This is a genomic window from Bradyrhizobium sp. RDM12, from assembly GCF_051917485.1.
Taxonomy (GTDB): domain Bacteria; phylum Pseudomonadota; class Alphaproteobacteria; order Rhizobiales; family Xanthobacteraceae; genus Bradyrhizobium.
Genome location: NZ_CM133064.1, coordinates 5,609,712 through 6,071,084 on the forward strand (window position 1 = coordinate 5,609,712; position 461,373 = coordinate 6,071,084).

Annotated in this window: 361 protein-coding genes, 1 tRNA gene, 72 pseudogenes and 1 other annotated feature (2 of these 435 running past the window's edge); of the genes and pseudogenes, 179 read left to right on the forward strand and 255 right to left on the reverse strand. The window is 62.6% G+C overall.

Features of this window, described 5'->3' with window-relative positions:
- The 3 genes from ACTGJ9_RS27595 to ACTGJ9_RS27605 form a co-directional block, all read left to right on the forward strand.
- Window positions 1-368 carry the 3' portion of an SDR family NAD(P)-dependent oxidoreductase gene (locus ACTGJ9_RS27595; protein ID WP_456673650.1) on the forward strand. 376 nt of this gene lie to the left of the window's left edge, so 368 of the gene's 744 nt are visible here — the last part of the coding sequence; its start codon lies beyond the left edge, outside the window; its stop codon occupies window positions 366-368.
- 76 nt (window positions 369-444) lie between these two features.
- Entirely contained in the window at window positions 445-1,608 is a 1,164-nt protein-coding gene (locus tag ACTGJ9_RS27600) for a hypothetical protein (protein ID WP_456673651.1), read from the forward strand.
- A 166-nt stretch (window positions 1,609-1,774) separates the two neighbouring features.
- A complete protein-coding gene (locus tag ACTGJ9_RS27605) occupies window positions 1,775-2,998 on the forward strand; it encodes an ABC transporter substrate-binding protein (protein WP_456673652.1) in 1,224 nt (407 codons plus the stop codon).
- A 49-nt stretch (window positions 2,999-3,047) separates the two neighbouring features.
- Here the strand turns inward: ACTGJ9_RS27605 and der are convergent, their stop codons facing one another.
- The 8 genes from der to ACTGJ9_RS27645 form a co-directional block, all read right to left on the reverse strand.
- Window positions 3,048-4,430, reverse strand: coding sequence for a ribosome biogenesis GTPase Der (gene der, locus ACTGJ9_RS27610; protein WP_456673653.1), 1,383 nt, complete (start codon window positions 4,428-4,430; stop codon window positions 3,048-3,050).
- Between the two features lie 49 nt (window positions 4,431-4,479).
- Window positions 4,480-5,052 carry a hypothetical protein gene (locus ACTGJ9_RS27615; RefSeq protein WP_456673654.1) on the reverse strand — a complete coding sequence of 191 codons (573 nt, stop codon included), beginning with the start codon at window positions 5,050-5,052 and terminating at the stop codon, window positions 4,480-4,482.
- Between the two features lie 41 nt (window positions 5,053-5,093).
- A complete protein-coding gene (locus tag ACTGJ9_RS27620; RefSeq protein WP_456673655.1) occupies window positions 5,094-5,747 on the reverse strand; it encodes a tetratricopeptide repeat protein in 654 nt (217 codons plus the stop codon).
- 171 nt (window positions 5,748-5,918) lie between these two features.
- A complete protein-coding gene (locus tag ACTGJ9_RS27625; RefSeq protein ID WP_456673656.1) occupies window positions 5,919-7,514 on the reverse strand; it encodes a class I adenylate-forming enzyme family protein in 1,596 nt (531 codons plus the stop codon).
- Window positions 7,515-7,586: 72 nt separating this feature from the next.
- Window positions 7,587-8,171, reverse strand: coding sequence for an NnrU family protein (locus ACTGJ9_RS27630; RefSeq protein ID WP_456673657.1), 585 nt, complete (start codon window positions 8,169-8,171; stop codon window positions 7,587-7,589).
- 68 nt (window positions 8,172-8,239) lie between these two features.
- Window positions 8,240-8,821 carry a hypothetical protein gene (locus ACTGJ9_RS27635; RefSeq protein ID WP_456673658.1) on the reverse strand — a complete coding sequence of 194 codons (582 nt, stop codon included), beginning with the start codon at window positions 8,819-8,821 and terminating at the stop codon, window positions 8,240-8,242.
- 247 nt (window positions 8,822-9,068) lie between these two features.
- Window positions 9,069-10,445: a group II intron reverse transcriptase/maturase gene (ltrA, locus tag ACTGJ9_RS27640; RefSeq protein ID WP_456673659.1), complete on the reverse strand. Its 1,377-nt coding sequence runs from the start codon at window positions 10,443-10,445 to the stop codon at window positions 9,069-9,071.
- Between the two features lie 485 nt (window positions 10,446-10,930).
- Complete coding sequence (locus tag ACTGJ9_RS27645) at window positions 10,931-12,550, reverse strand: peptide chain release factor 3 (RefSeq protein ID WP_456673660.1); 1,620 nt, start codon at window positions 12,548-12,550, stop codon at window positions 10,931-10,933.
- A 175-nt stretch (window positions 12,551-12,725) separates the two neighbouring features.
- Here ACTGJ9_RS27645 and sugE point away from each other — a divergent pair, with 175 nt between their 5' ends.
- Complete coding sequence (sugE, locus tag ACTGJ9_RS27650) at window positions 12,726-13,040, forward strand: quaternary ammonium compound efflux SMR transporter SugE (protein ID WP_456673661.1); 315 nt, start codon at window positions 12,726-12,728, stop codon at window positions 13,038-13,040.
- Here sugE and ACTGJ9_RS27655 read toward each other — a convergent pair.
- The 7 genes and pseudogenes from ACTGJ9_RS27655 to ACTGJ9_RS27685 form a co-directional block, all read right to left on the reverse strand.
- Window positions 13,033-14,039, reverse strand: a pseudogene (locus ACTGJ9_RS27655) (inorganic phosphate transporter). The gene sugE and the pseudogene ACTGJ9_RS27655 sit on opposite strands and share 8 nt — an antisense overlap.
- 14 nt (window positions 14,040-14,053) lie before the next feature.
- Window positions 14,054-14,698 (reverse strand): DUF47 domain-containing protein, encoded by a 645-nt coding sequence (locus ACTGJ9_RS27660; RefSeq protein WP_456673662.1) that lies wholly within the window; start codon window positions 14,696-14,698, stop codon window positions 14,054-14,056.
- Between the two features lie 156 nt (window positions 14,699-14,854).
- Window positions 14,855-15,823 (reverse strand): branched-chain amino acid ABC transporter permease, encoded by a 969-nt coding sequence (locus tag ACTGJ9_RS27665; RefSeq protein ID WP_456673663.1) that lies wholly within the window; start codon window positions 15,821-15,823, stop codon window positions 14,855-14,857.
- Between the two features lies 1 nt (window position 15,824).
- Window positions 15,825-16,688, reverse strand: coding sequence for a branched-chain amino acid ABC transporter permease (locus tag ACTGJ9_RS27670; protein WP_456673664.1), 864 nt, complete (start codon window positions 16,686-16,688; stop codon window positions 15,825-15,827).
- 72 nt (window positions 16,689-16,760) lie between these two features.
- Window positions 16,761-17,981, reverse strand: a complete 1,221-nt coding sequence (locus ACTGJ9_RS27675; RefSeq protein WP_456673665.1) for an ABC transporter substrate-binding protein — start codon at window positions 17,979-17,981, stop codon at window positions 16,761-16,763.
- 52 nt (window positions 17,982-18,033) lie between these two features.
- The gene (locus ACTGJ9_RS27680; protein WP_456673666.1) at window positions 18,034-18,780 is read right to left on the reverse strand and encodes an ABC transporter ATP-binding protein; all 747 of its coding nucleotides are present in this window, start codon (window positions 18,778-18,780) and stop codon (window positions 18,034-18,036) included.
- A complete protein-coding gene (locus tag ACTGJ9_RS27685; protein ID WP_027535192.1) occupies window positions 18,773-19,528 on the reverse strand; it encodes an ABC transporter ATP-binding protein in 756 nt (251 codons plus the stop codon). The genes ACTGJ9_RS27680 and ACTGJ9_RS27685 overlap by 8 nt, the downstream gene beginning before the upstream one ends.
- 340 nt (window positions 19,529-19,868) lie before the next feature.
- Here ACTGJ9_RS27685 and ACTGJ9_RS27690 point away from each other — a divergent pair.
- Window positions 19,869-20,517 (forward strand): annotated as a pseudogene (locus ACTGJ9_RS27690) (hypothetical protein).
- On the opposite strand, the gene ACTGJ9_RS27695 reads toward ACTGJ9_RS27690, so the two are convergent.
- Window positions 20,514-20,879, reverse strand: a complete 366-nt coding sequence (locus tag ACTGJ9_RS27695; RefSeq protein WP_456673667.1) for an ArsC family reductase — start codon at window positions 20,877-20,879, stop codon at window positions 20,514-20,516. The pseudogene ACTGJ9_RS27690 and the gene ACTGJ9_RS27695 sit on opposite strands and share 4 nt — an antisense overlap.
- A gap of 120 nt (window positions 20,880-20,999) precedes the next feature.
- Here ACTGJ9_RS27695 and ACTGJ9_RS27700 point away from each other — a divergent pair, with 120 nt between their 5' ends.
- Window positions 21,000-21,371: a tRNA-binding protein gene (locus tag ACTGJ9_RS27700; protein ID WP_456673668.1), complete on the forward strand. Its 372-nt coding sequence runs from the start codon at window positions 21,000-21,002 to the stop codon at window positions 21,369-21,371.
- Window positions 21,372-21,588: 217 nt separating this feature from the next.
- Window positions 21,589-22,367: pseudogene (locus ACTGJ9_RS27705) on the forward strand (sulfite exporter TauE/SafE family protein).
- A gap of 1 nt (window position 22,368) precedes the next feature.
- Here the strand turns inward: ACTGJ9_RS27705 and ACTGJ9_RS27710 are convergent.
- The 7 genes and pseudogenes from ACTGJ9_RS27710 to ACTGJ9_RS27740 all read right to left on the reverse strand — a co-directional run bounded on the left by ACTGJ9_RS27710 (window position 22,369) and on the right by ACTGJ9_RS27740 (window position 31,219).
- On the reverse strand, window positions 22,369-23,073 hold the full coding sequence (locus ACTGJ9_RS27710) for a glutathione S-transferase family protein (protein WP_456673669.1): 705 nt from the start codon (window positions 23,071-23,073) through the stop codon (window positions 22,369-22,371).
- A 480-nt stretch (window positions 23,074-23,553) separates the two neighbouring features.
- A pseudogene (locus ACTGJ9_RS27715) lies at window positions 23,554-24,749 on the reverse strand (serine hydrolase domain-containing protein).
- A 203-nt stretch (window positions 24,750-24,952) separates the two neighbouring features.
- The gene (locus ACTGJ9_RS27720; protein ID WP_456673670.1) at window positions 24,953-25,645 is read right to left on the reverse strand and encodes a GNAT family N-acetyltransferase; all 693 of its coding nucleotides are present in this window, start codon (window positions 25,643-25,645) and stop codon (window positions 24,953-24,955) included.
- Between the two features lie 4 nt (window positions 25,646-25,649).
- Window positions 25,650-25,997: a Lin0512 family protein gene (locus ACTGJ9_RS27725; protein ID WP_456673671.1), complete on the reverse strand. Its 348-nt coding sequence runs from the start codon at window positions 25,995-25,997 to the stop codon at window positions 25,650-25,652.
- Window positions 25,998-26,024: 27 nt separating this feature from the next.
- Window positions 26,025-27,832 (reverse strand): annotated as a pseudogene (locus ACTGJ9_RS27730) (chloride channel protein).
- A 125-nt stretch (window positions 27,833-27,957) separates the two neighbouring features.
- A pseudogene (locus ACTGJ9_RS27735) lies at window positions 27,958-29,612 on the reverse strand (acetolactate synthase large subunit).
- 962 nt (window positions 29,613-30,574) lie between these two features.
- The gene (locus tag ACTGJ9_RS27740; protein WP_456673672.1) at window positions 30,575-31,219 is read right to left on the reverse strand and encodes an O-methyltransferase; all 645 of its coding nucleotides are present in this window, start codon (window positions 31,217-31,219) and stop codon (window positions 30,575-30,577) included.
- Between the two features lie 470 nt (window positions 31,220-31,689).
- On the opposite strand from ACTGJ9_RS27740, the pseudogene ACTGJ9_RS27745 reads away from it, so the two are divergent.
- Window positions 31,690-32,561 (forward strand): annotated as a pseudogene (locus ACTGJ9_RS27745) (GNAT family N-acetyltransferase).
- A 56-nt stretch (window positions 32,562-32,617) separates the two neighbouring features.
- Window positions 32,618-33,004 (forward strand): ester cyclase, encoded by a 387-nt coding sequence (locus ACTGJ9_RS27750; RefSeq protein WP_456673673.1) that lies wholly within the window; start codon window positions 32,618-32,620, stop codon window positions 33,002-33,004.
- Window positions 33,005-33,022: 18 nt separating this feature from the next.
- Here ACTGJ9_RS27750 and ACTGJ9_RS27755 read toward each other — a convergent pair whose 3' ends face one another.
- The 4 genes from ACTGJ9_RS27755 to ACTGJ9_RS27770 form a co-directional block, all read right to left on the reverse strand.
- On the reverse strand, window positions 33,023-34,249 hold the full coding sequence (locus ACTGJ9_RS27755; RefSeq protein WP_456673674.1) for an MFS transporter: 1,227 nt from the start codon (window positions 34,247-34,249) through the stop codon (window positions 33,023-33,025).
- 277 nt (window positions 34,250-34,526) lie between these two features.
- Complete coding sequence (locus ACTGJ9_RS27760) at window positions 34,527-37,790, reverse strand: DEAD/DEAH box helicase (RefSeq protein WP_456678647.1); 3,264 nt, start codon at window positions 37,788-37,790, stop codon at window positions 34,527-34,529.
- A gap of 309 nt (window positions 37,791-38,099) precedes the next feature.
- Window positions 38,100-38,678, reverse strand: a complete 579-nt coding sequence (locus ACTGJ9_RS27765; protein ID WP_456673675.1) for a DUF308 domain-containing protein — start codon at window positions 38,676-38,678, stop codon at window positions 38,100-38,102.
- Window positions 38,679-38,788: 110 nt separating this feature from the next.
- A complete protein-coding gene (locus ACTGJ9_RS27770) occupies window positions 38,789-39,373 on the reverse strand; it encodes a TetR/AcrR family transcriptional regulator (RefSeq protein ID WP_456673676.1) in 585 nt (194 codons plus the stop codon).
- A 75-nt stretch (window positions 39,374-39,448) separates the two neighbouring features.
- Between ACTGJ9_RS27770 and ACTGJ9_RS27775 the strand changes: the two genes are divergently transcribed.
- Window positions 39,449-39,946, forward strand: coding sequence for a peptide deformylase (locus ACTGJ9_RS27775; RefSeq protein ID WP_456673677.1), 498 nt, complete (start codon window positions 39,449-39,451; stop codon window positions 39,944-39,946).
- Between the two features lie 244 nt (window positions 39,947-40,190).
- On the opposite strand, the pseudogene ACTGJ9_RS27780 reads toward ACTGJ9_RS27775, so the two are convergent.
- Window positions 40,191-41,073: pseudogene (locus tag ACTGJ9_RS27780) on the reverse strand (AraC family transcriptional regulator).
- A 234-nt stretch (window positions 41,074-41,307) separates the two neighbouring features.
- Here ACTGJ9_RS27780 and ACTGJ9_RS27785 point away from each other — a divergent pair.
- Window positions 41,308-41,607, forward strand: a complete 300-nt coding sequence (locus tag ACTGJ9_RS27785; RefSeq protein ID WP_456673678.1) for a hypothetical protein — start codon at window positions 41,308-41,310, stop codon at window positions 41,605-41,607.
- Window positions 41,604-42,035, forward strand: coding sequence for a PIN domain-containing protein (locus tag ACTGJ9_RS27790; protein ID WP_456673679.1), 432 nt, complete (start codon window positions 41,604-41,606; stop codon window positions 42,033-42,035). The genes ACTGJ9_RS27785 and ACTGJ9_RS27790 overlap by 4 nt, the downstream gene beginning before the upstream one ends.
- A gap of 291 nt (window positions 42,036-42,326) precedes the next feature.
- On the opposite strand, the gene ACTGJ9_RS27795 is transcribed toward ACTGJ9_RS27790, so the two are convergent.
- From ACTGJ9_RS27795 to guaA, 3 genes are all read right to left on the reverse strand, one after another.
- Window positions 42,327-42,761 carry a hypothetical protein gene (locus tag ACTGJ9_RS27795; RefSeq protein ID WP_456673680.1) on the reverse strand — a complete coding sequence of 145 codons (435 nt, stop codon included), beginning with the start codon at window positions 42,759-42,761 and terminating at the stop codon, window positions 42,327-42,329.
- A gap of 166 nt (window positions 42,762-42,927) precedes the next feature.
- Window positions 42,928-43,827 carry an HNH endonuclease gene (locus ACTGJ9_RS27800; protein WP_456673681.1) on the reverse strand — a complete coding sequence of 300 codons (900 nt, stop codon included), beginning with the start codon at window positions 43,825-43,827 and terminating at the stop codon, window positions 42,928-42,930.
- A gap of 69 nt (window positions 43,828-43,896) precedes the next feature.
- Window positions 43,897-45,495, reverse strand: coding sequence for a glutamine-hydrolyzing GMP synthase (gene guaA / locus ACTGJ9_RS27805; RefSeq protein WP_456673682.1), 1,599 nt, complete (start codon window positions 45,493-45,495; stop codon window positions 43,897-43,899).
- 149 nt (window positions 45,496-45,644) lie between these two features.
- On the opposite strand from guaA, the pseudogene ACTGJ9_RS27810 reads away from it, so the two are divergent.
- The 3 genes and pseudogenes from ACTGJ9_RS27810 to ACTGJ9_RS27820 all read left to right on the forward strand — a co-directional run bounded on the left by ACTGJ9_RS27810 (window position 45,645) and on the right by ACTGJ9_RS27820 (window position 46,978).
- Window positions 45,645-46,015: pseudogene (locus ACTGJ9_RS27810) on the forward strand (nuclear transport factor 2 family protein).
- 156 nt (window positions 46,016-46,171) lie between these two features.
- Window positions 46,172-46,504, forward strand: coding sequence for a DHCW motif cupin fold protein (locus ACTGJ9_RS27815; protein WP_456678648.1), 333 nt, complete (start codon window positions 46,172-46,174; stop codon window positions 46,502-46,504).
- 264 nt (window positions 46,505-46,768) lie between these two features.
- Entirely contained in the window at window positions 46,769-46,978 is a 210-nt protein-coding gene (locus ACTGJ9_RS27820; protein ID WP_148749473.1) for a cold-shock protein, read from the forward strand.
- Between the two features lie 152 nt (window positions 46,979-47,130).
- Here the strand turns inward: ACTGJ9_RS27820 and ACTGJ9_RS27825 are convergent, their stop codons facing one another.
- Window positions 47,131-48,432 (reverse strand): RsmB/NOP family class I SAM-dependent RNA methyltransferase, encoded by a 1,302-nt coding sequence (locus tag ACTGJ9_RS27825; protein WP_456673683.1) that lies wholly within the window; start codon window positions 48,430-48,432, stop codon window positions 47,131-47,133.
- 34 nt (window positions 48,433-48,466) lie between these two features.
- Entirely contained in the window at window positions 48,467-48,889 is a 423-nt protein-coding gene (locus ACTGJ9_RS27830) for an MAPEG family protein (RefSeq protein WP_456673684.1), read from the reverse strand.
- 260 nt (window positions 48,890-49,149) lie between these two features.
- On the opposite strand from ACTGJ9_RS27830, the gene ACTGJ9_RS27835 reads away from it, so the two are divergent.
- A complete protein-coding gene (locus tag ACTGJ9_RS27835) occupies window positions 49,150-49,992 on the forward strand; it encodes a metallophosphoesterase family protein (protein ID WP_456673685.1) in 843 nt (280 codons plus the stop codon).
- Window positions 49,993-50,063: 71 nt separating this feature from the next.
- Here ACTGJ9_RS27835 and ACTGJ9_RS27840 read toward each other — a convergent pair whose 3' ends face one another.
- From ACTGJ9_RS27840 to guaB, 3 genes are all read right to left on the reverse strand, one after another.
- Entirely contained in the window at window positions 50,064-50,300 is a 237-nt protein-coding gene (locus ACTGJ9_RS27840) for a hypothetical protein (RefSeq protein WP_456673686.1), read from the reverse strand.
- A gap of 148 nt (window positions 50,301-50,448) precedes the next feature.
- A complete protein-coding gene (locus ACTGJ9_RS27845; protein WP_456673687.1) occupies window positions 50,449-51,486 on the reverse strand; it encodes an NADP-dependent oxidoreductase in 1,038 nt (345 codons plus the stop codon).
- Window positions 51,487-51,612: 126 nt separating this feature from the next.
- Window positions 51,613-53,106 carry an IMP dehydrogenase gene (gene guaB, locus ACTGJ9_RS27850; protein WP_456673688.1) on the reverse strand — a complete coding sequence of 498 codons (1,494 nt, stop codon included), beginning with the start codon at window positions 53,104-53,106 and terminating at the stop codon, window positions 51,613-51,615.
- Window positions 53,107-53,476: 370 nt separating this feature from the next.
- On the opposite strand from guaB, the gene ACTGJ9_RS27855 reads away from it, so the two are divergent.
- Complete coding sequence (locus ACTGJ9_RS27855; RefSeq protein ID WP_456673689.1) at window positions 53,477-54,967, forward strand: MFS transporter; 1,491 nt, start codon at window positions 53,477-53,479, stop codon at window positions 54,965-54,967.
- Between the two features lie 106 nt (window positions 54,968-55,073).
- Here the strand turns inward: ACTGJ9_RS27855 and ACTGJ9_RS27860 are convergent, their stop codons facing one another.
- Entirely contained in the window at window positions 55,074-55,760 is a 687-nt protein-coding gene (locus ACTGJ9_RS27860) for an RlmE family RNA methyltransferase (RefSeq protein ID WP_456673690.1), read from the reverse strand.
- 1 nt (window position 55,761) lies between these two features.
- On the reverse strand, window positions 55,762-56,835 hold the full coding sequence (locus tag ACTGJ9_RS27865; protein WP_456673691.1) for a Ppx/GppA phosphatase family protein: 1,074 nt from the start codon (window positions 56,833-56,835) through the stop codon (window positions 55,762-55,764).
- Between the two features lie 210 nt (window positions 56,836-57,045).
- On the opposite strand from ACTGJ9_RS27865, the gene ACTGJ9_RS27870 reads away from it, so the two are divergent.
- Window positions 57,046-59,418: a xanthine dehydrogenase family protein molybdopterin-binding subunit gene (locus ACTGJ9_RS27870; RefSeq protein WP_456673692.1), complete on the forward strand. Its 2,373-nt coding sequence runs from the start codon at window positions 57,046-57,048 to the stop codon at window positions 59,416-59,418.
- Window positions 59,419-59,580: 162 nt separating this feature from the next.
- Here ACTGJ9_RS27870 and ACTGJ9_RS27875 read toward each other — a convergent pair whose 3' ends face one another.
- Window positions 59,581-60,381: a hypothetical protein gene (locus ACTGJ9_RS27875; protein ID WP_456673693.1), complete on the reverse strand. Its 801-nt coding sequence runs from the start codon at window positions 60,379-60,381 to the stop codon at window positions 59,581-59,583.
- A 107-nt stretch (window positions 60,382-60,488) separates the two neighbouring features.
- On the opposite strand from ACTGJ9_RS27875, the gene ACTGJ9_RS27880 reads away from it, so the two are divergent.
- From ACTGJ9_RS27880 to ACTGJ9_RS27890, 3 genes and pseudogenes are all read left to right on the forward strand, one after another.
- Window positions 60,489-60,992, forward strand: coding sequence for a YaiI/YqxD family protein (locus tag ACTGJ9_RS27880; protein WP_456673694.1), 504 nt, complete (start codon window positions 60,489-60,491; stop codon window positions 60,990-60,992).
- A gap of 2 nt (window positions 60,993-60,994) precedes the next feature.
- A pseudogene (locus tag ACTGJ9_RS27885) lies at window positions 60,995-62,805 on the forward strand (ABC-F family ATP-binding cassette domain-containing protein).
- Between the two features lie 2 nt (window positions 62,806-62,807).
- On the forward strand, window positions 62,808-63,887 hold the full coding sequence (locus ACTGJ9_RS27890; RefSeq protein ID WP_456673695.1) for a D-TA family PLP-dependent enzyme: 1,080 nt from the start codon (window positions 62,808-62,810) through the stop codon (window positions 63,885-63,887).
- On the opposite strand, the gene ACTGJ9_RS27895 is transcribed toward ACTGJ9_RS27890, so the two are convergent.
- On the reverse strand, window positions 63,884-64,786 hold the full coding sequence (locus ACTGJ9_RS27895; RefSeq protein WP_456673696.1) for a LysR family transcriptional regulator: 903 nt from the start codon (window positions 64,784-64,786) through the stop codon (window positions 63,884-63,886). The genes ACTGJ9_RS27890 and ACTGJ9_RS27895 overlap by 4 nt on opposite strands.
- 92 nt (window positions 64,787-64,878) lie before the next feature.
- On the opposite strand from ACTGJ9_RS27895, the gene ACTGJ9_RS27900 reads away from it, so the two are divergent.
- Window positions 64,879-66,096: an MFS transporter gene (locus ACTGJ9_RS27900; protein ID WP_456673697.1), complete on the forward strand. Its 1,218-nt coding sequence runs from the start codon at window positions 64,879-64,881 to the stop codon at window positions 66,094-66,096.
- On the opposite strand, the gene ACTGJ9_RS27905 is transcribed toward ACTGJ9_RS27900, so the two are convergent.
- From ACTGJ9_RS27905 to ACTGJ9_RS27940, 8 genes and pseudogenes are all read right to left on the reverse strand, one after another.
- The gene (locus tag ACTGJ9_RS27905; protein WP_456673698.1) at window positions 66,097-67,275 is read right to left on the reverse strand and encodes a TIGR03862 family flavoprotein; all 1,179 of its coding nucleotides are present in this window, start codon (window positions 67,273-67,275) and stop codon (window positions 66,097-66,099) included.
- Window positions 67,276-67,313: 38 nt separating this feature from the next.
- Window positions 67,314-68,231, reverse strand: a complete 918-nt coding sequence (locus ACTGJ9_RS27910) for an SDR family NAD(P)-dependent oxidoreductase (protein ID WP_456673699.1) — start codon at window positions 68,229-68,231, stop codon at window positions 67,314-67,316.
- Window positions 68,232-68,472: 241 nt separating this feature from the next.
- Complete coding sequence (locus ACTGJ9_RS27915) at window positions 68,473-68,949, reverse strand: MaoC family dehydratase (protein WP_456673700.1); 477 nt, start codon at window positions 68,947-68,949, stop codon at window positions 68,473-68,475.
- A gap of 6 nt (window positions 68,950-68,955) precedes the next feature.
- Window positions 68,956-70,671, reverse strand: coding sequence for an AMP-binding protein (locus ACTGJ9_RS27920; protein ID WP_456673701.1), 1,716 nt, complete (start codon window positions 70,669-70,671; stop codon window positions 68,956-68,958).
- Window positions 70,672-70,780: 109 nt separating this feature from the next.
- A pseudogene (gene mmsB, locus ACTGJ9_RS27925) lies at window positions 70,781-71,676 on the reverse strand (3-hydroxyisobutyrate dehydrogenase).
- A gap of 26 nt (window positions 71,677-71,702) precedes the next feature.
- Window positions 71,703-72,770 carry an enoyl-CoA hydratase/isomerase family protein gene (locus tag ACTGJ9_RS27930; RefSeq protein ID WP_456673702.1) on the reverse strand — a complete coding sequence of 356 codons (1,068 nt, stop codon included), beginning with the start codon at window positions 72,768-72,770 and terminating at the stop codon, window positions 71,703-71,705.
- Entirely contained in the window at window positions 72,767-73,912 is a 1,146-nt protein-coding gene (locus ACTGJ9_RS27935) for an isobutyryl-CoA dehydrogenase (protein WP_456673703.1), read from the reverse strand. The genes ACTGJ9_RS27930 and ACTGJ9_RS27935 overlap by 4 nt, the downstream gene beginning before the upstream one ends.
- 118 nt (window positions 73,913-74,030) lie before the next feature.
- Complete coding sequence (locus ACTGJ9_RS27940; RefSeq protein WP_456673704.1) at window positions 74,031-75,527, reverse strand: CoA-acylating methylmalonate-semialdehyde dehydrogenase; 1,497 nt, start codon at window positions 75,525-75,527, stop codon at window positions 74,031-74,033.
- Window positions 75,528-75,625: 98 nt separating this feature from the next.
- On the opposite strand from ACTGJ9_RS27940, the gene ACTGJ9_RS27945 reads away from it, so the two are divergent.
- A complete protein-coding gene (locus ACTGJ9_RS27945) occupies window positions 75,626-76,534 on the forward strand; it encodes a LysR family transcriptional regulator (protein ID WP_456673705.1) in 909 nt (302 codons plus the stop codon).
- Window positions 76,535-76,646: 112 nt separating this feature from the next.
- On the opposite strand, the gene ACTGJ9_RS27950 is transcribed toward ACTGJ9_RS27945, so the two are convergent.
- Together ACTGJ9_RS27950 and ACTGJ9_RS27955 are read right to left on the reverse strand one after the other, a co-directional pair.
- On the reverse strand, window positions 76,647-77,267 hold the full coding sequence (locus ACTGJ9_RS27950) for a TetR/AcrR family transcriptional regulator (protein ID WP_456673706.1): 621 nt from the start codon (window positions 77,265-77,267) through the stop codon (window positions 76,647-76,649).
- Window positions 77,268-77,326: 59 nt separating this feature from the next.
- Window positions 77,327-77,866: a PaaI family thioesterase gene (locus tag ACTGJ9_RS27955; RefSeq protein WP_456673707.1), complete on the reverse strand. Its 540-nt coding sequence runs from the start codon at window positions 77,864-77,866 to the stop codon at window positions 77,327-77,329.
- Window positions 77,867-78,019: 153 nt separating this feature from the next.
- Between ACTGJ9_RS27955 and ACTGJ9_RS27960 the strand changes: the two genes are divergently transcribed.
- The 4 genes and pseudogenes from ACTGJ9_RS27960 to ACTGJ9_RS27975 all read left to right on the forward strand — a co-directional run bounded on the left by ACTGJ9_RS27960 (window position 78,020) and on the right by ACTGJ9_RS27975 (window position 83,220).
- Window positions 78,020-78,790 (forward strand): enoyl-CoA hydratase, encoded by a 771-nt coding sequence (locus ACTGJ9_RS27960; RefSeq protein WP_456673708.1) that lies wholly within the window; start codon window positions 78,020-78,022, stop codon window positions 78,788-78,790.
- 130 nt (window positions 78,791-78,920) lie between these two features.
- Window positions 78,921-80,117, forward strand: coding sequence for an acetyl-CoA C-acyltransferase (locus tag ACTGJ9_RS27965; protein ID WP_456673709.1), 1,197 nt, complete (start codon window positions 78,921-78,923; stop codon window positions 80,115-80,117).
- 116 nt (window positions 80,118-80,233) lie between these two features.
- Window positions 80,234-81,529: an MFS transporter gene (locus ACTGJ9_RS27970; RefSeq protein ID WP_456673710.1), complete on the forward strand. Its 1,296-nt coding sequence runs from the start codon at window positions 80,234-80,236 to the stop codon at window positions 81,527-81,529.
- Window positions 81,530-81,745: 216 nt separating this feature from the next.
- A pseudogene (locus tag ACTGJ9_RS27975) lies at window positions 81,746-83,220 on the forward strand (FAD-binding oxidoreductase).
- 27 nt (window positions 83,221-83,247) lie between these two features.
- Here the strand turns inward: ACTGJ9_RS27975 and ACTGJ9_RS27980 are convergent.
- Window positions 83,248-83,784, reverse strand: coding sequence for a hypothetical protein (locus tag ACTGJ9_RS27980; RefSeq protein ID WP_456673711.1), 537 nt, complete (start codon window positions 83,782-83,784; stop codon window positions 83,248-83,250).
- Window positions 83,785-84,162: 378 nt separating this feature from the next.
- Between ACTGJ9_RS27980 and ACTGJ9_RS27985 the strand changes: the two genes are divergently transcribed.
- Both ACTGJ9_RS27985 and ACTGJ9_RS27990 read left to right on the forward strand, forming a co-directional pair.
- Window positions 84,163-84,438, forward strand: coding sequence for a DUF3303 domain-containing protein (locus tag ACTGJ9_RS27985; protein ID WP_018319867.1), 276 nt, complete (start codon window positions 84,163-84,165; stop codon window positions 84,436-84,438).
- Window positions 84,439-84,734: 296 nt separating this feature from the next.
- Window positions 84,735-85,820, forward strand: a complete 1,086-nt coding sequence (locus tag ACTGJ9_RS27990) for an IS5 family transposase (RefSeq protein ID WP_456673093.1) — start codon at window positions 84,735-84,737, stop codon at window positions 85,818-85,820.
- 396 nt (window positions 85,821-86,216) lie between these two features.
- On the opposite strand, the gene ACTGJ9_RS27995 is transcribed toward ACTGJ9_RS27990, so the two are convergent.
- Together ACTGJ9_RS27995 and ACTGJ9_RS28000 are read right to left on the reverse strand one after the other, a co-directional pair.
- Window positions 86,217-87,776: an acyl-CoA carboxylase subunit beta gene (locus ACTGJ9_RS27995; RefSeq protein ID WP_456673712.1), complete on the reverse strand. Its 1,560-nt coding sequence runs from the start codon at window positions 87,774-87,776 to the stop codon at window positions 86,217-86,219.
- On the reverse strand, window positions 87,706-88,680 hold the full coding sequence (locus tag ACTGJ9_RS28000) for an IclR family transcriptional regulator (protein ID WP_456673713.1): 975 nt from the start codon (window positions 88,678-88,680) through the stop codon (window positions 87,706-87,708). The genes ACTGJ9_RS27995 and ACTGJ9_RS28000 overlap by 71 nt, the downstream gene beginning before the upstream one ends.
- Before the next feature lie 94 nt (window positions 88,681-88,774).
- Here ACTGJ9_RS28000 and ACTGJ9_RS28005 point away from each other — a divergent pair, with 94 nt between their 5' ends.
- Both ACTGJ9_RS28005 and glsA read left to right on the forward strand, forming a co-directional pair.
- Entirely contained in the window at window positions 88,775-88,996 is a 222-nt protein-coding gene (locus tag ACTGJ9_RS28005) for an acetyl-CoA carboxylase biotin carboxyl carrier protein subunit (RefSeq protein ID WP_456673714.1), read from the forward strand.
- 146 nt (window positions 88,997-89,142) lie between these two features.
- Window positions 89,143-90,987, forward strand: a complete 1,845-nt coding sequence (gene glsA / locus ACTGJ9_RS28010) for a glutaminase A (RefSeq protein ID WP_456673715.1) — start codon at window positions 89,143-89,145, stop codon at window positions 90,985-90,987.
- Window positions 90,988-91,030: 43 nt separating this feature from the next.
- On the opposite strand, the gene ACTGJ9_RS28015 is transcribed toward glsA, so the two are convergent.
- The 14 genes and pseudogenes from ACTGJ9_RS28015 to ACTGJ9_RS28080 form a co-directional block, all read right to left on the reverse strand.
- Complete coding sequence (locus ACTGJ9_RS28015) at window positions 91,031-91,333, reverse strand: nucleoside triphosphate pyrophosphohydrolase family protein (protein WP_456673716.1); 303 nt, start codon at window positions 91,331-91,333, stop codon at window positions 91,031-91,033.
- A 28-nt stretch (window positions 91,334-91,361) separates the two neighbouring features.
- Window positions 91,362-91,889 carry a carboxymuconolactone decarboxylase family protein gene (locus ACTGJ9_RS28020; protein WP_456673717.1) on the reverse strand — a complete coding sequence of 176 codons (528 nt, stop codon included), beginning with the start codon at window positions 91,887-91,889 and terminating at the stop codon, window positions 91,362-91,364.
- 503 nt (window positions 91,890-92,392) lie between these two features.
- On the reverse strand, window positions 92,393-92,752 hold the full coding sequence (locus tag ACTGJ9_RS28025) for a Zn-ribbon domain-containing OB-fold protein (RefSeq protein ID WP_456673718.1): 360 nt from the start codon (window positions 92,750-92,752) through the stop codon (window positions 92,393-92,395).
- On the reverse strand, window positions 92,749-93,885 hold the full coding sequence (locus ACTGJ9_RS28030; protein ID WP_456673719.1) for a thiolase family protein: 1,137 nt from the start codon (window positions 93,883-93,885) through the stop codon (window positions 92,749-92,751). Before ACTGJ9_RS28030 ends, ACTGJ9_RS28025 begins: the two co-directional genes overlap by 4 nt.
- A gap of 10 nt (window positions 93,886-93,895) precedes the next feature.
- The gene (locus tag ACTGJ9_RS28035) at window positions 93,896-95,095 is read right to left on the reverse strand and encodes a CaiB/BaiF CoA transferase family protein (RefSeq protein ID WP_456673720.1); all 1,200 of its coding nucleotides are present in this window, start codon (window positions 95,093-95,095) and stop codon (window positions 93,896-93,898) included.
- Window positions 95,096-95,213: 118 nt separating this feature from the next.
- A pseudogene (locus ACTGJ9_RS28040) lies at window positions 95,214-95,419 on the reverse strand (hypothetical protein).
- Window positions 95,420-95,541: 122 nt separating this feature from the next.
- Complete coding sequence (locus ACTGJ9_RS28045) at window positions 95,542-96,711, reverse strand: acetyl-CoA acetyltransferase (RefSeq protein ID WP_456673721.1); 1,170 nt, start codon at window positions 96,709-96,711, stop codon at window positions 95,542-95,544.
- A gap of 60 nt (window positions 96,712-96,771) precedes the next feature.
- Window positions 96,772-97,422 (reverse strand): bifunctional 4-hydroxy-2-oxoglutarate aldolase/2-dehydro-3-deoxy-phosphogluconate aldolase, encoded by a 651-nt coding sequence (eda, locus tag ACTGJ9_RS28050; RefSeq protein ID WP_456673722.1) that lies wholly within the window; start codon window positions 97,420-97,422, stop codon window positions 96,772-96,774.
- A gap of 13 nt (window positions 97,423-97,435) precedes the next feature.
- On the reverse strand, window positions 97,436-98,401 hold the full coding sequence (locus tag ACTGJ9_RS28055) for a sugar kinase (protein WP_456673723.1): 966 nt from the start codon (window positions 98,399-98,401) through the stop codon (window positions 97,436-97,438).
- 30 nt (window positions 98,402-98,431) lie between these two features.
- Window positions 98,432-99,418 carry a D-erythronate dehydrogenase gene (gene denD, locus ACTGJ9_RS28060; RefSeq protein ID WP_456673724.1) on the reverse strand — a complete coding sequence of 329 codons (987 nt, stop codon included), beginning with the start codon at window positions 99,416-99,418 and terminating at the stop codon, window positions 98,432-98,434.
- Between the two features lie 73 nt (window positions 99,419-99,491).
- A complete protein-coding gene (locus tag ACTGJ9_RS28065) occupies window positions 99,492-100,367 on the reverse strand; it encodes a carbohydrate ABC transporter permease (protein ID WP_254130836.1) in 876 nt (291 codons plus the stop codon).
- 2 nt (window positions 100,368-100,369) lie between these two features.
- Window positions 100,370-101,316 (reverse strand): annotated as a pseudogene (locus tag ACTGJ9_RS28070) (carbohydrate ABC transporter permease).
- A 65-nt stretch (window positions 101,317-101,381) separates the two neighbouring features.
- Window positions 101,382-102,695 (reverse strand): ABC transporter substrate-binding protein, encoded by a 1,314-nt coding sequence (locus tag ACTGJ9_RS28075; protein WP_456673725.1) that lies wholly within the window; start codon window positions 102,693-102,695, stop codon window positions 101,382-101,384.
- A gap of 56 nt (window positions 102,696-102,751) precedes the next feature.
- Complete coding sequence (locus ACTGJ9_RS28080) at window positions 102,752-103,813, reverse strand: ABC transporter ATP-binding protein (RefSeq protein WP_456673726.1); 1,062 nt, start codon at window positions 103,811-103,813, stop codon at window positions 102,752-102,754.
- 205 nt (window positions 103,814-104,018) lie between these two features.
- Here ACTGJ9_RS28080 and gntR point away from each other — a divergent pair, with 205 nt between their 5' ends.
- From gntR to ACTGJ9_RS28105, 5 genes are all read left to right on the forward strand, one after another.
- Window positions 104,019-105,116 (forward strand): HTH-type transcriptional regulator GntR, encoded by a 1,098-nt coding sequence (gntR, locus tag ACTGJ9_RS28085; RefSeq protein WP_456673727.1) that lies wholly within the window; start codon window positions 104,019-104,021, stop codon window positions 105,114-105,116.
- Window positions 105,117-105,244: 128 nt separating this feature from the next.
- Window positions 105,245-107,074, forward strand: coding sequence for an IlvD/Edd family dehydratase (locus ACTGJ9_RS28090; protein ID WP_456673728.1), 1,830 nt, complete (start codon window positions 105,245-105,247; stop codon window positions 107,072-107,074).
- A gap of 129 nt (window positions 107,075-107,203) precedes the next feature.
- Complete coding sequence (locus tag ACTGJ9_RS28095; RefSeq protein WP_456673729.1) at window positions 107,204-107,935, forward strand: SDR family oxidoreductase; 732 nt, start codon at window positions 107,204-107,206, stop codon at window positions 107,933-107,935.
- Window positions 107,936-107,955: 20 nt separating this feature from the next.
- Window positions 107,956-108,702 (forward strand): SDR family NAD(P)-dependent oxidoreductase, encoded by a 747-nt coding sequence (locus ACTGJ9_RS28100; RefSeq protein ID WP_456673730.1) that lies wholly within the window; start codon window positions 107,956-107,958, stop codon window positions 108,700-108,702.
- Window positions 108,703-108,709: 7 nt separating this feature from the next.
- On the forward strand, window positions 108,710-109,102 hold the full coding sequence (locus ACTGJ9_RS28105) for a GFA family protein (protein ID WP_456673731.1): 393 nt from the start codon (window positions 108,710-108,712) through the stop codon (window positions 109,100-109,102).
- Between the two features lie 2 nt (window positions 109,103-109,104).
- Here ACTGJ9_RS28105 and ACTGJ9_RS28110 read toward each other — a convergent pair whose 3' ends face one another.
- Window positions 109,105-109,554 carry a DMT family transporter gene (locus tag ACTGJ9_RS28110; protein ID WP_456673732.1) on the reverse strand — a complete coding sequence of 150 codons (450 nt, stop codon included), beginning with the start codon at window positions 109,552-109,554 and terminating at the stop codon, window positions 109,105-109,107.
- The gene (locus ACTGJ9_RS28115; protein WP_456673733.1) at window positions 109,554-110,015 is read right to left on the reverse strand and encodes an EamA family transporter; all 462 of its coding nucleotides are present in this window, start codon (window positions 110,013-110,015) and stop codon (window positions 109,554-109,556) included. Before ACTGJ9_RS28115 ends, ACTGJ9_RS28110 begins: the two co-directional genes overlap by 1 nt.
- A gap of 92 nt (window positions 110,016-110,107) precedes the next feature.
- Between ACTGJ9_RS28115 and ACTGJ9_RS28120 the strand changes: the two genes are divergently transcribed.
- The 3 genes from ACTGJ9_RS28120 to ACTGJ9_RS28130 all read left to right on the forward strand — a co-directional run bounded on the left by ACTGJ9_RS28120 (window position 110,108) and on the right by ACTGJ9_RS28130 (window position 112,233).
- Window positions 110,108-110,974: a LysR family transcriptional regulator gene (locus tag ACTGJ9_RS28120; protein WP_456678649.1), complete on the forward strand. Its 867-nt coding sequence runs from the start codon at window positions 110,108-110,110 to the stop codon at window positions 110,972-110,974.
- A 76-nt stretch (window positions 110,975-111,050) separates the two neighbouring features.
- The gene (locus tag ACTGJ9_RS28125; protein ID WP_456673734.1) at window positions 111,051-111,731 is read left to right on the forward strand and encodes a site-2 protease family protein; all 681 of its coding nucleotides are present in this window, start codon (window positions 111,051-111,053) and stop codon (window positions 111,729-111,731) included.
- Between the two features lie 79 nt (window positions 111,732-111,810).
- Window positions 111,811-112,233, forward strand: coding sequence for a hypothetical protein (locus tag ACTGJ9_RS28130; protein WP_456678650.1), 423 nt, complete (start codon window positions 111,811-111,813; stop codon window positions 112,231-112,233).
- Window positions 112,234-112,344: 111 nt separating this feature from the next.
- Here the strand turns inward: ACTGJ9_RS28130 and ACTGJ9_RS28135 are convergent.
- Window positions 112,345-113,067 (reverse strand): annotated as a pseudogene (locus tag ACTGJ9_RS28135) (IclR family transcriptional regulator); the annotation flags it as partial.
- A 257-nt stretch (window positions 113,068-113,324) separates the two neighbouring features.
- Here ACTGJ9_RS28135 and ACTGJ9_RS28140 point away from each other — a divergent pair.
- The 3 genes from ACTGJ9_RS28140 to ACTGJ9_RS28150 all read left to right on the forward strand — a co-directional run bounded on the left by ACTGJ9_RS28140 (window position 113,325) and on the right by ACTGJ9_RS28150 (window position 115,719).
- Window positions 113,325-114,248, forward strand: coding sequence for a dihydrodipicolinate synthase family protein (locus tag ACTGJ9_RS28140; protein ID WP_456673735.1), 924 nt, complete (start codon window positions 113,325-113,327; stop codon window positions 114,246-114,248).
- Between the two features lie 158 nt (window positions 114,249-114,406).
- Window positions 114,407-114,637, forward strand: a complete 231-nt coding sequence (locus ACTGJ9_RS28145; RefSeq protein ID WP_456673736.1) for a hypothetical protein — start codon at window positions 114,407-114,409, stop codon at window positions 114,635-114,637.
- A gap of 20 nt (window positions 114,638-114,657) precedes the next feature.
- Entirely contained in the window at window positions 114,658-115,719 is a 1,062-nt protein-coding gene (locus tag ACTGJ9_RS28150; protein WP_456673737.1) for an MFS transporter, read from the forward strand.
- Window positions 115,720-115,888: 169 nt separating this feature from the next.
- Here ACTGJ9_RS28150 and ACTGJ9_RS28155 read toward each other — a convergent pair whose 3' ends face one another.
- From ACTGJ9_RS28155 to ACTGJ9_RS28185, 7 genes and pseudogenes are all read right to left on the reverse strand, one after another.
- Window positions 115,889-116,680, reverse strand: a complete 792-nt coding sequence (locus tag ACTGJ9_RS28155; RefSeq protein WP_456673738.1) for an energy transducer TonB family protein — start codon at window positions 116,678-116,680, stop codon at window positions 115,889-115,891.
- Window positions 116,681-116,690: 10 nt separating this feature from the next.
- Complete coding sequence (gene exbD, locus ACTGJ9_RS28160) at window positions 116,691-117,152, reverse strand: TonB system transport protein ExbD (RefSeq protein WP_456673739.1); 462 nt, start codon at window positions 117,150-117,152, stop codon at window positions 116,691-116,693.
- A 3-nt stretch (window positions 117,153-117,155) separates the two neighbouring features.
- A complete protein-coding gene (gene exbB, locus ACTGJ9_RS28165) occupies window positions 117,156-118,148 on the reverse strand; it encodes a tonB-system energizer ExbB (protein WP_456673740.1) in 993 nt (330 codons plus the stop codon).
- Window positions 118,145-118,834: a Fe2+-dependent dioxygenase gene (locus tag ACTGJ9_RS28170; RefSeq protein ID WP_456673741.1), complete on the reverse strand. Its 690-nt coding sequence runs from the start codon at window positions 118,832-118,834 to the stop codon at window positions 118,145-118,147. The genes exbB and ACTGJ9_RS28170 overlap by 4 nt, the downstream gene beginning before the upstream one ends.
- 20 nt (window positions 118,835-118,854) lie before the next feature.
- A pseudogene (locus ACTGJ9_RS28175) lies at window positions 118,855-121,406 on the reverse strand (TonB-dependent receptor).
- A 296-nt stretch (window positions 121,407-121,702) separates the two neighbouring features.
- Window positions 121,703-124,110, reverse strand: a pseudogene (locus ACTGJ9_RS28180) (TonB-dependent receptor).
- 233 nt (window positions 124,111-124,343) lie between these two features.
- A complete protein-coding gene (locus ACTGJ9_RS28185; RefSeq protein WP_456678651.1) occupies window positions 124,344-124,583 on the reverse strand; it encodes a hypothetical protein in 240 nt (79 codons plus the stop codon).
- A gap of 397 nt (window positions 124,584-124,980) precedes the next feature.
- On the opposite strand from ACTGJ9_RS28185, the gene ACTGJ9_RS28190 reads away from it, so the two are divergent.
- The 3 genes and pseudogenes from ACTGJ9_RS28190 to ACTGJ9_RS28200 all read left to right on the forward strand — a co-directional run bounded on the left by ACTGJ9_RS28190 (window position 124,981) and on the right by ACTGJ9_RS28200 (window position 129,922).
- The gene (locus tag ACTGJ9_RS28190) at window positions 124,981-126,156 is read left to right on the forward strand and encodes an efflux RND transporter periplasmic adaptor subunit (protein ID WP_456673742.1); all 1,176 of its coding nucleotides are present in this window, start codon (window positions 124,981-124,983) and stop codon (window positions 126,154-126,156) included.
- Window positions 126,153-129,292 (forward strand): annotated as a pseudogene (locus tag ACTGJ9_RS28195) (efflux RND transporter permease subunit). Before ACTGJ9_RS28190 ends, ACTGJ9_RS28195 begins: the two are co-directional and overlap by 4 nt.
- A 64-nt stretch (window positions 129,293-129,356) precedes the next feature.
- A pseudogene (locus tag ACTGJ9_RS28200) lies at window positions 129,357-129,922 on the forward strand (invasion associated locus B family protein).
- Between the two features lie 30 nt (window positions 129,923-129,952).
- On the opposite strand, the gene ACTGJ9_RS28205 reads toward ACTGJ9_RS28200, so the two are convergent.
- The 14 genes and pseudogenes from ACTGJ9_RS28205 to ACTGJ9_RS28270 form a co-directional block, all read right to left on the reverse strand.
- A complete protein-coding gene (locus tag ACTGJ9_RS28205) occupies window positions 129,953-130,672 on the reverse strand; it encodes an ABC transporter ATP-binding protein (RefSeq protein WP_456673743.1) in 720 nt (239 codons plus the stop codon).
- Window positions 130,669-131,436, reverse strand: a complete 768-nt coding sequence (locus tag ACTGJ9_RS28210) for an ABC transporter ATP-binding protein (RefSeq protein ID WP_456673744.1) — start codon at window positions 131,434-131,436, stop codon at window positions 130,669-130,671. The genes ACTGJ9_RS28205 and ACTGJ9_RS28210 overlap by 4 nt, the downstream gene beginning before the upstream one ends.
- Entirely contained in the window at window positions 131,426-132,103 is a 678-nt protein-coding gene (locus ACTGJ9_RS28215) for a branched-chain amino acid ABC transporter permease (RefSeq protein ID WP_456673745.1), read from the reverse strand. The genes ACTGJ9_RS28210 and ACTGJ9_RS28215 overlap by 11 nt, the downstream gene beginning before the upstream one ends.
- Window positions 132,031-132,396 (reverse strand): hypothetical protein, encoded by a 366-nt coding sequence (locus ACTGJ9_RS28220; protein WP_456673746.1) that lies wholly within the window; start codon window positions 132,394-132,396, stop codon window positions 132,031-132,033. The genes ACTGJ9_RS28215 and ACTGJ9_RS28220 overlap by 73 nt, the downstream gene beginning before the upstream one ends.
- Before the next feature lie 27 nt (window positions 132,397-132,423).
- Window positions 132,424-133,287, reverse strand: coding sequence for a branched-chain amino acid ABC transporter permease (locus tag ACTGJ9_RS28225; protein WP_456673747.1), 864 nt, complete (start codon window positions 133,285-133,287; stop codon window positions 132,424-132,426).
- A gap of 67 nt (window positions 133,288-133,354) precedes the next feature.
- Window positions 133,355-134,608 (reverse strand): ABC transporter substrate-binding protein, encoded by a 1,254-nt coding sequence (locus ACTGJ9_RS28230; RefSeq protein WP_456673748.1) that lies wholly within the window; start codon window positions 134,606-134,608, stop codon window positions 133,355-133,357.
- Window positions 134,609-134,843: 235 nt separating this feature from the next.
- On the reverse strand, window positions 134,844-135,203 hold the full coding sequence (locus tag ACTGJ9_RS28235) for a DUF1428 domain-containing protein (protein WP_456673749.1): 360 nt from the start codon (window positions 135,201-135,203) through the stop codon (window positions 134,844-134,846).
- Between the two features lie 159 nt (window positions 135,204-135,362).
- Window positions 135,363-135,436 (reverse strand) — tRNA-Gln (locus tag ACTGJ9_RS28240).
- A gap of 267 nt (window positions 135,437-135,703) precedes the next feature.
- Window positions 135,704-136,740: pseudogene (gene pdxA, locus ACTGJ9_RS28245) on the reverse strand (4-hydroxythreonine-4-phosphate dehydrogenase PdxA).
- Window positions 136,737-137,842, reverse strand: a pseudogene (locus ACTGJ9_RS28250) (four-carbon acid sugar kinase family protein). Before ACTGJ9_RS28250 ends, pdxA begins: the two co-directional pseudogenes overlap by 4 nt.
- Before the next feature lie 17 nt (window positions 137,843-137,859).
- Window positions 137,860-138,781 (reverse strand): annotated as a pseudogene (locus tag ACTGJ9_RS28255) (dihydrodipicolinate synthase family protein).
- A 216-nt stretch (window positions 138,782-138,997) separates the two neighbouring features.
- Window positions 138,998-139,183, reverse strand: coding sequence for a hypothetical protein (locus ACTGJ9_RS28260; protein WP_456673750.1), 186 nt, complete (start codon window positions 139,181-139,183; stop codon window positions 138,998-139,000).
- 135 nt (window positions 139,184-139,318) lie between these two features.
- Window positions 139,319-140,223 (reverse strand): annotated as a pseudogene (rnz, locus tag ACTGJ9_RS28265) (ribonuclease Z).
- A 47-nt stretch (window positions 140,224-140,270) separates the two neighbouring features.
- On the reverse strand, window positions 140,271-140,873 hold the full coding sequence (locus ACTGJ9_RS28270; RefSeq protein WP_456678652.1) for a TetR/AcrR family transcriptional regulator: 603 nt from the start codon (window positions 140,871-140,873) through the stop codon (window positions 140,271-140,273).
- 188 nt (window positions 140,874-141,061) lie between these two features.
- On the opposite strand from ACTGJ9_RS28270, the gene ACTGJ9_RS28275 reads away from it, so the two are divergent.
- Both ACTGJ9_RS28275 and ACTGJ9_RS28280 read left to right on the forward strand, forming a co-directional pair.
- Complete coding sequence (locus tag ACTGJ9_RS28275) at window positions 141,062-142,309, forward strand: efflux RND transporter periplasmic adaptor subunit (protein ID WP_456678653.1); 1,248 nt, start codon at window positions 141,062-141,064, stop codon at window positions 142,307-142,309.
- Window positions 142,310-142,443: 134 nt separating this feature from the next.
- Window positions 142,444-145,646: pseudogene (locus ACTGJ9_RS28280) on the forward strand (efflux RND transporter permease subunit).
- A 23-nt stretch (window positions 145,647-145,669) separates the two neighbouring features.
- Here ACTGJ9_RS28280 and ACTGJ9_RS28285 read toward each other — a convergent pair.
- The 11 genes and pseudogenes from ACTGJ9_RS28285 to ACTGJ9_RS28335 form a co-directional block, all read right to left on the reverse strand.
- Window positions 145,670-146,002: pseudogene (locus ACTGJ9_RS28285) on the reverse strand (sulfite exporter TauE/SafE family protein); the annotation flags it as partial.
- 14 nt (window positions 146,003-146,016) lie between these two features.
- Window positions 146,017-146,250: a hypothetical protein gene (locus ACTGJ9_RS28290; protein WP_456678654.1), complete on the reverse strand. Its 234-nt coding sequence runs from the start codon at window positions 146,248-146,250 to the stop codon at window positions 146,017-146,019.
- Complete coding sequence (locus tag ACTGJ9_RS28295) at window positions 146,189-146,404, reverse strand: hypothetical protein (protein WP_456673751.1); 216 nt, start codon at window positions 146,402-146,404, stop codon at window positions 146,189-146,191. The genes ACTGJ9_RS28290 and ACTGJ9_RS28295 overlap by 62 nt, the downstream gene beginning before the upstream one ends.
- 262 nt (window positions 146,405-146,666) lie before the next feature.
- Window positions 146,667-147,785: pseudogene (locus ACTGJ9_RS28300) on the reverse strand (helix-turn-helix transcriptional regulator).
- A gap of 112 nt (window positions 147,786-147,897) precedes the next feature.
- The gene (locus ACTGJ9_RS28305) at window positions 147,898-148,035 is read right to left on the reverse strand and encodes a hypothetical protein (RefSeq protein WP_456673752.1); all 138 of its coding nucleotides are present in this window, start codon (window positions 148,033-148,035) and stop codon (window positions 147,898-147,900) included.
- 93 nt (window positions 148,036-148,128) lie between these two features.
- Complete coding sequence (locus tag ACTGJ9_RS28310) at window positions 148,129-148,575, reverse strand: MaoC family dehydratase (protein ID WP_456673753.1); 447 nt, start codon at window positions 148,573-148,575, stop codon at window positions 148,129-148,131.
- A 392-nt stretch (window positions 148,576-148,967) separates the two neighbouring features.
- Window positions 148,968-149,389 (reverse strand): annotated as a pseudogene (locus tag ACTGJ9_RS28315) (hypothetical protein).
- A 12-nt stretch (window positions 149,390-149,401) separates the two neighbouring features.
- Entirely contained in the window at window positions 149,402-149,623 is a 222-nt protein-coding gene (locus ACTGJ9_RS28320; protein WP_148749388.1) for a hypothetical protein, read from the reverse strand.
- Window positions 149,624-149,735: 112 nt separating this feature from the next.
- Window positions 149,736-150,554: a lytic murein transglycosylase gene (locus tag ACTGJ9_RS28325; protein WP_456673754.1), complete on the reverse strand. Its 819-nt coding sequence runs from the start codon at window positions 150,552-150,554 to the stop codon at window positions 149,736-149,738.
- Between the two features lie 140 nt (window positions 150,555-150,694).
- On the reverse strand, window positions 150,695-151,501 hold the full coding sequence (locus tag ACTGJ9_RS28330) for a shikimate dehydrogenase family protein (RefSeq protein ID WP_456678655.1): 807 nt from the start codon (window positions 151,499-151,501) through the stop codon (window positions 150,695-150,697).
- A 5-nt stretch (window positions 151,502-151,506) separates the two neighbouring features.
- On the reverse strand, window positions 151,507-153,366 hold the full coding sequence (locus ACTGJ9_RS28335) for a flavin-containing monooxygenase (RefSeq protein WP_456673755.1): 1,860 nt from the start codon (window positions 153,364-153,366) through the stop codon (window positions 151,507-151,509).
- Between the two features lie 206 nt (window positions 153,367-153,572).
- On the opposite strand from ACTGJ9_RS28335, the gene ACTGJ9_RS28340 reads away from it, so the two are divergent.
- A complete protein-coding gene (locus tag ACTGJ9_RS28340; protein ID WP_456673756.1) occupies window positions 153,573-155,198 on the forward strand; it encodes a long-chain fatty acid--CoA ligase in 1,626 nt (541 codons plus the stop codon).
- Window positions 155,199-155,234: 36 nt separating this feature from the next.
- Here the strand turns inward: ACTGJ9_RS28340 and ACTGJ9_RS28345 are convergent, their stop codons facing one another.
- On the reverse strand, window positions 155,235-155,570 hold the full coding sequence (locus ACTGJ9_RS28345; RefSeq protein WP_456673757.1) for a hypothetical protein: 336 nt from the start codon (window positions 155,568-155,570) through the stop codon (window positions 155,235-155,237).
- A 131-nt stretch (window positions 155,571-155,701) separates the two neighbouring features.
- Between ACTGJ9_RS28345 and ACTGJ9_RS28350 the strand changes: the two genes are divergently transcribed.
- Window positions 155,702-156,172: a DUF2961 domain-containing protein gene (locus ACTGJ9_RS28350; protein WP_456673758.1), complete on the forward strand. Its 471-nt coding sequence runs from the start codon at window positions 155,702-155,704 to the stop codon at window positions 156,170-156,172.
- Between the two features lie 117 nt (window positions 156,173-156,289).
- On the opposite strand, the gene ACTGJ9_RS28355 is transcribed toward ACTGJ9_RS28350, so the two are convergent.
- From ACTGJ9_RS28355 to ACTGJ9_RS28370, 4 genes and pseudogenes are all read right to left on the reverse strand, one after another.
- The gene (locus ACTGJ9_RS28355) at window positions 156,290-157,156 is read right to left on the reverse strand and encodes an efflux RND transporter periplasmic adaptor subunit (RefSeq protein ID WP_456673759.1); all 867 of its coding nucleotides are present in this window, start codon (window positions 157,154-157,156) and stop codon (window positions 156,290-156,292) included.
- Entirely contained in the window at window positions 157,153-157,359 is a 207-nt protein-coding gene (locus ACTGJ9_RS28360; RefSeq protein ID WP_148749382.1) for a DUF1656 domain-containing protein, read from the reverse strand. The genes ACTGJ9_RS28355 and ACTGJ9_RS28360 overlap by 4 nt, the downstream gene beginning before the upstream one ends.
- Window positions 157,356-159,406, reverse strand: a pseudogene (locus ACTGJ9_RS28365) (FUSC family protein). The gene ACTGJ9_RS28360 and the pseudogene ACTGJ9_RS28365 overlap by 4 nt, the downstream one beginning before the upstream one ends.
- A gap of 2 nt (window positions 159,407-159,408) precedes the next feature.
- On the reverse strand, window positions 159,409-159,879 hold the full coding sequence (locus ACTGJ9_RS28370) for a MarR family winged helix-turn-helix transcriptional regulator (RefSeq protein WP_456678656.1): 471 nt from the start codon (window positions 159,877-159,879) through the stop codon (window positions 159,409-159,411).
- 192 nt (window positions 159,880-160,071) lie between these two features.
- On the opposite strand from ACTGJ9_RS28370, the gene ACTGJ9_RS28375 reads away from it, so the two are divergent.
- Window positions 160,072-161,196, forward strand: a complete 1,125-nt coding sequence (locus ACTGJ9_RS28375) for an MFS transporter (protein WP_456673760.1) — start codon at window positions 160,072-160,074, stop codon at window positions 161,194-161,196.
- A gap of 10 nt (window positions 161,197-161,206) precedes the next feature.
- On the opposite strand, the pseudogene ACTGJ9_RS28380 reads toward ACTGJ9_RS28375, so the two are convergent.
- Window positions 161,207-162,127 (reverse strand): annotated as a pseudogene (locus ACTGJ9_RS28380) (amino acid ABC transporter substrate-binding protein).
- A gap of 206 nt (window positions 162,128-162,333) precedes the next feature.
- Between ACTGJ9_RS28380 and ACTGJ9_RS28385 the strand changes: the two are divergent.
- The 3 genes from ACTGJ9_RS28385 (at window position 162,334) to ACTGJ9_RS28395 (ending at window position 165,289) form a co-directional block, all read left to right on the forward strand.
- On the forward strand, window positions 162,334-163,569 hold the full coding sequence (locus tag ACTGJ9_RS28385) for an amidohydrolase family protein (protein WP_456673761.1): 1,236 nt from the start codon (window positions 162,334-162,336) through the stop codon (window positions 163,567-163,569).
- 46 nt (window positions 163,570-163,615) lie between these two features.
- Complete coding sequence (locus ACTGJ9_RS28390) at window positions 163,616-164,821, forward strand: amidohydrolase family protein (RefSeq protein WP_456673762.1); 1,206 nt, start codon at window positions 163,616-163,618, stop codon at window positions 164,819-164,821.
- Between the two features lie 153 nt (window positions 164,822-164,974).
- Window positions 164,975-165,289 (forward strand): hypothetical protein, encoded by a 315-nt coding sequence (locus ACTGJ9_RS28395; protein ID WP_456673763.1) that lies wholly within the window; start codon window positions 164,975-164,977, stop codon window positions 165,287-165,289.
- A 16-nt stretch (window positions 165,290-165,305) separates the two neighbouring features.
- On the opposite strand, the gene ACTGJ9_RS28400 is transcribed toward ACTGJ9_RS28395, so the two are convergent.
- The 7 genes and pseudogenes from ACTGJ9_RS28400 to ACTGJ9_RS28430 form a co-directional block, all read right to left on the reverse strand.
- Complete coding sequence (locus ACTGJ9_RS28400; protein WP_456678657.1) at window positions 165,306-166,223, reverse strand: DUF1932 domain-containing protein; 918 nt, start codon at window positions 166,221-166,223, stop codon at window positions 165,306-165,308.
- 1 nt (window position 166,224) lies between these two features.
- Window positions 166,225-167,087: pseudogene (locus tag ACTGJ9_RS28405) on the reverse strand (substrate-binding domain-containing protein).
- An 84-nt stretch (window positions 167,088-167,171) separates the two neighbouring features.
- On the reverse strand, window positions 167,172-167,855 hold the full coding sequence (locus tag ACTGJ9_RS28410) for a 4-carboxy-4-hydroxy-2-oxoadipate aldolase/oxaloacetate decarboxylase (protein WP_456673764.1): 684 nt from the start codon (window positions 167,853-167,855) through the stop codon (window positions 167,172-167,174).
- Complete coding sequence (locus tag ACTGJ9_RS28415) at window positions 167,852-168,565, reverse strand: PIG-L deacetylase family protein (RefSeq protein ID WP_456673765.1); 714 nt, start codon at window positions 168,563-168,565, stop codon at window positions 167,852-167,854. Before ACTGJ9_RS28415 ends, ACTGJ9_RS28410 begins: the two co-directional genes overlap by 4 nt.
- A 62-nt stretch (window positions 168,566-168,627) precedes the next feature.
- Window positions 168,628-169,933 (reverse strand): annotated as a pseudogene (dctA, locus tag ACTGJ9_RS28420) (C4-dicarboxylate transporter DctA).
- The gene (locus ACTGJ9_RS28425; protein ID WP_456673766.1) at window positions 169,930-170,814 is read right to left on the reverse strand and encodes an amidohydrolase family protein; all 885 of its coding nucleotides are present in this window, start codon (window positions 170,812-170,814) and stop codon (window positions 169,930-169,932) included. Before ACTGJ9_RS28425 ends, dctA begins: the two are co-directional and overlap by 4 nt.
- Window positions 170,815-171,083: 269 nt before the next feature.
- Complete coding sequence (locus ACTGJ9_RS28430) at window positions 171,084-171,794, reverse strand: TetR/AcrR family transcriptional regulator (protein WP_456673767.1); 711 nt, start codon at window positions 171,792-171,794, stop codon at window positions 171,084-171,086.
- 116 nt (window positions 171,795-171,910) lie between these two features.
- On the opposite strand from ACTGJ9_RS28430, the gene ACTGJ9_RS28435 reads away from it, so the two are divergent.
- Window positions 171,911-172,891, forward strand: a complete 981-nt coding sequence (locus ACTGJ9_RS28435) for a tripartite tricarboxylate transporter substrate binding protein (RefSeq protein WP_456673768.1) — start codon at window positions 171,911-171,913, stop codon at window positions 172,889-172,891.
- A gap of 105 nt (window positions 172,892-172,996) precedes the next feature.
- Here the strand turns inward: ACTGJ9_RS28435 and ACTGJ9_RS28440 are convergent.
- Window positions 172,997-174,138 (reverse strand): annotated as a pseudogene (locus ACTGJ9_RS28440) (mechanosensitive ion channel family protein).
- A 121-nt stretch (window positions 174,139-174,259) separates the two neighbouring features.
- Between ACTGJ9_RS28440 and ACTGJ9_RS28445 the strand changes: the two are divergent.
- Window positions 174,260-175,509 (forward strand): annotated as a pseudogene (locus tag ACTGJ9_RS28445) (DUF763 domain-containing protein).
- Window positions 175,510-175,550: 41 nt separating this feature from the next.
- On the opposite strand, the gene ACTGJ9_RS28450 reads toward ACTGJ9_RS28445, so the two are convergent.
- The 8 genes and pseudogenes from ACTGJ9_RS28450 to ACTGJ9_RS28485 form a co-directional block, all read right to left on the reverse strand.
- A complete protein-coding gene (locus ACTGJ9_RS28450) occupies window positions 175,551-175,805 on the reverse strand; it encodes a hypothetical protein (RefSeq protein ID WP_456673769.1) in 255 nt (84 codons plus the stop codon).
- Window positions 175,806-175,839: 34 nt separating this feature from the next.
- On the reverse strand, window positions 175,840-176,103 hold the full coding sequence (locus ACTGJ9_RS28455) for a hypothetical protein (RefSeq protein ID WP_456673770.1): 264 nt from the start codon (window positions 176,101-176,103) through the stop codon (window positions 175,840-175,842).
- Between the two features lie 16 nt (window positions 176,104-176,119).
- On the reverse strand, window positions 176,120-176,347 hold the full coding sequence (locus tag ACTGJ9_RS28460; protein ID WP_456673771.1) for a hypothetical protein: 228 nt from the start codon (window positions 176,345-176,347) through the stop codon (window positions 176,120-176,122).
- Window positions 176,348-176,350: 3 nt separating this feature from the next.
- A complete protein-coding gene (locus ACTGJ9_RS28465; protein ID WP_456673772.1) occupies window positions 176,351-176,551 on the reverse strand; it encodes a hypothetical protein in 201 nt (66 codons plus the stop codon).
- Between the two features lie 15 nt (window positions 176,552-176,566).
- Window positions 176,567-176,752, reverse strand: coding sequence for a hypothetical protein (locus ACTGJ9_RS28470; RefSeq protein ID WP_456673773.1), 186 nt, complete (start codon window positions 176,750-176,752; stop codon window positions 176,567-176,569).
- A 460-nt stretch (window positions 176,753-177,212) separates the two neighbouring features.
- Window positions 177,213-178,447: pseudogene (locus ACTGJ9_RS28475) on the reverse strand (cytochrome P450).
- 90 nt (window positions 178,448-178,537) lie between these two features.
- Window positions 178,538-178,864 (reverse strand): hypothetical protein, encoded by a 327-nt coding sequence (locus ACTGJ9_RS28480; protein WP_456673774.1) that lies wholly within the window; start codon window positions 178,862-178,864, stop codon window positions 178,538-178,540.
- Between the two features lie 106 nt (window positions 178,865-178,970).
- Entirely contained in the window at window positions 178,971-179,744 is a 774-nt protein-coding gene (locus tag ACTGJ9_RS28485) for a ferredoxin--NADP reductase (RefSeq protein WP_456673775.1), read from the reverse strand.
- Window positions 179,745-179,901: 157 nt separating this feature from the next.
- Here ACTGJ9_RS28485 and ACTGJ9_RS28490 point away from each other — a divergent pair, with 157 nt between their 5' ends.
- Window positions 179,902-181,098: an amidohydrolase family protein gene (locus tag ACTGJ9_RS28490; RefSeq protein ID WP_456673776.1), complete on the forward strand. Its 1,197-nt coding sequence runs from the start codon at window positions 179,902-179,904 to the stop codon at window positions 181,096-181,098.
- A 118-nt stretch (window positions 181,099-181,216) separates the two neighbouring features.
- Here the strand turns inward: ACTGJ9_RS28490 and ACTGJ9_RS28495 are convergent, their stop codons facing one another.
- From ACTGJ9_RS28495 to ACTGJ9_RS28530, 8 genes and pseudogenes are all read right to left on the reverse strand, one after another.
- Window positions 181,217-181,672 (reverse strand): MarR family winged helix-turn-helix transcriptional regulator, encoded by a 456-nt coding sequence (locus ACTGJ9_RS28495; RefSeq protein ID WP_456673777.1) that lies wholly within the window; start codon window positions 181,670-181,672, stop codon window positions 181,217-181,219.
- Between the two features lie 14 nt (window positions 181,673-181,686).
- Window positions 181,687-182,391: an ABC transporter ATP-binding protein gene (locus ACTGJ9_RS28500; RefSeq protein ID WP_456673778.1), complete on the reverse strand. Its 705-nt coding sequence runs from the start codon at window positions 182,389-182,391 to the stop codon at window positions 181,687-181,689.
- The gene (locus ACTGJ9_RS28505; RefSeq protein ID WP_456673779.1) at window positions 182,388-183,179 is read right to left on the reverse strand and encodes an ABC transporter ATP-binding protein; all 792 of its coding nucleotides are present in this window, start codon (window positions 183,177-183,179) and stop codon (window positions 182,388-182,390) included. The genes ACTGJ9_RS28500 and ACTGJ9_RS28505 overlap by 4 nt, the downstream gene beginning before the upstream one ends.
- A pseudogene (locus ACTGJ9_RS28510) lies at window positions 183,176-185,063 on the reverse strand (ABC transporter permease). The gene ACTGJ9_RS28505 and the pseudogene ACTGJ9_RS28510 overlap by 4 nt, the downstream one beginning before the upstream one ends.
- 149 nt (window positions 185,064-185,212) lie before the next feature.
- Window positions 185,213-186,415 (reverse strand): ABC transporter substrate-binding protein, encoded by a 1,203-nt coding sequence (locus tag ACTGJ9_RS28515; protein WP_456673780.1) that lies wholly within the window; start codon window positions 186,413-186,415, stop codon window positions 185,213-185,215.
- Between the two features lie 23 nt (window positions 186,416-186,438).
- Window positions 186,439-187,023, reverse strand: a complete 585-nt coding sequence (locus tag ACTGJ9_RS28520) for an amino acid synthesis family protein (RefSeq protein WP_456673781.1) — start codon at window positions 187,021-187,023, stop codon at window positions 186,439-186,441.
- 15 nt (window positions 187,024-187,038) lie between these two features.
- On the reverse strand, window positions 187,039-187,935 hold the full coding sequence (locus tag ACTGJ9_RS28525; protein WP_456673782.1) for a UPF0280 family protein: 897 nt from the start codon (window positions 187,933-187,935) through the stop codon (window positions 187,039-187,041).
- A complete protein-coding gene (locus tag ACTGJ9_RS28530; protein WP_456678658.1) occupies window positions 187,932-189,389 on the reverse strand; it encodes a 6-hydroxynicotinate reductase in 1,458 nt (485 codons plus the stop codon). The genes ACTGJ9_RS28525 and ACTGJ9_RS28530 overlap by 4 nt, the downstream gene beginning before the upstream one ends.
- Window positions 189,390-189,632: 243 nt before the next feature.
- Between ACTGJ9_RS28530 and ACTGJ9_RS28535 the strand changes: the two genes are divergently transcribed.
- Both ACTGJ9_RS28535 and ACTGJ9_RS28540 read left to right on the forward strand, forming a co-directional pair.
- Window positions 189,633-190,115 carry a (2Fe-2S)-binding protein gene (locus ACTGJ9_RS28535; RefSeq protein ID WP_456673783.1) on the forward strand — a complete coding sequence of 161 codons (483 nt, stop codon included), beginning with the start codon at window positions 189,633-189,635 and terminating at the stop codon, window positions 190,113-190,115.
- Window positions 190,115-193,627: pseudogene (locus ACTGJ9_RS28540) on the forward strand (molybdopterin cofactor-binding domain-containing protein). The gene ACTGJ9_RS28535 and the pseudogene ACTGJ9_RS28540 overlap by 1 nt, the downstream one beginning before the upstream one ends.
- 59 nt (window positions 193,628-193,686) lie before the next feature.
- On the opposite strand, the gene ACTGJ9_RS28545 reads toward ACTGJ9_RS28540, so the two are convergent.
- On the reverse strand, window positions 193,687-194,655 hold the full coding sequence (locus ACTGJ9_RS28545; protein WP_456673784.1) for a catechol 2,3-dioxygenase: 969 nt from the start codon (window positions 194,653-194,655) through the stop codon (window positions 193,687-193,689).
- A 435-nt stretch (window positions 194,656-195,090) separates the two neighbouring features.
- Between ACTGJ9_RS28545 and ACTGJ9_RS28550 the strand changes: the two are divergent.
- The 3 genes and pseudogenes from ACTGJ9_RS28550 (at window position 195,091) to ACTGJ9_RS28560 (ending at window position 198,087) form a co-directional block, all read left to right on the forward strand.
- Window positions 195,091-196,826 (forward strand): annotated as a pseudogene (locus ACTGJ9_RS28550) (ATP-binding protein).
- Between the two features lie 206 nt (window positions 196,827-197,032).
- A complete protein-coding gene (locus tag ACTGJ9_RS28555) occupies window positions 197,033-197,611 on the forward strand; it encodes a peroxidase-related enzyme (RefSeq protein WP_456673785.1) in 579 nt (192 codons plus the stop codon).
- On the forward strand, window positions 197,608-198,087 hold the full coding sequence (locus tag ACTGJ9_RS28560; protein WP_456673786.1) for an MgtC/SapB family protein: 480 nt from the start codon (window positions 197,608-197,610) through the stop codon (window positions 198,085-198,087). The genes ACTGJ9_RS28555 and ACTGJ9_RS28560 overlap by 4 nt, the downstream gene beginning before the upstream one ends.
- Before the next feature lie 282 nt (window positions 198,088-198,369).
- Here ACTGJ9_RS28560 and ACTGJ9_RS28565 read toward each other — a convergent pair whose 3' ends face one another.
- On the reverse strand, window positions 198,370-198,513 hold the full coding sequence (locus ACTGJ9_RS28565; protein WP_456673787.1) for a hypothetical protein: 144 nt from the start codon (window positions 198,511-198,513) through the stop codon (window positions 198,370-198,372).
- 178 nt (window positions 198,514-198,691) lie between these two features.
- On the reverse strand, window positions 198,692-199,318 hold the full coding sequence (locus ACTGJ9_RS28570) for a ParB-like protein (RefSeq protein ID WP_456673788.1): 627 nt from the start codon (window positions 199,316-199,318) through the stop codon (window positions 198,692-198,694).
- Window positions 199,319-199,629: 311 nt separating this feature from the next.
- Here ACTGJ9_RS28570 and ACTGJ9_RS28575 point away from each other — a divergent pair, with 311 nt between their 5' ends.
- The 6 genes and pseudogenes from ACTGJ9_RS28575 (at window position 199,630) to ACTGJ9_RS28600 (ending at window position 204,434) form a co-directional block, all read left to right on the forward strand.
- Window positions 199,630-199,974, forward strand: a complete 345-nt coding sequence (locus tag ACTGJ9_RS28575) for a hypothetical protein (protein ID WP_456673789.1) — start codon at window positions 199,630-199,632, stop codon at window positions 199,972-199,974.
- A gap of 255 nt (window positions 199,975-200,229) precedes the next feature.
- Window positions 200,230-200,517, forward strand: coding sequence for an acyl carrier protein (locus ACTGJ9_RS28580; RefSeq protein WP_007592476.1), 288 nt, complete (start codon window positions 200,230-200,232; stop codon window positions 200,515-200,517).
- A 10-nt stretch (window positions 200,518-200,527) separates the two neighbouring features.
- Window positions 200,528-200,998: a 3-hydroxyacyl-ACP dehydratase FabZ family protein gene (locus tag ACTGJ9_RS28585; RefSeq protein WP_456673790.1), complete on the forward strand. Its 471-nt coding sequence runs from the start codon at window positions 200,528-200,530 to the stop codon at window positions 200,996-200,998.
- Entirely contained in the window at window positions 200,995-202,197 is a 1,203-nt protein-coding gene (locus ACTGJ9_RS28590) for a beta-ketoacyl-ACP synthase (protein WP_456673791.1), read from the forward strand. The genes ACTGJ9_RS28585 and ACTGJ9_RS28590 overlap by 4 nt, the downstream gene beginning before the upstream one ends.
- 19 nt (window positions 202,198-202,216) lie before the next feature.
- Window positions 202,217-203,494, forward strand: a complete 1,278-nt coding sequence (locus ACTGJ9_RS28595; RefSeq protein ID WP_456673792.1) for a beta-ketoacyl-ACP synthase — start codon at window positions 202,217-202,219, stop codon at window positions 203,492-203,494.
- Window positions 203,495-203,502: 8 nt separating this feature from the next.
- A pseudogene (locus tag ACTGJ9_RS28600) lies at window positions 203,503-204,434 on the forward strand (lipid A biosynthesis lauroyl acyltransferase).
- A 93-nt stretch (window positions 204,435-204,527) separates the two neighbouring features.
- Here the strand turns inward: ACTGJ9_RS28600 and ACTGJ9_RS28605 are convergent.
- The 12 genes and pseudogenes from ACTGJ9_RS28605 to ACTGJ9_RS28660 form a co-directional block, all read right to left on the reverse strand.
- A pseudogene (locus ACTGJ9_RS28605) lies at window positions 204,528-205,639 on the reverse strand (polyamine ABC transporter substrate-binding protein).
- A gap of 7 nt (window positions 205,640-205,646) precedes the next feature.
- A complete protein-coding gene (locus ACTGJ9_RS28610; protein WP_456673793.1) occupies window positions 205,647-206,825 on the reverse strand; it encodes an aminotransferase in 1,179 nt (392 codons plus the stop codon).
- A 7-nt stretch (window positions 206,826-206,832) separates the two neighbouring features.
- Window positions 206,833-207,159 (reverse strand): rhodanese-like domain-containing protein, encoded by a 327-nt coding sequence (locus ACTGJ9_RS28615; protein WP_456673794.1) that lies wholly within the window; start codon window positions 207,157-207,159, stop codon window positions 206,833-206,835.
- A 171-nt stretch (window positions 207,160-207,330) separates the two neighbouring features.
- Window positions 207,331-209,259, reverse strand: coding sequence for a potassium transporter Kup (locus ACTGJ9_RS28620; protein ID WP_456673795.1), 1,929 nt, complete (start codon window positions 209,257-209,259; stop codon window positions 207,331-207,333).
- A gap of 156 nt (window positions 209,260-209,415) precedes the next feature.
- Window positions 209,416-211,314: a potassium transporter Kup gene (locus tag ACTGJ9_RS28625; RefSeq protein WP_456673796.1), complete on the reverse strand. Its 1,899-nt coding sequence runs from the start codon at window positions 211,312-211,314 to the stop codon at window positions 209,416-209,418.
- Between the two features lie 173 nt (window positions 211,315-211,487).
- Window positions 211,488-212,318 carry a flagellar motor protein MotB gene (locus ACTGJ9_RS28630; protein WP_456673797.1) on the reverse strand — a complete coding sequence of 277 codons (831 nt, stop codon included), beginning with the start codon at window positions 212,316-212,318 and terminating at the stop codon, window positions 211,488-211,490.
- A 23-nt stretch (window positions 212,319-212,341) separates the two neighbouring features.
- A complete protein-coding gene (locus tag ACTGJ9_RS28635) occupies window positions 212,342-213,115 on the reverse strand; it encodes a motility protein A (RefSeq protein WP_456673798.1) in 774 nt (257 codons plus the stop codon).
- A 219-nt stretch (window positions 213,116-213,334) separates the two neighbouring features.
- Window positions 213,335-214,157: pseudogene (locus ACTGJ9_RS28640) on the reverse strand (SDR family NAD(P)-dependent oxidoreductase).
- A 15-nt stretch (window positions 214,158-214,172) separates the two neighbouring features.
- Window positions 214,173-214,892: an RraA family protein gene (locus ACTGJ9_RS28645; RefSeq protein WP_456673799.1), complete on the reverse strand. Its 720-nt coding sequence runs from the start codon at window positions 214,890-214,892 to the stop codon at window positions 214,173-214,175.
- Window positions 214,893-215,012: 120 nt separating this feature from the next.
- Window positions 215,013-215,894, reverse strand: coding sequence for a CDP-alcohol phosphatidyltransferase family protein (locus ACTGJ9_RS28650; protein WP_456673800.1), 882 nt, complete (start codon window positions 215,892-215,894; stop codon window positions 215,013-215,015).
- Window positions 215,895-215,981: 87 nt separating this feature from the next.
- Entirely contained in the window at window positions 215,982-216,680 is a 699-nt protein-coding gene (locus ACTGJ9_RS28655; protein ID WP_456673801.1) for a phosphatidylserine decarboxylase, read from the reverse strand.
- Window positions 216,681-216,764: 84 nt separating this feature from the next.
- The gene (locus tag ACTGJ9_RS28660; protein WP_456673802.1) at window positions 216,765-218,720 is read right to left on the reverse strand and encodes an ABCB family ABC transporter ATP-binding protein/permease; all 1,956 of its coding nucleotides are present in this window, start codon (window positions 218,718-218,720) and stop codon (window positions 216,765-216,767) included.
- A 200-nt stretch (window positions 218,721-218,920) separates the two neighbouring features.
- On the opposite strand from ACTGJ9_RS28660, the gene ACTGJ9_RS28665 reads away from it, so the two are divergent.
- Window positions 218,921-219,526, forward strand: a complete 606-nt coding sequence (locus tag ACTGJ9_RS28665; protein ID WP_456673803.1) for an LOG family protein — start codon at window positions 218,921-218,923, stop codon at window positions 219,524-219,526.
- Here ACTGJ9_RS28665 and ACTGJ9_RS28670 read toward each other — a convergent pair whose 3' ends face one another.
- The 4 genes from ACTGJ9_RS28670 to cysS all read right to left on the reverse strand — a co-directional run bounded on the left by ACTGJ9_RS28670 (window position 219,527) and on the right by cysS (window position 223,530).
- Window positions 219,527-219,904 carry a VOC family protein gene (locus tag ACTGJ9_RS28670; RefSeq protein ID WP_456673804.1) on the reverse strand — a complete coding sequence of 126 codons (378 nt, stop codon included), beginning with the start codon at window positions 219,902-219,904 and terminating at the stop codon, window positions 219,527-219,529. It lies immediately after the preceding gene.
- Window positions 219,905-220,028: 124 nt separating this feature from the next.
- Window positions 220,029-221,627 (reverse strand): citramalate synthase, encoded by a 1,599-nt coding sequence (gene cimA, locus ACTGJ9_RS28675; RefSeq protein ID WP_456673805.1) that lies wholly within the window; start codon window positions 221,625-221,627, stop codon window positions 220,029-220,031.
- Window positions 221,624-222,133, reverse strand: coding sequence for a GNAT family N-acetyltransferase (locus ACTGJ9_RS28680; protein WP_456673806.1), 510 nt, complete (start codon window positions 222,131-222,133; stop codon window positions 221,624-221,626). The genes cimA and ACTGJ9_RS28680 overlap by 4 nt, the downstream gene beginning before the upstream one ends.
- Entirely contained in the window at window positions 222,133-223,530 is a 1,398-nt protein-coding gene (gene cysS, locus ACTGJ9_RS28685; protein ID WP_456673807.1) for a cysteine--tRNA ligase, read from the reverse strand. Before cysS ends, ACTGJ9_RS28680 begins: the two co-directional genes overlap by 1 nt.
- A gap of 290 nt (window positions 223,531-223,820) precedes the next feature.
- Between cysS and ACTGJ9_RS28690 the strand changes: the two genes are divergently transcribed.
- Together ACTGJ9_RS28690 and ACTGJ9_RS28695 are read left to right on the forward strand one after the other, a co-directional pair.
- Window positions 223,821-224,126 carry a hypothetical protein gene (locus ACTGJ9_RS28690; protein ID WP_456673808.1) on the forward strand — a complete coding sequence of 102 codons (306 nt, stop codon included), beginning with the start codon at window positions 223,821-223,823 and terminating at the stop codon, window positions 224,124-224,126.
- A gap of 130 nt (window positions 224,127-224,256) precedes the next feature.
- Window positions 224,257-225,443: pseudogene (locus ACTGJ9_RS28695) on the forward strand (DUF2865 domain-containing protein).
- A gap of 126 nt (window positions 225,444-225,569) precedes the next feature.
- On the opposite strand, the gene ACTGJ9_RS28700 reads toward ACTGJ9_RS28695, so the two are convergent.
- The 3 genes from ACTGJ9_RS28700 to ACTGJ9_RS28710 all read right to left on the reverse strand — a co-directional run bounded on the left by ACTGJ9_RS28700 (window position 225,570) and on the right by ACTGJ9_RS28710 (window position 229,288).
- Window positions 225,570-227,327, reverse strand: coding sequence for an NAD+ synthase (locus tag ACTGJ9_RS28700; RefSeq protein WP_456673809.1), 1,758 nt, complete (start codon window positions 227,325-227,327; stop codon window positions 225,570-225,572).
- A gap of 214 nt (window positions 227,328-227,541) precedes the next feature.
- Entirely contained in the window at window positions 227,542-227,895 is a 354-nt protein-coding gene (locus ACTGJ9_RS28705) for a diacylglycerol kinase (protein ID WP_354033854.1), read from the reverse strand.
- Between the two features lie 4 nt (window positions 227,896-227,899).
- Complete coding sequence (locus ACTGJ9_RS28710; RefSeq protein WP_456673810.1) at window positions 227,900-229,288, reverse strand: class II 3-deoxy-7-phosphoheptulonate synthase; 1,389 nt, start codon at window positions 229,286-229,288, stop codon at window positions 227,900-227,902.
- Window positions 229,289-229,469: 181 nt separating this feature from the next.
- Here ACTGJ9_RS28710 and ACTGJ9_RS28715 point away from each other — a divergent pair, with 181 nt between their 5' ends.
- Complete coding sequence (locus ACTGJ9_RS28715; RefSeq protein WP_456673811.1) at window positions 229,470-230,366, forward strand: alpha/beta hydrolase family protein; 897 nt, start codon at window positions 229,470-229,472, stop codon at window positions 230,364-230,366.
- Between the two features lie 3 nt (window positions 230,367-230,369).
- Here ACTGJ9_RS28715 and ACTGJ9_RS28720 read toward each other — a convergent pair whose 3' ends face one another.
- The 3 genes from ACTGJ9_RS28720 to ACTGJ9_RS28730 all read right to left on the reverse strand — a co-directional run bounded on the left by ACTGJ9_RS28720 (window position 230,370) and on the right by ACTGJ9_RS28730 (window position 232,320).
- Window positions 230,370-231,227 carry an ATP-binding protein gene (locus tag ACTGJ9_RS28720; RefSeq protein WP_456673812.1) on the reverse strand — a complete coding sequence of 286 codons (858 nt, stop codon included), beginning with the start codon at window positions 231,225-231,227 and terminating at the stop codon, window positions 230,370-230,372.
- Window positions 231,228-231,457: 230 nt separating this feature from the next.
- Complete coding sequence (locus tag ACTGJ9_RS28725; RefSeq protein WP_456673813.1) at window positions 231,458-231,661, reverse strand: hypothetical protein; 204 nt, start codon at window positions 231,659-231,661, stop codon at window positions 231,458-231,460.
- Complete coding sequence (locus tag ACTGJ9_RS28730) at window positions 231,658-232,320, reverse strand: response regulator transcription factor (RefSeq protein ID WP_456673814.1); 663 nt, start codon at window positions 232,318-232,320, stop codon at window positions 231,658-231,660. The genes ACTGJ9_RS28725 and ACTGJ9_RS28730 overlap by 4 nt, the downstream gene beginning before the upstream one ends.
- A gap of 226 nt (window positions 232,321-232,546) precedes the next feature.
- On the opposite strand from ACTGJ9_RS28730, the gene ACTGJ9_RS28735 reads away from it, so the two are divergent.
- From ACTGJ9_RS28735 to ACTGJ9_RS28745, 3 genes are all read left to right on the forward strand, one after another.
- Window positions 232,547-233,296, forward strand: a complete 750-nt coding sequence (locus ACTGJ9_RS28735; protein WP_456673815.1) for a COG4705 family protein — start codon at window positions 232,547-232,549, stop codon at window positions 233,294-233,296.
- A 121-nt stretch (window positions 233,297-233,417) separates the two neighbouring features.
- Window positions 233,418-233,756: a hypothetical protein gene (locus ACTGJ9_RS28740; RefSeq protein ID WP_456678659.1), complete on the forward strand. Its 339-nt coding sequence runs from the start codon at window positions 233,418-233,420 to the stop codon at window positions 233,754-233,756.
- A 15-nt stretch (window positions 233,757-233,771) separates the two neighbouring features.
- Window positions 233,772-234,563: a COG4705 family protein gene (locus ACTGJ9_RS28745; RefSeq protein WP_456673816.1), complete on the forward strand. Its 792-nt coding sequence runs from the start codon at window positions 233,772-233,774 to the stop codon at window positions 234,561-234,563.
- Between the two features lie 8 nt (window positions 234,564-234,571).
- Here the strand turns inward: ACTGJ9_RS28745 and ACTGJ9_RS28750 are convergent, their stop codons facing one another.
- Window positions 234,572-234,835 carry a hypothetical protein gene (locus ACTGJ9_RS28750; RefSeq protein ID WP_456673817.1) on the reverse strand — a complete coding sequence of 88 codons (264 nt, stop codon included), beginning with the start codon at window positions 234,833-234,835 and terminating at the stop codon, window positions 234,572-234,574.
- A 189-nt stretch (window positions 234,836-235,024) separates the two neighbouring features.
- On the reverse strand, window positions 235,025-236,509 hold the full coding sequence (locus ACTGJ9_RS28755; RefSeq protein WP_456678660.1) for an aldehyde dehydrogenase family protein: 1,485 nt from the start codon (window positions 236,507-236,509) through the stop codon (window positions 235,025-235,027).
- Between the two features lie 113 nt (window positions 236,510-236,622).
- On the opposite strand from ACTGJ9_RS28755, the gene ACTGJ9_RS28760 reads away from it, so the two are divergent.
- Window positions 236,623-237,705, forward strand: coding sequence for a substrate-binding domain-containing protein (locus tag ACTGJ9_RS28760; RefSeq protein ID WP_456673818.1), 1,083 nt, complete (start codon window positions 236,623-236,625; stop codon window positions 237,703-237,705).
- A gap of 108 nt (window positions 237,706-237,813) precedes the next feature.
- Here ACTGJ9_RS28760 and ACTGJ9_RS28765 read toward each other — a convergent pair whose 3' ends face one another.
- A complete protein-coding gene (locus tag ACTGJ9_RS28765) occupies window positions 237,814-238,005 on the reverse strand; it encodes a response regulator transcription factor (protein ID WP_456678661.1) in 192 nt (63 codons plus the stop codon).
- Window positions 238,006-238,078: 73 nt separating this feature from the next.
- Window positions 238,079-238,585: a hypothetical protein gene (locus tag ACTGJ9_RS28770; RefSeq protein ID WP_456673819.1), complete on the reverse strand. Its 507-nt coding sequence runs from the start codon at window positions 238,583-238,585 to the stop codon at window positions 238,079-238,081.
- Between the two features lie 399 nt (window positions 238,586-238,984).
- On the opposite strand from ACTGJ9_RS28770, the gene ACTGJ9_RS28775 reads away from it, so the two are divergent.
- The 5 genes from ACTGJ9_RS28775 (at window position 238,985) to ACTGJ9_RS28795 (ending at window position 243,438) form a co-directional block, all read left to right on the forward strand.
- A complete protein-coding gene (locus tag ACTGJ9_RS28775) occupies window positions 238,985-240,217 on the forward strand; it encodes an acyl-CoA dehydrogenase family protein (protein WP_456673820.1) in 1,233 nt (410 codons plus the stop codon).
- A gap of 29 nt (window positions 240,218-240,246) precedes the next feature.
- A complete protein-coding gene (locus tag ACTGJ9_RS28780) occupies window positions 240,247-240,795 on the forward strand; it encodes an NAD(P)H-dependent oxidoreductase (RefSeq protein ID WP_456673821.1) in 549 nt (182 codons plus the stop codon).
- A gap of 42 nt (window positions 240,796-240,837) precedes the next feature.
- The gene (locus ACTGJ9_RS28785; protein WP_456673822.1) at window positions 240,838-241,638 is read left to right on the forward strand and encodes an alpha/beta fold hydrolase; all 801 of its coding nucleotides are present in this window, start codon (window positions 240,838-240,840) and stop codon (window positions 241,636-241,638) included.
- 26 nt (window positions 241,639-241,664) lie between these two features.
- On the forward strand, window positions 241,665-242,108 hold the full coding sequence (locus tag ACTGJ9_RS28790; RefSeq protein ID WP_014496162.1) for a cupin domain-containing protein: 444 nt from the start codon (window positions 241,665-241,667) through the stop codon (window positions 242,106-242,108).
- A 118-nt stretch (window positions 242,109-242,226) separates the two neighbouring features.
- The gene (locus tag ACTGJ9_RS28795) at window positions 242,227-243,438 is read left to right on the forward strand and encodes an MFS transporter (RefSeq protein WP_456673823.1); all 1,212 of its coding nucleotides are present in this window, start codon (window positions 242,227-242,229) and stop codon (window positions 243,436-243,438) included.
- Between the two features lie 393 nt (window positions 243,439-243,831).
- Here the strand turns inward: ACTGJ9_RS28795 and ACTGJ9_RS28800 are convergent, their stop codons facing one another.
- The 5 genes and pseudogenes from ACTGJ9_RS28800 to ACTGJ9_RS28820 form a co-directional block, all read right to left on the reverse strand.
- Window positions 243,832-244,416 (reverse strand): TIGR00645 family protein, encoded by a 585-nt coding sequence (locus tag ACTGJ9_RS28800; RefSeq protein WP_456673824.1) that lies wholly within the window; start codon window positions 244,414-244,416, stop codon window positions 243,832-243,834.
- 29 nt (window positions 244,417-244,445) lie between these two features.
- Window positions 244,446-245,084 (reverse strand): TerC family protein, encoded by a 639-nt coding sequence (locus tag ACTGJ9_RS28805; RefSeq protein WP_456673825.1) that lies wholly within the window; start codon window positions 245,082-245,084, stop codon window positions 244,446-244,448.
- A 6-nt stretch (window positions 245,085-245,090) separates the two neighbouring features.
- Window positions 245,091-245,442 (reverse strand): annotated as a pseudogene (locus ACTGJ9_RS28810) (hypothetical protein).
- 2 nt (window positions 245,443-245,444) lie between these two features.
- Complete coding sequence (locus ACTGJ9_RS28815) at window positions 245,445-245,906, reverse strand: TerB family tellurite resistance protein (protein ID WP_456673826.1); 462 nt, start codon at window positions 245,904-245,906, stop codon at window positions 245,445-245,447.
- A 301-nt stretch (window positions 245,907-246,207) separates the two neighbouring features.
- On the reverse strand, window positions 246,208-246,588 hold the full coding sequence (locus tag ACTGJ9_RS28820; RefSeq protein ID WP_456673827.1) for a nuclear transport factor 2 family protein: 381 nt from the start codon (window positions 246,586-246,588) through the stop codon (window positions 246,208-246,210).
- A gap of 209 nt (window positions 246,589-246,797) precedes the next feature.
- On the opposite strand from ACTGJ9_RS28820, the gene pdxR reads away from it, so the two are divergent.
- On the forward strand, window positions 246,798-248,261 hold the full coding sequence (pdxR, locus tag ACTGJ9_RS28825) for a MocR-like pyridoxine biosynthesis transcription factor PdxR (protein ID WP_456673828.1): 1,464 nt from the start codon (window positions 246,798-246,800) through the stop codon (window positions 248,259-248,261).
- A 74-nt stretch (window positions 248,262-248,335) separates the two neighbouring features.
- Window positions 248,336-249,034: an FMN-binding negative transcriptional regulator gene (locus tag ACTGJ9_RS28830; RefSeq protein WP_456673829.1), complete on the forward strand. Its 699-nt coding sequence runs from the start codon at window positions 248,336-248,338 to the stop codon at window positions 249,032-249,034.
- Here ACTGJ9_RS28830 and nhaA (ACTGJ9_RS28835) read toward each other — a convergent pair.
- Window positions 248,961-250,196, reverse strand: a complete 1,236-nt coding sequence (nhaA, locus tag ACTGJ9_RS28835; RefSeq protein WP_456673830.1) for a Na+/H+ antiporter NhaA — start codon at window positions 250,194-250,196, stop codon at window positions 248,961-248,963. The genes ACTGJ9_RS28830 and nhaA (ACTGJ9_RS28835) overlap by 74 nt on opposite strands.
- A gap of 464 nt (window positions 250,197-250,660) precedes the next feature.
- The gene (locus tag ACTGJ9_RS28840) at window positions 250,661-251,227 is read right to left on the reverse strand and encodes a hypothetical protein (RefSeq protein ID WP_456673831.1); all 567 of its coding nucleotides are present in this window, start codon (window positions 251,225-251,227) and stop codon (window positions 250,661-250,663) included.
- Between the two features lie 265 nt (window positions 251,228-251,492).
- Between ACTGJ9_RS28840 and ACTGJ9_RS28845 the strand changes: the two genes are divergently transcribed.
- The 5 genes and pseudogenes from ACTGJ9_RS28845 (at window position 251,493) to ACTGJ9_RS28865 (ending at window position 256,385) form a co-directional block, all read left to right on the forward strand.
- Window positions 251,493-252,632 (forward strand): hypothetical protein, encoded by a 1,140-nt coding sequence (locus tag ACTGJ9_RS28845; RefSeq protein WP_456673832.1) that lies wholly within the window; start codon window positions 251,493-251,495, stop codon window positions 252,630-252,632.
- Window positions 252,633-252,763: 131 nt separating this feature from the next.
- On the forward strand, window positions 252,764-253,231 hold the full coding sequence (locus ACTGJ9_RS28850) for a hypothetical protein (protein ID WP_456673833.1): 468 nt from the start codon (window positions 252,764-252,766) through the stop codon (window positions 253,229-253,231).
- Between the two features lie 228 nt (window positions 253,232-253,459).
- Complete coding sequence (locus ACTGJ9_RS28855; protein ID WP_456673834.1) at window positions 253,460-254,071, forward strand: hypothetical protein; 612 nt, start codon at window positions 253,460-253,462, stop codon at window positions 254,069-254,071.
- A 76-nt stretch (window positions 254,072-254,147) separates the two neighbouring features.
- Window positions 254,148-255,228: pseudogene (locus tag ACTGJ9_RS28860) on the forward strand (IS5 family transposase).
- Window positions 255,229-255,347: 119 nt separating this feature from the next.
- Window positions 255,348-256,385: a porin gene (locus ACTGJ9_RS28865; protein WP_456678662.1), complete on the forward strand. Its 1,038-nt coding sequence runs from the start codon at window positions 255,348-255,350 to the stop codon at window positions 256,383-256,385.
- A 50-nt stretch (window positions 256,386-256,435) separates the two neighbouring features.
- Here the strand turns inward: ACTGJ9_RS28865 and gor are convergent, their stop codons facing one another.
- From gor to rpiA, 3 genes are all read right to left on the reverse strand, one after another.
- Window positions 256,436-257,836 (reverse strand): glutathione-disulfide reductase, encoded by a 1,401-nt coding sequence (gor, locus tag ACTGJ9_RS28870; protein WP_456673835.1) that lies wholly within the window; start codon window positions 257,834-257,836, stop codon window positions 256,436-256,438.
- Between the two features lie 80 nt (window positions 257,837-257,916).
- The gene (locus ACTGJ9_RS28875) at window positions 257,917-258,438 is read right to left on the reverse strand and encodes a DUF2059 domain-containing protein (protein WP_456673836.1); all 522 of its coding nucleotides are present in this window, start codon (window positions 258,436-258,438) and stop codon (window positions 257,917-257,919) included.
- Complete coding sequence (gene rpiA / locus ACTGJ9_RS28880) at window positions 258,435-259,166, reverse strand: ribose-5-phosphate isomerase RpiA (RefSeq protein WP_456673837.1); 732 nt, start codon at window positions 259,164-259,166, stop codon at window positions 258,435-258,437. Before rpiA ends, ACTGJ9_RS28875 begins: the two co-directional genes overlap by 4 nt.
- A 156-nt stretch (window positions 259,167-259,322) precedes the next feature.
- Here rpiA and ACTGJ9_RS28885 point away from each other — a divergent pair.
- From ACTGJ9_RS28885 to ACTGJ9_RS28910, 6 genes and pseudogenes are all read left to right on the forward strand, one after another.
- Window positions 259,323-259,996, forward strand: a pseudogene (locus tag ACTGJ9_RS28885) (HAD-IA family hydrolase).
- A 153-nt stretch (window positions 259,997-260,149) separates the two neighbouring features.
- A pseudogene (locus ACTGJ9_RS28890) lies at window positions 260,150-260,629 on the forward strand (hypothetical protein).
- Window positions 260,630-260,739: 110 nt separating this feature from the next.
- Entirely contained in the window at window positions 260,740-261,774 is a 1,035-nt protein-coding gene (moaA, locus tag ACTGJ9_RS28895) for a GTP 3',8-cyclase MoaA (protein ID WP_456673838.1), read from the forward strand.
- A gap of 316 nt (window positions 261,775-262,090) precedes the next feature.
- Complete coding sequence (locus ACTGJ9_RS28900) at window positions 262,091-262,630, forward strand: TRAP transporter small permease subunit (protein WP_456673839.1); 540 nt, start codon at window positions 262,091-262,093, stop codon at window positions 262,628-262,630.
- Window positions 262,627-264,228, forward strand: coding sequence for a TRAP transporter large permease (locus ACTGJ9_RS28905; RefSeq protein ID WP_456673840.1), 1,602 nt, complete (start codon window positions 262,627-262,629; stop codon window positions 264,226-264,228). The genes ACTGJ9_RS28900 and ACTGJ9_RS28905 overlap by 4 nt, the downstream gene beginning before the upstream one ends.
- A 189-nt stretch (window positions 264,229-264,417) precedes the next feature.
- Window positions 264,418-265,707: a M20/M25/M40 family metallo-hydrolase gene (locus ACTGJ9_RS28910; RefSeq protein WP_456673841.1), complete on the forward strand. Its 1,290-nt coding sequence runs from the start codon at window positions 264,418-264,420 to the stop codon at window positions 265,705-265,707.
- Between the two features lie 58 nt (window positions 265,708-265,765).
- Here the strand turns inward: ACTGJ9_RS28910 and ACTGJ9_RS28915 are convergent, their stop codons facing one another.
- The 6 genes and pseudogenes from ACTGJ9_RS28915 to ACTGJ9_RS28940 form a co-directional block, all read right to left on the reverse strand.
- Window positions 265,766-267,112 carry an ATP-binding protein gene (locus ACTGJ9_RS28915; RefSeq protein WP_456673842.1) on the reverse strand — a complete coding sequence of 449 codons (1,347 nt, stop codon included), beginning with the start codon at window positions 267,110-267,112 and terminating at the stop codon, window positions 265,766-265,768.
- Window position 267,113: 1 nt separating this feature from the next.
- A complete protein-coding gene (locus tag ACTGJ9_RS28920; protein ID WP_456673843.1) occupies window positions 267,114-267,788 on the reverse strand; it encodes a response regulator transcription factor in 675 nt (224 codons plus the stop codon).
- Between the two features lie 245 nt (window positions 267,789-268,033).
- A pseudogene (locus ACTGJ9_RS28925) lies at window positions 268,034-269,121 on the reverse strand (TRAP transporter substrate-binding protein).
- A 187-nt stretch (window positions 269,122-269,308) separates the two neighbouring features.
- Window positions 269,309-269,446: a YunG family protein gene (locus ACTGJ9_RS28930; RefSeq protein ID WP_456673844.1), complete on the reverse strand. Its 138-nt coding sequence runs from the start codon at window positions 269,444-269,446 to the stop codon at window positions 269,309-269,311.
- Window positions 269,447-269,813: 367 nt separating this feature from the next.
- Window positions 269,814-271,019, reverse strand: coding sequence for a calcium-binding protein (locus ACTGJ9_RS28935; protein WP_456673845.1), 1,206 nt, complete (start codon window positions 271,017-271,019; stop codon window positions 269,814-269,816).
- A 240-nt stretch (window positions 271,020-271,259) separates the two neighbouring features.
- On the reverse strand, window positions 271,260-272,462 hold the full coding sequence (locus ACTGJ9_RS28940) for a calcium-binding protein (RefSeq protein ID WP_456673846.1): 1,203 nt from the start codon (window positions 272,460-272,462) through the stop codon (window positions 271,260-271,262).
- Between the two features lie 605 nt (window positions 272,463-273,067).
- Between ACTGJ9_RS28940 and ACTGJ9_RS28945 the strand changes: the two are divergent.
- The 5 genes and pseudogenes from ACTGJ9_RS28945 (at window position 273,068) to ACTGJ9_RS28965 (ending at window position 279,433) form a co-directional block, all read left to right on the forward strand.
- Window positions 273,068-273,957: pseudogene (locus tag ACTGJ9_RS28945) on the forward strand (tyrosine-type recombinase/integrase).
- A 12-nt stretch (window positions 273,958-273,969) separates the two neighbouring features.
- Entirely contained in the window at window positions 273,970-275,184 is a 1,215-nt protein-coding gene (locus ACTGJ9_RS28950; RefSeq protein WP_456673847.1) for an IS91 family transposase, read from the forward strand.
- Window positions 275,185-275,687: 503 nt separating this feature from the next.
- Window positions 275,688-277,133 carry a DUF1254 domain-containing protein gene (locus tag ACTGJ9_RS28955; RefSeq protein WP_456673848.1) on the forward strand — a complete coding sequence of 482 codons (1,446 nt, stop codon included), beginning with the start codon at window positions 275,688-275,690 and terminating at the stop codon, window positions 277,131-277,133.
- A gap of 214 nt (window positions 277,134-277,347) precedes the next feature.
- Window positions 277,348-278,223: a tyrosine-type recombinase/integrase gene (locus ACTGJ9_RS28960; RefSeq protein WP_456673554.1), complete on the forward strand. Its 876-nt coding sequence runs from the start codon at window positions 277,348-277,350 to the stop codon at window positions 278,221-278,223.
- A 10-nt stretch (window positions 278,224-278,233) separates the two neighbouring features.
- Window positions 278,234-279,433: an IS91 family transposase gene (locus ACTGJ9_RS28965; RefSeq protein ID WP_456673849.1), complete on the forward strand. Its 1,200-nt coding sequence runs from the start codon at window positions 278,234-278,236 to the stop codon at window positions 279,431-279,433.
- Between the two features lie 440 nt (window positions 279,434-279,873).
- On the opposite strand, the gene ACTGJ9_RS28970 is transcribed toward ACTGJ9_RS28965, so the two are convergent.
- Window positions 279,874-280,251: a carboxymuconolactone decarboxylase family protein gene (locus ACTGJ9_RS28970; RefSeq protein ID WP_456673850.1), complete on the reverse strand. Its 378-nt coding sequence runs from the start codon at window positions 280,249-280,251 to the stop codon at window positions 279,874-279,876.
- A gap of 396 nt (window positions 280,252-280,647) precedes the next feature.
- Here ACTGJ9_RS28970 and ACTGJ9_RS28975 point away from each other — a divergent pair, with 396 nt between their 5' ends.
- A complete protein-coding gene (locus ACTGJ9_RS28975) occupies window positions 280,648-281,388 on the forward strand; it encodes a class I SAM-dependent methyltransferase (protein WP_456678663.1) in 741 nt (246 codons plus the stop codon).
- 466 nt (window positions 281,389-281,854) lie between these two features.
- Here the strand turns inward: ACTGJ9_RS28975 and ACTGJ9_RS28980 are convergent, their stop codons facing one another.
- Together ACTGJ9_RS28980 and ACTGJ9_RS28985 are read right to left on the reverse strand one after the other, a co-directional pair.
- Window positions 281,855-282,946, reverse strand: a complete 1,092-nt coding sequence (locus ACTGJ9_RS28980; RefSeq protein ID WP_456673851.1) for a TRAP transporter substrate-binding protein — start codon at window positions 282,944-282,946, stop codon at window positions 281,855-281,857.
- A 193-nt stretch (window positions 282,947-283,139) separates the two neighbouring features.
- Window positions 283,140-284,281 (reverse strand): annotated as a pseudogene (locus ACTGJ9_RS28985) (Mrp/NBP35 family ATP-binding protein).
- A gap of 384 nt (window positions 284,282-284,665) precedes the next feature.
- Between ACTGJ9_RS28985 and ACTGJ9_RS28990 the strand changes: the two are divergent.
- From ACTGJ9_RS28990 to ACTGJ9_RS29010, 5 genes and pseudogenes are all read left to right on the forward strand, one after another.
- A complete protein-coding gene (locus ACTGJ9_RS28990) occupies window positions 284,666-285,538 on the forward strand; it encodes an NAD(P)-dependent oxidoreductase (protein WP_456673852.1) in 873 nt (290 codons plus the stop codon).
- A 12-nt stretch (window positions 285,539-285,550) separates the two neighbouring features.
- Window positions 285,551-286,828 (forward strand): sodium:proton antiporter NhaD, encoded by a 1,278-nt coding sequence (gene nhaD, locus ACTGJ9_RS28995; RefSeq protein WP_456673853.1) that lies wholly within the window; start codon window positions 285,551-285,553, stop codon window positions 286,826-286,828.
- 138 nt (window positions 286,829-286,966) lie between these two features.
- On the forward strand, window positions 286,967-288,562 hold the full coding sequence (locus ACTGJ9_RS29000) for a sensor histidine kinase (protein ID WP_456673854.1): 1,596 nt from the start codon (window positions 286,967-286,969) through the stop codon (window positions 288,560-288,562).
- Between the two features lie 44 nt (window positions 288,563-288,606).
- Window positions 288,607-288,810 (forward strand): DUF1289 domain-containing protein, encoded by a 204-nt coding sequence (locus tag ACTGJ9_RS29005; RefSeq protein ID WP_456673855.1) that lies wholly within the window; start codon window positions 288,607-288,609, stop codon window positions 288,808-288,810.
- 28 nt (window positions 288,811-288,838) lie between these two features.
- Window positions 288,839-289,390, forward strand: a pseudogene (locus ACTGJ9_RS29010) (TIGR02281 family clan AA aspartic protease); the annotation flags it as partial.
- 92 nt (window positions 289,391-289,482) lie between these two features.
- On the opposite strand, the gene dusA reads toward ACTGJ9_RS29010, so the two are convergent.
- Window positions 289,483-290,439: a tRNA dihydrouridine(20/20a) synthase DusA gene (dusA, locus tag ACTGJ9_RS29015; protein WP_456673856.1), complete on the reverse strand. Its 957-nt coding sequence runs from the start codon at window positions 290,437-290,439 to the stop codon at window positions 289,483-289,485.
- A gap of 185 nt (window positions 290,440-290,624) precedes the next feature.
- Between dusA and ACTGJ9_RS29020 the strand changes: the two genes are divergently transcribed.
- Complete coding sequence (locus tag ACTGJ9_RS29020) at window positions 290,625-291,779, forward strand: site-specific integrase (protein WP_456673857.1); 1,155 nt, start codon at window positions 290,625-290,627, stop codon at window positions 291,777-291,779.
- A gap of 1,528 nt (window positions 291,780-293,307) precedes the next feature.
- On the opposite strand, the gene ACTGJ9_RS29025 is transcribed toward ACTGJ9_RS29020, so the two are convergent.
- The gene (locus ACTGJ9_RS29025; RefSeq protein WP_456673858.1) at window positions 293,308-293,862 is read right to left on the reverse strand and encodes a carboxymuconolactone decarboxylase family protein; all 555 of its coding nucleotides are present in this window, start codon (window positions 293,860-293,862) and stop codon (window positions 293,308-293,310) included.
- Between the two features lie 132 nt (window positions 293,863-293,994).
- On the opposite strand from ACTGJ9_RS29025, the gene ACTGJ9_RS29030 reads away from it, so the two are divergent.
- The 4 genes and pseudogenes from ACTGJ9_RS29030 (at window position 293,995) to ACTGJ9_RS29045 (ending at window position 297,922) form a co-directional block, all read left to right on the forward strand.
- Window positions 293,995-294,873, forward strand: coding sequence for a transcriptional regulator GcvA (locus ACTGJ9_RS29030; protein ID WP_456673859.1), 879 nt, complete (start codon window positions 293,995-293,997; stop codon window positions 294,871-294,873).
- Window positions 294,874-295,069: 196 nt separating this feature from the next.
- Window positions 295,070-296,299: pseudogene (locus ACTGJ9_RS29035) on the forward strand (IS3 family transposase).
- Window positions 295,354-295,469 (forward strand) — a sequence feature (AL1L pseudoknot). (Overlaps the previous pseudogene by 116 nt.)
- A 733-nt stretch (window positions 296,300-297,032) precedes the next feature.
- On the forward strand, window positions 297,033-297,560 hold the full coding sequence (locus ACTGJ9_RS29040) for a hypothetical protein (RefSeq protein WP_456673860.1): 528 nt from the start codon (window positions 297,033-297,035) through the stop codon (window positions 297,558-297,560).
- An 80-nt stretch (window positions 297,561-297,640) separates the two neighbouring features.
- A complete protein-coding gene (locus tag ACTGJ9_RS29045) occupies window positions 297,641-297,922 on the forward strand; it encodes a hypothetical protein (protein WP_456673861.1) in 282 nt (93 codons plus the stop codon).
- Between the two features lie 280 nt (window positions 297,923-298,202).
- Here the strand turns inward: ACTGJ9_RS29045 and ACTGJ9_RS29050 are convergent, their stop codons facing one another.
- Window positions 298,203-298,418, reverse strand: a complete 216-nt coding sequence (locus ACTGJ9_RS29050; RefSeq protein ID WP_456673862.1) for a hypothetical protein — start codon at window positions 298,416-298,418, stop codon at window positions 298,203-298,205.
- An 84-nt stretch (window positions 298,419-298,502) separates the two neighbouring features.
- Entirely contained in the window at window positions 298,503-298,670 is a 168-nt protein-coding gene (locus tag ACTGJ9_RS29055; protein WP_456673863.1) for a hypothetical protein, read from the reverse strand.
- 241 nt (window positions 298,671-298,911) lie between these two features.
- On the opposite strand from ACTGJ9_RS29055, the gene ACTGJ9_RS29060 reads away from it, so the two are divergent.
- From ACTGJ9_RS29060 to ACTGJ9_RS29080, 5 genes are all read left to right on the forward strand, one after another.
- Window positions 298,912-299,418: a GFA family protein gene (locus ACTGJ9_RS29060; protein ID WP_456673864.1), complete on the forward strand. Its 507-nt coding sequence runs from the start codon at window positions 298,912-298,914 to the stop codon at window positions 299,416-299,418.
- Window positions 299,419-299,555: 137 nt separating this feature from the next.
- Window positions 299,556-300,149 (forward strand): helix-turn-helix transcriptional regulator, encoded by a 594-nt coding sequence (locus ACTGJ9_RS29065; protein WP_456673865.1) that lies wholly within the window; start codon window positions 299,556-299,558, stop codon window positions 300,147-300,149.
- Window positions 300,089-300,520: an AraC family transcriptional regulator gene (locus ACTGJ9_RS29070; RefSeq protein ID WP_456673866.1), complete on the forward strand. Its 432-nt coding sequence runs from the start codon at window positions 300,089-300,091 to the stop codon at window positions 300,518-300,520. Before ACTGJ9_RS29065 ends, ACTGJ9_RS29070 begins: the two co-directional genes overlap by 61 nt.
- A 40-nt stretch (window positions 300,521-300,560) precedes the next feature.
- A complete protein-coding gene (locus ACTGJ9_RS29075; protein ID WP_456673867.1) occupies window positions 300,561-301,520 on the forward strand; it encodes an alpha/beta hydrolase in 960 nt (319 codons plus the stop codon).
- Window positions 301,521-302,571: 1,051 nt separating this feature from the next.
- Window positions 302,572-302,700, forward strand: a complete 129-nt coding sequence (locus ACTGJ9_RS29080) for a hypothetical protein (RefSeq protein ID WP_456673868.1) — start codon at window positions 302,572-302,574, stop codon at window positions 302,698-302,700.
- A 501-nt stretch (window positions 302,701-303,201) separates the two neighbouring features.
- On the opposite strand, the gene ACTGJ9_RS29085 is transcribed toward ACTGJ9_RS29080, so the two are convergent.
- The 3 genes from ACTGJ9_RS29085 to ACTGJ9_RS29095 all read right to left on the reverse strand — a co-directional run bounded on the left by ACTGJ9_RS29085 (window position 303,202) and on the right by ACTGJ9_RS29095 (window position 304,792).
- Window positions 303,202-303,588 (reverse strand): hypothetical protein, encoded by a 387-nt coding sequence (locus tag ACTGJ9_RS29085; RefSeq protein WP_456673869.1) that lies wholly within the window; start codon window positions 303,586-303,588, stop codon window positions 303,202-303,204.
- A gap of 103 nt (window positions 303,589-303,691) precedes the next feature.
- Window positions 303,692-304,420, reverse strand: coding sequence for an MFS transporter (locus ACTGJ9_RS29090; protein WP_456673870.1), 729 nt, complete (start codon window positions 304,418-304,420; stop codon window positions 303,692-303,694).
- Between the two features lie 90 nt (window positions 304,421-304,510).
- Window positions 304,511-304,792: a hypothetical protein gene (locus ACTGJ9_RS29095; protein WP_456673871.1), complete on the reverse strand. Its 282-nt coding sequence runs from the start codon at window positions 304,790-304,792 to the stop codon at window positions 304,511-304,513.
- 133 nt (window positions 304,793-304,925) lie between these two features.
- Here ACTGJ9_RS29095 and ACTGJ9_RS29100 point away from each other — a divergent pair, with 133 nt between their 5' ends.
- Window positions 304,926-306,821 (forward strand): serine hydrolase, encoded by a 1,896-nt coding sequence (locus tag ACTGJ9_RS29100; protein WP_456673872.1) that lies wholly within the window; start codon window positions 304,926-304,928, stop codon window positions 306,819-306,821.
- A gap of 147 nt (window positions 306,822-306,968) precedes the next feature.
- Here the strand turns inward: ACTGJ9_RS29100 and ACTGJ9_RS29105 are convergent, their stop codons facing one another.
- Together ACTGJ9_RS29105 and ACTGJ9_RS29110 are read right to left on the reverse strand one after the other, a co-directional pair.
- The gene (locus ACTGJ9_RS29105) at window positions 306,969-307,790 is read right to left on the reverse strand and encodes a reverse transcriptase domain-containing protein (RefSeq protein WP_456673873.1); all 822 of its coding nucleotides are present in this window, start codon (window positions 307,788-307,790) and stop codon (window positions 306,969-306,971) included.
- Window positions 307,791-307,902: 112 nt separating this feature from the next.
- The gene (locus tag ACTGJ9_RS29110) at window positions 307,903-308,253 is read right to left on the reverse strand and encodes a hypothetical protein (RefSeq protein WP_456673874.1); all 351 of its coding nucleotides are present in this window, start codon (window positions 308,251-308,253) and stop codon (window positions 307,903-307,905) included.
- Between the two features lie 541 nt (window positions 308,254-308,794).
- On the opposite strand from ACTGJ9_RS29110, the gene ACTGJ9_RS29115 reads away from it, so the two are divergent.
- Entirely contained in the window at window positions 308,795-309,751 is a 957-nt protein-coding gene (locus ACTGJ9_RS29115; protein ID WP_456673875.1) for a LysR family transcriptional regulator, read from the forward strand.
- Here ACTGJ9_RS29115 and ACTGJ9_RS29120 read toward each other — a convergent pair.
- The 5 genes and pseudogenes from ACTGJ9_RS29120 to arsH form a co-directional block, all read right to left on the reverse strand.
- A complete protein-coding gene (locus tag ACTGJ9_RS29120; RefSeq protein ID WP_085394424.1) occupies window positions 309,724-309,963 on the reverse strand; it encodes a DUF2274 domain-containing protein in 240 nt (79 codons plus the stop codon). The genes ACTGJ9_RS29115 and ACTGJ9_RS29120 overlap by 28 nt on opposite strands.
- Window positions 309,964-309,967: 4 nt before the next feature.
- Entirely contained in the window at window positions 309,968-311,179 is a 1,212-nt protein-coding gene (locus ACTGJ9_RS29125; protein ID WP_456673876.1) for a TrbI/VirB10 family protein, read from the reverse strand.
- Window positions 311,176-312,198: a P-type conjugative transfer protein TrbG gene (gene trbG / locus ACTGJ9_RS29130; protein ID WP_456678664.1), complete on the reverse strand. Its 1,023-nt coding sequence runs from the start codon at window positions 312,196-312,198 to the stop codon at window positions 311,176-311,178. Before trbG ends, ACTGJ9_RS29125 begins: the two co-directional genes overlap by 4 nt.
- A gap of 8 nt (window positions 312,199-312,206) precedes the next feature.
- Window positions 312,207-312,539 (reverse strand): annotated as a pseudogene (gene trbF / locus ACTGJ9_RS29135) (conjugal transfer protein TrbF); the annotation flags it as partial.
- A gap of 333 nt (window positions 312,540-312,872) precedes the next feature.
- Window positions 312,873-313,480, reverse strand: a pseudogene (gene arsH, locus ACTGJ9_RS29140) (arsenical resistance protein ArsH).
- A 120-nt stretch (window positions 313,481-313,600) separates the two neighbouring features.
- Here arsH and ACTGJ9_RS29145 point away from each other — a divergent pair.
- The 7 genes from ACTGJ9_RS29145 (at window position 313,601) to ACTGJ9_RS29175 (ending at window position 319,288) form a co-directional block, all read left to right on the forward strand.
- The gene (locus tag ACTGJ9_RS29145) at window positions 313,601-313,954 is read left to right on the forward strand and encodes a LysR family transcriptional regulator (RefSeq protein ID WP_456673877.1); all 354 of its coding nucleotides are present in this window, start codon (window positions 313,601-313,603) and stop codon (window positions 313,952-313,954) included.
- A 326-nt stretch (window positions 313,955-314,280) separates the two neighbouring features.
- Window positions 314,281-314,721: a hypothetical protein gene (locus tag ACTGJ9_RS29150; RefSeq protein WP_456673878.1), complete on the forward strand. Its 441-nt coding sequence runs from the start codon at window positions 314,281-314,283 to the stop codon at window positions 314,719-314,721.
- Between the two features lie 639 nt (window positions 314,722-315,360).
- Window positions 315,361-315,789, forward strand: a complete 429-nt coding sequence (locus ACTGJ9_RS29155; RefSeq protein ID WP_456673879.1) for a YybH family protein — start codon at window positions 315,361-315,363, stop codon at window positions 315,787-315,789.
- A 64-nt stretch (window positions 315,790-315,853) separates the two neighbouring features.
- Entirely contained in the window at window positions 315,854-317,113 is a 1,260-nt protein-coding gene (locus ACTGJ9_RS29160; protein WP_456673880.1) for an MFS transporter, read from the forward strand.
- 176 nt (window positions 317,114-317,289) lie between these two features.
- Complete coding sequence (locus tag ACTGJ9_RS29165) at window positions 317,290-318,207, forward strand: NADP-dependent oxidoreductase (RefSeq protein ID WP_456673881.1); 918 nt, start codon at window positions 317,290-317,292, stop codon at window positions 318,205-318,207.
- A gap of 142 nt (window positions 318,208-318,349) precedes the next feature.
- On the forward strand, window positions 318,350-318,820 hold the full coding sequence (locus tag ACTGJ9_RS29170; protein ID WP_456673882.1) for a pyridoxamine 5'-phosphate oxidase family protein: 471 nt from the start codon (window positions 318,350-318,352) through the stop codon (window positions 318,818-318,820).
- A 48-nt stretch (window positions 318,821-318,868) separates the two neighbouring features.
- Entirely contained in the window at window positions 318,869-319,288 is a 420-nt protein-coding gene (locus ACTGJ9_RS29175) for a cupin domain-containing protein (protein ID WP_456673883.1), read from the forward strand.
- 589 nt (window positions 319,289-319,877) lie between these two features.
- Here the strand turns inward: ACTGJ9_RS29175 and ACTGJ9_RS29180 are convergent.
- Window positions 319,878-320,072: a hypothetical protein gene (locus ACTGJ9_RS29180; RefSeq protein ID WP_456673884.1), complete on the reverse strand. Its 195-nt coding sequence runs from the start codon at window positions 320,070-320,072 to the stop codon at window positions 319,878-319,880.
- Window positions 320,073-320,848: 776 nt separating this feature from the next.
- On the opposite strand from ACTGJ9_RS29180, the gene ACTGJ9_RS29185 reads away from it, so the two are divergent.
- The 3 genes from ACTGJ9_RS29185 (at window position 320,849) to ACTGJ9_RS29195 (ending at window position 324,692) form a co-directional block, all read left to right on the forward strand.
- Complete coding sequence (locus ACTGJ9_RS29185) at window positions 320,849-321,226, forward strand: c-type cytochrome (RefSeq protein ID WP_456673885.1); 378 nt, start codon at window positions 320,849-320,851, stop codon at window positions 321,224-321,226.
- Window positions 321,227-321,364: 138 nt separating this feature from the next.
- Window positions 321,365-322,825, forward strand: coding sequence for a glutathione-disulfide reductase (gene gorA / locus ACTGJ9_RS29190; protein WP_456678665.1), 1,461 nt, complete (start codon window positions 321,365-321,367; stop codon window positions 322,823-322,825).
- Window positions 322,826-323,822: 997 nt separating this feature from the next.
- Entirely contained in the window at window positions 323,823-324,692 is an 870-nt protein-coding gene (locus ACTGJ9_RS29195) for a hypothetical protein (RefSeq protein WP_456678666.1), read from the forward strand.
- Window positions 324,693-326,001: 1,309 nt separating this feature from the next.
- On the opposite strand, the gene ACTGJ9_RS29200 is transcribed toward ACTGJ9_RS29195, so the two are convergent.
- Window positions 326,002-326,520 (reverse strand): Rid family hydrolase, encoded by a 519-nt coding sequence (locus tag ACTGJ9_RS29200; protein WP_456673886.1) that lies wholly within the window; start codon window positions 326,518-326,520, stop codon window positions 326,002-326,004.
- 784 nt (window positions 326,521-327,304) lie between these two features.
- On the opposite strand from ACTGJ9_RS29200, the gene ACTGJ9_RS29205 reads away from it, so the two are divergent.
- The 6 genes and pseudogenes from ACTGJ9_RS29205 to ACTGJ9_RS29230 form a co-directional block, all read left to right on the forward strand.
- Window positions 327,305-328,705, forward strand: coding sequence for a cbb3-type cytochrome c oxidase subunit I (locus ACTGJ9_RS29205; RefSeq protein WP_456673887.1), 1,401 nt, complete (start codon window positions 327,305-327,307; stop codon window positions 328,703-328,705).
- On the forward strand, window positions 328,702-330,030 hold the full coding sequence (locus tag ACTGJ9_RS29210; RefSeq protein WP_456673888.1) for a c-type cytochrome: 1,329 nt from the start codon (window positions 328,702-328,704) through the stop codon (window positions 330,028-330,030). The genes ACTGJ9_RS29205 and ACTGJ9_RS29210 overlap by 4 nt, the downstream gene beginning before the upstream one ends.
- Window positions 330,031-330,039: 9 nt before the next feature.
- Entirely contained in the window at window positions 330,040-330,282 is a 243-nt protein-coding gene (locus ACTGJ9_RS29215; RefSeq protein ID WP_456673889.1) for a hypothetical protein, read from the forward strand.
- Window positions 330,283-330,286: 4 nt separating this feature from the next.
- Window positions 330,287-330,742: a cytochrome C gene (locus tag ACTGJ9_RS29220; RefSeq protein ID WP_456673890.1), complete on the forward strand. Its 456-nt coding sequence runs from the start codon at window positions 330,287-330,289 to the stop codon at window positions 330,740-330,742.
- A gap of 535 nt (window positions 330,743-331,277) precedes the next feature.
- Window positions 331,278-332,180, forward strand: a complete 903-nt coding sequence (hemC, locus tag ACTGJ9_RS29225) for a hydroxymethylbilane synthase (RefSeq protein WP_456673891.1) — start codon at window positions 331,278-331,280, stop codon at window positions 332,178-332,180.
- A 652-nt stretch (window positions 332,181-332,832) separates the two neighbouring features.
- A pseudogene (locus ACTGJ9_RS29230) lies at window positions 332,833-333,066 on the forward strand (hypothetical protein); the annotation flags it as partial.
- Between the two features lie 1,612 nt (window positions 333,067-334,678).
- Here the strand turns inward: ACTGJ9_RS29230 and ACTGJ9_RS29235 are convergent.
- The 4 genes and pseudogenes from ACTGJ9_RS29235 to ACTGJ9_RS29250 form a co-directional block, all read right to left on the reverse strand.
- A pseudogene (locus ACTGJ9_RS29235) lies at window positions 334,679-340,218 on the reverse strand (ATP-binding sensor histidine kinase).
- Window positions 340,219-340,363: 145 nt separating this feature from the next.
- Window positions 340,364-340,597, reverse strand: a complete 234-nt coding sequence (locus ACTGJ9_RS29240; protein WP_456673892.1) for a DUF6894 family protein — start codon at window positions 340,595-340,597, stop codon at window positions 340,364-340,366.
- A gap of 159 nt (window positions 340,598-340,756) precedes the next feature.
- A complete protein-coding gene (gene nhaA, locus ACTGJ9_RS29245) occupies window positions 340,757-342,640 on the reverse strand; it encodes a Na+/H+ antiporter NhaA (RefSeq protein ID WP_456673893.1) in 1,884 nt (627 codons plus the stop codon).
- Window positions 342,641-342,739: 99 nt separating this feature from the next.
- A complete protein-coding gene (locus ACTGJ9_RS29250) occupies window positions 342,740-343,732 on the reverse strand; it encodes a two-component system sensor histidine kinase NtrB (RefSeq protein ID WP_456673894.1) in 993 nt (330 codons plus the stop codon).
- Between the two features lie 147 nt (window positions 343,733-343,879).
- On the opposite strand from ACTGJ9_RS29250, the gene ACTGJ9_RS29255 reads away from it, so the two are divergent.
- The gene (locus tag ACTGJ9_RS29255) at window positions 343,880-344,551 is read left to right on the forward strand and encodes a UvrD-helicase domain-containing protein (RefSeq protein WP_456673895.1); all 672 of its coding nucleotides are present in this window, start codon (window positions 343,880-343,882) and stop codon (window positions 344,549-344,551) included.
- A gap of 63 nt (window positions 344,552-344,614) precedes the next feature.
- Here the strand turns inward: ACTGJ9_RS29255 and bfr are convergent, their stop codons facing one another.
- The 3 genes from bfr to ACTGJ9_RS29270 all read right to left on the reverse strand — a co-directional run bounded on the left by bfr (window position 344,615) and on the right by ACTGJ9_RS29270 (window position 346,417).
- A complete protein-coding gene (gene bfr, locus ACTGJ9_RS29260; protein WP_456673896.1) occupies window positions 344,615-345,103 on the reverse strand; it encodes a bacterioferritin in 489 nt (162 codons plus the stop codon).
- 126 nt (window positions 345,104-345,229) lie between these two features.
- Entirely contained in the window at window positions 345,230-345,493 is a 264-nt protein-coding gene (locus ACTGJ9_RS29265; RefSeq protein WP_456678667.1) for a (2Fe-2S)-binding protein, read from the reverse strand.
- 132 nt (window positions 345,494-345,625) lie between these two features.
- Entirely contained in the window at window positions 345,626-346,417 is a 792-nt protein-coding gene (locus ACTGJ9_RS29270; protein WP_456673897.1) for a caspase family protein, read from the reverse strand.
- Between the two features lie 1,941 nt (window positions 346,418-348,358).
- Between ACTGJ9_RS29270 and ACTGJ9_RS29275 the strand changes: the two genes are divergently transcribed.
- The 3 genes from ACTGJ9_RS29275 (at window position 348,359) to ACTGJ9_RS29285 (ending at window position 351,400) form a co-directional block, all read left to right on the forward strand.
- Window positions 348,359-349,915 carry an ISL3 family transposase gene (locus tag ACTGJ9_RS29275; RefSeq protein WP_084777378.1) on the forward strand — a complete coding sequence of 519 codons (1,557 nt, stop codon included), beginning with the start codon at window positions 348,359-348,361 and terminating at the stop codon, window positions 349,913-349,915.
- Window positions 349,916-350,428: 513 nt separating this feature from the next.
- Entirely contained in the window at window positions 350,429-350,974 is a 546-nt protein-coding gene (locus tag ACTGJ9_RS29280) for a carboxymuconolactone decarboxylase family protein (RefSeq protein ID WP_456678668.1), read from the forward strand.
- 63 nt (window positions 350,975-351,037) lie between these two features.
- Window positions 351,038-351,400 (forward strand): DUF488 domain-containing protein, encoded by a 363-nt coding sequence (locus ACTGJ9_RS29285; protein ID WP_456673898.1) that lies wholly within the window; start codon window positions 351,038-351,040, stop codon window positions 351,398-351,400.
- Between the two features lie 908 nt (window positions 351,401-352,308).
- Here ACTGJ9_RS29285 and ACTGJ9_RS29290 read toward each other — a convergent pair.
- From ACTGJ9_RS29290 to ACTGJ9_RS29300, 3 genes and pseudogenes are all read right to left on the reverse strand, one after another.
- A complete protein-coding gene (locus tag ACTGJ9_RS29290) occupies window positions 352,309-352,995 on the reverse strand; it encodes an antibiotic biosynthesis monooxygenase family protein (RefSeq protein ID WP_456673899.1) in 687 nt (228 codons plus the stop codon).
- 241 nt (window positions 352,996-353,236) lie between these two features.
- Window positions 353,237-353,602: pseudogene (locus tag ACTGJ9_RS29295) on the reverse strand (molybdopterin-dependent oxidoreductase); the annotation flags it as partial.
- 236 nt (window positions 353,603-353,838) lie between these two features.
- A complete protein-coding gene (locus ACTGJ9_RS29300; protein ID WP_456673900.1) occupies window positions 353,839-354,090 on the reverse strand; it encodes a DUF1003 domain-containing protein in 252 nt (83 codons plus the stop codon).
- A gap of 288 nt (window positions 354,091-354,378) precedes the next feature.
- On the opposite strand from ACTGJ9_RS29300, the gene ACTGJ9_RS29305 reads away from it, so the two are divergent.
- The 3 genes and pseudogenes from ACTGJ9_RS29305 to ACTGJ9_RS29315 all read left to right on the forward strand — a co-directional run.
- Window positions 354,379-354,591: a hypothetical protein gene (locus ACTGJ9_RS29305; protein WP_456673901.1), complete on the forward strand. Its 213-nt coding sequence runs from the start codon at window positions 354,379-354,381 to the stop codon at window positions 354,589-354,591.
- A 334-nt stretch (window positions 354,592-354,925) separates the two neighbouring features.
- A pseudogene (gene msrA / locus ACTGJ9_RS29310) lies at window positions 354,926-355,379 on the forward strand (peptide-methionine (S)-S-oxide reductase MsrA).
- Window positions 355,380-356,513: 1,134 nt separating this feature from the next.
- A pseudogene (locus tag ACTGJ9_RS29315) lies at window positions 356,514-356,674 on the forward strand (IS3 family transposase); the annotation flags it as partial.
- An 85-nt stretch (window positions 356,675-356,759) separates the two neighbouring features.
- On the opposite strand, the gene ACTGJ9_RS29320 reads toward ACTGJ9_RS29315, so the two are convergent.
- The 3 genes from ACTGJ9_RS29320 to ACTGJ9_RS29330 all read right to left on the reverse strand — a co-directional run bounded on the left by ACTGJ9_RS29320 (window position 356,760) and on the right by ACTGJ9_RS29330 (window position 359,194).
- Window positions 356,760-357,851 (reverse strand): hypothetical protein, encoded by a 1,092-nt coding sequence (locus ACTGJ9_RS29320; RefSeq protein ID WP_456673902.1) that lies wholly within the window; start codon window positions 357,849-357,851, stop codon window positions 356,760-356,762.
- Between the two features lie 87 nt (window positions 357,852-357,938).
- Entirely contained in the window at window positions 357,939-358,508 is a 570-nt protein-coding gene (locus tag ACTGJ9_RS29325) for a cytochrome P460 family protein (protein WP_456673903.1), read from the reverse strand.
- Window positions 358,509-358,519: 11 nt separating this feature from the next.
- Window positions 358,520-359,194: a cytochrome P460 family protein gene (locus ACTGJ9_RS29330; protein ID WP_456673904.1), complete on the reverse strand. Its 675-nt coding sequence runs from the start codon at window positions 359,192-359,194 to the stop codon at window positions 358,520-358,522.
- A 1,905-nt stretch (window positions 359,195-361,099) separates the two neighbouring features.
- On the opposite strand from ACTGJ9_RS29330, the gene hemA reads away from it, so the two are divergent.
- The 3 genes from hemA to ccmB all read left to right on the forward strand — a co-directional run bounded on the left by hemA (window position 361,100) and on the right by ccmB (window position 364,210).
- Window positions 361,100-362,308, forward strand: a complete 1,209-nt coding sequence (gene hemA, locus ACTGJ9_RS29335) for a 5-aminolevulinate synthase (RefSeq protein ID WP_456673905.1) — start codon at window positions 361,100-361,102, stop codon at window positions 362,306-362,308.
- A 482-nt stretch (window positions 362,309-362,790) separates the two neighbouring features.
- Window positions 362,791-363,417: a heme ABC exporter ATP-binding protein CcmA gene (ccmA, locus tag ACTGJ9_RS29340; protein WP_456673906.1), complete on the forward strand. Its 627-nt coding sequence runs from the start codon at window positions 362,791-362,793 to the stop codon at window positions 363,415-363,417.
- 130 nt (window positions 363,418-363,547) lie between these two features.
- Window positions 363,548-364,210, forward strand: coding sequence for a heme exporter protein CcmB (ccmB, locus tag ACTGJ9_RS29345; RefSeq protein WP_456673907.1), 663 nt, complete (start codon window positions 363,548-363,550; stop codon window positions 364,208-364,210).
- Between the two features lie 97 nt (window positions 364,211-364,307).
- Here the strand turns inward: ccmB and ACTGJ9_RS29350 are convergent, their stop codons facing one another.
- The 8 genes from ACTGJ9_RS29350 to ACTGJ9_RS29385 all read right to left on the reverse strand — a co-directional run bounded on the left by ACTGJ9_RS29350 (window position 364,308) and on the right by ACTGJ9_RS29385 (window position 371,890).
- Window positions 364,308-364,784 carry a cytochrome c-type biogenesis protein gene (locus tag ACTGJ9_RS29350; RefSeq protein WP_456673908.1) on the reverse strand — a complete coding sequence of 159 codons (477 nt, stop codon included), beginning with the start codon at window positions 364,782-364,784 and terminating at the stop codon, window positions 364,308-364,310.
- Window positions 364,781-366,781 carry a heme lyase CcmF/NrfE family subunit gene (locus tag ACTGJ9_RS29355; RefSeq protein WP_456673909.1) on the reverse strand — a complete coding sequence of 667 codons (2,001 nt, stop codon included), beginning with the start codon at window positions 366,779-366,781 and terminating at the stop codon, window positions 364,781-364,783. The genes ACTGJ9_RS29350 and ACTGJ9_RS29355 overlap by 4 nt, the downstream gene beginning before the upstream one ends.
- A complete protein-coding gene (ccmE, locus tag ACTGJ9_RS29360; protein ID WP_456673910.1) occupies window positions 366,778-367,275 on the reverse strand; it encodes a cytochrome c maturation protein CcmE in 498 nt (165 codons plus the stop codon). The genes ACTGJ9_RS29355 and ccmE overlap by 4 nt, the downstream gene beginning before the upstream one ends.
- Before the next feature lie 3 nt (window positions 367,276-367,278).
- Window positions 367,279-368,388, reverse strand: coding sequence for a c-type cytochrome biogenesis protein CcmI (gene ccmI / locus ACTGJ9_RS29365; RefSeq protein ID WP_456673911.1), 1,110 nt, complete (start codon window positions 368,386-368,388; stop codon window positions 367,279-367,281).
- Between the two features lie 136 nt (window positions 368,389-368,524).
- Complete coding sequence (locus ACTGJ9_RS29370; RefSeq protein WP_456673912.1) at window positions 368,525-369,106, reverse strand: DsbE family thiol:disulfide interchange protein; 582 nt, start codon at window positions 369,104-369,106, stop codon at window positions 368,525-368,527.
- A 38-nt stretch (window positions 369,107-369,144) separates the two neighbouring features.
- Entirely contained in the window at window positions 369,145-369,261 is a 117-nt protein-coding gene (locus ACTGJ9_RS29375; protein WP_456673913.1) for a hypothetical protein, read from the reverse strand.
- A 44-nt stretch (window positions 369,262-369,305) separates the two neighbouring features.
- Window positions 369,306-370,079, reverse strand: coding sequence for a heme ABC transporter permease (locus ACTGJ9_RS29380; protein WP_456673914.1), 774 nt, complete (start codon window positions 370,077-370,079; stop codon window positions 369,306-369,308).
- A gap of 1,388 nt (window positions 370,080-371,467) precedes the next feature.
- Window positions 371,468-371,890 (reverse strand): helix-turn-helix domain-containing protein, encoded by a 423-nt coding sequence (locus ACTGJ9_RS29385; protein WP_456673915.1) that lies wholly within the window; start codon window positions 371,888-371,890, stop codon window positions 371,468-371,470.
- 802 nt (window positions 371,891-372,692) lie between these two features.
- Between ACTGJ9_RS29385 and ACTGJ9_RS29390 the strand changes: the two genes are divergently transcribed.
- Window positions 372,693-373,733 carry a LysR family transcriptional regulator gene (locus ACTGJ9_RS29390; RefSeq protein ID WP_456673916.1) on the forward strand — a complete coding sequence of 347 codons (1,041 nt, stop codon included), beginning with the start codon at window positions 372,693-372,695 and terminating at the stop codon, window positions 373,731-373,733.
- Window positions 373,734-373,849: 116 nt separating this feature from the next.
- On the opposite strand, the gene ACTGJ9_RS29395 is transcribed toward ACTGJ9_RS29390, so the two are convergent.
- A complete protein-coding gene (locus tag ACTGJ9_RS29395) occupies window positions 373,850-374,524 on the reverse strand; it encodes a peroxiredoxin-like family protein (protein WP_456673917.1) in 675 nt (224 codons plus the stop codon).
- A gap of 838 nt (window positions 374,525-375,362) precedes the next feature.
- On the opposite strand from ACTGJ9_RS29395, the gene ACTGJ9_RS29400 reads away from it, so the two are divergent.
- The 3 genes from ACTGJ9_RS29400 (at window position 375,363) to ACTGJ9_RS29410 (ending at window position 378,373) form a co-directional block, all read left to right on the forward strand.
- Window positions 375,363-376,538, forward strand: coding sequence for a helix-turn-helix domain-containing protein (locus ACTGJ9_RS29400; RefSeq protein ID WP_456673918.1), 1,176 nt, complete (start codon window positions 375,363-375,365; stop codon window positions 376,536-376,538).
- A 432-nt stretch (window positions 376,539-376,970) separates the two neighbouring features.
- On the forward strand, window positions 376,971-377,627 hold the full coding sequence (locus ACTGJ9_RS29405) for a response regulator transcription factor (RefSeq protein ID WP_456673919.1): 657 nt from the start codon (window positions 376,971-376,973) through the stop codon (window positions 377,625-377,627).
- Between the two features lie 434 nt (window positions 377,628-378,061).
- Window positions 378,062-378,373 carry a response regulator transcription factor gene (locus ACTGJ9_RS29410; protein ID WP_456678669.1) on the forward strand — a complete coding sequence of 104 codons (312 nt, stop codon included), beginning with the start codon at window positions 378,062-378,064 and terminating at the stop codon, window positions 378,371-378,373.
- 38 nt (window positions 378,374-378,411) lie between these two features.
- Here the strand turns inward: ACTGJ9_RS29410 and ACTGJ9_RS29415 are convergent, their stop codons facing one another.
- The 4 genes from ACTGJ9_RS29415 to ACTGJ9_RS29430 all read right to left on the reverse strand — a co-directional run bounded on the left by ACTGJ9_RS29415 (window position 378,412) and on the right by ACTGJ9_RS29430 (window position 383,022).
- The gene (locus tag ACTGJ9_RS29415; protein WP_456673920.1) at window positions 378,412-379,014 is read right to left on the reverse strand and encodes a sulfite oxidase-like oxidoreductase; all 603 of its coding nucleotides are present in this window, start codon (window positions 379,012-379,014) and stop codon (window positions 378,412-378,414) included.
- A 180-nt stretch (window positions 379,015-379,194) separates the two neighbouring features.
- Window positions 379,195-379,719 (reverse strand): PAS domain-containing protein, encoded by a 525-nt coding sequence (locus tag ACTGJ9_RS29420; protein ID WP_456673921.1) that lies wholly within the window; start codon window positions 379,717-379,719, stop codon window positions 379,195-379,197.
- Between the two features lie 373 nt (window positions 379,720-380,092).
- Window positions 380,093-380,824 (reverse strand): response regulator transcription factor, encoded by a 732-nt coding sequence (locus ACTGJ9_RS29425; RefSeq protein WP_456673922.1) that lies wholly within the window; start codon window positions 380,822-380,824, stop codon window positions 380,093-380,095.
- Window positions 380,821-383,022: a PAS domain-containing sensor histidine kinase gene (locus tag ACTGJ9_RS29430; RefSeq protein ID WP_456673923.1), complete on the reverse strand. Its 2,202-nt coding sequence runs from the start codon at window positions 383,020-383,022 to the stop codon at window positions 380,821-380,823. The genes ACTGJ9_RS29425 and ACTGJ9_RS29430 overlap by 4 nt, the downstream gene beginning before the upstream one ends.
- Window positions 383,023-384,290: 1,268 nt before the next feature.
- Between ACTGJ9_RS29430 and ACTGJ9_RS29435 the strand changes: the two genes are divergently transcribed.
- The 6 genes and pseudogenes from ACTGJ9_RS29435 to ACTGJ9_RS29460 all read left to right on the forward strand — a co-directional run.
- Complete coding sequence (locus ACTGJ9_RS29435) at window positions 384,291-389,141, forward strand: trifunctional serine/threonine-protein kinase/ATP-binding protein/sensor histidine kinase (RefSeq protein WP_456673924.1); 4,851 nt, start codon at window positions 384,291-384,293, stop codon at window positions 389,139-389,141.
- Between the two features lie 1,479 nt (window positions 389,142-390,620).
- On the forward strand, window positions 390,621-391,553 hold the full coding sequence (locus tag ACTGJ9_RS29440) for a LysR family transcriptional regulator (protein WP_456673925.1): 933 nt from the start codon (window positions 390,621-390,623) through the stop codon (window positions 391,551-391,553).
- A gap of 58 nt (window positions 391,554-391,611) precedes the next feature.
- A pseudogene (locus ACTGJ9_RS29445) lies at window positions 391,612-391,731 on the forward strand (6-carboxytetrahydropterin synthase); the annotation flags it as partial.
- A gap of 116 nt (window positions 391,732-391,847) precedes the next feature.
- Window positions 391,848-392,735, forward strand: coding sequence for an oxygen-dependent coproporphyrinogen oxidase (gene hemF, locus ACTGJ9_RS29450; RefSeq protein WP_456673926.1), 888 nt, complete (start codon window positions 391,848-391,850; stop codon window positions 392,733-392,735).
- Window positions 392,726-393,191, forward strand: a pseudogene (locus ACTGJ9_RS29455) (HAD family hydrolase); the annotation flags it as partial. The gene hemF and the pseudogene ACTGJ9_RS29455, both read left to right, overlap by 10 nt.
- Window positions 393,192-393,521: 330 nt before the next feature.
- A pseudogene (locus ACTGJ9_RS29460) lies at window positions 393,522-393,916 on the forward strand (alcohol dehydrogenase catalytic domain-containing protein); the annotation flags it as partial.
- Window positions 393,917-393,993: 77 nt separating this feature from the next.
- Here the strand turns inward: ACTGJ9_RS29460 and tnpC (ACTGJ9_RS29465) are convergent.
- From tnpC (ACTGJ9_RS29465) to tnpA (ACTGJ9_RS29475), 3 genes and pseudogenes are all read right to left on the reverse strand, one after another.
- A complete protein-coding gene (gene tnpC / locus ACTGJ9_RS29465) occupies window positions 393,994-395,667 on the reverse strand; it encodes an IS66 family transposase (protein ID WP_456673927.1) in 1,674 nt (557 codons plus the stop codon).
- A gap of 46 nt (window positions 395,668-395,713) precedes the next feature.
- A complete protein-coding gene (gene tnpB, locus ACTGJ9_RS29470; RefSeq protein ID WP_456678670.1) occupies window positions 395,714-396,040 on the reverse strand; it encodes an IS66 family insertion sequence element accessory protein TnpB in 327 nt (108 codons plus the stop codon).
- A gap of 17 nt (window positions 396,041-396,057) precedes the next feature.
- Window positions 396,058-396,458, reverse strand: a pseudogene (gene tnpA, locus ACTGJ9_RS29475) (IS66-like element accessory protein TnpA).
- Window positions 396,459-396,526: 68 nt separating this feature from the next.
- On the opposite strand from tnpA (ACTGJ9_RS29475), the pseudogene ACTGJ9_RS29480 reads away from it, so the two are divergent.
- Window positions 396,527-397,029 (forward strand): annotated as a pseudogene (locus tag ACTGJ9_RS29480) (MDR/zinc-dependent alcohol dehydrogenase-like family protein); the annotation flags it as partial.
- A gap of 45 nt (window positions 397,030-397,074) precedes the next feature.
- Window positions 397,075-397,262, forward strand: a pseudogene (locus ACTGJ9_RS29485) (NADP-dependent oxidoreductase); the annotation flags it as partial.
- A gap of 19 nt (window positions 397,263-397,281) precedes the next feature.
- Here the strand turns inward: ACTGJ9_RS29485 and ACTGJ9_RS29490 are convergent.
- A complete protein-coding gene (locus ACTGJ9_RS29490) occupies window positions 397,282-398,319 on the reverse strand; it encodes a methyltransferase domain-containing protein (RefSeq protein ID WP_456673928.1) in 1,038 nt (345 codons plus the stop codon).
- Window positions 398,320-399,253: 934 nt separating this feature from the next.
- On the opposite strand from ACTGJ9_RS29490, the gene ACTGJ9_RS29495 reads away from it, so the two are divergent.
- The 5 genes and pseudogenes from ACTGJ9_RS29495 to ACTGJ9_RS29515 all read left to right on the forward strand — a co-directional run bounded on the left by ACTGJ9_RS29495 (window position 399,254) and on the right by ACTGJ9_RS29515 (window position 405,294).
- Window positions 399,254-399,697 (forward strand): hypothetical protein, encoded by a 444-nt coding sequence (locus ACTGJ9_RS29495; protein WP_456673929.1) that lies wholly within the window; start codon window positions 399,254-399,256, stop codon window positions 399,695-399,697.
- Window positions 399,698-400,111: 414 nt separating this feature from the next.
- Window positions 400,112-400,566: pseudogene (locus tag ACTGJ9_RS29500) on the forward strand (DUF3788 domain-containing protein).
- A 672-nt stretch (window positions 400,567-401,238) separates the two neighbouring features.
- Window positions 401,239-401,694: a (2Fe-2S)-binding protein gene (locus tag ACTGJ9_RS29505; protein ID WP_456673930.1), complete on the forward strand. Its 456-nt coding sequence runs from the start codon at window positions 401,239-401,241 to the stop codon at window positions 401,692-401,694.
- Between the two features lie 3 nt (window positions 401,695-401,697).
- Window positions 401,698-403,905, forward strand: coding sequence for a molybdopterin cofactor-binding domain-containing protein (locus tag ACTGJ9_RS29510; RefSeq protein WP_456673931.1), 2,208 nt, complete (start codon window positions 401,698-401,700; stop codon window positions 403,903-403,905).
- Between the two features lie 378 nt (window positions 403,906-404,283).
- Complete coding sequence (locus tag ACTGJ9_RS29515) at window positions 404,284-405,294, forward strand: helix-turn-helix transcriptional regulator (RefSeq protein WP_456673932.1); 1,011 nt, start codon at window positions 404,284-404,286, stop codon at window positions 405,292-405,294.
- A 158-nt stretch (window positions 405,295-405,452) separates the two neighbouring features.
- Here the strand turns inward: ACTGJ9_RS29515 and ACTGJ9_RS29520 are convergent, their stop codons facing one another.
- The 5 genes from ACTGJ9_RS29520 to ACTGJ9_RS29540 form a co-directional block, all read right to left on the reverse strand.
- Window positions 405,453-405,659, reverse strand: a complete 207-nt coding sequence (locus ACTGJ9_RS29520) for a DUF3095 family protein (protein WP_456673933.1) — start codon at window positions 405,657-405,659, stop codon at window positions 405,453-405,455.
- 119 nt (window positions 405,660-405,778) lie between these two features.
- Entirely contained in the window at window positions 405,779-406,801 is a 1,023-nt protein-coding gene (locus ACTGJ9_RS29525; RefSeq protein WP_456673934.1) for a hypothetical protein, read from the reverse strand.
- Window positions 406,802-407,035: 234 nt separating this feature from the next.
- Window positions 407,036-407,437, reverse strand: a complete 402-nt coding sequence (locus tag ACTGJ9_RS29530; RefSeq protein WP_456673935.1) for an SPW repeat domain-containing protein — start codon at window positions 407,435-407,437, stop codon at window positions 407,036-407,038.
- A gap of 296 nt (window positions 407,438-407,733) precedes the next feature.
- The gene (locus tag ACTGJ9_RS29535) at window positions 407,734-410,907 is read right to left on the reverse strand and encodes an efflux RND transporter permease subunit (RefSeq protein ID WP_456673936.1); all 3,174 of its coding nucleotides are present in this window, start codon (window positions 410,905-410,907) and stop codon (window positions 407,734-407,736) included.
- The gene (locus ACTGJ9_RS29540) at window positions 410,904-412,142 is read right to left on the reverse strand and encodes an efflux RND transporter periplasmic adaptor subunit (protein WP_456673937.1); all 1,239 of its coding nucleotides are present in this window, start codon (window positions 412,140-412,142) and stop codon (window positions 410,904-410,906) included. Before ACTGJ9_RS29540 ends, ACTGJ9_RS29535 begins: the two co-directional genes overlap by 4 nt.
- A 947-nt stretch (window positions 412,143-413,089) precedes the next feature.
- On the opposite strand from ACTGJ9_RS29540, the gene ACTGJ9_RS29545 reads away from it, so the two are divergent.
- From ACTGJ9_RS29545 to ACTGJ9_RS29565, 5 genes are all read left to right on the forward strand, one after another.
- On the forward strand, window positions 413,090-413,446 hold the full coding sequence (locus ACTGJ9_RS29545) for an OsmC family protein (protein ID WP_456673938.1): 357 nt from the start codon (window positions 413,090-413,092) through the stop codon (window positions 413,444-413,446).
- Between the two features lie 376 nt (window positions 413,447-413,822).
- Window positions 413,823-414,740 carry an NADP-dependent oxidoreductase gene (locus ACTGJ9_RS29550; protein ID WP_456678671.1) on the forward strand — a complete coding sequence of 306 codons (918 nt, stop codon included), beginning with the start codon at window positions 413,823-413,825 and terminating at the stop codon, window positions 414,738-414,740.
- Between the two features lie 171 nt (window positions 414,741-414,911).
- A complete protein-coding gene (locus tag ACTGJ9_RS29555) occupies window positions 414,912-415,547 on the forward strand; it encodes a nitroreductase family protein (protein ID WP_456678672.1) in 636 nt (211 codons plus the stop codon).
- Between the two features lie 34 nt (window positions 415,548-415,581).
- Window positions 415,582-416,127 (forward strand): carboxymuconolactone decarboxylase family protein, encoded by a 546-nt coding sequence (locus tag ACTGJ9_RS29560; RefSeq protein WP_456678673.1) that lies wholly within the window; start codon window positions 415,582-415,584, stop codon window positions 416,125-416,127.
- A gap of 103 nt (window positions 416,128-416,230) precedes the next feature.
- Entirely contained in the window at window positions 416,231-416,443 is a 213-nt protein-coding gene (locus ACTGJ9_RS29565) for a hypothetical protein (RefSeq protein WP_456673939.1), read from the forward strand.
- Between the two features lie 33 nt (window positions 416,444-416,476).
- Here the strand turns inward: ACTGJ9_RS29565 and ACTGJ9_RS29570 are convergent.
- From ACTGJ9_RS29570 to ACTGJ9_RS29605, 8 genes and pseudogenes are all read right to left on the reverse strand, one after another.
- Window positions 416,477-419,720, reverse strand: a pseudogene (locus tag ACTGJ9_RS29570) (efflux RND transporter permease subunit).
- Window positions 419,721-419,730: 10 nt separating this feature from the next.
- A pseudogene (locus ACTGJ9_RS29575) lies at window positions 419,731-421,127 on the reverse strand (efflux RND transporter periplasmic adaptor subunit); the annotation flags it as partial.
- On the reverse strand, window positions 421,124-421,531 hold the full coding sequence (locus ACTGJ9_RS29580; RefSeq protein ID WP_456673940.1) for a FixH family protein: 408 nt from the start codon (window positions 421,529-421,531) through the stop codon (window positions 421,124-421,126). The pseudogene ACTGJ9_RS29575 and the gene ACTGJ9_RS29580, both read right to left, overlap by 4 nt.
- A gap of 93 nt (window positions 421,532-421,624) precedes the next feature.
- Window positions 421,625-421,975, reverse strand: a complete 351-nt coding sequence (locus ACTGJ9_RS29585; protein ID WP_456673941.1) for a hypothetical protein — start codon at window positions 421,973-421,975, stop codon at window positions 421,625-421,627.
- Between the two features lie 331 nt (window positions 421,976-422,306).
- Window positions 422,307-422,518 (reverse strand): annotated as a pseudogene (locus ACTGJ9_RS29590) (arsenical resistance protein ArsH); the annotation flags it as partial.
- A gap of 122 nt (window positions 422,519-422,640) precedes the next feature.
- Window positions 422,641-423,404: pseudogene (locus ACTGJ9_RS29595) on the reverse strand (MDR/zinc-dependent alcohol dehydrogenase-like family protein).
- A gap of 36 nt (window positions 423,405-423,440) precedes the next feature.
- On the reverse strand, window positions 423,441-424,070 hold the full coding sequence (locus ACTGJ9_RS29600) for an FMN-dependent NADH-azoreductase (RefSeq protein ID WP_456673942.1): 630 nt from the start codon (window positions 424,068-424,070) through the stop codon (window positions 423,441-423,443).
- A 2,207-nt stretch (window positions 424,071-426,277) separates the two neighbouring features.
- Window positions 426,278-427,642: an MFS transporter gene (locus tag ACTGJ9_RS29605; protein WP_456673943.1), complete on the reverse strand. Its 1,365-nt coding sequence runs from the start codon at window positions 427,640-427,642 to the stop codon at window positions 426,278-426,280.
- A 1,904-nt stretch (window positions 427,643-429,546) separates the two neighbouring features.
- Here ACTGJ9_RS29605 and ACTGJ9_RS29610 point away from each other — a divergent pair.
- Entirely contained in the window at window positions 429,547-429,984 is a 438-nt protein-coding gene (locus tag ACTGJ9_RS29610; protein ID WP_456673944.1) for a hypothetical protein, read from the forward strand.
- A 471-nt stretch (window positions 429,985-430,455) separates the two neighbouring features.
- Here ACTGJ9_RS29610 and ACTGJ9_RS29615 read toward each other — a convergent pair whose 3' ends face one another.
- Complete coding sequence (locus ACTGJ9_RS29615) at window positions 430,456-430,980, reverse strand: transposase (RefSeq protein WP_456673945.1); 525 nt, start codon at window positions 430,978-430,980, stop codon at window positions 430,456-430,458.
- A gap of 187 nt (window positions 430,981-431,167) precedes the next feature.
- On the opposite strand from ACTGJ9_RS29615, the gene ACTGJ9_RS29620 reads away from it, so the two are divergent.
- Complete coding sequence (locus ACTGJ9_RS29620) at window positions 431,168-431,569, forward strand: hypothetical protein (protein WP_354116626.1); 402 nt, start codon at window positions 431,168-431,170, stop codon at window positions 431,567-431,569.
- A 999-nt stretch (window positions 431,570-432,568) separates the two neighbouring features.
- Here ACTGJ9_RS29620 and ACTGJ9_RS29625 read toward each other — a convergent pair.
- The 9 genes from ACTGJ9_RS29625 to ACTGJ9_RS29665 form a co-directional block, all read right to left on the reverse strand.
- The gene (locus tag ACTGJ9_RS29625) at window positions 432,569-433,111 is read right to left on the reverse strand and encodes a cytochrome b (RefSeq protein WP_456673946.1); all 543 of its coding nucleotides are present in this window, start codon (window positions 433,109-433,111) and stop codon (window positions 432,569-432,571) included.
- A 360-nt stretch (window positions 433,112-433,471) separates the two neighbouring features.
- A complete protein-coding gene (locus tag ACTGJ9_RS29630) occupies window positions 433,472-433,681 on the reverse strand; it encodes a hypothetical protein (RefSeq protein WP_456673947.1) in 210 nt (69 codons plus the stop codon).
- 1,688 nt (window positions 433,682-435,369) lie between these two features.
- Complete coding sequence (gene hemE / locus ACTGJ9_RS29635) at window positions 435,370-436,404, reverse strand: uroporphyrinogen decarboxylase (protein ID WP_456673948.1); 1,035 nt, start codon at window positions 436,402-436,404, stop codon at window positions 435,370-435,372.
- A 298-nt stretch (window positions 436,405-436,702) separates the two neighbouring features.
- Window positions 436,703-437,533, reverse strand: coding sequence for an FTR1 family iron permease (locus tag ACTGJ9_RS29640; protein WP_456673949.1), 831 nt, complete (start codon window positions 437,531-437,533; stop codon window positions 436,703-436,705).
- Window positions 437,534-437,544: 11 nt separating this feature from the next.
- A complete protein-coding gene (locus ACTGJ9_RS29645; protein ID WP_456673950.1) occupies window positions 437,545-437,877 on the reverse strand; it encodes a cupredoxin domain-containing protein in 333 nt (110 codons plus the stop codon).
- 38 nt (window positions 437,878-437,915) lie between these two features.
- Window positions 437,916-438,773, reverse strand: a complete 858-nt coding sequence (locus ACTGJ9_RS29650) for a hypothetical protein (protein WP_456673951.1) — start codon at window positions 438,771-438,773, stop codon at window positions 437,916-437,918.
- Window positions 438,774-438,919: 146 nt separating this feature from the next.
- On the reverse strand, window positions 438,920-439,264 hold the full coding sequence (locus ACTGJ9_RS29655) for a hypothetical protein (RefSeq protein ID WP_456673952.1): 345 nt from the start codon (window positions 439,262-439,264) through the stop codon (window positions 438,920-438,922).
- 636 nt (window positions 439,265-439,900) lie between these two features.
- On the reverse strand, window positions 439,901-440,314 hold the full coding sequence (locus ACTGJ9_RS29660) for a cupin domain-containing protein (RefSeq protein WP_456673953.1): 414 nt from the start codon (window positions 440,312-440,314) through the stop codon (window positions 439,901-439,903).
- 470 nt (window positions 440,315-440,784) lie between these two features.
- Window positions 440,785-441,639 (reverse strand): SDR family NAD(P)-dependent oxidoreductase, encoded by an 855-nt coding sequence (locus tag ACTGJ9_RS29665; RefSeq protein ID WP_456673954.1) that lies wholly within the window; start codon window positions 441,637-441,639, stop codon window positions 440,785-440,787.
- 288 nt (window positions 441,640-441,927) lie between these two features.
- Here ACTGJ9_RS29665 and ACTGJ9_RS29670 point away from each other — a divergent pair.
- Window positions 441,928-442,537 (forward strand): annotated as a pseudogene (locus tag ACTGJ9_RS29670) (ABC transporter substrate-binding protein); the annotation flags it as partial.
- A 691-nt stretch (window positions 442,538-443,228) separates the two neighbouring features.
- Here ACTGJ9_RS29670 and ACTGJ9_RS29675 read toward each other — a convergent pair.
- Window positions 443,229-443,426 (reverse strand): hypothetical protein, encoded by a 198-nt coding sequence (locus ACTGJ9_RS29675; RefSeq protein WP_456673955.1) that lies wholly within the window; start codon window positions 443,424-443,426, stop codon window positions 443,229-443,231.
- A gap of 175 nt (window positions 443,427-443,601) precedes the next feature.
- Between ACTGJ9_RS29675 and ACTGJ9_RS29680 the strand changes: the two are divergent.
- From ACTGJ9_RS29680 to ACTGJ9_RS29725, 10 genes and pseudogenes are all read left to right on the forward strand, one after another.
- Window positions 443,602-449,129, forward strand: a pseudogene (locus tag ACTGJ9_RS29680) (trifunctional serine/threonine-protein kinase/ATP-binding protein/sensor histidine kinase).
- 441 nt (window positions 449,130-449,570) lie between these two features.
- Window positions 449,571-450,620 (forward strand): annotated as a pseudogene (locus ACTGJ9_RS29685) (IS256 family transposase); the annotation flags it as partial.
- Window positions 450,602-450,835: pseudogene (locus tag ACTGJ9_RS29690) on the forward strand (DinB/UmuC family translesion DNA polymerase); the annotation flags it as partial. The pseudogenes ACTGJ9_RS29685 and ACTGJ9_RS29690, both read left to right, overlap by 19 nt.
- 136 nt (window positions 450,836-450,971) lie before the next feature.
- On the forward strand, window positions 450,972-451,172 hold the full coding sequence (locus ACTGJ9_RS29695; RefSeq protein ID WP_456673956.1) for a hypothetical protein: 201 nt from the start codon (window positions 450,972-450,974) through the stop codon (window positions 451,170-451,172).
- A 16-nt stretch (window positions 451,173-451,188) separates the two neighbouring features.
- Window positions 451,189-451,590 carry a hypothetical protein gene (locus tag ACTGJ9_RS29700; protein WP_456673957.1) on the forward strand — a complete coding sequence of 134 codons (402 nt, stop codon included), beginning with the start codon at window positions 451,189-451,191 and terminating at the stop codon, window positions 451,588-451,590.
- A gap of 699 nt (window positions 451,591-452,289) precedes the next feature.
- On the forward strand, window positions 452,290-452,712 hold the full coding sequence (gene tnpA, locus ACTGJ9_RS29705) for an IS66-like element accessory protein TnpA (protein WP_456673958.1): 423 nt from the start codon (window positions 452,290-452,292) through the stop codon (window positions 452,710-452,712).
- Window positions 452,706-453,059 (forward strand): IS66 family insertion sequence element accessory protein TnpB, encoded by a 354-nt coding sequence (gene tnpB, locus ACTGJ9_RS29710; RefSeq protein WP_456673959.1) that lies wholly within the window; start codon window positions 452,706-452,708, stop codon window positions 453,057-453,059. The genes tnpA (ACTGJ9_RS29705) and tnpB (ACTGJ9_RS29710) overlap by 7 nt, the downstream gene beginning before the upstream one ends.
- A 51-nt stretch (window positions 453,060-453,110) precedes the next feature.
- Window positions 453,111-454,676, forward strand: coding sequence for an IS66 family transposase (tnpC, locus tag ACTGJ9_RS29715; RefSeq protein WP_456673960.1), 1,566 nt, complete (start codon window positions 453,111-453,113; stop codon window positions 454,674-454,676).
- On the forward strand, window positions 454,673-455,275 hold the full coding sequence (locus ACTGJ9_RS29720; RefSeq protein WP_456673961.1) for a plasmid pRiA4b ORF-3 family protein: 603 nt from the start codon (window positions 454,673-454,675) through the stop codon (window positions 455,273-455,275). The genes tnpC (ACTGJ9_RS29715) and ACTGJ9_RS29720 overlap by 4 nt, the downstream gene beginning before the upstream one ends.
- Before the next feature lie 469 nt (window positions 455,276-455,744).
- On the forward strand, window positions 455,745-456,077 hold the full coding sequence (locus ACTGJ9_RS29725) for a hypothetical protein (RefSeq protein WP_456673962.1): 333 nt from the start codon (window positions 455,745-455,747) through the stop codon (window positions 456,075-456,077).
- Between the two features lie 167 nt (window positions 456,078-456,244).
- Here the strand turns inward: ACTGJ9_RS29725 and ACTGJ9_RS29730 are convergent, their stop codons facing one another.
- A complete protein-coding gene (locus ACTGJ9_RS29730; protein WP_456673963.1) occupies window positions 456,245-456,457 on the reverse strand; it encodes a hypothetical protein in 213 nt (70 codons plus the stop codon).
- A gap of 365 nt (window positions 456,458-456,822) precedes the next feature.
- Between ACTGJ9_RS29730 and ACTGJ9_RS29735 the strand changes: the two genes are divergently transcribed.
- Together ACTGJ9_RS29735 and ACTGJ9_RS29740 are read left to right on the forward strand one after the other, a co-directional pair.
- Window positions 456,823-457,128 carry a hypothetical protein gene (locus ACTGJ9_RS29735; protein WP_456673964.1) on the forward strand — a complete coding sequence of 102 codons (306 nt, stop codon included), beginning with the start codon at window positions 456,823-456,825 and terminating at the stop codon, window positions 457,126-457,128.
- Window positions 457,129-457,521: 393 nt separating this feature from the next.
- Complete coding sequence (locus tag ACTGJ9_RS29740) at window positions 457,522-457,719, forward strand: hypothetical protein (RefSeq protein WP_456673965.1); 198 nt, start codon at window positions 457,522-457,524, stop codon at window positions 457,717-457,719.
- A 244-nt stretch (window positions 457,720-457,963) separates the two neighbouring features.
- Here the strand turns inward: ACTGJ9_RS29740 and ACTGJ9_RS29745 are convergent, their stop codons facing one another.
- From ACTGJ9_RS29745 to ACTGJ9_RS29760, 4 genes are all read right to left on the reverse strand, one after another.
- Complete coding sequence (locus ACTGJ9_RS29745; protein WP_456673966.1) at window positions 457,964-458,101, reverse strand: hypothetical protein; 138 nt, start codon at window positions 458,099-458,101, stop codon at window positions 457,964-457,966.
- 397 nt (window positions 458,102-458,498) lie between these two features.
- Window positions 458,499-459,416, reverse strand: coding sequence for a HupE/UreJ family protein (locus ACTGJ9_RS29750; protein ID WP_456673967.1), 918 nt, complete (start codon window positions 459,414-459,416; stop codon window positions 458,499-458,501).
- A complete protein-coding gene (locus tag ACTGJ9_RS29755) occupies window positions 459,323-460,642 on the reverse strand; it encodes a DUF4340 domain-containing protein (RefSeq protein ID WP_456673968.1) in 1,320 nt (439 codons plus the stop codon). The genes ACTGJ9_RS29750 and ACTGJ9_RS29755 overlap by 94 nt, the downstream gene beginning before the upstream one ends.
- Window positions 460,639-461,373, reverse strand: the 3' end of a protein-coding gene (locus ACTGJ9_RS29760) for a Gldg family protein (protein WP_456673969.1). 879 nt of this gene lie beyond the right edge of the window; only the last 735 of its 1,614 coding nucleotides appear in the window; its start codon lies off the right edge, out of view; it ends in the stop codon at window positions 460,639-460,641. Before ACTGJ9_RS29760 ends, ACTGJ9_RS29755 begins: the two co-directional genes overlap by 4 nt.

Here is a 461,373-nt window from a genome sequence, read left to right on the forward strand (position 1 = left end):
GCTGCATGGAGCCGCTGCTGAGGCAGTCCGATGCCGGTCGCGCCGTCTTCATCACCTCGGGCGCCGCCAACAAGGCGACCGCCTATGTCAGCCCCTACGCCGCCTCCAAGGCCGCGCTGGAGACGCTGGCGCGCGCCTGGGCGCAGGAGACCGCGAACACGCCCTTGCGCGTCAACCTGTTCAACCCGGGTCCGATCCGTACCCGCATGCGTGCAACCCTGATGCCGGGCGAAGATCCCACGACGCTCGAGACCCCGGAGCAGGTCGCCGCGTTCATCGTCCCGCTGTGCGCGCCCGGCTGGACCGAGACCGGCAAATTCTACGACTACAAAACGCGCAGCCTGATGAGCTTCCGCGCGCCGGCCTGATTGACTTAAGCACCTCCCCGCGATTGACTGCCCGCGCCAAGCGGCAGCAAGCCGCAAGCCAAAAAAGGAGGTTGCCATGGCGCCATGGCGTGATCGCGCAGGGCTTGATTCTACACGCCTCAACCGTTCGCTCGCACGCATCTCTCAGGCTTTCTCCATCCTGATTGCAGCCATCGCCTTCCCGCTTCCCAACGTTGCCAAAGCCGGCGACATTCCGACCTTCGCTGTCGATGCGTCCTGGCCCAAGCAGCTCCCGAACAACTGGATTCTCGGCCAGGTCGGCGGCATCACGGTCGACTGGCAGGGCCACATCTGGGTGATCCACCGTCCGCGCTCGCTCACCGACGACGAGAAGGGTGCAAGCCTCAACCCACCGCGTTCGAAGTGCTGCGTGTCGGCGCCGCCCGTGCTCGAATTCGACGCCGACGGCAATCTGTTGCGATCCTGGGGCGGACCCGGCACTGGCTATGAATGGGTCGGCCGCGAGCACGGCATCGAGGTCGATCCGGCAGGCTTCGTCTGGATCGGCGGCAATGCCGACAACGACAACGCGATCCTGAAATTCACGCTCGACGGCAAGTTCGTGGCCCAGATCGGCAAGATCGCGCCGAGCCTCGGAAGTAACGACACGACGCAGCTCGGTAAGCCCGCCGAGACCGCGCTCGACAAGGAAGCCGACGAAATCTACGTCGCCGACGGCTACGGCAACCGCCGCGTCATCGTGTTCGATGCGACCACGCTCGCCTACAAGCGGCACTGGGGTGCCTACGGCAACAAGCCCGACGACAGCAAGCAGGCAGCCTATGATCCCAAGGCGCCGGCATCCCAGCAATTCGGCAATCCCGTCCATTGCGTGAAGATCGCCAGCGACGGTCTCGTCTATGTCTGCGACCGCATCAACAACCGCATCCAGGTGTTCAAAAAGGACGGCACCTTCGTGAAGGAGTTCTTCTTCGAGAAGAACACGCTCGGCAACGGCGCGGTGTGGGACATCGCGATCTGGCCCGATCCGAAGCAAACTTGGCTGCTCAGCGCCGACGGCGAGAACAACGAGATCAGGGTGATCAAGCGCGAGGACGGCAGCGTCGTTGGCAGCTTCGGCCACAACGGCCGCAACGCCGGGCAATTCCACTGGGTGCATGCCATGGCGGTCGATGCCGGGGGTAACGTCTATACCGCCGAGGTCGACACCGGAAAGCGCATCCAGAAATTCAAGCTGACCTCGGACGCGCTCAAATAGCGCCTCGACGCATTTTGCCCAAAAGTTAACCGACGGATGACGCTTTGACAGAGCGTCATCCGGCTTTAGGCGCATTGCCGCCGACCTTGGGACCGGCTACGGAATCCGGCGGAACAAGGCTCCACAAGAGAGCCGTCCGCATATTTGACAATGGAGGAAACCTTTTATGACGACGACGTTCGCGCGCCGCTCTGCGGCCCTTCTGGCCTGCGCCGCCTTCGGTTTTGCTACATCCGCCTACGCCCAGGACAAGACTGTAAAGATCGGCGTATTGAACGACATGTCGAGCCTCTATGCCGACATCGGCGGCCCGAACTCCGTGGTCGCGATCAAGATGGCCGTCGAGGATTCCGGCCTGCTGAAAAAGGGCTGGAAAATCGACGTGCTGAGCGGCGATCACCAGAACAAGCCCGACGTCGGCGTCAATATCGCCCGGCAATGGATCGATAACGAGAAGGTCGACGCGATTGCGGACACGCCGAATTCCGGTGTTGCGCTGGCGGTCAACAACCTCGTCAAGGAAAAGAATTCGGTGCTGCTGAATTCCGGCGCCGCCTCCGCCGACCTGACCGGCAAGGCCTGCACACCGAACACCGTCTCCTATACCTACGACACCTATATGCTGGCCAACGGCACCGGCAAGGCGCTGACCAAGGCGGGCGGCGACACCTGGTTCTTCCTGACCGCCGACTATGCGTTCGGCCATGCGCTGGAGCGCGACACCACGGCCGTCGTGACGGCGAATGGCGGCAAGGTGCTTGGCAGCGTCAAGCATCCGATCAACACCTCGGACTTCTCGTCGTTCCTGCTGCAGGCCCAGTCGTCCAAAGCCAAGGTGGTCGGCCTCGCCAACGCCGGCGGCGACACCACGAACGCAATCAAGCAGGCGGCCGAATTCGGCATCGTCTCCGGCGGCCAGAAGCTGGCGGCCCTGCTGTTCATCAACGACGTGCATTCGCTGGGGCTCAAGACCGCGCAGGGCCTGACTTTCACCGAATCCTTCTACTGGGACATGAACGACCAGACCCGCGCCTGGTCGAAGCGCTTCGCCGCACTCGCCAGCAAGAACGCGATGCCGTCGATGACCCAGGCCGGCAATTACGCGATGGTCCTGCACTATCTCAAGGCAATGGAAGCGCTCGGCGGCAATCCGCATGACGGTGCCAAGGTCGTCGCCAAGATGAAGGAGATGCCGACGGACGATCCGCTGTTCGGCAAGGGCCCGCTGCGCGAGGACGGCCGCCGTCTCATCCCCGCCTATCTGTTCGAGGTCAAGAAGCCCGAGGAGTCGAAGGGACCGTGGGACTATTACAAGCTGGTCGCGACGATCCCGGCGGAAGATGCCGCCAAGCCGCTCAAGGACAGCGAGTGTCCGCTGGTGAAGAAGTAACCGCGTAGCGGTCATTCCGGGTCGGTGCGCAAGCACCAGACCCGGAAGCTCACGACGGCCGCTTCCGCTTGTGGGCGAAGGGATTGGCCTTCTCGCGCAAGGTAATGCGCACCGGCGTGCCCGGCAGCTCGAAAGCCTCACGCATCGAGTTGATGAGGTAGCGCAGATAAGACTGCGGAACGGCGTCCGCCCGCGAACAGAACAGCACAAAGCTCGGCGGCCGCGCCTTGGTCTGCGTGATGTAGTTCAGCTTCAGCCGGCGGCCGGACACAGCCGGCGGCGGATTGGCCTGGACTGCCTCCTCGAACCAACGGTTCAATGCCGAGGTCGAGACGCGCCTGTTCCAGAGCGCATAGGCGTCCTGGATCGCCTGCATCAGGCGATCGATGCCCTCTCCCATCAGGCCGGAGACGGCGACGATCGGCACGCCCTTGACCTGAGGCAGCCAATGGTCGGCGTCGCGACGCAACGTCGAGATCGCGCCGCCGCCCTTGGTCTCCATCAGGTCCCATTTGTTGACGGCGAGGACGACAGCGCGTCCCTCGCGCTCGATCAGGTCGGCGATGCGCAGATCCTGCTCCTCAAAGCGGTTCTGCGCATCCATCATCATCACGACGACTTCGGCAAAGCGCACCGCGCGCAGCGCATCCGCAACCGAGAGCTTCTCCAGCTTCTCCTCGATGCGCGAGCGCCGGCGCAGGCCGGCGGTGTCGAACACGCGGAATTCGCGGCCTCTCCAGTTGATCTCGACCGCGATGGAATCGCGCGTGGTGCCGGCCTCCGGGCTTGTCAGCAGGCGTTCCTCGCCGAGCAGATGGTTGATCATGGTCGACTTGCCGGCATTGGGGCGACCGACAATGGCAACCCGGATCGGGCGGGTCGCGGCCTCCTCCTCGGTGAGCGGCTCGTCGTCCTCCGCCTCATCCTCGTCGACCGGCTCCGGCATCAGCTTGGCGAGCTCGTCGTAAAGCTCGCCCATGCCCTCGCCATGCTCGGCCGATATCTGGATGGGATCACCGAGGCCAAGCGCAAAGGATTCCATCGCGCCGGCGTCGCCGTGCTTGCCCTCGCTCTTGTTGGCGACCAGCAGCACCGGCTTGTTGGCCTTGCGGGCGAAATCGGCGAAGGCGCGATCGGTCGGCGTGAGACCGATGCGGGCGTCGATCACGAAGAACAGCGCATCAGCCTGGGCGATCGCCGCTTCGGTCTGCTCCTGCATGCGCGCAGTCAGCGAGCCCTTGGCGCCCTCGTCGAGACCGGCGGTGTCGATGATGGTGAACTCGAGGTCGCCGAGCCTGGCCTCGCCTTCGCGGCGGTCGCGAGTGACGCCGGGCAAATCATCGACAAGCGCGAGCTTCTGTCCAACCAGGCGGTTGAACAGCGTCGACTTGCCGACATTGGGTCGGCCGATGATGGCAATCGTAAAGGACATCAGTCATTCGTGCGCCGTGGAGGTAGCGCCTGTCAATTCGGTGAAAATATCAGCGGGAGAAACTGCCGCTGGGCATCGGCGCCGGGAAGGCTCCCTGCTGCGACTGCTGCTGCTGGGTGGTCTGTGCCGATTGTGCCGGCTGCTGTGCGGATTGCTGGTCCGGCGGCGGCGCGGTGGTGCGCTTGCGGACGATCTTGTGCTTGGGCGGCGCAGTCGTCGGCGCCGGGGCCGCCTCGGGCTGTGCCTCGCCATCGACCTCGCCGGCCGGCGCTTCAGCCGGAGCGGCTGCGGTCGCGGCCGGCTGCCTGGTCTTCTTGCCCTTGGCGGATTTCGACGGTTTCGCCGGCTCGACGGCCGGAGGCTCGGCAGGCAGCGCCGCGACGGCAGGCACGTTCGGATCCTGCTGTTGCTGCGCGCCCTTGTATAGGTCCTTCGGCACGCCCTGCTCGAGACCCGGCACACCCTCGGGGAATACCGGCTTGCGGTCGCCCGGCAGCTTCTTCTTGGTGTCGAGGAAGTCGAGCAGATCGCTCGGATCGAAGCCGCCGCTGGAGCAGCCGCCCAGGAGGCCCGTGAAGGCGATCAGGACGGCGGCTGCGATCAAACGTGGCGTACGGCGCATATCGATATCTCGTCTCGGCTCTCTAGACCGTCAGCTCTCGGTCAGCTCTTGGCGACCGGCGGCAGCAAAGCCTGGAGCGCCTCGGCGCGCGAGCGCAGGCCCGGCGGCGTTTCGCCGTCCTCGGCGATCGCGTCGAGCCATTTGCGAGCCGCAGTCATATCGTTGTTGCGCCACGCCGACAGCGCCAGCATCTCACGGGCGCTGTGGCGGAAGGTCGATTTGGGCTCGGCAGAGGTTTCCAGCCGCTGCTGGATCTCGGCGTAGCTCGCGCTGTCCACCAGCAGGCCGGCGGCACGAATCCTGGCAAGATCCCGCCATTCGCTGCCGACGCCGCTATCAGCGGCGATGTCGTCGTACGACTTGGCCGCAGCCTTGGGGTCGCGGGCCGATGCCTCGGCCGCAGCGCGAAGCCGCGCCAGAGTCCGGTAGCCGGATGGGGCCTTGGTCGCGAGATCCGCAAAGGCCGTCTCGGCCTCGGCGTGCTTGCCCTGTTCCGACAGCTCAACGGCCTTTTCGAAGGTCGCGCCAGCCTCGGCGGCCTTCTTCGCCTCCAGATATTGATAGCCGCGCCAGCCACCTACGGCCGCCACGACCAGCACCATGAGCGCGATGAAGTAGAGCGAATATTTGTCCCACAGCCTTTTGAGCTGTTCGCGACGTACTTCCTCGTCGACTTCGTCAAATAATTCAGACACTTATGCTAATCCCATGCCCGGCCGGGAGCGCGCGCCAGATCGTACGCGTCTAAAGCCCCGTCCCCGCGTCGCGGCGGCGATACCCTATCGATATGGCGGTGGCAAGGCAAAGCAAGGCCGATCAAGGCGTTAACGCGCGATCCGGGACATTCCGGGGCCCACCCGCCGCATTCAGGCCCCGACCAGCAGCTCCCGCAGCTGGCGCTTCACCACCTTGCCATTGGCGTTGCGCGGGAGGGGCTCCGCCGTGACCGTCATGGTCTCCGGCACCTTGTAGTCGGACAATCGCTCGGCGCACCAGGCTCGCAGGTCGTCGCTGCCGACCTGGATGCGCGTGACCACGACCGCATGAACGCGCTCGCCCAGCACCGGGCATGGCTTTGCGATTATCGCGCTCTCGACCACGGCGGGGTGGCCGGCCAGCACGGATTCGACCTCGGCCGAATAGATCTTCAACCCGCCGCGATTGATCATGTCCTTCTGACGGTCGAACACACGGACGAATCCTTCGGCGTCGACCGAGCCGAGATCGCCCGAATGCCAGAAGCCCGCAGTGAAACTCTCGGCCGTGGCCTTCGGGTTGTTCCAATAGCCCTTGATGACAGAGGCGCTCTGGATCCAGAGCTCGCCGATCTCGCCGCGCGGCAGCTCGCGCCCGTCCGTCCCCATCGCGACGATGCACGCACCCGGACACGGCAGACCGACGCTGTCGATATGGCTCGCCGTCAGCTCGCCCGGCATGATGGTGGACGGCGATGTCGTCTCGGTCGAGCCGTAGCAGTTCGCGAGCTTCAGGCCCGGAATTGTCGCCTTGAGCTTCTCGATCGTCGCGACCGGCATCGGTGCGCCGCCAAAACCGCCGATGCGCCAGCTCGAAAGATCATAGCTGTCGAAGTCCGGTTGCAGCAGGCAGAGATTGTACATCGCCGGGACCATCACCGTGTAGGTGACGCGCTCGCGCGCCGCGAGCTTGAGATAATCCGCCGCCTTGAATTCCGGCATGATGATCAGCGCGCCGCCGCAGCGGATCATGGTCGTGATGTTGGCGACGACGCCCGTGACGTGCCCGAGCGGCACGGCTGCGATCGAGCGGTCGGCTGCCGTCAATTGCAGGCAGGACACGAACACCATCGAGGAATGCACGATGTTGCAATGGGCCAGCATCGCGCCCTTCGGTTTGCCCGTCGTGCCCGAGGTGTAGAGGATCATCGCAGTGTCCTCCTCGTTCACTTCGAGCGGAGCCGGGGCTTGTGCGTTGTCGGCGAGCACCGCGAAGCGCGACAGAGCCGGATCGCTGTCGATGGCGACGCGATGAATCACATCGGGCACATCCCGCGCATCGGGCAGCCGCTCGGCGAGGCCCGCTTCGTGGATCAGGATCTTGGCGCCGCAATCGGTCAGGACATAGGCGATCTCGGGCCTCTGCTGACGCGTGCTGAGCAGCACGGTGACCAACCCCTCATGCGCGGCCGCAAACAGCAGCAGCGGGAATTCGATGCGGTTGCCGAGCAGGATCGCAACGCGGTCGCCACGCTGCAGGCCGAGCCTGCGAAAGCCCGATGCAATCCGCGCGGCCTGCTCCACCGCCTGCCGCCAGCTGAGCCGGACATTGCCGCAGACCAGCGCTTCGCCATCGCCGTTGCGCGCGCAAGCCTCGGCAATCATCGCCCAGAGACTGGCCGGTCGATCGGTGAAGGCCGGGACCACCCGATCGCCAAAACGGGCCTCGCACCGCATCGGCGGAATCTGAGATTGCGACCAGTCCATCGGAGGGCTCTCGGCTTGTTGCTTTTGTCACCTTCCGCGCATGGGCGCGCGGTGCTGTCTTGCGCTGATCGGCTATCCGCCCATCACGGGAACACCGATCACGACAGGATGGAATGCAAACGCCAACGCCAGATAGGCGACGACGCCGACGGCAATCGCAATCAGGTCGTTGGTGACGCCCCCCACCGGAATCGGCGGCCCGCCGCTATCGGTGCGATGCTTGAGTGAAATGCGGTCATAGACCGCCCAGCCCAAAAACGAGCCGAACAGCATGATGGAGCCGAGATCGCCATTGGCGAGCAGATGCGCAGCCGCCCACAGCTTGATGCCGGCGAGCATCGGATGCTTCAGCGTCGCATAGATGCGCCCACGCAAATACGATGCGACCACCAGGATGACGGCAGGCAGCATCAGCGCGATCGTGATTTGCTTCATCGCCTTCGGCGGGTACCAGACGTCGATCCAGCCGGTCGCGCGATAATGGCCAAAGCCCCAGACGATCAGCGCCAGCCCCGCGAGCGAGACGATCGAATAGAGGATCTTGTAGGTCCCCTCGCCCAGTCGCTCGATCGCCTGCGCGCGCGCGTCTCGTTTCGTCGTGAAAACATGGGCGGCGAAAAACAGCACCAGCCCCAGGATCATGACCAGCAGACCCACGACGTCCTCCCCTCAACCAGCGCCCCCCATGGCCTATCATCGATTGGCCGCGGATCGCAACTGATGCGCTACTTGCCGGTCTCGCGATTATCGACGTAGCGGATCGCGATCGGGCGCCCGGCCAGGGCACCGCCGAGGCCGCTGGTGAATTTCAGCGGCAGGCAGGCGTTCAATGACGAACTGATTGCATTGAGATAGGTCGTCCTCGTATCGGCCGGGACGCCTGCGGTCGCGTATGTCAGGCGCGGCGGGCCAATCAGGCCGCCCGTCTTGTTGAAGCTGAACCGCACCGACATCTGCATGCCTTGCCGCGCGGTACTTTCCGGCGGCGGTGACCAGCAGCTGCGCAACTCGGCGAAGAGATCGCCGATCGTATCGAGATCGTGTTTCGGCTTCTGGTATTTGCCGCGTTCGGCGTCTGACGGAACGCTCTCGATCGTGAGCTGAAGGTTCTCGCCGTAGGGATAATCGATCTCGGGAATACAGGGGCCGTGATCGAGCACGCTGCAATAGGATGGCGTGCAGGGCCGATTGTCGAGCACGCTGCACGGCGAATGCGAGAACGGTATCGGATTGATCTGCCGACGCCGCGCGTCGGCGGCGACGGTCGATATCGCCAGCAGGATAAGAACGGGGATAGCGCGCCACATACCTTGAGCTCGCGATGTCACGTAAGGAAACGTGGCACCGTTCGTGAAGGCGTCAAGCCCGCGGGCGTTCACATGCCCGCGTTCAAACCCGGTATCGTCGCGCGGCTTGACCGGTTGAATCCGCCCAATACGCCGAGACGTTTGTGATTGAATCGAGGGGCCGCGGTGATCGGGATAGGGGAGTCTCGCGACTCCTCCCCTCCCACACCACCGTACGTACGGGTCTCGTATACGGCGGTTCGATGGATTATGCGGGCCGCTGTGCCGCGATGGAAGCCAGACCGAGCGAACCGAAGAGAGCTTTTGGCACGGCAATGTTGAGCGCGGGGCTGTTGCTGAGCCGCCAAGGGCCACGTGGGCTGCCGGCGGTCTTTGCCGCCAGAACCCGGCCGACGCCGCGGCGTCGCAGCTCGGCGAAGCGAGCCGGTCCACGCTTCCACTGCTTCCAGGCGATGGCGCGCAACCGCCGCCTGATCCATTCGTCAAGTGCGCGCATCACCGACGGCGTCTGGCAGAAGCCAAAGTAGCCACGCCATCCGATCAGATAGCGTGACAGCTCCTTGACAGTCTGCGCAAGGCTTTGGCCACACGTGCGTCGCGTCAGCTCCCGAACTCTCGCCTTGAAGCGGGCGATCGCCTGCGGCGCAATGCGCCGTCGTGGCAGCGGCTCGCGGGTAAAGCTGAAGCCCAGGAACTTGCGGATGCTCGGCTTGGCCACCGCACTCTTGGCCCTGTTGACCTTCAGCTTGAGGCGCTTTTCGAGGAAACGTTCGATGCCCGCCAGCACCCGCTCACCCGCCTTCTGACTGCGCACATAGATGTTGCAGTCGTCGGCGTAGCGCACGAAGCGATGGCCGCGCTTCTCCAGCTCCTTGTCCAGCACATCCAGCATCAGGTTCGACAACAGCGGCGAGAGCGGTCCACCTTGCGGCGTGCCCTCTTCCGTCGAACTGACCAATCCTCCCTCCAGCACACCCGCATTCAAGAAGCTGCGGATGAGCTTCAGGAGACGCTTGTCAGCAACCCGTTTGGCAATGAGCCCCATCAGGATGTCGTGGTTGACCCGGTCGAAGAACTTCTCCAGGTCGATGTCCACGACGACAGTGTGCCCGGACGCAATATACGCCTGCGCTCGTTCCACCGCCTGATGCGCCGAGCGGCCCGGCCGAAAGCCGAAGCTCGTCTCGGAGAACGTTCCGTCCCAATCCGCCTGCAGCACCTGCATCACCGCCTGCTGAATGAAGCGGTCGAGCACCGTCGGAATGCCGAGCGGCCGCAGGCCACCCGACGCCTTCGGTATCTCCGCCCGCCGCACCGGCTGCGGTTTGTAGGTGCCGTCAAGCAACTGGACGCGGATCGTGAGCCAGTGCTCCTTCAGATAGGCCGGCAGTTCGCCGACGGTCATCCCGTCAACGCCTGCCGCACCCTTATTGCGCTTCACTCGCGCCAACGCTGCCTTCAGGTTCTCACGCCCGACAACGTCTTCCATCGACGGTCCCGCGACCGCCGGGCGTTCGAGACAGGCTTCCGCCGGGCAGGCTTCAGGCTCTCGGGCGGCAGCGCTTCGGGCTTCACCCTCCGCCCCGGTGCCCAAGTTCAGCTCGACCTGATTCTTCTGCCGCATGGCTCGCACGAGATCGCCGCTCTACTGGCCTCTTCCACCGTTCAGGCCTTCGGCGGCGCGCCGCCGCCTACTATGCCCTCTGCTGACTTCTGCACTGCGGTCAGGCCGCCTTGCGGCGACCTCAGTCCCGTTGCCGGGACACCGTGCAGACCTCCCGAGGTAAGATCGACCGCCTTCGCCGCACGCCCGCCGGATCTACCACCCCGGCCCTTGATGACTATGGACTTCGCGATCAGTAGCTCGCTCGTCCGGTCGGGTAGGCCTCGTTATCCGGTGTTTGTTCATCGGGCCGCGGCTTTGCTCCACGCTGTCTTCAGACCCCACCTCGCGATGACGCCCTTGCGCTTTGCTAATCCTTCGCCGTCATCAGGCTGGATAGAGGACTTCCACCTCCAAGCTGTCGTTCATACTCGGCACACTACTGGATGCCCCGAGCCGGGGCATGACAGTGGAGGGAATGGCTACAGAGCGGACGGAACACCACCCTACCCCTTCTTCTTCACGTCCTTGACGTTCGTGAATTCGATGCCCTCGGCGCGTTCCCGGGTGTAGCCGAGATAAAACTCGTTCCGCGCGAGGTACACAGGATCGCCATCGACATCGTCGGCGATGCTGGAGGTGTTGGCGGCGACAAAGGTGTCGAGCTTCTTGCGATCGTCCGACGAGATCCAGCGCGCCAGCTGGAATTCGCTCACCTCGAACTCGACCGGCAGCGAATATTCCGCATCGAGCCGCGCCTTGAGCACATCGAGCTGCAGCGCGCCGACCACGCCGACCAGCGCTGGCGCGCCGTCGCGCGGACGGAATACCTGCACGACGCCCTCTTCCGACATCTGCTGAAGTGCTTCCTTGAGCTTCTTCGCCTTCATCGCGTCGGTGAGACGGACCCGCCGGACGATTTCAGGCGCGAAGCTCGGCACGCCAACGAAATTGAAATCCTCGCCCTCGGTCAGCGTGTCGCCGATGCGCAGCGTGCCGTGGTTGGGAATGCCGACGACGTCGCCGGCAAAGGCCTCGTCCGCGACCGAACGGTCCTGGGCAAAGAAGAATTGCGGGCTCGACAGCGGCATGCTCTTGCCGGTGCGCACCAGCTTCGCCTTCATGCCGCGGCTGAGCTTGCCCGAGCAGAGCCGCGCAAAGGCGATGCGGTCGCGATGGTTCGGATCCATGTTCGCCTGGATCTTGAACACGAAGGCGCTCATGCGCGGATCGGTCGCTTCGACCTTGCGCTGATCGCTGTCCTGCGCGCGCGGCTCGGGCGCGAACTTGCCGAGGCCTTCCAGCAGATCGCCGACGCCGAAATTGCGCAGCGCGCTGCCGAAATAGACCGGCGTCAGATGGCCCTCGCGGAACGCCTCCAGCTCGAACGGTTTCGAGGCCTCGGTGACCAGCTCGAGTTCGTCCTTCACCGCCGAGACGTCGAGATTGGCATTGAGCTTGGCGAGTTCCGCGATCTCGATCTGCTGCGCGGCGCCCGTTTTGGCACCTCCACCTTCGAGCAGGCGCACGCCGCCATTGGCGACGTCATAGGTGCCGAGGAAGTCGCGGCCGCGGCCGACCGGCCAGGTCATCGGCGTGGTATCGAGCGCCAGTGTCTTCTCGATCTCGTCGAGCAACTCGAAAACGTCGCGGCTCTCGCGATCCATTTTATTGATAAAGGTGATGATCGGGATATCTCGAAGACGACACACCTCGAACAGCTTTCGCGTCCGCGCCTCGATGCCCTTGGCTGCGTCGATCACCATCACGGCGGAATCGACCGCCGTGAGCGTGCGATAGGTGTCTTCCGAAAAGTCTTCGTGGCCCGGCGTGTCCAGGAGGTTGAAGACGAGACCTTCGAACTCGAAGGTCATGACCGAGGTCACGACCGAGATGCCGCGCTCGCGCTCGATCTTCATCCAGTCGGAGCGGGTGTTGCGCCGTTCGCCTTTGGCCTTGACCTGGCCGGCTAGATTGATGGCGCCGCCGAACAGCAGCAGCTTTTCGGTCAGCGTGGTCTTGCCGGCGTCCGGATGCGAAATGATCGCAAAGGTGCGCCGCCGCGACACTTCTGCGGCAAGCGGGGAACGGGCCGGCGATTCGGCTGGGATCGCGATGTCGGACATGGCGGGAGCGTTTGGCAGGGAAAATGGGCCTGATCAAGCCTCATTTGGTGATTGCGGAGCCCTTTGGCCAGCCCCATATCGGCTTCGATCAGACAGATCTTTGCGGAAGGACGACCTTCCCGCTCATCAGCCTATCAGCCTGCGGGGACGACCCTGCCTTGAATGGAGGGTCGTCATGGCCTGGAGCATCCTGTTCGTCGCCGGTCTTCTCGAGATCACCTGGGCCATCGGCCTGAAATATGCCGAGGGTTTTACCAGGCCGGTTGCTTCCGTCATCACGCTCGCGGCAATGGCCGGCAGCGTGATCCTGCTTGGGCTCGCCCTCAAGTCACTGCCCGTCGGAACCGCCTATGCGGTATGGACCGGCATCGGGGCGGTCGGCACCGCGACGCTGGGCATCATCTTGTTCGGCGAACCCGCCACCGCGCTTCGCCTCGCCAGCATCGGGCTGATCGTCGCCGGCATTGTCGGGCTGAAGCTCGTTACTTGAGAAAAATCCTGACGGCCCACCAGGTCAGCGCCGCGACGATCGCGGAGGCCGGCATCGTGATCACCCAGGCGTAGACGATCGAGCTCGCGACATTCCAGCGCACCGCCGAAAGGCGGCGCGCGGCGCCGACGCCAACGATGGCACCGGTAATGGTGTGGGTGGTTGAGACGGGAACTCCGAGGAAGGTCGCCATGAACAGAGTCGCAGCGCCCCCGGTCTCGGCGCAAAAGCCCTGCATCGGCGTCAGCTTGGTGATGCGCAACCCCATGGTGCGGACGATGCGCCAGCCGCCCATCAGCGTCCCCATCGCCATCGCCGCCTGGCACGACAGCACGACCCAGAACGGCACGTAGAATTCGCCGCCGAGCTGGCCTTGCGAATAAAGCAGCACGGCGATGATGCCCATGGTCTTCTGCGCGTCATTGCCGCCATGGCCGAGCGAATAGAGCGAGGCGGAGGCAAATTGCAGGATGCGAAAGGCCCGGTCCACGGCAAGGGTGTCGAGCGCACCGACGCCCACGAGACGATCGCGACCAGCACCATCGCCAGCAGGAAGCCGACGACCGGAGACAGCACGATGGCGATGACCGTCTTGGACAAGCCGCTCCAGACCGCCGCCGAGAGCCCGGCCTTGGCGACGCCTCCACCGAACAGGCCCCCGATCAATGCGTGGGACGAGGACGATGGAATGCCGAGTGCCCAGGTGACGATATTCCAGACGATGGCGCCGACCAGCGCCGCGAAGATCACCTGCGCGTCGACGATCGCGGGATCGATGATACCGGTGCCGATGGTCTGGGCGACGTGCAGGCCGAACACCATGAAGGCGACGAAATTGAAGAACGCGGCCCAGATCACCGCGAATTGCGGCCGCAGCACGCGGGTCGAGACGATGGTCGCGATCGAATTGGCGGCGTCGTGCAGACCGTTCAGGAAGTCGAACAGCAGCGCGACGGCAATCAGTCCGATCAGGACGGGAAGACCGAAGGCAGCATCCACGGCGCGGCCCTGCCCTAAACTTGCTCGATGACGATGCTGTTGATTTCGTTCGCGACGTCGTCGAAGCGATCGGCCACCTTCTCGAGGTGGTCGTAGATCTCGACGCCGACGATGAAGTCCATCGCGCTGCCGTTGCGGTGCTTGAGGAACAGCTCCTTCAGACCGATGTCGTGGAGATCGTCGACGCGGCCCTCGAGCTTGCCCAGTTCCTCGGTGATCGCCGTCAGCATCGCGACGTTCTGGCCGATCGCCTGCATCAGCGGTAGCGCACGCCCGACCAGATTGGCGCATTCGATCAGGAGCGCACCGATCTCGCGCATTGGCGGCTCGAAGCTGCGGACCTCGAACAGCATCACGGCCTTGGCGGTCTGCTGCATCTGGTCGATGGCATCGTCCATCGAGGTAATGAGGTTCTTGATGTCGCCGCGATCGAACGGCGTAATGAAGGTGCGGCGCACCGCCGTCAGCACCTCACGGGTGATGTTGTCGGCATCGTTCTCGAACTGGTTGACGCGCTGACAGTAGACCGGCGTCTCCTCCCCCCCATTCAGCATGCCCTGCAATGCGACGGAGCCCTGGATCACGGTCTGGGCATGGCGGTCGAACAGGTCGAAGAACCGTTCTTCCTTGGGCAGGAAAGCGCGAAACCATCGCATCATGGGGATAGTCTACCGGTTGGAAATGGCCCGGCCCGAACGGACCGTCGTAAAACCGTCATAGACCATTTTCGCTCCGCGCGCGTGTCATCTCGCGCACGCGGAGCCGGATCATCCACCGGATTCGCTCACCTTTGAAAGTGTCGAGATATCAACTATTTAGAGCGATCTCCGGAAGTAGTGGGCAACTTCACCAACGACGCCACGGCGGAAGGTGAGCACGCAGATCACGAAGATCGAGCCCTGGATCACCGTCACCCACTGGCCGAAGCCGGCCAGATATTGCTGCATGGCGATGATCGCGAAGGCGCCGACCACGGGACCGAAAACGGTGCCGAGACCGCCGACAAGCGTCATCAGCACGACTTCGCCCGACATCGACCAGTGCACATCGGTGAGCGAGGCGTTCTGCGCCACGAACACTTTCAGCGCGCCGGCAAAACCTGCCAGCGTCCCCGACAGGACAAACGCCAGGAACTTGTACTGGTCGGTGCGGTAGCCGAGCGAGATGGCCCGCGGCTCGTTTTCGCGGATCGACTTCAGAACCTCGCCGAACGGCGAGTTGATGATGCGATAGATCAACAGGAAGCCCGCGAGGAAGCCGACCAGCACGACGTAATAGAGCACGGTCGGCTTCGACAGATCGAGCACGCCGAACATGTGCCCCTGCGGAATGCCTTGAATGCCGTCCTCACCGTGGGTGAACGGCGCCTGGAGGTAGATGAAGTACAGCAGCTGCGACAACGCCAGCGTGATCATCGAGAAATAGATGCCCTGGCGGCGGATCGAGATGTAGCCGGTGATGAGCGACAGTCCGAACGCCGCAGCGATGCCGACCAGAATGCCGAGCTCCGGCGGCAGCGCCCACACCTTCAGCGCATGCGCGCTGCAATAGCCGGCCGTGCCCATGAACATCGCATGGCCGAACGACAGCAGGCCGCCATAGCCGATCAGAAGATTGAAGGCGCAGGCGAGCAGAGCGAAGCAGAGCGCCTGCATCACGAAGAACGGATAGATGCCGCTGAACGGCACCGAGGCCAGCAGCAGCGCCATCACCACGAATACGATCATCTCGTCACGCATCGCGCGCGGAGTTACCGGCAGCGTATCGTCCGTCAAGGCTGTCATATCAGGCTGCCCTTCCCGTCAATCCGGTTGGCTTCACCAAGAGCACCAGCACCATCAGCACGAACACGACGGTGTTGGAGGCCTCTGGATAGAAATATTTGGTCAGGCCCTCGATCACGCCGAGCGCGAAGCCGGTGATGATGGAGCCCATGATCGATCCCATGCCGCCGATCACTACGACCGCGAACACCACGATGATGAGGTCGGCGCCCATCAGCGGCCGGACCTGGTTGATCGGCGCCGAGAGCACGCCGGCGAGCGCGGCCAGGCCGACCCCGAGACCGTAGGTCAACGTGATCATGCGCGGCACGTTGATGCCGAAAGCACGCACCAGTGTCGGGTTTTCAGTGGCGGCGCGCAAGTAGGCGCCGAGCCGCGTCTTCTCGATCAGGAACCAGGTCGCAAGACACACCACCAGCGAGAAGATGACGACCCAGCCGCGATAGATCGGCAGGAACATGAAGCCGAGATTCATGCCGCCCTTGAGCTGATCCGGAATGGAGTAAGGCAGGCCCGACGAACCGAAATAGTTCTGGAACACGCCCTGGACGATCAGAGCGATGCCGAAGGTCAGCAGCAGGCCGTAGAGATGGTCGAGCCCGGCCAGGAATTTCAGCATGGTCCGTTCCAGGATCATGCCGAAGATGCCGACGATGATCGGCGCAAGCAGCAGCGCCCACCAGTAATTGATGCCGCCGAGGTTCAGCAGGAAATAGGCGACGAAGGCGCCCATCATGTAGAGCGCGCCATGGGCGAAATTGATGATGTTGAGCATGCCGAAGATGACGGCGAGCCCGAGACTGAGCAGCGCGTAAAACGAGCCGTTGATCAGTCCCACCAGTAGCTGTGCGTAGAGAGCTTGCATCGATCCAGCACCCAGTCCCTTCGGCGTTCCCAGTCCAGCGCCCGCCGGCTCGCCGCCGGCGGGCTGTCGGTCTTACTTCTTAAGCAGCGCGCACTTGCTCTCGGAGAGCGGCGTGAAGGCCTGGTCGCCCGGCACCGTGCCGACGAGCTTGTAGAAGTCCCACGGTCCCTTGGACTCGGAGGGCTTCTTCACCTCAAACAGATAGGCGTTGTGGATGGTGCGGCCGTTGGGCTGGATCTCACCCTTGCCGAACAGGTCGTCCTCCGTCGGTATCGACTTCATCTTCTCGACGACCTTGACGCCGTCATGAGGATTGCCGCCGAGCGCGTCCAGCGCCTTGAGATAGTGGCGCACGCCCGCATAGACACCCGCCTGCACCATGGTCGGCATCGCGCCGTTCTTCATCTTCTCCGAGAACCGCTTGGAGAAAGCCCGGGTCTGGTCGTTCATGTCCCAGTAGAAGGTCTCGGTGAAGTTCAGGCCCTGCGCCGTCTCCAGGCCGATCGCCTTGACGTCGGTGAGGAACAGCAATAGCGCGGCGAGCTTCTGGCCGCCCTTGACGATGCCGAACTCGGCGGCCTGCTTGATAGAGTTTGTGGTATCGCCGCCGGCATTGGCAAGGCCGACGATCTTGGCCTTGGAGGCCTGCGCCTGGAGCAGGAAGGACGAGAAGTCCGGCGTGTTGAGCGGATGCTTGACGCCGCCGACGACCTTGCCGCCGTTGGCGGTGATAACAGCGGTGGTGTCGCGCTCGAGCGCCGCACCGAAGGCGTAGTCCGCGGTCAGGAAGAACCAGGTGTCACCGCCGGCCTTCACCAGAGCCTGGCCCGTGGTGTGGGCCAGCATGTAGGTATCGTAGGTCCAGTGCACGGTGTTGGGCGAGCACTGCGCGTTGGTGAGGTCGGAGGTCGCCGCACCCGAGTTGATGTAGACGCCGTTCTTCTCCTTCACGACGTTGTTGACTGCGAGCGCTACACCGGAATTCGGCACGTCGACGATGATGTCGACCTTGTCGACGTCGAACCACTGCCGCGCGATCGCGGTGCCGATATCCGGCTTGTTCTGGTGATCGCCCGAGATGATGTCGATCTTCCAGCCCTTCGCGGCGAGGCCGGAATCTTCCACCGCCATCTGCGCGGCAAGCGTCGAGCCGGGTCCACCGAGGTCTGCATAAAGACCGGATTGATCGGACAGTGCACCGATCTTGACCGTCTTGTCCTGCGCGAAGGCTGCGCCCGCGATGGTAACGGCCAAGGCCGTGCCGAGCAACAACGATGCAACCGACTTTTTCATGCTATTTCCCTCGTGAATCTTCTCGTGACCGTCCGACTCTCACTTGGCCGTACTAAACGCCGAGATAGGTGTTGAGCTTGTCCATGTTGGCGGCAAGCTCCGCATTGGAAAATCCGTCAATGATCTTGCCGTGCTCGACGACGTAATAGCGATCGGCGACGGTGGATGCGAACCGGAAATTCTGCTCGACCAGAAGGATCGTGAAACCCTCCTTCTTCAGCCGCGCAATGGTGTGACCGATCTGCTGAATGATGACAGGCGCAAGACCCTCGGTCGGCTCGTCCAGCATCAGGAAGCTGGCGCCGGTGCGCAGGATGCGCGCGATCGCGAGCATCTGCTGCTCGCCGCCGGACAGCTTGGTGCCCTGGCTGTTAAGCCGCTCCTTCAGATTCGGAAACAGATCGAAAATCTGTTCGAGCGGCAGTCCACCCGGGCGCACCACCGGCGGCAGCAACAAATTCTCCCGCACGTCGAGACTGGAGAAAATCCCCCGCTCCTCCGGGCAGAACGCGATGCCCATGCGCGCGATCTTGTCGGAGGTCGCGCGGACGATGTCCTGGTTGTTGAATTTGATCGAGCCGGCGCGTTTGCCGATGATGCCCATGATCGACTTCAGCGTGGTCGTCTTGCCGGCGCCGTTGCGTCCGAGCAGCGTGACGACCTCGCCCGCATTCACGTCGAAATCGATCCCGTGCAGGATGTGGGACTCGCCATACCAGGCTTCGAGGTTGCGGACCTGGAGGATGTTGCCGCCGGTTGCGGCCTTCGCAGGAGCCTCGGCCATTACAGTCTCAGGCATGACCGGCTCCCAGATAGGCTTCCTTGACGCGTTCGTCCTTGGTGAGTTCGCTGTAATGGCCCTGCGCAAGCACCTGACCGCGCGTCAGCACGGTGATGATGTCGGACAGATTGGCCACGACGCTGAGATTATGCTCGACCATCAGGATGGTGTATTTCGCCGAGATGCGCTTGATCAGCGCCGCGATCTTGTCGATGTCCTCGTGGCCCATGCCGGCCATCGGCTCGTCGAGCAGCATCATCTCCGGATCCAGGGCGAGCGTGGTTGCGATCTCGAGCGCGCGCTTGCGCCCATAGGCCATCTCGACCGCCGGCGTGTTGGCGAACTCGCTGAGACCTACATCGTTCAACAATTCACGCGCGCGGTCGTTGAACTGGTTCAGCACCGACTTGGAGCGCCAGAAATCAAACGAGCTGCCGTGCTGACGCTGGAGCGCGACACGGACATTCTCCAGCGCGGTCATATGCGGAAAAACCGCCGAGATCTGGAACGAACGCACCAGCCCCAAGCGCGCGACATCGGCCGGCGCCATCGCGGTGATGTCCTGTCCCTTGTACAGGATTTTTCCGGCGGACGGTTTGAGGAACTTGGTCAGAAGATTGAAACACGTCGTCTTGCCGGCCCCGTTCGGGCCGATCAACGCGTGAATACTCCCACGGCGAACCTTGAGCGCAACGTCGCGGACGGCGAAGAAGCCCGCGAACTCCTTGGTCAAGCCTTCCGTTTCGAGAATGAACTCATCGGCCAAACAGATTTCCCCCTGCCCGCATAATGCGCGTGGCTGTCCTTGTTACTTCGGCTTTCCGGGGGCCTTGGAGCCTTCCCGGAACGCCGCCTCCGGGCGCGGAATATGCCGGAGGTGACGGGGGTTAGGCAAGGCGGAAAGCTGAGCAGGTCAGGCCTCCGGCCGGGAGTCTCATGCTCCCTTAGTTGGAGGTCTCGTGATGTCGCGCCTGCCGGCCTTCCGGTTCGCAAGACACCGGTCATCAAGCTGTCGTTAACGGTCTTTGGTCCCATGCGCCAGCCTTCATCAAAAATTTTCCCGCCGCGGCGATCATGCCCGGGCTTCATTCGCCGGGAACATTGTTTTGGATTTCGCCAGCGCCGCTCCCTCCGTCGTCAAGTCGATCAAGCAGCGTGACCTGCTCAACACGTGGCTGCGGCTTTATGCGCGCCAGCAGACGGCGCCGGCGATGTGGGAGTACCAGCCTGCGAGGCTCGAGGAAGAACTATCTGATCTCATCTACTACACGGTCGACAATTCGACGCCGACGCCGCGCCTGACGATTCAGAGCGAGGGCACACGGATCTCGCGCGCCTACGGCCATACCGGCAAGGAATCCTGCTGGAGGATTATGTCGGGCCGCGGCTCGCGCCCTTTGTCATGCCGGTCTACCACGAATGCGTCGCGCGCGGGCTTCCGGTCTACAGCGTTGCCGACGTCGACGACATCTACGGCCGCGTCGTCGCCTATGAACGGCTGCTGCTGCCTTTCCTGATCGACGACAGGGTCAGCCACGTCATCGCTTCGCTCAAGACCTTCTGCGAAGACGGCGGCTTCGAGATCAAGAATCTGCTGCGCGGAAATGACGCGCCGCTGCGGCCGAAACTGCGTACGGTGATCGACCGCGACCTGTTTCACCGCGCCCCGGGCGCATCGCGGCCGCCGAAACCGTCGAATTCGCCGATCGGCCCGGCGGTCCGAGCATCACCGCCGAGATCATCGAGCTCAATTAGCTCTTGCGCGATTTGGCGCCGACTTCCTTGTCGTAAATATCCGGCTTGAAGCCGACCAGGAGCTTACCGCCGGTTTCGAGCACCGGCCGCTTGATCATCGATGGTTGCGCTAGCATCAGCGCCAGCGCCTTCTTCTCGGTCAGGCCTTCCTTGTCGATGTCCGGCAGCTTCTTGAAGGTGGTGCCGGCGCGATTGAGCAGCGTCTCCCAGCCGAGCTTGTCGCTCCATTGCTTGAGCTTGTCCTTCTCGACGCCCGCGGCCTTGTAATCGTGGAACTCGTAGGTGACGCCATGGGTGTCAAGCCAGGCGCGCGCCTTCTTCATGGTGTCGCAGTTCTTGATGCCGTAGATGATGTTGGGCAAGACGGTCCTCGCGCATGCGTCGTGACGTGCCGTGGTCACGGCCGTGGCGTTGTACGAAACTCCGCGTCGCGCGACAATATTACCCACGACGCTTTCGACCTCTATCCGAACGGACACACCATGCACGTCACCCACGATCCCGCTGCATCCGCCACGCCGACGATCGATTTCAACACCTTCCTCGCGGTCGATATCCGCGTCGGCACCATCGTCGATGCCAAACCATTTCCCGAGGCACGCAAGCCGGCATGGCGGCTGTGGATCGACTTCGGCCCGGCCATCGGCGTGCGCAAGAGCTCGGCGCAGATCACCGAGAACCATCCGCTCGAGACGCTGGTCGGACAGCAGGTCGCGGCCGTCGTCAATTTCCCGCCACGCCAGATCGGACCTGTCGTCTCGGAGGTGCTGACGCTCGGCTTTCCCGATGCCGACGGCAAGGTGGTGCTGATGCAACCAAGCAGGCCGGTGCCGAACGGCGGACGGCTGTTCTAGCGGCAGGTATCGCCTTCGCCGGCCGGCGGCCCTCGCTTCATCCTCCTGTTTCGTCGGCCCAGCTGCCGGGACTTGACCAAATCTCCAGGGCCTTGTGCTGCAAAAATGCTGGGGCGAGGATTTTGACATTGCGGCCTGCATGGCGGCCGTCGCCGGCGTGATCGACGGCTTTCGCACGACCAAGCCCGGTATCAAGCGACGGACCAAGGCGTAAGCCATGTCGGGGATTCACGACCTCCTTGCCGGCGCCGGCGTCGGCCTGATCGGCGGACTGACCTCGGGCTTCATGGGCACGAGCCCAGGCGGCGGCCTCGTCATTTTTACCGTGCTGCTACTGGGCGCGGAGCAGCACGTCGCGCAGGGAACGTCGCTGCTCACGCAGATCCCGCCGACGGGTCTCGCCGGCGTGCGCCGCTACTGGCAGAACGGCAATCGCAGTCCGTTGCCGTGGATCGTCTGGATCGGCGTCGGATTTGTTGCCGGCGGCGCGGGCGGCGGCTATGCCGCGGCTGCCGTTTCCGACGCGGTCCTGCAATGGACCTACGTCGCCTATCTCGTGGCGCTGATCGCGCTGCCGATGCTGCGTCGTGACCGCGAGGGCAGCAGTGACGCTCGCAATCGCGACCAACTGCCCTGGCTCCCCCTGCTCCTCATCGGCGTGCTTGCCGGCTTTTCCTCCGGCTTCATGGGCATCGGCGGCGGGCTTGCGATCACCGTCGGCCTCGCCGCCGGACTCCGCGTGCCGCAACATCAGGCTCAGCTCGTCAGCCTGATTTTTTCGGTCGTCCCGACCAACATTCCAGCGGCGTAGATCTACTGGAGCAAGGGTCTCATGGTCGCCTGGCCGGCCATCATCGGCATCATTGCCGGCCTCTGGATCGGTACGGATCTCGGCGCACGCGCGGCCAACGGCGTCGGCAAGGCGGTGCTGCGCCGGACCATGATCGGCTCGTCGCACTGATGGCGCTCTACATGAGTTACAAAGCTCTGAGCTAGCTTACGGACGCTTCGGGATGTTGAGCCCGCGCTCAACGGCCGGACGCGCCAGCCCGCGTTCGAGCCAGGCAGCGACCGATCTGAACTGGCTGAACGCGACCAGATCGCCGGCGCCGTAGAAGCCGATCAGGTTGCGCACCCAGCCGAGCATCGAAATGTCGGCGATGGTATAGTCGTCGTCCATGAACCATCGACGGCCGGAAAGATGCGTCTCCATCACGCCGAGCAGGCGCTTGGACTCGCCCACGTAACGCTCGAGCGGCCGCTTGTCCTCGAAATCCTTGCCGGCGAATTTGTGGAAGAAGCCGACCTGGCCGAACATCGGCCCGATGCCGCCCATCTGGAAGTGCACCCACTGCATCGTCTGGTAGCGGCGCGCGGCGTCCTGCGGCAACAGCTTGCCGGACTTTTCCGCGAGATATTGCAGGATCGCCCCGGACTCGAACAACGGCAGCGGCTTGCCGCCGGGGCCATTGGGATCAAGGATCGCCGGGATCTTGCCGTTCGGATTGAGCGAAAGGAATTCCGGCGTCTTCTGGTCGTCCTTGCCGAAATCGACGAGATGGACTTCGTAAGGCAGTCCGATCTCCTCCAGCATGATCGAAACCTTGACGCCGTTCGGCGTCGGCAGCGAATACAGCTGAAGCAACTCCGGATGCCTGGCGGGCCAGCGCCTGGTGATCGGAAAGGCGGACAAATCGGACATCGGCACCCCGGCTTCGTTCGTGAGCTGCCGCCTAATCTAGGCGAGCCATCGAACGACGCAAGGCCGAGCAACCATCCCAACTGTCTCGGCGCCGAGACTCGATCACAACGGGCGCAGCAGATGAGTTGTGGCGTACACTGCGTCGCGCTGTGTGCGTTGCTCGATGAAGAGTTGCCCGGTCACGAGCAGCGCTCCGACGAAAAAAGCGCGAGCATTGCGGTCGCAAACTGACTGACGTCGTTCATCGCAAGCGTTTCCCTGTATTTGTTCGCACGGGGAACGCTGGGTCGCCGCCGGCAGTTCCTCCACACTTCAAATAAATTGCCGCTTTTTCCCGACCCGCGAACTGCCTCAACAATTGATCTCCATCCGCCGGCCGCGCAGATCGATTTCATCCCCGTCGACGCGCGGAGGACTTTCGCGCGCCGCGACCGCGCAGGCGCAGGCAAAGGATTCGCGGACGCCTGCATTTTTTTGCGGTCAGCCTACGACGGCCTGGTAGGCCAGACGCTTGAACTCGAAGAAGAACGGATTCCAGAAGCCCATGTGGCGCTGGGCCATCAGGACGCCGGCGGTATTGGCCTCAGGGCAAATCCACCAATGGGTGCCTGCGAGCCCGCCCCACTGGAATTCGCCCGTTGAATTCGGGGATCGAACTGCGTCGGCGCGAAGGTCACGGCGCCGCCGAGGCCAAAGCCCTTGCCCGGCATCGGCCCGAGATTGGCGAAGCGGATCGTCTCGCCCGCCGGCAATTGGTTGGTCATCATCTGCCGCAGCGTCTCCGGCTTCAGCAGCGCCTCCGGCCCAGGCACGAGAGCACGCACCAGCGCGAGCATGTCTGGCAGCGTCGAGACCAGCCCGCCGCCACCCGACAGCCGTGGGAACGGCCGTCGATGGGCCTGCGGATAAGGCAGATTGTCGGCGCGGGTGAGGCCCGGTTTGGTCGGATCAAGCACGTCGGCGCCGGTATAGTGCGCGACGAGCCTGCCCTGTTGCGCTTCAGGCACGGAGAAGTCGGTGTCGGTCATGCCGAGCGGATCGAAGATACGCGCCTTGAGGAAGGCATCCAGCGGCTTGCCCGAGACGACCTCCACGACGCGACCGAGCACGTCGGTCGCCACCGAATATTCCCAGCTGGTGCCGGGATGATAGGACAGCGGCAAATCGGCCAGCTTGTCGATCATGTCGGTCAGCGGCGTCAGCGGATTGAGGACGCGCGCCTCGTTGTAGCCTTTGAACAGCACCGTGCCGGGATCGAAGATGCCGTAGCTGAGGCCCGACGTATGGGTCAAAAGATGCCGGATCGTGATCGGGCTTTTCGCCGGCTCGACATCGGCGAGGCTAGAAGCGCCCTGCTTCAGCACCTTGCGATTGCCAAGCTGCGGCAGGAATTTTTCGATCGGATCATCGAGCCCGATGCGACCCTCCTCGACCAGCAGCATGATCCCAGAGGTGACGAAAATCTTGGTGTTCGAGAAGGCACGAAAGATGTGGTCGGGCCTCAGTGCAGTCTTCGCCTCGCGATCGGCAAAGCCGACGCATTGCTGGTCGACCAGTTCGCCTCCGCGCAGCACCGCCCAGGACACGCCGGGGACGATCTCCTGATCGACGTAGCGCTGCATCGCCGTCCGCACAGCGGAAAATTGTCGCGTCTTGTTTGTTGTCCCGGCGTCCATGGATAGGCTCCCCTGAATTGGTTGCGATGGATATAGCAACGAATCGCCCGCGGGGAAGTCCGTTCGCGTAACGCGCAGCCGGCGCCGGCAATACCCGCATTTTTGTTTCACCGCGTGTCCGCACCGGTGCGAGCAACACAACGAAAACGCCAGCAATCCTTGCCGCAAGACCTCATTAAGCGCGCGACCTTTAGGCCGGGCTGTCACCCCTGCTTCATGAACGCCGTCACATGCAGGCGACGGCGGATGTGCATGCCCTGGCGCTGATAGAGCGCAATGGCGGATTTGTTGCTCGAAAACACGTGCAGGAACGGAAGCTCGCCGCGCGCCTCGATCCGGCGCGCGACCGCGGCGAGCAGCGCCTGCGCGTAGCCGCGCCCGCGATAGTCGGGATGGACGCAGACGGCCGTCATCTCGACGAACTTGCCCGGCTTCATGCGTTCGCCCGTCATTGCGACCAGCTCGCTGCCGGCGCGAATGCCGAGGAACGTGCCGAGCTCGTGCGTCCGTAAAGCGAACGGTCCGGGCTTGGTCAACGCGGTCAGCGCCATCATGGCAGGCACATCAGCCTCGCCGAGCCTCACAATCTCGGCGTCGCGAAGCGGGCTATCGGCAGGCGATCCGATCATCTGCTCGCCGGATTCCGCCAGCACGACGTTGAAGCCGGAGGGAACAACGACCGGCTCCGGCGTGAACAGCGCGGCGACCTGCGAGCCGGTCATGAGATCACCGAGCGCGGCAAAGCTTGCCGCTGACATGTCGACCATGTCGGCGAATGGCGTTATGTCCACGGGATAGCGCAGCGCGCGCGGACCGCCTTCGGCCAGATGCTTATGGCTCGTCGTCAGCGCGCTCCAGATCGGACGATCCAGTAGCCGCAGATCGCTGTCGGACACGGGCTCAGTCCTTGTCGAAGCTGACGATCACGGCGGCATTGGCGATGAGGATGGGGTCGTTGGCCTGTTCCGTGGCCGAGGGGATCTCCAGCCCACCCTTGACCGCATTGACGGTCACGGTGCCATAGGGAAGCTCCCTCGCAACCGCGTCCTTGTCGACGGCCTCGGGATTGGGCACGCCGATGGTGACGTCGACAAACATGTCGTTCGCGGTTTTGCCGATCATCCGGAAGAAGCCGAGGCTCGAATGCCGGATCGCATCCGACACCGCCCGCTTCGCCGCCTTGGTGGCGTCCCTGCCGTGAACGTCGACACCCATGCCCATCTCGGTGATGCAGCGAACGCGAGTCATGTTCATTCCTGTCGTCGGTGCTGGAGTTCAGACGGGCTGACCTTCCGCGATCCGCGCCTCCGGCACAAGCGCCTTTTCGCGCAGGAAATATGCGTCGCGATCCTCCTCCTGCGCGTTCACGACCGCGCGAATTCGCAACAAATCCTTGCGAGCGACCAGGCCGACCACGCGATGACTGGCGCGATCAACCACCGGCAGCCGCCCGAGATCGGAGGCGACCATGAGATCGGCGACCCGCCCCAGCACCTCGTCGGGATGAGCCAGCACGACCGAGGTGTCCGAGACGACATCATCGAGCGTCGCCGCCTGATGATCGCCCTCGGTGCGCCAGCGCAGCACATCGGCGCGGGTCACCATGCCGGTCAGCCGTCCGTCGGCCGCGACGACGGGATAGGATTTGTGACGGCGCTGATCCGACGTGAAGAAAGTGACCGCCGCGTCGACGGACATGTCGACCGGCAGCGTGTCGACATTCGTGACCATGACGTCGACCGTGCGCATCAGCTCGAACGGATCGATCGCGTATTCGCGCGTGATGTGCTGGCCGCGCCGCGCGATCTTCTCGGTCAGGATCGAGCGCTTGAGCAATAGCACGGTGACGGCGTGCGCCGCGCCGGTCGCTGCCAGCAGCGGCAGCAGCATGTCGATATTGCCGGTCAGCTCGATGGCAAACATCACGGCGGTGAGCGGCGAGCGCATCGTGCCGCCCATCATCGCGGCCATGCCGACCAGCGCCCAGAATGATGCGCCACCGGGCAGGACCAGTCCTCCATCCAGCCGGCCGTGCCGCCGAGGATCAGCAGCGGCGCCAGCACACCGCCCGACGTGCCGGAGCTCAGCGCGATCACCCAGATCGCGGACTTCACCAGCAAGAGCCGGATCGCCTCGTCGCGCGCCATGTGGCCCGACAGGAGATCCGCGATAACGTCATAGCCGACGCCGAGCGCGCGGGGATCAATCAGCCCGCCAAGGCCGACGACGAGGCCGCCGAGCATCGGCCACCACATCCAGTGTACCGGCAGATGGTCGAACAGATCTTCGATCGCGTAGAGCAGCCGCGTCATCAGCCCGGACTGCAGGCCGGCGACGATCCCGACGCCAATCGCAGCCGCGAGGCCCCACCAGGGCAGGTCCGGCCGCTCCGCGAACGGAAATAGCGGTCCCGTCCCGAACAGCAGCGGGCGCCACGCCGCCGAGATCACCGCTCCCGCCACCACGGGAAGGAAGCTGCGCGGCTTCCATTCGAACAGCAGCAGCTCGACCGCGAGCAGCACGGCCGCGATCGGCGTGCCGAAGATCGCCGTCATGCCGGCAGCCGCGCCCGCGACCAGCAGCGTCTTGCGCTCGGCTGCAGTGAGATGGAAGCACTGGGCGAAGATCGATCCGATCGCGCCGCCCGTCATGATGATCGGTCCCTCGGCGCCGAACGGACCGCCGCTTCCGATCGACACCGCCGAGGACAACGGCTTCAGGATCGCGACCTTCGGCTGCATCCGGCTGCCGCCGATCAGGATCGCCTCGATCGCCTCGGGGATGCCGTGGCCCCGGATCTTCTCCGACCCGAACCGCGCCATCATGCCGATCACGAGACCGCCCAGCGCCGGCGCCAGCACCATCCAGACTCCAGGATGGGCATTCGCCAGCGAGACATTCTCGGTGCTGATATGGCCGAACCAGATCAGATTGGTCACCAGCGCAATCAGCTTCAGCAGCACCCAGGCGGCTCCGGCGCCGAGGCTGCCGACCAGCAGCGCCATGCCGATCAGGACCAGCACGCGGCGGTCGGCGGTAAAATCTCCGGGCTTGCCGCGAGGACGCGGGAGGCCGCCGGTCATATCGGGGTCTGGCGCATGGACGTCTCTTGTCGGGAGGATGCTTCGCGCCTGCCAATATATCGTGACACGATATATATCAAGGAATGGCTGGTATGATCCTCCCGGCAATCTTCGAGAATTTTCTCCTATTTTTGTCGCGCGCGCAGCTCGTCGACCAGCACCCGCACGTTCTCCGAATAATCGATCGGAATCGAAACCAGGTGCACGCCGCCCTCCTTGAAGGCGGCGTCCAGCGTCGGGCCAAAGCCGTCGATGCTTGCGATGCGGTGGCCCTTGGCGCCATAGGCCCTGGCATAAAGCGCAAAGTCGGGATTGCCGAACGTCATGCCATAATCGGCAAAGTGATCGACTGCCTGCTTCCAGCGGATCATGCCGTAGGCGTGGTCCTCCAGCACCAGCACGACGAGATTGAGCTTGAGCCGGACGGCGGTCTCCATCTCCTGGCTGTTCATCATGAAGCCGCCGTCGCCGGCGACAGCGAGCACGCGGCGATCGGGATAGAGCATCGCGGCCATCATCGCGGACGGCAGGCCGGCCCCCATCGTTGCCAGCGCATTGTCGAGCAGCAGCGTGTTGGCGACGCGGGTGCGGTAGTTGCGCGCGAACCAGATCTTGTACATGCCGTTGTCGAGCGCGACGATGCCGTTCTCCGGGATGACCTGGCGGATGTCGTGCACGATGCGCTGCGGCGTCGGCGGCCAGCGCGCCTCGGTGGCGCGGTCGGCGATATGGTTGAGGATCTCTTCGCGCAACGGCAGCAGCGCGGCCGCCTGCGGCAGCTTGCCTTCGAGGCGGTCGGCCAAAAGCTCTAGGCTCGGGCCGACGTCGCCGACGACCTCTGCGTCAGGAAAATAGACCATTTCGACGCTGGCCGAAGTGTAGCTGACGTGAATCACCTTTGGCCCCGATGGCCCCATGATGAAGGGCGGCTTCTCGATCGGGTCATGGCCGATCGCCACGATCAGATCGGCGGCGTCAATGGCATCGTGGACATAATCGCGCTCGGACAGGGCCGCGGTGCCCATGTAGAGATTGGTGCCGCCGGGAACGGTGCCCTTACCCATCTGCGTGGTGAAGAACGGAATGCCGGTCCGCCGCACGAAGCTCGCGATGCCGTGCGTCGAGCGCGGCCGGCTGGTCGCCGCGCCCATCATCACCAGCGGACGACGCGCCGCCAAGATCATCTCCGCGGCACGGTCGAGCGCGGCGCGGTGCGCAACGGAATCTCAATCGGATGGAGCGGAATCACGGGGACGGAAGGCACCTCATCGCCCGCGATGTCCTCAGGCAGTTCGAGGTGCACCGGACCCGGCCGCTCCTCCATCGCCACGCGGAAGGCGTCGCGCACCACGGTCGGAATCGAGGAAGCGCTGATGATCTGCCGCGAGAGCTTGGTCAGCGGCTTCATGGTCGCGACCACGTCCACGATCTGGAAGCGCGCCTGCCGGCTGCTCATGATCGGCTTCTGGCCGGTAATGAGGATCATCGGCATCGCGCCGAGATGTGCGTAAGCCGCGCCGGTCGACAGATTGAGCGCGCCGGGGCCAAGCGTGGAGAGACAGACGCCGGGCTTGCCGGTGAGCCGGCCATGGGTCGCTGCCATGAAGGCGGCCGCCTGCTCGTGGCGGGTCAGGACCAGTTCGATTTTTGACGTGCGCAGAGATTCGACGAGGTCGAGATTTTCCTCGCCGGGCACGCCGAAGATGCGATCGACGCCTTCGTTTTCGAGCGCTGCGACGAACAGGTCCGATCCTTTGACTTTGCGTTCCTGCTCGCTCATGTCGCCTCCGCTCGTTGCCAGCTCCCATGTTCCGGGAGCGGAAGCATGGTAGCCAACTGCAGCACCAGCACAACTCACAAACCGGCGCGCAGGTCGATTCACATCGTCGATGCGAGCGCAGCGCCCGCAATGACGGGGTACCGAGAGACCACATTGGTCGCTCTCGTGTCCCGGAGGCGCGGCAGCGTTCTTGCGCTGCTGCGCAGAGCCGGAACCCAAGAGGCCGCACAGCATGCCGATGTATGGGCTCACCTCGGCTCTGCAGCGCATCACTTCGTGCTGCGCAGCGTCCGGGGCACGAGACCTTTGTGCAACGATAAATACGGCTTCGCATCCTCGCGGCTCATCTCGCTCGAGTCTTGCTTCGTCGCCTTGCCCTCATTTGAATGAGGGCGCAGGGAAGACCGGGTGCCGGCTGGCACCCGCGGTCCACTGTGCGAATTTGCGCTACGAAAAAGCTGCACAGCGGCATACAGGTGAAGCCAAACAACCGGCCTTCCCTGCGCAGTGGCTTTACGGCTTATGTCGCGCTCTCCCCGGGGAGCGATGCACTATTGCCCCCGTCGCCTTGCGGATGACTGATACGCATGTCCGGTTGGACACAACGCATCACCGCAAGCCTTGGCGCACAGACCCGGGGCGCCAGGACCACACGATTTCGCCGTACGCAGGTCACCCCGGTCGTGTGCGCGACGCTTTTGCTCACGGTTGCCCGCCCTGCAAAACCCTTCGCGCCGACGTGACCCGCGTCCACCGCCATCCGGCCCGCGTTCGTGACGATCGCGATACGCCCCTCTTCCTTGGGCCGGGTTGCGCGACACATACGCCGTTTCCGAATTTCGGTAAAGTGGTATATCTTTAGCGATGCGGATTGACCGAGTTTGGGTGTTTTGCCCGTCAGGCAGCGCAAGGTGTAGTCTTGTAGCCCGGGTTTCGCTGCGTTCCGTCCGGGCTACGGGATTTTACCTGATCTTCAGGCTGAGCTCCGTGCCGCCCTTGAGCGGCAGCGTCATCGAAACGAAGCCGTTTTGGGGATCACGGATGAAGGCGAGGTAATCGGGTTCGGCATTGTCGTTCATGACATAACCGCCGACGAGAAGCTGCGGCGCGACGATCTCGATCACCTCGCGTGCCAGCGACGAACCACCCTCGCCCGGCCAGCCGTCGATCCGGACGAAGTCGACGGGGTCGCCGAGATCCCGCAGCGTCTTGCGTGCGTCGCCTTCGCGGATCTCGGCATAATCGGCAAGCCCCGCTTCTGCGAGATTGCGCCTTGCGGATTCAACCTTGGCCGGCACGATCTCCGAGCCGATCACGGTGCCGCCGCCATTGTCGCGGATAGCCGCCGCAAAATAGAGCGTCGACATCCCGACCGAGGTCGCGAACTCCGCTACGCGCGTGGCACGCAGGCCGCGACACAGCAGGTAGATCAACTCGCCCTGCTCCGGATGGATCGAAAAGCCCTGCTCGGCATAGGCGTGAGGGTCGCGGCTGTTGAAGGCGCTGCGCGGTCCCCCGCCGGAAGGCCGATGCCGCGCGCCCTGCAGGCGCGCGATGACGGCGTTGACACGCGGATCTTGAATCGGGCTGTGCAGCCGATCGGTCATGTCTTGCTTCCCTTACGTCACTTGTTTGCGATAGTCTGGATGCAAATCACGGGTCCGTGATCAGGCGCCAACCGCGAGCAGCGATGTAAGCCGCTACTCGGCAGCCTCGCAGCGGGGAACGCCCTGCTCGAGCTGGAGAATGTCGTCGAAGCGAGGTGCGCGAATGTCCGCTATTGCAATTGCATGACCCCAAGACGTTTGAAGCCCGCTGCCTTCGTCTGCCCGCCGCCACCAAGGTGGTGCAGTGGGAAGGCACTGACGCGCCAATCACGGAATGCCCTTGGCCTCGGCTAGAGCTTCGCCTCGCCAAAAAAGCGTCCGACCCAGTCAACGAAGCGCATGGTCTCGACGCGGTCCATCGCCGATTGTTCAGCATGGCCGAAAGGTGATGGCAAGAGCCGCCGGAGCGCGTGGTGCAATTGATCCCGGCGGCGATTGACGGCAGATTTATCTCTGACTAAAGTCAGATAATGCTCGATCCCGTCTCCCGCATCCGCCGCTTCAACCGTGCCGTGACCTCCGCCGTCGGCGCGCTGGATAATTCGTTCCTCGGGCGCGGCCGGCCGCTGGGCGCGGCGCGCGTGCTCAATGCGATCGGACAGGGACGCTCCGACGTCAGCGAGGTCCGCGACTATCTCGGCCTCGATTCCGGGTTAATGAGTCGGCTGTTGCGCAGCCTTGAAGACGAAGGCCTGATCGAGACCCAAGCGCATGAGGACGATGCGCGCCGCCGCGTGGCCCGCCTGACCCGCGCCGGCAAGCGCGAATTCGCGGCCTATGAGGCGCTGTCGAACACGCAGGCCGAGAGCTTCCTCGCTCGCACGGCGCAGCGCGAGGCGCTGCTCGCGGCGATGGACCTGATCGCCTCGGCGCTGACGCGCGATCGCATCGCGCTCGCCGAAATGGACCCACGCAGTGACGAGGCGCGCTATTGTCTCAGGGAGTATTACGACGAGCTCGGCCGGCGCTTCAAGCAGGGCTTCGACGTCTCGCTGTCGCGCGACCCTGATGCCAAGGACATGCGCCGGGCGCGCGGCAGCTTCATCGTCGCGATGTCGGACACGCTGCCGATCGGCTGCGTCGGCCTGAAGGAACGGATCACGGCTATGCCGAGATCAAGCGGCTGTGGGTCGCACCGTCTGCGCGCGGATTGGGGCTCGGCAAGCGTCTGATGGATGCCGCCGAGGATGCCGCGCGCACGCTCGGCATCGCGCTGCTGCGGCTCGACACCAACAGCGCGCTGCCGGAAGCCGGCCGGCTCTACCGCACCACCGGCTGGCGCGAGATTCCGCGCTTCAACGATGATCCGTATCCGGATCTGTTCTTCGAAAAGCGCCTGTGAGCGGCGGGCCGATTCCCCTGCTCCCGCGTTAGGCTGGGAGCCAAGGGAATATCGACATGACGCCAGCCGAACTCGCCAATATCTATCGCAACTACATCGCCTGCCTGAATCGGCAAGATTGGCCTGCGCTCGGCCGATTCGTGCACGACGAGGTCGCCCACAATGCGCGGCCGCTCGGGCTCGCGGGCTACCGCGCGATGCTGGAGCAGGATTTTCGCGCGATTCCGGATCTGCGCTTCAACATCGAGATGGTGATTTCCGAGCCGCCCCACGTCGCTGCCCGGCTCAGATTCGATTGCGCGCCTGTCGGGACATTCCTCGGGCTGGCCGTCAACGGCAGGCGCATCTGCTTCTGCGAGAACGTGTTCTACGAATTCCGCGAGGGAAGAATCCGGCAGGTGTGGTCGATCGTCGACAGGGCGGCCATTGAGGCGCAGCTCTGAGGCTGCGCCTCATTCTCCTCATGCCGCCACCGGTGCCGGCGCCGGTTCGGCTTGCGGCTTTGGGAACGGCCGGAACGTCATCGCCATCAGGAAGGCGCCGAGGCCCGTCGCCCAGGAGCCGATATAGAGCCAAGCGTAGCTGGAGAATGCATCGTAGATCAGGCCGCCGGCGAGCGGGCCGGTCGCCATGCCGAGGCTGCCGGCCATCGCCGTGCCGCCGATCACCGTGCCCATCATCTTAAGCGGAAAGTTTTCGCGGATGATCACCGCATAGAGCGGCATGGTGCCGGCATAGATGAAGCCGAACACCGTCGCGACCGCGTAGAAGGTCGTGAGCTCGTGGGCAAAGACATAGGCGAGCGCGCCGAACGCTTGTGCGAGCAGGCCGGAGACCAGCACGCGCTTGGCGCCGAGCCGATCGCCCATCAGGCCGAAGGCGATGCGGCCGCCGAGGCCGGCCAGTCCCTCGACGCTGTAGATCGTCACCGCCGCGATCAGCGGAATGCCGCAGCTCACGGCATAGCTGACGGTGTGAATGATCGGACCGGAATGGGTGGCGCAGCAGAAGAAATTGGTGGCGAGCAGGATCAGGAATTGCGGCGAGCGCAGGGCTTCGCCCACCGTCAACTCGGATTGCGGGCCGCCCTGGCCGGCCACCGCGACCGGCGGACGCGCCAGCGCCGGCGGGCGGCGGACCAGGAGCGCGACCGGAATCATGATGACAGCGACCACCAGCGCCACGATCTGCATCGCGGTGCGCCAGTCATGATGGGAAACCAGCCAGGCGGCGAGCGGCGCCATCGTCATCGGTGCCACGCCCATGCCGGCCGACACCAGCGAGACCGCGAGGCTGCGGTGAGTGTCGAACCAGCCGGTGACGGTCGCCATCATCGGCGCGAAGATCGCGGCGCAGGAGGCGCCGACCAGCAGGCCGAACACGATCTGGAACACGATCAGGGAGGTCGCATGGCTCGCGGCGAACAGGCTCAGCGCCAGCACGATCGATCCCGTCAGCACCACCGGCAGCGGACCAAACTTGTCCGTCAGCGTGCCCCAGGCCATGCTGGTGAAGGCCATCGCGAGAAAACCGATCGTCATCGCGCTGGAGATGCCGGTCACCGACCACCCGGTGTCCTTGGCGATCGGCTGCAGGAACACCGGCAGCGAAAACATGCCGCCGATCGCGACGCAGCCGAGCAAGCCGCCGGCGGCGACGATCACCCAGCGATAAGAGGAAGCAGTCATCTTTGTCTCCCGTCAGGTCTGTCTGGGTGGAAGACGAATGGAAATGGCGAAGGCAGACAGGCGGCGTGATAAAATTATGCCCCGCAAACGATATGCCGCCAAAGCAAAATGCCGAAACAACCCCATGCACAGTAGCGGGCCGTTGCCGGATCAATGACTTACCGGCGGCTGACGATGCGAAACCGCAATATGACCCGTCGGGGCAAAACACCGGCAATATGCCATCATCCGGTGGAACTCGATCGTGTCGTCCCGGAGGCCTCGACGCTGCGGCCGGTTAGGCGTCGAACAACGCATTCACATCGCTCTCCGTGAGGGCCGACGCGATCCCGCCGTCACGGTCGAACAGGCCATCGGCGAGCGCGCGCTTTCTGGATTTGAGCTCGTCCATCTTTTCCTCGATCGTTCCGGTGGCCACCAGCCTGTAAACGAAGACGGCCTTGTCCTGCCCAATCCGATAGGCCCGATCGATCGCCTGTTCCTCGACTGCCGGATTCCACCAGGGATCGAAAATAATGACGGTATCTGCGGCAGTCAGATTGAGGCCGACACCGCCTGCCTTCAGGCTGACCAGGAAGATTTCGGCCGCGCCGTGCTGAAAGGATTCAATCGCCGTCTTTCTGTCCTTGGTTTGACCAGTGAGAATGCTGTAGCTCAGGCCCGCCGTGTCGAGGCGCTTCCGGATCAGATCGAGCATCGACGTGAATTGCGAGAAGATGATGATCTTGCGCCCCTCGCTCAGCAACTCCCCCACCATGTCGATCAGGCGATCGAGCTTGGCTGATGGTCGTTCGACGCCGTCGTCCAGTTTCAGCAATGCCGGATCGCAACAGGCCTGCCGCATCCGAAGCAGGGCTTCGAGCACAACGATGTGGCTCTTGGCAAGGCCCCGCTTTGCGATGGCCTCGCGAACCTTGCGCGACATCGCCAGCCTGATCGAATCGTAGAGATCGCGCTGCGGCCCTTCCAGCGTGATGGTCTCCACCATTTCGCTCTTGGCCGGCAGTTCGGTCGCCACCTCCGTCTTGGTCCGTCGCAACAGGAAGGGTTTGACGCGCTGCGCCAATGCTGCGGTCCGCGGCTTGTCGGCGCGCTTTTCGATCGGTGTGCGCCACTGGCGCGAAAAGGCCGCCTTGTCGCCGAGATAGCCGGGGTTGACGAAGCTCATGATCGACCAGAGTTCGCCGAGATGATTTTCCATTGGCGTGCCCGTGAGACAGAAGCGATGCTGCGCCTTCGTCTCGCGCAGAAATCGCGTGGTGGCGGCATCGGGATTCTTGACCGTCTGCGCCTCGTCCAGAACGGCCATATGCCACTCGCGCGCCAGCAGAATTTCGCGGTCCCGCGCGATCAGCGGATAGGTGGTCAGGACCAGATCGTGCTCTGCGATGGCAGGAAATTTTTGCTTGCGATCTGCCCCATGCAGGACGAGGACCTTCAGCTCCGGCGCAAATTTCTGCGCTTCGGCGGACCAATTCGTCATCAGGCTGGTCGGCGCGACGACCAGCACGGGATTGGCGAGGTGACCTCGGGCTTTCTCCAGCGCGATGAGGGCCAGGATCTGGACGGTCTTGCCCAGACCCATGTCGTCGGCGAGGATCCCGCCCAACCCGCTCTCGCGGAGCAGATCGAGCCATGCCACTCCCTGCGCCTGATAAGGCCGGAGCGTGGCACGAAAGGTCGGCGGCAGTTCCGGCGCGCTCAATCCTCGCGCCTGGAGCAGGCCCGCGAGGCAGCGAAGACTGTCGGCTCCCTGAAAGGCGAAGCGCTCGTTCTCGACGCCAAGCAACGGAACGACGTCCGCGCGCGACAGCTTGATCCTCCTGGAGGCGCCTCCGAAAGCGCCGCTCATGTGCAGGCCATGCAGCGCCAGCACGAGCGGCAGGAAGCGATCCGCAGCCAGCGCGACGTGCCGGCCGTCGGCCAAAGGCAGCAGGAAACGCTCGCCCTTGTCCGCGAGTGCGGTCAGCAGTTCGGGGCTGAAGCCGGGCTCCGAAACCAGCGCGGCCAGGAGCGGCGCGAGATCGCGCCGCTCGCCTTCGATCTCGATACCGAGTGACAGTTCGAACCAGTCGATGCCACTGGACTCCAGCACCGCATCGAATTCGCCTGACGACTCCGCCATCCGGAACGGAAAATCGTCGTCGATCAGGATATCGAATCCCTCTGACCGCAACTGCCCGGCGTGCAGCGCGAGAAAATCGAACCAGCCGCGCTGGTCGCGCAGCGTCAGATCCGTGGCATGGCGATAGTCGAGGATCGGAAGCGCCGACCTCGCTTCGGTGAGACCGGCGTCGGCGAGGCGCTTGCGTGCCTGCTTTTCCTTCGCCTGGCGGCGTGCGATCGCATAGACCTGCCCGCCTTGGAACACTTCCAGCCGGCTTGCCCGCTGGCTCGGATCGATGTCGAACCCACCGTAGCGGAAGCCCAGGCTGGCCACGCCGGCGGGACCCGGCCGTTCGTTCTTGCTGTGATAGTAATAATAGCTTGAACCGACATGTCCCGGCTTCAGCCGCAGCACGGGACGCGGATCTTCGTCGATGAGCACAGCAGCCGCCGGCGGCACCGGCAGCAGGCCGTGGTGAAGCTCGGGCAATTTCTGACTCAGCCGGCGCGACACCTCTTCGAGTTGCGCGCGGGGAATGGAGGGTGCAGCCAGGAACTGGCAGGCGAGCCGAGGCGGCAGGCCGAGCTGTATCGGCCCGATCACACCGCTGGCTTCGTCGACATAGACCGGCGGTTCGGCATTGAGAGCGACCGCCCCTGATACGACGAGGTTCGGTGCAACGCCTCTGGTCCCCGGGCGCCACTCGATCCGGCCCTCGCGCGCCTCGCCCCAGTTCAGCGGCGCCCGCTTGTGGTCAAGCCAGAATGCGCGGCCCGTCGCGACGATCCGATGCAACAGCTCTTCCGGACACGGCCCTTGAGTATAGGAGTTGCGGATGCGGCCGTTTGCCTCCGTGATGATGTCGATGTCGACATCACGGAAGTATTTCGGCGCCCGTTCCGGCTTGAATTCGTGCAGGTTGGGACTGGTGTAGTTGCCGGCAAATTCTCCACCCTTGCGGAGCCGGACCGACCGCAGGGTTATCGCGAGGTAAGGCATCGGGTCGTCCGACGGCTGCAGGCAATACAGCAATCGCTGGCTCTCGTCCGCGGCATGATCGCTGCTCCGCGCCGCGCGGCCGACAGTGTCGATCCAGTTGTTGACCTCGAAACCCAGGACCGGCGGAGCCGACGGCGCTTGCGCCTTGGCAGGCTTGGCGGCCTGCGGGAGTGGCACCGGCGGCAGCGCCGACGGCTGCTTTTCGCTCAGCGCTTCGAGCAGGGTCGCCGCGACATGCTTGCAATTGAGGGCCATCGGACAACTGCAATCGCCATCGATGTCGGTGAGCGTGCCGTGGTCGAACTCGAGCTGGATGTCGACGCGATAATTCCTGGATTCGCTGCCTCGCACCCGGGAACTGACGTGGGTCAGGTCCTCGCTGACGTCCACCGCCGAAACGCGACCCTGCGCCTGATAGGCATGCGCCTTCTCCATCGCCGAGCGGCTGAAATAATTATAGATTTCTTTTCGTTTGAGAACGTCCGAGAGCACTTGCAGCGATTCCACGACCCAGATTGTCGGCGGGAAGCATAGCCGTTTCGGGCGGAGCGTTGTAGTCTTCGAACGCGCCGCCGATGCCGGCGCGCTGCCTATGCCCAGATTTCGGCAAAGCCCCGCATGAGATCGGACGTCCACCAAGACGCCACGCCGGTCCAGGAAAATAGCGGTTGGTGATCCGGAACTCGATGCTCCAAGCCAAGATGTGCCTTCGCCTCGGCAAACGCATGATCAAGCGACGCAGCGCTACGTCACGGCGCGCCGGCGCCAGTCGCTGACAGTGAGCCATACGGCCGAGACCAGGAAGTAGACCGCACCGACCGCGGCATAGCCCGCGACATTCGCGATCGACGGCACCGCGGGCGTCAAGGCCTGCGCGATGAAGAAGCCGCCCGCGAGCGCCGACTGACCGCCGCTGAGCACCATGGCCCATTGCGCGCCGAAACTTTTCCAGCGCCGGATCGCCGTCCCCAGCTGGAGCAACCCGGCCAGGATCGCCCAGGCACCGAAGACGCCGAGCACCCAGTTCATGCTCGTTTGCAAGGCGACGATGACCGCGATGGTGGTCGCGAGGCTGACCACAACGTTCAGCGCCTGCGTGCGATTTTGCGTGAGGCCGCCACTGCGCAAGGCGTCGACGAAATTGGCGGCGGCGTCCGATGCCGGATAGAGCACGAGCAAGGCGCCGGCCACGGCTGGGGACGACGGCGCGACGGCAAACGCGGCAACGACCCAGGCGACGGAGAATGCCGCGCGGAGGACGTAGTATTGCTTGAGCCATTGCTCGCGATCTGTGCGAACGAGATCCATTTGAAGATGAGCCATCGCTTTCAGTCCTTTACCTACTAGTTGGTAGTTCTGGCACAGCAAAATGCCTTCACCCGATCCCTGCGGGTGCCGTTGTCGTCTTGCAGATATCGTCTTGCCGATGTCTCTCAGTGTTTCGTGGACAGCCGATCCAGCAGCGGAGCGGTAATCACACCGAACATCTTTGGATCGCCGTAAGCGCGCGCCGACAGCATCGCGCCGTGAATGGTCGCCATGAATCCTTCGGCCTCCACCCGGGCCGTGCCGGAGAGCTTGAGCTGCCCCTTCCGCTTGCCGCGCTCCATCACCGAGGTCAGCCAGGACGCCAGGAAACGGAAATGCGAGCGGACTTCGAGCGCGACCTCGTCCGGCAGGATCGGAAGCTCGCTGGCCAGCAGCGCGCAGACGCAGAAGGGCGCCGTCGCATCAGTGATGCACGCTTCCCAATACCCGACATAGCTTTTGAGCTGCTCGCGCGGGTCTGGGATGTTGCGGTCAAGCGCCGCAAGCCCGGCCTCGGCTTCCTCGCGATAGCGCGACACCAGGGTGCGAACGAGGTCGACCTTGCTGGCGAAATGGTGGTGGATGCTCGGCTTGCGGATGCCGACGATTTCGGCGATGTCGGCATAGCTGAAGCCATTGTAGCCGCCCGCGATGATCAGCGTGCGGGCGCTGGCCAGGATGTCGTCGGCGGTCGAGGAAACATTGGTCATGGAAGTTAACTACCTTCCAGTTGGTAGGGCGTCAAGCACGGGTGCTTCACCCCCCGTGAGTGGTAGCAGCGTTCAATGACCATTCGCCCGATCGTCCGCTATCCCGACCGCCGGCTCGCCATGCCCGCCCGCCCCGTCACCGCTTTCGACGACGGCTTGCGTGAGCTGGCAGCCGATCTGCTGGAGACGATGCGCTCCGCGCCCGGCATCGGCATCACCGCGCCGCATATCGGCGTGCCCCTGCGCGTCGTCGTGCTCGAGCTCGACCCCAAAACGGCTCCGCAGACCTACGTCAATCCCGAGATCGAATGGGCCTCGCCGGATATGATCCTGCACAAAGAAGGCAGTGTCTCGATGCCCGGCGTCAGTGACGAGGTGCAGCGTCACGCCCGCGTGCGGATCAGCTATCACGACCTCGGCGGCACCATGCGCAGCGAGGAGTCCGACGGCTTGCGCGCCGTTTGCCACCAGCACGAGATCGATCAGCTCGACGGCCTGTTCTGGATCCAGCGGTTGTCGCGGCTGAAGCGCGAGCGGCTGGTGAAGAGGTTTGAGAAGATGGAGCGGGGTTAGAACGGGAGAGTTCTCCTGCAAAGACCTTCTTCTCCTCATCCTGAGGAGACGCGCAGCGGTCGTCTCGAAGGATGGCCGCAGGCGAGATCCGGGCCTTCATGGTTCGAGGCGCGCGTTCCGCGCTCCTCACCATGAGGGTTTAAAAGCGGACGCTCATTCGGATGGACGATCTTGGCTGGGCGGTCGTGGATAGCGGCCTGTCCGCTTCTTGCGGTCGGAGGGGACAGGTCGTCGTCATAGAGCGCTACTTCAGCGGCAGAAAGACATCCGCAACAGCCTCATGCTCCGGCACCTCCGGAAACAGGCTCAGCCGCTGGCAATAGATCGGGAAATCGCGGGCTTCCTCGCCGCTCGCCGGAAGCCAGTCGCGATAGAAATAGAGCGCGGCGGGCTCCAGATTGTTGGTGTAACCGACCACACGCAACACAGCGCAGCGTCCGCCGGGCATCGCGCCGGCCTTGATCTGTTCGCCATTGGCTTCGATCGGCTGATCGGTGCCGACACAGAGGTCGATGCTATATTCGTCCTGCTGCACCGGACGCCCCTCGGAATGCCAGACAGTGAAGGTCGGATTTGTGCCGGGGTGCAGGTTGGCGGCCTTGCGCCAGGCGATGAAACGGCGGATCGTGTCACCGAGTATCTCAGGGCTCCCCCGATGCTCCATGATCGCCACCCGGGTGGGCGGCACATCGCGGATCGTCACGTCGTCAGTGCTGAAGTTCTTCTGCATGAGCTTGCTCCTGGCATTGTCGAGAGGCCCGAAGGCCGCAAGCCACGGCTCCCAGTCCGGCGATTTCCGGAACGACGACGGCGATTGCCCCAACCGTTGCCGAAAGGCGCGGGCGAAGGCGTCAGGTGCGTCGTAACCGGCATCCATCGCGATGTTCGTGACATCGAGGGCGTCGTTGTAAGCCAGCTGATGCGACGCGCGCTTCAGGCGCGCCAGCTGGACATAGCGATGCACCGACAGCCCGAAGGTCGCCGTGAACTGCCGGTGGAAATGGAATTTCGAGAACGCCGCGACAGCGCTCAAGCTGTCCAGGTCCAGATCCGCGTCGAGATGCCGGTCGATATGATCCAGCAACGCGCCGCATCCGGTCCTGATAGTTTCGCAGTGCCGCCGTCATCGTCCCTCCTCCGTGGCGGCTTGAGTTACACCGGGATGGCTATGATGCGCTCGACCGATCTTGCGGTTTGGCATGGGCGTTTCGTAGGGCGGATGAGCGGAGCGTAATCCGACATCTTGAGCACGGCATGAGGGAAAATGGGGACTACGCGTTGCGGCCGATCCGCCGTTCGCCCGGGCGGCTTGCGGAAACTGTTGTCTCTGGCTATATTACTGGAAATGACCGGAGGACACCATGGGACATTCGCAGAAGCGCGCCATCCGGAATTATCGATCCCGCCTCAGCGGGCGCGGACTGGCCCGCTTCGAAGTGCTTGGCCGGGATGCCGACCGCGACCTGATCCGCTCGCTCGCCCGACGTCTCTCGGAGGATACGCCCGAGGCCACCGAGCTTCGTGCCGCCGTGAATAAATCCATCGCCGGCGAGCCGCCGAAGTCCGGCGGAATTCTTGCCGCATTGCGCCGTTCGCCGCTCGTCGGGGCCGGTCTCGATCTGTCCCGCCCCCGTGACAAGGGGCGCAAGGTCGAGTTGTGATGCGCTATCTCGTCGATACCAACATCATCAGCAACGTCACTAAGCCGCAGCCATCGGACTCGCTCCTGTCATGGATGTCGATGCAGCGCGACGAGGATTTATTCATCGCCTCGCTCACCGTCGGAGAAATCCGCCGCGGCATCCTTGAGAAACCGCGGGGCAAGAAGCGTGACGCGCTCGACACATGGTTCGCCGGGCCTGAAGGACCGCAGGCGCTGTTTGCTGGCCGCATTCTGTCCTTCGACGACAAGGCAGCGCTGATCTGGGCACGGCTGATGGCCGAGGGCAGGACGGCCGGCCGGCCGCGAAGCGCGCTCGACATGATCATCGCCGCGGTCGCCGGTGCGAACCAATGCGTGGTGGTAACGGAGAACGAAAGGGACTTCGCCGGACTTCAAATCGTCAATCCTATGCGCGGCGCGTTCTGATTCAGTAGTCGCGATGGGTAGAGAGCAAAGCGAAACCCATCAATCACGCTCCGTAGTCGCGATGGGTTTCGCTGCGCGCTGCCCATCCTGCGTCCTTGCATCATGAGTCGAACTTCGCGCACGGCGCTCCTCCCCCTCTCGATCGAAGGATGGGTCGCGCGGGAGCAGAAACCCATCAATCGTTCTTCCGTCGCGACGGGATTCGCTAGGCTCTCCCTATCCTGCGCGTTCACGAATTGCGAGACTATGAGGCGAGCCCGGCCTTCGGTCGCGCAACGATGCTGTCCCAATTCACCTCTTCGCTGGTGGCCAGATCGATCTTGAAATAGCTGTCGTGGTGACCGATATACGCTGGAAGCGTCTTATACCCATGGGCACGCCACGCTTCGCGAACCACTGCTCCAGAAGCTCTGAAGCCGTTTCCCCCGGTTCAATCGCCTCATATTTCTCGTCATCATAAATTTCGGAGGGAACGACGACCGTCCGGCCCTTGAGAAACCAGTGCCCCTCCCGGTCGGCAGGTTCGCCATCGGCATCCATTGCCCACAGTCCCACAGAAAATTCATCGCTAAACTGTGACGCGTCGTATTCAATCAGCAGGAAGCTCGTCGTGTCTGCCCATGACAGTTCTGCGATCATTGCCATTTCCATATTCAGTTGAGGCGTGATCTCCCGAAAGTGCCGCCGTACCCGTTCAACGAATTCTTTCTTGTCGTCGTCACCCATGCAACCTCTCCGCTACTATCGACATTGCCTGCTTGCCAGAGTTCGAAGGGACGAGTGGAGCAAGGTGATACATATCAATCTGACCACGATGGGCTTCGCTGCGCTCTACCCATCCTACCTACTGTCCCGTGACGCGCCATTCAAAACTGAGCAAGGCACACGTCGCCTATTGCTTGAAGCAGTGCTCGCGATGCCACTTTAGGAAATGCGGATGCGGGTGATCCGACGCCCGTTGCGGAAAATTCGCTCGGCCTGTCTTGTTGATCATTGATCTTACTCCATCCAGATCGTTCGTCTGGCGCGAGATCAAGATTTCCAGATTGTCCGCCAGGCTGATTAGACCACGATCAAACATCCAGTGCGCTGTGCCGGAAAGGGCGATACCGTTGCTAATGATGTCTGGCCCATTCGCCTCTACCGGTCGGATGTGAGCGGCCGCGACTTCCGCGCGTCCCATTCCATTGATGAGCTTTAACCCGCTAATAGCGCAGCGCTCGTCGTAGGCGCGGAGCACTACACGGCGAAAAACGCGATCGCGCAACACTCTCGATACCGTCAGGCTAATACGGTCACGCTGCTGTTCAAACTTGAACGGCATCTGCGTCTCATTGAGGTCAAGCTGTCGGACGTCTTCATCGCGCCGCGGCAGCAGCGGTGCGCCCTCAGCCAAACCAAGTTCGCATATTTTATTGAAATCATCGGGAGAGATTGGACGGACTGCCGACTGTGCGCGCCCCGAAATTCGTCCCTTCTCATTCAGGACGCCGCGTTCGACAGGACCAGTCAGTCCGTTGAAAGGAACCGGATTTGCAAAATCTAGGTAACTGCCGGGTTCAATCAGAGCAAGATGCATCCCAGACGTACCGGGGTCGGGAATAACCTGTTCAACTCGAGCAATCGCAAAGTAGCCGCGCGTGTCGGCAACCTTGCTCGGTTCATAGTAGATGATCCAATCGCCGATGCATGCTTCGACGCGACGCAGATACTGACTGGGAAACTGATATCGTTCAGCCGGGCTGTCATCGTAGATCGAGTCAGACCGATGGATGAATACCCCAAATCCCATGATTCTTGCCGCGGCGCCTCTCCGGGAAGTAACGACCTAATTCAGTGATATTGAACCTGGAGAGAAGCCCTACTCCCACTCAATCGTCCCCGGCGGCTTGCTGGTCACGTCGTACACCACCCGGTTCACGCCCTTCACCTCGTTGATGATGCGCGTGGCGGTCTCGCCCAAAAAATTCATATCGAACTGGTAGAAGTCGGCGGTCATGCCGTCGGTGGAGGTGACTGCGCGCAGGCCCACGACGTAGTCGTAGGTGCGGCCGTCGCCCATGACGCCGACGGTCTTGACCGGGAGCAGCACGGCAAAGGCCTGCCAGATGTCGTCGTAGAGGCCGTGCTTGCGGATCTGGTCGATATAGACTGCGTCGGCCTTGCGCAGGATGTCGAGCTTGTCGCGCGTGATGTCGCCGGGGCAGCGAATGGCGAGGCCGGGGCCCGGGAACGGGTGGCGGCCGACGAAGATTTCGGGGAGGCCGAGCTCGCGGCCGAGCTTGCGCACCTCGTCCTTGAACAGTTCGCGCAAGGGCTCGACGAGCTTCATGTTCATACGTTCAGGGAGGCCGCCGACATTGTGGTGCGACTTGATCGTCACCGAGGGACCGCCGGTGAACGAGACGCTCTCGATCACGTCAGGATAGAGCGTGCCTTGGGCGAGGAAGTCGGCGCCGCCGATCTTCTTGGCCTCAGCTTCGAACACCTCGATGAAGAGCCGGCCGATGGTCTTGCGCTTGGTTTCGGGATCGGTGACGCCTTCGAGCTCGCCAAGAAATTGCTTCGAGGCGTCCACATGCACGAGCGGGATGTTGTAGTGGTGCCGGAACAGGTCGACCACGGTCTTGGCTTCATCGAGGCGCAGCATGCCGTGATCGACGAACACGCAGGTCAGCTGGTCGCCGATGGCCTCGTGAATCAGCACGGCCGCAACGGCTGAATCGACGCCGCCTGATAGGCCGCAGAGCACCTTGCCTCGGCCGACCTGGGCGCGGATCTTTGCGATCTCCTCCTCGCGGAAGGCGCGCATGGTCCAGTCGCCGGAAAGGCCGGCGATCTTGCGCACGAAATTGCGGATCAGTTTTGCGCCGTCGGGCGTGTGCACGACCTCGGGATGGAACATCAGGCCGTAATACTTGCGCGTCTCGTCCTGGATGATCGCGAAGGGCGCGTTTGGCGAGGTGCCGGCGACCGAGAAGCCCGGCGGCATCTTGGTGATGCGATCGCCATGGCTCATCCAGACCTGGTTCTTGCCGCCTGGTGACCAGACGTCCTCGAACAGCTTGCTCGGCGCTTTCACCTCGACATCGGCGCGGCCGAATTCGCGGTGATGGCCGCCCTCGACGGTGCCGCCGAGCTGTTCCGCCATGGTCATCTGGCCGTAGCAGATGCCGAGCACGGGCACGCCGGAGGCGAAGATCAGTTGCGGCGCGCGGGGAGAGCCTGCCTCATGCACGGACTCAGGGCCGCCGGAGAGAATCACCGCTTTCGGCTTCATCTCCAGAAAGGCCTGCTCGGCCTTGTTGAACGGGACGATCTCGCAATAGACGCCGTCCTCGCGCACGCGGCGCGCAATCAGCTGCGTCACCTGGCTGCCGAAATCGACGATGAGAATCTTGTCATGCGCCGAGGCCACTGAGGGCGTCGACGCGGAGCGGTCGTGCTGTGCTGCTGTCATGGCAAGCAAATACGCGACTAGCCCCCTGCCCGCAACCGCGTGTCGGCGCGCGCCCACATTCTTCTTTGGGCATGGACAAATGGATATAGGTAAGCATTATTGACCTAATTGCCCCCTCTACCGAACCGGGGCCGATCAGGGAGAACGCCATGTCACTGCACCATCAGCCATCGACGCTTGCCGCGCTCGGCCGGACCTAGGTCGAAGCCTGGAACGCGCGCGATCTCGAGCGCGTGCTCACGCTTTACGACGATGCCGCCGTGATGACCTCGGACCGCATTCCGTCGATGGGATTCGGTGCCAGCGGCACCGTGTGCGGCAAGGATGCGCTGCGGGCGTATTGGGGCAAGGCGCTCGGGCTGCTGCTGGAGCTGCACTTTTCCCTGATCGATGTGTTCGTCAGCCCCGACAGCGTCGTGGTGTTCTACGAGAACGAGCGGGGCAAGCGGATCTGCGAATATCTCCGGGTGAACGATGCGGGGCTGTCGTGCAGGGATCGGCGAACCATCTGCCGCATTGAGCGGTGCTCCCTTCCCGTCCTTGCGAGCGCAGCGAAGCAATCCAGACTCCCTCCGCGGCGATAGTCTGGATTGCGTCGTCGCAAGGGCTCCTCGCAATGACGGAAATTGTTGCTAAGAACATGCCCCAAGCAACATTGCTCAACTACAGGACCCCTATGAAGCTCCCCACCTCGCCCTTCACCGTCACCGAATGGAGCAAGGTGGAAGCCACTACGCATCCCGGTGAGACCGGGCATGCGCTGTGGCGCACGCTCAATATCGGCGATCTCCGGGTGCGGATGGTGGAGTATTCGCCGGGCTATCTGGCCGACCATTGGTGCGATCGCGGGCATGTGCTCTACGTGCTCAAGGGCGAGCTCGACACCGAGTTGCGCGACGGACGCAAGTTCAAGCTTACGCCGGGGATGAGCTACCAGGTATCGGATTTTGGCGACGCCGCGCATCGTTCGTCGACGGCGATTGGCGCGACACTGTTCATTGTGGACTGACGGAACCATCGTTCAGGGCGCGGTGTGCAGCGCAAAATAGCAAAATGGGCAGCGCTCGCTGTGAGCGCGTGCCGCCTTGAAGTTGCCCCAAAAAATCGCTAGATTGTGATCATCGATCCTTGGCCGAACGACTGGGCCGCTCCGTCTCATTTTCAATGGACGAGCACGTTTCAGGTATTTCTCCAAAATCGACCAACCGGGATGATGGGCGCAGCAATGTGCATTTGTCCCCCTGAGTGCATCGTCAATTGAAAGGAAATGACTATGGCAATGGGCACCGTGAAGTGGTTCAACAACCAAAAGGGCTTTGGCTTCATCCAGCCGGATGACGGCCAGAAGGACGTCTTCGTTCACATCAGCGCCGTTGAACGCGCTGGTCTGAGCACCCTCAACGAGGGCCAGAAGGTTTCGTTCGACATCGTTGCGGACCGCCGCAGCGGCAAGTCCTCGGCCGACAACCTCCGCGCCGGCTAGTTGACCGCGCAATTCGCGATCTGACCACGGACGTACCGGCAGATCGTAGAGTTCAGAGACCCCGCGACCGGACTCCGGTTCGCGGGGTTTTTGTTTGCCCGCTCGTCATTCCGGGCTCTCGCTTCGCGAGCCCCGGAATGACGGGGGAGAGTTCAGCCCGTCTTCTTCAGAATCGACACGAAGAACCCATCCGTCTCCGTGCGGCGCGGGGTCATCAACCAGCCCTCGGGCGATTGCAGCGCGGCTTCTGCAAACGCGTCGGCCTTGTCCCAGAGCACGGTCGCGGTCTGCTCCGGTGGCACCACCGAAAGCTCCGGATGACGGCCGACGAAGGCCCTCACCTGCTCACCGTTCTCTTCCGGCAATATTGAGCACGTGATGTAGGCGATGCGGCCGCCTGCCTTCACCAGGGGCGCGGCGCGGTCCAGCACCTCGGCCTGGTCCTTGAGGCGAATCTCCAGCGCACCCGGCCGCATGCGCCATTTCGCATCGGGATTGCGGCGCCAGGTGCCGGTTCCGGTGCAGGGCGCGTCGATCACGACGAGGTCCGCGGTGCCGCTGATGTCGGCGAGCGGATCGGCCTCGCCCTTGGGCGTGCGGATATCGGCATTGTGGACGCCGGCGCGCGACAGGCGCTCGTGGATGGGCGCAAGCTGGCGCTTGTCACTGTCGGTCGCGATCAGCCGGCCCTTGCCCTGCATCATTGCGGCGAGCGCCAGCGTCTTGCCGCCGGCGCCGGCGCAGAGATCGATCACCTGCTCGCCCGGTTTCGCCGCGGTGAGAAGGGCCGCAAGCTGCGATCCTTCGTCCTGGACTTCGACGCCGCCTTTGATGAAATCCTCTTCGGCCTGGATGCCGGGGTTGCGCGCATCGGCCGAAAGCTCGATGCGCAGGCCATTTGGCGACCATTGCGTCGGTTTCGCATGAAGATGAGCAAGCGCCTTCAGCACCTTGTCGCGATTGGATTTTAGCGTGTTGACGCGCAGATCGAGCGGCGCCCGGCTCGCCATCGCGACGGCCTCCGCCGCGCGGTCCTCGCCGAACACCTTGGCCAGATGGGAATCGAGCCAGTCCGGATAGTCGCCGGCGATCGCCGCGGGCGCGTCTTTCAGGGAGCGATGGCTGAGCGCCGCCTGCTCGGCCGCGGTCAGCGGCTCGGGTGCGAACCGGCTGCCGTCGAACAGAGCCTCCATAGTTGCGGTGTCCATGTTGCGCTCGAGGCGGAGCATGCCGATCAGGCGCGCGCGGGCGGTATCGGAATCCATCAGGAACGCGCTGGAGGCATAGCGGCGCAGCACGTCCCAGACCAGGCCGGCGATGGCGGCGCGGTCGCCGGAGCCGGCAAAGCGGTGCGCGGTGCCCCACTCCTTCAGCGCTTTTGCCGCGGGCACGCGGTCGCGTTCGATGGCGTCGATCAGTTCGATGGCTGCGGACAGCCGGGCAGCGGGAGTCATTTGAATCTTTCAGGTCAAATCCGACGCATAAGGGTCAGATCAGCAACAGAATTTTCAGTGCGAAGTAGATCCACATCGCCAGCAGCACCAGCACGCCGGCGAGCCAGATCGACGAGCGCCGGCCGAGATCGTTCGAGGTGACGAACACCCCGGCATGGGCAAAGCGCGTCACCACGAACACCCAGGACATCAGCACGATGAAGAGATCGGCATGGCGGAGCGGCAGCGCCAGCGCGATCAGGGCGTAGAACAGCAGCGGCAACTCGAACTGGTTGCGGTAGCAATTGGCGATCTGGGTGGGGCCCTTCGGCCAGTTCGGCTCGCCCAGCGCAATGTCGCGGATCTTGGTCTCGCCGGAGACCAGCGCATTGCGGCGCCCTAACACCATGCCGATCAGGAGCGCGAAGGTGAGACCGACCTGCACGAAGACAGGCAACAAGACCATTTGGACGGACATCGGAACTTTCCCGTAAGGCGGCGTGCCGCGGACCGTCATTAGCCGCGACTTCTTGCGCTGACAATCGACGAGTTGAACCGGCGTTCCCGACCGCGGGACGGTTTTGCCCCTGGAAGTCCGGCGAGACACGCCGCCGCTGCCAGGCAGCGTCGCGCCGCAGGACCCTACAAGATCCGCCATTGCGTGCTTTAAACTTTGTTCGGTCGCGGATTTTGCGCGCGCGTCATCGTTCCGACGTTTGCGCGGGCAATACTTCGCCTATGTCCGAATTTCGCCTCACCCAGATTTCCGACACGCATCTCGGCCGGCGTTTTCCCGGCCTGATCGCGAACTTTCATCGCGTCAGTGAGCACATCGACACCGAGAGGCCTGATCTCGTCATCAACACCGGCGATGTCTCCTTCGACGGGCCAACAAGTCGCGACGATATCGTTTTCGCGAAAGGCCTGCACGACGCCCTGCCCGTCGCCTGCCGCTACATCCCCGGCAATCACGATATCGGCGATAATCCGACCGCACTCGGGCCTGCGCCCAAGCCCGCGATCGGGGAAGCGCACCGCCAGCAATTCCGCGACATCATCGGCGAGGACCATTGGTCGTTCGAGGCGGCCGGCTGGCGCTTCATCGGCCTCAACTCGCTGGTGATGAATTCAGGGCTCGTGTTCGAGGCCGAGCAGTTCGACTGGTTGTCCCGGGAAATCGCACGCGTGAATGGCAAGCCGGTCGCGCTGTTCCTGCACAAGCCGGTGTTTCTCAACCTGCCCGACGACCCTGAAACCCCGGAGACCTCGATCCGCTACGTGCCGCAGCCGGCCCGCGCGCGGCTGATCGAGATGTTCGGGCGCGTCGATCTCCGCCTCATCGCCAGCGGCCACGTGCACCAGCGCCGCGACTTCACGTTCCGCCACACGCGGCACGTCTGGGCGCCGTCGGCCGGCTTCAAGATCAACGATTCACGCCAGGACCGGATCGCGATCAAGGAGACCGGCCTCGTCGAGTACCGCTTCGCACCCGACAGCTTCGAAGTCCGCCACGTCCGCGCCGCGGGCCAGGTCGATGTGGATATCGAAGAGCTCTTCGCCCAGATGGGCGGCGCGCACTAGCACCGCGGTTTACGCGACGCTCTTGAGGTCCTGCTGGATCGCGGTGAGCAACGACTGCAGCGCTGCGCTGCTCACCGGCTGAGCGAGCGGATCATTGCGGGCACAGTGCCAGCGCGCTCGGCTGCCTTGAGCGGACGCTTGGGAAAGCGCGGCGGAGGCGTCGGCATCGGAGCCTGCCTGAACGCACTCTCGTCGTCGCCATGCACGAACTTGCCATGGATGACGTCGTCGCGACGGCCCATGACATACATGGCCGCCCAATAGCCGGCAGCCAAAAGGATTACGCAGAAAATTCCGATCTCTAACATCGCAACACCCAAAATATGCGCGATGATTCAGTGCCTTCGGCTTTTCGTCAATGAACCGCGGGTCACACAGGCGGCTTTTGCGGGCTGGTGTGGCCAACCGGTGACTCTTTGTTAACCAACCAGCCCCCGAAGGGGCTGATTGTGCCAATCAGGCCTTATCCGGCCCGACCCGGACCAGCTGCTTGCCGAAATTGGCGCCCTTCAAGAGCCCGATGAAGGCGCCCGGGGCGCTGTCCAGCCCCTCGGTGACGAACTCCTTGTACTTCACCTTGCCGTCACGGACCCAGGCGGACATGTCGCGCAGGAAGTCGCCATGGCGCGAGGCGAAGTCGGAGACGATGAAGCCACGAAAAGTCAGCCGCTTGGTCAGCGTCGCGCGCATCATCGACGCCGCCCATTTCGGCGGCTTGGCCTCGGTGTCGTTGTAGTGGGCGATCAGGCCGCACACCGGCACACGCGCGAATGGATTGAGCAGCGGGAAGACCGCCTCGAACACCGCACCGCCGACATTCTCGAAATAGACGTCGATCCCCTTCGGGCAGGCGTCCTTGAGCTTCGCCGCGAAATCAGGATCGCGGTGGTCGATACAGGCATCGAAGCCAAGCTCCTTCATCACGTAGTCGCACTTGTCCTTGCCGCCGGCGATGCCGACCGCGCGTGTGCCCTTGATCTTCGCGATCTGCCCCACGGCCGAGCCGACCGCGCCGGAAGCGCCGGCGACGACGACGGTCTCGCCGCCTTGCGGCTTGCCGATGTCGAGCAGGCCCGTATACGCGGTCATGCCGGGCATGCCGAGCACGCCGATCGAGGTCGAGATCGGACCGAGCCTGGGATCGACCTTGATCAGGCCCTTGCCGTTCGAGATCGCGTGCGTCTGCCAGCCGGTACGTGCACGGACGATGTCGCCCTTGGCAAAGTCAGGATTATTGGACGCCGCGACCTCGCTGACCGCCTCGCCTTCCATCACGCCGCCGACCGGCACCGGCGCAGCATAAGACGGCCCCTCGCTCATCCGCCCGCGCATATAGGGATCGAGCGACAGCCAGATCGTGCGCAGCAGGACCTCACCCGCGCCAGGCGTCGGGACAGCAAATTCCTCCAGGCGAAAATCGGATGATTTGGGTTCGCCGACGGGACGTGCGGCGAGAACGATGCGCTTGCTTTGCTGGGATTTGCTTTGGGACATGATGGCTTCCTCCACTTTCTTGTCATTGCGAGCGAAGCGAAGCAATCCAGTTGCGTCAACAGAAAAGGACTGGATTGCTTCGTCGCAAAAGCTCCTCGCAATGACGAAGGAGAGAGCAGCGCGGGACTAACCCCCGCCCGGATAGTTCGGCGCCTCGCGCGTGATGGTCACATCGTGGACGTGGCTTTCGCGCAGGCCTGCACCGGTGATGCGCACGAAATTCGCCTTCTCGTGCAGCTCCTTCATGTCCTTTGCGCCGACATAGCCCATTGCGGCACGGAGGCCGCCGGCGAGCTGGTGCATGACGTTGCCGACCGGGCCCTTGTAGGGGACCTGGCCCTCGATGCCCTCAGGGACGAGCTTGAGCGCATCCTTGATGTCCTGCTGGAAATAGCGGTCAGCCGAGCCGCGCGCCATCGCGCCGACCGAGCCCATGCCGCGATAGGCCTTGTAGGAGCGGCCCTGCCACAAAAACACTTCGCCGGGCGTCTCGTCGGTGCCGGCGAGCAGCGAACCAACCATCGCGATGTCAGCACCGGCGGCGAGCGCCTTGGCGAGATCGCCGGAGAACTTGATGCCGCCATCGGCGATGACGGGGATGTCGGACTTCTTTGCTGCCTCGACCGCGTCCATGATCGCAGTGAGCTGGGGCACGCCGACACCGGCGACGATGCGCGTGGTGCAGATCGAGCCCGGGCCGATGCCGACCTTGATGCAATCCGCGCCGGCATCGATCAGCGCCTGCGCGCCTTCGGCGGTCGCGACATTGCCGGCGACGACCTGCACGGAGTTGGAGAGACGCTTGATGCGGTTGACGGCGTGCAGCACGTGGCGGGAATGTCCGTGCGCGGTGTCGACGACGACGAGATCGACGCCCGCATCGATCAGCCGCTCGGTGCGCTCGAAGCCGGTGTCGCCGACAGTGGTGGCCGCGGCGACGCGGAGACGGCCCTGCGCATCCTTGCAGGCGAGCGGATGGGCGACGGCCTTCTCGATGTCCTTGACGGTGATCAGGCCGACGCAGCGATACTGATCGTCGACGACGAGCAGCTTCTCGATGCGATGATGATGCAGCATCCGCTTGGCTTCATCCTGGCTGACATTCTCGCGCACCGTGACGAGGTTCTCGTGCGTCATCAGCTCGGAGACTTTTTGCCGGCGGTCGGTGGCAAACCGCACGTCGCGGTTGGTGAGGATGCCGACCAGCTTGCCCGGCGTGGACTTGCCGGCACCGGTGACAACGGGAATGCCGGAGATGCCGTGGTCGCTCATGAGCTTCAAGGCATCGTCGAGCGAGGCCTCGGGGCTGATGGTGAGCGGGTTCACCACCATGCCCGACTCATAGCGCTTGACCTGCCGCACCTGGGCGGCCTGGCCTTCGGGATCGAAATTGCGGTGGATGACCCCGAGACCGCCGGCCTGCGCCATGGCGATCGCCATGCGGGCCTCGGTGACGGTGTCCATGGCGGAGGCCATGATCGGAATATTGAGGGGAATGGCGCGGGTGACGCGGGAGCGGATGTCGACCTCGCCCGGCATGACGTCAGACAGGCCCGGCTTCAACAGCACGTCGTCGAACGTAAAGGCTTCGCGGATGCCCTGAAGTTGCACAATGGCCATATGCCAACTCCTTCCTGCGGCCGTGCCGCAAATAGGTATGGATGAGCGCCGCCCTCGGCGTACCTTGCGGCATCGCCGGAGAATCGGAGCCCATCGGTGGGGTTGACGCGGGTCGATAGCACGGCCGCGCGACGAATCAAAGCAAATCGGACCGCTGGCCAGCCATGCACAGGCTTTTTAGGTCATTTCAGCGGGACAGCCGGGCGGCGGCCTACCGCCATCCCGGGACGCGCCCAACCGCGCGCCCCGGAATAGCGAGCGAAGGAGCGCAGGATTTAGGTGCTATGCGTCGATCCGCAATGGTCCCGACCGAGTCGTGGTGATAAGCCGCAAGTCCGCCCTTCCTTCTGATTTCCATTACCAATCCGTCATGGTCGACAAGCAACGCATCATTCCGCTGATCGTGGCCACTGCTCTCTTCATGGAGAACATGGACTCCACGGTGATTGCCACCTCGCTGCCGGCGATCGCGGCCGACATCGGCTCCAGTCCCCTGACGCTGAAGCTCGCGATCACGTCCTACCTCCTGTCGCTCGCGGTATTCATCCCGGCCAGCGGCTGGACCGCCGATAGATTCGGTGCGCGCCTGGTGTTTGCGATTGCCGTCGGCGTCTTCATGGTCGGCTCGGTCGGCTGCGCGCTCTCGACCTCGGTCACCGACTTCGTGATCGCGCGCATCCTCCAGGGCATGGGCGGCGCGATGATGACGCCGGTCGGGCGCCTCGTGCTGCTGCGGTCCGTCGACAAGAGCGCGCTGGTCAACGCGATGGCCTGGGTGACGGTCCCTGCCCTGATCGGTCCCGTGATCGGCCCGCCGCTCGGCGGCTTCATCACCACCTACGCCTCATGGCACTGGATCTTCCTGATCAACATTCCGATCGGGCTGCTCGGCATCTTCATGGCGCTGAAGTTCATCGACCCCATCAAGAGCGAGAACCGCGAGCCGTTCGATCTCTACGGCATGGTGCTGGCCGGCATCGGGCTTGCCGGCATCGCGTTCGGTCTCTCCGTGGCCGGCCTCAACCTGCTGCCCTGGAGCATCGTCGCCGCCCTGGTCGCAGGCGGCGCGATCTCGATGACGCTCTACGTCATCCATGCCCGGCGGACGGGATCGCCGGTGCTGGACTTTTCGCTTCTGAACCTGCCGACGCTGCGCGCGGCCGTGCTCGGCGGTTTCCTGTTCCGGCTCGGCATCGGCGCCCTGCCCTTCCTGCTGCCGCTATTGATGCAGATCGGCTTCGGGCTGTCGCCATTCCATTCCGGCCTCGTCACTTTTGGCTCCTCGCTTGGCGCCATGGGCATGAAGGCGCTGGCCGCGCGCGTCATCCGCGCTTTCGGCTTCCGCAACTTGATGACGGTGAACGCAATCGTCAGCGCGGTCTTCCTCGCCGCCTGCGCACTGTTCACGGTGACGACGCCGCTGCTGATCATCATGATCATTCTGGTGGTCGGCGGCTTTTTCCGCTCGCTCGAATTCACCGCGATCAACACCGTGGCCTATGCCGATGTGGAGAGCGCGCAGATGAGCCGCGCCACCACGCTGGTCAGCGTCAACCAGCAGCTCGCTGTCTCCGCCGGCGTCGCGGTCGGTGCCGCCTCGGTCGAGACCACGATGTGGCTCAGCCATGTCAGCGAGCTCAACGCCACCGTGTTCGCGCCGGCCTTCGTCGTGGTGGCGCTGACCTCGGCCGCCTCGAGCTGGTTCTTCTGGCAGATGCCCGCCGACGCCGGCAACGAGATCTCCGGCCGCAAGGCGGTGGAGATCGCAAGCCGCAAGGGCGCGGCCAGGAGCGCTGCAAGCGCCGCCGTCAAGGTGGCCACGGAAGACACGCAGGACATGCGGGATCAGCGGCTGGGATAGTTGCTGATCTCGTCATTGCGAGCGAAGCGAAGCAATCCAGAATCCTTCCGCGGAGCGATTCTGGATTGCTTCGTCGCTTCGCTCCTCGCAATGACGGAGTATGCGGCTATGCCTTTGCTCCACCGCGAAATCCCGTCGCGAGCACGTAGCGCTCCGAGGAATCCTGCCGGCTCGCGGCCGGCTTGACGTGACGCACTGTCGCGAAATCGCGCTTGAGCTGCGCGAGCAGATCGGCATCGGCGCCGCTCTGGAATGTCTTGGCCAGGAACACGCCGCCCGGTTTGAGCACGTCACAGGCAAACGCTGCCGCCGTCTCGATCAGGCCGACGATGCGCAGCTGGTCGGTCTTGCGGTGACCGGTGGTGTTGGCGGCCATGTCGGACATCACGACGTCGGCGCCGCCGCCGAGCATGGCGTTGAGCTTCGCCGGCGCGTCGTTGGCCATGAAATCGAGCTGCGCGAAATCGACGCCGGCAATCTCGGGCATCTCCAGCAGATCGATCGCGACGACCTTGCCCTTGCCGTCGATCGAGCCGACGCGCTTGGCTGCGATCTGGCTCCAGCCGCCGGGCGCGGCGCCAAGATCGACCACGGCCATGCCTGATTTCAGCAGGCGATATTTGTCGTCGATCTCGAGCAGCTTGAACGCGGCGCGCGAGCGATAGCCCAAAGCCTTGGCCTTGACGACATAGGGATCGTTGAGCTGCCGCTCCAGCCAAAGCTTCGACGACAATTTGCGCTTGCCGCCGGTCTTGACCTGGACGTGCAAGCGGCCGGTGGTGTCTTTCGCCATCTCACCAGCTCCTGAGCGCGCCGTCCTCGCGCATCATCTCGACCAGCATGCCCTCGCGCAGGCCCCGGTCGGCGACGCGCAGGCGCCGCAGCGGGAACGCGCGGCGGATGGCATCGAGGATGGCGCAGCCGGCCAGCACGAGGTCGGCGCGCTCGATGCTGATGCAGCTGTTGTTGGCACGCTCCTCGTAGCTCATGCCCAGCAGCTTGCTGATGGTCGCGGTGATATCGGTGTCGTTCATCCAGATGCTGTCGATGCGGCGGCGGTCGTAGCGCACGAGATTGAGATGGATGCCGGCGAGCGTGGTCACGGTGCCCGAGGTGCCCAGCAGATGCATGTCGGTGAGATCGCGGCCATGCGCTTCCGCGAACGGCGCGACATGGTTGGCGACCTCCTGCTCCATCGCGGCGTAGATCTCCGGCGTCACGTCGCGGCCGCCGAACTGCTCGGCCAGCGTCACGACGCCAAGCGGGATCGACATCCAGGCCTTGATGCGCGGCTCCGGATTTTGCGGGTCGCGCTCGATCCGCACCAGCTCGGTCGAGCCGCCGCCGATATCGAACAGGATGGCGCCGCGCCCCCTGAGATCGACCAGCGGCGAGCAGCCGAGCATCGCCAGAGATGCTTCGGTTTCGCGGTCGATCACCTCGAGCTCGATGCCGGTCTCGGCCGCGACGCGGTTGCGAAAGCCCTCCGCATTCGAAGCCGCGCGGCAGGCTTCGGTCGCAATCAGCCGCAGCCGCTTGGCCTTGCGCAGGTTGATCTTGTCCCGGCAGATGCTGAGCGCAGCGATCGCGCGATCGATCGCGGCCTCGCTGATCGAGCCGGTCGCCGAGACGCCCTCGCCGAGGCGGATGATGCGCGAGAAGGAATCGACCACGCGAAAGCCGTCGTGGGTCGGACAGGCGATCAGGAGCCTGCAATTGTTGGTGCCGAGGTCCAGCGCCGCGTAGACGCCGGTTCCCGGCGCTTGCGCGGCGACGGCCGGTTCGGGGGCCAACGCCACCGCCGCCATCGACCCCTCGAGCTCACCGTGCGGCCCATGGCCGTCGCGGAGCCGCGTGTGGTCATTCATATAAACTGTCTTTCCGCGGCCAGTTCGGCCGATCTGGAATTGCTTTTTCGCCTGAAACATTAGCAGCGCGGCAGGCCTGCGCAACAACGCATCACATGGGACCATGCCCATTCGTGCGTTGTCGTGAACGGGTCGGTGGGTTATTTCAATGGGGTCCGGTCCCAAAAGGCGCCACAAAACGCGCAATTGCCGGCTTTTCAGGTCATTCCCATGCAAGAACACACGAAATCCTCGACGCTCGAAAACGCTATTGCACTGCAAAAATACGGCGTCGGGCAGCCGGTCCGCCGCAAGGAGGACGACACGCTGGTGCGCGGCAAGGGCCGCTACACCGACGATTTCAATCTGCCCGGCCAGGCCCATTGCGTGGTCGTCCGCTCGCCCCACGCCCACGGCGTGATCCGCGGCATCGGCATCGACACCGCCCGGGCAATGCCGGGCGTGCTGGGCGTATGGACCGGCAAGGACCTCGACGCGGCCGGCTATGGCCCGTTCACCTGCGGCCTGCCGCTGAAGAGCCGCGACGGCTCGCCCCTGCTCCAGACCAACCGCCAGCCGCTGGCGACTGACAAGGTCCGCTTCGTCGGCGACCCCGTAGCCTTCGTGGTCGCCGAGACGCTGGCCCAGGCGCGCGACGCGGCCGAAGCGGTCGAGCTCGATATCGAGCCGCTGCCGGCCGTGACTGATCCCGAGGAGGCCGCCAAGCCCGGCGCGCCGCAGCTCTACGACCACATTCCGAACAACGTCGCGCTCGACTACCATTATGGCGACACGGAGAAGGTGAACGCCGCTTTCGCCAGCGCCGCCCATGTCACCAAGGTCGACATCGAGAACACCCGCGTCGCCGTGGTCTCGATGGAGCCCCGCGTCGGGCTCGCCTCCTACGACAGGAAGTCCGAGCGCTACACCATCCAGATGCCGACGCAGGGCGTCGCGGGCAACCGCGCCAACCTCGCCAAGAACCTGAAGGTGCCAAACGAGAAGGTGCGCATCCTCACCGCCAATGTCGGCGGCTCCTTCGGCATGAAGAACGTCAATTATCCCGAATATATGTGCATCCTGTACGCGGCCAAGGCGCTGGGACGCCCGGTGAAGTGGCTGGACGAGCGCTCCACCAGCTTCCTCTCCGACAGCCACGGCCGCGCGCAAAAGATCCATGCCGAGCTCGCGCTCGACGCCGAGGGGCACTTCCTCGCGGCAAGGCTTTCGGGCTACGGCAATCTCGGCGCCTACATCACCGGCGTCTCGCCCAGTCCGCTCTCGCTCAACACCGGCAAGAACTTTTCCAGCGTCTACCGCACGCCACTGATAACGGTCGACATCAAGACGGTGCTGACCAACACCACGTTGATGGGCGCCTATCGCGGCGCCGGCCGGCCTGAAGCCAACTACTACATGGAACGTCTGATCGACCGCGCCGCCGACGAGATGGGCATCAACCGGCTGACGCTGCGCAAGCGCAACTTCATCAAGCCGAACCAGATGCCCTTCCCCGCGTCCTCGGGCGTCACCTATGACAGCGGCGACTTCCAGGCAGTGTTCACCAAGGCGCTCGAAATCTCCGACCACGAGAATTTCGCCAAGCGCAAAAAGGAGAGCAAGAAATCCGGCAAGCTGCGCGGCATCGCTGTCGGCTCCTATCTCGAGGTCACTGCGCCGCCGAGCCCCGAGCTCGGCAAAATCGTGTTCGATCCCGACGGCACCGTGCAGCTCATCACCGGTACGCTCGACTACGGCCAGGGCCACGCCACGCCGTTCGCGCAGGTGCTGAGCGCGCAGCTCGGCGTCCCCTTCGAGAGCGTGAAGCTCGTGCAGGGGGACAGCGACATCGTCCACGCCGGCAACGGCACCGGCGGTTCGCGCTCGATCACCGCGACCGGGCAGGCCATCGTGGAGTCCTCGCGCCTCGTGATCGAAAAAGGCAAGCGCGCCGCCGCGCACCTGCTGGAGGCGTCGGAAGCCGACATCGAGTTCGCCGACGGCACCTTCACCATCGCCGGAACCGACCGCAGCATCGACATCATGGATCTCGCCAAGAAGCTGCATGACGGCAAGGCGCCGGACGGCGTGCCCGAGAGTCTCGACGTCGATCACACCAGCGAGCCGGTGCCGTCGGCCTTCCCGAACGGCTGCCATGTTGCCGAGGTCGAGGTCGATCCTGACACCGGCGTGGTGCAGATCGTGCGCTACAGCGCGGTGAACGATTTCGGCACGGTGATCAACCCGATGCTGGTCGCGGGCCAGCTCCATGGCGGCGTCGTTCAGGGCATCGGCCAGGCGCTGATGGAGCACGTCCGTTACGACGAGAGCGGCCAGCCCATCACCGGCTCGCTGATGGACTACGCGCTGCCCCGCGCCGAAGACGTGCCGTACATGGAGGTCGGCGACCACCCGGTGCCGGCCACGAGCAATCCCCTGGGCACCAAGGGCTGCGGCGAAGCCGGCTGCGCCGGCAGCCTGTCGACCGTGGTGAACGCGGTACTCGACGCGCTCTCCGACTATGGCATCAAGCGCATCGACATGCCCTTGACGCCGGAGCGGGTGTGGCGGGCGATCCAGGACGCGAAGGGCAAGACGGCGTAAAGCTGCCCTTCTGCCTCCACACGGACACCGTCATCGCCCGGCTCGACCGGGCGATCCAGTACTCCGAGGCAGTCGTGATTGACCGATGGGCCGCGGCGTACTGGATTCGCCGCCTTCGCGGGGAATGACAGCGAATATGTGGACGCGCCGTACCGTTGCCCGCTACGCCGCCGCCTGCTCCCGCGGCTGGTAGATCGCGATGTGCTGGCAATGCGCGAGCGGCGTCGTGCCGTTGGCGACGACCAGCGCATCGAGCTCGACGAAGCGGTGGCCCTTCTTCTCGTAGTTCGCGGTGACCTTCGCCCGCGCGACGATCTCATCGCCGGCGCGCGCCGGCGACACGAGCTGCATGCGGCTGCCGACATGGATCCACGGGCCCAGAATGGTGTTGTCGACCAGCACGCGATTCATGACGCGCTGGATCAGGCCGGGATGGCCGAGCCCCTCGCGCGCGAAAATCGGATCGGCCTCCCTGACATCGGCGAGATAGTCCGTCGCGTCCTGCCCGGCCCAGCGGCGCGGGGTCGTGCCGAGCCATTTGCCTACCTCGAAGAATTCAGGGCTGACCGGCTTGCGCTCGGCCACCGCGGGCACGTCGACATAATCTTGCTGCGGCACAGTCGGCGCTGACGCCGGCAGCGACGCCGTTCCGGTGGCGCAAAGCTCGGTGCGGCTGAAGACCTCGATCGTGAGCTGGCCGTTGTGCTCGGTCGCATCGACATCGGCGGTCTCGCCGTCATAGACCGGCTTGATGAAGCGTGCCTCGATCAGCCCGCGTGCAAGAAAATCGCGGCCCCAACGCGCCACCGGCACGTGCATCATGTAGGCGAAGACATCGACGCCCGGAACCAGGCCACCTGAAAAGCCGAAGCGGCGCGCCACCGTGTCGTCATGCATCTTGTTTTCGGATTGTTTGGCGGTGTTGTAAGCCTCGACGCGGTAGGTTTCGAGCCGGTTGGGCATAGCGGGCTTTTCCCTATGTTTTTGTTCTTTCAGGGCCGATCGTAGGCCTCGCGGAACCAGGGTCAATCCCCTCGCCTTTGCGGCCCGAATGGGGTACCACGCCGCGAATGACTGCCACCCCCACCCGCATCTATGTCGACGCCGACGCCTGCCCGGTGAAGGACGAGATCTACCGCGTCGCGAGCCGGCACGGCGTGCCCGTCCGCGTGGTCGCCGGCAACTTTATCCGTGTGCCGCAGGACCCGCTGATCGAGCGCATCGCCGCCGGTGCGGGCATGGACGCGGCCGACGACTGGATCGCGGAGCGGGCCAGGCCGGGCGACGTCGTCATCACCTCCGACATTCCGCTGGCCAGCCGCTGCGTGAAAGCCGGCGCCGACGTAATCGCGCCCAACGGCAAGCCGTTCACGGAAGAGTCGATCGGGATGACGCTCGCGGTGCGCAATCTCATGACGGACCTGCGCTCGGCCGGCGAAGTGACCGGTGGCCCGCGCTCGTTCGCACCGCGCGACCGCTCCAGCTTTCTCTCGGCGCTCGACCAGACGCTGCGCCGGATCCAGCGCCGCCGCGCCGATCAGACCGCTACGCGCCAGAATTCGAGTCAAGGCTAGTCATGGCGCCGCCGCTGATCCAACTCAAAGACATCAGGCTGACCTTTGGTGGCACGCCGCTTTTGAGCGGCGTCGAGCTCAATGTCGCGCCATCCGAGCGCGTGTGCCTGATCGGCCGCAACGGCTCCGGCAAGTCGACGCTGCTGAAGATCGCGGCCGGCCTGGTCGAGCCCGACGGCGGCACGCGCTTCGTGCAGCCCGGCGCGACGGTGCGCTATCTGCCGCAGGAGCCCGATTTCGGCGACCACAAGACCACGCTCGCCTATGTCGAGGCGGGCCTCGCACCGGGCGACGATCCATACCAGGCGCGCTACCTGATCGAGCAACTCGGCCTGACCGGCAACGAGAGCCCGGCCAACGTCTCCGGCGGCGAGGCCCGCCGCGCGGCGCTGGCGCGGGTGCTGGCGCCCTCGCCGGACATTTTGTTGCTGGACGAGCCGACCAACCATCTCGATCTCTCCACCATCGAATGGGTGGAGAAGGAGCTCGACAATCGCCGCAGCGCCCTGGTGATCATCAGCCATGACCGCCGCTTCCTCAGCAATCTCTCGCGCTCCACCGCCTGGCTCGATCGCGGCAAGATCAAGCAGATCGACCGCGGCTTTGCCTCGTTCGAGAGCTGGCGCGACGAGGTGCTGGCGGAAGAAGAGCGCGACCAGCACAAGCTCGACCGCAAGATCGTCGACGAGGAGCACTGGCTGCGCCACGGCGTCTCCGGCCGCCGCAAGCGCAACGTCAAGCGGCTCGGCAATCTGCATGCGCTGCGCGACCAGCGGCGCAATTATCGCGGCACGGCCGGCACCGCGAGTCTTGCCGCGGCCGAAGCGGAGCAATCCGGCAAGCTGGTGATCGAGGCCAAGGGCATCACCAAGGCCTTTGGCGGCCGCGTGATCGTCGACAATTTCTCCACCCGCATCCAGCGCGGCGACCGGCTCGGCATTATCGGGCCGAACGGCGCCGGCAAGACCACGCTGGTCAATCTGCTCACCGGCGGAGCGCAGCCTGACTCCGGCACGGTGCGGTTAGGGGCCAATCTGGAGACGGCCACGCTCGACCAGCACCGCGAAAGCCTCGATCCCAAGTCGACGCTGGCCGAGGCGCTGACCGGCGGCCGTGGCGACCAGATCATGGTCGGCGGCAAGCCGAAACACGTGGTCGGCTACATGAAGGACTTCCTGTTCGCCCAGGAGCAGCGCGGCACGCCGGTGGAGGTGCTCTCGGGCGGCGAGCGCGGCCGGCTGATGCTGGCGCGCGCGCTGGCCAAGCCGTCAAACCTGCTGGTGCTGGACGAGCCGACCAACGATCTCGATCTCGAAACGCTCGACGTGCTCGAAGACATGCTCGGCGACTACGAGGGCACGGTGATCCTGATCAGCCATGACCGCGACTTCCTCGACCGCATCGTCACTTCCGTGATCGCGCCCGAGGGCAACGGCAAGTGGACCGAATATGCCGGCGGCTACAGCGACATGCTCACGCAACGCGGCGCCGACCTGAAGCGCGAGACTGCGAAGGCGCAACCGCCTGCGGAGAAGAAGAGGAGCGCGCCGCGGCTCCAGCATCCGCATCCAAACGGAAGCTGAGCTTCAACGAGAAGCACGCGCTGGAGACGCTGCCGAAGAGGATGGAAGCCCTGCAGGCCGATATTGCCCGATTGCAGCGCGTGCTCGACGATCCCAACCTTTACGCCAGGGATCGCAAGAGATTCGACGACACCTCCGCCGCCATTGCCAAGGCGCACGACGAACTCTCCGCCGCCGAAGAGCGCTGGCTCGAACTGGAAATGATTCGCGAAGAAATAGAGCAGGCTTAAAAATGACCACTCCCCTCGCCGCCAAGATCGCCCGTGAATACGGTACGCCCTGCGCCGTCATCGACATGGACAAGGTCGAGCGCAACATCGCGCGGATCCAGAAGGCCTGCGACGAGGCCGGTATTGCCAACCGTCCCCATATCAAGACGCACAAGAACCCGACGATCGCGAAGATGCAGGTCGCGGCCGGCGCCAAGGGCATCACCTGCCAGAAGATCGGCGAGGCCGAGATCATGGCCAATGCCGGCATCGACGACATCCTGATCAGCTACAATCTGCTGGGCGAGGAAAAAATGGCGCGTCTCGGCGCGTTGAATGCCAAAACCAACATGACGGTCGCCGCCGACAATTCGACTGTCCTTGCCGGACTGCCGAAGGCGGCCGAGGCTGCGGGCCGCTCGCTCTCGGTCGTGGTCGAATGCGACACGGGCCGCAAGCGCGCGGGCGTCGAGACTCCGGCGGAAGCGATTGCGCTCGCGCGCGAAATCGCGGCGTCCAAGGGACTGGAGTTTGCCGGCTTCATGCTCTACCCGACCGAGACCGGCTGGGGCGATGCCCAGAAATTCTTCGACGAGGCACTCGCCGGCGTGCGCGCGCACGGGCTCGATGCAAAGATCGTCTCGACCGGCGGCACGCCGAACCTCAAGAACATCGGCAAGCTCAAGGGCGGCACCGAGCACCGCTTCGGCACCTACATCTACAACGACCGCATGCAAGTCGCCGCCGGCTCTGCCACCTGGAACGATTGCGCGCTGCACATCTATTCGACCGTGGTGAGCCGCGCGGCACCCGAGCGCGGGATTCTTGACGCCGGCTCGAAGACGCTGACGACGGACACCGGCGGGCTCGACGGCCACGGCCTGATCCTGGAGCACCCCGAAGCCAGGATCGCGCGCTTCGCCGAGGAGCACGGCTTCCTCGACCTCTCCCGCAGCAACACGCGTCCTGATGTCGGCGACGTCGTCCGCATCGTGCCGAACCACGTCTGCGTCGTCGTCAACATGATGGACGAGGTCGTGATGGTCCGCGGCGACGAGATCATCGGCACGCTGCCGGTGGCCGCGCGCGGGAAGCTGCGCTAGGCGCGAATTAGAGCTCGTAGCTCCCGATCCAGGCCGTCGCGGAACAGATTGATCGGGCCGGTCAAACGGCCGGCCGGCGGGCGATGCACCAGCCATGCGCGCACGGCGGGATTGAAGTCGCGCGCGGCGACCGGCTTGAGCTTGTCGCGAAACGCGCTGCGCTTCAGCGCGATCGGTGTGACCAGCCCGACGCCCAGACCGCGTGACACCAGCGACAGCCGAAGCTCGCTGTCCAGCGCTTCCACGGCGACGGTGAACGGCAAATGGTCGGCATCGAAGCGGCGCTTGAGTGTGTCGCGAAATCCGCAGCCGTCCTGGTTGATCACCCACGACAACTGCGACAGGCGCTCCAGGTCGACGGTGCGCGGGATCTTCATCTCGCGCGCGACGACGAACACCACCGGCTGCGACCCGAGATCGTCGGCGACGAGATCGGCCGGCGGCGCTGCTCCGTCGGGCAGGCAGATCGCGGCGGCATCGAGTTCATTGCGGCTGACCCTCTCGACCTGGTTGGGCGACCAGCCCGAGACGACGCGCACGCTCAGCGCCGGAAATTCGGCACGCACCGCATCGAGCGGCGCACTGAGCCCGGCCTCGGAGAGAAACGGCGTGAGGCCGAGCCTGAACTCGCCGCGCACGACGCCATCATCGGCGACGCCGGCCTTGAGATCATCCAGCATCCTGAGCAGGCGCCGGCCCTGCTCATAGGCCTCATGACCTGCGGGCGTGGGCTTCAGCGGCTTCGACAGGCGGTCCAGCAACTGCGCGCCCAGCATCTCCTCGAGATTCTGGATGCGCCGCGTCACGCCGGGCTGCGTGAGATTGAGGCGCGTCGAGGCCGCGACGATCGAACCGGTCTCGACCACCGCGACGAAAGCGACAAGGTCGTGGGTATTCATAACTAACTCGCATATTCTTTATAGGCTTAATTGAATTGTAGCATATTGTTCATCCCGCTTAAAGGGGACCCGCATCCAGCCCGCGAGGTCCCATGACCATCTCCGAAACCACCAAGCTCGTATCTCGAAAGCAGCTCGCCGAGCGACCGCTGATCTGGCTCGGCGCCATCACCACCGGCGTGGTCGTCACCAATTTGTTCGCGCCGCAGATTCTCGTTGGACTGATCGGCCGATCGCTGACCATGACCGCCTGGCAGGCAGGCCTCGTCAGCACGCTGACCCTGCTCGGCTATGCGCTCGGCCTGATGTTGCTCGTGCCGCTCGTCGATCTGATCGAGAACCGCCGGCTGATCCTGCGCACGCTCGGCTGCGCGATCCTCGCAGCGCTGGCAACGGCACTCGCGCCAACGCCCGCGCTGTTGCTGCTCGCCACCTTCGTTCTCGGCGCGTCCTGCGCCGCGATCCAGATGATGGTTCCGCTCGTGGCCTCGATGGTGGCGCCGGAGCGTCGCGGTCAAGCCATCGGCGAGGTGATGAGCGGGCTGATGATCGGCATCCTGTTGTCCCGGCCCGCGGCGAGCCTGATCGCCGATCTCTGGAGCTGGCGCGCCTATTATCTCGCCTCAGCCATCCTGATGACGTTCCTCGCCGGCGCGCTCGGCCGTTATCTGCCGACGCTGCAACCGGCGGCCCGCGTCGGCTACGGCGAATTGCTCCGCTCGTTCCCAAAACTGCTGCGGGAAGAGCCGGTGCTGCGCGTGCGGGCCTGGACAGCTTCCCTGGTCATGGCGTCTTTCACCGCATTCTGGTCCGCGGTCGCGCTGCGCCTGCCGGATGCACCGTTTGCGCTCGACGCCAAGGGCATCGCGGCTTTCGCGCTGATCGGCGTCGCAGGCGCCGCGGCGACGCCGCTTGCCGGCCGCTGGGGCGACAAGGGCCGGGCACGCCCGCTGCTCTTCGCGGCTCATCTGTGCATCATCGGCTCGCTCGCACTCTGCGCCTGGGCCGGTACGATGGAGTCGCGCGTGGCGGGCCTGCTGGTGCTGAGCCTCGCGACGATCCTGCTCGACGTCGGCATCACCGCCGACCAGACGCTCGGCCGCCGCGCCGTCAATCTGCTGCGACCCGAGGCGCGCGGCCGCATCAACGGCCTGTTCGTTGCGCTGTTCTTCGTCGGCGGCGGCGTCGGCTCCGCGGCGGCCTCGCTGGCCTGGAGTTTTGGCGGCTGGACCGCGGTCTGCGTGGTCGCGGCGAGCTTTGGTGTGCTCGGTTTCCTCACGGATCTCGTCACAAGGACCGGAACGTCATGATCAGGGGGCCCCAAGCCATCGCAACGCGCCCCTGCCCGCCGCCGCACCGGTCGCGAACGACGCCTGCAGCAGGTAGCCGCCGGTCGGCGCTTCCCAGTCCAGCATCTCGCCGGCGGCGAACACGCCGGGCAGCTTGCGCAGCATGAAATGGTCGTCGAGTTCGTCGAAGGCAATCCCGCCCGCGGTCGAGATGGCGCGGTCGATCATGGCGACGCCGGTGAGCTGAACCGGGATTGCGTTGATCAGATGCGCGAGACCGGCCGGCGAGAGTGTTGCCAGCGGCCGGCCGGACGCAATGGCCGCTTCCTGCATCAGGCCGATGCCGACCGGCGACAATTGTGCCGCCTTGCGCAGAAAGTTCGCGAGCGATTGCTTGCCGCGCGTGCCCGACAGGCGCGTGGTCAGCGCGTCGACGTCGAGATCGGGCCGCAAGGCGATCGTCAACGTCGCCTGGCCGATCCCGAGGACCGCCTCGCGCAGCTCCGCCGACAGCGCGTAGATCGCGCCGCCCTCGATGCCGCCGCGGGTGATCATGGCTTCGCCACGCACCGTGTGCGCGCCGACCGTCAGCGCCACGCCCTTGAGCGGCTGGCCTTCGAACCTATCGCGAAAGATGTCGGACCATGCGACCGTGAAGCCGGAATTGGCCGGCCTGAGCTTCGAGACGGCAACGCCCTTGGCGGCGAGACAATCGACCCATGCGCCATCCGAGCCCAGCCGCGGCCAGCTCGCGCCACCGAGCGCGAGCACGGTTGCGCCCGGGGCGATGGCAAGCGCGCCATCGGGCGTTTGAAATTGGAGCCGGCCCTGCTCGTCCCATCCGGTCCAGCGATGCCGAAACGCGAATTGCACGCCGGCCGCAGCGAGCCGCCGCAGCCAGGCGCGCAGCAAGGGCGAGGCCTTGAACGTTTTCGGGAACACACGTCCGCTGCTGCCAACGAAGGTCGGCTGCCCAAGTGCGGCGCTCCAGTCGCGCAGCGCATCGGGCGGAAACGCCTCGAGCGCCGCGCGCAGATCCGGCATCGCTTCGCGGTAGCGGGCAAGAAAATCCGGCAGCGGCTCGCTGTGGGTGAGATTGAGCCCGCCACGGCCGGCCATCAGGAATTTGCGGCCCGCGGACGGCATGGCGTCGTAGACGGTGACGTGGGCGCCACCCGACGCCAGCACCTCCGCCGCCATCAGCCCGGCGGGGCCGGCACCGATGACGGCGACCTCAGTCAGAGCTTGATCCCCGCCCGTGCCGCGGCCTGTGCCACATACTTCTGGGTCTGCTCGAACGCACCCGTCAGCGCTCTGGCCTTCGACATGTCGCTGATCTCGGCGAAATGCGCGGCGATGGCATCGGGGGTCCAGTCGGACTCCGGCAAGTTGATGCCTTCGCTCTCGAGAATCTTGATCACGGCGAAGGAGCCCGCACCGGCGCCCATGATGGTGCGGGTCGGCGCATCCTCGCTCAGCATATACTCGACGGCGGGCGTAATCGCATTGGGCTTCATCAATTGCAGCGCCTGCGGCGGCAGCAGCTCTTCCGTCATGCGGGTGGCCGCAGTCGGCGAGATGATGTTGACGCGGATGTTGGTCTTGCGGCCCTCCTCTGCGAGGACATTCATCAGGCCGACCATGCCGGACTTGGCCGCGCCGTAATTGGCCTGGCCGAAATTGCCGTAGAGGCCGGAGGACGAGGTTGTCAGCACGATGCGGCCGTAGTTGCGGTCGCGCATGCCGGCCCAGACCGCCTTGCAGCAATAGAAGGTGCCGACGAGATGCACATCGAGCACCTTCTGGAAATCGGCCGCTTCCATCTTGCCGAACGACTTGTCGCGCAGGATGCCGGCATTGGCACACATGATGTCGACGCTGCCCCATTCCCTGGTGGCGCGTTCGACCATGGCGGTCACCTGCTCGAAATTCGAGACGTCGGCGCCGTCAGCCATCGCGGTGCCGCCGGCTTTGCGGATCTCCTCGACGACGGCCTCGGCCGGCGAGAGCGAACCGCCGCTACCGTCACGCGCGCCGCCGAAATCGTTGACGACGACTTTCGCGCCGCGGCTCGCGAGGCCCAGCGCATGCGCCTTGCCGAGACCATTGCCCGCGCCGGTGACGATGGCGACGCGTCCGTCGAACCTGATTGCCATGAGTGTGCTTCCCTGTGCTTTCTTCCCTTCTCCCCTTGTGGGAGAAGGTGGCGCGAAGCGCCGGATGAGGGGTTGTCTCGGCAGATGAGCGGGTGGAGAGACACCCCTCACCCGGCTTCATCTCGCTCCGCTCGATTTCGCCACCCTCTCCCACAAGGGGAGAGGGTGCACCGAGCGCGATCTAACAGGCTTTTGAGCAGCGATGCATGACCGGGTCAAGCCCGGCCATATTGGCCCGGGTTTACGCGAAATAGACCAGGCCGAGCCAGTCGGCGACCAGCGCGGGTTTGTCCTCGCCCTCGATCTCCACGGTCACGTTGGTGCGGGATTGTAATTCGTTGGGCTTGCGCAACCTGGCTTCGGCCAGCACGAAACGGCCGCGGACGCGCTTGCCCGAGCGCACCGGCGAGATGAAGCGCAGCTTGTCGAAGCCGTAATTGACGCCCATCGTGGTGCCCGCAATCGCCGGCATCACTTCATAGGACATCGCTGATAGCATCGACATCGTCAGGAAGCCGTGCGCGATCGTGGTGCCGAATGCCGTCGCCTTCGCCCTCTCGGGGTCGACATGGATGAACTGGTGATCCTCCGTTACGTCGGCATAGCTGTCGATGCGGGGCTGGTCGATCAGGTGCCAGGACGACACGCCGATCTCCTTGCCGACCATGGCCTGATAGGCCTCCAGCGTGATCGGCGGCTTCTTCCAGATTTCGTTCATTTCGCTTCAGGTCTCACTTCTTGTTTTCGCCAGCTCCGAAAAATCCTCCTCACGGAATTCCCGGCCGCGCAGCGGATCGTTGCGATCGTCGTCGCGTTCGAGCCGTCGTAGCTGCACGCGGCGGATTTTGCCAGAGATCGTCTTCGGCAGCTCGGTGACGATTTCGAGGCGGCGAATGCGCTTGAATGGCGCAAGCCGCGCGTGCAGGTGCCTGAAGATGGAGAGCGCCGTCTCCGGCATTGGCTCCGCGCCCGAGGTCAGCAGCACATAGGCCTTGGGGATCGCGAGCCGGATCGGGTCCGGGCTCGGCACCACCGCGGCTTCGGCAACGAGTTCGTGCTCGAGCAGCACGCTCTCCAGCTCGAACGGGCTGATGCGATAGTCCGAGGATTTGAACAGGTCGTCGGAGCGGCCGACGAAAGTGAGATAGCCATCCTCGTCTTCGAATACGACGTCGCCGCTGCGATAGAGAGTGCCTTGGGCGCCAGAGAGCTCGCCCTCGTCGCCCTGATAGCCCTGCATCAGGCCGGCCGGACGATCAGCGCCCAGCAGCAGCACCACCTCGCCCTCCCTCGCCGGATGGCCATCGGCATCGCTGACCTGCACGCGATAGCCCGGCAGCGGGCGGCCCATCGAGCCAACCTTGATTGTCTGTCCCGGCGAGTTGCCGGCGAGTGCGGTCGTTTCAGTCTGGCCGTAGCCGTCGCGGATGGTGAGGCCCCAGGCGGCCTGCACTTGATCGATCACTTCCGGGTTGAGCGGCTCCCCGGCGCCGCAGACTTCGCGCAAGCTCACCTTGAACGACGCCAGGTTCTCCTGAATGAACAGCCGCCACACCGTCGGCGGCGCGCACAGCGTGGTGACGCCGCAGCGGCCAATGGTTGCAAGCAGAGCTTTGGCGTCGAAGCGCGGCTGATTGACTACGAACACGGTGGCGCCCGCGTTCCACGGCGCGAAGAAGCAGCTCCAGGCGTGCTTGGCCCAACCGGGCGACGAGATGTTGAGATGGATGTCGCCGGGCTTCAGCCCGATCCAGTACATCGTCGAGAGATGGCCAACCGGGTAACTACGCTGGCTGTGCAGTACGAGCTTTGGCTTTGCCGTGGTGCCCGAGGTGAAATAGAGCAGCATCGGGTCGTCGGCGTTGGTCGGACCGTCCGGCACAAAACTTTCAGACGCTTTCGCCGCCTCGTCGTAGGCAAGCCAACCGTCGGAGGCCGCACCGACGACGATGCGCACGATGTTCTCGGCACCAAGACTCGCGAACTTCGCGACCTGATCCTGCGCCGCGACCACCGCCTTCGCCTTGCCGCGATCGAGCCGGTCGCGCAACTCATCCGCGGTGAGCAACGTGGTCGCGGGAATGACGACGACACCGAGCTTCATCGCGGCGAGCATGGTCTCCCACAGTGGAACCACATTGCCGAGCAGCAGCAGGAGATGATCGCCGCGCTTCAGGCCCTGGGCCCGGAGAAAGTTGGCGACCTGATTGGAGCGCTTCGAGAGCGCTGCGAAGGACAGTTTTGTCTGCTTATCCTGCGCGGCGTCGACAATCCAGAGCGCGGGTCTGTCCTTGGCTTCAGCATCTTTCGCCAATTCGTCGAACCAGTCGAGCGCCCAGTTGAAGGCGACCGGATCGGGCCAGCGGAAACCTTTGACCGCCGTGTCGTAGTCCGTGCGGTGTTGCAGAAGAAATGCGCGCGCGTCCCGAAATGTCGTCATCCGGCTTCACCACGTTCACTGCCGTCATCCCGAGGAGCCGCGAAGCGGCGTCTCAAGGATGGCCACAGATACCGTCTTTTCATCCTTCGAGGCTCGCTCCGCTCGCACCTCAGGATGACGGCGGCCGAGCTAGCCCCCTAACGTGCTTGATAATTCCGGAAAAATCCACCCCGCCCTGCCCTGCCTTGTCGAAGGCCTGATAGATCTCCTGCGCGTGCTGGCCGAGCGGCGTTGCGGCGCCCGCGGCCTTCGCAGCGTCCTGCGCCAGGGTCAAATCCTTCACCATCAGCGCCGAGGCAAAGCCCGGCTTGTAGTCGTTGTTGGCGGGCGAGGTCGGCACTGGACCTGGAACCGGGCAATAGGTCGTGAGCGACCAGCATTGACCCGACGAGGTCGAGGCGACGTCGAACAGCGCCTGATGCGAGAGCCCGAGCTTCTCAGCCAATGCAAAGGCCTCGCTGACCGCGATCATGGAAATGCCGAGGATCATGTTGTTGCAGATCTTCGCGGCCTGACCGGCGCCGCTGCCGCCGCAATGCACGATCTTCTTGCCCATCTTCTCCAGCACCGGCTTTGCCGCCGCGAACGCGCCCTCCTCGCCACCGCACATGAAGGTGAGCGTTGCGCCCTTGGCACCGCCGGTGCCGCCGGAGACCGGCGCGTCGACCGAGAGCACGCCATGCCTGGCTGCCAGCGCATGCGCCTGACGCGCGCTTTCAACGTCGATGGTGGAGCTATCGATGATCAGCGCGCTCTTGGTCATGGCGGGCACCACCTCGTTCCAGACGCCGAGCACGTGCTTGCCGGCCGGCAGCATGGTGACGACGACGTCGGCGTCCTTCACCGCTCCCGACGCACTGTCAGCGATAGCGGCGCCATCGGCCTTGGCCTGATTGCGCGAGGCCTCGGCGAGATCGAACGCCACCACCTTGTGGCCGGCCTTGACCAGATCGCGGCCATCGGGCCGCCCATGTTGCCGAGACCGATGAATGCGATCGTGGCCATCTTGGTTTCCTCCGCTTGGAACGTTGTCAGTTGAACTTCAGCTCGTCGGCGCCGATCTCCGCGAGATACGGCGCGAGCATTTGCGGGGTGACATCCTCGATCCGCGGCGGCGACCAGCTCGGATTGCGGTCCTTGTCGATCACTGCGGCGCGCACGCCCTCGCGGAAATCGTCGCTGCGGAAGACTTCCAGCGCCGCGCGATATTCGCGCACCAGGCATTCCTCCAGGCTGGATGCGCTACGCGCCAGCCGCAGCAGTTTCAGCGTCACCACCATGCCGCGCGGCGATTTCTCGTTGAGCGTCTTCAGCGTCGCCAGCGCAAACTCCGACCCGTCGCGCTTGAGCGCCGCGACGATGTCCTCCATGCGGTCGAAGCCGAACAATGCGTCAATAACAGGCTCCTTCGCAGCAACTGGCCCCGCGGTGTCGCCGGTCGCAAAACCGTTGATGAGCTTGCTGACATCGGCTGCGGTCACGCCTTGGCGAACGCCGGTCAGCGCCTGGCGCAGCTCCGGCCATTTGGCGGCCGGCACCACGGCGTCGGCGAATTTAGCGTGGATCGCGTCAGGGCCGTTCATGGTCTGGCCGGTCAGGCCGAAATAAGTGCCGATCTCGCCGGGCGAGCGCGACAACAGCCAGGTGCCGCCGACGTCAGGGAAAAAGCCGAGCCCGACCTCGGGCATCGCCAGCCTGGTGCGATCGGTGACTACGCGATGGCTGGCGTGACCGGAGAGACCAACGCCGCCGCCCATCACCAGCCCGTCCATGAACGCCACGTACGGCTTCGGATACTTTGCGATCCGCGCGTTCATGACGTATTCCTGACGCCAGAACCGCGGGCCGAGATCGCCGCCCTCGCGCGAGCTCTCCCAGAGACCGCGGATGTCGCCGCCAGCGCAGAGCCCGCGTTCACCCGACCCTTCGAGGATGATCACGGCAACTTCCGGATCGATCTCGAAGCGATCCAGCGCCGCGTCGATGCCTTCCGACATCTCCAGCGTCATGGCGTTGATCGCCTTGGGCCGGTTGAGCCGGATCACGCCCGCCGCGCCTTCGCGGCGAACGATCAGGTCGCCCTCTTCCACTGAACTCATCGCGCGCCCTCGATCAGCTTGCGCGCCACGATGAGCCGCATGATTTCGTTAGTGCCTTCGAGGATCTGGTGCACGCGCAGATCGCGCACGATCTTCTCGATGCCGTATTCGCTGAGATAGCCGTAGCCGCCGTGGAGCTGGAGCGCGTTGTTGGCGACCTCGAAGCCGACGTCAGTGCCGAAGCGTTTTGCCATCGCGCACAGCATGGTGGCGTCGGGGTCCTTGCGGTCGAGCGCCGCCGCGGCACGCCACAGGAAGGTGCGCGCGGCCTCGAGCTCGATCGCCATGTCGGCGAGCTTGAATTGCAGCGCCTGGAATTCGTCGAGGCGTTTGCCGAACGCCTTGCGCTCCTTCATGTAGGCGCGCGCCTTGTCGAGCGCGGTCTGCGCACCGCCGAGCGAACAGGCCGTGATGTTGAGGCGGCCGCCATCGAGGCCGGCCATCGCGATCTTGAAGCCGACGCCCTCGTCGCTGAGCCGGTTGGCCACGGGCACGCGGGCGTTCTCGAAGATCACGGCGCGGGTCGGCTGCGCGTTCCAACCCATCTTGCGCTCATTGGCGCCGAACGACACGCCGGGCGTCTTGCCGTCGATGACGAGGGTCGAGATGCCGCCGGGGCCATCGCCGCCGGTCCTGACCATCGCGACCAGGAGATCGGTGCCGCCCGCACCGGATATGAACTGCTTCTGGCCGTTGAGCACATAGTGATCGCCATCGCGCACCGCGCGGGTGCGCAACGCTGCCGCGTCCGAGCCTGCGCCCGGCTCGGTCAGGCAGTAGCTCGCGATCAGCTCCATGGTGCAGAGCTTTGGCAGCCATGTGTGGCGCTGGGTGTCGCTGCCGAAGGCATCGATCATCCAGCTTGCCATGTTGTGGATGGAGATGAAGGCCGACGTGGTCGGGCAGCCCGTCGCCAGCGCCTCGAAGATCAGCGCCGCTTCGAACCGCGTCATAGCGGAACCGCCGACATCCTCGCGGATATAGATGCCGCCCATGCCGAGGGTGGCGGCCTCGCGCATAACGTCGACGGGAAAGTGCTTCTCCTCGTCCCAGCGCAGCGCATGCGGCGCGATCTTTTCCGCCGCAAACGCCAACGCCATGTCGCGAACCGCGACTTGATCCTCGTTCAGAGCGAACTGCATCCGGGGCGGCTCATTTTTCTCTCGTCATTGCGAGCGAAGCGAAGCAATCCAGACTGTCTCCGCGGAAAGACTCTGGATTGCTTCGTCGCTACGCTCCTCGCAATGACGGCTGAGGAGATCACTTCATCGTCGGGATCGAGAACTCCGCACCTTCCTTGACGCCGGACGGCCAGCGCGAGGTCACCGTCTTGGTCTTGGTGTAGAAGCGGATCGAGTCGGGGCCGTGCTGGTTGAGATCGCCGAAGCCCGACTTCTTCCAGCCGCCGAAGGTGTAATAGGCGATCGGCACCGGGATCGGCACATTGATGCCGACCATGCCGACATTGACCTTGGCCGCGAAGTCGCGCGCGGCGTCACCATCGCGGGTGAAGATGGCAACCCCGTTGCCGTAATCATGGTCGGACGGCAGCGCCAGCGCTTCCTTGTAGTCGTGCGCGCGCACGACCGAGAGCACGGGGCCGAAGATCTCTTCCTTGTAGATCCGCATCTCCTTGGTGACGTTGTCGAACAGCGAACCGCCGAGATAGAACCCGTTCTCGTAGCCCTGCATCTTGAAGCCGCGGCCGTCGACGGCGAGCGTCGCGCCTTCCTTGATGCCGATCTCGATATAGCCCTTGACCTTCTCCACCGCCTCGCGCGTGACCAGCGGACCGTAATCGGCGGACGGATCGATCGATGTGCCGATCTTCAGGCTCTCGACGCGCGGGATCAGCTTGTCCATGAGACGGTCCGCGGTGGTCTTGCCGACGGGCACGGCGACCGAAACCGCCATGCAGCGCTCGCCGGCCGAGCCGTAACCCGCGCCGATCAGAGCATCGACAGCCTGGTCCATGTCGGCGTCCGGCATGATAATGGCGTGGTTCTTGGCACCGCCGAAGCATTGGCAGCGCTTGCCGGTCTGGGCGGCCCGCTCGTAGATGTACTGCGCGATCAGCGTGGAGCCGACGAAGCCGACGGCCTTGATATCGGGATCGTCGAGGATGGCGTCGACGGCTTCCTTGTCGCCGTTGACGACGTTAAGGATGCCGGCCGGCAGGCCCGCCTCGATCATGAGCGCGGCAAGCATCATCGGCACGCCGGGATCGCGCTCGGACGGCTTGAGGATGAACGCGTTGCCGCAGGCGATGGCTGGGGCGAATTTCCACATCGGGATCATCGCCGGGAAATTGAACGGCGTGATGCCGGCGACGACGCCGAGCGGCTGGCGCAGCGAATAGATGTCGATGCCGGGGCCGGCGCCTTCGGTATATTCGCCCTTCATCAGATGAGGGATACCGCAGGCGAATTCGGCGACTTCGAGACCGCGCTGGATGTCGCCCTTGGCGTCGGGCACGGTCTTGCCGTGCTCGCGCGCCAGCAACTCGGCGAGCTTGTCGTAGTCGCGCTGCACCAGATCGACGAATTTCGTCATGACGCGGGCGCGCCGCTGCGGGTTGGTGGCGGCCCATTCCGGCTGTGCTGCGCGCGCGTTCTCGACGGCGGCGCGGACTTCGGCCTTCGAGGCCAACGCGACCTTGGCCTGGACGTCACCGGTCATCGGCTCGAAAACGTCGGCGGTGCGGCCCGAGGTACCCTTGACCTCCCTGCCGCCGATGAAATGTCCGACTGCGCGCATGGAATGAACTCCCTAAGGCTTGATCCGCTTTGACAAATCCTATCGACCTGCATTTTATAGGATTCAAGTCTGAGATAATGCACCATAGATGTGCGAAAATGCTGGATCAAGGTCACATCGATTGGGACGACTTCCGCTTCGTGCTGGCCATCGTGCGGGGCGGCTCGGTCTCGGCTGCGGCAAAACAGCTCGGCGTCGACCATGCCACGGTGATCCGCCGCGTGGACCGGCTGGAAAAGCACCTCTCAGCCAAGCTGTTCGACCGGCGCAAGACCGGCTACCTCATCACCGAGGCCGGCCAGCGCGTCGCCGACAGCGCCGAGGCGATGGAATCCACCATCGTCGCCAATCAGGAGCAGGTCGGCGGCTCCGTGGCGCGGCTGACCGGCACGGTGCGGATCGGCGCGCCCGACGGGTTCGGCACCGCTTTCCTGGCACCGCGGCTGGCGCCCTTCGCCGACCGCTATCCCGATCTCGATCTGCAACTTGTAGCAACCGCGCGGCTGTTCAGTCTCTCCAAGCGCGAGGCCGATATCGCGATCAGCCTGACCATGCCGAAGGAAGGCCGCATCGTCGGCCGCAAGCTGCTCGATTATCGCCTCGGGCTTTATGCCGCGCCGGCCTATCTCGACCGTTTCCCGACGATCGCCTCGCGCGAGGTGCTGCCGCAGCACCGCTTTGTCGGCTACATCGAGGAGCTCTTGTTCACGCCGGAGCTCGACTATCTGCCGCAGGTGTCGCCGCGCATCTCGGCGCGCTTCCGCAGCGCCAATCTGATCGCCCAGCTCAACGCCACGCTCGCAGGCTTCGGCATCGCGGTGCTGCCGCACTTCATGGCGAGCGACTATCCGCAGCTTGTCGCAGTGCTGCCGGAGGAAGTTTCGATCACGCGCACGTTCTGGATGCTGATGCACGCCGACAGCAAGGATCTCGCGCGGATCAGGGCGGTGGCGGATTACATCGGCGAGATCGTGGAGCGCGAGCGGGCGCTGTTTGCGGGGCGATAAAGCGGAATGGACAGGGTGGGCAAAGCAAAGCGTGCCCACCATGTCCATCGCAATCGGAACGAGATGGTGGTCACGGCGCTTGAACGCCTTTGCTCACCCTACGGCATCTCGCCTAGTTCTGCTTCTTCTTGGCCGGTGCAGCCTTTGCAGGCTCACGCCGCGCGCCGTCGAGCGCATTGTCCTTGCCGGCCCTCAACACCTCGTCCGACAGCTCGCTGGAGCCGGCGATGCGCGCCAGCAGCATGGTGCCGGCCATCGTCGCCAGCGTGGCGATCGCCTGCTTGCGTGCGGCCTTGCGTGGCAAATTGGGGATGAAATCGGTCATCATCTCGATCATCTCGTCGAGCTTGCCGGCAAAGGCTTTTCGCGTCTTCGGGCTCTCACGGGCGATCTCGGCGCCAAGTGCGGGGATCGAGCAGCCGTGCCCGGGATTGTCGCGGTGGAGTGTGGAGAGATAGGTCTCGACGATCTGGGCAAGCCGCTTCTCGGGCGCGACCTGGTCGGACTGCTTGCGCCAGTGCTCCATCGCGCGGTCCATGGCGTAGCCGAAGGCCTCGATCACCAACGCCTCGCGGGAATCGAAATGCGCGTAGAAGCCGCCATGGGTCAGGCCCGCCTCCTTCATGAGGTCGGCGACGCCGATGCCGTGGGCGCCCTTTTCGCGCAGCCGCACGGACGCCTTCTTCACGATGCGGTCGTGAGTTTCCTGCTTGTGTTCCCGAGAATAGCGCATGCGGCTCTCATTGGATGTCGGAGGTCATCTCATAACACGGATATCGGTCCGGCGGCGCATTAATTCCCGGTAAAATTGTTGCCGATCATGGAAAAGGTTGCAGTTGCATGGACCGCGAGGGCGCCCTTGCCGTCGCGCACGAAGCCCTCGGTGTAGCTGGTCTGGCGACCCAGCTTGATGATCTTGCCCTCGGCCGAGATCAGCCCCGAGCGAACCGAGAGCGGGCGAAGGAAGGTCATTTTCAGGTCGAGCGTCACCGACGACTGCCCGGCCTCCAGCCGCGTGGAGATCGCGCAGCCCATGGCGGTGTCGAGGAGTGCAGCGGCGGTCGCGCCATGCAGGAGCCCGATGGTATTTTCGAGGTCCTCGCGCGGCTCCAGTTCCATCACGATCCGGCCCGGCTCGACCACGGCCATGATGAAACCGATCAGCTTTGCGAAGGGCGGCGGCGGCAGGCGTCCGTCGCGGATGCCGAGCATGGCTTCGATGCCGGACAGGCCCATCGCCACTTTCGCAACCGGCGCTGGCGCCTGCCAGTCCACCACGCGCTCGCGCCGCTGTGCAGGTGAAAACAGGTCGAGTTGAGCGGGTTCGGTCATGGGCTGTCCTTTTGGAGGATACTCATCATACTATGCTGCGGATTTCGCGCCGGCAACTCCGTCCCACCCGCTTGACAAGCCGGGCATTTCGGCCCGGAAGTGATCCCGACGCGCGCGTCTTGCGCATGTCCACGAAACCTTCGAGATCCCACGATGGAAATGCTCAACAACCACTGCGGCATCACGCGCGATGCGCGCGGCGTCGTTCATGTCGTGATCTGCAACGCCGGCCCGCTGAACATTCTGGGCTCGCCCGTGACCGATGCGGTGCGCGAAGGCCTGCAACAACTCGCCACCGATCGCAGCATTCGCGTTGTGGTGCTGCGCGGCCAGAGCGAGAAGAGCATGATCGGCGGCGCCGACATCAAGGAGATGGCCAAGCTCGACCAGACATCGGCCGAAGCGTTCATCAGCCGCCTGCGCGATCTCTGCGAAGCCGTACGGCAATTCCCCGCCCCCGTGATCGCGCGCATGCCCGGCTGGTGCCTCGGCGGCGGGCTCGAAGTCGCCGCTGCCTGCGACTTCCGCATCGCCGCGCACGATGCGCATTTCGGCATGCCCGAGGTCCGCGTCGGCATTCCCTCGGTGATCCATGCCGCGCTGCTACCGCGCCTGATCGGCTGGGCCCGCGCGCGCTGGCTAGTGATGGCCGCGGAGAATATCGACGCGCCGACGGCGCTGGCTTGGGGCCTGATCGACAGAATCGCGCCGGCCGGCGGACTGGATGCCGAGGTCGAGCAGCTCGTGAACGCGCTGCTCGAATGCGGCCCCGAGGCGCTGCGCTCGCAGAAGGCGCTGCTGCGGCAATGGGAGGAACTGCCGCTGACGGAGTCGGTGAACCTCAGCATCAAGGTGTTCGGCGAGTCGTTTCTGACCGACGAGCCGACGCGGCTGATGCAAGCGTTTGTGAACCGGAAGCGGTAGGACCTCCTCCGTTCGAACGACCAATTCTCATCCAATCCACGACAATTTCTCATGCTCGCGCGGTTGCAGTTTTTTGCGCCGCATCATATGATGATCGTAATCTCAATCGTCATAGCCAGGGAGTCTTGTCATGGCCGAAGCCGCCGATCCCGTCGTCATCGTCTCCGCCGCCCGAACCCCGCTCGGCCGCTTCATGGGCGAGTTGTCGCCGCTTTCCGCGCACAAGCTCGGATCGCACGTGATCAATGCGGCGCTGGAACGCGCCAAGCTCGCGCCCGAGAAGGTCGAGGAGGTGTTCATGGGCTGCGTGCTGCCCGCCGGCCAGGGCCAGGCACCGGCGCGTCAGGCGGCGCGTAGCGCCGGCCTGCCCGATGCTACGGGCGCAACAACGGTCAACAAGGTCTGCGGCTCCGGCATGAAGGCGACCATGCTGGCGCACGACATCATCCGCGCCGGCTCGGCCGAGATCGTCGTCTCCGGCGGCATGGAGAGCATGAGCAACGCGCCGTATCTTCTGGCTAAAGCCCGCGGCGGCTATCGCGCCGGTCACGACCGCATCATCGACCACATGATGATGGACGGCCTCGAGGACGCCTACGAGACCGGCCGCTCCATGGGCGATTTCGGCGAGGCGACGGCCGAGGCCTATCAGTTCACCCGCAAGGACCAGGACGCCTACGCGATGGAAACGCTGAGCCGCGCGCGCAAGGCGGTCGAGGGCGGCGCATTCAGGGCGGAGATCGTACCGATCACGCTGAGCGAGAAGTCCGGGCCACGGGTGATTGCCAATGACGAGCACCCGCTGAAGGTCGATCCGGCCAAGATTCCCGGATTGAAGCCGGCGTTCCGCGCCAACGGCACCATCACGCCCGCGGCCTCCTCGGCCAATGCCGATGGCGCCGCCGCGCTGGTGCTGACGAAGCGCTCGCTCGCCGATCGCAACGGCCTGCCTGCACTCGCCGTGATCAAAGGGCATGCCACCCACAGCCAGGAGCCGCCATGGTTCACCACCGCGCCGATCCCGGCGATCCGCAAGCTGCTCGACAAGGTCGGCTGGAGCGCAGGCGATGTCGATCTCTTTGAGATCAACGAAGCGTTCGCGGTGGTCGCGATGGCAGCGCAGCGCGACCTCGGCATCCCGCGCGACAAGCTCAACATCAATGGCGGCGCCTGTGCGCTCGGCCATCCCATTGGTGCGACCGGCGCACGACTGATCGTGACGCTGCTGCATGCGCTCGAGGCCAACAATCTCAAGCGCGGCATTGCGGCACTCTGCATCGGCGGCGGCGAGGCCACTGCGATCGCGGTGGAGCGCCTCGCGCATTAGCGCGGCCGCGATGTCCCGAATTGAGGGAAGTCTGTCATTTCAGACTTCCCGTTTCCGTGGCAGACTGCAACAATGATGCGGGTCGCCCAAAGCCCGCCAAGCTGGATTGAGGGGCAATGATTTCGAACTGGCTTTCGGCCGCACTCGGCCGTCACAACATCCATTACGGCTGGGTGATGGTCGGCGTGACCTTCTTCGCCGCGCTGATCAGCGCGGGCACGGTCGGCGCGCCTGGCGTGTTCATCGTCCCGCTTCAGAAGGAGTTCGGCTGGAGCACGGCGGAGATCTCGTCTGCACTCTCGATCCGCTTCATCCTGTTCGGGCTGATGGCACCGTTCGCGGCCGCCCTCCTCAACCGCTACGGGCTGCGCAACGTCACGCTGACCGCTCAGCTGATCGTCGTCTCGGCGCTCGTGCTCTCGCTCGGCATGACAGAAATCTGGCAGCTTGTGGCTCTCTGGGGCGTGGTGATCGGCATCGGCACCGGCATGACCGCGCTGGTGCTGGGCGCGACCATCTCCACGCGCTGGTTCGCCGCGCGGCGCGGCCTCGTCGTCGGCATCCTGACCGCGAGTGTCGCCACCGGCCAGCTCGTGTTCCTGCCGCTGCTCGCAAGCCTCACCGAACGCTTCGGCTGGCGCCTTGCGCTCGGATTCGTCTGCATCATGCTCGGCGTTTCCGCATTGGCAGTGCTACTCGTGATGCGCGACCGCCCGAGCGATCTGGGCCTGCGCCCGTTGGGCGACGAAGGCACCGAGCCCGTGGCCGCACCGCCCGTGAACCCCGGCTCGATCACCGGAGTTGCGCTCGGCACGCTGCGCGACGCCTCGAAGTCGAGCGCATTCTGGATCCTGTTTGCAACGTTCTTCGTCTGCGGCGCCTCGACCAACGGCCTCGTGCAGGTGCACCTGATCCCGATGTGCCTCGATTTCGGCATCCCGCAGGTGCAGGCGGCGAGCCTGCTGGCGGCAATGGGCATTTTCGATTTCTTCGGCACTATCATGTCGGGCTGGCTATCGGACCGCTATGATAACCGCTTCCTGCTGTTCTGGTACTACGGCCTGCGCGGACTCTCGCTGATCTTCCTGCCCTTCAGCGATTTCTCGTTCTATGGCCTGTCGATCTTCGCGATGTTCTACGGCCTCGACTGGATCGCGACCGTGCCGCCGACGGTGCGACTGACTGCGCAGAAATTCGGGCCCGAACGCGCCAATCTGGTGTTCGGCTGGATCTTTGCCGGCCATCAACTCGGCGCCGGCGCCGCGGCCTTCGGCGCGGGCCTGTCGCGGACGCTGCTGCAGAGCTACCTGCCCGCCTTCTTCGTGGCCGGCGCGCTCTGCGTATTCGCCTCGCTGATCGTGCTGGCACTGTCGAGGCAACCGAAACCGCAAGCAAAGCCTGCGATGGCCTAGTACCGTATCGTGGTGGTGACGCCGAACACAGCGGCGTTACCGATCCGCGACACGCGGCTGTGATGCCAGAACGGCCGCAGATGTTGGCAAGCATGTTTGGAGATGGTGCTGAAATTGTCCCGGTGTTGCCGATAGACTTCGCGGCCCAAACGTGGACAATGCGACCCAAGCGCTTCGCGCGCGCAGTGCACACCAAGATGCGCCAGGGGAAACAAAATGCCGACTGCCTTCCCGTCGCCCGTACCCGCCATTCCGACCGCGCCTTTGACCACGCAGCTATGCGATGCGTTGCGCGCGATCGTGGGCGAGAAAGGTTTCATCGAAGACGAGCACGGCAAGCAGCCGTTCGTCACGGACTGGCGGGGCTGCTGGTTGGGAGCGCCGGGGCCGTCATACGTCCTGGCAGCACCGAGGAAGTGTCGAAAGTCGTCCGGCTTTGCCATGAGCACGGCGTCGCCATCGTGCCGCAGGGTGGCAACACCGGGCTGATGGGCGCCGCCACGCCCTGGCCTGCGCACACCGGTATCGTGCTGTCGCTGGGCCGGATGAACGGCGTGCTGGAGGTCGATCCCGTCGGCTATGCGATGACGGTCGAGGCCGGCTGCGTTTTGCAGACCCTTCAGGAGACCGCGGCTGCGCACGACAGGTTCCTGCCGTTGAGCCTTGGCGCCCAGGGCTCGTGCATGATCGGCGGCAACCTTTCGACCAACGCCGGCGGCGTGCAGGTGCTGCGCTATGGCAATGCCCGCAACCTCGTGCTCGGGCTCGAGGTCGTCCTGCCCAACGGCGAGGTCTGGAAGGGATTGCGCGCGCTGAAGAAGGACAACACCGGATACGACCTCAAGCATCTCTTCATGGGCGCGGAGGGGACGCTCGGCATCATCACCAAGGCCGTCCTCAAGCTATGGCCGGCCCCGAAGGACGTCTGCACGGCGTGGCTCGCGATCCGTGATCCGCGCGCGGCGCTGGAGATCCTGTCGGACGCGCATGCGGCATCCGAGGACAATGTCGGGTCCTGCGAGCTGCTGAGCCGCGCGGCCGTCGACCTCGTGATGCGCCACATTCCCGGCGTCCAGGATCCGCTCAAGGCGGATACGCCGTGGTACCTGCTGCTTGAATGGTCGTCCTCGCGGCCGCGGCAGGACGGGGCCGATGGCATGTCCGAGAAGATGGAGCAATTTCTCGCCCACCAGCTCGAGGCCGGTCGCGTCCTCGACGCGGCGATCGCGCAGACCGTCAGTCAATCGCGCAACATGTGGCGCATCCGCGAAGCCATGGCCGAGGCCTCGCGCGCCGAGGGTCCGGGCCTCAGCTACGACGTATCGGTGGCGATCTCCAAAATTCCGGACTTCATCGAGAAGGGGCTCAAGGCCGCGCTCGACATTCTCCCGAGCATCCGCCCCTATCCGCTGGGGCATATCGGCGACGGCAATCTGCATTTCTCGTTCATGGGGCCGAAGGGCATGGATCAGCAGACGCTGAACCAATACACGGCCGCGATCACGCGGGCGGTGAACGATCTCATCATCTCCATGGGCGGCTCGATCTCGGCGGAGCACGGCATCGGCATCGAAAAGCTCGACGAGCTCAGCCATTACCGTTCGAAGACCGAGCTCGACATCATGCGCACGATCAAACGCGCGCTCGACCCGCAGAACATCATGAATCCGGGGAAGGTGCTGCGGCTGTGATGAAGGCCGGGCACCCTCCCCGTCATTTCAGCCGCGCGGGTTGACGACGGTGTAGCCCCGCAGCGAACGCGCGTGTATCCGTGTGGCATGGCCGCCCGAATTGGCGTCATAGGCCATCCACATGTCGCCTCCCAGGGGCTGCTCCAGGACAAAGACATGGCCGCGCCGCGCCGCCACCATTCCCGGCGCCGGCGACGTCCGCGGAAAGCGCAGCCAGTTGGACGCGAGATTCAACTCCGGCACGATATGACCAAACACGCGCAGGGCCGCGCCGCAGCCGCAGAAGGACGACGGGCAACCCGCCGGCCTTCCGCCGACGATCTGCGCGCCGGAGACATTCACCGCCGCGGCGGCGCCACCGGCGTCGGTCACTGTCAGTCGCATCGAACGGTACGCTTGTAGTGAGTTCCTGGACACTCGCTCGCGGCGTGTTTGCGAATACGAGAAGTCGCAGGGCATGGTCACGTTGCATCCGGGAGCTTGTTGAAGGTGGTACGGTCGTGCTTCCGAGGCGATGGAGCTGACGGCAAAGACGAAAAACGCAGAAAGAACTTGCTTGAACATTGCAGGACTCCGAAATTGAAGGCCTGCCCCGGGCAAAGAGAAACCAATATCAGTTTGGCTGAAATGGGCCTAAAGAGCGGCCGAAACCGGCTGCATTTGCGCGCTGCTCTCTTCAATTTTCATAAGCTACACGTTGCGATCGAAACGATTAACTCGCAGGGTGCGAGCGCCTGGCTCAGGCGCCTTCAACGCTTTGCGACATACAATAAGGTCAGCTTTGCGCGGGACGCAGAAGGTCGCGACGGTGTCAGAGAACCGCGCCCTGGATTAAACCAAGCGCCCCTTCATTCGCCGTTGTTATTCGATGCACAGGCGCTATCGTGCGGAAGCGGCACAGCCGCGGCATTCATCCAATAATTTCATTTATGGGAGAATCGCATGAAATTCATAACCACCTGGAGTGTACCCCAAGGCACCTTCAATGCAGCCGTTGCCCGATTTCTGGAAACCGGCGGCGCACCGCCCGAAGGCGTCAAGATGCTGGGGCGCTGGCATGGCATGAACGGACAGGGATTTGCGATCTCTGAATCGAGTGATCCCAAAGCCATGTATCGTTGGCTCGCGCAATGGTCCGACCTGCTCCCGTTGACCGTCACACCCTGCCTCGAAGACGGAGACGCGGGCGAAGTGATGGCGTCTCTACCCAAGCGTTGATCGAGAACACGCACTGCCGCCGCTGAAGCGGCGGCAGTGGCGTGCCCGCCAGTCTTGACAGCGCTGCCAAAGCGCGATGCGATCGGGATGAAGCCTCACGGCGCTTCAGGTAATTGTTGGAGCATGATCTCCGCGCAAAACGCGTTCAGCGTTTGTCGCGAGGGAAAACCGCTGCCCGGTTTGCGCTAACGCGGCCTTTCGGGTCCGGATCATGCTCTAGCAGTCTGCTGAAGAACCCCCTCGCCACGGAGAGGGCTTGATGATTCACTTATCATCTCGATTCGGCGGAGGCGATCATGCGCGGCAGGTTTACGGATCAGGGCGGCCTGTTTTCGTACATCGCGCCGGATAAGCGTGTGCCAGCGAACCACCCGCTGCGGAAGGTCCGGGAACTTGTCCGGGATGTTTTGAGTGATTTGAACCGCAGCCTTGGGAGGCTCTACGCCAGCGAGGGACGTCCTTCGATCCCTCCGGAGCAATTGCTAAGTGCGCTGCTGCTGCAGGTGTTCTACGGCATCCGCTCGGAACGTCAGTTGATGGAGCAACTGGACTACAATCTTTTGTATCGGTGGTTTGTGGGACTGTCGCCGGACGATCCGGTTTGGGACCCGACCACCTTCACCAAGAACCGGGAGCGGCTGCAGAACGGCGATGTATTCACGAAGTTCATGACCAGGCTTCTCAACCATCCACAGGTCAAGCCGCTGCTGTCGGACGAGCACTTCTCGGTGGATGGAACGCTGATCGAAGCCTGGGCTTCACAGAAGAGCTTTCGTCCCAAGGACGGCAGCGGCGACGATGATGACGGCGCGAACTTCCATGGCCAGAAGCGCAAGAACGACACCCACGCGAGCACCAGTGACCCCGACAGCCGGCTTTATCGCAAGGCGGCCGGACGGGAGGCCAAGCTTTGCTATATGGGCCACGCCACCATGGAGAACCGGCATGGGCTGGCGGTGGCCGGCAGGGTCACGCATGCCAATGGCACCGCCGAACGCCGGGCTTCGGAGACCATGCTGAAGGCGAGACGCAAAGCCGCAGGCCGCCGCATCACGGCCGGTGAGGACAAGGCGTACGATACCGCCGATCATGTCGCCAATCTTCGCGCCATCGGCGTGACGCCGCATGTGACACAGAACCAGGCCGTCACCAAAACCGGCAAGACCCGCAACAGCGCCATCGACGAACGAACCACGCGGCATCCAGGGTACGGCATGTCGCAATCGCGCCGGGCGATGGTCGAGTGCATTTTCGGATGGGGCAAGCAACACGGCACCATGCGCAAGACCAAACATCGCGGCATCGCTCGCGTCGCCGCCGACTTCCTGCTCAATCTGATCGCCTACAACCTGATCCGCATTCCAAAACTGCTTGCCCCTTAGCCACCCAGCGTCAGGGTGCCCCCAACACCAGGCTAGAAATCACATCCAACTCCGCCACGCCGCCCCAACAACGACCGGACAGAATAAGAAAACTCTCCATTTCAAGATTTTTCAGCAAACTGCTAGCGCTCAGGTGAGCGCGGAAGCTCCCATTGCTCGAGGCGATCGATTGACGCCTGGCGTTCGTGCTGGCCCAGCCAAACCGTGAGGAGAACCAGCGCGCCGGCAAGAGCGCCGATGCCGAAATACAGGTTCCTCATGCGGCTTGAATGCGGAGCGCCAAAAATCGTTCCTCGCATCGTGCCTTTCGCCGGGAGGACATGGGGTGACAGCTCGACGCGAAAACCGGCGACGGCCCCTGCGTCGCTCGCGATGCGCGATGGTGCCCGACGAACCCTACGGCCTGATCGTCATATTCTCCGGCGGTCCTGCTTTTCGCAGCGGCTCGGCCAGCCGTGCGAACTCGCACAGCAGCGAGCGCGTCTTGCGCGGGTCGATGATCTCCTCGACCCAGAATTTTTCGGCCGAGCGGAACGGCGAGCGCAGCTTGTTGAGCCGCTCCTGGATCTCGTTGAGCTTGGCGGCCTTGTCCTCGGCCGCGTCGATGTCGGCGCGGTAGGCGGCTTCGATGCCGCCTTCGAGCGGCAGTGAGCCCCAATAGGCCGAGGGCCAGGCGTAGCGGATCGAGAAGCGGTCCGCCGGCTGATGCACCACGCCGGCGACGCCGAATGCGTTGCGCAGGATCACGGTGCACCAGGGCACGGTGGTCTGGTTGACCGCGGCCATGGCGCGCACGCCGTGGCGGATCGTCGCCGCCTTCTCGGCATCGAGACCGATCATGAAGCCCGGGCAATCCATGAAATAGACGATCGGCAGATGGAAGGTCTCGGCGAAGTCGACCCAGCGCACCACCTTCTGGCAGGCATCCGCCGTCCAGGAGCCGCCATAGTGAAAGCTGTCGCTGGCAAGCAGCATCACCGCCCTGCCTTCGAGCCGCGCCAGACCAACAATAATAGGCTTGCCGAAATTGGAGGCGACTTCGAAGAACGAGCCCTTGTCAACCACCTGCTCGATGATCGGCCTTATCTTGTAGACCTGCTTGCGGTTGCGCGGCACCGCATTCATCAGCGCCTCTTCGCTGCGCTCCGGATTGTCGATGCAGGGCAAGGTCGGCGGCAGCTCGTAGACCGATGACGGCAGATACGAGAGGAAACGCCGCGCACAGGCAAAGGCCTCATCCTCGGTCTCGACGGCATGATCGACCGCGCCCGCGCGGGTCTGGATGTCGGCTCCGCCGAGCTCCTCCTTCGAGAGATTCTGGCCCAATGCCTTCACCACCGGCGGGCCCGCGACGAACATCGCGGACTTCCGGGTCATGATGGAATAATGACTGGCGGCCAGACGCGCGGCGCCGAGCCCCGCGACCGAGCCGAGGCCGAGCGCCACCACCGGCACGCGCGACAAATTCTCCGTCGTGAAGCGATACCAGCGCGTGCCGCCGATGCCGCCCGGCAGGTTAGCCGCGCCCTTGGTCTCGATCGTCTTGACCGAGCCGCCGCCGCCGGAGCCTTCGATGATGCGGACGATGGGCAGACGGAAGTCGTGCGCCATCTCCTCCGCCATCAAGGGCTTGGCCGAGATCGACGCATCCGCCGAGCCGCCGCGCACCGTGAAATCGTCGCCGACGACGACCACGGTACGGCCGTCGACGCGCGCGCGGCCGAACACGCAGTTCGCCGGCGTCACGGTCTTGAGTTCACCGGAGGGATCGTACTCACCGATGCCGGAAACGGCACCGATCTCGTGGAAGCTGCCCTTGTCGATCAGCTTATCGATACGCTCCCGAACAGTCAGCCGGCCCTGGTCATGCTGTCGCTTGACCTTGTCAACGCCGCCCATCTCCCGCGCGAAGGCTTCGCGCCGGGCGAGCTCGTCGAGTTCCGGCTTCCAGTTCATTCTCTCCCTCCGAATTGATCGGCTTGTTATTGTTGTGCACGGCCATTGCGACCGGCTTGCGCGAGATGCGGTTGTTGAAGACGTCGCCCTCCGCGCCCTCCATCAGGCTGCCGAGCGAACGGCCAAGCGCGACCATCAGCGGCGCGACTTCGGCATGCAGACGCTGCTCGTCATACATCGCCGAGAGGAGGCCGATCGTGACGACCACGAAGGTCTGATACTGCGGCGACCAGATCGGCACCGCGAGCCCGTTGATGTGCGGGCTCCACAGGCCGCAGGCCGTGACATAGCCGCGCTCGCGCAGCGACTGCCGGTTAGCCTCGATGCGGGGCCGCAGGATTTTTGCGGCCTCCGGCGCTTCGCGCTCCATTTCCGCAATGTAGGCATCGCCGAGTTCGGGCGACAAGGCCGCGGTGTAGGCCGCGCCGGCCGCGGTCGAGGCCATCGAGATGCGGCTGCCGGTGCCTTCGTGCAGACCGAGCGCAGAGGCCGAGCGCGCGAACTGGAGATAGACGAGATGGAAACGATCGGGCACGACGAAGCCGACGGTGCCCGGCAATTGCTCGGCGACTTCCTGCAGCCGCTGGCGGATCATGCTGCGCAGTTGCGCGCCCTTCATCATCGAGGCGCTCATCGCCACCGCGCTCGGACCAATGCGATACTTCTGGTCACGCGGCAGATAGACTAGCTGCCCCATGCGCGTCAGCGTGTGCGTCAGCCGCGACACCGTTGAGCGCGGCAAGCCGCAGCGATTTGAAATCTCGAGATTGCCGAGCCTGCTATCGTGGCCCTCGAAGCATCGCAACACGTCGAACGCGCGCGACACCACCTGGATGACATCACCTTCACCGGCATCGCCAGCGAGTGCACCTTGCCTGCTTAACCGCTCCGAACGTCGTCCCATGATCCCTACCGTCTGTTCCGCTATGCGGAATTAAATTCCACTTGCAGACGACGCTACCTCAGGCATTTTGCCACCACAACAAAAAGGCGATGGCATGCCAGAAATTAAGATCGTCACGGAAGTCGCGGGCCGCATCTGCGCAACTCCCGTGCAAGTTGGAGGAACCGTCGCCGATGGCGATGACGTTGTGCTCGTCGAAGCCATGAAGATGGAGATACCGGTGCCCGCGCCCGCTTCAGGCACGCTCACATCACTGCTCGTGAAGATCGATGACCTCGTTGCCGAAGGCCAGACGATCGCGATCGTCGCGAGCTGAGCACGCGCCGCCAGCCGCTTCTCATCCGCGACAATCTGAAACAGATCATAGTGCGATGGCGCGCGGCGTCTTGCGTTCGGGCGCCACGGCGAACGAAGGCGCCGGACGGGTTGCGCGTGCCCTGATTGCGTTGCACAAGGGAGCCGATGATAGCGCAACCGCCTGCCTCCACCTGGACGCGCTCGAAGCCGCCGCTGCTGCGGTTTCTCGACTCGTGCCTCAATGAATTCTCCGCCGAGACCTCGGGCCATGTCGCGGACTACATTCCCGAGTTGAGCAAGGCCGACCCTGCCTATTTTGGCATCAGCCTCGCGACGCTCGACGGCCATGTCTACGAAGTGGGCGACAGCCGCGTGCCCTTCACCATCCAGTCGATGTCAAAACCGTTCGTGTTTGCGCTGGCGCTCGACTTGCTCGGCGCGACGCGCGTGGAAGGCGCGATCGGCGTCGAGCCTTCGGGCGATCCCTTCAACTCGATCCGGCTCAATGCGGAGAACCATCCCTTCAATCCGATGGTGAATGCCGGCGCGATCGCCTGCACCGGGCTGATCTACGACAGCAAGGGCCCCGAGGCTTTCGAACAGATCCGGCTCGCGCTCAGCCGCTTTGCCGGGCGCGACCTCGCCGTCGACGAAGCGGTCTACACGTCCGAGAGCCAGACCGGCGACCGCAATCGCGCCATCGGCTATCTCCTCAAGACCAATGCGGTGATCTCGGACAATGTCGCCGGCGTGCTCGACGTCTATTTCCGGCAATGCGCCGTGCTGGTCACCGCGCGCGACATCGCGGTGATGGCGGCGACGCTCGCCAATCGCGGCGTCAATCCGGTCACCGGCGAACAGGTGCTGACGCCCTACGCGATCTCGCGCACGCTCTCGGTGATGACATCGTCGGGCATGTACGACTATGCCGGCGAGTGGATCTACCGGATCGGCATTCCCGCCAAGAGCGGCGTCGGCGGCGGCATTCTGGCGGCGCTCCCCGCCCGCCTCGGCCTCGGCAGCTATTCGCCGAAGCTCGACAAGCACGGCAACAGCGTGCGCGGCATCAAGGTCTGCGAGGCGCTGTCCTCGCATTACGATCTGCACATGCTCAACCGCAGCGACGACGCCCGCAACGCGGTGATCGCCGACTATGACATCGGCAAGAGCCCGTCGCGTCGCGTCCGCCGTCAGCAGGAGCGCGACATCCTGGCCGCGCACGAGCAGGAGGTGCGGGTGATCGAGCTGGTGGGCACGCTATCTCTGTCGGCGGTCGACTACGTCTCGCGCCGGCTGGCGGAGCGGCCGCGCCCGCAATTCGTGATCTTCGACCTGCACCGCGTGACCTCCACCACGCGGGCCGGCGCGCGGCTGATCGCGGAGGCCTTCGAGGACCTCGCCGCGCTCAACGTGACGGTGGTGATATCCGGCGTCAGGCGCGCGTCCAAGGAGTGGAATACGCTGAGGGAATGGACCGCGGAGCTGAAGAACGTCCGCGATTTCTATCTGCTCGACACCGCGATCGAATGGGCGGAAGACCAGATCGTTTACCGCTATGGCGGCTCAATCGATTTTCACGAGGTCACCGACCTTTCGGAACAGCCGCTGCTCGACGGCCTCGGCGCGGAAGAGCTGACGGACCTCGCCTCGATCTGCGCGATCCGGACCTACCAGTCCGGCGCAAAGATCCTGGCGACAGGCGATGCCGCGGACGCCCTGTTCTTCCTGCGCAGCGGCGCGGTGCATGTCACGCTGCCCGACGGCGTCAGGCTCGCGACGCTGACCGCCGGCATGGCCTTTGGCGAGATGGCGCTGATCGAGACCGCCCGTTCAGCCGACGTATTCGCGGACATGGCAGCAACCGCGTTCGAAGTCGCGCTGAAGGATTTCGAGCGCTTTCGCAGACAGCACCCGCGGGCGTCCGAGCGCATCATGCGCAATCTGGCGCAGCTGCTGGCCGATCGCCTGATCGTCGCCAATACCAAGGTCGACATCCTGACCTCGACGTAGTGCGGCTGAGATTCTGCGAGAGGTGATCCCGTCCCCAGCTGGTTTAGCGGCTCGCCGCCTCGCTGAGCCGCCGCTTGATCTTGGCGGCGCTGGCGTTGAGCAATTCGGATGGCTGCTGGCCGGTCGCGGCGCACAGGCAGGCCCAGTAGTAGATGACGTCGCCGAGCTCGTCGACGAGACCCGCCTTGTCGAGCCAGTCATCGCGCAGCAGCTTCTTGATATGGTCGGCCACCTCGCCGGCTTCACCGGCGAGGCCGAGCCCGAGATAGGACAGCCGCTCGTTGGAAGGATGCTGATCGACTTTCGCAATGGTCGCGGCCCAGGCCGCATATTCATCGATCGTCATGATCATCCCTCGCAAGCCAGGCTTTGGATCAGCCCACCACTTCGGTGACGGGCTGGAGATCGATCTCGAAAGTCTCCAGGAACTTCGACGTCATAATGTAGAAGCCGACCGAGAGCTGCAGCTCGACGAGCGCTGCCGGCGTCAGTTTTGCGGCGATCGCCTTGAAGGTCGCGTCCGTCGGCTTCTTCAGCTTCACGATTTCGTCGGTGAAGGCGAGCGCCGCGCGATGCGTCTCGTCGAAACAGGTTGCAGCTTGCCAGTTTTCCAGCGCCTCGTTCTGCGCGTCGGTGACGCCGACATTCTTGCCGATGCGCTTGTGCGCGATGATCTCGTACGGCGCCTCGCACAAGATACCGGTGCGCGTGATCGCGAGCTCGCGCACGATTGGATCGAGCTCGCCCTTGTGGCGGATGGCGCCACCGAGGCGGCAGTACTGCTCAAAATAGCTCGGCGAATGCGACATCATGCGAAAGATGTTGGCATTGCGGTTCTTGTCGAGGATTTCGCGGGTGCGGTCGGATGCCTTGGACGGATCGCTGTAGTCGATGCGGGCCATGATCGAGTTTTTTCCTTGAGCCTTTGATGCTTATTGTCGTTGTCGGGGCAAGCTCCTGAAAAATTGTATTCGCGCAGCGACGCAGGAGCAACAACATCGAGTCAAAATGCCGCCGCATTGCTGATCGACCTTGGTACAGTCGATATTCGCCGCGTGGGGACTTGATCGCGACGAATACTCGAAGTGGGGTGTTCCGAGTAAAATAAACTGGCCGTCTTTGCGCTCACCACGCAACGATGAGTCACGCCCAGGTCTAGGGAGAATTCGCATGAAGGAAGCCACCAAGGGGGCGGCCTCGGGAGCGCTTGCGCATATGCTGGCGGTGACGGCGATGCTCGTCATCGCCAGCATATTATTCTACGGGCGCTGAGTCAGAGTTTCAGAGTTTTCGTCATTCCGGGGTGGCTCTCCCGGGACCGCGCATAGCGCGGCCCTAGCAAGCCAGGCCCAGAATACCCGTTCCAGGCTCGGTCCTTGGACCGCCCCCGAATGACGAAATCCCATTATGCTTCCTTCGTGAAGAACGGCACGAGCTGTCCCGCAAACGGCTTGAAGCTTGCCGTGACCGCATCGCCGATGGCAACCCCGTTGTCGCCATGGGCCATCATGCGGAACCCCTCGGCGCAATCGACCAGCAGGATGTTGTAGGGCACGTGCGCACGCGTCTCGGGCGTGGCGGCACGGCAAACGAGCGAGGTCGCGTAGACCCTGCCCTTGCCGCTGGCGCGCGCCTCGCGCGGATCGGCGGTTCCACACGCCGCGCAGAAGGCACGATGGAAATATTGCGCGTGGCCGCATGCGGTGCAGGTTTGAAAAACGATCGCCTGCTCGCCCTTGGTCCAGTCCGCCAGACGCTCGCTCATCGCAGCCGCTCCAGAAACATGCTGACATGGGACGACAACACGCCGCCGTCACCGTGCAGCAGCGCAATCGAGGCGTCGCGCACCTGGCGATTCGTCGCTCGCCCCGTCATCTGCAAATGCGTTTCGACCAGATGCGCCATGGCGCCGCCGACGCCACAATGGCCGTAGCTGAGCAGGCCGCCATGGGTGTTGAGCGGCATCGCGCCGTCACGGCTGAAATGGCCGGAGCGCACACGCGCAGCCGCCTCGCCGCGGCCGGCAAGGCCGAGGTCTTCCAGCAGCATCGCGAGCGTGATGGTAAAGCTGTCGTAAATCGCGGCGTAACGCACGTCGGAGATCGCAAGGCCGGTGGCCTCCCTGGCGCGCGCAATGGCGATTTCGGCGCCGAGTTCACCCAAGCCGGGCGCCGCGGTGACATGCTGATGCGTGTGCGCCTGCGCGCAGCCGCGGATGCGCACGCCGGCCTCTCCGGTCCGTTCGCGGCTGATGACGAAGGCGGCGCCGCCATCAGAGACCGGACAGCAGTCCAACAGCTTGAGCGGCATCGCCACCGGCCTGGAGGCCATGACGTCGGCGACCGTGATGGGATCGTGGAATTGGGCGCCGGGATGCGTGCAGGCGTGCGCACGCATCAGCACGGCGAATTCGGCGAGATCCTCTTCGGTCACGCCGTATTCGTGCATGTACCTGCTGGCCACAAGACCGTAATAAGCGGGAATGGTCGGCCCCAGCGGCACCTCGTAGTCGGGGTGTCCGACCTGCGCCAGCGCCTGGATCGAGGCGTCGCGGCTCTGCCCGGTCAGGCGATTCTCGCCGGCGACCACGAGCACGTTGCGGCAGACGCCCGCATCGACGAGATGATGCGCGAGCATCGTCATTGCAAGCCCGGTGGCGCCGCCGACCTGCACGGCATGGGCGTAAGACGGACGAATGCCAAAATGCTCGGCGAAGACGGTCGCCAGCATGATGTGCGGCGAGACGGTCGAGTAGCCGCAAAGGATGCCATCGATGTCGGCGCGCTTGAGCCCGGCATCGTCGAGCGCGGCTTGGGCCGCCCTGCTCATCAGGTCGAGCGAGGACGAACCTTCGTGCTTGCCGTAGGAGGTGAGGCCGACGCCGGTGATGAAGCTCATGATGTCCTCCCTACTCCGGCGCCGAGCGCGTGACGCCGTCGCGGACCATGGCGGCGATCTCGTCGGAGGAGTAGCCGATCTCGCGCAAAATCTCCGCGCCATGCTCGTTGAGGCGTGGCGCCAGCCGCACTGGCTCGGCCTCGGTCTCCGACCAGGTCGCGGTGACCTTCATGCTGCGGATCGGGCCTTCGGTCGGATGGTTGACGACCGGGAAGAAGCCTGTCGCCTCCAGATGCTCGTCGTGCAGGATCGACGCGAGGTCGTGCATCGGCATGACAGGCACGTCGGCCTTGGTCAGCAGCTCGATCCATTCGGCCGTGGTGCGCGTCTCGAAGATCCGGGCGAGCTCGGCATAGACGGTGTCGATGTTGGCGGCGCGGCCGGCGAACGTCGCGAATTTGGGATCGGCGCGCAGATCGTCGCGGCCTGTCGCCTTGAAGAAGTTCTCCCACTGCTTGTCGTTGTAGACGATGACGCTGAGATAGCCGTCCGAGGTCTTGTACGGCCTGCGGTCGCGCGAGAGATGGCGGGCATAGCCGCCCTTGTCGAGCGGCGGCTCGTAGGTGAGCCCGCCCATGTGGTCGCCCATGACGAAGCCGGCCATGGTCTCGAACATCGGGATGTCGAGACGCTGGCCGCGGCCGGTGCGGTCGCGATGCACGAGACTGGCGCAGATCGCGCCGACAGCCGTGAGACCGACGATCCGGTCGACCAGCGCGTTCGGCACGTAGCGCGGCACGCCGTCGCCGGTCTGCGCCATCAAGGCGGGCAGCGCAGTGGCGCCCTGGATCAGATCGTCATAAGCGGGTTTTGCCGCATAGGGCCCGTCCTGGCCGAAGCCGAACACGCCGGCATAGACCAGGCGCGGATTGATTGCCGAGACGACATCATAGCCGAGCTGGAGCCGCGCCATCGCCTGCGGACGGACGTTGTAGACGAGAACATCGGCGTCCTTCAGCAGCCGCAGCACGGCCTCACGTCCCCCAGGCTTCTTCAGGTCGAGGCAGATCGAGCGCTTGCTGCGGTTGGTGTTGAGGAACACCGGGCCCATGCCCGTGTGCCGCATCGGGCCGATCAGCCGGGTGACGTCGCCGTCGAGCGATTCCACCTTGATCACGTCGGCACCGTAGTCGCCGAGCATCTGGGTCGCATAAGGCCCCATCAGCACGGTGGTCATGTCGACGACCTTGACGCCCTTCAGCGGCCCCATTGGTTCGCTCCCGATGACGCGGGCTCTCGAAGTGGCCTCGCGATTTCGGTCCAGCTAAGGGCAGGGACGCGGTGCGCGCAAGGGCGACGGGGGTATGGCCGCATGCGCAACGCGGCCGCTATTTCTTCTGGCGGGAGTCGCGGATCTTGATGAGACGGTCGAGCTCGTCGTTCTGCTGGCTGATGCGGTCGGCAATCCGCGACTCGTTCTGCTCGCCCGAGGCGGCCGCGGCCTGCTCGATCAGCTGGCGGATATTGTCCTCGAGGATCGCGATGCGCTCGTTGAGGGCGTCGAGAGAGAGCGATCTTCGTAGCTATTGTTCATAATGCATTCCCCTGCAAATCAACCAGGAGCCGCAGGGTGGGCAAAGCGCAGCGCGCCCACCATGATCTGGCGCAAGAAAAAGGTAGGCACGGCGCATAGCGCCTTGCCCGCCCCTACGAGACTTACTTCAGCGGCTCCAGCACGGAGACGTAGTTGGCGACGGCGGCGCCGCCCATGTTGAAGATGCCACCGAGTTTTGCGTTCTTGAGCTGCATGCCCTCGGGCGCCTGGCCTGCGAGCTGCATCGCGGTCATCACGTGCATGGAGACGCCGGTGGCGCCGATCGGATGGCCCTTGGCCTTCAACCCGCCGGACGGATTGACCGGCAGCTTGCCGTCCTTGAGCGTCCAGCCTTCCTTGATGGCGCGGGCGCCCTGCCCCTTCGGCGTCAGGCCCATCGCCTCATACTCGATCAGCTCGGCGACGGTGAAGCAGTCATGGGTCTCGACGAAGGAGAGATCGGTGAGCGTCACCCCGGCCTGCTCAAGCGCGCGCTGCCAGGCGATGGTGCAGCCCTCGAACTGAAGGATGTCGCGCTTGGACATCGGCAGGAAGTCCTGGGCGTGTGCGGTGGCGCGGAAGCCGATCGACTTGCCCATGCCTTTGGCCGTCTCGGCATCGGCCAGCACCAGCGCGGCCGCGCCGTCGGAGACCAGCGAGCAGTCGGTGCGCTTCAAGGGGCCAGCGACGTACGGATTCTTCTCGCTCTCGGCGCGGCAGAAGTCGAAGCCAAAATCCTTGCGCATCTGGGCGAAGGGATTGGCAACGCCGTTCTTGTGGTTCTTGGCCGCGATCAGCGCCAGCGCATCGGATTGGTCGCCGTATTTCTGGAAATAGGAGCTGGCAATCTTGCCGAACACGCCGGCGAAACCGCCGACGGTGTCGCCGTCCTCAGGCAGGTAAGACGCCTTCAGGAGGTTCTTGCCGATCTCCGGACCCGGGGTCCGGGTCATCTGCTCGACCCCGACCACCAGCACGATCTTGGCCGCACCCGCGGCGATCGCGCGCAGGCCCTGGTGCACGGCGGCCGATCCGGTCGCGCAGGCGTTCTCGACACGGGTGGCCGGCTTGAAGCGCAGCTTCGGGTCGGCCTGCAGCACCAGCGAGGCGGTAAAATCCTGCGCCGAGAAGCCGGCGTTGAAATGGCCGAGCACGATCTCGTCGACATCGGAGGCCGAAATGCCGGCATCGGCCATCGCCTCGTTGGCAACGCGGGTGACGAGGCTTTCGACGGTTTCGGTGTCGAACTTGCCGAACGGCGTATGCGCCCATCCGACGATGCTGGCGGTCATGGTCTTTTCTCCCTGGCGGTCTCTTGCTGACCTAAGTCTTAGCGCAGGGACGGCAAGACTTCACGCAGGTTTAAGGGCCTGGAGGGTGCGCTGACAGATGGCAGTTATGCCGGCCCAGTTCCCGGCCCTGATCTCCGCGGTCGGGCAGAGCCAGGAACCGCCGACCGCGACCACATTGGGCTCGGCGAGCCAGATCGCCGCGTTGGCCTCGCCGACCCCGCCGGTCGGACAGAACCGCACGTTGGGGAACGGTCCGCCCAGCGCGCGCAGCCCCTTGATGCCGCCCGCCTGCTCGGCCGGAAAGAATTTTGCGACGTCGAAGCCGTAGGACAGCGCCATCATCAGTTCGGACGCCGTGGCAATGCCCGGCGCAAACGGCAAGGAGCTATGGGTGGCGGCCTTCAACAGATCCGGCGTCAGGCCCGGGCTGATGCCGAACGCGACGCCGAGCTTCTCGACACGGGTGAAGTCGGCCGGATTGAGAATCGTGCCGATGCCGACGGTCGCCTCGGGGACCTCGGCCATCATCGCCCTCGCCGCCTCGATCGCAACGGGGGTGCGCAAGGTCACCTCCAGTGTGCGGACGCCGCCGGCCACCAGCGCACGCGCCAGCGGCACGGCATCCTGGATACGCTCGATGGTGAGGACGGGAATGACGGTCGCGGCCTTGAACAGGGCGGCAAGGTGGTTCTGTTGGGCGGTCGTGGTCATCTTGGCTTTCGTTTCACTTGGTCGCTTGACGCGTGGTCGTCGGCCGGTGCCGCTTCTTCGGCGGCATGGCATAGCCCGGAATGATGGCGCCGGGATAGCAGATCACGAGGCTGGCAAGGCGGTGCCCGGCCTGGGCGGCCTCCACCGGTTCGGAACCCGCCAGGCGAGCCGCAATATAAGCCGCGGCAAAGCTGTCCCCTGCCGCAGTGGTGTCAACGACCGATTTGGTCATTTGTTCGGCGCGGACCTCGCTCGTGCCACCGGGAAAGCGCAGCAGACTGACAGGCTCGGCGAGCCGGAACACCAGCTCGGGCGCCGGGATGCGCGCCATCAATTGCGCGGGGCTCTCGCCGGGATAGAGCGCAAGCAGATCCTCGGTCGAGGTCAGCACGATGTCGGCCGCCGCAAACGCCGCGGCGAATACCTCGCGCGCGACATCGCGATCGGGCCAGCCGCGTGCGCGAAAATTGGTGTCGAATACGAAGCGGGTGCCGAGCAGCCGGGCACGCTTGATCGCCGCGAACAGGCGATCGCGTCCGGCCGCCTCGTAGATCGAGAGCGTGATCGCGGAGAGATAGACGATGTCATAGCTCATCAGCGAGTTCAGGAGCTCGTCTGTCTCTGGCAGGCTCATCAGTTGGCGCGCCGCCGCGCTGTCGCGCCAGTGGAAGAACTGACGCTCGCCCTTGGCATCGAGCTGGATCATGTAGAGGCCGGGCAGTTTGTCCGGCAGTCGCACCACGCGGCGCGTGCCGACGCCCTCGGCATTCCAGGCCGCGATCATCTCCTCGCTCATGCCGTCGTCGCCGAGTGCGGTGAGATAGTCGACCTTGACCTCGAGCCGCGCCAGATACACCGCCGTGTTGAGGGTATCGCCGCCGAAGCCGCGCGAGAACAGGCCGCCACCCTGCCCGGCCTGCCCACCTTGGGCCTGCCGGAGCTCGACCATGCATTCACCGATGCAAGCAACGCTCGCCATCGTCATATCCGGGCTGTTCATCTTTAACGATCAGGCGACGAAATTGCCGCCGAGCTCGTCGTCGATGTGAATGCGGATGATATCGTCGAAGGTCTTCTCTTCCGTGGTGAAGCCGAGCTCGCGCGACCGCATCGCATTGAAATTGCGCGGCCAGCCGCCAACGATGCCGACGATGAACGGATCGGGCTCGCGCTTGATGCGAGCGGCGACCTTCTCGCCCGCAACCCGCTTCAGCGCGGCGATCTGCTCGCCGACCGTGGCCGACAAGCCCGGCATGGTCAGGTTGCGGCGCGGACCGACCTTGGCGAGGTCCATGGTGCCGGCATGGAGCAGGAAGCCGACGGCCGAACGCGGCGTGGCGTGCCAGTGGCGGACGTCCTCCGACACCGGGAGGACCGCTTCCTTGCCGGCGAGCGGCTCGCGCAAGATGTTGGAGAAGAAGCCCGAAGCCGCCTTGTTGGGCAGGCCGGGACGTATGCAGATGGTCGGCAGGCGGATGCCGATGCCGTCGAGAAAGCCGCGACGCGAATAATCCGCAAGCAGCAGCTCGCCAATTGCCTTCTGGGTGCCGTAGCTGAGCAGCGGCGTGTGGAAGAACTCGTCGCCGATTGCATCGGGGAACGGCGCACCGAACACCGCGATCGAGGACGTGAACACCAATCGCGGCTTGTAGCCGCCGCCAACGAGGCGGATGGCATCGAGCAGCATCCACGTGCCGTCGAGATTGATGCGGTAGCCCTTCTCGAAATCGAGCTCGGCCTCGCCGGAGACGATCGCAGCGAGATGGAAGATCACGTCGGGGCGGCCGGCGATCAGCTTTTCGGCAGCACCCGGGACGGCGAAATCGCCAGAGACGGTCTCGACGAGGAAACCTGCCTTCTCCGGCTTCCTGGGCTCGACCACGTCGTGCATGGTCAGCTTGGTGATGTCGCTCTTGCCGAGCCGGCCGTCGCGCAACAGCCGTTCACACAATTTGCGGCCGACCATGCCGGCAGCGCCCAGAACCAGAATGTGCAAGAGCTTACTCCTTCTTATTGTCCGGAACGCGCCGCTCTTGAAGGTCCGGCGCGTTCTCAGGCGGGCCCCGCGATCATTCCTTCACGGCGCCGGTCATGGCCGACACATAGTACTCTACGAAGAAGGAATAAAGGATAACTACGGGGACCGAGCCGGTCAGGGCCGCCGCCATCAGGGCGCCCCAATGATAGACGTCGCCATTGACGAGCTCGGTGATGGCACCGACCGGAATCGTCTTGTTTTCCGATGAGGAGATGAAGGTCAGCGCGTAAATGAACTCGTTCCAGGACAACGTGAAGGCGAAGATGCCCGCCGAGATCACCCCCGGCAGCGACAGCGGCAGCGTGATCTTGGTCAGGATCTGGAGCCGCGTTGCCCCGTCGATCAGCGCGCATTCCTCGAGCTCGTAAGGAATGGTGCGGAAATAGCCCATCAGGAGCCAGGTGCAGAACGGGATCAGGAAGGTCGGATAGGTCAGGATCAGCGCCAGATTGCCGTCGAACAGGCCGAGCTGAAACACGATCGCGGCCAGCGGAATGAACAGGATCGAGGGCGGGACGAGATAGCCGAGGAAGATCGCCAGGCCGACATAGCGCGAGCCCTTGTAGCGCAGACGCTCGATCGCGTAAGCCGCGCAGACGCTGGCGAACAGCGAGATGAAGGTCGAGGATACCGAGACGATGACCGTATTCCACATCCACAGAGGATAGTCGGTATCGAAGAACAGCTTCTTGATATGCTCGAGCGTCGGGTGCGCAATCAGGAACGGATTGTACTTCTCATAGTCGTACATCTCCGCGTCCGGCTTGAACGTCGTCACCGCCATCCAGTAGAACGGGAACAGAAGGAAGACGATGATGAGGCCGAGCGGAAGATAGACGCGGAGGAATTTCCGCGGGAAACTTTCCAGGTAGTCCATTCCGACGCTTTGGTCGTCCACGGTGGTCATGGTCAGTCCCTCCCGCCCTGCTGCCAGCGGGAGCGCTGAAGCCCGAAGAAGCTCAACAGGATTGCCGCGACCAGGAACGGGATCATCGCGTTCGAGATCGCCGCGCCCTCGCCGAGATTGCCGCCGGTGATGGCGCGCTGGAACGACAGCGTCGCCATCAGGTGCGTGGCGTTGATCGGACCGCCGCGCGTGATGGTGTAGATCAGCTGGAAGTCGGTGAACGTCATCAGCACCGAGAACGTCATCACCACCGCGATGATCGGCGATAGCATCGGCAGCGTGATGTGGCGGAAGCGCTGCAGATTGGTGGCGCCATCGAGATTGGCAGCCTCGTAAAGCGACGGCGAGATGGTCTGCAATCCCGCCAGCAGCGTGATGGCGACAAAGGGGACGCCGCGCCAGATGTTGGCGAGCACCACCGACCAGCGCGCATTCCAGGGATCGCCGAGGAAATCGATGTAATGGGTCAGGAGGCCGGCCTTGATGAGCACCCAGGAGATGATCGAGAACTGGCTGTCATAGATCCACCAGAAGGCGATCGCCGACAGCACGGTCGGCACAACGAAGGGCAACAGCACGATGGCGCGGACCATCGACTTGAACGGCAGCCGCTCGTTGAGCAGCAACGCCAGGTAAAGTCCCATCGCGAATTTCACGATGCTCGCGAACACCGTATAGAAAATGGTGTTGAACACGGACAGCCAGAACACGGAATCTTTGGAGAGCGAGACGAAGTTTGCGAAGCCGATGTAACGGCCGACGCCCCGATCTTGGTGTCGGTCATACCGAGCCAGAAGCCCAGCGCGAGGGGATAAGCCAGAAACAGGATCAGGATGGCGATCGCCGGCACCATGAACATCGCGCCGAGAAAATGTCGGCTTTCGAACGCCCTGCTCCACAAGCTGCTGCGCTTGACCTGCGCGGCGACGGGCTCGGCGATAACGGCCATGTCGGATTCCTCAAAGAACGACAACGGCGGCGCCCAGCATATTGGACGCCGCCGATTCTGGCTGATCAGACCTGGTAATAGCGCTTGGCACGTTCGGCAGCGCGGGCTGCCGCTTCCTTCGGCGTGGTTTGTCCGGACGCAGCTTCCGCGAACATGTCGACCACGACGAAGTCGCCCATAACGGCGGCCGAGGCGTAGCCGAGATCTCCGGCATAGCCGTTGTCGCGGCAGCGCTTCAGACAGTCCCGATACGGCGTGATCTTGGGATCGGAGGTCCAGACCGGGTTATCGTTGTAGGCCGGGAGCGGCGGCGAGACGTAGCCGTTGGAGGCAACTTCCCACGCGTCATAGTTCTCCTTGTCCATCATGAACTTGATGTATTCCTTGACCGCCTTCGGATACTTCGAGTGCTTGTAGCCGTAGTAGACCAGCACGTTCTGCTGCTCGGTCGGCACGCCCACGGGCCCGATCGGCATCGGCGCATGGTTCATGTCCTTGGCGATCTCCTGCTGTTTGGGATCAGGGGAGTTCTTGCCGACGGTCCAGATCGAGATGCCGTTCAGGGTGAGACTGAGCTCGCCGTTCAGGAACGCCTTGTTGTTGTTCGAGTCGTTCCACGACAACACGCCCGGAATGAACGTCGCATAGAGCTGCTTGACGTATTCGATCGCAGCGATCGTCTCCGGCGAGTCGATCACGACCTCGTTCTTGTCGTTGACGACCTTGCCGCCGAACGCCCACAGCGCCCACTGGCACCAGCCGTTGGCGTCGCCCGTGGCATGGCCGAGCGCGAAACCGGCCGGCGTGTTGTTCTTCTTCAGAGCCTGGCACAGCTTGAGGAAGCCGTCGGTGTCCTTCGGGAATTCGTCGAAGCCCGCGGCCTTCACGTGGCTGATGCGGTAGTTCAGACAGCCGCCGGTCGCGCCTTGCGGAATGGCGATCCAGCTGTTGCCCTTCTTGCCGTAGCGCTCGGCCACCGGATACCAGCCGCCATACTGCTTGCCGAGGTAATCGGCGACGTCGGTCATGTCGATCAGCTTCTCGGGGAATTTGAAGGGATCGTCGAGCGTGCCGATGATCAGATCGGGGCCCGCGCCGACATTGGCGGCAACCGCGGCCTTCGGCCGGATGTCTTCCCAGCTCTCGGCCTCGAGCTTCACCTTGACGCCGGTCTTCTCGGAGAACTTCTTGGTCTGCTCGGCGAACTTGTCGAACTCGGCCTGGATGAACTGCTTCCAGCGCAGCACGCGAATGGAGGCATTCGGCTCCGGCGTGTTGGTCCACTCCGCAGCACGGACCGGGACGATACCTGGGCCAGCGAGCAAAGCTGCGCCGCCCAGGCTTGCTTTAAGCACACTACGCCTGTCGAAATGGCTCATCGTTCTCTCCCTGAATTTTATGTTTGTATTTGGTCGTCTTACGTCACGAAACGCCGCTACACGCGCTTACCCGTCGCCTCGTCGAACAGATGTACCAGGGTCGGATCGGGCTTCAACTTGACCTTGTCGCCCGGCTTGAACGTGTGGCGCTCGCGGAAGACCGCGACGACCTGCTCGCCGCCGACCTTCGCAAACACCTGCGTCTCCGAGCCGGTCGGCTCGACCACGACGATCTCGGCGTCGGCGCCGTCGTCGGCGATGGTGAAGTGCTCAGGACGGACGCCGTAGACCACAGGCTTGCCATCCGAGTTAGCCGGCGCATTCTTGAGCGGCAGCTTGACACCGTTCGGCCCCTCGAAGGTCGCAACCCCATTGACGCGGACATGCCCCTTCAGGAAGTTCATCGCGGGCGAGCCGATGAAGCCTGCAACGAACTGGTTTTCCGGCTTGTCATAGAGCTCGAGCGGAGTGCCCATCTGCTCGACGATGCCGTCATGCATCACGACGATCTTGTCGGCCATGGTCATGGCCTCGATCTGGTCGTGGGTAACGTAGACGGTCGTGGTCTTGAGCCGCTGATGCAGTTCCTTGATCTCGGTGCGCATGGCGACGCGCAGCTTGGCGTCGAGGTTCGACAAGGGCTCGTCGAACAGGAAGACCTGGGGATCGCGCACGATGGCGCGGCCCATGGCGACGCGCTGGCGCTGACCGCCGGAGAGCTGGCGCGGGTAGCGCTCGAGCAATGGCGTCAGCGCGAGAATTTCGGCGGCGCGCTTGACGCGCTTGTTGATCTCGTCGGAGCCGGCGTTGCGCAGCTTCAGCGAGAAGCCCATGTTTTCGCCAACCGTCATGTGCGGATAGAGCGCGTAGTTCTGGAACACCATCGCAATGTCTCGCTCCTTGGGCTGGACATTGTTGACGACGCGGTCGCCGATCGAGATGGTGCCCGAGGTGATGTTCTCGAGACCTGCGAGCATGCGTAGAAGCGTCGACTTGCCGCAGCCGGAAGGGCCAACCAGGACCACGAACTGGCCGTCCTCGATCGGAATCGAGACGCCGTGCAGGACTTCAAAATTGCCGAACGATTTCCGCACGTCGCGGATTTGCACAGACGACATCTAGCTCCCTCCTCCGACTTAGACGACGCAACTGCGGCGCCGCCACCGTCTTGTTTTTTCTGAACTTCGCCGACCCGAAGCACCTCTTAACGGGCAACATTGTCGGCAGTTTGTGCGGCTTTGGCAATTTGTCTTTGGTTAGTCGTTGCTGGTAGCGCTGTCAACGATCCTTTGTTTGGGGAAGAGGCTGTGTTAAGAGCAACAAATGGGTCGAAAGCGCACCAAGTCTGGCAAGATTCGGCTGGCAGAAGTCGCCGAGCTCGCCGGCGTCAGCCCGATTACCGCCTCCCGTTTCTTCCGCAATCCCGAGGCGCTGTCGGTGGCCAAGCGGACGCGGGTCGAAAGCGCGGCCCAGGAGCTCGGCTACGTGCCCAACCTTGCGGCGCGCGCGCTGGCCTCGCAGCGCACCGAGGTGATCGGCGTCTTGATTCCGTCACTGACCAACAACGTGTTCTCCGACGTGCTGCGCGGCATCTATGACGCCTCCGAAAGCAGCCGTTACTCGATCCAGTTGTCCAACACGCGCTACTCTATTCTCCAGGAGGAGAAGCTGTTGCGCCTGTTTCTGGCGCAGAAGCCGGCGGGACTGATCGTCACAGGCATCGACCAGACCACGGAATCGCGCGCGATGCTGGAGGCGGCCGACTGCCCGATCGTGCAGATCATGGAGATCGGTCCTAACCCCGTGGACATGATGATCGGGTTTTCCCATTATGATGCGGCGCGCGCGGCGATTGCCCATTTGTTCGCGCAGGGTCACCGCAGGATCGGCTTCGTCGGCGCACGCATGGACCCGCGGGTGCAGCGCCGGCTCGACGGCTATGTCGCGTCCATGAAGGACGCCGGCCTGTTCGACCAAAGGCTGATCATGACGACGGCGACGCCGACCTCGGTGACGCTCGGCGGCGCGCTGTTCGCCGATCTGCTCGCGCGCGAGCCCGGCATCGACTCGGTATTCTGCGCCAATGACGACCTCGCGCTCGGTGTGCTGTTCGAATGCCGGCGACGAGAGATCCCGGTCCCCGAGCAGATCGCGATCGTCGGCTTCAACGACCTCGAATTCATGGCTTCCTCGGTGCCGACGCTGACGAGCGTGCGGACCAACCGTTACGAAATGGGCAGCGCTGCTGCCGCGATGCTGATCGAGGCGATCGAAGGCACGCGTCCTGAACAGCCGGTGCTCGATCTCGGCTTTACGGTGATCGAGCGGCAGAGTTCGCAGGCGCAGCGGCCCGCAGCCGGCCCGCGCGCATCGGAACGGGCGCCGGCCGTACAAAATGATAGCGTTACCAACGACCCATGAGTAGTATCGCACTTGTGAGGAAACGTTCGCCAGCAGGCGGGCCCTTGTTACATGCTCGCGCTGCCGGGCATCGCATCGATCGACATCCCGGACGTCGGTCCGTGCGTTTGCATTGAAGGAGAAACCCAATGACAAAAACCCCAACCAATGGGCATGCGCCCGCCGGTAACGGCACCCGCCGCCACCTTCGCTCACAGGAATGGTTCAACAACCCGCATAACCCGGGGATGACTGCGCTCTACATGGAGCGCTATCTGAACTACGGCCTCACCCGCGCCGAGTTGCAGTCCGGCAAGCCAATCATCGGCATCGCCCAGACCGGCAACGACCTTTCTCCTTGCAACCGGCATCACATCGAGCTGGCCCACCGTGTCCGCGAAGGCATCCGCGAGGCCGGCGGCATTGCGATGGAATTCCCGACCCACCCGATCCAGGAGACCGGCAAGCGGCCCACCGCGGCGCTCGACCGCAACCTCGCTTATCTCGGTCTGGTCGAGATCCTCTACGGCTATCCGCTCGACGGCGTGGTGCTGACCACCGGCTGCGACAAGACCACGCCGGCCTGCATGATGGCGGCGGCGACCGTGAACCTGCCCGCGATCGTGCTGTCGGGCGGCCCGATGCTCAACGGCTGGCATGCCGGCGAGCGCACCGGCTCCGGCACCATCGTCTGGAAGTCGCGCGAGCGGCTTGCCGCCGGCGAGATCGACTACGAAGAATTCATGGAGATCGTGGCGTCCTCGGCGCCCTCGGTCGGCCATTGCAACACCATGGGCACGGCGTCGACCATGAACGGGCTCGCCGAAGCGCTCGGCTTCTCGCTGCCGGGCTGCGCGGCCATCCCCGCTCCCTACCGCGAGCGCGGTCAGATCGCCTACGAGACCGGCAAGCGCGCCGTCGAGATGGTCTGGGAAGACCTCAAGCCGTCGGACATCCTGACCCGCAAGGCGTTCGAGAACTGCATCGTCATCAACTCGGCGATCGGCGGCTCGACCAACGCGCCGATCCACATCAACGCGTTGGCCCGCCACATCGGCGTGGAGCTGTCGATCGACGACTGGCAGAAATTCGGCCACGACGTGCCGCTGCTGGTGAACATGCAGCCGGCCGGCTTCTATCTCGGCGAGGAATTCCACCGCGCCGGCGGCGTGCCGGCCGTGGTGCGCGAATTGATGAAGCACAAGCGCATCCATGAGGACGCGGTCACGGTGAACGGCCGCGGCATCGGCGAGAACTGCAAGCATGCGCCCAAGCCCGACAACGATGTGATCTGGGCTTATGACAAGCCGCTGGTGAAGGACGCCGGCTTCCTGGTGCTGAAGGGCAATCTGTTCGATTCCGCGATCATGAAGACCTCCGTGATCTCCAAGGAATTCCGCGAGCGCTATCTGAGCAATCCGAAAGACCTCAACGCCTTCGAGGGCCGTGCCATCGTGTTCGAAGGCCCGGAGGACTATCACGCGCGGATCGACGATGCCTCGCTCGACATTGACGAGCATTGCGTGCTGTTCATCCGCGGCACCGGGCCGATCGGCTATCCCGGTGGCGCGGAGGTCGTGAACATGCAGCCGCCCGCGGCGCTGATCAAACGCGGCATCCTCGCCCTACCCTGCATCGGCGACGGCCGCCAGTCCGGCACCTCGGGCTCGCCGTCGATCCTGAACGCCTCGCCGGAAGCGGCCGCCAATGGCGGGCTCGCGATCCTCAAGACCGGCGACAAGGTCCGCATCGACCTCAACAAGGGCAGCGCCAACATCCTGATCTCGGACGACGAGCTGAAGAAGCGCCACGCCGAACTCAAGGCCAATGGCGGCTTCAAGCATCCGCCGAACCAGACGCCATGGCAGGAACTCTATCGCAACACCGTAGGCCAACACGCCACCGGCGCCTGCATGGAGCTCGCCACGCGCTACCAGAATGTCGCCGGCAGCTTTGGTGTGGCGCGGGATAATCACTAACCGCGCGTTATTGCGAGGAGCGAAGCGACGAAGCAATCCAGAGTGCCTCAGCGGCAAGAGTCTGGATTGCTTCGCTTCGCTCGCAATGACGGCATAGCAATCAAATTCAAGGGTGAGGAGAAAAACAACATGGCAGACCGCCTCAAGGGTAAGCGCGCCGTCATCACGGCTGCAGCCGCAGGCATCGGGCGCGCATGCGCGCTCGCGTTCACTCGTGAAGGCGCAACCGTCATCGCCACCGACATCAACGAAGCCGGCATCGCGGGCCTGTCCAAGGAAGGCATCGCCGAGACCGCAAAGCTCGACGTGCGCAACACCGCCGACGTCAATGCCTTCGCCAAGCGCATCGGCAAGATCGACATCCTGCTCAATGCCGCCGGCTTCGTGCATCACGGCACCATCCTGGAGTGCTCGGAGGAGGATTTTGATTTCTCGTTCGACATCAACGTCAAGTCGATGCACCGGACCATCAAGGCGTTCCTGCCCGAGATGCTCGCGGGCGGCGGCGGCAGCATCGTCAACATCTCGTCCTGCGCGGCGCTGCGGCCGCCGGCGAACCGCTATGTCTACAGCTCGTCGAAAGCCGCGGTGTCGCTGCTGACCCGCGCCGTCGCGCTCGATTTCATCACCAAGGGCATCCGCTGCAACGCGATCTGCCCGGGCACCGTCGAGACCCCCTCGATGCTCGACCGCGCCGCAGCCCAAGGGCCGCAGGGCAAGGAGATGTTCATCTCCCGCCAGAAGATGGGCCGGCTCGGCACCGCCGACGAAATCGCCAATATGGCGATCTATCTCGGCAGCGACGAGAGCGCCTTCACCACCGGCGTCGACCTCGTCGTCGACGGCGGCTACATGCTCTGACACTCCGGGGATCACATCTCATGAACAAGATTGATCTCAACGGCCGCGTCGCCGTCGTCACAGGCGGCGCTCAGGGCTTTGGTCGCGCGATCACCGAGCGATTCGTCGCATCCGGCGCCAAGGTCGCGATCTGGGATTTCGATGCCGCGCTGGCCGAGAAGACGGCGAAGGACATCGGCGACAACGTCCGCGTCTTCAAGGTCGACGTCACCGACACCGCCGGCGTCGAGCAGGCACGCGACGCGACGCTCGCCGCCTTCGGCAAGATCGACATCCTCGTCAACAATGCCGGCATCGCCGGAGTCAACAAGCCGGTCTGGGAGACCGATCTCGAGGAATGGCGCAAGGTGCTGCGCATCAATCTCGACGGCCCCTTCATCGTCTGCAAGGCCATCGTGCCCACGATGCTCAAGCAGAAATACGGGCGTATCGTGAACATCGCCTCGATCGCCGGCAAGGAAGGCAATCCGAACGCCTCGCACTATTCTGCGTCCAAGGCCGGCCTGATCGCGCTAACGAAGTCGCTCGGCAAGGAGCTCGCCGCTCACGACATTCTCGTGAATGCGGTGACGCCGGCGGCGGCGAAGACGGCGATCTTCGACCAGATGACGCAGCAGCATATCGATTTCATGCTGGCGAAAATCCCGAAAGCGCGTTTCGTGCTGGTCGAGGAGCTCGCCGCGATGGCCGCGTGGCTTGCATCCGAAGATTGTGCCTTCTCCACCGGAGCGGTCTTCGACATCTCCGGCGGTCGTGCGACCTACTGAGACAGCCATGGTCCGGGAAGGTGGATGCCTGTGCGGCGCGGTGCGGTTCAAGGCGGAAGGCGAGCCGCTGAACGTCCGCATCTGCCATTGTCGCATCTGCCAGAAGGCGATGGGCTCGCCCTACTTCGCCCGCGCCCAATTCGACCAGAAAGCGCTGACCGTCGAGGGTGATACCGGCCGCTACGCATCGTCGGAGAATATCGACCGCGTGTTCTGCAAGACATGCGGCACGCGCCTGTTCTCCTGGCGCCGCAACGGCACGCTGGCGGGCGTGGCGCTCGCGACGTTCGACGACCGCAATGCCTTCGTGCCGACCGAGCACATCTGGGTCTCGGAAAAGCTCGCCTGGCTGAAGCTCGAGGACGGGCTCCGGCAATATGAGACGACGATCCCCACGTGAGCTCAGAGCTGGTTTGAAACGGACATGCTGGCGGCCCGGGCGCGCCGTCCCGTCGTCGTCGCCAACCAGATTCCGGCGAACACCGCGACGATGCCGGCCACGAGATTCCAGCGCAGCGGCTCGTTCAGCAGCCAGGCGCCGACCAGCGATGCCGTGATCGGATTGACCGTCACCGAGATCGCCACGCGTGTCGGTGTGGTCCGCTCCAGCGCGAAGGCCCAGAGATGGAAGGTCAGCGCCGCTCCGAAGGCGCCGAGATAGAGCGCGGCGAGCCATTGCGGCGTACTGAAATCTGCGACGGGCGCGAAGCTGCCGCGGAGACACGAGAGAAGGATGAGGCAACACGCGCCCGCCGCCATGCTCATGGTGGTGAAGGCGATCGGGCTGGAACGCCGGATCAGCGGCTTCGACCAGATGCCGTACAGCGCCATGCATAGCGCAGCCGCCATCATCAGGAGATCGCCGCGCCAGGCGCCTGACGGCGCCGAACCGAGATCGGTGAGCAGCGCGATGGCAACGCCAGAGTTGCCACCACGACGCCGATCGACTTGCGCCAGCTCAGGGCCTCGCTGCCGAGCGCGGCGCCGATCATCAGCGTCAACAGCGGCAGCGTCGACAGCGCGAGCGCGCCGCGCGCCGCTGTGGTGAAGATCAGTGATGCGTTGAACAGGATCGGAAACAGCGCGAAAAACAGGATGCCGAGCCCGATTGTCGCGGCCCAGTCGCCGCGCCCCGGCCATCGATCGCCACGCAGCCATGTCAGCGGCAGCAGCAGGAGACAGCCGATCCCGAACCGGAACGAGCCGATCGCCAGCGGATCGATGCTGGTCACGAGATAGCGCGTGGCGCCGATCGAGGTGCCGCCCAGCGCACTCGACAGCACCGCAGCCAGAACGCCAAAAATCTCGCCCACAATTCCTCCCCGCCGAACGCCTGGACGAACAGCATACCGGGCGCGCCGAAACTGGGAATGGAATTTCCGTCATGCTGGGATAACGTTTCGTGATGACCACGCCCGATCTCGATCCCGACCTGCTCAAGGCTTTTCTCGCCGTCGCCGAGCATCGCTCGTTCACGCGCGCAGCGGATCAGCTCAACCGGACCCAGTCGACCGTGAGCGTGCAGATCAGGCGCCTCGAGCAGCGGCTCGGCGCAAAACTGTTTCAGCGCAATCGGGCCGGCGTCGTGCCGACCGCCGCAGGCCATGAGCTGCGTGCCTATGCGCAGCGCATCCTTGCCCTCCATGCAGAAGCAGTCGGCGCGTTGCGCGCACGCAAGCCGGAGGCTGTCATCCGCCTCGGGGTGATGGACGATTATGGCACGATCGTCATTCCGCCCCTGCTGGCGAGCTTCGCCAATAAGCAACCGACGGTGCGGGTCGAGATCGAGACCGGGCTGACCGCGACCATGCCGGCCCGGCTCGGCGAGGCCTTTGACCTCGTCATCGCCATGCATCCGCAAGGGCGCGGCGATGGGGAGCTGTTGCGGCGCGAGCAGGCCGTCTGGGCGGCCGCCGCCGCATGCCGTGCCATGGTAGACGATACCCTGCCGGTCGCGCTCTATCCGCCCGGCTGCCTGTTTCGCCAATGGGCCGCGGAGGCACTCGATCGCGCCGGCCGGCTTTGGCGGCTCGCCTTTGTCAGCCGGACGCTGGCGGCGGTGGAATCGATCGCCGCACAAGGCCTCGCGGTCACCGTGGTCAAGGCCAGTACCCTGCCGTCCAGTCTTCGTGCTTTCGGCCCCCGCGACGGCCTGCCGCCGCTGCCGTTGGGGGACATCCGCCTCCACCGGGCACGTCACCTGTCGCGCCCGGCGGCACTGCTCGCCGATCATTTGCAGCGTGGTATTTCGGAACCGGCCACCCTATGTTGAAGTGAAGCGTTGCTGCACCGACGGTTTGGCCGGGTCGTCTGCAAGGCGACCAGGCAAAAACCGGGACAGATGCGACGTGAACATTTCTCTCTATGACCTCTCGGCGTGGGTGCTGCCGCTGGTGCTCGCCATCACCTTCCATGAAGCCGCACACGGCTTCGTCGCACATCGTCTTGGCGACAACACCGCCTGGCAGCTCGGCCGCGTCAGCTTCAATCCGCTCCGCCACATCGACCCGTTCGGCACGCTGATCCTGCCGGCGATGCTGCTGTTTGCGCATTCGCCGTTCCTGTTTGGCTACGCCAAGCCGGTCCCGGTGAATTTTCGCAATCTCAACAATCCCAAGCTGGACATGGTCTGGGTCGCCCTGGCCGGTCCCGCTACCAACATCGTGCTGGCGCTCGCCGCGGGCCTCGCCCTTCATGCCCTGCCATGGGCTCCGGCCGGTTCGGCGCAATGGATCTTCGACAATCTCAAGAACGCGCTGCTGATCAATGCCGTGCTGGCGGTCTTCAACATGATGCCGATCCCGCCGCTCGACGGTGGGCGTGTCGCGGTCGGGCTCTTGCCGCGGCCGCTCGCTTTGCCTCTGTCAAGGCTCGAGCCGTTCGGAATGATGATCCTGATCGCGCTCCTGATCCTGCTGCCGCTGGCCGGTTCCCAGTTCGGTCTAAATCTTGATGTTATTTCAGCAATACTACGAACGTTGACCGGTTATGTGATTCAAGCTGTTCTCTTGCTGACCGGCAATGCGTAGTTGAAGCGGCACTGTTTTAGATCCTGCACTTGAAGACAAAGCCGAAGGGCTAGAGGCCAACTTGGTCAAAGCTGCCGATATGCTGATCGCGCGACGCGCCGACACCCGTGCCCGCGCCGATTTCGCCACCTGGAAGATGATGGCCAAGCTGAACGGGTTGTCGGCCCTGCCGGAGGACGCACAGGGCTTCCTCGACGGCTACAAGAAGCTGCTGGAGCGGATGAGCGAGGACGAGGCGGCCGAAGCCACGATCGCCGAGGTCTACAAATCCTATTATCTGGAGATGGGCGGAGGCGGGAACCCGCCCGACGTCCGCAGCCGGCCGGCCGAGCCGGTGGCGGACAATGTTACCGCCTTCCGGCGCCCGTCGCCCAAGCCGAAGAAGGCCGCCAGGTTCGGCGCGACGATGTTTGGTGGGACCGAGAAGCGCCCCCTCCCGGTGGCGCTGATCTTCGCCTGCCTGGTCGTGGTCTACGTCTCGATCAAGTTCTACTGGCGATAGTTCAGACACTGCACTCATCCAGTGGCAGACGCTATCCCCGTGACCGAGCGCGCGGCTTATGGCGTCGGCATGATGAATAACGATCTTCGCAATCCGCGCCGCTTCACTTAGCGGCGTCTTCCAGGCCGGGCCACTGACGCTGACGGCGGCGAAAACCCGTCCCGAGAGATCGCGGACCGGAGCCCCCACGCAATTCAGGCCTGGTTGGTGCTCGGCGTGATCGATCGCGTAGCCGCGGTTACGCGTCAACTCCAGTTCTTGCCGCAGCGCCACGGGATCGGTGATTGTGGTATCGGTGAAGCGGGCAAGCCCTTCGGCGAGGAAAGTCTCGAGCACGGTCTCGGCTTGATATGCCAGGATCGCTTTGCCGACACTGGTGCAGTGGGCCGGTGCCGATTCCAGGAACGCACCTGAGGTCGCGTCGATCTGAGATTCCGATTTACCGATGACCACGGCGTGGCGCCCGTCGAACACGGCAAGGTGGACGACTTGCCCAGTGAGGCGACCGAGCGCCTCGACATAGGGCCGTGCCTCGCGGTGTAGGTCCATGTTGGCGAGAACTGTGTTTCCGAGTTCGTAGAGCTTCAGGCCCAGCCGATAGCGGTCGCGATTACGGTCCTGATCGAGCAATCCGGCCTCGCGCATCGAAGACAGCAATCGGTGGGTCGTGCTCCGGGGATAACCAGTCCGCTGGCAGATCTCGGCCAGCGAGAGGGCGCGTGCGGTGCGCGAGAACACGTCGAGGATACGCACCACTTTGACGAGCGACTTCAGCCCCTCGTCCGGGCGTGTGGGAGCAGTCTGAGACAGATCGATACTGGGCAAAAAGATCACCTTATTCCGGATATCGGGATTGCATTAGCACATACGGGATATGACGTCGAAAACTTCCTTGTTATCCCATATATCGGGATTGAATCCCGATATATGGTTGACAGCCGTGTGTCACCTCGCAACAGTGGGTCCGTTCAAGAAGTCACAAGCGGACGGACAAACCGTTCTGGAGGAAACGCCCCAAACCTTACTGCATGGCAGGAGCGAGGGCGCCCACTTCCAGGTCGGGCCGGATTCCGCGATCAGAGGAGCGCACTGTGTCAACAGCCGTACTTGATAATCCGAAGACCAAAGCCACCAATCTCCGCAACGTCCTCACAGCCATCCTTCCGCCTTTCACCATGCCGTTCGACCGGCGCGGCGACATCGTGTTCTCCGCGATCAAGGAGCAGGTGGATTTCGCGATCGAGAAAGGCGTCAACGGGATCGTGGTCGGCGGCAGCACCGGCGAAGGCCATACGCTCGGCGCCGATGAATTCACCAAGGTCATGCATGCGAGCCACGATGCGCTCGGCGGCCGCAAGCCCCTCATCGTCGGGCTGATCGTCAACAGCACCCGCGAAGCGATCGTGCGCATGCGGGCGCTACGCGAACTCAACATCACCGCACTCCAGATCACGCCGGTGCACTATCTGTTCAAGCCGAGCGCCGAGAACACCGTCGAGCATTTTCGCGCGATCTACGAGGAAACCGGCATTCCCATCCTCATTTACAACGTGATCCCCTGGAACTATCTCAGTGTCGAACTGATGCTTCGAGTGATGCGCGAGGTGCCGGGCGTCGTCGGCATGAAGCAGAGTTCGGGCGATCTCAAATCTGTCTCCGACCTGATGGGCAGCGTCTCACCCGAGAACGTCGTGCTGAGCGGTATCGACGCCCTGCTCTATCCGTCGTTCGCGCTCGGCGCCCATGGCGCGATCAGCGCGCTAACCGCGGCAGTCCCCGGCACGTGTGTCAAGCTATGGAAAGCGGTTCAGTCGAAGGACCACGATAATGCGCTCGACATTCACAACAAGCTCAACCAGCTCTGGAACGTGCTGCGCCATGACAACCTGCCGGCTTGCGTGAAGTACATCCAGCATCGTCAGGGACTCGGCTTCTTCTATCCGCGCGCACCGATGGATGATGTCAGCGACGAGCAGAAGGCGATCGATCAGGCCCTCAAGAGCCTGGGCATCTAGCGCCTTCGGCGCGGCCCGCTTCGACCTCACACACAATCGAACGTCGCGATCCGCTCCCGCTCGCGGGCGGACGCGAGCGGCTGTCCGAGCGAAACGGGGCCACCGAGCGGGCCAGCCGCGCCATTCCATTCAAACAAGCAAAAAATCAGGGGAGAACTATGAGCGAACAAGATCTGGTCGCAGACGGTGCGATCGACACGCCTGCGCGAAGCCGCTCCAAGCTTGCAACCGTCGTCGGATCGAGTCTTATCGGCACCACGATCGAATTCTACGACTTCTTCATCTACGGAACGGCGGCGGCGCTGGTGTTCCCGCGGGTTTTCTTCCCGACGCTGTCGCCCTACGCCGGCATCATGGCGGCCTATGCGACGCTCGCGATCCGTTCCTGACACGCCCGCTCGGCGCAATCGTGTTCGGACATTTTGGCGATCGCTTCGGGCGCAAGGCCACCCTGGTTGCGTCGCTCACGATCATGGGCTTGTCGACCTTTGCGATCGGGTTGGTGCCGAGCTACGACAACATCGGGCTGCTGGCGCCGGCCATCATCATCCTGTTGCGGCTGCTGCAGGGCTTTGCCATCGGCGGCGAATGGGGTGGAGCGGCCACAATGATCGTGGAATATGCCCCCGCCGGCCGGCGCGGCTTCTACGGAACGTTCGTCCAGCTTGGCAACGTCATTGGATTGTTTACATCGACCCTGGTCTTTGCCGTCCTGCCGCAAGACAGCCTCAACGGCGACGGCTGGCGAGTCCCGTTCCTGATCAGCATCTTGCTACTGGCGGTTGGCTCGTTCATTCGCAGCAAGGTCGATGAAAGTCCGGTGTTCGAAGCCACAGCGCGCAAACCGCAAGCTGCGCAACGAGCCCCCATCATGGAGATTTTGCGCAACGGCAAGAAAACGGTTCTGGTCGCAATGGGCATGCGCACCGGCGAGATCATCCTCGGCTGGCTGGTGATCGGCTTCCTGCTGTCCTACGCGACACGCACGGTCGGCCTCACCTCCCAACACGTCCTGATCGCGCTGCTCGCGGCCAGCGGCGTCGGCATCTTCACCGTACCCATGTTCGGCGCGCTCTCGGACAGGATCGGCCGGCGCCCCGTCTACTTGTTCGGCGCCTGTCTCGCAGCGGTCTTCGCCTTCCCGCTATTCTGGCTGATCAACACCGCCAATCCGGTGCTGTTCTTCCTCGCCATCGTTTTCGGCTATGCCGTGGCGCTGGCCGCGATGTTCGCGGTGCAGCCGGCGTTCTTCTCAGAAAGTTTTGCGACCGGCGTCCGCTACACCGGCATTTCGCCCGGCTTTCAGCTTGCTAATATCATCGGTGGATTGACCCCGATGATCGCGACGTTCCTCGTCGCACAGGCAGGCGGCGCGTCCTGGCCGATTTCGATCTTTCTCATGATCGGCTGCGCGATCACCGCCGGATGCGTGCTGGCCACGACAGAGACGGCGGGACGACGATTGGGCTGAGACGTCCGGCGCTCGCGGTCTTTCCGAGTGCGCAATGGGCATCGCTACCAGATTTGAGGTGGCGATGCCTCGAAGTTGACGAACGGTCGCTCCGGTGGCGCTGATCTTCGCCTGCCTGGTCGTGGTCTACGTCTCGATCAAGTTCTACTGGCGCTGACGGCCATGCCGATCATTTCGGCGGCTTCTTGAAATTCACCGGCAGGCTGAAGGCGAACTGATCGTCCTTGAGGTCAGCCGGTGGGGCCGGCACGGGATCCGAGCGGCGCACCATGGAGATGGCCTCGCTGTCGAACGCCGGATCGCCTGAGGACTCGGCCACGTCGACCGAAACAACATTGCCGCGGCGGTTCAGGACCAGGCTGAGCTTGACCGTCGTCGTCTTGCTCTTGTCCTTGGGATAGCGCTTGTGAAGCTCGAAATAGGCGCTGATCCGCTTGCCCCACTCGGCCGTCAGCTTGCGAACATCCTTGCCGATGCCCTGGTGCGGGGCGGCCGCCTTCTCGTCCTCGCGCGCGTCTTCGTTCAGCGCCTGCCTTGCCGATTCCTGCGCGTTCGGCATCTCCTCGACCGCCTGGGTTTCGACCTTGGCCACTTTCGTGGTGTCCTCAACCGGCTTCTTGGAGTCATTCTCGGTGACGAGCCGGTCCGGATCTTCGGCTTCCTGAGGTATTTCCTTCGGCAGATCGGTCTCTTTCACCTCAGCCTGCTGCTGCATCTGCTGCGGCTGGAACTGCGAGGCTTCGCTGTCCGGGCCAGGCGGCAGATCCGTCTCGGGAAGTTTCGGCGAGGTCATCTCGACGGCATATTCCGCGCCGTTGGCGCCGAGGCCGTCGTCACCGTCGTCAGCACGAAGGTTGGCGAGCGCCAGCGCAGCCCCGCCAAGATGCAGGCCGATCGCGGCGATCGCGGCCAGGATCCACAGCCGCCGGGATGGTTTCGCTTCGATCACAGGATCGGACATCGCGCTGCCATCAGGGTTGCACAGCTCCTTGCGCCGGCCCAGCCGCGGCAGGAGGTGCTTCGAGCGCCACCAGCTTGATCCGAGAATAGCCGCCGGACCGCAGGATTTCCATGACGCCCATCAGCTCGCCGTAAGGCACGGCCTTGTCGGCGCGGAGGAACACGTATTTGTCCTTGCTCATGTCGGCGATCCCGTCGAGCGAGCTGACCAGATCGGTTCGCTTGACCGCGTTTTCGCCGATCGCGAGCGTCAGATCGGGCTTGATGCTGACATAGGTCGGCTTGTCCGGCTTCTTCTGCGGCGTCGCGCTCGAGGTCGGCAGGTCGATCGGCAGATCGACGGTCGACAACGGTGCCGCGACCATGAAGATGATCAGCAGCACCAGGATGACGTCGATGAACGGCGTGACGTTGATCTCGTGCGTCTCCGCGAAATCGTCGTCGTCATCGTTGTCGGTGAGCGAAACGGCCATGGCTTACTCCGCCGCGCGCGAATGCGCGCCGCCGTGGCTGCGGTCGAGATCGCGCGACAACAGCCGGGCCGCAGCACCCGAGGCGCGGCTGACGAGTTCGAGATAGCTCTTCGTCACGCGCGAGAAGTGATTGTAGATGATGACGGCGGGGATCGCCGCAACGAGACCGATGGCGGTGGCGAGCAGCGCCTCGGCGATGCCCGGCGCGACCACCGCGAGGTTGGTGGTCTGCGACTTCGAGATGCCGATGAAACTGTTCATGATGCCCCACACGGTGCCGAACAGACCGACGAAGGGCGACGTCGAGCCGATCGTGGCGAGGAAGCCCATGCCGATGCGGATGCGCCGCTGCTCGGCACGCACGATCTCGGCGAAGCTCGAGGCCGCACGCTCCTTGATGCCGGTATCGCTGGACAGACCGGCCGACATCCGTGCCTCACGCAGCGCGGCCGCCAGGAACGACGGCAGGATGCCCTCCTTGCTGCCGAGCGCCATCTGGGCTTCCGCAAGCGAGCGCACCTCCCCCACCTTCTTCAGCGCCGAACGGAGCTTGGCGGACGCGACCGACAGCTCGATCGACTTCGCGATAAACACCGTCCAGGTCACGAGCGAAGCGAAGGCAAGCCCGATCATCACCGCCTTCACGATGATGTCCGCCGACATGAACATCACCCACGGCGACAGTTCCTTCATGGCCGGCGCGATGCCGGCCTTCGCAGTGCCACCCGTGTCGGATGCCGGGGCCACGGCAGCCTCGGTCGCGCTGGGCGCTGCGGCCGCAGGGCTAACCGCCGCGGGGGCGGCAGTGGATGGCGCGGGCGCCGCAACGGCGGGAGCAGCCGGAGCCGGCTGAGCCGCCACAGGTGCCGGTGCCGCAACCGGCCGCGCCGGCGCCGCCGGCTGGACTTGTGTCTGGGCAGAAACAGGAACTGCGAGCCAGGCGGCCGCCAGCAGCACGGCTGTAGCGAGGCTTCGTTGGAAAGATGTGATCTTCATACTTCGGCCCAGATGCGAATGAGGTTGTGATAGATACCCGTCAATTTGACCGTTTCGGGATCGTCATGCCCGAGCCGAGCCACCAGCGCCTGAATGGCGGTGTCGAGGTCAAAGATCATGCTGCGGGCTTGATCTTCCCGTATCATGCTCTGAACCCAGAAGAAAGACGCAACCCGGGCCCCTCTGGTCACCGGCGTGACCAGATGCAGGCTCGTCGAGGGATAGAGCACACAGTCCCCGGCTGGCAACTTGACTTCGTGAGAACCGTAGGTGTCCTCGATCACAAGTTCGCCACCGTCGTAATCCTCGGGCTCGCTGAGGAACAGCGTGACCGAAAGATCCGTGCGGATGCGAAGGCCGGTCAGCCGGTCGCCGCGGATCGCGTTGTCGACATGCAGGCCGAAATGGTGGCCGCCGTCCGCCGCATAGCGATTGAACAGCGGCGGAAAGATCTGGAGCGGGATCGCCGCGGCCAGGAACCGCGGGTTCGCCGTCAGCGCGGAGATGATGCGATGGCCGAGCTTGCGCGCGACCTCGCTATCCGGCGGCAACTGCTCGTTGCGCTTGACCACGGCTGACTGCGCGCCCGCGGTAGAACGGCCGTCCTCCCATTCGCTGGCGTCCATGATGCGGCGGAATTCCGCCACATCATCCTTGCTCAGGACGCCGTCTATGCATGTCAGCATGGCACCTCGTTATGACTCCATCAGTAGCGCGCCGAGATCACCAGATAGGCGGCGCGTCCCGGTGCTTCCAGCACAAAGGGCGCAGCGCTCTGGTACAGCGCATCGTAATAGCGTTTGTCGAAGATGTTGTTGACGAACAGCTTCACCTGCCAGTTCTTGTTGATCTTGGCTTCGGCGAAGGCATCGAACCGCCAGTAGCTCGGGATCGACGTGCCCTGGTTGGCCGCGAGGAACGTGCCGCCATAAATCTTCGAGCGATAGACGGCCTGGCCGCCCAACTCCCAAACATCAGTCAATTGATATTTGGTCAGCAAGCTGAAGGACTGATGAGCCACGTTCGCAAGCGGCAAACCGACGTTGGTCGCGTACAGAGCCGTATTGGCCGACGGCACCAGCGACTTCGTCACTTCCGATTCCATCAACACGAGACCACCCTGGATACTCCACTTGTCGGTGATCTTTCCGCCAACGCCGAGGTCGACACCACGAATCCGGTAAGCAGCACCCGCACTGAGACACGAAACGGTGCCCGTTGTACCGGCAGGATAGGGACACGCAGCGGTTGCTGTAGCCGCCGTGATGTTACGCGACTCTCGCGCGTTTTCCTTTTTCAGTTTGGAACAGCGCGGCTGTCAGCAACAAATGTCTGTTGAATAGTTCCCATTTGGTGCCCAGTTCGATCGCCGTGTTCTTCTCTGGGCCGAAGATTTGCGGCGAGTTGCCGTTGAGGACAGGCGCGAGACCGCCGTATTGAATGCTTGTCCCGTCAAACTCCGCGCCGACCGGATTGGATGAAGTAGCATAGGCGACATACACACTTCCATTCGGTAACGGCTTCAGCGTGAGGCCGAGGTTGAAGTTCGGCATTCCAGAGTCTTGCTGCTGCTGGCCGAAGACGTTGGCGACACCGTTGACCGTGCCGTATCCACTCACCTTGATGTTGTAATCGTCATAACGTATGCCGCCATTAAGAATCAGCAAATCGTTATAGTTGGCCGAATCAAGTACATAGACACTCTTGGTATCGACTGAGACCTTGGTCGGCAGTCCGGTAAGCCCCCGGTATTGGGACGATACTGTTCGCGTATTGCGGGTAGAATACGCTGACACCGGAGGTCGATCCGCCGGATGTAAAGATCGGACCGGTCGTCAACTCGGAGTTAAATCCGGTGTATTTGTCGATCGACGATCGCTCCCGGTCATACTCGACGCCGCCAAGCAGCGTGTGCTTGAAGCCGACGCCGTCATTGAACTTGTAGGTCAGCTCCGATTGGTTGGCGAACACGTCGGTCGCCTGGTAGCGGCTCTGCGGGTTGGCGGTGAGCGTCGAGGCCGAGAGCGGATCGGCCAGCAGTGGCGATTCCGGCAGCGTGCCGAGGTAGTTCTGGGTAGAGTGCGAGTCCCTGATCCTGTTGGTCAGGAGCAGGTCCGGAGCGATCTGCACTTCGGCATTGAGCGAGCCGATGTCCTGACCGGTCCGATAGAAGTCGCGATTGACGAAGCCATAGAAATTGTTGCGGTTGGAGCCGAAGTCCGGGAATGGACCGCCAGCGGTGGTCGCAGTGCTGGGCCGATAATATGGTACTCCGAAATCGGGGATGCCCGTCAGCTCGGTGTGGATGTAGTTGGCGGTGATCTTGACGGCATCAACTGGCGTCCACGTCGTCGCGACGAAGGCGCCATCGCGGTTGTCCTTGATATAGTCTCGCCCGGCAACGCCGGCGTCCTGGAAAAGACCGCCTGCACGCACCGCCCAGGTTGGATTGATCACCTGGTTGACGTCGAGCACCACGCGCTTGGTCTTATCGGTGCCAAACGTGGTGTCCATGTTGTAGAAGCTCTTCTCCGTTGTCGCCTGCTTGGTGACGATGTTGATCGCGCCGCCGGCGGTGCCGCGGCCGGCGAAGGAAGAGCCGGGACCGCGCAGTATCTCGACCTGCTCAGTAAAGAAGTTTTCGCGGGCACTGACGCCGGAATCACGGACACCGTCGATGAAGATGTCGTTGCGCGCGTCGAAGCCGCGGATGAAGAAGCGGTCGCCGAACGCGTTGCCGCCCTCACCGGTACCCAGCGTCACGCCGGCCGTGCTGAGGATAGCCTGCTTCAGCGTTGTGGCGTTCTTGTCCTCCAGCACTTCCTTGCTCAGTACCGTGATCGACTTCGGCGTGTCGACCAGCTTCTCCGGAAATTTGCCGCCAGCCTGGACATGGTCGACCTTGTATGGCGCGGCGGGATCCGCATAGGGATCGCGATCAGGCGCAGGACCGGCCGCATCGACGACGGGCGCCGTTGCGGCCTGCTGACGCTGTGCGGCACGGCGCAACGCGTTGCGGGCGCGGACCTGGTCTGGCGTCGGTTTCGCGGCCGTAGAGCGCGGCCGCTCTTTCGGTGCGTCGACGTTCACGGGCGGCAGATTTGTTTGCTGGGCCTGCGCTACGCCCGAGGCGGAGGCGACAGCCATCAGACTCGCGACGGCAGACACGGTCTTGCCGGTCGCGCCGTCGAGATTGCTGCCGAATGATTTCCGAACCGCGGCCGAACGCAACGACCGCGGAGTCTTCGCCATACCCATCCGACGCCCCATTCCATTTCTGCAGTGTGTCGCATTGCGACAATGCGACACACTGGTGGTAACGAGCGGGGCAAAGGGGGTCAACGAAGTCACGGCAGCAGCAACTTTGAATCCATCCAGATCAAAACGATTCTAAACTCGAGCTTGAACGGTTCTAATTTCGAATTTGTAAGCGTTCTAAACTGGAGCCGGTATATGCCCTTGCGATGCCGGCTGTTGCGCATCGCAATCGGTGGCGGAAGAGATACCTGCCGTAGCGGGCATCCCGCGTTTGAATCGGCGCAATCAGGACTTCATCAGAACTTGGCCGTCGTGATCAGATAGAACGCCCGCCCCGGCGCGACCGCGACGAACGGCACGGCGCTGCGATAGAGCGTGTCGTAGTAGAGCTTGTTGGTGAGGTTCTGCGCGTAGAGCTTCATGGTCCAGTTTTTGTCGATCTTCTTCTCCACGAACGCGTCAAAGCGCCAGTAGCTCGGCAGCTCGTTGCCGGTGTTGGCCGCGAACGTGCCGCCATAGACTTTGGAGCGGTACACCGCCTGCCCGCCGACTTCCCAGTCGCCGTCGAACTTGTACTTGGTCAGCATGCTGAACGACTGGTGCGCGACGTTGGCAAGCTGCAGGCCGAGATTGGAAGCGATGTTGCTCTGCGTGACCTTCGATTGCATCAGCACCAGGCCGCCGAAGATGCTCCAGCGATCGGTGATCTTGCCCTCGGCCTCGATGTCGACGCCCTGGATGCGGTAGGCTGCGCCCGAGGTGAGAATGCCTGCGGCGTTGGTGTCGCGTGCGTTGTCCTTCGTGGTCTGGAACAGCGCCGCGCTGACCAGCAGATGACGATCGGCGAGCTCCCATTTGGTCCCGAGTTCGGCCGCCTTGTTGCGCTCGGGCCCGAGCAGAACGGTCGTGTTGGCGGGAACGCCGCCGTAATCGGTGCCGGTTGCGTCAAGCTCCGATCCGAACGGATTGGCCGAGGTCGCATAGGCCGCGTAGATGCTGCCGATCGACATCGGCTTGTAGACCAGGCCGACGTTGTAGTTGACCAGATCGGAGTTCATTTTCAGATAGGCCGCGTTGGATGACGAACTCATGTTGTAGCCGTCATAGCGGATGCCGCCATTGACGATGACGGTATCCTGCCAGTTCGCGGTGTCCATGACGTAGACGCTGCTGGTGTTGACACCATAGCGCGTCGGATTGCCAGTCAACGACGGTGTACCGAAGCCACCGACATAAGTGGACTGCGGCGAGTAGAGATTGATCCCCGAGAGAGCCCCGTTGCTCGTGAAGCCCGAGCCGGCCAGCTCCGATGCCAGGCCCGAATAACGGTCGATCGAGATGTTCTCGTTGGCGTATTCGACGCCGAACACCGCCGTGTGCTTGACCGCGCCGGTGTCGAGTTTGAACGTGGCCTCGTTCTGGTTGGCCCACACGTCTACGGTCTGGTAGCGGCTCTGCGCACTCGCCGTGGTGGTCCAGAGCAGCGGATTGATGTTGGTCGTCACCGGGTTCTGCGGCAATGTGCCGATATAGTTGAGCAGCGAATGCTCGCCGCGCACCTTGCTGCTGAGCGTAATGGCCTCATTGACCTTGTACTCCGCGGTCGCAGTGCCGAAATCCTGCCGCGCGGCCTGGAAGTCGCGATTGAGAAAGCCGTACCAGCTTCCGCGCGGAATGCCGGCCGACGTCACCGGCACGTTGCCCTGCTTGTAATAGGGCACGCCGAAATCGGGCAGCCCGCTGAGATCGGTGTGGACGTAGTTCGTCGTGATCTTGATGTCGGTGGTCGGGGTGTACCTGGTCGACAGGAAGGTGCCCCAGCGATCGTCGGTCACGTAGTTGCGGCCGGCGACATTGGCATCCTGGAACATGCCGCCGGTGCGCACCGCGAACGAGGGATCGACGACCTGGTTGACGTCAAGCGTGACGCGCTTGGTCCTGTCGGTCCCGAACTCGGTATCCATCCGCTTGAAATTGACGTCGCCGGCCTGCTTGGTGACGATGTTGATGGCGCCGCCGGCGGTGCCGCGGCCGGCATAGGACGAAGCCGGTCCGCGCAAAATCTCGATCTGCTCGGTGAAGAAGTTCTCGCGGATCGATACGGCGGGATCGCGGATGCCGTCGATGAAGACGTCGTTGCGCGCATCGAAGCCGCGGATGAAGAAGCGGTCGCCGAAGGCGTTGCCGCCCTCGCCCGACCCCAGCGTCACACCGGCGGTCGAGCGCCCGATCTCCTTCAGCGTCGTCGCGTTCTTGTCCTCGAGCACCTCCTTGCTGAGCACCGTGATCGTCTTCGGCGTGTTCAGCATCGGCTCGGGAAACTTGCCGGAGGCCTGGACGTGGTCGACCTTGTAGGGCGCGGCCGGATCGGCATAGGGATTGCGATCGACGGCGCCGGCTGGCGCTGGTGCGGCGGCGGCGCCTGCTGCTGCGCCTGCTGGCGCATGGCGGCGCGACGAAGCGCGTTGCGCGCACGGACCTGCTCTGGCGTCGGCTTCGAGGCCGCCGGACGCTGGCGCTCAACCGGCGCGTCCACGTTCACCGGCGGCAGGCTCGACTGCTGCGCCTGCGCGCCGCTCGACACCGACGCCACCGCCATCAGGCCGGCCACGGCCGACACCGCCTTGCCGGAATTGCCGTCGAGTTCAAATGAATTTCTTGCCGCCATCGCACGCAACGATCGCGGAGCCATCGCCAGCCCCATTCCAACGCACCCCAATTCAGATTCGTCGATCCGCAACATGCGCGACGAACGATGAGGCGGTGCTATCGATCGGAAAAAATCAGGTCAATGCGAGGAGCGCGCGCGACCACTTGAATTGCTCCAGTTCAAATCGATTCTAAAATTGCGAAGCTGAAATAACCGAAATGCCGCGCGACACATTGATGCAGTCAGGCGCAGCCGCGCTTGCCTTCGCGCATTATCTCGCGCAGCCGTCAATCGCTGCTCGGCGGCTTCATCAGCGAGAACAGTTCGTCGATGGTGCGTTGCGCGGTCGCGCGTACGCGGTCGCTGTTGTCCATGCCCGCGATGTTGATGCCGTTGACGACGGCTTTGATCTCGTCGCGGAAGTCGGTAAGGAAGCGCAGGGGATCGCGCTGCTCGTTGGCGACGCGCGCGATCAAGCCCGTGATCAGAATCTGACACGCGATCAGCTTGCCGTTCAACTCGTCCATCATTTGCTCCCGTCGTAGCGGGCCGATATGAACGACGCTGAATTTCCTGACAACCGAAACGGCACGCGATGCGTTTAGAACCGTCCTAACCGCGATCAATCCGAAACACCCAATATGTCTCCGACCGCGTGCGACGCCACGCGCATGGCTCGAAGTTCACGCGGTCCGCGAGCACTGCCTGACTTTTGCACTTTGTTGGTTTGCGGCAGGAAATGCAGCGCTGCACAGCGCAGCGCCACCGTTTGCCTACGGGGTGCAAAGCTTTCAATTGTTTAGGATTCTCAACCGATAGTGCTGTTTACACTGGAACTTGGCGTGTATTATACAACACCGCCGGGAACCCGCTTGCTGGCATCGCATTTCGTTCCTTTGGGCACACAAGCCGACACGAATAAATATGAAAAAGTCACGGCCGATCCTGTGGATTGTCATCATCGCAGCCGTGGCCGGGGGCGGCTATTACGGCTGGCAGCGATTCTCGACATCCGGGGCCGGGAAAGCCCAGACCGCGCAGAAAAGCTCCCCGCGGGCGCCCGCCGTGCCCGTCAGCGTTGCGCCGGTTCAGAAGGCCGACTTCCCGGTCTACCTCACCGGCCTCGGCACAGTGCAGGGCTTCAACACCGTACAAGTCCGGACCCGGGTGGACGGCCAGATCGACAAGATCGCCTTCACCGAGGGCCAAATGGTCAAGCAAGGCGATCTCCTGGTCGAGATCGATCCGCGCCCGTTCCAGGCCGCCCTCGATCAGGCCAAGGCGAAGAAGGCACAGGACGAGGCCAATCTCGCCAACGCCAATCTCGATCTTCAGCGCTACACCAAGCTCGGTGAATTCGCGACGCGACAGCAGACCGATACGCAACGCTCCACCGTTGCCCAGCTCACCGCACAGATCGCCGCCGACGAAGCCGCAATCGCCAACGCCCAGACCCAGCTCGACTACACCCAGGTCAAGTCGCCGATCACCGGCGTCGCCGGCCTGCGCCAGGTCGATGTCGGCAACATCGTCAACGCATCGACCCAGACCGGAATGGTCACCATCGCCCAGGTGGAGCCGATCACGGTGATCTTCACCGCGCCGGAAGACCAGCTGCCCTATATCAGCGAGGGCCAGAAGTCCGGCGAGCTCAAGGTGATTGCGTTCACCACCGACGGCAAGAAGACGCTGGCCGAGGGCAAGCTCGCCGTCATCAACAACCAGGTCGATACGACCAGCGGGACTATTCGGCTCAAGGCGGTGTTCGCGAACAAGGAACACACGCTGTGGCCGGGACAATCGGTGTCGACCCGCCTGCTGGTGCGGACCCTGAAGGACGCGACCATCGTCCCCGATGACGCGGTGCTGCATTCGACCAACGGCCTCTACGCCTATACCGTCGGCCAGGACAACAAGGCCGAGGTGCGCAAGATCAAGGTCAACTACTCCATCGACGGACGTTCGGTCGTCGAGGAAGGATTGAGCCCCGGCCAACAAGTCATCACCGGCGGTCAGTACAAGGTGCAGCCCGGAAGTCTGGTTTCGACGGCCGTGGCGAGTTCGGATCCGGTTCAGAAAAGCAAGGTTCAGCAGGAATGACCGAAGGCGGGATTTCGGCACCTTTCATCCGTTATCCCATCGGCACATCGCTGCTGATGGCCGGCATTCTGTTTGTCGGTCTCGTCGCCTATCCCCTGCTGCCGGTCGCCCGCCGGTGCCGCAGGTGGACTTCCCGACCATCCAGATCACGGCCAACCTGCCGGGCGGCAGCCCGGAGACGATGGCCTCCTCTGTCGCGCAGCCGCTGGAGCGCCAATTCGCCCAGATTCCCGGCATCGCGCAGATGACCTCCACGAGCTATCTGGGCACGGCATCGATCACCATCCAGTTCGACCTTAACCGCAGCATCGACGGCGCCGCCAACGACGTGCAGGGCGCCATCAACGCCGCCAGCGGCCAGCTGCCGAAGAACCTGCCCTCGCCACCGACCTATCGCAAGGTGAACCCGGCGGACTCGCCGATTCTGCTGCTGTCGGCGACGTCGGATACGCTGCCGCTGACCACTGTCAGCGATTCGATTGACGCCCAGCTCGCCCAGCAGATCAGCCAGATCTCCGGCGTGGCGCAGGTGTTCATCGGCGGCCAGCAGAAACCCTCGGTCCGCGTCCAGATCGACCCGGCGAAACTCGTGGCCAAGGGCCTGTCGCTGGAGGACGTGCGCACCGCGATCGGCATCACCACGGTCGATAGCCCCAAGGGCAATATCGACGGTGACAAGCGCGCCTACACGATCTACGCCAATGACCAATTGTTGCAGGCCAAGGACTGGAACGACGTCATTATCGCCTACCGCAACGGCGGCCCGTTGCGCATCAAGGACATCGGCCAGGCCGTCACAGGTCCCGAGGACGCCAAGCAGGCAGCCTGGGCCAACGGCAAGCGCGGCGTATTCCTGGTGGTATTCAAGCAGCCGGGCGCCAACGTCATCGAGACCGTCGACCGCATCAAGGCGACCTTGCCCCGCCTCGTCGCGGCGATCCCGCCCGCGGTCAAGATCGAGGTCATCAGCGACCGTACCACCACCATCCGCGCCGCGGTCGAGGACGTGCAGTTCACACTGCTTCTGACCATTGCGCTGGTGGTCATGGTCATCTTCGTCTTCCTGCGCAGCTTCTGGGCGACGGTGATTCCCACCATCACGGTTCCGCTGGCGCTGCTTGGCGCCTGCGCGCTGATGTGGGTGTTCGGCTATTCGCTCGACAATCTGTCGCTGATGGCCCTCACCATCGCGGTCGGATTCGTCGTCGACGACGCCATCGTGATGCTCGAAAATATCACGCGCTACATCGAGGAGGGCGAAAAGCCGCTGGCGGCCGCCTTCAAAGGGTCCAAGGAAATCGGCTTCACCATCGTGTCGATCAGTATCTCGCTGGTCGCGGTGCTGATCCCGCTCCTCTTGATGGGCGGAATCATCGGGCGCCTGTTCCGCGAATTCGCGGTCGTGCTGGCGATGACGATCTTCGTCTCGATGTTCGTGTCGCTGACGCTGACGCCGATGATGGCGTCGCGCTTCCTGCGCGCCCATGGCGAGGTGACCCATGGCAAGTTCTACCAGTGGAGCGAACGCGCCTTCGACGCGATGCTGCGCGGCTACGAATATGGGCTCGACCACGCCCTTGCCTGGCGGCGCACCACGCTCACGATCTTCTTCGCCACGCTCGCTTTGTCGGTCTATCTGTTCATCCTGATCCCGAAGGGCTTCTTCCCGCAGCAGGACGTCGGCCTGATCACCGCGACCTCGGAAGCCTCGCAGGACATTTCGTTCGCGGAGATGCAGCGCCGGCAGGTCGAGCTCGGCAAGATCGTGCTGGAAGATCCCGACGTCGCCTCGTCGGCGATGAACATCGGCGGCAGCGGCCGCGCCGGCAACAACGGCAACATGTTCATCACCCTGAAGCCGCGCAACGAACGCGAGGCGTCCGCGCAGCAGATCATCGCGCGGCTGCGTCCCAAGCTCGAGAAGGTCGCCGGCGCCCGCCTTTATATGCAGGCGGCCCAGGACGTCCGCCTCGGCGGCCGCCCGACCCGCACGCAGTTCGAGTTCACCCTGCAGGACGCCGATCTCGGCGAGCTCAATTCGTGGGCGCCCAAGATTCTCGCGAAGATGCAGACGCTGCCCGAGTTGCGCGACGTCGCAACCGACCAGCAGACCCAGGGCACCACGGTCCAGCTCAAGATCAACCGCGACACCGCCTCGCGCTACGGCATCCAGCCGCAACTGATCGACGACACGCTCTACGACGCCTTCGGCCAGCGCCAGGTCGCGCAGTACTTCACGCAGCTCAACAGCTATCACGTGATCCTGGAAATCCTGCCGGAGATGCAGGGCAACCTCGATTCGCTGAACAAGCTCTATCTGAAATCGCCGCTGACCGGCGATCAGGTGCCGCTGTCGACCTTTGCGACGTGGTCCACCGATCCAGTCCGGTCGCTCTCGATCAGCCATCAGGGCCAGTTCCCGGCGATCACGATCAGCTTCAACCTCGCGCAAGGTGTCGCGCTCGGCCAGGCCACCGAGGCCGTGCAGAAGGCGATGACCGATCTCGGCGCGCCGGCGACGCTGAACTCGAGCTTCCAGGGTACCGCGCAGGCCTTCCAGCAGTCGCTCGGCACCGTGCCGCTTCTGATCCTCGCGGCGCTGGTCGTGGTCTATCTGATCCTCGGCATCCTCTATGAGAGCTACATCCATCCCATCACGATTCTCTCGACCCTGCCCTCGGCCGGCGTCGGCGCGCTCGCGATCCTGATGGCGGCCGGGTTCGAGTTCAGCCTGATCGCGCTGATCGGCGTCATCCTGCTGATCGGCATTGTGAAGAAGAACGGCATCATGATGGTCGACTTCGCCATCGCCGCCGAACGCGACGGGAAGACGCCGGAGGAATCGATCCGCCAGGCCGCGCTGCTGCGCTTCCGTCCGATCATGATGACCACGATGGCAGCACTTCTCGGCGGCGTGCCGCTGATGCTCGGCCACGGCACCGGCGCCGAGATCCGCCAGCCGCTCGGCTACGCGATGGTCGGCGGCCTGATCGTCAGCCAGGCGTTGACGCTGTTCACCACGCCGGTTGTCTATCTCTACCTCGACAAGTTCTCGAACCTGTTCAAGAGCCGTTCGGCCGAGGACGAGGGGCACGAAACGTCAGGGCACGGGACCGTGAAGGAGGCCGCCGAGTAATCTTGCGTCGCGGCTTCCGCGACGCTACAGCGAGGCCCTCGGTTCACGCCAACGCGGTTTCGCCATGCTCATGCAATCCAGACTTGTTGCCCTCGCCGCCGCCGCTATCCTGTTGTCGACCGCTGTCACCTATGCCCAGCAGGGCGCCAAGAAGAACGCAGCCCCCCAGCCGCGGCAGCACAGCCCGCGCCGACCCAGCCGCAAGCCGAGGCCGCTCCGGCGCAACCCGGCTGGATCGCGCGCTGCACCAGCGCGAGCCGCGACGCGCCGCTCGAATGCGCGATCGAGCAGAACGCCGTCCTGACCAAGACCGGTCAGACCATTGTGCTGATCAACATCCGCATCGCTCCCGACACCCGCACGCCGGTCGCCCTGCTTCAGCTTCCGCTCGGCCTCAATTTGCCGGTCGGCGCCAAGCTTCAGGTCGACGAAGGCAAGACGGTCGATCTCCAGATCCAGACCTGCGAGAACCGCGGCTGCTACGCCTCGACGCCGATCGCGCCGGACCTGCTTGCGAGTCTGAAGTCGGGCAAGCAATTGAAGGTCTCCTTCCAGAACATGGCCAAGGAGACCATCGCGATCCCGATGCCGCTCGGCGATTTTGCGACGGCCTACGACAAGATCAAGTAACGGGCGCCTGCCCGTTACTGCCGCGCGCGGTCAGTCTACGCCTAAATAAGCTTTCTGCACCTGCGGATCCTCCGCGAGCGCAGCCGCTGTGCCGGACAGCACGCTCTTGCCGACCTGGAGCACGGTCGCGAAGTCCGAGACCTCCAACGCGAGCTCGATCGACTGCTCTGCGAGCAGGATGGTCAGACCTTCGCGATGCAGGCGACCAAAGGTTTCGTACATGGACTCGACCACCGCCGGCGCGAGGCCGAGCGAGGGCTCGTCCAGCATCAACAGCTTCGGATCGCTCATCAGCGCGCGGCCGACTGCAAGCATCTGCCGCTCCCCGCCGGACATCGTGCCGGCGCGCTGGTTGCGGCGTTCTTTCAGCCGCGGGAAGATCTCGTAGACGCGCTCGAGCAGCGTGGCTTGGCGCAATTTGTCGTGCAGCGGCGTCGCGCCGAGCATGAGGTTATTCTCGACACTCTGCTGCACGAACAGCCGCCAGCCCTCCGGCGACAACGCCAGCCCCTTGCGTACGATCGCAAAGGCCCTCTGGCCGGCAATCTCTTCGCCGCGAAAGGCGATCGTTCCTGAATGTACTGGGATGAGGCCGGCGATCGCATTCAGCGTCGTGGTCTTGCCGCCGCCGTTGGAGCCGAGCAGCGCGACGACGCTGCCCTCGGGCACCTCCAGCGAGACGTCGGAGACACCAATCAAGTCGCCATAGCGCACCTCGAGACGCTCGATCCTGAGCAACGGTCCGCTCATAGGTCCGCCCCGCCCATGAGCTCGACCGGCGTGTGGCCGGCGGCGGCCTTGGCCGCGCGCTTGCCGAGATAGGCTTCGATCACAGCGGGGTTCGAGGTGACCTCGCGTGGGCTACCGCTGGCGATCTCCTTGCCCTGGTGAAACACCATGACCCGGCTCGCGAGCGACATGATCACCTCCATGATGTGCTCGACGATGACGAGCGTGATGCCGGAACGGTGGATGTCGCGGACGAGATCGATCGCGAGCCTCACCTCATGGGCGTTGAGGCCGGCCATGGCCTCATCGAGCAGCAACAGTTTTGGCTCGGTCGCGAGCGCGCGAGCGATCTCCAGACGCTTTCGGCCGGGTGTGCCGAGCGAACGCGCCGGTGCATCCGCAAGCCGGCTCATGCCGACGCGCTCCAGCACGGCGCGCGCCTTGGTCTCGGCCTCTTTGCGATGCGCGGTGCGCAGGAACGCACCGATCATGACGTTTTCCAGCACCGTCATGCCCTCGAACGTCTGCGGCACCTGGAAGGTGCGTGCAAGCCCGAGCCCGGCGCGCAGCTCCGGCGTGACATCGGTGATATCGCGTCCCTCGAACAGCACGCGGCCGGAGGTGGTCTTGAGATCGCCGGTCAGGCAATTGAAGAAGGTGGATTTGCCCGCGCCGTTCGGGCCGATCAGGCCGAGAATGTCGCCCTGCTCCAGCGTCACGGAGGCGTCGTCCACCGCTTTGAAGCTGCCGAACGCTTTTGTGATCCCGCGCGCCTCAAGGAGCATGGCTTGCTCCCGTGTCGGATGTTGGCTTCCGACGTGGCGTGAACAGGCTGAGCAAGCCGCCGGGCTGGAAGCGCGCGATCAGCACGATGATCGCGCCATAGAGCACGAAGGTGAGGCCAGCGCCCTTGCCGCCGAGCCAGCTGTTGGAAATCTCTTCCAGCGGCACCAGGATCGCCGCGCCTACCAATGGCCCGAACAGCAGCCCTGCCCCGCCGAGCGCCGCCATGATCAGGATTTTCACCGAGATCAGGATGCCGAGGCCTGACTCGGGATCGACAAAGCCGAACATCATCGCATAGAGCGCACCGGCGACGCTGGTGAACGCAGCACTCAGCATGTAGGCGTAAAGCTTGGTGCGGCTCGCGGGTGCGCCGAGCGAGCGCGCGGCGCGCTCGGAATCCTTGATCGCGCGCAGGTAAAAGCCCATGCGGCTGTTGGTCATCCACCAGGTGATGAACAGCGTGATCGCGAGGATGACGAGGAAGAGATAATAGTACGGCAGCGACGACAGGAACGAGAGATCGAAGATGTTGCGCGGTACGGTCGGGCCCGAGAGGCCGACCGCCGCACCCAGCCAGTCGGTGTTGGTCACGATCAACCGCATCGTCTCGGCGACTGCGATCGTCGCCATGCTGAAATAATGGCCCGACAGTCGCAGCGTCGGCACGCCGATGATCGCGGCAAGCGCGACCGCGATGACAATGCCGCTGGAATCCCGAGCAGAGGCGACAGCCCAAACTTGGCGTAGGAGCCCATCGCGGCATAGGCACCGCAGCCGAAGAACACGACATGGCCGACCGAGACTTGGCCGGCATAGCCGCCGACGATATTCCAGGCCGACGCAGCGATCGCATAGAGCAGCACCAGCGCGCCAAGGCGCTGCTGGAACGGCGAGGACAACAGCAACGGATAGGCGATCGCAACGGCAACGACGACCGAGAGCCAGATCAGGCGCCGCATCAGGTCTTCCCCATCAGGTCTTGCCCATCAAGTCTTGCCCATCAAGCCTTGTGGCCTGAACCAGAGGAAGAGCAGGAACAGCACATAGACGACGATATCCTTGTAGACCGCGCCGATCAGATAGCCTGAAAGCGATTCGATAACGCCGATCAGAAGACCCGCAACGAGCGCACCGGGCACGCTGCCAAAACCGCCGAGCGAGACCGTGACGAAGGCGACGATGCTGAGCGTCTCGCCGACCGTCGGCACTATGTAGAAGAAATTCGCGATCAGCGCGCCGGCAAGCCCGGTGGCGCCCGCCGCGATCGCCCAGGCGATCGCCTGCATGGTGTCGGGCCTGATCCCCATCAACTGCGCCGCAGTCTGATCCTCCGCCACCGCCAGCATTTTCGAGCCGAGCGAGGTGCGCGTCAGGAGCAGATGCAGGCCGAGCGTCACCAGCAGCGCGACCACGCCGGCCAGCAGCCGCGAGGCCTCGATCCGCAGGCCCGCAAACGCAAAGGTGCCTCCGACGATATCCTGCGGCAGCGACAGAAAGTTGGCGCCGAACCACCAGAACACGGAATAACGGAGCAGGAGCGCGAGCCCAAAGGTGCCGAGGATCTGCGCCAGCATCGGTCCCTTCATGATGTCGCGGATCAGCGCGAAATAGACGACCACGCCGACGGTTGCGAGCACCAGTGTCGCCAGCGGCGCGCCGAGCATCGGCCCGCCTCCCATCAGAGTGTAGACGACATAGGCGACATACATGCCGAGCATGACGAAGTCGCCATGCGCGAAATTGACGATGTTCATCATGCCCCACACCAGCGTGAGGCCGGAGGAAAACAGGGCGTAGACGGCGCCAAGCAGAAGCCCGCCGACAATCACCTGCACGAGGACAAAGGACATCAGCCGCGTTGCTCTGATCAAATCACTTGGGGACAGACGGGGCGCGCGGCCCCGCCTTTCAAAAATCTTACCAGCCCTTGTAGGGCAGCACCGGCGGCTTTTCGGCATTCGCCTTCGGCCATACCGAGACGTAGTTCTCGCCGTCCTGAAGCTGGATGATGGCGCCGGACGCCAGCACGTTCTGGCCCTTGTCATCGAACTTCACGCCCTTGTAGCCGATCATGAGCTGGTCGGCCTTGAGGTCCGTCGCCTTCAGAGCGGCCTGGACTTTGGCCGGTTCGGTCGAGCCGGCGCGGTCGATGGCATCGGCCAGCACGAAGAAGCCCTGCATCTGGCGGGCAACCGTGTCGTCCATCTCCTCGCCGCTCTTCTTCTTGTACATGTCGGCGATGACGGCCGACACCGAGCCCGGCGGTCCGACGACCCAGGACGAGCGATTGAACACGCCTTGCGAGATCTTGCCGACCGCCTTGATGAAGGACGGGTCGGAATAGCCGGCATCGTCGGCGAGCAGGATCGCCGGCTTGTAGTCGAGCGACTGCATGGTCTTGGCGAACAGGATCGCATCCGACGTGTAGCTGATCATGATGATCACGTCGGGCTTCTTGTCCTTGAGCTGAAGCACCTGGCCCTGCAAATCGGTCGCGTTGACGGGATAGGCGACGTCGAGCGCGACCGGCTGTCCCTTCTCCTTGAAGGCGGTGCTGATCGTGTTGGCGACCGAGGTGCCGTATTCGGTGTTGTCGTGGACCAGCGCGATCGCGTCGGTCTTGGCGCCGGTCGCCTTCATGTCGGCGAGGAAATCGACGTAGATCCTGGCGAAGTCCGTCGCGATCGGCGTGGTGCGGAAGAACCATTTGAAGCCGCGCTCGGTGAGATTGGCGGCGACCGATTCCGAATTCAGGAAGGGAATGCCGTATTTTTCGGCGATCGCGCTCGATGTCAGCGTCACGCCGGACTGATACGAACCGAACACGGCGGCGACCTTGTCCTCCGTGATCAGGCGCAGCGCCTGGTTCTGCCCCGTCGCCGGGTTGCCCTGGTTGTCGGCGAAGACCGCCTCGACCTTGGCGCCGCCGAGCCCGCCAAGGCCCGCGTTCTTCGCCAGCGGCAAAGCGCCGAGCTCGGGATGTGCGTTGTTGATGATGTCCATGGCGACTTCGAGCGCCGCCTTGGCGTGCGCGCCGATCGAGGCGGTGCCGCCGGACATCGGCAGGATCACGCCGACCTTGACCACCTTGTCCTCGGCGCGCGCGCCGGCCGCGAACGCAAGGGACATCGCGGCCGCGCAAAGCAGCCCCGTGAGGTGCTTCAATGTCATGAAATCCAACCTCCCAAAGGGTTTCCCCAACCAAGATTTTTTGGAAAGCTTGGGCGAAGCGCCCGCTTCCGTTTGATTTATTCCTGGCGACGAGAGGATGGCATGCCAGCGGGACACCGGCAAGATGAAACGGATTGCGACGATGCTGCACGGTGAAGCAGCGATCACACACGCGGCTACCCGCACTCAATCTGGCGTCGTTCGTTGCATACGAGACAACTGCTGCGACGCGCCGTCAGTGCGCGGCGCTCGCCCGCAGCAGCGTGCTGAAGCCGCCATAGATCATGCGCTTGCCGTCGAACGGCATGTCGGAGCCCTTCAGCCGCGGGTCGGCCATCACCTTGGCGTTGACGGCATCGCGGCTCGCGCGATCGCGGTAGACGATCCACGAGAACACGACGATCTCATCCTCCGTTGCCATCACCGCGCGCGGAAAGGATGTGAGTTCGCCGTAGGGCACGTCGTCCCCAATGCATTCGACATAGTCGAGCGCGCCGTGCTCCATCCACACCGCGCAAGCCGTTCGGGCCAGCGCCTTGTAGGCCTCGATCTTGTCCTTCGCCACAGCCAGCACGAAACCATCGACATAGGGCATCACGGATCTCCTTGGGTTGTGTGTTCCAAAGGACGATCGGACGCACGCCGATCCGACCTGCGAAGGCAGTGTCGGGATGAGGCAAACCGTCGCGAGCCGCGGCGCGGCGCGGCGGGCCGTCGGATCAGAGGCGATTCAGACCATGGGAGGGCCTGGAATTGGCTGGGGAACCTGGATTCGAACCAAGACAAACAGAGTCAGAGTCTGTTGTGCTACCGTTACACCATTCCCCAACGGAATAGCCGAACAAATTCAAAGCCTTACCGATCTGTCCGACTGCGGCCGGAAGCGCGTTTGGCGCAAATCACGGCTCAGGCGTGGCAGCCTTCTACCTGCTCAGCCCTAGGCTGGCAAGCGCGGCCGTGCACGGATCAAAGCGTAGCCGCCACAGCCTCAAACGGGCGCCCCGCCCTACTCCCTCCTGATATTCGCGGCCTCGCCGCTGGCGCGTCGCGGAGGCGGCTAAAACGCGACCTCGTGCATGTCGAGCATCGTCCGCCTCAGGCCTTGGATGCGGCGGCACCGGCGGCGAGCCGCTCGGCATAGTCGATGGCTTCGATCAGGCTGTGCTCGTTGGCGATTCCCTTGCCGGCAATGTCGAAGGCCGTGCCGTGATCGACGGAGGTGCGGATGATCGGCAGGCCCAGCGTGATGTTGACGCCGGAGAGCTCCTGCCAGCGGCCCGTCGCGGGATCGACCTGGAAGCCAAGCAGCTTGACCGGGATGTGCCCCTGGTCGTGATACATCGCGACTGCCGCATCGTACTGGCCGGCGCGCAGCTTGACGAAGATGGTGTCGCCAGGCACGGGGCCGACGACGTCGAGGCCGTCGGCGACGGCTTTCGCAATCGTGGGCGCGGAGACGTCGATGTCCTGCCGGCCGAACAGGCCACCCTCGCCGGCATGCGGATTGAGCGCGGCGATGGCGATCTTCGGCCTGGCGATGCCGAGCCGCAGCAGCGCATCGTTGGTGAGATCGATCACCATGCGCAGCCGCTCCAGCGTCAGACGCTTCGGCACGTCCTCCAGCGCCACATGGGTCGAGACGTGGCTGACGCGCATGTTGCCGTGGGCCAGCAGCATCACCGAGCCGCGCACGCCGGTGAGATGCGCCAGCATCTCGGTATGGCCGGGGAAATGATAGCCGGCTTTATTGAGCGCTTCCTTGTTGAGCGGCGCCGTGACGATGGCTCCGGTCCGGCCCGCCTGCGTCAGGCGCACGCCCTGCTCAATCGCCTTGTAGGCAAAGCGGCCGCCATCGGCGCTGAGCACGCCGGGCTTGATCGGGTCGCCCTCGGCGTCGGCTTGCAGATAGCAGAGGTTGGGCCAGTCGCAATCGTCGGCCGTGACTTCCGGGATCGCAACATCGGCACCGAGCGCGGCTCTCGCGCCATTGAGCGCCGCGCCGCTGCCGATGATCAGCAGGCGCAGATCGCCACTCGCGATCCGATCCTTCAATCCCCACAGGCCTTGAGGATGATCTCCGGCCCGATCCCGGCGGGATCGCCCATGGTGATGGCAAGATGACGAGAGGTCATGACGGGCTCCCAATACTGAGCAAATGATTGTCCCGAAGCAGATCGCGCCAGAGATCGCGCGCGCCGAACGCTCCGGATTTCGAGATGACATCGACGCCGGCCCAGCGGCTGCCTTGCAGCGTCGAACGCGGCAGCCCCGGCACGATCCGCCCCGTCACCTGCAGCGCGTGCGCGCCGAGTGCAAGGCATACGGCCTTCAGCGTCTCTCCGCCAGCAACGATCAGGGTTCCAGGCGGATCTAGTTCGGCGATTAGCGCCATCAACTCGCGCGCGATCCGTTGCGCGGCATCCGCGCGCGACAATCCTTCGGCAAGCGAGAATTTCACCAACGCCACGCCGTCGTCGGCCAGCTTGCGTTGAACGACCGCGCTGCCCTCACCCTCGGCGAGCGCAACAGCAGCGTTGCCGCATGCATCCAGCTGGGATGCGGTGACGGCCTGGTCGAGCCGAACAGGCCCAGCACCGGGCGCTTCAATTTCGACGGCGCATCTGCGCGGTGCCCGCGGGCGAGTGCACCGGCCAGCCCGCCGCTTCCGCACCACAGCACGGGCCCGGGCATCCGCCGCGCCATCTCGACAACGCGACTGAGATCGAGATCGCTCCCGGCATCGAAGACCTGAACGCCGCCTTGCGCCAGCGTCTCGGCACCGCCGCGTTGCGCCTCGATGCCATGCTGTCTCAACTGGTCCAGCAGATTGTCGCCGACGCGATGCCAGTCGCCATCCGTCGTGCGCGCATATTGCTGGGCATCGATGGTGCGGCGTCCCTGATAGTCGAACGCAGGCGCGACCACGCATGACGCCCAGTGGCCGGAGCTCAGACAAGCGCCGAGCTCGGCCGCCCAGGCGCCACGGAGCAGGCTATCGACTTTCTTGTAGGCGATCGTGCCGTCGCGAAGCAGCGGCGCCAGCCGGCCGACGATCGCGACGCTTTCGGCCTTGGAACGTTCGCGGGTGCCGCTGTCGATCGCGAGGCTGGGGGAGCCTGACGCCGCGGGCGCATGCTCCCAGATGACGTCGAACGGTCCGCACAGGCCGACGAACTCCGCTGCTGTGTCGAGCGCGCCGGTCAGGTCGTCGGCAAGCAGGCGGATGCTGGTCATCGTCGTTCGCGCCCGCCTTAGGCGGCTATCGCGAATGCCGCGGCATTCGCGAGCAGCTCTTTCAATTGAGCTGCCGGCAAGGTCTCCAGCGGCGGCCGCAGGCGCTGCCAGCCGATGTGGCCCGTGCGCTCGGCCATCAGTGCCTTCAGGGACGGCATCTGCGCGAAACGCGAGACCAACTCACGCGCCTTCACGATGCGCGCCTGTGCAGCCGCGAGGCTAGCGTCGTCGTCACTGTCGCGGAAATGCTTGAAGACATAGGCGAGATCGCGCGCTACGAGATTCGAGGTCGCGGTGATGCAGCCCGCGCCGCCCTTGCGCAGCAACGGCAGCAGCAGCGGGTCGGCGCCGGTCAGCACCGAAAAGCCCGGGAACCGCTCGACCATCGCCGTCATGTTGGCGAAATCGCCCGAGGAATCCTTGATGCCGGCGATGGTCGACGGATACGCAGTGCGCAACCGCTCGATCAGCGCGTGCGAGATCGGCTGCATCGACATTTGCGGGATGTGATAGAGCACGATCTTGAGGCGTTTGTCGCCGATGCGCTGGATGATCTCGCTATAGGCGGCATAGACGCCGTCATCGCTGACGTTCTTGTAGTAGAACGGCGGCAGCATCACCACGGTATCGACGCCAAGCGACAGCGCATGGCGCGTCAACGCGATGGTGTCGGTGAACGCGGCGACGCCGGTGCCCGGCAACAGCTGGTTCGGCTTGATGCCGCCGGCGATCACGGCCTCCAGCAGCGCGGTGCGTTCGGAGACCGAGAAAGGAGTTCGCCTCCCCCGTCGTGCCGAGCATCGCGATGCCGTCGCAGCCTTCGTCGAGCAGGTAGCGGCAATGCGCGACAAAGCGCGCATGATCGGGCGCAAGTTCCGCGTCGAGCGGCGTCAACGCGGCGGAGAACACGCCATGGGGGTGCAGCGGTAATGTCGACAAAGCTTCCTCCGATCGTCAGATCGATGTTGTTCGGAATGCGAACATTTGTCGAGCCCTTGTTGCGCGATCTCGTGCCAAAGATCGGCGATGGGCCTCGCTCGGCATCCTCGATGGCCGAAGCTGATGCGGCTGACGAGCACGGTGCAGGAGTTCACGATCAAGTCGGGCCTGCTGAGCTGAGCGCGCCGTCGGCCGAGGCGCGATCTCCCAGGACGGCTATTCCGGGACGAGCGTCGCAAGGCCGGCTTCGATAATAGTGATTTCCTCGCTCACCTGCGCGATGGAGTGCTGCGGGTCGACGCCGGTCACGGCCACCAGCTGCCGCAGCAGCTCCTGGCGATGCGCCAAAATATCTTCCAGCGCATCGCGATCGTTCAGCCGTACATAACCCTCGACGATCAATTCACGGAACGAGACATGGTGCTCTCAATCTACTCCGATTTCTGATCTCGCGAAAATATCGTGCCGACGCGCGGCTGCGGAAATCAAGTCGCGTAAACCTTGACAGGTAAGATTAATGGCCGTGCTAAGCACTGCCTAAACAGCGATACGATCGAAGTCTGCAGCGATCCGGACGTTCGGAAAGATCTTTGCCGCTTCGCTCAGGATCTCTCCGTCTTCATAGCGTCCTGACAGATGGGTCAGCACGAGCTGCCGAACGTTGTTCGCAGCCGCGAACCGGGCCGCCTCCGCCGCGGTGAGATGGCCGTAGTCGCGCGCGGTCGGCGCATCCCGATCCAGGAACGTCGCCTCGATCACCAGCAGGTCCGCATCCGCGGCACGTTTTGATAGCCCCTCTGTGGCCTCGATGTCACCGATCACGACCAGCTTCCTGCCGCCGCTCGGCGGACCCAGGACATCCTCCGGATCGATCGTCCGGCCCCCTTGATCGTGACCGGCCGGCCCGCGGCAAGCTCGCCGCGCATGGGACCATCGGGCACACCGAACGCAGAGAGACGATCCGACAAGAGATGGCGGCGCGCGGGGCTTTGGAAAACGAAGCCGAAGCTGTCGGTGTCGCGATGACGGACCGGAAAACAGTCAATGGTGAAGTCGCCGGCGTCGATGACCTGCCCTTCAGACAAAGGCGCGAACTCTGTCGCGATCGGTGCCCGGCCCGCGCCCCACAGGCCCGCAAGCATGCGGATGACGATATCGAGCGTGCCCGACCCGCCATGGATGGTCATCACCTCGGAGGTCTGTCGCAGCCGCAATGTCGAAAACAGACCGGGGATGCCGAGCACGTGGTCGAGATGCCCGTGCGTCAGCAGAATGCGATCGAGCCGCCGGAAGCCGGCGCCGCTTCGCAGCAATTGTCGCTGCGTGCCCTCGCCGCAATCGATCAGCAAGCGCTGGCCGGCGGCCTCCAGCAGAAGCGCCGGATGGTTGCGCGCTGCGGATGGAACGCTGGCCGAGGTCCCGAGAAATGTCAGGGCGAACATTGCGTGCTCATGTGCGAGGTCGAAGGGCTTGATCCCGTTTGGGAGCCTTACCTGCGCTCCGACTGCGCCTCAACCGCCTGCACGGCCACGGTCGCGACCTGCCGCAACGCCTCGCGGTCGGAGCCCGAAGACGCCATCACGCCCATGCCGACCGACACCGCCGACACATATCGCGCGAGTGCCGCTGGATCCGAGGTCGGCTTGAGATCGCCTTCGGCCTTGGCGCGAACAAAACGATCGCGGAGCTGGTCTTCGTTCTGGGCGCGGCGGGCGGCGAGCTCGAACGGGACGTTCTCGGAGCCGCTGCCGCAGGCAATGCCACCTTGCACCAGGAGACAGCCGGGCGGATTGGCAGGATCGGTCTGCTTTTCGGCGATGCCCATCAGCATCCGCTCGGCGACGTCGCGTGCGGTCGGCGCCGCGACGACCCCGTCCATCCAAACGTTGCGCAATTTGGTGTAGCGATCGAGCGCGGCCTTGAGCAGGCCTTCCTTGTTGCCGAAACAGGCATAGAGGCTCGGCGGGTTGATACCCATGGCCTCCGTGAGTTGGGCAATCGTTGCGCCCTCATAGCCATGGCGCCAAAACACTTCCATCGCTTGATCCAACGCCAATTCGGCGTCGAATTCGCGGGGGCGTCCCATGCCCATAGCCTTGTTCTCCTCGGTATCGGCGTCGACCCTCAACCTAACGCCTGATCCTATCTATTTGTTCTCGCTTTATTTTCTCTTCCGCCTTCCCATTCTTGCGGTAAGCCGCTACAATTTTCTTAGCGAACGGTACATAAGTATCTTGCGCTGCGATATCCAGCTCCACATCTGTAGTGAACACTACATTTCTGGAGCGCGCAAATGCCCCGTCCGAAAATACCTCTCGCCCCGGCCGCTTCCGTCGCCTTCTTGGCGGCGTTGCCATCGTGGGCGCTCTCGCCGCGGCCGGTTCGATCGCGACCGGCCATTACTTTCGGGCCGCGAAGGCGACCGCAACGGCCGCGGAGCAGGCCGTCCCTGTTACGGTCGCACTGATCGAACCGAAGCAGACCGTGCTGTGGGACGACTTCTCCGGCCGGCTTGAAGCCATCCAGCGCGTCGAGCTTCGCCCGCGGGTCGCCGGCGCGATCCTGTCGACCAACTTCACCGAAGGTGCGCTGGTGAAAGCCGGTGATCTGCTCTTCAAGATCGATCCGGCGCCTTACGCAGCCGAGGTCGACAAGGCGAACGCCCAGCTCGAAGCGGCCAAGGCGCGCGTCGTCTTCACCCAAAGCGAGCTCGAGCGCGGCGCGCAGCTGGTCGGCAACGCTGTCGTCACCCGCCGCGACTACGACCAGCGCGACAACGCCAATCGCGAGGCCATTGCCAATGTGAAGGCGGCCGAAGCGACGCTCCAGACCGCAAAGCTCAATCTCGACTACACGGAGGTGCGCGCGCCCGTGGACGGCCGCGCCGGCAAGATCGAGGTTACCGTCGGCAATCTCGTCGCTGCCGGCACCGCCTCTCCGGTTCTGACCTCGCTGGTCTCGGTCAATCCGATCTACGCGTCGTTCGATGCGGATGAAGAGGTCGTGCTGCGGGCGCTGAACTCGATTGCGGATGCGTCCGGCAAGCGCGGCAATCTCGACCAGATCCCGGTCGAGATGACGACCTCAGGCGGCCTCTCGGCCAAGGGCCACATCCAGCTGATCGACAACCAGGTCAACGGCCAGAGCGGCACCATCCGCGTCCGCGCGGTGTTCGAGAACGAGGACGGGCGTCTCATTCCCGGCCAGTTCGCTCGCGTGCGCATGGGCCAGCCGAAGCAGCAGTCGCTGGTGATGATCGACGAGCGTGCGATCGGGACCGACCAGGACAAGAAGTTTGTGATGGCGGTTGGCGATGACAGCCGTGCGGTCTACCGGCCGATCACGCTTGGCGGCTCGGTCGACGGACTGCGCATTGTGACAGCGGGCTTGAAAACCGGCGATCGCATCGTCGTCAACGGCCTGCAGCGCGTGCGTCCCGGTGCTCTCCTCAAGACCGAGGTGGCAGCAATGGGGGCGCGCGGGCAGCAGGCCTCGAACCACAGCAACCAGGACGTGGTGCAACGCTAGTTACCTCGTTCCGGGCCGCGCGCCCGGGATGACCAAGTCATAACGACCAAGACATCGCTTCTCGATTCCGGGACATGGGCGTCACTCACGTCCCCGGGCTACGGGAGAGCTGTCTCTCGCGCAGGGGCAATGCCATGAATCTCTCAAAATTCTTCATTGATCGTCCGATTTTCGCAGGCGTCCTTTCGGTCCTGATCTTCCTCGCAGGCCTGATCTCGCTGTTCGCGATGCCGATCTCGGAATATCCCGACGTGGTGCCGCCATCGGTGCTGGTGCGCGCAACCTATCCCGGCGCCAATCCAAAGGTGATCGCGGAAACAGTGGCCACGCCGATCGAGGAGCAGATCAACGGCGTCGAAGGCATGCTGTACATGTCGAGCCAGGCAACGACCGACGGCGCGATGACGCTGACGGTGACGTTCCGGCTCGGCACCGACCCCGACAAGGCAACGCAGCTGGTGCAGAACCGCGTGCAGCAGGCCGAACCCCGCCTGCCGGCCGTGGTGCGTCAACTCGGCATCACCACGAAGAAGTCGTCGCCCGACCTCACCATGGTCGTGCATCTGCTCTCGCCGAACAACCGCTACGACATGACGTATTTGCGCAACTACGCGGTACTCAACGTCAAGGACCGCCTGGCGCGGATCGACGGCGTCGGCGACGTCCAGCTGTATGGTGCCGGCGATTATTCGATGCGGGTCTGGGTCGATCCGCAGAAAGCCGCCGAGCATGGGCTGACCGCAAGCGACATCGTCAAGTCAATCCAGGCGCAGAACGTCGAGGCTGCCGCCGGCGTGGTCGGCTCCTCCCCAACGTCAAAGGCATCGACCTCCAGCTCTCCGTCAATGCCGAGGGACGTCTGGCCAACGAAGAACAGTTCGGCGACATCGTGGTCAAGACCGGCACGCGCGGCGAAGTGGTGCGGCTGCGTGATGTCGCACGCATCGAATTGGGTGCGTCTGAATATGGCCTGCGCTCGCTGCTCGACAACAAGCAGGCAGTCGCAATCCCGATCTTCCAGGCGCCGGGCTCCAATGCGCTGGAGATTTCCGACCACGTCCGCGCCACCATGGCCGAGATCAAGAAGAACATGCCGGAAGGCGTATCCTACCAGATCGTCTACGACCCCACCCAGTTCGTGCGCTCCTCGATCGAGGCCGTGATCCACACCCTGCTCGAGGCGATCGCGCTGGTGGTGCTGGTCGTGATCCTGTTCCTGCAGACCTGGCGGGCCTCGATCATTCCGTTGCTGGCCGTGCCGGTGTCGATCGTCGGCACGTTTGCCGTGATGCACGTGTTCGGCTTCTCCATCAACGCGCTCAGCCTGTTCGGCCTGGTGCTCGCGATCGGCATCGTCGTCGACGACGCCATCGTCGTGGTCGAGAACGTCGAGCGCAACATCGAGGGCGGGCTGTCGCCGCGCGATGCCACCTATCAGGCAATGCGCGAGGTTTCCGGCCCGATCATCGCGATTGCGATGGTGCTGATCGCGGTGTTCGTGCCGCTCGCCTTCATCTCCGGCCTCACCGGGCAATTCTACAAGCAGTTCGCGCTGACGATCGCGATCTCGACCGTGATCTCCGCCGTCAACTCGCTGACGCTGTCGCCGGCGTTGTCCGCAATGCTGCTCAAGGGGCATGACGAGCCGAAGGATCGGCTGACCATCATTCTCGAAAAAGCGCTCGGCTGGTTCTTCCGCGACTTCAACAAGGCGTTTACGCGCTCCTCGGAAAACTACAGCGGCACCGTCACCAAGGTGATCTCAGGCAAGGCCGCGGTGATGGGGCTCTATGTGGTCCTGGTTGGTCTGACCGCCCTCCTGTTCCAGCAGGTACCGAGTGGCTTCGTGCCGGGCCAGGACAAGCAATATCTGGTCGGCTTCTCGCGGCTCCCCGACGGAGCAACGCTCGACCGCACCGAAGAGGTGATCCGCAAGATGAGCGACATCGCGCTGACCCAACCCGGTGTCGAAAGCTCGGTCGCCTTCCCGGGCCTGTCAATCTCCGGCTTCACCAATTCCTCCAACGCCGGCATCGTGTTCTCGACGCTGAAGCCTTTTGACGAGCGTAAGGGCCCGGCATTAAGCGGGAATGCCATCGCGGCCGAGCTCAACAAGAAATACTCGGGAATCCAGGAAGCCTTCATCGCCATGTTCCCGCCGCCGCCGGTCAACGGTCTCGGAACCATTGGCGGCTTCAAGCTGCAGATCGAGGACCGCGCCGGCCTCGGCTATGAAGCGTTGAACGACGCCACCAAGGCATTCATGGCTGCGATGCAGAAGGCACCGGAGATCGCCGGCGTGTTCTCGAGCTTCCAGGTCAACGTGCCCCAGCTGTTCGCCGACATCGACCGCACCAAGGCGCTCCAGCTTGGCGTTCCCGTCACAGAGGTGTTCAACACGCTCCAGATTTATCTGGGCTCCTACTACGTCAACGACTTCAACAAGTTTGGCCGCACCTACTCCGTCTATGTCCAGGCCGATGCGCCGTTCCGCGCCCGTGCCGACGACATCAGGCAGCTGAAGGTGCGTTCGTCCTCGGGCGACATGGTGCCGCTGTCGGCGCTGCTCACGATCCGCCAGAGCGCGGGGCCGGAACGCGCGATCCGATATAACGGCTTCCTGTCCTCCGACATCAACGCGGCCGCAGCGCCGGGCTTCTCCTCCGGCCAGGCACAGGAAGCAGCGACGCGGATCGCGGCAGAGACGCTGCCGCCCGGCTTTGCCTTCGAATGGACTGACCTGACCTATCAGGAGTTCATCGCCGGCAATTCCGGGCTCTGGGTGTTTCCGCTGGCGATCCTGCTGGTGTTCCTGGTGCTGGCGGCCCTCTACGAGAGCCTGACCCTGCCGCTCTCGATCATCATGATCGTGCCAATGGGCCTGCTGGCCGCGATGTTCGGCGTCTGGATCTCCAAGGGCGACAACAACGTCTTCACCCAGATCGGCTTGATCGTGCTCGTCGGCCTCTCCGCCAAAAACGCGATCCTGATCGTCGAATTCGCGCGCGAGCTCGAATTCGCAGGTCGCACGCCGATCCGGGCCGCGATCGAGGCGAGCCGGCTGCGGTTACGTCCGATCCTGATGACGTCGATGGCCTTCATCATGGGCGTGCTGCCGCTGGTGCTCTCGACCGGCGCCGGCTCGGAGATGCGGCGCGCCATGGGCGTTGCCGTGTTCTCGGGCATGATCGGCGTCACGGTGTTCGGCCTGTTCCTGACCCCGGTGTTCTATGTGCTGCTGCGAACGGTCACCGGCATGAAGCCGCTGGTGCATCACGGCAGCGACATCAGCGCGGCACCGGTTCAGGGCCTTAACCACGAAGGTGCCGGCCATTAGATCAGGAAATCCCCGATATTCCGCAGCATATAGGCCGCATACAGCGCAACCGCGACACCAAAGCCGCGCCGAAGCAGATGCGTGTCGGTCGACTGCAACATAGGAACGCCGATCAACCCACCGACGACTAGGAACAGACTTCTCTCCCAGCGGATGTTGCGCCGGCGCGCCCACAGATTGGTCGCCTGGACGCCGATGCTGCACGCCATCATCAGCGGCACGGCCTCCAGCGTCTGGAACACGCGCAGCAGGACCGCACCCGCCACGGCGGAGAATGCGAAGCCTGAGAGCCCCGAGACGAAGGCTCCGGCGAATATTGCGGCGCTGAGGAGCAGAAGCGTCTTGATGTCAGGCACAGTCTGCCCTTCACTCAATCGTAGGGACTCTGCGAGACCGGTGCGGCGGCGCTTTCCGCGCAACTTGCAGGCTCGCGCGGAAACGACACCTGCATCGCGTGCGCCTGCGATCGTTCCAGCATGATGAGCCCAGCCAGCTGAAGGGTGACGAGCGCCGCGGTGAGCGCTATCGCGACAAAGTTGCCGTTACGCGCGTTCGAGATGCCGGTGGTCGGCTCCGCGCTCGCGCGCATCGGATTGGTGGGCATTTTCAGAAGGTTCCTCTTCACTGCAGCCAAAATCGACTTCATTCAAGGGCAATGCTTCGTCCTGCGTTTCCAGCAGGTGGCGGTAGCGCTGCAATACGCGCCGCGCCTCGGTTGCGCGCTGCTGATGCAGCGTCGCGACCATGCGGTCGACCACGTCGTGTAACTTCCCAACTAGGCTCCGTGCCGTTGTTCGCATGACGATCTCCTCTCAACCTGCAAGCGAGGTTGATGGAACTCACTTCCAGCCGCTGTGAGTTGCTTCACATAAAAATCGAACGCGACGAACAACAAGTCGTGTGGATTCTCGTAGGAGAGAACGCAGCAAATCGCGTCACCCAAACGAATTACGCGCGATAATATTCTGGTGATGAAATTGCGGGCGCGACGCTGATGCCTTGTTCAGCGCCGACGAGGCGTCAGTGGACCAGCGGATTGGAGAATCCGGCCGCGAGCTTGACGAGATCCGCCTGACGCGCGACGCCTGTCTTGGCGAACACGCGATGCAGATGCGTCTTCACCGTTGTCTCCGCGATCCGAGCGCGATGGACGTCTCCGGAACGCCGCCGACCTCGACGATCGACAGGAATACGCGCTGTTCCGCCGGCGTCAGATCGAAGGTCCGCGCAATCAGCTCGCCGTAGGATTGCCCGCCGAGCATGACCTTGTGCAAAAGTAGCGCGCCCACGGCATCGGAGGATCGCTCGCTGCCGTTCCGCTGCACCGACGACAGCGGCAGGATATGCGCGACGTAGCGCACGCCCCTGGACGAAAGCAGCGGGATTGCGCGTGCTCCTGCGATCAGCGAGGCCGCATCGCCGCGGATCGCAAAAGCCTCGCGCAGCGTCTGATTGGCCTCGGTAACGCTGGTCACAAGCTGGCCGGCAACAATGCGGACCACATCGTTAGCTTCGAGCAGCGCGTAGCCGCTCGCATTGGCATGGATCACGTGGCAGCAGGAATCGAGCAGGAAGATGCCGGATGACAGATTGTCCAGGACATCCGCAAGCGCCGTGGCCAGCGTCAGCTTCGAGGTGATGGCGCGGTTGACGAGCAGCGCGCGGCTGGCGTGCGGAACGATCAGCGACATCCTGTGCTTCATCCCGGCGTCGACCATCCGCCGACCCGACAGCACCGTCATCATCACCGGGCAGTTCGCGTTGGATTTCTCGAGCACGACATTGGCGGCATCGTGAGCGCCCTGCGGCCTCATCCATTCCTGATAGAATCGACCGCGGCGATACTCGACGAAATTGACGAGATCGGGGATACTTACAATCCGGCCGTGTGGCGGCAGGATCGTCAGCGGATCGAACTTTGAATGGGTCTCGGAATAGAGCTGGATGTAGTGCGGATCGGCCCCGCAATAATAATGCGTAACGCCGAACTTGCTGATCGAATCCTTGGAAAACAGGCCGCAGGCCTGACCGCCGACGAAATCGCGGATGCCCACGACGACATCGTTCCATAGCGAGAGGGTCGAGACCGGCATCGTAAATGGACTCGACCAGATCGGGCAGCTTCCGCGGTCTATGCATGGCGTTGAATAGCTTTGGATGAACAATGCCGGGCACGATATCACAACCGGAGCAGGCCCTCATCCTCCGATCGGAGGATGGTGCGCTCGAACGCGATCAGGCGCCCGGCACTTTATTTCCGGTTCTCCTCGCAGAATTTCAGTGCGGCGAGCGCCTCGCCCGCGCGCGGAATCTGCATCTCGATGCTGTCGTCATCATCGTCCTCGAAATCGAGCATGAGACGCCTGGCTTTCGACAGGCGGTCCATCATGGACTGATCGAAATCGACTTCCCCGGAGCAAGCTGACCACCTCTCCCGGCAGGCAGCAAGGGCTGGCTCGGTCCAACAACAAGGCGAACCGCCCTAGGCGCGCCGCGGCACGATCGCGATCGGGGCGAAGGTATAAACCTCCTCGCCGTTCTGGTTGAACATCGTCCATTTCACCAGCGCAATGCCTTGCGGCTTCGATTTCGACGGCGTCAGGCTCATGACCTCACCGACGAGATGCAGGCGGTCATTCGGCCGCACCGGAATGGTCCAGCGCAGCCCGTCGACCCCGGCGCCGATCAGCGGATGCGGGCCGAAGGGACGGGTCTGGATCGCGAGGTTCATGGCAATCGCCGCGGTGTGCCATCCCGACGCAGCCAGGCCGTTGAACAAGGTCGCCTTGGCGGCCTCGTGGTCGAGATGCATCGGCTGCGGATCAAACTCGGCAGCAAAGCGCTTGATGTCGGCTTCGGTGACTTCGACCTCCGGGGATTTGAAACGCATGCCGACGGTGAGATCGTCGAACCAGGCGACCTGTGCCATGATTTTGCCTCGAAATGTGATGTGACGCGCGCCAGACGCACGACCAAAGGGATGGATCGGGATGGCATCTAGCGTTTTTGGCCGCTCATAGACCCGCCCGCAGTTCCCCGCGAAACCCCTTTCCCAAATCGACGAAACACGCCTGAAACAGATGGCCGTTTAACTGGTTGTCAAAATCATACAGGGACGTGCGTCATGCAATTCCTTCTCGACCTGATTTACGAATATGCCTGCTGCCAGCACCTCGTCGCCCAGCCGCTTGGGGAGGACGAGCTATGATCGAGCTGATCTCAGCACTCCTCGCGCTTTGCAGCATCGGCGTCTTCGCGGCGCATGCGCTGGATGCCTATCGCACCATGCACCTCTGACGAGCGGTCCCGGCGCCCGCGTAGCTAGAACGGCCGCCGGTAGAAGTGCTCGGAATGCGTTGCCGGTGGAAACCGGTTCGCGAGTGCCAGAGCCCCTTCTCGTCCGTCTCGAGCGCGATCTTCTGCGCCAGCATCACATCGCCCGGCACGAGGAAACCTGACGGGACGAAGCACCACCCCATCGTCGCATTTCCCGCGTCGTCGACCTCGTGGACGTTGGCGGCGGTGCCGTAGTGAATGCGATAGCGCTTGCCGCTGTCGCAACCGATGACATCGAAATGCCGGTGCTGCTCGAATTGTGCGCGCTGTTCGTCAGACAGCCATTCGGACAAAAGCCGGCGACCGCGCGCCTCGGGCGTGTTCTCGCCGAAGAAGCGCCGGTAGAGCTCGCGGAGCGCGTGCAAACGCGCTCGCGCGGGCGCGCGAAGCCTTAGGACCGCGACCATGGGCCGTTCAGATCAACCGCCGACCAGGCGGGGATAGAACAGTGTTTCCTGCGCGGTCGGGTCGAACGATTTAATACGCGTGACTTCGCCAGGCCCGGTCCGGTACGCGGCGGTAAAGCCCGCGCCGGTCAGCTCCCGAAAGCGTTGTTCGGCCCGCGCCAACGCTTCGGCATTTTCAGGATCAAACTCGTGGCGTCTATCGCCAGTCTGGTCCATCACGATCTGGGTAGCCATGTTGAGTTCTCCTCATGCCCAGCCCTGAACTTGATCAAAGCAAACCTCGTGCCGTCGGTTCCTGAAAGCAACAACTTTCTGCTGACCAGCAGGTCACGCCTTGCGGAGCGCCCTAGCGCGCCGCCGCCGCCCCGCCACCCCCGTCGATCTGCCGGCCCATTAGCGCGATGGCCTTCTGGTAGACGCCTGCCGCATTCCAGGCCTGGATCGCGGCGAAATTCGGCTCGCCCGGCTGGTAACCGGCTCCCGCACGCCAGCCATTGGCTTTGAGGAAGTTCGCGGTCGAGCTCAGCGCGTTGGCGGCAACGTCGAGATTGCCGGTGCCGTAAGCGAGGATGTTCTTGGGCATGAATTGGGTCTGGCCGACCTCGCCATGCATGGAGCCGCGGGTTGACCCCGACAGCACGCCACGGTCGACCAGCTTCAGCGCCGCATAGAGCTGTTCGGTGAAGAATTCGGGACGGCGGCAGTCATAGGCGAGCGTCGCGATGGACGCGAGCATGTTCTGGTTGCCACGCTGGCTGCCGAAACCGGTCTCCATGCCCCAGATCGCGATCAACGGCCCCGGCGGCACGCCATAGCGCTGCTCGATCGAGGCGAACATCGCCGCCTGCGACTGCTTCAGCGATCGGCCGCGTGCGACGATGGTGGTGGCGCCTCGCTTGGCCAGGAACTGCTCGAGCGAGAGCGAAAAGCTGTGCTGGCTGCGATCGGCGCCGATTGTTGCGCTGGCATAATTGGTCTGCATCAGCGCCGAGATCGCGGCCTGGCCGATGCCCTTGCCCTGCGCCTCCGCGCTGAACTCGCGCTTCCAGGCCTCGAAACCGCCGGGCCCGTTGCCGCATTGCGCGGCATGGGCGGCGGGGATCAGGGACAGCAGCAGCGCAGCCGCGCCGATCATCGCCGTCGCAATGGTCCTGGCCTTGGTCATTCCGCGTTCCCTTCTCTCGATTTTGCTCTCGATTTTGCGCGACTGGCTCGCGCGCGGGCATGATCCTACGTCAGCCGCGCGTGCTCAAGCCCCGACTGATGCAATCAATGCAAGCATTGCGCTTGACATCAATCAAGCGCTTAGCGCCCGCCATCGATCCCGAGCAGGAAATCCACCATGATGCCCTGGTGCTGCTGGTACATGTCGGTACCCGTCGCGGTTACGCAGCCGAGCCTGCGGGCTTCCAAGATGAACGGCGAAATCTCGGGCTTGGTGATCACGCAACCGCAATAGGAGGACGGCGCCAGCCGCGTGACATCGACCGGCAGCGGGTCGCCATCCTTCATTCCGGCCGGCGTGGCATTGGCGACGAAGTCGAAACCTGCCGGGTCGACGGTGCCTGCCCGCACCGGCGCCTTGCGGCGCCCGTTGAGCCGACCGATCAGCGCATCGCGACGCTCCGTCTCGCTGTCATGAATCGCGAGCTCCCTGACGCCGGCCTCGACCAGTGCGAGCGCGATGGCCGAGCCGGCACCACCCGCGCCGACCAGCAGCGCCCGCATGCCGCGAGGATCGATCCCCTTCGCCCGCGCGGCGCCGAGGAAGCCAAGCCCGTCCACCATGTCGCCGTGCCACGAACCATCGGCCTGCCGGCGCATCAAATTGACGGTGCCCAGGAAGTGCGCACGTTCCGTCGCGCTGGCGCAGGCTTGATAGCAGACAAATTTGTGCGGGATGGTCACGACGATGCCGTCGAGGTTCTTCAACCGGCTCGCCACCGAGAGAAACTCTGGCAGATCGGCAGTCGCAACCAGAGCCGGAACGAGAATGCCGTCATGGCCGCGCGCCGCGAATGCGGCCGACACTCCCGCGGGCGAACGCACCTGGGCGATGGGATCGCCGACGATGGCGTAGAGCCGGGTCGCACCCGATGGCGCCGGGATCATGCCGCTCATATCGGGACCTGGGCACCGTCGTTCTTCGCATCCGCTCCATAGGTCAATTCCAATCCATCCAGGCTGCCCTCCTTCCTCCATTTGGCGAGCAGCCGCAGGAACGCCATCGGCCCGCGCCAATACTGGCTGTTGCGCGCCGCGATCGGATCGAACACACCTTCGTTGTTGTAGTAGCCGGGCGTGCATTCGGCGAGATAAGTCTGGCGGCCGACCGCGGCCTTCACGACTTCGTCGACCCAGGCATTCTCGGACGCGAGCGTCGGCTCCAAGGTCCGTGCACCGCGCTTGCGCGCCTGATCGATGACATAGGCGATGTGCTGCGATTGCTCGTCGATGATATGCGGAAAGTTGGCGCTCTGGCCCGCCTGCACGGTCACGATCAGGAAGCAGTTCGGAAAGCCGCGGCTGTAAAAGCCGTGCATGGTCTTGACGCCATCGCGCCAGCGGTCGGACAGGCTGATGCCGTCGCGGCCATAGACCTCAAAACCCATGCGGCGCGCATAGTCGGTCCCGACCTCGAAACCGCTGGCATAGATCAGACAGTCGAGCTCGTAGGCTTTGCCGTCGGCGACGACCGCATTTTCGGTGATGCGCGCGACGCCCCTGCCTCCGGTATCGACGAGATGAACGTTCGGGCGATTGAAGGTGTCGAGATATTCGTCGTGAAAGCACGGCCGCTTGCAGAACGCCTTGTACCAGGGCTTGAGCGCCGCTGCGGTCGGCTCATCCTTGACCACGGCGTCGACGCGGGCCCGGATCTCCTCCATCTTGCGATAGTCGGCCTGCTCGATCACTTTCAGCGCCTCTTCCATCGAGGCGACCTGATGCGGCTGACGACGCGGCGCCAGCAAGATCTCGCCGAGCAGGCCGGTCCAGCCGTCCTGCACCAGATCCTGCTCGAACGGCTCGCCCGAAATCACAGCGGTGAAATTGTCCATCCGCTCGCGCTGCCAGCCGGGTTTCAGGCTCTCCGCCCAGGCATGATCCGTCGGCCGATCACCGCGCACGCCGATCGCCGAAGGTGTGCGCTGGAACACGTAGAGCTCTTTCGCCGAACGGCCGAGATGCGGCACGCATTGCACGGCGGTGGCGCCGGTGCCGATGATGCCGACGCGCTTGTCGGCAAGGCCCTCGAGACCCCCCTCGGCGCTGCCGCCGGTGTAGGAATAATCCCACCGGCTGGTATGGAAGCTGTGGCCTTTGAAGCTTTCGATGCCGGGAATGCCCGGCAGCTTCGGCCGGCTCAGCGGACCTCCGGCCAGGATCACAAAGCGTGCGCGGATGCGATCGCCGCGATCGGTCTCGACCAGCCAGCGTCCCTCCCGCTCCTGCCATGCCATGCGCGAGATGACGGTCTGAAACAGCGCGCGCTCGTAAAGACCGAAGTGACGGCCGATGCGGCGCGAGTGTTCGTAGATCTCCGGCGCACGCGCATATTTGCGCACCGGCATGTAACCGGTCTCTTCCAGCAGCGGCAGATAGATGTAGCTCTCGGTATCGCAGGCCGCGCCGGGATAACGATTCCAGTACCAGGTGCCGCCGAAATCGGCTGCCTTTTCCACGATGCGGAAATCAGTGATGCCGGCCGTGCGCAGACGCGCACCACACAGCAAGCCGCCGAAGCCGCCGCCGACAATGACGACCTCGGTATCTTCGCTAACAGGCTCGCGAGCAAATCCGGCATCGGCCCAGGGATCGTCGAGATAGCGGGCAAAGCCCGCGGCCATCTCGACATACTGTGCCTTACCTTCGGAGCGCAGACGCAGGTTGCGCTCTTCACGATAGCGCGCGCGCAGGGCCTGAATGTCGATGGTAGGTGCGCCGGCTGCGCCGGTCTTGTGTCTTTCCGCTGACATCGATCTCCTCCACGGCGGGCGCAGCTTCGGCCTGCAGCGCGCACCAGTTAGCCCTGAAAAGTGACGCACGCAATCACGTCCTCCGTTTTTTGCGTGTACGCCGCGCAGCGTTCCGCTACCTTGAATGCAAGCGCCAATGCGCCGTCCAACGACATGATTCTAGAAACGTCATGATTTCAGAAACGACATGGCTTTCGGAGGGGACAATGCAGGGATTGATGATGGACATGCCGCTGCTGATCAGTGGCCTGATTCAGTATGCCGCCGACTACCACGGCGAGGCGGAGATCGTCGCGCGCGAGATCGAAGGCGACATCCATCGCACCACCTATGCCGAGGCTCATCCACGCATCAAGCGCATGGCGCTGGCGCTCAAGCGGCTCGGCATGAAGCAAGGCGACCGCGTCGGCACGCTGGCCTGGAATACGCATCGCCATTTCGAGATGTTCTACGCAGCGCCCGGCATGGGCTATGTGCTGCACACCGTCAATCCGCGACTGTTTCCCGAGCAACTCGTCTACATCATCAATCACGCCGAAGACCGCATCCTCTTCGTCGACCGCGCCACACTGCCGATTGTCGAGGCGATCGCGCCGCAGCTGAAGACGGTCGAGGCATACGTGATGATGTCGTCGCGCGAACGCATGCCGGAGACGACGCTTGCGAACATGCATTGCTATGAGGAGCTCCTGGACAAGGAGAGCGACGCCGGTTTCGCCTGGCCGGAGTTCGACGAGAAATCCGCCTCCACCATCTGCTACACGTCGGGGACGACAGGCAATCCCAAGGGCGTCATCTATTCGCACCGCGCCGCGATCCTCCAGACCATGACGTGCTGCAACTTCGACTTCATTCCCGGGCATCTCGAAGGCGTGCGCGAGGTGATGATGCCGATGGCGCCGCTGTTTCACGGCAACGGCTGGAACATGCCGTTCACCGCGCCCTATACCGGCTCGAAGCTGGTGCTGCCCGGCCGCAACTACGAGCCCGACAAGCTCTATGAGCTGCTCGAGGGCGAGAAGGTGACGCTGTCGGCGGGCGTGCCGAGCTTCTGGCTGATCCTGCTCGACTGGCTCGGCCGCACCGGCAACAGGTTCACGACGCTGCGCGCGACGCTGTCGTCGGGCTCGGCGCCGCCCCGCGCCATGGTCGAGAAACTCAAGCGCGACTACGACCTCGACTACATTCAGGCTTGGGGCATGACCGAGGCGCTGGGCTGCTCGATGCCAGGATTGAGACCGGGCTCGGAGCATCTCAGCGAAGCCGAAATATTCGATCGCCGCCAGGTCTCGGGCCGCGCCTGTTTCGGCACGACCTTGCGCATCGTCGACGACGGCGGCAGCGAGCTGCCACGCGACGGCAAGACCGTCGGCCATCTGCGCGCCCGCGGCCCCTGGGTCGCCTCCGGCTACATGAAGCTGGACGAAGGCCTCGATCGCGACGGCTGGCTGATCACCGGCGACATGGCCGTGATCGACCAACACGGCCATGTGACTCTCACCGACCGCTCCAAGGACGTGATCAAGTCGGGCGGCGAATGGATCTCCTCGATCCAGCTCGAGGACATCGCCCTGTCACATCCCGACGTGCTGCAGGCCGCCGTGGTGGCCATTGAGCACGACAAATGGCAGGAGCGTCCCCTGCTCCTGGTCGTCCGCAAGAAGGGCGCGACTGTCGACGGCAAGACCCTGCTCGACCACATGCGTCCCAGGATCGCGAGCTGGTGGATGCCGGATGCGGTCGAGTTCCTCGATGAATTCCCGATGACCGGCACTGGCAAGGTGCTCAAATCAGCGCTGCGCGAGAAGTTCAGGGGGTACCGCGTCGGGTAGGATTGGCCCCTCTCATTGCGCAATCATCTCTTTTGGTCAATTCGGGCGCGATATATCCGAGGCATCGCTACCCCTGTCATCGAGGACATCATGGCGTTTTCCGGATTGGGCCTGCATCTCGGCAATCTGTCGCGCCTGTCGAAGGCGCAGACGCGTTCGATCAGCCCTGAGAACTTCACCGGTGAGAAGGGCAAGGGCGGCATGTCGGTCGACGGGCCTGCGGCGGCTCAGGCCCGCGATCTCGGGCAAGGCTGGAAGGTCTCGCCCTATGTCGTGATCGAGCCCGGCGCAACATTCACGCTCGCCGATATCGAAGGCCAGGGCGCCATCCAGCAGATCTGGATGACGCTGGCACGCGGACGTCTGCGCCACTCGATCCTGCGGGTCTACTGGGACGGTCAGGAGCAGCCGATTCCGCCGCACCAATCCGCTGCCCTCAAGGAGGTCTACACCATCCTCGATGGCGTCAGCGGGCGTGGCCAGTATGTCGGCACCTACATGGCATGGCCTGGGGCGTCAACAACAACGGCTGGTGGGGCGAAGGCGAGATCAAGTTCTTCATCGACGGCGACGGCGAATTCCCCACCATCTGCGGCACCGGCACCGAGGATTATTTCTGCGGTGCCTACAATTTCGATCCTTACGTGGCGCATTCCGGTCGCGGCGCCGTACAGCAATCGCGCTATCAGGAATTCACCACGTCCTATGCCGGCCTGCCGCAGGTGATTCGTCCCGACGGCGTCTACAAATCGCAGCAGCGCTTCGGCATGTACCGCTGGCACATCCCCGATCCCATCCGCTTCCAGAGCGACCAACGCGTCATCATCCAGGCGCTGGGCTGGCGAACGGGTCTCAAGGAGGCAAAATATCTCCCGCTGCAGGACGACATCGCTTCCGTGGCGTTCTGGTACCAGACGCTGCCGGCCGCACCGTTCCCTGAACCGGCCGAGCCGGAATATCTCGAGATCGACTAGCCAGACCGGCTGCGCAAAGCCGCTTTGTGAGGGAAGGTGGCGCGAAGCGCTGGATGAGGGCTTCCGGGCGCGGAGACAGACCCCCTCACCGAAATGCACACGGCCAAAACTTCGCGCCTAGTTCAACACCTCGACCGTCGCCGAACGGCCGGCGACCAGCGACATTTCGTCGGGCCCCGGATCGAGCGCGATGCGCACGGGCACGCGCTGGGCGAGCCGCACCCAGCTGAAGGTCGGATTGACGTTCGCAAGCAGGCTTGCGCCTTCGGCGCGGTCGCGGTCCTCGATGCCGGCGGCGATGCTCTCGACATGGCCGGTCAGCGTGCCCTTCTCGCCCATCAGGCGAACCTGCACCTTGTCGCCCACACGGATGCGCGCGAGTTTCGTCTCTTCGAAGTAGCCCTCCACATGCAGCGTGTCGCTGTCGACCAGCGCCATCACGCCCTTGCCGGCGGTGACGTAAGCGCCCGGCCGCAGATCCATGTTGGTGATCACGCCGTTCACGGAAGCCCGGACCTCGCTGCGATCGAGATTGAGCTGGGCGACCGCGCGGTCGGCAACCGCCGCGTCGAACGCCGCCTTGGCCTGAAGCTGGGTCGCAAGCACCTGCTCCTGCTTCTGTTGCGAGACAGCATCGGTCGTCAGCGTGCTGTAGCGCTTCAGGTCGGCATTGGCCTGATCCAGCGTGGCCTGATGACCCGCCACCGACGCATCGGCCTGCCGCAGCGCCAGCGCGAACCGTTCGCGATCGATCTTGAACAGCACATCGCCCCGATGGACCTTCTGGTTGTCCTTGACCAGAACCTCGGTGACGAAGCCGGAGACATCGGGCGCAACCTGCACGACGTCGGCCCGCACGCGGCCGTCACGGGTCCAGGGGGACTCCATATAGTAGACCCACAATTCGCGGCCCACGCCGAGCGCCGCCACGACCACGATGAGCGTGACCGCGAGCCGACCAATCCAGGCGAAATTCCCTTTCATGAGAGGTACTCCGAGAGATAGACGACGCCGCCGAGAAGGCAGACGAAAATCGCGAAATCGAACAGTGCGCGGTGCCAGACCAGCCGGTAGAGGTCGAAGCGCTGCATCAGCCGGCGCAGAAGCGCGCTCAGCACATAGGCGACGATGATCCAGAGCAGCAGCGCCGGGACGAGCACGCCATAGATGTCGATCACATATCTCATGCCGCCACACTCGTATCTGCGCGCGGCCGATAGGCCGGCGCGTCCGGGAACAGGCCGCGACGGATGCCGACAAGGCCGATCAGCGCATCGTCGCGCGCGCTGTCGTTGGGATCCTTCACCGCCCGGGCCAAGGCCCGGTCGACGCTGGTCAGGAGTTCGCGTGGCATTCCGCCGCCCGCATAATTGCGGCAGGCAATGGCGAGCTGGTCGAGCATGTCGTCGATGACGGCGATGGTCGATGCCGCAAGCCCGTAGCGCGCACGGCGCAGATCGATGATGTTGATGCCGATGCGGAGCTGGACCAGGCTGTCGGCGTCGCGCCGGTCGCTCTCCGACAGGAAGGCGATGCGTTGCACCAAAAGCCCGAGCCGATGCAGCATGAGGCCGGCGAACTCCGCGCGGTCGCGTTTGCCACGCCGTTCGGCGGCAACCGCGATCGTGATCCAGCTCGACAGCACCAGGCGATTGGCGATCCACTCCGCGCCCACCCCGCGCGCGATCCGCGTCACGATCTCCGCTATGAGGACGCCGACGAAGAAGGCGACGGCGGAATTGGCGTAGGAGGCAAAGTCCGCGATGTAGGTCGATTGCAGCGCAAGCAGCGTCGCCGTGTTGGCCGCGAGCGCCATGCCGGTGCCCGCCGTAGCCGGCCGCGCGATCAGGAAGCCATAGAGCAGGAAGGTTGGCGCCAATGCGACGATCAAAACCTCGATATGGGAGATCGCAGGCACCAGTGCGAACAAATAGATCGCAACGACCACGATGGCGACCAGTGACCAGAGGCCGAAGCTGCGGATGAAGCGCGCGGGCTCATCCTGGGCGGCGAAGAACGAGCAGGCCACCGCCGCCATCATCGGCGCCGACGCGCCATCGGGCCAGCCCGTGCCGATCCAGAACGCGCAGCAGATCAGGATCGCCACGGCCGCACCGGCCGCCGACCACAGCGCGAGCCCGCGATCCCTGTGACGCACGGGCGCGGCGCCGGCTTCGGAATGGAAAGCCAGATCGAGGGACGAGACGTTCCGGTTTCCGGCGATGGCCTCGGTCAGTTCGCGGCAGTCGCGCGAGAGATCGACCAGATCGCGCAGCCGCGAGAGCAGGCTCGTGACAATGATCCGCTCCCAGGATGCGCTGTGGTCGAGCACCGCCTGCCGCTCCGCGACCATGGCGCAGATCCGTTCGGCCGGTTGCCGCGCGCCCACATCGCTGACGATCCACTGCGCGAGATCCTCCAGCAATCGCTTCAGCTCCGGCTGCCGACGCAGAGCCTCCTCCCCTAACGCCGCCAACCGATCTTCCAGTGAGGCGATCACGGGCAGTAGCATCAGCATGCGCAGCCGGATTTCGCCGAGGCCTGTCACTGCATTGCGATCGGTCAGCCGGTCATAGGCGAGATGGCTGGAGAGCGTGTCGATCTCGACGATATCGGTCGCGAGCTTGAGGCGCTTGCCGCGGCGGGTTTCGCTGGTGCCCTCACGCAGCAGCACGACCTGGCTGAGGCGACGCGCATCCAGGAGCCAGCGATCGACGCGACCGGCGACCGCCGGCGCGACGCTGCGGGGAAACACGATGGTCGAGACCAGGCTGGCGCAGATGATGCCAAGCGAGATTTCCTCGAGCCTTGCTACCGCAGTGTCGAAGATCGCACCGGGCTCGGACACCGAGGAAAGCCGATCAGCGCGACGGTATACCCCGCCAACATGAAGACGTAGCTGCGCGGCGTGCCGTCGAGCAGCGAGAGATACAGGCACAGCCCGACCCAGAGCGCGATGGCGAGGCACAACAGCTCTGGCGCGTTGATGAGGTTCGGCACCAGCGCCACTGTCATGATCGCGCCGACCAGCGTGCCCATCACGCGGAAGAAGGCCTTTGAGCTGGTGGCGCCTGCGAGCGGCTGCGAGGTGATGTAGACGGTCGCCATCGCCCAATACGGCCGCGGCAGATCCATCGCGAGCGCAATGACCAGAGCCAGCATCGACGCGGCAAACGTCTTCAAAGCAAAAATGAGGTCCGCGTGGCGGACCAGGAACGGCTCTTCCGTGCGCATGACTATTTCGCCTCTGGAAACGCCTTTGCCTCGAGCAGGCTGGCCCGCCGCTCGATGCGCTGGAGCGTCTCGAAAGTTATCGCAAGTTCCTCTGGCGCGATATCCTTCAGCAGGCTCGCCCGCACGCGCCGCAAGATCCGGTTGGTCTCCTCCACCTTGGCCTCGCCCGCCTTCGTCAGGTGGAGCGTTTTGGCACGCCGGTCGGTCGGATCCTCGCGACGCTCCACCAAGCCCTCGGCCTGGAGCAGGTCGATCAGCCGCACCAGCGACGGCCCTTCGATGCCGAGCTCGTCGGCAAGCACGCCCTGGCGGACGTTCTCGCCTTGCCGCGACAGCACCAGCAACGGGATCGCGGTGGCATAGGACAGGCCATGATGGGACAGCGCCTGATCCGACTCGCGCCGCCAGATGCGGGCCAGGCGGGTGACCAGCCGCCCGATTTCGCCGTGGATAAAGGCCTGCGAGGGTGCCATGCAAATTAGATAGGACACGAACTATTAGTCTGCAACTATATAACCCCTCATATTCGGACCGATCACGCAAACGCGAACGAGGACAACGCGATATGGGCCCCGGTTCCACGGCAGAGGCACGACAGGCGATCGTGGGCGAGCGCGCTGTCGCTCGCCCCGACCTTTGTCGTCGTGGCCGTGGACGCCACGGGAATGGGGATCATCCTGCCGCTGCTGCCGTTCTATTCGCAGCGCCTCGGCGCCACGCCGTTCCTGATCGGTGCGCTGATCTCGGTCTATGCCGTCTGCCAGTTGGTCGCCGGTCCTGTGGTCGGCATCCTCTCCGACCGCTACGGACGGCGCAAGGTGCTGGTCGTCAGCCAGGTCGGAACCCTCATTGGATTTGTCCTGCTCGCAATTGCCGGCAATCTGACGCTGGTGTTTCTGGCGCGCATCATCGACGGCCTGACATCAGGTAACATCTCGGTCGCGCATGCCTATGCCGCCGAGCACAGTGCGCCGGCAACGCGCAAGCAGGCGCTCGGCATGACCAGCGGCGCCATCGGGACCGGGCTGCTGCTCGGGCCGGCGCTGTCGAGCTTCCTCGTCCATTACGGCCAGACCGCACCGGTGTGGGCCGCGGCCGCGCTCTCGCTGATCAGCATTCTCGCAACGATCGCCCTGCTTCCGCCGGATCATCCGGCGTCCGAGCCGCTCTACCAGCATCGCGTGCCCGAGCCGACGCTGGTGCGCAGCTTGTTCGGCATGCGCTACGCCTGGCGGCTGCTCGGCCTGCTGATCGTGTTCTTCTTCGTCAACTCGATGTTCCTGTCGCAGATCGGCCTGTTCCTTTCGGCGCGGTTCTCCTGGGACGGCCACCCCTTCGGCGCACGCGAACTCGGCTGGATGTTCGCCTATGCCGGCTTCATCAATATGGTGGTCCAGGGACTTCTGATCACCCGCGCAAACCTCGTCGCCTCCGACCGCAGTATCGTGATGGCGGCATTTGCCTGCATGGGCCTCGGATTTGTCGGGCTTTCAGCCGGCAGCAACATCGGCCTGCTCGCGCTTTATCTGACGCTGATCATCGCCGGCACCATGTTTGCCCGGAGCACGCTGACGGCGGAATTGTCGCGGTCGACCGCGATCAATCGGCAGGGCATGATCATGGGCCTCAACCAGTCGCTGATGTCGGGCGCGAATATCAGCGCGCCGCTGTTGAGCGGCGCGCTGATCGGCCATCGCCTGTTCGTGGCCTGGGCGCTCACCATGGCCGCGATTGCGGCAATCGGCGCGGCGCTGGCGGGCCAATTGCTCGACACGCCGCGTGCGCGCTAGCGCCCTTGCCTCACTTCACAAGGTACACGTCCGGATCGGCGCTCGAACTCGGATTCTTGAAGGCATTGCGCAAGGCTGCCGACATCGGAACATTGTAGTTGATGCCGTTCGGCGGCGTCGGGGATTCCAGCCACTTTCGGTAGAGCACCTCGATCTCCGGGCTTGCGTAGAGCTCGGCCGTGGCGCGATCGGCCAGCGCCTTGAACGGCGCGTCCTCCCGCCGCAGCATGATCCCGAAGGGCTCGGCCTTCGAAAACGTCTCTTCGCTGATCATAAACAGGCCCGGCTCCTTCGAGCGCGCAATCGCGACCGCAAGCTGAACGTCGTCGAGCGCGTAGGCCTGCGCGCGGTCGGTCTCGAGCAGCAGGAATGCTTCGGCCTGATCCACGGCCGGCATGATCTGGATGCCGAGATTGCGCTCGGTATTGACCTTGGCGAGCTGGTTCAAATTGACCGAGCCTGCCACCGCGGTCACGGCCTTGCCCTTGAGATCGTCGATGCTGTTGATGTTCGCGGCCTTCTTGGCGGCGATCGCGTCGCGCTGAGGAAATGCGTGTTGGTGAAGGCGACCTGCTTCTGGCGGTCGGCATTGTTGGTGGTCGCCGAGCAGTGCAGGTCGAGCGTGCCGTTGACCATCAGCGGAATGCGGTTCGACGAGGTCACGGCGACATAGTCCACGGCAATGTCGGGCATGCCGAGCTGCCTCTTCACGGCATCGACGATCTTGAGGCAGATATCCATGGCGAAGCCGACCGGCTTCTGGTTGCCGTCGAGATAGCTAAAGGGCACCGAGGCTTCCTGATAGCCCAGCGTGATCTTCCCGGTCTCCTTGACCTTCTGAAGCGTGCCCGACAGATCTTCGGCGGACGCAGCGCCGGCCCAGACAAGTGACGGCCAAGACAACGGCCGAGAGAACGGCGGGTAGACGCATCGAGGGCTCCTGACGGCGCGTTGCGCCTCCATGCCGGGCACAACCGAACGGTTGATAGCCCAGCCGCCCGCCTGCCGCCAGACCAGCCTGCGTCTATCAGCTATCACAGCTTCCGATATGGCGGCGGCCCCTTCGTCTCCGCTACATTGCCGCCGACCTGCAATGTCACCGACCGCTATAAATCGACTTTCGAAGATTCCCCCGCCATGACCACCCAGACCGCCTTCGACCTGATCTTCCGCAACGCCCTGTTGCGGTCATCCGCCATATCCGTCGATATCGGGGTAAAGAGCGGGCGGATCGCCGCGATCGAACCAGAACTGGCCTGCGAGGCGATCGAGGTCGATCTCGGCGGACGGCTGGCTCTGCCCGGTTTCGTCGACAGCCACATCCATCTCGACAAGGCCTGCCTGCTCGAGCGTTGCGGGCATATCCACGGCACGCTCGGCGATGCCATCCGTGCCGTCTCGGCGATGAAGCGGGATTTTGGTGTCGACGACGTCCATGCCCGCGGCGCAAAAGTGCTCGAGCGCGCCATCGTCCACGGGACGACACGGATGCGCACCCATGTCGAAATCGACCCGCGCATCGGCTTGCGCAGCTTCGAGGCGGTCAAGGCGCTCAAGCGCGATTATGCCTGGGCGATCGATCTCTCGCTCTGCGTCTTCCCGCAGGAGGGCCTGACGAACGATCCCGGAGCAGAAGAGCTGCTGGTCCAGGCCTTGCGCGAAGGAGCCGAGGCAATCGGCGGCTGCCCCTATACGGACACCGACCCGAAGGCGCATCTCGTGCGGATCTTCGACCTCGCCCAGCAATTCGATCTCGACGTCGATCTCCATCTCGACTTCGATCTCGATCCCTCCTGGTCGCATCTCGACGAGGTCTGCCGGCAGACCGAACAGCGCAACTACGGTGGTCGCGTCGCGATCGGGCATGCCACGAAGCTCTCGGCCCTGCCGCCGGAACGGCTGAAGGCAGCCATCGCGCAAATGGCGAAGGCCGGCATCGCCGTCACCGTGCTGCCCGCGACCGATCTCTACCTGATGGGACGCGAGGCCACTCACAACGCGCCGCGCGGACTGACGCTCGCGCACAAGCTCGCCGGCAACGGCATCGTCTGCTCGGTCGCGACCAACAACGTGCTCAATCCCTTCACGCCGTTTGGCGATGCCTCGCTGCTGCGAATGGCGAACTTTTACGCCAATGTCGCCCACGCCGCCGTCGGCGACTTCGGCATCTGCCTCGATCTCGTCACCGAACTGCCGGCGCGGTTGATGAACCTCACAGACTACGGGATCGCGGTCGGCAAGCCCGCCGATCTCGTCGTGCTCGACACGCAGGACAGCCGCTTCGCGATCGCCGAACTGCCGGATATCTTGATGGGGTTCAAGAACGGGCGGCAGACCTTCGAGCGGAAGCGAGCGACGCTGCTTAAGCCATAAGACTGAACCGCTCGCGCAACGACAAATCGACCAACGGAGCAACCGGATGGCCTTCGACAAGATCTTCCTCAACGCCCGCTTCGACGGCGGGGCTCGCCATCACATTGCGGTCAAGGGCGGGCGCATCGCCGCGATCATGCCGGCTGACGCGCCCACCGGCGGTGCCGAAACGGTCGACCTCGGCAATGCGCTCGTCGTTCCCGGCTTCGTCGAAGGCCACATCCATCTCGACACCAGCTTCTATGGCGACGCCTGGCGTCCGCATAAGCCATGCACCGATGGATTCAACGTGCACGAGCGCGTGGCCTTCCAGGCCCAGAACATGGCCGTGTCAGCGCCGATGGACGTGCGGGCGCGCAACCAGCTCGATCTCTGCATCACGCACGGCAGCACGCAGATGCGCAGCCACGTCATGGTCGACGGCTCGGTCGGCCTGAAGTCGCTGGAGACGATCTTGCGCGTGCGCGAGGAATATCGCGGCCTGGTCGACATCCAGCTCGTCGCCTTTCCCCAGAGCGGCATTTTGACGAGCCCGGGCACCCCGCAACTGCTCGACGAAGCGATCGGCCTCGGCGCGAACCTCGTCGGCGGGCTCGATCCCGCGAGTTTCGATCGCGATATCGAAAAGCACCTCGATGTGGTGTTTGGCGTCGCCAACAAGCACGGCGTCGACGTCGACATCCACCTGCATGACATGGGCACGCTCGGCGCGTTCGAGATCGAGCAGATCGCAGCGCGCACACGTGCGCTCGGCATGGAAGGCCATGTCGCGATCAGCCACGCGTACGGGCTTGGCGATATTTACGCGGATCAGCTCAAGGCAGTCGCCGACACCCTTGCGCGCTCCGGCGTCGCGATCATGACGAATGCGCCGGGCGCGCGGCCGTTCCCGCCGATCCTGGCGCTGCGCAGCGCCGGCGTGACCGTGTTCAGCGGCAACGACAACATCCGCGATTCCTGGTGGCCCTATGGCGACGGCGACATGCTGCGCCGGGCGACGACGCTCGGCTATCGGTCGGGCTTCAATATCGACGAGGAATTGCGTGTCGCGTTCGATGTTGTCACTGAAGTCGGCGCGAAAGCGCTGCGGCTCGAGGGCTACGGCCTGCGCGTCGGCGCCAAAGCCGATTTCGTCACCCTGAATGCGGAACATGTTCCCGAAGCTGTCGTGGCGGTGCCACAGGGACGCTCCGTGTACAAGGAGGGGAAGCTTGTCGCGTCGAACGGTAAGATAGTCAGGCAGCGCAATTAATTTCCCAATCGCATCTGTCCGATTTTACCGCTGAACGGGCCGCCGGGCTGAGTCCGGTAAGAATCCCGGTCCGTAGCGCAACGCATTGCGAGAAACGGCTGGCAATCCTACTAAGACCTTGCACTGACCATCTGGGTTCGCGGGAGTTTGGATATGTTCAGCGCATTCAGCAGCATTGATTACCAGTCCATTCGGGCCAGCACGCCCGCCGAAACCGCCATCAAGCGGCTTAATGGCATTGGTGAGGTCCTGTCGGGCCTCGACATCTCGGCGATCCACACGCAAGACGACATGGCTCGCGCGCTGCGGACGCTCGACACCGCCGACAAGTGCATTCGCATGATCCTGACCGAATTCAGGACCGAGCGCACCAGGGATGTTGTCCGCGAGGCCACGCGCCTGATCGACATGATCGAGGCCGCCCGCGACGAAATCGCGGGCTGTAGCGGCGGCAGCATCCCGAGCTAAGCAGGTGCGTTCAGCATCAATGCTTGATCTTCGCCAGAATGCGATCCGCCTCGGTGCGCCAATCCGCGCTACGCGCAAATTCCTTCGTTCCCTTCGTGCCGAACAGGCCTTCGTCGGCGAGATCGGCGACCCAGGCCTGACGCTCGGCCGTCCCCTGCGCCGACCATGGTGTCAACCCCGCCTCGCGCACGGTCTCTGCGACCTCACGCACCTCTTCGGCACGCCGGCGGCCGTGCTCGATCACGCGCTGGAAGAAATAGGCTCCCTGCTTTTCCCAATTGATCGCGGGAAAGGTTTCCGCCAGCGAAGTCAGGACCGCGTCCTCGACGCCATAGGCCCGCGCGGTCGTAAAACTCTCGATGACCATGGCCTCGAGGCCCTTGATCATGATGCTGCGGCACATCTTCACGGCTGAGGATACACCGAGCTTGTCACTCGCAACTCTGGCCGCAAAGCCGATCGCATTCAGCAGCGGCTCGAGCTCCTTCGCGCCGGGACCGCCCAGCAGCAGCGGCACCTTGATGCGATAAGGCGGAACCGAGGTCATCACGGCACCCTCGACATACCGCCCCGCGGCCCCGTCAATCAACGCCGCCGCGCGCTGCTTGGCGCCCGGCGAGGCCGAGTTGAAGTCGAGAAACCAGGTGCCCTGGTTGATCGCCGCCGCACAGGCCTTTGCGACCGGAACGGCCTGGCTCGCGGTGACGGCTGAGATCATGAAATCGGATGTCGCAGTCAGCTCAGCGTGAGACGCCGCGAGCTTCACGCCGAATTTCGCCGCATGCTCCGTCAGCGGCGCACCCAGCTCGCCGCCGAGCTTGATGTCATAGGCGGCAACCCTGATGCCCTGTTGGCGCAAATCCTCAGCAAGAATCCTGCCGACCTCACCGTAGCCAACCAGCCCGATCTGCCATCGCCTCGGATCCGACATCAGTTCAACCCCGCGTCGTCGCGTCGAAGAGCTCTTCGACGGCATAGCGGCGTGGGATCAACCCCTGCTGGAATGCGTAGTCGACGATCAGCTCCAACGGCTTTCTATTCGCCTCAATCCCGAACGGAACGAAGTCGGGCGTCGCGACAGGCCCCGCCTGTTGCTTGTTCCGCTTGAGCAGATCATAGACGCCCGTAACCACGTCGGGGCGCGATTTCGCGAGGCTCTCGCTCACGACCACGAGATGATTGACCGGCACGACGCCGCGGCGGGCATACCATTTCACGGCCTCCGCGGCCGGATCCGGGAATAGCGGCCTCAGCTTGGGATCGTTCGAAGCCTCGCCGAGGACTGCGTCGAGCTCGCCGTCGCGCAGCATCTGCAAAACCTTCTTGTCCTTCGGCGCACGCTCGGTGGTGTCGACATATTCGGCGACATGCGGATCCTCGAACGTCACCCAACGGATCTTGTCGAGATCGACGCCATAGTCGTTGGCGAAGATGCCCCTGATCCAGGCTCCCGTCGTCGTCGTGAACGAGCGGATGCCGACGCGCTTGCCTTCGAGATCGGAGGGCCCGAGCGCTCCTCCGCGGGATTGTAGAGCGCGTAGGAATGCTGGAAACGCCCGAGCACGGTCGCGGGCAGCAGCACCAGCGGCTTGCCGTGCGCCTTCGCCATCAGATAGGTGACAATCGCCATCTCGCAGACGTCAAACGCCTGCTCGCGTACCATCGGCTTGAACGCCGTGTTGGTCGGCGTGTACTCGATGAAGTCGAGGTCGAACAGGTCGGAGCGGAGCTCGCCGCTCTTCACTGCCTTGACGTGAGGGTGACTGCCGAGCACGGCTTTCAGCTTGACACGATCCATCGGTGAGCTCCGCTTCTCGCGAGCATGATCCGGAAACTCTGCAGCGGTTTTGCCGAAGGGATCATGCTCAAGCCATATTACGCCTTAGACATCCTCGGGATTGTCGACGTAGACCAGCCCGGCCTTCGCCAGCGCCTCGCGCATGCTGTACATGTCGAGGCCCAACTCGCCCGAGGCGAGGCGCTTGCGCTTGCCGCCCTCGTCGGCGTTGCGCTTCTTCGCCTTCTCGGCGACCTCGGCGGCATAGCGCTTCGGCACCACCACGACGCCGTCGTCATCGGCGACGACGATGTCGCCGGGATCGACATTGACGCCGGCGCAGACCACGGGGACGTTGACCGAGCCGAGCGTGGCCTTGACCGTGCCCTTGGCCGAGATCGCACGCGACCACACCGGAAAATTCATCTCGTGCAGCGCTTTGACGTCGCGGCAGCCGGCGTCGATGATCAATCCCTGCACGCCACGTGCCTGCAGCGAAGTCGCCAGCAGCTCGCCGAACATCCCGTCGGTATTGTCAGTGGTACAGCCAACCACGAGGATGTCGCCCTTCTTGCACTGCTCGACCGCGACATGGATCATCCAGTTGTCGCCGGGCTGCGCCAGCACGGTGACGGCGGGACCGGCGATCGACGCGCCCGCCCAGACGGGCCGCAAATAAGGCTTCATCAGGCCGCTGCGACCATAGGCCTCGTGCACGGTCGAGACGCCGTATTCCGCCATGCCGGCGGGATCGGCACGGTTGATGTTGCGAACAACGACGGGCTTCATGCCAGCACCTCCGCAACGGTCGGGAACAGGCGCTGATAGGCCTCGCCATAGGTCATGGGAATGCCGGTGTTGCGGCTGCCCTGGATGCCCCGGTTGAGCGCGACGCGCTCGTAATAGCCCCAGAGATGCTTTTGCGCGGTGAGGATCTGGAACGCCTCGTACTTCTCCTTCCAGACCTCATCGATCTTCAGAAGCAGATCGGGCTTGTAGTTGCACTGCTCGGGCTGGTGCGGCTCGAACAGAAACACCGGCGGCGCCGAATATTGGTACTGCGCGCCCGGCTTGTGACCCATGGCCTGCGCGACCACACGGGTCTCCTGGGCGAAATGCGCCGCGTTCGGATGATCGAAATTATAGGGGTCTTCCAGCGCGTGCGTGAGCACGAAGCTCGGGTTGAGTTCGCGGTAGATGTCGACCATGCGGTCGAAATGCGCCTCGGTCAGCTTCAGCGGATAGTCGCCGCAATCGAAGAACTCGATCTCGGCGCCCAGCAGTTTTGCCGCCCGCTCGGCCTCGTCCTTGCGACCGGCCTTGACCGATTCCAGCGTCGCGCCCGGTTCCTTCCAGGCAAACTGGCTCTCGCCGCGCTCGCCGAAGGACATGCACACAATCTTCATGCGATAGCCCTTCTTCGCATGCAGCGCGATGGCGCCGCCGGCGCGCCAGACGAAATCGCCGGGATGGGCGGTAACCACGAGACCTGTTTTCATGGGAGAACTCCCTCTTTCGTTCGTCAACATCATAGGCTGCCTGCGTCATACCGGCAGCGATTTCACCAGGCTGCGGTGGGCACGGGTTCCTCACCGTCCAGCACGCGCCGCAAGCGCTCGCCGTCGAGCGCGCCTTCCCATTTGGCAATCGCTATGGTTGCGACCGCGTTCCCGATCAGATTGGTCGGGGTCAGCCCCTGCGACATCAGGCGATGGATACCGAGCACCAGCGCCACGCTCGTCACCGGAATGGAGCCGGTGGCGAGACAGCGTTGCCGCCAGCACGACGAAGGCGGCGCCCGCGATTCCCGCCGCGCCCTTTGAGGTCACGAGCAGGATCAGTAGCAGCTCGATCTGCTCGGCCAGCCCGAGCGGTGTGTTGGTCGCCTGCGCGAGGAACACCGAGGCGGCAGCCAGGTACAGGCATGTGCCGTCGAGATTGAAGGAATAGCCGGTCGGGATGACGAGGCCGACCACGCTCTTCTCGCAGCCGGCTTTCTCCAGCTTGGTCAGCATCCGCGGCAGCACCGTCTCGGACGATGTGGTGGCGATGCAAATCAGCAGTTCTTCCCAGATGTAGCGGATCAGCTTCAGCAGCGAGAACCCACAAAGCCGCGCCACCGGGCCGAGCCCCACGATGATGAAGACCACGCAGGTGAGATAGAACCCGCCCAGCAGCTTGCCGAGCGAGGCCAAGGAGCCGACGCCGAATTTTCCAACGGTAAAGGCGATCGCGCCAAACGCGCCGATCGGCGCGGCCCACATCACAAAGCCGACGACGGCAAACACCATCTTGGCCGCGATGTCGATCAGATGAACCAGCGGCGCGGCTCGCTCGCCAAGCTGTACCAGCGCAAAACCGCACAGCACGGAGATGAACAGGACCTGGAGGATGTTGCCCTCGGCAAAGGCGCCGACGAAGGTCGCGGGCACGATGTTGATCAGGAACGGCACGAAGCCGATCACGGCGGTCTGCTTGACGTAAGGCTCGACCGCGCTGGCATTGATGCTAGCAGGGTCGATGTTCATGCCGGCGCCGGGCTTGAGCACGTTGACCGCGATGAGACCGATGATCAGCGCGATCGTAGTCATGACCTCGAAATAGACGATCGCCTTGACCGCGACCCGCCCAACCCGCGCCATGTCGGCCATATGGGCGATGCCATGGACGAGTGTGCAGAAGATGATCGGCGCGATCAGCATGCGGATCGCCTTGATGAAGGCGTCGCCGAGCGGCTGCATCTTCGCACCCGCCTCGGGATTGACGATCCCAAGCGCAATGCCGGCCACCATGGCGATCAGCACCTGGATCCAGAGCTCCTTCCACCAGACGCGGCCACGCGGCTTGTCGATCACCATCGCCGTCATTCGCCGAATCCAAACAGGCGCGCGGAATTGTCGACCAGGATCTTCTGCTGGAGCTCCGGCTCCGGCGCGAACAGCGGGATCAGATCGACGAGGTCGCCGTCATTCGGCATCACCTTGACGTTGGGATGCGGCCAGTCGGTGCCCCAGATGATGCGGTCGGGCGCCGTCTCGACGATCTTGCGCGCGAACGGCACGGCGTCGGTGAACGGCGGGCCGGCGGAGGACACCCGCTCCGAGCCGCAGATTTTGACCCAGCACTTTTCGTCGCGCTGCATCAGCTCGATCAATATCTTGAATGGAAGCTGGTCGAGCCCCTCCGACGCCTTCACCCGCCCCATATGGTCGATGGTGTAGCTCAGCGGCAGTCTTGTCAGCATGTCCGCATATTCGGGCAAGTCAATCGCATCGAAATGCAGGTCGATGTGCCAGCCGAGCGGCGCGACCATCGCGATGATGCGGTTGAATACGCGCTTGTCGGGAACGCCGCCGAGATGGCGGACGAAATTGAAGCGGCAGCCGCGGAAGCCGCCGTCGTGCAGGCTGCGAAGCCTGCGTTCGGTGATGGTGTCGTCGATATTGGCGACCGCGCGATAGGCGCCGTTGCTTTGCGCAATGGCGTCGAGTGCCACCGTGTTGTCGATGCCGTGCACGCTGGCATTGACGATGACGGCGCGTTCCACGCCGAGCTTGGCGTGCAATGCCTTGAAGTCCTCAAGCGGGGCATCCGGCGGCGTGTAGGATCGGTCAGGCGAATAGGGATACTTCGCGCCGGGACCGAAGATATGGCAATGCGCGTCGCAGGACAGCTTCGGCAGCTTGAACTTTGGCCTGCGCGTGTTCGGATCAGGCGGCGGAATGGTTGGCGTGTACATCTTTGTCATCAGCTGAACTTGAACAGGCGTGCCGGATTGTCGACGAGCAGCTTCTGCTGGATCGCGCTATCAGGTGCATAGAGGGGGATCAGATCGACGAGGTCGCCATCATTCGGCATGATCTTGACGCCCCCTGCGCACACGTCGCTCGCGCCAGGTGCCGGCCAGTCCGGTCAAGAGATGCAAGCACTCCCGCCTGTTCATGTCCTCAAACATCCCATCACATGTCCGCTTGCGAGCGGAAGCGCTGTTACGCGCCTCCGCTCGGGCGGTTTCTTTCAAGTCTTGCTGCTTGCAACAGTCCTTCGCCGCGCCGGCGCAGCCTGATCGAGCGCCGGCGCCTGGAACGCGGCCACGGTCGCCTGCACCAATTGCTCGATGGCGTTGGCGGGATCGCTGCCGTCGGCCTCGCCGCGCGACAGGCGCGAAACGCGGTCCGGCGTCACCAGCGAGTAATAGAGCGCGCCGAGCAGGAAGTGGCTGCGCCAAACGATGTCGGTGCGCGGAATATGCGGCAGGCTGTCGTGGATCGCATCGATAAAGGCGTGACTGGTATCGTCGAAGGTCTGCGCGATGATTTTTCGCGCGACCTCGTTGCCCTCGGCCGACATCACGGCGCGCAGCCGTGTGAAGCGCGCCCCGCCGCCTGCAAGATCGCTGCCCGAGGTGAAGGCCGGCACCACATAGGCTCGCACGATCGCTTCGAGCCGATCCTGGAGATCGCGCACGCGCTGGGCGGCGGCGAGCAGTTCCGAGCGGCGCAAATTCATCGGCCCGCAATGGCGCCGGTAGATCTCCAGCAGCAGGCCGTCCTTGGTCTTGAAATGATAGGTGACGCTGCCGGGATTGGCCCCGGCGGCCTGTGCGATATCGCGCACCGACACGGCATTGAAGCCGTTGGTGGCGAACAGCTCCTCGGCCGCGGCGAGGATCGCCTCACGCATGTTCGGCTTGCGGGCCGTTTCCTTGCTGGTGGGCTTGCGTACCATGTGATTTGTACTATCGTACAAAAGATCAGGTCTCGTCAACAAAAACCACGGGCAACGTCCGGAAGCGGCTCGGAAGACCACCGCACGGACGCGAATGCCCCAGGGAGTGCTGAATAATGCCGGGTTTGAACACGAAGATCGGCGCTTGGATGCTGGGCGCCGGCCTGCTGCTCGCAGCCAACGTCGCGCAGGCCGCCGACAGTTACCCGAGCAAGCCGGTTCACATCCTCGTGCCATATGCGGCCGGCGGCGCGGTCGACGTGCTGGCGCGGACGCTCGGCCAGGCGCTGGCCAACACCTGGGGCCAGCAGCCCGTGATCGACAACCGCCCCGGCGCCGGCGGCATCGTTGCCTCGCAGGCGCTGACACAGGCCGCGCCCGACGGCTACACGCTGATCCTGGTTGCCAGCGGCCATCCACTAAACCAGTTCATCTATCCGAGTGTGCCCTATGACACGTTCAAGGACTTTACGGCGATCACTGAAGTCGCCTCCTCGCCGCTCGCGATCGTGGTGGCCAAGGACAGTCCCTACAAGACCCTCGGCGATCTCCTGGCCGCGGCCAGGAAGGAACCGGACAAGCTCTCCTACGGCATGTCCGGCAACGGCACCTCGGCGCATCTTGCCGGCGAGCTCTTGAAACACATGTCCGGTACCAAAATCGTCGCGATCCCGTACAAGGGCGGCGCGCCGGCGCTGACAGCGGTGATCGCCGGCGAAATTCCGCTCAGCATCAATCCGCTCGCGGAAGCGATCGGCCAGCTCGAAGGCGGCCCCGTGCGTGCGCTCGCGGTGACCTCGGCCGAGCGTTCCAAGGCGCTGCCTGATGTCCCGACCGTCGCAGAGTCGGGCGTGCCCGGCTACGACGTCTCGGTCTGGTGGGGCGTGCTCGGACCTGCCAAAATGCCACCGGATCTCGTCGCAAAACTCGAGGCCGACCTGAAGGCAGCGCTACAGGATGCAAACGTGCTGTCGACGCTCGGCAAGATCGGCGCAGCCCCGGTCGGCTCCTCCGCCAGGGATTTCGATGCCTACATGCGTGCCGAGGCGACCAAATGGGCGCCGGTGCTGAAGGCCGCCGACATCCGCGCGCAGTGAGGTCTTTCACATGCAGATCTCTTCTGGGCACCTTGCACGCGGCGCCGTGCTCGCCCCGAGCGTACGGCAAAGTCAAGAACGCGAGCATCGTTCCCGCTGAGAGCGTCAAGAGTTCGCCCGCACCTTCTCCGGCGCGGTGGAGCGTTGCAGGAATTCGGCGTCGTCGTCGTCCCGACCCTGCGGGATCAGGATCGCGCGCTCGCGCGGGAGCGCTTCCGGCATCTCGTCGCGGATGAAGGCGATCAGCTTTTCCCGCATCTCGCAGCGCAGATCCCAGGACTGCGGCGCGTTCCGCGCGCTGACCAGCGCACGCAGCTCGATGGTGCGGGAATCCGCATCGATCACCTGAAGATTGACCACCGCGCCGTCCCAGAGTTTTGAGTCCTTCACCGCGCCCTCCAGCCAGCGCCGGATGCGCGGCACGTCGGCGCGATAATCGACATGCAGCGCGATGACGCCGATCAGGACGCCGTATCGCGGGTCCAGTTCTGGAACGGCTTTTCGATGAAGTAGGACAGCGGCACCACCATGCGGCGCCAGTCCCACAATCGGATCACGACATAGGTCGCGGCGATGTCCTCGACCCAACCCCATTCGTTCTCGATGATGACCGCATCCTCGATTCGGATCGGCTGGGTGATCGCGATCTGCATGCCCGCGATCAGATTGCTGAGCAGCGGCCGCGCGGCAAGACCGACGATGATACCGGCCGCGCCGGCTGAAGCAAACAGGCTGACGCCATACTGCCTCACCGAATCGAATGTCATCAGCGCGGCCGACACCGTGATGATGACGATGATGATGTCAGTCACGCGCTTGAACACGCAGATCTGCGTGACGTGCTTGCGCGCGACGAAATTCTCGGTGACATCGCGAAAGTTCTGAAGATAGCGCGCCGAGCTCATGTCGACGATCCGGATCGAGATCCAGCCGATCAGCGCGATGAAGGCGACCACGAAGAGTCTCGTCAGCGGCGTGCGAAAGGCGTCATCGAGCGGCGCCAGCGGCAGCACCAGCGCAACGGCGGCGAGACACATTGCCAGCTGGGCCGGCCCGGACGTGCGCTCGACGAACACGTTCAGAAGCGGAAGACGGGTTCCGAAAGCGCGATTGAGCAGCCAGACGGCGAACCGGTAGAAAGCCAGCGCCACCAGGACCGCCCCGGCCACGAGGCCAACACCGGTGATCCAAGACGGTATCCACCCGAGCATCTCGTCGATGTCCGCGATGAGGGCCTGCCAATTCATTCACGTCCCCGGAATTGCATTCGCGTCTCAACGCGTTCCCGACGGCTTCGCTCCCCCGCTCCGTGCAATGCAGCGTTCCTCTGGTGCAAACGTCGCCGAACTGCGCTATTTCTGGGCAATCATGACTCGACGAACCGGCAGCGCTGATCTTCCCCTCCACAGCGGACGAGTTCCGCCATGGCTGGCGAGCCGCATGGCCTCGCTTGGCGCGATCGTCACGCAAGCGGTGGTGCATCATTACGGCCGCGATGCGTTCCTGCAGCGTCTGTCACATCCATTCTGGTTCCAGTCGTTCGGCGCCGTCATGGGGATGGACTGGCACTCCTCTGGGATAACCACCTCCGTGATCGGTGCGCTGAAGCGCGGGCTCGGCCCGCTTCAGGACGAGCTCGGCATCTATGTCTGCGGCGGCCGCGGCCAGCATTCGCGGAAGACGCCGGACGAACTGCTGCAGCTCGGCGATCGCGTCGGCTTCGACGGCGCAAAGCTCACGCGCGCCAGCCGGCTGGTGGCGAAAGTCGACAGCGCCGCCGTGCAGGACGGCTTTGATCTCTATCTCCACGGCTTCTTCGTCACAGCCGATGGCAAGTGGACGGTCGTGCAGCAGGGCATGAACGGCGACAAGCGTCAGGCCCGGCGCTATCACTGGCACTCGGAAGCGCTGAAGAGCTTCGTCGAGGCCCCGCACAGCGCGATCGACGGTCCGCAGCAAGGCGAGATCGTCAATCTCACCGACCATCGCGCCGACGTCTCGCGCAATGCGCAGCTTGAACTCCTCAGCGATCTCGGCCCCGATCGCATCCTCAACGAGTTCGAGCGGCTCACCGGGATTCCGCCCGAGCCGGCGCAGCCGATGCTGCCGCATCTGATCATGCCCGCGCATCACGATGTCAGGCCCAAGGACGTGTTCGCGCGCCGCCTGCACGGTACGCTGGCCGCCGCGGCCGAGCATGGCCCGGTCGACTTCCGGAGCTATTGCTGACGCCCGGTGTCGGCGCGCGCACCGTGCGGTCGCTGGCGATGGTCGCGGAAGTCGTGCACGGCGCTCCCTATCGCTTCAAGGACCCGGCGCGCTTCTCGCTGGCCCATGGCGGCAAGGATCGGCATCCCTACCCCGTTCCGATCAAGGTCTATGACGAGACCATCCGCGTCCTGAAGGACGCGATCGAGAATGCAAAGCTCGGGCGCGAGGAGGAGATGCAGGCGATCAAGCGCCTCGACGATCAGGCCCGGCGCCTCGAGCGCACCGCGGAGGGGCCGTCGGTTGATGCCTTCATCGCCGGCGAGCGTGCGGCTTCGCCTGAGCTCGATGGTCGTTCAGTATTCGGTTGGGAGCGCGACCTCGCCACAACAAAAAAGCGGACCGGGTGATCCGGTCCGCAGTCGGTCGGGAGGAACGCCTCTCCACGGGATCAATCGTTCGTAGACTCCTCGTCGTGTCCAGGATCTCGTCCAAGGCGATTGGCTGCGTGATCCTGATACTGCTCGGTCTGGATGAATTTGCCATCCATGCCTCTGATGTCGGAATGCTGCGCCTTGTCGCGATTGGATAGAACCTCGTTGTCGCCGATCTTGTCCTTCGCTATGTCGGCGAGAGCACCGGTACCGTCGCCCTTGCCATGCATGCCCGCTCTAAAATGCGTCTTGCTGCCACGTCCACCTGGCATTGGCTCCTCCTCTTGAAATGCTCGCCCCTGAAGCTCAGCGTTTCTGCTGCTGCGGTGAAGGCTTGGGCGGCTTATGGCCGCTCTGCCCGGGATTGTTGTGCTTGTTGTGATCGCTCTCCTGGTTCAGGCCGCCGCGACTCACCGCGAATTCGCTTTGCCGCGCCTCCGGTCTGAGGCGATGAACCCTCGTGTCCTCGGGATTGTGGCCTATGGCCTGCTCGAGCTGGCGCCGATCGGGTGCATCGGTCTTGCGCTCGAGGATTCGGACCTGTTGTTCATGGGTTTTCTTGCCTTGCATTTCGATCTCCGATTCCTCACCGGCCTCTGCGCGGTGAGCCACTGCGCGCGACGTCCTTGTCGACACCGCCGCCAATGGTGACATCATTCTCGACATCGCCTTCGATCGTGTTCTCGCCCATCGCGTCTTCCAGATCGTCAGGCGAGATACCGGCCATGTTCGTTCCCTTCGATCCACCGATCAGGGGATTTTCACGCATGTCCTTGCTGGTCGGACTATAGAGTTTCGGTTGCTTGCTGCTCATGGATCACCTTCCTCCTCCCTTTCCGGCAGGATCATGCCGGTGATGGGAATCCTTCTCACCGCCGTCGCCCGACACCCGGCTATGCTGTCGGTGTGGGTCGTCAGCCGGTGGTTTCTTGATTTCCAGGGGCGCCTTCGCGTCCTCGTGCGAAGCGCCGGGTCCGCCTTGACGAATGGTGTTTGGTGTCTTGGTGGATGTCGACATGAGAATGCCGCCTCCTTAGCGATCCTGCTGGTAACCTTGATTGGTCGTATTCTGCTTGATTTTGCCCTGCTGCCCCTGCTCGTTCGGATTCTGCACTCGCTGCTGACCGTGCGGCACCTGGTCTGCGTGCGCGTGCTTGCTGTCGCCAGTTCCTTTCGGACTCTGGCTGGCGCTTGGGACGGGTGGCATTTTACTGGCCATGGAACCTCCTCGTGGATAAGTCGCGGAGCTATCAGTGCCGCTCCCGGTCAGCGGGCGCGGAGATGTCCTTCAGCGCGTCCTGCGCGCACTCATCATGCGCTCCGCTGATGTGGACCGATGGAGTCATGATCTCGTGAACTTGCATGGCTGAATCTCCGATAACCGTTCGAGATGTCGATCGGCTAACGCAGGTGTCGCGACGAAGGTTTCTGTCGGTCTGTGCGACATTTCCCGCTCATCCAGCTCGCCGGTTCCGCGCTCCGGAACGCATCCGTCTCGACATCATCGGTCGGAACTGATCGTAGTACGTGCCACCACCGGTCAGGTATTCGGGACAGCGCGGCCGCCCCCGCAAGGTTTCGATCACAACAGATGCGATCGCGCACCGTTCCAGATCGTGCCGCAGCAGCAGATCAGATTTCACTGGGAAACGGCGGGGTGTTCCGAGCGCTGGGTTTCGTCAGGCGGCACGCTGCGTCGAGATTGTCGATGCTTCGTGCAGAACCGGAAGTCTTGCGAGCGCGCGAATGCCCGGCCTGCGCCGCCACCGAATCCGCGCGGGATCGACAGCCAGCCGAAGATTCGGCCAGCGCCGGAACAGCGCCTCCAGCGCACAAGCCGCCTCGATTCGCGCAAGCTGATGTCCGAGGCAGAAATGAATACCCGTGCCAAAGGAGATGTGGCGATTAGGCTTGCGTTCGAGATCGAGCCGCTCCGGGTGGTCGTGCACCGCCTGGTCCATGTTCGCCGCCGCGAGCATGACCATGATGCGATCGCCTTTGCTCAGGCGGACGCCTTCCAGCTCAACGTCCCGCCGCACATAGCGCGGTTTGAGAATTGCACCGGCGAGACGAAGCGCAGAAACTCCTCAACCGCCAGCCCAGCGCGGCTCCAGTCCTCTTCCAGCCAGTCGCGCAATCCCGGATTCCTGAGCAGTTCGTAGACCGAGCCGCTGATCAGGTGCGTGGTGGTCTCCGAGCCCGCCGCGAGCAGCAGGAACACCATCGAGACCATTTCGTCCGGCGTGATCTCGCCGCCTTCGCGCTCGACCTGGACCAGCTCGGCAATCAGGCCCTCGCCGCCCCGCTCGCGCGCGATCTGCAATTGCTCTTTGAGATAGAAGCGCATCTTGCGAAACGCGAGCAGCAGACGAAAGAAACTGACCACGTTCGTCAGCGAGGACATCGCATTGGCCCACGCGATGAAGCGGGGGCGATCGGTCATGGGCAGACCGAGAAGTTCGGAGATCACCGAGAGCGGCAGGATGCGGGCATAGCTCTGAACGAGATCGGCCGGGCTGCCCTTCGCAAACAGCTCATCGGCCAGACCATCCGCGATGGCGCGGATGCGCGGCTCCATCGCAACAATGGCGCGGCGGCGAAAGGCTTCGTCCACGATGCTGCGCAGCCGTGTGTGATCCGGCTCGTCCATCGTCAGCATGTTGTTGGCGATGGTCCTGACCAGCCCCGGCATCCACCAGCGCAGGCCCGCAACCTCGCCATCTTCCTTGCGCAGCGTGAAAATCGTGCTGTCCTTCAGCACCTGCGCGGTGGCGTCGTGGGTTGTGGTGATCCAGACCTTTCCGACAAGCGGAAAGCGCGTCGCGATGACAGAGCCGGAGGCCCGCATGGCTGCGATGGCCTTGGGCGGATCGCGAAAGAAGGCCTCGCTGGTGAAATCGAGGCGCGATGCCATGGGATCACCGAACTGGTTGGTGGCGACTCAACGAGATGGTGAGCGACGCCGCAGGCGCAAGGGCTGGAACCGGCTTCTTGGGCATCGGGACTAGCCGCGCCCCGGCGAGCGCGGCCCGGCCTTGCGCTGCTGCTGGTTGGTATAGGCGTCCCAATGGCTCCAGCTGCCATTGCTCAGGCTTTGCATGTCGGTGCCGAGCGGGCGGCGCGTGCGCTTGTCATGGTCGGCAATGACGCGCTCGGACTGCGCGATCTTGCGCTTGAGGTCTGCGATCGACTTCTGGGTCTGGCCGTCGCGCTTCGAGGACGCAATTTCGCCCATCGTGAAGCGCGCGGTTTCGAGCGCCTTCAACTCGGCGCGATTCTTCTTCAACTGAACCCGGTGCCAGGCAATGTTGCTGTCGCTGTCCGCAACCATGTGGGAACTCCGCTGATTCGTTCCCACAGTGTATCGTGCACCGAATCGGCGCCGCAACGCCCGGGCGGCGGCGAAAATGCGGTCTTATTGCGCGAAACGTCCGCCTCTAGCGCTCGGCGAAGGCCTTTTCGACCACGAACTGGGCCGGCTCACCGTGATTGCCTTCGACGAAACCGCGCTCACCCAGCAGCACGCGAGTATCCGCCACCAGCGCCGGGCTGCCGCAGATCATGACGCGGTCATAGGCAGCTTCCAGCGCCGGCAAGCCGATGTCGCTGAACAGCTTGCCCGAGGTGATGAGGTCGGTGATGCGGCCGCGGTTGCGGAAGGGATCGCGGGTCACGGTCGGGTAGTAGATCAGCTGGTTCTGGATGTACTCGCCAAGCATCTCGTCCTTCGGCAGATGCTCGGTGATCATCTCGCCATAGGCGAGTTCCTTCACATGCCGGCAGCCGTGCAGCAGCACGATCTTCTCGAACCGCTCGTAGGTCTCGGGGTCCTTGATCACGCTCAGGAACGGCGCAAGGCCGGTGCCGGTGCCGATCAAATAGAGGTTGCGGCCCTCTTCGAGATTGTCGATCACCAGCGTGCCGGTGGCCTTGCGGCTGACGATGATCTCGTCGCCTTCCTTCAGATGCTGGAGCCGCGAGGTCAGCGGACCGTCCGGCACCTTGATCGAGAAGAATTCGAGGGTGTCCTCGTAATTGGCGCTGGCGACGCTGTAGGCCCGCAGCAGCGGCTTCTCGCCGACCTTGAGCCCGATCATGGTGAATTCGCCGTTGCGGAAACGGAAGGTCGGGCTGCGGGTGGTCTTGAAGGAGAACAGCGTGTCGGTCCAGTGGTGGACGCTCAGAACGCTTTCCTGATTGAAATTGCTCATCTCACCTTCCCTGTCGCTTCCAATGCAGTTTCGAGGGCGGCAGCTATGCGTCGTTTGTACACGATCATTCGTATACTAATGAATAATCCCGCTTGATCCCGCGGTCAAGGCTGCCCAAGATCGAAAGCGTTGCAGTTAGGACTAAGGAGCCCCTTCCATGGCGCATGACGCACCCCAGGCCACCGGACCCTCGAAGCTCGTGATCCGAAACATCGGCCTGATCCTGTCCGGCGCGATGGAAAAGCCGATCCTGGACGGCGACACCATCGTCGCCGAGAACGGCAAGATCACCGCGATCGGCCGTTTCAAGGATCTCAATACGGACGATGCCACCACGATCGTCGAGGCCAACGGCACCACGGTGGTGCCGGGCCTGATCGACAGCCACGTCCACCCCGTCGCGGGCGACTGGACGCCGCGGCAGAACCAGATCGGCTGGATCGACAGCAACCTGCATGGCGGCGTTACCACGATGATTTCCGCCGGCGAGGTGCACATGCCCGGTCGCCCGCGCGACGTGGTCGGGTTGAAGGCGATGGCGATCTTCGCCCAGCGCGCATTCTGGAATCTGCGCCCCGGCGGCGTGAAGGTTCACGCCGGTGCGCCCGTGATCGAATGCGAGATGGTCGAGGAGGATTTCAAGGAATTGGCCGCCGCCGGCGTCAAGCTGCTCGGCGAAGTCGGCCTTGGCGGCGTGAAGGACGGCCCGACCGCCCGCAAGATGGTCGGCTGGGCCCGCAAATACGGCATCCAGAGCACCATCCACACCGGCGGCCCCTCGATTCCGGGCTCCGGCCTGATCGACAAGGACGTGGTGCTCGAGGCCGACACCGACGTGGTCGGTCATATCAACGGCGGCCACACCGCGCTTCCCGACGATCAGATCCGCTGCATCTGCGAGGGCTGCAAGCGCGGCCTCGAGCTCGTGCACAATGGCAATGAGCGCTCGGCGCTGTTCACGCTGCGCATTGCGCGCGAGATGGGCGATCTGCATCGCGTCATCCTCGGCACCGACGCGCCTGCCGGCTCCGGCGTACAGCCACTCGGCATCCTGCGCATGGTCTCGATGCTGTCCTCGCTCGGCGATCTGCCGGCCGAGATCGCGTTCTGTCTCGCCACCGGCAACACCGCGCGGATGCGGCAGCTCGATTGCGGCCTGATCGAGGTCGGCCGCTCCGCCGATTTCGTCATCATGGACAAGGCGCAGCACTCGCCCGGCAAGACCATCCTGGAGAGCGTCCAGCTCGGCGACCTCCCCGGCATCGGCATGACCATCATCGATGGCATCGTGCGCACCCAGCGCAGCCGCAACACGCCGCCCGCCGGCCGGGTGCCGGAGATCGTGGCGAAATAGCCAGAAAAATAGTGTCGTAGGGCGGACAAAGCGTAGCGTGCCCACCACAGCATCTGCCAAACGCTGAAAGATGGTGGGCACGGCGCTTTGCGCCTTTGCCCACCCTACGAGACCGGCTTCACCGCAGCTTGTTCAACAGCCCGGTCAGCAGCTCGCGCTCTTTCGCGTCCAGCGGCGCAAGGGTTTCGCGGGTGATCGCAATTGCGTTCGGCGCGAGCTTTTCCGCAATCTGCTGACCGGCGCGCGTCAGGCTCACCAGCAGGCGCCGTCCGTCCTCGGGATCCTGGCTCGTCTCGGTCAGGCCACGCGCCGTCAGCCGATCGATCACGCCCTTGATGGTCGCGACGTCCATCGCGGTCAGCCGTCCAAGCTGGTTCTGCGAGCACGGCCCGGTCTCGGCGAGCTTTGACAGCGCCGCCCATTGCGTCGGCGTCAGATTGGTGCCGATCTCGCGGGAAAAAATCGAGCTGTGGCGCTGCCAGACCTGGCGCAGGATGAAGCCGACTTGCTCGTCGAGCACGTAATGCGGTTTCGCCGGTTTGACGCTCTTCTTTGCCGCGACGCTTCTCGCCATCCGCTCCCCGCCTCTCACAACGACAGATGCGCGTCGCGGATATCCGGACGCGCGTCGAGCTCGGCCATGGTCCCGCCAAAGCAGATGCGGCCGCGCTCGATGATATAGGCGCGATCGGAAATCAATCGCGCGAAGTGCAAATTCTGCTCGGAGACGACGATGCTGACGCCCTCCTTCTTCATGGTCAGGATGGCGTCAACCATCTGCTCCACGATTTTCGGCGACAGGCCTTCCGAGGGTTCGTCCAGCAGCACCAGCGACGGATTGCCCATCAGCGTGCGCGCGATCGTCAGCATCTGCTGCTCGCCGCCGCTCATGCGGCCGCCTGGACGGCCCTTCATCTCACCGAGATTGGGAAACAGCGCGAACAGCTTTTCGCGGGTCCAGTACGGCGCATTCGGGCGCTTCGGCTGCCGGCCGACTTCGAGATTCTCTTCCACCGTCAGATCGGTGAAGATGCGACGCTCCTCCGGTACATAGCCGAGGCCTTCGCGCACGATCTCATGCGTCGGGCGTGCCGAGACGTCCTTGCCCTCGAACGTGATGCGGCCGGTTCGTTGCGCGACGAGACCGACGATCGCGCGGAACGTGGTCGATTTGCCGGCGCCGTTACGCCCGAGCAGCGCCACCACCTCGCCCTCGCCGACCTCGAAACCGACGTCGAACAGGATATGCGCCGGGCCGTAATGGCTGTTGAGGTCCTGCACCGCGAGCTTCATGCCGAGGCTCCCTCGCGATGCCCGGCCTCGTAAAGCAGGCCCTCGCCGAGATAGATCGCCTGCACCTGCGGATTGCCGCGCACCTCGGCGGGTGAGCCTTCGGCGATCAGCGTGCCCCGATTGAGCACGATGATGCGGTCGGCGTGCTCGAACACCACGTCCATGTCGTGCTCGGTGAAGAGCACGCCGATGGATTTTTCCCGCGCGATCTGCGCGGTGAGCCGCATCAGCTCGACGCGCTCGCGCGGCGCCATGCCTGCGGTCGGCTCGTCCATCAAAAGCAGTTTCGGCTCGTTGGCAAGCGCGACGGCAAGCTCGAGGCGCTTGAGGTCGCCATAGGCGAGTTCGCCGCAGGGTCGATCGGCATAGCCGCCCATGCCGACCAGCTCGAGCAGCCGTCCGGCCTCACCGCGCTCGACATTCGGCGCCGAGCCCCAGAGATTGAACAGCTGCTTGCCATGCGAGATCAGCGCGACCTGGACGTTCTCGCGCAGCGTCATGGTCGCGAATGTCGCCGTGATCTGGAAGGTACGTCCCACGCCCATGCGCCAGATCTCGCGCGGCTTCTTGCCGGTGGTGTCCTCGCCGAGCAGGCGGACGTGGCCAGTATCAGGCTTGTTCTGGCCGTTGAGCATGTCGAAGCACGTACTCTTGCCCGCACCGTTCGGGCCGATCAGCGCCAGGATCTCACCAGCGCGCAGCGAGAACGAGACGCCGCGCACGGCGTGGATGCCGCCGTAGGATTTGGTCAGGCCTTCGACAGCGAGAAGTGGGGGTGCGACGCTCATTCGGCGGACTCGATCGGCTTGGCAAGCAGCGAGGATCCCGGCGGCGACGACTTGCTGCGGCGCTGCGCCAGCAGCTCCAGCATGCCGACGATGCCCTTGGGGAAGACGACGACGATCAGCACGATGAAGCCACCGAGCACGAGTTTTGAAAGATCGGTCTGGCTCACCAGCCAAATGTTCAGCGCCTTGTAGACGATCGCGCCGATCACCCCGCCCGACACCGTCTCGACGCCGCCGAGCAGCACCATGACCAACGCATCGACCGAGAGCGAGATGCCGAGATTGTCCGGAAAGACGCTGCCCTTGAGGTAGGCGAACAGCGCGCCGCCGATGCCGGCCGTGGTCCCCGCGATCACGAACGCCGTCCACTGGATGCGCTTGGCGTTGATGCCGACCGCCTCGCTGCGCAGCACCGAGTCGCGCGTGGCGCGCAGCGCGTAGCCGAATGGCGAAAACACCGCGATCCGGAGCGCAATGGTCACGAGCGCCGCGACGCCGAGTGCCAGCCAGTAGAAATGCGACGGGCTCGCCGCCCAGCTCGCAGGCCAGACGCCCAGAATGCCGTTGTCGCCGCCCGTGACGCTCACCCATTGGAACGCGATCGACCACACGATCTGCGCGAAGGCGAGCGTCAGCATGGCGAAATAGACGCCTGAGAGCTGCACGGCGAAGAAGCCGAACACCGCAGCGCCCATGCAGCCGAGCAGCGGTCCGAGCAAGAGACACGATCATCGGCAACCCCGCCATCTTGGCGAGGAAGGCGACGCCATAGGCGCCAAGGCCGAAATAGGCGGCATGACCGAATGACGCGAGCCCGCCGACCGACATCAGGAAGTGCAGGCTGACGGCGAAGATCACGAAGATCGCGATCTCCGAGCCGACGGTCAGTGCGTAATTGCCAGCGAACAGCGGCAGCATCGCCGCGATCACGAGAACTGCGAGCGCCGCCAGCCGCTCGTTGGACGTCAGCGGCCGCCAGGGATTGACAGTGAGACCCGGCGTCTTGCGCGCGGCCGCCTCCGGCTTGCCGAACAGGCCCCAGGGACGAACGATGAGCACCACCGCCATCACCAGAAAGACCAGGATGATCGAGATCTTCGGGAAGATGAGGATGCCGAAAGCGTTCAGCTCTGACACCAGCACGGCCGCGACGAAGGCGCCGACAATGCTGCCGAGCCCGCCGATCACGACCACGACGAAGACCTCGACGATGATGCGCAAATCCATCGCGTGATGTACGGCATCGCGCGGGATCTGGAGCGCGCCGCCGAGGGCCGCCAGGAATACGCCGACCGCGAATACGGAGGTGAACAGCCATTTCTGGTTCACGCCGAGTGCCGCGACCATATCGCGGTCCTGCGTCGCCGCGCGCACCAGCACGCCCCAGCGCGTGCGCTGGAACAGCAGCCAGAGGATGCCGAGCACGACCGGCCCGAGCGCGATCAGGAACAAATCATAGCTTGGAATGTTCTGGCCGAAGAAATTGACCGCGCCCTTGAAACCCGGCGCGCGGCGACCAACGAGATCGTCGGGGCCCCAGATCAGCACCACGAGATCCTCGACCATCAGGGTCAGGCCGAAGGTGCCGAGCAACTGGAACAGTTCGGGCGCGTGATAAATACGCCGGAGCAGCACCATCTCGACAAGGACGCCGATCAGCGCCACGGCCAGCGCCGCCATCACCACCCCGCCCCAGAAGCCGAACGCGCCTGAGAAGCGCTCGGTCAGCGTGAAGGCGATGTAGGCGCCGATCATGTAGAAGGCGCCATGCGCGAAGTTAACGATCCGCGTCACGCCAAAGATGATCGACAGGCCCGAGGCCACCAGGAACAGCGACGCTGCGCTGGCGAGACCGGTCAGAAACTGTACGACGTAAAAGGCCATCGGCGGTCCGGGTTGGGTGAAGTCTCAGTCCTGGCGTCATCCTTCGAGACGGCGCTACGCGCCTCCTCAGGATGAGGTCTGGGACCCTCATGGTGAGGAGCGCGGCGATGCCGCGCGTCTCGAACCCATGAAGGCCCCGGTCTCTTGCATCAATCCTTCGGACGCAGCTTCTCGACTTCGGCATCGCCAGGCAGATAGTCCGCACCCTTCTTGTAGGAGAAGTCGACCATCACGCCCTTGCCGTCCTTCTGCGCGGTCTTGCCGACGAAGGCGCCGAGGGTCGACTGGTGGTCGATCTTGCGGAAAGTGATCTCGCCGAACGGCGACGGCATCGAAAGCCCTTCCGCCGCTGTGATCATCTTGTCGGTATCGGTCGAGCCGGCCTTGGCCAGGATGGCGGCAGCCGCCTTGATGGTCTGGTAACCGACGATCGAGCCGAGGCGCGGATAGTCGTTGTACTTGGCCTGATAGGCCTTCAGGAACGCGTCATGCTCGGGCGTCTTGATCGAGTACCAGGGATAACCGGTGACGATCCAGCCTTCGGGCGTCTCCTCCTTGAGCGGATCGAGATATTCCGGCTCGCCGGTCAGGAACGACACAACCTCGCGTCCCCTAAACAGGCCGCGGGTGTTGCCCTCACGCACGAGCTTGACGAGGTCGGGGCCGAAAGTGACGTTGAGGATCGCTTCGGGATTGGCCTGCGCCACGGCCTGCACCACGGGACCCGCATCGATCTTGCCCTGCGGCGGCCACTGCTCGTCGACCCATTGGATATCGGGGCGCTTCTCCGACATCAGCCTCTTGAACACCGCGACCGCCGACTGGCCGTATTCGTAGTTCGGCGCGATCGTTGCCCAGCGTTTCGCGGGCAGCTTGCTGGCGGCTTCCACCAGCATCGCAGCCTGCATGTAGTTGGAGGGACGCAGGCGGAAAGTGTACTTGTTGCCCTTTGCCCAGGTCACGGCGTCCGTCAGCGGCTCGGCCGCGAGGAAGAACACTTTCTTCTGGTTGGCGAAGTCGCTCACCGCCAGGCCGATGTTGGACAGGAACGTGCCTGTCAGCATTGCGACGCCCTCGCTGGAAACGAGCTCGTTGGCCGCGGTCTGCGCATCGGCCGGCTTGCCGCCGTCGTCCTTGGAGATGACGACGAGCTTCTTGCCGTTGATGCCGCCGGCCGCGTCGATCTCTTCGACCGCGAGCTGCCAGCCCTTGCGATAGGGTTCGGTGAAGGACGGCAGCAGCGAGTAGCTGTTGATCTCGCCGATCTTGATGTCCTGCGCCAGGGCCGAATGAGCCATGCCGCTTGCCAGCAGCGCGAACACCGCGCCGACGAAGTAATTCTTTGCTCGCATCCCAACCTCCACTCTTTGAAAGATCATTTCAAACCGTCTTCGCCCTTGATCTCTGCAACGGTCAGCCCGCCGACGCGCGGCAGCGGACGGCCGCTGTCGGTGACGGCGACGGCGACCATGATCTCGTTGGCGCGCGGCGCGTCGTTGATCTGCACTTCCATTCCGTCGAAATGACTGCGCACGAACGCCGCATCCTTGTGGCCGAGCGGAATGTCGAGCGTCGTGCCGGGCCCGCTGCGCTTCTTCGACGACGGAATCAGCGCAGCGCCCTTGCTCAGCACTTTGCGCACCGGCGCGCCCATCTTGGGGTGGAGAATCGCGGCGGCGTGCTCCAGCTCACCATTCTCGCCGACAGCCGCCGCCTTGCCATAGCTGTGCGCCTTCGCACCATCGATGCCAAGTGCGGCGACCGCGCGTTTCGCCAGGAGCTCGCCAAGCTTCTCGCCGATCGCGATCAGCGGCGACAGGTCCTCGACGTATTTTCCGGCAAAGGGATTTTCGATCACGGCGATCGCCGCGGCGCGCCGGGTCGGCGGCGTGACCTGGCGGCCCATTTCCATCTGCGTCTCTTCGACGACGGTGACGATCTTGCGGATGATCGCGCTCATGCTTCGCTTCCCTGTTCAGGCACTGACCGTGTTCTCCAGCGCAAGTGGGCGCGGTCGCTGCTCTTCTATATCCCCGGTTCCGATGACAAGCATATCACCACAAAGCCGCAGCACGGCACCCTCGATCAGTCCGCGATCGAATAATTGCCGTGCACATTCCGCGCCAGATTCCAGCGCCGTGGCAATCTCGCTCCGCGACAATCCACCGACGTCTCGGGTGACGAGGCGCGCGCCGAGATCGCTGTCGGACTGAAGCTCATTTGCGGGTTGCCGGCCGATCGCGGGATGTCCGGGCAGATCGACGGCATTGGCGATAACAGTCGCGGATGCGTCGGCCTGCGACGCCGTTGCCGCCAGCACCGTCACCGCATCGGCAATGCCGAGTGAAAAGCTGCGGCCGTGACGGCCGCTGGTCGCGATACCGCGCACCGGATGATCCGCATCGACCCTGATGGCGCGCATCACGCCGTCGCGGTCCGGCCGATCCATCAGCCCCACCGAAAAATGCTCGCCCCGCCCGAGATGCAGCGCGATGTCGCCGCCATTATTGACGTAGACCCGGTCGAGCGACGCAGCGTCCAGCATCGCGCCGAGGATCTCCTCGGCCACGCTGCCGGCCACCGCCGCCATGGGTGTGATGAAACAATCAGCCGCATGAGGCGCGACAGCGGCGTGCATCCGACGTGCCACCACACCCTTTAGCGAAGTCAGTTTCTTGGCGGCAGCCCTCAGCTCCGGCAATTCCGCACAGAGCTCATCGAGCAGATCGGTGAAGCGGCGTGCCGCAGCCTGATAAGCTGCGCGCACCTCGTGCTCGCGCCCCCTCGCCTCAATGATCAGATCAATCGGTCCATCCTGCAAATGCAGCCGCCGGCCATCAGACAGCAATGCGATTTGCGGAAGCCGTGTCATGCCGACCGTCCCGGGATCGGGTTCTGCCAGGGCAGCTGACGGACATCGTCACCGCCCCTCACCTCGGACAGCGGCTTCACATAGTCCATGTGTCCGCCGAGCGCGGCATAGTCGGTCAATTTCATCGTGAATTCGATCGGCGCAACCAGCGCCGGCGTCGGCACGTAGCCGAACGCACCCGACGGCATCTGCGTCACGTCGACCATGTAGGTGATGCCGCCGCCCGGCCAGACATAGACCGGCGCGCCGCCGCTGGTGACGCGCGTCAGCGCATCCTTCACCGAGCGCGTTAGCCGCACCGGGTTGTCGGTGACCCCCGCGCGCAAGGAACCGCCAGCACCGGCCATGAACAGCACGGTGCACAGCGCGGGCTCGCAATTCTCCTGGATGCGCTCGACCGAGAACTTCAGGTCATCAGGCATCTCGGTCTCGACCGGCTTCAAGGCTTCGTCGAGCACGTAGTAAGAGGAATGCTCGCCGGTTGTGGAGACCATCAGCATCGAGAGGCCGGGCTTGGCCTCCTTGGCGTCGAACGGCCCAAGGATGGCCAGCGGATCGGAGATGTTAGTACCGCCCCAGCCGATGCCGGGATCGGCGACCTGGAAATAGCGGCCGGGCGTCGAACGCCGGCCCTTCATCTTGATGCCGGTGTCGGCGATGTCGAGCAGCTTGCCGGCCTGATGCTCGCTGAGCACGCCGGTGATGTGATCGTCGACCACGACGACTTCATCGACCTTTCCGTGCCATTGCTTGGCGAACATGCCGATCGTCGCCGAGCCGCAGCCGACGCGCATGCGCTCTTCTTTCGCGCCGTTGACGATCGGCGGCTGGCCAGCCTGCACCACGACGCTCGCTCCGCCGTCGATCGTGAGCTCCACCGCCTTGCAATTGGCGAGGTCCATCAGCGTGTCGCAGGTGACGCGGCCCTCCTTCTTGGAGCCACCGGTGAGATGATGCACGCCGCCGAGCGACAGCATCTGCGAGCCATATTCACTGGTCGTGACGTGACCAACCGCCTCGCCCTGCGCGCGCACGGTCGCGGTTTCCGGACCGAGATAGCGATCGGTGTCGATCTTCACCTTGATACCGCAATAGGAGAAGATGCCCTCGGTCACCACGGTCACCATGTCGACGCCATCGATCTCGGACGAGACGATGAACGGCGCCGGCTTGTAATCCGGATAGGTCGTGCCCGCGCCGATTGCGGTCACGAAGGTCGAGGGCTCATGGACGATCTTGCCGTCCCAATCCTCGGTGCGGCTGAACGGCACCAGCTTGCCGCCCTGCGACACCGTGCGTTCGAGGATGATGTGCGGATCGACGCGGACAAGCTTGCCGTCGTGGTTGGCATAGCGGTCGCAAGCGCCCGCCGCGCCCGGCTTGATGTAGCACATCACCGGACAGGCATCGCAGCGGATCTTGTCGATGACAGCGCTCGTTGTTTCCATCACCATGTCAAAGCCAGCAGACATTGCGGTTATCATTCGTATACGAACGATGTTGCGCGCGGTCCTGAGTGCTGTCAAGCGGCGCCGCGCGCGAAAACTGCGCCTGCCGAATAAAACCTCATTTGCCTCCCGGCCTTGTCCACAAAGCGGGCAGTTGCACTGCACTGCGTCATGGCCGCTTGCACGTTTGTGTACAAACGGTATCGTCGCGACGTACCATTTGGGCGGTCACAGGGTGTGGGAACGAGGATGACGCAGGCACCGATCCGCCTTACCGTGAACGGCAGGATCCACGAAGTCACGGCAGAGCGCCAGACGCCGCTGCTGTTTGTGCTGCGCAATGATCTCGGACTCAACGGCCCGAAGTACGGATGCGGCCTGGGTGAATGCGGCACTTGCACTGTCCTGATCGATGGTGCGGCCGCGCGCTCGTGCGTCATTCCATTGGCCGGCTGCGCCGGGCGCGACATCGTGACGCTCGAAGGGCTCGGAACGCGCGACAAGCCTGATGTGGTGCAGCAGGCCTTCATCGCCGAGCAGGCCGCGCAATGCGGCTACTGCCTCAGCGGCATGATCATGACCACCAAGGCGCTGCTTGCGATCAACCCGCAACCAACCGAGCAGGAAGCGCTCGCGGCGCTGCGCTACAACCTCTGCCGCTGCGGCACGCATGTGGAAATCCTGCGCGCAGTGATGCGCGCATCGGGCCAGCTCGCCGAGGCCGGTGATTGATGGCCTCTCCGCATCCGAACGGAGCTGAGCGGGGCTCGCTCGTCGTCGTCCGCACGGTGGACGAAGTGACATCCGAAACTTTCGTGCGGATCACCGCCGATGGGTCGGTGAGCGCCTATAACGGCCATGTCGATCTCGGCACCGGCATCCGCACCGCACTCGGCCAGATCGTCGCCGAAGAGCTGGACGTCTCCTTTGCCCGCGTCGTCGTGGTGCTCGGCGACACCGCCATCGTGCCGAACCAAGGCGCGACAATCGCGAGCGAGACCATTCAGATCACGGCCGTCCCACTGCGCAAGGCCGCGGCGCAAGCGCGTCACTTCCTGATCGCGCGCGCGGCGGAGCGGCTGGAGCTGCCGATCACGGAGCTGACGGTCGAGGACGGTCTCGTCCGCGGCCATAATCGCAGCGTCAGCTATGGCGAGCTGATTGGCGGCGAGACCATTCGCCTCGAGCTTGCCGATGACACCGCCGTCAAGGCCGTCGGCGACTACGCCATCGTCGGTCAGTCGATGCCGCGCGTCGACCTTCCCGCAAAGGCCACGGGTGAGCTGACCTTCGTGCACGACGTCAGGGTATCAGGCATGCTGCACGGCCGCGTGGTGCGCCCGCCCTACTCCGGTGTCGATGCCGGCCCGTTCGTCGGCACCAGCCTGATCGCGATCGACGAAGCTTCGGTGCGCGACGTCCCCGGCCTCGTGACCGTCGTCCGCATCGGTGATTTCGTCGGCGTGGTCGCCGAACGAGAGGAGAATGCAATTCGCGCGGCCGAGCAGCTCGCGGTGACCTGGAAGCCGACGCCTCAACTTACCGATGTAGCCGATGTCGAGACAGCGCTGCGCGCCAATCCATCGATGCCGCGCACGCTGATCGACAAGGGCGACGTGGATGCGGCGATCTCAGGCGCGGCCAAGCCGATGCAGCGCACCTATGTCTGGCCGTACCAGATGCACGCCTCGATCGGCCCGTCCTGCGCGGTCGCCGATTTCCGGGACGGCAATGTCCGCGTCTGGTCGGGCACGCAGAATCCGCATCTGCTGCGCAGCGACCTCGCCCTCCTGATCGAGCGTCCGGAGAGTGAGATCGAGGTTATCCGGCTCGAGGCCGCAGGCTGCTACGGCCGCAATTGCGCCGATGACGTCAGCGCCGATGCGCTGCTGCTATCGCGCGCGGTCGGCCGGCCTGTGCGCGTGCAGTTGACGCGGGAGCAGGAGCACGCCTGGGAGCCCAAGGGCGCCGCGCAGCTCATCGACGTCAATGGCGGCCTCGATGCCGACGGCGGCATCGCCGGCTACGATCTCGCCACGCGCTATCCGTCGAACGCGGCACCGACGCTCGCGCTGCTGCTGACCGGCCAGAATCTCGCCTGAGCCTGACGTACTCCAGATGGGCGACCGCACCGCGATCCGCCCTATGATTACGACCACATGCGCGTCGTGGCGCACGACATGGCGCCGATCGTGCGCGCCTCCTGGTTTCGCGGCGTCTCGGCGCTGCCGAACACCTTTGCGCATGAATCCTATATCGACGAGGCGGCGACCGAGGCCGGTGTCGATCCCATCGAATATCGCCTGCGCTACCTGAAAGACCAGCGCGCCGTCGATCTCGTCAATGCGGTGGCCGAGCGCGCCGGCTGGAGGCCGCGGCCGGTCCGCGAAGAGAAAGACGGCGAGATCGTGCACGGGCGCGGCTTTGCCTATGCGCTCTACGTTCACAGCAAATTTCCGGGTTACGGCGCGGCCTGGTCGGCGTGGGTCGCCGACGTCGCGGTGAACAAGACGACCGGCGATGTCAGCGTCACCCGCGTCGTCGCGGGGCAGGACTCCGGCCTGATGATCAATCCGGACGGCGTGCGCCACCAGATCCAGGGTAACGTCGTCCAGTCCACCAGCCGCGCGTTGATGGAGGAGGTTTCGTTCGAGCGCGGCGCAGTGGCGGCGCGGGAATGGGGCGCTTACCCGATCATCTCCTTCCCCGACTTGCCCAAGATCGACGTGCTGATGCTGCCGCGGCCGGACCAGCCACCGCTCGGCGTCGGCGAGTCCGCCTCGGTCCCGAGTGCGGCGGCGATTGCGAACGCGATCTTCGATGCCACCGGTGTGCGCTTTCGCGAGCCGCCGTTCACCCCGGAACGTATCCTCAGGGGATTGCACGGCGATGTGCCGCCGACGCGGCAGCCCCTGCCCTCCCCCGCTGCGCCGCCGCCGTCGCGCATCTGGGAAAATCCCTTCGCCAAGCGCGCCGGCATTTTCGCAACAATCGCCGCCGTCTGCACCGCCGCGATCGGTATCGGTGCGGCGCTTTTGCCCGGGCGTGCCATTGCGCCCATCGCGCGGCCCGACGCATCGGTCTATTCCGCCGCGACAATCGCGCGCGGCCAGCAGCTTGCGGCGCTCGGCAATTGCGCGGAGTGCCACACCAGGCCCACGGGCGTGCTCAATGCCGGCGGTCGCGCATTGGAGACGCCGTTCGGCACGATTTATTCGACCAACATCACCCCAGACGTCGAGACCGGCATCGGCGCCTGGTCGTACTCCGCTTTCGAGCGCGCGATGCGCGATGGACTGCATCGCGACGGACGGCAGCTCTATCCCGCGTTCCCGTACACGCATTTTTCGAGAACTGATGATGCCGACATGCAGGCGCTCTACGCCTATCTGATGGCGCAGCCCGCGGTGCGCGCGAGGGCTCCGGCGAACAAGCTGGCCTTCCCCTTCAATCTGCGCCCGCTGCTCGCAGGCTGGAACGCGCTGTTCCACCAGACCAAAGAATTCAAGCCCGATCCCGCGAAATCCGAGCAGTGGAATCGTGGCGCCTATCTGGTCGAGAGCCTCGGCCATTGCAGCGCCTGCCATTCGCCGCGCAATGCGCTCGGCGCCGAACAGCGCCAAGCCTATCTCGCCGGCGGCTTTGCCGAGGGCTGGGAGGCGCCGCCGCTGACCTCGCTCTCGCATGCGCCAATTCCGTGGAACGAGGACGAGCTGTACGCCTATTTACGCACCGGCCATTCGCGCTATCACGGCGTCGCTGCCGGCCCGATGGCGCCTGTTGTCAGGGATCTCAAAGCGCTGCCCGACGCCGACGTCCGCGCGATGGCGGTCTATCTCGGCTCGTTCAACGACACTACGGCCGACGCGCCCGCACTGGCAGCAAGGCTGGAGAGTGCAACGCAAGTCACCGTCGCGTCCTCGACCGGCGCACGGCTCTATCAGGGCGCCTGCGCGGTCTGCCACGAGGTCGGCGGTCTGCCGCTGTTCGGCAGCCGTCCCTCGCTCGCGCTCAACAGCAATCTGCACAGCGCGACATCGGACAATCTCGTGCAGGTTATTCTGCACGGCATCGCTGAGCCCGCATCGAGCGAGCTCGGCTACATGCCCGCGTTCGAGGGCAGCATGAGCGACGCCCAGGTCGAGGAGCTCGTCAGCTTCCTGCGCAATCAGTTCGCGCCCGACAAGCCGGCCTGGACCGGCGTGCGCGAGACCGTCGCGCGCATCCGTGCGTCAGCACGTTAGCTCTTGCTATTGGAGCATAACCTTGTCGGAAAACCGCTTGGCACTTTTCCGGGTCACCCTCACGCGTGCTTCTTCACGTCCACCGGCGGCGTGCCGTGGGTGTGGAAGGACTCGATCGTTTTCAATCCCCAGGCCTGGCCCTTCTTGCGCTCTTCTTCGGTCCACATGATCGGCTTCCAGTCCGGCGCGAGGATGAGGCGCGCGCCGGCGTTGGCGACTTCGACGCGGTTGCCGCCGGGCTCGTAGACATAGAGGAAGAAGGTCTGCTGGATCGCGTGCTTATGCGGACCGGTCTCGATGTGCACCCCATTCTCCAGGAAGATGTCTGCAGCGCGCAAAATCTCCTCGCGGCTGTCGAGCGCGTAGGTGACGTGGTGGAAGCGGCCGGGCGTGCCGGAATGATCGAGCGAATAGGCGAAGTCGTAGCTTTTGTTCGACATGGTCAGCCACATCGCCGCTTCGCGGCCGTCATTGAGCACGATCTGCTCGGTGAGGCGGCAGCCGAGATAGTTCTCGAAGAACTCCCGGTTGGCCTTGATGTCGACGGCGAGACAGTTGAGATGATCGAGCCGGCGGACATTGACACCGCGCGCGGGAAAGCGCTGCGCCTGGTTCTTGAGTGCCGGTTTGAGCTCCGGCGGCGCCTGATACCATTCGGTCTCGTAATAGAGCTCGACGACGTGGCCGTCGGGGTCGCGGCAGCGGAAGGTCGGCCCCTGCCCCATGTCGCCGTCGATCCAGCCGATGTCGAAGCCCGAGCCTTTGAGCGCGGCCACGCGCCGCTCCAGCGCCTGCTGGCTGCGCGCGCGCAGCGCCATGTGCTCCATGCCTGAGGTCTTCGACGCCGTCAGCTTCAGCGAATACCGCTCGTAATCGTCCCAGCCGCGCAAGTAAACCGACTCGCCCTTCTGTCCGCTTACCGTCATCCCCATGACGTCGACGAAGAATTTCAGGCTCTCGTCGGGCTTCGGCGTCAGCAGTTCCATGTGGCCGAGATGAGCGAGATCGAAGATCGGTTCGGGCTGCATGGGTTCCTCCAAAACGGCGCTTGCGATCCGTCTCCTGGATCGCGCAATCCGGCGCAAGGTGCAATTGGCGCATGCGCCGGGGCTGCACCGAGGCCGACGGGTTCATTTGTACTAATGTACAAATGATTAGGTCCCGTCAACAAACGAAGGCACGCCTTTGTCGCGAGGAGCGCCGCGGCCGCTGTGAACGGCCGGCCCCGAACAGCGGACGGACTGCCCGAATGGTAAAATCTTCCTTAATCCGTTTCGGCCGCGGAAGCTCAACAATGCAGCATTTTCCGGCCGATTCCGCCGACAAGCATGCATTTGGAACAAACCTACCGACCGAATTGTCGCAGATTTAACAAAGCCTCCGCGCCTGCCGTTTAACCGTTTGTGCAGCCCCGCCTCGCATAGTCAGGGTTAAACTCCTCGGACTTTCCAGGTTCATCCATCGTGACATCCTTTGGACGCGTGATTTCGGTACGCGGATCGCTCGCCCGGGTCGGGCTTCTGGCGGAAAGCCAGCTGCCGGTCTCGGAGGTTCGGGCCACCGTCGGCCGCTTCGTCAGCATCCGCTGCGCCAGCTCGGTCATCGTCGCCATGATCACCGAGGTGTCCTGCGAGAACTTGTCGAGCCCCGACTACATTGCGATCGCCTCGGTCGACCTGCTCGGCGAGATCCTTAATGCCGCCGACAAGGCCAAGTTTCAGCGCGGCGTCACCAACTATCCGACGATTGGAGATTCGGTCGACCTGATCACCAGCCAGGAGCTGCGCACCATCTACGCGCCGACCGGGTCGGACCAGATCAATGTCGGCTTCCTCCAACAGGACCGTTCCGTCGTCGCCTATGTCGATATCGAGGAAATGCTCTCCAAGCATTTCGCGGTGCTGGGGTCGACCGGCGTCGGTAAATCCACCGGTGTGTCGCTACTGCTCAACGAGATCCTGAAAGCGCGGCCCAACCTGCGCATCTTCCTGCTCGACGTGCACAACGAATATGGCCGCTGCTTTGGCGACCGCGCGCTGGTGCTCAACCCGAGAAACCTGAAGCTGCCGTTCTGGCTGTTCAATTTCGAGGAAATCGTCGACGTGCTGTTCGGCGGACGCGCCGGCGTGCCCGAGGAACTCGACGTCCTCGCCGAAGTGATCCCGATCGCCAAGGGCATCTACACGCAATACCAGAACACCGATCGCCTCGGCCTGAAGCGCATCGACCCCAAGCAGATCGGCTTCACCGTCGACACCCCGGTGCCGTACCGTCTGGTCGATCTGATCTCGCTGATCGACGAGCGTATGGGCAAGCTGGAGAACCGGTCCTCGCGCATCATCTATCACAAGCTGATCTCGCGCATCGAGGCGGTCCGCAACGATCCGCGCTACGCCTTCATGTTCGACAACGCCAATGTCGGCGGCGACACCATGGCCGAAGTGATCAGTCATCTGTTCCGCCTGCCCGCCAACGGCAAGCCGATGACGGTGATGCAACTCGCCGGCTTCCCGGCGGAAGTCATCGATTCCGTCGTTTCGGTTCTTTGCCGCATGGCCTTCGATTTCGGCCTGTGGAGCGACGGCGTCTCGCCGATGCTGTTCGTCTGCGAGGAAGCGCACCGCTACGCCTCCGCCGACCGCAATATCGGCTTCGGTCCGACCCGCAAGGCGGTGTCGCGCATCGCGAAGGAAGGCCGCAAATACGGCGTCTATCTGGGCCTGATCACGCAGCGCCCCGCAGAGCTCGACGCCACGATCATCTCCCAGTGCAACACGCTGTTCACGATGCGTCTTGCCAACGACCGCGACCAGGCGCTGCTGCGCGCCGCGGTGTCGGATGCGGCCGCGAATTTGCTGTCCTTCGTGCCATCGCTCGGCACCCGAGAGGTGCTGGCGTTCGGCGAAGGCGTCGCACTGCCGACGCGGCTGCGTTTCAAGGAGGTGCCGCCGCATCAATTGCCGCGCGGCGAAGCCACCATCTCGAGCGTGCCTTCGGTCACCTCCGGTCACGACATGCATTTTGTCGGCGCGGTGCTCGAGCGCTGGCGTGGCGCGACCTCGCAGCGCGACGTCCCGAACGACCCGGTGTTCCAGGCGCCGCCGGCCAAGCGCTGGCGCCGGCCGAGACGCCGATGCTGCAGCCCTCGTTGGGCCTCGATCCGGACCGCTTCTCGCTGCTGAAGAAGCCGCTGCGGTAAGGGACCAGCACCGCTTCCTCAAATTCCTTGTCATGCCCCGGCTTGACCGGGGCATCCAGTACGCCGCGGCCTCTCGATTCAATCACTTCCGTCTCTGGAATACTGGATCGCCCGATTAAATCGGGCGATGACAGCGCGCGTGGGGCACGTTGAGCCCGCCTCCCGCTTCGACTATGGTTGCCGGCCCCAAGCCGGAATCCATGCCCATGACAAAGCCCGCGCAACGCTTCCCCGCACCCGCTCTGGACACACTTCCTGACGACATCCGCACGCGTCTGCTCGCCGTGCAGGAAAAGAGCGGCTTCGTGCCCAACGTGTTTTTGACGCTGGCCTACCGGCCCGACGAGTTCCGCGCGTTCTTCGCCTATCACGACGCGCTGATGGAGAAGGACGGCGGGCTCACCAAGGCCGAGCGTGAGATGATCGTGGTGGCGACCTCCGCGGCCAACCAGTGCCAATATTGCGTGATCGCCCATGGCGCGATCCTGCGCATCCGCGCCAAAAATCCCGTGATCGCCGACCAGGTTGCGATCAACTACCGCAAGGCCGACATCACGCCGCGCGAGAGGGCGATGCTCGATTTCGCGATGAAGATCTCGGCGGACGCGCAGCGGATCGCCGACGAGGATTTCGCAAGCCTCGGCCCCCATGGCTTCAGCGACGACGACATCTGGGACATCGCCGCGATCTCGGCCTTTTTCGCGCTGTCGAACCGGCTGGCGAATTTCACGGGCATGCGGCCGAACGACGAATTCTACCTGATGGGACGTCTGCCGAAAAAATGACGGAACTCGACTGGCCCGAAATCCTGCTGCGCCTCGGCGTTGCGACGCTTGCGGGCAGCGCGATCGGGCTCAACCGCGACCTGAATGGCAAGCCGATCGGGCTGAAGACGCTCGGCATCGTCGGCCTCTCCACCGCGACAATGGTGCTGCTCGCACTGCAACTCGCGGAGCCCGGCAAGGCCGCCGATGCGACGAGCCGGGTCATCCAGGGCATCCTCACCGGCATCGGCTTCCTCGGTGCCGGCGTCATCGTCCATGAGAGCGAGCGGTTTCGTGTCCGCGGCCTGACCAGCGCCGCCTGCACCTTCCTTGCCGCCTGCCTTGGCGTGGTCTGCGGTGACGGGCAATGGAAGATCGTCGCGGTTGCGCTGGCGCTGGCCTTCGTCTTGCTCACGGTCGGCCTCCGTATCGAGCGCCGCGTGCATCGCATGCTCGGCGGCAAGGCCGAGCCACACGAGGACCATCGGCAAACGTAAGCGGCCTTTGCTCAAATCTTCCGCTCGCATATCGGTCTGAAGCGCTGATAATTGCTCCCAGTACAGTGCTTTGCGGTGGTCGCTGGTTCGATTGCCGCTCGGACCTGAGAGGCATGATGAACAGCAGTGCTCCCGACGCCGGCGACACCGGCAGTCGTAAAGGATGTCCGCTCAAAGCAACGGCGAAGCGGCCTCAAGATGGAGCGATTGCTGTCCTCGCGCCCCGCAACATCCGAAGTGATCCCGCCGGGATATTACCTGCGGCACGGAAAGGCGATGTCGCTAGTGCTTCACCATCAGCGGAAGCGCCGGCGCAAACCGCTCGGCGAAGGTCAATGCCCTGGCCTGGTAAACTGCGGCAAACGAGGCAGAGATTCCGGCCGAAGCCACTGCGAGCATGGCAATTACGAAAACCAGACGGCGCATTTTCGCCTCCTGTGTGAGCTCGAAGCACAACAGATGGGCTAGCTCTGTTTCAGGACGGTTTCGTCGGCGCGGAAAATGATGTCGCTCAAGCGGCTGTGATCGAATTCGGGCCGCGGGCCCTGACCAACTCATAAGGGTCGCGACTGACAAGGGCGCGACTGATGCGAGCGCCCGCGCCTCAATCGTCCGACGCCGGGCCGCACCAGCCGGGCAGATAGATCGCATCCTTGCTCTTCGCTGCAGCCAGCGCCTTCTCCAGCGCCTTGTCGAAATCGGCATCTACCGCCTTGCGCGTCAGCTTGCGGCGCAGGAAATCCGCCCAGAGAAACTCGGAGAATGGCGTGGTGTCCTTGGCGAAGCCGCCCATGCGGCGAAGCTCGCCGGCAAGGCTGCGGTAGGGATCGTCCTTGAGGTCGGCGACCGATTTCGGCAGATCGCGGAACGGACGGCGCTCGCCCTTGGCGTCGTAGGGATAGACCCAGCGCTTGTTGTCCATCACGCCCCAGAACGCTTCGCGGTCGACCATGCGGAGATCGCCGACCACCGTGATCAGCACCTGCTTGATGCCCTCGTCATGCAGCGCGCGGCCGAGATGATGGTGATCGATGACGTAGTAGCGCCCGTCCGGCCCGGCGACGACCGGGATCATATGGGTGCCAAGCAGGTCGGACTGCTTCTTCTTGCCGTGCTCGCGCCAGCGCCTGCGCTTCTCCTTGACCTCGCGCATGCCGACCGTCATCTGCGTCGGCCGAAGCGACAGGATCGACACCGGGTGCACTCTCGGCTCGCGCGCGTTGGGGGTCATGATCGACGGCCTCTCATCTGGTGCCAGCCAGTGGTCTGGGTTCCCGATTATGCCATGGGCCTTGTGGCGGCAACATGCATTCGGCGCGGACAGCACCGTTGCTCTGGCTGTTGTTGCAGCGCAACTCGCGCGTCCCTGGCGCCGGGATGACAACCCGCTCCGACAATCGTCGCGGCGCGCAAGACGGCGCGCGAAAAATGATCAGAGGATGGTGCGAATGCGCAATGCACGTGCGCGTTGAGAAGATTTTCTGCAACCCCCGTGTCGCCTATGCTATCTAAAAATCGCTGCTTCGGAGTAATTGCCGCCCCATGACATCCCAGCGGCCCATAACCTCGGATGACGAGCACCGGGTGCTCCAGTTCAGGCCGCGCACGACGCCCTCCCCGGTGATCCACCGGGGCGGCGGCATCGTACAGCCGCTGCACGCAACCACTCCCGAACCGCTCGATCTGTCCCGTTACGAACAGCCCCGCGATCAGCCGGACGACTTCCGCCATCGCATGCTCGCCAATATCGCCGCGCTCGCCTTCACCATCGCGCTGACCGCGATCGGGATTTGGCTCGCCGTCAGCATCGCCGATATGCGCCGGACCCAGGATTGCGTGCTGATGGGCCGGCGGGACTGCGTCAAGGTGACGACGCCGCACATCTAGGCAGGGCCTTGTCGACAGGTCGTGTCGACGGCCTTGGCGCCGGAAGCCGGCAGGTCCTCCCAGCTAGGCTCCCGGACCGGCGTCCCCAGACCTGTCCCCACCCGGTCCGGCTCCATTGAACTCGGGGCGGCGCTCCGATATACGGGCTTTCGACCCGGCCAGAGGGGGTGAGGGCGTCACTCGGGGCGCGATGCCCGCCCGCCGTTCCACTCTGGACCACCTGACAAATACCAACAATATATCAAAGGCTTAGTGATGTCCTCCACATTCGATCAGGTCGCTACGATCATCGCTGAAACCTGCGACATCCCGCGCGACACGATCACGCCGGATAGCCATGCCATCGATGACCTCGGCATCGACAGCCTCGATTTCCTGGACATCGCGTTCGCGATCGACAAGCAGTTCGGCATCAAGCTGCCGCTGGAAAAGTGGACCCAGGAAGTCAACGACGGCAAGGCGACCACCGAGCAATATTTCGTGCTGAAGAACCTGTGCGCGCGCATCGACGAGCTGGTTGCCGCCAAGGGCGCGAGCGCCTGATCGGGCGATCATGCAACTCGAATACTTCCACATGATCGATCGCATCGTCGACCTCAACGTCGACGAGAAGAAGATCGTCGTCGAGGCCCAGGTTCCCAAGGAGAGCACCATCTTCGAGGGGCACTTCCCGGGCTATCCGCTGATGCCCGGCGTGCTCCTGATCGAATCGATGGCGCAGGCCTCGGGCTGGCTTCAGCTCGGCGTGCTCAAGTTCGAGCGCATGCCGATCCTGGCCGCCGTCAAGGAGGCCAAGGTGCGCGGCTCGGTTTTACCCGGCGAGCTCATGAGCATCGAGGCGAGCCTCGTCCACGAAGGTTCGGGCTACGCCATGACCGAAGCCAAGATCAGGGTCGGCGGCAAGCTGCGCGCGAATTCGGCGCTCACCTTCACGCAGATTCCTTTCCCCAATGCGGATATGCGCGGCTATATGGATTCGTTCGCCAAGCGCATCGGCTTTCCGCAACAGGCCGTCTCCCCATGACCGACACCGCTTCGAAGCCGGACCAGACGGAAGTCTGGATCACCGGCATTGGTCTTGCCACCTCGCTCGGCGAAGGTCTCGACGCCAATTGGGCCGCGCTCCAGGAGAAGCGCATCAATGTCGACGAGAAGGGCTTTGCGCCTTTCATCGTGCACCCGCTGCTGCCTGTTACCTTCGACAGCCAGATCCCGAAGAAGGGCGACCAGCGCCAGATGGAAGCCTGGCAGCGCATCGGCGTCTACGCCGCGGGCCTCGCGCTCGACTCGGCGGGCATCAAGGGCAACAAGGATATCCTGTCGAAGATCGACATGGTCGTGGCCGCCGGCGGCGGCGAGCGCGATCTCAACGTCGACACCGGCGTCCTGACCGCCGAAGCCAAGGGCGCCAATGCGCCCGGCTTCCTCAACGAGCGGCTGATGAGCGATCTCCGGCCGACGCTCTTTCTCGCCCAGCTGTCCAATCTGCTCGCCGGCAACATTGCCATCGTCAACGGTCTCGGCGGCACCTCGCGCACCTTCATGGGCGAAGAGGTTGCGGGCGCCGATGCCGCGCGCATCGCGCTGTCGCGCATCGCCTCGGGCGAGAGCGACATTGCACTCGTCGGTGGCTCGCATAACGGCGAGCGTAAGGACCTCATGGTCCTCTACGAATTCGGCGACTTCAATCTAAAGGACAAGTTCGCTCCCGTGTGGGCGCGCAAGGACCACGCCGGCTTCGCGCTCGGCTCGGCCGGCGCTTTCCTGGTGCTGGAGTCGAAGGCGCACGCGGAAGCGCGCGGCGCAAGACCGTTCGCAAAGCTGTCGAGCGTCGTGACGGACCTCGCCCGCCGCAAGCAGGGCGGCGACATGGAAGCGACGCTGGAGAAGCTCTGGGCCAAGCTGCCGAAGCGCGATGGCAAGGGCGCGATTATCTCGGGCGCAACCGGCGCGGAGCCGGCGACGTCGGAGGAGCGCACGTTCCTGAAGAAGCACGCCGACTTTCCGGTGCGTTCGACCGGCACCATGTTCGGGCACACCATGGAAACGCAATTCCCGCTCGGCATTGCGCTCGCGGCGCTCGCGATCTCGCGCGGCGCGCTGTTCCCGCCGAACGATACGACCGAAACCGAGATTGAAATGCAGGGGGCGCCCACCCAGATTGTCGTGGTGGGAGCCGGACACTGGCGCGGCGAAGGCATGGCGCTGGTCGAGGCGGTTTAGCTCATTGCTTGGGGGACACATGACTGCACCACGCGACAAACTCGGGCGTCCCGTTGTCGTCGTCACCGGTATGGGCATCACGACTTCGCTCGGCGCCGGCAAGGCCGACAATTGGTCGAAGCTGGTCGCCGGTGAATCCGGCATTCGCACCATCACGCGCTTTCCGATCGACGGCCTGAAGACCACGATGGCCGGCACCGTCGATTTCGTCAGCGTCGATCCGTTCTCCTCCACCGGCCTCTCCGAGCGCATGGCGGAACTTGTCACCCAGGAAGCCCTCGAACAGGCCGGCATCGGCGCCAAGGGCGATTTCCCGGGTCCCCTCTTCCTCGCGGTTGCGCCGGTCGAGGTCGAGTGGCCGCAGCGTCGCGAGCTTGGCCGCGCCGTGGGCGCGCCCGACTTCACCTATGACGATCTCTTGCGCATCTCCGGCGGCGGCAAGTACAGCGCCTATCATCACCGCTTCATGTTCGGCTCGGTGGCCGCCCATCTTGCCGAGGCCTTCGGCACCAAGGGCTCGCCGATCTCGCTGTCGACGGCGTGCGCGTCCGGAGCCACCTCGATCCAGCTCGGCGTCGAGGCGATCCGCCGCGGCGAGACCGATGCCGCGCTGTGCGTCGCAACCGACGGCACCGTGAATCCGGAGGCGCTGGTGCGCTTCTCGCTGCTCTCGGCGCTGTCGACCCAGAACGATCCGCCGCAGGCGGCCTCCCGCCCCTTCTCCAAGAACCGCGACGGCTTCGTCATGGCCGAAGGCGCCGGCGCGCTGGTGCTGGAGAGCTATGAGGCGGCGACCGCGCGTGGCGCAAAAATCCTCGGCGTCATCGCCGGTTGCGGCGAGCTCACCGATTCCTTCCATCGCACCCGCTCGTCTCCCGATGGCAAGCCGATCATCGGCTGCATGAACAAGACGCTGGCCGATGCCGGCATGACGCCAGACCAGATCGACCACATCAACGCGCACGGCACCGCGACGCCCGAGAACGACAAGATGGAGTACAACACGACATCGGCCGTGTTCGGCGATCTCCTGCAGAAGATTCCGGTCACCTCCAACAAGTCGATGGTGGGTCATACCATCTCGGCCGCGGGCGCGGTCGAGGCGATCTTCTCGCTGCTCACGCTCGAGCATCAGCGCATTCCGCCGACCATCAACTACGACAATCCGGATCCCACGATCCTGTTCGACGTGGTCGGCAACAAGGCGCGCGACGCCCGCGTCACGGCTGTGATGTCGAATTCCTTCGGCTTCGGCGGCCAGAACGCCTCGCTGATCCTGACCCGCGAACCGGCCTGACCGGACGCATGGCGCTGCTTCCTGCGAGCACGAAGGCCCGCGCGCGGGAAGCCGCCAAATCGATCGGCGGCGGCCTGATCGGGGCTGCCACCGTCGGCATGCTGCGCACCACGCGCTATTTCGATCCGGTCAAGACCTCGGACTTTTTGCGCGCGTCACCAAGCTGATCGGCCCGCGCCTGCGCGAGCACCGCATCGGCCGCGCCAACCTCACCGCGGCGTTTCCAGAGAAGTCTCCCGAGGAGATTGAGCAGATCCTGATGGGCGTCTGGGACAATCTCGGCCGGGTCGGCGCCGAGTTCGCCCACATGGACCACGTCTGGGATTACGACCGCGCCCATCCCGAGAACAGCCGGGTCGAGCTGCCCAAGCGCAGCATCGAGCTGTTCGACCAGATCAGGGACGACGGCAAGCCGGCGCTGATCTTCACCTCCCATCTCGCCAATTGGGAATTGCCGGCGATCGCCGCCGTCGCGCATGGGCTGGACGCTGCGATCCTCTACCGTCGCCCGAACATCGCCTCCGCCGACCGCATCATCCAGGAGATGCGCCAGGTCAACATGGGCACGCTGATCCCCGCGGGCCGCGACGCGCCCTTGCGGCTCGCGCAGGCGCTGCAGGACGGCAAGCATGTCGCCATGCTGATCGACCAGTATCTGACCGGCGGCGTCGAGGTCACCTTCTTCGGCCGCAAGACGCGCGCCAATCCGATGCTGGCGCGCCTGCTCCGCCAGGTCGAATGCCCGATCCACGGCGTGCGCGTCATCCGCAAGCCTGCCGGCCGCTTCGCCGCCGAGCTGACCGAAGAAATCCCGCCGGTGCGCGACGCCGACGGCAAGATCGACATCCAGGCCACGACGCAGGCGATCACCGACGTGGTGGAAGGCTGGGTGCGCGAGCATCCCGAGCAGTGGTTGTGGCTGCACCGCAGGTGGCGGTAGTTACGCGTCATTGCGAGGAGCGACGCGACGAAGAGTGTCTCCGCGGAGAGATTCTGGATTGCTTCGCTTCGCTCGCAATGACGGGGGCGGCCCTCAGCGCCCCGTCTTCACCTTCGTCCACAGCCGGTTGATGATGCGCTGGGTGGCGGGATCGCGGGCGGTGATGACGAACAGTTTTGCGAGCATCGCCTCGTCCGGATAAATGTTCTTGTCGTTCAGGATTTTCGGATCGACCAGCTTCTGGCTGGCGAGGTTGCCGTTGGCGTAGGACAGGAAGTCCGAGTTCTTGGCGGCAACCTCGGGGCGATAGAGATAGTTGATCAGCTCGTAGGCTTCGCTGACGTTCTTCGCGTCCGCTGGGATCGCCAGATTGTCGAAGAACATCTGCGCGCCCTCCTTCGGGATCGCATAGCCGATCTCGATGCCGCTCTTCGCTTCAGCCGCACGTGCGCGGGCCTGCATGATGTCGCCGGACCAGCCGACCACGAAGCAGATCTCGCCGGTGGCGAGCGCGCTGAGATATTCGGACGAGTGAAATTTCCGCACCGAGGGACGGATCTTGGCAACGAGATCGGCGGCCTTCTCCAGGTCAGCCTGCTTGATCGAGTTCGGATCGAGCCCGAGATAGTTCAGCGCCGCCGGAAAGATGTCGTCGGCGGAGTCGAGCATGTGCACGCCGCAGTCTTTGAACTTGGCGAGGTTCTCCGGTTTGAAGACGATGTCCCAGCTGTCGATCCTGGCGTCGGGCCCGAGGATCTGCTTCACCTTGGCGACGTTGTAGCCGATGCCCGTCGTGCCCCACATATAGTTCACGGCAAACTCGTTGCCGGGATCGTAGGTCGCGAGATTCCTGGTTACCATCGGCCAGGCGTTGGCGAGGTTCGGCAGCTTCGACTTGTCGAGCTTCTGGAAGATGTTCGCCTTGATCTGGCGCTGCAGGAAATAGGCGGTGGGCACCACGACGTCGTAGCCGGACTTGCCGGCCATCAATCGCGTCTCCAGCGTCTCGTTGGCATCGAAGGTATCGTAGACCACCTTGATGCCGGTCTCCTCGTGAAGGCCTCGAGGACGTCGGGCGCCATGTAGTTCGACCAGTTGTAGAAGTTGACGACCCGCTCTTCGGCGCCCGCGGGAGGCGAGAGCAATGTCAGCGCCGCGGCAATTGCAAAACCAAGGCAAAGGCTGACGCGGCTGACGTTCGTCATCTCAAATCTACCTCTTGCGTCCGCGCACCGCGTCGGACAGCCGCTCCAGCGCGGTGTCCAGCGTCTGGTCCTTCTTGGCAAAGCAGAAGCGGACCACCGAGGTCACCGGGTCCTGCTCGTAAAACGCCGAGACCGGGATCGCGGCGACCTTGTAGTCTTTCACGATCCGCCAGCAGAACTCGGCATCGCTCTCGTTGAGCCCGAGCGGCGACAGGTCGACGGTGAGGAAGTAGGTGCCCTGCGACTTCAGCACGGGGAAGCCGAGGCTCTCCAACCCCTTGGTCAGGCGGTCCCTGCTCCGGGTCAGATCGCGGCGCATCGACAGGAAGTACTCGTCGGGCTTGCCGAGGCCATAGGCGACGGCGGCCTGGAGGTTCGGCGCGGTCGTGAAGGTCAGGAACTGGTGTACCTTGGCGGCGACGCGCAAGAGCGGCGGTGCGGCGCAGACGAACCCGATTTTCCAGCCGGTCAGCGAGAAGATCTTGCCGGCCGAGCCGACCTTGATGGTGCGGTCGCGCATGCCGGGGATGGTGATCAGCGGGATGTGCTTGTGCTCGTCGAAGGTGACGTGCTCCCAGACCTCGTCGCAGATCGCGATGACGTCGAACTTTTGGCAGTAGCGCGCCAGCAGTTCGAGGTCCTCGCGCGGATAGACCACCGCAGAGGGGTTCAAGGGATTGTTGAACAGCACCGCCTTGGTCTTTGAATTGAAGACACTTTTCAGCATGTCCTCGTTCAGCCGCCAATGCGGCGGCTCGAGGCGCACGAGCCGCGGAATGCCGCCGGCCTGACGGATGATCGGCAGATAGGAATCATAGACCGGCTGGAAGCAGACCACTTCGTCCCCGGGCTGCACCACCGACAGGATCGCCGAGGTCAGCGCCTCGGTGCCGCCGGAGGTCACCATCACCTCGCTCATCGGATCGAGCTTGAGGTTGTGCCAATGGCCGTAGTGGGTCGCGATCGCCTGGCGCAGCTCCGGAATGCCCATCATCGACGGATACTGGTTGTAGCCGTTGAGCGAGGCGTCGGCCGCGGCGCGGCGGATGTCCTCAGGGCCGGGATCGTCGGGAAAGCCCTGGCCGAGATTGATGGCGTTGTTGTCGCGCGCGGCCTGCGACATCGCCTCGAAGATGGTGACGGGAAGGTCGGCGAAGACCTTGTTCAGCGAAGAGCTCTTGGTCATCGCGACGTCAGCCACCAACCTTGCTGGGGAGACCCGCCGCCTTCCAGCCGAGCATGCCGCCGGCCAGATGCTTGTCGTAAGGCAGGCCCGCGGCCTGTGCCGCGAGCGAGGCGGTCACCGAGCGCTTGCCCGAGCGGCAGGCAAACACGACCTCTTTGCCTTGCGTATCCGGAATCGCCGTGGGATCGAAGGTCGAGAGCGGCACGACCACGCCATAAGGGTAGGCTTCGGCCTCGACCTCGTTCGGCTCACGAACGTCGACGACCAGATAGCGGCCCTCCGCGACACCCTTGGAAACCTCCTCGGGGGTCAGATCCTGTACTTGATTTGCCACATCATCCTCCAACGTCGCGGGCGGCTGCCGGTCGAACCCGGCCGCCGGGCAACCTCGCCTCTCAGGCACTGAAAATCAAGCGCTACAAAGGCTTGAGCTGCCTTGCGCAAGTTAAAGCTAAATCGCAGCGGCTTGAAGCGCGCTTTGAATCCAGCCTCTGGACCGTCAGCCTTAAATCGTCACCTGCGTGCCGACCTCGACCACGCGGCCAGAGGGGATCTGGAAATAGTCGGTGGCGTCGTTGGCGGAGCGGCTCAGCGAGATGAACAGCCGGTCCTGCCAGCGCGGCATGCCGGAATGGGCGGCGGGCTTCAGCGCCCGCCGCGACAGGAAGAACGAGGTCGACATGATGTCGAACTGCCAGCCGAGCTTGCGGGCGATCGCCAGCGCCTTCGGCACGTTGGGCGATTCCATGAAGCCGAACTTCAGCGTCACCTTGGAGAAGGTCGGGCTGATCTGCTCCAGCTTGACGCGCTCGGCCGGATCGATGCGCGGGGTCTGCGCGGTCTCGATGGTGAGAATGACGTTCTTCTCGTGAAGCACCTTGTAGTGTTTCAGGCTATGCATCAGCGCGGTCGGCGCGCTCAGGGGATCGCTGGTCAGGAACACCGCGGTGCCGGGCACCCGCTGCGGCGGCCGCTTCTCCAGCATCGCCACCAGGTCGGCGAGCGGGAATTCGAGCTTGCGCGACTTCTCGAATAGCAGCCGGCTGCCGCGCCGCCACGTGTACATCATGAGGATCATGAGTGCGCCGAGTGCCAGCGGCACCCAGCCGCCCTCGAACACCTTGAGCAAATTGGCAGCCAGGAAAGTCAGGTCGAGGAACAGGAACGGCGCGATCAGGGCGGCCGCCCACCATGGCGACCACTTCCAGGCCTTCCAGATTACGATAAAGCCCATCAAGCCGGTGACGACCATCGTGCCGGTCACGGAGATCCCGTAGGCCGAAGCCAGTGCGCTGGAGGAGCGGAACAGCAGCACCATCATGATCACGGCGACCAGCAGCAGCTGGTTGATGCGCGGGATGAAGATCTGGCCGGAATGAGCTTCAGAGGTATGGCGAATTTCGAATCGGGGCAACAGCCCGAGCTGGATCGCCTGCCGCGTCAGCGAATAGGCGCCGGTGATGACGGCCTGGCTCGCGATGACGGTGGCGGCCGTGGCCAGCACGACCATGCAGCCGCGAATGACGCCTTGCGGGAACAGCTGGAAGAACGGGCTCTCGATCGCACCGGGATCGCCGAGGACGAGAGCGCCCTGCCCCAGATAGTTCAGCGCCAGCGACGGCAGCACGATGAACAGCCAAGCGGTCTGGATCGGCCGCTTGCCGAAATGGCCGAGGTCGGCATAGAGCGCCTCGGCGCCGGTCACGGCCAGGAACACGGCACCCAGCGTCACGAAGCCGATGATGCCGTGGTGGAACATGAAGGACACCGCGTAGAACGGGTTCAACGCGAACAGCACCTGCGGCTGCGCGATGATCGGATGGATCGCCGCTACCGCGATCATCGCGAACCAGACGCACATCACGGGTCCGAAGAACGCCGCAACGCGGGCAGTGCCGCGCGATTGCACGGCGAACAGGACGACCAGGATCACCACGGTCAGCGGGACGATATAGGGCTCGAACCGCAGCGTGACGTCCTTCATGCCTTCGAGGGCCGAGAGTACCGAGACCGCCGGCGTGATCACGGCATCGCCGTAGAACAGGGCGCCGGAGATGATGCCGAGCAGGACGATGGTCGCCCCGCCGGTGCCGACCGCGCGCTGGGCCAGCGCCATCAAGGCCAGCGTGCCGCCCTCGCCGTTGTTGTCGGCGCGGAGCAGGATCACGACGTATTTGAGCGTCACCACGACGATCAGCGCCCACAGGATCAGGGACACCACGCCGAGAACAGCCGCCGAGGTTGGCGCGCCTTCCGCGCCCGAGGCCGCCATCACCGCCTCGCGGAACGCGTAGAGCGGGCTGGTGCCGATGTCGCCATAGACCACGCCGATGCTGCCGAGCGTCAGCGCACCGAAACCGGCGGTGGTGTGGGCGTCTCCATGCCCATTGGCCGCCGCCGTTTCCGGGGCGGGAATTGCTATGTCACTTGTCATGGGAGAGCCTGGTGGCCTCAAAAAATGCTTCACTGCACAACGGCGGAGGAGCGCGCGCGGCTTATAGTCCCGCGCTGATGGCATAGCCTAGCCCGATTTTGGGCCATTGGCATGCAAAATCCACATAGGTCCGCCAATTGCGGTCCGATGGAAGCTTCAGATGGTGACCTGGGTTCCGACTTCAACCACCCGCCCGGTCGGAATCTGGAAATAGTCGGTGGCGTCATTGGCCGAGCGGCTGAGCGCGATGAACAGGTGATCCTGCCAGAGCGGCATGCCCGACTGCGCCGACGCCTTCAGCGAGCGCCGTGACACGAAGAACGACGTCGACATGATGTCGAACTGCCAGCCCTGCTTGCGCGCGATCGCGAGCGCCTTGGGCACGTTCGGCTGCTCCATGAAGCCGAAGCGCAAGCGGACCTTGGAGAACTTCTCGCTGATCTTCTCCATCTTGAAGCGCTCGGAGAGATCGACCCGCGGCGTGTGCGCGGTCTCGATGGTCAGGATCACGTTGTGCTCGTGCAGCACCTTGTTGTGCTTGAGATTGTGCAGGAGCGCGGTCGGGACGAAGGCGGGATCGCTGGTCAAAAACACCGCGGTACCTTTGACGATGTGCGGCGGCCGCTTCTCCAGGCTGCGGATCAGATCGTCCAGCGGCACCTCGATCCGCCGTGTCTTCTGGATCAGAATTCCGGTGCCGCGCCGCCAGGTCCAGATCGTCCCTGCCATCGCCACACCAAACAGCAGCGGCACCCAGGCGCCTTCGAGCAGCTTCAGCAGGTTGGCGCTGAAGAAGGTCATGTCGACCATGACGAAGGGCAGGATCACGACCGCGGCTGTCGCGGCGCGCCAGTTCCACAATTTCCAGATCACCACAAAACCCATGATGCCATCGGCAACCATGGTGGTGGAGACCGCGATGCCATAGGCCGAAGCCAGATTGCTGGGCGTGTGGAACAACAGCACCAGCAGCATCACGCCAATCAGCAGCAGCCGGTTGACGCGCGGCAAATAAATCTGACCGGCATGGCTCTCGGAGGTGTAGCGCACCTCGAAGCGCGGCAAGAGACCAAGCTGCACCGCCTGATAGACCAGCGAATAGGCGCCGGTGATCACCGCCTGGCTCGCGATCACCGTGGCTGCGGTTGCAAGGCCGACCAGCGGCAGCAAGAGATGCTCCGGCACCATGCGATAGAAGGAATGCTCGATCGCACTTGGATCGGACAACACCAGTGCGCCCTGCCCGAAATAATTGATCAGCAGCGACGGCAGCACGAAAAACATCCAGGCCGACTGGATCGGCTTGCGGCCGAAATGGCCGAGGTCGGCGTAGAGCGCTTCGCCGCCAGTTACGGCGAGGAAGACCGCGCCGAGCGTCACCAGACCGATGGTGCCGTGCGAGAGCAGGAATTGGAACGCATAATAGGGATTGATCGCGGCCAGCACGGACGGATCGTCGGCGATGTGAATGACGCCCAGCACCGCCAGGACGGTGAACCAGATCACCATCACCGGCCCGAAGGCCGAAGCCACCAGCGCGGTCCCCTTGCTCTGGACCGCGAACAGCAGCACCAGGATCAGCACCGTCAGCGGCACGACATAATGCTCGAACGCCGGCGTCGCGAGCTTGAGGCCGTCGACCGCCGACAGCACCGAGATTGCCGGCGTGATCATGGAATCGCCGATGAACATGGAGGCGCCGACCACGCCGAGGGCGAGCAGGAACCAGCTCCGCCGCCCCAATGCGCGTTGGCCGAGCGCCATCAGCGAGAGCGTGCCGCCCTCCCCGTTGTTGTCGGCCCGCAGCAGCAGCAGGACATATTTAGCGGTGACGACGATCAGAAGCGCCCACAGGATCAGCGACAGCACGCCGAGCACCATGATCCGCGTCACCGGCTCGCCGTGGGCCGCGCCCCTGACCGCCTCGTGGAACGCGTAAAGCGGCGAGGTGCCGATGTCGCCGAAGACGACACCGATGCTCCCGAGCGTGAGGGACCAAAAGCCGGAGGTGACCGGCCCTTCCTGGGTCTCGGTCGATGTGATGCTCGCCGTCATGAGGGTGGAAAACGCTTCGTACCTGGAATTGATCCGGCGCCTTTTGACGGTTCCGGCCCGCCTGTCAATCGGCTCCCCACCATAGCAGGCGCGAAGCGAGATGCTGTGACGGCGAGGCCACGTTCGTCGCTTTCGCGACGAATAGCCTCAGGTAAAATGGTAGCGCAAGAAGTTTAGGGCTTCAAGTTGGGCGGCAGCGGCGGATCTTCACGCATCAAGGTGATGGTGACGCGGCGGTTCGCCGCCAGCGACGGATCGTCCGGGAACAGCGGTTGGGTGTCCGCCTTGCCGGCGACGGCGAAGACATGCGACGGCGGCAAGCCCTCGCGCTCGAGGATCTGGCGCACGGCGTTGGCGCGGTCGGCCGAGAGGTCGAAGGCGCCGTAATCGCTGCGGGTCGGCACGAAGCCGGCCGCCGTGTGCCCGGCGATGGAGACCCGCAACGGGGTCGCCTTGAGGGGAACCGCGAGCTTCTCGATCAGGCGGCGGGTGCGGTCGTACGGCACCTTGGAGCCGTCCGCGAACATCGAGCGACCGTCCTGGTCGACGATCTCGAGATTGAGCCCCTCCTTGGTCTCTTCGAACATGATGTGCTTGGACATCTCGGTCAGTTCCGGCATGTCCTGCAGCGCCTGTCGCAGCGAGGCCGCGGCGAGCGCGAAGTTGCGATCGACCTTGATCTTGGCGCCGGACGTCCTGTCGCGATCCTCCTGGTCCGGCGTCGGCGTGTTGGAGGCCTCCTCAGGCTGGATGTGGTCGACGTTCTTCAACCGCGCGCGGGTCGGCAGGCCGTCGGATTCGATGATACCGGCGTAGCGCGCTTCGCTCTGGACGCCGAAGGCCTCGCGCATGGAGCCTGCGACGACCTTCAGCTTGTTGGCGTCCTGGGTGGAGAACGCGACGAGCATCACGAAGAAGCTCATCATCAGCCCCATCAGGTCGGCGAAGGTCACGAACCAGCCGTGCCCCCCTCCGTGTGCATCGCCACGCTTCTTCTTGGCCATGACCTAAATCCCGGCGTCCGGCCTCAAGCCGGAACCGGCTCGCCTTCGACGTGGCGATGCTTCTCCGGCAGGTACGCCAGGAGCATTTCACGCACGAGCGTCGGGCTCTTGGAGTCGCGGATCATCAAAATGCCGTCGATGATCAACGTGCGGTTGGTCTCTTCGTCCAACAGCTTGCCATGCAGCTTGTCGGCGATCGGGATACAGAACAGGTTTGCGACCAGTGCGCCGTAGAGCGTCGCGAGCAGCGCGGTCGCCATGAACGGGCCGAGCTTGGAAGGGTCGGTCATGTTGGCGAACATCTGCACCATGCCGATCAGCGTACCGACCATGCCGAAGGCAGGAGCGCAATCGCCGATGGCGCGATAGATCTTGCTGCCCTCGTCCAGATGCATGAGGAAATTGTCACGATCGCGCTCGAGATTGTCGCGGATGAAATCGAGGTCGTAGCCGTCGGCGACGAAACGGATGCCCTTGGCGAGGAACGGCTCATCGGTCTCGACCTTTTCGAGGCCGACCGGACCCTGCTTGCGGGCAATCTCGGCGATGCGGGCGAGCTCGTCGACGAGATCATGGGCCGACAGACGGCTCATCGTGAAGGCGAACTTGGCGCCGAGCGGCAGGCCGTGCATCAGCGCCGAGAGCGGAAAGCGGATCATGGTCGCGGCGGTCGATCCACCGAAGATGATGATCATGGCATGCTCGGAGACGAACATGTGAAGATCGCCGCCCAGCAGCATCATCGTCGCGATGACAACAATGCCCGCCACGAGGCCGACGCCCGTCATGATATCCATGGGAGACTCCAACGCGTACGCGACAACGGCCATCCTGGCCGATGGTGCGGCCCAACCCCGAACCGCATCGGAAACCCTAGAGAGCCGCCCTTAAAGCCGCGTAAAGGTTAAGTTCAGCCGGTGCGACGGAGCGGCGCGGCGCGGCGCAGCGAAAGGACGGCGGCTTTGCCGCTCTGCGACACCAATCTCAACCCTTTGCTAACCATTGAATGAGGCGCGTCAGGACGACAGCCCCGTCAGCTCGAGACTGACCGCGCGCAGACGCCTGCGCGCATCGGCGTCATAGGCCTGCGGATTGGCACGCGCCTCGTTCATGCCGTTGAAGAACAGGCCGCTCTTGCCCGCGACGTCGTCGCCCTGGATCAGGTGGAGGATCGCAGCACCACCCTGCTCCACTGTCGAGATCGGCGTGATGCCGCCGGCGCGCACCATCGTGGTATTCATGTACGTCGCCGGATGCAACGAATTCGGGGTGATGCCGGCATCCTTGAGCTCGGCCGCGAGATCGATCGTGAATATGATCTGCGACAGCTTGCTCTGCGCATAGGCGCGCGAGCCACTGTAGCCTTTCGTAATCATGACGTCGTCGAAATCGATCGGACGCTGGCCGAGCGACGCGACATTGACGATGCGCGACGGTGCTGCGGCCTTCAGCAACGGCAGCAGCAGATGGACGAGCAGAAAGCCCGAGAGATAGTTCACGGCAAAGCGCAATTCGTGACCGTCGCGGCTCTCCTGACGCAGCGGCCCGTCGCTCTGCGAGCCGATGCCGGCATTGCTGAAAGACATCGAGGCGTTGATGATCCCGCATCACGGCCGCGGCGAGCTCGCGCGTGCCTGCCATCGACGACAGGTCGGCCTGATAGAAGGTCGGCGCGGCATGGCCGGCCCTCAGTATCTCCTCGATGAGTGCCTTTGCGCGCTCGGCACTCCGGCCATGGATCAGGACCTTCGCGCCTTCGGCGGCAAGGCGGTTTGCGACATAGCGCCCGACACCATCGGTCGAGCCTGTGATCAGAACCGTCTTGCCGCGCATGTCCATGGAGCTGCTCCCTGATTAGTGGATCTCCGCCGAGCGCTTCAGCGCGGCCTTGAGCTTCTCCAGCGAGAAGTCCGGGCTGCGTGCGATCTCGAGGATCGGCGTCTCGCGGCGGCCGCAGAGCTCGGCGGCCTCGGGAAGCTTCGCGGCGATGTCGAGCGGGATCACGATGGCGCCATGCCGGTCGGCGTGAATCAGATCGTCCGATTTCACGGTCATGCCGGCAACGCGCACCTCGCCACCAAAGCTCTCCGCGTGCACCCATGCATGCGACGGGCCGATCGAGCCGGCCAGCGCCTGGAAGCCCGGAGCCCATTGCGGAACGTCGCGGATCGAGCCGTCGGTGACGACGCCGAGGCAACCGAGCGCCCTGTGCACGTTGCTCTGCACCTCGCCCCAGAACGCGCCGTAGCCGACGTCGGGACCGTCAATGTCCTGGATCACCGAGATGCGCGGTCCGTGGCCGGTGCCGACATATTCGTAATATTCGATGCGACGCTTCGACTGTTCTTCGGCCGGCAGCGACGATTTCAACACCGAGCAGATCGTGACGGTGCGGGCGTAGCCGACGATCGGCGGCAAATCCGGGAACGGGCAGACCAGTTGCTTGGTGGTGTAGCCGATCAGACGGCGCTCGGGCGCCACGATCTCCATGGCGTTGCAGATCGTCGGCGTGTCATAGCGGCCCAGCGCTTCGAGGACGGAAGCGGGCAGCGGCCCGGTCGCGGTATTGGTCACGGCGTTATCTCCCAGATTGGCGGCTGATTGATATGATGCCGCCGGCACAGGGCGATATAGCCGAGATCGGGTCTCAGCCCAACTCAGGCGCTCTCATGGCAGATATCCGCGTGCGGGCGCTCAGTGCAGCCGCCCGGGCCGGTCGTCGTCGTGAGGCGGCTCCGACAGGCTAGCGATTGTGGGCGCCGAGGGCGGCGACGAGATCTCGTCGCCCGCGGGCGCCGCGGCTTGCGTCGCGCGTGCCTGGTCGCGATAGGATTTGTAGCCGAGCGGCAGGCCGAGCAGATAGAGCACGGTGCCGACCGAGAGCACGTGCCAGGGATAGGCGATCAAAATCGCGATGAAGACGATCACCGCGACGAACGCCGGCAGCACGAGCTCGGGCGGCACGCGCATGCGCTTGGTCTTGCCGGAGAACACCGGCAGGCGCGAGACCATGAGGAAGGCGATCAGCAACGTATAGGCCGCGGTCAGCGCCGCCGGTGCCCGACCGAGATCGAGGAAGGCGACGTAGATCGGCAACAGCACGGTGATGGCGCCGGCCGGCGCGGGCACGCCGGTGAAGAAATTGGCGGCGAAAGCGGGCTTGTTCGGATCGTCCATAGTGGCGTTGAAGCGCGCGAGCCGCAGACCGCCGGAAATCGCAAACACCATGGCGGCGATCCAGCCGGCATTGCCGAGCTCATGCAGCTGCCAGAAGTACAGCATCAGGCCAGGGGCGACGCCGAAATTGACGAAGTCGGCGAGGCTGTCGAGTTCGGCGCCGAACTTCGACTGCCCCTTGATCAGGCGCGCGACGCGGCCATCGATGCCGTCGAGCGCGGCCGCAAACACGATGGCATAGACGGCGAGCGCCATCCGCCCCTCGATCGAGAGCCGGATCGAGGTCAGGCCGGCGCAGATCGCCAGCAGCGTGATGACGTTGGGCACCAGCATCCGTACAGGGATCGGGCGGAACCGCCGGCGGCGTATGTCGGGATCTCGGTAGTCGTAAGGCGTCATTGGCGCGTCCTCACCTGCAGGCGAGATATAGCAAGCCGTACTCCCCTCCGCCATTGCGGCGGAAGGCCCCCGACAGCCGCTTCTTGGTTAATTGGCGCGATAGGCGCGGTTCGGGTCGTCTCCGGTGAGATCGGCCAGGATGGTCTCGCCCGCGATCGCGGTCTGCCCTTCCGAGACCAGCGCCTTGGTGCCGACCGGCAAGTAGACGTCGAGACGCGAGCCGAAGCGGATCAGGCCGAACCGCTCACCGGCGCCGACCGCCTGTCCTTCCCTGACAAAGCAGACGATGCGCTTTGCGACGAGGCCCGCGATCTGGATCACGCCGATCCGGCCCTGCGGCGTCGAGATCACAAGCGAATTGCGCTCGTTGTCCTCGCTCGCCTTGTCGAGCTCGGCATTGATAAACAAGCCGGGCCGATAGGCGATGCGATCCACCCTGCCCGCGATCGGACTGCGATTCACATGGCAGTTGAAGACGCTCATGAACACCGAGATGCGCGGCAGCGGCCGGTCGCCAAGCCCGAGTTCGGCCGGCGGCAGCGCCATCGTGATCATCGAGACGCGGCCATCGGCCGGCGACACCACGAGTCCGTCGCGCACCGGCGTCACGCGCACGGGATCGCGGAAGAACAGCGCGCACCACACGGTGAGGATGGTGCCGATCCATCCCAGCGGCGACCACAGCCAGAACAGGACGAGGCTTGCCAGCGCAAAGCCGCCGATGAAGGGATAGCCCTCTTTGTGGATCGGCGGGATCTGACGCTGGATCAGATCGAGGATGGACATCGCTATCTGCCGCTCAGGGGTTGATGGCGCGGGTCGTCTCGCGCACCGGGGTTGTTTAGGCCAGAGTTGGGATCGGAGACAAGCTCACTCCGCGGCCGCTTGCGCCGTGAGGGCGTCCTCGACCGGCGGCGGCTCCCGGTTTGGCGCCTCGCTGCTGTCGGCCATCCGGGCCAGTTTCTCGCGTGCGGCCTCGGCCTCGCGCTGCCTGTTCCACATGCTGGCGTAGAGACCGCCTTGGGCGAGCAGGTTGGCATGGGTGCCGCGCTCGGCGATGCGGCCCTGATCCAGCACGATGATCTCGTCGGCGCCGACAATGGTCGAGAGCCGGTGGGCGATCACGAGCGAGGTGCGGTTCTTTGCCACGCGGTCGAGCGCACCCTGGATCTCGTGCTCGGTGTGGGTGTCGAGCGCCGAGGTCGCCTCGTCCAGCACCAGGATCGGCGGTGCCTTCAACACGGTGCGCGCGATCGCGACGCGCTGCTTCTCGCCGCCCGACAGCTTCAGCCCGCGCTCGCCGACCTGGGTCTCGTAGCCCATCGGCGCCATGCGGATGAAATGATCGATCTGCGCCAGCCGGGCCGCCTCCTCGACCTCGGCATCGCCGGCGTCCCAGCGGCCGTAGCGGATGTTGTAGCGGATGGTGTCGTTGAACAGCACCGTGTCCTGCGGCACCATTCCGATCGAAGCGCGCAAGCTCGCCTGCGTGACCTCGCGAATGTCCTGGCCGTCGATCAGAATCTTTCCACCGGACACGTCATAGAGGCGGAACAGCAGCCTCGAAATGGTCGACTTGCCGGCGCCTGACGGGCCGACGATCGCCACCGTCTTGCCGGCCGGCACCTCGAAGCTGATGCCTTTCAGGATCGGCCGCGCCGGCTCATAGGCAAAGCGCACGTCCTCGAAGCGCACCGTACCGGCGCAGATGACCAGTGGCTGCGCGCCGGGCTCATCCTTGATCTCGGCCTCGCGGCCGATCACGCCGAACATCTTCTCGATGTCGATGATCGCCTGCTTGATCTCGCGATAGACCATGCCCATGAAGTTCAGGGGCTGGTAGAGCTGTATCATCATGGCGTTGACCAGCACGAAATCGCCGACCGTGTTGGTGCCGTTGCGCACGCCGATGGCGCACATCAGCATGGTCGCGGTCAGGCCCAGCGTGAAGATCACGGCTTGCCCGGTATTGAGCACGGCCAGCGAAGTGTAGGCGTGGACGCTCGACTCCTCGTAGCGCGCGACCGAACGGTCGTAGCGCTGCGCCTCGCGCGCCTCAGCGCTGAAATATTTCACGGTCTCGTAGTTGAGCAGCGAGTCGATCGCCTTGGTGTTCGCCTCCGTGTCGGAATCGTTCATCTTGCGGCGGATGCCGATCCGCCATTCGGTCGCGACGTAGGTGTAATACATGTAGACCGTGACGGTGATCAGCGTCGCGACCACGTAGCGCCAGTCGAACTGCCACAGCAGCACGGCCAGCAGCAACGAGACCTCGACGATGGTCGGAATCAGTTGCAGGATCACCATGCGCACGATGACCTCGATGCCCTCGCGGCCGCGCTCGAGCACGCGCGTCAGGCCGCCGGTCTTGCGTTCGAGGTGGAAGCGCAGCGACAGCTCGTGCATGTGGACGAAGGTGATGGTGGCGAGCTTGCGCACGGCGTGCATGGCGACGCGGGCAAAGATGCCGTCGCGCCATTGCGTCAGCACCGCCATCAGAATGCGCATCACCCCATAGCTCGCGGTCAGCAGCAATGGCGAGGCGATCACCCAGAGGTGCCAATTGTCGGGCTGCACCGGCGCGGTGTTGGCGCCGGTCAACGCATCCGTCGCCCATTTGAAGCTGAACGGCACCGTCAGCGTGATCAGCTTGGCGGCGAGCAGCAGCACCATCGACCAGACCACGCGCATCTTCAGGTCGACGCGGTCGCCCGGCCAGATATAGGGCCACAGATGCGCCAGCGTGCCCATCAGCGTGGCCCGCTCCAGCGGACCGCCTGAGGAATCAGGCACGTCGGCGACGTCTGGCGTATGAGGTGGGCTCATCAAAAAACCTGGAGGCCCACCGGATGCGGGCGCGTTGCGATTAACTGTTTTCGCTCGTCATATAGAAGCTTCCGGGGGCCAGCGCACCCCGCCAGATGGCGAATCTTCGATTGTTTATCGCCATTTACCGGTAGATTTGCGGGTGGTTCGGATCACCGATTGGGCTTGACGCCCCTTCGCTGCAATGCATCATGGTGCCAATGAGCACGATCAAAACCGTCTGTGTCTATTGCGGCTCCGGTCCCGGAACCAATCCCCACTTCACCGAAGGCGCCAAGGCGTTCGGCAAGGCGCTCGCCGAGAACAACATCCGCCTGGTCTATGGCGGCGGCTCGCTTGGCCTGATGGGCTCGGTCGCGACCTCCGTGCTCGATCACGGCGGCACCGTCACCGGCATCATTCCCGAATTCCTGCGGAAGCGCGAGAATGCGCTGACCCGCGTGCAGGAAATGATCGTCACCCCCGACATGCACGAGCGCAAGCGGCTGATGTTCGAGCGTTCCGACGCCTTCGTGGCGCTGCCGGGCGGCGTCGGCACGCTGGAGGAACTGGTCGAGCAGTTGACCTGGAAGCAACTCGGCCGTCACGCCAAGCCGGTACTTCTCGCCAACATCGATAATTTCTGGGAGCCGCTGTTCTCGCTGCTGTCGCACATGCGCCAAACCGAGTTCATCCGCGCCGGCCTTTCGGTCGATATCATCAAGGCCGATCGCGTCGAGGATATCCTGCCGAAGCTGAAGTCGGCGGCGGCCCAGCTCGCCGAGGCGGAAAAGCAGATGGCCCCGGACGTCGCGCGCAAGCTGTAATCACTGCTGCGGAAACGTCACCGCCTCGATCCGGTTGCCGTCGGGATCAAGGACGAAGGCTGCGTAGTAGCGGACGCGGTCGTGCGGGCGAATGCCCGGCGCGCCATCGGATCCGCCGCCGGTCGCAAGCGCGGCAGCGTGGAATGCATCGACCTCGCTCGTCGTGTTCGCCCGCAGGCAGATGTGCACGCCGCTCTCCGGTGGCACGGACGGCATGGCCTCGCGCAGATTGATCCAGAATTCGGGATAGGTCTTGCCGAAGCCGACCGTGCGCGGTCGCGTGACGAGGCGGGTGAGGCCGAGGGCGGCGAGCGTCGCCTCGTAGAACTTTGCGGAGCGTTCGAGCTCGCGGACGCCGACGGAGATGTGGTCGATCATTGCAAGTGCTCCCCTCTCTCCTCGTCATTGCGAGCGAAGCGAAGCAATCCAGAGTCTTTCCGCGGTGACAGTCTGGATTGCTTCGCTTCGCTCGCAATGACGGCGTTTGTGGCGCCGCCGTGCACTACGCCGGCGCGCCCGACTTCACGAGCTTGTAGATCACCGAATCCATCAGCGCCTGGAACGAGGCGTCGATGATGTTCGGGGACACGCCGACCGTGGTCCAGCGATCGCCGTTCTCGTCCTCGCTCTCGATCAGGACGCGCGTGACCGCGCCGGTGCCGCCGTTGAGGATACGCACGCGGTAATCGATCAGCGTCAGGGCCTCGATGTACTTCTGATACTTGCCGAGGTCCTTGCGCAGCGCGACGTCGAGCGCGTTGACGGGGCCGTTGCCCTCGGCTGCCGAGATCAGATGCTCGCCGGCGACGTCGACCTTCACCACGGCCAACGCCACCGTGACGGGCTCGCCAAGGGCGTTGTAGCGCTGCTCGACATTGACGTCGAACTGCTCGACCTCGAAATAATGCGGCACCTTGCCGAGCGTGCGGCGCGCCAGCAGATCGAACGAGGCGTTGGCGGATTCATAGGCGTAGCCGGCCGCCTCGCGCTCCTTCAACTCCTCGACCAGCCGGGTCAGCTTCGGATCGCTCTTCTCGTAGGCAATGCCGGCGCGGTCGAGCTCGGCCATCACGTTGGAGCGGCCGGCCTGGTCGGACACCAGCACCTTGCGGTGATTGCCGACCGTCTCCGGCAGCACATGCTCGTAGGTCTGCGGATCCTTCATCACGGCGGAGGCGTGAATGCCGGTCTTGGTGACGAAGGCGCTCTCGCCGACATAGGCGGCATGGCGGTTCGGCACGCGATTGAGCATGTCGTCGAGCGTGCGCGAGACCTTGACCAGCGTCGCGAGCTTCTCCGGCGTGACCGAGATCTCGAAGGCATCCGCGAACTCCGGCTTCAGCTTCAAGGTCGGAATCAGCGAGCAGAGGTTGGCGTTGCCGCAGCGCTCGCCGAGTCCGTTCAGCGTGCCCTGGATCTGCCGCGCGCCGGCGCGCACCGCGGCCAGTGAATTGGCCACCGCCTGCTCGGTGTCGTTATGGGCGTGGATGCCGAGATGGTCGCCGGGGATGTGCCTGGTCACTTCGGTGACGATGGCTTCGACCTCGTTCGGCATGGTGCCGCCATTGGTGTCGCACAACACCACCCAGCGCGCGCCGGCCTCATAGGCCGCCCTGGCGCAGGCGAGCGCAAAATTCCCATCTTCCTTGTAGCCGTCGAAGAAATGTTCACAGTCGAGCATGACCTCGCGGCCGGCAGCCTTCGCGGCCGCGACGCTGTCGCGGATCGAGGCGAGGTTTTCCTCTTTCGTCGTCTCCAGCGCGACGCGCACCTGATACGCCGAGGATTTTGCCACGAAGCAGATCGCGTCCGCCTTCGCTTCCAGGAGCCCGGCGACGCCGGGATCGTTGGAGACCGAGCGCCCTGCCCGCCGCGTCATGCCGAAGGCGGTGAAGCGCGCATGATTGAGCTTCGGCTTGCTGCCGAAAAACTCGGTGTCGAGCGGATTGGCACCGGGATAGCCGCCCTCGACATAGTCGATCCCGAGATCGTCGAGCATCGCCGCAATGATCTGCTTGTCGGTCAGCGTGAAATCGACGCCGTTGGTCTGCGCACCGTCGCGCAGCGTCGTGTCGAAGAGATACAGACGCTCCTTGCTCATTGCAGCGCTCCCGATGCGGGTCCGGTGCCGAACGTTTTCTGCATGGTGGTGTTGGCGAGCCACTCGTTGTTGACGGTGATGCTATTGCGCTGCATGGCGATATAACCGCGCTTGGCGAAGAAGCCTTCCGCCGTATCGCTGGCGTCGACCGTCAATTTTTCCGCGCCACGGCCGCCAGCGAGCTTTTCCAGCGCGTCGACCAGCATGGTCGCAATGCCCTGCCCCGCCACGGCTGGATGCACGTAGAGCATACGGATGTGGTCCTTGCCGCGCAGAGAGGCGAAACCGACGGGCGAGCCGTCCAGCGTGGCGATCAGCGTCAGGTCGGAGGCGAGCCCCTTGCCGAACTCCTCGGTCTCGGCCGCCGCCATCCAGGCTTCCTGCTGCGCCTCATTGTAGTCGTCGCCGGTCAGTTCCTCGATACTGGCTGCGAAGATCGCGGCCAGCATCGGAACGTCATCGGGCAGGAACGGCCGCAAGCCGGGCTTGGGGTGCGCTTGTGCCATCACGCGAGCTCCCAGGTCGTCACTGGCTTGCCGTCGGCATCCTTGCCATCCCTGATCACGACGCCCTTGGCCGCAAGCTCGTCACGGATGCGGTCGGATTCCCTGAAGTCTTTTCGCGCCCGTGCAGCCGTGCGCTCCGCGATCAGGCGGTCGATCTCGCCAGCGTCGACGCCGCTCGCCTGGCGCTTGCGGCTCTCCCATTGCGCCACGCTCTCGGACAGGAAACCGAGCAGACGCAGCGACGCGGAAAGACCGGCCGCGTCGGACGAATTGCGCAGACCATGCAGCGCCGCGATCGCCTGCGGCGTGTTGAGATCGTCGAGCAGGGCTTCGACCACGGATGTCGCCGGCTCTGACGGCGCGACGTCAGCCGCAAAGCGATACCAGTCGTTGAGCGTCTTGGCGCTCTCTTCCAGCGACTTCATGGTCCAGTCGATCGGCGAGGTGTAGTGCGTCTTCAGCATGTTGAGGCGCAGCACCTCACCCGGCCAGTCCGCGAGCAGCTCGTGGATGGTGATGAAGTTGCCGATGCTCTTCGACATCTTCTCGCTCTCGACCTGCAGGAAGCCGTTGTGCATCCAGTAGTTCGCCATGCGCTGCTGGTGGAAGGCGCAGCAGGTCTGCGCGACCTCGTTCTCGTGATGCGGAAACACGAGATCGATACCGCCGCCATGGATGTCGAACTGCTCGCCGAGATGTTTCCACGCCATGGCCGAGCATTCGATGTGCCAGCCCGGGCGCCCCTGCGCGGCGATGCCGGCCGGCGACGGCCAGGACGGCTCGCCCGGCTTGGACGGCTTCCACAGCACGAAGTCGGTCAGATCTTTTTTGTAGGGCGCGACATCGACACGCGCGCCGGCGATCATTTCGTCGAGTGAGCGCTTTGACAACGCGCCGTAGCGCGGCAGCCCGTTATTGGCCGCGTTCATCGCCTGCGGCGAGAACAGCACGTGGTCCTCGGCAGCGTAGGCAAAGCCGCCGGCAATGAGCTTTTCGATGATCTCGCGCATCTCGCCGATATGTTCGGTCGCGCGCGGCTCGACGCTCGGCCGGAGCGCGCCCAGCGCGTCGACGTCGGCGTGAAATTGCTTGCCGGTCTGCTCGGTAACCTTGCGGATCGCCTCGTTCAGCGGCAGGCCGGGAAAATCCCGCGCGGCACGGTCATTGATCTTGTCGTCGACGTCGGTGATGTTGCGGACATATTTGACGTGAGCCTCGCCATAGAGATGGCGAAGCAACCGAAACAGCACGTCGAACACGATCACCGGCCGCGCATTGCCGATATGGGCGAAGTCATAGACGGTCGGTCCGCAGACATACATGCGGACGTTGTTCGCATCGAGCGGCACGAACGGCCGCTTCTCCCGGCTCAGCGTATCGTAAAGACGCAATTCCATATGGACACCCGTCGGCTGTTGGCCGGGCGTCCAGTGCTCTCAATGTGGTTGAGAAAAGACGGCTCCAGCCAGCAGATCGCTAGCTCGTAATCTCGCGGCAAATAATGCAGATGGCGAGGAGACCGTTCATGCGGCGACATATGGGCCACGACGGCACCTTTCGTCAAGAGAGCCGCGAAAATGCCGTCTTATCTCCGCAATGCGCGTCCGCCCCGCCTTGATGGTTCGTCATCCTTAACCTTTTGAGTTTAATTTGGAACTCGGAAGTCCCCCAAGCCGCCGGTGCATCCATGCGATCCTTGTTCGCGCTCGTCTCCTATGCCTCTCTTCTCGCGGCAACCAGCGCTTTGGCCGAGACCCGCGTCTTCATCATCGCCAACCAGGCCGACGGCTACGGCGTCGACCAGTGCGTGGCCAAGGGCGAGAAATGCGGCGCACAGGTCGCCCGCACCTACTGCCAGTCACGGGACTTTGCACAGGCATCGGCCTACCGCCGGGTCGATCCCGACGAAATTACCGGCTCCGTCCCCAAATCCGGCGCAAACTGCTCCCATGGCCATTGCGACGAATATGTCGCAATCACCTGCCAGCGTTGAATTCGCTCGGAACTGGCGGACCTTAGGACCCGTTTACGGCCCCCGAAACGACGTGACGATGCCGCAGGAAGCGGCTATTGGAGGGCGCGCTTCGGCCCTCCAGACCACGCTGGGCTGTGACCTCGCTAGAATGGCGGATATGCCTGAATTTTTGTCCCTGTCCCGTGCCCGCTCCCTCCTTGCCTGCACCGTGCTTCTGAGCGCGATCGCGCTCGCCACTGATGCCTTTGCGCAGGCCGGCCCGCCCGGCGCAGCGCCGCCTCCGCCCGCCCAGGGCGGGCTCGGGCCGAACCCGATGTGCGTGCGGCTGGAAGGGCAGCTCGCCGCGCTCGACCGTGGAGCGAGCGGCGATCCAGCGCGCGACGACCAGATCCGCCGCTACCAGGATTCCCAGACCCGCCAGCAGGCCGAGCTTGACCGCGTCACCATGCAGGCCAAGCGCATGGGCTGCGATTCCTCCGGCTTCTTCTCGCTGTTCAGCGGCCAGTCGGCGCAATGCGGTCCGGTCAACACCCAGATCCAGCAGATGCGCGCCAATCTCGACCAGATCACCGGCAATCTCGAACGCCTGCGCGGCGGCGGTTCCGGCGGCAGCCCCGAACGCGACAGCCAGCGCCGCTCGGTGCTGATTGCGCTCGCGCAAAACAATTGCGGCCCGCAATACGCCAATGCCGCGCAGCCGCAGGGGGCAACTTCCTGAGCAATCTGTTCGGCGGCAACAATAATCCGAACAATCCGCCAGGCGCTCCGCCCGCCGATCTCGGCCCGCAATCCGGCACGTACCGCACCGTCTGCGTGCGCACCTGCGACGGCGCCTATTTCCCGATCTCGTTTGCGACCGTGCCGGCGCGCTTCCCCGATGACGAGAGGACCTGCAAGGCGCTGTGCCCGGCAGCCGAAGCCGTACTCTACGCCCACCGCAATCCCGGTGAGGACATGAACTCCGCGGTCTCCATCAGCGGCCAGCCCTACACCGCGCTGCCGACCGCCTTCAAATTCCGCAGCGAGTTCAACCCGTCCTGCTCGTGCAAGGCGGCGGGCCAGAGCTGGGCCGACGCGCTGAAATCGGCCGACGACAAGGCGGCCGTCGAGCAGCAGGGCGACATCATCGTCACCGAAGAGAGCGCCAAGAAGATGCAGCAGCGGCAGCTCACCAAGGGCACGCCTGCGAACGCCAAGAAGGGTGCGACACCTGCGCCGGTGACGGCGAATGCCCCGGCCGCAGCACCGTCTGCGGACGCGAGCACCGCGACCACGTCGGAGAACAAGCCGATCCGTTCGGTCGGACCGAGCTTCCTGCCGCAACAGCAGAAGTAGGTTGCCGGCTCCGCGCTCCGCGAAGGCGGGCATCCAGTACGCTGCGGCAGCAGTTGGCTTTCACAATGTCCGCCGCGGAATACTGGATCATCCGCCTTCGCGGATGGTGACAGCGGAATGAATGGCCTACCCCTCGAACGCGTCGATGGACGCCGTGCTGCCGCGCGACACCAACGTGTCGTCGGGCACGGGCAATCCCTCGCCGCGGTCGCGAAAACGATTGGTGATGGGATAGCGGCGGTCGCGGCCGAAATTCTTCCGCGTCACCTTCACGCCGGGCGCGGCCTGGCGGCGCTTGTATTCGGCAACGTTGAGGAGATGATCGATGCGGGTCACCGTCTCGCGGTCGAAGCCCGCGGCGATGATCTGGTCGAGCGGCTCCTCGCGTTCGACCAGACGCTCCAGGATCGCATCGAGCACCTCGTAAGCCGGCAGTGAGTCCTGATCGGTCTGGTTCTCACGCAGCTCCGCCGTCGGGGGACGCGTGATGATATCGGGCGGGATCACCTCGCCTGCGGGCCCGAGCGCGTCGTCGGGCTTCCATGCGTTGCGCAGCGCCGCCAGACGGAACACCTGCGTCTTGTAGATGTCCTTGATCGGATTGAAGCCGCCGTTCATGTCGCCATAGAGCGTGGAATAGCCGACCGACATTTCCGACTTGTTGCCTGTCGTCACCACCATCAGCCCGGTCTTGTTCGAGATCGCCATCAGCAACGTGCCGCGGGTCCGGGCCTGAAGGTTTTCCTCGGTGATATCGGGCGGCAGGTTCTTGAAGATGCCGGACAGGATGGTCTCGAAACCATTCACCGCCTCCGCGATCGGCAACACCTCGTAGCGGATGCCGAGATGGCCGGCGAGTTCGCCCGCGTCGGCGATCGAGTGTGCCGCCGTATAGCGATACGGCAACATCACGCCGTGCACCTGATCGGCGCCGAGTGCGTCGACCGCGATCGCCGCACAGAGTGCGGAATCGATGCCGCCTGAGATGCCGAGAAGCACGCCGGGAAAGCCATTTTTGGTGACGTAGTCGCGCAAGCCCAGCACGCACGCGGCGTAGTCGGCGTGGTCGCCTTCGGGCTGCTCCGCAATCGGACCAGTGCAGCGCCAATCGCCGCCGGTCCTGGTGAAGCGCAGCGTGGTGATGCTCTCTGCGAACGCAGGTAGTTGCGCGGCCAGCGAGAGATCGCCATTGAGTGCGAACGACGCGCCGTCGAACACGAGCTCGTCCTGGCCGCAGACCTGGTTGAGATAGACCAGAGGCAGGCCGCTCTCGGTGACCCGCGCGACCGCCACCGACAGACGCACATCGTTCTTGTCGCGGCCATAGGGCGAGCCGTTCGGGACCAGAATGATCTCGGCGCCGGTCTCGGCCAGCGTCTCGACCACATTCTCGTAGTCCTCGGATTCCTCCAGCCAGATGTCCTCGCAGATCGGCACGCCGATGCGCACGCCGCGCACCGTAACGGGACCGGCGGCGGGGCCGCGCGAAAACAGCCGCTTCTCGTCGAACACACCGTAATTCGGCAGATTGCATTTGAAGCGCAACGCGGCGATGCGCCCGCCGTCGAGCAGCGCGCAGGCGTTGTAGAGCTTGCCGTCCTCGATCCAGGGCGTGCCGACCAGCAGCGCCGGGCCGCCGTCGGCGGTCTCGCGCGCGAGCGCTTCGATTGTGGAACGGCAGCCGGCCTGGAAGGCGGGCTTCTGCACCAGATCTTCCGGCGGATAGCCGGCGATGAACAATTCCGGAAACAGCACGAGATCGGCGCCATCGGCGATGGCTCGCGCGCGCGCCGAGCGAACCTTCGCGGCATTGCCCTCGATGTCGCCCATGGTCGGATTGAGCTGGGCGAGCGTGACCGCGAATACATTGAGAGGTTCGGTCATCTAGCGCTCTCCGTCACCTCTCCCGAAGGGAGAGGTCGGATTGCATCGGAGATGCAATCCGGGTGAGGGGTTACGGTATCTCGTGGGACCTGAACCCCCTCACCCGATTTGCGCTCGGCGATGCTGCGCATCGCGAGACGCAAATCGACCTCTCCCCGTTGGGGAGAGGTGAAGGAGCTTCGGGCACCGCCGCTCAATCGATCATCTCCGCGAGCTAGAGGAAACCCAGACGCTCGATGATCGCGATGATCCAGAACGCACCGGCCATCAGCAGCGCAACGCCGACTGCGGCCGAGCCCATGTCCTTGACCCGCCCGATCTGCTTGTCGTGATCCATGGTCAGGCGATCGGCGAGCTTCTCGATCGCAGTGTTGAGCAACTCGACCACCAGTACGAAGGCGACCGAGCAGACCAGCTCGACCGCGCGTGTCGCGCTGGCGGCGACGAACCAAGCCACCGGCAGCGACAGGAGCAGCGCAAAGATCTCCTCGCGGACAGCCTGTTCCGAGCGGAACGCAAAGGCCAGACCGTTGCGGGAGTTGATCGTGGCCTTCCAGATCCGCAGCAAGGATTTAGAGCCCCGCTGCAAAAGGCATCGGCCTGGCTTTGCCGACGCGTTCCTGCTTCAGCAATTCGGCGACCAGGAAAGCCATGTCGATGGATTGCTCGGCATTGAGGCGGGGATCGCAAACCGTGTGGTAGCGGTCGTTGAGATCCTCGTCCGTGATCGCGCGGGCGCCGCCGATACATTCGGTGACGTCCTGGCCGGTCATCTCCAGATGCACGCCGCCGGCGTGCGTGCCTTCCGCGGCGTGGATCGTGAAGAACGACTTCACCTCCGACAGCACGCGGTCGAACGGCCGCGTCTTGTAGCCCGACGTGGAGGTGATGGTGTTGCCGTGCATGGGGTCGCACGACCAGACCACCACCCTGCCCTCGCGCTTCACCGCGCGGATCAGGCCCGGCAGATGATCGGCGACCTTGTCGGAACCGAAGCGGTTGATCAGCGTCAGCCGGCCCGGCTCGTTGTCGGGGTTGAGCACGTCGATCAGCTTCAACAACTCGTCCGGCTTGAGCGACGGGCCGCATTTCAGCCCGATCGGATTCTTGATGCCGCGGAAATATTCGATGTGGCCGTGATCGAGCTGGCGGGTGCGGTCGCCGATCCAGATCATGTGGCCCGAGGTCGCGTACCAGTCGCCGGTCGTGGAATCGACGCGGGTCATGGCCTGCTCGTAGCCGAGCAGCAGCGCCTCGTGGCTGGTGTAGAAGTCGGTGGCGCGCAACTCGGGATGGCTTTCGAGATCGAGGCCGCAGGCGCGCATGAAATTGAGCGCGTCCGAGATGCGATCGGCCAGTTCCTTGTAGCGGCGGGACTGCGGGCTGTCCTTGAGGAAGCCGAGCATCCATTGATGCACGCTGCCGAGGTTGGCGAAGCCGCCGGTGGCGAAGGCGCGGAGCAGGTTCAGCGTCGCGGCCGATTGACGATAGGCCATCAGCTGCCGCTGCGGATCCGGCACGCGCGCTTCCCTGGTGAAGGCGATGTCGTTGACGATGTCGCCGCGATAGCTCGGCAGCTCGACGCCGTCGATCTTCTCGGTCGGCGACGAGCGCGGTTTTGCAAACTGACCGGCGATGCGACCGACCTTCACCACCGGCACCGCGCCGGCATAGGTCAGCACCACCGCCATCTGCAGCAGCACGCGGAAGAAATCGCGGATGTTGTTGGCGCCGTGCTCGGCAAAGCTCTCGGCGCAATCGCCGCCCTGCAGCAGGAAGGCGTCGCCGGCAGCAACGCGCGCCAGCGCCTTCTTCAGATTGCGCGCCTCGCCGGCAAATACCAGCGGCGGAAAGGTTGCAAGCTGCGCCTCGACGTCGGCCAAAGCCTTGGCGTCGGGATAATCGGGCACCTGTAGCACCGGCTTGCTGCGCCAGGACTCGGGCGTCCACCGCTCGGACATCGCAATCTCTCCGTGAAGCAAAAAGTGCAACCTGATCTGTGGGTTGCGAGGGCCGCCTTATACACAGGCTGGCACGACACCGCCAGTTGTAAATCCATTTCGCAATGCAAACCTTTGCGGGCAAAGCCAAATTCGCATCTGCTAGGGGCGGCAGAGGAAACCGGCAAGACAGTTTCCATCCATGGACGCGGCACTGGACGACGTTTTCATCGACGAGATCAGCTTCCCGGCGACCGACAGGTATGCGCTGACCGGCACCCTGTTCCTGCCGCGCGGTGCCAAGCGCCATGCCGTCCTGATCAACTCGGCGACCGCGGTCCCGCGAAAAGTCTATCGCGGCTTCGCCTCCTATCTCGCCCATCGCGGCTGCGCGGTTCTCACTTACGACTATCGCGGCATCGGCGGCTCCCGCCTGCCGGCAATGGTCGGCTACAACCGGCCGAAATCGCTGGTCGGCTTCAAGGCCTCGATGTCGGACTGGGCCGCGCTCGACGTCACGGCCGCGGTGAGCTGGATGCGCGAGCGTTACAACACGCTCCCCCTTGCCTATTTCGGCCATTCATTCGGTGGCCAGGCGCTCGGGTTGATCGCGAACAACAGCGACATCGCGCGCGCCGCTTTCGTGGCCTCGCAGGCCGCGACCTGGCGGCTGATGACGTCACCGGAGAAATACCGCGTCTTCGCCTTCATGAATTTCGTCGGCGTTCCGCTGGTCCACGCGCTCGGCTACGCGCCGGGCTGGGTCGGCATCGGCGAGGATCTGCCCAAGGGCGCCTTCCTGCAATGGGCGGACTGGGTCTCGAGCCCGTGCTATCTGTTCGATTCCAAACTGCCGGAGCTGGCGAATTTCGCAAAATTCAGGGGCGAGCTGCGCGCGCTGTGCTTCTCCGACGATCCCTGGGCGACGCGCCCAGCGGTCGAGTTGCTCGCATCCGGCTTCACGGCGATCAAGCCGGAGGTGCTGACGGTGAAGCCGTCCGAAGTCGGCGCCAAGGCGATCGGCCATTTCGGCTTCTTCCGCCCCGAGCACCGCGACATGCTGTGGCGCGGGGTGGCGGAATGGATTCAGGGGGAATGATCGTCAGCCGGCTGCGGGCAGTTTGACGACGACGCGCAGCCCTGTTCGTCCCGCCTCCGTCATGTTCACCGCTTCTATCGTCCCACCGAGCCGATCGACGATCCGCTTCACGATCGAGAGGCCGAGACCGACGCCATCGCCTTCCGGACGTTGACCACGGAAGAACGGCTCAAAAATCCGGCTGATCTCGTCGGGGGAAACGCCGGGCCCGGTGTCCTCGATTTGAAGCACGGCCGTCGCGTCGTCCTGGTAAATCGCTACATCGATCCTGCCATCTTCCGGCGTGAACCGAAGCGCGTTGTCGATGAGATTGCGGATCATGGCGGCGAGCATGACAGGCTCACCGCGCACCGCGACAGACTCGGCTCGTGCGAAGCCAAGATCGACCCCACGGTTGATCGCCTCCCGCAACAGATCGGCGATCACCCCTCTCGCCGCGCGATCGAGCTCCACGACCTGCCATTCGGCGCGATCGGAGGGCGTTACGTCGTGCCGTGCCAGCGCCAGCAACTGCTCCAACAGATGCTTGCTGCGGCGCATGCCCTGCCGAAGCGCCGCAAGGCGCTCGCGCGCGGCCGGCGGCAGTTCGACTTGATCGAGATTTTCGGCCTGCAAGCTCAGTGCGGTGAGCGGCGTCCGCAGTTCATGCGCAGCATCGGCGATGAACCTGCGCTGCTGCTCCACCATGTCGTGCACGCGACGCAGCAGGCCGTTGATCGAGGATACGAACGGGTTGAGTTCGCTCGGGAGGCCGTGAAGCGGGAGCGCCGTCATGTCATCGGCGGGCCGGGCATCGAGTTCGCCTGCCAGACGCACCATCGGGCGCAGCGATCTCGCGATGACAAAGGCGATCACCAGCATCAGGCAGGGAATCAGTGCTGCGATCGGAAGTACCGTGCGGAACGCCATGTCGCCCGCGATCTCATCACGAACGCCCGTGCTCTGCGCCACCGCAAAGCGACTGCCGTCGGACCGCGTCCGCAGCACCATGCGGATCGGCTTTCCCTTTCGCGTCGCGTCGCGCATCCCGTCCTGAAGCCGCCACAGCTGGCGCTGCTCGGGCGTGCCTTGCGGCGCCTTGCCCAGTTCCATCAGCCAGACTTCGGAATCCTCATCGACCCCGTGGAGAGACCACCGCTCTGAACGAGACCTGCAATCTGGGTCAGGACGGAGTCCTGGGTTTCGATGGCTTCGTCGAATGCCCACCCGTGCGCAAACAAGCCCCCCACAAGATCCGTCAGCAGGACAATCGTCGTCAAGCTGATGAACAGCCGGCCGCGCAACGACTTGGTCATGACCCCCGATCCACCATCCATCTCATCCCGCGCACGTTACGAATCGCCTCCGTGCCGAGCTTCTTCCGGATCGTGTGGATCAGGAATTCGACCGCATTGCTTTCGACCTCCTCGTTCCAGCCGTAAAGCTGCCGCTCGAGTTCGCTCCGCGACAGGATCGTCCCGGGCCGCGTCAGCAGGGCCTGGAGCAGCGCGAACTCGCGCGCGGTCAGAATCGACGTCTGGCCACTGAGCGAGGCCTCGCGGGTCGCAGGATCGAGACTGAGCTTGCCGTTGCCAACCACAGCGGGCGCACCGCTGCCTTCGCGACGAAGCACCGCCCGCATCCGCGCCAGCAGTTCGCGGATTTCGAACGGCTTCACGAGATAATCGTCCGCGCCGAGATCGAGCCCTGCGATCCTGTCGTCGAGAGCATCGCGCGCCGTCACGATGATGACGGGGAGCTTGCGGCCGTCAGAACGCAGCTGCCGCAGGATATCACGGCCATCGGTATTCGGCAGACCGAGATCGAGCAGCAGCACCTCGTAGGATTCGGTTGCCACGGCAAGCAGCGCGGTCTCGCCGTCCCTGACCCAGTCGACCGCGTAGGCGGCATCCTTCAGCGCCTGCTCGATCGCCGCTCCGACCATCCTGTCGTCCTCGATCAGCAGAACCCGCAACAATCGATCCTCAAAAACAGCCGGCCATCCGGGCGTCAAGATCATGGCCATTCCGACTTAGCGCAGAGTTAGCAAGCGCCGGCAGGCCCAAATTGCAGCGAGGGCCGCGCGCCCGGAAATTTCGCATCCCTAAGCCGGCGCTAAGTCCCCTGCGCGACGCTCCGGCATCGCTTCGGCTTTGGGAGATTTGGGCGTGTCGCAATATTCAGGCTTTGGCGCAAGACGGATGCTGAACAAGGTTCCGGAGGTCACCGCGATCTTCTGGGCCATCAAGATCCTTTCGACCACGGTCGGCGAGACCGGCGCCGACTATCTCGCGGTGCATGTCGGCCTTGGCGCCAGCCTGACCGCGATCTGCATGTCCGGCCTGCTGGCCGCCGCGCTGCTGCTGCAACTGGGCCGACGCGCTTATGTGCCCTGGATCTACTGGCTCACCGTCGTCCTCGTCAGCATCGTCGGCACGCAACTCACCGACCTCCTGACAGACAAGCTCGAGATCAGCCTTTATTTCAGCACCGCCGCCTTCGCCTGCGCACTCGCGGCAACCTTCGCGATCTGGTTCGGCGTCGAGCGCACGCTGTCGATCCGCAGCATCGTCACGACGCGGCGCGAGCTGTTCTACTGGACCGCGATCCTGTTCACCTTCGCGCTGGGCACCGCCGCCGGCGACCTCGCCACCGAAGCGCTCGGCCTCGGCTTCCAGCTCGGCGTCGTCACATTCGGCGCACTGATCGTGGCAGTGGCCCTCTCCTACACTATAGGCGCCAATCCCGTCCTCACCTTCTGGTTCGCCTACATCCTTACCCGCCCGCTCGGCGCCTCGCTCGGCGATCTGCTGTCACAATCGCGCGAGTATGGCGGCGTAGGCCTCGGCACGATCCAGACCAGCATCGCCTTCCTCACCGTGATCGTCGGCCTCGTTGCCTGGGTGACGTTCGAAGGCGACGGCGCGCGCCGCGCCGGCCCGGCGCAATAACCCAATCACAGCTTCAACGCATCCTGCGCGGACGCAGGAGTCACACCAGGAGAGACATACGATGAAACTCATCCCCGCCATCGCCGTTTGCCTCGTGACAACCTTCTCCGGCGAACCAAACATGCACGCAACCCAGCACATCACATTCGTGCCGCTCGCGGAGGCCGCGACAGCCAAGCTCGGCGATCTCACGCCGTTCCGCGGCATCGTCGTCGATGTCGCCGCACTGGTCGACAAGGGCGACCTGCCGGGTGCCAAGACCAGGATCAAGGATCTCGAGACCAAATGGGATGAAGCCGAAGCCGGATTAAAGCCGCGCGCGGCGGCCGACTGGCACACGGTCGACAAGGCGATCGATCGCGCGCTGGAGGCGTTGCGCGCGGGCACGCCGGACGCTGCAAAATGCAAGCAGGCGATCGCCGATCTGCTCGCGGTCATGGATAGCGTCGCCAGGGCCTGAGACAACGAGGACACCATGCAAGATTACGCAAAGAGCAACCTCGTCAGCGAGAGCAAGGTCCCTGAAGTCACACTCGGCTTCTGGATCATCAAGATCGCCGCCACGACTCTGGGCGAGACCGGCGGCGACACCGTCACAATGACGCTGAACTGGGGTTATCTCGCGGGCACGTGCCTGTTCCTGGCTGCGATGATCGTCCTGGTCGCCGCACAAATCCGCGCGCGCAAATTCCATCCATCGCTTTACTGGGCGACCATCGTGGCCTCGACCACCTTCGGTACCACGATGGCCGACTTCGCCGACCGCTCGCTCGGCATCGGCTACACCGGCGGCTCGACGCTCCTTCTCACTTGCCTCGTGCTGGTGCTCGGCCTCTGGTATCGCACCGAGGGAACGATCTCGGTCAATAGCGTCAGCACGCCGCGGGTGGAGGCCTTCTATTGGGGCGCGATCACCTTCTCGCAGACGCTCGGCACCGCGCTCGGCGATTGGATCGCTGATACCGGCGACATGGGCTATCGCGGCGGCGCCCTGATCTTCGCAGCCGGGCTTGCCCTCATCGCCGCACTCTATTTCTGGACGCGCGCCTCACGCGTCACATTGTTCTGGGTCGCCTTCATCCTGACGCGACCGCTGGGTGCGACCGTCGGCGACTTCCTCGACAAGCCGCTCGATCATGGCGGCCTCGCGCTGAGCCGGCCGCTGGCCTCGGCCGCGATCGCGGCGCTCATGGTGGTCTGCCTGCTGCTGATCCCGCAGCGCGCGGGACAGCATCCAGGCGATAGTCGAACAGCGGAGCAAACCTGAGAAATCAATTACCGGATGATCGTCGTCAGCGACGAGTAGCGCTTGTTCGGCTTGGCCTCGCTCGCCGAGAACTGCGCGAAGGCTTCGCTGACGCGGGTCGCGGGCGGCGTGTCGCTGGCAAAACGGAATTCCTTCGGCTTCGGCGCATAGAAGCTGGCGCTGTAATAGGCGTCGTCGAAGCGTGCCTCGCCGACGCCAAACAAGGCGTCGCAGACGAACAGCAGCGCGTAGACTCCCGCGACGGCAGCGACGATCTCCTTGAAAATAGACATGCTGATGCCCCAAGCTTTTGCAGGCAGGATGCACGTCGGTTCCAAAGCGGAGGTTTAAGCCGTTTCGGTTCTTGTCCGCAGCGTTTGCCGCGCGTGAGCGGATTGTCGACAATCTTATCGATCCCGAAAAAGAGAGCGCGCCTGACGGGATAGGCCAGGCGGGCTCCAGGATTGGCCGCTCGGGAGGTATCAGACGGCCAAGTTCATCCAGACAGCCTTCGGCTCGGTGAAATTGTCGATCGCGGCCGTGCCGTGCTCGCGGCCGAGGCCGGAATCGCGCTCGCCGCCCCAGGGCAGGCGCACGTCGGTGTAGCCAAAGGTGTTCATCCAGACGGTGCCCGCGCGCGCCCGCTTGGCGAAGCGCTGCAGCTTGCCGATATCGCGGCTCCAGACGCCGGCGGCGAGGCTGTAGGCCGTGCCGTTAGCGATACGTAAAGCATCGGCCTCGTCCCTGAACTTGATGACGCTGACGACCGGACCGAAGATTTCCTCCTGCGAGATTCGCATCTCGTGTTCGACATCCGCGAACACCGCAGGGCTGATGAAGTAGCCGCGATCACCGACCTTCTCGCCACCGGTGACGAGGGTCGCGCCCTCTGCCTTTCCGATGCCGACATAGTCGAGGATCGACTTCATCTGCTTCTCGGAGATCACAGGACCGAGCGCCGTCTTGCGGTCAAGCGGATCGCCAATTCTGATCGACTTCGCGCGCGCGGCGAGACGCTCGACCACCTCGTCATAGGCCTTCTCCTGCACCAGCACGCGGGAGCCGGCCGAGCAGACCTGGCCGGCGTTGAAGAAGATGCCGGAGGCGGCAGCCTTGGACGCAGCCTCCAGGTCCGCATCGTCGAAAATGACATTGGCCGACTTGCCGCCGAGCTCGAGCGAGACGCGCTTGAAGTTGCCGGCCGCGCCCTTCATGATTCCACGGCCGACGCCGGGCGAGCCAGTGAAGGTGACCTTGTCGACATCGGGGTGATTGACCAGCGCGTCACCAACGACACGTCCGGGACCGGTGACGACGTTGAAGACGCCCGCCGGCAGGCCCGCTTCGAGCGCGAGCTCTGCAATGCGCAGCGCCGACAGCGACGTCAATTCGGCCGGCTTCATCACGATGGTGCAGCCGCAGGCCAGCGCAGGCGCGAGCTTCCACATGCCGATCATCAGCGGGAAATTCCACGGCACGATCGCCGCGACCACGCCGACCGGCTCGCGCACGGTGTAGGTCAAGGCATCGTCGCGCACCGGCACGACGTCGCCGCTGATCTTGTCGGCCCAGCCCGCGTAATAGATCAGCGTGTCGACGGCAGCCGGAAAATCCTGGCGCATCGTCGCAGAGATCGGCTTGCCGGCATCGATCGATTCGAGCTCGATGATTTCTTCCGAGTGCTGCTTGAGCAGATCCGCCCAGCGCAACAAAATCTGGCCGCGCTCGGAGGCGCGCATCGTGCGCCACGCGCCTTCGAACGCGCGGCGCGCGGCAGCCACCGCATGCTCGACATCGGCTTCATTGCCCTCGGCGATGGTCGCGATGACCCGCCCGGTGGCGGGATTGAGGGATTTGAAGGTGCGGCCGGAGCTCGCGGGGACGCGGCGGCCATCGATGAGCAGATGCTGCGGCCGGGACATAAACTCGCTGGCCGGGGAGTGGGCAAAGTCATATGCAACAGACATCATATTTGCTCCTGTTCTGGTGTGCAAGAATAGGTGCTCGGCAGCCGTAGTAAATATGATATGATGTACCGATGGACGCTTCACATATGAAGCTAAGTTCATAAAGGAGATCTATGCTTCAGATCGAGATCGAGGCTGTCTGGCGGTTTCGCCATGAAGGCAATCCGCGCTCCGCCGTCATCATGATCGGCGTGCTCAACGAGATCCGGAAGACCGGAAAGATCACGAGCGCGGCCAGCGATGCGCAACTGTCCTACCGGCACGTCTGGAATTTGATCGAGCAATGGTCGGCGTTCTTCGGAACGCCCCTGGTCGAAACCCAGCGCGGCAGGGGCTCGAAGCTCACGCCATTCGGCGAGCGGCTGGTCTGGGCCGGCGAGCGCATGCAGGCCCGGCTCGGACCGCAGCTCGAGAACCTGGCGCAGGAGCTCGCGAGCGAGATCAAGCCGTTCCTCGAACAGCGGCCTTCCGTGATCCGTGTCCATGCCAGCCACGGCTTTGCGGTCGCCAAGCTGCGCGAATTCCTTGATCGCGAGCCGGGCATCGGCGTCGATTTGCGCTATGTCAGCAATCAGCATTCGCTGGTCTCGCTGGCGCAAGGCGCCTGCGACCTCTCCGGCCTGCATCTGCCGCACGGCGCGCTACGCGCCCAGGGCATCAAGGCCGCACGCGAATGGCTCGATCCGCGCGAGGACCGCATCATCAGTTTTGTGACGCGCGAGATGGGTCTGATGGTCGCCCGCGGCAATCCGTTGCGGATCGCATCGCTTGATGACCTCACCGGGCCCAATGTCCGCTTCGTCAATCGCGACCACGATTCCGGTACGCGTCTCTTGTTCGATCAATTGCTCGCCGCGCATAGCATCGACGAAAGCAGGATCAACGGCGCGCAGCAGATCGAGTTCACCCATGCGGCGGTCGCAGCCTACGTCGCGAGCGGCATGGCCGATGCATGCTTCGGCGTCGAGGCTGCCGCCCGCCAGTTCGGTCTCGACTTCATCCGCATCCTCACCGAGGACTATTTCTTCGTCTGCAAGCGCGCCTTCCTTGAGACCGCACCGATGCAACGCATCCTCGAGATCATGCGCAGCGCCGAATTTCGCGCCGCCGTCGCCACCTTGCCCGGCTATGTCCCATCGGATACCGGCACCGTGACCGGCGTGAAGGCGTTTCTGGAGATGCACGCGGTGCGATGATGCGGCACGCCGCATACGGCGCCATCGGCCGGGGCCATTCGGATGTTCGCAAGCCCGATCCGCGTATCGCCGAGCCGATCGTCAACCGATCTGACCCGGCGCGACAGGTTATTGCCGGGCGCCCGGGCTCAGCAGGCAAGCCGCGAGTTCGGTGCGGTTGTGTACGCCGAAGCGTCGGCACAGGTTGGCAACGTGCTCTTTCACCGTCTGATCGGAAATCCCCATCTCGCGGGCGATTTCCTTGTTGGTCTGGCCGCGGCAGACGCGGATGGCGACGTCCGCAGACCTTGGCGGAGCGATAGCGTTGCGGCCGGCTCACGGATCCCGGTCGCGGCGCGATGGGCGTCCACAGCGCCTGCGTTTGTCATGTTGGTCAAAGCCAGCGAACCGGCCCGACACAGCATCTCCATGCGCTGCCGCGACCGCACCGTGTAAGGCGCGTTCGTGTCGGTCGTCGCAGTAAACAGCACGCCGACGATCTTATGCCCGCACCACAATGGCCCGCCCATGTTGTATGCAAACCCCACTCGTGCAGCATCTCGAACGACGGACTGTGTCGCCATTGCTGGGGACCGATCACCGTTTCGCCGTCGACCGCGCGGCCTCGGGTCATGATGCAGTCGAGCACGGGGTCATGCCTCCAGAAACCGGCTCTGTAATTGTCGAGCAGGCCTTCCGCGACGTGCCGGCTGTAGGCCAGTTCCGGCTCGAGCCCGTCGAGCAAATAGAGGCCGACAGTCGGCGATCCCGTCAATTCCGTGATCGCCGAGCAGCAGGCGACGCCAAGCGCGCGCACCGACGCGCTCTCGGCGATGGACATGAGCCGATCTGCGAGCTGGCGCTCAGGCAGACCGTCCAAATGCTCCTGCACGGCGCTCACCGCCACTCCTCGCGAGCCGTGCGGTGCTCTCGGGCACACGCACGTCATTGTCGATTGTTATAGACTTAAAATTTCTGCCTTGCCTGATATTTGGTCAAGCGAAAAGAAGCGGCAACCCGCTGCCATCCCGGCCCAGCTTTGCGGCAGGGCACCATGGCCGATCCCCCCATGATGGGGGATTGCTGGTTTGGCCGCGTCATCTCTAGCATCCTGGCCATCGGAATCGCGCAACGACGTGTGTGGTTCCGGCAGGGACATCTCGAATTCAACGCAAGCCGGTCGTCGCGCGCGCCAACTGACATTGGCGTGTCTGGGCGAAGTCTTGCCCGCGACCGTCCCGTCCGCCCCGCTCCTCGCGTTCGCGCGAAGAAACAACAGACTGACCCGGAGACACCGACCATGAGCCCTTCCGTGCAACTCGCCGTCAAACCTTCCACGACCCCGAGGGTGGCCGAGTTCCACACGCGCCTCGACGCGCTGCTGCCGCTGGTCAGATCCAGGGCTGCGGAGGCCGAGGCACAGGGCTATCTGACTGATGACGTGGTGGCGGCGCTACGCAAGGCCGGCATCTACACCATGCTGTTCCCGAAGGAGGTCGGTGGCGCCGAGCTTCTGCCTTACGACGCCATGACCGTCATCGAGCGGCTTGCTTACGCGCACGCTTCGGCGGGCTGGTGCGTCATCGGCAACAACATGGAAGGCACCACGCTCGCCATCTACATCGAGGACGAGGGCATCAAGAAGGTCTTCGCGGGCGGGCCCGACATCACGATTGCCGGCAACGGCGTGCCGCGCGGCTTCGCTCGACCGGTCAATGGCGGCTACATGATCCGTGGCAACTGGGCGTATGGCAGCGGTATTCAGCACGCCGAGTGGGTCCATTCCGGTTGCTTCGTCACCGATGCATCCGGCAAGGACATGGTGTTCGGTCCCAATGGCCAGCCCAAGATCGTGGTCACACACCATCCGCGCGCGACCATCAAGTTGATGGGCAATTGGGACGTGCTTGGCCTGCGCGCGACCGGAAGCTTCGACTACACTTTGAGCGAGGGCGACGAGCTGTTCGTGCCCACGCACATGACCTACGACTTTGACATCGGCGCACCACGCCGAGGTGGTGTGCAGGGTGCGCTAGGACTGGCAGGCTACAGCGCCTGGGCGCATTCGGCCTGGGCCGTCGGCGTCGGCCGCCGCATGCTCGACGAGCTCGTCAAGGTGATCGTCCAGCGCCAGGATCCATTCGGCAAGTCGCGCGACAGCGCGAGCTTCAAGTTTCAGTTCGCGCAGGCCGAAGCTCGTTTCCGCGCCGCGCGTGCGTTGGTCCACGAAACCTGGAAGGACGTCTCGGAGACTTGCGCCAGCGGTGAATCTCCGTCGCTGGAGCAGATGACGATGATCAAGCTGTCGCTGCGCCACGTTCACGACGTTCTGTCTGATGTCGCCACCTTCGCGCATCGCGCCGCCCGCGGCGCCTCGCTGCACAACACGCCGATGCAGCGGTTCTACCGCGACATCCATTCGGGCACGCAGCACATCCTGATGGCCGACCAGATCGTCGAAGAGTGCGGCCGCGCGCTGCTCGGCCTCCCCGGCCCAGGCGCGCAATGGACAGTGTTCGGGGTGACGGGCTGAGCAAGCGATCAGACAACGAGGGCCCCGAGGTGAGGACATCCCGCATCGTTGGCTTCTGCGGCAATAGCTGGCGCCCGGCGAAATCGCGCATGCTGGTGGAAGCCGTCGCCGCCGACCTTCAGGCACAGCATGGACTGAAGACCACGGTCCTCGATCTTGTCGATGCCGGTTGCGGCATCGCCGGCTTCACCCGGATCGCACTCGATGACAACGCGCGCGCCGTCGTCGAGGCCATCGAACAGGCCGACGGCCTTGTGATCGGGTGCCCTGTGTTCCAGGGGTCCTATCCCGGATTGTTCAAGCACGTCTTCGACCTGATCGAACCCAGCACGCTGCGCAACCGCCCGGTGCTGCTGACCGCCGTCGGCGGCGGTCTGCGCCACTCGCTGGTGGTCGAGCACCAGCTCCGTCCGCTGTTCGGCTTCTTCGAAGCCTGCACCATTTCGACGGCGGTCTACGCCAGCAGCGGCGAGATCGTGCCGGGCGAGCCGCTCGCACCAATGACGGCCGCGCGGCTCGCCAACGCCGTCGAACAATTCGCCGCGCTTCTCGGCGGTCGCCAGGCAGCCGCAGCATGACTCACGAACGCCAGGTCTTGCCGACGCCAACCGGAGACAACCATGCTTGACACCCCCAAACCCTCTCCCGATCTCACCGGCTTCTCGCGCGCGGAATATACGATCAACGGTGTGCGCACCGTCGTCCACAGCATCGGAAGCGGCCCGGCGCTCGTGTTCCTGCACGGCACCGGCACCTTCACCGGGTTCGAGATGGCGCGCGATTGGGCGAAGCGGCACACGGTCATCATCCCCTATCATGCGGGCTTTGGCGATTCCGGCGACGCCGAGACGATCGACTCCGTCGAGGATCACGTCCTTCATTACATGGAGCTGTTTGACAAGCTTGGCCTTGAGCACTTCGACCTCGCCGGGTTCTCGCTCGGCGGATGGCTCGCCGCGGAGTTCGCAATCCGTCAGCCACATCGCGTCCGCAAGCTGGTGCTGGTTGCGCCCGCCGGTCTTGTGGTCGGAAGCGCGCCTGCGCCCGGACTGTTCGAGATCGCGCCGCAAGACCTGCCCGCCTATCTCGCGCACGATCCGGCCGCGGCACTGCGTTACTTTCCCAAAGCGCCGGACGCGACTTTCGACGCCCGCCTCGGACGCGAGGTCACTGGCTTTGCCAAGCTGATCCGCAGCGAACCGCAGGGCAATCCCAAGCTCGCGCACTGGCTGCATCGGATAGCGATGCCGACGCTGGTGCTGTGGGGTGCCGCCGATCGCCTGCGCCCGACCGCCCAGGCAGAGGCCTGGAAAGCAGGACTCCCCGATGCACGCGTGATGCTGGTGCCGGCGACCGGTCATCTCGTGTTCGAGGAAACGCCGTCATCCGCACACTACGTCACCGACTTCCTTGCCGATTGATCCCGCACACAACAGAGGACACCACCATGATCGAGATGCCTCCGGGCGTGACCCCGGCCAAAGAAGGCTTTGGTAACGTCATCTGGAATATTCTGGGCCAGACCTACACGCTGAAACAGCATTCCGAGGCGTCGATGGCCTGGCATGCCGTTTTTCCGGACGGCACCTTCGTGCCGCCGCACGTCCATCCGACTCAGGATGAGTTCGTCTACGTGCTGAGCGGCCGCTACGACCTCTGGCTCGACGGCAAGGACCTGGTCGCCAAGGCCGGCGACCTCGTGCGCATGCCCAAGGGCATTCCCCACGGCATATTCAACAAGTCGGGCGAAACCGCCACCAGCCTGTTCTGGGTCGCACCGACGCGGTCGCTGAAAGAGCTGTTCGAACGCATCCACAATCTCCCCGATCCGCAGGAGGTGGTGCGACGTGCCGCCGAGCACGAGGTGAATTTCCTACCGCCGCCTGCCTGACGCTGCGCCGATTCCACCAACACGCAAACCGCGAGAACCGATGATGACCACGCTGACAACAACTTGGACAACGATCTCCGAGAGCGACCGCCGTCGGATAGCCCGGTGGCAAAGAGGTATGCTGGCGCTCGCCATCCTCTGCGAGATATTTCTCGCCGCGGACTGGTATGCCTTCGCGGCCGTACTGCCTTTCGTCTCCGAGAGCCTCAAGCTCAATCCCGCCGAGGCTGGGCTTGCGCAAGGCATCTTTGCGCTGACCTACGGCATCGGCATGGTGGTGTGGTCGCCGGTCAGCCGGTCAATGACGGCGCGCAGCATGCTGCTGATCGGGCTTGCGGGCACCGGCGTCGGCATGGTGCTTCAGGTGTTCGTGCAGAGTTATATGCAGCTTGTGATACTCCGGCTCGTGATCGGCTTCTTTGACGCCGGCATCTTCATCGGCAACATGAAGCTGATCTTCGGCTGGTTTCCACAAAGTCGGCGCGGTTCGGTGGTAGGCATCATCCTCGCCGCCTACAGCCTCGCCATTACCATGGATTTCGCACTCGGTATTCCACTGACGATTGCGACGGGATGGCGGACCTTCTTCGCCGTGCTGGCGGTCGGCACCCTCGTCGTCGCAGCCACCGATGCCCTCATCGTCCGCAACAGTCCACGCGAGCTTGGTCTTGCCAAGTTCAGTTGGGGAAACGAGACAGCCCAGGAGCACCTGCCGCTCGGCGAGATCTTCCGCTCGAAATGGATCGCGGTTGGCGGCTTCGGCATCGTGGCCTGCACCTTCGCAATCGCCGGCACGGCCACCTGGGTGGTGCCGGCCTTCATCACCGTACAGCACATGCCGCCGGAAGCCGGCGCTGTCATCGGCACCGTCATGGGGCTGTCGCAGGTGCTGTTCCTGGTGATTGGCGGCTACATGTCCGACCGGCTCGGCAAGCCCTTCATGATCAAGCTCACGGCATGTCTCGCTTTCCTGACCGCGCTGATGTTCCTGTGGAGCGTGGTCACGCCGATGGCGTTTCCGATGCTGGTGCTGTTTGCAGCACTCAGCGGCATCGCTCTGCTCGGCGGCGGCGCGATCTTCGCCCTGCTCAGTGAAAAATACTCCGACGCGCTCGCACCGGCCGCGATCGGATACGCCGAGGTGTTTGGCATCTTCTCGGCTTTCGTGGCCCCCTGGATGATGGGCGCCATCATCAACGCCTCCGGGGGCTCGTTCACCGGCGCCTTCATCGCTTTCGCGGTTGTCGAACTCGTCATCGTCGGCCTCTTGGTGAGCCTCGCCCGCGAGGACGTCAGTCAGGGCGCGGTGGTCGGAAGCCCCGCAGAGTAACGTGCAGCCATCAAGGGCACGGGCTGAAGCCCGTGCCCTGCGGAGTTCGACGAAGCCTATCTTCTGGGAAATCCGGCGCCCTCGCTGTCCGCCAAGGGCAAGTGGCGCAATGCTGACGCCGTTCGGCGAAAAGCTTGTGGCGCGCCACCGCAAGATTGAGCGCGATCCCGCACGCGCGGCGCATAAGGATCTGGAAGCGCTCAGAGCGACATCGCCTGTTCGCGAAAATCCTCGTAGGGCTCAGTTGCGAGCGCGGCGCGTTGCGCGCGTATTGGCAGACTGTCTCGGCCGTCAACACGCGTCCGGACGTCGGATCGCATTTCGACGGTCTGCGAAAGTCCGTCATTTCCGCTGGCACGGAGCCGGCATTTCTGATGAGGCCGTGTCACGCGTTCAAGTGTGACCGTTCTCCTTGCGATGTCCGTTCTCGCTGAGGCGGTCGACCCAGGCAATGCCGATCGCGGAGATGATGAAGGTCAGGTGGATCAGCACCTGCCACATTACGCCGGTCTCGGTAAAATTGCTGCGGGTGGTGCCGAGATTGCCTGCCTCGATGAAGGTCCTGAGCAGCGAGATCGAGGAGATGCCGATGATTGCCATCGCGAGCTTGATCTTGAGCACGCTGGCGTTGACGTGACTGAGCCATTCCGGCTCGTCGGGATGACCGCTCAGGTTCAGCCGGGACACGAACGTTTCGTAGCCGCCGACGATCACCATCACCAGAAGGTTCGAGATCATGACGACGTCGATCAGCCCGAGCACGATCAGCATGATCTGCTGCTCGCTGGCGTCAAAGGAGTGCGCGACGAGGTGCCAGAGCTCCTTGAGGAACAGCAGCACATAGACGGCCTGCGCGATGATGAGGCCGACATAGAGCGGCACCTGCAGCCAGCGCGAGCCGAAGATCAGCTGGGCGAACGCGCCGATTTGCGGCCGCGGCAAAGGCACGACCGAAGGTGCTTGGGGTTCAGACGACATGGATCACTCCGGGGAAACAAAGGCAGGACTTACAGGCTCGCGATAACCGGCGCGAGCTCGATCGAGCCGCGATAGATCATCTCGATGGCGACGTAGACGATGATGGCAAGGCCGACATAGGCGATCCAGCGCTGCTTCTGGAGCACGCGGCCGAGCAGGTCGGCGGCGACGCCCATCAGCGCGACCGACAGGATCAGCCCGAAGACGAGGATGTAGGGGTGCTCGCGCGCCGCGCCCGCGACCGCAAGCACGTTGTCGAGCGACATCGAAACGTCGGCGGCGACGATCTGCAACGCGGCCTGCTTGAACGTCTTGCGCTGCGCTGGCGCGGCGGTCGCGCCACCGGCATGGCTGAACGCGAGCTCATTCGCATGCGCGGCCTGCTCGCGCAACTCGCGCCACATCTTCCAGCACACCCACAGCAGCAGCACGCCGCCGGCGAGCAGCAGGCCGATCACCTGCAGGAGCTGGGTCGCGACGCCGGCAAAAACAATACGCAGCGCCGTCGCGGCGACGATGCCCACGACAATGGCGCGGCGGCGCTGATCGGCCGGAAGGCCTGCAGCCGCGAGACCGATGACGACGGCATTGTCGCCGGCGAGCACGAGGTCGATCAGCACGACCTGCAGCAGCGCGGTCAGCGCATCGGCGGTGACGAATTCAGTCATGATCTATCATTTTTTCGGTGCGGACGGATCCAGCCAGTGCGGCTTGCGGCGCTCGATCCAGTCGAAGACCTTTGAACGGAACGCACGCAGCGCCGGACGTCCTCGGCGAGCAGCGCGAGGCCGAGCGGCAGCATCCAGATGCCGAGCACCGGCAGGAAGGACAGCACGCCACCGACGACGAGCAGCGCGCCCGAGGGAATCGGACCCAGCGGCTGGACGGTTGCAGCAGGTAGTCGACGATGCTGGCAAGGCGCGGCGGCAGCCGATGAACGAGCGCGTCAAGCCGCGGATCGCCGCCGGCCGATTGACCGCCGGCGCCCTCGCCTCTCGCCCTTTGCTGGTCCGAAGCTGCGCTCATGCTCACGCCTTCGAGGCGGCGCTGACCGCAGCGGGTCCGACCGGCTTCGCGCGCGGCAACACCAGCGTCAGCAGGCGCAACAGCTTGATCGCTTGCACCTCGTGCGGATGCACGTCCTCGTCCGCAGCTGCGACGCGCTCCGACAACTCGATGAGATGAGACGACAACGGCAGGTCCGAGACCGGCCGCAGCGTGTCGATGACCACATTAGCGAAATCAGGCTCCTCGAGCCGTTCGGCGAGCTCGTCGAACATCGCAAACAGGCGCTCCTCGCCGATATGCGGCGCCAATCCACGTTCCCTGATGAAGCGGATCACCTCATCGCGCTCGACCGGCGACACGCGCCGGTCGGCCACGGCGACCAGCGCACCGGCGATCACCAGCGCGACCGCAGCCTGCTCGTTGAAGCTGCGCGGCTCGGTGATCTCGAGTTCGATCGAATTGGAAATGTTGGCGTGAGACATCGTCGCTCCCTTAATCTTGCGAAATGACCGCGCGGAGCTGCGATGGGGACGATTTGGTCGGAGAGAACTCAAGAGGCCCGACAATCGGCCGATCCATCGCATTCGCGCGGGACAGGTCATCCGACATCGCGAGGTTTTGCCGACACAGTCGACGTCCTCGCCAGAGGGGCCCGGATTCTTGTTCTCCCCAGAGATAAAGCCCAGCGAGCCGGAATCAAGGCGACAAGCGTGCGACCAGCCGCCGCATCCGGTTCCGTCCGCGCCGTCATTGCCAATGCGGATGTAGGCGCGAGCATCGGTCCTAACTCACGATCTCCACGAGATGCGCGCGTGACGGTGACGGATCGAACCGGTCGCCGAAATATTGCGTTTCGTGCGCCACCAATCCGTCGCGGAATTCCATGATGCTGACGACGTAGGACGGCACCCCGTCATAGGTCAGGACGAACTCGCTCACCCAGAGATCACCGCCGCCGACGATCCGCCGCACCGTGAAGCGTTTCTTGTTCGGCTGCGCCAAGCGGCTCTCCTGAATGTTGCGGCGGCCGCGAATGCGCTCGCCGGACTGCGGATAGTCGAGCACGGCATCCGCGCGATAGATGTCATGCTCGGCCTCGAAATCGTTTGCGTCCGATGCGTCCCAATGACGCTGCAGCGCCGTCAGCCTGGCCCGGTCGTCCATCGAGATCTCCCGTCTTGCGGTTCTGCTCGTTAGATCGGCCCACAGACAGACCGCGGCAAGCCCGTCTCGCAACGTCTAACGCGCCAGAATGGGCCCACAAGCAGAATTTTTATCCCTCCGGCAAGGCTTACGTCGAAACCCTCGGCGAACGGGATTAGAACCACATTCCGACCCTCGTCGGTCCCGAGCAACGCCGGCCTGGAATGTGGATGATGCAGAAGAGAACCAATTTCGCTCGCCGCGCTGGCCGCATGGGCGCGCGCCAGATCTACGAGGCGTTGCGCGATCAGATCATGTCGCTGGTCTACAGCACTGACGGCCTATTGCCGTCATCGCGGGCGCTCGCCGACGAAATGGGCGTGGCGCGCTCGACCGTCACGATCGCCTATGAGCAACTCGCCGCCGAAGGCTTTATCGAAACGCGCCATGGCGCCCGGCCGCGCGTTGCGCGCGCTGTGGTGGAGCGCGGACGCACCCGCGCGACGTCCCGGCCACCGACGCGCAAGGCGCGGCTGTCGGCGTTCGGCGAGCGGCTGCGCCAGGACCCGCCGCGCTGGACCGCGCCGTCACGCGGGCTCGTCGCGAATTTTCGTTATGGCGAGCTATCGCCGTCGGACTTCCCGGTACTGGCATGGAAGAAGGCGATCACGGCTGCAATGGCACGCAAGCCCGAGCGGCTCGCCTATGACGATCCCTGCGGTGCGCTGCGGCTGCGGGCTGCGCTACAAGGTTATTTGTGGCGATCGCGCAGCGTCCGCTGCGAGGTCGACCAGATCGTCGTCGTCAATGGCTCGCAGCAGGGCCTCGACATCTGCGCACGCCTGCTGCTCGATGCCGGCGACCGCTTCGTGATGGAAGATCCCGGCTACCAGATGGCGCGGCACACCTTCGCGGCGACGGGCGCCATCACGATGCCTGTCACGGCCGATGCCGAAGGCCTTCAGACCGGGCGGCTCGACGGCATCGCGGCCCGCCTCGCCTATGTGACGCCGTCGCATCAATATCCGCTCGGCGGGGTCATGCCGATCGGCCGCCGGCATCAATTGCTGGCGTGGGCGCGCAAGAACGACGCTTACGTGATCGAGGACGATTACGACAGCGAGTATCGCTACGACACCAAGCCGATCCCGCCGCTGCATGCGCTGGAGGGCAGCGATAACGTGATCTATCTCGGCACGGTGTCCAAGACGCTCTCGCCGACCTTGCGGATCGGCTATCTCGTGGTGCCGCCGGCGCTGCGATCCCTGTTCGCCGCCGCCAAGCAGATCATGGACCGGCACACGCCGCTGATCGAACAGGAGGCGCTGGCCGCAATGCTGGAAAGCGGCGCCTATGACAGCCATGTCAGGCGCGTGCGTCGGCGCAACGCCGAGCGGCGGCAGGCCCTGCTCGACGCCCTTCACCGCCGCTTCGGCGATCGTGTCAGGATCGAGGGCGCGGCCGCCGGCCTGCATGTCGTGGCCTGGTTCGATGATGTGCCGCAGAAGCACGAGGATGCATTGATCGAGGCGGCCCGCGCCAAGGGCGTCGGCATCCATCCCGTCTCGGCGCTGTTCGTCGGCTCCCGAGCACGGAGGCCGGTCGGCCTCGTCATGGGTTATTCGGCGCTGGAAACCGCGCAAATCGAGCGGGGCTGCAAGCTCCTCGCGCAGGCGGCTTCCGAACTGGACTGACAAAGTCATAAGAAACTGGCAGTTTCTTCCATTCCAGATTGCGGGTATCTCCGCAGCCATAACGGAGACACGCCATGTACATTCCCCCCGCCTTCAGGGACGACGACATCGAGAGCATCCGCGCGACCATCCGCGCCGCCCGTCTTGCGAGCCTCGTCACGGCCACCACCGAAGGTCCGGTCGCTACGCCCTTGCCGCTGTTCCTCGACGAGAGCGAGGGCGAGCATGGCGTGCTGTACGGGCACGTGGCGAGGGCCAACCCGCAATGGAAGCTGCCGCCGATCGGCGATGCGCTCGCGATCTTTGCAGGCCCCGACGCCTATGTGACGCCGTCCTGGTACGCGACCAAGCAGGACACCGGAAAGGTCGTGCCGACCTGGAATTACATAGCCGTGCATGCCTATGGCCCGGTGGAATTCTTCCAGGAGCCGGAGCGCCTGCTCGAGGCCGTGACGCGGCTGACCAAAAAGCAAGAAGGAGCGCGTGCAAAGCCTTGGGCGGTCAGTGACGCGCCTGCCGATTTCATCGCCGCGCAGCTGCGCGGGATCGTCGGCGTGCGCATTCCCGTGGTGCGGTTCGAAGGCAAGCGCAAGATGAGCCAGAACCGGCCCGAGGCCGATCGTATCGGCGTCGCGCAAGGCCTTGCGGCGAGCGAGAACCATGGTGATCGCGAGATCGCAGCCCTGATCCGCTTCCGGTCTAGTCTCCGGTCGCCTTACGCCGCCGCTGGGCATATTCCGCGCCCCATCCGAGGCCGAGCGTCACGGAGATGAGCGAGCCGAGCAGCACGCCGAACTTCGCGGCGTCAAGCAGCTTGTCGTCGGTAAACGCGAGCATGGCGATGAAGATCGACATGGTGAAGCCGATGCCGGCCAGCAGCCCGACGAGGCAGACGCCGCCCCAGGACACGCCGGGCGCCAGTCGGCATCCACCCGCACGCACCGCAAGCCAGGTCGCGCCGATCACGCCGATCGGCTTTCCTGCGCAGAGCGCAAGCCCGACACCGAGCGCCACGAATTGAACGCCGCCGGTGAATTCGGTGCCCCTGAGGTCGACGCCGGCATTGGCAAGCGCGAATAGCGGCATGATCGCGTAAGCGACCCAGGGATGCAGCGCCGCCTCCACGCGGATCACGGGCGGCACTGTCTCGGGATCCGCCGAGCGGACCGGTGTGATCAAGCCGAGCACGACACCCGCAAGCGTCGGATGCACGCCGGCCGTGAGGAAGCCTGCCCAGACGACGAGGGCTGGCAAGACGTAGGCAAAGGCCGAGCCGAAGCCGAGCCGTTGAAATCCCAGCGCCATGAGAACACCGAGCAATGCGACGACAAAGCCGTTGAGATCGAGTCCATTGCTGTAGACCACCGCGATGATGAGAACTGCGATGATGTCGTCGATGACGGCCAGGGCGAGCAGAAAGACCCTGATATTGGCAGGAATCGATCGCCCCAGCAGCGCGAGCACGCCGACTGCAAACGCGATGTCGGTCGCGGTTGGAATCGCCCAGCCTTGGACGCGGTTCGTGACATTGTTGAAGCTCAGGTAGATCAGCGCGGGGACCACGACGCCGCCGACGGCGGCCAGCACCGGCAGAATGGCCTGATCGAGCCTGCTCAGCGCGCCGTCGTGGATTTCACGACGGACCTCCATGCCGACGACCAGGAAGAAGACAGTCATCAGCGCGTCGTTGATCCAGAAATGCAAAGGTCTGACAAAGCCGAGCTTGCCAAGGCGGAACGAAATCGGCAGGTTCCAGATGTCGTGATATGAATGGGCGAAAGGCGAGTTGGCCCAGAGCAATGCGGCAGCCGCGGCCATCAGCAGCACGATTCCACTGACAGCCTCGACATGCAGGAACTGCTGAAGCGCCGTGAGCGCTCGCTCGACGAAAAATGGGGATTTGGGCAGGTGCCTGCCGGGCAGCTGATCGTTCATGGGCGCACGCATCCTGCGTGGCGGCCCGACCATCGCTTGACCTGTCGCTGCCCAATGCAGCGAGCACCCAAGGGCTGTTTTATATCGCGCCGGGATTAAGACAACCCCTGCCCGACGATATCTGTGTCAGCCGGCAGCCGGAACCGTGACGCAGTGCGGATCGTTAGTGCCCCTCACGGCATATTGCAGACGGGAACCTAAGCGCCGAGGTCGAGCACTGCCGCACGATCGTGGCGCGCGGAAGCTCGGCCGAATTCCAGCTGCGCGCCTATCGCGAGAATGGAGACGACATCACTGCCGCATCGCGATGGATCGCGGCATCGACGGTATCGGAGACGCGCACCACACGGGACAGCGCGCTCCAGCGCCGTCATAGCGCCCGCGCAAGCTTGACCAACGAAAACGTCTCTTATGAACTTGCTACGCTGTAGGGAATGAATGACTGACATCAATCGGTGCGCCGGTTACGGCCACAGCCTGGTCCCGATCCTGTCCGAGAAGGGCCTGACAAATCCCAGCTGCTTCTGGTGCGAGGGTGTCGACGCGCGGACCATGGAGATGGCGAAGTGGGCGGACAGCCCGGCCGGCAAACCGGATCGGGCCGCGCCTCGCTCCTTTGATTGAGCCACCCCTGCGTCAAGCCCTCGCCACCTGGCGTGGACCGAACACCGACGCGACGGTCGGGGCAGCAGCCGCGGCCGGCTTTCGCGGCGGCCGGCGCCGCGGATGAGGAAGCTGTTGACGAGGATCGGCTCGTTGTCACCGAGCGCAGTTCGCTCCTTTGCGAGTAGGCTCATGACCAAGCGCATCTTGATGAGCTCCTGTGCCACGAAGCTGCAGTCCTCATCGCGATTGATCTGCTCATGCATGATCGCTTCAGCCTCGCGCATGCTGACGCGGAGCGCTCTGATCGTTCTTCGGATGTCGTTGATGCGGTTGTCCATGGCTGCCTCCCTCTCGGTGGCAACATAAGAACAAAACACGAACGTATTGTCAATCGTCCCCAGACGAATGGCGATGTCGCCGTCCATCCCCAAGGGGCACGACTGCACGCGCGCTGGCGAGGCTTGCTGACAAATTAGCCAGCTCTTGCCGCACACCCGGAAGCCCAAGGCACTGGCGCTGCGTCGGACGGTCAAGCCAAGTAGGCGATCTAACCTTGTGTGCAACCACCGGATTTTTTCCTGGCGGGGCTCGCCGCGTCACGGCGCGGGCCCGTTTGCCGATCCGCTACCCAACTGGCCCAAAATTCGCAGTGACGTTGCAAGCTGGCAATGGCGCAGAGCGGAGAACGTCATGAACGTGCATGCTGCGGGCGATCTCAGGACGACCGGCCTCACCCATCCCAACGGCGCGCCGCTCCGCCTCAATAACCGGGATTTTGTGGCGATCGATCGCGACCGCCATGCGAAGTTCGAAGCGACGTATCGTCCGCAAGCCCTCTACAACCGCGCCAACGAAGGCTTTCACGCCAACAACGAAACCTTCCTGCTCCACGAAGTCGCGACCAATTTGCCGATCTATCGCCCCGACACCGGCCCCACCGACTTTCATCTGCATCTGCCGCCGGGCGGCTTTCAGCTCGTGCTGGTCACCTCGGGCGCCTTCACCTTCGACTATGACGGGCGCTACTACAATGTCGGTCCGGGCGCGGTGATGCTGCAAAGCGCGATCGTGCATCGCCAGCTGTTCTACACCTGGTCGGGTCTGTCGACCGAAGAGAATTTGAAGACGCCGCAGACGGCGGTGCCGGATCCGATCTCGATGGGCTATTCGGGCAAATTCCTCGAAGCCTTCATCACCGATCCCACCACCTTTCCGAATCCGACCATCGTCGGCCCCGATCAGATCGACGAAGCCGAGACGCCGCGCGTGGCCTGGAGCCATCCGCTGCACGATCGTCCGGCCGATGGAGGCTTCTGGCTTCAGGATCCGCTCGCAATCGATGCATTGTTCAAGCCGCTCGTCGACAGCCCCGTGAAATCGGCTCTGCCGGTCTATGTGCGCGATATCGGGATCGAGATTCCAAGCGGCCATCTCGTCACCGGCCACATCATCGCAACCGACCCACGCGGCCACTCGCTGTTGCCGAAGAGCGCGTCCATCGCGGCGAATGCCGACTGTTTCGCCGGGGGCGAGGTGGTGGTCTATCGCGTCATTCGCGGCACGGCCGAATTCAAGAAGAAGGCCGGCGAGACCTTCGAGCTCACAGCCGGCGATGTCGTGACGGCGGGCAAGGATTCGATCAGCCTCGTGGGCCTTGGCGAAAACACCCAGGTCCTGCGGCTCGGCCTGTTGAGGGGCATGAACGATCTTCGCAGCTGGACGCCGACCCAACGCGACGAGATCGACGGCCTGGCCGGCCAGATCATCACGCAGAAGGACGTTCGTCCCCTGCGCACCGAAGGCAAGCCGGTCGGGTATCTGTACGCGTAAGCGCGAAGCCGATGCAACGCATCTGGTTCTCTCCGCTGCAGGTCCGGTCTGCTGAAGAAACCTTGTCCCTGAGCGAATGCTGCTGGTAGTTCATAGGCGATCGAGATGCGCCTGGAGCACCAGCTTCGCCCGTGAGCTCCGAAATCACCAGAACCTGCGGAAGCTGCACCGCCTGCTGCGATGGCTGGCTGCAGATCGAGGTCCGCGGTCACAAGGTACGCAAGGGGCAACCGTGTCCGTTCAGCATCGCCCAGTGCTGTTCGATCTATCCGGAACGCCCGCAGCATCCCTGCCGCGAATTCGTCTGCGGCTGGCTGATCGCATCGAGCCCGCTGCCGGATTGGATGCGGCCGGATCAATCCAGCATGATCATGCTGGCTGCCAATTTCTTCTGGCGCGGCCTGCCTGTTGACGTCGTGGTGCCTGTCGGTGAGCAGCCAAAGAAGAAGGCGCTGGATTGGCTGACGCGATTCTGCGCGGAAAACAGACGGCTGCTCGTCTACCAGACCGGCGAGGAGTGGTTCGCGTTCGGGCCACCCGTGTTCCAGACCGACATCGCCAGCCGTCTCGCGCGCGGCGAAACGCCATGGGGCGATTGACCTAAGGCGCGGAAGCCACTCCCCTTTTGACGCGAAACCAATCCGGGGCGCCACAATGCGGCAGATCGCCGCGCGACACGCTTTGTCGGGAATAGTTGCCGATCAGACACAGTCCGGCCGGAAAGTGAGCTGCGTCACAGGAACTCAATTGTATACTGTATCTGGCATACATTACCTTCCGCTTTATCCCGGGCCCATTGAGAGCCCGCGGCGATAGAGGGAAACACGATGAGGAAGGCCTTTCTGCTCGGCACAGGTTTTGCGGCCCTTTTTACAACTACAATTTGTCATCCACTACACGCCGCAACCATAGATGACGTCGTCGCCCGCCTTGATGCGCTCGAGCGCAACAATGCCAAGCTTGCAAAGGAGAACGCGCTGCTTCGTGAACGCGTCAATCACATCGGCGAGTCGAAGGCCGCGGTGACGGCGGTCGCGCCGGCCTCGCCCAAGGGGCAATCCGGTTCTGCACGCGGGGTCGCGCCCTCACCGGCACCTGCGCCCGAGCACACCGTCGTCAGCATCGGCGGCGCTCCGCTCTACAGCAAGGCACCCGGCGCCAATCCATTCATCGACAACACGACCGTGACGCTCTACGGCCACGTCGATCTCTCGGGCGACATCTTCAATCCGGGCGTCTACGACCAGGGAACGAAACTTGGGGTTTCCAGCAACCTCACCTATTTCGGCGTTCGCGCGCGGCACAACCTCGATCCCTATGGCTATCCCGGATGGGCGGCCATCGCGCAGTTCGAGTCGCTCGTCGAGGTCGCGGCCGTTCCGACCGAGCGCGCAGCGTTCGGCACCCGCGACAGCTTCCTCGGCATGGAAACGCCCTAGCAGTCTGCTGAAGAACCCCCTCGCCACGGAGAGGGCTTGATGATTCACTTATCATCTCGATTCGGCGGAGGCGATCATGCGCGGCAGGTTTACGGATCAGGGCGGCCTGTTTTCGTACATCGCGCCGGATAAGCGTGTGCCAGCGAACCACCCGCTGCGGAAGGTCCGGGAACTTGTCCGGGATGTTTTGAGTGATTTGAACCGCAGCCTTGGGAGGCTCTACGCCAGCGAGGGACGTCCTTCGATCCCTCCGGAGCAATTGCTAAGTGCGCTGCTGCTGCAGGTGTTCTACGGCATCCGCTCGGAACGTCAGTTGATGGAGCAACTGGACTACAATCTTTTGTATCGGTGGTTTGTGGGACTGTCGCCGGACGATCCGGTTTGGGACCCGACCACCTTCACCAAGAACCGGGAGCGGCTGCAGAACGGCGATGTATTCACGAAGTTCATGACCAGGCTTCTCAACCATCCACAGGTCAAGCCGCTGCTGTCGGACGAGCACTTCTCGGTGGATGGAACGCTGATCGAAGCCTGGGCTTCACAGAAGAGCTTTCGTCCCAAGGACGGCAGCGGCGACGATGATGACGGCGCGAACTTCCATGGCCAGAAGCGCAAGAACGACACCCATCGCGAGCACCAGTGACCCCGACAGCCGGCTTTATCGCAAGGCGGCCGGACGGGAGGCCAAGCTTTGCTATATGGGCCACGCCACCATGGAGAACCGGCATGGGCTGGCGGTGGCCGGCAGGGTCACGCATGCCAATGGCACCGCCGAACGCCGGGCTTCGGAGACCATGCTGAAGGCGAGACGCAAAGCCGCAGGCCGCCGCATCACGGCCGGTGAGGACAAGGCGTACGATACCGCCGATCATGTCGCCAATCTTCGCGCCATCGGCGTGACGCCGCATGTGACACAGAACCAGGCCGTCACCAAAAAGACCCGCAACAGCGCCATCGACGAACGAACCACGCGGCATCCAGGGTACGGCATGTCGCAATCGCGCCGGGCGATGGTCGAGTGCATTTTCGGATGGGGCAAGCAACACGGCACCATGCGCAAGACCAAACATCGCGGCATCGCTCGCGTCGCCGCCGACTTCCTGCTCAATCTGATCGCCTACAACCTGATCCGCATTCCAAAACTGCTTGCCCCTTAGCCACCCGGCGTCAGGGTGCCCCCAACACCAGGCTAGAAATCACATCCAACTCCGCCACGCCGCCCCAACAACGACCGGACAGAATAAGAAAACTCTCCATTTCAAGATTTTTCAGCAAACTGCTAGGGCACGATCAAGGCCGGCAAGGCGGACACGCCTACAAGAAAGCGACGGCGAAGTTCGATCCGTTCTCGGCCACGCTCGGCGACTACAACTCGATCATGGGCAACACCGGCGGCGATCTCCGCGCCGAGTTCGATTGGCGCGCGTCGCATGCGATCTGGTATGAATCGCCGATATGGAACGGCTTCCAGGCTTCCGTCATGGCCTCGCCGGGACAGAACACCGCGAAGGACAACAGCGACTACGCGCTCGGCGATTTCAATTGCCCTGCCACGTCGTCGCGCGGCAGCGGCTCGGGCTTCCCGCTGACATCGGCGCCGGAAGGCTGCACCGACGGCTCCTACGGCAATCTCTACAGCGCGTCGCTGACCTACAATCAGGGCGGGTTCACGGGCATCGCCGCCTACGAATTCCACGAAGGAACCAACCGAACCGGCGACGAGGCAGTGACGCCCCTGAGCAACGGCGGCGTTCTGACCGTGCCGGCGGGTGCTGTCGGCATCGCCAACGAATGGGCAGCAAAAGTCGGCGCGGGCTACAAGTTCAACGACATGATCGGAAGCCTGCAACTCTACGGCATCTACGAGATCATGCGCCGCGAGCATACGGTTGCCGCCTTCAACGAGCGCTCGCGCGACGGCTACTTCCTGAGCGCGACCCAGACGGTCGACAAATTGGATGTCAGCGCATCATGGGCGCACGCCAACGCGTCGCCGGGCTCGCCCGGCACCGGCGTTCTCAATGCCTATCCCACCCCCGGGGTCGCGGTCTCCGCTCCAGCCGGTGCCGCCGACTTCGCGCTCAACAGTGTGGACTCCAGCGCAGACCAGTACGCACTCGGCGTGAAGTATCACTTCAGCCCGTTCGTGAGTTGGTACCTGGTGGGCAGCTATCTGCGCAACGGACCCGGCGCACATTACTGCCTCGGCGCCAGCGGGCACGGCTACGCTGTCTGCGGACGCGACGCCAACAACAACGTCGTTGCCGGCAACAAGGCCGAAGCGGTCACCACTGGAATGACGTTCGACTTCTGACCGGAAGAGAAGACAGCGGGGAGCCCGTCGCGGCTCCCCGTCGTGAGCGCCTACTCCGCCGCCTGGCGCACGTGGCGCGCGGTCGGTGTGCGCATCGTCACCAGCTCTTCGGCCGCGGTCGGATGCAGCGCAATGGTCGCGTCGAAATCGGCTTTCGTCGCCTTCATCTTCACCGCGATCGCGACAACTTGCGTGATCTCGGCGGCGCCATCGCCGACGATGTGGCAGCCGAGCACGCGATCGGTCGAGCCGTCGACGACGAGCTTCATCAGTACGCGGGTGTCGCGGCCCGACATCGTCGCCTTGATTGGGCGGAACGTCGTCTTGTAGATGTCGACGTGGCTGAACTGCGCCCGCGCTTCGGTTTCCGTCAGACCGACGGTGCCGACCTCCGGCTGCGAGAACACCGCGGTCGGGATGGTGGAATGATCGACCTGCACCGTACGCTTGCCGAACACGGTGTCGGCAAAGGCATGGCCCTCGCGGATCGCGACCGGCGTCAGGTTGAAGCGATGGGTGACGTCACCGATCGCGTAGATGTTGTCGACCGAGCTCTTCGAGAAATGATCGACCGCGATGCCGCCATTCCTGGGGTTGATGGCGACGCCGGCCTTCTCCAGGCCGAGATTGGCCACCGCCGGATGGCGGCCGATCGCGAACATCACCTGGTCGGACGCGAGGCTCGATCCGTTCGACAGGTGCGTGGTGAATTCATCGCCATTGCGATCGAGATGGCGATCGACCTTGTTCACCGTGCAGCCGGTGAGAATGGTGATGCCCTGCTTCTCCATCTCGCTGCGCACGTGCGCGCGGACGTCTTCGTCGAAGCCGCGCAAAATGTTGTCGCCGCGATAGATCACGGTGACGTCGGAGCCGAAGCCGGCGAAGATGCCGGCAAACTCCAGCGCGATGTAGCCGCCACCCTGGATCACGATCCGTTTCGGAAGCTGCTTCAGATGAAACGCCTCGTTGGACGAGATCACATGCTCGATGCCCGGGATCGCCGCGCCGTGATTGGGCGCGCCACCGGTCGCGATGAGGATGTATCTTGCGGTGATCTTCTTGTCGTCCGCCAGCAAGCGGACGGTGTGCTTGTCCTCGATCAGCGCGCGGCTCTTGACGATCCGCGCGCCCGACTTCTCGACATTGGCCGTGTAGGCCGCCTCCAGCCGCGCGATTTCCTTGTCCTTGTTGGCGATCAGCGTCGGCCAGTCGAAGGTTGCGGGCGGAACGGTCCAGCCGAAGCCGGCGGCATCCTCGAGTTCGTGACGGAAATGCGAGCCGATCACGAACAGCTTCTTCGGCACGCAGCCGCGGATCACGCAGGTGCCGCCCATGCGGTACTCTTCCGCGATCATCACGCGGGCGCCGTATCCGGCCGCGATGCGGGCGGCACGCACGCCGCCCGAACCGCCACCGATGACAAAGAGGTCGACGTCGAATTCAGCCATTGTCCACTCCGACCTCTTCAACCCAAACCGCGACGCGCTCCGGGGCTTCCTGATCAGCTATCCCTGTCAGATAGGTATTGTCACATTTCCTTGCCACGCTTCTTCATCTCGGCGCGGAACGCGCTCGCGACGACCTCGGAGAAGTTCTGTGCCCACGCGTTCATGACCTGCATGCTGAGGCTGATGGCCTTGGGCTCGTTGGTGATCAGCTTCTGGCCGAGCGGCGACTTGTAGAATGTGACGAGATCCTTCAGCTCCTGCTCGGTGAACTCGCCGGCATAGACCCCCACCATGCCATCGCCGATCTCCTGCTCGCGGCCGGCAAGCTGCTTGGCAACGATCGGGGCGAGTTCGTTGAGATCCTTCTGGTAGTTGAGGTTCTGCCCGATCAGCGTGGCCTTGACCTTCTCCACCATGCCGGGCACGGCATTTTCGTATATCGCGCTGGCATGCTTCAGCGTCAAAATCTCCCTCGCCGCCGCAATCGACGCCGGAGAGGGTGCCGCCGGGGCTGCCTGGTGCTGCGCGGTCGCAGGCACCGCACTCAGTGCCAGCGCGAAGGCGAGGCACGCAGCGGGCACGATCTTCAAAACGCTCTTCATTTCCAGTCTCCTTTCGGCTTTCGCCGTTCAATCACGCGAATTCCCTCGCCACCCGCCAAAACAGCCGAGCTGGCCAAGCCGATGAACAACCCATGCTCGACCACGCCGGGGATCGCGCTCAACGCCTTGGCGAGGCTGGCCGGATCCACGATACGTCCGAGCTGGGCATCGACGATCCAGTGGCCGCCATCGGTGACGAAAACGTGGCCATCCTTGACCCCGCCCTTGGCCTTGCGAACCGCCATTTGCCCGGAAACGCCGCACTCCGCAAATGCCTTCTCGATCGCCCGACGCGTCGCGCCAAGCCCGAACGGAATGACTTCGATGGGCAGCGGAAAGCGGCCGAGTGTCGGCACCCATTTGGTGTCGTCGGCAATCACCATCATGCGATCCGAAGCGGCGGCCACGATCTTCTCACGCAGCAGCGCACCGCCACCGCCCTTGATCAAATTGAGCTCGGGATCGATCTCGTCGGCACCGTCGATGGTAATATCGAGATGCTCGATCTCATCGAGCGTGGTCAGCGGCACGCCGCAGCGCTCCGCATCGGCACGGGTCGACTCGGAAGTCGGCACGCCGATCACCTTCAGGCCGGCGGCGACGCGTTCGCCCAGCAGCTCGACGAAATGCTTGGCGGTCGAGCCGGTGCCGAGGCCGAGCTGCATGCCGTCACGCACCTCTTCCAGCGCGCGCGCCGCAGCCTGCCGCTTCAACTGGTCCATGTTCACGTCTGAGGTTGCCTCTCATGTCAGGGGTGCCGTCGGTTGCGGCGGGCCTATGTAGCCTCGTTTTCCCCGGAGAACAGGGTCTGGGAATGGGCCTATAAGCCGATCTTATGGCCCCGCCCCTTGCGTCGGTACGGCCGGGCCGGTAGCGCTTGGACCATGATCTCCCCCTACACCCTCGTCTTCGATCTCGACGGCACGCTTGTGGATACGGCGCCCGACCTGATCACTGCGCTGAATTACGTGCTCGACCGCGAAGGCCTGCCGCCGGTGCCGATGGCCTCGGCCCGGAACATGATCGGCGCCGGCGCCCGCAAGCTGATCGAGCGGGGCCTGGAGGCCGAGGGCCGCACGGTCACGCCGGCCGAGATGGACCGGATGACGGCGGATTTCATCGCTTATTACGCCGACCATATCGCGGTCGATCCCGCCCCTTCGAGGGACTCCTGGACGCGCTCGACCTGTTGGCGGCCCAGGGCCATCGGCTCGCGGTCTGCACCAACAAGCTGGAATTTCTGTCGAAGCGGCTTTTGGACCAACTCGACCTGAGCCGGCGATTCGCGGCGATCTGCGGCGCGGACACTTTTGGAATCCAGAAGCCTGATCCGACCATTTTCCGCGAGACCGTGGCGCGGGCCGGCGGCGAGGTCAAAGCCAGCATCATGGTCGGCGACGCCGGAACCGATGTCGGCGTGGCCCGGCGCGCCGGCGTGCCTGTAATCGGGGTCAGTTTCGGCTACACGGACGTGCCGATCGCCGATCTGAAGCCGGACCGGCTGATCCATCACATGCGCGACCTGCCGGCCGCCGCCCACAGTCTGATGACGGGTTAGGCCGAGCAAAGTCCTGAGATTGCTCGGTTATTTCAGGGGTTCGGCGTTAACCACCTCTTAACTATGCGCGCTCCGCCGGTTGCTTGCCCCGAGCGACACTCCTAAGGTCGGGCGGGGTTATGTGGCGGTTCGTCGCAGTAGAAGTGGATGGTCATGCGTCGTGTCATCGCGATTGCGTTAGCGGGAGCGAGCCTGGGTGGCTGCTCCTCGATGTCCTGGGATATGTTCAAATCGGCGCCCCCGACCGTCCAGGTCCGGCTCGAATCCAATCCGGCGGGGGCCGACGCCAGGACGTCGCTCGGTCCGGGCTGCAAGACCCCCTGCTCCGTCTCGGTTCCCGCGCCGGAGGCCCGTTCACCGTCGACTACGTGCTCAACAAGTACCAGCCGACCAGCGTGCCGGTGAACGTGATCAAGAATCCCGGCGATTTCACCACGCCCGCTTCGGTGACCACCGATCCGAACCCGGTGTTCGCGGAGCTTCAGCCCGCGGTGCTGCCCAAGCCGGTGAAGAAGAAGCCGCACCGGCCGAAGAAGCCGAAACCGGCCGCAGCCGCGCCGCCGCGGCGCCGGCCGATGCTGCAGCGCCCGCGGCCGGTTCTGCGTTCCCCGATCGAACGCGGGCAAGCGTTAATCTGCCGATTGTCCTCCGCCTGCGCGATGCTTAGATTGCATCCAGAGCACCGCTGAAGTGAAGGTGCGTCCGTCGCCGTAAGCGATAAGGCAGTTGGCAAGGCAATTGGTATGAACGGATCTCCCGCGACGTCCCGCACCCCGCTGTCAAGCGCGATGACCGATCCGTTCGGGCGGACCATCTCCTATCTGCGCGTCTCCGTCACCGATCGCTGCGATCTGCGCTGCTTCTATTGCATGTCGGAAGACATGACGTTCCTGCCCAAGGCCGACCTGCTGACGCTCGAGGAACTCGACCGGCTCTGTTCCGCCTTCATCGCCAAGGGCGTGAAGAAGCTGCGGCTCACCGGCGGCGAGCCGCTGGTCCGGCGCAATGTGATGTCGCTGGTGCGCTCGCTGTCGCGCCACCTCACGAGCGGCGCGCTGGGCGAGCTGACGCTGACCACAAACGGCACGCAACTCGCAAAGCATGCCCGGGAGCTCGCCGATTGTGGCGTTCGCCGCATCAACGTCTCGCTCGACACCCTTGATCCCAGGAAGTTTCGCGAGATCACGCGCTGGGGCGAGATCGACAAGGTGCTGGAAGGCATCGAGGCGGCGCGCGCCGCTGGCCTCGCGGTGAAGATCAACGCGGTGGCGCTGAAGAATCTCAACGAGGACGAGCTCCCCGATCTGATGCGCTGGGCCCATGGCAAGGGCATGGGGCTGACCTTGATCGAGGTGATGCCCATGGGCGAGATCGGTTCGGGCCGCATCGACCAGTATCTGCCGCTGTCGCTGGTGCGCGCGCGGCTCGCCCAGCAGTTCACGCTGACGGACCTCGCCGAAAGCACCGGCGGCCCGGCGCGCTACGTCAGCGTCACCGAGACCGGCGGCAAGCTCGGCTTCATCACGCCGATGACCCATAATTTCTGCAGATCCTGCAACCGGGTGCGCATCACCTGCACGGGCACGCTGCACACCTGCCTCGGTCACGAGGATGCCTCCGATTTGCGCAAACCTCTGCGTGCATCCAATGACGACACGCTGCTTGCCGCGAGCATCGACCGCGCCATCGGGCTGAAGCCCAAGGGCCACGATTTCATCATCGACCGCCGCCACGACCGCCCCAGCGTCTCCAGGCACATGAGCGTCACCGGCGGCTGAGGATTCACCGCCCGCCGCAGCGGCTCCCTCAAGCTTTTGCGCTCTTAAGCTTTTGAGTCGCCGCCAATTTGTCCATTTTCCGATTGACGGCGCACAAGCCCGCTGATTTGGTGCCCCCGCCTTTGCTTGCCCGGCAGCAATAAGCCGGCCCGCCCCGTTGGCGGTCGCGGTCAAGACGGCAAGGCACGAGGGGAGGACTGACGCCGCAATCGCTCCGGACTCTGATCCGTGCGGTCGCGTGCTTTTCGCACGCCGGCCGAGCGTTGCGTGCTGAAGCCTCCCGTAAAGTGTTAGGCCGCGACGGAGAGAAAGTAAGATGCGTCCATTGCTGGCGGTGAGCAACGCCATCGACGCCCTCAATGAAAAGATTGGGTACGTCTGTAACCTGCTCGTGCTTCTCGCCTGCCTGGTCAGCGCGGCCAACGCCATGATCCGCTACGCCTTCAGCAACTCCTCCAACGGTTGGCTGGAGCTGCAATGGTACATGTTCGCGATCCTGGTGATGTTCGGAGCGTCCTACACTTTCAAGCGCAACGAGCATGTGCGGGTCGAGATCTTCTATCTGACCCTGTCCGAGCGCGGCCAGCTCTGGCTCGACATGATCGGCACGCTGTTCTTCCTGATCCCCTCCTGCCTCCTGCTCGCCTATCTGTCGTGGCCGTTCTTCATGCAGGCCTACAACGTCGGCGAGATGTCGGGCAATGCCGGCGGCCTGGTCCGCTGGCCGATCAAGTTCGTGATTCCCGCCGGATTCGTGATGCTGGCGCTCCAAGGTGTTTCCGAAGTCATCAAGCGTATCGCGGCTCTCCAGGGCTACGTGACCATCGACGCCAAGTACGAGAGGCCGACCCAATGATTACGCTGGAAATGATGCCGCCGTTGATGTTCGGCGGCCTGGTTCTGGCGATGCTGATCGGCTTCCCCGTCGCGTTCACGCTCGCGGCGGTCGGCCTGTCCTTCGGTTTCCTCGCCATCCATCTCGGTTTCTTCGACCTCAACTTCCTCCAGGCAATTCCCGGCCGCGTGTTCGGCAGCGTGCTCTCCAACGAGCTGCTGCTCGCGATTCCGTTCTTCACCTTCATGGGCGCGATCCTGGAGAGATGCGGACTTGCGGAGGACATGCTGGATTCGATGGGCCAGCTGTTCGGGCCGGTCCGCGGCGGTCTCGGCTATTCCGTCATCATCGTCGGCTTCATCCTCGGCGCCATCACCGGCACGGTCGCGGCCCAGGTCATCGCCATGGCGCTGATCTCGATGCCGGTGATGATCCGCTACGGCTACAACATGCGCTACATCACCGGCGTGCTGGCGGCCTCCGGCACCATCACGCAGCTGGTGCCGCCCTCGCTGGTCCTGATCGTGCTCGCCGACCAGCTCGGCAAGTCGGTCGGCGACATGTATCTCGGCGCCTGGGGTCCTTCGGTGTTCCAGATCATGCTGTTCGCCGGCTACACCTTCGTCCTCGGCCTGATCAAGCCGGGGCACGTGCCGCCGGTGCCGCTGGAAGCGCGCACGCTGACCGGCTGGGCGCTGTGGAAGAAGTGCCTGATGGGCATCATCCCCTCGGCCGTGCTGATCTTCGTCGTGCTCGGCACCATGATGATGGGCCTTGCGACGCCGACGGAAGCCGGCGCAATGGGCGCGGTCGGCGCCATCGTGCTCGCCGCGATCCATCACAAGGACTTCACCTCGACCGACCGCAAGGTTCTGATCATCGGCGTGATCGCCGCCGGCATCGGCACCATCGTCGCGATGCTGTTCGCCGAGAACCTGATCTTCAAGCTCGCGTTCGCCGTGACATATCTGGCGGTGGCCTGGATCTGCATCCAGGCCGCGCGCATCCCCGACCTGCGCGACCTCATCAAGCAGGGTTACGAATCCACCATGCGCCTCACCTGCATGGTCACCTTCATCCTGATCGGCTCGACCTGCTTCTCGGTGGTGTTCCTCGGCGTCTCCGGCGGCGTCTGGCTCGAGCATCTCCTGACTTCGCTGCCCGGCGGCGTCTGGGGCTTCCTGATCTTCATCAACCTCTTCATCTTCTTCCTGGCGTTCTTCCTCGACTTCTTCGAGATCGCCTTCATCATCCTGCCGATGATCGCGCCGATCGCGCAGAAGATTCTCGGACCCGTCGTCGGCGACGGCCCGGCGCTGATCTGGTTCGGCGTCATGCTCTGCGTCAACATGCAGACCTCGTTCCTGCATCCGCCGTTCGGTTTTGCGCTGTTCTACCTGCGCGGCGTCGCGCCGAAGGAAGTGAAGAGCTCGGATATCTATTGGGGCGCGATGCCCTGGATCGGCCTGCAGATGATCATGGTGCTGATCGTGATCGCCTTCCCGATCACGGTGACGGGCCTGCTGGACAAGCCGGTCAATGTCGATCTCGACAAGGTCAGGATCGAGGTGCCGCAGATCGATCTGCCGCCGCTGGATCTCGGCCCGCCGCAAAAGTAGCGGCGCTTTCTTCCTTCTCCCCTTATGGGAGAAGGTGGCGCAAAGCGCCGGATGAGGGTTTTCTCCGCGCGCTCGTCCGAGAGTTCGAGTCGCGGTGAGAACCCTCACCCGTCTCGCCGCTATCGCGGCGAGCCACCCTCTCCCACAAGGGGAGAGGGTGCAGCATCCTCAAGTCATGGAACGCCGCCTATGCTTCGACCGCACCCCGCTTCCTCGCTTGCTGGTTCCTTGATCGCCTCGCTCTGGCTCGCCTGTGCCGCGACCGTCGTCCGCGCCGAACCGGTGGCCGATGTGCACGCGCTGGCGCAGAAGGAGCAGCAGCCGCTGCTCGACACGCTGCGCGATCTCGTCGGCATTGAATCCGGCAGCAAGGATTTCGAGGGTCTGAACCTGATCGCAGGCCGTGTGGCCGACCAGCTCAGGCAGCTCGGCGGCACCGTCGAGATCCTGCAGCCCACCGACATCTATCGCCTCGACGACACGCCGGAGAAGATCGGTCCGGCCGTGCACGCGGTGTTCAAGGGCACCGGAGCTAAGAAGATCATGCTGATCGCCCATATGGACACGGTGTACCTGAAGGGCATGCTGAAGGACCAGCCGTTCCGCATCGACGGCGACAAGGCCTACGGCCTCGGCATTGCCGACGACAAGCAAGGCGTCGCCCTCATTCTCCATACCGTGGCGATGCTGCAGAAGCTGAATTTCAAGGATTACGGCACGCTGACCGTGCTGACCAACGGCGACGAGGAGATCTCCTCGCCCGGCTGGCGCAGCACCATCACCAAACTCGCCGCCGATCAGGACGTCGTGTTCTCGTTCGAGGGCGGCGGCGCCGACGGCACGCTGCGGCTCGCCACCAGCGGCATCGGCTCGGCCTATCTCACGGTGACCGGCAAGTCCTCGCATGCGGGCGCGCGGCCCGAGGGCGGCATCAATGCGCTCTATGAGCTCTCGCACCAGGTGCTGCAGATGAAGGACCTGTCAAAGCCCGAGCAGGGCCTGAAGCTGAACTGGACCGTCTCCAAGGCCGGCACCAACCGCAACGTGATCCCCGCCGAAGCCACGGCGCAGGCCGATGCGCGCGCGCTCAAGGTCGCGGATTTCAACGAGCTGGAGAAGGCGCTGCAGGACAGGATCAAGAACCGCCTGCTGCCCGATTCCAAGGTCGAGCTGAAGTTCGAGGTGCGCCGTCCGCCGCTGGAAGCCAACGACGCCTCGCGCCATGTCGCGGCCTACGGCAAGACGATCTACGGGGAGATCGGGATGCCCCTCAAGGTCGACGAGAAGGCGACCGGCGGCGGCACCGATGCCGCGTTTGCGGCGCTCAAGACCAGGGGCGCCGTGGTCGAAGGCATGGGCCTGTCGGGTTTCGGCGCGCATTCCAACGATGCCGAATACGTCAAGCTCGACACCATCGTGCCGCGCCTCTACCTGACCACGCGCATGATCATGGATCTGTCCACCGGCAAGCTGAAGTAAGCGCCTCTTCTTCCTTCTCCCCTTGTGGGAGAAGGTGCACCGCCCGAGTTGCGCCAATTCATCTCGGCGATTTATGCTCTCTCTCCGCCAGCCTGAACCGCAGCGTGAACTCGGCGCCGCCGCCGGGGAGATTGTCGACCGCTACCGTTGCGGCGTGATCGTCGGCGACGCCGCGCACGATCGAAAGGCCCAGGCCCGCGCCGTCGCTGCGCTGGCGATCCCGGCGCCAGAAGCGTTGGAAGATCAGCTCGCGTTCGGCTTCCGTGATGCCCGGACCGCAATCGCGCACGCGCACCGAACCGTCGTCGCCGACCTCGACGTCGACCGAAGTCTCCTGCGCGGTGAACTTGATGGCATTTTCGGCGAGGTTGAAGATCGCGCGCTGGAGCATCTCGGAATTGCCGTGGATCATCACCGGCGCCTCGGCGCCCCGGAGCGCGATGTCCTTGTGCTGCGCGATCGCGAACGGCGCGATCGCGCCGACGACCTCGGCGCAGACGGCGCGCAAATCCGCGGTCTCGCCGGGATCGAGCACCAGCGTGTCGAGCTCGGCGATCTCCAGGAGCTGGGCGACGATCCGGCTCATGCCCTCGATGTCGTCATGCAGCGCATGCCTCGCCGCATCGTTGCCGAGCGTCTCGACCCGCGTGCGCAGGATCGCGAGCGGCGTGCGCAATTGATGCGCGGCGTCGGCCGTGAACTGGCGTTGCACGCGAAAGCCGTCCTCGAGACGATCCAGCGCCCGGTTGACCGCGGTGACGAGCGGCATGATCTCGCGCGGAATCTGCTCCGTCGGCAATCGAATGTCGGTGCGCGACGGGCCGATATTGCTGGCCTCCTCCGACGCCATCCACAACGGGGCGATCGCGCGGCGGAAGATGATGATGTCGATGGCGAGCAGGATCAGGAGAATGGGGATGGTGATCCAGCCGACCCGGCGGAAGAAGTTGGAGACGATGTCGTCGGTGATGACGTCGCGATGCGAGAGGTCTTCCGCCACCTGAATGCGAACAATGGTATTGCCGATCGTCTGGGTCACGCTGGCGCCGGAGATCGACTCCGATTCCGCGTCCCCGGTCTTCTTGTGCGACGAGAACAGCAGGCGTCCGTCGGCATCGCGGATGTCGTACTGGTAGCGGCCGTAGGCTTCCGAGTAGAGGCCGCGCAGACTGTCGGGCAGATTGAATGTCACCCTGCCGTCGGGCTGGACCGCGATACGCTCGGCCAGCGTCTCGGCCTGGGCGCGCATCGCAGCGCGATGCAGCTGGTCGATCTCGGAGTTCAACAGCCAGAACAAGACCAGCGGCAGGAAGATCGCGACCACCGCGACCGCGATGATGTGCAGAAACACGATGCGCGAGATCAGCGATTTGAATGAAGGCCTGACGAACAACCCGGCGGCCACCTTATTTCTCCTCGGCCATCATGTAGCCGACGCCGCGGATGGTGTGGATCACGACCCTGGCGCCGTGCTCGGCAAGTTGCTTGCGCAACCGGGAGACATACACTTCGACCGCGTTCGATGCGACCTCGCCATCGAGGCCGAAGATGTGATCTTCGACATTCTTCTTCGGCACCACGCGCCCCTGCCGGCGCAGCAGGATCTCAAGCACCGAGGTCTCGCGCGACGAGATGATCCGCGGCTTGTCGTCGATGAAGATCTGGCGGCTTTCGGTATCGTAGACGAGATTGGCGAGCCGCAGCGAGCGCCCGAGCAACTGGCCCGGACGGCGCAGGATCGCCTCCAGCCGCGCCACCAGCTCCTCCATCGCGAACGGCTTTGCCAGATAGTCGTCGGCGCCGCTGCGCAGGCCATTGACACGGTCCTGCACGCCGCCGCGCGCGGTCAGCACCAGCACCGGCAGCGGCTCCATCTGCCGCCGCAGTTCGCGCAACACCGACAGGCCGTCGCCGTCGGGCAGGCCTAGGTCGAGGATCATCGCGGCATAGCTGACATTGTGCACCGCCTCGCGCGCCTCCTCGGTGCTGCCAACGATATCGCTCTCATAGCCGGCCGCCGCCAGCCCGCTGGCCACGAGCCGCGACAGCTCGACATTGTCCTCGACGATCAGAAGACGCATCGCATTCCCGCCGGATATTCCGTTGCAAATATGCGGCCCTGCGCCGCTCTGATCTCATCCACCATCCGCCCGGTTTCGGCCAGCAAAAGGCAGCCCCGCCCGGCTTTTCGCTCTCCGTAAGCTGTGTGTAAGCTTTGCCGGCACGCTGAAAGCGATCAACAGCCGTGGCGACAGGCCCTGTCATGCAACGGCCCCGGAGCTCTCGCCCCGGGGGCCGTGAATACCTCGCCGACCTGCACCACCACTCAGCTCTGCGAGTGACGCGCCATGAAGATGTCGTAGCCGACTTCTCCGACCTGGAACCAGGCGTAGCTGTCGTTGGAGAACTTGGTGAGGGACTCGTAGACCTTCTTGAAGTTCGGGTTGGTCGCCGAGACCTCGTCGTGCAGCTCCTTCGCAGCCTTGTAGCAGGCGTCCATGATCGGCGGCGGGAACGCGTGCAGCTTGGTGCCGTTGGCGAGCAGCTTCCTCAGCGCGAGCGGATTGGCCTGGTCGTAGCGGGCCATCATGTAGTTGTTGGAGTAATGCCCGGCCTGCGTGAGCACGCTCTGATAATATTTCGGCAGCGCATTCCATTTGTCGAGGTTGACGAAGGCGAGCAGCATCGGGCCGCCCTCCCACCAGCCAGGATAGTAGTAGTGCGGCGCGATCTTGTAGAAGCCGAGCTTCTCGTCGTCGTAGGGACCGACCCATTCGGCGGCGTCGATGGTGCCCTTCTCCAGTGCCGGGTAGATGTCGCCGCCGGCAAGCTGCTGCGGCACCGTGCCGAGCTTCTGCAGCACGCGACCGGCAAAGCCGCCGATCCGGAATTTCATGCCCTTGAGATCATCCGACGTGTTGACCTCTTTCCTGAACCAGCCGCCCATCTGGCAGCCGGTGTTGCCCGCCAGCAGCGAGACGACGTTGTAGCTCTTGTAGAACTCGTTGAGGATCTCGCGTCCGCCGCCCAGCATGTACCAGGCCTGGTTGATGCGCATGTTCGGGCCGAACGGCACCGACGAGCCGAAAGTGAAGGTCGGGTCCTTGCCGAATAATAATAGGACGCGGTGTGGCCGATCTCGCAGGTGGCGTTCTGCACGGCGTCCAGCACCTGAAGGCCGGGCACGATCTCACCGGCCGCAAAGACCTGGATCTGGAATTTGTTGTCGGTCGCCTCGGCGACCATCTTGCTCATTAGCTCGGCGCCGCCATAGAGCGTGTCGAGCGATTTCGGCCAGCTCGTCGGCATACGCCATTTGATCTCCGGCATCGACTGCGCAATCGCGGGAGCCGCGAGTGTGGCGGCACCGGCCGCACCAAGTCCTGTGACCTTGATGAAGTCTCGTCTCTTCATGGTTTCCTGCCCTGATGGATGGTGATTGTGAGCCTTCTTGCCGAGGCTTGGTGGCCAGCATGGCGCAGCGTCTGGCCGAATGCCACCGTGATCGCACTGCGGCAAAGAAAAAGGCCGGCCTCCACGCGGGGCCCTGTTCGGCGGACGATGCAGGTGGCGGATCTCGGCCTTGGTGCAGACAATAGACTTAAGTCGGACATGGCTCGATGTCCGAAAAGGGCGCATAGGCGACCTCGCCGCCGAAGAGTTCGTGAATGAGCAGCGACGTGACGTTGCATTGCCCTGCCGCTGGATTGGTCGGGCTCCACTGGCTCGCGGTCGACAACGATCATACTTTGCGCAGCGCGTTTTGAACTTCATCGGGATCGAAGCTCATCGTCAATCCAGTCCATTGCCGCGACGAAAATTCGGATTACGCGATGATGGCGAGGTGCCACTGTTTTGCCGGACGTGTCAAACGGCATCGAGGCTCGGGCTCGGCCCATCTCCATCCGTTCGTCATTGCGAGCGCAGCGAAGCAATCCAGAATCTTTCCGCGGAGGGACTCTGGATTGCTTCACTGCGCTCGCAATGACGAGGCGGAGGTGCACCAAACGACGCGCGCCGTATCGGGCTGCGCGCCGATTGCCCTTCTCCCGGGTCTCGCCCCGCTGTAGGCGGGGCGAGATGGTTGGTCTCTCAGAGCAACTCGCTCAGATGACGAAGTCGGTCGGGTGCAGGCTCGCCGCGTGGATGCCGTCGAGCGTGACGGTGTCGCTCGCCGACAGATGAATCACCGCATCGCCGGCGGCATTGTCGCTGATCAGGCTCGACACCGCCGTCCAGTCCGCGAACCCGTAATCGTGCAGGTTGATCAGATCGTGCTCGGTCGCGGTGCTGCCGACCGCCTTGTTTCCTTGATTGAAGTCGGTGATGAGGTCATTGCCGGAGCCCTTGTTGAAGACGAAGGTGTCGCTGTTTCCTCCGCCCGAAAGCTCGTCATTTCCGGCGCCGCCGTTGAGAACGTCCCTGCCGCCGGTGATCGAGCCCGGCGTCGCGGGATTATAGACCGCCGCATCGCCATAAAGACGGTCAGAGGCCGCTCCGCCGGTGAGGATATCGTTGCCGCCATGGGCATTGCCGGACATGGTCGGAGCGTCGCCGAACAGCACATCGGACGCATCGTCGGTGTACTGGGTGCTGATCTTGACGCTGAGAATGTCGTCGCCGCCCTGCGCGTTGTCTGTCAGGGACGTAGAGGAATCTCCCGACAGCGAGGCGCCGGCCCAGACGTTCTCGCCGCTCATGGTCAAGTTGAGGTTGTCGTTGCCGCCATGCGCATCGCCCCCCATGGAACCGACGGCGTCGCCGCTGACCTGCGCTGCGCCCTCCCGGGTGATCAAACTGATGTTGAGCGTGTCATTGCCGCCCTGCGCCGTGCCGCTCATGGAACCACCGGCATCGCCGGCGTACACATTGTCGTAGTCTCGCCAGCCCACCGCGCCGGTGATGGTGTCACTGCCGCCGTGCGAATTGCCCGACATGTCGCCGGCGACGTCGCCGAAAGCATGCACGCTGGTGTACATCGAGTGGTCCTCGACATTGATCGTGTCGTTGCCGCCCCTGGCGTTGTCGGTCATCGCCTGGGCATCGCCGACCACAAAGGCGGTGTTCCAGCCGTAGTTGAAGTCGACGGTGAGCGTGTCGTTGCCGCCGTGGGACTGGCCATGCAACGTCGTGTTGTCGTCGCCAAAGATCGTGGCTCGCGCTTCGGGCTGGGTGATGGTTGCCGTCACGGTGTCGTTGCCGCCCCAGGCATCCGTGGTGCCGGTCGGAAAGTTCGGATCTCCATAGATGGTTTCGATTTGACCAAACTGGTCGAGCAAGACGTCGATCGTGTCATTCGGCAGATGTTGCAAGGCGTAACTCCCATTCCATTGTCCGGCGCGGGCGTGACATCGGCAAATTCTTGCGCGATGTGTTGTGACCACGCTTCACGGAGGCGAATCTAGTTTGGGTCGATGGCGGAGGTTTGCTGGAATTCGGGACAGAGTTTGATCGCGACAAGTGCCGCTGCGCCGCGTGGCGAAACGCACAGTCGCAATCGCGATGGCATCCTGCGCGTCGCGGCACGCTGCCGCCGCTGTTGCTCTGCTTCCTCAGATAATGAAGTCGGTCGGATGCAGGTTTGCCGGGTGAATCCCTGCCAGCGTGATCGAGTCATTGGCGGAGAGATGGATCACGGCGTCGCCGGCGGTGTTGTCGCTGATCAGCTTCGACAGCGCCGTCCAGTCCGCAAAGCCGTAGCCCTGCACGTCGATCAGATCGTGTTCCACAGCGGTGCTGCCGACCGCCTTGTTGCCCTGATCGAAGTCGTTGATCGTGTCGTTGCCGGACCCGGTGTTAAAGACGAACAAGTCGCTGTTTCCCCCGCCCCACATCTGGTCGTCGCCAGCTCCGCCGTTCAGCGTGTCGATGCCGCCGGTAATCGAGCCGGGCGATGCGGGCTTATAGGTCGCCGCGTCGCCATAGATGAAATCCCGGCCCGCGCTGCCGTTGAGGATATCGTTGCCGCCATGAGAATTGCCCACCATGGTCGGCGCATCGCCGTACATCTGCGGAACGGCATCCGTGCCCTGGCCGTCGAGCTTCGCGGTGAGCACGTCGTCGCCGCCCTGGGTCAGATCCATCAGCGATGTCGACGAATCTCCCGAGAGGGTTCCACCTGAGATGGCGCTGTCGCCATCCAAGGTTAAGGTCAAATTGTCATTGCCGCCCTGCGCAAGCCCCCTGAGGGAAGCGATGGCGTCGCCGCTGACCGTCGCCCCGCCGTCCGCCGTGAGCACGCTGACATCGAGTGTGTCGTTGCCGCCGTGCGAAGTGTCGATCATGGAACCACCGGCATCGCCGGCGAACTGGTTCTCGCCGCCGCGCCACGCGACCGAGCCGGTGATGTCGTCATTGCCGCCCTGCGCATTGCCCGACATGTCTCCCGCGGCGTCACCGAAAGCCGAGACGATGGTGTAGACCGTGCCATGGGCATCCGCGACAATGGTGTCGTTGCCGCCTTTGGCGTCGTCGATCATCGATTGGGTATCGCCGACCACGACGGCCGTATTCCAGCCGCCGCCGACGTCGGCGATGAGCGTATCGTTTCCGCCTTGCGAGTGACCAAGCAAAGTCGTGTGGTCTTCACCGAAGATCGTGAGTCTCGTATTGAGTTCTGTGACGGTCGCCGTCACGCTGTCGTTGCCACCCCAGACGTCCTTGGCTGCGGGAAAGCCGAGATCTCCGTACACGATCTCGGTTTGACCAAACTGGTCAAGAGTGACGTCGAAGGTATCGTTCGGCAGATGCTGCATGGCGTAACTCCCATTTCATTGTCGGAAGCGGGCCTGACGTGTGCACAAGTTTTGCGACACGCTTGATCGACGCGCTTCACCGGGAGCAAATCTACCGTTGGTAGATGGCAGAGATTTGCAAGAATTCAGGAGAGAGTTTGATTGCTCGCACGGATCTGCGGTCGCGCGGCGAGAACGAGAATGTCGGTGGAACTGTCGGCGAGGATCTACGTTGGTGATGCCGGCGTCGCGGCAAGCCACGGTGCCGATCAGACTTGCGGTCCCAGGCCGGTTAGCTCCGCCTGGGCTTTTTCCTGGCCCAAATCCGCATGAGAACGAGCAAACAGCATCAGAGCCAATCAAGGACCGGGGCTGAGCGGATCCCCCACGTCCGGTTTGATCAAAAGCTGCGGTGGAGGCAAGTTCAGCTCGGCGTCCGGTTTGCCGGCGACAACAGACATCGCGGCGGCCGAGGCGCTCTTTGGGCTTTGGGCCACAGGACTAAACCGCTCGCGCGGTAGGGCGCTTGGGGCGGGCATCTAGCGACTATCGAGGGCGTAGCGTGCGGAAGCGTCCTGTCTTGAGATCGAGGAACTGCAAACCTCACTCAAGGCAGGAGCACCTCCATGACCGACCAGGCCGTGAGCCCGTTACGCCGGCGCATGATCGAAGACATGTCGATCCGCAAGTTCGCGCCAAAGACCCAACATGACTACGTGCAAAGGGTCAAGGAGTTCGCCGCGTTTCTCGGGCGATCACCCGATGCGGCCAAAGCAGAGGACGTGCGCGGCTTCCGTCTGCATCTGGCATCATGTGACGCGGGCACGCCGAAGATCAACGCCACCGTCTCGGCGCTGCGGTTCTTGTTCAATGTGACGCTTGATCGTCCCGACCTTGCCAAGCAGCTGGCGTTCATGCACGAGCCGCGCAAGGTGCCGGTTGTTTTGAGCCCCGAGGAGGTTGCGCGCTTTCTCGAGGCTGCGCCGAGCATCAAGTACAAGGCGGCGCTGAGCGTCGCCTACGGCGCCGGGCTGCGCGTTTCGGAGGTGATCTCGCTGAAGGTGTCCGATGTCGACTCCCAGCGCATGATGTTGCGCGTCGAGCAGGGCAAGGGCCGCAAAGATCGCCATGCCATGCTTTCTCCGGTGCTGCTCGATCTTCTGCGCGAGTGGTATCGCATCGCACGGCCGCAGGGTTGGCTATTTCCGGGCCAGAACCCGGCCAACCCGATGACGACGCGCCAGCTCACGCGCGCCTGCCATGCCGCGGCCGAGATCGCGGAGATTGCGAAGCGGGTGACGCCGCACACCTTGCGCCACAGCTTTGCCACTCACCTGCTCGAACAGAACATCGACATTCGGGTGATCAGGTCCTGCTCGGCCACGGCAAACTCGAGACCACGGCGCTCTACACCCGGGTTGCGACCAAGACGATCCGCGATGTCATGAGCCCGTTGGACCGTCTCGCGCCGCTGCTTCCAAAGAAGAACGAGCCCAAGGCCGAGCCGCCTGCCTGACGCGCGACTCCCGTGTCGCGCCCGGCGCTGGAGGTTGCGGATGTCTTCCGCCGCCATGGCCCGGCCTGGCGTCAGGCCCATGCCGGCCATGTCAGCCTCGATCAGTTGAAAGTGATGTCGGCGATCGAGCGCTGCCGCACGGCGGCCCTTGGCGGCCATGTCGCGCGCTGTGCGGACTGCGCCTATACCACCATCGCCTACAACTCCTGCCGCAACCGGCACTGCCCGAAGTGCCAAGGCGCCGCGGCGAAGGAATGGCTCGCCGACCGCGAAGCCGATCTGCTGCCGGTGCCGTACTATCATGTGGTGTTCACGCTGCCGGCGGCCATCGCCGATATCGCCTACCAGAACAAGGCCGTCATTTACGACCTGCTGTTCAAGGCATCGGCCGAGACCCTGATCACCATCGCGGCCGATCCAAAGCACCTCGGCGCCCGCGTCGGCATCACCTCGGTTCTCCATACCTGGGGCTCGGCTATGACCCATCACCCGCACGTGCATATGATCGTGCCGGGCGGCGGCATCTCGCTCGACGGCGAGCGCTGGGTGGCGTGCCGGCCCGGCTTCTTCCTGCCGGTGCGCGTCCTCTCGCGCCTGTTCCGACGGCTGTTGCTGGAGAGGCTGCTCGCTGCACATCAGACCGGCCAGCTGAAGTTCTTCGGCAACTACGCTGCACTCGTCGACCCGCAGGCGTTCGCGGCCTATCTGGCTCCGCTGCGGCGAGCCGAATGGGTCGTCTACGCAAAGCGTCCGTTCGGTGGACCTGAGGCGGTGCTGGCCTATCTGTCGCGCTATACCCACCGCGTCGCCATTGCCAACAGCCGACTGATCGCCTGTGACCGCACCGGTGTCACCTTCCGGTGGAAAGACTATCGTGCCGATGGTCGCGATCGCCAGAAGCTCATGACGCTCTCAACCGGCGAGTTTATCCGCCGCTTCCTCATCCACGTCCTTCCGCACGGCCTCCACCGCATCCGCCACTATGGCCTTCTCGCCAGCGGCAGGCGCGCCGACAATATCGCCCGAGCGCGCCGCCTGCTCGATATGCCGGCGGTACAGCCCGAGGCCGCGGATAGCGGTTGCGCCGAGGCCGACGATCCCAAGCCGCCCGAGCACCAGTGTCCGTGCTGCGGCGGTCGCATGATCATTATCGAGACGTTCCAACGCGGCACCCCGGGCTACCGGCCGGCAGCATCCACCGCCGTGATCAGGATCGACACTTCATGATCATGCTCGGCGCGCCTCAAACTCAAAAACCTGCGTGTCAGGTTCGCCGGCCCTCGACCGGTAATCAACGGTCTCGCCCACGTGCCAGGGCAATGCCGTTTTCTCGTTTCGATCGCCACTGCGCGATACCAGTTCTGCCTATCCCTATCGGCCGGCCAGGTTCGTCGCCACTGCGATCACTCCCCAAACAATTGCTCGACGCTCCCCGGCGAAAGACCACCAGCGCCAAATCCCCATAGCGTCTGACGCGCGGCCCACCAAACCTCCCGCGGTTTCTTCCCTTGGAGGTTTGCGTACGCCGGCCCCGGCATGCGCCGCGCCACCATCATGGGGCCGCCATCCGCAAACCTTCACAACAGCGGTCATGGCACGCTTGGTTTTAGAGTGCAATTAATGGTATGCTTCAAGGATTAAGGTCAACTGGGCGTCGTGTTGAGCCGCCGAATTTTCCTTAGGCTCGATGAGCGCTCGTCTCCCCTTTGAACCAAAGTGAGGAGTTCGCCATGAAATCGACCCGACGATCATTTGTAAACGGCGCGGCTGCGGCCAGCTTGGCATTCACGGTCCTCAACGGAATGCCCCTGCCTGCAAACGCACAAGCATTCACTCCTGAGGAAGCGCGGCAAATCGCCGAGGGCGCATATATCTACGGCTATTCGCTCATCACGACCGATGTCACCCGGGTTCAGATGAGCAATGTGCCAAAGGTTGAAGGACTTACGGCGCCGATCGGACAGTTCATCAACATTCCGCGCTATCCGCCGGCCGATTATCGTGGCGTTTCGGCGCCAAATGCGGACACACTTTATTCTCTGGGTTGGCTCGACCTCACTGAACCGCAGGTGTTCAGTCACCCAGATATGGGCGATCGTTTCTATTTGTTCGAGCTGACCGATCTTTGGATGTCGGACTCCGAGTCATCGCCGAGCAGACGCACGGCGGACGGCAAGGCCGCCAACTACCTGTTCACCGGGCCTGGCTGGAAGGGCGAGGTACCGGCAGGCATGAAGCAGTTCCCCATGGCGACGCGCTACATGGTCATTCTGGGCCGAACTTATGCCGATGGCACCGAACAGGATTACAAGGCAGTCAACGAGTTGCAGGCACAGTACAAGATCACGCCGCTTTCCTCATGGGGCAAGTCGTATACACCTGTCGCGCCGCCGGTGAATCCGAATCCCGGCTTCAGCATGACCGATAAGCCGCAACCGGTCATCATAGCTATGGGAACGGAGGGATATTTCAATCTCTTGGCGAAGCTGATGGGCGGTGATGCACCGCCAACGGCGGGAGATGGCCCCATCCTCGCGAGCATGGCGAAGATCGGCATCGTACCCGGCAAGCCGTTTGAGATGAGCAAGCTCGATCCCGCTGTGCAGGCTGCATTGAAGGACGTTCCGCAATCGGCCCTGAAGAAAATTGAAGACAACAAGGCAGCCTTGGGCGGGATCATGGACGGCTGGGTGGTGACAAAGGGACTAGGTACCTACGGCCCCGACAGCTACATGAAGCGCGCTGTGGTGGCGGCATTCGGTTGGCCCGCCAACCAGCAGCGGGATGCGGTCTATCCCTACACGGAAACCGATTCGACGGGACAGAAGCTGACGGGCGCAAATAAGTACACCTTGACCTTCACCAAGGACGCGACGCCGCCGGTCAACGGCTTCTGGTCGATCACCATGTACATGATCGACCAGGGCTGGTGGTTCGTTCCCAACCCGCTGAACAAATTTACCGCCAGCCTGCGCGACAATCCAAAGTTCAATGCCGATGGTTCGCTGACGCTTTACCTCCAGAATGAATCGCCGGGTGAGGACAAGGAGGCGAACTGGCTTCCGGCTCCGAAGGGCGAGTTCATTCCGATGCTGAGGATGTACTGGCCGAAGAATGAGTCGCCTTCGATCCTGAACGGCTCGTGGAAGCCCCCGGCGGTGCAAAAAGCCAGCTAAACATATACCGCGCGGGCGCCAACGCTCCGGTGCGGTATTTCCCAACTGCGCAGTTAAATCGAAGACAAGTTCGACGTCCGAGTTGGGTCACAGGACTAAACCGCTCGCGCGGTAGGGCACGACGGCCGGCAGCACGGCTGAGGGATAGCGCAACGAGGCGTCCTGTCTTGAGATGAGGGGTTGCAACAACCTCACTCAAGACAGGAGCATCCCCATGACCGACGAGGCAATGAGCCCGTTGCGCCGGCGCATGATCGAAGACATGACGATCCGCAGGCTGGCCCCGAAGACCCAACATGACTACGTGCAAAGGGTCAAGAACTTCGCCGCATTTCTCGAGCGCTCGCCGGATACGGCGAGCTTCGAAGACGTGCGCCGCTATCAGCTGCACCTGGCCGCGAGCGGCGTTGGTGTGCCGACCATCAATCAGACGGTTTCGACACTGCGGTTCTTCTTCCGGGTCACGCTGAGGCGCCACGAGATCGTTGAGCATACGCATGTCATTCACGAGCCTCGCAAGCTGCCGGTGGTGCTGAGCCCCGAGGAAGTGGCGCGGCTGCTCGATGCCGCACCCGGGCTCAAATACAAGGCGGCGCTGAGCGTGGCCTACGGCGCCGGCCTGCGCGCCACCGAGGTCATCTCGCTCAAGGTCGCCGACATCGACAGCAAGCAAATGATCATTCGCGTCGAGCAGGGCAAAGGCGGCAAGGACCGTAACGTCATGCTCTCACCACTGCTGCTCGATCTGCTGCGCACCTGGTGGCGGGCGGCGCGGCCCCGGGGTTGGCTATTTCCAGGCCGCGATCCGGCCCAGCCGATGACGACACGGCAGCTCAATCGCGCCTGTCATGCCGCCGCCCAAATGGCCGAGATCCACAAGCGCGTGTCGCTGCATACCCTGAGGCACAGCTTCGCCACCCACCTCTTGGAGCAGAACATCGACGTCCGCGTGATCCAGGTGCTGCTCGGTCACGCCAAGCTCGACACCACGGCGCTCTATACCCGCGTCGCCACCAAGACGATCAGCGAGGTCATGAGCCCGCTGGAGCACATCGCGATCAAACTGAAGGAGGACCGGCCGCCCGGCTGACCTGGCGCGCATGTCGCGCCCGGCCTTGGAGGTTGCGGATATCTTCCGCGACCATGGCCCGGCATGGCGCAAAGCCCATGCCGGTCATGTCGGCCTCCAGCAATTGAAGGTGATGTCAGCAATCGAGCACTGCCGCACGGCCGCTCTCGGCGGCCATGTCGCGCGCTGTGCGGACTGCGCCTATACCACCATCGCCTACAACTCCTGTCGCAACCGCCATTGCCCAAAGTGCCAGGGCGCCGCCGCGAAGGACTGGCTCACCGACCGCGAGGCGGAGCTGTTGCCGGTGCCGTACTATCACGTGGTGTTCACGCTCCCGGCGTCGATCGCCGACATCGCCTATCACAACAAGGCCGCCATCTACGACCTGCTGTTCAAAGCCTCGGCCGAGACCTTGACCACGATCGCGGCCGACCCAAAACACCTCGGCGCCCGCATCGGCGTCACCTCGGTTCTCCATACCTGGGGCTCGGCCATGACCCATCACCCGCACGTCCACATGATCGTGCCGGGCGGCGGCATCTCGCTCGACGGCGAGCGTTGGGTGGCGTGCCGGGTGGGCTTCTTCCTCCCCGTGCGCGTGCTCTCGCGCCTGTTCCGCCGGTTGTTGCTGGAGAAGCTGATCGCCGCCCACAACGCCGGCCGCCTCCAATTCTTCGGCAACCATGCTGCTCTCGCCGACCCGCAGGCGTTCGCAGCCTATCTGGCGCCGCTGCGCCGAGCCGAATGGGTGGTCTATGCCAAGCGCCCGTTCGGCGGGCCACAGGCTGTGCTGGCCTATCTATCGCGCTATACCCACCGCGTCGCCATCGCAAACAGCCGGCTGATCGCCTGCGACCGCACCGGCGTCACCTTCCGATGGAAGGACTATCGCGCCGAGGGTCGCGACCGCCAGAAGCTCATGACACTCTCAAGCAGCGAGTTCATCCGCCGCTTCCTCATCCACGTCCTGCCGCAAGGCTTCCACCGCATCCGTCACTACGGCCTGCTCGCCAGTGGCACCCGCGCCGATAACATCGCTCGCGCGCGTGAGCTGCTCGCCGCTGCAAATTCTGAAGGTCAGCCCATCACTGCCGCCGCCGATCAAACCAAGCCGAGCTGCCCATGCTGCGGCGGTCGCATGGTCGTCATCGAGGTCTTCGAGCGCGGTGCTACGCCACGACATCGGCCAACAGCTCCAACGAACCGCATCAGGATCGACACCTCATGACCGCGTCACAATCCCGCAAAACGGCTTATCGCGCGCGCTGCCTCTCGACCGGCCATGGCAGAGCGCGCCCAGATATCCGCCAGCCGCCGCAAATCGTCCGCCAATCCACCCCGTTCAACGCGGCAGGCCCCTCATTCATGAGCTGCTCCGCCCTCGGCCAGCTCGCCGAACCGGCTCAATTCCAATCAAACACATCATCCGCGGCACGCAAATCCCCATAGCCCACGCCGCGCCACCCACATGCCTCACCCGCGGTTTCCTCCTTGGAGGCTTTCGGACGCCGGCCCTCGTGTGCGCGGCAACACCGTCATGGGGCCGGCATCCGAAAACCTTCACACAAGCGGCTCTCGCCGGAAGGTCTTGACAGGTCGGATAAGGGCCCAACTACGGACATTGCCTCACGGGTGTGCTACAAGGGGATATGTCGTACTCGCAACCCATTATTCCTCTGATGGATTCAAAGCGGCGTGAGCCGCCAGAAAGGCTTGACGACCAGCAGGCGTTCCGCAGTAGACGGTAATCTGAACTAACACCTCCTTGATCTCATCGACCGTTGCACCGCTGGCGAGCGCCGCGTTTACGTAAATGCCAAGCTCTTGAAAGCGACCGAGCCCTCCGAGAATTCCAAGTGTCAGAAGACTTCGAGTTTTCTGATCAAGGCCGGGACTCCAGGCGTAACCCCAAGCCAACTCGGTAACGGCCCTTTGAAAAGTCATCATGAATTCATCAGAACCGGCCAAGTTTGCATCAACGTACTTCTCGCCGAGCACCTGTTTCCGCTTCTTGAGACCCTTCTCAAACAGATCGGTATCTACCATTGCTGCACCTCCCTCGGTCCAACTGATGATGGAGCCTAGCGATTTTTAAGGCGCAAGACCACATGACCGCTTCGGGTCAAAATGCGAAGAACTCGACCTGAGCAAATCTAGTTCGCCATTCCATATTGAGCGGACCTCAGCGAAACGCGCCGCTACTTCGGCTCCGGGCCATAAACCGACCTTATCCGCCTGCCTCGTTTCACAATGGAGCGCTAAAGCCTGTCTTGCGGCAAGGCATCCACAAGCGATGCAGATCATCGTCCGACGGAGCACCCGAATGGTCCATCCCGGTTTCGATGCACTCTTTGCTTGAGTGCTCTGTGTTGCGGCGATCCGTAGAAATAGAAGCCTACAAGCATGGCGCGCGCCAAGCCTAAACCCATCATGGAGATAAGCGTGGCACAGAACATCTACGACGATCCCGATTTCTTCGCTGCCTACAGGCAGTTGCCTCGACAGGTGCATGGGCTGGACGGCGCGCCCGAATGGGCGACGATCCGGGCCATGCTCCCGGCGTTGACCAGCAAGCGCGTGGCCGATCTGGGCTGCGGCTTCGGCTGGGCGTCGCGCTGGATGCGCGCTCAGGGTGCAGCCTCGGTGCTTGGCATCGATCTGTCGCAGAACATGATCGTGCGCGCCAAGGCCGATACCTCCGACCCGGCCATTGAATATCGGATAGCCGATCTCGAGACGTTGGAACTGCCCGAGGCGGCTTTCGACCTCGTCTATAGCGCCCTGAGCTTTCACTATGTCGAGGATTTCGGGCGCCTTACGCGCATGATCCACAAGGCGCTGGCCCTCGGCGGTGATCTGGTCTTCACGATCGAGCATCCGATCTTCATGGCTGCCGCGCATCCGCATTGGATTGCCGATGAAAGCGGCCGCAAAACCTGGCCGGTCAATCGCTATTCGGTAGAAGGCGAACGCCGCACGGACTGGTTCGCCAAGGGCGTGCTGAAGTATCACCGGACAATCGGCACGACGCTCAACGCGCTGATCGGTGCCGGCCTTGAGTTGCGGCGCATCGAGGAATTTGCCCCGACTCGCGAGCAGATCGAGCGGTTGCCCGACCTGGCCGAAGAGCTGGAGCGGCCGATGATCCTTCTGGTCTGGGCACGAAAGGCAGAAGGGCCTTAAGAGTTGCGCCGCCCGTGCCACATGACGCGGGCAGCTCGGCGATTGATCACCACCAACGACGGCGCGAGCGGATCCAGTCCGCCACGCCTCAACGAGCGGAGCTCAACGAGGCGCGCCGCCAATTGCCGCGACGACAATTCGGATTAAGCGATGATGGCTTTGTGCCACTGTTTTGCCCGACGTGTCAAACGACTTCGCAACTCGGGCTGAGCCCGTCTCCATCCATTCGTCATTGCGAGCGCAGCGAAGCAATCCAGAATCTTTCCGGGGAGTGACTCTGGATTGCTTCGCTGCGCTCGCAATGGCCACCTCCCCCGCTCAACATGCCATCACCCCACCTCTACTGTGCATGGGGTTGTTTTGCGGATTCTTGTTCGGCGTGCTCGGTCGCCATCGCGCGCGGCAATGAAAAGCCCGGCCTCGCGAACGAAGCCGGGCCATTCAGTCTGACAGCTTGAGGGTTGGATCAGCCGCGGGTGCGCGAACGGATCATGAAGCTGTCGTAGGTGTATTCGGCGACCTGCCACCACAGATATTCGTCGGAGCGGTAGGCCTGCATGGCATCGATCGACTTCTTGAAGTCGGGGTTCTTGGCCGAGATCTCGCCCCACAGCTCGTTGGTCGCCTTGAGGCAGGCCTCGAGCACTTCGTTGGTAAAGGGACGGAGCTGGGTGCCGCCGGCAACCAGGCGCTTCAGCGCCGACGGGTTCTGCATGTCGTAGCGCGCGGCCATCCAGGTGTTGGCGTTGGCGGTCGCGTTGGTGAGGATCGCCTGGTAGTTCTTCGGCAGCGAATTCCACTTGTCGAGATTGGTGAAGGCGTGGACCATCGGACCGCCCTCCCAGAAGCCCGGGTAGTAGTAGTACTTCGCGACCTTGGCGAAGCCGAGCTTCTCGTCATCGTAGGGGCCGACCCACTCGGCCGCGTCGATGGTGCCCTTTTCCAGCGCCGGATAAATGTCGCCGCCGGCAAGCTGCTGCGGCACCACGCCGACCTTCTGCAGCACCTGGCCGGCGATGCCGCCGATGCGGAATTTCAGGCCGGAGAGATCCGCAACTGTCTTGATCTCCTTGCGGAACCAGCCGCCCATCTGGGTGCCGGTGTTGCCGCAGGGGAAGCCGATCACGTTCGACTTCTTGAAGAACTCATTGCCGAGCTGCTCGCCGCCGCCCTGGTACCACCAGGAGTTCTGCTGGCGCGCGTTGAGGCCGAACGGCACCGAGGCGTAGATCGCCCAGGTCGGGTCCTTGCCGACATAGTAGTAGGACACGGTGTGGCACATCTCGACCGTGCCGTTCGAGGTCGCATCGAGCGCCTGCAGGCCGGGGACGATTTCGCCGGCGGCGAACACCTGGATCTGGAACTTGTTGTCGGTCATCTCGGCGACGTACTTCGCCACCTGCTCGCCGCCGCCATAGATGGTATCGAGCGACTTCGGGAAGCTCGAAGTCATGCGCCACTTGATCTCGGGCGAGGACTGCGCAATGGCCGGCGAGGCCACCGCGGCGGTCGCCGCCGCGCCTGCGGCCGACACTTTCAGGAAATCACGACGCTTCATCTTCAGGTCTCTCCTTGTTGGGGCGTTTCCCCGAACTTCCTCTTTGCTGCCGCTCATTCCGGCGACGCGATGTGGACCGCGTCCAACCGGTGGGGCTTGACTGCCGTGGGCCTTTAACACGGAAGCCCCTCGCGCGGAACGCGACAATGGCATGACGGGGCTCGACGAAAGTCGCATGTCCCGGAAGATCGGCTCAGGAGGTCGCGATGACGCCCTTGAGCTGGTCCCGGACCTGTCCCGCGATGGCGCGATAGATCGCCGCATGGGGTCCATCCGGCTCGCTGTCGACCACCGGGCTCCCGGCATCCGAGCTGGCGCAGATCGCCATGTGCAGCGGGATTTCGCCGAGGAACGGGACTGCGAGCTTCTCGGCCTCGTGGCGCGCCCCGCCATGGCCGAAGATGTCGGATTTCGTGCCGCAATGCGGGCACTGGAAATAGCTCATGTTCTCGACGATGCCGAGCACGGGCACGTTGACCTTCTTGAACATGGCAAGCCCGCGCCGTGCATCGATCAGGGACAGGTCCTGCGGGGTCGAGACGATCACGGCGCCCTTCAGCGGCACGTTCTGCGCCAGCGTGAGCTGGGCGTCGCCGGTGCCCGGCGGCATGTCGACCACGAGCACGTCGAGCGTACCCCAGGCGACATCGCGCAGCATCTGCGTCACCGCCGACATCACCATCGGACCGCGCCAGATCATCGCGGTCTCTTCCTCGACCAGGAAGCCGATCGACATGATGGCGAGACCGAAGCGCCGGAGCGGAATCATTTTTCGCTCGCCGTCCAGCTCCGGCTTCTCGTGCAGGCCGGTCAGCCGCGGCACCGAGGGCCGTAGATGTCGGCATCGAGCAGCCCGACCTTGAGGCCGAGGTCGCGCAGACCCAGCGCCAGGTTGAGCGCGGTGGTCGACTTTCCGACACCGCCCTTGCCGGAGGCCACCGCGATCACAGCGGCGACGCCCGGAATTTCGGACTGCCGCGCCATCGGCGATTGGGCGCCGCCCTGCGGCGGCGGCTTGTGGGCGTGAACCGGCTGCACGCCGGGTGTGCCGCGGCTCGGGGTTGGCGGCGGTGGCGGTGCGGCGCCGGCCTTGCGCTCGGCAGTCAGCGCCACCATCGCGGTGGTGACGCCGGGAATGCCGCGCACGGCGGCCTCGGCTTCGGCACGGACGGATTCCCAGGCCCGCGCCTCGGCGGCATCGACATTGATCGAGAAGAACACCTTGCCGTCGGACGCGCTGATCGCGCTCAGCACACTGGCGTTGGTGAGCGCGACCCCGCGGGGTGACTTGATCCTGGCGAGGCTGTCGAGAACCTGTTGCTGCGTCACGCTCAAAGCGGATCTCCTAGAGTTCAGGATGCCCCATTAGAGCGGAAACGGCCAAAAGGCTACTGCTTGCCGATATCGTCAGCCATCTCCGCGGGCGGCGCCCCTGCTCCCGGGCCGCCTCGCAATTGAGCTCGATCGTGACCCCATCGGGTGGTGCACGAGATCTGCCAGAGGTCGCCGCCGGGCACCTGGCGGAGTCGAATTTCACGTCCTTTGAAGCCAGGCGCTTGAGGTCCGCCATCCTAGCACAGGAGGCCGCCAAACGAAGCCGTTGCCCTCCGGCCGCAACGGTTTATGGTGCGCCCGGTTCGTCCAAGAGCGGAACCTCAGGACCCCGGCTGGCGCCCCTCGCCCGGCTGCAACCGTAAAACTCAAGCTACGGACATACACATGGCTAAAGTCGCTTTCCTCGGTCTCGGCGTGATGGGCTTCCCCATGGCCGGACACCTCATGAAAAAAGGGGGCCATGAGGTCACGGTCTACAACCGCACCGCCGCCAAGGCGAAGGAGTGGGCGGACAAGTTCGGCGGCAAGACCGCCGCGACTCCGAAGGCCGCGGCCGAAGGCCAGGATTTCGTGATGTGCTGCGTCGGCAACGACAACGATTTGCGCGCGGTCACGATCGGCGCCGACGGCGCCTTTGCCGGCATGAAGAAGGGCGCGACCTTCGTCGATCACACCACCGCTTCCGCCGAGGTCGCGCGCGAGCTCGACGCGGCTGCGACCAAGGCCGGCTTCAAGTTCATTGACGCTCCCGTTTCCGGCGGCCAGGCCGGCGCCGAAAACGGCGTGCTGACGGTGATGTGCGGGGGCACCGAGGGCGCCTATGCCGGCGCCGAGCCGGTCATCACAGGCGCCTATGCCCGGATGTGCAAACTGCTCGGGCCCGCCGGCTCCGGCCAGCTCACCAAGATGGTCAACCAGATCTGCATCGCCGGCCTCGTGCAGGGCCTTTCCGAGGGTATCCACTTCGCCAAGAAGAGTGGCCTCGACGTCGCCGCCGTGATCGAGACCATCTCCAAGGGTGCCGCGCAGTCGTGGCAGATGGAGAACCGCTACAAGACCATGAACGAGGACAAGTACGATTTCGGCTTCGCGGTCGAATGGATGCGCAAGGATCTCTCGATCTCGCTGGCCGAAGCCCGTCGCAACGGTGCCAATCTGCCGGTCACCGCGCTAGTCGACCAGTTCTATGCCGAGGTCGAGAAGATGGGCGGCAAGCGCTGGGATACGTCGAGCCTGCTCGCGCGCCTCAATCGCTGACCTGACACTGCCTTGCTGACCGCGATCGCCGCAATTTTCGTCCTGACCTATGTGGCGATCGCGTTCGAGCATCCCCTCGGGATCAGCAAGACCGCAACCGCGCTTCTCGGCGCGGGGCTGCTGTGGACGATCTACGCGCTCAGGATCGGCGATCACGCGCTGGTCAGTCATCAGCTCGACGAATCCGTCGCTTCCACCGCGCAGATCGTGTTCTTCCTGATCGGCGCGATGACCATCGTCGAGGTGATCGACGCCCATGACGGCTTCGAGGTCATCACCTCGCGCATCAACACCACGAGCCAGGTCACGCTCATGTGGCTGGTTGGCTTGGTGGCGTTCTTCCTGAGCGCGATCCTGGACAATCTGACCACGACCATCGTCATGGTCTCGCTGGTCCAGCGTCTCATCGCCAGGCGCGACGACCGCCTGCTGTTCGCCTCGCTCATCGTCATCGCCGCCAATGCCGGCGGCGCCTGGACCGTAACCGGCGACGTCACCACGACCATGCTGTGGATCGGCGGACAGATCACGCCATTGAATATCATGCGCGCGGTGTTCCTGCCCTCGGTGGTCAATCTGCTGGTGCCGCTGGCCTTCATCAGCCTGTCGCTCAGGGGCAAGACCGTGGCGGCACCGCCGAGAGACAACGGATTGCTCGCCGTCGACCGGTTCGAGCGCAATCTGATGTTTTATCTCGGGCTCGGCGTGCTGATCGCGGTGCCGGCCTTCAAGACGGTGACGCATCTGCCGCCCTTCATGGGCGTGCTGCTCGGCCTCGGCATCGTCTGGCTGGTCGGCGAGGTCATCCATCGCGACAAGGACGAGCACGTGCGCCATCCGCTCTCGCTCGCGCATGCGCTGACCCGGATCGACATGGGCTCGATCGTGTTCTTCGTCGGCATTCTGCTGGCGGTCGCCTGCCTCGAACATGCCGGCCTCCTGACGATGCTGGCCCGATGGCTGGAGGCGACCATCGGCCGCCAGGACGTCATCGTCGTCGTGCTCGGCCTGCTCAGCGCCATCGTCGACAACGTGCCGCTGGTCGCAGCGACCATGGGCATGTACGATCTCGGCCATTACCCGCCGGACAGCTTCCTCTGGGAGTTCATCGCCTATTGCGCCGGCACCGGCGGATCGATCCTGATCGTCGGCTCTGCCGCAGGCGTTGCTGCCATGGGGCTCGAGCGGATCGAGTTCCTCTGGTACGCCCGCCGCATCGCCGTGCCCGCGCTTGCGGGCTATCTAGCCGGCGCCGTGGTCTATGTCGCGCAGCATTCCTGGCTGCATTGAGGGGCGACTGCCGGATCCAAATTAACGCCCGGTTAACGTAATTCTTTAGCTCCTTAAGTCACCTCTTAAGGATTTCTTGCCAGAGATAGACAATGCAGAAGGCCCGCGTCCGACGTGGGCAGGAATCGTTGTTGCTTGATGAGTAACCCCGCTGAAAAGCCTGAAGTTGTGCAGCTTCCGGCCGAGCCAATCGGCGCTCCTTCGGCGAGCAGCCGAAGGGCTGCGTCGCAGCGGGTGCGCGAGGCGCGTGATAAGTTAACCTCGACCAGCGGAACCCGGCCAGCCTTCGATGCCGAGCTGTTGCGCCAATATGCCCAGACGCGCCTGTCCGCCTCCTACGTCGTGATGCTGTTGGTGGTCGCCACCGGAGTGCTGTTCGGACTGTGGATGCAGCCGATCCCGGCCGCCGCCTGGACCGTCGGCATGATCTGCCTCCACGCGGCGATGATCCGCAGCTGCCGCCGCTTCCTGGCCAAGCCTGCCTCACCTGCGGCGACGCGCACCTGGCAGACACGCTTCGTCGTGCTCGACCTGCTGTACGGCCTGTGCTGGATGGCGATCCTGATTCATCCCGTGCTCGATACGGTCACGGAAACGCTGATGATGTTCCTGATGCTGCTGGTGATCGCAGTGTCGAGCATGTTGGCTGCCAACCTGCCGATCGCAGCCCTTGCCGCCACCGCGCCGGTCGCGGTCGCAATGGCGTTGAGCTTTGCGATGACCGGTTCGCTCGACAACTATATTCTGGCCGCGCTCGCGCTCGCAGCCGAAGGCTATTTCGTGCTGCTGGCGCATCGCCTGCATTCCTCGACCTTCGCCACGCTCGAAGCGCGCGCCGAGAAGGATGCGCTGATCGGCGAGCTCGAACAGGCCAAGGCGATCTCGGACGAGGCGCGCCACCGCGCCGAATCCGCCAATGTCGCCAAATCGCGCTTCCTCGCGCAGATGAGCCATGAGCTGCGCACTCCGCTCAATGCCATTCTCGGCTTCTCCGAGGTGATGAAGAGCGAGATCTTTGGCGCGCATGCGGTGCCGGTCTACAAGGAATATTCCGCCGATATCCATAATTCCGGCGTGCACCTGCTCAACCTGATCAACGAGATCCTCGATCTGTCGCGGATCGAGGCCGGCCGCTACGAATTGAACGAGGAAGCGGTGTCGCTGGTCGGCGTCGTCGCCGACTGCCATCATCTCATGAAGCTGCGCGCCTCCAGTCGCGGCATCACCATCAACGAGGTGTTCGAGCACGCCATGCCGCGGCTCTGGGCCGACGAGCGCGCGATCCGCCAGGTCGTGCTCAATTTGCTCTCCAATTCGATCAAGTTCACCCCGCAAGGCGGCGAGATCTGGCTCAAGGCCGGCTGGACCGCTTCGGGCGGGCAATATCTGTCGGTGAAGGACTCCGGCCCCGGGATCCCCGAGGACGAGATCCCGGTCGTGCTCGCCTCGTTCGGCCAGGGCTCCAACTCGATCAAGTCGGCCGAACAGGGCGCAGGCCTTGGCTTGCCCATCGCCAAGAACCTGATCGATCTGCATGGCGGCACGTTCACGCTGAAGTCGAAGCTGCGCATCGGCACCGAGGTGATCGTCACCTTCCCGCCGGAGCGCGTGATGAGCGCGCTCGCGCCGCTGTCGGAGGATGCGCCGCCGCTCCAGCCGGAGAGTTCCATGGTGCCCGACGAGAAGCGCCGACCGCGCCACAAGCCGATCATGAGCGCAGGCACGGGCTCGTAAACACATGCTTGCAGACATGTCCGCCAATCCTTCACTATGTCCGGATGAGCAAAGAAACGCCGTGCGTCGCCGTCTGCATGATCGATCCCAGGACCAAGCTGTGCTTCGGCTGCGGCCGGGCCTTGCCGGAGATCGCGCGCTGGCACGCCATGGAGAGCGCGGAACGGCGCGCTGTGATGGCGCTGTTGCCCGCGCGCATGGCCGACGCCGGCCTGCAGCCGATCGCGGGATCGTCGAAACGCGCCTGACCTGCCGGCCTGCCATGGGAGGCGCGCGATGATCCGCTTCCTGCTCGTTCTCATCACGCTCGCTGCCACGGCCGGCGCCGTGGTCGCCTATGGCGATCCCGACCAGATCGCGCGCGCGAGGCACAAGGTCTCGCATATTTTCCGTGCGCAAACGGCAACGCCTGCACCCGCCGTGCAGGTCCAGCGCGGTCAGGGCGGCGAGTTCGCGCTGCGCGCCAAGATCAACGGTGTGGCCGCGCCCATGGTGATCGATACCGGCGCGACCTCCGTGGTGCTGACCTGGGAAACCGCGAAGGCGATCGGGCTGCCGCTCGAGATGCTCGAATATGACGTCGACCTCGAAACCGCCGGCGGCCATACCAAGGCGGCGCGGCTCACGATCGACCGGCTCGCCGTCGGCCATCTCGTCGAGAAATCGGTGCCGGCCCTCGTCGTCCAGCGCGGGCAGATGAAGACCAACCTGCTCGGCATGAGCTTCCTCGATCGCCTGGAGAGCTGGGGCGTGCGGTCCGACACGCTCATGCTCACCGGTTACCCGGAGCTCCAGAGCAGCCACCGCCGCTCGCGCACGGCGGTCGACCAACGGCAGTGCTCTCCGTCTAGCGTTTCCACGCGTTCCGCTGAGCTTGATCAACCGAGAGTCGGATTCTGCAATCCGGCTCCTTCTCGCGGCTAGGCAGCCTCCGCCGGCGCGCGAGCGCCAACACGGGCGATCGCATCACGCAAGACGTCGACTCCGGCGCCCGGCTTCACGCCGTGCTCGGCGAGATGGCGGCGGAAGGCGCGCGCGCCGGGCACTGCATGGAACGCGCCGACGAAGTGGCGCGTGATGGCATGCAACCGCGTGCCGCACGCAAGCTGCGCCTCGATATAGGGTATCATCGCCTCGAACGCGTCCTGCATGGTCGCGTGCGGCGCCGCCTCGCCGAACAGCTCGGGATCGACCGAGAGCAGCCGCCAGGGCTCCTGATAGGCGGCACGGCCGAGCATCACGCCGTCGACATGCGCAAGATGCGCTTTCGCCTCCTCGATACCCGGAACGCCGCCGTTGATGATGACAGGCACGTCCGGCATCGCGCGCTTGAGCCGATAGACGCGGTCATAGTCGAGCGGCGGGATGTCGCGGTTCTCCTTCGGCGACAGGCCGTTCAGCCAGGCCTTCCGGGCGTGCACGATCAGCGCGTCGCAGCCGGCAGCGACCACCGCGTGCGCCAACGTATCGAGCGCGCCTTCGGGATCCTGGTCGTCGATGCCGATGCGGCATTTCACCGTGACGGGAATTGAGACAGCGCGCTTCATCGCCGCGACACATCGCGCGACGAGCTCCGGCTCCGCCATGAGACAGGCGCCAAAGCGGCCATCCTTCACGCGATCGGACGGGCAGCCCACATTGAGATTGATCTCGTCGTAGCCAAAACCCTCGCCGATCCGCGCGGCTTCAGCGAGGTCGCGCGGATCCGAGCCGCCAAGCTGTAGCGCCACCGGATGCTCGGTCGTGTCGAAGCCGAGCAGCCGCTCCCGGTCGCCATGAATGATGGCGCCGGTGGTCAGCATCTCCGTATAGAGCGACCCCCGCCGTGTCAGGTGACGGTGGAACACCCGGCAGTGCCGGTCTGTCCAATCCATCATGGGCGCGACCGAGAATGGAAAAGCGTACGATTTCGTAGATTTTGCGGTCATTTCAATCATTTACAGTCATTCTCGAATTTTTCTGTTTAGTTCGTTTTTTGGCCATTTTCCACTATTTTGATACCCTTGGTACTGCCGCGCAGTACCTGACAGGTCCATGCAGTACCGCAAACGGAGCCTCCGAGATGGGAACGGTCGTCCAACGCAAACGAAGCGATGGCTCTACAGGATATCAAGCCCAGCTCCTTATTAAGCGAGCTGGCAAGATCGTGCATCGGGAGAATCGAACGTTCGATCGTCGGCAGGCCGCCTCAGCCTGGCTCGAAAAACGGGAAAAGGAACTCGCCAAACCCGGCGCGCTCGAACGTCTCGAAGCGCCGGACCCCACCCTAGCTGCTGTTATCGACCGCTACACAGATGAATCAATAAAGAAGATTGGCCGCACCAAGGCGCAGGTTCTACGAGCAATCAAGAACTACGACATAGCGAACAAGAGGTGCTCGGAAATCACGAGCACCGACGTCGTAGCGCTTGCAAATGAACTGATAGTCAACGTCGCTCCGTCAACCGTCGGCAACTACCTCTCACATTTGGCGGCGGTCTTCGCGGTAGCCAGACCGGCCTGGGCTTATCCGCTTGATCAGACCGCCATGAAGGACGCCTTCGTAGTCGCGAGGCGCCTCGGTATTGCGGGGAAAAGCCGCGAGCGCGATCGACGTCCGTCACTCGAAGAACTCGATAACATTCTCGAATATTTCGGCGAACGACTGAAGCGCCGACCATCCTCCATTCCGATGCAGAAGATCATTGGCTTTGCCATATTTTCAACGCGTCGCCTCGAGGAGATTACGCGGATATCATGGACGGATCTTGATGCGGAAGGAAGCCGCGTTTTGATACGGGATATGAAGAACCCCGGAGAGAAGATCGGAAATGACGCATGGTGCGACCTCCCGCCGGAAGCGCTTCAAATCATTCTCTCCATGCCAAAGAGGCGCGCGGAAATCTTTCCGTATTGCGGCGACACGATTGGAACGAATTTCACGCGGGCATGCCAATTCCTGGAGATCATCGACTTGCACCTGCATGATCTTCGTCACGATGGCATTTCGAGATTATTCGAGATAGGTCGCAATATTCCACAAGTAGCTGCTGTGTCGGGTCATCGTTCTTGGTCAAGTCTCAAGCGCTACACGCACTTACGTCAAACCGGCGACAAGTATGCGGGATGGAAGTGGTTCTCAGTGCTGACAAGCCCAACGAGTCATCTCCGCGCTTCACCGAAGCACGTCTCGACTGAGGATTTGGCGACCTCGTGGTTAGATCCAATGACGGGGTGATGCGGGAAATTCCGGGCCGCGCGCGATCCGTGCTGCAGCGGGTGAAGGGAATCGAACCCTCGTATTCGGCTTGGAAGCTCAAAACAAGTAGCCATCGGCGGATGGTGTCGAGGTAGAGTTCACCAATCCAGACCGGATACTCGGCGAGCTCACGGCCCTGCCGGATTGCTCGATCGAACTGCGCAACGCGCATTACAATCTGCGCAACATTCGAGCGGCGCTGGCGGACCGGAATACCCGTTCGTTAGGGTAGCCGCTCAACAGCGAAGATGCTCAGCCCGTTGACTCAGCGAGGCGATCTTCCCCGGGCTCGGGCCGGGAGGTGGTCGCTGACCCACAAGGCCATCGCTGCTCGGCGGACTGAGATGTGAAAGCCGAACCGTACAAAAGCCCTGAAGGGCTCAAACAACTGGCAGATTGGTCGCACTCGGCTCAAAGAGCTTCGCAAAAACGACCTGCCAGAGGCTCGCGAATGGACAGCTGATACGATACCAACCCAACGAAAAGAGGAAACCCTGGGTCTAGTGTCCGGACCTTCGAAGAAGAAACAATAGTTTGCGTGGCGCCCTTAATGTCTACGAAGAAATCCGACGTCTAGTTAGCCGCCACCTCTCTTTTGCCGGCTCTCGTTTATAGCGAACAGCTCGCTGGTACGCATTCGCACCAGTCAATGTCTGCTTAAGCCGAATCAAATAGCTGAAGTGGTGCGCCGCGCGATCCAATGTCACCGAGTATGGATCCGGTGATGGGAGTAAGCATAGTCCTTGCGACCTACTGTTCAGCAGCCTTCCGTCGAAGCGCCCTTAGCAGACGTTGCACGATCGAATGCTGTCTCGTCCCGAACTCCTCGGGTGTTTCTCGCTCAGCCGGCCGAGGATAGCGAGTGCAGTTAGCTGCCGTTGCGCAGCGAGCCAGGCCTGGATCGTGGCAATATGTGAGTCGAGCTTGGATGGGATGCGAACCCTGGTTTTATAGGGCCGACGGATTCGCCGGTGCTTGGCACGCGGCTCGCCGGCCGTCGCTGTCTTGCCGAGCGTTTGGCAAAACTGGCTGGGGTCGCTGGCGCGGTGCTCGTGCTGGCGCATTGCAGGCCGCGCGCCTGTCCGGCACGCGATCGACGCGACTGCCGAGTTCGTCGTGGGTTGCGCGAATCTCGGCCAACAGCAGGACCGGATCATCACCTTGCTTTATCAATCAATTTGGCAAACCTACAGACAGCGTCATCACGCCCGATCATTGTCTCGGCCGTATCCTGCCGATAGGCAGGAAGATGACGCGTCCGACGACGCTTTCTCTGACAGATTGCAGTGGCACTCCCCACGAGTGCGTGGCGGAAGCGTTCGACACCACGCACAACGTCACTGTCTTGCTTTATCCCGTGAAAGCACTCGGAAAGCCGACAATTATTCTTCCACCTGGATTCAAGAAGGTCGTTTGAATAGCGCGGCGATGATCCGACATTGAATGCCGCGGCTATGTGCCAATACCGTTCATCTGATTGCCTCCGGGATTCACTACGGTACTACGGTCATCGTTTCCAGAACCCTTGCGATGGGATACGAAATGCCCGATTGAACCGCGTGCCCGCGTTCTGCCACGCGATGATCATCGTTAGTTCCGCGATGGTGTCGTCGTCGTAATGCCATTGCAGGCGTGCGAACAAGTCATCGTCAACGTCGCGGTGCGTGTCCGTGATCGCGTCAGCGTACTCAAGCGCCAGCCTCTCTGCGTCGCTGAAGAGCGAGCTGTTTGTGTAGTCGTTGAGCGCCTCGATTTTCTCTGTCGAGATGCCGAGCTTGCTGCCCTTGGCAGCATGGGCGTCCTGGCAGTATTCGCAGCAATTCCACCAGGCGACGCGACGGTTCAGCAGTGCTCTGAGCGGTGCGGGCACGCGCGTCGCCTCTTCTTGAAGAGCGGCCCACATCGACCTCGCGGCGCGGAAGTACGCCGGGTGGCGCGCGTAGAAGAGGTAGGGATAAAGCGGCGTGCCCCACAGTTTGCGTTGCTCTTCCAGAGTTTCGCGCAAGTCGCTTGCGCACGTCTCTACGACGACCGGCGGGATGCGCGTTTTTCCTTCCAGCATGGGGAACCCCTCTTCCTCGTCCGGCGAATCCGTCAACTCCGTACGATGTGAAGCAAAACACCTCCTGAGCCTTGATGACAAACGACTAATGGGGCGCTATATGTGATCATCGCTCACAGATGATTCCGACCCATGCGACGCCGCCTCCCGCCGCTAAATGCGCTCCCGAGCTTTGAAGCCGCAGCCCGCCATCTGAGTTTTTCCAGAGCGGCCGACGAGTTACACGTGACCCACGGCGCCGTAAGCCGCGCCGTGCGCAATCTCGAAGATCAACTCGGCGTGCAACTGATGATACGGGCGACTCGCTCGGTGCGGCTGACGCCAATCGGTGCATCCTTTGCCGCCGACATTCGTAACGTCCTCGAACAACTTGCGGCGGCGACGTCGGCAGCAACCGGGCACAGATCCGGGATTGTCAACGTCAGCACGATCGACTCGTTCGCAGCCAGATGGCTCATGCCCAGGCTTTCTCGGTTTCGGCAGGCCCATGGCGATATCGACATACGGGTGGCGACGTCGGAGCGGCTGGCGGATTTTGTCAGCGACGGGATCGATATCGCGATCCGCTGTGGTGGTGGCAAGTACCTCGGCCTCTCGGCGGAATTGCTGATGAACGAAGAACATTTTCCGGTCTGCAGCCCCAAGCTGCTCAACGGTCGGCATCCGTTGCGCACGCCCGCCGACCTCGCTCGCCACACACTCCTCCATGACGTTTTCACAGTCGATTGGGCGATATGGCTGCACAGGGCCAGCATTTACAATGTCGATCCACAACGCGGTCCGACGTTTCTGTCGTCCGACCATGCCATCCTGGCTGCGGTCCAAGGCGAAGGCGTCGCGCTCGGCCGCAGCGCATTGGTGGCCGACGACCTTGCCGCAGGCCGGCTGGTGCGGCCGTTCCAATTGAGCCTGCCTGCCGGCTTCGCCTATTACGTGGTCTATCCACAAAGCGCCCTGCAGCGGCCCGGCGTGAGGGTGTTTCGCGATTGGCTGATGATCGAGGCAGGGTAGCGCATAACGTTAAGTACAAATATAGCCTCTCGCCAATGATCGCTAAGCTTCGGAGTTGCGATTTCGTTGCGGCGTGACTCTACACGGATTCCCGTCCAACTTCTCGAACCTGTCTCACCACAATGAGATCAACGATGCCACTGGCTTGAACCGCCCCGGGTTTGCCGGAGGCTCCAACTCCTGAGAGGATGGAGCCATGACGAGCAAGACGACGAACAAGTTCTCATCCGAGGTCCGGACCCGAGCGGTTCGGATGGTTCTGGATCACGCCGGCGAGCACCCGTCGCGGTGGGCGGCAGTGACGTCAATCGCGGCCAAGATCGGCTGCACGCCGCAGACGCTGCATGACTGGGTCAAGAAGGCCGAGGTCGATAGCGGGCAGCGGGCCGGCGTTCCGACGGACACGGCCGAGAGGCTGAAGGCCCTGGAGCGAGAGAACCGCGAGCTTCGGCAGGCCAACGAGATCTTGCGCAAGGCAAGCGCATATTTTGCGATGGCGGAGCTCGACCGCCGGTCAAGCCATGATCGCCTTCATTGACGATCATCGTGGGGCGCATGGGGTCGAGCCGATCTGCAAGGTCTTGCCGATCGCCCCTCGACCTACCACGCCCATGTGGCCAAACGGCGCGATCCGGCCAAGCTGTCGGCGCGCGCCAGGCAGGATGTCAGGTTGAAGATTGAAGTCCGGCGCGTGTTCGATGAGAACTTCTCCGTCTATGGCGTGCGCAAGGTCTGGCGGCAGCTCAAGCGCGAAGGCTTCGATGTTGCCCGTTGCACCGTGTCGCGACTAATGAGGGACATGGGTTTGCAAGGTGTTATCCGCGGCAAGCCGGTCAAAACCACGATCAGCGACAAGGCCGCGCCATGCCCGCTGGATCACGTCAACCGCCAATTCAAGGCGCCAAGGCCGAACGTCCTCTGGCTCTCCGACTTCACCTATGTCGCGACCTGGACGGGCTTTGTCTACGTCGCCTTTGTGATCGACGCCTATGCCCGCAGGATCGTGGGCTGGCGAGCCTCGCGCACGGCGCATGCAGGCTTCGTGCTCGATGCGCTGGAGCAGGCATTGCATGATCGTCGGCCGGTCCATTGCGGCGGGCTCGTCCACCACAGCGACAGGGGCAGCCAATACGTCTCAATCAAATACACCGAGCGCCTGGCTGAAGCAGGCGTCGAGCCTTCTGTCGGCAGCGTCGGAGATTCCTATGACAACGCTCTCGCCGAAACCATCAACGGGCTCTACAAGGCCGAGGTGATCCATCGGCGCGGACCATGGCGCAGCTTCGAGGCCGTCGAGTTCGCGACGCTGGAATGGGTCGACTGGTTCAACAACCGGCGGCTCCTGGAGCCCATCGGCAACATACCGCCCGCCGAAGCCGAGCAACGCTACTACGCCATGCTGGAACAACCGGCCATGGCGGCATAACTTAAACCAAATGGCCTCCGGCAAACCCGGGGCGGTTCAGCTCGATCCAAGAAGGTGATGCCGACCAAAAGCGGCACGCGGGCCTGAGTCACCTACCTTCAGGCCTGATTGATGCTGCCCTGTTCGATCCGTGACAAGCTCATGTGAAAGTCGTCGAGGCTTGTGCATCTCGTGCTGGAAACGGATCGACTTGTCGTGGATCTAGACGAGCGCGCTCCTGATCTCGACAATTTTCCGGACGCATTTGAAGCGATGTCAAGGTCGCGAAGCCACACCGATATGCAAAGTCCTACACTCCAGACCCTGCTCGTAAGCGATTTGGGGCAGGCCATTCAGCCGCATGAAGGCGTTCGGCGCGATGGGCTCCTGTCGGCGCGATCGAGTCGGCAACATCATTAGAAGCGCGCGACTGGCTTGATACCTTGCGGCATTCCGGCTTCTTTCCGATCCCTGCATGAGGGCCGTCCATCGTGCACAGGTACCACCTGAACGCCCGGCCTCGCCTTCTGAGGCGGACAACGAAAAAGCGGAAGTGGGTCCGGCATCGTTATCGTCTGTCTCCGCTTCTCCAGGCAGGTTCAACAACTGTCAATGGCAAACGTTTTAAACTACCAACGGACGGGACTAGCATCATCGGAACGGAGTTCGAACCGGCCAAAGCAGCCGGCTTGGCCTCGAGAGATTCGGCCCGGTCTTCGTGCTCCGGCCGCGCCTCGTCCCGAGAGAGGTGCGCGTGCTGCCGGACTTGGTGTCGCTCATCCCGCGATACGAAGGGGCGCTACCGTGGGCGCTCCACTGTTTTGCAATCATCCTGTTCGGGATGCGGGATCAGCGGGTAACCAGCGGACAGGTGGACCATATTCTGCGCAGCGTGCTCATGGCGCTTTTGGAGCAGCCCGAAGCAACCATGCACGATATCCTGAGGATGCTTTCGGATAAAGATTACAGGAAGCAGATCGGTCGCGCTGTGCAGAACCAACCCGTACGCCGGTTCTTTGAGCAGGAATACGAAAAGTTTTCGTCCAGCTATCGCACTGATGCAAGCGCCCCGATACAGAATAAGGTCGGCGCGTTCTTGGCAGATACGGCTCTCGCGCGCATGCTCAGCGCTCCCAAGCGGGAGATCCGTATTCGCCAGGTCATGGATGAAGGCAAGGTACTGATTGCAAATCTGGCAAAGGGGCGTATCGGCGAAGATAGTTCTTCGCTTCTTGGCGGCCTTTGGTTACCACGTTGGGACTTGCCGCATATACTCGCGTAGATACTCCGGCAGCGAAGCGTCGCGACTTCTTCATTTATATCGATTAGTTCCAGAGTTTCACCACGCTAGCGCTCGCCAACATGCTCTCAGAACTGCGCAAATACCGGATTGGGCTTGCCATCGCGCACCAATTTATGCATCAGCTGACACCTGAACTCCGGCACGCTGTCCTCGGCAACATTGGCACGTCTATCTCCTTACGCGTAGGCCCGGAAGATGCCTCTTACGTCGTTCGCGAGTTTCAATTGGTCTTTGAGCAGGAGGACGCTGATAAACCTGCAGAATCATCGCATTTATATGAAGCTATTGATCGATGGCATGCCGAGCTGGCCTTTCAGCGCGCGGACGTTACGGAGCTATGAACTCGCCCAGTTTGCAGGACTCTCATAAGCTGCGTCATTGGTGGATGGGAGACGGCGTGATTGCCGCCTCCTCGCCTTTGCTCACCTGGTAGTGAGCGTATAGTTCGAAGTTCCGGCTGCACGGACGCACACGCTGCCGCCCATGCGCGTGCCGAACACCATGGGTGGATCACCCAGTTTCCTGCTCCTCGCGCGTAACGGAACGGACGTGCCAGGTGCCGAAGTGCTCCAGCAGAAGAACCAGCGTCGCAAGCGGAATGCCGCTCGCGGTCTCGCCTCATCAGCCTTGACGAACATCAGCTAGCCGTCCACGACCATTGGCAATGGCGCCCGTGAGGCGCTCCAGCTCGTGGATCATGTGCAGGTTGCGGACAACCTGATTTTTGAAGGAGATTTTGAGTGAACCGGAGGTCGCCTGAGATGGCGAGACCGAGACCGCTCTGACCGGCCATCTGGCCGAGGATCTCGCATACCGATTTTTTTCGAACTCCTTCATGGTAGAGCTTTCTGGATCCGCTCGAACTGGTCGATTTGCCGATGAGCATGATGTTGCGCGGCGGGCCGAGGAAGGTGACATCGTCTATCGTGAACGACCCATGTAGGCGAGACCGACCTCCTCATACCTGAGCCAGATCTGGACCACGTAGTCCGGGATCGGGCGGGCGACACGCCAGTCGCGATCGTCGACGAGGATGGTGCGTTGGTCGTCGTTGCCCCTGCCAGACTGGAGGTCCACCTTGATCTGCAACGTGCGGTCGTTGAGTTTCCGGTGACGTCCTCCCCGTCCTTCACGATGCGGTAGATCGGGGTGTATCCTGTGGTCACGCATGTCTCCTGAAAAGAAAAAGGCCGTCCCGAAAGACGGCGTATGAGCTTGCCGAAATATACGCTATCGCGTGGGGTCAGAGGCGGCGGTCGGACCCAGAGTGGGACGACTTCCGCTCTACCTCTCGCTCCGGACATGTCGTTGCGGAGTGCCAACTAGCGGGATGGCCCAGAAGCTGACTGTCGCGCAGCGGGCCGCCCCCAAAGAGCCAAAAACGGACGTGACGGGAAGCAAGAGGACCGCTATCAAATCCGTCGTGTATGAGGGGAAAAGAATGGAAGCCTACCAGGGAAGCTGCATCTGCGGTGAGGTCGCATTCGAGGTCGATGGCCCCTTTGACTGCTTCCTGAATTGCCATTGCTCCCGCTGTCGGAAAGCGACGGGAACCGCGCATTCTTGCGAGGTGATCGTTAAGGCGTCGGCCTTTCGCTGGCTTCGCGGCGAGAAATCGGTCGTACGTTTTGACTTGCCGCAGGCAAAGAGCTTCGCAACGGCCTTTTGCAACCAGTGTGGAAGCCCAATGCCGCATCTTACGCGCAGCGGACGGGAGGCGATCATTCATGCGGGTGCCTTCGACAAGTCGCTTGGCGCCACACCTGACCGCCACGTCCATTGGGCGTCTCGCGCTGATTGGTACTGTCATGGTGAAGGGTTGGCCGTGGAGAATTGAGCTAAATCCGATGACATAAAGGAGGACGAGGGTCGAATGGCCGTGTTCGTATTCCTGCTCCTAATGGTGGCGCTGGCTGTTCGTGTAGGGGCCCAGCCGTTTGTAACCAGGGTACCTACCTGAGGCATAAGCTCAGCATGAAGGCGCCTTCCAGCCGCCGGGAATATGAGCGGCGGATCAACCGCGTTATCGACTATGTGCAGGGTCACCTCGCCGACGACTTAACGCTCGAACGCCTGGCCCGTGTCGCGGCCTTTTCGCCCTTCCACTTCCATCGCGTCTTTGCGGCGATCACCGGCGAGACGCTCTCGGATTTCATTAGGCGTGTCCGCCTTGAGCGCGCAGCCGGCGCACTCATCTCGTTGCCCGAGACCAGTATTCTCGACGTCGCGTATCGATACGGCTTCTCATCGGCAGCGACATTCGCACGCGCATTCAGGGCGCATTTCGGGATGAGCGCGACGCAGTGGCGCTCGGACGGAGGACAGCACTGGCGCGACCAACACCAGCCCCAAGGCGTGCGCGGCAAACCGAAACGCAACCCAGGTCAAGCAAAGCGCAAGAATCGCAAAGCAGCCGCCAAGCGGATCGGGCATCATGCATCGATGCGCCAAGAGGGGTTCGCGATGCGAGTCGAAATAAGGAGATTCCGGCATCCCGTATCGCATATATGCGTCACGTCGGGCCGTATGGTACGAGCGGCGCCATCTCCGATCTCTGGGCGAGCCTGAGGCGCTGGATACGAAGCCGGGACCTGCAGCTTGCCGGCCTGCTCATGGTCGGCATCGGTCACGACGCGCCAGGCATTGTCCCGCCGGAGAAGCTGCGTTACGACGCCGGTGTTGTCGTAAGTCGCGATTTTAAACCGGACCGCGCCGTCAACGTCACCGATCTGCCCGGAGGCAAATACGCCGTCGCTCGCTTTCAGGGGTCGGCGGCCGTCATCATTGATGCCTGGGCAAGGCTATACACAGAGTGGCTTCCGGCCAGCGGCTATCAACCCTGCGATAGGCCGCGCCTCGAACTTCGCCGAGATCACGATCTGCAACTTCCGGCCGATCACCTACGCTGCGAGCTCTGTCTGCCGATCGAGCGGCTGTGAAACTTGCCATGGTTATCTTGAGCTCATGTTCGGAGACGTTATGCGCAAGTTTTTGATTGGCGTGTTTATCTTGCTGCTAGTGGTTGCGGCGATCCCCGTTGGCGTGATCGCGTTCGATGCGCCGACCTCGCCGCCTGCCATGGCTTCCATGGCGACGCCCGCTCAAACTAATCCGAAATTTCCGACACCCCAGCATTTCGAGGCGCGCGACGGCACAAGCTTGCAATATTACGCCTACCCGGCAGCCCCGGACAAAGTGGCCGTTCTGGTGCACGGCTCGGCGGGTCCCGGAGCCAGCATGCATGATCTGGCAGCGGCGCTGCAGGCCGCCGGCGTGACGGTCTATGTGCCTGACATAAGAGGCCATGGCGGTTCCGGTCGGCGCGGCGACATCGCCTACATCGGACAGCTCGACGATGATCTCGCGGACTTTGTCGCCCAGCTTGGGCAACCCAAAAGCGGCGAGACCCGTACGCTAGTCGGGTTCTCCGCCGGCGCAGGCTTCAGCATCCGTTTCGCCGGCGGCCCCTACGGCGCGCTGTTTGACCGTTACGTGCTGCTTTCGCCGACCACGTTCTCGAACGCACCGACCTTGCGGCCGAACGCCGGCGGCTGGATCAACGTGGCGGTTCCACGGATCGTGGTGATCGCGTGGCTCAATCGCTTTGGCATTCGCCTCTTCGACGGATTGCCCGTCATCAGCTACGCGATAACACCCGAGAGCGCGAAATCAATGACCGCGAGCTATTCCTATAGGCTATTGAATAACTTCGGCGCCGGACACCAGTACGAAACGTATCTGAGAAATATACAGCGCCCTGCCACCATCTTCGTCGGAGATGCGGACGAGCAGGTCATCGCAGATCAATACGCGCGGCTGTTACAGCACCTCGGCGTGAACATCCCCGTTACGGTGGTGCCCGGCATGAAACACACCGACATGATCCACAACGCGCAAGCCTTTCGGATTATCGTTCCCGCTATTTCCGGGCAGTCATAGCCGGTGCGATGCCGTCGGCCTATCGGCAGAGCGGATAGTGGGTCAATTGGCCCACTATCCGCCCCTCATCTGGCACCAGATGCCATACACATTGACAAGGCCCAGCGCAGAGTCGGAGATCGGACGGCCGCGAAATTTTTTATTCGCGGCCCGCGAAGAATTTCCGAATATGGGTCAAATGCGGCAAGTCTCAGCGCGAGCGCAGCAATTCTGCCTCGGGACATTCCTTGCAGACGCTTTCGCGTATGGCTACTTCCAGAGGAAGACTTGTGGAACGAGGGGAGAATTGGTTAGCTCTCGCGGCGCTTCTGGCAGGTTGGATCGTGAGCCCTCTGGGCAGAACGATCCCGCGCAGCTCGATGCCGACGTTGTGGTCGATCACCCACTCGACTGCGTTGTAGTTGGCAAAGCCCCACGTTGCTGCTCGCTTTCTCGGGCGAAAGAACCGCATGAACCTTGGAGCCGGTTAGGCATAGATATTTCGGCAATTCCAGGTCAGCGATCGCGGCTGTTGTGTTGGCAGCAGCACCTTGGCCGCCATCCTGGTCTGGGGACACCGGTGAGCACCTCCCGGAGGAAACGTTTCGTCAGGGATGCGCTCTTGTGCTGGACGGGCACGGGTGCTGGCAGTGGAGTAGGCGTGTGACGCCCATCTGGTTAACCGCTGGCCTGTGGGGCTTGCTGGAAGCTTCTTCGTTGGTCGAAGGAGCCGCTGTGGCATACCTCGCGGCACCGCCCAAATGGCTTACTGCTGGGATTATGTCTTTTGGAGCGGCGTCCTGATCTCCGCGGTGGCATACGATCTGCTCGAAGATGGTTATCAGGACGGCGGATTATTGCCGATAGTTGCCGGCGCCCTCATCGGATCCGTATCGTGCGCAATCGCCGATCACATCGTTTCAATACGTGGCCGGCATCATCGGAAGCAGTCCGGCGATCAACAGCGGCAAGCCGCAAAGGGCGGCGGTATGGCCATCGCGATCGGCTCTCTGCTCGACGGAATACCCGAAAGCGTCGTCCTCGGTCTCACGCTGTTAAGCGGAAAAGGCGTATGCTCGCCGCGAACTTCCTGTCCAATTTCCCGGAGGGGCTCTCGAGCGCGGTCGGCATGCGCAAGGCCGGGCGGAGCGCGCACTACATTTCGGGCTATGGATCACGATCGCCGTACTGTCAGGTCTGAGCTCGCTCTGCGGAGCGGTGTTCCTGGCCGGAGCTTCCCGTAAACTGACCGCGACCGTGAATGCGATAGCAGCCGCGCGCTTCTCACCATGGTCGTGAATACGATGATACCCGAGCAACCGAGGTCGCGCAAAAGATTACTGGAGTGCTTGTGGTGATCGGGCTTTTGGTTGCGCTTGTCTTGTCATCTGTGAGTGGCTGATTCCGAAAATCGCGCATGCTGCAAAGGCCGGGTCCACCGAGCAACGACCAAGCCCTGTTCACGACTATTCGCGCGCTTGCCACAGCGCGGCTACAGCCCTGCTCGTCTGAGCCCGCGGATCGAGCGATCCGCGCTCTGTTGGCGATGATAACTCGATAGCCTCGAAATCTCATGGTTGACATATCTAGCTCACCCGATCAAAGGCGCTGCTGCCGACAAAATGCGTGCACTCCTTGCTCGAGGTACCAAGTAAGTTCGAACCGCGAAGCAGGAAGCTCGCTGCGTACTGCGGTGGGCACGCTACGCCTCGCCCACCCTAAGATTTCCGGCCCGCGCGAGCACGATCGCCGCGGCGATCGCTTCCAGCGTAATCGCCAATAGCAGCGCAGCGCCGTAGTCGCCTCTCCAGCCGCGGATGAGACCGATCAATCCGGGACCCAAGGCGCCGACCGTGCCGCTGATCGAGGTGAACAGCCCCATTACCACCGTGAAGCTTTGCACCTCGAACTCGCGGTGGATGATCAGCGGCGGTAGCGTGATGAGGTTGCCGACCGAGAAACCGAACACGGCAGAGGCCAGGAGCACAAGCTGGACGTCATCCGTCAGGCAGATGATCGACAGCGCCGCGGCCTGGCTCACCAATGAGGCGGCGGCAGCAAGTCGCGGATCGAGGCGGTCGGCGACCACGCTAAGGAGAGCCGTCCAACGAGCGCCATCAAAGTCATCACGCTGACGGCGAGCCCTGCCCTGACAGCTCCGATCTTCGGCTCAACTATCGCGATCTGGTGCACTATGAAGCCGACCTGCGCGACGATCCCGAGCGCAAAGGAATCACGATGGTCCAGAACGCCGGCCGGCGCACCACCTCCCTGCGGGAGATGCTGCTGATGGGCGCCGGCGCGGATTGGTTGGCGGTCGCAGCCGTCACGCCCGCATTCGGCGGCGGGCCGATCCAGGCGAGCGTAGCCGGCACCAGAAAGATCAGCAGGACTCCGCTCGCGGCCAGCATCGCGGTCTGAAATCCGAGGTGGCTCACCAGAACCACCAGCAATGGCGTCACGATGACGCCGCCCGAACTGGCGCCGAGGAAGGCCAAACTAATTGCAAGGCCACGGCGCCGAACGAACCAGGCACCGACAACCGCCGAAATTATTACGGTGCCCATGCCCACCCAGCCGAGCGACATTAACGCGAATGCCGCATACAGGGTCCACGGCGCGGCAGCGAAGGCGAGCAGCACCATCGAGGTGGCGAGGCACGCAATGCCTGCCAGTGCCAGTCGCTTCAGGCCGAGCCGCCGCACGATCTCGTCGGTGAAAATGACGATGACATTACCGATCAAGAGCGACAGCGTGCTGGCACCCGAGATCAGCGAGGCCGGCCAGCCGTTCAGCCGCTGCAGCTGTACCAGGTAGACACCCTGCCCATACAGAGCAAAGCCGAAGATCGACAGCGCCAGCAGGAAGCAGGCAAGCACGACCCTCCAGCCAGCGTAGCGCGGTGACGTCTCGTCGTGCATGTGCGGCCCCAGTCACAGCCGCTCCCGAGCGGCGCGCACTACCTACACGCGGTAGTCGTGGAAAGCGATTCACGAATGATAGCACGAGTGTTACGCGTTCAGTCGTTGCAAGCGCAGCGACTTGTCCGCGGAGGTGTTAGCGAAGGCGCAATGCAGCTTCGGGACAATGGCGAGGGTTTGTAGGAGATGCATGCCAAGTCCACCGCGCGGCTGTTCCAGGAAGGTCAATCGCATCATTACCGCGGCCTCCGTAGATGATGTCGGTTCGGTAGAAGCTGGAAGGGAGAACTTGAAGACCTCATTCTTACCATCACCAAAGACAAATCGATCGCTTGGGGCGATTGCCAGTGTTTCCTTGGGCGAGGTGACCATGGGCCACAATTAGAAGCTTGCTGATTGACCTCCCACCTCGTCAATGCTACAAATTGTAGCACATCTGCCGAATGGCACGATGACGTAGACAATTGCGCCCCTCGCTGTCGCCAAGTTGGAAAGGGACGTCCGGATGAAGCCCCTGCGTCGCCGTCTCGCGGCATTGTCGATCCTCCACCTCGTGACTCTCGGCCTTGCCACCGACGGCCGTGCGTACGACGTCTCACCCATCAGCGATACTGAAGCGCTTGGCTTCTCGGCGCCGCGGCTGTCACGGATCGCCGCTTGGCAGCAGACACAGGTCAATGCCGGCGCCTTCTCGGGCGCGGTCGCGGCCATCGCGCGGAACGGCAGAGTGGCGTATATGCGAGCAGTCGGCTTTCACGACCGTGCAAAGACCAGCCCGCTGCAACCTGATGCGATCTTCTGGATTGCTTCGATGACTAAGCCCGTCACCAGCGTGGCCGCGATGATGCTGGTTGAGGAGGGGAAGCTCGATCTTGCTGCCCCGGTCGCCAACTATCTTCCCGAACTCAGGAATATAATGGTCGCAGTCGAGACCAAAGATCCTGTGACCGGCAAGACCCAGATCGCATATGAGCCGCAGAAGCATCCGATGACGGTGGAGGATCTGCTGCGTCAGACATCCGGCCTCACTTACGCAGATTCGGGTAATACGGCGGTGCACAGGCTTTATCGGGAGAGCGGACTAACCGCGAAGGGCCTGGCGCGTGACGGCACCCTCAAGGACTTCGTAGCCCGTTTGGCGCGGCTCCCGCTCGCTCATCAGCCCGGAGAAGTCTGGGAGTATGGTCACAATGCTGACGTGCTCGGGCGTGTGATTGAGGTCGCGTCGGGCCAGCCGTTCGATCGGTTTCTCGACAACCGGCTGTTCAAGCCGCTCGGTATGGTCGACACCGGGTTCTGGGTGCCGCCGGAGAAGCTCGCGCGCCTCGTCGACCCGCCCGCTGGGGCGGCGATGCTTCCGGACCGGGATGTCACCAAGCCGACCACGCTGTTCTCGGGTGGCGGCGGACTGGTGTCGACGGCGGCCGACTATCTCAGGTTCTGTCAGATGCTCCTCAATGGTGGCGAACTCGACGGCGTGCGCATTCTGTCGCCTGAGATCGTGCGGCGGATGACCACGAGCGCCGTGCCGCCCGGGAAGCGCATCGCCGACGGCTCGGTTTGGGGACTTGGCTTTGCCATTCGCAGCGAAGCCGCACGAAGCTCCGTCGCCGGATCGGTCGGCAGCTTCTCCTGGAATGGGGTCTGGGGTACTCATTTCTGGGTTGATCCGGCGGAGCAATTGATCGCCATCAATCTCATCCACGTCGCGCCGAACAAGTTCGCCATGTTCAATTCTGCGTTTCACGGTCTCGTCTACGGAGCCTTCAGTGTTCCTGATCAAGGTGTGCCGGCATCAGCCGATGCTGGCGTCGATCAAGCCGCACTCGCGCCCTTCGCGGGCACGTACAGGTTCGCAACGCTGAGCTCCCGAGACCGGCAAGACGAGATTGGCGGTCTTGGCATCCAGATCGCGATACAGGACGGTCGCCTCGAGGTGAAATTCCCAATCCAGGGCACGCCTGCAGCCAAGGCCGGCGTCATGGCTGATGACATCATCACACATCTGGATGGGAAAGCGACACAAGGCAAATCGCTCGATCAGGTTCTCGACAAGATGCGCGGGCCGGTGAACAGCTCGATCCGCCTGACCATCGCGCGCAAGGGGCAGAACGAGCCGATCGAGTTGACGATCGTTCGCGCTGTGATCGCACCGCTTGGCACCGATCTCCATGTCGCGATCACGGATGGCAAGCTCCAGGTCGAGGCCGGCGGATCGCTGCCGGTGCTCGACTTCGAGAAGGGGATGCCCATCACGCTGGTCCCGATGTCGAACGATGAGTTTTTCGTCGATAGCGGCGAGCACACGCGTCTTGCTTTCCTGCACGATGAGATCGGCAAGGCGACGGGCCTAGTGCTCAATCACGGGCCCTGGCAGATCACAGGTCAGCGGATCAACTGACGGGGAGGAAAAGAAGACGCGAAGGACCGCTCTGGTAGAGTCGAGGATTGGCGCGGTAGCTTGGGGCCTATGGCCAACGCCCCGTTTCCCATCCCCGCTCATCAATCCGGACGTGCCGATTTCCGGCATCCGGCTTTCCGACCGGCTTCACCGCAATGCACGCGACGGGACCGCTTTGGGCAGGCGTTGAAGGCACAGAACGCCGAGTTCTCGATGAATGACATCGAACGTGAATCGACGATTGCCGCGCCCTTGCACTTTGTGTCTTCGCGCGAGGAACCCGCGCAGACGTTCAGAGACGTATTGATCGACGCTACGGTATGCCTTGCTCCGCAGATCGGAGCCAAAGTAGTTGGACCAGCCTCGCAGAGACCTGTTCAGCTTGCCACATACTTCCGGCCATGGATCGATATTGCTCGGCACCAGTAGATCGCTGATCTTTGTCTTGAGCCGTTGCACACTCTTCTTGGACGGGCTCGCACCCAGATACCAATTCCCGTTCGCCTCAAACCAATGCGCGCCGAACGAGTAGCCGAGGAAGTCGAAGCGTTCCTCTCGGGCGTTTCTCAACGAAGTTTTCGCCTCGTTGATCGTCAACCCGAGCTTGGTCATCACCGCCTTCGTCCACGCCAATGCCTCCGCCGCGCGGCCGCGGCTGAGGATAACGAAGTCGTCGGCATAGGAGACGACGTGAGCACGGAACGTGTCGCCGCTTTCAGTCATACGCCAATGCTTCAGGAACCGATTCATGTAGATGTTGGCCAGCAGTAAACTTGCGACGCCGCCTTGCGGCGTGCCGCGCGTGTTTCGCTTGCCACCACTCATGCGCCGGGTCTCGTCGGCGTCCCGTTCCTCGATCGGCGCCCTCAGCCACATCTTGATGAGGCGCAGGACGTTTCGATCCACCACACGCCGGGCTACTGACTTTATCAGCTCGGAATGCGGTATCGTATCGAAGTACTTGGACAAATCGGCATCAACTACGTCAGCATAGCCCCGCGAGCGGGCCGGTAGCCGTAGGCATTGTCCTCGAAGTCAGCCTCGAAGACCGGCTCGATCACCATCTTGGCAGCAGTCTGAATCACACGATCACGAATGGTCGGAATGCCGAGCGGACGCTCGCCACCATTCGCTTTGGGATCATCACCCGCCGCACCGGATCAGGTCGGTATGTTTTCGAGACCAGTTCCTCGCGCAAGCCCGCCAACCATGCTTCCAGGCCCTGCTCCTCAATCTGAGCAAACGTCATCCCATCCACAACCGGTGCACCCGCATTAACGCGGGCGAGCCGATAGGCGTGGACCAGGATGTCCTCGCGACAGATCTTGTCGTAGAGCAGATAGAAGCGGAAGGTGGGCTCCGCCTTCGCTTTGCAGTAGAGCTTTCTCTGAAGGCTCCGGATCTTATCAGGCGTTGTCAGGCTCATCACCAATCACCTTCACCTCACCATCTTCAAAAGCACACCAGAAGTCGGGGCCCTTTGCTCCGCCGGCATTACCCGGCATCAACGCTCCTACTGCCCCGTCCGACTCCGCCATGACCACCGCCTGATGCGATGCTGCGCGGCATCGGCACCGGCGTGGATAATGGCTCCTGGATCTCAAGGACACAGAAGTGAGTGCGGTTTGGGTGATGCGAGCGGCACGTACCTTCGGCTGCGCGAGCAGAATCTATGACGCGCCAAGGAATCGCGCGATGCACCCAAGCTTTGCCGGTCCCCTCAAAGTCCACAAATGTCGCATCGCTACGGGGTGTCATGTCTTATCCAATCCGTAACTAAACGTTGAGCACCAGCATTAAACCGCCGTTGCTGTTGTCCGTGTGATTTGCTCGGCTCCAGTTGGCGCTCCTGCTTGGACGCTGGCATTTGTATTCATATTTCTGTCATCATCTCTTGGTTGAATTTACAACCTAAAGCTGACATTGAAAGATTCTTGGCCCGTCGAAAATGTGGTCTTGTTCGGCTCTCTGGGATGAATATCAACGCATCAAAGGACGGCGATGCTAACCGCGCCACCATCAACAATGTCGATCTCCATCATCTCCGATCCGCAGTCGCCGCGGCCGATTGCGGTAGCTTCCGACGGGCTGCGGAACTGCTCTCCGTTCGCCATTCGGCGCTCAGCAGGTCTATCAAGCACTTCGAGCAGTCGATCGGGATGATGCTGTTCGAGCGTTCGAGCAGCGGAGTGAGATTGACGCCCGCCGGTCGAAATGTCTTGCGGGCTGCGAGAACTATCCTGGAGCAGATCGATGCCCTTATGAAAACGCGCACATCCAGCGGCGGGTGCGAACCAGAATACCTGCGCGTGGGGTTTTGCACATCTATGTCAGCAGGCAATTTGCGCGCCACATTCCTGGACTTCAAGCGTCGCTTTCCGGCTATCGAACTAGTCACGGCGGAACGATCAAAAACTCGCTTAGCGACGGCTCTCCGGAACGGCAGCCTCGATCTTCTCTTCCTTACGGGCGAGGTGCCGTTGCCGGGCAACCATGTTTGGCCACTTTGGAGCGAGCGGGTGCTCATTTCCTTTCCTCAAGATCACCCGATGGCTGCACGCGATAGTATCTACTGGACCGACCTTAGGAATGAGAAGGTTTTGTTGAGCCAACACGATCCGGGGCCGGAACTCGAGGACTTGCTGACATCCAAGCTCGTATGCGCTGACCGACCGAGGATAGAACGGCACGATGTCAGCAGAGGTATCATCAAAAGCCTCGTCAGCATGGGCCTTGGGATTAGCCTGGTCATGGAGTCGGAGACGGGCGCGACTTTCCCTGGCTTGGTCTACCGAGAGCTGCGCGACGGAACAGGAGCTAGCAGGATTGGCTTATCCGCACACTGGCGACGTGATAACGAAAGCCCGGCCCTACTGAGCCTCCTCACACTTTTGGGTGAACGCTATCCAGCGCCTACTTCTCGCGAATAAATCGCACGCCGTACCTTCGCAAAGCCGCGATCAGTGGCCATGAAGCGCGCCAGCATGGGCGCTATCAGCTTTGCCGGATCGACGCGCTGCCCGCTTTCGATTGCCAGGGCCTCTGCATAGGCGACGAGATCCCGATGCACTGATGCTGGAATCTCAGTGGTGACCTTGACGGGCTTGTCGTCGGGCAGTGCCCCTATTCTAAGCTTGGGCAAATCGTTAGCCTCCGTATAGCGCAAGCATGAGGTCACGATTGACAAGGACACGAACCGGAAAACCAGGCCGCACGGTCAGAGTCGGCTGAATGTTGAGACTGCGCCGAACCACCTGCTGTCCAGTTTGGTTTAGTGAGTCGGAGGCGCCGTGCCGCAATGCCTGAATGATGGCACTGTCGTTGCTATTGGTGTCCGAACCAGCTCCCAATTCCGTCCCTACAGCCAGAACCGTCGATAGTGCCGCAGCCTTGAATAGCTCACCCCAATGATTGTCGACCTGGTCTTCGAGCCCCGCGTAGCCTGCGCTGTCAGCACCGGGCTGCCGCTCCAGAACGATCGAGCGGCCGTTCGGCATGATCAGCCGGGTCCAGACCAGCAGCACTCGCGACTGGCCGAACGAAACTTGGCTGTCATAACTGCCGATCAGCTTCGCTCCTTGGGGCACGAGCAAAAAGCGGCCGGTCGGAGTGTCGTATAAATTCTCCGTCACCTGCGCCGTGACTTGGCCGGGAAGGTCTGACCTGATCCCGGTGATCAGCGCTCCTGGAATCACCGTCCCAGCCTGCACAATGTATGGTGAAGCGGGCCTGCTGACGCGGTCAGGGCTTACCGTGCGGCGGTCCACAGAAGCGTTCACAAAGGCAAGTTTTCGGTCCTGGGCGTTTTGCGTAGATCCATCCTCCCTGGTGCTCGTTGCGTTTAGTGGCGCGACGCGTTCGCCTCCAACAGCCGCGGCGGCGGGCGGACGCATTTCTCTCGCATTGGTCGATGCGAACAGATGGCTGATACGGGCTGCCTCGCTCTCTTGATCCCGGCGCTGCTGTTCCGGATCTCCGCCTGTCATCGGCGACTGGCCTTGAGCGGCCAGGATCGGTCGACCGAGGTCGCCTGGGAGCGGGGGACCAAGCTGCGGCACGGTTTGGCGTGAAGCGCCAGTGTAGTCCTTCGGCAGCGCCTCAATACCATCGGCAAGATTGTGATGATCCGTGCTATAGAGCTCGTCGGTCGTCTGGCTGCGTGGGCGATTGCTTTGCAATGACCACAATACGGCTCCGCCGATAACCAGCAGGGCGACCGCGCTCCCTCCCGCCAGTACCTTGCGGGACAATCGTGTGACCCGCGGAGGTTCGGCTCGCAGGCGGAAGCTCCTGGATTGCTCTTCTGGTATTTGCGGCGGGATGACCCCGTCCGGATTGTTTTCGTTCTGCGCGTTCATGACGACGGCCTCCCGTCAGTCCTGACAATTCTGACCTTCTGCTGGTGCTCACTGCCTAGCCGCAGTTCTGCGGCTGCAAACAGCCGGTCCACGATCAGCATATTGCCGTGGGCGCGATAGTTGACGAGTTCGGTCTTGCCGTCGGGACCGATGACGAACAGCGGCGGCATCTCGCCCTGGACGATCCCTTGCGGGAATTCAATGTAGACCTTGCGGCCGTCATCATAGGCCGCGAGCGGCCGCCAAGGCGGGCTGTCGCCCTCGATCGCATAGCGAAAGACACGCTGCGTTGGATCTGGAATAACGGGCCTGAGGGCGACTGAGCGCGTTCGTTCGCGAACGGTTTCCGGATAGTACCAGGCAACGGACGGCATGTACGGCCGCTCGCGGGAGCGGAGCTCGATCAGGTAGGTGCGCCGGTCGGTGTTGACGACAAGATTGGTCTCGATCGAGGCCCGCGTCGGCTTGACCAGGATGTGGACGCGACGCGTATCCCCGCTCCCGCTCTCAGTATCGCCCACCACCCAGCGCACGGTGTCTCCTGCCGCGATCGGTCCAGATCCCGTCAATTGCTCTCCCTCTTCCAGCGCGATGTCCGTGATCTGTCCGGGAGCGGCGTAGACCTGATAGAGCGCCCCGGGGCTGAAGGCGTAAATCTGCGCCGCGTTGAAGTAGCCCCTTTTGCGCGGCTCGACTCGCGCGGCGCTGTTCGCGCTCTCAACCCGGGTTACGGGTTCAGCGTCTTCCTTCGCTCCCGACTTGCCGCCAAGAACCGGTTTCCAGAGCGGTGGAACGTGAAGCGGCTTAGCTCGATCATCAAGCGGCGCTGGAGGTGCCGGCAACGGCGGGACCTCGGCATCATAGCTGATTTCCGGCGGAACGTAGGTCGCGCATCCACCTAGCGCTGAGGTGCCAAGCAGCAGAGCTGGTAAAAGGGCTCGCCTCAAAGCCGCGAGCTTGCACGTGCTCGAGCTGAACCTGCGGAATTGGATGGGACCTTTCGAACACATGTCACGCATCGTCTTGATCACTGCCCCAGCTCCTTTGACCAGTTGATGGCGCGGACGTAGACGCCAAGGGGATTCTTGCGCAGGCGTTCGGCATCTCGCGGCGTCTCGATTGCCACCGTCAGAATCGCGGTCCAGCGCTCGGTCGCACTCAGCGAGCCATTCTCGTAGATGCGTTGGGTCCAGGCGACCCGGAAGCTTTCGGAAGACGCGCGGATGACGCTCGAGACATCGACGGAGATCTGCGCTTTGCCCAACTTGGCAAACGGATCGTTGTTGCGCGCGAAGTCGTTGAGCGAGGCCGCGCCACGATCGGTCGTAAAGTTATATGCCCTTAGCCAGTTCTGGCGCAGAGGGCGGCCGTGATATTACCCTGCCTTACGCTGCAACCGGCCAACGAACCTGGGTCGCGAAATCGATTGTTCATCGAAGCTCCGTACTGGCGGCGGTACTGCATTTGGTACGGCACGGTCGATCGCTGCCGAGCTTAAGTCCTGGTGACGCTTCGGTTTTTGAGATGTCCCGGTGCCTCCACTGGGTTGCCGCGGACGAGCGCAGGCTATTAGTACATGTGAGGCAGGGATCGAGGCGTTCATCGCCGTCGGCTAAACTAGGAGGGTGGCAGTTCGACGACACTCCCTCGAGCACCCAGGCGGCGCCAATGCAATCACCTTAGATTGCCTCATCTAGACGCAACGCTCCGCGAGCTTCTGGGCGGCCTCCTTTCGCTCGCTGTATCGGTCGGTCAGGTACGACGAGGTTCCGCGCGCACGGAGAGTGAACTTCACCAGCTCTACCATGGCGTCGACGATGCGGTCGTAGTAGGCCGACGGCTTCATCTGTCCGTCGTCGTCCAATTGTTCATAGGCTTTCGCTACCGACGACTGATTCTGGATGGTGAACATGCGAATCCAGCGGCCGAGCACGCGGAGCTGGGTTCACGGCGTCGAACGACTGAGAGCCGCCGCTGACCTACATCACCGCCATCGTCCTTCCCTGCGTCGGATAGACTGCGCCCATCGCCAGCGATTTGCGCCTTCATGACCCCGATCATCGCGCCGTGACGCTCCGGACTGCACCACACCTGACCTTCCGACCAAGCCGGCAGCTCGCGAAGCTCCATGACCTTTGGGTGGTCAGACGGTTGGCCATCCGGCAACGGGAGACCCGACGGATTGAAGATCTTTGTTTCCGCGCCGAATAGCCTGAGCAGTCGGGCCGCTTCTTCCGTGGCGAACCTGCTGAACTAACGCTCCCGAGGGAGTGGCAGCAAAATTCGGGGGCGATGTGTGATGACCCTATCCTGCGAGAGGCCCGCGAGGACCTCATACAGGTCTCGATTTCTTTTTGTCCGCGTGCCGCAAGTGGCGCTAGCGTAGTGTGAGAGGCGCGGCTAAGCTATCGTCGGGCAGATATGAAGACTGTTCCGGGAAAGCACACTGAGGATCTGGACCTGCATGCGCTTCGGGTCCTGGACGTGCTGTTCCGCGACCGTAGCATCACGCGTGCCGCCGACGCGCTCCATACGCGCCAGCCTGCCCTGAGCAAGACGCCGGCGCGGTTGCGCGTCTATTTCAACGAACCCATGTTCGTCCGCGTTGCGATGCACATGGAGCCAACCGCGAAGGCGCTGGAGCTGGAGAAGCCGGTGCGGGCACTCCTTGACGGCTTCCAGCGCCTGCTCAGTGAGCAAAGCCAGTTCGATATCGAGTGGCATTGTTGCCAGCAAATCCCTCTGGGCTTCCCATCACCGCTTTCCCAACGATAGGTCCGAGTTTCGGCACGGCCGGGACATCGTGCTCGCGGCAATCGAGCGCCGCGGCGCCGAGATCAGACAGATACCGTCGCTCGCCTGGGAGACGATATCGCTGTTTCGAGAGCACAGCGAAAGCGTGCAGGCGTTGTCGGGTTCCTCCCTCGAACGACGACCTGCTTTCGCAATGGCGCGGCTACAATCGCGGACGGGGTTTTCGATCGGCTTCGCACCGACTGGCTGTTGCAGAACGACGCGGCGCAAGGCTTCGACATCGCGCCCGTGATCCACGACACGGAACGGCAAGCCGAGCGGCTGTCGCCCTGCTCATCGCACTTCGTTTGGAAGGCACCGGCCAGCCGGAAAGCGTCTGCGCCCAGGTCAAACAATGGTGGCTGCATGCGCTGAAAACAGCGCTCGTTCTCAAGAACGAGCATTTCCGTGAGGAGTGCGAATCCCGTCTGGTCTGCGCCGATGTGTCTTGGCGGGCCGGGCCGGAAACGCGCGTCTCCCCTGGCCGGGCTGATCCGCATCAGTCATGTCAGTTCGACGAGCTCATCATCCACAATTCGACATTGCATCCCGACAACTGCGGCATCGAGCTAGTCGTTCTCCGCCAGATCAACTCGTTCTCCGTCAGATCAACCTTGTTTCAGAAAGCGAGGGGGATCTCACGCTTGCAAAGGCGCTATTGGAGGCGTCCGATCCGCCCGGCGATGCCGACGTCCTCGCCAGGGTGTGCCGCCTGCGCCGCAGCGTGCCTTACGACGCGTTCGGGGTGATCTCGATGATCAGTCCGGCCGCTTCCGCAGCCGTGCCCGAGAGGACCGAGCGCGTGTCTCAACCGCCCCAGTTCTTATAATGGTTATCATACACACTTGGCTGGTCATCGTAGTGGACCCGCGGCCCAACCGGTGCATAGGCAAAACCCGAAAAGGGCCCGGAGATCAAGCCCTGGTTGGGACGGGCAACGGCGTGCCGGCGATCTGCGTGATGCACCGTGGCAGCATTGGCAGGGGCACACAGGCTGATCAAAAGACCCAAGGCAAAAATAGAACGCATCGCATTTACTCCGATTATCGCTTCGTCTTAGGTAATTCCGGCTACCGCACTCTCCCAATCAAGCGGCTTCACGATCGGTCACATCCGCGGAATAATGGGACGCGTGACACGGATTGCGCACTGCTTCTGCGGCTAGCTCTCGCCGCGCGCCGTGACGTGGGTCGCCGCCTGCCCGGCTCGCCTCGGTTTATGTATGCAAGTGAGGACTGTCGCAGCACAATTCCCCCCAGGTATGCAAACTATTCGCACCGGATATTGGAAACTTTCGTCCCGTGCTGCGATCAATGACAACCACTGCCGCGGGCTTCATCGAATAACGCTAGGGCAACCGTTTCAGCCAACACGAACAGGAACCCCTGATGTCCGACGCGAATCCGCTCCCTACTGAACCTGAACGCATTGTCGTGCCGCTGCTGAAGCAATTTCACTCGGGTAAGGTCAGCGCGATAATGGCCTTGTACGATGCAGAGGCCGTATTCATCGCGAGTGACGAGGGAACGATCGCTGATCACACCGAGGTCGCCGCCCGACTTGAGCGCGATCTCACCGTCGGTCTAACGCTGAAGGCCAAGGCGCGACAAGTGTTCGTTGCCGGCGATATCGCCCGGATCGTGCTGGACTGGTCAATTGATGCCACGGGTCCGGACGGCAAGCACGTGCACCTTGGGGGCTCGGCGACCGATGTCGTGCGCCGCTCCGGAGACGGACGATTGCGCTGCCTAACCGAGTCGAGGGGCACTAGTTCAAAAGGCGGCCTGAGATATGCGCGGAACGGCAGCTCTCACTGATGGAGCCGCTCTTGGGTTGGCCTGGACGAGGCCGGATACACGGCTCGATGGAAATGTGGCACCAGTGATCAACCAGGCTTATCGGGGCGGAACGCTCCGGCTCGCATTCGTATCCGCAGTAGTCTCGCTAGTGGTCTCGTTTGCAGCGGCGGCCGCTCCGATTCCTCTTTACAACATCTATCGGGCGGAGAACGGCTTCACTAATGTCGGCATCTCGATCGCCGTCGTCGCCTACGCCATCGGCACCATCACCGCACTATTGGGGCTGGGACGTCTGTCCAATCATCTGGGCCGCCGGCTCACTGCGATCATCAGCCTCAGCCTGATACTGCTGGGCTGTCTGCGGTTGCTGAATGTACACGAGATCGATGTCCTGCTGGTCGGTCGGCTGCTCGTGGGCCTCGGTACGGGCTTGGCGAGCAGCAGCCTGAGCTCCTACATCGTCGACGCCGCACCCAGCAGACCGGAATGGTTGGCGTCCGTCGCCTCCAGCCAGGGACCGATGCTCGGCCTTACTGTCGGCGCCATCGCTTCCGGCGCCTTGGTCCAGTTCGGTCCCTGGCCACGCGACCTCATCTACCTAGTTTGCATCGGGTTCCTATTATTGTCTGCCGTACTCATTGCCATCAGCCCCGAAACAGCAACTCCGACGCCAGGCGCTTGGCGATCACTATTACCCCGGGTCAGCGTACCCGCCCGCGTCAGGCATCTGCTCCCCGTTGCGGCGGCGGTGTTCCTCGCCACATGGGCAAGCGGGGGCTTCTACCAAGCATTCGTGCCCGCGCTAGTCGAAGATCAACTCCACACCCGCAGCCCGCTCATCCTCGGCCTGGTGTTCGCCGCCTATATGACGCTCAGCGTTCTCGGCGCTCCCATTGGCGGCCGGTTCACATCCGCGGTAGCCCAACGCGTTGGTATGATTACCTTTCTGGCCGGAATGATCGGCCTCTGCACGGCGGTCGCCGCCAGCACACTGGTTTTGTTCATCATCGCAACCATCGTCGCGGGAGCCGGCCAAGGAATCGCCACTAGCGCCGCCACCCGCGGCCTGCTGCATGGCAGCACGCCAGCCGAACGGGCGCCGATCTTCAGCGCGATCTACCTTATCTGCTACGGAGGTGCCGCCTTCCCGAGCCTCATCTCCGGCCAACTTTCGAACGCGTTCTCACTACCGCAGATCGCGCTCGGATACGGCGGACTAGCCGTCGTCGCAACCCTGTTCACTGTCCTCGGCGCACGCAATCCGCATACCGATACGACGGGAGACGGCACCTGCGACAGCTCGAACGCGACCGGTTCACCAATACAGGGAACGCTCTCATGAGAATGGTCGCCGGCTTTACCGCAGGACCGATGAAAATGCCGTGTAGGGGGATGGGCCACAATCGACCAGCAATTCCGCCGCGCCGGGTGTAGCGGCGGGCCGTAGCGCCGGGCGCAAGCGTAAGTTATCACCGGAACACATGCAGCAAAGAGACTAATAACCGAAGAGGACTTATCATGAAGGCGATCGTTGTGACGGATCAGGCTGCGGGAACGGCCGGGATGAAGCTGGTGCAGCAGCCCGAGCCGAATGCGGCGATAAACGACGTCATCGTTCAGGTTCATGCGTCGGGATTCACCTCGGGTGAGCTGACATGGCCTTCGACCTGGACCGATCGCCTCGACCGCGACCGGACGCCGACAATTCCCGGCCAGGAGCTGGCGGGTGTGGTCACCGCTCTCGGCTATGGCACGACCGGGCTGTCGGTGGGACAACGGGTGTTCGGTCTCTCGGACTCGTATCGCGGCGGCACCTTAGCGGAGTATGTGGCCGTCGAGGCACGCAATCTCGCGCCTCTTCCGGGCGACGTCGACTTCACGGTGGGTGCGGCCGTGGCGATGCCGGGCCTCACCGCGTGGCAGGGACTATTTGTGCACGGCCGCCTTCAGGCGGGGCAGAGCATTCTCGTGCATGGCGCGGCCGGCGCCGTCGGTTCGATGGTGGCGCAGCTCGCACGTGAGGCCGGCGGGTACGTCATCGGCACCGGACGCGCCGCCGACCGCCAGAAGGCGCTCGACTTCGGCGCGCAGGAGTTCGTGGACGTCGAGAACGACGTTCTCGAAGATATCGGCGGAGTCAATCTGGTTTTCGATGTCATCGGCGGCGACATCGCGCAGCGGTCCGCGGACCTGATTCGAGCCGGAGGAACGCTGGTAACCATCGCTGGGCCGATCGAGGCGCGGCCCGCCGACGGCCTGACGATCGATTTTGTTCTCGTGCCTGATCGCGGCCAACTGGGTGAGATCGTCCAGCGGGTGCGGGACGGACGATTGCGTACAAACATCGGCAACATCGCGAGCATCGACGATGCCGTCGCCGCTCTGAATCCGACTAAGCGGATCAGCGGGAAAACCATCATCCGAGTTCGTCCGTGAGGAAACAGAAAAGGCGAAGGGTTCCCCTCTTCCAACTGGATTGTCGGCGCCCTCCTCTTTGGCCCGCCTACGTCCACGCGCCGCGGCGCTACTGCGGACCGGGCGCTAGGAACGGTTCTCGAAGAATGAAGCGAGAATATCTATGATTGAAATAACCGCCGACATGGAGAGCATCATCAAGCAGGCGATACTGTCGTTCGTCGCGACAGTCAACGAGAACGGAACACCCAATCTTTCGCCGAAGGCGTCTTTGACCGTCACAGACGGCGTTCTCTACTTCGCCGATATCGCATCCCCCCGGACCATACTGAACTTGAAACGCAATCCCGCCGTCGAAATCAACGTGGTCGACATCTTCCAGAGGCGCGGCTATCGATTCAAGGGCCGTGCGTTGATACTGCCGCCTGACCATGACGAGTTTTTGATGATCGCCAACTCAGTTCGCGCGACGAATGGCCAGGAATATCCTGTTGATCACGTTGTTAAAATCGAAACAACTTCTATCACCCCATTACTGTCTCCAGCCCATGTCTTTGCCCATCCTCCTCGAACTCAGGACGAAATCAGGAATACCTACTATCAAAAGTACGGTGTGAAACCCCTCGGCACCTAGGTGCATCGCGAAAACGGAAACCGACCGACACCCAGCGCGAGAAAGCCCATGAAGATCCGAACCATCATCGCCGCCAACTGCGCCGCCCTCGCCTTCTTGATGGCCGGCCCCATGTACGCCCAAGATGCCGAAGCGCAAACCGTCACGCAGAACTTCGAGGCTGCAATTCCTAACATACCTGGCAAGTCGCTGATCGCCTTGGAAGTCGACTACGCGCCCAACGCAGCCTCCGCGCCCCACACCCACGCGAAGTCAGCTTTCATCTACGCCTATGTGATTTCGGGCGCGATTGAGTCGAAGGTGAACGATGGCGCGGTGCATGTCTATCGGGCAGGTGAGAGCTGGTCCGAATCGCCGGGTGTGACCCACTCGATCAGCCGCAACGCGAGCAAGACCGAGCCGGCGAAGCTGCTCGCTGTTTTCGTCGTCAACACCAATGACAAAGCGCTGACCATTCCCATCAAATAACGCTTAAGATGCACTCGGCAGTGGTAAGCATCGAGGCTCGCAGCGTGCAAGACCCGCTCCCGAAAGGGCAGGGCAGCCCCTGGGGCCCAGGAGCCGCGTGGGATGCGGCCGGGCCGACGCATGCAGCGCTGGTCCGTTGACCACGACTTCGAAGCCTCGCGCCGGTCGCAAGCAGAGCATAAACGCCCGGCGGCTGGGACAGCTGTTGCAACGGTAGTTAGTTGTGCGCTCGGGAGGACGCGCGCCTGCTCCGCATCGACGTTTCCGTCCGGTAGCGCGTTGGGAAAGCAGCACCGCGCGAGTGGCATTACCATCCGTCTAACGTGGAGTCTGCCGCAAGCCGCAAGCCTCCGGCGATCGCCCCCGCTTCATTGCCCCGCGCGAACGGTCGGTATGTCGCCGCGGCCGTGAGAAACACGATCAGTTTGCTTCCGCTAGCTTGCGCTGGGATGACGCGGCAACCCTCTAAGGTGTTGTTCGCGATGCGCTATTCGCGCGGCCCCACGCTCCGTTTTGGACTGAATGCGATCTCGTCGGCGCCATTGCCGCTGAAGGAAGCTGCCCACCAACTCATGTATGCCACTCGTATTCAGCGGTCGGCGGATCGAGCCAATGCTTTGGCCGCATCGTCGAGCGACGCCTTCTCTGCTCGCCGCTGGTAGTACTCGGCAAGCACCCTAAGCTGAAACGCAACCGCGTGGTCAGTCATCGTTTCGGCAGTGCGCAGCAACGTCTGCGCTGTCTTCAAACATTCCTTGCCTCGTCGTGAAATCTGATTCCTCATGGGCCCTCGCGCGGTCTTCGGGTGTTTGGTCTAAAGCGATTAGGAATCGGTTGTGGTCGCTTTTGCGGTGTGCCTTGAAGCGATCAATGCACTTCTTAGAGCAAAAAGGCGTTCGCCACGAATAGTGTCGGACGAGACACAGACTGCGCATCGCCTGCCCTTGCCACACCCACGACGTTCGAAGCGGAAGGCATTGTTTTCTCCTTTGGCTGCGCGCAGGTCGGATGCTCTAAAGCTAAGAGCATTGTCAGCAGCCGCTCAATTGAGCGCAGGTTGAACTCGGGACATCCAAACAGGGCGTCACGATGATACCAAGGCTTAGGGGCCTCAGACGAGACGGGCAATGAGCCGGCTTGAAATGCTCCACGACGACGGCGCGCTCGCAGTCGCGCACTAAAAAGTGCGCCTCGCCCTGCTCGAGACGACCTGCCGCAGGAGCTATCCGGCCAGCGTACGGGTCGCGACCGACGCATGGCGTTAGGCGTTTGCGACGATACGGGACATTCAGTCATCGCGAAGCGCTCTTCCGCGAAGTCCTACACCGGCCGATCCGCAGTACAGTACTTGCTCTACGACGGCTGATCGCCGACAGGCCTGATGCAGGCGCGCACAGGCGCTCTTAGGTGACGATATCTCGCGCCTATCGAATGCATATCCAAATGGAATTTCCAATTTCGCGCGTTGTCGCAAAGATCCCTGTCTATCACCGAGGCAGGCGACAATTACATTGCGCGGCCGTACGACCTTTGAACCCGATCCAAGAAAGGATGTTCCCCATGGAACGCGTAGGAAAAACTGGCGCGCTTATCGCGGTGCTCGTACTTACGGGAGCAACCGCGACTCCCAGCTACGCACAGGACGCCGAGCACGGCAAGGTTATCTTCAAAACCTGCGCAGCGTGCCATGCAACGGATCATGGCAACCGCGTCGGGCCGGGACTGGAAGGAATCATTGGCAGAAAGGCAGGTACGGTTCCCGGCTTCGACTACAGTGACGCTATCAAGAGTTCCGGCATTGTTTGGGAGGCAAAGATCCTCGATGCGTATTTGGAATCGCCACAGAAGGTTGTTCCCGGAAACAGGATGCCCTACGCAGGGCTGAAGGACTCGACGGATCGGGCGGACCTGGTCGCCTATCTTGCGACGTTGAAGTAGCGGCTCGTTGAGCAAAACGTCAGCAATGCGCCTGCGCCGGACAGTGAACGCATCTCGGCCCCTCGCGGAGGGGATTGAATGCCTGACTTGAGCGACACAGACAACTTTCAGGAACCCTCAGGCGCGTCGAAACAGACTGTGGACGTTTCAGCGTCTTCTCCGCAATCGGAGTTCGATTTCGATTTGTTCGTGATTGGTGGTGGGTCAGGAGGCATCCGCGCGGCGCGCGTCGCCTCGGGACATGGCGCGAGAGTAATGCTCGCGGAGGAGTACCGGCTGGGAGGAACGTGTGTCATCCGCGGCTGCGTACCGAAGAAGCTGTTCGTGTACGCGAGCCGTTTCAGCGACACGTTCGACGAGGCCGCGGAATTCGGCTGGCGCTTGTCGGTCCCGCATTTCGACTGGCCCTCGTTGGTCGCCGCTAAGGACCGCGAGATTACACGCCTGGAAGCACTCTACGGCATTGGTCAAGAAAATGCGGGCGTCGAGGTGGTGAGGTCTCGCGCCGTACTCGAGGACGCGCATACGGTGCGCCTCGTCAAAACCGGCCGTTGCGTACGGGCACGCACCATCCTGATAGCAACAGGCGCACGACCCGAATTGCCTCTCTTCGAGGGCATCGAGCTTGGCATCACCTCGGATGCCGTTTTCGACTTGAAGACATTCCCGAGGAAGCTTGTGATCGGCGGGGCCGGCTACATCGCAATGGAGTTCGCTGGTCTTTTTGCCGCGTTAGGCAGCGACGTCACTGTCGTCTGCCGCGGAAGCAATGTCTTGCGCGGCTTTGACGAGGACGTGCGCCGGGCAGTCGCCGGGTCCTACACGAACCGTGGCATTAAGCTGATGTTTAGCGACAGCATCCACCGCCTCGAACGGCGGAACAGGGACGTCTGCGACGGCGACCATGCAGGAAGGATCGACGTTACGACTGAACAGGGCGGAAGGCTGATGGCCGACCAGGTGCTGCTCGCCTTTGGCCGGACGCCGAACACGACCTCGCTCGGGCTCGATCGCGCCGGGGTCAAGACTGGGGCAGACGGCGCTATCATTGTCGACGCAAGCTCCCGCACAAATATCCCGAGCATCTACGCTCTGGGTGACGTGTCGAACCAATTCAACCTGACGCCCGTCGCGATCCGCGAGGGCCACGCGTTCGCCGACAGTCTGTTCGGCAAGAAAGCGTGGCAGGTCGACTACTCCAATGTGCCGACAGCGGTCTTCTCAAGTCCGGAGATCGGCTCGGTTGGCCTGACGGAGCTGGAAGCGAGGGCGCAGTACCCTGCCGTCGATGTCTACAAGGTTCGGTTCCGGCCGCTGAAGGCCGCTGTGACGGCCGATTGCGAGACCGCGCTTTTGAAGGTCATTGTGGATTGCACAACAGACCGGATCCTCGGGATCCATATCTTCGCCGAAGAGGCCAGCGAGATGATCCAGGTGCTCGCCATAGCCATCGGCAGCGGAGCCACCATGAAAGACTTCGTGTCGGTTATGGCCGTGCATCCGACGATCGGTGAGGAGATCGTCGCAATGCAAACTCCGACGGTGCGGTACGACCGGCGCGACGCCTCAACACCGCTCGTCCCAAGCGCCGCCGTTTGACGCGACCGGCGCGATTCGGAAGGCCCGCTCGGAAAGCCGCGGACCTTCTCAGTCGTCTAGACTAGATGCTCCACGCCCCAGCCGGCCAGAATGAAATCGATGAGGCTACTCCACCCATGCGCCATCCATTCCATGCTCGCTGACGCAACGTTGGCGTCGCCGAACCATCACGCTCGGCTCGCGCTATGCGAGCCGCATTGCTGTTCGTCGGCTGATTCCGCAGGCGTTCAAGGCGTGCGGTACTGGTCTCCCCAAGGTCACGTACATGAAGCATCGTTCCACGCCCGCGAAGCCGCCGCGATCGGTCACTGATCGGTGTCCGCGGCGCGCGACCTCTGATAGCTCTGATAGTCATCCTTTTCCAACAGCGTCAGCTGGTTGATCGATCCGTGTCCCTCGCTCGAGGTACGACGTGCCAGCGCATCTCCTAGACTTAGGTATGCTCTTCTCAACCGAAGTACCATATGGATCAGCCTTCTGTGCAATGTTGTGGGCAATCTCTTTGTGACTACCCTTGGGATACTTCGCCGATTTCTCGAACCGCAAGACGACAGCAAGAGCTCACCCATGAGAACAATAGATGACACCGCATTGTCAGGTTTTTGCCCGGAAGACGGCTGAGTTAGCCTCCGACGCCGTCCGCGTGCTACACAATCTGATCATGGACGTGCGCGACTGTTACCTGCCCGGGCTGCACTACATGCGGGGCCCCGGCCTTAAATGCCGCACCAAGCATCAGACCTGGCTACTTGATTCTGACGCCGCACCGCCGCCGGGCCAGCACGAGCTCACGCCGGTGTACATACGCCCCTGTGACGCAGCTAACCCGGCGCGATAGCCCGGCCAAGGTTCCGACATGTTGGTCATCGGAGGTTTCCTGTTTGCCGTTTCGCTCTCGATCACTCTGGCGAAAACGTCGAAGGCCGAATCCTCTGAATGCGCCGGCAGCTGTGATGTAGCGCCTGCTCGCACTTGTTGGGCGGCAACCCCAGGCTGGATGCTGCACGGCCTTGCCGCCGTTTGCATCGCATTGCTCGGCCCGGCGGCCACGCTGGGTGGTTCGGCACGCGCCGGCGTCGCCCTAGAATTACGCAAATTGCCGATGAAGTTTAGCTGGATCTCTTGCCAGCCGAATTGCCAAGGTTGGGTCAGTGCGGTCGGCATCGTGACGGCCGATACTCCGAGGGATTTCGATGAATTCGCGCGAGGTCGACAGCTTGGCGGCGCGACTATCGTGTTGGATTCCAGCGGCGGTTCGGTCAATGAAGCGATCGCGCTCGGGCGGCGCTGGCGCGATCTCGGGGCGCTGACGACAGTCGGCGTCAGCGTTCAGACCAACACTGCGCAGAGCGCTCCTTCCGACATGGCACCAGTGGCCTATTGCGAATCGATGTGCGTGTTCCTGCTGCTCTCCGGCGAGACGCGTTACGTGCCCGAGACTGCCCATGTTCGGGTGCATCAGATCTGGATCGGTGACCGCGCCAATGATGCCAAAGCCGCGACCTACAGCGCGGACGACCTGACGATCGTGGAACGCGATATCGGTCGTCTCGCGAAATACACTTTCGACATGGGTGGTGCGGGTGATTTGTTGTCGCTGTCGCTGAACGTGCCCCCCTGGGAAGATCTGCATGAACTGTCCCAGGAAGAGTTGCGGATGACCGGGCTGGTAACGACGCGTATGCTTGATCAGCCGCGCGACAAAGCCGCGGTGGTCGAGCTGAGGCCTAGGCCGGTGCGGGGGCGCTTCGTAACCAGCGCGGTTGCGACCGAGACAACTCCAGAGCCGGCAATATCGACAAAATCCGCTGAAGCTAAGCGGCCCGCTGGCAACGTGAACGCGGTGGTCCCGCTCGGGCTAGAGTAGCGGCTCTCCGCGGAACCTATGCGAACGGCAAAATCACCGCCGGATTTCCGAAAGAGTCTTGGTCGTGTCAACGCGGATCCCTAGATCTCGGCACTTACCCTCATCATCAACGGGTCTCCCCCGATTACTCTCGACCAACGTTTCCGACGCGCCGTGCCCATGACCCGGTGGATTAAGCGGGTGCACATGTCCATTTGCGCCACCGCTGCAGTCTTCCCCAATTCGCCGGACCGTGGGCATCCGCTGCAACTTTCGAGTCCTGCTCAGGGTTATGACGTTATCGCCGCCGATACGCTCAGCCGCCCTAGCGAGCTTTGTCGGGAGGCGCCAGCCTCGACCAAGCGGCTCGCTAGCTACCGGACCAATCGACAACTTTCCGGCTAACATCCTGCTCTGCTGGTGGTTCGCACCTGCGGGGAGCACGGCGGCATTCGGAATGAAGAGGCCGCCAGCTGAGGTGGCCTTGCGGGGGCTATTCAGACGCGGTCGTCTCCGCGATCTGTCGCGGCTCGCTAATGCCTGTTGAGCCGCTCACGTCCGGTCGTTTCGCGCCTGCCTTCAAGAGAACCATCGGTGTGGCTCACACAAACTATCCCTCCGATTTGAAGAGCGAGGGAGCCAAGCGGGAGATCCTTGCAAGCGAGGTTCCGCTAGCCGGATAGCAGGTTTCGCGGATCAAGATTACTCACCGCGTCGGCTGCAGCCCGGGCTCTTGGCGCAGGCCGATGCATAATTGGCGCGTTTCTTACGTGGGCCTTGATCATATCCCGTGCAAAGGCCAAACTGATATCTTATCCGCCGCCGTGAGCCTCCACGATCGCTCGCGCCCCGTCATACGTCGCGTGCGGGGTCCATCCTATTGGGGTCCCAGCAGAACCTGGATGCACGACATCGGCTTCGCCCCCGCCGCTTCCATCCGTCGCATCGATAGATCGTGACTTACCGGAGTGAGCCCGCCGAAAGCATCGGCGACGACGTGCACCTTCTAGCCCTCCGCGAGCGGAGAGCACCGGAAAAGTCACGCATCCTTCCGTCAACAGCCCAGATGTTAGGTTGCGGCGGTGGATCGCGACCACTCGCGGCGTGAATCGCAGGGATCAGGGGAGCGCCTAAACTCTGGTGGCGGACGTGGACGCTGCGATCCGCAAGCCGAAACGGGTGGCAGTGCGCGCTAGAGGGATCACGTTGTTCAGCCGCATTTGGCGATCGATCGATCCCACGCCGAAAGCAAGTCCGGCTTGCTGATCGACGTCAATGTGCAATCCTTCGGCTCGATCAGGATGATGGGTTATCGCAGTTTGTGGTTATGTCATGTCTCGTTAACTCCGGACATCGGGGAGTAATCAGACTGGCTTTGCTTCTGCCCCGACAGCATGGCGCTAAAGGTGATTTCGATGAGCTGCTCAGGAAACGCCAGTCTCGCCACACCTATCAGGTTGCTGGCGCACTGAGGTCGGGAAGTGCCGTAGGCCTCCTTGCGCACCCTCCCCGCGGCGGCGAATGCGGCGTCGACATCAAGGACATACAGCGTCTCCTCGACGACATTGTCAAGCGTCGCCCCGAAGCGCGCCAAAAGCTTGGCGGCATTGGCGTAAGTCGCCCGCATCTGCTGTTCCATCATCGAGAACTCGGCCGGCTTGCCGGATTCATCGAGAAAAGCAGGCGCGATCAGGTTGCCCTTCTCGTCGCGGCTGAGCTGACCGGAAACATGGATCGTGTCACCAACCTTGATCGCCTGTGCGTATCCGTAGGCATCTTCCCACGGCACACCGAAATACACGGCCTCCTTACAGTTCACTGCGTCGGCGTTTATTTCGTTGCGTTGCATATCGAGCCTCCTGGCTTCTCAATTTCGTCTCGGTGGCGGCACTGAAACTTTCGTTACGACAATGCTCTGGAGAATGACCTTGCAACGCCAGCGAGGCAAATTGCCTCTCGTCATAGATTCGATAGACCATCGTTAGTGCCGCCGCGCCCCGTGATGTAGTAGCGGGGAACGCCACCAGCCGCGCGAGAGATTTCCCATCGCCGCCTGCACTGAAAACGGAGGCCGAGCCAAAGCAGACGAAAATGCGTGGAGCGAAGTCGACGAGCTTGTCGATGCGTGCATCGTTCCAGCTGAGCAGATGCCACGTGGCCGGTCGCGACGCTTTTATTCGAAGCTTTCGCGGAGAATGTCGCTGCTTTCAGGAGCGGATATTCGTCAGAGCGACCTGGGCCCAAAAGGCGAGCTAACTCGTCGGATCAGCTCAGATCGAGTGGCGCGTCGGGCGACTTGCTCTGCCCACCGCACCAGACGTGAGGGTGCAAAAAACAGCTCGATCGTGGTGCACGCCAAATCCAGCATAGGAGAGGCGTGATGGTCAAGGACGGCGGCGTGTTGGCACCCGCTGTCTGGATTAATCCGAGGTCGGCAACGGGACTCTCTGCATGTGCGTCAGTTGGTAGTCCTCCTCAGGGGATCATGCGGCACGGCGGCAATAACGATCGTCTATCGTATCTATGGCGAGAGGTGATTTCCTTCGCCGGCGTTGCAAGGGCATCCTGCAAAGCATCGTCGGGCGCACTTCGGGGCAACGCTGGACAACGTCGTCGAGGGGACGGAGAGTCGGATGATGTCATACAGCGCTAAGGCCATTCCGCTTCGGACAGCCGCTCCAGATGACCCCGCTCTGGCGCGGGTGTTAGCCGCTTACGTAGCGTCGGCGACAATCTGGCTCGTATTGACCACGGCCGTGGGACTTTTAGTCAGCTTCAAATTCGCCTATCCGGATTTTGCGACCACGCCGGCGCTGTCGTTCGGACGCCTGCGCGCGATCCACACCAACGGAACATTTTATGCTTGGGCGAGCCAGGCGCTGATCGGACTTGCGCTGTTCGTCGCAGCGCGCAGTTCGGGCGCGCGGCTCTACAGCGAACGCCTCGCATGGATCAGCCTTGCGCTGCTTAATCTCGCCGCGGTGCTCGGCACGGTTACACTCGATTTCGGTTTCAACTACGGCCAGGAGTATCGCGAATGGCTGTGGTGGATTCGCGTAATCCTCGGACTTGGTTTGATCACCGCGGTCTGGAATATGATCGCCACGGTCGAGCACCGGGATGCCGAGGATATCTATATTTCTAACTGGTATACTATCGGTGGCACGCTGTGGACGATTGTCATGGTCGTGGTGTCGCTGCTGCCGTGGTACCAGTTCGGACTGGGTCAGGTCGCGGTACAGGCCTTCTTCATGCATAACGCCGTCGGACTATGGTTCACGCCCCTATCGCTCGGTGTGTCCTACTATGCGCTGCCGAAGCTCCTGAACCGTCCGATCTATTCCTATTCTCTTGGCGTCTTTGCGTTCTGGACCAATCTCATCTTCTATCCCATCGTCGGCGCGCATCATTTTGAATTCAGTCCATTACCGTGGTGGCTGCAGACTACGGCCATCGTCTTCAGCGTGGCCATGCTGGTTCCGGTGCTGAGCGGCACTGCGAACTTTCTTCTCACCTTCCGGGGGACTCACGAATGGGTATATCGCTCGCCCGCGGTGTTCATTCTAGTCGGCGTGTACGGCTATCTACTGGGCTCGACGCAAGGCACATTCGAGGCATTCCGCTCGCTGCAGCAGCTATGGCATCTGACCAATTACACCGTTGGGCACTCGCACCTGACGATGTATGGCTTCGTCACCTTCGCGATCTGGGGCGGAATCTATGCACTCTTGCCGCGCGCCACCGGCAAGTATCCCTACAACCTGGCCATGGGCATCCATTTCTGGCTGTCTGCGGTCGGTGTTGTCATCTACGTTGCGGCGCTGTCGGCCGCCGGCACCATTCAGGGGCTCGACTGGTTTCGAGGACTCACCTTCATCCAGTCGGTCGAAGATGCCGCGCCATACTGGTTGTGGCGCTCCGTCGGCGGCTCGCTCATGTTCGCCGGCCATCTCGTCTTCGCTTTCAACGTCTGGACAATGACCTACGGTAGGTCCTACGCGGAGCTTGCCGCAGCCAAGACGGTGCCGGTATGAATAAGTCATTGGCGATTTCTGGCGGTTCAACGCTGATCTACACCGGATTGGCGATTCTTATGGGCGTGCTGCCGGGTATCTGGCTATCGAAGGTACCTCCGACGCCTGGCCTTAAGCCACTGACCCAGCTCGAGGCGCGAGGGAGGGATGTCTATGTCTCCGAAGGCTGCTTTTATTGCCATACCCAGCAAGTACGTCCGCTCTCCGGAGATAAACCCTTTGGCCGTCCGTCAGCGCCGGGCGATTATGCTTACCAGACCACCGAATTGCTAGGTTCCGAACGCAACGGTCCTGACCTGAGCAATATCGGCGCGCGGCAATCGAGCAGCATATGGCAGTACATCCATCTCTATCAACCGCGCGCAGTGGTGCCGCAATCGATCATGCCGGCCTTCCCCTGGCTGTTCAGGGTTGTTGACAAATTACCTCCCGATGAAAAAGCGGTGCCATTGCCGCCCCAGTTCGCGCCAGGCCGTACCGTCATCCCCAACGCGGACGGCAAGGCGTTGGTGGCCTATCTGCAGTCACTGAAGCAGCCCGCGCTCGTTCCGACGAAGCCCGGGCCCGCGCCTTTGGATCGTTCGAGCGGGTCCTTAGGGTTTGATGCTACGAAGGGTGCAGCATTGTTCGCCGATAACTGCGCATCCTGCCACGGCGCGGAAGGCAAGGGTGTGCCGGGAACGTTTCCGCCGCTCGCCGGAGATCCGGTGGTTAATGCCGCCAATCCCACGGCACACATTGGCGCTGTGCTGCACGGACTTAGCGGAAACGTGATCAACGGCCAAAAATATGAAGCGCCGATGCCGGCGTTCGCGGATCAATTGTCGGATCAGCAGATCGCCGATATCATCGACCACGAGCGCTCCTCGTGGGGCAATCGTGGTGCCTTGATCAGCGCGGCTGATGTGGTCGCGGCGCGCGCCAATGAACCACTGCAGAAGCAGGCAACGCCGCCGGAACAGGCGTCCTCAGTAGCGCTCCCGGCACCGACGTTCGATGCCGCGGAAGGATCGAAGCTGTTCGCCGACAACTGCGCCGCCTGTCACGGTGCCGAGGGCAAAGGCGTGCCTGGCACATTTCCACCACTTGCGGGCGATCAGGTCGTTAATGCCACTGACCCTGCCGAACACATCACCACCATGCTGCGCGGCCTTAGTGGCAAGGCGATCAACGACCAGAAGTACGTAGTAGAGATGCCGCCGTTCGCTGACAAACTCTCTGATCAGCAGATCGCCGATATCATCAATCACGAGCGCACGTCATGGGGCAACCACGGGACGTTAGTGACGCCCGCCCACATCACGAAGCTCCGGGCGAAAAAATAGGAGGCGACGATGACCGATACGATTACTGCTTGGATCCTCTCGGCGCTCGGCTATCTGTGCACTGCGCCTAGGATCGCTGATGGCGCTAGCGATCATAGTCTTGCCGGACCACTACTCGGCAATGTGCTGGTGGCGGGCGGGGCTGGGCTCGTGACCCTCAGCTGCATCGCGGCCGCGCTGTGGATGCTCATCGACCCCGGCGAACGGGACCCTAATCATCCAAAGTATCGCGTCCTGGACGCCGACCGTTAAAGGAATGCAACACGTGCCCGATCCACGCATCCGCATCTACCTAGACGACACGCCAGATCCGGTCACCGATCAGCGGCCGCCGACCGAGATAGCGCTCGACACCAAGAGCCTTGCCGACGGCGAACACGGCCTGCGCATTGAAGCCCAAGACGCCACCGGCAAGGTCGGGATCCGACGCCTTCGATTCCAAGTCCGCAATGGCCCCGGGATCACGGTCACCGGGCTTGGTGATGGCGCCGTCGTTCACGGTACTGTACGCTTCATGGTCAACGCGTTTGGGTCGGAAGAGCCGTTCGAGCCGCACCGGGCGGAATCGCCCTCGCCCATGCCGGTATGGGTGTGGGTGCTGTGCCTACTGGTCGTTGCTTGGACAGCCTGGTATGTCGCAACCCTTTGGCACGTTCCGGCGGATTACGCGAAAACACCAACCTATTCTTCGTCAATGAATCCTTTCAAATAGTGCGCCCCGAGATCAAACGAGCTCAAAGATAAGCTGCGGCTGCTCATCCATTCCGGATAACCCAAGTCAAGGCGAATATGGGTTCATGATCTACTGCGTCGAGGCGAAGGGACGCGATCTAATCGAGGAACCTCGCTCTTGAGGACGCAGGCTTATCGTTCCGCTATGAACACACTTGATGGCAGCTCACGTGCGGCGCTTGAGCTCGCCGTCTTGGACTTGAGAAGATGTCTGGACGCACTCGCATCCGAACTTGCGCGACTCCATTCTTGTCGGACCACCCCCTTCTCGACTTGGGTGCTTTAGAAGCTGCGAGCTATCGGCTGCTTCTCCATATTCGGGCGAGTGTCGATTGATGTGAAATACCGTGCGAGGGACGATGCCCATGCAAGACTACCACACACCAGAGTCACGCTGTGCGGGTAAATGAGCAGGCGCCGATTTCATAGCTACTTTGGCAGCCCTAGAAATGGGCGAACTGCCCAGAAAGCAAGAGGTTTGAGTGGACATTCGACTCGGTACCAGGCGAAGTGATTTGGCCATCTGGCAAGCCAGGCACGTCGCCGATCTTATCCGTCGCGTCGAGCCCGCCGCCGAGATACGCTTGGTCTTCGTCAGTTCGGTTGGCGATAAAGATCGAAGGTCGGACTTTCAGCGGCTTGGGGGCATCGGAGCGTTCACGAAGGAGAGCGAAGACACGCTTCTGCGCAACGAAGTTGACCTGGTCGTTCATTCCCTAAAGGATCTTCCAACTAAATTACAGCCCGGCCTGGTATTGGCGGCTGTTCCAAAACGAGAGGATCCTCGCGACGCGATTTGTGGCGTTACAGTAGATCAGCTACGACCGGGGCTGCGCGTCGGCACTGGGTCAATTCGCCGCAAAGCCCAACTTCTCGCTCTGTGCAGTGGTCTGAATATTCGCCCCATCCGTGGGAACGTTTCTCCAAGACTGTGTAAGGCAAAGAACCGAGACGGAATAGACGCTACTCTATTAGCAGCGGCCGGGTTGTCCCGACTAGGATTGCTACATGAAGCCTCACAGATTTTAGACGCTCATGTTTTCCCGTATGCAGTCGGTCAGGGTGCTCTCGCGGCCGAAGCTCGCGAAGAGGATACGGAACTCATAGCGCTGCTTCAAAAGATTGAAGACCGGCAATCGCGCTCCGAAGTGGATGCAGAGCGCGCATTGATGAGAAGTCTGGATGCCGGTTGCAGCCTGCCCGTCGGGGTCTCTGCCACATGGCTCGCCGGGACATTAACACTTCGAGGACAGGTGACTCATCCGGATGGCCAAAGGAAGATTGCCGATGAAAGTGTGGGTCTGGCCGATCAAGCCGATGCAATAGGCAGAAGTCTCGGGCATAAACTTCTTCAGCAGGGTGCCGAGGAGATATTGCAGGCTGCGGTCCGTACAGTGGAGAAACAAAGGCCGATCTGACTTCGCCAGTTGGCATCACGAATTGTGCTCTTGACGCCAGTACAGCTCAGGCGTTCGGCCTTCTTAAGCAGTTTGGGTCGATTACTGTCGCGCCGATTGCGGAGGAAGGTCCGGCTGGCGTTCTCCATCAACGATCTGCACCCTACGTCGCGCGCGGCAGGGCAGTTCCCGCAGCAGCATCGCGGCCCGCGACACCCGGCGCGCCGGTTCGGTCCTCGACCGCGAAAGAGTCCGTCAACGTTCAATCCCTTCATCGGTCATCGCCAACTCGACCGCTCACCGCCATCCTGCCATTATAAAACTCCTCGTTTAGTCAATCCCAACGAGGAATCCACAAGCAAACGTCCCGCTCTCCCGCTCCTTCACTGCCAAGTTCATGGAATAGGTCGTCTAGCTCCCAGGAAAGGCACCGGTCGTTCGCCGTTGCGGGAGCGAGAGGCCGCGACCGGCCAAGCCGGGCTCCCTGATGTGGCGAAGCATCAGACGGATCAGCGCTGCGTCGCTGCGTCAAGCGGGCGGCGGGCGATGGCGCGCTGGCGCCGCTGGACGAACGCCCCCGACCGGGCGAGCAGCCGGTGATCACGCGGGCGGCCAAGGGCTGGCCGGTGTCTCTGGCGTGCGACAAGGCAAACGAGCATGGAACCGGAGCTAGCTCGACACACGACCGGCAGGCCGCTTCCAGTTTACCTTCACGCCCAAGCACGGCTCCTCGCTCAACCTTATCGAGGGCTTCTTCTCGAAGTTCGCTCGCTCCGTCCTGCGTCACACGCGGGTTACATCGAAGTATGAACTCGAAAAGCGCATCATGGCCGGAATCGACGACGTCAATCGCCCATCCCGTCGTCCATACCCGGTCCTACAAACTCGCCGACGCCGTCCGATATGATTCGAACCAAGAAAACGCTGACCTAGTCCCCTTCGAATCTTTCGGTGAAGATCTCGCAACCGCGCAAGACGACGTCGCAGCGGAAGCGGCGCTCGATCACCAGGAGCTCTAAGATCCGCCCTGAAAGCGGCAGATCGCTCTCGCGGCGCCGATATCAGGTCTGGGCACCTGGAGAAACCGTTCCGCATCATGGACACAGACCAACGCTTCCGCATGCCCGGACCGCAATAACGGCCGTTGTTACCTTCGTATTACGCCTCTTTACAACACCCAGGCGGCACCAGGCTGGAGCTGTGGAGCACTTGCTGCATGACGTTGAGTCTGACGCAATCAAAGCGGCAGACTCTCCAAACTGCATCAAAAGTGAGTCATGGCCAATGTGCAGTCGAATGACACGCGAGCAACCTGACTCAACTCAATGTCGAAAAAGTGTTCGACCCCATTCTGCGCCTTGAACGTCAGACGCGCCCCTGCTTCAAGATTAACAAAGTTGGCGAGACGAGCATCCGCTGGAAACTCGTCGTCCCGTCGCCGAGATTCTGGCTACCGTTGGCGACAGGTGAACGGCGCCGATACCCGCGGTCCTGTTCGGCCGCGACAGCTTTCTGCAGAGGAGGACCGGATGAGTTCGCCGCTCATTTGCTCATTTTCGGAGACCCTTGTTTTCTCCTTCTCTATCGACCGCAATTTGTTGCGATGAATGTGGCCCCAACGACCGTTCCCAACCGTTGCACGCCAAAGTCATTCGCGACGGTGGCTTTGGCGCGTGTTGTCGATGGCGCCTACATGCGATGGATATTGCAGCTCGGCCCTCGCGGTTCCGAGACCTGTCGGTTGGAGGGATGAAGCTGTAACAGTCGGGCAGATATAGGCTGCCAGCAGCAATCTCGAATCAACCGTTTTACAGACGCACGACGCCGAGCACATACAGGCCGATCAGTAACGTGAGACTGCTAACAGTAATCGTGAGGTAGATTTGACGCATTGCGACCTCCCGGAAAACGACGCCATTCAGTGTTTGTGAATCCAGAGAGCCCCTCCTTAGGGGGTCGCTGCCATCCGACCTATCCATAATCATGGGACAGTTCACTGATCGGAAGCGAGCCGAGAAAAGGCCGACGGGCGCTACGCCGCCGACCTCTTCTTGCAACTGCCGGCTCGCGGGTCCGGTTCCGCTGCGTCTCGCGGCACTGAGCCGCTGGACTCACTGCTATCTCAGAACGATTACTTAGGCCATGGCACGCTTGTATCGCGTTATCGTGCTGAGGGAGGATCGCATTCCACAATCGGAATGGTCTGATCATACGTTGGTCTATTTCTAGCCCGCCATGAGCAGTATCGGCAGTAAAACCTCAGGACTTTCCGTTTGATGGGGTATCAGATAAATCGGAGGTTTCTCCAATCAAATGCTATGCGCGTCCACCCTAGATGCCGTGCTCGGCCACAGGAGTCCGTGCGCTTTCCTACAAGCGCAAACGGCGACCGATGGATGTTACGGCTGACCACTTGTCCTCTTCGCGTCGGGCTTCGTCATCGTTAAGGCGCTCAGCCACGTCGGCAGCGACAGCAGCGTCATGGGTGTCCGCTGTTGGCCCGCTGCAGGATGTTCAATTCACGCTGCCTGATTTGACAGTGAGGGCAGCGTGAATTCGAAAGTCGCGCCGTGAGGTTGGGCGGCGGTGGCCCACAGTCGTCCCCCATGCGCTTCAATGATCGTGCGGCAAATCGACAAACCCATTCCCAAGCCGCCGGGCTTTGTGGTGTTGAAGGCGTCAAAGATACGCTCGAGACCCTCTGAACTGAGACCTGGACCCGAATCCCGCACCACGACGAGCACGCCGGAGGGTTCCCCGGTATGAGTGGTGATCACCAATTCTCGCGCCCCCTCGCTGACCGCGCTCAACGCTTCGATGGCGTTGATGATCAGGTTCATGATCACTTGCTGCAGCTGAACCCGATCTCCTTGAATGAGCGGCAAGTCGTCCGCGAGCTGCGACTTGACCGAAATGCCGTTCTTCACGATCTCGCCACGGGTCAGGGTGATGACCTCGAGAATTGCTTCGTTGATGTCCACGTCTTCTTTTCGTAGAGGTGCTTTTTTGAAAAGCGCTCGTATCCGGCCGACAACCTCGCTGACGCGTTTGCCGTTTGCAAAGATCCGGTTGAGAGCCTCCCGAGCTTTCTCCAGATCTGCTGGTTCTTTGCTCAGCCAGTGCAACGCCGCAGAGGCATTGTTGAGCGTCGCCCCGATCGGCTGGTTGACTTCATGGGCAATCGAAGCCGAGAGCTGCCCCAGTGTCGCAACTCGATCTGCGTGCACGAGCTCCATCTGCACCTCGCTGTAGCGCCGCTCGCTTTCGCGAATTTCCGCCTCCGCTCGCTTGCGCTCGGTTAAGTCCACCAGGAAGGCCACGCCCTGGTCGGACCGCCCGCCGAACGTCGCTGCCCCGACCAGCACCGGCACGCGGCCGCCGCTTTTCCGGAAGTACTCCTTCTCGTAGGGTAGCGCCGTTCCGGTCGCCTCGAGCTCCGCCATTCGTCGGTCGTCGGCATCGCGCCATTCGGTGGGCGTCAGATCCCGCCAGCGCAGTCGACCGGAGACAACATCGTCGCGGGCATATCCGGTGATGCGGAGAAACGCTTCGTTAGCATCGATGATCCGGCCGTCAACATCCCAGAAGAGGATGCCGATGATGTTGGAATCCACTAGCCGTCGGATCCTGGCCTCCCGCTCAGCTAGGTCGCGGTACAGGCTGGCGTTCTCTATTGAGATAGCGGCCTGGCAAGCGAGCAGCGTGAGGACTACCATTCGAGCAGGAGTAAACGCGGCAGTCGTAAGGTTATTCTCCAAGTACAGCATCCCGATCAACCTAGTCTGCTTCAGTATCGGCAGGCAGAGCATTGACCGTGAGCGGTGGTCGCGAATATAGCCATCCGCTGAAAACGAGTTCTCACTGGACGCATCGTGCAGGAGAACGCTTTCTTTGTCCGAAGGACGTAGTGAAACACAGAACTCGGTAGATCCGCGGCCGTCACGCGTGCCTGTTTCAGGACCACGTTCACGTTGTCACTGCCGGTTGTGGCCTCTGCTTCAATTTGATATTCGTCGCCTCGCGGAAGAATCAAGAGACCTCGATTGGCGCCCGCGTGTTCGATTGCCGAACTCATGAGCGTTTTGATTAACTTCTCGAAAACGATCTCGCCTGATAGTGCTTCCGAGACTCTGATTACGGTAGCCAAATCAAGCTGCTCGATGGGTGTCACTATCGTCGCCGTGGAATCCGGGATCGACTTGTCCACTTTGAGGTGCGGATAAAGCTCCTCGAGTTGGCGAACTTTTCCGTCGGCTCCCCAGCGCAAGTAGCAGTCCCGGGCGTTTCGCAGATACAGGTGCGCGATTTGCTCGAAGCCGCAGGCGGTGTAAAAGCGCGCCGCCAACTCATTGGCGAGCGCCTCGTTGTGGACAAAGCCGTTTGCCTGTGCCGAAAGGATGGCTTGTTCGTAAAGGTTCATGGCATCGAACGCGCGGCCATCAATCCGGGCAATCTCCGCACCAACCAACGCAGCGCGGTTCTCGCAGTTTTCAGGGCAGTTCGTTGCGAAGCTCCGAAGCTGCTGGTGATGGATGCTCAGAGCCTCCAGACGATGGTCCCTATCGGACGTTTCGAAGTGGGATGAGGCTGCTTGGCAAAGTGCGCTGTAGAAGTGAAAATCTGCAGTCTCGAGCGGCGACGGGAATATCTGCAGGAGGCGCTCCGCGTTCCGTGAGGCCTCGAGGGCGCTGGTATAATCGGCTGCGAAGAAACGTGCCTGCAGTTTGCGAATCCAGTACCGACCTTCGGGGTGCGCCAGCTCTGGGCTGCTACAGAAGTAACGTTCCGTGCGGTTCTCCTCAAACTGCTCATCGTCGAAGCAACCGAACTTCGTCGTTGAACCACGGAGCGTCTTGATGAGAGCAAGCTGCGGGCTGATCCAGTCATTTACTGAATCAAAGCGCATTTTTTGCGCAAATTCGAGACCACGCTCGGCTTCGCGTTGTACCTCAACAAGCGGTTCACCTGCTGCAAGCAGATTCCCGATCAGCGCAACGCAAGCGTACCCCGCAAAGACGAGATCACCATTCTTGTTTGCGATCTCAAATGCACTGCGCAATAGTTCGCGTCCCGCCCGAACATGTTTCATACTGGGGACAAAATTAGCGCCAAAATGCAAATAGATCCTGGGCTGAAAGCGCATCAGCTGAAGTCGTTCAACCAGTTGATAACCGATCTCGGCAAAACGAAATGCACTCTTATGGTTGCCAAACCGGAAACCTGCGACCAAGCCTAACCCAATGTAGGCCAAGCACGAACCATCGGTGTTTCCTCGATCCAAGCTGAGCTCTAGGGTGCGACATATGATAAGGGACCAGAGGTTTTTGTCCGTGAAAAATGCAGGTGTTCCGATCTTCATCAAGACGTCGATAGTTGCCAGAGACACCGGATCGTCCATCAAAGGCAACTCGGTCAGCTCCTCGGTCGTGCGGCCCTCAAGCTGCGAGCACATTCGTTCATATTCAGTTCGCGCGTCGTCTTCCGTTGGGTGTAGAGACCACTTGACCTCTAGGTGCCGAAGGTAATCCAAACCGATCGCAACGGCGTGCTCGTTCTGGCCGAGTGTGATGTAAAGGTCCGCACGCAAACAAGCGACCTTAGCGCGCTCAAGCGTGTTGGTAGCGCGATCTGGAAGCGCAGCGAGTCGCTGCTCTGCATTCTTAAGATCTCCAATCAAGAACTCGCATTCTGCTCGGTGCAGCTCCACCTCAAAGATTAACGCGTGCGTCCGCTTCCACGAACCTTCCGACAGAAGAGCGGCAGCGGCGACTAGATAGCTCAGAGCCGACGCATACACCGCGGACGCCTTGGCGCGCTTGCCGGCGACCAGATTGAGCTCAGCGATTTGCTCGCGTTCTTCGCGAGAAGCAATCAGATCGGAGCCACGGTTAAATTGGGCCGCAATCTCAAAGATCGCCTTTTCCTGTTTGTCTGCTGGAAGGTGCGCTTTAAGGAGTCGTCCTATTCTGAGGTGTGTTGCGGCGCGCTCCTTCACAGGAATCAACGAATAAGCGGCTTCCCGAATGCGATCATGCGTGAACTTGTACAAGGTACTCGAACGTATAAGCAATTCGGCTCGCCGTGCTTCCCACAAATCCGCGTGGAGCTTTTCCTCGGAGCTCTCGTGAACCATTGAAAGGAGCGCTGTTTGGGCACTGTTGCCAAAGCATGCAAGCTGCTGCAGTACCTTCTGTGTCTCGCTTGGTAAGCGCCTCACTCTCTCGACCATCAGATCCACGACGTTTTCAGTGCACCCTTCAGCCTCGATGCGGGTCAGGTCCCACCGCCATCGCATGTCCGCATAGTCGAAGGTGAGCAGACCTTGGTCGGCCAGAGTGTAGATGAACTGAATAGCAAAAAGCGGATTGCCGCCGGTCTTCTTAAGCACCAGTTCCGCGAGTGGCAAAGCGCGGTCCGGCTCGCAGCGAAGAGCATCGGCAATCAGTTGCCCGATGTGTTCGCCGGCGAGTGGTGCAAGATCGATTTCCGCTATCTTACCGCCGGAATTCTTCATTGCATCGAGCTTGTGCCTCAGCGGATGCGCTGCATCGACCTCGTCGTCGCGGTAAGCGCCGATCAGCATCAAGTGGTGTACGTCCGAGCGCGTCAGGAGATCCTCAACTAGGTCAAAGGTCGCCGCGTCAAGCCACTGCAAGTCGTCCAGGAACAGGACGAGCGGATGCTCGGCCTGGGCAAAAATGCCAATAAATCGTCGAAACAACAGTTGGAAGCGCTTTTGCGATTCCTGCGTTGGAAGATCAGCGACGGGCTCTTGATCGCCGACCACGTGCTTTAGCTCGGGGACCAGCTGAACCATGAGGCTCCCGTCGGGACCTAAAGCCTCGAGAAGGGCCACGCGCCAACGACCAAGCTCTGCGTCGCTCTTGCCGAGAAGATGTCGCACGAGTCCCTGAAAGGCCTGTGCGAGTGTCGAATAGGGAATGTCGCGCTTGTGCTGATCGAACTTGCCGGACACGAAGAGTCCACGTGCTGGGACGAGAGTCTTATGCAGCTCGTTGACAATCGAGGATTTGCCGATCCCCGAACATCCTGAGACCAGCACCAACTGTGGCACACCAGTCTTGATGATGCGATCGAAGCAGGAAAGCAACGTCGCGATCTCACGATCTCGTCCGTACATCTTTTCGGGGATCAGCAGCTGGTTCGGCGTGTCCAGCAGGCCGAGCGGAAAGTCATCGATGCGGCGGCGCGCTTCCCATTCCGCCAGGCAGCGTCGCAGATCGCGCTCGACACCGCCGGCGGTCTGGTAACGATCCTCGGGAGTCTTGGCGAGCAGCTTCATAATGATCGCCGAGACGGGCGCTGGGACACTCTCTAGCCGTTCCCCTGGCGGCACTGGTTTTCTGGCAATATGGCAGTGCACCCATTCCATCGGATCAGCCGCCGTGAAGGGCAGAACGCCCGTGAGCATCTGGTACAGCGTGACGCCGAGGGCGTAGAGATCGCTGCGGGCGTCGATCGAGCGGTTCATCCGCCCGGTTTGTTCGGGTGCCATGTAGGCAAGCGTACCTGCGATGGTCTCGGGCGGCTCGGGCGCCTGCCGCTCGCGGGACAGGCGCGATGCGATGCCAAACCCAGTGAGCCGCACGTGTTCGTCCGCGCAGTCCACCACAACATTAGCTGGCTTGATGTCTTTGTGGATGAGCCCGCGCTGATGAAGCTTGTCTAGAGCAGAGATAACAGCGATAGCAAGGCGCAAGAAGCGTCCGACCTCCATGGGCCCACCGAGCAAACGATCGAGCGGCTGCCCGCCACCGACATCGTCGAGCACCAGTACGGTCCGACCGGCGTCGCGCATGAGGGCGAGCGGCCGCGCCGCCCATGCCCCGTCGAGTTCATCTTTCAGCTCGTATTCGTGCGTGAGGCGATCGAGTCTCGCTCGGGCCGGGTGGTCGGCGGCAGGCGCAACGAGTAGCACGGCGAGCCGGTTGCCATTGTCGTCCAGTCGCCAGCCGCGACTGAACACGCGCTCGCCGTCCTCCCACAACACCTGAGAGCCGCCGTCCGAGTACGTGACGTTCAGCGACTGCTGCACCATCCGTCAAACTCCGCCGTGGAGGCTTCGGCTTGAAGTCGGCTGATTAAGCCCTTCATGCGCCACGCGCGCGGCCTCTCCAGCCTGTTGACCTTGCGTCGACCAGGCTGGCGAGTCGCGGGTCTCCAGCCCCCTGATATGTGCGCCCTCAGTTCGGCTTGCCGAGCACGGAGGTGAAGGGCACAACGAAGAGCTCATCGCCGCTGTCGTCGCTGACATGCAGGACCCAGTCACGCCAATCCTCGAGACTGCGCTCGCTGGTTAAGGATTGCACGACACGGGTCGCGTGATCGCGCGCCTCAGCAAGATCGTCCACCACAGCGCCGCGGCGATCGACGAACACCTTCTTCGTGTTCGAGCAGTGAAAATATACCTGGGTCACGTTCAACCTCCTTCAAATGCGACGGTTCGCCACGATACCTCAGCGTGTCAGTGTCGGGATACGACCGACGGAATCGATCGTCTCTCGAGGATTTGGCCACCACCGACTGTTACTCTCGTACCAATAGGTAGAAGCATCCAAAACTCTCCGCGATCCCGCCTAAGCCCCCGCCGATTCTGACACCTGCATGCCAGTGCTCTGCGGCGCCTCTCCGATAAGCTCTTGGCGCGGAGCTCCCCAGAGCAGGGCAGTCCCAACGACGGCCGAAAGAATTGACGCGGCGAACACGGCAATCTTGGCGGCCGAGAAGTCAGTGGCACTTGGAAACGCCTGCCCGGCGATGAACAGCGACATCGTGAAGCCGATCCCAGCGAGGGATCCCGCCCCGGCCAACTGCCGCCACGTGTACTCCGCCGGTTTGACGGCTATGTCAGCGCGCACGGCCGCAGCGGCCCCGAGAAAGATGCCGGCCGGCTTTCCTATGGTGAGGCCCGCAATGATCGCGGCCATGAGCCAGTCATGCCCGACCAAGACGCCGGGATTGATTGCCACACCCGCGTTCGCCAGTGCGAACATCGGGAGCACTGCGTAGCTCGACCGCGAGCCAGCGTGTCGCAGCAGCCGGTCGGCGGGCGATTCAAGTCTGTCGTAGATTTCTTCGAGAGCGTGCAGCGCCGGGGTCGAGGGGCCGTGCCTGAGAACCTCGCCCTCGTGCCGGGCCTCCGAGGCAATGATGGTGCTGGCCTGCGTCATCAAGGCAGGCAGGTTGGCAGGCGGGCGCGTCGGAACGAACAGCGCCAGCACCACGCCAGCCAACGTCGCGTGGAGGCCGCCCGCGTAGACGAACGCCCACAAAGCGACGCCTAAGAGAACATAAGGTGAGAGAAGGTAGACTTTCGACCGGCTCAGCAGCGCCAGCGCGACGACCACGGCCGCGGCCGCGGCCAAGTAGCCCGGCTGGATATCGCCGGAGTAGAACACGGCAACGACCGCGATCGCACCGATGTCGTCGACGATGGCCGCCGCGGTAAGGAAGATGCGCAGCCCAACCGGAACGCGGGCGCCCATCACGGCGATCAAGGCAATCGCGAACGCAGTGTCGGTCGGCATCGGAATGCCCCACCCGTGCGACCACGGCCCCGCAGGGATGAGCAGCGCATACAGAAGCGCCGGCACGACCATCCCGCCGACCGCGGCGGCGATCGGAAGCGCCGCGGAGCGGCGGCTTGCGAGGTGGCCAACTGTCATCTCACGCTTCACTTCCAATCCCACGACGAGGAAGAACACCGTTAGCAGGCCGTCGTTGACCCAACGGAGAATGGGCATCTGAAAGGCCGCGTCACCCAAGCTCACGCCCAACTCCTGGCGCCAGAGGGCCTCGAATGCCGGCCGGATCGGCGAGTTCGTCAAGACGATGGCTGTCAAGCTCGCGAGGACTAGCAAAATGCCGGCGGACGGGCCCCAGCTCGCGAAGTCCAAGGCTGCCGTACGGACACGGTGGCCGAGCGTGCCAAGCATTGCGTCGACGAGAGAGCTCTCGTCCCAGGGGCCGTCATAGCGCCGACGGTTGATGTAGAAGCTCGGCGTGAATCTCACGCCGCTTGCGCGTGCGCTTGCGACGTCCGCCTCCACCCTCGCCCTCGCGCGCCGTACGGCGTCGCTGTTGCCAAGCGCGAAGTTGGCGTTCACACCGAGGTCGGCGGCCACCGCGACGAGGTCATCCTCTGTGAGCTGCATCGATCTCGTCATCAGCTTGATGTGCGCGGACCAGAACGCCTCGGGCGTCTGAGCATGCTCGACGAGCTCAGCGGCCCGAAAGGAAATGCTGTTGCCTGCGAGCGGCTTGTGGCGGAAGGCATAGCAGATGCGGTTGCCAAGTTGGTCGCGTGCTTGCGCGATGCGCTCGTTGGCAGCCCTGCAGTGCGGGCAGGCGTAGCTGCCGTACTCGACGAGCGAAATCTGGGCATCGGCGGCGCCGAGCACGTGGTCCGTGTCTTGGTCGACTGGACGGTCGAGACGGCCCGGCGGGATCATGAGCTGCATCGCTGAAGAAATCCGGTGCTCGCGCCGGCTACGACGTCGGAGCAGCCGTGGCCGGTTTGATGACGTGGAATACACCACCGTCGGGTGACGGCGCGTCGGCTATTTTCGCCCCGACGATACTGTTCGGAGCCCAGCTGCGTGCACGCGCGGCAGGAACAGGCGCACCAACGTGCCCGAACCCTGTTTGCTCTCCATACTGATCGCGCCGCCGCGGCCTTCCGCGAAGCGCTGGACCTGGGGGAGCCCGAGACCGGTGCCGCTGTCCGCGGGCTTTGTCGAGAAGTACGGGATGAAGGCTTGTGAAAGGACTTCCTCGGGCATGCCCTCCCCATCGTCGGCGACGATGATCTCGACGAATGCCCGGGCCGCGCCAGAAGACGGTTCGACGTTCCGCGCCGCAACGGTGATCACGCCAAGGTCCGACATAGCATCGGCCGAGTTTCGACAGAGATTCAGCAGCGCAAAGTACAGCTCTTCCGGATCAGCGTTGAAGTCCCACAAATCAGGGGCGATCTCGGTGCGCACCGTGATGTCCGGACGCAACGCCCGGTCAAGGGTGCCCGCTATCGCTGCGAGGCGACTGCCTGAGACAAACCGGTCGATCGACTTGGGGCGCGGTCGCGCAGCGTCGAGGAGCTGCCGGGAAAGCAACGCGCCTCGCGTGATCGCCTCCTGCATTTTGTCCAGGATGGCCTTTCGCTGGGCAGCTTCGCTCTGGCACTCGAGCAGCTGCAGTCCGCTCCTGATAACAGCGAGAAGGTTATTGATGTCGTGGGCGAACCGCTCCAGGTCCGCTATCGCCCTCACCCCCGCCCGCCCGCCCGCCGCGACCGCCCCTCCGGTGTCGGACCGCGGACTGGTGCGGCACAAAATCCCCGAGACCTTGCCGTCGGAGCCGACGAGCGGGATCTCAACGTATCTGGACGCGATGAGGCCGCTACCGTCATCGCGTACGCCACGCACGCTTGCGTTGCTCGCGCGCTGCGCTCCAAGCGCAACGCCGGCGCGGTCCCCGAGCACGACGACATCCTCCAGCGGCGGGCTTTCGACAGTGCCGGGGAATGAAACGCCAATTGTCTCTTTGATCTGCATGTCGGACCTCTTGGCTTGCGACTGTTCAACGGAACGCCGAGTCTGCCCTTATCCGAGGGGCGGCGACCATGGCTCGAAGATTGAGTCCATGCCGGTCAAAAGGAAAATCACCTCTTGCCATGGAGTTGATAGCCGACCGTTATCGGAATGGATGAGAGACGCTTGGCGCCCCCGCGGGAGCGCAGCGGCTCCCTCTGCACCGCCTCGCCGGACCAGAACTCTCGGCCGCCGCGAAAAGCTGTTTCACGCCCACGAGGCCATTCGTCACGCGGAGTCCTTACCACAAGCGTGACACACTACTGCACCGGTGGCACCCGGCGCTTCGTTGCCATCGAATGCAGATCACTCCCTTCGCAGAGCTTCAAGGCCGGCGGAGCGTTGTCCTCCAGCGTAGAATTGCCGAACTCTCTGCCGGAGCCGAGCGTGCCGACGACCGCAACAAATCTTGGTGAACTCAATCCCGGGCAGCGCCGTGGTAAAACCGATACCCTAGCTCATCGTGTCGCGTACCTTATTGCCAACGGCGCGGATCCGGGCCGAAGACTCCCAATGACCTTCTCGCAACAAGCGGCGGCAGAGATGGCGGACCAAGTCCCGCGTCTTGTCGGTGAGCTCGGGAAAGAATCCCTCGCTCTTGAGCGAAGCGCTCGCGGGAACCTTCCACGGCTGTCTTTCGCGAGAATGTGCCGAGCGGATATAGTTCGAGCGAGCGACTGTCTCGCCATGTACTCACGTTCCGTGAACCGAGCAGGTCCGGGACGGGTTCTTCCTTGCTGCGCCAGTAGGACCAGTGAGCTGAAGCAACTGCTCGCACCCTAACGGAGGCAAAGCAGGCGCAGAAGTCGAACTTAGGGCTGGCAGAAGGGACCATCGACGCGAATTTCAGTGCTCTTCGGTCTTGAGCTCACCGACATGATTCTGTGTGTAGAGCTCGATCCCGATCCGATTGATCAAATCAAGCTGCGTCTCGAGGAAATCGACGTGGTGTTCCTCGTCCGTCATCAGGTTCTCGAACAAATCGCGGGTGACATAATCCTTCACGGAATGACAATGCGTCGCCGCCTCTTGGTACAGCGCACGCGCGCTCATCTCGGCGGCCAGATCGCACTCGATGATTTCCTTGACGTTCTGGCCGATCCGCAACGGATCGAGTATCTGCATGTTGGGAAAGCCGTCGAGGAATATTATCCGGTCGGTGATGCGGTCGGCGTGCTGCATCTCCTCGATTGACTCCTTGCGCCAGACCTTGGCCATCTCCGAGATGCCCCAATTGGCCAGCAGCCGGTAATGCAGCCAGTACTGGTTGATGGCAGTGAGCTCGTGACGCAATCCCTTGTTCAGATACTCGATGACTTTGGGCTCGCCCTGCATGTTGAACTCCAAAAGTTGAGGCCGGGTCTTGGTCTTTGGGAGTTTAGAATGCTTCTGGCGAAAAACAAGCAAGCAGGCGTCCCCGGCACGAAACCGAGCGGCACCTGTCCAGCAAATCCAGGCAAGTTAGGGCGCTGCGGGCGCGACTTTTGGCTCATCCCCCGCGTTATCCATGATCCGGCTATGCGGGCAGCCGGCCTGACAGGCTAGTGCACATTCACTGTATGCCTCGTCGATGATCGTCTTGATGCTGCGGGCGCAGCGGCCGCATTCAGCGCTGCAGCCAAGGCAGTCATAGATCTGCTTGGCATTGCGCAGTGCGTCATCGGCCGTGTTGACGGCGTGGCGAACATCGTGGTCGGTGAGGACATTGCAGGAACAGACAATCATGAAACGCAAGAGACCTCCGGTGATGCGGCGTCGTCGATATGGGACGGCGCCAGAGCGCGTTGGGGGTCCCAAACAATGCGGAGATGATTGAGTGGCGCACTCCGTCGGAAACCAGCCCTTGATCTTTAGAGCTCAGCAGAACTCCGCTTGATGAGTCGCGGCGGCGGCGAGCTGCAGAGCCGACAGAGCGCACGGGAGCACGCCGCTCCGTATCGGCCAAAGCTTAACGCTCTCGGTTAGCGTAGATGACACAGCTGGAATCTGTTGGCCCTGGGTAGCAGCCACGACTGCGTTTCGGGTGTTGTTGAAGACCTCCTCGACCCCTTTCGAAGACTCGATGCGCTTAAGAAGAGCGGTCATCAGCTGACTGTGTAGTTCGTCCGGGTCTTCGACGACTTGGCCAGGCGCCGCTGAGCTCAAGATGAGCGCGTTCTCACTCGTTTGAATAGGAGCAAGTCCGTGTGAGTAAGTCCTGAAGCGTCGCTCGTAAGGGTTGCGGCGTGAGGCCTCAATGACTACGAGCCGTACGCGTGCTCCGGAAGCCTTGAGTTGCGAAAGGAGGCGGTCAATGCTTACGCCTTGTCGGCGGACATCTTCTTCAGTCCAGATCTTCGCATCGACCGGAATCAAATAATTCAATCCGTCAGATTGGACACCGTAACCTCCGAAATACACTAACACAATTGAGTTCAAATGTACTCTCGCCACTAGCCGATCAATTGCGCCGGTAATGTCGGGGCGCGCCGCATTATCTACGGCGTCGACCAGAAAACCGTCATTGCGAAGAGCATTTGCCAACCCTTCCGCATCGCGTGTCATTTGAGGAAGAGGAGAGTCGGCATCGGGATAGGTGGAATTGCCAATCACCAGAGCCAGCCGATCGGTACCGACGGCGGATTCTACCGACCAGATGGGCGCGCTCATGGGCCGCGGCTTCTCCAACCGCATTGTCCTGTCGAGGCCGGTTGAGAACAAGCCGAGCAGGACTGCAATGCCGACTAGTATTCTGCGAGCTGTCATTTCATTATGGTCTCCAGTTCACCGAGGAAACGCTCCTTTACGTAAGAATTGGTCTTCACAGCATTCGCGCACTCGCACCCCGCTCCTGGCCGCCGTCGCGTCCTTCAATTGCGGCGCGCCGTCCAGTAGCCTGAGCATCGCGCCATTCCTGAGTGGCCGCTCCAGGTCCCACGACCGGACGTTGCGAACAATTTGCCCGCACCCGTGGCATCTTTGTCTTGGACCGTTACCGAAGCGCGAACCGCGCCGGACCTTGCGACGTAACCTCGAAATTTTACGAGATTGGGATGTGTGACAACTCCGTTGGTCACATCGACAGTAAAGCTGTAACTGGAATCGCAGGTCCCCCTTTGCGTCACGAAGACGAGGTCCCAAGAGCCGTCGTAGGCCGAGCGCCCATATGCTGCCGGCGCAAATGCAATGAAGCAGCTTGTTGCCGCGATCATAAGCGAACGCTTTGTCATGATAGTTCTCCTATCTAGTTAGCAAGACCTTGTCTCGAGCGGTCCGGTAGCGGCCGGCATTCGCCCAGAACCGGTACGGTCGCCGATCAAAGCCATGGGACGTTGGCGTGGAGTGCGCTTGTCAGCTACCACGCCATGCGTACCCACCCATCTGGGGCCAGGCTCACGCATATACCGACGTTCGGGCCGAAAGGGGGTCACAGGCGGTCTCGAGAAACTTGCTGCACATACCCACCAGGCATCGGCGAAGCCCATGTGGGACTGAACCGCGAGTATGCTGTTCTTGCCGTTTGCAGCACCTACGGCGCGGATTACCTTTGGATCGCCAACGGCTCTTGCGATCTTCGCGTATCAGCGTGTCGGGGCGAAGTGAAGCGTTAGCGGTGCTTCCCAGACGCTCTTCTGGAATGCGGAGCCGACGAGGTCGAGGCTCGATGTGGCAGGACCTCCGTGTGCCCGCCAAGAAATGGCTGAGCTGGTCCTCCGCGCGCTCAAGGATCGGGTGGTCAACAGCTTCCAAGAGGTCGCGAAGGCGCACGCGCTTTTGATCCACGTTTTCCCACAACATCACCGCTAAGCTTTTGTGGCTCACGAGTTTGAAGGCTTCCCCGGTGTCTCAACAGCTTTATAGAAACACGTCACGCCGACCTCCGTTAGACTGACCGCGCCGTGTCAGCCGTTGCGGCTTTCGAACGGGCCGTTGCTGTTTCGTACGCACGCGGTAGTCCTTCCAGCTTTGGGTATATTGAGAAGACGAAGGTCGAAGGCGTGAAGTTCACTTCTGGCTTTGGCGGGCGCACGCGGTTTCCGTGAAACTCGGCCATCCGTTTCACTGTCGAGCTTCTCGAAGCATGCGAAGAGCGGCTCACTGGAAGGACGCAGAGACCAGACTCTGTGTTGTCCGAGTATTCGTTGGAAAAGGGACCGCTCGATCCGATCAGTCTGCGTCTCGCGATACTGCTCGGGAGTGAACTTCGAGACCGCTTCGGGAGTGTTCCTGTAGGTCGGCATCCGCCGTACTCCTGGTGTGCTACATTGAACATATGTACTGGGTCGTCGACCGTCCAATCACCTCCAGCTATCGAAACGATGCCATGAGGATCGACACTGGAGGTGTTTTAATCTGCCAGGGTCGATTCAGTTGCCCCAGCCAGCCTGTTCGCGCAAGCGGTCGCCGGCGGCGGCGGCATCCGCTTCAATCCCCGCTAAGGTCGGGTGAGGCTCTTTGCGTCCTGCGAAATACCCGCCGAGAAAGTAGTCGCGTCTGTTTGTCAATCGGCTTGCAACTTTGACCCCTCATCGGCGTCCAATTTTGGCTCTGACTCACTTTTGATGAAGTTCAAGCGTCGGCTCGCGTTGGTTTCACAAAGGAATCAATACCATGCAGCGAGCCCTACGTCCGTCGGCCTTGGTCCCTCGCGGGTTTAACGTGGAGAGCGCCGTCTGTGACGGCGCCGCGACCGTGATCACCATCCGTCCCACGAGCGGGACGAGCCTCTGTCCTGGATGCGGAGCCAGTTCTGGGCGGATCCATAGCCGATATCAGCGACGCCTCACCGATCTGCCGCTGGCGGGGCGGCCGGTTCGCCTGGTGATCGTGGCGCGCCGCTTCCGCTGCGTTACTGTTATGTGCGGTCGACGTATTTTCACCGAGCGTTTCGATGACGGCGCTCTGGCGCCGTGGGCGCGGCGAACGGCCCGGCTCGATCTGGTCGTCCATCACCTTGGGCTTGCCTTGGGTGGCCGCCCGGCCGCGAGTTTTGCCCGTAGACTTATGCTGCCCGTGAGCAACGATACGTTACTTCGGGTGGTTCGAAGGCGGGGCTGTCCGCCTATTGCTGCGCCGAGCGTGATCGGTATCGACGACTGGGCCTGGCGGCGCAATCAGCGGTACGGAACAATCATCTGCGACCTCGAGCGGCGACGACCAATCACTCTCTTACCCGACAGAGAGCCAGCCACTGCGCAAGCCTGGCTCGCGGGGCAGCCACAAATCGCTGTGGTCGCGCGCGACCGCGGCGGTGGATATGCCCTTGCTGTGGCCAAGGCACTCCCGCACGCTACCCAGGTCGCCGACCGTTGGCACCTCATGGAGAACGCCAGCCACGCCTTCCTCGATGCGGTTCGCAAATCTATGCGCCAGGTCCGCGTCGCGGTCGGCTCCGCCACCATAAATCCCGACTTGCTGACCGCCGCCGAGCGCATCCAGTATGAGGGCTATCTTCGGCGTGAGGACACCAACGCGGCAATCCTCAAACAGGCTGAGACGGGCGTCTCCATAAAGGAGATCGTACGGCTCACTGGACATAGTCGGGGTCTCGTCCGCAGGGTATTGCGAGGTCAGCGATCCGATGTGTTCAGGGTGCGCGAGAGCTCGCTCGAGCACTACCTGCCATGGCTGGATGTTCAGTGGGCCGCTGGCCATTGTAATGGCGCCGACCTTTGGCGTCGCCTCAAGGCGCAGGGATTTAGAGGCTCGGTGCGAGTCGTTGCCGAATGGGCGACACGCCGTCGGCGTGCCGAAACGCCCGATGCTCAGAACCTGCAGCGCGTACCATCCGCGAGAACGATCGCCCGCCTGATGACCAATGGCCGCGATACGCTATCAAAGTCAGAGACCGTCACCATTGCGGCGATTGAGCAGGGCGTTCCTCTCCTGGTGGAAGCTCGAGAGATCATAGCCGCTTTCCATGCGATGATCCGCAAGAAGGCTCACGGAGAGCTTGAACCATGGTTGGAACGAGCATGCGCAAGCCTCGTCATGTCTTTCGCCAACGGCGTCATCAAGGACAAGGCCGCCGTCAGCGCAGCGATCACGACCTCCTGGTCCAACGGACAGACCGAAGGCCAGATCACCAAGCTCAAACTGGTCAAGCGCCAAATGTACGGACGCGCCAAGCTCGACTTGCTGCAGGCTCGGCTAATCGGTGCCACATGACCCGTGTTGCACCAAAATTGCGTCAGCGCCAATTTTGGACGCCGATCCCCCGGCTTAGGGGTCAATATTGCAAGCCGAATGACAGGACGAGGCCGATCTGGCGCGGCGCGTCGCGTAGCCTGGCAACAAAGCGAAGGTCGAGCACGCGGTCTTGCTGCGGCTTAAATTGCCCGCAGCATATCACGCCGCGCTTCCGCGAGTCCGAGTTGCGCAAGCGCTCGATCGGGTCAGGTACCGCATCTTAGACCTGGAAGGGGGCGTTCAAAGCCGCTAGTTCCATCCCGATCAGCGCGGCGAGCAGCGGAGCACGAGCTCTGGGACTGCGACATCGTGGCCGATCGGTGCTCAGCCGATGACCTGCCGTTATGGATTGCATGATCAACAAACATGAGCGCCGCGGTGCGACGCGTCCTAGTCTTCGAGGCAGTCCAGTCGGTACTGCTAGCAGAAACAGTCGGCGTCAGTTGCTTCGTCACCAACCGAATAATCGTTGGGGGTCTAATGGAGGATCAAATGCCACGTATTTCCATTCCGAAACGCGAGGACGCTCCCGCGGGGTCCAAGCCGATCCTCGACAACGTCGACAAGATGCTGGGCTTCGTGCCCAACCTGCACCGCCTCATGTCGATCAGCCCGAACGCGCTCTCCGGCTGGGCTACCCTGATGGCATCGCTTGCGAAGACGCTGGACGTCAAGACGAGAGACGGGATCGCGCTGGCGGTGTCTGAGGCGGACGGGTGCGACTACTGCCTGGCCGCGCACAGCTTCATGGCGGGCAACCTAGCCAAAATCCCAGCGGACGAAATCGAGCTGAACAGGGAGGGCCGCTCAACCGATCCCAAGCGCCAGGCTGCGGTCGCCTTCGCGAAAGCGCTCATCGAGACGCGCGGCAAAGTTTCCGACGGCCAGTTTGCGGCGGTCAGGGGTGCAGGGTGGACAGACGCCAACATCGTCGAGATGATCGCGCTGACCGCCCAGTTCCTGTTGACCAACTTCATGAACAATGCGGTCCAAACTCCGATCGATTTTCCCGAGGTCAGTCCAGCGAAGACCACGTAACGCGAGGTGCCCTCGTTTAAGCGGTGCCCTCCTTTAAGGAGGAGAAGAGGACTGGAGACTCGAATGTCTCGACGCTCCTCGGGGCTTGGTGTCAAACGCGTGTACGAGCTGCCCGAGGGCTCCGACGGCACGAGGGTGCTCGTCGACCGCATCTGGCCGCGCGGGCTCACGAAGGAGCACGCCAGCGTGGACGTGTGGCTGAAGGACATCGCTCCGAGCGGTGGCCTCAGGACTTGGTTTGGACATGACCCGAACCGGTGGCGCGAGTTTCACAAGCGATACTTCGAGGAGCTCCGCGCCAATCAAGCCGCAGTCGAGCGCCTGACAGATCTTGTATCGGCGGGCAAAGTCACTCTGCTCTTCGGCGCGCACGATACCAAGCGCAACAACGCCATCGCGCTCGCGGACTATCTCGGCGCCCGCTAAGCGGGGTCGGTGTACGGAATCGGACGCTCCCTCAAGTCGTCGCCATAGCTGCCGCAGGCCCGATGCCGACGTTATCGTTCGTGCGGATGTAGGCGCTAAGGCCGAGCGTCCGCCCGACGGGACACATAATCGCAGCATCCACTGCGGCGCGCGCCTGGTCGCCAAGCGTTCCTTCGACCTTGGAGCACTGGAAGGAGTCGCGGCCGCCATCCCCGCCATGGTGGTTCGGCCCGGCTACCTCGATAGGGGATAGCCGGATTTTCCGCCTTCACGCCTGCAGCCGTATCGTCATCGCCGTGCACGCGGCGAGCGAAGCGCTTACCAGCTCCTACGGGTTCGCCGCAGCGGTGCCGCCCCTGCTGTCCTGACCGCCGATCGAGAACACCGATGCGCCGGCGCGGCCGTTAAGCGTGCCAGCGCCGTCAAGGTCTCCGGCCACCTCAGGCTTTGGGCGGAGAGCTCAATCGTCGTTCGAATTCGTCATCGTACTTTCCTCCAGATTTTGGCTGGGTTTGCTGGCAACTCAGAGCGGGTCAGTGCAGTCGATCGGCTTACACGACCTTCGCGGGCGCCCCCGCGCGCATCCGCCTCACGCTCGCCGATGAGGATGAGCACGTAAGCGCTTATCACCCACTGGACGACAGAAGGACGCTTCGAGGGATCGCCCAATCCAGCGCAACAATGCCGCCATGATTTTTGAGCCGAACGCGACGACGAGCCAGACGAGCGACGCCGTTCCCGGAACCCGGATTTCCGCGGTGCCTCGGCCACAGCGCTCATTTCGGCGGGTCTGCTTGGTCGTGTTCGACCCTGTCTCCTCGCGGAGCGACCCTCGCTCTTCCACGGCTCGCGACTGCGCCTACGCACGGTCTACTTCGCAGCAGGTCGGTCTTCACGACGGAGCGGTTTCAGGCGTAGAGGGTCTCACTGCCCTGGGCCTCTGCATAGTACTGAGGTGCCTCGCGACGGTCGTATTTCCCATAATCGCGTACGATCCGTACTCTCCGGAGCCTTGCCTTCTCATTCGGCGCGGAAGCGTCCTCGTAGGCCCGCGCCGCAGCGGCGTCCTTCCAAGATATGAGAAGAATCAGGTCGCCGGGGGTAAGTACGGCCTCGAAGATGTCCCAGGACATGGTGTCGGGGGCCCACGGGTTCAGGCCCAGCCACTCGGCGCAATCGTACGGGTTGTCAGTTTGCTTCCACTCCCCGGGGCGAGTCGCGTTGATGAGCGTGACCGTCGTTCCCTCCCCGACTTCGGTCTCATCCAGTCTCTGCTCAGTGAGCGCGTACCCAGTCGGCACCTGATTGTCGGCAGTGATCTGGCCGACGCGCAGGTGATAGTCCGCGAGGATTTCCTCGCGGCCCTTCTGCTGAACCTCATGATGACGCCTGCGGGAGCGCCAGCGTACAAGCGACTTCTCGTCCCGCCAGTTCGAAAGCGAAAGGATCCAGCCCTCGCGAGTCAGGCTCTTGTATCGGATGTTGTCGACGAAGCCCTCGACCTGCTCCAGCTCGGGGCGCAGCCTCTTGGCGTTGTCGAAATAATCATCCCAGCTCTCTTTCTTGGGGAGGATCTCAAAACTTACTGAAAACATACTTGGATCCCGCTCCTAGAGTGCTGCGACGATGTCGATTCTCGATGTCGAACTACCCGGTCGACCCAGGAGCTAAGCACGGCAGCGTAGCCGTTGGGCCCCATCATCCGCACGGAAACATGCTGTCCTGCCGTGTAGTCGAACGTTTCGGATACGGTGACAAAGAAGCTATTCATAGCAGGCGTCCTCGTGGCGATCTCGACCATCGCGCCGCTCTGCCCATCGACCTTCGAGAACCGCTTTAGCGAATTGTGTATTGCTGCTCATGCCATGGATTCTCGTACATGTGGTACCCTTGCAACTCGCAGAAGCCGAACTCATCACGCTCCGTGAACTGAAGACCGTTCACCCACTTTGTCGATTTCCAGAAGTAGAGATGCGGCACGACCAGCGCACCTCCCCTGCTGAGGCGGCCAAGGCTGGCCGCCGTACTTGAGCGCGACTATCGCCTTGCATGTGAGGTGCCGCGAGTGGCACGTTGGTGGAGTATTCGTCGGAGGAATGTGCGAACGCAAACCGAGTGGGCGCGTTAAGCCCAGCGTCGGCGATGATGTCATCGACGCTCGCGCCCTCCTCAAGCGGTATTGAGTTTCGACCACGAGGTCACTCGAAAATATCGACGAGGTGCTGTCCCGGGGAAATCCGGTCCGATAGTTCTGATCCGGATGGCGGCCTATGGGACGGGGAGTGGCCATTGCAGATTTTCTCCGTCGGCGGGCGAAAGGAGGTTGTCCCATACAACCCGCTAAGCGGATGTGCGCCGGATGAGCAATTACCATTAAAGATGCAATTCCGCGCAGCGAATTGAAAATGACATCACGCCATGAAGTCGATAGTCGCTGGTTATGACGGCCCACCGCCTTGCGCATCCGAATCGCGTGCACCCGACGCCCACTCTTCCAGCAGCTCGGTCATCATCCTGACTGCCTCGAGCTCCGCCTTCACGTTGATCCGGTAGTCGTTATCCGCGGCCTCGCGATCGATGTCCTGCTGCCGGTTCTGGCCCATCAGGATGACTGGCGCGGCGTAGGCCGCCTGGAGCGCGAGATTCAGAAGAATGAACGAGTAAGGGTCCCAGTCCCTGATCGCGCCCACCAGGTTGACAGTTACCCATACGAACAGGATCGCGCTCTGGGCGATGATGAAGGTCCACTATGCATGGCGGTGGGCGACCGCGTTCGCTATCGTTTGCCCTGGCGTCAGGGGCGCAACCGCCGGGGCTCATCGACCTTCTGAAGCCGAAGTGCGCAGCGCGCTCGTCTGAACCCGTGGTTTGCCAAGCTCCGTAGTAAGTCTGGTCCCTGCTGTGATGGCTCCGACGCACTACATCTGCGGGATGTCGAATGGACCACTCAAAACAAGAAGGGAAGCCATTACAGGGTTATGGTGCCCAAGACCGCCGACCTCTACAGATCCGCCTCCAACGGTCAGGACATGAAGAAAGGCGATACCGAGTGGGTTGATGTTCCCGACGAAGCTCTCGTTACCGATCCGAACTTGGACCGTAGCACGCTGGTTTGGGTATGGTATGGCTTCGGTTTTCAGATGACCGACCAACCGCACATTCGTTGCTTCATGCCGGGAGCGCTGACATGACCAGCGCTGTTTATGATTACGCCCCGGTCGAAAAGAAAATGCGGCATCGCGAGGCCGCAAACGTGTTCGAAAACGTGGACAGCTCGCATGGCATACACGACCGAGGTCCGCTCCAAGCAGGGAGACAGCCACGCGGCGTAGTCTTACCCGATGGGGCCTGGCCACAAGAGCTGCCTGAGATACTGCGTGAACTCGGTCTCCCCTCGCGTAATCCACCGCGACTCATCGGGGAGTGAGCGATACGGCGACTAAGTGAAGTTCTTTGCAAAGCAGGAGGCCCGACGATGGCAGTGACTATAGAACGCGCAATCCTGGCAGGGGGTGCTTCTGGGGAATGCAGCAGCTGGTGCGGCGCCTGCCCGGTATAGTCTCAACGCGGGTCGGCTACTCGGGCGGCGACGTCGAGAACGCCACGTACCGCCACCACCGCACACGCGGAAGCGATCGAGATCCGGTTCGACTCGAGTCAGACGAGCTTCCGCGACCTGCTTGAATTCTTCTTCCAGATCCACGACCCGACGACTCTCAACCGGCAGGGAAACGACCACGGCGCAAGCTACAGGTCGGCGATTTTAAGCGAGGAGCAGCGCCGCGTCGCACAGGACACGATCGCCGACGTCGAGGCTTCAGGGCTGTGGCCGGGCAAGGTGGTGACCGAGCTTTCGCCCGCTGGCGATTTCTGGGAGGCCGAGCCAGAGCACCAGGATTACCTGGAACGCTATCCGAACGGCTACACATGCCACCGCGTTCGTCCCCAATGGAAGTTGCCGCGGAGGAACGCCGCCTAACGGCGAACGCGTTCTCGGTAGCCAGCGGGGCGCGCAGCCCCGCGGCGCCTGTGTCGTAAGCGTTTGCAAAGTGCCCTCGCCGCTCCCGCGAAGTCGCTCACAACGCGACAAGGCGCTGAGGTTTTGACGGCCGGGCAAGGCCTTCAGACTCCCGACCTTGGGTTACTCGATGACGTTTGGCGCGCGATACTATGCGCGTGGGACAGCCAATTTCGAATTCATCGTGAGGACTCGCAATGGCCCCTGCGCATCTTTTCCAGTCGGCGCTCGCGCTTAGGTAACCTTTAGCCGTTCAACCACAGTCCGGCACACGAGCGAGTAGGACAGAGAACCTCTTTCCGACGCGGACGCAAAGGGTGCAGTCGATGGTCGATCCGAGTCCTGCGAACTGGCACCTCACAGACGCGACCTGCTTTTTGCGGCGATCGTTCTCGCTCATGTGAAGGGCTACGGGCTATTCGATGAGCGGTTCACATTTCTATTCAATTCCTACTACGAGACATTGAGGCGCGGCTGCAGCGTCCTCGACGCGGGATGATCACGCCGCCGGCATTGGACGGAGTCTAGGCATAGCGCGCGCATGTCGAACCATGCAGTCGCTAAGTTGGTTGGCCCCCGGCCGGTAGGTCGCTGAGCTGATCGAGCTCGGATCCACATGAGCAGCCTAAGGGCTGGTTGAGTGGGAGACCCGCAACGGCCAGCACGGGACGACGACGCTGAAATCCCAGCTGGTCGACCCGACCTGCCAGTCGTGCATGTCAGCTACTTGGAGGCTCATGCGTTTGCCAGATGCTCTGCAAAGCGGCTGCCGAACCAGAACGCAAACATTCGAGATGGACGGCAACTTGAGCCCAAGCCGCGTCCCACCGAAAGCTGGGATGCAGCAGATGTTCGGCGAGGGCTGAGAGTGGATGCCCAACCCGTTCTCGCTTTCACCCGACCCGGTCGGCGCGGTTGGCCAGTAAAAGGAAACGGTTCTGCGGAACCGCCCTTGCGCGAGGTCGCCGGGCCGTGGCCGCGCGTGAGGCATAGAAAAGCGCGAAGCGGCAACAAGGAAACGGTTTCGGAGCGCATGGCGCACCATGGGGTGGGCCGACATCGAGAGAGAGGAACGCCTCGACCTTTAAGCTGGATCACTCGCAGCTTGGATGGACAACCCGTCCGAGTTCTCCATGATCTGCCACCCGCGCCGGGATATGGCGCTACGCTATGCCGAAGGCTCCGCGCCAGCTCCCATCGCTCCCACCGCCCAACCGGGCAAATCCGCCGGGATGAGTGAACTGAAAAGTGGGTAAAACTTGGGGGCAAAGTCAAGAGCAGAGCGGCGACCCGAGACGCGCCGCTGCCGCAGGGAATCGCAGTATGTGGGCAGGAGATTATTCATCGGTGAAGCCTACGACTGGGCAATTCACCAGATTCCCCGTCGTCTTCACGGGCCCCGCCCACTGGACTCACAAGCAAACCTAACGCACTTTTGGCTTCGAGATCGTCGCCGTCAGTGATCAGTTTCCGTCGATCCTTCGAGATAGCCTCCTGCGTCCACTCGGCGAGTCGTACGTCCCACATCGGAGAGTATCCCGCGCTGATCTCCGTGAAGTGCGCGAGGATGTCGAGCGAGGGTCCCTCTCCGTTAATGGCACTGTCGAGCCCCTGGCGGTTCGGATCTTTCCCACCCATCTTGCCGTTTACAATCGTATAGATCACCTCAATCGCGCCGCTCTGAAGGATGTCGCTTTCCGCAGGCGCAAAGGTGGACGACTCGAGGGTCGCCGACTCCTCGGAGTTTGCGTCAAAACTAAGATAACGCAGGTGTTTGCCGTTTGCGAAGCCAATCCGGAGTTTCAAGTCAACGGTGCCCTTATCAGGACAGATGCTCGCCACGGAGTCCGTCACGACAGAGTAATCAGGACTGCCGTTGCAGAATCCGATTTTCTCGGGCGCGACATCAAAAGCGATGACTGGAGCATTGAAGACAATGTCCTTGCGATTAGCTATCCGAACCAATGGGCTGTAGTGCGCATCCCCGACAGATCCGGCTCGGGCGATCCTAGGCGGAAAGAAATGGGGCGCCTCCCCGCCCACCAACATTTGTGACGGTGAGAAATCAACCCGGCCGGATTTGAACGTGAAGTTACCCGACTCGTCCATTTCCGCAACCCGTGTGCTCGTCAAGTCTTTTGCCTTAGCGAGACTCGGCGCCCATGTGAGCCCCATGTCTTTCGAAGTAGCGTAATCACTTACGTCCGTAAGCACGAACCAAACAGTTTCTCCCGAGGCAAGACGGCCGCGATGAAGCGGCAGGCTCACCACCTCCCGTTCAAGGTCTACTTTGCCCGACGTGAGAAATTGCTTCGTGATTTTTTTGTAGGTAACCGGACCGGCTGCTAGACTCCCTTGGGGTGCCGAAAACGACAGAAGAAAGATCATCATCGATCCACAAATGCATCTGCTGAACTTTTTGCTGTGCTTCATGACCCTACCTTTTTCTGCATCCAGTCTGGTATTACCCACGCATCTGGTATTACCCACGACATCCAAGCTGACGTGGCTAACGATCCGTCACTTCTTTAGTCCGGGATAGCCGTGCACATAGATCCAGTCAGTCGCCTTGGCTGGGATGTGGCAGCCCAGGCAATCTGAGCGAAAGTTCGTTGAGGTCGTTTTCACGGGGTCACCCGCGTCGAACCAAGACCAACCCCAACCATTGCCCCACAACTTATTATCGGGGTGGCTGTTCTTACTGTCCTTCACCATCATGAACCAACCTTTGAGAAGTTCTTGATGGCTGACCGTTCCAGTCGTCATCTCCGAAGTGGCCGCGTCGTAAACCTCCTTCACCAGGATCGAACCTTGGGGAAATTCGCCCGTTGCGCGATAGCTTGCCGCAGTTCCGGGCGAAGCGTAGACAACGTGAATTTGCTTAGCACCTTTGTCACCTGCGACAGACCAGCTCCCAAGGAATTCGTAGGTCGTTCGGTAGTTCTTCGGGATATGCATGTTGCCTGCCGCATCAACGAGTTGTTCCTGCGCAGGGGCGGGCTGGCTGGCTACGGGCTGCGAGACAAGACACCCGACGGTAACAACGATGAAGGACGCGGATGCCACGGCCGCACTTCTGAGAAATTTCATCACAGTTCTCCCTACTTTGTAATCGAAGGATTCTCGCTGGGCGGCATTTTTTTAGAAGAATTCTGGCCAGGCGGCACCGGCACCTGGTCGAGCAACACGTAGAACTGCGTCCATACGTCATCGCGTTTCGCACTCGCAATGTGGCAATAGGCGCATTCCTCGATCGGCCGGACTTTCGCGGTGGCTGCCTTAGGTTCATGGTGGTTGAAGTTGTAGTAGCCCCAGCCGTCGGTTGCCTTATATCTCTCGGTGTCCTTGACCGTCACATCCGCGCCGTTGAAGGCGCCCGGGAAGAATCCTTTCCCCGATGGCTCAGTTCTCGAACCGTCCGGATGAGTGGCGGGCTGCATGAGCTGCAGTTCTTTCACGAAGATTGTTCCTTCGGGGAAGACACCCGTTTTCTTGTAGATATCGTAAGAACCAGGCTCGATATACACGTTGTGAAATTCAGGGAAGTTTGCTTGAGGGGGGTTTAAGAAATTTGGCGTCAGTGGCGAGCCGACATAAACCCATTCGTGAAAGTTCTTTGGCAGAATGAGCTCGCCATCTTTCGTGTATTCAGGAAGATAGCGGCCGGTTGCGTGCCAATCGTCGGGTGGTGGAAGCTGCGGTTGCTGTGCGAACACAGCGGTTGCTATAGCGCTAGCACCGAGGACGGCGGATAGTGCTAATACTGTGCGTCTCATGATCTCTCTCCTCTGACCATCTGTTATGTCACCGAATGCTGTAGTGGCGGCATTCGTGCGCAGGCGGTCTCATCAACTACGCACAAATCAGATTAGACGTGGGCGCCTATGTGCGGAAGCAACGAAGGGGCATGCAATTGATACCCGTCGGTAATGATGTCCTCTCGAACTATCTATGTTTGGCGATAGCGAGCTTCCGCCCGCGCAAGGCACGTCAAAATGATTCGAGATTCACTGGCGTCGATTCCATCCTTCGGCCTCACTGATCAGCTGGTTTCTTGCGATCCCCGGTGAGGCCATCGGCGTCTCTAGTTATCGTAGTTGGGCAACTTCGGACGCCACCGGCTTTACCGACGCATCGCCGTGGGCATGCAACGCTAACGTCGAGAGCCGCTATCAGGATCTTAATATCTGCCTCGTGCGTCGCTTCATTAGCTGCTTACACCGTTGCTTCACTGCTTCGCTTCGAAGGGCCTCGATCAGTCCACTTTTGCGTTGTCCCCTGGCCCGGGTCCCGATTCTCTCAGCCCAAGGCCGCCACCAGATGGATTGGAGAGGATGCGGCTGGGCAATCTAATTCGCGCGGTTGTCACATCATAGCGAAGCGTTCGGCCTAATGTGATCCATCGTCCGAGCGAAGACACTTCGCTTCGAGTAGGCCTGGTGGCGTTACCTGCCCGAACTGTTTCGCGCTTCCTGTCCAGCTTAAAAGGCTGCTTTTGCAAGCTTGCAAAGCATGATCACCGCCAGTCGGCCGACGAGCCTCAGAGGCCTAGCTCATGCTGGCGATCCGCACCGGCCCAGCTTCAGTTGTGAACAGCCCTTGAGCGGCTTGGCAGCATGATATGGCCGGCATCTTAGAGTGCCATGCGCAACGAACCATCGCCGATCTTGCTGATCCGGCCGGTGTAGTCCGATCTGAACTGATGCTATTCCGGTGCCCAGGACAATCTCATGACCCAATGGCGTTTGCATCTGGGCGCCATGCGCATCGTGCAAAGCCTTCGAAGCCGAAGACACAGAAGCGCTTCGCTGGAGACGACAATTTGATGCGACCCGGTTCGCCGCTACCGACCGCGCGACTCTAGGTCCCAGCAACCTCAGGCGGCAGTTCGCCCTCTTGCCTCAGGATCTCGTATCTTCTCCGGCAGCATCGCCGAAAGATGTGCTTTCTCGGCCGGAGGCGTCGATGACCAGGTGCACAGGGCGTGACCAAAGCGGCAGCTGATTGTTTCACCGCGCGCCGCCTCCAGAAGGATTCGACCGGTCGGTCGGCAGGCGCGGCGTGACTGTCTCAGTCGGTGAACGCCGGCGCCTCCCTGTTGCGGGCGCGATCGTGAACGGCGGCTTCGACCCTCGAACCGAGAACAAGCGACCGGTGGGCAGGCGCTCGATCGCATGACGGACCGACGCACCACTATCGTGGTTGCTCATCGACTTGCCATCGTACAAAGAGCGGACCGTATCGTCGTCATGGAAGTGGCCGCATCGTCGAACAGGTATGCATTCCGACCTCCCGCAACACACCGCCTCTACGCCGGTGCGCTCTGCAGTCACGGAGAGGACGTCAAAGCCGCCTCGCTGATTAGTTGCACCGGAACGGGGTACGGCTTCCCGAATGTACGCAGACGCAGGCCAGATGTGAGCCGGCTCAGGCGGCACCCAAGCCATAACCGGGCGTCATGCAAATTATAACTAAGACGAGCGCGAATGCGTGATGAGCTACGGTCGAGCGACGGCCAGGAGAGATTGAGATGGACGATCTGAACGTATCAGCGAGATCGGCAAGCAACGCATCGGCCACACGGAAACGTAAGTAGTACACTTTTGTGTGTGGACATAGAGCCGGGGGAAAGAGCGCTGACGCCGCCCAGCGGGACGTTCGCTACGGACGATCACAACTGTTTGGCTGGAGCGTACGAGCATCATTTCCACGGCTGTCTTGAGCGCCTGCACGGGGAGCAACGTTATCGCGTCTTCGCCGACATCGAACGCATCTCCGGCCGCTTCCCAGCCGCCAAATGGCGCCGGTCTGACGGAACCGTTAGGGAAATCACGGTTTGGTGCTCGAATGACTATCTCGGTATGGGACAGCACCCGGAAGTCGTGAGTGCACTGACCGCAACGGCCCGCCGCTGCGGCGCGGGAGCGGGTGGAACGCGCAACATCGCCGGAAATAATTCGCCCTTGGTTGATTTAGAGGCCGAGCTTGCTGATCTGCATGGCAAGGAAGCGAGCCTCGTCTTTACGTCCGGGTACGTATCGAACCAGGCCAGCATCTCGACCATCGGTAAGCTGATCCCAGACTGCGTCGTGTTATCTGATGCAGATAACCACAATTCGATTATCGAAGGCATCCGCCAGTCAAATTGCAAGAAGCGGATTTTCCGGCACAACGATCTCGGTCACCTCGAGTCGTTGCTGCGTGAGGCAGGCGACCGCCCCAAGCTTGTCGTGTTCGAGTCCGTATACTCGATGGATGGCGATGTGGCGCCGATCGGAGCCATCTGCGACCTCGCGGACCGCTATGGCGCCATGACCTACCTCGATGAGGTTCACGCGGTTGGCCTCTACGGCGGTCGCGGCGGCGGGATCAGCGAGCGCGATGGCGTGATGCACCGCGTGACCGTGATCGAGGGTACCCTCGCCAAGGGATTCGGCTGCGTTGGTGGCTATATCTCGGCGTCGCGATCGATCTGCGATGCGGTGCGCAGCTTCGCGCCCGGATTCATCTTCACGACGGCGCTCCCTCCGCCGATTGCCGCCGCAGCCCGTGCGTCCGTTCGTTACCTGAAGCACTCGTCTGCCGAGCGCGAGGCACACCAACGGCAAGCCTTTGCAACGAAGCGGGCGCTCAAAGCCGCGGGGCTTCCGGTCTTCCCGACCGACACCCACATCGTGCCTGTGATTGTCGGCGATGCGGAATTGTGCAAGGCGGCTGCCGATCGTCTTCTAGAGCGCCACGCTATTTATATCCAGCCGATCAACTTTCCGACCGTTCCCCGCGGGACCGAGCGTCTGCGCATCACGCCCTCGCCATATCACGGCGATAGCCACATAGCGGAACTCGCAGCCGCGCTCGCTGAGACTTGGGAGGCCCTTTCTCTTGCCTGAGAGCCGTGTTTGGGAGCGCCCCCTTCGCAACCGCCTCCCCCAAGATTGTGCATCGAGCGGGGATCGGCTACCTGGCGGGCGCGGACCACGCTGGGAAGGCCTCGCGCCTCCCGGGCTGTGGCCGCGGCAGCCAAGTTGGGACGACGGACCAGCCAAAGAAAGCTGTTTGAGGAGAGACCCGCCCCTTTTCGACACGCGTCCGGGTAAAAGATGTGATGCGCCCCAATCCACTCCTTCTATCACGCAGCTACGTTGCATGGGTCAACGCGTGGCAGATCTTGCTGCCGACGATCACAATTGGGCTCGCATTCTTGTAGTAGGCGGCCCCGAAGAACTGACGTTCGTCATCCTCTCGGGCGGTTCTCCCCAACGACGCCGCCCTTCGCTCGAACACGCTGATCCAGAATCGTTCATTTCGATGAGCCCTCCAACCGGGCGTTCGAAAACGATCCGAGCGAGACAACGGGCAACCGGAAATAAAAATGGATATCACGCGGCGGTGTCATCTCCTGATCGAGGATCTGTCCGTCGCGCGCGGCGAGCGCGTGGTGTTAGGCGGAGTACATTTCCAACTGGGCTCAGGCCAACTCGCCGAAGTGACGGGTCCCAATGGCGTGGGCAAATCCACTCTTTTGCGCGCTATCGCCGGTTTCTTGCCATTGGGATCCGGCCGCATGTCACTGGTGGAGTCCGGAGCCATGGATTCAGCGCCCTTGGCGGAGCGCCTCCACTACGTGGGTCATCTCGACGGGCTGAAAACAGCGTTGACCGCCCGCGAAAACCTCGAGATCGGCCTGGGAATTTTGGGCCGAGGCCGGCTAACCCCGTTAGACGCCCTGGAGCGTCTGGAGTTAGCCCACGTTCTCGATCTGCCCGTTGGCTATCTCTCCGCGGGGCAGCGTCGCCGTGTCGCATTGGCCCGGCTCCTGGTTGTCGATCGCCCTCTATGGCTGCTCGACGAGCCGCTAACCGCGCTAGACCGGCACGCACGAGCCTTGCTCAAGACTATTGTCGCCGAGCATCTCGGAAGCGGAGGATTGATGCTCGCCGCCACCCACGAACCACTCGGTCTGCCGGGGACAATCCAAGTCAGGCTCGGAGCGGGGTGAGTGTCTTCCCGCTGAGGGGCGGTCGGCATGCTCATAGCCGTCTGTCTCAGGGTCGGGATAGAAGAGGTCACGCCGCTTTTCCGATTTCCCCGCGGCGGTCTCGACCCAATGGCGACGCCGGATGGGGGCCATGATCCGTATTCTCCTCATGGTGTTTCTTCGCGACGTCACGCTGGCGCGTCGCATCGGCGGAGGCGGAGTTCTTGGCCTGGTCTTCTTCCTCAGTCTCGTAACTGTCGTGCCTTTCGCGATCGGACCTGACCTGCGCTTGCTGTCGCGCATCGGTCCAGCCATTCTGTGGATAGCGGCGCTCCTCGCGAGTCTATTGGGGCTTGACCGTCTGTTCCAGGCGGATCACGAGGACGGTTCGCTGGACCAGATGTTGCTGTCGTCGACGCCACTAGAACTCATTGTTTTGGTGAAGTGCATGGCCCACTGGTTCGTTACAGGGCTACCGCTCGTTCTGCTCTCGCCTTTATTTGGCCTGATGTTGGACTTGGACGGCTCGGCGCTCTGGGCCGTGGCAGCGACCTTGTTGGTGGGTACGCCAACTTTCACCTTTCTGGGAGCGATCGGTGCAGCGCTTACGGTCACGCTGCGGCGCGGTGGCCTTCTGCTTTCGATCCTCGTTGTACCACTAGCCGTACCAGTGCTGATCTTCGGTGTCTCCGCCGCGCAGAGTGGCACAGCGCCCGTTCTGACACCCTTCCTGGTTCTCTGCGCTCTGGGACTTGCATCCATTGCCCTCGCCCCAATCGCCGCAGCCGCGGCGCTTCGCGGGGCGGGAGAATGACAAGCGCATGCAGCGGAAGGGTTTGCCTCGGAGATCGCCGTCGTGGAACGACTCCGCACGGTTCCGAAGCTAAGACGACTTGATCATCGAGCAACGACTATAGCGGAGTATCGGCGTCTAACAAGGCCGCGAGCCGATCCCGCTCGGCCTGGCTCAAGGGCGCCGCCGGCGTAGGTTGTACGCGTCGCAATCCGAACAGGAGAGCCATCCCGCCCGCCGCGAGCACCAAAGCCGGCATTCCCCAGAGGAAGGCGGTTTCCAAGTCGAGCGGTGGCTTCAGCAGGATAAAGTTCCCATAACGCTTCACCAGAAAGTCGCGGACCTGCTCATCGCTCTCGCCGAGGTTAAGGCGTTCGCGCACCAGCAGTCGGAGATCCCGCGCGAACTCTGCTTTCGAGTCGTCGATCGACTGGTTTTGGCAGACCAGGCAGCGCAGTCCGGCGGAAATATCGCGCGCGCGCGCCTCAACTTTCGGGTTGGGCAGCACCTCGTCTGGCTGCACCGCCCTGGCCAAGCCAGGCGCGAGGCCTGCGAATACGATCGAAAGCAGAAGAATGCGACCAAGCGAAGTCATTCGGCGGCCTGCGGCGCTGCTGCGGGGTTGGCTGCGGCGCGGACGCGAACCGCGCGCCGCGCGAAGCCAATTCTGAGGCGTCTATCAGACAACGACACGATCCCTCCAAACGCCATGATGACGCCGCCTATCCAGATGGCCGTCACAAGCGGCTTCCAGAACATGCGCGCATCGATCGAACCATCCGCGTGCTGGTCCCCAAGCGAAATGTAGATCTGGCCAAAACCCAGCGTCACGATGCCTGCCTCGCTGACCGTAGTCTGTCGTACGGGAAAACTGCGCTTGGCGGGCTCGACGGTGGCCACGGCCGCGCCGCCCCGGCTTATGACCGTGTAGGCCAGGACTTCGGAGTAGTTCGGGCCCTGTCGCGATTGTAGATTTTCGATAGTGGCTTGATAAGGCCCGAGATCGATCCCCTGGCCTAGCTTGACGGTCGCGATCCGCTCCACACCCCAACCGGTCGCCGCCAAGCCCATAAGTGTCACGCCAAGGCCAGCGTGAGCGATAGCAGCACCCCAGGCGGAGCGCGGCAGCCCGACCGCGCGGGCCAGCATCACCCGAATGGGCTGCCCACCTGCCCAGATACGCGACATCACATCAGCGAACGAACCGACTACGAGGTAGACGGCGAAGCCGAGACCGACGGCGGCGAGGACAGGGCCGCCTCGGATGACGGCAACGAGCACAAGTGCGACCACGAGGCCCCCCAAGGCTGCAACCGTCGCCCGCTGCGCCGCGCCGAGCAGGTCGCCACGCTTCCAGGCGAGCGACTGACCGATCGGCATCAGCAGAACGATCAACGCTAGTAGCGGACCGAGCGTCAAATTGAAAAACGGTGCGCCGACCGAGATCTTGTCCCCGATCAGAGCCTCAAGCGCGAGCGGATAGAGCGTGCCGGTCAGGACCGTAGCGCAGCAGGCGGTGAGCAGCAGGTTGTTGACTGCGAGCGCGCTCTCGCGTGATACGGGCGCGAATAGACCACGTTGGCTCAGGGAAGGCGCACGCCAAGCATAAAGCGCGAGGGAACCGCCGATGAACACGGTCAGGATGATCAGGATGAAGACGCCGCGCGTCGGGTCGCTGGCAAACGAATGGACGGAGGTCAGCACCCCTGAACGCACCAGGAATGTGCCGAGCAGCGATAGCGAAAATGTAAGTATCGCCAGGAACAGTGTCCAGATCTTGAGCGCTTCGCGTTTCTCCATAACGGCGGCCGAATGCAGAAGCGCCGTACCCGCAAGCCAGGGCATGAGCGACGCGTTTTCGACCGGATCCCAGAACCAGAACCCGCCCCAGCCTAGGGTGTAATAGGCCCAGTACGAGCCCATGGCTATGCCAAGCGTTAGAAAAATCCAGGCAATAAGTATCCAAGGCCGAACGTAGCGGGCCCAAGCGGCGTCCAACCGTCCGCTGATCAGCGCCGCCACTGCGAACGAGAACACGATCGAGGAGCCGACATAACCGAGGTAAAGGAGCGGTGGGTGTATTGCCAGCCCCGCGTCTTGAAGCAGCGGATTGAGATCCTGGCCTTCAAAGGGCGCCGGAAACCGTCGCACGAAGGGATCGGAGGTGAACAGGATGAAGCAGAGGAAGGCAAAGGAGATCCAGCCTTGGACCGTTAGTGTATTGGCGCGCAATTCCTTTGTCATGCCGCGCCCGAGAATCGCAACTGCCGCTCCGAAGGACGCGAGGATCAGAACCCAAAGCAGCATGGATCCTTCGTGATTGCCCCAAACGCCGGCGAGTTTGTATACAAGTGGTTTGGTGGTGAGCGAGTTCTCGGCGACTGTCACGAGACTGAAGTCGGACACCACATGAGCGTAAGTCAGGGCCGCGAAGGCATAGCCCAACAACAGGAACTGGGTGATTGCAGCCGGGACCGCAATGGAAGTCAGTCCAGAATCGCCACTGCGGGTGCCCCACAGCGGCAGAACTGACTGAAGCAGCGCGACGGCGAGAGCCAGAGCGAGCGCATAATGTCCGGTTTCGACGATCATCCTTTCGGTCCGTCCGGCTGTGGTGTTTCGTGGAAGGCCGCGCTATTGCGCCCACGCGGATTTTCGTTCCGCCAAATGCCTGATTCCTTGAGTTTGTCGGCTACGTCCTTGGGCATGTATCGCTCGTCGTGTTTGGCGAACACGGTATCGGCATGAAAGACGCCCGGTCCCTCCACCGTGCCCTCGGCCACGACGCCTTGTCCTTCACGGAAGAGATCCGGCAGCAATCCGGTGTAGCTGACCTTGATGTCGTACTTCAGGTCGGTCACAGCGAAGACGACAGTCGACGATCCACCATAGGTAAGTGAGCCAGGTTTCACCAGGCCGCCGATGCGCAGACGGGTTCCTCGCGGCGGCGCCTTTGCGGCCATCTCGGTCGGCCCGTAGAAGAAGACGATGCTGTCACGCAACGCAAACAGGATGAGCCCAACCGCGATGGCCAAAGTGAAGCCTGCTACGCTGATGATAGTGATGCGCCTGCCCTTTCTGGTCAAAGTCTACCCCTTCAAGCCAAGTTGAGTGACGAGTTCATCGATGCGAGCTGGCGCTTGCGCATCGTCGGCTAACTGGGCTCGCGCACTTGCGACGGCCGCTTCGGCCTTCTGGCGTTCACCCAGTACGACGTAGGACCTAATCAGTTGCAGCCAGCCCTGAAGGTCATGGCCATTCTTCGAAAGCTTCTCGGCGAGTCCTCCCACCATCCCGCGGATCGCGTCTCTCCGCTGCTCCGGAGGAAGCGCTGGGATGTCAGTCCGGCTTCGGCCGGCTTCTGGGTTTGATTGAGTCGCCCTAGAAGACCTATGCAGGTGTTGCCGGACGGCATCCATCCACGGGGCGCCAGCTGGCGTATCAGCCTCTAGCGCTTCCCAAAGTTGTCTCGCCCGATCTGTGTCGCCATCTTGCTCTACTGCGAGCGCATGGAAGAATCGGGCCAGAGGCTGTTTGGGATCATCCACGAGCGCTTGGTTAATGGCACCGCGTGCTTCTGCAGTGACGACCCCGTCGGCAGCCATCGTCAGAGCCTGCCCAAGAGACGCACGCTCCTCCGCATTCTCGCCGAGCAGCCGCAGCGCCGCCCTATACGCATGCGCCGCATCCTGAAACCTTCCCATGCGCAGGTAAATTGGCGCGACAACCTGGAATCCGCGGCCATCATTGGGGTGGGCCTTGAGACGCGTCTCGACTTCGGAGATCGCCGCAGCGAGAGTGAAGTCCTCACCCGCGCGCCTCGATGCGATCGGCATGTCGGGCTGGTTGGGAGCGCCGACCTTGAGATACGACGCGAGCGCGACGAGCGGCAGCACTAGGACGATCGCGAAGGCCGCTGCAGTGCGTCTCGGCTGCCAGCGCCGCGACGCATGCGGCCGGCTCTCCGACGCGGAGTCGAGTGACGCGAGCAGCCGGCGCTCGATCTCGGCACGCGTCGCCATCGCATCCTCGGGCCCTACGAGTCCGCAGCGGACGTCATCATCCGCCTCGGCCAGAAGGCCGCGATAGAAGGCCACGTCGGAATCGTGCGCGCCAAAGCTCTCGCGCCGCTCGGAGAGCGACCGAGCCAGCGCCAGCACGATCGCGAAGGTCATCATTGCGAAGGCGGCCCAGAGCATGTTCAAGGCCTCCGTCCGTTTTCGCCAATGCGTAACGCACCGCGTTTTCGGGCAGCCGCCGCGGTTGAAGATCGGACTGCTTCCTGTGCCGCTCCCATGGTCCGATCGGTCACTCCCGAATGATGCAAGGCAATCGTCATGGACGCTCTGCCCCGGCAATTGCCGCCATCAAAGCAGGTCGGCTTGCGTCCGAGATGCCGCCAACCAGCTTGTAGGCGATTGTGCCATCGCCCTTGACCACATAAGTCTCGGGGACTCCATAGACGCCGAAATCGATGCCCGTTCGGCCGGACCGGTCAGTGCCGACCTGTGCGAAGGGGTTCCCGTTGGCGGCAAGATAGGCCAGCGCGTTTCTGGGATCGTCTTTGTAGACGATACCGGTAAGCTTCACCCCCTGTCGCTGCAGCATCCGGTCGCTCGCCAACGCCATCAGAGCCCCTTGTTCCTCCCGGCACTCGACACACCATGATGCGAACACGTTCACGATTGTCACGTGCCCCTTCCGCAGATCGGCGCTCGACAAGCCAGGTGGACCAGGCGTGGGAAGCCCCTCGAGCGGCTCCAGCGCAAACTGCGGTGCCGGCTTGCCGATCACAGCGGAGGGCACGAGTGACGGGTCTCCGGCGCCGAGCCGCACCAGGAGTAACGCCGCAATTCCGAAGAAAACTAGAAGAGGGATAGTCACCCACAGGCGGGCCAGTGCGCGGCGACGGGCCATGGCGCTCGGGGGGAGGTGAATCGAAGTTCGGATATTGCTCATACGCGGCCGCGCGGATTGGAGTGACGAAGTTGCAGACGACGCAAGGTACGGCGCTGAACGCGATAGTCGATGAGGACCGCCGCGATCATCCCGGCAAGCATGGTGCCCGTCACCAGAAAAGTCGCTGTGATGAACCCAGTATGCTGCATCATTCTGCTCAGGACGCCATTTCGACAGGCAGCATGCAAGCCACCGCAGGTTCGCCCGCAGCCGCCATCGTGATCGCAAGCCGCCGGATTCGGCGTCGCATGATTTCGTTACGGACGGCCATTACGTGGAGAGTCACGAACAAAAGCGTGTATGCGAGCGCCATCACAATTAGCGGCCATAACATCGTGCCAGCAATCGCCGAGCCCTCCATCCGAAATACGGACGCCGGCTGGTGGAGAGTGTTCCACCAATCAACCGAGAACTTCACGATTGGGATGTTGATGAACCCTACCAAGGTCATGATCGAAACTGCTCGTGCCGCCCTGTTCGGGTCCTCGATCGTCTGCCAGAGCGCGATTAGTCCGAGATAGATCAGAAACAGAACCAACACGGAGGTGAGCCGGGCGTCCCAAACCCAAAATGTGCCCCACATCGGTTTACCCCAGAGGGAGCCTGTGGCCAGGCAGATGAAGGTGAAAGCCGCGCCAAGCGGCGCAGCCGCCTTTTGTGCTGCATCGGAAAGTGGATGACGCCAAACCAAGGATCCGAGCGCAAACACCGTCATGGACATGTAAGCGAGCATCGCTGTCCACGCGGCGGGCACGTGGATGTACATGATACGCACCGTCTCGCCTTGCTGGTAGTCGGGTGGCGCGGCGAATGTTCCAAGCAGACCAAGTATGAAGGCGAACGCCGTCGAAGCCCAAAGCCAAGGCAGCAGCTTTGCGGCAATGCGCACGAAATTACCAGGATTGCTGTAGGCAGTGAAGTTCAGCTTCAACTTTCCGATCTCCTCGAAATCAAACTGCAGGCCGGGAGCTGCCGACTGCGGCTCGCGTCGAAAGTTCGTGCAACTGGAACGTCTGCAAGCCGATGAGTATCGCATCACACCGGAGACGATTTCACAAATTACCTCCAGTTATTGTTTTGATGCCGGCTAGGCGCCCAGAGCTGAGCGGCTGCGATTTGTATACTTGGAGTGGCCGAAATCCTCGCGTGCAGACGGCACAGCAATTCGAGAGACCGATAGCAGGTGGGAGCCGCGCGCTATTCGATCGCGTGCGACGCCGAGATAGCGGTTAATGCCGCGCTCGATACTCGGCGTAATGAGCCAAAAGCGACGGCGCTCGTCTCGTGTAAGCGGTCCGCTTTAAAGGGTGCCTTCTTCGTATAGATCCCTTACGCCGTTTGGATGCCCGACCCGTACGTAGGTTCAATTGAGCCACCAATCGCGATCGTCGTATCTATAACGCATGCGGTGGCCCTCCCAGCTATCGCTGCCCCCCTTGGGCGTTTCCTCCCTAGACTTGGGCCGCTTGTGGCAACGCAGGCGGCCCTTCTTTTTGTGTGCACTCATATGGAAATGAACCGAGGTCTGGTCGACCTATACCTCGGTAGGGTCACTTCATACCCTGGCGCAATGGCAACAACTAAGCGCTCGGTGCTACCAGATGATACGGAGTGAAAAGCAACGGAACCGGCCCGCGAGCAGGCAGTTGCAGGACAAGGCCGGCCACGTAATGCTCGACCGGTCTTTCCGATGATCGAGCCGTATGTTGCCAGTAATTACTGTTTACTTCCACGGTTGGGTGCGGAGAGCCCCCCATGATAAGCATCGCCGATCTCTTAATCCGGTTCTGGCAAGGGAACCGGCCCGCGTCCAATGCTCAAGTTGCGGTTGTGACCGGATCGGGATCGATCCAGCATGGCCGAGTTTGTCCGCATCCTGCAGGCCTACGATCAAGACCGGTACGGCAGGAGTTAGAGGGCGACCGCGTCTCAAGCAGCGAAGAAAATGCGCGACACGGGACCGTCCACATATGACTTCAAATCAGTCATTTCGGTTTCGCAATGCAGGTGCCATCGGTTGCTAATCGGCCAGCCGCTTTGGAGGCCATGATCGAATTCTTGACAAAGGATCGCGCGCCCAACCACGATGAGCCGCGCATGGTGGCTAACGTTGTTGTGACCGCGACAGCTCGGCGACGCGTTTCGGTCGCCCCGGTAGTAACTCGCAAGGCGAGCTGCTGAGGTGCCGTCGCCGCCGGATGATGGGAAATGCCCTGCGACTATCTATCCGATAACCATTTATCATAACCTTAATTCAGACGCGGTCGCATCGCGGCGGCGTTTGGCTGCTGCGGCTGCCGTCACTACCTCGCCGTATGTTCAATCGGAGTTCTGTCCATCACCCTCAGATTCTTCCGGAACGTATCCATGCACTTGGCGAAAGGCACGGAGAAAGCTACTGCAGCTCCTATAACCGACCGCCCGCGCGATCTGCTCTACTGAAAATGCCCTCGCGGCGAGCATATCGGCTGCACGCTTCATCCGTATTTGCCGGAGCGCTACCATTGGCGAACATCCTATCGTGCGCACAAAGCGCGCCATGAATGCGGATCGGCTCAAGCCGGCCTTCTGCGCGAAGGCCATGACGGAGTGATCGGCCGACGGCCGCACCAGCATATCGGCGAACGCAAGAGCGATTTGACGGTCACTCAACATAGAGAAGCGTTCGAGCCAAACGCTGGTCGAATTGAGACTGCGACGGAGGAGCGTGACGAGCACCTGCTTGAGCATGGCGGTCGTCATCGCCTGCATTCCAACCCGCCGGCCGCTGACTCTTGGCCGCTGTGCGGTCATCGACCTCGATGTGAAACGGCTTCTTGGCCGGTGTGATGACAAGGGTGTGAGGTACCAGAGGAACTGCGGAGAAGCCACCCACGACCATTCGTCCGGTCCCGGAAAGATTGTAGTGGATAGCCGGCGCCTCCGCGCTTCCGAATGACAGGCGCCAGCCTGGGCTAACCCAACACTCGATGAGCCCAATGACGTCGACATCCACAATTGCCATCAGCACATTGAGATAGGATCGAAGAAATGTAAGATTTGGACGCTCGGACATGTGTTTCGGACTCTCGGATTGAGCTGATGTCTTAGTCTTGGGACAGGACAATTGCAAATCTTGGTACTGTATTATGGCTAGGATGATGCGCATCTGCTCGCCATGACCAACTGCCCAAGCGAAGTTGGGAACCTCTTCGACGAGCGCGAGCGTGCCGCGCTTCCCGCGGCCCTCATATCACTGTCCAGAACCGACGCCTTAGGAGATCCCCAAATGAGCAAAAAAGCACTTAACGGAAAGGTGGTCGAGGCGATCCCAATGCAAACCTGACATCAAACTGGTCTCGAGTACGACGTTCCAGCAACCGCCACCTCAATAGGAAACAGCATCGATGCGAACGCTTTCAGCAAGACGCGGCCGGCAATTCCGAGCCGGCGCACAATACCTGTTTCCTCGGAAGCTCCGCGAGCAACCGGTTGATCATCACCCCTGCCCACTATGGCAACGAACCGAACGGCCCGAACCGCGGCAAATCTTTCGAGTATGACTATGCAGCTGCAGCTTTATCAGGTGCGATACTTCTTATCGCTCGCAAAGACGCTAAATTTTACACGAGCTGCGGAGCAATGCAATGTGACACAGCCGGCGCTGACAAAGGCAATACAAAAGCTGGAGCAAGAACTCGGCGGCGCGCTGATTCACCGTGAACGTCATCTCACCCAGCTCACCGATCTGGGCAAGATGATTTTGCCCACGCTGGAGAAAATATTTTCCGCCGCCGAGGCCGTACGGCTTCAGGCACGAGGCTATCAAAAGAAGACAATCGCCCCGCTCAAGATCGGACTCGTGCCGTCAGTCTCTGCCGCACTCATTACGGAATTGCTCGTGGAGCTCGCCCGGATCATCCCCGATCTTCGAGTCGATCTGCGCGAGGCCGATGCCAACGGGCTGGTTGCGATGCTTTTGGATGGCGAGATCAATGCCGCACTTGTCGGTGACGCCATGGAGCTACCTGAGCGTATCGACCGCTGGCGCCTGTTCGAGGAAAGCTGCCTGCTCATCTTGTCTCGGAAACATCCGATGGCCAGGCAAACCGTCATCCTGCTCCAAGACTTGCATGAGTTGGTCTTTCTCGAAAGGGTCGGATGCGACGTCGCAGACCGATTCAAGCGGGTTTGTTTTGCCGACCACCCAGGCCCTAAGGTTGTGCACAGGAGCGATCAGGAAAGGCATCTTCAGCAAATGGCATTCGCCGGTTTGGGGGCCATCTTGGCGCCAGAGCACGCTCCCAGACTGCCGTCGCTCGCCACTATCCGAATTGAGGGCGACCCCGTCCGGCGCGAGGTGCAGCTTTTGGCCGTCGCTGGGAGGCAGTATTCGCCGGCGCTTGACGCCTTCATCAAGGTTGCTCGTCTTCGCGACTGGACGAGTGCGTTGGACAAACTCCGCCGCGCATCTGCCCCTGACTCGAACAACGACAATGTTTGCACGGCTGATGCACAAGGTGCAGGCTCCTTGATCCAAATCACGGCCCCCGGTCCCGCCTCTTCATGCCCGAGCTTGTCGCGGGCATCCAACCGTCGTTGCTGAAGTGACGCGAAGTCGCGGATGGCCAGGACAAGCGGGGCCATGACGCAGTTGCAGTCGCCCATGGGTGGCCTCTTGAATCGACTTGTCTCATTCCGGTCAGCCTCGAAGGGCGAGGCTTAGGCCCATCCAATTTCGGACAGGGCAGTAAGCAAGGTTTCGGCCTTCGCTCCCGTGATGGAGTCCGGTCCGACAGACGCTCGACGGATGATCCCTCGTTGGTCGAGGACATAGATGGCCGGCATCGGCAACATCCAAAAGGAGAAACCATGGGGAGCGCAGAGATCGAGTCCGCGCCGCAAGAGATGGCTCTTTAGTTCCGCCGGCACCACGGACACCAGGCCGAACGAAAGGCTCACCCCAAGATCTAGGTCGGAGAGGATTTCCAGATCCAGTCGACGATCGCGTTGGAAATTGCGTAGCAAGTCCCCAGTGTCGGGCGTTATCGCAATTGCTCTGCCGCCAGCAGCGCGGATACTAGGGATGGCCCCGTGAAGAGCGCGTAGAGCAGCTGCGCACAATGGGGACCAAGTCCCGTAAACGAAGGTGACAATCAACGGTGCAGTTTGTCGCAATTCCAAAGATGAAACGAGCTTTCCATTTACCTCCGGGAGAAGGAAATCAGGGGCAAGAGCGTTCGCCTTCAGGGCGCCGTCAGGAACGCCCGCCTCTCGCAGCCATGATGAAACCATCCGGTCGGTTCGGACGTCCAGCGTGCGAAAGCCACTCAAGGTCTCCGCGGGAGGGGCCATCGGCGTACTGACGGGCCCTCCCTTCGAAACTTTGTCGCCCATTCTGGTTCTCCCCGATACCCCTCGCGGCACCTGTCCGCGTATGTTTGTTGCATGGTGACCGTGCGTTTTGGAAAGCGACAATTCAACTTTGGAATGGTAATCGTTGACGAATAATCATCCGGAATAGTGCGGGCCCCCGTATCACGCGGGCAAACGAACAAGTAGGCAGCAGCTCCGTTGAGGAGGTCACGACGCTTTCACCGCGCCAGGGCTCCTGCCTACCGCGCGACACGATGGCGGAGAGGCAAACGCCAAGCATCGAGCTGGACGAGCTGGTACGCCAACAGTATCCTCCGAACCGACACCTGATCGCTGCACGACGCAGTGGTTTCCACTTACGGAGCGCGTGCCCTATTCGGCATCTTCGTCAGGAGTGCTTCTGCAAAATGCTGCCGCGAAGCTACGACAATCGTGAGCAAGCCAACTCGTCCGAACATCTGTTGCTGATAGCGTATGCCGCGACCGAGAGAGGCGCCTTGTAGCCTGCCCGCGGTTGAGGGAGACCGAGCTAACCAAGTTGAGGTTCGCGTGCCCGGCGCTTCAGAGATCGGAGTCGGCGGGGTGACGCCGCACGCCAAATAGGTCGAACCCGGGATATCCAAAAGTCGCAGCCCTGCTCCGTCAAAGTTCAATCCGGTTTTGCCCTTCCTGTCAGACATGCAAACGCGAGTGCAATTGGGCACTTCCGTGTTGCAGGGCAGGCTCACCTCGCATCGCTTGTAGCAGCTTTCGGAGAGGATCTGCCGCTCGGCCCGGCGCGGCGCCCTACTCCCAAAACAGGCACCGCGATAGCGCAACGGTATGGATGAATGCAGTCCTAAATCGGAGTCCGAATTCCATGCGTTCAGCCAATGATGACCAGTCGATACCACAACTCAAATTCAAGCAGACGGGTGAAGCGATGGCGGAACGCCGCCGACCACTTTCGCGACCCGAGCTCCAGCAAGCCCCCTTATGCGAGAAGCTTGGGAAGCCACGCGATTGGCGCCACGGCCCTGAGGGTCAGCAACAACTTTCAAGATCACGAATGTTGCTGCCGATAGCTCAATCTCCGATCATTGTTGGCGACCATGTACCGCTCATTTTCGGTCCAACTCGCCAATTGGATGATCACCTGCCGGCGGACTTGATCCATCCCGTTGTTGATATTTCTCCTCGCGAGGCTGTGGCACGCCTCACCCTAACGGGGCACGGCATGACGGCCGAATCTGTGCAATCCACAAGCCGAGGCAAAATCCAACATCAGTATCGGGCTCCAATGCATATGCTCGTGATGTACGAGAAGGGGGAGCGCCGCGATGGAGAAACATTTGTGGAAGGTTTGCCGCCATCAGCGCTCCGGAACCTCGAGCGGAAGCTGACATTCGTTCCTGCTGGCCGCGAGTTTCACGATTGGCACGAGCCGCGCGGATCGCAGATGCGGCTCATGTACTTCTACTTCGACCCTGAGAGGCTGAAGGCTCTTTCTAAACGTGGCATCACCGGCCTGCCGGACTCCCCACGGCTACTATTCGAAAATGAAACGCTATGGAACACCGCCCTCAAGCTGAAGACGTTCGTCGATAGCTCTGCAGCAGACCCGGTCTATTTCGAGAGTCTCGGAAGTCTGCTCATGCATGAGGTCGTGCGTTTCACTTGCGGGATGCCCAGCATCCAACGTCAACTCCAAGGTGGCCTTGCGCAGTGGCAGCAACGGCTCGTCACCGCCTACATCCAGGAACACCTCAATGAGCGGATACCGATTGGTACGTTGGCGCAGCTCGTTCGTCTTAGCCCGTATCATTTCTGCCGCGTGTTCAAGCAATCTCTTGGAATGCCGCCTCATCGGTACCAGACCAAACGTCGCGTTGAGCATGCCAAATTCTTGCTAGCAAACCGCGCAGGCTCTATGGCGGAAATCGGTCGGGCGGTCGGCTTCAGCAGTCGTAACGCGTTCGCCACGGCGTTTCGGAAGGCAACGGGAATTGCCCCCGCGGACTACCGCCGAAGCGTGGCTCCTCCGATAACCGTATGAATGAATTGCGGCGTCGCGCTCAACTTTGCGATTCGAAAGTAGAGGCTTCTCGGTGTCACATGCGATGAGGACGATCGGGCTTTGGGTGCCCGCCAAGAAAGCAGGTCACGGGCCATACGGGCCTTAAGAAGGCATGCATCTGCCGCTGGTGGCGAAGAGAAGGCAGCAGGCCGATCGCGGCACTTCGGCAAAGCGACCGAAAGCAAGCGGCGCTGGGGAACGGACCCGCCCAGAGCGATCATAGGGAGTTTCGCAAATCGGTAGCTGCTGATGGGCTGGACGCGAGACTAGGGTCGGACCGATGACATGCCAGATCACAATCACGCGCAAACGATCGCGTTCCACGCTGGAACTCGCGGAGTGCCATTTGTTGAATGGGCTTCGTGAAGATGATATTTTTACACAGAATTGTCGGTTTTGGGGGAGTATCCCGTGGCGCAGCATTCAACTCAAAAGCGTGCGGTAGCGGAGGAGCCAACCATCGTCGTCGTTGACGATGATAACGACTTCCGCGCCTCACTCGGGGATCTGTTCAACTCAGTCGGCTTCAAGGTAAAGATGTTTGGCTCGGCAGCGGAGCTGCTGGAAGGCAAATTGTTGCTCGACGCGGTGAGCTGCCTCGTACTTGACGTCAGATTGCCGGGCCTAGGCGGTCTCGATGTCCAAGCCGAGCTGTCGAAAGTGAACGCTTCCATTCCCATCATCTTCATGACGGGCCATGGCGACATTCCGATGTCGGTCAGGGCCATGAAGGCAGGCGCTGTTGATTTTCTGACCAAGCCGTTCCGCGATCAAGACATGCTGGATGCAGTCACGATCGCGCTCGAGCGCGATCGGACGCGGCGGAAGACCGAGCAGCGGCTCACGGAATTGAAGTCGCGTCTCGAGCGATTAAGCGCGCGCGAGCGAGAGGTGCTGGCTCTCGTAACCACTGGCTTAAAGAACAAGCAGATCGCTTTCAAGCTAGAGATAGCTGAGATCACTGTAAAGGCGCACCGCGGTCATGTTATGCAGAAGATGGGTGCGCAATCGCTGGCCGAGCTCGTCAAAATGGCGGAGACGCTCGGTATAAAGTCGCCCCGGTCTTAATCGCTTCCTGCTTGCACGTGGGTCCATCAGCTAAGAGGATTATTGTTTGGGCAAATCAACCGACGGCTTTAATCGCTTGCCGCCAGGCCCTGCTGCCGGGTCGATGGCGACGACCCGACATCAGCGCACGCTTTCGGACGTGGCCCAAACTGGGCTGAACCATTCACATGGTCTGCATCGATTATTCCTAAGTATAGCATCGATTGTTCCAAAGTGTAGCACCGCCAGGCCGCCGTACAATCGCCAGCTCAGACCCTTGTCGTTAGGGTCCAATGGTGTCCGCGCAGTGCGCTTCCTGAGATGGACACGGAACGCGAGATGCGGCGGGCCACCTCCCCAGCGATGAAGGTGGGGATATGTCTAGCGAGATTCAAATTTCGATCATCGATGATGATGAGCAATCTCGCTCAGCCTTAGCGGGTCTCCTGCAAGCGATGGGATTCACGACTGAGACCTACTCGTCCGCAGTGGAGTTTCTGGCATCTCCAAACTTGCGCGATAGCTCCTGTTTGATTGTTGATGTCCACATGCCGCGCATGACTGGGACTGAGTTGCATAGCCGCTTGGTAGGATCCGGCTATAATATACCAACGATTCTGATCACCGCTTACCCCGACGACAGCGCGCGAGCTCGGGCTCTGGATCAAGGCGCCGTTGGCTACCTGACCAAACCCATTGACGAAAAGGCTCTACTCGGATGCGTCAGATCGGCTCTACAGCGCGCGAAATCAGATGAAAATCCCTAATCGGCAATCGATCGGCTGCCGCGCAGGAAACGTACCCTTCAGCTCGAAAATCGTTGCTCTTTGAACGGGTCCCCGTAAATGTGAAATCCGTTAAATTCCCATAAGCCCGGCGATTCGCGATCCAAGAACTGGATTCCGCGCACCCATTTCACGCTCTTATAACCATAGAGGTTTGGCACCACGAGCCGGAGCGGGTAGCCATGCTCGGCCGTAAGGGGTTCGCCGTCATGCCGCAAGGCGAAAACCGTCGTCGGGAGCAGAAAGTCCGAGATTGGCAGGTTCGCCGTGTAGTTGTTCTCGCCATGGATCATCACGTGCCGCGCCTCTGGCCGCAACGTTACTCGCTTCATCAATTCTGCGGCGAGAATCCCTCCCCAATGGTTGTTGAACCGGCTCCAGCGCGAGACTGAGTGCAAGTCAGCAAACACTTCACTTTGCGGCAGTTTGCAGAGCTCTTCCCAGGAAAGCCGCAGCTGCTCCTCTACCAGGCCGAACACGCGAAAATCCCACGTCGTGGGAGCAAAGACCGGCACCGAGCCCACATGCAGCACCGGCCACTTGAGGGTCAGCGACTGTCCTGGGGGCAGCCGCCCAGCGTCACGCATCTCACGCTCCCGTTCGCGTCGCTCGGTCGATTGCACGAGTAGCTCCTCCGCAAAAGTATAGCGCGGCCTAGTTGGTGCACGCAGTGATCTCCGGGGCATGAAAAGCGGTCACCCGGGTTGCGTCGGGCATCACGGAACATAGGTGCTTGGTACCCTACATTCCGAGAAGCGAACTACCAACGCCCTAGTCCAGCCCGAAGTGGCGAAGGAGGAGGCTCACTCCTCCCCCTCCCCGATCTTGGGGTTAGAACTACTTGCAGGCTCGGAGAGTAAGCCAGGAACAGTCTTGCTGGTGTTGTGACGGAAAATGTTGACGGCTCCGATCACCTCGTCCTCGTCGTCGCGAATCGGAAAGACATTAACGAGGGCCAGAAGACGATTACCGTTGGGCTGTTCGCAGATGACATCGGCGTTCCGAACGGTGCCGCCGTTGTTGATCACCACGGAGGGGGGTGCAAGTTCGTGCGGCATCACTTCTCCCGAGGGGTAACGAAGAAGGTGTGACCCGCAATACTTTTCTGAGGTTCCCAGAGAAGGCGTGCGTCCCCAACCCGCGATTGCAGCTTTGTTGCACTTGACGACGGTGGCATCCTTTTCGAGAACGTACATCCCTACTGGGATAGAATCCATTGCTGCTTGGTCCGCAAGAATCCCTTTTGCGACGAGATGTCCGTCGACCAGTTCTCCTCGGAAGTCGATTTTGTCGAAGTCACCATCCAAAATCATCTTGCTTGTTGCCATGTTCAACCTCCTTCTGCGAAAAACTGCTCCAGTGCATTTAACGGAATTTCCATTTCGCGGCCGTTGACTCAACCCCGACATGCTAACTTGCCCAGCCGGCTTTCGGTGCCTACCATTTTGTAGTCGCAGATAAACAATGAAAGGGCAGTCCTTTCGTTTCGTTTAGGCCAACTACGATCGGGTTCAGAACCTGGCCTCTTCGCTTATGCGCCATTAGAAAAACGCCCGCTTCGGTTCATGAGCCCGCGCGGACCCGTGGGGCCTGGCAGCGGACTCATTGGGAGCGCAGATGGCGGAGCCATCCAAGTCTTGTGGTGGGGTCGAGATGAACGCCCGCATCACGCCAATGGGTTCCTCGAAGATGGTCAAAGAGTCACTTCGTTATATCGCCGCGCCCCTTCTGTTTCCCTGTGACGTGCTTCGCCGTGCGGCTCATGCGAGTCAGTCCATCGTAAGGGTCTTCAGCGACCGGGTCCGCGGGGTTTTCGTCATCCGCCTTGAGCCGATCCGCAATTCGTACCAAATCCGCCAGCGAGCGCGCGTCCATTTTTTGCATAATTTGGCTACGATGAACGCGGACAGTTACTTCGCTGACGCCAAGTTGGCCGGCAATCTGCTTGCCTACGCGCCCCTTTGCAAGCAAAGTCATGATTTCCTTTTCGCGATCGGTCAGGCGCGCAAATCGCTCGTGGATTTGCGCCCGAGCGCGTCCTTGCGCGGCGAGCTCACGGTCGCGTTCGATCCCTTGGCGTACCGCATCGAGTAGCTCTTGCTCCCGGAAAGGCTTTGATAGGAACTCTATTGCACCTGCTTTCATGGCCCGCACTGACATCGCGATATCGCCATGGCCGGTAATGAAAACAATAGGCGTATCGACGTGAGCCGCGACTAGTTGTTTTTGCAACTCGAAGCCGCTTGCGCCTGGAAGTCTCACATCCAGAACGATGCAGCTCGGTAGTACCGGAGGGTTGGCGCCCAAAAACGCCTCAACTGACTTGAAGAGCGCGACCTTCACTGAGATCGTCTCCAGAAGGGCACCCAAACTTTCGCGGACGAATTCGTCATCGTCTATGACGGCAACGACGGGCTGGTCACTCTCGTTCATGGTGCATCTGCAATGGGTAAGCTGAATTGGAAAACTGCTCCAAATGGAGCACCTGGGGTCACCGAAATCTGTCCATCGTGCGCTTCGATTATCGAACGACAAATTGCCAAGCCCATACCCGTTCCGTTGTGTTTTGTCGTGAAGAACGCGTCGAAGAGGCGATCGATCACCGTGGAATCGACTCCAACGCCGGTGTCGTGGAATGAGATCTCAACCATTCTGTCATCCAGCACCCGAGACCTTATCGAAAGGGTCCTTGGACGATCCTTCACAAGCATCATTGATTCGATGCTGTTCAATACGAGATTCAGAATGACTTGCTCCAATTGGACGCGGTCGCCATTGATCCGCGGAACCGACTCGTGCAGATCAGCAAGCGTCGTTATACGGTGCTTGCGAAATTCCTCTTGCGTTAGCTTCATGACATCACGAATCGCCTCAATAATATCGAGCGGGGCCTTTCCAACCGGGGTTTTGTTCATCAACGCCTTAATGCGGGCGATTATTTCGCTCGCGCGTCGCGCGTCCTTGGCCAACCGCTGGGCAGCCGCCCTCGCTTTGGTGAGATCCGGCTCCTCCGTGCTCAACCAGTGGAGGCACGTATCGCTATTGGCTGCAATGGCCGTCAGAGGTTGGTTGATCTCGTGAGCGATGGACGCAGACAGCTGCGCCATCGCGGTAAGACGGGTCACCCGGGTCAGCTCTTCCCGCGCTCCGCGTAGCGCCTCCTCCACTCGTCTCTGATCTGTCAAGTCGCGCACAAAGGCGGTGAAGTGCCAGGTTTCCAGCCGAATAGCAGTGACAGTCAGTTCGACGGGGAATTCATGTCCAGCGCTGTGGAGCGCCGTTATGTCGATGCGTCTGTTTAGTATCGGGCCTTCGCCGGTTGCGAGAAAATGCTCACACCCTCGCGAATGAGCCTCGCGATACTGCATGGGGATAATCGTATCCACGATTCGCTTGCCGACCGCTTCCTCGCAGGACCATCCAAACATGTGTTCGGCGCTTTTGCTCCAGCCCGTAATTATATCACGCGCGTCAATCGTGATGACAGCGTCGAGAGAGGAATCCAAGATCAACCGCGTTTGGTCCTCGGCCAGACGAAGGTGTTCCTCCGCGCTTTTCCGTAGTGTGACCTCCGTCGTGATGTGGGCGGTCGCATAGATTCGACCGTCCGCATCGACGATTGGGAACTTCTGAACTGCGCCCCAGCGCGGACCTATATCGGTCGTCGCAAGCTCCTCGAGCATCACTTCGCCCGACCGAGGCACTTCTTGATCGTTCGTTCGAAATGCGCCCGCTCCGCGCAATTTAGATAGGTCATCCTCGGTTTTACCAATAATTTGATTGCGGAAGACACCGGTGATCTTTTCAAATTCGCTGTTGACCAGCAAAAAGCGACCATCAGGGTCCTTAAGAAAGATCGGGTTGGGGCTACCATCGATGATTGCGAGAAGCCGTCTCTCCCTATCCACGAGCGCGTCCCGCTCCGACCTCAACTCCTGAATATCCGAACTAGAGCCGACGAACCGGAGTACCTTGCCCCGGGCGTCTCGCACCGGGACCGCACGATCAAAGTGCCAACGATAGGAACCGTCTGCATAGCGAAACGGTGCCTCAAAGGTCCAGCCTCCGCCAGATCGGACACCGTTCCAAAATATGTGGGACACACGTTCCTTATGGTCCGGATGCAAAGCGGAAAGAAAGGGCGGAAGATCGCTTGGACTCTTTCTCCACGTTTTTAGCGGCGCCGTGCAATAATCCGCCGATAGGCCGGTCGCATCCAGATAGAATTGATTGACAAAGTCGCAACTGCCATACCGCGTAACTGTCCACGCGACCGCGGGCAATTTATGCAAGACCTCGAGTTGCAACCGCGATCGATCCAGAACTTGCTTATACTGGTCTATTTCGTACGAAAGGGCTTCCGAAGCGGTTTTAACCTCGCCCATGCGACGGCGTTGGGCTCGTCGCTGAGCCATAATGTTCTTCTTTACGCTGCGGATCTGCTCGAGCGTTAAACTGCCTTTGTCCCGAGGCTGCCCTTGACCCTGCCCAATTCCGCTCGGTTTCGAGGAACCGACGTGGCGATCATCGACAGCAATCTTCTTGGAAGGTCGCGCCCGTTGGCGCGTTGCATTTGCGCGTCCGATTACCGTCCGCGTTTTCTTCTTCGACTTGGACTTCAAACGAGTCATTTGTAGCTGATCTCGTGTCCAGTATCCGCGCAGAGCTATTTTGCCGTCACGCTTGCACTCGAGTTACATACTAATCTCTTTTCGGCGCGTCGGCTCTGTCCCGTGCGACCTACCATGAACCTGGCGAGGAGCAGGCGCAAATCCGAAGGTCCTTGTTGCGGGCATTGCCCTTAAACGGCAGCGATGGATCATAACAGATCGCCCATCAAGATGAATTGAAGCGCCGGATCAAACTGCCGAAAGCCTACATATAACCGCTGGAAAGTCGATACGGGATGCGCCAGTTGCTCGCCTATTCCTATCTCATGGAACCGATATTTGGCCAATCTGCAGCAGTCTCGCTGGGATGCCAGTCCCATTCGAACTGGTAGCTATTGGCGCAGGCTGCGCCGCGGTGGGGCACAGAATGCGAGGCCCCGCAAGCGCAGATGCTTCCATCGCCGCGCCCTTCAGGTCTCGTCACGCGATTCCGGCGGTCTCGTTGGGATTTCCCGCGGACGGGCGGCTTTGCTGTATCGAGCTACACCACCACCGGGGACACGACCTCGCCACCGGCTGAGCCTGTGAAACAGCTCCATCCGCTCTTTGAGGCAATGGCAAATAGATAATCAGAGGGCCGGCTTCATGTTATCGCATCTTGCCTCAGAAATTCGTTCCCTGAGCTGATCGCCGCAGTTCGGTAACCAACCGTTCAGACGAGTCACGCCGGAATGCTTGCGGGAACTCTCCAACTCCTGAGAAGCGTGCTTCGCGGAGACTGGCCGCCAAATCTCCGATACCAAGATGACGGACGAGGACGATGGATAGCGCGTGACGTAGACGGAGCGTGAAGCATGCCCGTAAGCGCGGTTGTTCTTCAAGCCAACTGTTTTTGAAACACTAAACCAAGTAGGTCTCCAATTGCAGATTCAACAAGTTGCGGGAGGCGCGGCTGAGGGTATGCCGGAATATGGCCGACAAGCCACAATTCAAGAATCGGAGTTCTGTCCCGCAGCGGTACTCCTGCTCACCAGGCAAGTGCGGTGGCTTCCGCCAACCCGCTGCGCAGTTGTCCCCAAGGCAGACGGATTAACTTCAGCCGGGCATTTGCTCATAAGACGGACCTAACTCTCGGGCAATCCCGTCGATGAAGAGACCCTTTTCAGCTCGTTAGAAAGTTCCAGTTCGTTAGAAAGCTTGAACCAACTCTACGGCCCCGCGGCCATTGATGTTTCTTCCCTGTTGACATCCTTTTAGCGTCCTGCCCAAATCAATGTTCCGAGGTCGTGATGCCGTGGCAACAAGAATGTCACCTCTCGGGGTACGTGCTGGTGCCCCTGCGCGAAAGCGCGGAGTTTACCCTTTACCGCGGCCGAAAGCACGACGACGCTTTGCCAGTCCTAGCGGTCGCACTCTTTGAACAGCCGTCGCCTCAGAGTATCAGGCGGCTCATGCACGAATACTCGTTCGCAGCCGAACTCGATGAGGCGTGGGCTGCCAAGCCTCTGGCCATTCTTCGTCACGAAGGGCGGACGATCCTCTTGCTCAAGGATCCCGGCGGTCAGCCGCTGGATTGGATTCTTGAGCGTGACGATGGGCAACCGCTAGATCTGACTCGCTTCCTGAACATCGCTATTGGGTTGGCAAGAGCACTGGGTCAAGTCCATCAGCAGGGCCTCATACATCGCGATATCAAGCCTTCGAATGTCCTCGTCGACGGCACCGGTAACGCATGGCTCACCGGATTCGGGATTGCGTCCCAACTTCCGCGCGAGCGCCAGTCGCCGGATCCTCCCGAGTTCATCGCAGGAACGCTCGCCTACATGGCACCCGAGCAGACGGGACGAATGAATCGTTCGATCGATTATCGGAGCGACCTTTACTCGCTTGGAGTGACTTTTTACGAAATGCTGACCGGGAGTCTTCCATTCACGGCCTCCGAACCGATGGAATGGGTGCACTGTCATATCGCGAAACAACCCGCCCCACCGAGAGCGCGGGTGGGAACCGTACCGGTCTCGGTCTCCGCGATCACGATGAAGTTGCTCTCCAAGACGGCGGAGGAGAGATATCAGACAGCGGTGGGAGTTGAGAGCGATCTTCGGCGCTGCCTATCCCAATGGGAGTCCCACGGGTCGATCGATGACTTCACTCCTGGCGCTTGCGACACCCCGGATCGCCTCATCATCCCCGAGAAGCTATATGGGAGGGACCGCGAAGTTGGCACTCTGCTGACCGCCTTCGACCGCATTGTTAGCGGTGGCCGAGCCGAACTGGTGCTGGTCTCCGGATACTCCGGCATCGGTAAATCGGCAGTCGTTAATGAGCTCCAAAAACCACTCGTGCCGCCACGCGGCTTGTTCGCGTCGGGCAAATCCGACCAGCACAAGCGGGATATTCCGCACGCCTCGCTGGCACATGCGTTTCAGAGCCTTGTCCGGCCGCTCCTCAGCCACAACGAGGAAGACCTCCGCAAATGGCAAGGCGCAATTCGCGAGGCGGTGGGTCCGAACGGACTGCTCCTCATCGATTTTGTCCCGGAATTGCGGCACGTCATTGGCGACCAGCCGCCAGTGCCGGAATTGCCGCCGCGGGAAGCGCAGAGACGTTTTCAGACCGTCCTTCGACGGTTCATTGGCGTGTTTGCGCGACCTGAACATCCGCTTGCGCTCTTCCTCGATGACATGCAATGGCTGGACGTCGCCACATTCGACCTCCTCGAAGATCTGTTAACACGCAACGATTTGCAGCATTTATTGCTCATCGGTGCGTATCGGACCAACGAGGTCAATGCCAACCATCCGCTGGTACGTAGGGTTCAGGCGATCCGTCAGGCCGGAGCCGCAGTGCAGGAAATCGTTCTCACACCACTCAGTCGCGACGATCTAGGTAAGCTGCTTGTGGACTCCCTTCACTGCCAGATGGAGCCCGCCGCCCCACTGGCAGACTTGATTTATGAAAAGACCACGGGCAACCCGTTCTTTGCAATCCAGTTCATTTCTACTCTGGCGGACGATCGCCTGCTGACATTCGATTATCGCGCGCGCCGTTGGGTATGGGACCTGCCCCGCATTCGTGCCAAAGGCTTCACAGACAACGTCGTAGAGCTGATGGTCGACAAGTTAAAGCGCCTTTCGCCGGAAACCCAGAGGGTACTGCAGCAGTTCGCATGCATGGGCAACAGTGCAGAGTTCGAGATGCTGCGGATTGGGTATCAGGGCTCCGTCGAGGACATGCACGACCATCTCTGGGAAGCGGTGCGATCGGGCCTGATCTTCCGCACGGACAATTACTACGGCTTCCTGCACGACCGCGTGCAGGAAGCCGCCTACTCGCTTATCCCGGCGGAGCTTCGTGCGGAGACTCACCTGCGGATTGGAATGCTCCTCGCCGAGCATACGCCCGCAGAAAGACGTGAGGAGGCGATATTTGATATTGCCAATCAACTTAACCGTGGCTCCCATCTTATCAACCTTGTCGAGGATCGCGAGCGCGTCGCAGAATTGAACCTGATAGCTGGTCGGCGCGCGAAACTCTCGACAGCATACGACTCGGCTCTCATCTATCTGAGGGCCGGCCGCGCCCTTCTTACAGAAGAGACTTGGGAACGCAATTACCGGCTTATCTTCTCGATCGAGTATCTGACAGCCGAGTGCGAGCTGCTGACCGTCACGGTTGGCCTCGCTGCCGGGGATCCACTCGCGGAAGTGCAAGAGGAATGCGAGAAGGGCCTGGCATTTGCGAGGCGGGTGCGTTTCGGTCCGCTCATCGAGCGCTGCGGAGCACAACTTGGTTTGATCCGCACCTTGCGCGGGCTGACTGAAACGTTCGGCTGCCTGGATCATGAGGGATATAGCCAACTCGATACCGAACGCCGCTTGGCCAACAGCCCCGATTTGGTGCTGGCGGAGTTCTATTACTGGACGCGAAAGCTGCAGGCGCATTTTTTCGCCGGAGAACTTGCGGCCGCGCTCGATGCATCGCTGCACGCGGAACCCCTGCTTTGGACGTCGGCGGCAACGTTCGAGTCAGCGGAGTATCGCCTCTATGCCGCGCTGGCGCATGCGGCGATGTGGGATCACGCCCCACCGGAGCAGAGACCGACGCATTTCGCATCTGTGCTCGAGCACCACCGGCAACTCCATGCGTGGGCGGAGGTCAACCCCGAAACCTTCGAAGACCGCGCCGCCTTGGTCGGCGCCGAGATCGCCCGCATGGAGGGCCGAACACTGAACGCTCAGGAGCTGTACGACAAGGCGATCCGCGAGGCTCACAAATACGGGTTCGTGCACATCCAGGCAATTGCCAACGAGATTGCCGGGCGTTTCTACGTAGAGCGCGATTACGAGAAGATCGCGGAAACCTTGTTGCGGGCCGCGCGGGCCTGCTATCAGCGCTGGGGAGCCGACGGAAAGGTTCGCCAACTCGAGGAACTTTATCCGCACCTCAAAGTGGACGAGTCGGTCCGAAATTCCACGCCGACCATAGTGACACCCTTCGAGCAACTCGATTTGGCTACCGTAATCAGAGTTTCGGAAGCGGTGTCAGGCGAGATCGTTTTCGAGAAGTTAATGAACACGCTCATGAGTTCGGCAATCGAACACGCGGGCGCGGATCGAGGTCTCTTGATTCTTCCGCGGGCCGACAAATATCAAATTGAAGCAGAAGCCACGGCCCGCAGTGACAAGGTGACCGTGGTCCTGAAACAGGCCCGCGTCACAAGCGCAGATCTACCAAACTCGGTGTTTCAATACGTGCTTCGCACAAAAAAAAGCGTTCTCCTGCACGATGCGTCCAGTCAGAACTTGTTTTCGGCGGATGACTATATTCGCGACCGTCGCTCACGCTCAGTGCTGTGCCTGCCGATACTGAAACAGACCAGGTTGATTGGCCTGCTGTACTTGGAGAACAACCTTACGACTGCCGCGTTTACTCCTGCTCGAATGGTAGTCCTCACGCTGCTCGCTTCCCAGGCCGCTATCTCAATAGAGAACGCCAGCCTGTATCGCGAGCTAGCTGAGCGGGAGGCCAGAATCCGACGGCTAGTGGATGCCAACATCATCGGCATCTTCGTCTGGGATGTTGACGGTAGGATCATCGATGCCAACGAAGCGTTTCTCCGCATCGTCGGATACAGCCGCGACGATCTCGTCTCCGGTCGACTGCGCTGGCGGGATCTGACACCCACGGAATGGAGCGATGCCGACGACCGACGACTAGCCCAGCTGGAGGCAACCGGAACCACGCAACCCTACGAGAAGGAGTACTTCCTGAAAAGCGGCGGCCGCGTGCCGGTGCTGGTCGGGGCAGCGACGTTCGGCGAGCGATCGGACCAAGGCGCGGCCTTCGTGGTAGACTTAACTGAGCGCAAGCGAGCGGAGGAGGAAATTCGTGAAAGCGAGCGGCGTTACAGTGAGGTGCAGATGGAGCTCGTGCACGCGAATCGCGTTGCAACAATGGGGCAGCTCTCGGCTTCGATCGCCCATGAAGTCAACCAGCCGATCGGGGCGACGCTCAACAATGCCTCGGCGGCGTTGCACTGGCTGAGCAAAGAACCAGCAGATCTGGAGAAAGCTCGCGAGGCTCTCAACCGGATCTTTGCAAACGGCAAACGCGTCAGCGAGGTTGTCGGCCGGATACGAGCGCTTTTCAAAAAAGCACCTCTACGAAAAGAAGACGTGGACATCAACGAAGCAATGCTCGAGGTGATCGCCCTGACCCGCGGCGAAGTCGTGAAGAATGGCATTTCGCTGCATTCACACCTCGGGGACGGCTTGCCGCTCATTCAAGGAGATCGGGTCCAGCTGCAACAAGTCATAATGAACCTGATCATCAACGCCGTCGAAGCATTGAGCTCGATCAGTGGGGATCCGCGAGAACTGGTGATCACCACTGGTAAGGGCGAGCCCGACGGCGTGCTGGTAGTACTGCGGGATTCGGGGCCAGGTCTGAGTTCACTGGGTCTCGAACAGATCTTTGACGCCTTCAACACGACAAAGCCCGGCGGCTTGGGGATGGGCCTATCGATCTGCCGCACCATCATTGAAGCGCATGGGGGACGACTGTGGGCCACCGCCACTGAACCTCGAGGCGCGACGTTTCAATTCACGCTGCCCAGACGGTCAAATCAGGCCCCGTGAATTGAACGGTTTGCAGCGAGTCTACAACGGACCGGATCGCTACCGTTGTCACGAACTTAGAGAAATGCCGATCATCGCTCGCCGAGGGGAGCGGTGATCGGAAGCATTGACGCGCGTCATCTAAATTCTGACCACCGTGGCCGTTGCCAGCCTCGTGCGCGGTCATTCGCAAGGTCCGGTCAACGCCGGAACAAGTTCTATTTGGCAAGCGAAGAGTGCAAAGTACGCTACTTGATTATGAATATCAGCGGCGTGTCGCACCTCAGCTTACCGGGCGCTCGCGCGGCCCGAATAGCGCGACCGATACCCACCTCTATACCACGGCGGATTGTTCGTGCCGATTTGGGTCGAGCTGATGTCCAGACCTCTGACTTTTGGGCACGCAACAGGCGCCAGCGCCATCAAATACGGACTCAACAAACCGCAAGAATGAGAACGTCGTAACAAGAACTGCGCTTCACGCAGCGATCAGCCTGCTCTATCTGTAGTCCGCAAGAGCATCAGGCTTAGCAGCGTCAAGGAGAACAATGATGCCCGCGATGTTCACAGCGACTAATGACGACGATGTGACCGTCACGTGTACCAGCGCTATGTCGACACTCATGGGTGGGGCCACCGCAACTTTAATCAACATGAGCCAAAAGCTGACACCGCCAAAGTTAGGGTCGGAGGAACTACACCGGCCGCGATATTGCCAATGCCAAGAAGGGCGACTTGTGAGGCCTGTTGTATGCCCCGCTGGACAAGTCACTCCGCAGCTTGGTCGCTTTGCAAGCGATGGGCACATGGATACGACGCGCACCGCGCAGGCGCAAGTCGATGCTCTGATCCGCGCGACTGGTGACTTGTGGTGCACCATGGTTATCTGACCATCTGATCGGCAGGGTTTAATGGAGCTGCATATTCTCTACGCTTCGCCGAACTGTAGTTCCCTTGCAAGGATTGACGTTTTCCCCATGCCATGGACCCTCCACGATACTCACTCTCTTCTGCTGTCAGGTCATCGATCTCGATTTGAAACGGCATCCTGGTCGATGTGATGACAAGTGTGAGGAATGCGGAGAAACCATCCACGATCCTGCGACCATTCGGCCGGCCCCGGAAAGTTCTAGTGGCTAGGCTGCGCGTTCACGCTCCCGAGTGACATATTCAACCTTTAGCTGACTAAACAGGCGATGACTCCAATGACGGCGAATTCAAGGTCGCACCAGTACATCGTGATCGGAGCGAGGCAATGCAACGTTTTTACGATTGGACGTGTGTTTGGGACGCCCAAAAGCTGATGTCTTGGTCCGCGACGTTAGTTCAAAGCAGTGTCGGTGAGGAAACGTTCCGCAAGACGCGGGTCGATAATGCCGAGCCGGCGCACAATATCTGTTTCCTGGGAGGCTCCGCGACAAACCACTTGACTATCGCCCCTCTCCGCCCCGGCAACGAACCGGAATGGTCCGAACTACCGCAACTCTTTCGAGTATGAGTATGCAGCTGCAGTTTCATCAGGTGCGATATTTCTTAGCCCTGGCAAGGACGCTCAATTTTACGCGGGCTGCGGAGCAATGCAATGTGACCCAGCCGGCGCTGACAAAGGCGATACACAAGCTGGAGCAAGAACTCGGTGGCGCGTTGATCCACCGTGAACGTCACCTCACCCAGCTCACCGAGTTAGGAAAGATGATTTTGCCAACGCTCGAGGAAATATTTGCCGCGACGGAGTCGGTACGGCTTCAAGCGCGAGGCTATAAAAAGAAGACAATCGCTCCGCTGAAGATCGGCCTGGCGCCATCAATCTCCGCCGCACTCATTACGGAATTGCTCTTGGAGCTCGCCAGGATCATCCCTGATCTTCGAGTCGATCTGCGCGAGGCCGACGCCAACGGGCTCGTTGCGATGCTTTTGGATGGTAAGATCAATGCCGCACTCGTCGGCGACGCCGTGGAGATACCTGAGCGCATCAACCGCTGGCGGCTCTTCGAGGAGCGGTACGTGCTCGTCTTGTCTCGGAAACATCCGATGGCGAGTCAAACAGTTATCCCGCTTCAAAACCTTCACGAGCTGGTATTTCTCGAAAGGGTCGGATGCGACGTCGCAGGCCGATTCAAGGAAGCGTGTTTTGCCGACCATCCCGGCCCGAAAGTTGTGCACAGGAGCGATCAGGAAAGGCACCTTCAGCAAATGGCATCCGCCGGTTTAGGGGCCATCCTGGCGCCGGACCATGCTCCCACGCTGCCGTCGCTAGCCGCTATCCCAATCGAGGGCGACCCCGTCCGGCGTGAGGTGCAGCTTTTGGCCGTGGCCGGGAGGCAGTATTCGCCGGCGCTTGACGCCTTTATCAAGGTTGCTCGTTTTCGCGACTGGACGAGCGCACTGGACAAAACGCGGGGCTCGGCAGTCGCATCCTCGGATGCGGCGTGATTACCCAGCCGGCTGCGAGGTTCGGCATACGAGCGAGTACCGCTAACCTCTTTACGACCTGGAAAACCTCTCACGCTTTGTCTGGGAGCGGCTACAGCATATCGGCAAGCTCACCCGCGTCAGCATTCACCGCGACAGTTGCAACGAGAGCTGCACCTATTACGGTCCGCAGGGATAGATCGCGCAGGGTGGGCAAAGCGAAAGCGTGCCCACCATTCAAGACGACGATGAAGATGGTGGGCACGGCGCAAGGGGCCTTTGCCCACCCTACGAGATGCGTTTTAGGATTTGGATATGGACGTTTCAATCATCGAAGATCGCAAAGCCCGCGCCCGGGCCTGGTTCAGATCCTTGCGCGACGACATCTGCGCGAGCTTCGAGCGGCTGGAGGATGAGGCGCCGCAAAGCCTCCATCCCGGCGAGGCCGGCCGCTTCGAACGCACGCCGTGGCAGCGTACCGATCATACCGGCGCGGCCGGGGGCGGCGGCGTGATGTCGATGATGTACGGCCGCCTGTTCGAGAAGGTCGGCGTGCATTGCTCGACCGTGCACGGCGAATTCGCGCCCGAGTTTCGCGCGCAGATCCCGGGCGCGGCGGACGATCCGCGGTTCTGGGCCTCCGGCATCTCGCTGATCGCTCACTTACGCAATCCGCACGTGCCGGCCGTGCACATGAACACGCGCTTCGTCGTCACCACCAAGGCCTGGTTCGGCGGCGCCGCCGACCTCACGCCGGTGCTCGATCGTCGGCGCACGCAGGACGACGCCGACACCATCGCCTTCCACGCCACGATGAAGCAAGCCTGCAGCGGACCGAACGGCGTTGCCGATTACGACAAGTACAAGACATGGTGCGACGAGTATTTCTATCTGCCGCACCGGAAAGAGGCGCGCGGCGTCGGCGGCATCTTCTACGACTGGCACGACAGCGGTGATTGGGACGCCGATCTCGCTTTCACCCAGGACGTCGGTCGCGCCTTCCTGAAGACCTATCCTGACATCGTGCGGCGCAATTTCGCAACCGCCTGGACCGCGGAGGATCGCGAGGAGCAGCTGGTCCGGCGCGGACGCTATGTCGAGTTCAACCTGCTCTATGACCGCGGCACGATTTTCGGACTCAAGACCGGCGGCAATGTCGACTCGATCCTGTCATCGCTGCCGCCGGAGGTGAAATGGCCATGAGCGCGATCAAGCCGCTCCCCGCGCCATGCTGATCGACATGGACGACACCATCCTGTCGGCCTATGGCCGGCCCGAGATCGCCTGGAACACGATCGCCAACGAGTTCGCCGACGAGCTCGCGCCGCTGCCGCCGCACGAGGTCGCCACGGTCGTGCTGGCATTCGCACGAAACTTCTGGGCCAATGCGGACGCCTCATGGCGGCTGAAGCTTGCCGAAGCCCGGCATCTGACGGTCAAGGGCGGCTTTGCCGCGCTCGCCGCGGCCGGCCACCGCGCCCCGCCCGACGATCTGCGATGCGCCTGGCCGATCGCTTCACCAGCTATCGCGAAGAGGAGATGTTCGTCTTCCCCGGCGCGCATGATGCCATCGACCGGCTGAAGGCGCTCGGCGTCAAGCTCGCGCTGGTGACCAACGGCGCCGCCGACAACCAGCGCGCAAAGGTCGAGCGTTTGGACTCTTAGCGCCACACCAGCATTCCGCGGATTATTCCGCGCCCGAGCATGAAGACAATATGCATCTCAGAGATCAAATGGCGAAGTCAACAGACAGGCCAGCCGTGGAAGTCACTTCCAAACCAGGGTGCGAGCGAGCGATCCTCATTATGAGGGCCGGCCCTATCGCGTGAGAAGCAGATGCTTTTTCCGCACTGTTGATTGTTGCACGTCAACTCGTTTGCATCGATTCCTTAGCCGCTGTTCGTTTGACGATCATTTTTCGTCACTCCATTTTCACCCATCTGCACAGAAACGAAAAATGGCCACATCCCACACATGGGGAGCTAAATGATGAAGGCGATAGTGGTAACGGAACAGGCTGCGGAAAAGATCGGGATGAAGCTGGCGGCGAGACCCGAGCCGCGCGCGGCGATAAACGACGTCGTCGTTCAGGTTCACGCGTCGGGATTCACCTGGGATGAACTGAGCTAGCCCCCGACCTGACCGACCGCCTCGATCGTGACCGAACACCATCGATCCCTCGGCACGAGCTGGCCGGAGTGGTCACTGCCCTTGCCTATGGAACGACGGGGCTGTCGGTAGGACAGCGAGTGTTCGGACTCACGGACTGGACTCGCGGCGGCATCCTGGCCGAGTACGTGGCGGTCGAGGCGCGCAGCCTCTCGCCGCTGCCTGGCGGCGTCGGCTTCACGGTGGGCGCAAGCCCGCCGATGCCGGGCTTGACTGTACGCATACGACGAAGGCCGCCTGGTTGGCGCATGCGCGCGAACACAGCGAGAGCTATGATGGCGTTTGGTGAAGGTCAGGCAGCCTGCTGATCGGCGGCCTTGTCGACCTGACGCAGGAGCTTCCATTCCCAGGGCAGCAGCTCGTGCAGACGCGATGCGGGATGATCGGCGATACGGGCCAAGACGTCGGCGAGCCAAGCCTTTGGATCGACTTCGTTGAGGCGGCAGGTCGTGATCATCGTCAGCATGATGGCGGCACGGTCGGCACCACGCTCGCTACCGGCGAAGGTCCAGTTCCGCCTTCCCAATGCGATGCCTCTCAGGGCGCGCTCAGCGCAATTATTGGTCAAGCAGATCCTGCCATCGTCGAGGAAGCCGGCGAAGCCGTCCCAGCGCCTGAGCATGTAATTCATGGGCTTCAGAACCTCGGCAGAGCGCGAGAGGGTTTCGCGCTCGCGGAGCAACCAGGAATGCATGTCGTCGAGAAGCGGCTTGCTCTTCTCCTGGCGCACGGCGCGCCGCTCGTCGCCGCTAAGGCCATTGACGGCGCGCTCGATCTCGAACAGAGCGTCGAGGCGCCTGACCGCCTCCAGCGCGATCGGGGAGACCGGTTTGCCCTTCTTGCCTTCCCGAGCATTTTTCTCGATATCAGCCAGCTCGAAGAAGCCCCGCCGCGCATGGGCCAGGCAAAATGCCGGTGTAATCGGCAGCGCCTTCTTCTGCGGGTCGAACAGCGGCTCGAAGCCGCTATAGCAATCGGCCTGCAGGATGCCGGCGAAGGCGGCCAGATGTCTCTGCGGATGCTCGCCTCGTCGGTCGCTTGAGGCGTAATAGACCGCCGCAGGCGGCGCAGGCCCGGCGAACGGCCGGTCATCCCGCACATATGTCCAGATCCGGCCAGTCCTGCACTTGCCCTTCGCCAGGATACGGATGGTGGTGTCATCGCCATGAAGGCGTTCGGCGGCGAGCACATGGCGTTCGATCAAGTGGAACAGCGGCATGACGGCGAAGGTCCCGTGGCCGACCTGGTCGGCCAGCGTCGATAACGACAGCTCGATCCCCTCGCACTTGAAGCGCGCGCTCTGGCGATTGAGCGGGATATGCATGCCGAACTTGTCGAACAGGATGGTCGCCAGCAATTGTGGGCCGATGAAGCCGCGCGGCGTGGCATGGAACGGCGCCGGTGGCTGGCTGATCTTCTCGCAATCGCGGCAGGTGAACTTCTCGCGCACCGTCTCAATGACCTTGAAGCGGCGCGGGATCTCCTCCAGCGTCTTGGTCACATCTTCGCCGACCTTCGCCAGCCGCGATCCACCACAGCAGGCACAGGTCGTTGGTGCCTCGATGACGACGCGCTCGTGTTCGATATCGTCCGGCCACGGCTTGCGCACCGGTCGCTTGCGCACGAAGGGACGGACGTTCTGCGTCTTCGCCGCCGCGGCTTGAGCCGCAAGCTCATCCTCGCTCGCCGTGGTGGCGAGTTCTTCGAGCTCCAATTCCAATTGTTCGATCAGACGTGCCGAGCGCTCGGATCGTTGCCCGTGCAGTTCGCGTTTGAGCTTCTCGATCCGCAGCTCGAGATGCGCGATCAGCGCCTCGGTATCCGACAGTTTCGCCTGCGCATTCGCGGCTTGCGCCTGCCAGTTGGCGGCCTTCGCCTCGGCTTTCTGTCGCGCCTCACGTTCGGCCTGCAGCGCCGCCAGGGCACTGACAAGGTCCGATGGAAGATCGTCCGGCTTCGATATCATGAAGCCATTGAATCAGATCGAGCCGCAGATTCAAACCGTAAAACGGTTATCCCACTCGCGTCGGACGCTGGGTTTCTTGAGGGTTGCGCCAGTCGATCCCGGACAGCAGATAGGAGAGCTGCGCCGGCGAGATCATCACCGGTTCACCGGCTACCGATGGCCAGATGAACCTTCCTCTCTCGAGCCTTTTTTGTAAAAAGGCATGCTCCTGGCCATCGTGCCAAATCACCTTCAAAAGATCGCCGCGTTTGCCCCTGAAGCAGAAAAGACCACCGCCCATAGCATCGTGCTTGAGCACTTCCTGCACGCGCAGAGCCAGGCTCGGAAAGCCACACCGCATGTCCGTATGGCCCGTCGCCAGCCACACTCGCACGCCCGTCGGGAGCGGGATCAACGTAGTGTCTCCAGCCCTCGCATGATCCGTAGCAAAACCGCGACATCGACGTTGTGGTCCACGATCACGCGTCGGCCATTCGCGGTCACGATCTCAAAGTGCCCGTCATCGCCGGCGCGGTCGCAGGCGTCGTCGACTGGATCTCCGGCACAATCTGGGCTGGCACAAATCCATCGGCCTGACTGCCGCCAAGCTGTCCTTCGCGATAGGCCTTACGCCATGAAAACAGAAGCTGTTTCGCAACCCCATGGTGCCGTGCTGTCGCCGACACCATCCGTGGCGCCGAAAAACTTTCCTCGACAATTCGGAGTTTCTCCGCTTCCGACCAGCGCCGACGCCGACCAGTCTCCACAATCTCAAGGCGGCTCACTTGGCGACTGTCAGTAAGGATATCCATACTGACAGTCAGCTACAGGTCGGAAAAACCCGCAAGACGGCCGTCCTCGGACGAATACGCTTGACTGGTGGCAGGCACCGTTCGAGCACGGTCCTCTCGGGGCGGGGTAGAGCGTCCTCGCGCACGGCGCGGCCGGCGTGGTCGGTTCGATGGTGACCCAACTCGCGCGCGCGGCCGGCGCCTACGTCGTGGCACAGGACACACCTCCGACCGTCAGGCGGCGCTCGACTTCGGCGCACAAGAGTTCATTGACCTCGAGAACGACGCCTGAGAGACGTCGGCACAGTCGATCTGGTCGTCGACGTCTTCGGTGGCCCCACCGGGAAGCGCTCTGCAGCCCCGAATCGCACCGGACGCATTTTGGAGACCATCGCCGGCCCGGCGGAGGCACGGCCCGCGTCGATTTCGTCGTCGAGTCCGATCGTGCCCAACTGACTGAGATCGTTCAGCGGGTGCGGGACAGTCGAGTGCGGACGAACATCGGCATCGTCTTGACCCTCGATCATGCGTCGCCGACTTGAACCGGACCCAGCAACGCAAGGGAAAGACCATCATCCGCGTACGCCCATGAGCGACACACCATGCATGCGAGACGAATGACCCAGGAGACATTATCGTGAAGGCGATCGTTGTGACGGATCAGGCTGCGGGACAGCCAGGAAGAGACTGGAGGAGCGGCGCGAGCGGTGGGCGGCAATAAACAACGTCGTCGGTCAGGTTCATGCGTGGGAATTCGTTCCGACTGAGCTGTCGTCGGTCTCGACCTGGGACCGATCGCCGCGATTGTGCCGCACACCGTCAATCCCTAGAGAGCATGAAGCCACTATTGACGCACGGAGCTCAGTTTCGGCAAGTCAGCCACTGCTCCAAACATATGAGTTTGGGAGCAAGATGGTGCCTCGGGTTTGGTGGCCAGCACCGTGTTGTACGGGTTGCCGAACACAAACACCTTCGACGTGCGCCAAATAATGCGCTCCAGTTCCACGAATGTGCGCATCTTTAGCCGGTACTTCCACAAGAGCATGTGTTGAATGAAGTTCCAGGTTAGTCCCCAGGCCAAGAATGGTAGTCGCCGATAGCGAATTGGACCGAAGCCAAGTCGGCGCATCTTGTACACGAGAAGATTGGCCCCGACAAAATTGTAACGCCAATTCTCGAAGAAGGCGGTGACACTCAGGTAATCCTTGGTACGGCGACAATGATCCAGCGACCCCGGCGAATGGATCAGCAACCGTCCTCCCGGCTTGAGCATCCGCCAGCACCTAGCTAGCCACGCGTCCAGGTCTTTGGTGTAGCCAATCGACTCTAGCGCATAGATGGCATCAAAGTGTTCATTCGGGAGATCGAGGCTGTCGAAGTCGGTCACTATCACCTGTCCACGCCCTCCAAGTCTCTTAAATTTGCGCCGGCAGATCTCTGCCTGCACAGACGAATTGGTCACGCACACAACTTCGATATTGCTCCGTCTGGCGAGGTATTCGGCTGCCGCGCCGGAGCCGCAGCCTAGATCCAAGATTCGCATCCCGTCTCTGGGCTTCAATAGTGCATATTCGGCCTCGTAAGGGTGCGAAAACGCCAATCGGGGGAACACACACGTGCTGTAGTTTGATTCTTCGTCGCGATACGTGCCGAACACGTCATCGTATGTGCGCGTTTCGTCGTCATGTTTGAGAAAATCGTCCGGCCTTGGTGTCCACTCGATCAGTTGCCGCTGCTCGAATTCATTCAGCTGGTGGCCGATCTTACTCGCGTCCTTCGGTCGGGTCACCAAAACAAACAGTACGTAATGAAACAAGTTATATGCCACGAACGACACGACAATGACGCCCGTTAGCAGCTGAGATGTTAAAGCGATATTCAAGGTGCGCTCCTGTGACAGCTGCAGAAACTCTATGAATGCGGTTGCAAGTATCAGATCACAGCAGTGCCGCATGCTGTTAGAGGCTAATTTCCGGGCTAGGTGATTAGCGTCACTCTGACCGTGAGCCGCCCCTACTGCTGTTCTCCGGCAGCCGCTCGAACGCTATTTGGAGCCAGGCCACCCAATTTCGATCACTTTGAGTTCTGAAGCGGTCGACGCACTTCTTGGAGCAAAGGGGGGTTCGCCACGAGTAGTGCCGGACGAGACCAAACTTGCCGTCACAAACTGCGCATCGCGCAGCTCTGCCAGATCTGAGGCTCGGAGAGCAGTTGGGCATTTGTGGCTTCCTTCTGGTACTCTCGATCGAGTGGAAAAAGTAGGCGGTGAAGCTGGGGGACTTCACCGCCCTTAACCTTCCGACGGGGGGGCGTATTCCATCGGAAGGCGGGAGCGAGCTGCTTTGAGCGCCGCACCCTTTACCGTGCGTCAATCGACCGCGTTTTTCACCGTCGCACTTCATGAGCCTTTGCGTTTTTACGACGGACGGAGCCTAGACGGTCGTGATCAGCGGTTCAATTGAACGTAGGAAATCGTCGGGCATCCAAAGTCGTCATCGAACGATACCAAGGTCCATGGCGTTCGCTCCTAAAGCCGACCAGTTCCGCACTCTCGCGCAGTAGGGCACGAGGGCCGGCGGCAGGGCTAAGAGCATAGCGCAGCGAAGCCTGCTGTCTTGAGATGAGGGATTCGCAAGCTTCACAACCAGGAGCCGCCCTTGACCACGGATGCAGTGGGCCCGCTGCGCCGGCCTGCGCATGATCAAGCACATGACGATAAGCAAGTTCGCGCCCAAACACCCGACATGACCACCTTCAACGGGCCAAACATTCGCAGCTTCCTCGGATGATCGTCAGATCTGGCCACCTTCGAGCAGGTGCGCCGCTATCAGCTCCATCTGGCATCGATCGCTGTCGGCGTCCTGACCATCAACCAGAGTGTCTCGACATTGCGGTTCTTCTTCAAGACCAAGCTGCGGCGTAACCATATCGTCGAACACACGCACTTCATCCAACAGTCGCGCGGGATGCCGGTGACGCTGAGCGCGGAGGAAGTGGCGCGGCTGCTCGATGCTGCACCGGTGCTCAGCTACAAGGCCGGCACTGGCCTGCGTGACAACGATCGCTCACCGGCAACTCGCGCATTTTCGCAGCAACGGCCGGTCCATCGAGCGTGTCCCGCGGCTTCGACCGCGTTCAGATCGTGCATCACCGCACCACAGTTGGTGGCACGGACCATGGTAGGGACCCTCTTCGCCGTCTCGATGAACACCTTCGACCCCCGAGCCGCGGCTCCGCACCGCACTGCTGTTTCAAAATGAGGATGTGCTGATCGTTGGCGAAAGACGCAAGTTCGGCCGGCAACATCACGGGCCCAGCCTTTCGAGGGCCAACTCGTCCGGGCGGATGTTGACATTGATGTTCCGGAACCGCGCAGACTCTTCAGCGTGGTGTGCTTTATCATGTTCTGCCGCGCAAGAGCATCACCGCAAAAGGCTAGGCTCAGATGCCAGTACGGTCCTGCCCCGACGAACGACCGGACGTCCATTTTTGGTGTCCGCAAATCCGCGCGGCAGATATCAGCTTTGACAGGCAACTCGCCTGGCCCCAATGGTGGAGAGGTCCATGACAGAACTTGCGCAACATTGGAAACAGAGCCGACACATTTTTTCGTCCGAGATCAAGGTCGGCCGCCAAGTCTCGAACCGGTCATGAAACAATTGAAGGAAACCCGCATGGAACAGCGCCCCCAAATCGGTGACAGGATCACTGACAACTCAACATCACCCGATGATAGCACTGTTCGGGACTGGATCGGACCGGGCGCGTTCAAGCATTGGGCCTCTCTCCAGAACTGGATTGAGAAATTTTACCCCGGTGTCTTCGCGCCGGAATGGCTCTATAGCGGCAAGAAGCGCGGCTGGTCCTTACGCTACAAGAAAACAAGGGCCTTTTGCACCTTCCTGCCGGAATACAGGCGGTTTTCGGCCGTGGTGGTGTTGGGGGAGCAGAACGAGACAAATTTGAGGAGCGCCGCAATATCTGGCGCTCGCAGCTGATCAAGCTTTACGATAAAGGCCAAACATACCCGGATGGTAAATTCCTGACAATTGCAATTTCATCCGCGGAAGACCGACAGGATGTGACCAAGCTTTTGACAATGAAGCGCCCTCCCCGGTTGCGCGGTTGAATGTCGCGGAAGTGCTAAGTTTCGCAGCAAAGTCGCCGACCTGGATACTGAGTAAAAATCTGGCAAGTCTCGGACGGTGCCGACCGGCCATTCGGCCCTCAACTCTCAAGACGTCGTTGCACGATGCGTTATCGTCTGGAGAGTTGTTCCAGCCCACCAGCTACCTGTCAATATGCTCGGCCAGGAGTGTCGTTACGATCTGCCCTATACGACCAGTGTCCGTCAGCGCGAGCGCGCAGATTCTACGAACAAGATGCAGGTTCTGGTCGCCCAGAGCGGCGCATGCGCCGCCGGCGGCCCGGGTAGTCATAATCGCCTAATTTCATCCGCAGCCCTTTGACATCAGGCCTTCCGTAGCCTGATCGACCAAGTAGATGCCGAGTCCAAGCAACATCTCGCGAGCGAACGCCAGAAGCTTTCGTTCTCCCCCACTCCCCCACTCCGCCATCCAGCAAGAGGTCTTAGGCGCGCGGCGGACCCGAAGCGGACGTTGGCTGCGTCAATCGCCTTCTTAGCTAGCCGGTCGGCGGCATTCCCCGCTGCTATGAAAACTATACATGCCGGTTATTGGAAAGCGTCGTCCGGGGTTGCGATCAATGCGTGAGCTTCGCGGATTCATGAGTGAGGTCGCATTGGCTCATGGCTCACCCCCTAGGCGCTCTAGAGGCATTCATGGCTTTCACATTAAAGATCAACGGCTCGCGCCATGAGGTCGATGTCGACGGCGACAGCCCGTTGCTATGGGTGTTGCGCGATGTGCTCGGCATGACCGGGACCAAGTTTGGCTGCGGCAAAGCATTGTGCGGCGCCTGCACCGTGCATATCGACGGCAAACCGGCCCGCTCCTGTCAGACGTCGGTCGATAGTATCGGCGACAGCGCGGTTACCACCATCGAGGCGATTAGCCGCACGCCGCAAGGGGCGGCCTTGCAGAAGGCGTGGTTGGATCTGGAGGTAGCGCAGTGCGGCTACTGCCAGTCCGGCCAGATCATGTCGGCGGCGGCATTGCTGAAAGAGACTCCTAAACCTAGCGATGCGGATATCGACTCGGCGATGTCGGGAAATGTCTGCCGTTGCGGTACCTACCAGCGCATCCGGACCGCGATACAGCTAGCAGCGGGAGTGTGAACCATGGATAGCCCTGTTTTAACGAGCCGGACCGAAGGTGAAACGGCCATGTCTCGGCGCACTTTTTTCCAGGGAACGGGTCTGCTGCTCGGTTTTGCTGTGACCGGTGCGTGCACGGAGCCCGTATTCGCGGCGCTTGCTTCGCATGTAACGGAAAACGAGATCACGGGTACTTTCGCGCCGAATGGATTCATACGGATCAATCCAACTGGCGCCGTGACTCTGGTCATTCCGATGATCGAGATGGGACAAGGCGTTTACACGTCCCTCTCGATGCTTCTCGCTGAAGAACTGGCAGTGAGGCTTGACCAGGTTCAGGTTCAGCATGCGCCGCCAAATCATGCGCTTTACGCCAACTCGATCATAGGGATCCAAAATACCGGCGGTTCCGCCTCAGTCCGCGCCTTTTGGACACCCTTACGTCAGGCAGGGGCAGTGGGTCGCAATCTGCTGATCGCGGCAGCTGCAAAGCGCTGGAATGTCGATCCGGCAACTTGCCGCGCCAAGGACGGCATCGTGTTCGATGCATCTGGCTCGAAGCATCTGAGTTACGGCGGACTTGCGACGGCCGCGGCGAAATTGCCAGTGCCGGCTGCAGCAACCGTCAAATTGAAGGATCCGAAGGAGTTCAACCTGATCGGCACGCGTGCCAAGCGCCTGGATGCGGCAATAAAGGTGGATGGGCGCGCCCTCTTCGGCATTGATGCGCGACTGCCGGGTATGAAGGTTGCAGCGGTTGCCATTTCGCCTGTGCTGGGGGGCAAAGCGACAAGAGTGAATGAGAAGGCCGCGTTGGCCGTGAAGGACGTCCGACAGGTGGTCAATATCGATGAAGCTGTCGCCGTGGTGGCGGATCACATGGGTGCAGCGAAGAAGGGGCTCGAGGCCGCCGCCATTGCCTGGGACGACGGGCCGAACGGCAAGGTCAGCAGCGCCGACATCGTAAGGCAGTTGCAGGAGGAATCCAAAAGCCCGGGTGCGGTTGCTCGTGACGTGGGTAATGTAGGGAAGGCACTTGCTGAGGCGGCGCAACGGGTCGACGCCATGTATCAGGTGCCTTTCCTGGCCCATGCGGCGATGGAGCCGATGAATTGTACGGTTCATCTGCAAAAGGATCGTTGCGAAATTTGGGTCGGCACACAGGCGCCCACGATCACGCAGTCTCAGGTGGCCGAACTCACCCGTCTGCCAATAGATGCGATCAAGATTCACAATCATCTGATTGGCGGTGGGTTCGGCCGAAGGCTGGAGCCCGATGGCACGATACTAGCCGTCAAGATCGCCAAGCACGTCGATGGCCCGGTGAAGGTGACCTGGAGCCGCGAGGAGGACATCCAGCACGATATGTATCGGCCCTACTATGTCGACCGGCTGTCGGCCGGACTTGATGCAGCCGGCAAGCCGGTTGCCTGGACGCATCGGATCGCCGGCTCCTCGGTCATGGCTCGCTATTATCCTCCTTACTTCAAGGATGGACTGGATCCCGATGCCGTAGAAGGGGCGGCTGAGCCGCCCTATGCGCTGCCCAACATCCACGTCGACTTTGTCCGGGTCGAGCACCCCGGTGTCCGGACGTCTTGGTGGCGCGGCGTCGGACCGACTCACAACGTTTTCGTCGTCGAAAGCTTCATTGATGAGCTCGCTCACGCCGCGAAGCAGGATCCCGTCGCTTATCGCAGGGGATTGCTTGGGCACAATCCGCGAGCGCTTGCTGTTCTGTCGCTTGCGGCGGACAAAGCGGGATGGGGATCACCCCTTCCGTCGCGGCATGGGCGCGGAATTTCGGTACAATTCTCATACGGAAGTTACACATCGCAGGTCGCCGAGCTCGAAGTGGCGGCCGATGGCTCTGTCAAAGTCAAGCGGATCGTCTGTGCGATTGACTGCGGCATGTACGTCAATCCAGACACCATCGAAGCGCAGATTCAGGGTGGAACGCTCTTCGGTCTGACCGCCGCTCTCCATGGGTCAATCACTTTCAAGGACGGACGGGTCGAGCAGAGCAACTTCGACAGCTATTTGCCCATGCGCCTAGACGAGGTGCCGCACGTGGAGACGCACTTGGTTAAGAACGCGGAAGCTCCAGGTGGGGTTGGTGAAGCTCCAACCGCCATTGTGAGTGCTGCTGTGACCAACGCCATCTTCGCCGCGACTGGAAAGCGTCTGCGCAAACTGCCAATCGATACGAATTCGCTGAAGTCGTCCTCTTAGTTCCTGCCCATCATCTCCCGCGCGCGGCCTCGCGGCGGACGGGGTGATGGCCCGGGTCTAAGGCTCGCGCGGATAAAGGCCTATGGAATCGGACGCCTTGTCCGCTCAGAGCAAGCCGCTTCTCAGAAGGACGCTGTCTCGGGCCGCAAAGTCGATCCGCTTCGAAGCTGTCATGTGCTCCCTAGGTGGGCCGGGAACCGAACTACGACGCGGTCCATTCAGGCGTAATAAACCTCGGCTCCAGACGTCGCCAGAATTGATGGCAAGACACAAAGTTCAATGGTACGAACGAGCTTGGCGACGACCTCGCTAATCTTGGAGAACAGGCTTCGGAGCACTTTCGGCATCGGTAGCTGGGCAGTAAGGGCCACTACAGTCATGCGGAACACCTCAAAAGCTGTCCCAACGCAGGCTCTCATCGGGCACAACGTTTCGCTGCCGGCGGGATCCACTGTCAAATTATCTACGACAGATCTCGACAACTTGGTGCAGGCGCTCGAGATCGACGTCATCGCACTGACTGAGCTTCTGGTGCCGCACGGTCATCGAGTCGAGATGGGAATGATCGACGCACCCGGAATCCACTACAATTTGAGTGGCGTGGGACGCATATCTATCAGCGGCGGACCAGAGATGCCGTTGAGCCCTCATTTGCTCATCATCGTGCCGCCGAAAACGCCGTTCACGATCGAGGTCGACGGTGGAAGTGGCCCACCGAAGCTCATTTCGAGAGACTGCTGGACTCGTCAAGACGGCGTTCTCCGCGTGGCAATGCCGAACGAGCGACCCGAAATCGTTCAGATATGCGGTTTTTTCAACGCATCCTTTGGTCATTCTGTGAGGCTATTCGGAGAACTCCGCGAACCGGTGATCGAGCAGTTCGAGCCGGCAGACAAGATTGATCTGAAGCTTCGCGAGGCGATGGACGAGCTGCTACGGCAAGAGGTAGGCGTTGGAGCCATGACAGCGTCTCTGCTGAAGCAAATCGTCGTCGCATTGGTGCGGCGGTCCTTGAGGTCCTCCCAACGGTGGACTGAGCGATTCTCGATACTCACTGACAGGCAGGTCACCCGTGCTTTTGCGGATATGGTGGCGCGCCCAGGAGCCACCCATTCGGTTCAAAGCTTGGCACACAGTGCAGGATTGAGCCGCTCGGCGTTCATGGCCCGATTCTCGGACATCTTTGGACAATCACCGATGGCCATCTTGCGAGGTTTGAGAATGCGCCAGGCCGCGGTCGACTTGGTGACAACGACGATATCGGTCGACGTCATCGCTCATAATGCGGGGTACCAGAGTCGTTCAAGCTTCGTGCGAGCTTTTCGAAAGGCGTATAACCGAGATCCGAGCGACTATCGGCGGATGGCCAAAGCCCAGAAGAGTAGCTGAGAACGGACAGCGAGATTGAGACCAACCGTTTCACCCGGCCGACCACATGGTCGATGTCGCGAATACAGCCGGTAACCCCGGCGCGCGTATCCGACCATGCTTGGACTTCCGAACCACGACATCAGCCACTATGCACGCTGCGACCATCCTCTAAACACCTAAACCGAGTGTCGGATGGATTTGACGTGCGCAGCCAACGCACCAGATCCTTGGGTACCGAGGCTGCTCGCAACATTCCGCTTCGAATTGGCGGCAGCGAAGGCGTAGCCCCCGGAAGCACCATCAACGAAGTGCACGTGATTAGCTTGCGTGGGTAATGGCACAAAACATGTTAGATTTGCGGCCAATTGGCGATCAGCGAACATCCTACGTGCCTCGATTAGCTGCGGGCCGAGCGCGAACGCGGCGCCACGACGAGATTACCGGAAGCGCGCCAACCTTGAATAAGCGAAGTCACGGGCCGCGTGCCCTGCGCCCCCCTCGCCTAGCTGATCCGAACGCCGCACATACCCGCGATGATCGCTGCCGAGATAAAGGCGCAGATTGCGACGCCCGCGCCCCAAAGACGATTTGCCGCGAGCCGATCGACGCCATGCGCGATGAGTACCATCCGTAAGCCCGACGCAAGGTGGCTTAGGACAAAAAACACGCCCAGCGCATAGTGAGGCAACAGGCGGATATTCCATGCGTCATGAATGAGCCCAGTCGGGGCGCCGATCGCGAAATTCCAATCGGTCGGTATGCCGAGAAAGCTTCTTGCGTAGATAAAAACCGAGTTCATGTGCCCAAGGATGTACAGCGAGAGGTAGGCCCCCGAGGCGACCTGGAATGTCCGATGGAAGCCCTGCGGGGCGGCACTCCAATGCCATGCTAGAAACACGCCGGTGCCGACCTGGAAAAGCATGGCCGCGACCAGCAGCGGTTCACCTAGCCCAGAGCGGTAGACAACGCGGCCGATCTTCATGACGGACGCATGTGCCTCGGAGCCGATCAACCCAAACAGGTGATTGGCCAGATGGAACGCCACGAACAGGCACAAGACCGCCGCCGTTATTCCGTGAGCAATCCGCCAGCGCCCCACGGTCGGTCGCGTTGCCGCGGCGCGACTGTCGGCGGTCTGTGCCCAAATCGCGATCGAGAGCCAAAGCGCGCACCACACGAGTTCGTCTGGGAGAGGGCTATGAATTAGGGCCTGAACAACGCCAACAAACACGAAGAGGGTTGGGGCCGCCACGCCGGCATAGGCGAGCCGCCGGGTCCCCGGATCGGCGCCGGGCCGGCAAGCGAGCGCGAGCGCGAGGAACGGAAGGACCAAGGCCACACCCAGGATCAGGGTCGCGCCGGCAATTGCGAGAGGCGAAGGCCTTGCACCCTGCGCGCGGACGACGGCATGAAAGGCCCGGAGTAGAAAAGGGTAGCAAACGGCCGCTGCTGCGGGAGCCAGCGCCAAATAGTCGAGGCGGGGCCCGATCGTAGCGCTTCGGTCCGGCGGCTGAGAAAACGCCATCTTGAGTCCTACGAATATCAAGCGCGCAATGCGGCCGAACCGCCCGAAGGCTGCAACCGTGCAAGGCCCCCACCATCGGTCCTATCCAGAATGATCCCGGCCCAAGCTCCAAGCGTATCGCCCTCGGCTGGAATCGCTACGTCGGCCGTGAATACGACGATGCGCGGGCTCGTGACGGACGGCTGCAGACCAACATCGGCAAAGTATCGACGCTCGACTACGCAGCCGCCGCCTTCAAGCTGCTCTACGCCTGCCCAATCCCGAACGGGCCGCGAGCGGATCCTCAGGCACGTTCAAGACCGACGTCGTAAGCAGGACAGCGGCAGCGAGGACCCAATAATACCAGGCGTCGAGCCCAGCGAATTTGTAGGCAAAAGGCGCGATGACAAAGACCACACCGACCGCGCGATCTACCCAAAGGTGCAGCCAGTAAGGAATGATGTGGACGAGCCCGGTGGGATGGTCGGTCAGGGCGGCCAAGAGGAGCGCGGCCACACCGACGACAACCGAAAGCCACATTGCGAGCGGTCCGCTCTGGCCGAGGTTCAGCACGAACGGCATTGCGATCAAGACGATCGCAATCGGATAATCGATCAGGTAGGCGTGGATAGACCTGGTGATGAAGCGGAACGACATCGGTGTCTCCTACGTGTTTCGTTGCTAGAGTGGGTCCTTGCGACGCGGAGAGTGCATCCACCCAAGAGGACGGCTCCGCGGTCCTATGCTGGCGAGCACTCCCTCAAACCGTCACGGGGCAGCTCGGCTGAGTAATGGTAAGCCAGCACGCCACCCATTAAAAATGCCGGGTCGTTATCGTTTCCATTCCACTCGCCTGGTGCGATAGAAGCGGGTTAGTCGGCAGAAGTGAACGCATCCGCGCCTCGCATGCGCTGAAAAGTTCCGGCTTTGTCGCGGATTGGCGCCACTTCGTGTCAGCCTGCCGCAGCCGCGGGTATCTGAGTCGGCTTGCCCTCGTTCTTTCCTTCCGCGAGGTTGCGCACCACCACATAGAAGATGGGCGTGAAGATCAGGCCGAACAGCGTGACGCCGAGCATACCGAAAAAGACCGCAACCCCGACCGCCTGGCGCATCTCCGAGCCGGAACCGGTCGACACCACGAGCGGCAGCACGCCTAGGATGAAGGCGAACGACGTCATCAGGATCGGCCGCAGGCGGAGCCGGCAGGCCTCGATCACCGCCTCCAGCCGTGGCCTGCCCTCGAGCTCGATATCACGCGCGAACTCGACGATCAGGATCGCGTTCTTGGCGGCCAGGCCCACCAGCACCACAAAGCCGATCTGTGTCAGGATGTTGACGTCCTGGCCTAGGATACGCACACCGATCGTCGCGGCAAACAGGCACATCGGCACGATCAGGATCACCGCAAACGGCAACGTCCAGCTGCCATATTGGGCGGCGAGCACGAGATAGACGAACAGCACGCAGATCGGGAACACATAGAGACCGGCATTGCCACCCGTTACTTGTTGATAGGATAGATCAGTCCATTCGAGGGAAAAACCGCTCGGCAAGGTTTCGTCGGCGATCTTCTTGATGGTGTCGAGCGCTGTCGCCGAGCTCACACCTGGCGCCGGCTCACCTTGCACCTCGGACGCCGAGTATAGATTGTAACGCGCGACACGGTCTGGCCCGGAAATGTCCTTGAAGTCCACGATGCTCCCGAGCATCACCATGTCGCCGACGGCGTTGCGGGTGCGCAGACGCGCAAGATCGCTGGTCTCCTTCCGGAACGGCAGGTCGGCCTGCGCAGTGACGTGGTAGGTCCGCCCGAACAGGTTAAAGTCGTTGACATAGGTCGAGCCGAAGTACGTTTCAATCGTGTCGGTGATGCTGGCGATGGGGACACCGAGCTTCTGCGCCTTGACGCGATCAACATCGACGAACAGCTGCGGCGTGTTCGCCGAATAGGGCGAGAACACCGAGGTCAGCTTTGGCGACTTTCGCGCGGCGCTGACGAGTTCGTTGGTCGCGGCTGCGAGCAGTTCGGGACCGCGCCCTTGTCGATCCTGGATGCGGATAGCGAAGCCGCCGCCGGTGCCAATGCCCGGCACCGCGGGCGGTGGAATGACGATGATGAAAGCGCCTTGGACCGTCGACAGCCGTTTGCGCAAATCGGCCGTGATTGCAACCGCCGTCAGCCCCTTCTTCTGCCGTGCCTCCGGCTCGTCGAACACCGGGAACAACGCCGCGGCGTTGCCGGCTTGCGTGCGGGTTGCGCCGGAAAAGCCGCTGAACGCCGCGACCCGGACAATACCCGGCGTATCCAGCGCAATCCGCTCGATCTCGCGCACAATTGCAGCGGTTCGTGCAAGCGACGCGGCGCCCGGCAATTGCACCGAGATGATGAGGTATCCGCGATCTTGCGCCGGGATGAAGCCCCGCGAGGTGGTCGCGAGCAGCCAACCGGCGCTGCCGATCAACGCGACATAGAGCAACAGCATCGGCGCGGAGTGCCGGATCTCCAGGGTTGCGACAGCCGCATAGCCATTCGACAGCCAATCGAACACACGGTTGAAGACACCACTGAAGGCCGACCAGCCGCGCGCGATCAGGTTCCAACGCGCAGGCGACCGCTTCTCCTCATGCGGGACCAGGATCTGCGAGGCTAGCGCGGGTGACAGCGTCAGCGAGCAGAAGCAGGAGATCGCGGTTGCGACCGCGATGGTGACAGCGAACTGCTGGAAGAACTGCCCGGAAATGCCACCGAGGAAAGCTGTCGGCACGAACACCGCGCAGAGCACCAGTGCGATCGAAACCAGTGCGCCGCCGACCTCCCCCATTGTCTTGAGCGCCGCCTCGCGCCGGCTCATACCGTTCCGGAGATGTCGCTCGACATTCTCGACCACCACGATCGCGTCATCGACCACGATGCCGACGGCGAGTACAAGGCCGAACAGCGTCAGATTGTTGATTGAGAATCCGAGCGCCGCCATTACCGCGAAGGTACCTACCAGCGACACGGGTATCGCGATGATCGGGATGATTGCAGGTCGCCAGCCCTGCAGGAATACCAGCACCACGATGACGACGAGCGCCATCGCCTCGTAGACCGTCTTGATCAGCTCGTGGACCGACTGGGCGATGAATTCGGTCGGGTTGTAGCCGATATTGTAGTCGAGCCCCTTCGGGAACCTCTCCTTCAGCTTCGCCATAGTCGTAGAGATTGCCTTCGCTGTGGCAAGCGCGTTCGATCCGGGCCGTTGGGTCACTACCATTGCAACCGCCGGCTTGCGCAGGATGCGGCTGCTGGTGGCATAGGAGAGCGCACCGAGCTCGACGCGGGCAACGTCGCGCAGCCGCACCGTGCGGCCGTCCGAGCCGGCCTTCACCACGATGTCCTCGAACTGCCTGATGTCCTTGAGGCGGCCGGTGAAGACGAGATCTGGCTGAAACGCGCGATCGGCGATCGGCGGCTCCGCGATCTGGCCGCCAGCGATCTGCAGGTTCTGCGCCCTAATCGCCGCCAGTACTTCGGTCGAGGTCAGGCCGAGATTGGCGATCCTATCCGAATCAAGCCAAAGCCGCATCGAGTAGTCGCGCGCGCCGAACATCTGAATGTCACCGATGCCGTCAAGCCGCAGCAGCTGGTCGCGGACCTGCAGAAGCGTGTAATTGGAGATGTAGAGCTGGTCGAAACTCTCGTCCGGCGACAGCATGAACACGACCATCAGGATGTCGGGCGAGTTCTTGCGGGTGACGACGCCGTTGCGCTGGACCTCCTCGGGCAAGCGGGGCTGCGCGATCGCCACCCGGTTCTGCACCAGCACCTGGGCCTTGTCGAGATCGGTGCCGAGCTTGAAGGTGACGGTAATCGTGAGCTGACCGTTCGAGGTCGCCTGGCTGTAGAGATACAGCATGTCCTCGACCCCGTTGATCTCCTGCTCGATGGGAGCTGCAACGGTGTCGGAAACCGTCTGCGCTGAGGCGCCAGGATATTGCGTAGTCACAGTGACGGTCGGCGGCACTGCCTGCGGATATTCCGAGACCGGCAGCGTCTGATAGGCGATCGTGCCGACGATCAGAAGCACGATCGACAGCACCATCGCGAGGATAGGCTGGTTGATGGAAAGCCTTCCGAGATTCATGGCTTGGCACCTGGCGGAGTCTTGTCGCCCCCCTGCGTTTGCGACATGAATGGCGTCACCTTGGCGCCGACGCGGGCGCGCTGAATGCCGTCGATGATGACGTGGTCCTCTGGCTTCAGGCCCTCGCGAATCACCCGCAGGCCGTCATCTAGGGGCCCGAGCACCACCGGCCTTGCCTCCACCGTATTGTCGTCCCTGACCACGAACACGATCTTGCGCGACTGGTCGGTTGCGACCGCGACGTCCGGAATCAGCAGCGCCTCATAGGGCGCGCTGCCGATCAAGCGAACGCGGCCGAACTGGCCGGGTAGGATCGAGAGATCTTTGTTGGGGATGATGGCGCGGCTGCGCAGCGTCGCGGTGGAGACGTCGAGCCGGTTGTCTAGGAAGTCCATCTTGCCCTCATGCGAGGGCTTCGTTTCGCCGGTCAACGCCACCTGCACCGGGTTCGCGGTGTCGCGCGAACTCGGCCGCCTGCCTTGAAACCACAGCTTGCTGTTGCGTTGATAGGTCGGCTCGTCGACATCGAAATAGATGTAGATCGGATCGAGCGACACGATCGAGGTCAGCAGGGTCGCGCCGCTTTCGCTGCCCTGCACCAGATTTCCAGGGGTCACTAGATGGCGGCTGACGCGGCCGGTGATCGGCGCCAGCACATGGGTGAATTCGACGTTGAGCTGGGCGGCCTTCAATGTACCCTCGGCCTGCGTCTCAGCCGCATGAGCCGCCTGCAACGCCTGACGACGCTGGTCGACGACCTGTTCGGAAACTGCGCTAGTCCGAACCAGGGTCAGCCCACGGTCGAGTTCACGCTTCGCAAGCTCTTCCTTGGCCCGCGCGTCGTCGAGTTGACCTTGGGCCTGCAAAGCGACCGCCTCAAACGGGCGCGGATCGATGATGTAAAGCAGATCGCCTGCATGAACGATCGCACCATCCGTGAACTCGACCCTGTTGACGAAGCCGCCGACGCGAGCGCGGACCTGAACCTCTTCGATCGCCTCGAACCGGCCAGTGAACTCATCCCAGTCGGTGACCGTTCGTTTCACCGGTTGCGCGACTGTCACCGACGGTGGCGGAGGCGCGGCCGCCTGCGATTTCGCCTTGTCTTCGCAGCCAACGAGCGTCAGCGCAAGCAGCAGAATGATCAGCGCGCCGCATCGAAGGTGCCGAAACGAACTGCGCGCCGCAGGTTCCGCCGCCGCTAAGGACCCAGGCCGCAGTGTCAGCGCGCCCACGGCGCGAGGATTTCGAATACATCGTTGCTTAGCATATCGACCCACTCTTAAGATTCCCATGTTGGTCCGCGTGCCGATCGCGAAACCGCAAGTATCCCCTCGACGATAGTTTGGAGAGTGACCTTGGAACGTCGGCGACTGAAATCACCTCTCGCTATGGAGTCGATAAACGTTCTTTATTGCCGCTCGACCCGAGAGCACGACGATTAGCGAGGGACCGCAGAAGCCGCATCGCACTCGACGGCGCCGCTTTACTCTGCAGACGTTTCTAGGCCGCGTGCAGTCACCGGCTATCGACGGCGCCGCGGAGTCGCGTACAGGGCTCCGAGCAAAGCTCGTACGTGGCGTAAGAGAACCCCAAAAAGCGGGGGGCACTGTGGCCCATTCATAACCCTGCAGGAATAACGAACGCGCTTTTACACTCTGGCGCATCTCGACCAAGAGGCAACTCTGCGCCAGAGAACTTAAAGATCATTCAGGAGACGACAGCACCACGCCTGTTATCGGCCCGCGCCATGTTTCACCACCGTTTTCCTCTGTAACGACGAGCTTCGTTGTGTCGTCCTTGGAGGTCTGGCGCAACCATCACTGAAGAAGGTCACGTATCGTTTGAGGACTGAATTTGAAAAACGGTGTGCTCGTTCGCGTCCTGGGACTTCCGCTGACTGGAAGTTAATGCATTCTTCGTGACCGGAAGACCATAGGCCCGCTACACATTGATGGAGTTGTTCACCCGAAATTCGATACGCTCTACGGAGCATTCCTGACGATTATGGAAATGATAACTTTACCTGAATGGTCTTCGGACTTACTTGCTGAACGCGCTCGCTTGCGTGGACGCAAGGCTGGGATCTCCCAGCACAGCTAAGAGTCTATTTCGCGCTGTCACTGGCGGACACGCTCGCGGAAGTCGACGGATGAATCATTCGAAGGATCAGGACCTAATCGTGACCAAGATTCGCGAAGTTGTTGTCGCAACCGACCCCACCAATCATGGCGCGCTGATTTGCCATGTCGGCGAATCTCGGTTTGCTGTCGGCGGCCCAGATGGCATCGGGCACGATTCTTCTGGACCCAATCCTTACGACCTTCTCAGCGCGTCTCTTGCCGCATGCACTGCTATGAGCGTTCGTTTTCAGGCTCAGCGCCAGAAAGTCCCGCTGGAGCGCGTGGAGGTGGGCGTCAGCTTCCGCCACGGCTCCCAAGGCAAAAGGATTCCTTCGAGCGCACCCTGGTGCTTGAAGGAGATCTTGACACGCAGCAGCGCACATTCTTGTTGGAAGCCGCGAACCTCTGTCCGGTAGGCCACATTCTCGGTACTAGTGCGGATGTTACCACACGCCTGGACGTTACAACTTCCGGTCACAACGAAAGCCCTCAGGCCAGCTACGAGGACGACGTGGCTCTACTCCCGATCCCGAATATCACTCCGGATTGACCGTCTCTCGTGCCGTCGACCAACGCACCGGGGTATCACAGCCCATCATACCCCAGGGTCTTCAGTTCGCGACGCGCGATGCCCCGCGGGTATTCGCTCCGCCGACGCGCTCTGGTCTTTCGCGTTCATGGCATCGATTCACATAGCCACCCGTCATTAGACCATCGATTTTCATGATCGTACTTTTGCTCGTCTGCAAGAGAACTCGAAATAACGACACACCACACAGAAGGAGGCCGATGATGAAGGCAATTGTCGTAACGGACCAGGCCGCGGGAACTGCGGGGATGAGGCTTGTGGATCGGCCTCAGCCTCGAGCGGCGATCAACGACGTCGTCGTTCAAGTTCATGCGTCGGGATTCGTCCCCACTGAGCTGGAGTGGCCCTCTACATGGACCGACCGCCTCGATCGCGACCGAACACCGTCGATTCCCGGACATGAGCTGGCCGGAATTGTCGTCGCCCTCGGCTATGGCACAACGGGGCTGTCGGTTGGACAGCGGGTGTTCGGTCTCGCCGACTGGTATCGCGACGGCACCCTGGCGGAGTATGTAGCAATGGAGGCGCGTAACCTTGCGCCGCTCCCGGGTGACGTCGACTTCATAGTGGGCGCGAGTCCGCCAATCTCGGGCCTCACGGCGTGGCAGGGACTGTTCGTGCACGGCCGCCTTCAGGCGGGGCAGAGCGTTCTCGTGCACGGCGCGGCCGGCGCAGTCGGATCCATCGTGACGCAGCTCGCACGAGAGGCCGGCGCTTACGTCATCGGCACCGGGCGCGCCGCTCATGGTCAAAAGGCGCTCGAGTTCGGCGCGAACGAGTTCGTTAGCCTCGACAACGACGTGCTGGAAGACGTCGGCGGAGTCGATCTGGTGTTCGATGTCATCGGCGGCGACATCGGGAAGCGTTCCGCGCGCCTGGTTAGAGCCGGAGGAACGTTGGTGTCTATCGTCGGGCCGAGCGAGGCGCGAGCCGCCGACGGCTTGGCGGTCGACTTCGTCGTCGAGTCCGATCGTGCCCAACTGAGTGAGATCGTTCAGCGGGTGCGGAACGGACGACTGCTGACGAACATCGGCAACGTCTCGATCCTCGATGACGCCGTCGCCGCTTTCAATCAGACCGAGCGCATCAGCGGGAAGACGATCATCCGCACTCGTCCCTGACGACGTGCGGCTTCGATGCAAGTGGCCAGCCGCGTCTTATCAGAAGACCAGAGCAAAGTGGGATACCACCGAACGGGCTCCGTAGCCTTTGGAGTAAAAAAGGAGCAACAGCCCTTCACTATCTCGACCTATTCCCTCACGCAGAACAACAACCTGACCAACGGAATCACCATGACCAGCAGAAGAACTATGACCAATGAGGTCATCGAATGCATCCTGAGCCGCCGCGCCACGAAATACTACGACCCTGCCGCCACGTTGAGCGACGATCAAATCCGCGAGTTGGTTCGAATCGGGACCACCGCGCCGACATCCTTCCACTTGCAGAACTGGCGCTTCATCGCCGTGCGCACGCCGGAAGCCAAGGCTCGCCTTAGTCCGATCGCTTGGAGTCAACCCGCGATCACGGAAGCGGCTGTTACCTTCATCATCTGCGGCCAGTTGGCCGACTCCAGCGTGGTACCCGAGCGTCTGGCACCGCTGGTAGAAGAGGGCATCATGCCGGCAAAGATGGTGCCGGAATGGGAGATCCCCGCACGCGACCTGTACATGGAATATCCACAGCGCCAGCGCGACGAGGCCGTACGCACCGGCACCTTCGGCGCGGCAGCGATGATTTATGCGGCCCGCTCGCTAGGCCTGGGTTCAACCCCGATGATCGGTTTCAATGCTGAAGAAGTGCACCGCGAGTTCGGGCTTACGAAGGACGAAGTACCGGTCATGCTGTTGTCCGTAGGGGCGGAGCGTCCGGGAAACTGGCCACAGAAGCCGCGGCGGCCGGTGGGTGATGTGCTGAACCTCGTCTGATTACTAGTGAAACCAGCAACTTACAGAGAACATGATGCCCAGGATTGCAGCTCTAAAAGCAGAACAAGTGCCGCCCGATTCGAAACCGACCCTCGACATGTTCACCGGGATCATCGGGTTCACGCCGAACATGATGGCGACTTTCGCGGCAAGCCCGATCGCGTTCAACGCATGGGCCGCCCTGCTCGGCTCCTTGAGCAAGGCGCTCGACGTAAAGACGCGTGACAGCATCGGTCTCGCCGTCTCCGAAGTGAATGGCTGCGACTATTGCCTGACGGTTCACAGTTATACGGCCGATCATATGGCCAAGCTGCCGGCCAATGAAATCACTCTCGCTCGGATGGGTCATGCCAGCGACCGGAAGCGGGACGCCGGGATCTGGTTCGCGCGCAAAGTCACCGAGACCCGCGGCAAGATCAGCGACGCCGATCTGAAGGCTGTCCGCGATGCGGGCTACACGGATGCGAACGTCATCGAGATCGTCGCGCTGGTTGCCATGTACTCACTGACGAACTTTTTCAACAATGTGTTCGATCCCGAGAAGGACTTTCCCGCCGTTGCGCCGGCTGGCTCGATCTGAACTCTATCCCGTCTTATCGAACATCTCCTGGAGTGCTCGGAGCGTTTATCTGATGCGAGCGTAACGCCACTGCCTGGATGCGCCCAGGGAGCGCCTCCGGGCTTTGGTCCGTGCCGACGAGGGTTTTCCGAAAGCCAAAAGTGACGCAAAATGGCACCTTGCGAGATTAACGGACAGGATAGCGGAATCGGAGAAGACCTGGAAGGGCAGCACGAAGGTGCTCGCCGCTTGGAGCCTGCGCGGCGGCCTGTTGTTCGTCAGCAGCGCCGTCGTGTTATTGCAGTCAATCAGGGTACTGCGCTTGGCCAACGCGTGAAAATCGGAGATCAGAGGTGACTTTTTTTCACTCCTAAATGAGGGAGGTCGAGCTGCATGGCCAAACCTTTCGGGATGCGACGTTCACCGCAAATTCGACTGGCTCCGGTACAGCTTGGACACGCTCGATCTGCTTGCGGATCCGCGGCGGGGTCCAGCGGTGGTCCTGCGGCAGTCTGAATCCCTTGACCAGCCCGAACATCGCCGGGATCACGATCAACGTCAGCAGCGTGGAAGAGATCATGCCGCCGATCATCGGCACCGCGATGCGCTGCATGATCTCGGATCCCGTCCCGGTGCTCCACATGATCGGCAGCAGCCCCGCCATGATGGCGACCACGGTCATCATCTTCGGCCGGACCCGCTCCACCGCCCCCTCCATGATGGCGTCGTAGAGGTCGCCACGGGTCAGCGCCCGACCTTCCATGTCGCGCTCGACCTTGATCTCCGACACCGCCTGGTTGAGATAGATCAGCATGACGACGCCGGTCTCTGCGGCGACGCCCGCGAGCGCGATAAAGCCGACCGCGACTGCGACGGACAGGTTGAAGCCTAGCCACCACATCAGCCACAACCCGCCGACGAGCGCGAACGGCAGGGAGAGCATCACGATGATCGTCTCGGTGATCGAACGGAAGTTCAGGTAGAGCAGCAGGAAGATGATCAGCAGCGTCACGGGCACAACGATCTTCAGCCGCGCGGTGGCCCGCTCCAGGTATTCGTACTGGCCGCTCCACATGACGTAGTAGCCGGCCGGAAACTGGATGCTGGCCTGCACAGCGGCTTTGGCGTCGGCGACGTAGCCGCCGAGGTCGCGGTCGCGGATGTCGACGTAGATATAGGTCGCGAGCTGCCCGTTCTCGGTGCGGATCGAGGTCGGCCCGCGCGCCGGCGCAATTTTCGCGACCTCACCGAGCGGTACCGCGCCGCCAGCGGGCATCGGCACCAGCACGTCGCTGGCGATGGCCTGCGGATTGTCGCGCAGGTCGCGCGGATAGCGCATGTTGACGGTGAAGCGCTGCCGCCCTTCGACGGTTGTCGTCACCGTCTGGCCGCCGAGCGCCGTCGCGATCGTGTCCTGCACGTCCTGGACCATGATCCCGTAGCGCGCCAGCGCCGCCCGGTCCGGCGTGATTTCCAGATAGTAGCCGCCGATGCCGCGCTCGGCATACGCAGAGGAGGTGCCCGGCACCGCCTTGAGGACCTGCTCGACCTCCTTGGCGAGCTTGTCGATCTCGACCAGGTCGGTGCCGATGACTTTGACGCCGATCAGAGTCCGGATGCCCGTCGACAGCATGTCGATGCGCGCCTTGATCGGCATGGTCCAGGCATTCGAAACGCCCGGAAACTGCAGCGCCTTGTCCATCTCGGCGATCAGAGCGTCGACGGTCATGCCGGGCCGCCACTCCTCCTTCGGTTTGAGGTTGACGATTGTCTCGAACATCTCGGACGGGGCCGGGTCGGTGGCGGTCGCGGCGCGCCCCGCCTTGCCGTAGACCGAGGCGACTTCCGGAAACGACCGGATGATGCGGTCCTGGGCCTGCATCAGTTCGCCCGCCCTTCGTCACGGAGATGCCCGGCAGCGTTGTCGGCATGTAGAGCAGCGTGCCTTCGTTGAGGTTCGGCATGAACTCCGTGCCGAGTTGGCGCGCTGGCCAGATGCTCACCGCGAGGGCCGCCAGCGCGAGCACGATCACCAGAATCTTTGCCCGCATCACGCCCTTGATCACCGGGCGGTAGATCCAGATCAGGAAGCGGTTGATCGGATTCCTGTGCTCCGGAACGATCCACCCGCGCACGAAGATCACCATCAGAGCCGGCACCAACGTCACCGACAGAAGCGCGGCGGCCGCCATCGAGAACGTCTTGGTGAACGCCAGCGGGCTGAACAGACGCCCCTCCTGCGACTCCAGCGTGAAGATCGGCATGAACGACACGGTGATGATCAGCAGGCTGAAGAAGAGTGCCGGCCCAACTTCGGCAGCCGCGGCGATCAGGATGTCGATCCTGGAGCGTCCGGGCTCCGCCCGCTCGAGGTGCTTGTGGGCGTTCTCGATCATGACGATGGCCGCGTCGACCATGGCGCCGATCGCGATCGCGATCCCGCCGAGGCTCATGATGTTGGAGCCGAGCCCTAACAGCTTCATGGCGCCGAAGGCCATCAGCACCCCGACTGGCAGCATTAGGATCGCAACCAGGGCGCTTCGAACGTGCAGCAGAAACACGATGCAGACCAGTGCGACCACGACGCTTTCCTCGAACAGCGTGTGTTTGAGGGTGGCGATGGCCGCATAGATCAGGTTGGAGCGGTCGTAGACCGGGACGATCTCCACCGATTTCGGCAGGCTGGAGGCGATCTCCTTGAAGCGTTTCTTGACGTTCTCGATGACCTCCAGCGCGTTCAGGCCAAAGCGCTGCAGCACGATGCCGCTGGCGACCTCGCCCTCGCCGTTCAGCTCCGTGATGCCTCGGCGCTCGTCGGGGCCGAGTTCGACGCGAGCGACTTCGCGCAGCAGCACCGGCGTGCCGCCGGAGGTCTTCAGGACGATGTTGCCGAGGTCGTTGATCGACTTGATGTAGCCCTTGCCGCGGATGACGTACTCGAACTCGGACAGCTCGACCGTCCTCCCGCCGACGTCGGCGTTGCTGGCGCGAATGGCGTCGCGCATCTTCTGCATGGTGATGCCGAGGTCGCGCATGCGCTGCGGATCGAGAATCACATTGTATTGCTTGACGAAGCCGCCGACGCTCGCCACCTCCGCGACGCCCTCGGCCTTCGCGAGTGCAAACTTCAGATTCCAGTCCTGGACGGTCCGCGTGTCGGCGAGGTTCAGTTCCTTCGACATCACGGCGTACTGGTAGACCCAGCCGACGCCGGTCGCGTCGGGACCGATCGTGGGAGTGACACCGGTCGGCAGGCGCGAGGTCGCGCCATTGAGGAACTCCAGCACCCGCGAGCGCGCCCAGTAGATGTCAGTGCCGTCCTCGAAGATGACGTAGACAAACGAGACGCCGAAGAACGAGAAGCCGCGGACCACCTTCGATTTCGGGACGGTCAACATCGCCGTCGTCAGCGGATAGGTGACCTGGTCCTCGATCACCTGCGGCGCCTGGCCGGGATACTCCGTGTAGACGATGACCTGGGTGTCCGAGAGATCCGGGATCGCATCGAGCGGCAGATGCAGAAGCGCATAGAGCCCCGCAGCGGCGGCGAAGCCGGTCCCGAACAGCACCAGCAGCAGGTTGCGGGCGGACCAGGCGATGAGGCGGCCAATCATTGCTGCGCCCCTCGGCAAAGCCCTTCAGCGCGGCCTTCAGATTGCTTTCAGCATCGATCAGGAAGTTCGCCGAGATCACCACGGCCTCGCCCTCCGCGAGGCCGTGCCGGACTTCCACGAAGCCGCCGCCACGATTGCCGAGCTTGACCTCGCGCGGCTCCAGCCGACCCTGCCCCTTGTCGACGAAAACGGCCTGCCGGCTGCCGGTGTCCATCATGGCGCTCTCCGGCACGGCGAGCACCGTCTCGCCGCTGCCGGTGTCGATCTCGGCGTCGACATACATGTCGTGCAGGAGGATCAGCTCCGGGTTCTCCAGTTCGATGCGCACGCGCGCCGTTCGCGTCTCCTTGTTGATCTCGGGGTAGATGACCTGAACTTTTCCGCTGAACTCACGTCCGGGAAAGCTCCGCGCCTTCACCGTGACCGATTGCCCCTTGGTGATCACGCCCAGATCGCGTTCGGCGACATCGATCAGCGCCCAAACAACGGAGTGGTCGGCGATCCGGAACAGCACCCCACCTGGCTGTACACGCATGCCCTCGATGGCATTGCGCTCCAGCACGATGCCGTCACGCGGAGAGGTCCAGTCGACCGAGGTGGGCACAGTTCGGCTCTTCTCGATGGCGGCAATGGCGCTCTCGGGCACATCCAGGTTCATCAGGCGCTGCCGGGAGCCGCGCCCGTACTGAACATCGCCCCCGTGGTCTTCGAGGTGATCGTTGCGAGGTACTCGGCCGCAGCCGAGGAAACGGATGGGCTGTAGACCTCCATCAGCGGCTGGCCCTTCATGACATGCGAACCCGTCGTGACGTCTGCGACCTTCAGGATGAAACTTTCTGATCTCATGGCGATCACGGAGATGCGCCGTTCGTCGAGGGCAATCGTGCCAGGTGCCCTGACGATGGTCCGGATCACCCGCATCGCTGCGGGCTCCGACTTGACGCCGGTCCGCTGAATCTTGCCGGGCGAGAGTTTGATCGATCCGTCGTCGCTGTCATCGCCCTCGTAGACAGGGATGTAGTCCATCCCCATGGAATCCTTCTTCGGCGTCGGTGAGGTGTCCGGCAGGCCCATGGGATTGCGGTAGTATTTGATCTTGCGCTCTCCGGAGCCGCCGGCCGTTGTCGATGCCGGCGGACTTCCCGCCTCCTCGTCGAAGCTGAGGTCGGCGCCAGCGGGCACGGCGCGGTAATCCCGGCCATCCGGGGTCTTTCGCGGCACCAGCGAGTATGACGGCTTCCCGTCCGGATCCTGGTAATAGATCGGGGCGCCGCGCTCCTCGGCCGCAGCGGGGCCGATCACGGCGACGGTTCGCGTCGCCGGCCGCTGCGGGCCGGCGACGACGAGCGCGATGCCGACCGCCGCGATCATCGCGGCGGTCGGGCTTGCTGCGAAGCGGCGGGTCACTTCTGCGCCGTGACGACGAGCTTGTTCTCGACGGTGCCGGTCTCACCCTGGACCTTGGCGCCGAGCGAAAGTTGCCACCGCCCCGCCGTGCCGAACGTCGCCTTGAAACGATACGTGCCCGGCTCCGTTCCCGGCATCAGCGTGACCTTGGTCGCCATCTCCTGCATGCCGTCCGGAGCCATGTCCAAACGGCTGGCGAAGATCACGGCGTCCGGTACCGGCTTGCCGGTCTTCGTGTTCACGAGCCTGACGGTGATGACCTTGTCGGGGCCGGCCTGGACCGACTGGTCGACGAGCTCGAACTTGTAGTCCTTGATGTCGGCCAATACGGCCGTGCTTGTGCTGCCGATGCTCGCAGCGATCAACGCGGCCTGCATGGCGCGCCCAAAGGTAGAGGTCTTCATTTTCTGGTCCTCGATTGTCCTGGATCGCCGCCGAGACGGCGCGCGTCATCCGCGAGCGCGAGGCGCACGGACGCAATCGGCGCTAAGCGCCGTTCAGGCCAGGGTTCGAGGGGGTTGGTCCGGAGGTGGGCGGCTCAAGCCGTCGCCGACCAGGTCGTCCGCGACCAAGTGCGTGGTCCGGATCGCGTGCCGCAGCGGAAGGGTCGCTGCCTCGGACGGTCCCGCCTGGGCCGTCTTCAGGACGCACATCGCAACCAGCGGGCAGTCCTGACAATCCTTGCTCTTCTGCTCGTCGGGGCAACAAGGCACGTCGGCCGACATCGACATGTCGGTCATGCCGTCCGGACGAGCTTGCGCCACCGCCGGCGCCGCGAAGGGCGCCAACGTCAAACCGGCGGTCACCAAGACCGCGAACGCAACTCTGAGCAGTCGTCGCAGATTCATACCCAAGCATCCCACGGGTGGGGTCGCTTTGGAAGTCGGCCCCCTTCACATGTTCGCCACCCGGGATCCTCAGCGACATAGCTGAGCCGGTCGTTTTGGCCCGCCAAGGAGGATTCGTGGCTCTGGACGGCCCCGGTATCGATGCGGTCAGGACGGGCCTGGCCAACATGTAGCGGGACGCATATCCACTGGCCAAAAGCCACTTCGTCGGCTCTCAAGCCCAAGCCGGCATGAGGTGCTGGGCTCGCCGCGATCAGCGGCTTCCCGGAGCTTCCGAATGCTCCCCTCCTGTTGTTCGGCCGCGCGATCGCGGTCGCACAATCAAAACGGTTCAGATCGCCTTGTCCAGCCGCATGCGCTGGTCGAGCTTTTCGGCTGCCTCTTTCCGTTCGCTGTAGCGGTCCGTCAGGTAGCACGACGCGCCACGCGTCAGCAGAGTAGACTTCACTAACCCGTTCAGGACGTCGACGATGCGGTCATGTACGCCGACGGCTTCATCCGTCCGTGCTCGTCGAATTGTTCGTAGGCTTTCGCCGCATTGCTCAAAACATGCGACCAGCGCCGCGCCTCGGCAAACGCCAGCCCCTCCACCTGCAGCTTGCTCTCAGTGTAAGCCTTTTCCCGGATCCCAACGATGAGCGGATCACTCGCCCTCCCCAAGTTCATTACGGACGAACACTGATGATCATCTGGCCGGTGATCCGCTTGGTTAACCTGAAAGCAGGGACGGCATCGTCGAGGTCGCAATGTCGCGATGTTCGTCCGCAGTCCTCCGTCTCGCACCCGCTGGACGATCTAGTTGGGCACGATCGGACAGGGAGAACAAAAGTCGATCGCCAGGCGGTCGGCCGCCTGCACCTCGGTTGGCTGGCAATGGTCACCAGTGTTACGCCGGGCCGGATCAGGGTTCGACCGGTTCGCAATGCCGCCGCCGGTAACATCGAACACCGGACCGACAGGCGCCGGCCAATCGTGCGAGTTGCGCCACCATCAACCCCACTGCGCCGACCGCGCCCTGCGCGAGCACGCTCTGCCCCGCCTGAAGGCGGCCAGCGGTGAGGCCCGGCATAGCCAAGGCCGCACCCACTTTGAAGTCGATGTCGCCCGGCAGCGGCCCACGGCCACATACTTGCCAAGCGTGCCGCCGCGATACGGCTCCGAAAGCCGAACTCGCCCTGCCCTAGCGACAGTCCCTCGTGCCATAGCCGAGAGCAGTGATCACACCCGCCAGCTCCTGGTCGGGAATTGTCGGCGTCTGGTCACGGTGGAGGCGATCGGTCCAGGTCGAATGCCATATTAGCTCACCGGAGTGTTTCCCGACGCATGAACCTGAACGATGACCTCGTTGATCGCTGCCTGCGGCCCGGGCCCTCCACAATCCTCATCCCGGCAGTTCCCGCAACCTGGTGTTTACGACCATCGCCTTCACAAGAATTGTGGGCCCGGCTCATACGCATCGGACGCGTCACACGATCGGACATGGAAACTTCCTCATGACCGTCAGGTCGAGCGCCGCCAGGGCCTTCTCTCTCGCCAATGTCGCCTGGTCCTCAGCAAGGAACGCGGTAGCCTGCACGGGAAGAAATTGCACGGTTTTCAGCCCGATGCTGCCCAGTACAGCCGATAGATACGGCGTGAGAAAATCGGGCTGATTGGCTTTCTCGCCGGTAAAGACTCCGCCGGAAGCGATGCCGACAAACACCGGACGATCCCGGAGCAATCCCACCTTCCCTGCCGGCGTCGACAGGAACGTGCGCCCGGCGCGCAGGATTTGGTCGATCCACGCCTTGAGGACGGAGGGAACGGTCAGGTTGTGCATGGGAGTTCCGATAACGACCACATCGGCCCTCTCGACTTCCCGAATAAGTGCTTCGGAAAGATCCAGCGCGCCGCTCGGCGGAGCCGCCAACGTGGCCGGCGACGACAGGGCGGTCGCGTAGTCCGGCGAGGCATGCGACAACGGACCTGTGCCAAGGTCTCGCCGGCTGACGGTTGCAGCAGGGGCAGCCTCAAGGAGCCTCTTCACGATCGCCGCCGAAAGCTGACGGCTGTGCGATTCTGGACGCGGGCTGCAATCAATGTGGAGGATCTTCATGCGAGCGATCCCCGCGGCGCTACGAAACCCGCCGTGTCAACCAGCCCTTCAAGTCCGCACAAGCGTCGCGCAATCAAGTTCGTCGGCTCGATGAACCGGTAGACTGTTGAGAATTTCATTTATCTAGCAGTCGATATTGGGTCAAGACGTCGTCTTTCTTAGCGCTCCCCATGTAGCAGAAGGCGCATTCGGAGCTTGGGTGCAGCTTAGCTGTCTGCGCCTTCGGCTCGTGATGATTGAAGTTTTGGTAACCCGGCCTCCGTGACTTCCTTGAAGAAGATCGTTCCCTCCGGAAAGTCACCCGCTTTCTGATCGAGCTCGTACGAGCCAGCTCGATATAGAGATGTGAAATTCGGGAAAATTGGCCTTCCCGCCTTTCAGCGCATAGCCGTTAATCGCAGCGCGGGACGAGATTTTCCAATAGCCGCCATGTATAATTTCAATAGCAGCGGGGAATACTGCTGCGCCGGTCCTTGTGTTCAAACAATTCGACAGAATGTGCGAGCGGCCGACTCTGACGAACCGACCGCTGCTTGAGGTTGCCAGAACAGCCAGCAGCATGCTGCGCCGAAGCCGGGGTAAAAAAGCATGCCGCTACCGCTCGACTTGAGCGAGCGCGCAATTGTCGCGCTCGTCGCGGCATCAAGATATACGTGAGTGCCGCACCTGCCGAGCACGTGATGAGCATGGCCCGCGCGCTAATCTTGTCCGCCGACCTGCTGAATAACGGTCTGCCCCGATAACCGGTCGCGCTCGGCGCCGGCTGTAGCCACGTCGGAAAATCGAGTGGCGGGTGGGGCGACTTAGCTCCGTGCGACCGCCAGACCTGGGCAAAGAACAGCTTGATTGTTACCCGGGCCACAAAATGTTCAGAGCTTAGAAACGGGTCCAAGGGCGGCAACGGAAGTGTTTGCAGACGCAGCCGCGAATATTCCTCGTTCCGGCATCATGCGGCGCGCGGCAATAATGATCGTCTATCGACTCGATGGCCAGAGGTGATTTCCCTCGCCGGCCTTGCAAGGTCATTCTCCTCGGGGGGTTAGAACGAACAGGAGCTAGCATGAAGATTCAAGTCTGCAGCCTCGCGATTGCGCTCGCGATTGCTCTTCCTATTGCAGTGACCGCCACGGCCAAATCGTCTGCTGCGCCGATCAATGCTACGTCGATTAGAGCGGCGGCACCGGCCTTGACGACGGCAGTGCGCTATCAGGTGCGGCGGGGTCATCCCTACCCTTCGTACTCGGGCTATCCCACCTATAATGCGGACTGGGGCTATCCGGCCTATAGTTCGTATTGGGGCGATCCGACCTATAATTCATATTATCAAACCTACGACTACGGACATTACAGGTCAGGTTGTGCACCCGGACCGCGCGTCGGCGCCTTTGCGACAGCGCCCTGGACCGACTTGCCGACGTGTCCGCCGTATGTGATAGAGTCCTCTGCGCTCCCGAGGGCTTGCGCGTGCATGTAAGGAAGTCGGCGCCGACCTCCAGGGGACCCGTAATTAGATCACCGCCTTCGACGGCGCTCAATGGATTGACGATGATATTGGAGCTATCCGACTTGTAGCTATCCCGGCTTCTCTTACAGTTAGTGGTGACTAGGGGTGGTCGTGACGCCAAAGTTTGATAGCGTGCGGCTACCTCAAGCCGCCGCTAGCCAACATGTATTTGAAAGAGTTTAGCCTTCCTCGGTCATGCGCACCTCGCTTCCACGTGTTGGCTTTCTGCAAACCGGTCGGTCAACACGCGGCCGAGATCGCCGATTATTGCAGGCCACCTGATCTTCCCCCCGAAAAGTGGACGGGTTTAAGCGGGCTTTTAGTTCCATTTCGATCGGGGCGATCAGCTGACTAGAAGGTGACTTCACCGCCTAGATGGTCCCTCGGCATTCCCCCTGAGGATGCGATCGCGGCAGTGCGTGCGCCCATCAACGCGCTGATCTTCATGAGGTCCGGCAGAGTTCCGGCGCGAGGCCTGCCGCTAACGGACCAGGTAATCAGGGCCCGAGCGATTGTGTTCACGATCCCCCGCGTCAAAGCCTCGCGGCGACCGCGAACATCGCGATAGACCGACGTTCCGCCGAACCCCTGTTCGAGCGCCTCGCGCGGTAATCAGGGGCCGAGACACTCCGCTTCGCATGGCTGCTTCGGTGAAGTTGAGGGTGACTGCCGAGGACTATCGAATCTGGTTGAACTCGATGGTCTAAGCCCCTCCCGGGCCGCCCGCTTTCGTCGCGGCTGGCGTCGCGGTTATTGCGGCTGTCAAGGCGCCGGCGATTGAGGTGCCAGCGGCTACGGCGAGACCGATCTCGTAGCCGGAGTCGAAAGACGCGGCACCGGCGGCTAATGCCGCACCTGCAAGCTGCGCAACTCGGCTCGCTGCATTGTTGATGCCGGAGGCGAGCCCTTCATCCGTCTGGTCAACGCTCGACATGACGGACGCGGTGAGCGGAGCCACGAGCACCGCGAAGGACAGGCCAAGCAGCGTCATGGGTACGATCACGCCAAGTATCAAAGATTCTTCCTGACCGAGCGCCAACCAGACATAGGCGAGCGCGGCACCTGCCGGTCCCGCGACAAGCACGGTCCGCGTACCAATCTTGTCGGCCAACCCGCCGAAGACATTCGACAACAGCCCCACGCCGAGCGTGAAAGGCAGGAATGCCAGCCCGGCATCGGTCGACGACAGGGCGCGGCGGTCGACGAGGTCAAAAGGTAGAAGGAAGAACACGATCGAAATCCCCGTATAGATCATCAGCGTCGCAACGTTCAGCCCGAGAAAGGTGCGGTTCTCCACCAGGCGGGGTGGCGTCATCGGATGTTCGCTTCTGCCCTCCCAGAACGCGTAGACGGCGAACCCGAGAATGCCGAACCCGGCGACTATCGTGAGCACCGTCACGGATTGGGCTGGTGCGTTCCCCGCGGTCCGAGCTTGACTTGGTCCGATCTGGCTCAGCGCCCAGGTGAGCGTCCCGAGCGCTAAAGCGAGGATCGCTGCGCCAATCCCGTCGAACCGGCGCTGGATGAGGTCATCTCTGCCCGCGAACACCAGCAGAACTCCCACTGCTACCAGCGCGAGGGGCGGGTTGATCCAGAACACGGATGGCCAGCCAAAGGTCTCGGTGAGCCAGCCGCCCAGGACAGGACCTCCGGCGGTGGTGAGAGCGGATGCCGCTGCCCATGCGCCGATCGCCCGGTTCCGCTCCGCGCGCGGATAGGTTGCCCCGATCAGGGCGAGACTTGCAGGTGTGACAATCGCTGCGGCCGCTCCCTGCGCCACTCGGGCAGTGATCAGCCATGCGGGCGAAGGCGCCAACGCGCAAGACGCGGACGCCAGAGCGAACAGGACGCAACCGAGGCCGAGCATGCGCGCCTTGCCATAAACATCCGCGAGCGCGCCGCCGATCAATGTCAGGGAGGCGAGCGCCAGCATATAGCCGTTGAGAACCCATTGGACGGAGACGAGGTCAGCACCGAAATCGGCGCGCAATATCGGCAGCACGACGGGCAGCGCTGTCCCATCGATGAACGCCATCGAGGACGCGAGCACACAGGCCGTGAGCACCATGCGTCGGCACCGAGCCGGCGCTTTCCGCCCGAGCTCTCGGGGGCTGGGTTCTGGATCGATAGCGCCGCGGCTGCGGCACTCTACATAATCTTGCGCCATTCATCGACCTCCCCCTTAATTTGCCGCTGTTCCGCACTAATTTGCCGAAGGTTTGAGGTCGCGGGCCAGACCCAGACGCTCGAATAGACGGAGTCACGATCCGGCCCTGGGGATTGAGAACAAAGCTGGTTGCCTGGAGATAGACGGATCGTCATTGGCCATGCTCCGATGACTACGGAGACCACTGGCGCATCGGAGCCGTAGGCGACCATGAAACTGAGCTTTTCAACGAGCGCCTCCGTGTTTTCCCGACCGTCCTCCGATACTGCTTCGATTTCGATACCCCCGGCCCCATCGTCCACCGTCGCAAAAAGTTGCAGGCACCGCGGTTACACAGGATGACGCCGAACCCGCCCGCCTGATCGCGTTGCGCCGCCAAAGGCGCATGCAAAACTATGAGAGACGCCCTTTGTCTGCAGCCTCAAAATTGTACTCCCTCATTCCGATATCTGACGATCAAAGCGCCGAATGATCCTCCACCGCCTCTGCCACAAATGCGGTCTCACACGATGGCGGTCGCCCAGCGGTGAGGGAAATCATCTCGCGGCATAGAGTTGATAAACCATGGTTATTGCGGTTCTGAGGGCGGCGTGCTGCAGTAGCTGGGACTGCGCAACTCGCCTCGACTTAGAATGGATTGAGGAAGGGCACCGCGCCATTCCCCGTTTCCATGAAAACTATACGCATCTGTTATTGGCAATGTTCGTCCAGCGATGGGATTGCAGCGCGGGTCGGAAGCGATAGCGGTTTAGGAAGAGTCTGCCTGAAGTTGCATTGATGTCGAGAGGAGTAATTTGTCAACGGATGCGGCGGCCCGGCTTCAAGCTGCTGGCCAATGAACTCGCGCCCGCGAAGCGCTCGATTTAAACCTGAAGGATTACGTCGTGAGCGGCGCGTCCCTGATCCTGGCCGACCGCCGCCTGAGGCTCTAAAAGTCTGGGGCGTTGGGCACAGCACAAACGTGCTCTCCGCGTGCAGCGTGGGCAACTGCCTTGTGTTCATCAGCAGCGCCGTGTGGTCCCCTCGCGGCGATTGGCGGACATGGCCCTGTCGCCGTTCCAAGTGCACTGGGTCATGAACGTCGAACTCCGCGGACCTTCCTCGCGGGGGCGGTCTCCATGCCTCGGCGTCGCCGTGATTGGCTCCGCGCCGGTTCATCGTCGGCCGGTCACTGCAAGGCTTGGGCGAAGGCTTGATCCTGCCTGACGGCCTTTCGGTGCACGAGCAGCGCTTGCCCACTGAGAAGAAAGTCCGTGCGGTAGGCATCTGGTCCGGCGCCACGTGTCGCTAGCGGCGTTGCGCCCGCGAGGGCCGGTGGGGCATGCGGCTGACCCGCTGGTTGCCTCGAGCAAGTTGCAGTTCACGCGGCATTTTCAGATCGACGATGGCGGCGCCTGGATAATTGGCCGGTGACAAGAACGGTGCGACTTTGGATCAACTGTGAACACGCGCTCAGAACGAGATTTGCTCAAAATCGATCGGATGGAAGCCCCTCGGACCGCCGGTGCTGAGTTCGCACGACTTAGCAGTGGCAACCCGGGAATGTTCGAGTGGAAGAGATTTCTACTGGAGCGCTTGGTCTAACGGCCTGCGCGGGGGTCCTTGGCGTCTGAAAGCTTTAGCCCGGGCGGCTGGAGATAATGAAAACGATAACGATCCGACATTTTCAACGTCGCGCGGACGGGAATACCCTCTTCATACGCCTCATCGATATTTGGTGGCAGCACGGGTCGCCCAGATCACAAGCCCCTTTTTCGATGTTCCCAACAACTCGATCTAGCAGCCTAGCACGCAGGAGTTCCGCCATGTCATTCCGATTCATCACAAAATCTATCCACACGTACCTAATCGACTATCCTGTCGCCCTCGTTTTAGTTGTCGCGCCATTCCTGCTGAAGCTAGGTAAGAGCAGTCCTGTCGCGCTGTGGCTTTCGGTGGTGACCCGCGTCTCACTGCTGCTGTCGGCGTTCACGGACCACTCGACGGTGCTCGTCCGAATCATCCGTGCCGCGCTACAATGGGTGGACCGCGCATTGGGTGTGGTCTCCATCACTGCCCCCTCCGCTTTCCATGTCACTGGGCCAGACGCCGGCTATTGCTGGGTTTTCGCCGCTGCAGTCTTGCTGACGACCTCAGCTCTCAACGCGCCCGAGGTGAGCGCCGCCCAGAGAGCGAACCCCAACATGCGGACCCGCAGGCGGGGATCGGTTCATCTTAGCGGGTCAAAAGAGCAAACCCAATGACCGACGCTGCACAATCCTCGGTGCTGGGAGGCAGGCTACTTGCGGGGCTCGGAACTGTCGCAATCGGCGGGGTGACAGCGAGGGCTGTAGCGAGGGCTACACCCGCAAGCGCTCAAGAGCGCAGGAGCGGCGCTGTGGCGCCGTAGATGCTTGCGTTCGAGGTCAATGCTTCGCTGCTCAACACCCGGCACTGTAGCCGCTGTTTGAGCGGCTATTCGGCGATGCGCAGCAGATTCTCTCTAGGAAGCAATAACCCGCGTGGGGGACCCCACTCACGTTCTTTGATGTTGATCGAAACCCGTGCTGCAATAATCGATTGGTTCGGTCCCGGCATCCCGATCCAGCACGGCCAGCCCGTCGAAGTGGAAATGCGATCCGCTACGATGCCGCGCACCCCAATGTGCTCATCGTGTCCCGTGGCCTGCTTTAGCTTGCGGTGGATCACCGCGTTGCCGGCGAGAGCCGGGCAGGTCAGCTGGCGAGAGCCGTGAGGCTGACGCTCGGATCATCGCTCAACGGCGCGACTGCTTCCATTGTCATATAACGGGCACACGGGACGGCCCATTCATCGTTTTGTTCGAGCAGGATCGCGCTGATGAGGCGAACGATGGCGTTCTCGTTGGGAAAGATGCCGGGCACCTCGTTGCGCCGCTTGATCTCGCCCTTGAGGCGCTCGATAATCCGTGGAGTGCAGCTTGGTACGGTGCTTCGGCGGGAGGTCGTGTAGGCGAGCACGTCGGTCTCCGCCGCGTCGAGAAAGGCAGCAAGCTTCGGCAGCTTGGGGCGGAACTGATCGGCGACCTTGCGCCACTGCGTCGTGCCAGCCTCGGCATCGTCCTGGGCAAACGCTTTGGCAAGGAAGGCGGGAGACGACGCGCCGTCCGGTCTTGCGGCATGCGCCAATGCATTGCGCACGAAGTCGAAGCAGCACCGCTGCCAGCTACATTTGAGCACCTTTGCTACGGTGGCCTTCATACCCTCGAGGGCATCGGACATGACGAGCTTGACGCCTCTGGGGGGGTGCCCCGGGCGAGTGGAATGGAAACCATAACGACCAGGCACTTCTAATGCTTGGCGTACCGGCATAGCTTTCCTGGGTGTCTAACGGGCTGACCCCTGACGATTGTGCAGAGTGCTTCCCGGCATACGGCGGCACGAGCAACGAAGCACGTAGGAGTCACTGATGTCGTTCCGCTTCATCACCAAGTCTATCCACGCTTACCTGATCGACTATCCCGCCGCGATCGTCCTGATCGCAGCGCCATTCGTGCTGAACCTGGGCCAGAGCGAACCACTCGCGATGTGGCTTTCCGTTGTTGTCGGTGTTGCCGCGCTGCTCTTGGCCGCGGCAACCGACCATCCCACCGGTCTCGTCCGTATCATCCCCTACTGGCTGCACCTTCGGCTCGATCGCGCCCTTGGGGTGGTGTTTGTGATCCTACCCTTTGCCCTCAAATTCGGTTGGCTCGACGCGTCGTATTACTGGATCCTCGCTGCCGCTGTCCTGCTCACGACGTCAATCTTTGACGCGCCTGAAGAGCCACTTGTGAGGCGTCCGGGATTGCACACGCGCACAGCGGGTTAGGCATGACACCCGCGGGCCGTGCGGCAAACCTTGCGCCGCGTTTGACTGCAAGTCCCGGGATGCTGCATCAGCGCCGGCGTGCTAGGCGTCTAGTTTTTCAGTCATGTGAAAGGCATGCACCGACTACAACCCCTATAGCCCGAGCGCCTCCTCGGGAAAGGCAGCCGGCTCACGCGTGGCCGGTCGTGGTGGTGGGTCGCGAGCCTTCCCGCCCAGAAGATGGTTCCAGCAGTTCAGGTCGCGGCTCTTTGTGAATTTTCCTTACCTCGGAGGCTATGCATCTTCGTTTCGAGTCTGCCTTCGCGCTCGTCGAAGCGACCGATCAATCGCCGTAAATCGGGCCAGCATCACGAGCGAGTTCAGATCAAGTATGACGGCCGTCGTGCTTTAGCAGTTCGGCACTTTCTCTTAGATTACAGTAAACGGCAGCCGGGAGCGTTTTACCTTCATTGCGACCGGCTCAGCCCCTCTTCGGCGCCGATGTTCATTTTGCTCTCCGTCACTGCTAGGGTTCGATCACCAGATCGCGATTGACGATCACGTTCACTCGAAGCCTCGCCTGATTATCAATGTAGCTTGAATACTGCGGGTCACGGAACGACCTGCTGTCGGGTTTGGCTCAGAAAATTTGCCGTACCCGATCGAAGCGCCTGGACGACGGCGTGTTGTTATCGTTATGCGCGCCAGCGCTGAGCTCTGACCCAACGCCCAGGACCGTAGACAAGAGCCCTGCTTTTAACAATTTGAAGCCGATTTAGTCCTCAAGACCAGAGTGACGGCCAAAGTCGGCGCCCTCCTGTCGCTCCGGAACGATCGCGCGACCGCTTGACATTATTAACACAGCGTCCACACCCGCAGGACGCGTCACTGCTCGAATGCGACCGTCCTAGGTTCCGGTCAAACGCGTAGGCTGTCGATCTAGCTGCGGGCGGTAGGGGTTTCAACATGGTCTCTCTACTTGCGCCGTCATGGCTACATCTAAGCGGCAAGACTACTCATTCATGCGCCCGGAGCCATCGATTGAAAAACGTCGTCGCGCAGATAGAAGTGGTGGAAGAGAGCCGCGGCTGTATGCACGGCGGCAATCCAGAGAATGGCATTGCCGAGCGTACTGTGTATTTCCATGATCAGCTGCCCCAGTCCATGTGCCTTCGTGATCAGGGGGGCGATGTCGAATCCGGGAAGAGTGACGGGAATCCCCTCCAGCCAAGTGCCGAGCACCGCGGTTGCCGGAATCGCGATGAGAAGCGCATAAAGCGCGAAGTGAACGAGCTTTGCGGCCGCAGCCATCCATGGCAGCATTGGCCGCCTCGCGGGTGCAGTCTCGATCAAACGCCATAGCAGCCGCAGCACGACAACAATAAACAGGACGACCCCAAGCGCCTCGTGAACCCTCCGGAATCCGTCCGCGGCCGCGGAATAGAGCGAATAGCCGTCGCCGTTGCTCAGCACATAAGCGGCGAGAACTAGCATGACGGTCAGCCAATGCAGGACTTTGGCCCCGGCGCCGTGGCGAGGGGAATTGCTGCGCAATCCGATCACCTCGCTCCGATCCCGCCACACGGTTGGTGAACTGGCGCGGCGTCTCGCCAGAGATTTGGGCGGTAGTAAGACGGCCGGTTCCCCCGGCGATCAACATTACCTCCACATTGCCCAGCGGCCCGAAATGGGGCATCCGAGCCTCCGGTGCTATTTAACCCAGACTGCACGCGGGAGATGATCATGGCCAGGGCCGCGGAGATTGGAGGGGAGGTCGTAAAAAGAGAACCGCCCATTAGCTTTGTTCCGTCCTGCTGACAACTGGAGCGATAGGCCGACAGCGTAGTTGTCTTCGCTCCTGCATTGGCGGAAAGCATGTTCGCCGGATTCTGGGAGGAAGACCAGCGAACGCCGCCTTCTAATCTAAGCGCCCCTGCCATCCTGTCTTCCAATTACGCAGCGCCATGCGGCCAAACGCTCGGCCGGATGCTGGATCATCCACTCGGCGAGCTGCGGCGCGCCCATCAGGCAGGACTGCATCGAGACCTCGGCGAAGTTCGAGGTGGTGACAATTTGCTCGTGGCAATTTGCCGGAGAGGAAAGACTGCAGAGCACGGCGATGATCTTGATCATGAGAACTCGCCCTCGTCACCGGTGGTGCCGCCCACTTCGTGACTTGTCAGTGCCTTGTCCTGCTGCTCCGGCGGGAAGATACTGTCGTGTATCGCGCGGGCCTCTCGAATTAGGCGAATTCGCTCGGGCTCAGATTTTGGGACAAACCGAATGACTTCGCCCATATTCGCTCCGAAAAGCTGCCTCGTGAACCAGCTTCGCTATGATATCACCATACTCATTTCATTCAGATCTACCATCTGAGCTCCAACTTTGAAGCCGCGCGGGCGATTCAATAAAACTGCTCGCGACCGGGGTCGCGCGCCGGACGTTCGAAAGATCGCCTCGATTTCTTCCGAAGACGAGCGATGAAGCAGCCCGTCAGGTCATGCACACCACTCACCTCAGTTGTTGGCAGCCGATCGAGCCGATGCCGTTGGATTAATCGAGACGCGAACGTTCTCATCCTGCGACTGGTAGTCGTCGGCAAGGGCCTCGAGCCGGGCCGCAATCACCGAGTCAATCACCGCTTGAGCCGTGCGGAGCAAAGTCCGTCCTGCTTCCAAATACACAGTGCCGCGTTGCGAGCTCCGGAGCGTCATGATGCCCCGGGCCGTTTCTCTGGCAGTTGGTTGAAGGCGATCGGGAGCCAGCTTACCCAATCGCGGTCACTTTCCCTACGAGCTCTGAAGCGATCGACGCATTTCTTGGAACATAGCCCGGTTCGCCACGAATAGTGCCGGACGAGACCAAACTTGCCGTCACAAACTGCGCATCGCGCGGCTCTGCCAGACTTAGGAGTTTCGGAGCAATAGGGCATCGCAGTCTCCTTCTGGTTTAGTACAGTTGTTCCTCGATCCTCTTTTTTCCTCATCGCACTTCATAAACTCGTGTGCGTTCCAACACATGCAGCCTAAGACCATCGGGGCCAGTAGCTCAATCGGACATAGGTAATCGTCGGACACCAATAAAGGGGCACGGAACGATACGAAGGTTTATGGTGTTCGTCTTTAAGTCGACGGCTCCACTTTGCTCGATTCGCGCTGAAAAACTGCGACGGCCGCAAGGAGGTTTGTTCGGCTCCCGATCTCAGTAAGGTGGACAGCGAGTTCGGCGGCGCGCTCGTAGCAACCCGTTGGTTCACAGTTCGACTGCGCGCTGGGCCACCAACCGGCTGCAGCAGCGCGTTCTATCCCGCGGGGCGCTCGCTTGTCAGCGGAGGAACGCACTCGATCGCCTAGAGCGTGGCGGGTCGCTCGAGGCATCCGAGCACGAGAAGTTTTGCTGGTCGGACGCGCGCATGCGCTCGAGAATATCCTTGAGCGCCTTGAACCGAGAGGATGCGGAACGTTGGTCGAAATAACCGCCGAGCTCAGCGGAGCTCGTTCGTTACACACAATTGTTGCCTATGCGGTTACGCTCGCCAGAATAGATTTCGCGAGTTCATTGGTCGCTGTGGGACTTAGGGCCAGCCAGACGAAATCCTTCAATGATTTCTAGCTTGCACTGGCGTTGTTTTCGCGTTTTTTCGGTGAAGGCAGTCGGTTTCCACCGCATCATGGTTCAAGACGCGCCGCAAGGCGGCGCTCCTCACCATGAGGGTCTTGTATTTCAGCGCCTTGGCTTTTTCTCCGCAAAACAAGTCCTTATCTGAGGAGCTCGCCTCAAGCAGGCGTCTCGAAGGATGCGCCGGAAGGAAGAATCTCTCTTCAGCCCCGCGCGCGCTTCAGCATCTGCTCGACATGGGCGATCGGTGTCTCCGGCTGGATGCCGTGGCCGAGATTGAAGATCAGCCGGCCCTGGCCGAAATTCGCCAGCACGTTGTCGATTGCGCGGTCGAGCGCGGCGCCGCCTGATATCAGCACCAACGGATCGAGATTGCCCTGCACGGCGACGCATGATTGCACGCGCTCGCGGATGAAGGCCGGCTCCGCGGTCCAGTCGATGCTGACGGCGTTGACGCCGGTGGCCTCGACGTAACCGGGCAATTGCGCGCCGGCCCCGCGAGGGAAGCCGATGATCTTCGCGTCCGGCACCTTGGCGCGCACGCCTTCAACGATGCGCCGCGTCGGTTCGACCGACCAACGCGCGAACTCGGCCGGTGGCAGCACGCCGGCCCAGGTGTCGAAGATCTGCAACACGTCAGCGCCGGCAGCAAGCTGCGCCAGCAGATAGTCGATCGAGCTCTCGACCAGCACGTCGATGATTTTCGCGAATGCCTCGGGATGCCGGTAAGCCATCATGCGCGCCGGCGCCTGATCCGGCGTGCCCTGGCCTGCGACCATGTAGGTCGCGACCGTCCACGGCGCGCCGCAGAAGCCGATCAGCGCGGTTCTGGAATCGAGCGCGCGGCGCACGATGCGCAGCGCCTCGAACACCGGCGCGAGCTTGCCGAGGTCAGCCTGCGAGGCGAGCGTGGCGACCTTAGCGGGTTCATCCAGCGGCTCGAGCCGCGGCCCTTCACCGACCTCGAACCGCACCGAGCGGCCGAGCGCATAGGGGATCACCAGGATGTCGGAGAAGATGATCGCCGCATCGAACCCGAACCGGCGGATCGGTTGCAGCGTCACTTCGGCCGCGAGCTCCGGATTGAAGCAGAGATCGAGGAAGCCGCCGGCCTTGGCGCGGACCTCGCGATATTCCGGCAAATAACGGCCGGCCTGCCGCATCATCCAGATCGGCGGGATCGCCTGCGGCTTGCCGGAGAGGACGTCGATGAAAGGCTTGGTCGGAGACTGGGGCACGAACCGTCCTGATGCAGATTGGGCTTCCTGATACACCGTCAAGCGCCCGAGCGGAAAAGGGGAACCAGCAGTGCGACTATGCCGGGCTTCATCCCGGCTCAGCTTGCCACGTCGAAGAGTAACTCCTTGGACCTTCCAGAATTTCCCTCGCCCGCTTGATGGAATCTCGTGGGTGGCTGGGTAAACGTCATCCACGCGCCTATGTAGCCGTTGCGGCCTCCAGAAAGACGTTAACTTCCAGTTATCCGCGCGCGAAGCTACATTGTAAGCGCCGGGCCCCGAACCCATCTCACGTTCATCAGCCTGGTGCGATAACGTTCTCACCGCGCACGCGCGCGGTCAGCCGCATCAGAAGACCAGTAACCGCGATAACTACAAGGTAGACGAAGAGCTGCATTTGCGTCGGTTGATCAGTATAGCCGATCAGCGTGTGCAAGGCGCGGCCAGGAATGCTGGCCTCGGACAAGAACCAGCCCGAATCCCACACGACGCTGTCGAGCGACGTTAGCCAGTTCGCCCGCTCCAGGAAGGCGACGGCCTGCGCCGCCATACCCGCCGCCAGGAGAGTGATCAAAACAGTCGTCGTTGCGAACAACGCGCGCGGTGGAATCCGCAGCAGGCCCAAATAGGTCAGCAGGCAAACCGCGGCCCCGAGCAACAGACCGAGGCAGCCGCCGACGGTAAGGGCCAGGGCCGAGCCGCCTTCGGAGGTCCCGACCCCATAGAGAAACAGCGCGACCTCGCTGCCTTCGCGCAGCACCGCGACGCCGACCACGACCGCCAATGCCCCTAACGGCTTGCTGCCCTCGGCCACCGCGTGGCCGACCGCGCGCATTTCGAGGGCAATCTCGCGGCCATGGCTGGCCATCCAGACATTGTGCCAGGTCAGCATCACGACGGCGATTCCGAGGATGGCGGCGTTGAACAGTTCCTGTCCCATGCCTGCGAACAGCTGCGATAAGCCCCCGGCAAATGCCGCGACAAGACAAGCTCCTCCGATACCCGCCAGCACGCCGCCGACAATCCAGCGACCGCGGTGGACGACATCGCGCGTGACGGCGAGCACGATGCCGACGATGAGGCCAGCCTCGAAAACCTCGCGGAAAACGATGATGAGCGCGGCGAGCACGAGACGTGGGCCTATTCGACGACAAGAACGCCACGCGCGCTCTCGTTAAAATCGTCGTAGAACTCATATCGTCCGGGCTTGAGAGGGCGGACGTTGATAACACCCTGGCTCTTGGCCGCTACGACCTTTTCCACCCGTAGTGAGGTGCTTTCAAATTCCATCGCCTTGCCCTCGAGATTCCTGATCCGGAATAGGACCGGCTTGTCTGCTGGGGCACGCACCTCGCGAGGCTGAAACTGCCCGTTGGAGTAGGAGATCTGGATTTCGGTCGCCTGCTGCGCCGATGCTGTAGAGAACGGCAGCATAGCCGTACAGAGCGTTACGAAGACCAGCTTCCTGCTCATTGTCAAAACGTACATTCTGAGCCCTGGATTTGAGGGAATTAGAACTCGACGGCGAATTTGAGTTTGGCGCGATTCCGCTGGAATTCGGCAAGATTGAGCGAGAACGGACTTCCGACTTCGCGACCCCATACTTGCGTATTCCACGCCGCTGTCATGAACATCTTTGGCGTAAATCGGACGAAAAGCGTCGGACCGACCATCACGGCATCACCCGTAAACGCCGAGAGCGCGAAGTCATCATAATGACGCAGATACCAGACTTCCGCTCCGATGAGGACGTTCGGCGTGAGGCGAAACGACAGCGCGGCGGAGCCGCCGAGCTTCGTTTCCCGGATGGACTCGTCAAGCAGCGTGTGGGTGTATTCGGGCTCATACAGGAGGTTGAACCCGGCGAAGAGCCGGTTTCTGACCAGCTCGAGGTCAGCATTGAGAGTAGTCTCGAATTCGTAATTGTGAACCCGCTCACCACCTGTCTCGTCGACTAGCCGAACCGTCGGTTCGAATGCAAGCGTCACCGACAGCGGGTTGTTGGACGTCCGCTCAAGCGCAAGGTAGCGGAATTCACCAAACCCGCCACTGAACGCAACCTGGTGACGGTCGTCGAGATCGGTAGCGTTCCGAATGTCATGGGTCGATCCAAGCGCCCCAAATTCGATTTGCACGAATTGAGACGGGGTGAATTCGAACTCGTACTTGGTCTCCGTCGCACCGTAGCGTCCGCCGCGCTTGCCAAACCGGCCGATCGTGTCGGTCGTGAACTCTTTTTCACCTTCAATCCCGATACCTGAGCCGGTGGTGAATCCGAAAATGTATTTTGTCTCGATCTCGCGCCATGAGCTTGCATCCGAGCTGGCGGGGCCGCCCGCGCGCGCAAATCCGCCGAGACCAATCAGCACAATGGACGCGCCCATTAGCGCGCTAGAATGCCGTACACATCCAATTCTTTGGCGCATTCCGTCGGTCCTAGCCTATTCGGCGGCATTAATTAGCGGATTACAGCACTCGATCCAAAGAGATTCCCTTCCCTCTAATTTGGAATGATTCAAAAGGGCGGGTGTGAATGGTGGTGACGAGCGCTTCTAAAGCTCCGGCCGTCACGTGCTCCGGGCGCGGTCGAGTTCAGCAACTGGCGGAGCAGTTCGATGTCCATCTCAATCAAATCACCGGTAAGGCCAGCGTCGGCGAGGATGTCCACGACGGTCACGCCCTCCCAAACGGTGCTGAGCTTCGACCACGAGGTCACGCCGGGGATGTCTCGCGGCATCTTGGTTCGTGGGAACGCGTTGAACTCCGACCGGCTCCACGCTTCGACCGGACGAGGTCCGACTTTGAGCGTGAAAGTCCGGTCCGCGGCCTCGATTCGCGGCGTGGCGCCGGCCGTAAGCACCGGGGATTGTCGACGAGGGTGCTGTCCCGGGGGAATCCGGTCCGATGGTTCTGATCCGGATTGACGGCTTGTGAAACCGCGAGTGACCATTGCATTTCCTCTGGGGGGCACGAAAGTAGTCGCACAACACGCTAAGCCGCTGTGCGGTGGATAAGCAAGGTACCGGCCAAGCATGGAGTTCCGCGCGCCGAATGGGAAATGACGTCACGCCATGAAGCCGATAACCCCGCGTTATGATGCCCGTAGGCACCTGAAATCCGCCCCGTGGTTGCCGATGCGAACCGGCGCAGTCCCACTGCATCGTCCTAATCGTCTTTCTGCTATTCCGATAACGGGCGGCTATCGACTTTTCTCGGGTGTTTGGCGACAGTGCCACGAATGTGCAAGCCAGCAGCGGCGCGACCGACTTGTCGGTCCGCCGTGTGTACTCTTCGGCGAGAGCGGGATTCTTGCAGACGACCAGACGCATTGGCGCATCTCACCCCTACCCCGCCGATGCGCTAGTTGGTTTGAAGCCGGGAGAGCATTAGGCGCACCCGGCCGGCGCGTGGGATAAATCATCCGGCGGTCGCGCGCGGTCTGTAGCCGGGCTCGAGTGTGCGCACGGCCGCCAGCGCCGCGCGCCCGGTCCCCGCCCTAGGGGAACGTCAGGCCGAAAGCGGCCGGATCGAGCTGCTCGCCTTTGCGGGGTACCAAGAAGCGCTCCAGCCCACCCGGCACGAAGCTGAGCAGCAGGGTCGCTTGATCGCCGACCACCTCGATTGTATGTGGCACACCGCGGGGAAGAGCCGCGTAGGCGCCGGGCCCCACGTCGACGCGGGCATCGCCGACGCGCGCGATTAGCTGCCCCTGCACAACGTAGAGCAGCTCGTCCTCGCGCGAGTGGGTGTGCAGCGGCGGCTCCTCGCCCGCGCGCACTGTCCACAGGACAGTGCCATATTCGCCTCCGGTCTGGCTGCTCTCCACTTTCATCTCGACGCTTGAGCCCCCGGTCGAGGTCACCGTCTCACCGCCTTGGGGCGGCGTGAGAACCGGCTGCTTCACTGACATTTGTAGCCTCCTAATTGTGGACCCTTGTCTTCGGGTGTGTGGCGGCGAAAGTTGCCGCTCACACTCGTCAGCATGGGATTGCCCGCGGCGAATGGGAAATGACCTCACGCCATGAAGTCAATAGCCGCGCGTTATGATGGCCGCAGGCACGTGAACGGCTCTTTGCGGTCGCGCAGACTTCCGTTTCAGGGATTGTGGATTCACCTGCGGCACCCAGTTTGATCTGCAACATGCTCGAAGCCGCAAAGACCGGCGAACGAGACCGGACAAGCTGCGGCAGACCGGCCGAAAAGCCCTGACACTAGCGTCGACGACGTGGCCTTGATCGGGCGAGGTGCGGGTTGAACTTGCAGGTGACGGTGTTGAAGAATCTTGGTGAACTACTCGGACAGGTTCGCTGTGGTGGCGCTTCCACGGCGCTCCACTCTCAGATCGGCAGGGGGCCACAAGGCTGTGAGCAGATGCGAGAGCTAGTGTCGCGGCGTTCGTCCGCGTATACGGTCGAAGCCCTGCTTGATCGCTGCGAAGCGGTCGTCGATGAACGATTCGTGCTCGGTATCGGTGAAAATGTAGGGCCAGTCGTTTTCGATGGCCTCGCGAACCAGTTCGCCCACATAGAGGGGATCAATGCCGTGGTTGATCCGTTCCTTTAATGCCTTGATGAAGTCGGCGCGGGGTCCTTCTGTCGGCGGAGGGGGGGCGATAGCCAAAGCAAATCGCTGCGGCACGTTGCGCCGTGAGTTCATGATCTGCGTGCGGATGACGCCCGGACACAGAACGGAGACCCCAATCTTCCTCGGCGCGAGCACGTTACGCATCCCCTCGGACAGCGCCACCACTCCATATTTGCTCACATCGTACGCCAAACTTGGTCCCGCAATCAGCCCGGCGACGGAGGCCGTGGAAACAACGTGTCCTCCTTCGCCGTGCGCTTCAATCAGCGGACCGAAAATCTCGAAGCCCCAGATCACCGACATCAGGTTGACGCCGAGGACCCAGTTCCAGCCTGCATCAGTCCACTCACCATAGGTGCCGCCGCCACCCACGCCCGCATTGTTGACCAATATGTGGATTCTGCCGTACCGCGCGACGGTCGCGTCCGCTGCCGCCTGAAGTTCGCCTTTGAGCGAGACGTCGGCGTTCACGCAGTCGACATCGACGTTGGTCCGTGTCTTCAGGTCCGCAACCGCTTTTTTCAACGCCTCTTGTTCGATATCGCAGAGCATGACCTTCACCCCGGCCTGTGACAGCGCGGTCGCGATCCCCAGTCCGATCCCCGAGGCAGCGCCTGTCACGAATGCGGTCTGTCCAGCCAAGTCTCTCATGCGCTTTCCACCTTGCTTTCACTCAACAAATTCACCCGCCAGGGCGCGCCGCAGAGTGCCACAATGAGCGCGGCGTGGTCTCATTTTCCGCGCCTCCGCGCCAAGCCTGGAAATAACCGGTCGCTAGTTTCAAACTAGCACATTGGAAACCACTGGATAACGAGGGGCAGGGTCGGCTTTTGGAAGCGCTGGCTCCACAATAACGATAGACACATTCATTGGTTCATAAGGAGAAACGTGACGTCCTTCATCGCACGACAATTGGCGGCGTTTTCGACCGCCATTATAATGCTCGCTGCCAGCAGAGGTAGCGTATTTTCCAGAAGAAATACGATGCCGGCGCAACCGACACCGAAATCAAGGTCGGCAACATCACCTCTACAGCGGAGTCGGGTTACGGTACTACAGGCAGGACCGAGGCCGCCTACTTTCGCGGCGGCATCAACGACCGCGAAATCAACTTCATTTCCTATGATGACGGTTACAGTCCACCAAAAGCGGTCGAGCGGGCGCGCAGACTGGTTGAGAGCGAAGAGGTTTTCCTCATCTTCGGTTCGTTTGGCACGCCGTCCAACACTGCCACACAGAAATACATGAACGCGAAAAAGGTGCCGCAACTGTTCGTGCAGACCGGCGCGACCAAATGGAATGATCCGCAGAACTTCCCGTGCACTATAGGTTGGTCGCCCAACTATCAAAACGAGGCGCGGATCTAGGCGAGGTATGTTTTGAAGGAAAAGCCGAACGCCAGGTCGCCGTTCTCTACCAGAACGACGACTACGGCAAGGATTACCTCAAATGCCCGAAGAATGGCCTCGGCGCCAAGGATGCGTCGATGATCGTTGCCGAAGTCGCCTATGAGATGGCCGAGCCGACCATCGACTCGCAGGCGGTCGAGTATCTTGTCGGTCTGATTTGGCATCAGTAAGGCGTCAGTCCGCGGATCGATTGGCTGGAGGCGGTTGCCAGCCGGCGTGCGTCTCGTGGTCACACCTCCCGGATCGTTGCTTGCGGCATGCCTCGGCGGGACTTCGAACGACCAGTCGCGACGCCGCGCGGCTTTGACGAAAGCGTCCAGCGCCGGCGAGTAGCGGCGCCCGTGCACAGCCAGCAACGCGCCTTCCGCGAAACCCGGTCGCCTTCGAGCGGAATGGTCTTGAGCGTCGGAAGCGTGGCATGCGCTCGGGCACCAGGATCACACCAAAGCCAACGGCGGCGATATGCTGCAGGTGCAAGTCGTGGCCACTGCAGTGGCTGAGGTGGGGCGGCTTCTCGGGGAAATACGACTGATTCTTCGGGGTGACGTCGCAGTCGGCGCGTTCCAGCAAGATGTTCTCACGGAGTCGTCTATGCCGATCGAGGGACGGTTTGCCGCGAGAGCCGCGACGTAGCGCTCCTTGAACAGCGACGAGTCATCGATCCGGGCGGGCATGTCTTGCAAGTACCCGAACATTGCGGCGGCAAGTGATCGATGAGCTTCTCCGCCGCGCCCTCGCGCGGCTCGACTTGAAGTACAGGGACGAACTTTGCGATCTCCGCGATCGGATCGAGGACGAGCGACGCCGAGATGGGGCGGGGGGAGACCATCTTCAGTGGCGCGACTTCCTTGCGTTAGAACTCCTGGGGCCCTGCGACGCACTCGCCTCTGCCGAGGCCAGTGCGCACGCCGGCACCGGAAGGACTTCCTTTCCAAGGTCGGTGAGCTGCGTCAGCTGGCGCTCGCGGTAGAGCAACGGGTCGCCGAGTTCCAGCTCGCGCTTCTGCACCTCCTTGGTCGGGGCGGGCAACTCGCTTGTAATCGTGCTAAACGAAGAAGGATCTGCGTCCGCCCTACCCGGCAAGATGAAGGGGAGGCTGGCATTTCTCGGGTGATGGAGTACGATTTCTCGAGGCTGGCGCGTGGCGCATGAAGGGCTTAATCAGCCGACTTCAAGCCGAAGCCCCCACGGCGGAGTTTGACGGATGGTGCAGCAGTCGCTGAACGTCACGTACTCGGACGGCGGCTCTCAGGTGTTGTGGGAGGACGGCGAGCGCGTGTTCAGTCGCGGCTGGCGACTGGACGACAATGGCAACCGGCTCGCCGTGCTACTTGTTGCGCCTGCCGCCGACCACCCGGCCCGGGCGAGACTCGATCGCCTCACGCACGAATACGAGCTGAAAGATGAACTCGACGGGGCATGGGCGGCGCGGCCGCTCGCCCTCATGCGCGACGCCGGTCGGACCGTACTGGTGCTCGACGATGTCGGTGGCGGGCAGCCGCTCGATCGTTTGCTCGGTGGGCCTATGGAGGTCGGACGCTTCTTGCGCCTTGCTATCGCTGTTACCTCTGCTCTAGACAAGCTTCATCAGCGCGGGCTCATCCACAAAGACATCAAGCCAGCTAATGTTGTGGTGGACTGCGCGGACGAACACGTGCGGCTCACTGGGTTTGGCATCGCATCGCGCCTGTCCCGCGAGCGGCAGGCGCCCGAGCCGCCCGAGACCATCGCAGGTACGCTTGCCTACATGGCACCCGAACAAACCGGGCGGATGAACCGCTCGATCGACGCCCGCAGCGATCTCTACGCCCTCGGCGTCACGCTGTACCAGATGCTCACGGGCGTTCTGCCCTTCACGGCGGCTGATCCGATGGAATGGGTGCACTGCCATATTGCCAGAAAACCAGTGCCGCCAGGGGAACGGCTAGAGGGTGTCCCAGCGCCCGTCTCGGCGATCATTATGAAGCTGCTCGCCAAGACTCCCGAGGATCGTTACCAGACCGCCGGCGGTGTCGAGCGCGATCTGCGACGCTGCCTGGCAGAATGGGAAGCGCGCCGCAGCATCGATGACTTTCCGCTCGGCCTGCTGGACACGCCGAACCGGCTGCTCATCCCCGAAAAGCTGTACGGACGAGATCGTGAGATCGCCACGTTGCTTTCCTGCTTCGATCGCATCATCAAGACCGGTGTACCAGAGTTGGTGCTGGTCTCCGGATATTCCGGAATCGGCAAGTCCTCTGTCGTCAATGAGCTGCACAAGGTGCTCGTACCGCCCCGCGGCCTTTTTGCCTCAGGTAAGTTCGACCAATACAAACGCGACATCCCGTATACCACGTTCGCGCAGGCCTTCGGGAGCCTTGTCCGCTCGCTTCTCGGCAAGGAGGAAGAGGAGCTGAGCATCTGGCGCGAGGCCTTTCGCCAAGCGTTGGGGCCAAACGCGGGGCTTATCATCGATCTTGTCCCGGAATTGAAACTCATCATCGGAGAACAGCCTCCGGTTCCTGTCCTTCCGCCATTGGATGCGCAACGCCGATTCCAATTGGTATTCGGGCGATTCATCGCCGTATTCGCGCGGCCGGAGCACCCGCTTACGCTGTTCCTCGACGATTTGCAGTGGTTCGACGCAGCAACGCTCGATTTGCTCGAAGATCTTCTGAGCCGGCAGGACCTGCAGTACATGATGTTGATCTGCGCCTACCGAGACAACGAAGTGGACTCCGCCCATCCCCTGACGCGCAGGGTCAAATCAATCCGCAAAGCTGGCGCGGTAGTGCAGGAGATCGCCCTCGCGCCCCTCGCCTGCGAACACTTGGGACAATTGATTGCGGATTCCCTTCATTGCGCCCCGGAGCGCGCCACATCGCTGGCGCAACTAGTTCAAGAGAAGACTGCTGGCAATCCATTCTTCGCTAATCAGTTTATTTGGGCGCTTGCCGAGGAGGCGTTACTGATTTTTGACCACCGCAACGCGCGATGGTCTTGGGATGTGAATCGCATTCACGCAAAGGGTTACACTGATAACGTGGTGGACCTCATGGTCGGGAAGCTGACTCGGCTGCCCGTTCGAACACAGAACGTCTTGCAGCAGCTTGCCTGCTTGGGCAACAGCGCGGATCTCGCACTACTTACGAAGATTTGCGGAAGCTCGAAAGATGTAGTGCATCGCGATCTCCTGGAAGCGGTCCGAGTTGGGCTCGTTCTCCACTCCGAAAGCGCTTATAGCTTTCTGCATGATCGCGTCCAGGAAGCGGCTTATTCACTAATACCTGAAACGGCCCGCGCCGAAGCTCATATTCAGATCGGCCGCCTCCTCGCAGTCGGTATTCCGCCAACGCAGATCGAAGAGAAGATCTTCGACATCGTAAACCAGCTCAATCGTGGCGCTCATCTCGTAGCGTCAGATCAGGAGCGTGAGTGGGTCGCAGAATTGAATCTAATTGCAGGTAGACGCGCGAAGATCTCAACGGCGTATACTTCAGCGCTTTCGTATCTCGCCGTTGGGCGGGCGTTTTTGACCGAGCAGATTTGGGACTACAACTACGAGCTCATCTTCGCCATCGAATGTCTAACAGCCGAGTGCGAATTGCTGACCGCGAGTAAGGTGGCAGCCGAAAGTCGACTTTCGATGCTGGCGCGTCGTGCCAGAAGCGGCCCCGATACCGCCGCCGTCACACGTTTGCGGCTCACGCTTTATACCACTTTGGACCAGAGCGATCGCGGCGTCGAGATATGCCTTGAATACCTCCAGCGTGGAGGCATTGATTGGTCACTTCATCCGACTCGTATCGAAGTACAACGCGAATACGATCGAATCTGGTCCCAGCTTGGAAGTCGACAAATCGAGGAACTCGTCGACTTGCCTTTGATGAGCGATCCGGACTTACTCGCTACTCTTGATATATTAGCCGAGTTTCCGGCAATGCATATCGAGGAGAACTTATCTTCGCTCGTTGTTTGTCGAATGGTGAATCTGAGCCTCGAGTATGGCAACAGCGATGGGTCATGCTTCGCTTATGTATGGTTCGCCCAGATCGCTGGACCTCGCTTCAGCAACTATCAGGACGGTTTTCGTTTCGGCCGGCTTGGCTATGAACTGGTAGAAAAGCGCGGCTTGAACCGCTATCAAGCTCGAACGTACATGTCCTTTGGGAACATTGTCATGCCGTGGGCAAGGCATGTCTTAGAGGGACGTGATCTGGTACGTCGCGCCTTTGCTACTGCTGACCGCTCAGGGGACATTACATTTGCGGGTTATAGCTGTAATCACTTGATAACCAACTTTTTGGCGGCGGGAGACCCGCTTGCTGAGGTGCAGCGGGAAGCCGAGCGAGGTTTCGAGTATGCGCAGAAGGTTCGGTTCGGTTTCGTCATTGACAATCTTGCCATGCAGCTCGGATTTATTCGGACGCTTAGCGGACTGACTCCGACGTTTGGCTCCTTCAACCACGAGGGTTTCGATGAGCTTCGATTCGAGCGCCACCTAGCGAGTAATCCGGTCTTGAAGCTGCTCGAGTTTCGATATTGGGTCCGTAAGTTACAAGCACGGATCTTCGCTGCGGATTATGCTTCCGCCATGGATGCGTCATTGAGAGCGCAACAGCTACTTTGGACCTCACCATCACATTTCGAAACGGCTGAGTATTGCTTCTATAGTGCGCTCGGCCACGCGGCAGCATGGAATTCCGCATCGCCGGACGAGAAACACCATCATTTTGAGGCTCTTGTGGCCCACCACAATCAACTCGAAGTATGGGCGGCGCGCTGTGCGGAAAATTTCGAGAACCGCGCTGACTTGATCGGTGCCGAGATCGCCCGCATTGAGGGCCGCGTACTGAACGCTCAGGAGCTGTACGACAAGGCCAGCCGCGAAGCTCACAAACACGGGTTCGTGCACAACCAGGCGATCGCCAACGAGATTGCCGGACGTTTCTACGCAGAGCGCGGTCACGAGAAGATCGCGGAGACCTATTTGCGGGCCGCGCGGGCCTGCTACCTGCGCTGGGGAGCCGATGGAAAGGTTCGCCAACTCGATGAACTTTATCCGCACCTCAAAGTGGACAAGGATTCCCCGGCGACGATCGTGACACCCTTCGAGCAACTCGATTTGGCTACCGTAATCAGAGTTTCGGAAGCGGTGTCAGGCGAGATCGTTTTCGAGAAGTTAATCAACACGCTCCTGAGTGCGGCAATCGAACACGCGGGTGCCGATCGAGGTCTCTTGATTCTTCCCCGAGCCGATAAATATCAAATCGAAGCAGAGGCCATAGCGACCAGTGACAACGTGACCGTGGTCCTGAAACAGGCTCGCGTCACGACCGCAGATCTACCAAGCTCGGTGTTTCACTACGTGCTTCGCACAAAAACAAGCGTTCTCCTGCACGATGCGTCCAGTCAGAACCCGTTTTCAGCGGACGGCTATATTCGCGACCGTCGCTCACGGTCAATGCTCTGCCTGCCGATACTGAAACAGACCAGGTTGATTGGCCTGCTGTACTTGGAGAACACCCTTGCGACTGCCGCATTTACTCCTACTCGAATGGCGGTGCTCACGCTGCTCGCGTCCCAGGCGGCTATCTCAATAGAGAACGCTAACCTGTACCGCGAGCTGGCCGAGCGGGAGGCGAGGATCCGACGGCTAGTGGATGCCAACATCATCGGCATCCTCTTCTGGGATGTTGACGGCCGGATCATCGATGCTAACGAAGCGTTTCTCCGCATCACCGGATATGCCCGCGACGATGTTGTCTCCGGTCGACTGCGCTGGCGGGATCTGACGCCCACCGAATGGCGCGATGCCGACGACCGACGACTAGCCCAGCTGGAGGCTACCGGAACCACGCAACCCTACGAGAAGGAGTACTTCCGGAAAAGCGGCGGCCGCGTGCCGGTGCTGGTCGGGGCAGCGACGTTCGGCGGGCGGTCCGACCAGGGCGTGGCCTTCGTGGTGGACTTAACCGAGCGCAAGCGAGCGGAGGCGGAAATTCGCGAAAGCGAGCGGCGCTACAGCGAGGTGCAGATGGAGCTCGTGCACGCAAATCGAGTTGCGACACTGGGGCAGCTCTCGGCTTCGATCGCCCATGAAGTCAACCAGCCGATCGGGGCGACGCTCAACAATGCCTCTGCGGCGTTGCACTGGCTGAGCAAAGAACCAGCAGATCTGGAGAAAGCTCGGGAGGCTCTCAACCGCATCTTTGCAAACGGCAAACGCGTCAGCGAGGTTGTCGGCCGGATACGAGCGCTTTTCAAAAAGCACCTCTGCGGAAAGAAGACGTGGACATCAACGAAGCAATCCTCGAGGTGATCGCCTTGACCCGCGGCGAAGTCGTCAAGAATGGCATTTCGGTGCATTCACACCTGGGGGACGGCTTGCCGCTCATTCAAGGAGATCGGGTTCAGCTGCAGCAAGTGATCATGAACCTGATCATCAACGCCGTCGAAGCGTTGAGTGCGGTCAGTGAAGGGACGCGAGAATTGGTGATCACCACTCATAACGGGGAGCCCTCCGGCGTGCTCGTCGTGGTGCGGGATTCGGGTCCAGGTCTCAGTTCAGAGGGTCTCGAGCGTATCTTTGACGCCTTCAACACCACAAAGCCTGGCGGCTTGGGGATGGGTCTGTCGATTTGCCGCACCATCATTGAAGCGCACGGAGGGGAACTCTGGGCCACCGCTGCCCAGCCGCAGGGCGCAAGTTTTCAATTCACGGTGCCCGAGCAGTCAAATGAGGCAGCGTAAATCGAACATCTGCAGCAGGCCAACACCAGAGCGGGTGCCTACAGAACTGACAGATCTTGATATGACTCTTGGAGGTTTGTGATTTCAAGCACGCGCCATTGCCCCGAGACCGGTTCGCAGCAACTACGAAATTCGCCCTATGAGAAGGCTTGATGCAATGGCAGATGGCGTCCTGGAAGCCGCAAGGGCACGCCGGTTTCAAGCGTATGCTAATCCATGGCGGCGCGCCAGTGGAATGGAAACGATAACGATCCGGAATTTCTCGTGGCGTTCCGGCATTCCTTTCGGTGCGTCTAACCGGACTCGCGACCGTTGTGCACAGTTGCCCGCCGCCGTGGCGCGGGAGCTATCGCTGAAAGTTGGTGACGGCGGGAATCGGAAAGGCGGCATATCGTGGGGGTGCTTGACACCTCCACTTCTCCACCGAAGGAGCGATATGCCGTGTCCAACGATAACGTCATCCAGCTGATTCAGCCAGGAATCTTCGACGATCAACTCACAGAAGTGTTGCGCAACGGGGCACGTGCCCTTCTCGCCAAGGCGATCGAGGCAGAAGTCGCAGACTTTCTCGGCCAGCATGCCGATTTGAAGACCGCGGACGGCCACCAGCGCCTCGTGCGCCACGGTCACCTGCCGGAACGCGAGGTGATGACCGGCATCGGTCCGGTCGCCGTCCGCCAGCCACGTGTACGCGATCGCGAGGCGGCCGCTACCGATCCTGGTCGCATCCGGTTCTCTCCGTCGATCCTGCCGCCCTACATGCGCCGCTCGAAATCGATCGAGACGCTGCTGCCGATCCTTTACCTGAAGGGTATCTCCACCGGCGACTTCTCGGAGGCGCTGGCGGCGCTGCTCGGCAAGGATGCTGCCGGGTTGTCGGCATCCGCCATCGGCCGGCTGAAGGACGGTTGGATCGACGAACACGCCGCGTGGCAGAGGCGCGATCTGTCGGCGAAGCGCTACGTTTACATCTGGGCCGATGGCATCCATCTGGAGGCCCGCCTCGAAGACGAAAAGCAGTGCATCCTGGTGCTGATCGGTGCGACGCCAGAAGGCCGCAAGGAACTGGTCGACTTCACCGATGGTTCCCGCGAGAGCGCGCACGACTGGCGCGATCTGCTGCTTGATCTGAAGCGGCGCGGGCTCGCCGTGCCGCCGCGGCTCGTCATCGCCGACGGCGCACTCGGGTTCTGGAAGGCCGCCGGTGAGGTCTGGCCGAAAACGCGCGAGCAGCGCTGTTGGGTGCACAAGACCGCCAACGTGCTCAGCAAACTGCCGAAGAGCCAGCACCCGAAAGCCAAACGCGCGTTGCAGGAGATCTGGATGGCCGAAACCAAGGCCACAGCCGAGCTGGCGTTCGACGCCTTCATCGAGAGCTACACGCCCAAATACGAGAAGGCGGCCGACTGCCTGAGCAAGGATCGGGACACGCTACTGGCGTTCTACGACTTCCCCGCCGAGCACTGGACAAGGGCGCGCGGGGCCGAACCGTCACGCTGAAGCTCAAGTTCAACGATTTCGAGATCATCACGCGGAGCAGGTCCACACCGCTCGCAATCTCGAGCCGCGGGGAGCTCGAACGCTTATCGATCGCTTTGCTGCAGAACGAGATGCCCGCTCCAAAACCGGTCCGGCTTCTTGGAGTATCCTTGTCGACGCTCCATGGCGAAGCGCAGGCGGAGCCGCAACTCGGCCTGCCTATTTGAGAGGCGCAGTATCGAGCAGGATTTCAGGAGGGCGAGGCGCGGGTCGTGTGCAGCGCGGCAGAACTCATTGGTTAACATTCGTGAATCCCAAAGTGGAAAGACTTGCGGTAAGGTCGGGCTTTCTAGGGGCGTACCCATGTTTGAACAAGCGACAACCGCTCTATTGCGAGCGGTCCTCGACGAGGTCTGCGAAAAGCTGCCCCGCGACGAGACCGGCGCTCGCATCCACGTCGCCTGCAAGATCCTGGAATCCGCAAGAACCGGCGAAGCGACGCCGGCGGTGCTACGGCAGGTCGGTCGGAAAGCCCTCGCGCAAGCGCCGACGATGTGGCCTTGATGGACGAGGTGCGGGGGTGAATTTCCAGGTCACGGTGTTGAAGATCCTGGTGAGTTACCCGGATGGATTCGCTGTGATGGCGGACCTCAAGCGCGACATGGCCATCCTTGCGACCAGCGGTCCGGACTGGGCCGAGCGCACCAAGCGCCTGGCCGCGCGCGTGCCCGGGCTCGACATTTTTTCGGACGGCCTCGTTGAGCGCCAAAATGGCGGCTGGAGGATTACCGTCAAAGGGCGAGCCATGCTCGAGTCCATGGAAGCGCGCCGAAGCGACCCTGGGGTTGAGAAGGTCGCAATAGAAGCGGCTGCGGCGCCGGTGCCAGCGTTGCCGCAACCAATGGACCGAGCGAAGCGCCGGCGCGAACGTCGCCAGCGCCGGCGCGAAGCCGGCGAACGCGCGCGAGCGCAAGCTTCCTGATGCGCCCTAAGTTGCCGGAAGGGCCGAAAGGTTGACCGTTGGCTCGCATTGAAGACGAACAAATCCCTCCGACGTCCGAGGTGCTGCTGTGCCGGGTTGGCCCGGAGCGGACAATCTCCGGCCGGGGCGGCGAAGCGGCCGGGCATTCCGCGGCGAGTCGCGCGAGATGGGCCCGCCTCGCACGACTGATAAGGTTTGGCGACAAACCTTATCAGTCAAGAACCGCGGGATTTCTGATTTGTCTGATTTAAATGTGTTTGGGAGATTTCGGCGCGACGTCGTTCTCCCGGAGAAGGACGCGCTGGGCCGCGAGTGCGTCATTGCGCACAATTGCGAAACGTGCGTGGCAATAGCGAAAGACGGCCGAGCCTAACCACCGGTTCGTAGCAAACGGCCCATGTCTCCGGCCACACGTTTCACGGACACGTATACCTTCCAAGCTCGGTTGCGATTTCAGCCGCGGTCGAGCCCTCATGATCATTTTGATCAGCGTCTGTACCTCGCCCTTGGTCCACTGCTTAGGTTTGTGGTTTCATAACGGCCAAGCTCCAGTTCGAGCGGAGAACAACAGATTTGTTCCGTTCTCGGAACACAATGCCAGTCGGTGGATTGTAAGCGTGGCGTTGAGGCCCTTGAGAATTGTTGTACTCAATCCTGAGAGCACCGCTAGAAGAGTCATCTTCTGCAAGGGTGCTCATAATGGACGACCATTCGGACGACATAAGACGACCGTTGTCACCGCGTATCGAAGTGTACGCAGGCGCAGGTCGAAAGCGCTGGCCGGACGATTTGAAGGCACAGATTGCCGCGGAAAGCCTTGAGCCGGGGGCGATTGTCACAGATGTCGCGCGTCGCCATGGGTGCCGGCCCCAGCAGGTGCACGACTGGCGGCGCCGGGCGCGTTTGGGCCAGTTGGTGCTGCCGGCTTCGGCGGACACGCTGTCGTTCGTGCCGGTGGTATCGGAATCGGCGCGACCGGCGGCCGCAGAGCCCACCGGGTCGCCGGAAGCAGCCGTTGTAACGGTTGAACTCCAGGGGGCACGCGTGGAGGTGCGAGGGACGCCTGGCCTTGCTGTGTTGAGTGATGTGTTCTTGGCGCTTCGACGGACACGTTCATGCTGATGCCGCCCGCGAGCCTCATGATTTACGTGGCGACGCAACCTGTGGACTTCAGAAAAGGTGCGGAGGGCTTGGCGCTGTTGGCGAAGGAGACGCTGGGCCATGACCCGATGAAGGGCGTGGCGGTGGTGTTCCGTGCGAAGCGCGCCGATCGGGTGAAGATTGTCGTCTGGGATGGCAGCGGCCTTGTGATGTATTGGAAGCGGCTCGATGGCAGCGGCTTCAAATGGCCACCCATCGTAGCCGGCGTGATGCGGATGAATGCCGCCCAGCTGTCCGCGCTTCTGGCCGGCATGGATTGGACGCGGATGCACGCGCCTCGAATCCCGCAGCCGAAAGCACTTGCGTAGGAGATAAAAACTTCGCTGCATCGGGGCGCGAAGCATGGCAGAGTTGGGCCAATGAGTGATTTGCCTGATGAGCTGCCGAGCGATCCAACCGAGCTGCGTGTCTTTGCCGCGGCTCTGCTGGATCGCTGCGCCAGGCTCGAGCGGTTGCTCAAGCTTGCGAAAGATGCGCAGTTCGGTCGATCGTCGGAAAAGCTCGACGGTGATCAGCTCCAGCTTGTTCTGGAGGATATCGATCAGGCTGTCGCGGCTCTCGAAGCAGCCGAGGACCGCGCCAATCCCAGAACACGCGAGAAGAGAGCTGCCGAGCGCAGGGCCAATCGTGGCAAGCTGCCGGAGCATTTGCCGCGCATCATCGAGACCCTGATGCCGGCTGCAACCTGCTGCCCGTGCTGCGCAGGCGACCTTTTTGAGATCGGTCACGATGAGAGCCAGAGGCTGGACGTCGTACCGGCGCAGTATCGCATCATCGTCACCCGCCGCCCCAAACTGGCCTGCCGCGCCTGTCACGGCGTCGTCCTCCAGCACGCTGCTCCCGAGCGATTGATCAAGGGAGGACTGCCCACCGAGCGTCTCGTCGCGCATGTAATTGACGCCAAGTATCATTGGCATTTGCCGCTCTATCGTCAGGCGCAGATGCTGGCGACCCACGGTATCGCCATCGACCGTTCCACGCTCGCCTTCTGGGTCGGCTACGCCGCCCAGGAATTGAAGCCCTTGTGGCATCGTCTGCGCCAGCTTCTGCTCGCCTCTTCGAAGCTCTGTGTCGATGAGACCCCGGCGCCGGTGCTGGATCCGGGGCGCGGCAGGACCAAAACCGGCTACTTCTGGGCGCTGTCACGCGATGACAGGCCCTGGGCCGGACCTGACCCACCTGGCGTGGTTTACGCCTATGCACCGGGCCGTGGGGCCGTTCATGGCTTGAGGCTGCTCGAGGGCTATCGCGGCATCATCCACTGCGACGGCTATCAGGCTTACAAGACCATGACCCGAGAGACGCGTGCGGACGCCTTGTCCGGAACGCTCGCCTTCTGCTGGTCGCACCTGAGGCGCCAGTTTGTGAAGATCGAGCGCGAGGCTGCTCCGGCGCCAGCTCCGGTTGCCCGCGAGGCTCTTGAGCGCATCGCCCAACTTTACGCGGTCGAGAAGGCGCTCCGCGGCCGATCGGAGGCCGAGCGCCGTGCTGGCAGGCAGGCGCATGCCCGACCTCTGGCTACAGCCTTGAAGCAGTGGTTTGAGGCCAAGCTTGATTACCTTGCACAAAAGAGCGACACGGCGAAGGCCTTGCGTTACGCGTTGCGTCATTGGGACGGCCTGACGCTCTACCTTGATGACGGGCGCATCGAGATGGACACGAATGCTGTCGAGCGTGCGATGCGGCCGATCAAGCTCAACGCGAAGAACTCCCTTTTTGCCGGTTGCGACGAGGGCGCCGAGAATTGGGCAGTTCTGGCATCGTTAATCGAGACCTGTAAGCTCAATGGCGTCAGTGCCGAGCACTGGCTCGCTGATGTTCTCGCGAAGCTCGTCAATGGTTGGCCTGCGGCGCGACTGGACGAACTGCTCCCTTGGGCGTCGATCTACACGATGCATGCACACGATCCGAGGCTGGCGGCATGAGCCTGAACACGACCGCGGTCCGGATCAAGGTGACCCTCAAGGACGTGAAACCGGAGGTGATGCGATGCCTTGTCGTGCCGCTCACGCTGCGTCTTGATCGGCTGCATCTGACGCTTCAGGCGGCGTTTGGCTGGACGAACAGCCGTCTCTTCGAGTTCCTGGCCGGCGAAGGACGTTGGGGTATCCCTGATCCCGAAGGTGATTTTGGCCCCCAGCCCATCGATGCCCGCAAGGCGCGGCTCTGCGATATCGTTCAAGAGAGTGGCGCCAAGACGATCCATTATCTCTACGACTTCGGCGACAGCTGGGATCACGTGATCAAGCTCGAAAGGTGGTTCGATAACACGACAACGGAGGGACTTCCGTTCTTGCTCGAGGCCGCCGGCCGTTGTCCTCCGGAAGATGTCGGCGGTGCGCCAGGCTATGCCGAATACCTCGACGCCATCAGCGACCCCGCCCATCCGGAGCACGAACATATGCGCCTCTGGGGCCCGGAGCAGTTCGATCCCAACGTCGTCGACCGGAAGGCGCTTGAGGCCGCTGTCAATGCGTTGTCCGACATATGGAAGCCGCGCCGGCGCACCACGCGCTCAAAATAGACGTTAAGCGCCAATCAAATGGGCCTCAGAGCTACGCTTACGGTGGATTTCGGTTCCCGAGAAGTTGTGTTTGCAAAAAAGGCCAAGTTGCGCCAGAATTTTTGGTGCCGGGGCTGGCTGCATATTTCACTTGGTCTTTTTAAACCCGGCTTCATTTGACCACGCGCGGGCCGCAGCGATTTAACCTCCCGCTGCGGCCTTCGCATTGCGCGCCAGCGTGAACTGGCGAGCGCTCATTCCGAGAGTCAAAAGCCACCCACGCGGCCGCGGCCTCATAGTCGGACGTGAGAACGGCTCAAGCCGTGCCCTCAACTTTCCCTCCGGGCAGCTCCGGTCGGGAAGTGTACTCAATACTGCGCAAGGGCGGCGTGGGGATTTGTCCATTGGGATAGTTGGCGGCGAACCGATGCCGCTCGCACGAAAGGGGCGGCATCCGCATTATGCTTTTAGAGGACGAAGCGAACCTGCCGTGGCTCTGAAGAACCCTGATGCTGTTGCCGTCCTCGTGACCGCCCTCCGGCTTACTCACGGCGACGAAGATGCACGAGCCATGCTGGTCCGCGGCATGAGCCTGGCAGCGCTGATAGAGGCGATGTTCTCCGCACCGGTCGAGCGACGCGATGCCGTTCGACACGTCGCGGCTGCCTTGGACAACTTCGTCATCTCGCCGGAACTCGGTCCGGTCTGGCATCTTCGCTACGTCTACGAAAGTCACGGCTCGTTTCGCGTGGTCGATATGGAGATTGCGACGCCAACCGGCACGCTGTCCAGTAAAGACATCCTGCTTCGTCTTCCCGCCTAGCTACTCGCCACCTCGGCGATGTGGCCGATGCTGTCGACAAGTAGCGAGCGCGCGGTGCCTTCTTTGAGGGCCTTGTAGGTCTTGATCTTTCCGGCCGGGCCCTATGATTTGAGATCGCAGCACTTGTCCTCCTTGCGCGCTCGACGGCATCGGGTTGGCGCGTTAGCCTACCCGCCGACCGGCCCCGACAACGTCTCCAGGCCGGCCTCTATTGCCGCGATGTCCTGCTCGATCTGCGCGATCGACAACCTGCAGTCAAAGCCCGCCCAGGCTTTCAGGTCTCCGGCAAGGCGCCGGCGGCGCATCCTCAGCTCCTCAAGCGACTGGCGGTCTTTCAGTCTCGCGTAGCCGTCCACAATCAACTCAATGGCACTCGACATGACGCTACTCCACAAAAACGGTTCGGATTTAATCGGATGAGCTTAGTGCAAGCCGCGCGGTCGGCGCAACTTCTCCACTGACTTCTACAGGCTGGAGCCTTCGGGGGCTCGGGCTTCAGCTAATTTCCCGCGGGGAAGCACTGGAGGCAGAGAGCGCCTTGAAGCTCGAGGTTGGCAGCGCGCGCTCCACCAGGGGCTGCCGCAAAATAAGTCACGATCGTTGACCGAGTTTGGATTTTTACTCCGCGTCCAACGGCAAAATCTTCGACAACGGACGGGCAAGGGTCATTGTTTTTCTAGCTTTTCTCACGCGAAGGCCTCACACTTGCTTCCATTAAGAACGTAATTTTTTCAGGGACATTGCGATGGGAAAACCTGCCGTTTCCCGTGATGCCTTCCGTGGACTGTTCGCTTTCTACGCGCGAAGGCTCATCACGACCACAAGCCCGAGGGCGAACATTCCCTTTTTGAAGATGTTCGGATCTGCGGACGATATACCCGATACGTTACTGCAGCAGTGGTCCGACAGAGTTGAGTTGCTCGGCTCCGAAACCGGTGGTCGCTTAAAGGATCCACGCGTCCGCCAAATCACGAACGGCAACGTGCAATACGATCATGCCAGCGACTTTCTTCACACGCTGCTGAGAGACCTTGGGCAGAAAATGCAGTGATCGAAACCGCCCGCCATGGTCGCTGCAGTCTCAGACGCGCAAATCTTCGGCACCACCTTTGCTTCACGTTTGATCGACTTGGACTTCATAAGCGACCTTCTGGCCCTCAGCCAAGCTTAATGAGCCGGCGCCCAACTGGGCTAATATGCACGAACACATCTTGGCCCCGCATCGGGCTGTATGAAACCGACCCTTGCTCGTCAACCCCTTCCAATGGCTGCCGTCACCACGCGGCGATCGCTTGGGAGTTGTGAAATAGTTCACAGATTAGGAAACAAAAGCTCACTACCATGGACCGCCGCGGAGATGCACCGCTCGTGCTGTTGCTTGGTCGGCTGCCCATCCAGCCGATGATGAATTGTTAGTTGTCTCAGTCACGGAAAGGCGACGGCGATGATTGATGACGATTTGGCCCGGGCACATCGCAACAATGTTCAACGCTATCACTTCTTATTGCAAACAACTCTGACGGAGTTCGAACGGCAGTATATCGAAAGCCGTCTGAGCGAGGAGCAATCGAAGCTGGATGTGCCAACAGCTCGTGCTCAAGCGAAGCAAGACGGTCAATCTGTTACAGACCACGCAGGTTAGGTCACCCGATGGGGCAGACGGGTTTTCTGTTAAGAACGGCTGCAGGAAGAGCTTTCGCGAGCACCCGCACAGCTTCAGCATTCCAACCGAGAAATCCAGCCGTAGCACGGCAAGACCGTCTAAACACTTGCGCTCGCCCTTTGGTTGCGGTTGGATCGTCATTTTAGGATTTGATCCAATGGCCATCCAATTGCTTGTGGCGAAGGTTCTCAGGGACGAGCTATCCTTAAGAGGCATTCGATCGTTAACCGCAGAGGAGTCCGAGGCGATCGCTGCTCGCATCTTCGAGCGGATCACTGAGCTCGAACTGGAACTTGCCGCCCGCGGCTTCAACATCCCCGCGAGCGGTGACGACAAGCCAACGTGGCGAGCCGAGCGTCATGTCCGTTTACGATCCACTACGAAGGGAGTTGGGGCGCACAAGGGCGCAAACCATTCGGCTCACGTTCTCGGAAATCGAAGAAATCCTCGGCAGGCCGCTACCGCCATCAGCCTACAAGTTCAGTGGGTGGTAGGGAAACGAGAGTTCGCGCAAAGCTGGGCACACGCAGGCCATGGCGTGGCTGCAGGCAGGCTTCGCGGCTAGAGTTTCCCTGAAACAGCGGGCGGTGGAATTTCATCGCCCTTGAAGTGTTCGAGCTGGTGACTAAATGAACCAAAGTACTAGTGAGTGCCCTGGTAACTCCGAAACCAGAAGCATATGTCTCTTAGTTCGGTTGCCTCGATCGTTTCGCCGCTCCGCACTCGCAACCACCAAAACGTCGCGGCTGTAACTCGCGTTAAGTCTGGAACAGACGTGTGATCAGCCAATAGCTGCCGAGCAGGCTTATGCCGAGGGAGCACGCGTATACCAGGGGCGCCGCCCTGACTGGTTTCATTTGGTCGAAAGCGAGCAAGCAGTCGAGCACAACGAGCAAGGGCACGATGATTGCGACGATGGCCACCTGTCCGATTTCGACCCCGACGTTGAACGCTGCGAGCGCGGGAGCAATCGCATTCGGTGGCAAGCCGAGTTCGCGGAGCGCGCCGGCAAAGCCGAACCCGTGAATGAGGCCGAAGATAAAGGTGACCCGCCAGCGGCCATCAATGTCGCGCGAGAAGAAATTTTCTACGGCCACGAATACGATGGAGGCGGCGATCGCGGGCTCCACGATCGCACTCGGGACAACCACGAGGTCCAGGGCTGCCAGCGACAGCGTGACCGAATGTGCAACCGTGAAAGCCGTCACGATCTTGATGACAGGGACCAGCCGGCGTGCCCACAACACGATTGCAACCAGGAAGGCGATGTGATCGTAGCCTAGAAAGATATGTTCGAGTCCCGTGAGGAGGTAACGCTGCATGGTCGCAAGCAGCGACGGCGCGGGCGCTGAGAGCAGGATGGTGCTGTGGGTCGCATCCAGCAGCGCCTGCTTCTCGTTTTTTTCCTCGCCGACCAGCACGATCTGCCGCGCCGTAGGATCCTTGTCAGTCAGAACAGTCGAACGGTAGATGATCTCGCCGGCAAACTCACCGCAGTTATAACGGTTTCGGAAGATCACACCGTCGCCGTCCGCCATCAACTCCGGCTTGTCGGCGGCACACCTGCTGCCCTCGCGACCGGTCACCGCGAGATGCGCATCGATATAGGCGAGAATGGCCGGCGCGGATTGCGCAACTCGCGCCGGATCGACGGCGTCACCACGCAAGTCGAACACCTGTGTTCCGGCGAGCCGATCGACGTCGCTCCTTTCAACGCGAGTTCAACCGAAACGGCTCGGTCGACTCCGAGCGCAACCCGGGCCGTCACGAGATTCATCTGGTGAGCCTGCGAATTTACCAAAGCGAACAGCAGGACAGCCGCCAAGCCGACCAGCCGCCGCATTTCAGGAGCCCCTCCGACTGCCCGCAGCAGATCGGTGAGCCGCTTCGCCTCGAATTCGGCAACCGTCGCCACCTCTCCGTCAGGCGCTAGGCGGGCATAGCGATCGAGGCTGTCGGATGCCGCGCCAAATTCAACCCTAGCCAGCGGCGTCGAGTTGTCGCGCGCATACAGCAGCAAGATAAGGCCCGGCAGCGTCAACCCGTAGCGCTCGAGCTGCGGAGAAGTAGCGGGCCCAACGCGGGTCTCTACCGCGCTGCTATCGAAGGCGCGCAGTGCCGCATCGATGATCTCAGCCTGCGCGGGGTCCGCAACGTGTGCGGCTGTACCGGTAGAATGGCTATGCTGACCAAGATGCCTGAACCAGCTGCCAGCGGGATCGCGCTCGAATCGCGTCAGCTTTCCCGCAAACACAATCTCGATCGCCCACGCCTGGGTTATCGACATCGGCAGCAGCAGGTCCTTGCCGCGAGCGGCGACCGACTGATTCCGGCCCACCAACCTACGCGCCATATCGAGCGTCACGCGCCATTCCTCTGCAACGTGGCGCGGCATGAGATAAACGGTTGGCCTGCCGGCAACCCGGACATAGTGCGCGGTGCTTGCCGGGTTCAGCCCTCCGAAATTGACCGTTACGCGGTCGCCTTGCTTCGATTCAAGCACGGCCACAGTCAAGGGAGGATCAAGCCCGAACGCTGCGAAGCTCGGCGGCGTAAGTTCATCCGGCGCGATCTCGCGCGAGGACTCACTGACATGGATCAGGCGCAGCGCGGTCTCGAGATGTCTGGCGACTTCGGGCGGCACCGAGGCAGGCAGCGCCTCGATCGTCCAACCGCTCGCTTCACGCATCATGGGGAGACTATCCGAGCCTGCGCGAATTTCGACGCGGCGGATCTCTGCCGGGTCGATCGCGACCACTCCCTTCCCTGAAAAGGCGACCTTGCTGCGCAACTCGGGCCATTTGCCACTGATCACAAGCATCGCAAGGAGTCCGATAAGAACTGCCGCGGCGAATGGCGTGCTCCAGCGGGGAATACTGCGGGTGATGTGGACGCCTATCAACGCCGCCTCCACCACACCGCAAGGCCGCACATTGCCGTGCTCAGCGGCAGCAACAGCTCGAGCGCGATGAAGCTGTCGCGCATCTGCCGGCTGGTCAGCACGATCTCCGGCACCTGATAGGTTTGCGGCGCCACGCTGGGGGTCGTGTCGTCGTCAGCAAGCCAGCGCAGCATCGCCAGTGAAAGCTCACCGTTCGACACATAGGGGAAGTATTCGTTGGTAGCGAATTTGCTAGTGCCGGCCACCACGAGGCGAAAACGCTTGGGGCCCGGCTCACCGGGCCAGGCACCCTCGAGCGCGACGGCGAGCGCCTGAGCGCCGCGCTCGACATTAGCTGCTTCCTGTGGCTTCGCGGACGCAATCATCTCCCTTGCCGCAGCTGATGAGACGAGATAGCTGTCCTGGCTGCTCGCAGCCAGGACAGTCGCGCTTATGCCGTCGGGCGGCTGCATCAAGCGGATCGGTCGCGCTTGCGGAAAAACGGTGAGCGCGAGGCGCTTCGTAATCGGGTGCGGTGAGTAATAAGGCACTGCGACCTTGTCGGACTCGGTTCGGAAATGGTTCAGCGGATCGAGGACGATCGCCGATCGGCTCGACAGTCCGATCGGGCTGAGGAGGACTCTCTCGAGATCCGGCTCCGTTGTCGAAAGCGGGTCGATCAACAGCAAGAGCCGGCCACCGCGCTTCAGGTAGCGCGCCAACAACTCCGCTTCACCTGGAGCATAGGAAGC

Coding starts and splice junctions, on each gene's coding strand:
- ACTGJ9_RS28720 (WP_456673812.1), bottom strand. CDS start 231,227: ATGCTGGTGATCGCCTTTGTCATCGCGAGATCGCTGCGCCCGATGGTG.
- ACTGJ9_RS27955 (WP_456673707.1), bottom strand. CDS start 77,866: ATGACCGAACCCGCTCAACTCGACCTGTTTTCACCTGCACAGCGGCGC.
- ACTGJ9_RS29045 (WP_456673861.1), top strand. CDS start 297,641: ATGCTCTCAGAACTGCGCAAATACCGGATTGGGCTTGCCATCGCGCAC.
- ACTGJ9_RS29605 (WP_456673943.1), bottom strand. CDS start 427,642: ATGGTGCTCACGGCCTGTGTGCTCGCGTCCTCGATGGCGTTCATCGAT.
- ACTGJ9_RS29645 (WP_456673950.1), bottom strand. CDS start 437,877: ATGAGCAGGAAGCTGGTCTTCGTAACGCTCTGTACGGCTATGCTGCCG.
- ACTGJ9_RS27985 (WP_018319867.1), top strand. CDS start 84,163: ATGAAATTCATAACCACCTGGAGTGTACCCCAAGGCACCTTCAATGCA.
- ACTGJ9_RS29620 (WP_354116626.1), top strand. CDS start 431,168: ATGTCGTTCCGCTTCATCACCAAGTCTATCCACGCTTACCTGATCGAC.
- ACTGJ9_RS28965 (WP_456673849.1), top strand. CDS start 278,234: ATGTCGCGCCCGGCCTTGGAGGTTGCGGATATCTTCCGCGACCATGGC.
- moaA (WP_456673838.1), top strand. CDS start 260,740: ATGAACGGATCTCCCGCGACGTCCCGCACCCCGCTGTCAAGCGCGATG.
- ACTGJ9_RS29075 (WP_456673867.1), top strand. CDS start 300,561: ATGCGCAAGTTTTTGATTGGCGTGTTTATCTTGCTGCTAGTGGTTGCG.
- ACTGJ9_RS27825 (WP_456673683.1), bottom strand. CDS start 48,432: ATGACTCCCGCTGCCCGGCTGTCCGCAGCCATCGAACTGATCGACGCC.
- pdxR (WP_456673828.1), top strand. CDS start 246,798: ATGATGCAGAAGAGAACCAATTTCGCTCGCCGCGCTGGCCGCATGGGC.
- ACTGJ9_RS27770 (WP_456673676.1), bottom strand. CDS start 39,373: ATGACCAATGTTTCCTCGACCGCCGACGACATCCTGGCCAGCGCCCGC.
- ACTGJ9_RS28800 (WP_456673824.1), bottom strand. CDS start 244,416: ATGTCGTCTGAACCCCAAGCACCTTCGGTCGTGCCTTTGCCGCGGCCG.
- ACTGJ9_RS28560 (WP_456673786.1), top strand. CDS start 197,608: ATGACGGAACTCGACTGGCCCGAAATCCTGCTGCGCCTCGGCGTTGCG.
- ACTGJ9_RS28185 (WP_456678651.1), bottom strand. CDS start 124,583: ATGGACGAGTTGAACGGCAAGCTGATCGCGTGTCAGATTCTGATCACG.
- ACTGJ9_RS28340 (WP_456673756.1), top strand. CDS start 153,573: ATGCAGGGATTGATGATGGACATGCCGCTGCTGATCAGTGGCCTGATT.
- ACTGJ9_RS29325 (WP_456673903.1), bottom strand. CDS start 358,508: ATGAAATTTCTCAGAAGTGCGGCCGTGGCATCCGCGTCCTTCATCGTT.
- ACTGJ9_RS28555 (WP_456673785.1), top strand. CDS start 197,033: ATGACAAAGCCCGCGCAACGCTTCCCCGCACCCGCTCTGGACACACTT.
- ACTGJ9_RS28155 (WP_456673738.1), bottom strand. CDS start 116,680: ATGTCCGATCCTGTGATCGAAGCGAAACCATCCCGGCGGCTGTGGATC.
- ACTGJ9_RS28385 (WP_456673761.1), top strand. CDS start 162,334: ATGACCACCCAGACCGCCTTCGACCTGATCTTCCGCAACGCCCTGTTG.
- ACTGJ9_RS27725 (WP_456673671.1), bottom strand. CDS start 25,997: ATGACTCGCGTTCGCTGCATCACCGAGATGGGCATGGGTGTCGACGTT.
- ACTGJ9_RS29100 (WP_456673872.1), top strand. CDS start 304,926: ATGAAGCCCCTGCGTCGCCGTCTCGCGGCATTGTCGATCCTCCACCTC.
- ACTGJ9_RS28305 (WP_456673752.1), bottom strand. CDS start 148,035: ATGATGGACCGCCTGTCGAAAGCCAGGCGTCTCATGCTCGATTTCGAG.
- ACTGJ9_RS27710 (WP_456673669.1), bottom strand. CDS start 23,073: ATGTCCGATTTGTCCGCCTTTCCGATCACCAGGCGCTGGCCCGCCAGG.
- ACTGJ9_RS28580 (WP_007592476.1), top strand. CDS start 200,230: ATGTCCTCCACATTCGATCAGGTCGCTACGATCATCGCTGAAACCTGC.
- ACTGJ9_RS28910 (WP_456673841.1), top strand. CDS start 264,418: ATGCTTCGACCGCACCCCGCTTCCTCGCTTGCTGGTTCCTTGATCGCC.
- ACTGJ9_RS29505 (WP_456673930.1), top strand. CDS start 401,239: ATGGCTTTCACATTAAAGATCAACGGCTCGCGCCATGAGGTCGATGTC.
- ACTGJ9_RS28425 (WP_456673766.1), bottom strand. CDS start 170,814: ATGACAAAGATGTACACGCCAACCATTCCGCCGCCTGATCCGAACACG.
- ACTGJ9_RS28655 (WP_456673801.1), bottom strand. CDS start 216,680: ATGTCCATCCTCGATCTGATCCAGCGTCAGATCCCGCCGATCCACAAA.
- ACTGJ9_RS29195 (WP_456678666.1), top strand. CDS start 323,823: ATGCTGCACGGCCTTGCCGCCGTTTGCATCGCATTGCTCGGCCCGGCG.
- ACTGJ9_RS27880 (WP_456673694.1), top strand. CDS start 60,489: ATGACTGCCACCCCCACCCGCATCTATGTCGACGCCGACGCCTGCCCG.
- ACTGJ9_RS28355 (WP_456673759.1), bottom strand. CDS start 157,156: ATGAAAGGGAATTTCGCCTGGATTGGTCGGCTCGCGGTCACGCTCATC.
- ACTGJ9_RS28210 (WP_456673744.1), bottom strand. CDS start 131,436: ATGCTCCTTGAGGCGCGCGGGATCACAAAAGCGTTCGGCAGCTTCAAA.
- ACTGJ9_RS28535 (WP_456673783.1), top strand. CDS start 189,633: ATGACGCAGGCACCGATCCGCCTTACCGTGAACGGCAGGATCCACGAA.
- ACTGJ9_RS28715 (WP_456673811.1), top strand. CDS start 229,470: ATGGACGCGGCACTGGACGACGTTTTCATCGACGAGATCAGCTTCCCG.
- ACTGJ9_RS27895 (WP_456673696.1), bottom strand. CDS start 64,786: ATGAATACCCACGACCTTGTCGCTTTCGTCGCGGTGGTCGAGACCGGT.
- ACTGJ9_RS29320 (WP_456673902.1), bottom strand. CDS start 357,851: ATGAAGCACAGCAAAAAGTTCAGCAGATGCATTTGTGGATCGATGATG.
- ACTGJ9_RS28030 (WP_456673719.1), bottom strand. CDS start 93,885: ATGAGCTTCATCACCGGCGTCGGCCTCACCTCCTACGGCAAGCACGAA.
- ACTGJ9_RS28635 (WP_456673798.1), bottom strand. CDS start 213,115: ATGGATATCATGACGGGCGTCGGCCTCGTGGCGGGCATTGTTGTCATC.
- ACTGJ9_RS28270 (WP_456678652.1), bottom strand. CDS start 140,873: ATGGGCATGGGACGCCCCCGCGAATTCGACGCCGAATTGGCGTTGGAT.
- ACTGJ9_RS28005 (WP_456673714.1), top strand. CDS start 88,775: ATGCCAGAAATTAAGATCGTCACGGAAGTCGCGGGCCGCATCTGCGCA.
- ACTGJ9_RS28100 (WP_456673730.1), top strand. CDS start 107,956: ATGAACAAGATTGATCTCAACGGCCGCGTCGCCGTCGTCACAGGCGGC.
- ACTGJ9_RS28080 (WP_456673726.1), bottom strand. CDS start 103,813: ATGTCGTCTGTGCAAATCCGCGACGTGCGGAAATCGTTCGGCAATTTT.
- ACTGJ9_RS28970 (WP_456673850.1), bottom strand. CDS start 280,251: ATGGTAGATACCGATCTGTTTGAGAAGGGTCTCAAGAAGCGGAAACAG.
- tnpB (WP_456673959.1), top strand. CDS start 452,706: ATGCTGATGCCGCCCGCGAGCCTCATGATTTACGTGGCGACGCAACCT.
- ACTGJ9_RS27760 (WP_456678647.1), bottom strand. CDS start 37,790: ATGGAGAAGGCGCATGCCTATCAGGCGCAGGGTCGCGTTTCGGCGGTG.
- ACTGJ9_RS27615 (WP_456673654.1), bottom strand. CDS start 5,052: ATGCGCCGTACGCCACGTTTGATCGCAGCCGCCGTCCTGATCGCCTTC.
- ACTGJ9_RS27870 (WP_456673692.1), top strand. CDS start 57,046: ATGCAAGAACACACGAAATCCTCGACGCTCGAAAACGCTATTGCACTG.
- ACTGJ9_RS28595 (WP_456673792.1), top strand. CDS start 202,217: ATGACTGCACCACGCGACAAACTCGGGCGTCCCGTTGTCGTCGTCACC.
- ACTGJ9_RS27740 (WP_456673672.1), bottom strand. CDS start 31,219: ATGACCGATCGGCTGCACAGCCCGATTCAAGATCCGCGTGTCAACGCC.
- ACTGJ9_RS28905 (WP_456673840.1), top strand. CDS start 262,627: ATGATTACGCTGGAAATGATGCCGCCGTTGATGTTCGGCGGCCTGGTT.
- ACTGJ9_RS28735 (WP_456673815.1), top strand. CDS start 232,547: ATGCTGAACAAGGTTCCGGAGGTCACCGCGATCTTCTGGGCCATCAAG.
- ACTGJ9_RS28025 (WP_456673718.1), bottom strand. CDS start 92,752: ATGAGCGAGCGTCTGGCGGACTGGACCAAGGGCGAGCAGGCGATCGTT.
- ACTGJ9_RS27980 (WP_456673711.1), bottom strand. CDS start 83,784: ATGTTCAAGCAAGTTCTTTCTGCGTTTTTCGTCTTTGCCGTCAGCTCC.
- ACTGJ9_RS29050 (WP_456673862.1), bottom strand. CDS start 298,418: ATGAAGGAGTTCGAAAAAAATCGGTATGCGAGATCCTCGGCCAGATGG.
- ACTGJ9_RS29510 (WP_456673931.1), top strand. CDS start 401,698: ATGGATAGCCCTGTTTTAACGAGCCGGACCGAAGGTGAAACGGCCATG.
- ACTGJ9_RS29095 (WP_456673871.1), bottom strand. CDS start 304,792: ATGGTCACCTCGCCCAAGGAAACACTGGCAATCGCCCCAAGCGATCGA.
- ACTGJ9_RS29090 (WP_456673870.1), bottom strand. CDS start 304,420: ATGCACGACGAGACGTCACCGCGCTACGCTGGCTGGAGGGTCGTGCTT.
- ACTGJ9_RS27635 (WP_456673658.1), bottom strand. CDS start 8,821: ATGTGGCGCGCTATCCCCGTTCTTATCCTGCTGGCGATATCGACCGTC.
- ACTGJ9_RS27900 (WP_456673697.1), top strand. CDS start 64,879: ATGACCATCTCCGAAACCACCAAGCTCGTATCTCGAAAGCAGCTCGCC.
- ACTGJ9_RS28460 (WP_456673771.1), bottom strand. CDS start 176,347: ATGAGCAGCAAGCAACCGAAACTCTATAGTCCGACCAGCAAGGACATG.
- ACTGJ9_RS27820 (WP_148749473.1), top strand. CDS start 46,769: ATGGCAATGGGCACCGTGAAGTGGTTCAACAACCAAAAGGGCTTTGGC.
- ACTGJ9_RS28360 (WP_148749382.1), bottom strand. CDS start 157,359: ATGAGATATGTGATCGACATCTATGGCGTGCTCGTCCCGGCGCTGCTG.
- ACTGJ9_RS29440 (WP_456673925.1), top strand. CDS start 390,621: ATGCAGCTGCAGTTTCATCAGGTGCGATATTTCTTAGCCCTGGCAAGG.
- ACTGJ9_RS28670 (WP_456673804.1), bottom strand. CDS start 219,904: ATGATCGACCACATCTCCGTCGGCGTCCGCGAGCTCGAACGCTCCGCA.
- ACTGJ9_RS29200 (WP_456673886.1), bottom strand. CDS start 326,520: ATGCAACGCAACGAAATAAACGCCGACGCAGTGAACTGTAAGGAGGCC.
- ACTGJ9_RS29740 (WP_456673965.1), top strand. CDS start 457,522: ATGATTGATGACGATTTGGCCCGGGCACATCGCAACAATGTTCAACGC.
- cimA (WP_456673805.1), bottom strand. CDS start 221,627: ATGAGCAAGGAGCGTCTGTATCTCTTCGACACGACGCTGCGCGACGGT.
- ACTGJ9_RS29350 (WP_456673908.1), bottom strand. CDS start 364,784: ATGACTTCGCTTGGTCGCATTCTTCTGCTTTCGATCGTATTCGCAGGC.
- ACTGJ9_RS28130 (WP_456678650.1), top strand. CDS start 111,811: ATGCTGATCGCGCGACGCGCCGACACCCGTGCCCGCGCCGATTTCGCC.
- ACTGJ9_RS28530 (WP_456678658.1), bottom strand. CDS start 189,389: ATGGTGATGGAAACAACGAGCGCTGTCATCGACAAGATCCGCTGCGAT.
- ACTGJ9_RS28435 (WP_456673768.1), top strand. CDS start 171,911: ATGCCGGGTTTGAACACGAAGATCGGCGCTTGGATGCTGGGCGCCGGC.
- ACTGJ9_RS27995 (WP_456673712.1), bottom strand. CDS start 87,776: ATGAACTGGAAGCCGGAACTCGACGAGCTCGCCCGGCGCGAAGCCTTC.
- ACTGJ9_RS28120 (WP_456678649.1), top strand. CDS start 110,108: ATGACCACGCCCGATCTCGATCCCGACCTGCTCAAGGCTTTTCTCGCC.
- ACTGJ9_RS28795 (WP_456673823.1), top strand. CDS start 242,227: ATGCTGGCGCTCGCCATCCTCTGCGAGATATTTCTCGCCGCGGACTGG.
- ACTGJ9_RS28105 (WP_456673731.1), top strand. CDS start 108,710: ATGGTCCGGGAAGGTGGATGCCTGTGCGGCGCGGTGCGGTTCAAGGCG.
- dusA (WP_456673856.1), bottom strand. CDS start 290,439: ATGATGGATTGGACAGACCGGCACTGCCGGGTGTTCCACCGTCACCTG.
- ACTGJ9_RS28585 (WP_456673790.1), top strand. CDS start 200,528: ATGCAACTCGAATACTTCCACATGATCGATCGCATCGTCGACCTCAAC.
- ACTGJ9_RS28220 (WP_456673746.1), bottom strand. CDS start 132,396: ATGCGGCGCCTGATCTGGCTCTCGGTCGTCGTTGCCGTTGCGATCGCC.
- ACTGJ9_RS29145 (WP_456673877.1), top strand. CDS start 313,601: ATGAAGACTGTTCCGGGAAAGCACACTGAGGATCTGGACCTGCATGCG.
- ACTGJ9_RS29000 (WP_456673854.1), top strand. CDS start 286,967: ATGAGTAACCCCGCTGAAAAGCCTGAAGTTGTGCAGCTTCCGGCCGAG.
- ACTGJ9_RS29115 (WP_456673875.1), top strand. CDS start 308,795: ATGAATATCAACGCATCAAAGGACGGCGATGCTAACCGCGCCACCATC.
- ACTGJ9_RS28690 (WP_456673808.1), top strand. CDS start 223,821: ATGCGATCCTTGTTCGCGCTCGTCTCCTATGCCTCTCTTCTCGCGGCA.
- ACTGJ9_RS29720 (WP_456673961.1), top strand. CDS start 454,673: ATGAGCCTGAACACGACCGCGGTCCGGATCAAGGTGACCCTCAAGGAC.
- ACTGJ9_RS28415 (WP_456673765.1), bottom strand. CDS start 168,565: ATGAAAACAGGTCTCGTGGTTACCGCCCATCCCGGCGATTTCGTCTGG.
- ccmI (WP_456673911.1), bottom strand. CDS start 368,388: ATGCTCTGGGCCGCCTTCGCAATGATGACCTTCGCGATCGTGCTGGCG.
- ACTGJ9_RS29370 (WP_456673912.1), bottom strand. CDS start 369,106: ATGGCCCGTCGCCGCGCACTGGCCCGCCTGTGGGTGACTATCCCTCTT.
- ACTGJ9_RS29525 (WP_456673934.1), bottom strand. CDS start 406,801: ATGGCGTTTTCTCAGCCGCCGGACCGAAGCGCTACGATCGGGCCCCGC.
- trbG (WP_456678664.1), bottom strand. CDS start 312,198: ATGCGTGACATGTGTTCGAAAGGTCCCATCCAATTCCGCAGGTTCAGC.
- ACTGJ9_RS28375 (WP_456673760.1), top strand. CDS start 160,072: ATGGGGATCATCCTGCCGCTGCTGCCGTTCTATTCGCAGCGCCTCGGC.
- ACTGJ9_RS29125 (WP_456673876.1), bottom strand. CDS start 311,179: ATGAACGCGCAGAACGAAAACAATCCGGACGGGGTCATCCCGCCGCAA.
- ACTGJ9_RS29060 (WP_456673864.1), top strand. CDS start 298,912: ATGGCCCAGAAGCTGACTGTCGCGCAGCGGGCCGCCCCCAAAGAGCCA.
- ACTGJ9_RS28630 (WP_456673797.1), bottom strand. CDS start 212,318: ATGGCCAAGAAGAAGCGTGGCGATGCACACGGAGGGGGGCACGGCTGG.
- eda (WP_456673722.1), bottom strand. CDS start 97,422: ATGACCACGACCGCCCAACAGAACCACCTTGCCGCCCTGTTCAAGGCC.
- ACTGJ9_RS28110 (WP_456673732.1), bottom strand. CDS start 109,554: ATGATGGCGGCTGCGCTATGCATGGCGCTGTACGGCATCTGGTCGAAG.
- ACTGJ9_RS28410 (WP_456673764.1), bottom strand. CDS start 167,855: ATGAAGCCCGTCGTTGTTCGCAACATCAACCGTGCCGATCCCGCCGGC.
- ACTGJ9_RS27965 (WP_456673709.1), top strand. CDS start 78,921: ATGGCCGAAGCCGCCGATCCCGTCGTCATCGTCTCCGCCGCCCGAACC.
- ACTGJ9_RS28370 (WP_456678656.1), bottom strand. CDS start 159,879: ATGGCACCCTCGCAGGCCTTTATCCACGGCGAAATCGGGCGGCTGGTC.
- ACTGJ9_RS28575 (WP_456673789.1), top strand. CDS start 199,630: ATGACATCCCAGCGGCCCATAACCTCGGATGACGAGCACCGGGTGCTC.
- ACTGJ9_RS29005 (WP_456673855.1), top strand. CDS start 288,607: ATGAGCAAAGAAACGCCGTGCGTCGCCGTCTGCATGATCGATCCCAGG.
- ACTGJ9_RS28815 (WP_456673826.1), bottom strand. CDS start 245,906: ATGTCTCACGCCAACATTTCCAATTCGATCGAACTCGAGATCACCGAG.
- ACTGJ9_RS28830 (WP_456673829.1), top strand. CDS start 248,336: ATGTACATTCCCCCCGCCTTCAGGGACGACGACATCGAGAGCATCCGC.
- ACTGJ9_RS28095 (WP_456673729.1), top strand. CDS start 107,204: ATGGCAGACCGCCTCAAGGGTAAGCGCGCCGTCATCACGGCTGCAGCC.
- ACTGJ9_RS29630 (WP_456673947.1), bottom strand. CDS start 433,681: ATGATCAAGATCATCGCCGTGCTCTGCAGTCTTTCCTCTCCGGCAAAT.
- ACTGJ9_RS28955 (WP_456673848.1), top strand. CDS start 275,688: ATGAAATCGACCCGACGATCATTTGTAAACGGCGCGGCTGCGGCCAGC.
- ccmB (WP_456673907.1), top strand. CDS start 363,548: ATGATCCGTATTCTCCTCATGGTGTTTCTTCGCGACGTCACGCTGGCG.
- ACTGJ9_RS28000 (WP_456673713.1), bottom strand. CDS start 88,680: ATGGGACGACGTTCGGAGCGGTTAAGCAGGCAAGGTGCACTCGCTGGC.
- ACTGJ9_RS28855 (WP_456673834.1), top strand. CDS start 253,460: ATGAGGAAGGCCTTTCTGCTCGGCACAGGTTTTGCGGCCCTTTTTACA.
- ACTGJ9_RS28620 (WP_456673795.1), bottom strand. CDS start 209,259: ATGACAAGTGACATAGCAATTCCCGCCCCGGAAACGGCGGCGGCCAAT.
- ACTGJ9_RS28455 (WP_456673770.1), bottom strand. CDS start 176,103: ATGCAAGGCAAGAAAACCCATGAACAACAGGTCCGAATCCTCGAGCGC.
- hemF (WP_456673926.1), top strand. CDS start 391,848: ATGGACGTTTCAATCATCGAAGATCGCAAAGCCCGCGCCCGGGCCTGG.
- ACTGJ9_RS27920 (WP_456673701.1), bottom strand. CDS start 70,671: ATGACGACATTTCGGGACGCGCGCGCATTTCTTCTGCAACACCGCACG.
- ACTGJ9_RS29020 (WP_456673857.1), top strand. CDS start 290,625: ATGGGAACGGTCGTCCAACGCAAACGAAGCGATGGCTCTACAGGATAT.
- ACTGJ9_RS28485 (WP_456673775.1), bottom strand. CDS start 179,744: ATGAGCAATTTCAATCAGGAAAGCGTTCTGAGCGTCCACCACTGGACC.
- ACTGJ9_RS29610 (WP_456673944.1), top strand. CDS start 429,547: ATGTCATTCCGATTCATCACAAAATCTATCCACACGTACCTAATCGAC.
- ACTGJ9_RS27775 (WP_456673677.1), top strand. CDS start 39,449: ATGACCATTCGCCCGATCGTCCGCTATCCCGACCGCCGGCTCGCCATG.
- ACTGJ9_RS28610 (WP_456673793.1), bottom strand. CDS start 206,825: ATGACCAAGAGCTCTTCGCTGAACAAGGTCTTCGCCGACCTTCCCGTC.
- ACTGJ9_RS28960 (WP_456673554.1), top strand. CDS start 277,348: ATGACCGACGAGGCAATGAGCCCGTTGCGCCGGCGCATGATCGAAGAC.
- ACTGJ9_RS28590 (WP_456673791.1), top strand. CDS start 200,995: ATGACCGACACCGCTTCGAAGCCGGACCAGACGGAAGTCTGGATCACC.
- ACTGJ9_RS29385 (WP_456673915.1), bottom strand. CDS start 371,890: ATGACGACCGCCATGCTCAAGCAGGTGCTCGTCACGCTCCTCCGTCGC.
- ACTGJ9_RS28395 (WP_456673763.1), top strand. CDS start 164,975: ATGTTCAGCGCATTCAGCAGCATTGATTACCAGTCCATTCGGGCCAGC.
- gntR (WP_456673727.1), top strand. CDS start 104,019: ATGGGTCGAAAGCGCACCAAGTCTGGCAAGATTCGGCTGGCAGAAGTC.
- ACTGJ9_RS28755 (WP_456678660.1), bottom strand. CDS start 236,509: ATGTCTGTTGCATATGACTTTGCCCACTCCCCGGCCAGCGAGTTTATG.
- ACTGJ9_RS29515 (WP_456673932.1), top strand. CDS start 404,284: ATGCGGAACACCTCAAAAGCTGTCCCAACGCAGGCTCTCATCGGGCAC.
- ACTGJ9_RS28310 (WP_456673753.1), bottom strand. CDS start 148,575: ATGGCACAGGTCGCCTGGTTCGACGATCTCACCGTCGGCATGCGTTTC.
- ACTGJ9_RS29555 (WP_456678672.1), top strand. CDS start 414,912: ATGACCAGCAGAAGAACTATGACCAATGAGGTCATCGAATGCATCCTG.
- ACTGJ9_RS28480 (WP_456673774.1), bottom strand. CDS start 178,864: ATGGTTGCGGACAGCGACAGCAACATTGCCTGGCACCGGGTTCAGTTG.
- ACTGJ9_RS28330 (WP_456678655.1), bottom strand. CDS start 151,501: ATGATCCCGGCGCCATCGGGTGCGACCCGGCTCTACGCCATCGTCGGC.
- ACTGJ9_RS29420 (WP_456673921.1), bottom strand. CDS start 379,719: ATGGCAACAAGCAAGATGATTTTGGATGGTGACTTCGACAAAATCGAC.
- ACTGJ9_RS27700 (WP_456673668.1), top strand. CDS start 21,000: ATGCACGTCACCCACGATCCCGCTGCATCCGCCACGCCGACGATCGAT.
- ACTGJ9_RS27910 (WP_456673699.1), bottom strand. CDS start 68,231: ATGGCAATCAGGTTCGACGGACGCGTCGCCATCGTCACCGGCGCGGGC.
- ACTGJ9_RS27935 (WP_456673703.1), bottom strand. CDS start 73,912: ATGCAGTTCGCTCTGAACGAGGATCAAGTCGCGGTTCGCGACATGGCG.
- ACTGJ9_RS28090 (WP_456673728.1), top strand. CDS start 105,245: ATGACAAAAACCCCAACCAATGGGCATGCGCCCGCCGGTAACGGCACC.
- ACTGJ9_RS28390 (WP_456673762.1), top strand. CDS start 163,616: ATGGCCTTCGACAAGATCTTCCTCAACGCCCGCTTCGACGGCGGGGCT.
- ACTGJ9_RS28190 (WP_456673742.1), top strand. CDS start 124,981: ATGAAAAAGTCACGGCCGATCCTGTGGATTGTCATCATCGCAGCCGTG.
- ACTGJ9_RS29695 (WP_456673956.1), top strand. CDS start 450,972: ATGTTTGAACAAGCGACAACCGCTCTATTGCGAGCGGTCCTCGACGAG.
- cysS (WP_456673807.1), bottom strand. CDS start 223,530: ATGGAATTGCGTCTTTACGATACGCTGAGCCGGGAGAAGCGGCCGTTC.
- ACTGJ9_RS27855 (WP_456673689.1), top strand. CDS start 53,477: ATGGTCGACAAGCAACGCATCATTCCGCTGATCGTGGCCACTGCTCTC.
- ACTGJ9_RS28500 (WP_456673778.1), bottom strand. CDS start 182,391: ATGAAGCTCGCGGTGCAGGACCTCAACAGCCATTACGGCCCGGCGCAT.
- ACTGJ9_RS29305 (WP_456673901.1), top strand. CDS start 354,379: ATGGTGCCCAAGACCGCCGACCTCTACAGATCCGCCTCCAACGGTCAG.
- ACTGJ9_RS29175 (WP_456673883.1), top strand. CDS start 318,869: ATGAAGATCCGAACCATCATCGCCGCCAACTGCGCCGCCCTCGCCTTC.
- ACTGJ9_RS27990 (WP_456673093.1), top strand. CDS start 84,735: ATGCGCGGCAGGTTTACGGATCAGGGCGGCCTGTTTTCGTACATCGCG.
- ACTGJ9_RS28205 (WP_456673743.1), bottom strand. CDS start 130,672: ATGAGCGGACCGTTGCTCAGGATCGAGCGTCTCGAGGTGCGCTATGGC.
- ACTGJ9_RS29435 (WP_456673924.1), top strand. CDS start 384,291: ATGCCGTGGCAACAAGAATGTCACCTCTCGGGGTACGTGCTGGTGCCC.
- ACTGJ9_RS28745 (WP_456673816.1), top strand. CDS start 233,772: ATGCAAGATTACGCAAAGAGCAACCTCGTCAGCGAGAGCAAGGTCCCT.
- ACTGJ9_RS28520 (WP_456673781.1), bottom strand. CDS start 187,023: ATGAGCGCGATCATCCGCAAGATCGTCACCGTCGTCGAAGAGACGCAG.
- ACTGJ9_RS28725 (WP_456673813.1), bottom strand. CDS start 231,661: ATGACCAAGTCGTTGCGCGGCCGGCTGTTCATCAGCTTGACGACGATT.
- ACTGJ9_RS29330 (WP_456673904.1), bottom strand. CDS start 359,194: ATGAGACGCACAGTATTAGCACTATCCGCCGTCCTCGGTGCTAGCGCT.
- ACTGJ9_RS29205 (WP_456673887.1), top strand. CDS start 327,305: ATGATGTCATACAGCGCTAAGGCCATTCCGCTTCGGACAGCCGCTCCA.
- ACTGJ9_RS28490 (WP_456673776.1), top strand. CDS start 179,902: ATGGCGCATGACGCACCCCAGGCCACCGGACCCTCGAAGCTCGTGATC.
- ACTGJ9_RS29285 (WP_456673898.1), top strand. CDS start 351,038: ATGTCTCGACGCTCCTCGGGGCTTGGTGTCAAACGCGTGTACGAGCTG.
- ACTGJ9_RS27865 (WP_456673691.1), bottom strand. CDS start 56,835: ATGAATGACCACACGCGGCTCCGCGACGGCCATGGGCCGCACGGTGAG.
- ACTGJ9_RS27765 (WP_456673675.1), bottom strand. CDS start 38,678: ATGGCTCATCTTCAAATGGATCTCGTTCGCACAGATCGCGAGCAATGG.
- ACTGJ9_RS29425 (WP_456673922.1), bottom strand. CDS start 380,824: ATGAACGAGAGTGACCAGCCCGTCGTTGCCGTCATAGACGATGACGAA.
- ACTGJ9_RS28055 (WP_456673723.1), bottom strand. CDS start 98,401: ATGGCGAGCGTTGCTTGCATCGGTGAATGCATGGTCGAGCTCCGGCAG.
- ltrA (WP_456673659.1), bottom strand. CDS start 10,445: ATGCGGCAGAAGAATCAGGTCGAGCTGAACTTGGGCACCGGGGCGGAG.
- ACTGJ9_RS29155 (WP_456673879.1), top strand. CDS start 315,361: ATGTCCGACGCGAATCCGCTCCCTACTGAACCTGAACGCATTGTCGTG.
- gor (WP_456673835.1), bottom strand. CDS start 257,836: ATGGCTGAATTCGACGTCGACCTCTTTGTCATCGGTGGCGGTTCGGGC.
- ACTGJ9_RS29390 (WP_456673916.1), top strand. CDS start 372,693: ATGCAGCTGCAGCTTTATCAGGTGCGATACTTCTTATCGCTCGCAAAG.
- ACTGJ9_RS29530 (WP_456673935.1), bottom strand. CDS start 407,437: ATGTCGTTCCGCTTCATCACCAGGTCTATCCACGCCTACCTGATCGAT.
- ACTGJ9_RS28740 (WP_456678659.1), top strand. CDS start 233,418: ATGCACGCAACCCAGCACATCACATTCGTGCCGCTCGCGGAGGCCGCG.
- bfr (WP_456673896.1), bottom strand. CDS start 345,103: ATGCAGGGCGAGCCCAAAGTCATCGAGTATCTGAACAAGGGATTGCGT.
- ACTGJ9_RS29180 (WP_456673884.1), bottom strand. CDS start 320,072: ATGAGGAATCAGATTTCACGACGAGGCAAGGAATGTTTGAAGACAGCG.
- ACTGJ9_RS28625 (WP_456673796.1), bottom strand. CDS start 211,314: ATGACGGCGAGCATCACATCGACCGAGACCCAGGAAGGGCCGGTCACC.
- ACTGJ9_RS28710 (WP_456673810.1), bottom strand. CDS start 229,288: ATGTCCGAGCGGTGGACGCCCGAGTCCTGGCGCAGCAAGCCGGTGCTA.
- ACTGJ9_RS28805 (WP_456673825.1), bottom strand. CDS start 245,084: ATGACTGAATTCGTCACCGCCGATGCGCTGACCGCGCTGCTGCAGGTC.
- ACTGJ9_RS29735 (WP_456673964.1), top strand. CDS start 456,823: ATGGGAAAACCTGCCGTTTCCCGTGATGCCTTCCGTGGACTGTTCGCT.
- ACTGJ9_RS28515 (WP_456673780.1), bottom strand. CDS start 186,415: ATGCGAGCAAAGAATTACTTCGTCGGCGCGGTGTTCGCGCTGCTGGCA.
- ACTGJ9_RS28525 (WP_456673782.1), bottom strand. CDS start 187,935: ATGACACGGCTTCCGCAAATCGCATTGCTGTCTGATGGCCGGCGGCTG.
- ACTGJ9_RS29355 (WP_456673909.1), bottom strand. CDS start 366,781: ATGATCGTCGAAACCGGACATTATGCGCTCGCTCTGGCTCTCGCCGTC.
- ACTGJ9_RS29080 (WP_456673868.1), top strand. CDS start 302,572: ATGCTCGCCGCGAACTTCCTGTCCAATTTCCCGGAGGGGCTCTCGAGC.
- ACTGJ9_RS27605 (WP_456673652.1), top strand. CDS start 1,775: ATGACGACGACGTTCGCGCGCCGCTCTGCGGCCCTTCTGGCCTGCGCC.
- ACTGJ9_RS29210 (WP_456673888.1), top strand. CDS start 328,702: ATGAATAAGTCATTGGCGATTTCTGGCGGTTCAACGCTGATCTACACC.
- glsA (WP_456673715.1), top strand. CDS start 89,143: ATGATAGCGCAACCGCCTGCCTCCACCTGGACGCGCTCGAAGCCGCCG.
- ACTGJ9_RS29520 (WP_456673933.1), bottom strand. CDS start 405,659: ATGTTCGCTGATCGCCAATTGGCCGCAAATCTAACATGTTTTGTGCCA.
- ACTGJ9_RS28145 (WP_456673736.1), top strand. CDS start 114,407: ATGAGCGAACAAGATCTGGTCGCAGACGGTGCGATCGACACGCCTGCG.
- ACTGJ9_RS27600 (WP_456673651.1), top strand. CDS start 445: ATGGCGCCATGGCGTGATCGCGCAGGGCTTGATTCTACACGCCTCAAC.
- ACTGJ9_RS28170 (WP_456673741.1), bottom strand. CDS start 118,834: ATGCTGACATGCATAGACGGCGTCCTGAGCAAGGATGATGTGGCGGAA.
- ACTGJ9_RS28015 (WP_456673716.1), bottom strand. CDS start 91,333: ATGACGATCGATGAATATGCGGCCTGGGCCGCGACCATTGCGAAAGTC.
- ACTGJ9_RS29255 (WP_456673895.1), top strand. CDS start 343,880: ATGGATGAGAGACGCTTGGCGCCCCCGCGGGAGCGCAGCGGCTCCCTC.
- ACTGJ9_RS28920 (WP_456673843.1), bottom strand. CDS start 267,788: ATGCGTCTTCTGATCGTCGAGGACAATGTCGAGCTGTCGCGGCTCGTG.
- ACTGJ9_RS29410 (WP_456678669.1), top strand. CDS start 378,062: ATGGGATTCACGACTGAGACCTACTCGTCCGCAGTGGAGTTTCTGGCA.
- ACTGJ9_RS28845 (WP_456673832.1), top strand. CDS start 251,493: ATGAACGTGCATGCTGCGGGCGATCTCAGGACGACCGGCCTCACCCAT.
- ACTGJ9_RS29550 (WP_456678671.1), top strand. CDS start 413,823: ATGAAGGCAATTGTCGTAACGGACCAGGCCGCGGGAACTGCGGGGATG.
- tnpC (WP_456673960.1), top strand. CDS start 453,111: ATGAGTGATTTGCCTGATGAGCTGCCGAGCGATCCAACCGAGCTGCGT.
- ACTGJ9_RS28465 (WP_456673772.1), bottom strand. CDS start 176,551: ATGTCGACATCCACCAAGACACCAAACACCATTCGTCAAGGCGGACCC.
- ACTGJ9_RS28335 (WP_456673755.1), bottom strand. CDS start 153,366: ATGTCAGCGGAAAGACACAAGACCGGCGCAGCCGGCGCACCTACCATC.
- guaA (WP_456673682.1), bottom strand. CDS start 45,495: ATGACAGCAGCACAGCACGACCGCTCCGCGTCGACGCCCTCAGTGGCC.
- ACTGJ9_RS29745 (WP_456673966.1), bottom strand. CDS start 458,101: ATGACGCTCGGCTCGCCACGTTGGCTTGTCGTCACCGCTCGCGGGGAT.
- ACTGJ9_RS29215 (WP_456673889.1), top strand. CDS start 330,040: ATGACCGATACGATTACTGCTTGGATCCTCTCGGCGCTCGGCTATCTG.
- ACTGJ9_RS28065 (WP_254130836.1), bottom strand. CDS start 100,367: ATGACCACCGTGGACGACCAAAGCGTCGGAATGGACTACCTGGAAAGT.
- ACTGJ9_RS28680 (WP_456673806.1), bottom strand. CDS start 222,133: ATGGCACAAGCGCACCCCAAGCCCGGCTTGCGGCCGTTCCTGCCCGAT.
- tnpC (WP_456673927.1), bottom strand. CDS start 395,667: ATGATATCGAAGCCGGACGATCTTCCATCGGACCTTGTCAGTGCCCTG.
- ACTGJ9_RS27930 (WP_456673702.1), bottom strand. CDS start 72,770: ATGAGTTCAGTGGAAGAGGGCGACCTGATCGTTCGCCGCGAAGGCGCG.
- ACTGJ9_RS27950 (WP_456673706.1), bottom strand. CDS start 77,267: ATGCGCTATTCTCGGGAACACAAGCAGGAAACTCACGACCGCATCGTG.
- sugE (WP_456673661.1), top strand. CDS start 12,726: ATGGCCTGGAGCATCCTGTTCGTCGCCGGTCTTCTCGAGATCACCTGG.
- ACTGJ9_RS28505 (WP_456673779.1), bottom strand. CDS start 183,179: ATGAGCGTCGCACCCCCACTTCTCGCTGTCGAAGGCCTGACCAAATCC.
- ACTGJ9_RS29165 (WP_456673881.1), top strand. CDS start 317,290: ATGAAGGCGATCGTTGTGACGGATCAGGCTGCGGGAACGGCCGGGATG.
- ACTGJ9_RS29585 (WP_456673941.1), bottom strand. CDS start 421,975: ATGAATCTGCGACGACTGCTCAGAGTTGCGTTCGCGGTCTTGGTGACC.
- ACTGJ9_RS29070 (WP_456673866.1), top strand. CDS start 300,089: ATGCGTCACGTCGGGCCGTATGGTACGAGCGGCGCCATCTCCGATCTC.
- ACTGJ9_RS29280 (WP_456678668.1), top strand. CDS start 350,429: ATGCCACGTATTTCCATTCCGAAACGCGAGGACGCTCCCGCGGGGTCC.
- ACTGJ9_RS28875 (WP_456673836.1), bottom strand. CDS start 258,438: ATGAAGAGCGTTTTGAAGATCGTGCCCGCTGCGTGCCTCGCCTTCGCG.
- ACTGJ9_RS27680 (WP_456673666.1), bottom strand. CDS start 18,780: ATGCCTGAGACTGTAATGGCCGAGGCTCCTGCGAAGGCCGCAACCGGC.
- ACTGJ9_RS28940 (WP_456673846.1), bottom strand. CDS start 272,462: ATGCAGCATCTGCCGAACGATACCTTCGACGTCACTCTTGACCAGTTT.
- exbB (WP_456673740.1), bottom strand. CDS start 118,148: ATGAAGATCACATCTTTCCAACGAAGCCTCGCTACAGCCGTGCTGCTG.
- ACTGJ9_RS29250 (WP_456673894.1), bottom strand. CDS start 343,732: ATGCAGATCAAAGAGACAATTGGCGTTTCATTCCCCGGCACTGTCGAA.
- ACTGJ9_RS27845 (WP_456673687.1), bottom strand. CDS start 51,486: ATGTCCCAAAGCAAATCCCAGCAAAGCAAGCGCATCGTTCTCGCCGCA.
- ACTGJ9_RS28760 (WP_456673818.1), top strand. CDS start 236,623: ATGCTTCAGATCGAGATCGAGGCTGTCTGGCGGTTTCGCCATGAAGGC.
- ACTGJ9_RS29600 (WP_456673942.1), bottom strand. CDS start 424,070: ATGAAGATCCTCCACATTGATTGCAGCCCGCGTCCAGAATCGCACAGC.
- ACTGJ9_RS27815 (WP_456678648.1), top strand. CDS start 46,172: ATGAAGCTCCCCACCTCGCCCTTCACCGTCACCGAATGGAGCAAGGTG.
- ACTGJ9_RS28650 (WP_456673800.1), bottom strand. CDS start 215,894: ATGACGCCTTACGACTACCGAGATCCCGACATACGCCGCCGGCGGTTC.
- ACTGJ9_RS27665 (WP_456673663.1), bottom strand. CDS start 15,823: ATGACAGCCTTGACGGACGATACGCTGCCGGTAACTCCGCGCGCGATG.
- ACTGJ9_RS29025 (WP_456673858.1), bottom strand. CDS start 293,862: ATGCTGGAAGGAAAAACGCGCATCCCGCCGGTCGTCGTAGAGACGTGC.
- ACTGJ9_RS27800 (WP_456673681.1), bottom strand. CDS start 43,827: ATGGGATTTGGGGTATTCATCCATCGGTCTGACTCGATCTACGATGAC.
- ACTGJ9_RS28075 (WP_456673725.1), bottom strand. CDS start 102,695: ATGAGCCATTTCGACAGGCGTAGTGTGCTTAAAGCAAGCCTGGGCGGC.
- ACTGJ9_RS28570 (WP_456673788.1), bottom strand. CDS start 199,318: ATGACCCCCAACGCGCGCGAGCCGAGAGTGCACCCGGTGTCGATCCTG.
- ACTGJ9_RS28450 (WP_456673769.1), bottom strand. CDS start 175,805: ATGCCAGGTGGACGTGGCAGCAAGACGCATTTTAGAGCGGGCATGCAT.
- ACTGJ9_RS28700 (WP_456673809.1), bottom strand. CDS start 227,327: ATGACCGAACCTCTCAATGTATTCGCGGTCACGCTCGCCCAGCTCAAT.
- ACTGJ9_RS29395 (WP_456673917.1), bottom strand. CDS start 374,524: ATGGGCGACAAAGTTTCGAAGGGAGGGCCCGTCAGTACGCCGATGGCC.
- ACTGJ9_RS27660 (WP_456673662.1), bottom strand. CDS start 14,698: ATGATGCGATGGTTTCGCGCTTTCCTGCCCAAGGAAGAACGGTTCTTC.
- ACTGJ9_RS28235 (WP_456673749.1), bottom strand. CDS start 135,203: ATGCCCTATGTCGATGGTTTCGTGCTGGCTGTGGCGAAGGACAAGATC.
- exbD (WP_456673739.1), bottom strand. CDS start 117,152: ATGGCCGTTTCGCTCACCGACAACGATGACGACGACGATTTCGCGGAG.
- ACTGJ9_RS27970 (WP_456673710.1), top strand. CDS start 80,234: ATGATTTCGAACTGGCTTTCGGCCGCACTCGGCCGTCACAACATCCAT.
- ACTGJ9_RS28665 (WP_456673803.1), top strand. CDS start 218,921: ATGAGCACGATCAAAACCGTCTGTGTCTATTGCGGCTCCGGTCCCGGA.
- ACTGJ9_RS28900 (WP_456673839.1), top strand. CDS start 262,091: ATGCGTCCATTGCTGGCGGTGAGCAACGCCATCGACGCCCTCAATGAA.
- ACTGJ9_RS27625 (WP_456673656.1), bottom strand. CDS start 7,514: ATGGACTGGTCGCAATCTCAGATTCCGCCGATGCGGTGCGAGGCCCGT.
- ACTGJ9_RS28820 (WP_456673827.1), bottom strand. CDS start 246,588: ATGGACGACCGGGCCAGGCTGACGGCGCTGCAGCGTCATTGGGACGCA.
- ACTGJ9_RS29275 (WP_084777378.1), top strand. CDS start 348,359: ATGCAGCGAGCCCTACGTCCGTCGGCCTTGGTCCCTCGCGGGTTTAAC.
- ACTGJ9_RS29535 (WP_456673936.1), bottom strand. CDS start 410,907: ATGAATCTCGGAAGGCTTTCCATCAACCAGCCTATCCTCGCGATGGTG.
- der (WP_456673653.1), bottom strand. CDS start 4,430: ATGTCCTTTACGATTGCCATCATCGGCCGACCCAATGTCGGCAAGTCG.
- ACTGJ9_RS28565 (WP_456673787.1), bottom strand. CDS start 198,513: ATGCGCCGTCTGGTTTTCGTAATTGCCATGCTCGCAGTGGCTTCGGCC.
- ACTGJ9_RS27940 (WP_456673704.1), bottom strand. CDS start 75,527: ATGCGCGCAGTCGGACATTTCATCGGCGGCAGGGAGGTCAAGGGTACC.
- ACTGJ9_RS29030 (WP_456673859.1), top strand. CDS start 293,995: ATGCGACGCCGCCTCCCGCCGCTAAATGCGCTCCCGAGCTTTGAAGCC.
- ACTGJ9_RS28750 (WP_456673817.1), bottom strand. CDS start 234,835: ATGTCTATTTTCAAGGAGATCGTCGCTGCCGTCGCGGGAGTCTACGCG.
- ACTGJ9_RS27905 (WP_456673698.1), bottom strand. CDS start 67,275: ATGGCGGCGGAGGTGCTGGCGTCGGGTGGCGCCCACGTCACCGTCTAC.
- ACTGJ9_RS28980 (WP_456673851.1), bottom strand. CDS start 282,946: ATGAAGCGTCGTGATTTCCTGAAAGTGTCGGCCGCAGGCGCGGCGGCG.
- ACTGJ9_RS28545 (WP_456673784.1), bottom strand. CDS start 194,655: ATGCAGCCCGAACCGATCTTCGATCTCGCTCATCTCGGCCACATGGAA.
- ACTGJ9_RS27890 (WP_456673695.1), top strand. CDS start 62,808: ATGACCACTCCCCTCGCCGCCAAGATCGCCCGTGAATACGGTACGCCC.
- ACTGJ9_RS28290 (WP_456678654.1), bottom strand. CDS start 146,250: ATGCCCACCAATCCGATGCGCGCGAGCGCGGAGCCGACCACCGGCATC.
- ACTGJ9_RS29290 (WP_456673899.1), bottom strand. CDS start 352,995: ATGTTTTCAGTAAGTTTTGAGATCCTCCCCAAGAAAGAGAGCTGGGAT.
- ACTGJ9_RS28790 (WP_014496162.1), top strand. CDS start 241,665: ATGATCGAGATGCCTCCGGGCGTGACCCCGGCCAAAGAAGGCTTTGGT.
- ACTGJ9_RS27645 (WP_456673660.1), bottom strand. CDS start 12,550: ATGTCCGACATCGCGATCCCAGCCGAATCGCCGGCCCGTTCCCCGCTT.
- nhaA (WP_456673830.1), bottom strand. CDS start 250,196: ATGAACGATCAGCTGCCCGGCAGGCACCTGCCCAAATCCCCATTTTTC.
- ACTGJ9_RS28495 (WP_456673777.1), bottom strand. CDS start 181,672: ATGGCGAGAAGCGTCGCGGCAAAGAAGAGCGTCAAACCGGCGAAACCG.
- ACTGJ9_RS29185 (WP_456673885.1), top strand. CDS start 320,849: ATGGAACGCGTAGGAAAAACTGGCGCGCTTATCGCGGTGCTCGTACTT.
- ACTGJ9_RS27830 (WP_456673684.1), bottom strand. CDS start 48,889: ATGTCCGTCCAAATGGTCTTGTTGCCTGTCTTCGTGCAGGTCGGTCTC.
- ACTGJ9_RS28045 (WP_456673721.1), bottom strand. CDS start 96,711: ATGACCGCCAGCATCGTCGGATGGGCGCATACGCCGTTCGGCAAGTTC.
- ACTGJ9_RS28020 (WP_456673717.1), bottom strand. CDS start 91,889: ATGGCCCGCATCGACTACAGCGATCCGTCCAAGGCATCCGACCGCACC.
- ACTGJ9_RS27755 (WP_456673674.1), bottom strand. CDS start 34,249: ATGACTGCTTCCTCTTATCGCTGGGTGATCGTCGCCGCCGGCGGCTTG.
- ACTGJ9_RS27785 (WP_456673678.1), top strand. CDS start 41,308: ATGGGACATTCGCAGAAGCGCGCCATCCGGAATTATCGATCCCGCCTC.
- ACTGJ9_RS27675 (WP_456673665.1), bottom strand. CDS start 17,981: ATGAAAAAGTCGGTTGCATCGTTGTTGCTCGGCACGGCCTTGGCCGTT.
- ACTGJ9_RS27945 (WP_456673705.1), top strand. CDS start 75,626: ATGCTGGATCAAGGTCACATCGATTGGGACGACTTCCGCTTCGTGCTG.
- ACTGJ9_RS28230 (WP_456673748.1), bottom strand. CDS start 134,608: ATGACATTGAAGCACCTCACGGGGCTGCTTTGCGCGGCCGCGATGTCC.
- ACTGJ9_RS27795 (WP_456673680.1), bottom strand. CDS start 42,761: ATGGGTGACGACGACAAGAAAGAATTCGTTGAACGGGTACGGCGGCAC.
- ACTGJ9_RS29170 (WP_456673882.1), top strand. CDS start 318,350: ATGATTGAAATAACCGCCGACATGGAGAGCATCATCAAGCAGGCGATA.
- guaB (WP_456673688.1), bottom strand. CDS start 53,106: ATGGCCATTGTGCAACTTCAGGGCATCCGCGAAGCCTTTACGTTCGAC.
- nhaA (WP_456673893.1), bottom strand. CDS start 342,640: ATGCAGCTCATGATCCCGCCGGGCCGTCTCGACCGTCCAGTCGACCAA.
- ACTGJ9_RS29430 (WP_456673923.1), bottom strand. CDS start 383,022: ATGACTCGTTTGAAGTCCAAGTCGAAGAAGAAAACGCGGACGGTAATC.
- ACTGJ9_RS27670 (WP_456673664.1), bottom strand. CDS start 16,688: ATGCAAGCTCTCTACGCACAGCTACTGGTGGGACTGATCAACGGCTCG.
- ACTGJ9_RS27860 (WP_456673690.1), bottom strand. CDS start 55,760: ATGGCGAAAGACACCACCGGCCGCTTGCACGTCCAGGTCAAGACCGGC.
- ACTGJ9_RS29660 (WP_456673953.1), bottom strand. CDS start 440,314: ATGTCAGTGAAGCAGCCGGTTCTCACGCCGCCCCAAGGCGGTGAGACG.
- ACTGJ9_RS29400 (WP_456673918.1), top strand. CDS start 375,363: ATGCGTTCAGCCAATGATGACCAGTCGATACCACAACTCAAATTCAAG.
- ACTGJ9_RS28660 (WP_456673802.1), bottom strand. CDS start 218,720: ATGAGCCCACCTCATACGCCAGACGTCGCCGACGTGCCTGATTCCTCA.
- ACTGJ9_RS28775 (WP_456673820.1), top strand. CDS start 238,985: ATGAGCCCTTCCGTGCAACTCGCCGTCAAACCTTCCACGACCCCGAGG.
- ACTGJ9_RS27750 (WP_456673673.1), top strand. CDS start 32,618: ATGACGCCAGCCGAACTCGCCAATATCTATCGCAACTACATCGCCTGC.
- ACTGJ9_RS28035 (WP_456673720.1), bottom strand. CDS start 95,095: ATGGGGCCGCTGAAGGGCGTCAAGGTCGTCGACATGACCACCGTGCTG.
- ACTGJ9_RS29615 (WP_456673945.1), bottom strand. CDS start 430,980: ATGTCCGATGCCCTCGAGGGTATGAAGGCCACCGTAGCAAAGGTGCTC.
- ACTGJ9_RS28840 (WP_456673831.1), bottom strand. CDS start 251,227: ATGGACGGCGACATCGCCATTCGTCTGGGGACGATTGACAATACGTTC.
- ACTGJ9_RS29220 (WP_456673890.1), top strand. CDS start 330,287: ATGCAACACGTGCCCGATCCACGCATCCGCATCTACCTAGACGACACG.
- ACTGJ9_RS29665 (WP_456673954.1), bottom strand. CDS start 441,639: ATGAGAGACTTGGCTGGACAGACCGCATTCGTGACAGGCGCTGCCTCG.
- ACTGJ9_RS27835 (WP_456673685.1), top strand. CDS start 49,150: ATGTCCGAATTTCGCCTCACCCAGATTTCCGACACGCATCTCGGCCGG.
- ACTGJ9_RS27840 (WP_456673686.1), bottom strand. CDS start 50,300: ATGTTAGAGATCGGAATTTTCTGCGTAATCCTTTTGGCTGCCGGCTAT.
- ACTGJ9_RS29270 (WP_456673897.1), bottom strand. CDS start 346,417: ATGAGCGCGCCCATCTGGTCGGTAGAATCCGCCGTCGGTACCGATCGG.
- ACTGJ9_RS29560 (WP_456678673.1), top strand. CDS start 415,582: ATGCCCAGGATTGCAGCTCTAAAAGCAGAACAAGTGCCGCCCGATTCG.
- ACTGJ9_RS28430 (WP_456673767.1), bottom strand. CDS start 171,794: ATGGTACGCAAGCCCACCAGCAAGGAAACGGCCCGCAAGCCGAACATG.
- ACTGJ9_RS29730 (WP_456673963.1), bottom strand. CDS start 456,457: ATGTCGAGTGCCATTGAGTTGATTGTGGACGGCTACGCGAGACTGAAA.
- ACTGJ9_RS28350 (WP_456673758.1), top strand. CDS start 155,702: ATGGCCTGGGGCGTCAACAACAACGGCTGGTGGGGCGAAGGCGAGATC.
- ACTGJ9_RS28470 (WP_456673773.1), bottom strand. CDS start 176,752: ATGGCCAGTAAAATGCCACCCGTCCCAAGCGCCAGCCAGAGTCCGAAA.
- ACTGJ9_RS29265 (WP_456678667.1), bottom strand. CDS start 345,493: ATGATTGTCTGTTCCTGCAATGTCCTCACCGACCACGATGTTCGCCAC.
- ACTGJ9_RS28225 (WP_456673747.1), bottom strand. CDS start 133,287: ATGTCCTTTGTCCTCGTGCAGGTGATTGTCGGCGGGCTTCTGCTTGGC.
- ACTGJ9_RS27875 (WP_456673693.1), bottom strand. CDS start 60,381: ATGCCCAACCGGCTCGAAACCTACCGCGTCGAGGCTTACAACACCGCC.
- ACTGJ9_RS28325 (WP_456673754.1), bottom strand. CDS start 150,554: ATGACCAAGGCCAGGACCATTGCGACGGCGATGATCGGCGCGGCTGCG.
- ACTGJ9_RS28320 (WP_148749388.1), bottom strand. CDS start 149,623: ATGGCTACCCAGATCGTGATGGACCAGACTGGCGATAGACGCCACGAG.
- ACTGJ9_RS28990 (WP_456673852.1), top strand. CDS start 284,666: ATGGCTAAAGTCGCTTTCCTCGGTCTCGGCGTGATGGGCTTCCCCATG.
- ACTGJ9_RS29065 (WP_456673865.1), top strand. CDS start 299,556: ATGAAGGCGCCTTCCAGCCGCCGGGAATATGAGCGGCGGATCAACCGC.
- tnpA (WP_456673958.1), top strand. CDS start 452,290: ATGGACGACCATTCGGACGACATAAGACGACCGTTGTCACCGCGTATC.
- ACTGJ9_RS27960 (WP_456673708.1), top strand. CDS start 78,020: ATGGAAATGCTCAACAACCACTGCGGCATCACGCGCGATGCGCGCGGC.
- ACTGJ9_RS28785 (WP_456673822.1), top strand. CDS start 240,838: ATGCTTGACACCCCCAAACCCTCTCCCGATCTCACCGGCTTCTCGCGC.
- ACTGJ9_RS27915 (WP_456673700.1), bottom strand. CDS start 68,949: ATGAACGAAATCTGGAAGAAGCCGCCGATCACGCTGGAGGCCTATCAG.
- ACTGJ9_RS29580 (WP_456673940.1), bottom strand. CDS start 421,531: ATGAAGACCTCTACCTTTGGGCGCGCCATGCAGGCCGCGTTGATCGCT.
- ccmA (WP_456673906.1), top strand. CDS start 362,791: ATGGATATCACGCGGCGGTGTCATCTCCTGATCGAGGATCTGTCCGTC.